The sequence below is a fragment of the Micromonospora tarapacensis genome (genome assembly GCF_019697375.1).
GTDB lineage: Bacteria > Actinomycetota > Actinomycetes > Mycobacteriales > Micromonosporaceae > Micromonospora > Micromonospora tarapacensis.
Map to the genome: position 1 here is coordinate 5,139,812 of NZ_JAHCDI010000004.1, position 459,176 is coordinate 5,598,987.

The 459,176-nt window shown below is 69.9% G+C and carries 411 protein-coding genes, 6 tRNA genes, 28 pseudogenes and 1 riboswitch (2 of these 446 running past the window's edge); of the genes and pseudogenes, 243 read left to right on the plus strand and 202 right to left on the minus strand.

From position 1 onward, the window contains the following. The 5 genes from KIF24_RS34830 to KIF24_RS29660 form a co-directional block, all read right to left on the minus strand. A protein-coding gene (locus KIF24_RS34830; RefSeq protein WP_221086831.1) for a tyrosine-type recombinase/integrase crosses the window boundary here: on the minus strand, positions 1 to 830 show its 5' portion. 454 nt of this gene lie to the left of the window's left edge; the window shows 830 of its 1,284 coding nt (coding positions 1–830); it begins with the start codon at positions 828 to 830; its stop codon lies beyond the left edge, outside the window. A gap of 455 nt (positions 831 to 1,285) precedes the next feature. Further along, the gene (locus tag KIF24_RS33645; RefSeq protein WP_221086832.1) at positions 1,286 to 1,615 is read right to left on the minus strand and encodes a helix-turn-helix domain-containing protein; all 330 of its coding nucleotides are present in this window, start codon (positions 1,613 to 1,615) and stop codon (positions 1,286 to 1,288) included. Positions 1,616 to 2,764: 1,149 nt separating this feature from the next. Continuing rightward, positions 2,765 to 3,925 (minus strand): AAA family ATPase, encoded by a 1,161-nt coding sequence (locus KIF24_RS29650; protein ID WP_221086833.1) that lies wholly within the window; start codon positions 3,923 to 3,925, stop codon positions 2,765 to 2,767. A 284-nt stretch (positions 3,926 to 4,209) separates the two neighbouring features. Then, entirely contained in the window at positions 4,210 to 4,377 is a 168-nt protein-coding gene (locus KIF24_RS29655) for a sigma factor-like helix-turn-helix DNA-binding protein (protein ID WP_221086834.1), read from the minus strand. Continuing rightward, complete coding sequence (locus KIF24_RS29660; protein ID WP_221086835.1) at positions 4,374 to 5,267, minus strand: RNA polymerase sigma factor; 894 nt, start codon at positions 5,265 to 5,267, stop codon at positions 4,374 to 4,376. Before KIF24_RS29660 ends, KIF24_RS29655 begins: the two co-directional genes overlap by 4 nt. Positions 5,268 to 5,420: 153 nt before the next feature. Between KIF24_RS29660 and KIF24_RS29665 the strand changes: the two genes are divergently transcribed. After that, positions 5,421 to 5,618, plus strand: coding sequence for a hypothetical protein (locus KIF24_RS29665; protein WP_221086836.1), 198 nt, complete (start codon positions 5,421 to 5,423; stop codon positions 5,616 to 5,618). A gap of 148 nt (positions 5,619 to 5,766) precedes the next feature. After that, on the plus strand, positions 5,767 to 7,128 hold the full coding sequence (locus KIF24_RS29670; RefSeq protein WP_331461325.1) for a hypothetical protein: 1,362 nt from the start codon (positions 5,767 to 5,769) through the stop codon (positions 7,126 to 7,128). A 1,272-nt stretch (positions 7,129 to 8,400) separates the two neighbouring features. Here the strand turns inward: KIF24_RS29670 and KIF24_RS29675 are convergent. After that, a complete protein-coding gene (locus KIF24_RS29675; RefSeq protein WP_221086837.1) occupies positions 8,401 to 8,556 on the minus strand; it encodes a hypothetical protein in 156 nt (51 codons plus the stop codon). A gap of 175 nt (positions 8,557 to 8,731) precedes the next feature. Here KIF24_RS29675 and KIF24_RS29680 point away from each other — a divergent pair, with 175 nt between their 5' ends. Genes KIF24_RS29680 through KIF24_RS29695 form a run of 4 tightly spaced genes read left to right on the plus strand, consistent with a single transcriptional unit; the run spans position 8,732 to position 11,011 of the window. Beyond that, positions 8,732 to 9,058, plus strand: a complete 327-nt coding sequence (locus KIF24_RS29680; RefSeq protein ID WP_269440644.1) for a PadR family transcriptional regulator — start codon at positions 8,732 to 8,734, stop codon at positions 9,056 to 9,058. A 2-nt stretch (positions 9,059 to 9,060) separates the two neighbouring features. Further along, positions 9,061 to 9,441: a DUF1048 domain-containing protein gene (locus tag KIF24_RS29685; protein WP_221086839.1), complete on the plus strand. Its 381-nt coding sequence runs from the start codon at positions 9,061 to 9,063 to the stop codon at positions 9,439 to 9,441. Next, on the plus strand, positions 9,438 to 10,250 hold the full coding sequence (locus KIF24_RS29690; protein ID WP_221086840.1) for an ABC transporter ATP-binding protein: 813 nt from the start codon (positions 9,438 to 9,440) through the stop codon (positions 10,248 to 10,250). Before KIF24_RS29685 ends, KIF24_RS29690 begins: the two co-directional genes overlap by 4 nt. Then, on the plus strand, positions 10,247 to 11,011 hold the full coding sequence (locus KIF24_RS29695; RefSeq protein WP_221086841.1) for an ABC transporter permease: 765 nt from the start codon (positions 10,247 to 10,249) through the stop codon (positions 11,009 to 11,011). Before KIF24_RS29690 ends, KIF24_RS29695 begins: the two co-directional genes overlap by 4 nt. A gap of 168 nt (positions 11,012 to 11,179) precedes the next feature. Here KIF24_RS29695 and KIF24_RS29700 read toward each other — a convergent pair whose 3' ends face one another. From KIF24_RS29700 to KIF24_RS29710, 3 genes are all read right to left on the minus strand, one after another. Continuing rightward, positions 11,180 to 11,554, minus strand: coding sequence for a type II toxin-antitoxin system VapC family toxin (locus KIF24_RS29700; protein WP_221086842.1), 375 nt, complete (start codon positions 11,552 to 11,554; stop codon positions 11,180 to 11,182). Further along, positions 11,551 to 11,805, minus strand: a complete 255-nt coding sequence (locus KIF24_RS29705) for a type II toxin-antitoxin system Phd/YefM family antitoxin (protein WP_221086843.1) — start codon at positions 11,803 to 11,805, stop codon at positions 11,551 to 11,553. Before KIF24_RS29705 ends, KIF24_RS29700 begins: the two co-directional genes overlap by 4 nt. 73 nt (positions 11,806 to 11,878) lie before the next feature. Then, positions 11,879 to 12,892 carry an SDR family NAD(P)-dependent oxidoreductase gene (locus tag KIF24_RS29710; RefSeq protein ID WP_221086844.1) on the minus strand — a complete coding sequence of 338 codons (1,014 nt, stop codon included), beginning with the start codon at positions 12,890 to 12,892 and terminating at the stop codon, positions 11,879 to 11,881. Positions 12,893 to 12,993: 101 nt separating this feature from the next. Here KIF24_RS29710 and KIF24_RS29715 point away from each other — a divergent pair, with 101 nt between their 5' ends. Together KIF24_RS29715 and KIF24_RS29720 are read left to right on the plus strand one after the other, a co-directional pair. Then, positions 12,994 to 13,857 carry a helix-turn-helix transcriptional regulator gene (locus KIF24_RS29715; RefSeq protein WP_331461327.1) on the plus strand — a complete coding sequence of 288 codons (864 nt, stop codon included), beginning with the start codon at positions 12,994 to 12,996 and terminating at the stop codon, positions 13,855 to 13,857. Positions 13,858 to 13,955: 98 nt separating this feature from the next. Beyond that, a complete protein-coding gene (locus KIF24_RS29720) occupies positions 13,956 to 14,936 on the plus strand; it encodes an L-threonylcarbamoyladenylate synthase (protein ID WP_221087619.1) in 981 nt (326 codons plus the stop codon). 92 nt (positions 14,937 to 15,028) lie between these two features. Here the strand turns inward: KIF24_RS29720 and KIF24_RS29725 are convergent. Then, positions 15,029 to 19,454: pseudogene (locus tag KIF24_RS29725) on the minus strand (HAD-IC family P-type ATPase). Between the two features lie 94 nt (positions 19,455 to 19,548). On the opposite strand from KIF24_RS29725, the gene KIF24_RS29730 reads away from it, so the two are divergent. From KIF24_RS29730 to KIF24_RS29750, 5 genes are all read left to right on the plus strand, one after another. Further along, positions 19,549 to 19,866 (plus strand): hypothetical protein, encoded by a 318-nt coding sequence (locus KIF24_RS29730; RefSeq protein ID WP_221086845.1) that lies wholly within the window; start codon positions 19,549 to 19,551, stop codon positions 19,864 to 19,866. 212 nt (positions 19,867 to 20,078) lie between these two features. After that, positions 20,079 to 20,711, plus strand: coding sequence for a GAP family protein (locus KIF24_RS29735; RefSeq protein WP_221086846.1), 633 nt, complete (start codon positions 20,079 to 20,081; stop codon positions 20,709 to 20,711). 69 nt (positions 20,712 to 20,780) lie between these two features. Next, positions 20,781 to 21,560, plus strand: a complete 780-nt coding sequence (locus KIF24_RS29740; protein ID WP_221086847.1) for an SDR family oxidoreductase — start codon at positions 20,781 to 20,783, stop codon at positions 21,558 to 21,560. Positions 21,561 to 21,597: 37 nt separating this feature from the next. Continuing rightward, positions 21,598 to 21,795: a hypothetical protein gene (locus tag KIF24_RS29745; protein WP_221086848.1), complete on the plus strand. Its 198-nt coding sequence runs from the start codon at positions 21,598 to 21,600 to the stop codon at positions 21,793 to 21,795. A gap of 88 nt (positions 21,796 to 21,883) precedes the next feature. Then, positions 21,884 to 22,432, plus strand: a complete 549-nt coding sequence (locus KIF24_RS29750; RefSeq protein WP_221086849.1) for a YbaK/EbsC family protein — start codon at positions 21,884 to 21,886, stop codon at positions 22,430 to 22,432. A gap of 60 nt (positions 22,433 to 22,492) precedes the next feature. Here the strand turns inward: KIF24_RS29750 and KIF24_RS29755 are convergent, their stop codons facing one another. The 4 genes from KIF24_RS29755 to KIF24_RS29770 are packed head-to-tail and all read right to left on the minus strand — an operon-like array spanning position 22,493 to position 25,845. Beyond that, complete coding sequence (locus KIF24_RS29755; protein WP_221087620.1) at positions 22,493 to 23,128, minus strand: DsbA family oxidoreductase; 636 nt, start codon at positions 23,126 to 23,128, stop codon at positions 22,493 to 22,495. A 20-nt stretch (positions 23,129 to 23,148) separates the two neighbouring features. Then, a complete protein-coding gene (locus KIF24_RS29760; protein ID WP_221086850.1) occupies positions 23,149 to 23,577 on the minus strand; it encodes a SufE family protein in 429 nt (142 codons plus the stop codon). 25 nt (positions 23,578 to 23,602) lie between these two features. Further along, positions 23,603 to 24,028, minus strand: a complete 426-nt coding sequence (locus KIF24_RS29765; RefSeq protein ID WP_221086851.1) for a CBS domain-containing protein — start codon at positions 24,026 to 24,028, stop codon at positions 23,603 to 23,605. Positions 24,029 to 24,084: 56 nt separating this feature from the next. Further along, positions 24,085 to 25,845, minus strand: coding sequence for a proline--tRNA ligase (locus tag KIF24_RS29770; protein ID WP_221086852.1), 1,761 nt, complete (start codon positions 25,843 to 25,845; stop codon positions 24,085 to 24,087). Positions 25,846 to 25,974: 129 nt separating this feature from the next. Here KIF24_RS29770 and KIF24_RS29775 point away from each other — a divergent pair, with 129 nt between their 5' ends. Both KIF24_RS29775 and KIF24_RS29780 read left to right on the plus strand, forming a co-directional pair. Next, complete coding sequence (locus tag KIF24_RS29775) at positions 25,975 to 26,742, plus strand: HAD family hydrolase (protein ID WP_221086853.1); 768 nt, start codon at positions 25,975 to 25,977, stop codon at positions 26,740 to 26,742. Between the two features lie 119 nt (positions 26,743 to 26,861). Beyond that, positions 26,862 to 27,125, plus strand: a complete 264-nt coding sequence (locus KIF24_RS29780) for an alpha/beta fold hydrolase (RefSeq protein ID WP_230415975.1) — start codon at positions 26,862 to 26,864, stop codon at positions 27,123 to 27,125. 87 nt (positions 27,126 to 27,212) lie between these two features. Here KIF24_RS29780 and KIF24_RS29785 read toward each other — a convergent pair whose 3' ends face one another. Further along, positions 27,213 to 27,866 carry a formylglycine-generating enzyme family protein gene (locus KIF24_RS29785; RefSeq protein ID WP_221087621.1) on the minus strand — a complete coding sequence of 218 codons (654 nt, stop codon included), beginning with the start codon at positions 27,864 to 27,866 and terminating at the stop codon, positions 27,213 to 27,215. Positions 27,867 to 28,017: 151 nt separating this feature from the next. On the opposite strand from KIF24_RS29785, the gene KIF24_RS29790 reads away from it, so the two are divergent. Then, on the plus strand, positions 28,018 to 28,845 hold the full coding sequence (locus tag KIF24_RS29790) for an SGNH/GDSL hydrolase family protein (protein WP_221086854.1): 828 nt from the start codon (positions 28,018 to 28,020) through the stop codon (positions 28,843 to 28,845). 48 nt (positions 28,846 to 28,893) lie between these two features. On the opposite strand, the gene KIF24_RS29795 is transcribed toward KIF24_RS29790, so the two are convergent. Both KIF24_RS29795 and KIF24_RS29800 read right to left on the minus strand, forming a co-directional pair. Then, positions 28,894 to 30,150, minus strand: coding sequence for a WD40/YVTN/BNR-like repeat-containing protein (locus KIF24_RS29795; RefSeq protein ID WP_221086855.1), 1,257 nt, complete (start codon positions 30,148 to 30,150; stop codon positions 28,894 to 28,896). Continuing rightward, positions 30,143 to 30,657 (minus strand): annotated as a pseudogene (locus KIF24_RS29800) (SigE family RNA polymerase sigma factor). Before KIF24_RS29800 ends, KIF24_RS29795 begins: the two are co-directional and overlap by 8 nt. Before the next feature lie 107 nt (positions 30,658 to 30,764). Between KIF24_RS29800 and KIF24_RS29805 the strand changes: the two are divergent. The 8 genes and pseudogenes from KIF24_RS29805 to KIF24_RS29840 all read left to right on the plus strand — a co-directional run. Then, complete coding sequence (locus tag KIF24_RS29805; RefSeq protein WP_221086856.1) at positions 30,765 to 31,655, plus strand: sulfurtransferase; 891 nt, start codon at positions 30,765 to 30,767, stop codon at positions 31,653 to 31,655. Positions 31,656 to 31,718: 63 nt separating this feature from the next. Further along, complete coding sequence (locus tag KIF24_RS29810) at positions 31,719 to 31,916, plus strand: hypothetical protein (protein WP_221086857.1); 198 nt, start codon at positions 31,719 to 31,721, stop codon at positions 31,914 to 31,916. Between the two features lie 42 nt (positions 31,917 to 31,958). Then, a complete protein-coding gene (locus tag KIF24_RS29815) occupies positions 31,959 to 32,585 on the plus strand; it encodes a TetR/AcrR family transcriptional regulator (protein WP_221086858.1) in 627 nt (208 codons plus the stop codon). An 83-nt stretch (positions 32,586 to 32,668) separates the two neighbouring features. Further along, positions 32,669 to 34,006, plus strand: a complete 1,338-nt coding sequence (locus KIF24_RS29820) for an acetyl-CoA carboxylase biotin carboxylase subunit (RefSeq protein WP_221086859.1) — start codon at positions 32,669 to 32,671, stop codon at positions 34,004 to 34,006. 82 nt (positions 34,007 to 34,088) lie between these two features. Then, positions 34,089 to 34,997: a hydroxymethylglutaryl-CoA lyase gene (locus KIF24_RS29825; protein WP_221087622.1), complete on the plus strand. Its 909-nt coding sequence runs from the start codon at positions 34,089 to 34,091 to the stop codon at positions 34,995 to 34,997. A gap of 100 nt (positions 34,998 to 35,097) precedes the next feature. Then, a complete protein-coding gene (locus KIF24_RS29830) occupies positions 35,098 to 36,630 on the plus strand; it encodes an acyl-CoA carboxylase subunit beta (RefSeq protein WP_221086860.1) in 1,533 nt (510 codons plus the stop codon). A gap of 98 nt (positions 36,631 to 36,728) precedes the next feature. Continuing rightward, the gene (locus KIF24_RS29835) at positions 36,729 to 37,883 is read left to right on the plus strand and encodes an acyl-CoA dehydrogenase family protein (RefSeq protein ID WP_221086861.1); all 1,155 of its coding nucleotides are present in this window, start codon (positions 36,729 to 36,731) and stop codon (positions 37,881 to 37,883) included. Positions 37,884 to 37,984: 101 nt separating this feature from the next. After that, positions 37,985 to 40,450 (plus strand): annotated as a pseudogene (locus KIF24_RS29840) (ATP-binding protein); the annotation flags it as partial. Positions 40,451 to 40,779: 329 nt separating this feature from the next. Here KIF24_RS29840 and KIF24_RS29845 read toward each other — a convergent pair. Next, positions 40,780 to 41,307, minus strand: a complete 528-nt coding sequence (locus KIF24_RS29845; protein WP_221086863.1) for a MarR family winged helix-turn-helix transcriptional regulator — start codon at positions 41,305 to 41,307, stop codon at positions 40,780 to 40,782. A 103-nt stretch (positions 41,308 to 41,410) separates the two neighbouring features. Between KIF24_RS29845 and KIF24_RS29850 the strand changes: the two genes are divergently transcribed. The 3 genes from KIF24_RS29850 to KIF24_RS35260 all read left to right on the plus strand — a co-directional run bounded on the left by KIF24_RS29850 (position 41,411) and on the right by KIF24_RS35260 (position 44,500). After that, entirely contained in the window at positions 41,411 to 41,992 is a 582-nt protein-coding gene (locus KIF24_RS29850) for a YceI family protein (RefSeq protein ID WP_221086864.1), read from the plus strand. A gap of 296 nt (positions 41,993 to 42,288) precedes the next feature. Continuing rightward, on the plus strand, positions 42,289 to 43,767 hold the full coding sequence (locus KIF24_RS29855) for a glutamate--cysteine ligase (protein ID WP_221086865.1): 1,479 nt from the start codon (positions 42,289 to 42,291) through the stop codon (positions 43,765 to 43,767). 421 nt (positions 43,768 to 44,188) lie between these two features. Next, positions 44,189 to 44,500 carry a hypothetical protein gene (locus KIF24_RS35260; protein WP_221086866.1) on the plus strand — a complete coding sequence of 104 codons (312 nt, stop codon included), beginning with the start codon at positions 44,189 to 44,191 and terminating at the stop codon, positions 44,498 to 44,500. 199 nt (positions 44,501 to 44,699) lie between these two features. On the opposite strand, the gene KIF24_RS35265 is transcribed toward KIF24_RS35260, so the two are convergent. Next, complete coding sequence (locus KIF24_RS35265; protein ID WP_221086867.1) at positions 44,700 to 45,137, minus strand: hypothetical protein; 438 nt, start codon at positions 45,135 to 45,137, stop codon at positions 44,700 to 44,702. 122 nt (positions 45,138 to 45,259) lie between these two features. Between KIF24_RS35265 and KIF24_RS29870 the strand changes: the two genes are divergently transcribed. Continuing rightward, positions 45,260 to 45,937, plus strand: coding sequence for a PASTA domain-containing protein (locus KIF24_RS29870; RefSeq protein ID WP_221086868.1), 678 nt, complete (start codon positions 45,260 to 45,262; stop codon positions 45,935 to 45,937). A gap of 99 nt (positions 45,938 to 46,036) precedes the next feature. Next, positions 46,037 to 46,852 (plus strand): PASTA domain-containing protein, encoded by an 816-nt coding sequence (locus KIF24_RS29875; RefSeq protein ID WP_221086869.1) that lies wholly within the window; start codon positions 46,037 to 46,039, stop codon positions 46,850 to 46,852. A 9-nt stretch (positions 46,853 to 46,861) separates the two neighbouring features. Here KIF24_RS29875 and KIF24_RS29880 read toward each other — a convergent pair whose 3' ends face one another. Both KIF24_RS29880 and KIF24_RS29885 read right to left on the minus strand, forming a co-directional pair. Beyond that, entirely contained in the window at positions 46,862 to 47,305 is a 444-nt protein-coding gene (locus KIF24_RS29880) for a hypothetical protein (protein WP_221086870.1), read from the minus strand. 138 nt (positions 47,306 to 47,443) lie between these two features. Continuing rightward, entirely contained in the window at positions 47,444 to 47,731 is a 288-nt protein-coding gene (locus KIF24_RS29885) for a hypothetical protein (protein WP_221086871.1), read from the minus strand. Positions 47,732 to 48,295: 564 nt separating this feature from the next. Here KIF24_RS29885 and KIF24_RS29890 point away from each other — a divergent pair. From KIF24_RS29890 to KIF24_RS29900, 3 genes are all read left to right on the plus strand, one after another. Then, positions 48,296 to 49,177: a helix-turn-helix domain-containing protein gene (locus KIF24_RS29890; RefSeq protein WP_221086872.1), complete on the plus strand. Its 882-nt coding sequence runs from the start codon at positions 48,296 to 48,298 to the stop codon at positions 49,175 to 49,177. Continuing rightward, on the plus strand, positions 49,147 to 49,368 hold the full coding sequence (locus KIF24_RS29895) for a DUF397 domain-containing protein (RefSeq protein WP_221086873.1): 222 nt from the start codon (positions 49,147 to 49,149) through the stop codon (positions 49,366 to 49,368). The genes KIF24_RS29890 and KIF24_RS29895 overlap by 31 nt, the downstream gene beginning before the upstream one ends. Positions 49,369 to 49,571: 203 nt before the next feature. Beyond that, positions 49,572 to 49,976, plus strand: coding sequence for a hypothetical protein (locus tag KIF24_RS29900; RefSeq protein WP_221086874.1), 405 nt, complete (start codon positions 49,572 to 49,574; stop codon positions 49,974 to 49,976). Here KIF24_RS29900 and KIF24_RS29905 read toward each other — a convergent pair. Beyond that, the gene (locus KIF24_RS29905) at positions 49,944 to 50,543 is read right to left on the minus strand and encodes a hypothetical protein (protein ID WP_221086875.1); all 600 of its coding nucleotides are present in this window, start codon (positions 50,541 to 50,543) and stop codon (positions 49,944 to 49,946) included. The two genes, KIF24_RS29900 and KIF24_RS29905, sit on opposite strands and share 33 nt — an antisense overlap. Positions 50,544 to 50,763: 220 nt before the next feature. Between KIF24_RS29905 and KIF24_RS29910 the strand changes: the two genes are divergently transcribed. Further along, positions 50,764 to 52,623 (plus strand): S8 family peptidase, encoded by a 1,860-nt coding sequence (locus tag KIF24_RS29910; RefSeq protein ID WP_221086876.1) that lies wholly within the window; start codon positions 50,764 to 50,766, stop codon positions 52,621 to 52,623. 54 nt (positions 52,624 to 52,677) lie between these two features. Here KIF24_RS29910 and KIF24_RS29915 read toward each other — a convergent pair whose 3' ends face one another. The 3 genes from KIF24_RS29915 to KIF24_RS29925 form a co-directional block, all read right to left on the minus strand. Further along, positions 52,678 to 53,475 (minus strand): WecB/TagA/CpsF family glycosyltransferase, encoded by a 798-nt coding sequence (locus tag KIF24_RS29915; protein WP_221086877.1) that lies wholly within the window; start codon positions 53,473 to 53,475, stop codon positions 52,678 to 52,680. Further along, positions 53,472 to 54,587, minus strand: coding sequence for an NAD-dependent epimerase/dehydratase family protein (locus KIF24_RS29920; protein WP_221086878.1), 1,116 nt, complete (start codon positions 54,585 to 54,587; stop codon positions 53,472 to 53,474). Before KIF24_RS29920 ends, KIF24_RS29915 begins: the two co-directional genes overlap by 4 nt. Before the next feature lie 64 nt (positions 54,588 to 54,651). Further along, positions 54,652 to 54,737, minus strand: a tRNA-Leu gene (locus tag KIF24_RS29925). A gap of 225 nt (positions 54,738 to 54,962) precedes the next feature. Between KIF24_RS29925 and KIF24_RS29930 the strand changes: the two genes are divergently transcribed. The 7 genes and pseudogenes from KIF24_RS29930 to pknB all read left to right on the plus strand — a co-directional run bounded on the left by KIF24_RS29930 (position 54,963) and on the right by pknB (position 63,927). Continuing rightward, positions 54,963 to 55,772 (plus strand): FhaA domain-containing protein, encoded by an 810-nt coding sequence (locus tag KIF24_RS29930; protein WP_221086879.1) that lies wholly within the window; start codon positions 54,963 to 54,965, stop codon positions 55,770 to 55,772. A gap of 6 nt (positions 55,773 to 55,778) precedes the next feature. Continuing rightward, entirely contained in the window at positions 55,779 to 56,267 is a 489-nt protein-coding gene (locus KIF24_RS29935) for an FHA domain-containing protein FhaB/FipA (RefSeq protein ID WP_221086880.1), read from the plus strand. Continuing rightward, positions 56,264 to 57,743 (plus strand): annotated as a pseudogene (locus tag KIF24_RS29940) (protein phosphatase 2C domain-containing protein). The gene KIF24_RS29935 and the pseudogene KIF24_RS29940 overlap by 4 nt, the downstream one beginning before the upstream one ends. A 26-nt stretch (positions 57,744 to 57,769) precedes the next feature. Further along, entirely contained in the window at positions 57,770 to 59,260 is a 1,491-nt protein-coding gene (locus tag KIF24_RS29945) for an FtsW/RodA/SpoVE family cell cycle protein (protein WP_221086881.1), read from the plus strand. Continuing rightward, positions 59,257 to 60,762, plus strand: coding sequence for a peptidoglycan D,D-transpeptidase FtsI family protein (locus KIF24_RS29950; protein ID WP_221086882.1), 1,506 nt, complete (start codon positions 59,257 to 59,259; stop codon positions 60,760 to 60,762). Before KIF24_RS29945 ends, KIF24_RS29950 begins: the two co-directional genes overlap by 4 nt. Position 60,763: 1 nt before the next feature. Next, entirely contained in the window at positions 60,764 to 62,158 is a 1,395-nt protein-coding gene (locus KIF24_RS29955) for a serine/threonine-protein kinase (protein ID WP_221086883.1), read from the plus strand. Further along, positions 62,155 to 63,927 (plus strand): Stk1 family PASTA domain-containing Ser/Thr kinase, encoded by a 1,773-nt coding sequence (gene pknB / locus KIF24_RS29960; RefSeq protein ID WP_221086884.1) that lies wholly within the window; start codon positions 62,155 to 62,157, stop codon positions 63,925 to 63,927. Before KIF24_RS29955 ends, pknB begins: the two co-directional genes overlap by 4 nt. A gap of 154 nt (positions 63,928 to 64,081) precedes the next feature. Here the strand turns inward: pknB and KIF24_RS29965 are convergent, their stop codons facing one another. The 4 genes and pseudogenes from KIF24_RS29965 to KIF24_RS29980 form a co-directional block, all read right to left on the minus strand. Then, positions 64,082 to 64,732 (minus strand): aminodeoxychorismate/anthranilate synthase component II, encoded by a 651-nt coding sequence (locus KIF24_RS29965; RefSeq protein WP_221086885.1) that lies wholly within the window; start codon positions 64,730 to 64,732, stop codon positions 64,082 to 64,084. A gap of 4 nt (positions 64,733 to 64,736) precedes the next feature. After that, complete coding sequence (locus KIF24_RS29970; protein ID WP_221086886.1) at positions 64,737 to 65,039, minus strand: hypothetical protein; 303 nt, start codon at positions 65,037 to 65,039, stop codon at positions 64,737 to 64,739. Between the two features lie 2 nt (positions 65,040 to 65,041). Beyond that, positions 65,042 to 66,252: pseudogene (locus tag KIF24_RS29975) on the minus strand (class E sortase); the annotation flags it as partial. Between the two features lie 1,481 nt (positions 66,253 to 67,733). Further along, positions 67,734 to 68,534 carry a DUF881 domain-containing protein gene (locus KIF24_RS29980; protein WP_221086888.1) on the minus strand — a complete coding sequence of 267 codons (801 nt, stop codon included), beginning with the start codon at positions 68,532 to 68,534 and terminating at the stop codon, positions 67,734 to 67,736. 225 nt (positions 68,535 to 68,759) lie between these two features. On the opposite strand from KIF24_RS29980, the gene KIF24_RS29985 reads away from it, so the two are divergent. The 4 genes from KIF24_RS29985 to KIF24_RS30000 all read left to right on the plus strand — a co-directional run bounded on the left by KIF24_RS29985 (position 68,760) and on the right by KIF24_RS30000 (position 74,051). After that, the gene (locus tag KIF24_RS29985) at positions 68,760 to 69,023 is read left to right on the plus strand and encodes a cell division protein CrgA (protein WP_221086889.1); all 264 of its coding nucleotides are present in this window, start codon (positions 68,760 to 68,762) and stop codon (positions 69,021 to 69,023) included. A 277-nt stretch (positions 69,024 to 69,300) separates the two neighbouring features. Beyond that, positions 69,301 to 71,496 (plus strand): (Fe-S)-binding protein, encoded by a 2,196-nt coding sequence (locus KIF24_RS29990; RefSeq protein WP_221086890.1) that lies wholly within the window; start codon positions 69,301 to 69,303, stop codon positions 71,494 to 71,496. Between the two features lie 253 nt (positions 71,497 to 71,749). Beyond that, a complete protein-coding gene (locus tag KIF24_RS29995) occupies positions 71,750 to 72,760 on the plus strand; it encodes a C40 family peptidase (protein WP_221087623.1) in 1,011 nt (336 codons plus the stop codon). Between the two features lie 289 nt (positions 72,761 to 73,049). Continuing rightward, the gene (locus KIF24_RS30000; RefSeq protein WP_230415978.1) at positions 73,050 to 74,051 is read left to right on the plus strand and encodes an NlpC/P60 family protein; all 1,002 of its coding nucleotides are present in this window, start codon (positions 73,050 to 73,052) and stop codon (positions 74,049 to 74,051) included. Between the two features lie 72 nt (positions 74,052 to 74,123). Here the strand turns inward: KIF24_RS30000 and dcd are convergent, their stop codons facing one another. After that, positions 74,124 to 74,702 (minus strand): dCTP deaminase, encoded by a 579-nt coding sequence (gene dcd, locus KIF24_RS30005; RefSeq protein ID WP_221086892.1) that lies wholly within the window; start codon positions 74,700 to 74,702, stop codon positions 74,124 to 74,126. Between the two features lie 77 nt (positions 74,703 to 74,779). Here dcd and KIF24_RS30010 point away from each other — a divergent pair, with 77 nt between their 5' ends. Beyond that, positions 74,780 to 75,337 (plus strand): pyridoxamine 5'-phosphate oxidase family protein, encoded by a 558-nt coding sequence (locus KIF24_RS30010; RefSeq protein WP_221086893.1) that lies wholly within the window; start codon positions 74,780 to 74,782, stop codon positions 75,335 to 75,337. A gap of 122 nt (positions 75,338 to 75,459) precedes the next feature. Here KIF24_RS30010 and KIF24_RS30015 read toward each other — a convergent pair whose 3' ends face one another. Next, positions 75,460 to 76,458: a zinc metalloprotease gene (locus KIF24_RS30015; protein WP_221086894.1), complete on the minus strand. Its 999-nt coding sequence runs from the start codon at positions 76,456 to 76,458 to the stop codon at positions 75,460 to 75,462. Between the two features lie 188 nt (positions 76,459 to 76,646). Between KIF24_RS30015 and KIF24_RS30020 the strand changes: the two genes are divergently transcribed. Together KIF24_RS30020 and KIF24_RS30025 are read left to right on the plus strand one after the other, a co-directional pair. Beyond that, a tRNA-Gly gene (locus KIF24_RS30020) sits at positions 76,647 to 76,720 on the plus strand. A gap of 169 nt (positions 76,721 to 76,889) precedes the next feature. Next, complete coding sequence (locus KIF24_RS30025) at positions 76,890 to 77,768, plus strand: LLM class flavin-dependent oxidoreductase (protein WP_221086895.1); 879 nt, start codon at positions 76,890 to 76,892, stop codon at positions 77,766 to 77,768. A 31-nt stretch (positions 77,769 to 77,799) separates the two neighbouring features. Here the strand turns inward: KIF24_RS30025 and KIF24_RS30030 are convergent, their stop codons facing one another. Next, positions 77,800 to 78,231 (minus strand): ASCH domain-containing protein, encoded by a 432-nt coding sequence (locus KIF24_RS30030; RefSeq protein WP_221086896.1) that lies wholly within the window; start codon positions 78,229 to 78,231, stop codon positions 77,800 to 77,802. A 92-nt stretch (positions 78,232 to 78,323) separates the two neighbouring features. Between KIF24_RS30030 and KIF24_RS30035 the strand changes: the two genes are divergently transcribed. After that, complete coding sequence (locus KIF24_RS30035) at positions 78,324 to 78,839, plus strand: alpha/beta fold hydrolase (RefSeq protein WP_221086897.1); 516 nt, start codon at positions 78,324 to 78,326, stop codon at positions 78,837 to 78,839. 27 nt (positions 78,840 to 78,866) lie between these two features. Here the strand turns inward: KIF24_RS30035 and KIF24_RS30040 are convergent, their stop codons facing one another. After that, the gene (locus tag KIF24_RS30040) at positions 78,867 to 79,418 is read right to left on the minus strand and encodes a phosphoribosyltransferase family protein (protein ID WP_221086898.1); all 552 of its coding nucleotides are present in this window, start codon (positions 79,416 to 79,418) and stop codon (positions 78,867 to 78,869) included. 180 nt (positions 79,419 to 79,598) lie between these two features. Between KIF24_RS30040 and KIF24_RS30045 the strand changes: the two genes are divergently transcribed. The 4 genes and pseudogenes from KIF24_RS30045 to glxA all read left to right on the plus strand — a co-directional run bounded on the left by KIF24_RS30045 (position 79,599) and on the right by glxA (position 85,591). Then, complete coding sequence (locus KIF24_RS30045; RefSeq protein WP_221086899.1) at positions 79,599 to 80,237, plus strand: septal ring lytic transglycosylase RlpA family protein; 639 nt, start codon at positions 79,599 to 79,601, stop codon at positions 80,235 to 80,237. Between the two features lie 100 nt (positions 80,238 to 80,337). Further along, a pseudogene (locus KIF24_RS30050) lies at positions 80,338 to 81,464 on the plus strand (PP2C family protein-serine/threonine phosphatase). 160 nt (positions 81,465 to 81,624) lie between these two features. Beyond that, complete coding sequence (locus tag KIF24_RS30055; protein ID WP_221086900.1) at positions 81,625 to 83,481, plus strand: acyl-CoA dehydrogenase; 1,857 nt, start codon at positions 81,625 to 81,627, stop codon at positions 83,479 to 83,481. Between the two features lie 115 nt (positions 83,482 to 83,596). Further along, on the plus strand, positions 83,597 to 85,591 hold the full coding sequence (gene glxA / locus KIF24_RS30060) for a radical copper oxidase GlxA (RefSeq protein ID WP_221086901.1): 1,995 nt from the start codon (positions 83,597 to 83,599) through the stop codon (positions 85,589 to 85,591). Between the two features lie 18 nt (positions 85,592 to 85,609). Here the strand turns inward: glxA and KIF24_RS30065 are convergent, their stop codons facing one another. Further along, positions 85,610 to 86,668, minus strand: coding sequence for a glycoside hydrolase family 6 protein (locus KIF24_RS30065; protein WP_331461328.1), 1,059 nt, complete (start codon positions 86,666 to 86,668; stop codon positions 85,610 to 85,612). 142 nt (positions 86,669 to 86,810) lie between these two features. On the opposite strand from KIF24_RS30065, the gene KIF24_RS30070 reads away from it, so the two are divergent. After that, positions 86,811 to 88,817 (plus strand): glycosyltransferase family 2 protein, encoded by a 2,007-nt coding sequence (locus tag KIF24_RS30070; RefSeq protein ID WP_331461329.1) that lies wholly within the window; start codon positions 86,811 to 86,813, stop codon positions 88,815 to 88,817. A 57-nt stretch (positions 88,818 to 88,874) separates the two neighbouring features. Then, positions 88,875 to 89,144, plus strand: coding sequence for a DUF6458 family protein (locus KIF24_RS30075; RefSeq protein ID WP_221086904.1), 270 nt, complete (start codon positions 88,875 to 88,877; stop codon positions 89,142 to 89,144). Positions 89,145 to 89,180: 36 nt separating this feature from the next. Here the strand turns inward: KIF24_RS30075 and KIF24_RS30080 are convergent, their stop codons facing one another. After that, positions 89,181 to 89,720 carry a SixA phosphatase family protein gene (locus tag KIF24_RS30080; RefSeq protein WP_230415979.1) on the minus strand — a complete coding sequence of 180 codons (540 nt, stop codon included), beginning with the start codon at positions 89,718 to 89,720 and terminating at the stop codon, positions 89,181 to 89,183. 114 nt (positions 89,721 to 89,834) lie between these two features. Between KIF24_RS30080 and KIF24_RS30085 the strand changes: the two genes are divergently transcribed. Next, complete coding sequence (locus KIF24_RS30085) at positions 89,835 to 90,116, plus strand: DUF6458 family protein (protein ID WP_221087625.1); 282 nt, start codon at positions 89,835 to 89,837, stop codon at positions 90,114 to 90,116. A gap of 63 nt (positions 90,117 to 90,179) precedes the next feature. Here KIF24_RS30085 and trhA read toward each other — a convergent pair whose 3' ends face one another. After that, positions 90,180 to 90,857, minus strand: a complete 678-nt coding sequence (trhA, locus tag KIF24_RS30090) for a PAQR family membrane homeostasis protein TrhA (RefSeq protein WP_221086906.1) — start codon at positions 90,855 to 90,857, stop codon at positions 90,180 to 90,182. Positions 90,858 to 90,963: 106 nt separating this feature from the next. Here trhA and KIF24_RS30095 point away from each other — a divergent pair. The 3 genes and pseudogenes from KIF24_RS30095 to KIF24_RS30105 all read left to right on the plus strand — a co-directional run bounded on the left by KIF24_RS30095 (position 90,964) and on the right by KIF24_RS30105 (position 93,243). Continuing rightward, positions 90,964 to 91,635: pseudogene (locus KIF24_RS30095) on the plus strand (5-oxoprolinase subunit B family protein). Then, positions 91,632 to 92,510, plus strand: a complete 879-nt coding sequence (locus KIF24_RS30100; RefSeq protein ID WP_221086907.1) for a 5-oxoprolinase subunit C family protein — start codon at positions 91,632 to 91,634, stop codon at positions 92,508 to 92,510. Before KIF24_RS30095 ends, KIF24_RS30100 begins: the two are co-directional and overlap by 4 nt. Further along, a complete protein-coding gene (locus tag KIF24_RS30105; protein ID WP_221086908.1) occupies positions 92,494 to 93,243 on the plus strand; it encodes a LamB/YcsF family protein in 750 nt (249 codons plus the stop codon). Before KIF24_RS30100 ends, KIF24_RS30105 begins: the two co-directional genes overlap by 17 nt. 13 nt (positions 93,244 to 93,256) lie before the next feature. On the opposite strand, the gene KIF24_RS30110 is transcribed toward KIF24_RS30105, so the two are convergent. The 3 genes from KIF24_RS30110 to KIF24_RS30120 all read right to left on the minus strand — a co-directional run bounded on the left by KIF24_RS30110 (position 93,257) and on the right by KIF24_RS30120 (position 95,675). Next, the gene (locus tag KIF24_RS30110; protein WP_221086909.1) at positions 93,257 to 95,092 is read right to left on the minus strand and encodes an NHL domain-containing thioredoxin family protein; all 1,836 of its coding nucleotides are present in this window, start codon (positions 95,090 to 95,092) and stop codon (positions 93,257 to 93,259) included. Positions 95,093 to 95,223: 131 nt separating this feature from the next. Beyond that, positions 95,224 to 95,481 carry a flavin reductase gene (locus tag KIF24_RS30115; RefSeq protein WP_221086910.1) on the minus strand — a complete coding sequence of 86 codons (258 nt, stop codon included), beginning with the start codon at positions 95,479 to 95,481 and terminating at the stop codon, positions 95,224 to 95,226. Further along, the gene (locus KIF24_RS30120; protein ID WP_230415980.1) at positions 95,478 to 95,675 is read right to left on the minus strand and encodes a hypothetical protein; all 198 of its coding nucleotides are present in this window, start codon (positions 95,673 to 95,675) and stop codon (positions 95,478 to 95,480) included. Before KIF24_RS30120 ends, KIF24_RS30115 begins: the two co-directional genes overlap by 4 nt. A gap of 408 nt (positions 95,676 to 96,083) precedes the next feature. Between KIF24_RS30120 and KIF24_RS30125 the strand changes: the two genes are divergently transcribed. Then, positions 96,084 to 96,884 (plus strand): helix-turn-helix domain-containing protein, encoded by an 801-nt coding sequence (locus KIF24_RS30125; RefSeq protein WP_221086912.1) that lies wholly within the window; start codon positions 96,084 to 96,086, stop codon positions 96,882 to 96,884. Continuing rightward, complete coding sequence (locus KIF24_RS30130) at positions 96,875 to 97,066, plus strand: DUF397 domain-containing protein (protein WP_221086913.1); 192 nt, start codon at positions 96,875 to 96,877, stop codon at positions 97,064 to 97,066. The genes KIF24_RS30125 and KIF24_RS30130 overlap by 10 nt, the downstream gene beginning before the upstream one ends. A gap of 144 nt (positions 97,067 to 97,210) precedes the next feature. On the opposite strand, the gene KIF24_RS30135 is transcribed toward KIF24_RS30130, so the two are convergent. The 5 genes and pseudogenes from KIF24_RS30135 to pdhA form a co-directional block, all read right to left on the minus strand. Next, the gene (locus KIF24_RS30135) at positions 97,211 to 99,667 is read right to left on the minus strand and encodes a hypothetical protein (protein WP_221086914.1); all 2,457 of its coding nucleotides are present in this window, start codon (positions 99,665 to 99,667) and stop codon (positions 97,211 to 97,213) included. A gap of 343 nt (positions 99,668 to 100,010) precedes the next feature. Beyond that, positions 100,011 to 100,148 carry a hypothetical protein gene (locus tag KIF24_RS30140; RefSeq protein ID WP_221086915.1) on the minus strand — a complete coding sequence of 46 codons (138 nt, stop codon included), beginning with the start codon at positions 100,146 to 100,148 and terminating at the stop codon, positions 100,011 to 100,013. Between the two features lie 217 nt (positions 100,149 to 100,365). Next, positions 100,366 to 101,819 (minus strand): annotated as a pseudogene (locus KIF24_RS30145) (dihydrolipoamide acetyltransferase family protein). A gap of 5 nt (positions 101,820 to 101,824) precedes the next feature. Then, positions 101,825 to 102,814, minus strand: a complete 990-nt coding sequence (locus tag KIF24_RS30150) for an alpha-ketoacid dehydrogenase subunit beta (RefSeq protein ID WP_221086916.1) — start codon at positions 102,812 to 102,814, stop codon at positions 101,825 to 101,827. Next, complete coding sequence (gene pdhA / locus KIF24_RS30155) at positions 102,814 to 103,989, minus strand: pyruvate dehydrogenase (acetyl-transferring) E1 component subunit alpha (protein ID WP_221086917.1); 1,176 nt, start codon at positions 103,987 to 103,989, stop codon at positions 102,814 to 102,816. The genes KIF24_RS30150 and pdhA overlap by 1 nt, the downstream gene beginning before the upstream one ends. Before the next feature lie 519 nt (positions 103,990 to 104,508). Here pdhA and KIF24_RS30160 point away from each other — a divergent pair. Then, entirely contained in the window at positions 104,509 to 105,477 is a 969-nt protein-coding gene (locus KIF24_RS30160) for a hypothetical protein (RefSeq protein WP_221086918.1), read from the plus strand. 48 nt (positions 105,478 to 105,525) lie between these two features. Here KIF24_RS30160 and KIF24_RS30165 read toward each other — a convergent pair whose 3' ends face one another. From KIF24_RS30165 to KIF24_RS30175, 3 genes are all read right to left on the minus strand, one after another. Further along, positions 105,526 to 106,746, minus strand: a complete 1,221-nt coding sequence (locus KIF24_RS30165) for a hypothetical protein (RefSeq protein WP_221086919.1) — start codon at positions 106,744 to 106,746, stop codon at positions 105,526 to 105,528. 106 nt (positions 106,747 to 106,852) lie between these two features. Next, positions 106,853 to 108,526, minus strand: a complete 1,674-nt coding sequence (locus KIF24_RS30170) for a GTPase (protein WP_221086920.1) — start codon at positions 108,524 to 108,526, stop codon at positions 106,853 to 106,855. Positions 108,527 to 108,531: 5 nt separating this feature from the next. Beyond that, positions 108,532 to 110,394, minus strand: a complete 1,863-nt coding sequence (locus KIF24_RS30175) for a GTPase domain-containing protein (protein WP_221086921.1) — start codon at positions 110,392 to 110,394, stop codon at positions 108,532 to 108,534. A 221-nt stretch (positions 110,395 to 110,615) separates the two neighbouring features. On the opposite strand from KIF24_RS30175, the gene dnaK reads away from it, so the two are divergent. The 5 genes from dnaK to KIF24_RS30200 all read left to right on the plus strand — a co-directional run bounded on the left by dnaK (position 110,616) and on the right by KIF24_RS30200 (position 115,376). Further along, entirely contained in the window at positions 110,616 to 112,490 is a 1,875-nt protein-coding gene (gene dnaK / locus KIF24_RS30180) for a molecular chaperone DnaK (RefSeq protein ID WP_221086922.1), read from the plus strand. A gap of 46 nt (positions 112,491 to 112,536) precedes the next feature. Further along, positions 112,537 to 113,307, plus strand: coding sequence for a nucleotide exchange factor GrpE (gene grpE / locus KIF24_RS30185; RefSeq protein WP_221086923.1), 771 nt, complete (start codon positions 112,537 to 112,539; stop codon positions 113,305 to 113,307). Between the two features lie 85 nt (positions 113,308 to 113,392). Beyond that, a complete protein-coding gene (dnaJ, locus tag KIF24_RS30190) occupies positions 113,393 to 114,568 on the plus strand; it encodes a molecular chaperone DnaJ (protein ID WP_221086924.1) in 1,176 nt (391 codons plus the stop codon). 28 nt (positions 114,569 to 114,596) lie between these two features. Next, complete coding sequence (locus KIF24_RS30195; protein ID WP_221086925.1) at positions 114,597 to 115,034, plus strand: heat shock protein transcriptional repressor HspR; 438 nt, start codon at positions 114,597 to 114,599, stop codon at positions 115,032 to 115,034. Between the two features lie 123 nt (positions 115,035 to 115,157). Further along, complete coding sequence (locus KIF24_RS30200) at positions 115,158 to 115,376, plus strand: hypothetical protein (protein ID WP_221086926.1); 219 nt, start codon at positions 115,158 to 115,160, stop codon at positions 115,374 to 115,376. A 90-nt stretch (positions 115,377 to 115,466) separates the two neighbouring features. Here KIF24_RS30200 and KIF24_RS30205 read toward each other — a convergent pair whose 3' ends face one another. From KIF24_RS30205 to KIF24_RS30215, 3 genes are all read right to left on the minus strand, one after another. Continuing rightward, complete coding sequence (locus KIF24_RS30205) at positions 115,467 to 115,895, minus strand: hypothetical protein (protein ID WP_221086927.1); 429 nt, start codon at positions 115,893 to 115,895, stop codon at positions 115,467 to 115,469. A 172-nt stretch (positions 115,896 to 116,067) separates the two neighbouring features. Continuing rightward, a complete protein-coding gene (locus KIF24_RS30210; RefSeq protein ID WP_221086928.1) occupies positions 116,068 to 117,273 on the minus strand; it encodes a cation:proton antiporter in 1,206 nt (401 codons plus the stop codon). A gap of 7 nt (positions 117,274 to 117,280) precedes the next feature. Beyond that, positions 117,281 to 117,781, minus strand: a complete 501-nt coding sequence (locus KIF24_RS30215) for a cation:proton antiporter regulatory subunit (protein ID WP_221086929.1) — start codon at positions 117,779 to 117,781, stop codon at positions 117,281 to 117,283. Positions 117,782 to 117,947: 166 nt separating this feature from the next. Between KIF24_RS30215 and clpB the strand changes: the two genes are divergently transcribed. The 8 genes from clpB to KIF24_RS30255 all read left to right on the plus strand — a co-directional run bounded on the left by clpB (position 117,948) and on the right by KIF24_RS30255 (position 125,357). Then, positions 117,948 to 120,539, plus strand: a complete 2,592-nt coding sequence (gene clpB / locus KIF24_RS30220; RefSeq protein ID WP_221086930.1) for an ATP-dependent chaperone ClpB — start codon at positions 117,948 to 117,950, stop codon at positions 120,537 to 120,539. A gap of 68 nt (positions 120,540 to 120,607) precedes the next feature. Continuing rightward, entirely contained in the window at positions 120,608 to 120,988 is a 381-nt protein-coding gene (locus KIF24_RS30225; RefSeq protein WP_221086931.1) for a hypothetical protein, read from the plus strand. A 111-nt stretch (positions 120,989 to 121,099) separates the two neighbouring features. Then, positions 121,100 to 121,711, plus strand: a complete 612-nt coding sequence (locus tag KIF24_RS30230; protein WP_221086932.1) for a DUF4178 domain-containing protein — start codon at positions 121,100 to 121,102, stop codon at positions 121,709 to 121,711. Between the two features lie 132 nt (positions 121,712 to 121,843). Further along, a complete protein-coding gene (locus tag KIF24_RS30235) occupies positions 121,844 to 122,650 on the plus strand; it encodes a hypothetical protein (protein WP_221086933.1) in 807 nt (268 codons plus the stop codon). A 77-nt stretch (positions 122,651 to 122,727) separates the two neighbouring features. Continuing rightward, positions 122,728 to 123,405, plus strand: coding sequence for a hypothetical protein (locus KIF24_RS30240; RefSeq protein WP_221086934.1), 678 nt, complete (start codon positions 122,728 to 122,730; stop codon positions 123,403 to 123,405). An 8-nt stretch (positions 123,406 to 123,413) separates the two neighbouring features. After that, on the plus strand, positions 123,414 to 124,223 hold the full coding sequence (locus KIF24_RS30245) for an SDR family NAD(P)-dependent oxidoreductase (protein ID WP_221086935.1): 810 nt from the start codon (positions 123,414 to 123,416) through the stop codon (positions 124,221 to 124,223). Positions 124,224 to 124,391: 168 nt separating this feature from the next. Then, entirely contained in the window at positions 124,392 to 124,922 is a 531-nt protein-coding gene (locus KIF24_RS30250; protein WP_221087626.1) for an orotate phosphoribosyltransferase, read from the plus strand. A gap of 57 nt (positions 124,923 to 124,979) precedes the next feature. Further along, a complete protein-coding gene (locus KIF24_RS30255; RefSeq protein ID WP_007454255.1) occupies positions 124,980 to 125,357 on the plus strand; it encodes an ArsR/SmtB family transcription factor in 378 nt (125 codons plus the stop codon). Between the two features lie 50 nt (positions 125,358 to 125,407). Here the strand turns inward: KIF24_RS30255 and KIF24_RS30260 are convergent, their stop codons facing one another. From KIF24_RS30260 to KIF24_RS30280, 5 genes are all read right to left on the minus strand, one after another. Next, the gene (locus tag KIF24_RS30260; RefSeq protein ID WP_221086936.1) at positions 125,408 to 126,343 is read right to left on the minus strand and encodes a DUF368 domain-containing protein; all 936 of its coding nucleotides are present in this window, start codon (positions 126,341 to 126,343) and stop codon (positions 125,408 to 125,410) included. Between the two features lie 96 nt (positions 126,344 to 126,439). After that, positions 126,440 to 128,965 (minus strand): polynucleotide kinase-phosphatase, encoded by a 2,526-nt coding sequence (locus KIF24_RS30265; protein WP_221086937.1) that lies wholly within the window; start codon positions 128,963 to 128,965, stop codon positions 126,440 to 126,442. Next, the gene (locus KIF24_RS30270) at positions 128,962 to 130,395 is read right to left on the minus strand and encodes a 3' terminal RNA ribose 2'-O-methyltransferase Hen1 (RefSeq protein WP_221086938.1); all 1,434 of its coding nucleotides are present in this window, start codon (positions 130,393 to 130,395) and stop codon (positions 128,962 to 128,964) included. The genes KIF24_RS30265 and KIF24_RS30270 overlap by 4 nt, the downstream gene beginning before the upstream one ends. Positions 130,396 to 130,407: 12 nt before the next feature. Then, positions 130,408 to 131,433: an LPXTG cell wall anchor domain-containing protein gene (locus KIF24_RS30275; RefSeq protein ID WP_221086939.1), complete on the minus strand. Its 1,026-nt coding sequence runs from the start codon at positions 131,431 to 131,433 to the stop codon at positions 130,408 to 130,410. After that, positions 131,408 to 131,620: a hypothetical protein gene (locus tag KIF24_RS30280; protein WP_221086940.1), complete on the minus strand. Its 213-nt coding sequence runs from the start codon at positions 131,618 to 131,620 to the stop codon at positions 131,408 to 131,410. Before KIF24_RS30280 ends, KIF24_RS30275 begins: the two co-directional genes overlap by 26 nt. Before the next feature lie 166 nt (positions 131,621 to 131,786). On the opposite strand from KIF24_RS30280, the gene KIF24_RS30285 reads away from it, so the two are divergent. Next, complete coding sequence (locus KIF24_RS30285; protein WP_221086941.1) at positions 131,787 to 132,170, plus strand: phage holin family protein; 384 nt, start codon at positions 131,787 to 131,789, stop codon at positions 132,168 to 132,170. A 188-nt stretch (positions 132,171 to 132,358) separates the two neighbouring features. Next, a complete protein-coding gene (gene fbaA / locus KIF24_RS30290) occupies positions 132,359 to 133,384 on the plus strand; it encodes a class II fructose-bisphosphate aldolase (RefSeq protein WP_221086942.1) in 1,026 nt (341 codons plus the stop codon). Positions 133,385 to 133,437: 53 nt separating this feature from the next. On the opposite strand, the gene KIF24_RS30295 is transcribed toward fbaA, so the two are convergent. After that, entirely contained in the window at positions 133,438 to 134,682 is a 1,245-nt protein-coding gene (locus KIF24_RS30295; RefSeq protein WP_221086943.1) for an LOG family protein, read from the minus strand. A 252-nt stretch (positions 134,683 to 134,934) separates the two neighbouring features. Between KIF24_RS30295 and KIF24_RS30300 the strand changes: the two genes are divergently transcribed. Then, on the plus strand, positions 134,935 to 135,363 hold the full coding sequence (locus tag KIF24_RS30300; protein WP_221086944.1) for a DUF3151 domain-containing protein: 429 nt from the start codon (positions 134,935 to 134,937) through the stop codon (positions 135,361 to 135,363). 108 nt (positions 135,364 to 135,471) lie between these two features. Here the strand turns inward: KIF24_RS30300 and KIF24_RS30305 are convergent, their stop codons facing one another. Continuing rightward, positions 135,472 to 137,364: a chromosome partitioning protein gene (locus tag KIF24_RS30305; RefSeq protein ID WP_221086945.1), complete on the minus strand. Its 1,893-nt coding sequence runs from the start codon at positions 137,362 to 137,364 to the stop codon at positions 135,472 to 135,474. 70 nt (positions 137,365 to 137,434) lie between these two features. Next, entirely contained in the window at positions 137,435 to 138,430 is a 996-nt protein-coding gene (locus tag KIF24_RS30310; protein WP_221086946.1) for an acylglycerol kinase family protein, read from the minus strand. Positions 138,431 to 138,556: 126 nt separating this feature from the next. Here KIF24_RS30310 and KIF24_RS30315 point away from each other — a divergent pair, with 126 nt between their 5' ends. The 5 genes from KIF24_RS30315 (at position 138,557) to KIF24_RS33660 (ending at position 142,896) form a co-directional block, all read left to right on the plus strand. Next, a complete protein-coding gene (locus KIF24_RS30315) occupies positions 138,557 to 139,846 on the plus strand; it encodes an adenylosuccinate synthase (RefSeq protein ID WP_221086947.1) in 1,290 nt (429 codons plus the stop codon). A gap of 174 nt (positions 139,847 to 140,020) precedes the next feature. After that, entirely contained in the window at positions 140,021 to 140,929 is a 909-nt protein-coding gene (locus tag KIF24_RS30320; protein WP_221086948.1) for a type IV toxin-antitoxin system AbiEi family antitoxin domain-containing protein, read from the plus strand. Between the two features lie 143 nt (positions 140,930 to 141,072). Next, positions 141,073 to 142,323: a phosphoribosylamine--glycine ligase gene (purD, locus tag KIF24_RS30325; RefSeq protein ID WP_221086949.1), complete on the plus strand. Its 1,251-nt coding sequence runs from the start codon at positions 141,073 to 141,075 to the stop codon at positions 142,321 to 142,323. 98 nt (positions 142,324 to 142,421) lie between these two features. Then, positions 142,422 to 142,628: a hypothetical protein gene (locus KIF24_RS33655; RefSeq protein ID WP_230415983.1), complete on the plus strand. Its 207-nt coding sequence runs from the start codon at positions 142,422 to 142,424 to the stop codon at positions 142,626 to 142,628. Next, positions 142,606 to 142,896: a hypothetical protein gene (locus KIF24_RS33660; protein WP_230415984.1), complete on the plus strand. Its 291-nt coding sequence runs from the start codon at positions 142,606 to 142,608 to the stop codon at positions 142,894 to 142,896. The genes KIF24_RS33655 and KIF24_RS33660 overlap by 23 nt, the downstream gene beginning before the upstream one ends. 94 nt (positions 142,897 to 142,990) lie before the next feature. Here KIF24_RS33660 and KIF24_RS30335 read toward each other — a convergent pair whose 3' ends face one another. After that, positions 142,991 to 144,136, minus strand: coding sequence for a serine hydrolase domain-containing protein (locus tag KIF24_RS30335; protein ID WP_221086950.1), 1,146 nt, complete (start codon positions 144,134 to 144,136; stop codon positions 142,991 to 142,993). Positions 144,137 to 144,292: 156 nt separating this feature from the next. Here KIF24_RS30335 and KIF24_RS30340 point away from each other — a divergent pair, with 156 nt between their 5' ends. Together KIF24_RS30340 and KIF24_RS30345 are read left to right on the plus strand one after the other, a co-directional pair. Continuing rightward, complete coding sequence (locus KIF24_RS30340) at positions 144,293 to 144,793, plus strand: SigE family RNA polymerase sigma factor (protein WP_221086951.1); 501 nt, start codon at positions 144,293 to 144,295, stop codon at positions 144,791 to 144,793. Beyond that, on the plus strand, positions 144,783 to 145,718 hold the full coding sequence (locus tag KIF24_RS30345) for a hypothetical protein (protein ID WP_221086952.1): 936 nt from the start codon (positions 144,783 to 144,785) through the stop codon (positions 145,716 to 145,718). The genes KIF24_RS30340 and KIF24_RS30345 overlap by 11 nt, the downstream gene beginning before the upstream one ends. Before the next feature lie 55 nt (positions 145,719 to 145,773). On the opposite strand, the gene KIF24_RS30350 is transcribed toward KIF24_RS30345, so the two are convergent. Both KIF24_RS30350 and KIF24_RS30355 read right to left on the minus strand, forming a co-directional pair. Further along, positions 145,774 to 146,988, minus strand: a complete 1,215-nt coding sequence (locus KIF24_RS30350; RefSeq protein ID WP_221086953.1) for an acyl-CoA dehydrogenase family protein — start codon at positions 146,986 to 146,988, stop codon at positions 145,774 to 145,776. A 1-nt stretch (position 146,989) separates the two neighbouring features. Beyond that, a complete protein-coding gene (locus KIF24_RS30355; RefSeq protein WP_221086954.1) occupies positions 146,990 to 147,442 on the minus strand; it encodes an SCP2 sterol-binding domain-containing protein in 453 nt (150 codons plus the stop codon). Positions 147,443 to 147,509: 67 nt separating this feature from the next. Between KIF24_RS30355 and KIF24_RS30360 the strand changes: the two genes are divergently transcribed. After that, entirely contained in the window at positions 147,510 to 148,148 is a 639-nt protein-coding gene (locus KIF24_RS30360; RefSeq protein WP_221086955.1) for a TetR/AcrR family transcriptional regulator, read from the plus strand. Here the strand turns inward: KIF24_RS30360 and KIF24_RS30365 are convergent. From KIF24_RS30365 to KIF24_RS30395, 7 genes and pseudogenes are all read right to left on the minus strand, one after another. Beyond that, positions 148,123 to 148,767: a DedA family protein gene (locus KIF24_RS30365; protein ID WP_221086956.1), complete on the minus strand. Its 645-nt coding sequence runs from the start codon at positions 148,765 to 148,767 to the stop codon at positions 148,123 to 148,125. The two genes, KIF24_RS30360 and KIF24_RS30365, sit on opposite strands and share 26 nt — an antisense overlap. Before the next feature lie 115 nt (positions 148,768 to 148,882). Beyond that, a pseudogene (locus KIF24_RS30370) lies at positions 148,883 to 150,134 on the minus strand (adenylosuccinate synthetase). A 94-nt stretch (positions 150,135 to 150,228) separates the two neighbouring features. Continuing rightward, entirely contained in the window at positions 150,229 to 151,188 is a 960-nt protein-coding gene (locus tag KIF24_RS30375) for a hypothetical protein (protein WP_221086957.1), read from the minus strand. 10 nt (positions 151,189 to 151,198) lie between these two features. Continuing rightward, positions 151,199 to 152,173 carry a serine/threonine protein kinase gene (locus tag KIF24_RS30380; protein WP_221086958.1) on the minus strand — a complete coding sequence of 325 codons (975 nt, stop codon included), beginning with the start codon at positions 152,171 to 152,173 and terminating at the stop codon, positions 151,199 to 151,201. Beyond that, positions 152,170 to 152,922 carry an NUDIX hydrolase gene (locus KIF24_RS30385; protein ID WP_221086959.1) on the minus strand — a complete coding sequence of 251 codons (753 nt, stop codon included), beginning with the start codon at positions 152,920 to 152,922 and terminating at the stop codon, positions 152,170 to 152,172. Before KIF24_RS30385 ends, KIF24_RS30380 begins: the two co-directional genes overlap by 4 nt. An 85-nt stretch (positions 152,923 to 153,007) precedes the next feature. Next, a complete protein-coding gene (locus KIF24_RS30390; RefSeq protein ID WP_221086960.1) occupies positions 153,008 to 154,132 on the minus strand; it encodes a MaoC/PaaZ C-terminal domain-containing protein in 1,125 nt (374 codons plus the stop codon). After that, complete coding sequence (locus tag KIF24_RS30395; RefSeq protein WP_221086961.1) at positions 154,132 to 155,505, minus strand: 3-oxoacyl-ACP reductase; 1,374 nt, start codon at positions 155,503 to 155,505, stop codon at positions 154,132 to 154,134. The genes KIF24_RS30390 and KIF24_RS30395 overlap by 1 nt, the downstream gene beginning before the upstream one ends. Positions 155,506 to 155,559: 54 nt before the next feature. On the opposite strand from KIF24_RS30395, the gene KIF24_RS30400 reads away from it, so the two are divergent. Together KIF24_RS30400 and KIF24_RS30405 are read left to right on the plus strand one after the other, a co-directional pair. Next, the gene (locus KIF24_RS30400) at positions 155,560 to 156,852 is read left to right on the plus strand and encodes an acetyl-CoA C-acetyltransferase (RefSeq protein WP_221086962.1); all 1,293 of its coding nucleotides are present in this window, start codon (positions 155,560 to 155,562) and stop codon (positions 156,850 to 156,852) included. A 456-nt stretch (positions 156,853 to 157,308) separates the two neighbouring features. Further along, complete coding sequence (locus KIF24_RS30405) at positions 157,309 to 158,637, plus strand: hypothetical protein (RefSeq protein ID WP_221086963.1); 1,329 nt, start codon at positions 157,309 to 157,311, stop codon at positions 158,635 to 158,637. 67 nt (positions 158,638 to 158,704) lie between these two features. Here KIF24_RS30405 and KIF24_RS30410 read toward each other — a convergent pair whose 3' ends face one another. Then, positions 158,705 to 159,451 (minus strand): Crp/Fnr family transcriptional regulator, encoded by a 747-nt coding sequence (locus tag KIF24_RS30410; RefSeq protein ID WP_221086964.1) that lies wholly within the window; start codon positions 159,449 to 159,451, stop codon positions 158,705 to 158,707. A 633-nt stretch (positions 159,452 to 160,084) separates the two neighbouring features. Between KIF24_RS30410 and purB the strand changes: the two genes are divergently transcribed. Further along, complete coding sequence (purB, locus tag KIF24_RS30415) at positions 160,085 to 161,509, plus strand: adenylosuccinate lyase (RefSeq protein WP_221086965.1); 1,425 nt, start codon at positions 160,085 to 160,087, stop codon at positions 161,507 to 161,509. A 105-nt stretch (positions 161,510 to 161,614) separates the two neighbouring features. Here purB and KIF24_RS30420 read toward each other — a convergent pair whose 3' ends face one another. Continuing rightward, complete coding sequence (locus KIF24_RS30420; RefSeq protein ID WP_221086966.1) at positions 161,615 to 162,181, minus strand: YbjQ family protein; 567 nt, start codon at positions 162,179 to 162,181, stop codon at positions 161,615 to 161,617. Between the two features lie 24 nt (positions 162,182 to 162,205). Next, positions 162,206 to 162,421: pseudogene (locus KIF24_RS30425) on the minus strand (peptidase S1); the annotation flags it as partial. 225 nt (positions 162,422 to 162,646) lie between these two features. Here KIF24_RS30425 and purS point away from each other — a divergent pair. From purS to KIF24_RS30445, 4 genes are all read left to right on the plus strand, one after another. Next, on the plus strand, positions 162,647 to 162,910 hold the full coding sequence (purS, locus tag KIF24_RS30430; protein WP_203999093.1) for a phosphoribosylformylglycinamidine synthase subunit PurS: 264 nt from the start codon (positions 162,647 to 162,649) through the stop codon (positions 162,908 to 162,910). Next, a complete protein-coding gene (gene purQ / locus KIF24_RS30435; RefSeq protein WP_221086967.1) occupies positions 162,907 to 163,590 on the plus strand; it encodes a phosphoribosylformylglycinamidine synthase subunit PurQ in 684 nt (227 codons plus the stop codon). Before purS ends, purQ begins: the two co-directional genes overlap by 4 nt. Before the next feature lie 67 nt (positions 163,591 to 163,657). Next, complete coding sequence (gene purL, locus KIF24_RS30440; RefSeq protein ID WP_230415986.1) at positions 163,658 to 166,318, plus strand: phosphoribosylformylglycinamidine synthase subunit PurL; 2,661 nt, start codon at positions 163,658 to 163,660, stop codon at positions 166,316 to 166,318. 180 nt (positions 166,319 to 166,498) lie between these two features. After that, the gene (locus KIF24_RS30445) at positions 166,499 to 167,254 is read left to right on the plus strand and encodes a 2-phosphosulfolactate phosphatase (RefSeq protein WP_221087627.1); all 756 of its coding nucleotides are present in this window, start codon (positions 166,499 to 166,501) and stop codon (positions 167,252 to 167,254) included. A 184-nt stretch (positions 167,255 to 167,438) separates the two neighbouring features. On the opposite strand, the gene KIF24_RS30450 is transcribed toward KIF24_RS30445, so the two are convergent. Continuing rightward, positions 167,439 to 169,664 carry a carboxypeptidase regulatory-like domain-containing protein gene (locus KIF24_RS30450; RefSeq protein ID WP_456238348.1) on the minus strand — a complete coding sequence of 742 codons (2,226 nt, stop codon included), beginning with the start codon at positions 169,662 to 169,664 and terminating at the stop codon, positions 167,439 to 167,441. A 159-nt stretch (positions 169,665 to 169,823) separates the two neighbouring features. Here KIF24_RS30450 and KIF24_RS30455 point away from each other — a divergent pair, with 159 nt between their 5' ends. The 5 genes from KIF24_RS30455 (at position 169,824) to amcA (ending at position 174,610) form a co-directional block, all read left to right on the plus strand. Continuing rightward, positions 169,824 to 170,177, plus strand: coding sequence for a sterol carrier family protein (locus tag KIF24_RS30455; protein ID WP_221086969.1), 354 nt, complete (start codon positions 169,824 to 169,826; stop codon positions 170,175 to 170,177). Positions 170,178 to 170,348: 171 nt separating this feature from the next. Next, positions 170,349 to 171,905: an amidophosphoribosyltransferase gene (purF, locus tag KIF24_RS30460; protein ID WP_221086970.1), complete on the plus strand. Its 1,557-nt coding sequence runs from the start codon at positions 170,349 to 170,351 to the stop codon at positions 171,903 to 171,905. A gap of 62 nt (positions 171,906 to 171,967) precedes the next feature. Next, entirely contained in the window at positions 171,968 to 173,122 is a 1,155-nt protein-coding gene (purM, locus tag KIF24_RS30465; RefSeq protein WP_221086971.1) for a phosphoribosylformylglycinamidine cyclo-ligase, read from the plus strand. Positions 173,123 to 173,301: 179 nt separating this feature from the next. After that, positions 173,302 to 174,405: a cyclophane-forming radical SAM peptide maturase AmcB gene (amcB, locus tag KIF24_RS30470; protein ID WP_331461405.1), complete on the plus strand. Its 1,104-nt coding sequence runs from the start codon at positions 173,302 to 173,304 to the stop codon at positions 174,403 to 174,405. Then, positions 174,374 to 174,610 (plus strand): multiple cyclophane-containing RiPP AmcA, encoded by a 237-nt coding sequence (gene amcA, locus KIF24_RS30475; protein WP_221086973.1) that lies wholly within the window; start codon positions 174,374 to 174,376, stop codon positions 174,608 to 174,610. The genes amcB and amcA overlap by 32 nt, the downstream gene beginning before the upstream one ends. Before the next feature lie 153 nt (positions 174,611 to 174,763). Here the strand turns inward: amcA and KIF24_RS30480 are convergent, their stop codons facing one another. Together KIF24_RS30480 and KIF24_RS30485 are read right to left on the minus strand one after the other, a co-directional pair. Next, a complete protein-coding gene (locus tag KIF24_RS30480) occupies positions 174,764 to 174,976 on the minus strand; it encodes a DUF3073 domain-containing protein (protein ID WP_221086974.1) in 213 nt (70 codons plus the stop codon). Positions 174,977 to 175,271: 295 nt separating this feature from the next. Next, positions 175,272 to 176,354 carry a Leu/Phe/Val dehydrogenase gene (locus KIF24_RS30485; RefSeq protein ID WP_221086975.1) on the minus strand — a complete coding sequence of 361 codons (1,083 nt, stop codon included), beginning with the start codon at positions 176,352 to 176,354 and terminating at the stop codon, positions 175,272 to 175,274. A 259-nt stretch (positions 176,355 to 176,613) separates the two neighbouring features. Here KIF24_RS30485 and KIF24_RS30490 point away from each other — a divergent pair, with 259 nt between their 5' ends. Both KIF24_RS30490 and KIF24_RS30495 read left to right on the plus strand, forming a co-directional pair. Then, on the plus strand, positions 176,614 to 177,453 hold the full coding sequence (locus tag KIF24_RS30490) for a hypothetical protein (RefSeq protein WP_221086976.1): 840 nt from the start codon (positions 176,614 to 176,616) through the stop codon (positions 177,451 to 177,453). Positions 177,454 to 177,705: 252 nt separating this feature from the next. Beyond that, positions 177,706 to 177,915: a BldC family transcriptional regulator gene (locus KIF24_RS30495; protein WP_007073996.1), complete on the plus strand. Its 210-nt coding sequence runs from the start codon at positions 177,706 to 177,708 to the stop codon at positions 177,913 to 177,915. 94 nt (positions 177,916 to 178,009) lie between these two features. On the opposite strand, the gene KIF24_RS30500 is transcribed toward KIF24_RS30495, so the two are convergent. After that, the gene (locus KIF24_RS30500; protein WP_221086977.1) at positions 178,010 to 178,390 is read right to left on the minus strand and encodes a PPOX class F420-dependent oxidoreductase; all 381 of its coding nucleotides are present in this window, start codon (positions 178,388 to 178,390) and stop codon (positions 178,010 to 178,012) included. A 54-nt stretch (positions 178,391 to 178,444) separates the two neighbouring features. On the opposite strand from KIF24_RS30500, the gene KIF24_RS30505 reads away from it, so the two are divergent. After that, positions 178,445 to 179,224 (plus strand): class I SAM-dependent methyltransferase, encoded by a 780-nt coding sequence (locus tag KIF24_RS30505; RefSeq protein ID WP_221086978.1) that lies wholly within the window; start codon positions 178,445 to 178,447, stop codon positions 179,222 to 179,224. A gap of 69 nt (positions 179,225 to 179,293) precedes the next feature. On the opposite strand, the gene KIF24_RS30510 is transcribed toward KIF24_RS30505, so the two are convergent. After that, positions 179,294 to 179,590, minus strand: a complete 297-nt coding sequence (locus KIF24_RS30510) for a hypothetical protein (protein WP_221086979.1) — start codon at positions 179,588 to 179,590, stop codon at positions 179,294 to 179,296. Between the two features lie 193 nt (positions 179,591 to 179,783). On the opposite strand from KIF24_RS30510, the pseudogene KIF24_RS30515 reads away from it, so the two are divergent. Both KIF24_RS30515 and KIF24_RS30520 read left to right on the plus strand, forming a co-directional pair. After that, positions 179,784 to 180,638 (plus strand): annotated as a pseudogene (locus KIF24_RS30515) (3-hydroxyacyl-CoA dehydrogenase family protein); the annotation flags it as partial. A 97-nt stretch (positions 180,639 to 180,735) separates the two neighbouring features. Beyond that, positions 180,736 to 181,478, plus strand: a pseudogene (locus KIF24_RS30520) (enoyl-CoA hydratase/isomerase family protein). Between the two features lie 61 nt (positions 181,479 to 181,539). Here KIF24_RS30520 and KIF24_RS30525 read toward each other — a convergent pair. Continuing rightward, on the minus strand, positions 181,540 to 182,898 hold the full coding sequence (locus KIF24_RS30525; protein WP_221086980.1) for an ABC transporter substrate-binding protein: 1,359 nt from the start codon (positions 182,896 to 182,898) through the stop codon (positions 181,540 to 181,542). A gap of 154 nt (positions 182,899 to 183,052) precedes the next feature. Here KIF24_RS30525 and KIF24_RS30530 point away from each other — a divergent pair, with 154 nt between their 5' ends. After that, positions 183,053 to 183,442, plus strand: a complete 390-nt coding sequence (locus KIF24_RS30530; protein WP_221086981.1) for a hypothetical protein — start codon at positions 183,053 to 183,055, stop codon at positions 183,440 to 183,442. Between the two features lie 37 nt (positions 183,443 to 183,479). Here the strand turns inward: KIF24_RS30530 and KIF24_RS30535 are convergent, their stop codons facing one another. From KIF24_RS30535 to KIF24_RS30575, 9 genes are all read right to left on the minus strand, one after another. Further along, positions 183,480 to 183,992, minus strand: coding sequence for an SRPBCC family protein (locus tag KIF24_RS30535; RefSeq protein WP_221086982.1), 513 nt, complete (start codon positions 183,990 to 183,992; stop codon positions 183,480 to 183,482). A gap of 140 nt (positions 183,993 to 184,132) precedes the next feature. Beyond that, positions 184,133 to 184,206, minus strand: a tRNA-Phe gene (locus KIF24_RS30540). A gap of 102 nt (positions 184,207 to 184,308) precedes the next feature. After that, a tRNA-Asp gene (locus KIF24_RS30545) sits at positions 184,309 to 184,382 on the minus strand. A 35-nt stretch (positions 184,383 to 184,417) separates the two neighbouring features. Continuing rightward, positions 184,418 to 184,490 (minus strand) — tRNA-Glu (locus KIF24_RS30550). 142 nt (positions 184,491 to 184,632) lie between these two features. Continuing rightward, positions 184,633 to 185,427 carry a polysaccharide deacetylase family protein gene (locus KIF24_RS30555; protein ID WP_221086983.1) on the minus strand — a complete coding sequence of 265 codons (795 nt, stop codon included), beginning with the start codon at positions 185,425 to 185,427 and terminating at the stop codon, positions 184,633 to 184,635. 150 nt (positions 185,428 to 185,577) lie between these two features. Beyond that, positions 185,578 to 186,513, minus strand: a complete 936-nt coding sequence (locus KIF24_RS30560) for a MerR family transcriptional regulator (protein ID WP_221086984.1) — start codon at positions 186,511 to 186,513, stop codon at positions 185,578 to 185,580. Further along, the gene (gene idi, locus KIF24_RS30565) at positions 186,503 to 187,093 is read right to left on the minus strand and encodes an isopentenyl-diphosphate Delta-isomerase (protein ID WP_221086985.1); all 591 of its coding nucleotides are present in this window, start codon (positions 187,091 to 187,093) and stop codon (positions 186,503 to 186,505) included. Before idi ends, KIF24_RS30560 begins: the two co-directional genes overlap by 11 nt. Positions 187,094 to 187,148: 55 nt before the next feature. Next, positions 187,149 to 188,630: a phytoene desaturase family protein gene (gene crtI, locus KIF24_RS30570; RefSeq protein WP_221086986.1), complete on the minus strand. Its 1,482-nt coding sequence runs from the start codon at positions 188,628 to 188,630 to the stop codon at positions 187,149 to 187,151. Between the two features lie 30 nt (positions 188,631 to 188,660). Then, positions 188,661 to 189,815, minus strand: a complete 1,155-nt coding sequence (locus KIF24_RS30575) for a polyprenyl synthetase family protein (protein WP_221086987.1) — start codon at positions 189,813 to 189,815, stop codon at positions 188,661 to 188,663. A gap of 64 nt (positions 189,816 to 189,879) precedes the next feature. Here KIF24_RS30575 and KIF24_RS30580 point away from each other — a divergent pair, with 64 nt between their 5' ends. From KIF24_RS30580 to KIF24_RS30620, 9 genes and pseudogenes are all read left to right on the plus strand, one after another. Next, the gene (locus tag KIF24_RS30580; RefSeq protein ID WP_221086988.1) at positions 189,880 to 190,791 is read left to right on the plus strand and encodes a phytoene/squalene synthase family protein; all 912 of its coding nucleotides are present in this window, start codon (positions 189,880 to 189,882) and stop codon (positions 190,789 to 190,791) included. A gap of 58 nt (positions 190,792 to 190,849) precedes the next feature. Beyond that, entirely contained in the window at positions 190,850 to 192,328 is a 1,479-nt protein-coding gene (locus tag KIF24_RS30585; protein WP_221086989.1) for a dihydrolipoyl dehydrogenase family protein, read from the plus strand. Positions 192,329 to 192,400: 72 nt separating this feature from the next. Further along, positions 192,401 to 193,402, plus strand: a complete 1,002-nt coding sequence (locus KIF24_RS30590) for a LacI family DNA-binding transcriptional regulator (RefSeq protein WP_221086990.1) — start codon at positions 192,401 to 192,403, stop codon at positions 193,400 to 193,402. A 348-nt stretch (positions 193,403 to 193,750) separates the two neighbouring features. Next, positions 193,751 to 195,130: an ABC transporter substrate-binding protein gene (locus KIF24_RS30595; RefSeq protein ID WP_221086991.1), complete on the plus strand. Its 1,380-nt coding sequence runs from the start codon at positions 193,751 to 193,753 to the stop codon at positions 195,128 to 195,130. 81 nt (positions 195,131 to 195,211) lie between these two features. Further along, entirely contained in the window at positions 195,212 to 196,168 is a 957-nt protein-coding gene (locus tag KIF24_RS30600; protein ID WP_221086992.1) for a carbohydrate ABC transporter permease, read from the plus strand. 14 nt (positions 196,169 to 196,182) lie between these two features. After that, positions 196,183 to 197,070, plus strand: a complete 888-nt coding sequence (locus KIF24_RS30605) for a carbohydrate ABC transporter permease (RefSeq protein ID WP_221086993.1) — start codon at positions 196,183 to 196,185, stop codon at positions 197,068 to 197,070. Continuing rightward, positions 197,067 to 198,733, plus strand: a pseudogene (locus KIF24_RS30610) (glycoside hydrolase family 13 protein). Before KIF24_RS30605 ends, KIF24_RS30610 begins: the two are co-directional and overlap by 4 nt. Positions 198,734 to 198,905: 172 nt before the next feature. Then, positions 198,906 to 201,767, plus strand: coding sequence for a discoidin domain-containing protein (locus KIF24_RS30615; protein ID WP_221086994.1), 2,862 nt, complete (start codon positions 198,906 to 198,908; stop codon positions 201,765 to 201,767). Between the two features lie 89 nt (positions 201,768 to 201,856). After that, positions 201,857 to 205,879 carry a galactose-binding domain-containing protein gene (locus tag KIF24_RS30620; protein WP_331461330.1) on the plus strand — a complete coding sequence of 1,341 codons (4,023 nt, stop codon included), beginning with the start codon at positions 201,857 to 201,859 and terminating at the stop codon, positions 205,877 to 205,879. Positions 205,880 to 205,900: 21 nt separating this feature from the next. Here the strand turns inward: KIF24_RS30620 and KIF24_RS30625 are convergent. Then, positions 205,901 to 206,664: pseudogene (locus KIF24_RS30625) on the minus strand (crotonase/enoyl-CoA hydratase family protein). Positions 206,665 to 206,750: 86 nt separating this feature from the next. On the opposite strand from KIF24_RS30625, the gene KIF24_RS30630 reads away from it, so the two are divergent. Continuing rightward, positions 206,751 to 207,602: a Rieske 2Fe-2S domain-containing protein gene (locus KIF24_RS30630; protein WP_221086995.1), complete on the plus strand. Its 852-nt coding sequence runs from the start codon at positions 206,751 to 206,753 to the stop codon at positions 207,600 to 207,602. Between the two features lie 559 nt (positions 207,603 to 208,161). Here KIF24_RS30630 and KIF24_RS30635 read toward each other — a convergent pair. From KIF24_RS30635 to KIF24_RS30690, 12 genes and pseudogenes are all read right to left on the minus strand, one after another. After that, positions 208,162 to 209,265 carry a LysM peptidoglycan-binding domain-containing protein gene (locus KIF24_RS30635; protein WP_221086996.1) on the minus strand — a complete coding sequence of 368 codons (1,104 nt, stop codon included), beginning with the start codon at positions 209,263 to 209,265 and terminating at the stop codon, positions 208,162 to 208,164. 16 nt (positions 209,266 to 209,281) lie between these two features. Continuing rightward, positions 209,282 to 209,707, minus strand: coding sequence for a pilus assembly protein TadG-related protein (locus KIF24_RS30640; protein WP_221086997.1), 426 nt, complete (start codon positions 209,705 to 209,707; stop codon positions 209,282 to 209,284). Continuing rightward, the gene (locus KIF24_RS30645) at positions 209,704 to 210,168 is read right to left on the minus strand and encodes a TadE/TadG family type IV pilus assembly protein (protein WP_221086998.1); all 465 of its coding nucleotides are present in this window, start codon (positions 210,166 to 210,168) and stop codon (positions 209,704 to 209,706) included. Before KIF24_RS30645 ends, KIF24_RS30640 begins: the two co-directional genes overlap by 4 nt. Next, the gene (locus tag KIF24_RS30650) at positions 210,153 to 210,596 is read right to left on the minus strand and encodes a TadE/TadG family type IV pilus assembly protein (RefSeq protein WP_221086999.1); all 444 of its coding nucleotides are present in this window, start codon (positions 210,594 to 210,596) and stop codon (positions 210,153 to 210,155) included. Before KIF24_RS30650 ends, KIF24_RS30645 begins: the two co-directional genes overlap by 16 nt. A gap of 3 nt (positions 210,597 to 210,599) precedes the next feature. Then, positions 210,600 to 210,827 carry a hypothetical protein gene (locus KIF24_RS30655; RefSeq protein ID WP_221087000.1) on the minus strand — a complete coding sequence of 76 codons (228 nt, stop codon included), beginning with the start codon at positions 210,825 to 210,827 and terminating at the stop codon, positions 210,600 to 210,602. 27 nt (positions 210,828 to 210,854) lie between these two features. Beyond that, positions 210,855 to 211,717 (minus strand): annotated as a pseudogene (locus KIF24_RS30660) (type II secretion system F family protein). Then, on the minus strand, positions 211,714 to 212,616 hold the full coding sequence (locus tag KIF24_RS30665; protein ID WP_221087001.1) for a type II secretion system F family protein: 903 nt from the start codon (positions 212,614 to 212,616) through the stop codon (positions 211,714 to 211,716). The pseudogene KIF24_RS30660 and the gene KIF24_RS30665 overlap by 4 nt, the downstream one beginning before the upstream one ends. 4 nt (positions 212,617 to 212,620) lie before the next feature. Continuing rightward, positions 212,621 to 214,153: a CpaF family protein gene (locus tag KIF24_RS30670; protein ID WP_221087002.1), complete on the minus strand. Its 1,533-nt coding sequence runs from the start codon at positions 214,151 to 214,153 to the stop codon at positions 212,621 to 212,623. After that, positions 214,143 to 214,943 carry a P-loop NTPase family protein gene (locus KIF24_RS30675; protein ID WP_221087003.1) on the minus strand — a complete coding sequence of 267 codons (801 nt, stop codon included), beginning with the start codon at positions 214,941 to 214,943 and terminating at the stop codon, positions 214,143 to 214,145. Before KIF24_RS30675 ends, KIF24_RS30670 begins: the two co-directional genes overlap by 11 nt. A 2-nt stretch (positions 214,944 to 214,945) precedes the next feature. Then, complete coding sequence (locus KIF24_RS30680) at positions 214,946 to 215,605, minus strand: SAF domain-containing protein (protein WP_221087004.1); 660 nt, start codon at positions 215,603 to 215,605, stop codon at positions 214,946 to 214,948. Positions 215,606 to 215,663: 58 nt separating this feature from the next. Further along, complete coding sequence (locus KIF24_RS30685) at positions 215,664 to 216,554, minus strand: hypothetical protein (RefSeq protein ID WP_221087628.1); 891 nt, start codon at positions 216,552 to 216,554, stop codon at positions 215,664 to 215,666. A 110-nt stretch (positions 216,555 to 216,664) separates the two neighbouring features. Further along, positions 216,665 to 217,231: a hypothetical protein gene (locus tag KIF24_RS30690; RefSeq protein ID WP_221087005.1), complete on the minus strand. Its 567-nt coding sequence runs from the start codon at positions 217,229 to 217,231 to the stop codon at positions 216,665 to 216,667. A 642-nt stretch (positions 217,232 to 217,873) separates the two neighbouring features. On the opposite strand from KIF24_RS30690, the gene KIF24_RS30695 reads away from it, so the two are divergent. Further along, positions 217,874 to 218,638 carry a prepilin peptidase gene (locus KIF24_RS30695; RefSeq protein WP_221087629.1) on the plus strand — a complete coding sequence of 255 codons (765 nt, stop codon included), beginning with the start codon at positions 217,874 to 217,876 and terminating at the stop codon, positions 218,636 to 218,638. Between the two features lie 59 nt (positions 218,639 to 218,697). Then, positions 218,698 to 220,913 (plus strand): annotated as a pseudogene (locus tag KIF24_RS30700) (glycoside hydrolase family 65 protein); the annotation flags it as partial. 198 nt (positions 220,914 to 221,111) lie between these two features. On the opposite strand, the gene KIF24_RS30705 reads toward KIF24_RS30700, so the two are convergent. Both KIF24_RS30705 and KIF24_RS30710 read right to left on the minus strand, forming a co-directional pair. Further along, entirely contained in the window at positions 221,112 to 221,618 is a 507-nt protein-coding gene (locus tag KIF24_RS30705) for a hypothetical protein (protein WP_221087630.1), read from the minus strand. Positions 221,619 to 221,764: 146 nt separating this feature from the next. Continuing rightward, positions 221,765 to 222,481, minus strand: coding sequence for a DUF4386 domain-containing protein (locus KIF24_RS30710; protein ID WP_221087006.1), 717 nt, complete (start codon positions 222,479 to 222,481; stop codon positions 221,765 to 221,767). A gap of 102 nt (positions 222,482 to 222,583) precedes the next feature. On the opposite strand from KIF24_RS30710, the gene KIF24_RS30715 reads away from it, so the two are divergent. After that, positions 222,584 to 223,297 carry a TetR/AcrR family transcriptional regulator C-terminal domain-containing protein gene (locus KIF24_RS30715; RefSeq protein ID WP_221087007.1) on the plus strand — a complete coding sequence of 238 codons (714 nt, stop codon included), beginning with the start codon at positions 222,584 to 222,586 and terminating at the stop codon, positions 223,295 to 223,297. A 200-nt stretch (positions 223,298 to 223,497) separates the two neighbouring features. Further along, a complete protein-coding gene (locus tag KIF24_RS30720; protein WP_221087008.1) occupies positions 223,498 to 224,367 on the plus strand; it encodes an AraC family transcriptional regulator in 870 nt (289 codons plus the stop codon). Positions 224,368 to 224,404: 37 nt separating this feature from the next. Here the strand turns inward: KIF24_RS30720 and rox are convergent, their stop codons facing one another. Together rox and KIF24_RS30730 are read right to left on the minus strand one after the other, a co-directional pair. Further along, positions 224,405 to 225,832: a rifampin monooxygenase gene (gene rox, locus KIF24_RS30725; protein WP_221087009.1), complete on the minus strand. Its 1,428-nt coding sequence runs from the start codon at positions 225,830 to 225,832 to the stop codon at positions 224,405 to 224,407. A 365-nt stretch (positions 225,833 to 226,197) separates the two neighbouring features. Further along, positions 226,198 to 226,779, minus strand: coding sequence for a DUF1349 domain-containing protein (locus tag KIF24_RS30730; protein ID WP_221087010.1), 582 nt, complete (start codon positions 226,777 to 226,779; stop codon positions 226,198 to 226,200). A gap of 395 nt (positions 226,780 to 227,174) precedes the next feature. On the opposite strand from KIF24_RS30730, the gene KIF24_RS30735 reads away from it, so the two are divergent. Beyond that, positions 227,175 to 227,729, plus strand: coding sequence for a TetR/AcrR family transcriptional regulator (locus KIF24_RS30735; protein ID WP_221087011.1), 555 nt, complete (start codon positions 227,175 to 227,177; stop codon positions 227,727 to 227,729). A gap of 42 nt (positions 227,730 to 227,771) precedes the next feature. After that, entirely contained in the window at positions 227,772 to 228,341 is a 570-nt protein-coding gene (locus tag KIF24_RS30740; protein ID WP_221087012.1) for a class I SAM-dependent methyltransferase, read from the plus strand. A gap of 57 nt (positions 228,342 to 228,398) precedes the next feature. On the opposite strand, the gene KIF24_RS33665 is transcribed toward KIF24_RS30740, so the two are convergent. The 4 genes from KIF24_RS33665 to KIF24_RS30760 all read right to left on the minus strand — a co-directional run bounded on the left by KIF24_RS33665 (position 228,399) and on the right by KIF24_RS30760 (position 231,401). Next, complete coding sequence (locus KIF24_RS33665) at positions 228,399 to 228,686, minus strand: type II toxin-antitoxin system RelE family toxin (protein WP_331461331.1); 288 nt, start codon at positions 228,684 to 228,686, stop codon at positions 228,399 to 228,401. Then, a complete protein-coding gene (locus tag KIF24_RS30750) occupies positions 228,683 to 228,967 on the minus strand; it encodes a type II toxin-antitoxin system Phd/YefM family antitoxin (RefSeq protein WP_221087013.1) in 285 nt (94 codons plus the stop codon). Before KIF24_RS30750 ends, KIF24_RS33665 begins: the two co-directional genes overlap by 4 nt. Before the next feature lie 251 nt (positions 228,968 to 229,218). Further along, positions 229,219 to 230,409 carry a hypothetical protein gene (locus KIF24_RS30755; protein WP_221087014.1) on the minus strand — a complete coding sequence of 397 codons (1,191 nt, stop codon included), beginning with the start codon at positions 230,407 to 230,409 and terminating at the stop codon, positions 229,219 to 229,221. Then, positions 230,406 to 231,401: a class I SAM-dependent methyltransferase gene (locus KIF24_RS30760; RefSeq protein ID WP_221087015.1), complete on the minus strand. Its 996-nt coding sequence runs from the start codon at positions 231,399 to 231,401 to the stop codon at positions 230,406 to 230,408. Before KIF24_RS30760 ends, KIF24_RS30755 begins: the two co-directional genes overlap by 4 nt. Positions 231,402 to 231,690: 289 nt before the next feature. On the opposite strand from KIF24_RS30760, the gene KIF24_RS30765 reads away from it, so the two are divergent. The 3 genes from KIF24_RS30765 (at position 231,691) to KIF24_RS30775 (ending at position 234,602) form a co-directional block, all read left to right on the plus strand. Continuing rightward, entirely contained in the window at positions 231,691 to 231,975 is a 285-nt protein-coding gene (locus KIF24_RS30765) for a type II toxin-antitoxin system Phd/YefM family antitoxin (RefSeq protein WP_221087016.1), read from the plus strand. Next, positions 231,972 to 232,226, plus strand: coding sequence for a Txe/YoeB family addiction module toxin (locus tag KIF24_RS30770; protein WP_018216555.1), 255 nt, complete (start codon positions 231,972 to 231,974; stop codon positions 232,224 to 232,226). The genes KIF24_RS30765 and KIF24_RS30770 overlap by 4 nt, the downstream gene beginning before the upstream one ends. Positions 232,227 to 233,033: 807 nt before the next feature. After that, entirely contained in the window at positions 233,034 to 234,602 is a 1,569-nt protein-coding gene (locus tag KIF24_RS30775; protein WP_221087017.1) for a PDDEXK family nuclease, read from the plus strand. A gap of 272 nt (positions 234,603 to 234,874) precedes the next feature. Here the strand turns inward: KIF24_RS30775 and KIF24_RS30780 are convergent, their stop codons facing one another. The 3 genes from KIF24_RS30780 to KIF24_RS30790 are packed head-to-tail and all read right to left on the minus strand — an operon-like array spanning position 234,875 to position 236,466. Continuing rightward, the gene (locus tag KIF24_RS30780; protein WP_221087018.1) at positions 234,875 to 235,552 is read right to left on the minus strand and encodes a hypothetical protein; all 678 of its coding nucleotides are present in this window, start codon (positions 235,550 to 235,552) and stop codon (positions 234,875 to 234,877) included. Between the two features lie 53 nt (positions 235,553 to 235,605). Then, positions 235,606 to 236,097, minus strand: coding sequence for a hypothetical protein (locus tag KIF24_RS30785; protein WP_221087019.1), 492 nt, complete (start codon positions 236,095 to 236,097; stop codon positions 235,606 to 235,608). Between the two features lie 6 nt (positions 236,098 to 236,103). Continuing rightward, positions 236,104 to 236,466, minus strand: coding sequence for an ADP-ribosylation/crystallin J1 (locus tag KIF24_RS30790; protein ID WP_221087020.1), 363 nt, complete (start codon positions 236,464 to 236,466; stop codon positions 236,104 to 236,106). A 90-nt stretch (positions 236,467 to 236,556) separates the two neighbouring features. On the opposite strand from KIF24_RS30790, the gene KIF24_RS30795 reads away from it, so the two are divergent. Next, the gene (locus KIF24_RS30795; RefSeq protein WP_221087021.1) at positions 236,557 to 237,126 is read left to right on the plus strand and encodes an NADAR family protein; all 570 of its coding nucleotides are present in this window, start codon (positions 236,557 to 236,559) and stop codon (positions 237,124 to 237,126) included. 79 nt (positions 237,127 to 237,205) lie between these two features. Here KIF24_RS30795 and KIF24_RS30800 read toward each other — a convergent pair whose 3' ends face one another. The 4 genes from KIF24_RS30800 to KIF24_RS30815 form a co-directional block, all read right to left on the minus strand. Further along, positions 237,206 to 237,658, minus strand: a complete 453-nt coding sequence (locus tag KIF24_RS30800) for a SitI3 family protein (protein WP_221087022.1) — start codon at positions 237,656 to 237,658, stop codon at positions 237,206 to 237,208. 15 nt (positions 237,659 to 237,673) lie between these two features. Beyond that, complete coding sequence (locus KIF24_RS30805) at positions 237,674 to 238,060, minus strand: CdiA C-terminal domain-containing protein (RefSeq protein ID WP_230417210.1); 387 nt, start codon at positions 238,058 to 238,060, stop codon at positions 237,674 to 237,676. Between the two features lie 199 nt (positions 238,061 to 238,259). Continuing rightward, entirely contained in the window at positions 238,260 to 238,787 is a 528-nt protein-coding gene (locus KIF24_RS30810; RefSeq protein WP_221087632.1) for a DUF6244 family protein, read from the minus strand. A 265-nt stretch (positions 238,788 to 239,052) separates the two neighbouring features. Beyond that, complete coding sequence (locus KIF24_RS30815; protein WP_221087024.1) at positions 239,053 to 239,628, minus strand: NUDIX hydrolase; 576 nt, start codon at positions 239,626 to 239,628, stop codon at positions 239,053 to 239,055. A 947-nt stretch (positions 239,629 to 240,575) separates the two neighbouring features. Between KIF24_RS30815 and KIF24_RS30820 the strand changes: the two genes are divergently transcribed. Both KIF24_RS30820 and KIF24_RS30825 read left to right on the plus strand, forming a co-directional pair. Further along, on the plus strand, positions 240,576 to 241,160 hold the full coding sequence (locus KIF24_RS30820) for a reverse transcriptase/maturase family protein (protein ID WP_331461406.1): 585 nt from the start codon (positions 240,576 to 240,578) through the stop codon (positions 241,158 to 241,160). Next, the gene (locus KIF24_RS30825) at positions 241,157 to 241,918 is read left to right on the plus strand and encodes an HNH endonuclease (protein ID WP_221087025.1); all 762 of its coding nucleotides are present in this window, start codon (positions 241,157 to 241,159) and stop codon (positions 241,916 to 241,918) included. The genes KIF24_RS30820 and KIF24_RS30825 overlap by 4 nt, the downstream gene beginning before the upstream one ends. Before the next feature lie 99 nt (positions 241,919 to 242,017). Here the strand turns inward: KIF24_RS30825 and KIF24_RS30830 are convergent, their stop codons facing one another. Then, entirely contained in the window at positions 242,018 to 242,302 is a 285-nt protein-coding gene (locus KIF24_RS30830) for an NUDIX domain-containing protein (RefSeq protein ID WP_230415991.1), read from the minus strand. 230 nt (positions 242,303 to 242,532) lie between these two features. Between KIF24_RS30830 and gltX the strand changes: the two genes are divergently transcribed. Further along, a complete protein-coding gene (gene gltX, locus KIF24_RS30835; protein ID WP_221087026.1) occupies positions 242,533 to 243,936 on the plus strand; it encodes a glutamate--tRNA ligase in 1,404 nt (467 codons plus the stop codon). Between the two features lie 125 nt (positions 243,937 to 244,061). Continuing rightward, positions 244,062 to 245,780, plus strand: coding sequence for an arginine--tRNA ligase (gene argS / locus KIF24_RS30840; protein ID WP_221087027.1), 1,719 nt, complete (start codon positions 244,062 to 244,064; stop codon positions 245,778 to 245,780). A 36-nt stretch (positions 245,781 to 245,816) separates the two neighbouring features. On the opposite strand, the gene KIF24_RS30845 is transcribed toward argS, so the two are convergent. The 7 genes from KIF24_RS30845 to KIF24_RS30875 are packed head-to-tail and all read right to left on the minus strand — an operon-like array spanning position 245,817 to position 252,373. Further along, entirely contained in the window at positions 245,817 to 247,190 is a 1,374-nt protein-coding gene (locus KIF24_RS30845) for a hypothetical protein (protein WP_230415992.1), read from the minus strand. Beyond that, a complete protein-coding gene (locus tag KIF24_RS30850) occupies positions 247,187 to 247,816 on the minus strand; it encodes an FkbM family methyltransferase (RefSeq protein WP_230415993.1) in 630 nt (209 codons plus the stop codon). The genes KIF24_RS30845 and KIF24_RS30850 overlap by 4 nt, the downstream gene beginning before the upstream one ends. Next, entirely contained in the window at positions 247,816 to 248,799 is a 984-nt protein-coding gene (locus tag KIF24_RS30855; protein WP_230415994.1) for an NAD-dependent epimerase/dehydratase family protein, read from the minus strand. The genes KIF24_RS30850 and KIF24_RS30855 overlap by 1 nt, the downstream gene beginning before the upstream one ends. Next, positions 248,796 to 249,554 (minus strand): phytanoyl-CoA dioxygenase family protein, encoded by a 759-nt coding sequence (locus KIF24_RS30860; RefSeq protein ID WP_221087028.1) that lies wholly within the window; start codon positions 249,552 to 249,554, stop codon positions 248,796 to 248,798. The genes KIF24_RS30855 and KIF24_RS30860 overlap by 4 nt, the downstream gene beginning before the upstream one ends. Next, positions 249,551 to 250,210: a class I SAM-dependent methyltransferase gene (locus KIF24_RS30865; RefSeq protein ID WP_221087029.1), complete on the minus strand. Its 660-nt coding sequence runs from the start codon at positions 250,208 to 250,210 to the stop codon at positions 249,551 to 249,553. Before KIF24_RS30865 ends, KIF24_RS30860 begins: the two co-directional genes overlap by 4 nt. Then, positions 250,207 to 251,457, minus strand: coding sequence for a methionine adenosyltransferase (locus KIF24_RS30870; protein ID WP_221087030.1), 1,251 nt, complete (start codon positions 251,455 to 251,457; stop codon positions 250,207 to 250,209). Before KIF24_RS30870 ends, KIF24_RS30865 begins: the two co-directional genes overlap by 4 nt. Before the next feature lie 16 nt (positions 251,458 to 251,473). Then, positions 251,474 to 252,373: a radical SAM protein gene (locus KIF24_RS30875; RefSeq protein ID WP_221087637.1), complete on the minus strand. Its 900-nt coding sequence runs from the start codon at positions 252,371 to 252,373 to the stop codon at positions 251,474 to 251,476. A gap of 218 nt (positions 252,374 to 252,591) precedes the next feature. Between KIF24_RS30875 and KIF24_RS33670 the strand changes: the two genes are divergently transcribed. From KIF24_RS33670 to KIF24_RS30890, 4 genes are all read left to right on the plus strand, one after another. After that, positions 252,592 to 252,774 carry a hypothetical protein gene (locus tag KIF24_RS33670; protein ID WP_230415996.1) on the plus strand — a complete coding sequence of 61 codons (183 nt, stop codon included), beginning with the start codon at positions 252,592 to 252,594 and terminating at the stop codon, positions 252,772 to 252,774. 92 nt (positions 252,775 to 252,866) lie between these two features. After that, positions 252,867 to 254,015, plus strand: coding sequence for a hypothetical protein (locus tag KIF24_RS30880; RefSeq protein WP_230415997.1), 1,149 nt, complete (start codon positions 252,867 to 252,869; stop codon positions 254,013 to 254,015). Positions 254,016 to 254,030: 15 nt separating this feature from the next. Beyond that, the gene (locus KIF24_RS30885; RefSeq protein ID WP_221087031.1) at positions 254,031 to 254,981 is read left to right on the plus strand and encodes an FAD-dependent oxidoreductase; all 951 of its coding nucleotides are present in this window, start codon (positions 254,031 to 254,033) and stop codon (positions 254,979 to 254,981) included. 309 nt (positions 254,982 to 255,290) lie between these two features. Then, positions 255,291 to 255,362 (plus strand) — tRNA-Lys (locus KIF24_RS30890). Positions 255,363 to 255,420: 58 nt separating this feature from the next. Here the strand turns inward: KIF24_RS30890 and KIF24_RS30895 are convergent. Next, positions 255,421 to 256,035, minus strand: a complete 615-nt coding sequence (locus tag KIF24_RS30895; protein ID WP_221087032.1) for a TetR/AcrR family transcriptional regulator — start codon at positions 256,033 to 256,035, stop codon at positions 255,421 to 255,423. A 201-nt stretch (positions 256,036 to 256,236) separates the two neighbouring features. Between KIF24_RS30895 and KIF24_RS30900 the strand changes: the two genes are divergently transcribed. The 3 genes from KIF24_RS30900 (at position 256,237) to KIF24_RS30910 (ending at position 258,156) form a co-directional block, all read left to right on the plus strand. Further along, positions 256,237 to 256,923: an SDR family NAD(P)-dependent oxidoreductase gene (locus KIF24_RS30900; protein ID WP_221087033.1), complete on the plus strand. Its 687-nt coding sequence runs from the start codon at positions 256,237 to 256,239 to the stop codon at positions 256,921 to 256,923. Between the two features lie 10 nt (positions 256,924 to 256,933). Further along, the gene (locus KIF24_RS30905) at positions 256,934 to 257,326 is read left to right on the plus strand and encodes an ester cyclase (protein WP_221087034.1); all 393 of its coding nucleotides are present in this window, start codon (positions 256,934 to 256,936) and stop codon (positions 257,324 to 257,326) included. A 176-nt stretch (positions 257,327 to 257,502) separates the two neighbouring features. Further along, on the plus strand, positions 257,503 to 258,156 hold the full coding sequence (locus KIF24_RS30910) for an NADPH-dependent F420 reductase (RefSeq protein WP_221087035.1): 654 nt from the start codon (positions 257,503 to 257,505) through the stop codon (positions 258,154 to 258,156). A 265-nt stretch (positions 258,157 to 258,421) separates the two neighbouring features. Here the strand turns inward: KIF24_RS30910 and KIF24_RS30915 are convergent. From KIF24_RS30915 to KIF24_RS30935, 5 genes and pseudogenes are all read right to left on the minus strand, one after another. Then, a pseudogene (locus KIF24_RS30915) lies at positions 258,422 to 259,372 on the minus strand (IS701 family transposase); the annotation flags it as partial. 136 nt (positions 259,373 to 259,508) lie between these two features. Beyond that, positions 259,509 to 261,029 (minus strand): group II intron reverse transcriptase/maturase, encoded by a 1,521-nt coding sequence (gene ltrA / locus KIF24_RS30920; protein WP_221087036.1) that lies wholly within the window; start codon positions 261,027 to 261,029, stop codon positions 259,509 to 259,511. A gap of 592 nt (positions 261,030 to 261,621) precedes the next feature. Beyond that, a pseudogene (locus tag KIF24_RS30925) lies at positions 261,622 to 261,954 on the minus strand (transposase); the annotation flags it as partial. Positions 261,955 to 262,148: 194 nt separating this feature from the next. Continuing rightward, positions 262,149 to 263,135 carry a serine/threonine-protein kinase gene (locus tag KIF24_RS30930; protein WP_221087037.1) on the minus strand — a complete coding sequence of 329 codons (987 nt, stop codon included), beginning with the start codon at positions 263,133 to 263,135 and terminating at the stop codon, positions 262,149 to 262,151. Positions 263,136 to 263,140: 5 nt separating this feature from the next. Then, a complete protein-coding gene (locus KIF24_RS30935) occupies positions 263,141 to 263,506 on the minus strand; it encodes a PadR family transcriptional regulator (protein WP_221087038.1) in 366 nt (121 codons plus the stop codon). 491 nt (positions 263,507 to 263,997) lie between these two features. On the opposite strand from KIF24_RS30935, the pseudogene KIF24_RS34835 reads away from it, so the two are divergent. From KIF24_RS34835 to KIF24_RS31010, 15 genes and pseudogenes are all read left to right on the plus strand, one after another. Then, positions 263,998 to 264,833, plus strand: a pseudogene (locus tag KIF24_RS34835) (IS5 family transposase). Further along, entirely contained in the window at positions 264,830 to 265,237 is a 408-nt protein-coding gene (locus tag KIF24_RS30945) for a hypothetical protein (RefSeq protein ID WP_221086646.1), read from the plus strand. Before KIF24_RS34835 ends, KIF24_RS30945 begins: the two are co-directional and overlap by 4 nt. 501 nt (positions 265,238 to 265,738) lie before the next feature. Then, a complete protein-coding gene (locus KIF24_RS30950; protein ID WP_221087039.1) occupies positions 265,739 to 266,671 on the plus strand; it encodes a hypothetical protein in 933 nt (310 codons plus the stop codon). Further along, complete coding sequence (locus KIF24_RS30955; protein WP_221087040.1) at positions 266,655 to 267,641, plus strand: TRM11 family SAM-dependent methyltransferase; 987 nt, start codon at positions 266,655 to 266,657, stop codon at positions 267,639 to 267,641. Before KIF24_RS30950 ends, KIF24_RS30955 begins: the two co-directional genes overlap by 17 nt. Next, entirely contained in the window at positions 267,638 to 268,504 is an 867-nt protein-coding gene (locus tag KIF24_RS30960) for an adenine nucleotide alpha hydrolase family protein (protein WP_221087041.1), read from the plus strand. Before KIF24_RS30955 ends, KIF24_RS30960 begins: the two co-directional genes overlap by 4 nt. After that, positions 268,501 to 269,052 carry a DNA cytosine methyltransferase gene (locus KIF24_RS30965; protein WP_221087042.1) on the plus strand — a complete coding sequence of 184 codons (552 nt, stop codon included), beginning with the start codon at positions 268,501 to 268,503 and terminating at the stop codon, positions 269,050 to 269,052. Before KIF24_RS30960 ends, KIF24_RS30965 begins: the two co-directional genes overlap by 4 nt. Before the next feature lie 45 nt (positions 269,053 to 269,097). Then, on the plus strand, positions 269,098 to 269,334 hold the full coding sequence (locus KIF24_RS30970) for a hypothetical protein (RefSeq protein WP_230415999.1): 237 nt from the start codon (positions 269,098 to 269,100) through the stop codon (positions 269,332 to 269,334). Between the two features lie 159 nt (positions 269,335 to 269,493). Then, complete coding sequence (locus KIF24_RS30975; protein ID WP_331461333.1) at positions 269,494 to 270,477, plus strand: DNA-methyltransferase; 984 nt, start codon at positions 269,494 to 269,496, stop codon at positions 270,475 to 270,477. Continuing rightward, positions 270,474 to 270,932, plus strand: coding sequence for an XF1762 family protein (locus tag KIF24_RS30980; protein WP_221087044.1), 459 nt, complete (start codon positions 270,474 to 270,476; stop codon positions 270,930 to 270,932). The genes KIF24_RS30975 and KIF24_RS30980 overlap by 4 nt, the downstream gene beginning before the upstream one ends. Before the next feature lie 90 nt (positions 270,933 to 271,022). Then, positions 271,023 to 271,292, plus strand: coding sequence for a helix-turn-helix domain-containing protein (locus tag KIF24_RS30985; protein ID WP_221087045.1), 270 nt, complete (start codon positions 271,023 to 271,025; stop codon positions 271,290 to 271,292). Positions 271,293 to 271,386: 94 nt separating this feature from the next. Next, positions 271,387 to 272,853 carry a tyrosine-type recombinase/integrase gene (locus tag KIF24_RS30990; RefSeq protein WP_221087046.1) on the plus strand — a complete coding sequence of 489 codons (1,467 nt, stop codon included), beginning with the start codon at positions 271,387 to 271,389 and terminating at the stop codon, positions 272,851 to 272,853. A gap of 171 nt (positions 272,854 to 273,024) precedes the next feature. Then, positions 273,025 to 274,098 carry a DUF3800 domain-containing protein gene (locus KIF24_RS30995; RefSeq protein ID WP_221087047.1) on the plus strand — a complete coding sequence of 358 codons (1,074 nt, stop codon included), beginning with the start codon at positions 273,025 to 273,027 and terminating at the stop codon, positions 274,096 to 274,098. A gap of 275 nt (positions 274,099 to 274,373) precedes the next feature. Then, complete coding sequence (locus tag KIF24_RS34840; RefSeq protein WP_221087048.1) at positions 274,374 to 276,722, plus strand: argonaute/piwi family protein; 2,349 nt, start codon at positions 274,374 to 274,376, stop codon at positions 276,720 to 276,722. A gap of 53 nt (positions 276,723 to 276,775) precedes the next feature. Next, the gene (locus tag KIF24_RS31005; RefSeq protein WP_221087049.1) at positions 276,776 to 278,044 is read left to right on the plus strand and encodes a PD-(D/E)XK nuclease domain-containing protein; all 1,269 of its coding nucleotides are present in this window, start codon (positions 276,776 to 276,778) and stop codon (positions 278,042 to 278,044) included. Positions 278,045 to 278,313: 269 nt separating this feature from the next. Then, positions 278,314 to 278,904: a class IV adenylate cyclase gene (locus KIF24_RS31010; RefSeq protein ID WP_331461334.1), complete on the plus strand. Its 591-nt coding sequence runs from the start codon at positions 278,314 to 278,316 to the stop codon at positions 278,902 to 278,904. Here KIF24_RS31010 and KIF24_RS31015 read toward each other — a convergent pair. The 3 genes from KIF24_RS31015 to KIF24_RS33690 are packed head-to-tail and all read right to left on the minus strand — an operon-like array spanning position 278,901 to position 281,435. After that, on the minus strand, positions 278,901 to 279,704 hold the full coding sequence (locus KIF24_RS31015; RefSeq protein ID WP_221087050.1) for an exodeoxyribonuclease III: 804 nt from the start codon (positions 279,702 to 279,704) through the stop codon (positions 278,901 to 278,903). The genes KIF24_RS31010 and KIF24_RS31015 overlap by 4 nt on opposite strands. A gap of 12 nt (positions 279,705 to 279,716) precedes the next feature. After that, complete coding sequence (gene tmk / locus KIF24_RS31020) at positions 279,717 to 280,316, minus strand: dTMP kinase (protein WP_221087051.1); 600 nt, start codon at positions 280,314 to 280,316, stop codon at positions 279,717 to 279,719. Positions 280,317 to 280,331: 15 nt separating this feature from the next. Continuing rightward, positions 280,332 to 281,435, minus strand: coding sequence for a radical SAM protein (locus tag KIF24_RS33690; protein WP_230416001.1), 1,104 nt, complete (start codon positions 281,433 to 281,435; stop codon positions 280,332 to 280,334). A gap of 637 nt (positions 281,436 to 282,072) precedes the next feature. Here KIF24_RS33690 and KIF24_RS34845 point away from each other — a divergent pair. The 12 genes from KIF24_RS34845 (at position 282,073) to KIF24_RS31090 (ending at position 294,175) form a co-directional block, all read left to right on the plus strand. Beyond that, a complete protein-coding gene (locus KIF24_RS34845; RefSeq protein ID WP_331461335.1) occupies positions 282,073 to 283,005 on the plus strand; it encodes a sensor histidine kinase in 933 nt (310 codons plus the stop codon). A gap of 159 nt (positions 283,006 to 283,164) precedes the next feature. Then, positions 283,165 to 283,581, plus strand: a complete 417-nt coding sequence (locus KIF24_RS31040; RefSeq protein ID WP_221087052.1) for a roadblock/LC7 domain-containing protein — start codon at positions 283,165 to 283,167, stop codon at positions 283,579 to 283,581. Further along, positions 283,578 to 283,955 carry a DUF742 domain-containing protein gene (locus KIF24_RS31045; protein ID WP_221087053.1) on the plus strand — a complete coding sequence of 126 codons (378 nt, stop codon included), beginning with the start codon at positions 283,578 to 283,580 and terminating at the stop codon, positions 283,953 to 283,955. Before KIF24_RS31040 ends, KIF24_RS31045 begins: the two co-directional genes overlap by 4 nt. Beyond that, a complete protein-coding gene (locus tag KIF24_RS31050; RefSeq protein ID WP_221087054.1) occupies positions 283,930 to 284,547 on the plus strand; it encodes a GTP-binding protein in 618 nt (205 codons plus the stop codon). The genes KIF24_RS31045 and KIF24_RS31050 overlap by 26 nt, the downstream gene beginning before the upstream one ends. Then, positions 284,544 to 285,104, plus strand: a complete 561-nt coding sequence (locus KIF24_RS31055; protein WP_221087055.1) for a GAF domain-containing protein — start codon at positions 284,544 to 284,546, stop codon at positions 285,102 to 285,104. Before KIF24_RS31050 ends, KIF24_RS31055 begins: the two co-directional genes overlap by 4 nt. Positions 285,105 to 285,284: 180 nt before the next feature. Further along, complete coding sequence (locus KIF24_RS31060; RefSeq protein WP_221087056.1) at positions 285,285 to 286,547, plus strand: acyl-CoA dehydrogenase family protein; 1,263 nt, start codon at positions 285,285 to 285,287, stop codon at positions 286,545 to 286,547. Then, positions 286,541 to 287,458 (plus strand): HAD family hydrolase, encoded by a 918-nt coding sequence (locus tag KIF24_RS31065; RefSeq protein ID WP_221087057.1) that lies wholly within the window; start codon positions 286,541 to 286,543, stop codon positions 287,456 to 287,458. Before KIF24_RS31060 ends, KIF24_RS31065 begins: the two co-directional genes overlap by 7 nt. After that, positions 287,455 to 288,375, plus strand: a complete 921-nt coding sequence (locus KIF24_RS31070) for a hypothetical protein (RefSeq protein ID WP_221087058.1) — start codon at positions 287,455 to 287,457, stop codon at positions 288,373 to 288,375. The genes KIF24_RS31065 and KIF24_RS31070 overlap by 4 nt, the downstream gene beginning before the upstream one ends. Continuing rightward, positions 288,372 to 289,433 (plus strand): hypothetical protein, encoded by a 1,062-nt coding sequence (locus KIF24_RS31075; protein ID WP_221087059.1) that lies wholly within the window; start codon positions 288,372 to 288,374, stop codon positions 289,431 to 289,433. Before KIF24_RS31070 ends, KIF24_RS31075 begins: the two co-directional genes overlap by 4 nt. Beyond that, a complete protein-coding gene (locus KIF24_RS31080; RefSeq protein ID WP_221087060.1) occupies positions 289,430 to 291,931 on the plus strand; it encodes a DEAD/DEAH box helicase in 2,502 nt (833 codons plus the stop codon). The genes KIF24_RS31075 and KIF24_RS31080 overlap by 4 nt, the downstream gene beginning before the upstream one ends. After that, positions 291,931 to 292,845, plus strand: coding sequence for an endonuclease/exonuclease/phosphatase family protein (locus KIF24_RS31085; RefSeq protein ID WP_221087061.1), 915 nt, complete (start codon positions 291,931 to 291,933; stop codon positions 292,843 to 292,845). The genes KIF24_RS31080 and KIF24_RS31085 overlap by 1 nt, the downstream gene beginning before the upstream one ends. Before the next feature lie 622 nt (positions 292,846 to 293,467). After that, the gene (locus tag KIF24_RS31090; RefSeq protein ID WP_221087062.1) at positions 293,468 to 294,175 is read left to right on the plus strand and encodes a hypothetical protein; all 708 of its coding nucleotides are present in this window, start codon (positions 293,468 to 293,470) and stop codon (positions 294,173 to 294,175) included. A 97-nt stretch (positions 294,176 to 294,272) separates the two neighbouring features. Here KIF24_RS31090 and KIF24_RS31095 read toward each other — a convergent pair whose 3' ends face one another. Together KIF24_RS31095 and KIF24_RS31100 are read right to left on the minus strand one after the other, a co-directional pair. Further along, positions 294,273 to 295,160, minus strand: a complete 888-nt coding sequence (locus KIF24_RS31095; protein ID WP_221087063.1) for a DUF5677 domain-containing protein — start codon at positions 295,158 to 295,160, stop codon at positions 294,273 to 294,275. Positions 295,161 to 295,708: 548 nt separating this feature from the next. Then, entirely contained in the window at positions 295,709 to 297,163 is a 1,455-nt protein-coding gene (locus KIF24_RS31100) for a UDP-N-acetylmuramate--L-alanine ligase (RefSeq protein WP_221087064.1), read from the minus strand. Between the two features lie 751 nt (positions 297,164 to 297,914). On the opposite strand from KIF24_RS31100, the gene KIF24_RS31105 reads away from it, so the two are divergent. From KIF24_RS31105 to KIF24_RS31135, 7 genes are all read left to right on the plus strand, one after another. Continuing rightward, entirely contained in the window at positions 297,915 to 298,457 is a 543-nt protein-coding gene (locus KIF24_RS31105; RefSeq protein WP_221087065.1) for a GNAT family N-acetyltransferase, read from the plus strand. 68 nt (positions 298,458 to 298,525) lie between these two features. Beyond that, positions 298,526 to 298,765 (plus strand): hypothetical protein, encoded by a 240-nt coding sequence (locus KIF24_RS31110; RefSeq protein WP_221087066.1) that lies wholly within the window; start codon positions 298,526 to 298,528, stop codon positions 298,763 to 298,765. A gap of 19 nt (positions 298,766 to 298,784) precedes the next feature. Further along, positions 298,785 to 299,345 (plus strand): DUF6244 family protein, encoded by a 561-nt coding sequence (locus KIF24_RS31115; protein ID WP_331461336.1) that lies wholly within the window; start codon positions 298,785 to 298,787, stop codon positions 299,343 to 299,345. 62 nt (positions 299,346 to 299,407) lie between these two features. After that, the gene (locus KIF24_RS31120; RefSeq protein WP_331461337.1) at positions 299,408 to 299,824 is read left to right on the plus strand and encodes a DddA-like double-stranded DNA deaminase toxin; all 417 of its coding nucleotides are present in this window, start codon (positions 299,408 to 299,410) and stop codon (positions 299,822 to 299,824) included. After that, positions 299,821 to 300,237 (plus strand): Imm1 family immunity protein, encoded by a 417-nt coding sequence (locus KIF24_RS31125; RefSeq protein WP_221087067.1) that lies wholly within the window; start codon positions 299,821 to 299,823, stop codon positions 300,235 to 300,237. Before KIF24_RS31120 ends, KIF24_RS31125 begins: the two co-directional genes overlap by 4 nt. 191 nt (positions 300,238 to 300,428) lie before the next feature. Further along, positions 300,429 to 301,385, plus strand: coding sequence for a hypothetical protein (locus KIF24_RS31130; protein ID WP_221087068.1), 957 nt, complete (start codon positions 300,429 to 300,431; stop codon positions 301,383 to 301,385). A gap of 123 nt (positions 301,386 to 301,508) precedes the next feature. After that, positions 301,509 to 301,781: a hypothetical protein gene (locus tag KIF24_RS31135; RefSeq protein WP_221087069.1), complete on the plus strand. Its 273-nt coding sequence runs from the start codon at positions 301,509 to 301,511 to the stop codon at positions 301,779 to 301,781. 51 nt (positions 301,782 to 301,832) lie between these two features. Here KIF24_RS31135 and lexA read toward each other — a convergent pair whose 3' ends face one another. Continuing rightward, on the minus strand, positions 301,833 to 302,468 hold the full coding sequence (gene lexA, locus KIF24_RS31140; protein ID WP_230417227.1) for a transcriptional repressor LexA: 636 nt from the start codon (positions 302,466 to 302,468) through the stop codon (positions 301,833 to 301,835). Positions 302,469 to 302,932: 464 nt separating this feature from the next. Next, on the minus strand, positions 302,933 to 303,544 hold the full coding sequence (locus KIF24_RS31145) for a hypothetical protein (RefSeq protein ID WP_221087071.1): 612 nt from the start codon (positions 303,542 to 303,544) through the stop codon (positions 302,933 to 302,935). A gap of 213 nt (positions 303,545 to 303,757) precedes the next feature. Here KIF24_RS31145 and KIF24_RS31150 point away from each other — a divergent pair, with 213 nt between their 5' ends. Both KIF24_RS31150 and KIF24_RS31155 read left to right on the plus strand, forming a co-directional pair. Beyond that, positions 303,758 to 304,741: a hypothetical protein gene (locus KIF24_RS31150; RefSeq protein WP_221087072.1), complete on the plus strand. Its 984-nt coding sequence runs from the start codon at positions 303,758 to 303,760 to the stop codon at positions 304,739 to 304,741. Between the two features lie 275 nt (positions 304,742 to 305,016). Next, the gene (locus KIF24_RS31155) at positions 305,017 to 307,275 is read left to right on the plus strand and encodes a DUF4365 domain-containing protein (RefSeq protein ID WP_230417228.1); all 2,259 of its coding nucleotides are present in this window, start codon (positions 305,017 to 305,019) and stop codon (positions 307,273 to 307,275) included. A gap of 286 nt (positions 307,276 to 307,561) precedes the next feature. On the opposite strand, the gene KIF24_RS31160 is transcribed toward KIF24_RS31155, so the two are convergent. The 10 genes and pseudogenes from KIF24_RS31160 to KIF24_RS31205 form a co-directional block, all read right to left on the minus strand. Next, positions 307,562 to 309,562 (minus strand): hypothetical protein, encoded by a 2,001-nt coding sequence (locus KIF24_RS31160; RefSeq protein WP_221087074.1) that lies wholly within the window; start codon positions 309,560 to 309,562, stop codon positions 307,562 to 307,564. Positions 309,563 to 309,693: 131 nt separating this feature from the next. After that, positions 309,694 to 310,644, minus strand: a complete 951-nt coding sequence (locus tag KIF24_RS31165) for a protein NO VEIN domain-containing protein (protein ID WP_221087075.1) — start codon at positions 310,642 to 310,644, stop codon at positions 309,694 to 309,696. Positions 310,645 to 310,650: 6 nt separating this feature from the next. Continuing rightward, positions 310,651 to 312,525, minus strand: a complete 1,875-nt coding sequence (locus KIF24_RS31170) for a DEAD/DEAH box helicase (protein ID WP_221087076.1) — start codon at positions 312,523 to 312,525, stop codon at positions 310,651 to 310,653. 11 nt (positions 312,526 to 312,536) lie between these two features. Continuing rightward, positions 312,537 to 314,006, minus strand: a complete 1,470-nt coding sequence (locus KIF24_RS31175; protein ID WP_221087077.1) for a hypothetical protein — start codon at positions 314,004 to 314,006, stop codon at positions 312,537 to 312,539. Next, positions 314,003 to 315,268 (minus strand): hypothetical protein, encoded by a 1,266-nt coding sequence (locus KIF24_RS31180; RefSeq protein WP_221087078.1) that lies wholly within the window; start codon positions 315,266 to 315,268, stop codon positions 314,003 to 314,005. Before KIF24_RS31180 ends, KIF24_RS31175 begins: the two co-directional genes overlap by 4 nt. A 344-nt stretch (positions 315,269 to 315,612) precedes the next feature. Then, the gene (locus KIF24_RS31185) at positions 315,613 to 317,331 is read right to left on the minus strand and encodes a hypothetical protein (protein WP_221087079.1); all 1,719 of its coding nucleotides are present in this window, start codon (positions 317,329 to 317,331) and stop codon (positions 315,613 to 315,615) included. Positions 317,332 to 317,698: 367 nt separating this feature from the next. Next, positions 317,699 to 318,675: pseudogene (locus KIF24_RS31190) on the minus strand (IS701 family transposase); the annotation flags it as partial. A gap of 109 nt (positions 318,676 to 318,784) precedes the next feature. After that, the gene (locus KIF24_RS31195; protein ID WP_221087080.1) at positions 318,785 to 318,931 is read right to left on the minus strand and encodes a hypothetical protein; all 147 of its coding nucleotides are present in this window, start codon (positions 318,929 to 318,931) and stop codon (positions 318,785 to 318,787) included. Between the two features lie 80 nt (positions 318,932 to 319,011). Then, positions 319,012 to 320,304, minus strand: coding sequence for a group II intron reverse transcriptase/maturase (ltrA, locus tag KIF24_RS31200; RefSeq protein WP_221087081.1), 1,293 nt, complete (start codon positions 320,302 to 320,304; stop codon positions 319,012 to 319,014). A gap of 592 nt (positions 320,305 to 320,896) precedes the next feature. Beyond that, a pseudogene (locus KIF24_RS31205) lies at positions 320,897 to 321,229 on the minus strand (transposase); the annotation flags it as partial. A gap of 1,039 nt (positions 321,230 to 322,268) precedes the next feature. Between KIF24_RS31205 and KIF24_RS31210 the strand changes: the two are divergent. Then, a complete protein-coding gene (locus KIF24_RS31210) occupies positions 322,269 to 323,009 on the plus strand; it encodes an NYN domain-containing protein (protein ID WP_331461338.1) in 741 nt (246 codons plus the stop codon). A 231-nt stretch (positions 323,010 to 323,240) separates the two neighbouring features. On the opposite strand, the gene KIF24_RS31215 is transcribed toward KIF24_RS31210, so the two are convergent. Both KIF24_RS31215 and KIF24_RS31220 read right to left on the minus strand, forming a co-directional pair. Then, a complete protein-coding gene (locus KIF24_RS31215; RefSeq protein ID WP_331461339.1) occupies positions 323,241 to 323,990 on the minus strand; it encodes a hypothetical protein in 750 nt (249 codons plus the stop codon). Positions 323,991 to 324,760: 770 nt separating this feature from the next. Beyond that, positions 324,761 to 326,122: a tyrosine-type recombinase/integrase gene (locus KIF24_RS31220; protein ID WP_230416004.1), complete on the minus strand. Its 1,362-nt coding sequence runs from the start codon at positions 326,120 to 326,122 to the stop codon at positions 324,761 to 324,763. Positions 326,123 to 326,785: 663 nt separating this feature from the next. On the opposite strand from KIF24_RS31220, the gene KIF24_RS31225 reads away from it, so the two are divergent. The 6 genes from KIF24_RS31225 (at position 326,786) to KIF24_RS31245 (ending at position 332,364) form a co-directional block, all read left to right on the plus strand. Beyond that, positions 326,786 to 327,835, plus strand: coding sequence for a GlxA family transcriptional regulator (locus KIF24_RS31225; RefSeq protein WP_230416005.1), 1,050 nt, complete (start codon positions 326,786 to 326,788; stop codon positions 327,833 to 327,835). Between the two features lie 356 nt (positions 327,836 to 328,191). After that, entirely contained in the window at positions 328,192 to 329,028 is an 837-nt protein-coding gene (locus KIF24_RS33700) for an ABC transporter substrate-binding protein (protein ID WP_230417231.1), read from the plus strand. A 94-nt stretch (positions 329,029 to 329,122) separates the two neighbouring features. Then, a complete protein-coding gene (locus tag KIF24_RS31230) occupies positions 329,123 to 330,094 on the plus strand; it encodes a FecCD family ABC transporter permease (protein WP_221087083.1) in 972 nt (323 codons plus the stop codon). Further along, the gene (locus KIF24_RS31235; protein WP_221087084.1) at positions 330,091 to 330,879 is read left to right on the plus strand and encodes an ABC transporter ATP-binding protein; all 789 of its coding nucleotides are present in this window, start codon (positions 330,091 to 330,093) and stop codon (positions 330,877 to 330,879) included. Before KIF24_RS31230 ends, KIF24_RS31235 begins: the two co-directional genes overlap by 4 nt. Further along, positions 330,876 to 331,733, plus strand: coding sequence for an AraC family transcriptional regulator (locus tag KIF24_RS31240; RefSeq protein ID WP_221087085.1), 858 nt, complete (start codon positions 330,876 to 330,878; stop codon positions 331,731 to 331,733). Before KIF24_RS31235 ends, KIF24_RS31240 begins: the two co-directional genes overlap by 4 nt. A 1-nt stretch (position 331,734) precedes the next feature. Further along, positions 331,735 to 332,364: a DJ-1/PfpI family protein gene (locus KIF24_RS31245; protein ID WP_221087086.1), complete on the plus strand. Its 630-nt coding sequence runs from the start codon at positions 331,735 to 331,737 to the stop codon at positions 332,362 to 332,364. 301 nt (positions 332,365 to 332,665) lie between these two features. Here KIF24_RS31245 and KIF24_RS31250 read toward each other — a convergent pair whose 3' ends face one another. The 4 genes from KIF24_RS31250 to KIF24_RS31265 all read right to left on the minus strand — a co-directional run bounded on the left by KIF24_RS31250 (position 332,666) and on the right by KIF24_RS31265 (position 336,607). Beyond that, entirely contained in the window at positions 332,666 to 332,887 is a 222-nt protein-coding gene (locus KIF24_RS31250; RefSeq protein WP_221087087.1) for a superoxide dismutase, read from the minus strand. Positions 332,888 to 332,917: 30 nt separating this feature from the next. Then, positions 332,918 to 335,563 (minus strand): alanine--tRNA ligase, encoded by a 2,646-nt coding sequence (gene alaS / locus KIF24_RS31255; protein WP_221087645.1) that lies wholly within the window; start codon positions 335,561 to 335,563, stop codon positions 332,918 to 332,920. 163 nt (positions 335,564 to 335,726) lie between these two features. Continuing rightward, a complete protein-coding gene (locus KIF24_RS31260; RefSeq protein ID WP_221087088.1) occupies positions 335,727 to 335,987 on the minus strand; it encodes a superoxide dismutase in 261 nt (86 codons plus the stop codon). A 5-nt stretch (positions 335,988 to 335,992) separates the two neighbouring features. Continuing rightward, positions 335,993 to 336,607: a superoxide dismutase gene (locus tag KIF24_RS31265; protein ID WP_221087089.1), complete on the minus strand. Its 615-nt coding sequence runs from the start codon at positions 336,605 to 336,607 to the stop codon at positions 335,993 to 335,995. A gap of 84 nt (positions 336,608 to 336,691) precedes the next feature. Between KIF24_RS31265 and KIF24_RS31270 the strand changes: the two genes are divergently transcribed. From KIF24_RS31270 to KIF24_RS31285, 4 genes are all read left to right on the plus strand, one after another. Then, positions 336,692 to 337,150, plus strand: a complete 459-nt coding sequence (locus tag KIF24_RS31270; RefSeq protein ID WP_221087090.1) for a Fur family transcriptional regulator — start codon at positions 336,692 to 336,694, stop codon at positions 337,148 to 337,150. 116 nt (positions 337,151 to 337,266) lie between these two features. Beyond that, entirely contained in the window at positions 337,267 to 337,815 is a 549-nt protein-coding gene (def, locus tag KIF24_RS31275) for a peptide deformylase (protein ID WP_221087091.1), read from the plus strand. Between the two features lie 3 nt (positions 337,816 to 337,818). After that, on the plus strand, positions 337,819 to 338,856 hold the full coding sequence (tsaD, locus tag KIF24_RS31280) for a tRNA (adenosine(37)-N6)-threonylcarbamoyltransferase complex transferase subunit TsaD (protein WP_221087092.1): 1,038 nt from the start codon (positions 337,819 to 337,821) through the stop codon (positions 338,854 to 338,856). Between the two features lie 214 nt (positions 338,857 to 339,070). Beyond that, a riboswitch (cobalamin riboswitch) is annotated at positions 339,071 to 339,280 on the plus strand. Between the two features lie 130 nt (positions 339,281 to 339,410). Then, on the plus strand, positions 339,411 to 339,923 hold the full coding sequence (locus tag KIF24_RS31285) for an acyl-CoA thioesterase (RefSeq protein ID WP_221087093.1): 513 nt from the start codon (positions 339,411 to 339,413) through the stop codon (positions 339,921 to 339,923). 172 nt (positions 339,924 to 340,095) lie between these two features. Here KIF24_RS31285 and KIF24_RS31290 read toward each other — a convergent pair whose 3' ends face one another. The 8 genes and pseudogenes from KIF24_RS31290 to KIF24_RS31325 all read right to left on the minus strand — a co-directional run bounded on the left by KIF24_RS31290 (position 340,096) and on the right by KIF24_RS31325 (position 345,301). Then, entirely contained in the window at positions 340,096 to 340,710 is a 615-nt protein-coding gene (locus KIF24_RS31290) for a copper resistance CopC family protein (RefSeq protein ID WP_221087094.1), read from the minus strand. An 80-nt stretch (positions 340,711 to 340,790) separates the two neighbouring features. Next, positions 340,791 to 341,389, minus strand: a pseudogene (locus KIF24_RS31295) (copper chaperone PCu(A)C). 176 nt (positions 341,390 to 341,565) lie between these two features. Then, positions 341,566 to 342,132 (minus strand): sigma-70 family RNA polymerase sigma factor, encoded by a 567-nt coding sequence (locus tag KIF24_RS31300; RefSeq protein ID WP_221087095.1) that lies wholly within the window; start codon positions 342,130 to 342,132, stop codon positions 341,566 to 341,568. 47 nt (positions 342,133 to 342,179) lie between these two features. Next, positions 342,180 to 342,821 (minus strand): vitamin K epoxide reductase family protein, encoded by a 642-nt coding sequence (locus tag KIF24_RS31305; protein WP_221087096.1) that lies wholly within the window; start codon positions 342,819 to 342,821, stop codon positions 342,180 to 342,182. Next, positions 342,818 to 343,465, minus strand: a complete 648-nt coding sequence (locus KIF24_RS31310) for a DsbA family protein (RefSeq protein WP_221087097.1) — start codon at positions 343,463 to 343,465, stop codon at positions 342,818 to 342,820. The genes KIF24_RS31305 and KIF24_RS31310 overlap by 4 nt, the downstream gene beginning before the upstream one ends. Positions 343,466 to 343,678: 213 nt before the next feature. Continuing rightward, positions 343,679 to 344,467 carry a hypothetical protein gene (locus tag KIF24_RS31315; protein WP_221087098.1) on the minus strand — a complete coding sequence of 263 codons (789 nt, stop codon included), beginning with the start codon at positions 344,465 to 344,467 and terminating at the stop codon, positions 343,679 to 343,681. A gap of 244 nt (positions 344,468 to 344,711) precedes the next feature. Then, positions 344,712 to 344,849: pseudogene (locus KIF24_RS35270) on the minus strand (HAD family hydrolase); the annotation flags it as partial. A gap of 242 nt (positions 344,850 to 345,091) precedes the next feature. Beyond that, a complete protein-coding gene (locus KIF24_RS31325; protein WP_221087099.1) occupies positions 345,092 to 345,301 on the minus strand; it encodes a hypothetical protein in 210 nt (69 codons plus the stop codon). Between the two features lie 767 nt (positions 345,302 to 346,068). On the opposite strand from KIF24_RS31325, the gene KIF24_RS31330 reads away from it, so the two are divergent. Genes KIF24_RS31330 through KIF24_RS31340 form a run of 3 tightly spaced genes read left to right on the plus strand, consistent with a single transcriptional unit; the run spans position 346,069 to position 350,215 of the window. After that, positions 346,069 to 347,247: a YcaO-like family protein gene (locus KIF24_RS31330; RefSeq protein ID WP_221087100.1), complete on the plus strand. Its 1,179-nt coding sequence runs from the start codon at positions 346,069 to 346,071 to the stop codon at positions 347,245 to 347,247. Further along, positions 347,244 to 348,662, plus strand: coding sequence for a TfuA-like protein (locus KIF24_RS31335; protein WP_221087101.1), 1,419 nt, complete (start codon positions 347,244 to 347,246; stop codon positions 348,660 to 348,662). The genes KIF24_RS31330 and KIF24_RS31335 overlap by 4 nt, the downstream gene beginning before the upstream one ends. Next, the gene (locus tag KIF24_RS31340) at positions 348,659 to 350,215 is read left to right on the plus strand and encodes an MDR family MFS transporter (protein WP_221087102.1); all 1,557 of its coding nucleotides are present in this window, start codon (positions 348,659 to 348,661) and stop codon (positions 350,213 to 350,215) included. The genes KIF24_RS31335 and KIF24_RS31340 overlap by 4 nt, the downstream gene beginning before the upstream one ends. 40 nt (positions 350,216 to 350,255) lie before the next feature. Here the strand turns inward: KIF24_RS31340 and KIF24_RS31345 are convergent, their stop codons facing one another. Continuing rightward, positions 350,256 to 350,480, minus strand: coding sequence for a hypothetical protein (locus tag KIF24_RS31345; RefSeq protein WP_221087103.1), 225 nt, complete (start codon positions 350,478 to 350,480; stop codon positions 350,256 to 350,258). Between KIF24_RS31345 and KIF24_RS31350 the strand changes: the two genes are divergently transcribed. The 6 genes from KIF24_RS31350 to KIF24_RS31375 all read left to right on the plus strand — a co-directional run bounded on the left by KIF24_RS31350 (position 350,464) and on the right by KIF24_RS31375 (position 355,621). Beyond that, entirely contained in the window at positions 350,464 to 351,279 is an 816-nt protein-coding gene (locus KIF24_RS31350) for an ABC transporter substrate-binding protein (protein ID WP_221087104.1), read from the plus strand. The genes KIF24_RS31345 and KIF24_RS31350 overlap by 17 nt on opposite strands. A 101-nt stretch (positions 351,280 to 351,380) precedes the next feature. After that, positions 351,381 to 352,403 carry a FecCD family ABC transporter permease gene (locus KIF24_RS31355; protein ID WP_331461341.1) on the plus strand — a complete coding sequence of 341 codons (1,023 nt, stop codon included), beginning with the start codon at positions 351,381 to 351,383 and terminating at the stop codon, positions 352,401 to 352,403. Continuing rightward, complete coding sequence (locus KIF24_RS31360) at positions 352,400 to 353,182, plus strand: ABC transporter ATP-binding protein (RefSeq protein ID WP_221087106.1); 783 nt, start codon at positions 352,400 to 352,402, stop codon at positions 353,180 to 353,182. The genes KIF24_RS31355 and KIF24_RS31360 overlap by 4 nt, the downstream gene beginning before the upstream one ends. Beyond that, the gene (locus KIF24_RS31365; RefSeq protein WP_221087107.1) at positions 353,179 to 353,970 is read left to right on the plus strand and encodes a class I SAM-dependent methyltransferase; all 792 of its coding nucleotides are present in this window, start codon (positions 353,179 to 353,181) and stop codon (positions 353,968 to 353,970) included. The genes KIF24_RS31360 and KIF24_RS31365 overlap by 4 nt, the downstream gene beginning before the upstream one ends. A 17-nt stretch (positions 353,971 to 353,987) precedes the next feature. Beyond that, on the plus strand, positions 353,988 to 354,839 hold the full coding sequence (locus KIF24_RS31370) for a DUF692 domain-containing protein (RefSeq protein WP_221087108.1): 852 nt from the start codon (positions 353,988 to 353,990) through the stop codon (positions 354,837 to 354,839). After that, positions 354,836 to 355,621 carry a hypothetical protein gene (locus tag KIF24_RS31375; protein WP_221087109.1) on the plus strand — a complete coding sequence of 262 codons (786 nt, stop codon included), beginning with the start codon at positions 354,836 to 354,838 and terminating at the stop codon, positions 355,619 to 355,621. Before KIF24_RS31370 ends, KIF24_RS31375 begins: the two co-directional genes overlap by 4 nt. Before the next feature lie 246 nt (positions 355,622 to 355,867). On the opposite strand, the gene KIF24_RS31380 is transcribed toward KIF24_RS31375, so the two are convergent. Further along, on the minus strand, positions 355,868 to 356,425 hold the full coding sequence (locus KIF24_RS31380) for a helix-turn-helix domain-containing protein (protein ID WP_221087110.1): 558 nt from the start codon (positions 356,423 to 356,425) through the stop codon (positions 355,868 to 355,870). A gap of 76 nt (positions 356,426 to 356,501) precedes the next feature. Between KIF24_RS31380 and KIF24_RS31385 the strand changes: the two genes are divergently transcribed. From KIF24_RS31385 to KIF24_RS31395, 3 genes are all read left to right on the plus strand, one after another. Beyond that, positions 356,502 to 357,374, plus strand: coding sequence for an FAD-dependent oxidoreductase (locus tag KIF24_RS31385; RefSeq protein ID WP_221087111.1), 873 nt, complete (start codon positions 356,502 to 356,504; stop codon positions 357,372 to 357,374). Continuing rightward, positions 357,344 to 358,120: a class I SAM-dependent methyltransferase gene (locus tag KIF24_RS31390; RefSeq protein ID WP_331461342.1), complete on the plus strand. Its 777-nt coding sequence runs from the start codon at positions 357,344 to 357,346 to the stop codon at positions 358,118 to 358,120. The genes KIF24_RS31385 and KIF24_RS31390 overlap by 31 nt, the downstream gene beginning before the upstream one ends. Positions 358,121 to 358,238: 118 nt before the next feature. Beyond that, positions 358,239 to 358,664, plus strand: coding sequence for a hypothetical protein (locus KIF24_RS31395; RefSeq protein ID WP_221087112.1), 426 nt, complete (start codon positions 358,239 to 358,241; stop codon positions 358,662 to 358,664). Positions 358,665 to 358,983: 319 nt separating this feature from the next. Here KIF24_RS31395 and KIF24_RS31400 read toward each other — a convergent pair whose 3' ends face one another. Beyond that, complete coding sequence (locus KIF24_RS31400) at positions 358,984 to 360,483, minus strand: tyrosine-type recombinase/integrase (RefSeq protein ID WP_221087648.1); 1,500 nt, start codon at positions 360,481 to 360,483, stop codon at positions 358,984 to 358,986. A 466-nt stretch (positions 360,484 to 360,949) separates the two neighbouring features. Beyond that, entirely contained in the window at positions 360,950 to 361,528 is a 579-nt protein-coding gene (locus KIF24_RS31405) for a hypothetical protein (RefSeq protein WP_221087113.1), read from the minus strand. A 485-nt stretch (positions 361,529 to 362,013) separates the two neighbouring features. Between KIF24_RS31405 and KIF24_RS31410 the strand changes: the two genes are divergently transcribed. The 11 genes and pseudogenes from KIF24_RS31410 (at position 362,014) to KIF24_RS31460 (ending at position 384,879) form a co-directional block, all read left to right on the plus strand. Then, on the plus strand, positions 362,014 to 368,478 hold the full coding sequence (locus tag KIF24_RS31410) for a carboxypeptidase regulatory-like domain-containing protein (RefSeq protein ID WP_221087114.1): 6,465 nt from the start codon (positions 362,014 to 362,016) through the stop codon (positions 368,476 to 368,478). Between the two features lie 155 nt (positions 368,479 to 368,633). After that, positions 368,634 to 375,350 (plus strand): polymorphic toxin-type HINT domain-containing protein, encoded by a 6,717-nt coding sequence (locus KIF24_RS31415; RefSeq protein ID WP_331461343.1) that lies wholly within the window; start codon positions 368,634 to 368,636, stop codon positions 375,348 to 375,350. Positions 375,351 to 375,366: 16 nt separating this feature from the next. Then, positions 375,367 to 375,978 carry a hypothetical protein gene (locus KIF24_RS31420; protein WP_221087115.1) on the plus strand — a complete coding sequence of 204 codons (612 nt, stop codon included), beginning with the start codon at positions 375,367 to 375,369 and terminating at the stop codon, positions 375,976 to 375,978. A 257-nt stretch (positions 375,979 to 376,235) separates the two neighbouring features. Then, positions 376,236 to 376,627, plus strand: a pseudogene (locus KIF24_RS31425) (transposase); the annotation flags it as partial. A gap of 737 nt (positions 376,628 to 377,364) precedes the next feature. After that, on the plus strand, positions 377,365 to 378,261 hold the full coding sequence (locus KIF24_RS31430; RefSeq protein ID WP_331461344.1) for a reverse transcriptase domain-containing protein: 897 nt from the start codon (positions 377,365 to 377,367) through the stop codon (positions 378,259 to 378,261). 552 nt (positions 378,262 to 378,813) lie between these two features. Beyond that, complete coding sequence (gene ltrA, locus KIF24_RS31435; RefSeq protein ID WP_221083758.1) at positions 378,814 to 380,079, plus strand: group II intron reverse transcriptase/maturase; 1,266 nt, start codon at positions 378,814 to 378,816, stop codon at positions 380,077 to 380,079. A 127-nt stretch (positions 380,080 to 380,206) separates the two neighbouring features. Next, positions 380,207 to 380,620: a group II intron maturase-specific domain-containing protein gene (locus KIF24_RS31440; protein ID WP_230416010.1), complete on the plus strand. Its 414-nt coding sequence runs from the start codon at positions 380,207 to 380,209 to the stop codon at positions 380,618 to 380,620. Positions 380,621 to 380,729: 109 nt separating this feature from the next. Beyond that, a pseudogene (locus KIF24_RS31445) lies at positions 380,730 to 380,863 on the plus strand (transposase); the annotation flags it as partial. A gap of 376 nt (positions 380,864 to 381,239) precedes the next feature. Then, positions 381,240 to 382,142, plus strand: a complete 903-nt coding sequence (locus tag KIF24_RS31450; RefSeq protein WP_221087118.1) for a tyrosine-type recombinase/integrase — start codon at positions 381,240 to 381,242, stop codon at positions 382,140 to 382,142. Between the two features lie 362 nt (positions 382,143 to 382,504). Next, complete coding sequence (locus KIF24_RS31455) at positions 382,505 to 383,188, plus strand: response regulator transcription factor (protein ID WP_269440645.1); 684 nt, start codon at positions 382,505 to 382,507, stop codon at positions 383,186 to 383,188. Continuing rightward, the gene (locus KIF24_RS31460; RefSeq protein ID WP_331461346.1) at positions 383,185 to 384,879 is read left to right on the plus strand and encodes a sensor histidine kinase; all 1,695 of its coding nucleotides are present in this window, start codon (positions 383,185 to 383,187) and stop codon (positions 384,877 to 384,879) included. Before KIF24_RS31455 ends, KIF24_RS31460 begins: the two co-directional genes overlap by 4 nt. Positions 384,880 to 384,909: 30 nt before the next feature. Here the strand turns inward: KIF24_RS31460 and KIF24_RS34850 are convergent. Further along, positions 384,910 to 385,104: pseudogene (locus tag KIF24_RS34850) on the minus strand (MMPL family transporter); the annotation flags it as partial. 101 nt (positions 385,105 to 385,205) lie between these two features. Here KIF24_RS34850 and KIF24_RS33715 point away from each other — a divergent pair. After that, positions 385,206 to 385,529 carry a transposase gene (locus tag KIF24_RS33715; RefSeq protein WP_456238351.1) on the plus strand — a complete coding sequence of 108 codons (324 nt, stop codon included), beginning with the start codon at positions 385,206 to 385,208 and terminating at the stop codon, positions 385,527 to 385,529. Between the two features lie 98 nt (positions 385,530 to 385,627). On the opposite strand, the gene KIF24_RS31475 is transcribed toward KIF24_RS33715, so the two are convergent. From KIF24_RS31475 to KIF24_RS31495, 5 genes are all read right to left on the minus strand, one after another. Then, entirely contained in the window at positions 385,628 to 386,224 is a 597-nt protein-coding gene (locus KIF24_RS31475) for a DedA family protein (protein ID WP_221087120.1), read from the minus strand. Beyond that, positions 386,215 to 386,862 (minus strand): DUF998 domain-containing protein, encoded by a 648-nt coding sequence (locus KIF24_RS31480; RefSeq protein WP_221087121.1) that lies wholly within the window; start codon positions 386,860 to 386,862, stop codon positions 386,215 to 386,217. Before KIF24_RS31480 ends, KIF24_RS31475 begins: the two co-directional genes overlap by 10 nt. Continuing rightward, positions 386,859 to 388,637: a glycosyltransferase gene (locus tag KIF24_RS31485; protein WP_221087122.1), complete on the minus strand. Its 1,779-nt coding sequence runs from the start codon at positions 388,635 to 388,637 to the stop codon at positions 386,859 to 386,861. Before KIF24_RS31485 ends, KIF24_RS31480 begins: the two co-directional genes overlap by 4 nt. Positions 388,638 to 388,879: 242 nt before the next feature. Then, positions 388,880 to 389,104 (minus strand): aromatic-ring hydroxylase C-terminal domain-containing protein, encoded by a 225-nt coding sequence (locus KIF24_RS31490; protein WP_221087123.1) that lies wholly within the window; start codon positions 389,102 to 389,104, stop codon positions 388,880 to 388,882. Beyond that, complete coding sequence (locus tag KIF24_RS31495; RefSeq protein WP_221087124.1) at positions 389,101 to 390,522, minus strand: phosphatase PAP2 family protein; 1,422 nt, start codon at positions 390,520 to 390,522, stop codon at positions 389,101 to 389,103. Before KIF24_RS31495 ends, KIF24_RS31490 begins: the two co-directional genes overlap by 4 nt. A 185-nt stretch (positions 390,523 to 390,707) precedes the next feature. Here KIF24_RS31495 and KIF24_RS33720 point away from each other — a divergent pair, with 185 nt between their 5' ends. Beyond that, positions 390,708 to 390,905, plus strand: coding sequence for a hypothetical protein (locus KIF24_RS33720; RefSeq protein WP_230416011.1), 198 nt, complete (start codon positions 390,708 to 390,710; stop codon positions 390,903 to 390,905). 2 nt (positions 390,906 to 390,907) lie between these two features. Then, positions 390,908 to 391,915 (plus strand): monooxygenase, encoded by a 1,008-nt coding sequence (locus tag KIF24_RS31500; protein ID WP_230416012.1) that lies wholly within the window; start codon positions 390,908 to 390,910, stop codon positions 391,913 to 391,915. A 234-nt stretch (positions 391,916 to 392,149) separates the two neighbouring features. Here the strand turns inward: KIF24_RS31500 and KIF24_RS31505 are convergent, their stop codons facing one another. Next, positions 392,150 to 392,812 carry a response regulator transcription factor gene (locus KIF24_RS31505; protein WP_331461347.1) on the minus strand — a complete coding sequence of 221 codons (663 nt, stop codon included), beginning with the start codon at positions 392,810 to 392,812 and terminating at the stop codon, positions 392,150 to 392,152. Continuing rightward, positions 392,809 to 392,955 carry an ATP-binding protein gene (locus KIF24_RS33725; RefSeq protein WP_230416013.1) on the minus strand — a complete coding sequence of 49 codons (147 nt, stop codon included), beginning with the start codon at positions 392,953 to 392,955 and terminating at the stop codon, positions 392,809 to 392,811. Before KIF24_RS33725 ends, KIF24_RS31505 begins: the two co-directional genes overlap by 4 nt. A 32-nt stretch (positions 392,956 to 392,987) precedes the next feature. On the opposite strand from KIF24_RS33725, the gene KIF24_RS31510 reads away from it, so the two are divergent. The 3 genes from KIF24_RS31510 (at position 392,988) to KIF24_RS31520 (ending at position 396,704) form a co-directional block, all read left to right on the plus strand. Then, the gene (locus tag KIF24_RS31510) at positions 392,988 to 393,143 is read left to right on the plus strand and encodes a hypothetical protein (RefSeq protein ID WP_221087126.1); all 156 of its coding nucleotides are present in this window, start codon (positions 392,988 to 392,990) and stop codon (positions 393,141 to 393,143) included. Between the two features lie 319 nt (positions 393,144 to 393,462). After that, positions 393,463 to 394,173 carry an ABC transporter ATP-binding protein gene (locus tag KIF24_RS31515; protein WP_221087127.1) on the plus strand — a complete coding sequence of 237 codons (711 nt, stop codon included), beginning with the start codon at positions 393,463 to 393,465 and terminating at the stop codon, positions 394,171 to 394,173. 83 nt (positions 394,174 to 394,256) lie between these two features. Then, positions 394,257 to 396,704: an FtsX-like permease family protein gene (locus KIF24_RS31520; RefSeq protein ID WP_221087128.1), complete on the plus strand. Its 2,448-nt coding sequence runs from the start codon at positions 394,257 to 394,259 to the stop codon at positions 396,702 to 396,704. A gap of 211 nt (positions 396,705 to 396,915) precedes the next feature. Here KIF24_RS31520 and KIF24_RS31525 read toward each other — a convergent pair whose 3' ends face one another. From KIF24_RS31525 to KIF24_RS31540, 4 genes are all read right to left on the minus strand, one after another. Continuing rightward, positions 396,916 to 397,332, minus strand: a complete 417-nt coding sequence (locus tag KIF24_RS31525) for a PIN domain nuclease (RefSeq protein ID WP_221087129.1) — start codon at positions 397,330 to 397,332, stop codon at positions 396,916 to 396,918. Beyond that, a complete protein-coding gene (vapB, locus tag KIF24_RS31530; RefSeq protein ID WP_221087130.1) occupies positions 397,323 to 397,547 on the minus strand; it encodes a type II toxin-antitoxin system VapB family antitoxin in 225 nt (74 codons plus the stop codon). Before vapB ends, KIF24_RS31525 begins: the two co-directional genes overlap by 10 nt. 840 nt (positions 397,548 to 398,387) lie before the next feature. Continuing rightward, complete coding sequence (locus tag KIF24_RS31535) at positions 398,388 to 399,647, minus strand: MFS transporter (RefSeq protein ID WP_221087131.1); 1,260 nt, start codon at positions 399,645 to 399,647, stop codon at positions 398,388 to 398,390. Beyond that, on the minus strand, positions 399,644 to 400,981 hold the full coding sequence (locus KIF24_RS31540; protein WP_221087132.1) for an MBL fold metallo-hydrolase: 1,338 nt from the start codon (positions 400,979 to 400,981) through the stop codon (positions 399,644 to 399,646). Before KIF24_RS31540 ends, KIF24_RS31535 begins: the two co-directional genes overlap by 4 nt. A 75-nt stretch (positions 400,982 to 401,056) precedes the next feature. On the opposite strand from KIF24_RS31540, the gene KIF24_RS31545 reads away from it, so the two are divergent. After that, positions 401,057 to 401,713 (plus strand): ArsR/SmtB family transcription factor, encoded by a 657-nt coding sequence (locus KIF24_RS31545; protein ID WP_221087133.1) that lies wholly within the window; start codon positions 401,057 to 401,059, stop codon positions 401,711 to 401,713. Further along, a complete protein-coding gene (locus KIF24_RS31550) occupies positions 401,710 to 401,988 on the plus strand; it encodes a sulfurtransferase TusA family protein (RefSeq protein WP_221087134.1) in 279 nt (92 codons plus the stop codon). Before KIF24_RS31545 ends, KIF24_RS31550 begins: the two co-directional genes overlap by 4 nt. Here KIF24_RS31550 and KIF24_RS31555 read toward each other — a convergent pair. Next, positions 401,942 to 402,421 carry a MarR family winged helix-turn-helix transcriptional regulator gene (locus tag KIF24_RS31555; protein ID WP_221087135.1) on the minus strand — a complete coding sequence of 160 codons (480 nt, stop codon included), beginning with the start codon at positions 402,419 to 402,421 and terminating at the stop codon, positions 401,942 to 401,944. The genes KIF24_RS31550 and KIF24_RS31555 overlap by 47 nt on opposite strands. A 52-nt stretch (positions 402,422 to 402,473) precedes the next feature. On the opposite strand from KIF24_RS31555, the gene KIF24_RS31560 reads away from it, so the two are divergent. The 5 genes from KIF24_RS31560 to KIF24_RS31580 all read left to right on the plus strand — a co-directional run bounded on the left by KIF24_RS31560 (position 402,474) and on the right by KIF24_RS31580 (position 405,398). Then, on the plus strand, positions 402,474 to 403,118 hold the full coding sequence (locus KIF24_RS31560; protein WP_221087136.1) for a class I SAM-dependent methyltransferase: 645 nt from the start codon (positions 402,474 to 402,476) through the stop codon (positions 403,116 to 403,118). Further along, complete coding sequence (locus KIF24_RS31565) at positions 403,115 to 403,363, plus strand: glutaredoxin family protein (protein WP_221087137.1); 249 nt, start codon at positions 403,115 to 403,117, stop codon at positions 403,361 to 403,363. The genes KIF24_RS31560 and KIF24_RS31565 overlap by 4 nt, the downstream gene beginning before the upstream one ends. 141 nt (positions 403,364 to 403,504) lie before the next feature. Beyond that, positions 403,505 to 403,846 (plus strand): ArsR/SmtB family transcription factor, encoded by a 342-nt coding sequence (locus tag KIF24_RS31570; protein WP_221087650.1) that lies wholly within the window; start codon positions 403,505 to 403,507, stop codon positions 403,844 to 403,846. Continuing rightward, on the plus strand, positions 403,843 to 404,325 hold the full coding sequence (locus KIF24_RS31575; RefSeq protein ID WP_221087138.1) for an SRPBCC family protein: 483 nt from the start codon (positions 403,843 to 403,845) through the stop codon (positions 404,323 to 404,325). Before KIF24_RS31570 ends, KIF24_RS31575 begins: the two co-directional genes overlap by 4 nt. Positions 404,326 to 404,741: 416 nt before the next feature. Beyond that, the gene (locus KIF24_RS31580; RefSeq protein ID WP_221087139.1) at positions 404,742 to 405,398 is read left to right on the plus strand and encodes a hypothetical protein; all 657 of its coding nucleotides are present in this window, start codon (positions 404,742 to 404,744) and stop codon (positions 405,396 to 405,398) included. A 589-nt stretch (positions 405,399 to 405,987) separates the two neighbouring features. On the opposite strand, the gene KIF24_RS35275 is transcribed toward KIF24_RS31580, so the two are convergent. From KIF24_RS35275 to KIF24_RS31600, 4 genes are read right to left on the minus strand one after another with little or no spacing between them, the layout of a single operon-like run. After that, positions 405,988 to 406,455 carry a group II intron reverse transcriptase/maturase gene (locus KIF24_RS35275; RefSeq protein ID WP_221087651.1) on the minus strand — a complete coding sequence of 156 codons (468 nt, stop codon included), beginning with the start codon at positions 406,453 to 406,455 and terminating at the stop codon, positions 405,988 to 405,990. After that, positions 406,452 to 406,808, minus strand: a complete 357-nt coding sequence (locus KIF24_RS31590; protein WP_221087140.1) for a nuclear transport factor 2 family protein — start codon at positions 406,806 to 406,808, stop codon at positions 406,452 to 406,454. The genes KIF24_RS35275 and KIF24_RS31590 overlap by 4 nt, the downstream gene beginning before the upstream one ends. A 22-nt stretch (positions 406,809 to 406,830) precedes the next feature. Then, the gene (locus KIF24_RS31595; RefSeq protein WP_221087141.1) at positions 406,831 to 407,268 is read right to left on the minus strand and encodes an SRPBCC family protein; all 438 of its coding nucleotides are present in this window, start codon (positions 407,266 to 407,268) and stop codon (positions 406,831 to 406,833) included. Further along, positions 407,265 to 407,612: an ArsR/SmtB family transcription factor gene (locus KIF24_RS31600; RefSeq protein WP_221087142.1), complete on the minus strand. Its 348-nt coding sequence runs from the start codon at positions 407,610 to 407,612 to the stop codon at positions 407,265 to 407,267. The genes KIF24_RS31595 and KIF24_RS31600 overlap by 4 nt, the downstream gene beginning before the upstream one ends. A 270-nt stretch (positions 407,613 to 407,882) precedes the next feature. Between KIF24_RS31600 and KIF24_RS31605 the strand changes: the two genes are divergently transcribed. Next, positions 407,883 to 408,287: a transposase gene (locus tag KIF24_RS31605; protein WP_230416015.1), complete on the plus strand. Its 405-nt coding sequence runs from the start codon at positions 407,883 to 407,885 to the stop codon at positions 408,285 to 408,287. A 48-nt stretch (positions 408,288 to 408,335) separates the two neighbouring features. Here the strand turns inward: KIF24_RS31605 and KIF24_RS31610 are convergent, their stop codons facing one another. From KIF24_RS31610 to KIF24_RS31620, 3 genes are all read right to left on the minus strand, one after another. Then, positions 408,336 to 408,980, minus strand: a complete 645-nt coding sequence (locus KIF24_RS31610; RefSeq protein WP_221087144.1) for a response regulator transcription factor — start codon at positions 408,978 to 408,980, stop codon at positions 408,336 to 408,338. Next, the gene (locus tag KIF24_RS31615; protein WP_230416016.1) at positions 408,968 to 410,323 is read right to left on the minus strand and encodes a sensor histidine kinase; all 1,356 of its coding nucleotides are present in this window, start codon (positions 410,321 to 410,323) and stop codon (positions 408,968 to 408,970) included. Before KIF24_RS31615 ends, KIF24_RS31610 begins: the two co-directional genes overlap by 13 nt. Before the next feature lie 478 nt (positions 410,324 to 410,801). Beyond that, complete coding sequence (locus KIF24_RS31620) at positions 410,802 to 411,749, minus strand: alpha/beta fold hydrolase (protein ID WP_221087145.1); 948 nt, start codon at positions 411,747 to 411,749, stop codon at positions 410,802 to 410,804. A gap of 543 nt (positions 411,750 to 412,292) precedes the next feature. On the opposite strand from KIF24_RS31620, the gene KIF24_RS31630 reads away from it, so the two are divergent. After that, positions 412,293 to 412,736: a site-specific integrase gene (locus KIF24_RS31630; protein ID WP_221087146.1), complete on the plus strand. Its 444-nt coding sequence runs from the start codon at positions 412,293 to 412,295 to the stop codon at positions 412,734 to 412,736. A gap of 100 nt (positions 412,737 to 412,836) precedes the next feature. Here the strand turns inward: KIF24_RS31630 and KIF24_RS31635 are convergent, their stop codons facing one another. From KIF24_RS31635 to KIF24_RS33735, 5 genes and pseudogenes are all read right to left on the minus strand, one after another. After that, positions 412,837 to 413,814: an NAD(P)-dependent alcohol dehydrogenase gene (locus KIF24_RS31635; protein ID WP_230416017.1), complete on the minus strand. Its 978-nt coding sequence runs from the start codon at positions 413,812 to 413,814 to the stop codon at positions 412,837 to 412,839. Between the two features lie 100 nt (positions 413,815 to 413,914). Next, positions 413,915 to 414,412 (minus strand): annotated as a pseudogene (locus tag KIF24_RS34855) (transposase); the annotation flags it as partial. Positions 414,413 to 414,524: 112 nt separating this feature from the next. After that, entirely contained in the window at positions 414,525 to 415,286 is a 762-nt protein-coding gene (locus tag KIF24_RS31645) for an HNH endonuclease (protein ID WP_221087025.1), read from the minus strand. Beyond that, a complete protein-coding gene (locus KIF24_RS31650; protein ID WP_221087148.1) occupies positions 415,283 to 416,293 on the minus strand; it encodes a reverse transcriptase/maturase family protein in 1,011 nt (336 codons plus the stop codon). Before KIF24_RS31650 ends, KIF24_RS31645 begins: the two co-directional genes overlap by 4 nt. Beyond that, complete coding sequence (locus KIF24_RS33735; RefSeq protein WP_230416018.1) at positions 416,293 to 417,510, minus strand: ISAs1 family transposase; 1,218 nt, start codon at positions 417,508 to 417,510, stop codon at positions 416,293 to 416,295. Before KIF24_RS33735 ends, KIF24_RS31650 begins: the two co-directional genes overlap by 1 nt. A gap of 448 nt (positions 417,511 to 417,958) precedes the next feature. On the opposite strand from KIF24_RS33735, the gene KIF24_RS33740 reads away from it, so the two are divergent. The 3 genes from KIF24_RS33740 (at position 417,959) to KIF24_RS31670 (ending at position 419,720) form a co-directional block, all read left to right on the plus strand. After that, complete coding sequence (locus tag KIF24_RS33740) at positions 417,959 to 418,198, plus strand: transposase family protein (RefSeq protein WP_331461407.1); 240 nt, start codon at positions 417,959 to 417,961, stop codon at positions 418,196 to 418,198. A gap of 134 nt (positions 418,199 to 418,332) precedes the next feature. After that, on the plus strand, positions 418,333 to 419,100 hold the full coding sequence (locus KIF24_RS31665; RefSeq protein WP_221087149.1) for a CPBP family glutamic-type intramembrane protease: 768 nt from the start codon (positions 418,333 to 418,335) through the stop codon (positions 419,098 to 419,100). Between the two features lie 458 nt (positions 419,101 to 419,558). Beyond that, positions 419,559 to 419,720 (plus strand): TrkA C-terminal domain-containing protein, encoded by a 162-nt coding sequence (locus tag KIF24_RS31670; RefSeq protein ID WP_221087150.1) that lies wholly within the window; start codon positions 419,559 to 419,561, stop codon positions 419,718 to 419,720. 314 nt (positions 419,721 to 420,034) lie between these two features. On the opposite strand, the gene KIF24_RS31675 is transcribed toward KIF24_RS31670, so the two are convergent. Beyond that, positions 420,035 to 420,484, minus strand: a complete 450-nt coding sequence (locus tag KIF24_RS31675; protein WP_221087151.1) for a MarR family winged helix-turn-helix transcriptional regulator — start codon at positions 420,482 to 420,484, stop codon at positions 420,035 to 420,037. Between the two features lie 77 nt (positions 420,485 to 420,561). Between KIF24_RS31675 and KIF24_RS31680 the strand changes: the two genes are divergently transcribed. The 4 genes from KIF24_RS31680 (at position 420,562) to KIF24_RS31695 (ending at position 424,116) form a co-directional block, all read left to right on the plus strand. Further along, positions 420,562 to 421,320: an SDR family NAD(P)-dependent oxidoreductase gene (locus KIF24_RS31680; RefSeq protein WP_221087152.1), complete on the plus strand. Its 759-nt coding sequence runs from the start codon at positions 420,562 to 420,564 to the stop codon at positions 421,318 to 421,320. Positions 421,321 to 421,477: 157 nt separating this feature from the next. Next, on the plus strand, positions 421,478 to 422,416 hold the full coding sequence (locus KIF24_RS31685) for a cyclase family protein (protein ID WP_221087153.1): 939 nt from the start codon (positions 421,478 to 421,480) through the stop codon (positions 422,414 to 422,416). Positions 422,417 to 422,586: 170 nt separating this feature from the next. Next, positions 422,587 to 423,393 carry a cellulose binding domain-containing protein gene (locus tag KIF24_RS34860; protein WP_331461348.1) on the plus strand — a complete coding sequence of 269 codons (807 nt, stop codon included), beginning with the start codon at positions 422,587 to 422,589 and terminating at the stop codon, positions 423,391 to 423,393. 141 nt (positions 423,394 to 423,534) lie between these two features. Next, positions 423,535 to 424,116, plus strand: a complete 582-nt coding sequence (locus tag KIF24_RS31695; protein WP_221087154.1) for a hypothetical protein — start codon at positions 423,535 to 423,537, stop codon at positions 424,114 to 424,116. A 230-nt stretch (positions 424,117 to 424,346) separates the two neighbouring features. Here the strand turns inward: KIF24_RS31695 and KIF24_RS31700 are convergent, their stop codons facing one another. Both KIF24_RS31700 and KIF24_RS34865 read right to left on the minus strand, forming a co-directional pair. Further along, positions 424,347 to 424,949 carry a response regulator transcription factor gene (locus KIF24_RS31700; protein ID WP_221087155.1) on the minus strand — a complete coding sequence of 201 codons (603 nt, stop codon included), beginning with the start codon at positions 424,947 to 424,949 and terminating at the stop codon, positions 424,347 to 424,349. Next, complete coding sequence (locus KIF24_RS34865; RefSeq protein ID WP_221087156.1) at positions 424,946 to 426,100, minus strand: sensor histidine kinase; 1,155 nt, start codon at positions 426,098 to 426,100, stop codon at positions 424,946 to 424,948. The genes KIF24_RS31700 and KIF24_RS34865 overlap by 4 nt, the downstream gene beginning before the upstream one ends. 135 nt (positions 426,101 to 426,235) lie before the next feature. Here KIF24_RS34865 and KIF24_RS31710 point away from each other — a divergent pair, with 135 nt between their 5' ends. Further along, a complete protein-coding gene (locus KIF24_RS31710) occupies positions 426,236 to 426,883 on the plus strand; it encodes a GOLPH3/VPS74 family protein (protein ID WP_221087654.1) in 648 nt (215 codons plus the stop codon). A gap of 137 nt (positions 426,884 to 427,020) precedes the next feature. Here the strand turns inward: KIF24_RS31710 and KIF24_RS31715 are convergent, their stop codons facing one another. Next, positions 427,021 to 428,904, minus strand: a complete 1,884-nt coding sequence (locus KIF24_RS31715) for an alpha/beta hydrolase-fold protein (protein WP_221087157.1) — start codon at positions 428,902 to 428,904, stop codon at positions 427,021 to 427,023. 528 nt (positions 428,905 to 429,432) lie between these two features. On the opposite strand from KIF24_RS31715, the gene KIF24_RS34870 reads away from it, so the two are divergent. The 4 genes from KIF24_RS34870 (at position 429,433) to KIF24_RS31735 (ending at position 434,048) form a co-directional block, all read left to right on the plus strand. Continuing rightward, on the plus strand, positions 429,433 to 429,987 hold the full coding sequence (locus KIF24_RS34870) for a Crp/Fnr family transcriptional regulator (protein ID WP_221087158.1): 555 nt from the start codon (positions 429,433 to 429,435) through the stop codon (positions 429,985 to 429,987). 426 nt (positions 429,988 to 430,413) lie between these two features. Next, a complete protein-coding gene (locus KIF24_RS31725) occupies positions 430,414 to 431,937 on the plus strand; it encodes a non-reducing end alpha-L-arabinofuranosidase family hydrolase (RefSeq protein WP_221087159.1) in 1,524 nt (507 codons plus the stop codon). Positions 431,938 to 432,172: 235 nt separating this feature from the next. Next, positions 432,173 to 433,537: an extracellular catalytic domain type 1 short-chain-length polyhydroxyalkanoate depolymerase gene (locus KIF24_RS31730; RefSeq protein WP_221087160.1), complete on the plus strand. Its 1,365-nt coding sequence runs from the start codon at positions 432,173 to 432,175 to the stop codon at positions 433,535 to 433,537. A 301-nt stretch (positions 433,538 to 433,838) separates the two neighbouring features. Next, a complete protein-coding gene (locus KIF24_RS31735) occupies positions 433,839 to 434,048 on the plus strand; it encodes a hypothetical protein (RefSeq protein WP_221087161.1) in 210 nt (69 codons plus the stop codon). Positions 434,049 to 434,276: 228 nt separating this feature from the next. On the opposite strand, the gene KIF24_RS31740 is transcribed toward KIF24_RS31735, so the two are convergent. The 3 genes from KIF24_RS31740 to KIF24_RS31750 form a co-directional block, all read right to left on the minus strand. Continuing rightward, positions 434,277 to 435,680 (minus strand): poly(ethylene terephthalate) hydrolase family protein, encoded by a 1,404-nt coding sequence (locus tag KIF24_RS31740; protein WP_221087162.1) that lies wholly within the window; start codon positions 435,678 to 435,680, stop codon positions 434,277 to 434,279. A gap of 196 nt (positions 435,681 to 435,876) precedes the next feature. Continuing rightward, positions 435,877 to 438,339: a non-reducing end alpha-L-arabinofuranosidase family hydrolase gene (locus KIF24_RS31745; RefSeq protein WP_230416019.1), complete on the minus strand. Its 2,463-nt coding sequence runs from the start codon at positions 438,337 to 438,339 to the stop codon at positions 435,877 to 435,879. A 339-nt stretch (positions 438,340 to 438,678) separates the two neighbouring features. Then, on the minus strand, positions 438,679 to 439,734 hold the full coding sequence (locus tag KIF24_RS31750; protein WP_230416020.1) for a LacI family DNA-binding transcriptional regulator: 1,056 nt from the start codon (positions 439,732 to 439,734) through the stop codon (positions 438,679 to 438,681). Positions 439,735 to 439,981: 247 nt separating this feature from the next. Between KIF24_RS31750 and KIF24_RS31755 the strand changes: the two genes are divergently transcribed. Both KIF24_RS31755 and KIF24_RS31760 read left to right on the plus strand, forming a co-directional pair. Next, entirely contained in the window at positions 439,982 to 440,365 is a 384-nt protein-coding gene (locus KIF24_RS31755) for a hypothetical protein (protein ID WP_269440646.1), read from the plus strand. 44 nt (positions 440,366 to 440,409) lie between these two features. Continuing rightward, on the plus strand, positions 440,410 to 440,547 hold the full coding sequence (locus tag KIF24_RS31760) for a hypothetical protein (protein WP_221087165.1): 138 nt from the start codon (positions 440,410 to 440,412) through the stop codon (positions 440,545 to 440,547). Between the two features lie 93 nt (positions 440,548 to 440,640). On the opposite strand, the gene KIF24_RS31765 is transcribed toward KIF24_RS31760, so the two are convergent. Continuing rightward, positions 440,641 to 441,717, minus strand: a complete 1,077-nt coding sequence (locus KIF24_RS31765; RefSeq protein WP_221087166.1) for a sodium:calcium antiporter — start codon at positions 441,715 to 441,717, stop codon at positions 440,641 to 440,643. Between the two features lie 635 nt (positions 441,718 to 442,352). Further along, entirely contained in the window at positions 442,353 to 443,183 is an 831-nt protein-coding gene (locus KIF24_RS31770; RefSeq protein ID WP_221087167.1) for a hypothetical protein, read from the minus strand. A gap of 77 nt (positions 443,184 to 443,260) precedes the next feature. Between KIF24_RS31770 and KIF24_RS34875 the strand changes: the two genes are divergently transcribed. The 3 genes from KIF24_RS34875 to KIF24_RS31785 all read left to right on the plus strand — a co-directional run bounded on the left by KIF24_RS34875 (position 443,261) and on the right by KIF24_RS31785 (position 446,964). Next, positions 443,261 to 445,963: an SGNH/GDSL hydrolase family protein gene (locus tag KIF24_RS34875; protein ID WP_221087168.1), complete on the plus strand. Its 2,703-nt coding sequence runs from the start codon at positions 443,261 to 443,263 to the stop codon at positions 445,961 to 445,963. Positions 445,964 to 446,170: 207 nt separating this feature from the next. After that, entirely contained in the window at positions 446,171 to 446,581 is a 411-nt protein-coding gene (locus KIF24_RS31780) for a hypothetical protein (protein ID WP_221087169.1), read from the plus strand. 191 nt (positions 446,582 to 446,772) lie between these two features. After that, the gene (locus KIF24_RS31785; protein WP_221087170.1) at positions 446,773 to 446,964 is read left to right on the plus strand and encodes a general stress protein CsbD; all 192 of its coding nucleotides are present in this window, start codon (positions 446,773 to 446,775) and stop codon (positions 446,962 to 446,964) included. 223 nt (positions 446,965 to 447,187) lie between these two features. On the opposite strand, the gene KIF24_RS31790 is transcribed toward KIF24_RS31785, so the two are convergent. After that, positions 447,188 to 448,240, minus strand: coding sequence for a lytic polysaccharide monooxygenase auxiliary activity family 9 protein (locus tag KIF24_RS31790; RefSeq protein ID WP_221087171.1), 1,053 nt, complete (start codon positions 448,238 to 448,240; stop codon positions 447,188 to 447,190). Positions 448,241 to 448,900: 660 nt separating this feature from the next. Further along, positions 448,901 to 450,303: pseudogene (locus KIF24_RS31795) on the minus strand (FAD-dependent oxidoreductase). 72 nt (positions 450,304 to 450,375) lie between these two features. On the opposite strand from KIF24_RS31795, the gene KIF24_RS31800 reads away from it, so the two are divergent. From KIF24_RS31800 to KIF24_RS31815, 4 genes are all read left to right on the plus strand, one after another. Further along, on the plus strand, positions 450,376 to 450,759 hold the full coding sequence (locus KIF24_RS31800; RefSeq protein WP_221087172.1) for an ArsR/SmtB family transcription factor: 384 nt from the start codon (positions 450,376 to 450,378) through the stop codon (positions 450,757 to 450,759). 141 nt (positions 450,760 to 450,900) lie between these two features. Then, complete coding sequence (locus KIF24_RS31805) at positions 450,901 to 451,023, plus strand: 50S ribosomal protein L36 (RefSeq protein ID WP_221087173.1); 123 nt, start codon at positions 450,901 to 450,903, stop codon at positions 451,021 to 451,023. Positions 451,024 to 451,077: 54 nt separating this feature from the next. Continuing rightward, positions 451,078 to 451,239: a hypothetical protein gene (locus KIF24_RS31810; protein ID WP_221087174.1), complete on the plus strand. Its 162-nt coding sequence runs from the start codon at positions 451,078 to 451,080 to the stop codon at positions 451,237 to 451,239. Between the two features lie 8 nt (positions 451,240 to 451,247). Then, positions 451,248 to 452,426 carry a low temperature requirement protein A gene (locus KIF24_RS31815; RefSeq protein ID WP_221087175.1) on the plus strand — a complete coding sequence of 393 codons (1,179 nt, stop codon included), beginning with the start codon at positions 451,248 to 451,250 and terminating at the stop codon, positions 452,424 to 452,426. Positions 452,427 to 452,462: 36 nt separating this feature from the next. Here the strand turns inward: KIF24_RS31815 and KIF24_RS31820 are convergent, their stop codons facing one another. Next, positions 452,463 to 453,209: an SDR family oxidoreductase gene (locus tag KIF24_RS31820; protein WP_221087176.1), complete on the minus strand. Its 747-nt coding sequence runs from the start codon at positions 453,207 to 453,209 to the stop codon at positions 452,463 to 452,465. A gap of 82 nt (positions 453,210 to 453,291) precedes the next feature. On the opposite strand from KIF24_RS31820, the gene KIF24_RS31825 reads away from it, so the two are divergent. Together KIF24_RS31825 and KIF24_RS31830 are read left to right on the plus strand one after the other, a co-directional pair. Next, positions 453,292 to 453,900 carry a TetR/AcrR family transcriptional regulator gene (locus tag KIF24_RS31825; protein ID WP_331461349.1) on the plus strand — a complete coding sequence of 203 codons (609 nt, stop codon included), beginning with the start codon at positions 453,292 to 453,294 and terminating at the stop codon, positions 453,898 to 453,900. A 107-nt stretch (positions 453,901 to 454,007) separates the two neighbouring features. Beyond that, the gene (locus tag KIF24_RS31830) at positions 454,008 to 454,172 is read left to right on the plus strand and encodes a hypothetical protein (protein ID WP_221087177.1); all 165 of its coding nucleotides are present in this window, start codon (positions 454,008 to 454,010) and stop codon (positions 454,170 to 454,172) included. A 150-nt stretch (positions 454,173 to 454,322) separates the two neighbouring features. Here the strand turns inward: KIF24_RS31830 and KIF24_RS31835 are convergent, their stop codons facing one another. Then, positions 454,323 to 455,030 (minus strand): alpha/beta fold hydrolase, encoded by a 708-nt coding sequence (locus tag KIF24_RS31835; RefSeq protein ID WP_221087178.1) that lies wholly within the window; start codon positions 455,028 to 455,030, stop codon positions 454,323 to 454,325. A gap of 108 nt (positions 455,031 to 455,138) precedes the next feature. Here KIF24_RS31835 and KIF24_RS31840 point away from each other — a divergent pair, with 108 nt between their 5' ends. Continuing rightward, positions 455,139 to 455,468: a response regulator gene (locus tag KIF24_RS31840; protein ID WP_407939985.1), complete on the plus strand. Its 330-nt coding sequence runs from the start codon at positions 455,139 to 455,141 to the stop codon at positions 455,466 to 455,468. A 217-nt stretch (positions 455,469 to 455,685) separates the two neighbouring features. Here KIF24_RS31840 and KIF24_RS31845 read toward each other — a convergent pair whose 3' ends face one another. Continuing rightward, a protein-coding gene (locus tag KIF24_RS31845) for an ExeM/NucH family extracellular endonuclease (protein WP_230416021.1) crosses the window boundary here: on the minus strand, positions 455,686 to 459,176 show its 3' portion. It continues 877 nt past the right edge of the window; the window shows 3,491 of its 4,368 coding nt (coding positions 878–4,368); the start codon falls outside the window, past its right edge; the stop codon is at positions 455,686 to 455,688.

The window sequence follows — 459,176 nt, forward strand, 5'->3', positions numbered from 1 at the left end:
GCCTGGTTGGTGAACACCCGATCTGCCTCGGCGGGGTCCGCCCTCTTACGATGCCGCGCCAACTCGGCCCGCAGGAACGGCGGGACCGGAACTACGCGCCGGCTCTGTGCTGTCTTCGGGTACGGCTTGTCCGTAGCGTGCCCATTGACCTCGATTACCACTCGCTGCACGGTCAACGTTGCGTCCCGGTCGTCGTCGTCCGGCAAGTCGATATCGGCCCACCGCAGCCCGAGGCACTCACCCCACCGCAGACCGGCGCCGGCCGCCGCCGCGACCACCGGTCGATGCCAATCCGGGACGCTCGGCAACAGCAGCTCCGTCACCTGATCGAGCGTGAGCGGGACAAGCCCTTCCGCGCGCTTGCGCTGTGCTGGTAGCCGCACTCCCTCGCACGGGTTGAACGCGATCAGTCGGCCGCGCACCGCTGACGCGAGGATGGACGACAGCAGCGAGTGGCATGAGGCGACGGTGGCCGGCGACAGCTCACGACCCATTCGTGTCACCCACTCCTGGACGGCCAGGTGATCGATCCGCCCGACCGGCCAGGTGCCCCACTGCGGCAGCAGCCGCGCCCGGAGACGCGATGTCCAGCCAGCGAGCGTCGTCGTCTCCACCGACCGCGATGCCAACCACCGTTCGGCGTACGTGCTGAACCGGATCTTTCCTGCTGCGGGATCGACGTAGGTTCCCTGACTGACGGTCGTCTCGGTGGCCGCGAGGTATGCGGCGGCTTCCTTGCGCGTGCGGAAGGTCTTCGCGCGCTGGCTGCCGGATGGGTCGCGCCAGTTGGCGCGGAACGTGCCTGCGGGTGTCTTGATGATGTGTCCCACGGTTGTGGATCTCCTTGGGTCGGTGACGGTCGGTTACCTGTGGCTTGGCCGGTGGTTGGCCCAGCTAGCAGGGCTTGCGGGGGTGGTGATTCGCGTTCTGGCGGGGTTCTCGGGTGTTGGTGCTGGTGGGCTGCTATCTGCTATCGCCCTGGTGGTGTGGGCGATCGGCTGCTAGCACGTCTGCTATCGCTAGCAGGGCGGGGTGCTATCGATTGCGGCTCTGCTAGGTCGGGTGCCGCCGCTGATTTGGTGACGCAGCGTGTATCTGGCCGGGGTGGTGGGGAGGGTGGCCTAGCGCTGCTGAACCCACGTCGGTGAGCCGCTGCGGAGGGGTTCAGTCGCGCTGGCCGGTTGTGCCGCTAGGCGATAGGTGGCAGGTAGGGGCGGGGTTGGGCCGCTAGCAGTGCCGCTAGGTCTAGCGGGTGGTGGTGCTAGACCTAGCGGCACGTCGGCGGTTACGCGCCGTTGCGGTGGCGCTGCTCGCGGCGTTCGATCGCGGCCAGTTCTCGCTCGACGTCTTCGACGCTGGCGGTGGGTAGTCCGTCGATCCACTGGTGGAGGCGGCGCTTCGGGATGGCCCACCGGCCACCGAGTTTGATCGCGGGGATGTCGCCGGAGCGGACGAGGGCGTAGGTGGAGCCGAGGGACAGGCGCAGGATCTCTGCGGTTTCGGCGACGGTGTAGACGGCGCTGACGACGGGCGCGGTGCGGCCGGTGGAGATGCCCCCCGCCTCGGTGGGGGTGGTCGGGGTTGGTCGCTGCGGGAAGGGGATGACGGTGCTCACGTCGGTGTCCTCCGGGGTAGCGGTAGCGGCTGCTCGGGGTCGGTGAGGGGCAGTAGGGCGGGTTTTTGGGTGTTGGCGGTGGGTGCCGCTACCCGCTACATCGGGCCGTTTGTGCTGCTCAGCCCGGTAGCGGCGTGGGTAGCGTTGCCGCTACCTGGTAGCGGGCCGCTGCTACATGTCGCGGTCGCGGCCAGGCCGCCCGGCGGGTGCCGTTGGTGGCCGGTTTCGGGCTGCGGTGGTGGTGGCCGCGACCTGCGACCCGGGGCTGTTGGTGCTGGTCGGGCCGGTCGCGGTTTGGGTCGCGTCGGCGCGACCGGTCGCGGGCGGGCCGCGACCTGGTGTGGTGACGGTTGCCGCCTGGCCGTGACGCAACGCCCGCGGTCGAGCTGCCGGCGCGGGTGACAACCGGGGTTGTCGCCAGGTGGCTTCCGTCGTCCGGGTTTCGTCACGCGGGGCGCGCTGCCCGTGACGAAACGCCCGCGTGGTCGAGCTGCCGGCCCGCGTGACAACCGGGGTTGTCGCCAGGCGGCTAGGAGGTGCCCGGTCGTCGCGGTGGCCGGCAGGGCGGGCCGGGCGGGTGGCCGGCGGGTTGGTCCTAGACCGCTAGATCGCTGGTCGGCTGCGGTGTTGGCTCCTAGGGGTGCTCCTAGGTCTAGGAGGGTGCCGGTCCTAGGGCTAGGAGGGCTGGCAAGCCGGTCCCTGCCGGCCGTCCGCCGGTCGACGGTCTGTTGTGGAGGGTTGGTGGGTCGGTTCGGCAGAAGAGCACAGGGCGGGCCGCTGAGAGGGCCGTAGGCGCATGATCCGACCGGGGTAGGGGTTAGGCCATGCGTCGATGCGTCTGTGTGGCTCTGAGCGGGCCGGTTTCCGGTCGCCTGGCCGCGCGGTGCGGCTGGCGGGGGTGGTGGTGGCGCTGACACGTTGACACTCCTCCGTGATCGGTGGTGTTTGTGCTGGTCAGGGCCGATGTCGCGCTGTCAGCGCGGGGTGTTGACAGGCGTTGACAGCGCTGACACCTGGCCGCCCCTGGCGGGGTAACGGACCGTGACTGGATTGGCCAGTTGGAGCGCCAGTCGGCTCAGTCAGGGCAGTTGGCTCAGCTTCCGTGAGGTGAGCTGACTGAGCCGACTGTGAGCCGACTGGCGCAGCCGCTCACGTTCCGTGAGCGGGGTTGAGTTGCCAGATCGAGGTGGACGGGAAGCCGGCGCGGGTGGTGGTGACCTTGGCGCGGGTGCGGGCGCGCTTGAGGGTCGCCTCGGCGAAGCCGGCGGCGCGGGCGGCCTTGAGCACGTCCTCGCGGGCCGCTTCGCCGCCCTGGCTGATGAGGTATGCCTTCAGCCAGTCGGCGCACTCGTCGCGCTCGGTGCGGTCCTCTACGGTGCCGGTGGCGCTGTCGCCGAGGATGTCGCCCACGGACCGGTCGGACTCCCCGGTGATGGTCAGCTTCCCGACGTAAGCCGGTCCCTCGTCGGTGGGGATTTCCACGGACTCGACGACGTACCGCAGCGAGGGCACGTCCAGGGGGCCGAGGTTGTTCTTCGCCTGGCTCATGACGCACGAGCCGTCTCCGGCGTCGTCGTCGCGGGCTATGGCGATCACGGCACGGGCCACAGCGGAGAACGCCCGCGACCCGGTGATCAGGTTCAGGGCGTCGGGGCTGGCTGACTTGTTGAAGTGCGCCAAGCCGACCACCGCGCACCCGGTGCGGTCGGCCATGTTCACCAGCGGTTCCAGGGCGGTCCGTAGGTCGCGGTCGCGGTGGGTGTCGATCGCCGAGTGGATCAGCGACAGCAGCGGGTCAGCGGCCAGCAGCGCCACACCGAGACGGGTGATCTCCCGGCCCAGCGCCGTGCAGTCGCGCGGAAGGGTGAGGGAGTCAAAGCCGCCATCGTGTTGCACGTCGACCCGGTACACCATGTCCATGTCCGCGCCGGCCGCGAACAGGCGCGGGCCGATGGTCTGCGACCACGAATCCTCGGTGGCCGCGTAGATGACCGGGCGCGGCGTGCCGTGGTGCCGGCCCGGCAGGATGCCTCGGGTGATCTGCGCGGTCAGCCACGCCAGGGTGAGGGACTTGCCGATGCCCTCACGGCCGGGGATCACGGTCAGCGCGCCGGAGGGAATGCGGTTGGTCCAGGTCCACGCCACGGGGCGCATCCGGATCTGAGAGGCGGGAGTCAGCAGGATCTTCCGGCCGTGCTCGGCGTTCCCGCCGGGCTCAACCTGACCCTTGCTGGCCGCCGCGTGGACCGGTTCACCATCCGGGGTATGGCCGGCGCTGATGCCGTCCAGACTCGACAGGCGAGGGGGCATCTCCGGCTCAACCCGGCTGAAACACTGCGCAGCGGGATCAGGTCCGCCCGTCGCAGCGCTGCGGAGTGTTTCAGCCGGTTGTGGTGGTCGGACACCCGGGGCCGAAGATCCGCCCCGACTCGTTGGTGGTGGTGGTGAGTCCGGCGTCAGCCGGTCATCCTGGAGGTTGTTCGTGGTCACCGTGTGACTCCGTTCGGGTCAAGATTCGGGGGGGGGGTCCGGCCAGCCGGACCCGGGTTCGTGACGGTTGCCGCCTGGCGGCTCTGTCACCCGGTGCTGGTTGGTCAGGCAGCGGCAAGCAAGCCCTGACGTACGAAGGACTCCTTCGCTGCCGCCCACGTGCTGCGGACGGTGTTGGCCGAGCAGCCCAACCGGGCCGCGATCTCGGTGGGCCGCACGCCGTCCAGCCGCATGGCCGCGATCTGCCGGCGGCGCGGCGGGAGGGTGGTCACAGCGGACCGCAGCGTCTCGCGCTGCTCAGTGGGAATGACGCCACGGGCGGCAGCGCGCGCGCGGCGGCGGCCGGGTCGGCGAGCTGCCGAGACAGCACGTCCTTCGCGCGCCGCCACGCCTGCCGCTCCATGGCCGCGCTCATGCCGACCCGTGCGGCGACCTCGGCCGGGCTCAGTCCGTCCAGCCGCAGCTGCGCGACCTCACGCATACTCGGGTTCAGCGCTGCCGCCAGTTCCCGCAACGTGGCGCGTTCGACCTCCGAGCAGTTCTCCACGTCCACCGACTCGGCGAGCTGGCGGCGCAGGCGGCGTTGCGCCGTGGTCCACGCGCTGTCCACCTGCTTCGGCGTGCGACCCAGCTCCCGCGCGATCTCCGACTGGCCCTGCCCGTCCAGCCGCATCCGCACCACCGTCTGCTCGAACGCCGACAGGGTGCCGATCGCCTCGTGCAGCGCCGACACCATCGCTTCCTTGCCCGCAGGCTGCGCGGCATCGTCGCTGACCGCCAGCGGTGCGGCGTTCTCCCACATCCCCGCGTCGTCGGAGCAGACCTCGCGCCAGCGGCCCACCGTCAGCCGGCACAGCGCGCCGTGAGCCACACCGAACAGCCACCGCGCGAAGCCGTCTTCGCTGCCGTTGTCCTCCCACGAGCCGATCGAGCCCAGCGCGGTCGCCCACGTCTCCGACGCCACATCCTCGGCCAACATCCGGTCCCCGGTACGCCGAAGCGCCCACACCACCAGCCGATCTGAGAACCGCCGGTACAGCGGGTCGAACGCCTCCCGCTGACCGGACCGCGCCAACAGCGCCAACTCACGAACCGACATCTGCGACAGGTCGGACAGCAGCAGACCGTTCCGGGGCAGCATCGAGCTACGCTTGACCAGCATCTTCGTACTCCTTCGCCTGGAGATCCGTTGGTGTACTGGCCTCGGCGGGGTTGCACCCCCGCCGGGGCCGCTCGCATAGGTGACACGGTAACCGGCTAGCCGGTAGCTGTCTAGTCGTATCGCCGGTAGCTGTCTAGTGGCTAGACTGACCGAATGACGGCTCTTGAAGACCTTGAAAAGCTCGGTGCCCGCGTACGGGAGGCCAGTCAGGCGCTCGAAGACCTGCGGCAGCAGCGGGACCAGCTCATCCGCGACGTGCGCCGCTCCACCAACCACACCGTTCCCGAGATTGCCGACGCGGCCGGCGTGTCGCAGGCGACCGTGAAGACGGTCGTTCGCGGTGTTCGTTGATCTCGCTGCCATGCAACGAGGAAACCTCGCATCGGCAGTGGTCAACACCATGTGAGGGCCCGTGTGAAGTGCGCTAACCCATGTGGGCGTATCCCGGCGGGCCGCTCGGCCGGTACCGTCCGAGGTAGGCCCATGGGGAGGCGGACACGTGAACGAACCGAATGATGCGCTGGCGGCGCTCGTCGTCGAGGCAGGCTTTTCGTGGGCCGGACTGGCGAGGCGAGTCAACGATCTCGGCGCGAACGAGGGGCTGGCTCTGCGGTACGACTACACCGCCGTCAACCGCTGGGTAAAGCGTGGAGAGACGCCACGCTCGCCGGTTCCAACGCTGCTCGCACGGGCACTGACGGAGCGCGTGGGCCGGAGGATTAGCCCATCTGACTTCGGCATGACTGAGGAAGAAACCCTTGCTGCGCGAGGGTTGGAGTACGGAGACGATCCACACGCGACCGTGGACACGATCATCGATCTCGGGAGAGCTGACGTGAAACGCCGCGACATCGTGAAAGCGCCGTTCGTGCTGGCCGCACTGGGTGCACCTAGCCGAGACTGGCTCCTTGCCACGCTTGACGAGACGACGACTGAGCGCGGGCCGCGCCAGGTGGGCATGCGCCAGGTGGCCGGCATCCGGGAGATGTTCGCGCTCTTTCAGGACATGGACGTGATGCGCGGCGGTGGGCACGCCCGGACCGCACTGGTCGAGTACATGCAGAGCTACGTTCTTCCCTTGCTCAAGCGAGAGCACGAACCGGCCGTTCAGCGCGCGCTCTACGAAGCCGCAGCGGAGCAGTCGTACCTGGTGGGCTGGATGGCGTACGACGATGGCGAGCACGGGCTAGCCCAGCGGTACCTGATTCAGGCGCTCCGCCTGGCGCAAGCGGCCGGCAGCGCTGCTCTCGGAGCGCACGTGCTCGCCGGCATGTCCGATCAGGCGAACCTACTCGGTCACCCGCGTGAGGCGCTGATGCTGGCTCGCGCCGGCCGTCACGGTCTGACCGAAGGTGACTCGCCTGCCTGCCTCGCTGATCTTCACATCCTGGAGGGACGTGCACTCGCAGCTCTCGGAGAGTCGTCCGCCGCCGCTGCGTCGGTCGTCCGAGCCGAACAGACGTTCGGGCGGGTGGTTCACGACGACGAACCGACCTGGGCGAAGTTCATCGACGCGCCGTACATCTTCGGCGAGGCTGCACACTGCTTCCGTGACCTTGGTCAGCCCTCTGAACTTGAGCGCTTCGCCAACGAGTCCGCCGCTGGCGCTCGACGGCAGGGGCGCGCCCGTCGTGGGGCGCTCAGCGAGGCGGCGCTCTCCATCGCTGACCTTGACCGGGCGAACGTCGAGGCTGCCGCGTCCCGTGCAGCGCGCGTAGTGGACCTGGCCGCGTCGGTCAACTCATCGCGGGCCATCGAGACGGTACGCGACCTGCAACGTCGCATGAAGCCGTTCAGTGCCGTCCCTGAGGTCGAGCGGTTCAACCTTCGCGCTGGAGCGCTACTCGGCCTAGCGGCCTAGCCGGGGCAGGCAGGAAAGCTCTGCCTGCCCCGAAGGTCACTAGGCGACGAACAGTGCCGCCAGGGTGGCGGCAGCGGCCACTAGGGTTGACAACGCCGCGACCAGCGCCGTTACAGCTGTGAGACAGCCGATTCGATGCCTGTGCTGCTCATCGCTTCCCTTGGCCCGGCCACGCCGGGTTGCTAACCTGGGCACTCGATCTCCTTTGCTTGTCCGTTGCACGCGGATCAACACGGAGTTCACTGCGGCACCCGTTCCAAGGCGGGTGCCGCTCCGTGTCTCTAGAGGTTCTACACCGCCGTGCTGACAGCTGTACGTACCAGGGTCATGCCTAAACATCAGCCGTGTAAGTCCTCTGGTGGAGATCGAAGCACTAGGCCCGTGAGCAGCACAACCTCGGCGGTGGACGAGTCTCGGGACAACCTGTGGATGACGGTGGACGAACACCTGTGCTAGCTGTGCACGACCTGTGGGTAACCGATTCGCCACTCTCCGGGAAGAAGTCGCTGAACTGGAATAACGTAATCCACAGCCTGTGGACAAAGGTATTTCCGGCTGTGCGGGGCTACCAACCGGCCACTTTCGACTTACCTGTGGGTAGCGGCCCGAGTGGCGGGTGATTGGGCGGCTGTGGTAGGCGGTCCGCGCGTCAGCAGATCGTCAGCAAGAGCCTCGATAGCCGTTGGCAACGGTTGGCAAAGGATCACAGGCGCTGGACGAAGATCGGTGAGTAACGCAACTCACCGACAGCGTCCAACGCCCGTGATCCGCCTTTGCAAGGCAGGGGTTAGGGGTTCGAGTCCCCTGGGCTCCACCAGCACTTCCCTTGTTGATCCCGGTGGCGAGTACAGCGATCCGTGCAGCCAAGCGGTCACGCCGTCCCCTCCTCGCCCAGCACCGTGACCCTTCACTGATCACCGAAGAGAGATGTCTGCCGCTCCTGCCCTGGCCCTCCGGACCGGTAGGTGCCATGGCAACTCAGTACGGTGGGCATGAACAGACTGATCACTGACTCTGGCGAGGGCGGCTGCTACGCGATGGTGTAGCTCGCCGAGGTGCGATTCGAGCAAGGCGACGTCGATGGGGCGCGCGTCGTGCTGGATCACCGCACCGTCGTATCAGCTCACCGTCGTGAGGTCCCGTCGGTAGGTGCGGCTGCTGCCGGACACTACCGATGAGCTGGTTCCGGCGGCGCCGCCACAGCGGCAGCGGATCGTCTAATGTGGATGGCGTGCGGGACGACGTACAGTTCGGACGGGTACCACGGCAGCCCTACCTGCCATCGCTCCTGGTGGTGGCCGGGGTAGCGGGGTCGCCGACGATCGTGGTGGCCTGGAGGCCGATTTCGAGGAGCAACTCGTGGCGATGAGGGGCCGTGCGCCCGGACCGCCCGCGATCGTTTCCGGCATTGTTGATCACCTCGTCCACCTAGCCGTCGTAGCGGCAACCGGTCAACATGATGTGGACTCAGCGCTGGGTGGCTCGTTCTGAAACCCTTCGGTAGTCGGCGTTGCTATCTACCGGTACCTAGTGATACCTTGTACTGGTAGTCAGTGACGCTTGGTAGCGAGGGGATGATGGCATGGGCAACCAGGTGACAGAGATGCTGAAGGGCACTCTCGAAGGCATCGTCCTGGCGATCCTGGCCCGCAGAGCCGCATACGGCTACGAGATCACCGCGTGGCTGCGCGATCGCGGATTCTCGGACATCGCGGAGGGCACCATCTACGCGCTGCTCGTCCGCGTCGAGCAGCGCGGGTTCGTGGATGTGGAGAAGGTTTCCTCCGAAAAAGGGCCCCCGCGGAAGGTGTATTCGCTCAACGCGAAGGGGCGAGACCAACTCGCCGAGTTCTGGAGGACGTGGAGCGTCCTCGTGGAACGCATCGAGCAGCTCCACCACGACGACAACCAGCACGAGGGAGGAGCCTGAGCATGGCTGCGAAGTGGATAGAGACGCTCGTCGGGTCGCTAGAGCAGAAGAAGCAGTACAAGCAGCACATCGCGCGAATCGAGGCCCTGCCGGAGCCCCATCGCGGCGCGGCCAAGGCTCTTCAGCGGTACTTCATGTACCACGGCGGGATCCTCGACGGCGACACGCTCATCACGATGTTCGGCGACTTCGTCGACCTCTGGGAGCGTGCGGTCGCCGACGGAACGCCGGTCCGCGCAATCGTCGGCGACGACCCCGTCGAGTTCGCCGAGTCGTTCCTGCAGGCGTACGCCGGCAGGCAGTGGATTGACAAGGAGCGCGAGCGCCTCCGGAAGGCGATCGACGCTGCCGACGACAACAACGGTGAGGAGAAGAGCGCATGACCACCAACCCGCGCGAACCCGCGATCAGGGTGCAGGCCATCACCAAGTCGTTCAAGGACCTGCACGTGCTGCGGGGCGTCGACTTCGATGTGGCAGCGGGGAGTATTTTCGCGCTGCTCGGCTCGAACGGTGCCGGAAAGACCACGCTGGTGCGGATCCTGTCGACGTTGCTGAAAGCGGACACCGGCACCGCGACCGTCCACGGCTTCGACGTCTCCTCGGCTCCGGCCGACGTACGCAAGTCGATCAGCCTGACCGGCCAGTTCGCCGCGGTCGACGGAGTGCTCACCGGCCGGGAGAATCTGATCCTGGTCGCGAAGCTCCGCCACCTGAAGGACCCGGGTGCGATCGCCGACGACCTGCTCGCCCGTTTCTCGCTCACGGATGCCGGAAACCGCAAGGCGGCGACGTACTCGGGCGGTATGCGCCGGCGGCTGGACATCGCGATGAGCCTGGTCGGCAACCCGCCGGTCGTGTTCCTCGACGAGCCGACCACCGGCCTCGACCCGCAGGCCCGCATCGAGGTCTGGGAGACGGTGAAGCAGCTCGCCAAGGGTGGCACGACCATCCTGCTGACCACTCAGTACCTCGACGAGGCCGAGCAACTCGCCGACCGGATCGCGATCCTGCACAAAGGCACGATCATCCAGAACGGCACCCTCGCCGAGCTGAAGCAACTCCTCCCGGCCGCCAAGGTCGAGTACATCGAGAAGCAGCCGAGCCTCGAGGACGTCTTCCTAGCCCTCGTCGGCGAGACCAGTGACACCGCCGACCAGGCGGCCATGCCCGCAGGAGAGGAATCCCGATGACCGCCCACGCTCTCAGCGACACCGGAACCCTCACCGGCCGCTCCCTGCGTCACATCCTCCGCAGCCCGGACACCATCATCACCACCGCGATCACCCCGATCGCACTGCTGCTGCTTTTCGTGTACGTGCTGGGCGGAGCCATCAACACCGGATCCGACGAGTCGTACATCAACTACATGCTCCCGGGCATCCTGCTCATCACGATCGCGTCCGGCATCGCCTACACGGCGTACCGCCTCTTCCTCGACATGCAGGGCGGCATCTTCGAGCGCTTCCAGTCGATGCCGATCTCGCGACCCTCCGTGCTCTGGGCGCATGTCCTGACCTCACTCTTCGCCAACCTGGCCTCCCTCGTGATCGTCATTGGCGTTGCGCTGATCATGGGATTCCGCACCGGCGCATCCGTGGTCGACTGGCTCACCGCCGCCGGCATCCTGATCCTGTTCATCCTCGCCCTCAGCTGGCTCGCCGTGATGCCGGGCCTGACCGCCAAGACCATCGACGGCGCGAGTGCCTTCAGCTACCCACTGATCTTCCTGCCCTTCATCAGCTCGGCGTTCGTCCCCACCGACTCGATGCCCGGCCCCGTCGCGTGGTTCGCCGAGAACCAGCCGGTCACGTCCATCGTGAACACTCTCCGCGCGCTGTTCGCGCAGCAGCCCGTCGGCAACGACATCTGGATCGCCCTCGCCTGGTGCGTCGGGCTGCTCGTGGTCGCCTACGTCGGCGCGACAGCGATCTACCGCAAGAAAATCAGCTAGTCACTGGACGGTCGCAACAAAACAGCGCCGCATCCGCACGGATGCGGCGCTGTTGGTTCTGGCCGGGGCTTGCCGCAATCTCCAGCATCGCAGCGAGCGAGGCGGCCACGTCCACAATCGTCGGATCCGGCGGCACGGAACCACGCTCGGACGGAGGGCGTGGTCCGATTACACCTTGAGGATCTTCACGTCATACAGCGCTATCGACACGTCGCGGGAGGCCAGCGTCAGATTCTCGGTGATCGCCTGCGCCACCAGCATGCGGTCGAACGGATCGCGGTGATGTGATGGGAGGCGGCCGGCGGCGATGGCGTGGGCGTGGGTCACCGGGAGCTCACGAAAGCCCATGTCCCTCACTCGCTCGGCAAGGTCGGTGGGGCCTGCGAGCTTCCCCGCGCGCTGCTTGATGGTGATCTCCCACAGACTGATCGGGGAGAGGAAGATGTCCGGCTCGTGGCGTAGCCGGTCGAGGAACTCTGCGCCGAGGGTCGCGTCGCCCGTGATGGCCCACAGCGCGGTGTGTGTATCCAGCAGCAGGGTCATGCGCCGATGCCGAAGTCGGCGGCGATCTCGGCGTTGGTCTGGGGTGAGTCCCAGTCACCTGAAAGATCCAGCTGCCCGGCGAGGGAGCCGACTGCGGTGCGGTTGGCCCGTCGCAGCAGCGGCACGACTTTCGCCACCGGGGTGCCCGCCCGGTCGATGATGATCTCCTCTCCGCGCTCCACGCGTTCGATGATGCGCGACAGGTGGGTCTTGGCATCATGCATGTTGTAGTGCACGGCTTCAGCCGACATGACTCGACCTCCTCGGTTAGCTAACAGCTTAGCCCGCTTGGCCCGATGTCGTCACGGGTCCGTCGACGCGCCGTCAACGGAGATCCGTCGTGAGTTCCAGGCTGGTCCGCCACAGCTCGTCGGCGCGGGTGAGGTCGTACGACTCCGCCGAGGAGGGGATGGGCTCGCGTCCGTCGAAGTACTGACCCGTCGTCCCGGCGAGGTCCGGGTCGATCGCGAGTCGGGCGAGGGCGGCGCCGGACTCGGCGGCGCTGTGCACGTTGGGTGTGACCATCCGGCGCAGCAGCCAGGTCGCGTGGGGCAGGACATGCCGGGCGAGGAACCGGATCGGGGCGGGAGCGGAGCGCTGTAGCCCCGTGCCTGGGACGAGGCCGGGGTTGAACGTGTTGGCGGTGACACCGGCGGGCAGCCGGGCCGCGAGTGCGTACGTGAAGTAGATGTTGGCCAGCTTCGAGGTGCTGTAGCGACGCTGACCCGCGATGAGCGCGTTGTCGCCCGCGCCGAGGGGTCCGAGCTGGCCCCGGGCCAGCTCACGGGTGCCGTTCCAGGCGGGAGCCGGCACGCCCGTCTTCTTCGCCGGGTCGTGCGTGTCGCTGGCCACGACGATGACGCGGGCGGGCGTCCGTAGCGTCGGCAGCAGCTCGTGGACCAGCAGGAAGTGCGCGAGGTGGTTGACCCCGAACGTGGACTCGAACCCGTCCGCCGTGGTGGTCAGTGCGGTTCCGGCCTGCACTCCCGCGTTGCAGACGAGTGCGTGCAGCGCGGGAAGCCTGCCGGAGTCCAGCCGCGCGGTCAGCTCGGCGGCGGACGCCTTGACCGATGCCAGCGAGGCGAGGTCCACCAGCATGGCCTCGATCGTGTGCCCGGGGGCCGCCGCGGCGGCCAGTCGAGCGACGGCGGCCTGCGCACGACCGGGGTGCCGGTTCGCGACGACGACGTGCCAGGGCCCGCCGTCCGAGCGGAGGATCGCCTCGGCGGCGGCGAAGCCGATGCCGCTCGTCCCTCCCGTGATGACGATCGTCCGGATCTGGTCCGAGGACTCGTTGTCCGAGGGCCCGTTGGAGGTGCGCGCGTGGTGTTCCGTCATGGCCCCATGCTCGGCGACCGGCGAAGCGGCAACCAGACCCGGACTGTCCTGGTACAGCCTGTCCCTGGCTCGGCCGCGACGCCCGCGGGAGACTGGATGACGTGATCGACCGCGCCGGGCTCGCCGACTTCATACGCCGCCGCCGCGAGCAGTTGCGGCCCTCCGACGTCGGCCTTCCCGAGGGCACGCGACGCCGCGCCGCCGGTCTGCGCCGCGAGGAGCTGGCGATGCTCGCCGGCATCTCCAGCGACTACTACGCCCGCCTGGAGCAGGCGCGCGGCGCGAACCCGTCCGAACCCGTCGTGGCCTGCCTCGCTCGCGCCCTGCGCCTCGGCACCGACGAGCGCGACCATCTTCTCCGGCTGGCCGGGCACACCCCGCCCGCCCGGCGCGCCGGGCGGCATGTCCGGCCCGGGCTGATCCAGCTGCTCGACCGGCTCACCGACATCCCGGCACTCATCAGCACCGACCTCGGCGACATTCTCCTGCAGAACCCACTGGCCGACGTCGCGCTGGGGCGCCGACCCCTCGCGACCGCACACCGGGACGACCACGCCGGCAACCTCGTGTGGGCGTGGTTCACGGACCCGCCCACCCGCACCCGGTTCCCCGAGGAGGACTGGGAAAGGCACTCGATCGCCCATGTCGGCGACCTGCGCGCGACCCTCTCCCGTCGCGGCGGTGACGACGACGTCGTGCGGTTGGTGCGTGACCTGTCGGAGAGCAGCGACGAGTTCCGCGCGATGTGGGCGCGTCACGACGTCGGGGTGCGCCGCTTCGACCGCAAGCGCATCCTGCACCCCGAGGTCGGGGTGCTCGACCTGAACTGCGAGATCCTGCTAACCCTCGAGGAGGATCTCAAGGTCCTCGCGTTCTTCCCCGTGGAGGGCACCGACGCGCGCGAGAAGCTCGACCTGTTGCAGGTCATCGGCACCCAGAACCTCGGTCGCCCACTCCTGCCGTGATCAGGCCCACGCACCCCTGCCGGCGAGGGCGGGGCGTGACCGGGGGCAACCGGTCGCAGGCTAGCGTCGTGGTGGTGAGCATCGGATCGCCCCGCGTCCTGCCCGCCGACGGTGACCTCGCCGAGGCGGCGTCCGTCCTGCGTAGCGGCGGGTTGGTGGCGTTTCCCACCGAGACCGTCTACGGCTTGGGCGCGAACGCGTTGGATGCGCGGGCGGCGGCCCGGATCTTCGAGGCGAAGGCGCGGCCGGGCTTCGATCCGCTGATCACCCACCTGGCCGACGTCGCAGACCTGGTGCCACTGGTCGGGCCGGTACCGCCGGCGGTGGCGGCGCTGGCCGCCCGGTTCTGGCCGGGGCCGCTGACGCTGATCGTGGACCGACCGGCCGCGATTCCGCCGATCGTCACCTCCGGGCTGGCCACCATGGCGGTCCGGGTGCCGGAGCATGAGCATGCCCGCCGGCTGATCGCCGCCGCCGGGGTGCCGGTTGCCGCACCGAGCGCCAACCGGTTCGGCCAGCTCAGCCCCACCCGCGCCGAGCACGTGGTGCGCGGGCTGGGCGCCGCGGTGGACGTGGTCCTCGACGGCGGGCCGAGTCGGTGCGGGATCGAGTCGACGATCGTGGACGCCCGGGGTGCACGTCCGGTGGTGCTGCGGCTCGGTGCGCTGCCGGTCGAGGAACTGGCAAAGGTCACCGGCCCGGTGACGGTGCGCCCGGGCAGCTCGGGGCAGCCGGTGGCGCCGGGCACGCTGGCCGCGCACTACGCTCCGCGGACGCCGTTGCGGCTGCTGGCGGCAGGCGGACCGGCGGTGGGTGGTGCGAAGGCCATGCCGGCGGGCCTCCGGCGTGGCTATCTGGCGTTCCGGGACCGGCCGGCGGGCGGTTGGGCGGCGGTGGAACTGCTTTCCGCCGCCGGCGACCTGACCGAGGCGGCGGCGCGGCTCTTCGACGCGCTGCACCGGCTGGACGCGGCCGGGGTGGCCGAGATCGTCGCCGAGCCGGTGCCGGAGACGGGCCTCGGCCGGGCCGTCAACGACCGGCTCCGCCGAGCCGCCGCCACCTGGCACCCCGCCGGTTGACGGCAGCCGGGCCGGCCTGCCGCCGGCGTTCCCGCTCCTGCCTCGATCAGCGGCCGGCCCGGCCGCGACGGTTGTCTCCCGAGTCGGGTCGGTCAGGGCGCCTGTTCCGGCCGGTCGGCCGGCCCCACCGGGCTGCCCTGCGCCTGGTCGAGCTGCGGTAGTCGGGTGACCAGCCGGGTGAGGGCGCCGTTGGCGAGGGTGGCGCCGAGCGCGGAGCCGGTGGCGATGGTCCAGCCCACCGGCCCCAGGGGGGTGCAGCCGAAGAACTGGCTCACCCCGGGGGTCTGCACCACCACCGCCAGCACGCCGAACGACGCGGCGGTCGAGGCGAGCACCGTCGGGCTGGTGCCGCCCGCCAGCACGGTCTGGCCGAGCTGGGTGCCGACCAGGGAGACCAGGGCGACGGTGCCGGCCCGCTGGCGGCGGCCGGTGTAGCGGGCCAGGGTCCAGCCGGCGGTGGCGCCGAGCGTGGTGGCGGCGGCGCGCAACCCGATCTCCTTGGTCATGGTCTCGCCGAGCGAGCTGTCGGGCCCCTCGCGGAGCAGCCCGTCGGCGTGGTCGTCGCCGGGTGGCCGCACCGCGATGGCCAACGCGGGCGCCATGTCGGTGAGCAGGTTGACCAGCAGCAACTGGCGTCCGTTGAGCGCGGCCTGGCCGGTGGCGGCGGCGGTCAACACGCTGAACGCGATCTCGCCGAGGTTGCCGCCGACCAGGATGCTCAGCGCGTGGCGTACCGAGGACCACATCGCCCGCCCTTCGACCAGCGTGGCGATGATGGTCTCCAGCCGGTCGTCGGTGACCACCAGATCGGCGGCGGCCCGGGCCGCCGGGGTGCCCCGTTGACCGAGGGCGATGCCGACGTCGGCCAGCCGGATCGCGGGTGCGTCGTTGGCGCCGTCACCGGTCATCGCGACGGTACGCCCGCACTTCTGCAACGCCTGGATGATGCGGACCTTGTGCGCCGGGGTGCAGCGTGCCACCACGTCGGTGGCGGCCAGCCGCTCGGCGAGCGCGTCGTCGTCGAGTTGCTCGATCTCGATGGCGGTGACCACCCGCTGCGTGTCGTGGTCGCTGATGGTGGCGGCGATCGCCTCGGCGGTCGCCGGGTGGTCACCGGTGATCATGATGGTGTGCACGCCGGCCTGGCGGATCCGGCGCACGGCCGGCGCGGCACTGGCGCGTACCCCGTCGGCGAGGGCCAGGAAGCCGGTGAAGACCAGCCCGCGTACGCCGTCGTCGGTGATGGTCGGGTTCGCGACGGTGCACTCCGCCACGGCGAGGATCCGGTGCCCCGCCCCGGCCCGCTCGCCGAGCAGCGCCTCCAGTTCGGCGCGGCCGGCATCGTCGAGCGGCTCGTCGCGGCCGGAGGTGCGGCGGGCGGCGCAGCGAGGCAGCACGGTCTCGGGCGCACCCTTCAGGCTGAGCAGCAACCGGCCCTGGGTCTCGCCCACCGTGGCGTGGTAGCCGCGGGACGGCTCGAACGGCAGACCACCGGCGGCTCGCCAGCCCGGTGCACCGCACTGCTCCTCCACCCCGGCGGCACCGGCGCCACGCAGTACCGCCCGGTCCGTCTGCATCGACAGTTCCTCCGGGTCGTCGGCGGCCGGGGTGGCGCGCAACGCGACGGCGAGCGTCCGCCGCAGCCGGTCGTCGAGCTGCTCGACGGTGGCGTACCCGTCGGCGTCGCCCACCCCGGCGAGCAGCAGGTGTCCCTCGGTGAGGGTGCCGGTCTTGTCGAAGCAGAGGACGTCGACCCGGCCCAGCGCCTCGATGGTGCGCGGGTTGCGGACCAGCGCACCGTGCTCGGCGAGCCGCCGGGCCGCGGCCAGTTGGGCGGCGCTGACCAGGAACGGCAGGCCCTCGGGCACCGAGGCCACCGCCAGGTTCGCGGCGGTCGCGGCGGTCTGGGCCAGGGGTACGCCCCGCAGCAGCCCGGCACCGGCGACCGCGACCGCCGACCCGGCGGCCAGCGGGATGGCGGCCCGGGTCAGCCGGCCCAGCCGAGCCTCGACCCCACTGGTGGGTGGTGCCTGCCGGGCCAGGGCCAGGCTGCGTCCGGCCTCGGTGTCGGCGCCGGTGGCCACGACCACGGCGACGCCGCGCCCGGCGGCGATCGTGGTGCCCTCGTAGACCATCGAGGAGCGTTCGGCCAACGCCGCAGCCACCACCGGTTGGTCGGACTTGCCGACCGGCAGCGACTCGCCGGTCAGGGAGGACTCGTCGGCCTCCAGCCCGACGGATTCCAGCACCCGGCAGTCGGCGGGTACGGCGTCGCCGGATTCGAGCACGATCACGTCACCGGGGACGAGGTCGTCGGCGGGCACCACCCGGTCGGCACCGTCCCGGCGGACCCGGGCGGTCACCGCCGAGCGGGACAGCAGCGCGGCCAGCGACTTCTCGGTGTTGCGCTGGTGCACCGCGCCGACCAGCGCGGACCCGCCGACCACGCCGCCCACCAGGGCGGCGTCGACCAGCGAGCCGAAACTGGCGGAGAGCACCGCCCCGGCGGCGAGCACCGGGGTGAGCGGGTTGGCAAGTTCGTCGACGAAGGCGCGGAGCAGCCCGCCCGGGCCGGACGCCTCGCCCGGTCCGGTGGCCTGCCGCTGCTCGGCCTCGATGTCGGTCAACCCGTCGCGTCGCGTGTGGAACTGGTCGAGGACGGTGGGCGCCGGCATCAGGTGCCAGGCGGTGATCGCGGGTGCGGGTGGCGCGGTCCGTTCGGAGAGTCGACCGGCCCGCCAGACGCCGTGCGCGAAGGCCAGCGCCGCCGCGCCGTTGACCGAGGCGAGGGTGCGACCGGGCAGCAGGGCGGGGTCGGCGGTGAAGGCGCCGAGCGCACCGAGGCCGGTGCCGGCCAGCCCGATGCGCAGATTCTGTGCGGTCATCCGCCGGGCCACCCCGGCCGCTTCGATGATCAGCGCCACGACCCGCAGGTCCGTGCCGACCAACAGGTGCGCTCCCCACGGCGGCAGCTCGTCCGGGCCGGCGAGACCCAACCCGCAGTCTGCCGCGGCGAGTGCGGCCCGGTCGCCGGAGACGAGCATCACCACCGCGCCCTCGCGCTGCAATGTGCGTACCGACTCGGCCAGCTGGTCATTGCCCGGCACCAGCGCGTCGACGGGCGGATGTCGCTGGGCGTCACCGCCGGCCACGACGAGCCGCAGGCCGGCCTGCCGGGCGACGGCCGGCAGCGCTTCGACGCCCGGTGCCGGCTCCGGCTCGACCCGCAGCACGGCGGTGAGGGTGTCGCCCCGGGCGAGGCCGAGCAGGTTGCTGCCGTGTTCGCGCAGCCGCCGGCTGTCGTCGGTGTCGCCGGGGTCGCGCACGTCGAGTTCGTCGAGTGGGCCGAGCCGCCAACCGTCGAGCTGGCGTACGTCGGTCGGTGCGGCGGGTTCGAAGAGATTGAACGCCCGCGTCGCCACCTGGGACGTGTCGGCGCCGGGCAGTGGGGCCAGGTCGGCCAGCACCCCTCGGTCGGAGCCGAGCATCCGGGCGTCGAGGACCAGGGTGTCGATCCGGTCGAGTTGCCGCAGCACGCTGCGGTCCATCGCGATGACGCCGCGGTTGGCGAGGATCCGGCCGAGTTGGGCCGCGTACCCCTCGCGCCCGCTGCCCGGCGCCTTGGGCAGCGCGGACAGACCCAGGGCGGCGGCCCGCTTCGCGCCGACCACCGGCGTCGCCGCGGCGAAGGCCGCCGCACCGCTGCCCAGCATCCGGTTGATGTATCGCTCGACGGGGCCGTCCGGCTTCGGGCAGGGGCGTTCGTAGGCCGCCGTACGCGCCACGGCGCGGTCCGGTTGCCCGGTGAGCTGAGGTTCGGCCTTCTCCCAGGCGCGCAACTGGGCCAGCCCTTCGCCCCACTGCACGACCCGCTGCGCGCCGTCGAGCAGTATTCCCGTCCAGCCGCCGGTGAGGCCCTGCACCACCGCCTCGGCCAGCGGGAACAGCACCTCGGCCCGCGGGTCGCGGCGCAGGCCCAGGCCGGCGAGGGCGTGCAGCTTCGGGTGCAGGTCGAAGGCGGTGAGCAGGCCGGAGACCTCGCCGGGGACCGGTGTGACGGGCAGGATCCGGGTGGCCGCGGAGATGGTCAGGCCGAGCGCGTCGGAGGCGAGGGCGCCGAGGGTGCGCGGGGTGCGGGGGCCTCCTCGGGGGATGGGGCGGTGGGATCTCCGGGTCCGGTTCGTGCGGGCAGGTGCGTTCGACACGGGCGATGGTGGCGACGAGTTCGCGGACCTTCGGCCCCGGGGGGTCGACCGCGACGACGACCCGTCCGGAGGGGGCGTTGACCCGAGCCCAGAGCACCCCGGGCATCCGCTCCAGCGCCGCCTCCACCTGCCGGGCCAGGACGTCGCCGCCGTCCTGGCACACGCCGTGCACCTCGATGTGGTGCCGCCCCGGACGGGACCACACGCGGCGGCTGGTCAGCCCGACCGCTCGGGCCAGTCGGGTGGCGACCGCGCCGACGCTGCGGGAGGCCTCGCCCACCACCGGAGGTATGGGGACGGTGCCACGCCGCATCTCGCCTCCTACCGTTCGTGCCAGACGGCCTGGCTTCCCGGCCGGACGTCCCTTATGCCCGCCCGGCCAGGGAAGTTTCCTGCTCACGCGGGGCATGGACGGCGCCGGCGGTGGAATCCGGGTCGGGTGCCATCGGCACGGGGGAGGCGAGATGAGTGCGCTGACACGACAGCTCAGCGGGACACACGAGACGCTGCGGGCGTTCACCCGTCGGGTGGACGTCCCCTGGCTCGGCGAGGTGGCCGTGCCGCCGCCGGACAAGCTCGCCTACTACGCGGGCATCGGGGTGCTCACCGCGCTTCAGGTCATCGAATGGCCGTTGGCGCTGGTGATCACGGCCGGGCATCTGCTGGCCGACCAGCACCTGTCCGGCCTTGCGAAGGGGGTCGGCCAGGCGCTGGAGACCGCTTGAGGGTAGGCCGCCAGGTCACGCTTGACCTGAAGCCGGGTTGAGGTTCGAGGCTCGACCCATGGGAGCGCCGAACTGTTGCACATCGGGGGTCAGCAGCGTGGCGCTGCCGCGGTGGCGGCACCCGTCTGAGGCGGTCGGCCGGCGTCGGACAACCGGGTCGATGTGTCGAAACGGCGGCGTCCGTCCCGGGTGGCCGGGAGGATGGGCGGGCGATGAACTTCCTGACGCTGCTGCCGCTGGCCGTGGTGATGATCGCCGGGACCCAGCTGGTGGCGGCGGTCTTCTTCGCCTCGTCCGACCGGCCACGGCCCGCCTCGCTGGGCTACCTGGCGGGCGCGGCGATCGTGGTCGGCGGCGGTACGACGCTGGCCTGGCTGGCGGCCCGCCTCTTCAAGATCAATTTTGGCGACGGCGGTCGGGGTGCCATCGAACGGGGGATCGACTGGCTCGTCCTGGTGCTGCTGGCCGTGCTGGCGGTGGTCGTGTTCCGGCGCCGGCGCTCCGGACCACCCGGCTGGATGGGCCGGCTCCAGCACGCCGGCCCGGCGTACGCGCTGAAGGTCGGTCTGCTGCTCTTCCTGGCCATGCCGGCCGACGACCTGACCATGGTCACCGTCGGAGCCAGTGCCGCTCGGCACGACCTGCCCTGGTGGCACCTGCTGCCGTTCGTGCTGCTCACCCTGGCCCTGCTCGCCCTTCCGCTGCTCGCCCTGCTGCTGCTCGGGCACCGCGCCGCCGGGGTGCTGCCCCGGATCCGGGACTGGGCGAACAGCCACTCGTGGCTGGTCAGCGAGGCGGTCATCGCATTCTTCGTGGTGATTACGATCTTCGACCTGGTGCGGTGAGTCGGGTCACAGCTGTCACGCCACGGCCCGCCCGACCCGTCGACGGGGCAGCCGACGAGGGAGGTCAAGATGCGCGTACTGGTCACCGGAGCAGGGGGCACGCTGGGCGGGGCGGTGCTGCCCCGGGCGCTTGCCGAGGGATTCGAGGTGCGGGCCAGCAGCCGCCGGCCGCGTACCGGATCGGGGGTGCGGTGGGTGGTGGCGGACCTGGCCACCGGCGAGGGCGTCGCGGCGGCGGTGTCCGGGGTGGACGCGGTGCTGCATCTGGCGTCTTCGCCCACCCGACGGACCCACCAGGTCGACGTGCTCGGCACCCGGCGGCTGGTCGGCGCGGCGGCGACCGCCGGGGTGCGGCACCTGGTGTACGTGTCGATCGTGGGCGTCGATCGGGTGCCCTACCCGTACTACCGCCACAAGCTGGCGGCCGAGAAGGTGGTGGCCGCGGGCGAGGTGCCGTGGACGGTGTTGCGGGCCACCCAGTTCCCCCAGTTTCTCGACCGGTTGTTGCGTGCCTCCAGCCGGCTCGGGCCGGTGATCGGCGACCGGGGAGTGGTGGCGCAGCCGGTGGACCGGGGCGAGGTGGCGGAGAAGCTGGTCGAGCTGCTCCGTGCCGGAGCTCAGGGCGGCATCGTGGAGTACGGCGGGCCCGAGGTGCTGCGCTTCGACGACGCGGTGCGCAGCTGGCGGCAGGCTCGCCGATCCCGCCGGCCGCTGCTGCCGATCCGGTTCCCCGGTCGGGTCGGCCGGGAACTGCGCTCCGGCGGCCTGGTCACCGATGCCCGGCCGACTGGCCGACGGACGTGGGCCGACTACCTGACCGACACGTACGGGCGAACGGCCGCAAGATGACACTCGCTCCCGTTCACGTTCGCCCTACCGTCGGTTCATGCTCACCATCGTCGTCACCGTCATCCTGTACGTCTGCGGTTTCGTCTTCCTCTACGGGGTGATCCGGCTCGCCGTCCGGCACGCGCTGGAGGACATCGAGATGCGGCGCGTGCAGGCCGAGCGGGCGGAGGAGATGGCGGTCTCCCGGGACCGGGCCATGCTGGAGCGGCACGGTTTCCTGACCAACGGAACCTGACCTCGGCTCGACGCGGCGGTTCGGCTCCGCGGCTCGACCAACCGTGGCGAGACCCGCGGGCCGCCCGGATGCGACGATCGCATGCGTGATGGGAACGTTGAAGACCGAGCCGGCCCGCCTCCGTACCGACCTGCTGGCCCCGCCGGTCGCCGCCGCGCTCGCCCGGTGGCCCGCCGACGCTCCGGTGGACGTCGACGCGGTGCTCGTCGCGCCGATCGACCCCGACCTCGCCGACACCGCGGCGTTCTGCGCCGCGTACGAGGTCGGGCTGGACGAGTCGGCCAACTGCGTGGTGGTCGCCGGCAAGCGGGAAGGGGTGATCCGGTACGCGGCCTGCCTGGTGCTCGCCACCACCCGGGCCGACGTGAACGGGGTGGCCCGGCGGGCGCTGGACGTGCGCAAGGCGAGCTTCGCCCCGATGACCGACGCAGTCGAGTTGACCGGCATGGAGTACGGCGGGATCACCCCGATCGGGCTGCCGCCGCAGTGGCCGATCCTGGTCGACGCCCGAGTGGTGGCCACGCCGTACGTGGTGATCGGGTCGGGCGTGCGGCACAGCAAGATCGCGCTGCCGGGCGCGGCGCTCGCCGTGTTGCCCGGCGCGCAGGTGGTGGAGAACCTGGCCAGGTCGGCCTGACCGTCGACAGATATCGATGCTGTTGCACGTGAAACATCAACGGCGTCGATGGCGGCGGGCTCAGTCGGTGGCGGACTCACGCTGCTCGACCTCGGCGAGGGCGGCGAGCAGCGTGGCCGGCTCCTGGGCTCCGGTGACCGCGTACTTCCCGGCGAGCACGAAGGTGGGCACGCTCGTCACTCCGAGTTGCCGGGCGGCGGCCAGCTCGGACCTCAGCTCGGTCACGCCCTCGTCCGAGTCGAGGAAGCGCCGGGCGTCGTCGCCGTCGAGCCCGACCCCGGCGGCTACCCCGGCGAGCGCCGCGCGGGAGGAGATGTCGACGCCGTCGGTGAAGTGGGCCCGGTGCAGGGCCTCGACCATCTCGCCACCACGACCCCGCTGCTCGGCCCAGTCGATCAGCCGGTGCGCGTCGAAGGTGTTGGCCGCGATCGCCCGCTCGTGGTCGAGTGTCAGACCGACGCTCGCGCCGACCTCGGCGACCTGGGCGGCCATCTGCCGGGCCCGCTCCGGACCACCGAACTTCTCGGCCAGCGCGTCGAGCGTCGGGCGCGGCGACGGCACCGGCGACGGGTCGAGCTGGAAGGGGCGGTGGCGGACGGTCACCTCGCCGTCGTACGACGCGAGGGCCTGTTCAAGCCGGCGTCGGCCGATCCAGCACCAGGGGCAGACCACGTCGGCGTAGATGTCGATCTCCATGATCGGAGACAACCCGCTGGTCACCCGATCTGTTCCCGGACCTGCCGCTTCAGTCGGCCGAGGATGGCGGTGCCGCCGCGAATCCGCAGCGGGCTGATCGCCTGGGCCAGGCCCATCCGTTGGTACAGATCGTCCGGCACGGCGAGGATCTGTTCGGGGCTGGCACCGGCCAGTCCTTCGGCGAGGATGCCGGCGAAGGCCCGGGTGGTGGGTGCCTCCGGCGGGCAGTCGAACAGGGTGTTCACGGTGCCCTGCGGGGTCACCTCGGCGCGCAGGAAGAACGGCGTCTGGCACTCGACGACCTGCTCCATGCCCTGGTGGCCGGCGAAGCCGGCCGGCAGCGGCGGCACGGCGTCGGAGAATTCCAGCAGCATCTCCAGCACCACGTCCCGCGGCGCGGCGGCGAACTCGTCGACGATCTCGGCCAGCTTGCTCGGCATCTCGGGCATTACGCCAGGCTACCGGCGTCGCTTCCTACCCCGTCGTCGACTGCTCGCTGATCTCGCTGAGCGCGGAGGTGGGGTCGAGCTGCATCGCCAGGTCGCCGAGGGAGACGATGCCGACCAACTTGCGCTCGCTGTCACAGACCAGGATCCGCCGGATGCCTCGCTCACGCATCAGCGAAGCGGCCTCCGCGGCGGTGCAGAACTGCTCGATCATCACGACCTCCCGAGTGATGATCGAGCCGATGGTGGTGGCGTTCGTGGTGGCGTTCTCGGCCACCGCGCGCACCACGATGTCCCGGTCGGTCAGGATGCCGGCCAGATTGGCGCCGTCGGTGACGACCACGTCGCCGATGTCGGCCTCCTTCATCACCCTGGCCGCCTCGTCGAGGGTGGTCTCCGCAGGTAGGTAGATCACCTGCCTGGTCATCACGTCAGCGACCCGGTAACCGGTCATCGCAGCCTCCAGAGAACGTCCAACCGATCGAGATGCCGTACCCCGTCGTGTGACGGCTACACCACGTTCCCGCGTACCCCGTCCAGCAGCCGCTCCGCCAGGTCCTCCACCGGAAGGTCGGTGTGCTCGCCGGTGGCCCGATCGCGCAGCTCGACGTACCCGTCGACCAGGCGGCGGCCGACCACGACGGCGCGCGGGATGCCGATCAGCTCGGCGTCGGTGAACTTCACCCCGGCGGAGACACCGGCGCGGTCGTCGACCAGCACCCGCAGGCCGGCGGCGGACAGCCGGGCACCGAGGTCGAGCGCCGCCTCCACCTGCGGGCCCTTGCCGGCGGCCACCAGGTGTACGTCAGCCGGGGCGACCGACTCCGGCCAGACCAGTCCCCGCTCGTCGTGGTGCTGCTCGGCGATCGCCGCCACCGCCCGCGAGACCCCGATGCCGTAGCAGCCCATGGTCGGACGGACCGGTTTGCCCTGCGGGCCGAGCACGTCGACGGCGAAGGCGTCGGTGTAGCGGCGGCCGAGCTGGAAGATGTGCCCGATCTCGATGCCCCGGCGCATGGTCAGCCGGCCGGTGGCACAGGTCGGGCAGGGGTCGCCGGGGCGCACCTCGGCGGCCTCGACCGTGCCGTCGGGGTCGAAGTCCCGGCCGCACACCACGTTTGTGGCGTGCCGGCCCGGCTCGTTCGCGCCGGTCAGCCAGGCGGTACCCGGCGCGACCCGGGGGTCGACCAGGTAGCGCACGCCGAGCTTGGCGAAGACCTGCGGCCCGAGGTAGCCACGGACCAGCTCGGGGTGCTCGTCCCAGGCGTCGAAGACGTCCACGGCGGCCGGCGCCAGCGCGGCGGCGAGCCGCTTCAGGTCCACCTCCCGATCGCCGGGCACCCCGACCACCAGCGGCTCGGCCGTCTCGGCACCCGGCCGGCGGACGGTCAGCACCACGTTCTTCAGGGTGTCGGCGGCCGTCCAGTCGTCCCGGCCGGCGAGCCGGCGATCGTTGGCCAGCGCGACCAGGCTGGCGATGGTCGGCGTCTCGGGGGTGTCGTGCACCTCGGTCGCCGGTCGGGCCTGCGGATCGCCGGCCGACGGGGCGGGCGTGGTGACCGCCTCGGTGTTGGCCGCGTAGTCACAGTCGGTGCACCCCACGTAGGCGTCCTCACCGACCGGCGTGGTGGCCAGGAACTCCTCCGACGCCGAGCCGCCCATCGCCCCCGACACGGCGTGCACCACGGTGTAGTCCAGGCCCAACCGGTCGAAGATCCGCCGGTAGCCGTCCCGGTGCCGCTCGTACGCCGCCCGCAGGCCCGCCTCGTCCAGGTCGAACGAGTAGGCGTCCTTCATCAGGAACTCGCGCCCGCGCAGCAGTCCGGCACGAGGGCGGGTCTCGTCGCGGAACTTGGTCTGGATCTGGAACAACGTGACCGGAAAGTCGCGGTACGAGGTGAACAGGTCCTTCACCAGCAGCGCGGCCAACTCCTCGTGGGTGGGCGCGAGCAGATGCTCGGCGCCCCGCCGGTCGGCCAGGGTGAAGATGTCGTCGCCGTACTCGGTCCATCGGCCGCTGGTGCGGTACGGCTCGGCCGGCAGCAGCGCCGGGAAGTGCACCTCCTGGTCGCCGATCGCGGTCAGCTCGGCCCGGACGATCTCGCTGATCCGGTCCAGCACCAGTTTGCCCAGCGGCAGCCAGGTGTAGCCGCCCGGTGCGGCCCGGCGGATGTAGCCGGCGCGCAGCAGCAGCCGGTGGCTCGGCACCTCGGCGTCGGCCGGGTCCTCGCGCAGGGTCCGGATCAGCGATGTCGACATGCGCAGCAGCATTGCCGCAGCGTACGACCGACGACTGTCGGTAGGCGATCCCATTAGGCCGGTGTCCGGGTTACTGAATCTTGGTACGAAAGTGCCCTCGGGTGGGCGCTTTTGTACCAAGATCTACGCGAGGATGGGCGCATGATGCGGGCGGCTGGTGGGTTGTTGCTGGATTTCGGAGGGGTGTTGGCGGATGCGCCGGCCGGTGGGGCGGCGGCTCCGGAGATGGTGCGGCGGGTCGCCGAGGTGGTCGGTGGGGACGTCTCCGAGGAGCGGATCACGGCCGACCTGATCGAGGGCGCGCGGGCGTACTCGCTGTGGCGGGACGAGATCAGCGCCTCGGCGGAGCCGATCGAGCTGCCGCACAACCGGGTGTGGGCCGACTTCGTCACCCAGGGCTGGCCCGAGGCGGCGCGGGCCGCCGTCGAGCGGGAGGCCACTCCCCTGGCGTACGCCTGGACGTGGCGCATCGAGTGGGAGGTGCGACCCGGCATCCCCGAGGCCCTCCGGGCTGCCGCCGACGCGGGAGTGCCGATGGCCATCGTGAGCAACACTCTCTGCGGTGCCGCCCATCGTGACTTTCTCGCCGCCGTCGGGCTCTCCGGGTTCTTCGAGGTCGAGTTCTACAGCGACGAGACGGGGCTGCGTAAACCCAATCCGCGCTTCGCGCAGCTGGCCGCCGACGCGATCGGCGTACCGATCGGCAAGTGCTGGTTCGTCGGTGACAGCCTGCACCGGGACATCGCCTGTGCGCGGCGGGCCGGCACCGGGGCGGCCGTGCTGATGCGCTCGCCCCGCACCGACCGGGAACCGGAGCGCCCCGAGGTGTCGCCGGATGCCCGGATCGAGGACGGGCACGGGCTGCTCGACCTGCTCCGCCGCAGCCAGGTGGCGGATCGGGCAGGCTGACGGCGCATCCTAACCACCCGGCGACCGGCCAACTCGTCCTTGGGTGAACCGCTGCCGGTGCCCATCGCGGAGCCCTACGTTCCGGGGGAACCACCCCGCCGAGCGCAGGGAGCAGTCCGTTGTTCGATGACGTGCGGCAGATCGACGCCGGTCTCCTCGACGTCGGATACGTCGACGCCGGTCCGCCGGACGGTCCGGTCGTGCTTCTGCTGCACGGCTGGCCGTACGACATCCACAGCTTCGCCGCCGCGACACCGCTGCTGACGGCGGCCGGTCACCGGGTGCTGGTCCCGTACGCCCGAGGTCACGGCAGCACCCGGCTCCGCTCCGCCGACCCACGACCTGTTCCGGCTGGACCCGGAGGGCGGCCCGACCCCGCGTGAGCTGTTCCAGCGGTTCGTGGCGTGGGGCCCGTACCGTCGCCCGGCTGTCGCCCTGCCGCCCGCCTGCACCGGCCGCTGCCGCGCCACCTAGGTACGGCCGGAGCGGGCCACCCGGAAACCCACGTCGTCGACGGTGAACGTCGGATGGCTGCGGCGGCGTACCGACGCCCGGCAGCTCCAGTGCTCGTCGAACCAGCCGCCGCCGCGCAGCACCCGGTAGCTGCCGTAGACCTCCGCGTCGTAGACGTCCCAGCACCAGTCCCACACGTTGCCCAACATGTCGTACAGTCCCCAGGCGTTGGGCTGCCGTCCGCCCACCTCGTGCGGGCGTCCGCCGGAGTTGTCGCGGTACCAGGCGATCTCGTCCAGCGGCCCGTAGCGCGGCCCGGTGGTGCCGGCCCGGCAGGCGTACTCCCATTCGGCCTCGGTGGGCAGCCGGTACCCGTCGGCGGAGTCGACCCACCCGACGTCCTCGCCGTTCTCAGAGTCCAGGCGGTAGGCGGGCCGTAGCCCTTCCCGCTGCGAGCGGGCGTTGCAGTAGCGGATCGCGTCCCACCAGGAGACGCTCTCGACAGGCAGTCGGTCGCCGCGCGCCGCGCTGGGTCGCGCGCCGGTGATCAGCGCATACTCCGCCTGGGTCACCGCAAAGGCGGCGATCTGGTACGCCTCGACCTCCACCGACCACCGACGCTGCGTACGCCGATCCGACAGCGTCACCCGTCCCGCCGGAATTGAGATCATCACCCTGGCAGTGTGGATGACCTCTGACACGTTCCCGCCTGCGGGGCAGACCGGTGAGCGGGCGCGGTGCCAGACTTCCCGGTGTTAAGAAGGGGCCCCGCTACTACCGCAGGCGTCAATAAGGGGCCCTTCCTTACTCCGAAGGAGTTGCATGCGCTGGCGCAGTTTCGTCGCGGTCGGGGACAGCTTCACCGAGGGCCTGGACGACGCCTATCCGGACGGCAGTTTCCGGGGCTGGGCAGATCTGGTCGCCACCAGGTTGGCCGCCGAGGTCGGTCCCGACTTCGCGTACGCCAACCTGGCCATCCGGGGACGGACCTTCCCCAGCGTGGTGGCCGAGCAGGTGCCGGCCGCGTTGGCCATGAAGCCCGACCTGATCAGCTTCGCGGCCGGCGGCAATGACGTGCTGCGCCGCAGCTTCGACCCGGAGACCCTGGTCGGCCGCTACGACAAGGTGATCGGCCGGCTGCGGGCGGGCGGCGCCGACGTGGTGTTGTTCCGGTTCGCCGACCTGATGTCGCGGCTGCCCGGTCAGCGGCTGATCGCGCCCCGGGTCACTCTGCTCAACCGTGCCGTCGGGGAGACCGCCGAGCGCCACGGCGCGATCATGGTCGACCTGTACGCCGACGACACATATCTCAACCCGATGCTGTGGAGCACCGACCGGTTGCACCTCTCGCCGGCCGGGCACCGCCGCGTCGCCGGCCAGGTGCTCACCGCGCTCGGCGTCGGCTGCGACGAGGAGTGGCTGCTCGTCCCGCCGCGCCCGGAACCCACCCCCTGGCTGTCGGCGCGCACCGCCGACCTCCGCTGGGCCGGCAAACACCTGGCCCCCTGGATCAAGCGCCGCCTGACCGGCCGCTCCTCCGGCGACACCCTGACCGCCAAGCGCCCCACCCTCTCCCCACCCTCCACCCCTCACCCCCACTCGGTTGATCATGAGGTTAGCGGCAGTTCTGGAGATCAAGAACGCCGCTAACCTCATGATCAACACGTCGGTCAGGGGCGGGGTGGGGTGGTGGTGGGGTCAGTGGAGGAGGCGGGTCCAGGTGCGGGTTTGAGCGGTGCCGGGGGCGAGGATCGTGGTGTTCAGCGTGGTGATGACGATTGTGTCGTCGGGGAGCACCTGCACCGAGGGCGCATCCTCACCACTGCCGAAGCGCTCGCGGGGCTCGGGGGCGTCGATGTAACGGTCGCCCGTCCAGTAGCCGACGTTGCCGTACGCGGTGGTCATGGCAAGGAGTCCACCGTTGATCGCGGCCACCGAGTTCGTGTCGGGCGGTAGCCCGACCCGCTCCCGCCACGAGTCGCCCACCAACTGCCAGACGCGCTTACTCGTCGACGCGTTGTACTCCGCGTCGCTCATGCCGACCAGCCAGCGGTGTTGGCCGTCGGGGGAGACCAGCAGGCGCGCGGCGCCCCGCACGACCGGCAGCTCCTGCCAGGTGGCTGCCGAGTCGCTGCTGACCACCACGCTCAACTCGTCGCCTTCCCGGACGGTCACCCAGAGCCGGCCGTCGCCGCCCTCGATGAGCTGCCGGGCGGCGTCCCCATCCATGACCAGCGGGGGTTGGGCCGGAATGGCCGCCGGGCCGATCCGGGCGAGCCGGTAGCGGGAGCACGGGAGGTCGTGCACGCCGTTGCCGTCCGGGCACCGCAGCAGGTAGCCGCTGCGGGTGGCCACGCCCAACTGGGTGGCCTCCGGTGGAGACGTCAGCGGGTGCTCGGTGAAGGTGGCGCCACCGTCGGTGGTGACCAGGTATCCCTCGCCCGCCCACACGGTCAGTGTCCGGCCGTCGACCGGCAGCAGGTGAGCCGGTCCGCTCAGCAGCGGGCGGTTAACTGCCTCCGGCAGTGGCGTGCGCTGCCAAGTCTCGCCCCCGTCGGTGGTCCGGGCGAGGTCACGCCGGCAGTCGGTCCGGCCGAGGTCGTCGGTCGGACCGCAGGTGTCGAAGAGGGCCCATCCGTGCCGGGCGTCGACGAACCGCAGCGTGTCCAGCCTGCCGGCTACCCCCACCGGGTTCACCTTCCGCTCGATCGGCCGCCCGTCGGGCGTGGGGGAGGGGGTGGGAGTGGGCGGATCACCATCCCCGTCCCGGCCGGCGACGGCATATGCTCCCGGGCCGGCGAGCAGCAGCGCGACCAGGCCGGCGAGCAGGGCACGGCGACGGCGCCGTCGATCGTGCACCCGGCGTCGGGCGGCCTCCGCCCCCGGCGGGCGGAAGGTGGGCGCGGCGGTCGCCTCGAACTCGGCGAACAGCTTGTCCAGGTGGATCTCACGCACGGCCGGCCTCCTGCCGCTCGGTGAGGTGACGCGCCAGTGCGGCCCGGCCCCGCGACAGCCAGGACTTCACGGTCCCCTCCGGTGCGCCGAGCTGGTCGGCGATCTCGGCGACGGTGAGCTGGGCCAGGTGGTGCAGGACGACGGCCTGCCGCTGGGCGGTCGGCAGCGTGGCGAGCGCCGCCAGCAGCACCACCCGGTCGGGGTCGGGCCGGGCACGTGCGCCTCCCGCTGCCGGGCAAGGTGGCGGACGGCGGTACGGGCCCGACGCAGCCGGCTGGTGGCCAGGTTCCAGGCGACCCGGCGGACGAAGGCCGACGGGTCGTCGTACCCGCTGATCCGATCCCAGCGTTCCAGCGTCCGGCAGAACGCCTCCTGGGTGAGGTCCTGCGCCTCGGCGTGGTCACCGAGGTACGCGTAGAGCTGCACCGCCACGCGGTGGAAGTGCGCCTGGTAGAACTCGCTGAAGTCCACCGGCGGTGGGGCGGCCCCTGGTGGCCGTGCGGTCATGGCAGTCCTCGGTGTCGGCGGGTCTCGCCACTGTCACGTGCCACGGGCCGCATCCGCTGCACCCGAATCTCGATGAACGGCCACGGATCGCGCGTACCTTGGGCATCATGTCTGTGCCGAACGATCCCGATGCCCGACTCCAGTCGTACGCGGACCCGCAGCGGCTGGTCACCACCGACTGGCTGGCCGAACACCTGGGCGACAGTGGACTGGTGGTCGTCGAGTCCGATGAGGACGTGTTGCTCTATGACAGTGGTCACATCCCCGGTGCCGTCAAGGTCGACTGGCATCTGGAGCTGAACGACCAGGTGACCCGGGACTACCTGGACGCCGAACGGTTCGCCGAACTCTGTGCCGCCAAGGGCATCGGCCGCGATGACACGGTCGTCTTCTACGGCGACAACTTCAACTGGTGGGCGGCGTACGCCCTCTGGGTCTTCACCCTCTTCGGCCACCGGGACGTGCGGCTGCTCGACGGCGGCCGGCAGAAGTGGATCGCCGAGGGGCGGGAGTTGACCCGCGACAGGCCGGCCCGGCCTCGGGCGGAGTACCCGGTGCCGCAGCGTGACGACGCGCCGGTGCGGGCGTTCCGCGAGGAGGTGTCGGCGCACATCGCCGCCGGCCGGCCGCTGGTCGACGTGCGTTCGCCGGGCGAGTACACCGGCGAGATGCTGCACATGCCGGACTACCCGCAGGAGGGCGCGCTGCGCGGCGGGCACATCCCGGGCGCGGTCAGCAAGCCGTGGAAGTCCGCCGCCAACGACGACGGCACGTTCAGGTCGGCCGAGGAGTTGCGCGCGATCTACGCCGACCAGCTCGGGCTGAGCCCGGACGACGACGTGATCGCGTACTGCCGGATCGGCGAGCGGTCCAGCCACACCTGGTTCGTGCTGCGGCACCTGCTGGGCTATCCGCAGGTGCGCAACTACGACGGCTCCTGGACCGAGTGGGGCAACCTGGTCCGCGCCCCCGTCGTCCAGGGCCCCGACCCGAAGTAGCCGATCACCCGGGGACGGGGGCGCGGAGGTAGCGCTGGATGGTGGGGGCCAGCCGCTCACCAGGTGGCCGGCTTCGCCGACCGGCTCACCCTGCTGGCCACCGCGCCACCCGCCGCCCGCCCGGCCCGGGACGCGCTGCTGCGCCTGGTCTCGGTGCTGCCACCGGTGCGGCAGCGGATCGCCCTGCGGCTGTCCGGCCTCAACCAGCGCCGGCCGGTCGCCCCCGACGACGGTGTTCCCGGCAGTCGGACCGGCGGGTAACCAGGGCGACACGCCGTGGCCGGCCGGGTCTAGGCTTGCCCGGTGACGCTGGAGCAGCAGGCCCGTGGCGCGAGCAGCGGGACCACGGGGGCGGGACGGCGCCGTTCCCGCAAGGACGAGATCCTGGAGATCGCGGTGGGGCTGTTCGCCTCCCGCGGCTACCACGGCGTGTCGATGGACGACATCGGCGCCGCCGCCGGGGTGACCGGCCCGGCGCTCTACCACCACTTCGCCGGCAAGGAGGCGATGCTGGTCGCCGCGCTGGTGCCGGTCAGCGAGGGGCTGCTGGAGGGTGGCCGGCAGCGGTCCGCCGCCCACCCGGGCGACCCGCGTGCCGTGCTGGAGTCGCTGATCGACTTCCACGTCGAGTTCGCGCTGGCCAACCCGGCCGTCATCGCCCTGCACCTGCACGAGCTGGACCGGCTCCCGGAGGAGCCCCGGCGGCGGATCCGCCGGCTCCAGCGGATGTACGTCGAGGAATGGGTCACCGTGCTGACCGTCCTGCACCCCGGGCTGCCCGACGGTGAGGCGCGGGTGCTGGCGCACGCCGCGTTCGGCCTGATGAACTCCACCCCGTTCCTCGGTGGCGAGGTCGACCGTCGACGCCGGGCCGAGCTGCTGCGCGCCGCCACCCTGGCCGCGCTGCTCGCCCCCACCGAGCCCGCCTGACGGCCAGGGGTCCCTTCCTCCCGCACCGGGCGGCGTGGTTCGCTAGCTCGCGTTCCCACCATCTGGACGCTCGGAGGAGAGCCATGATCGACTCGCTGCTGGTCGCCAATCGCGGCGAGATCGCCCGCCGGATCATCCGTACCGCGCGGCGGTTGGGCGTGCGCGCGATCGCGGTGCACTCGGAGGCCGACGCGGATCTGCCGTTCGTGGTCGAGGCCGACGAAGCCGTGTGCGTCGGCCCGGCCAACCCGGCGCAGAGCTACCGCAACACCGAGGCGATCCTCGCCGCGGCCAGGTCGACCGGCGCGCAGGCCATCCACCCCGGCTACGGCTTCCTGTCGGAGAACGCCGACTTCGCCCGTACCGTCGAGGCCGCCGGCCTGATCTGGGTCGGACCCGGCGCGGACGCGATCACCGCCATGGGTGACAAGATCAACGCGCGGAACCTGATGGCCGCGGCCGGCGTGCCGGTGGCGCCCGGCACCACCGAGCCGGCGGCGGACCTGGCGGCGGCGGTCGCCGCGGCGGCCGAGATCGGCTACCCGGTGATGGTGAAGGCCGCCGCCGGTGGTGGCGGCATGGGCATGGGCGTGGCCGTCGACGAGGTGGCGCTGCGCACCGAGTACGACAAGGTGCGCGCCTTCGCCGAGCGGATGTTCGGTGACGGCTCGGTGCTGATCGAGCGGTACTTCCCCCGGGTGCGGCACGTCGAGGTGCAGATCCTCGGCCTGGCCGACGGCCGGGTGCTGGCCCTCGGTGAGCGGGAGTGCTCGGTGCAGCGGCGCAACCAGAAGCTGGCGGAGGAGTCGCCGTCCCCCGCGGTCTCGCCGGACCTGCGGTCGCGCCTGCTGGCCGCCGCGGTACGCGCCGGTGAGGCGGTGCACTACCGCAACGCGGGCACCGTCGAGTGCCTCCTCGATCCGGCCACGGGCGAGTTCTTCTTCCTGGAGATGAACACCCGGCTCCAGGTGGAGCACCCGGTGACCGAGCTGGTCTACGGCCTCGACCTGGTCGAAGAGCAGCTTCGGGTGGCCGCCGGCCTGGCGCCGACCTTCGACCCGGACACGCTGGCCCCGCGCGGCCACGCCATCGAGCTGCGGGTCAACGCCGAAGACCCGAAGCGGTTCCTGCCCGGGCCGGGCACGATCACGACCTGGGTCGAGCCGACCGGCGAGGGCGTACGCGTCGACTCCGGCTACGTCGAGGGCAACACCGTCACCCCGTTCTACGACAGCCTGCTGGCCAAGCTCATCGTCAGCGCGCCGACCCGCGCCGAGGCCATCAGCCGCGCGAAGGCGGCGGTGGCCCGGTTCGAGCTGACCGGCCCCAAGAACAACCTGCCCTTCTTCGCCGAGCTGCTGGAGAACGAGGAGTTCACCTCCGGCGACTACGACACCGCCATCGTCTCCCGGATGCGCTGACTCCGTCTCCCCCGCTTGCGAGTGACATGCTGGTGGAGTAGACGACAGCGACGTGTCACAGCGAGGTGACGTGATGGCGGAGATGCCGGAGTTCGTGTCCATCCGGGAGGTCGGGCCCCGCGACGGACTGCAGAACGAGGAGCCGATCCCGACCGACGCCAAGGTGCGGCTGCTCGACGCGCTCTCCCGCACCGGCGTACGGCGGATCGAGGCGGTGTCGTTCGTGCACCCCGAGGCGATTCCGCAGATGGCGGATGCCGATGAGGTGTGGCGGCGGGCGGTGCAGGCCGACGGGGTTCGCTACTCGGCGCTGGTGCCGAACACACGCGGCGCGCGGCGTGCCCTGGCCGCCGGCTTCACCGAGATCGAGGCGGTCGTCTCGGCCAGCGACACCCACAACCGGCGCAACGTCAACCGGTCCACCGACGAGTCGCTGGACGACATCGCCGAGCTGATCGACCTGCTGCACGCCGCCGGAGCCCGCGCCGAGGTGATCATCGCGACGAGCTTCGGTTGCCCCTACGAGGGCGACATCGATCCGGGCCGCGTCGCCGCCATCGTGGACCGGGTCGTCCGCGACGGTGCCGACCGCGTCGCGTTCGGCGACACCACCGGCATGGGTACGCCCCGACGGGTCCGGGACCTGCTCACCGCCGTACGCGGCCGCAATGCGCACATTCCGCTGCTGCTGCACTTCCACAACACCCGGGGCACGGCGCTGGCCAACCTGCTGACCGCGCTGGACCTGGGGGTGACCGAGTTCGACGCGAGCGTGGGCGGTCTCGGCGGCTGCCCGTATGCCCCCGGTGCCAGTGGAAACCTGGCCACCGAGGAGGCGGTGCACATGCTGCACGACATGGGCATCGACACCGGCATCGACCTGGACGCCCTGGTCGAGGCCGCCGAGCTGGCCGAGGAGTTGACCGGCCGCCGCCTCCCCTCCGCCATCCTCCGCGCCGGCCCCCGCACCCGGCTGACGCCCACCTCTTGACCCCCATCCCACGTGGGGGTGGGTCGGATGGGAGGCGTGACGGGGTGGCCGGAGTGGGGTAGCCTAACGATCGTTCAGGTGCTCGGGGTGGGGAGCCGGTGTGACGGTTGATGGTGAGGCGCTGGAGCAGCTGCGCAAGCGGGTCCTTGCCGGCGGTGCGGACAGGTACCATGCGGCGAACGCGGCCAAGGGCAAGCTGTTCGCCCGGGAACGGGTCGCCCTGCTGGTGGACGAGGGATCGTTCGTCGAGGACGGGCTCCACGCCAACGCGCTCGCCGAAGGGCTGCCCGCCGACGGCGTGGTGACCGGCACCGCCACCATCGACGGCCGGCAGGTCTGCCTGATGGCCAACGACTCCACGGTCAAGGCCGGCAGCTGGGGCGCGCGCACCGTCGAGAAGATCATCCGGATCATCGAGCGGGCGTACGACACGGCCGTGCCGATGGTCTACCTGGTCGACTCGGCCGGTGCCCGGATCACCGACCAGGTCGAGCTGTTCCCGGGTCGGCGCGGCGCCGGCAAGATCTTCTGGAACCAGGTGCGCGCCTCCGGCTCGATCCCGCAGGTCTGCGCGCTGTTCGGGCCGAGCGCGGCCGGTGGCGCGTACATTCCCGCGTTCTGCGACGTGGTGGCCATGGTCGACGGCAACGCCAGCATGTACCTCGGCTCCGACCGGATGGTCGAGATGGTCACCGGTGAGAAGACCACCCTGGAGGCGATGGGCGGGGCGCGGGTGCACTGCGCCGAGTCCGGCGTCGGGCACTTCCTCTGCAAGACCGAGGCCGACGCGCTCGACGTGGTGCGTCGCTACCTGTCGTACCTGCCGGCCAACTGGACCCAGGCCCCACCGGCCGCGCCGGCCGTCCGGGCGCCGGCCAGGGTCGACCTCGCCGCGCTGGTGCCGGCGAGCGAACGGCAGGCGTTCGACATGCGACGGTACGTCAAGGGTCTGCTCGACGAGGACTCGTTCTTCGAGATCCAGGCGCTCTGGGCCAAGGAGCTGACCATCGGCTTCGGTCGGCTGAACGGCGAGGTCGTCGGCGTGGTCGGCAACAACTCGATGTTCAAGGGCGGCGTGCTCTTCGTCGACTCGGCCGACAAGGCGACCCGGTTCGTGCAGCTCTGCGACGCGTTCAACGTGCCGTTGCTGTTCCTGTCCGACGTGCCCGGGTTCATGGTGGGCAGTGCGGTCGAGCGGCAGGGCATCATCCGACACGGCGCCAAGATGATCACTGCGATCTCGGAGGCGACCGTACCCAAGATCTGTGTGGTGGTCCGCAAGGCGTACGGCGCCGGCCTCTACGCCATGGCCGGGCCGGGCTTCGAGCCGGACGCCACCATCGCCCTGCCCACCGCGAAGATCGCGGTGATGGGCGCGGAGGCCGCGGTCAACGCGGTGTACGCGAACAAGATCGCCGCGATCGAGGACGAGGGCGAGCGGGCCGCGTTCGTCGCCGCGAAGCGCGAGGAGTACGAGCGGGACATCGACATCGTCCGGCTCGCCAGCGAACTGGTGGTCGACGCCATCGTCGAGCCGGACGAGCTGCGCGCCGAGCTGGTCCGCCGGTTCGCCGCCGCCCGGGGCAAGCAGCGGCACTTCTCCCGCCGACGGCACGGCGTCACCCCGGTCTGAGCCGTCCCGCCGGCACGAGCCCCACAGCCAGCCCGAGCGAGCACGTTCCCGCCCGGCGTCACGAGCGCCCGGCGGGCCGTCCACACAGGAGGAACCCGATGGACTTCCGGCTCACCGAGGAGCACGAGGCGCTGCGAGACAGCGTGCGGGACTTCGCCCGTGAGGTGGTCGCGCCGGTGATCGCGGAGCACTACGAGCAGCACACCTTCCCGTACGAGATCATCCGGCAGATGGGCAAGATGGGACTGTTCGGCCTGCCCTTCGCCGAGGAGCACGGCGGCATGGGCGGCGACTACTTCGCCCTCTGCCTGGCCCTGGAGGAACTCGCCCGGGTCGACTCCAGCGTGGCGATCACCCTGGAGGCGGCGGTCTCGTTGGGAGCCATGCCGATCTACCGCTTCGGCACCGACGAGCAGCGGGCCCGATGGCTGCCGCGGCTGCTCAGCGGCGAGGCGCTGGCCGGCTTCGGGCTCACCGAGCCGGGCTTCGGCTCGGACGCGGGAGGCACCGAGACCCGGGCCGTGCTGGACGAGGCGGCGGGTGAGTGGGTGATCAACGGGTCGAAGGCGTTCATCACGAACTCGGGCACCGACATCACCGTCCTGGTCACCGTGACCGCGGTGACGGGCATCCGGCCGGACGGCTCGAAGGAACTGTCCACCATCATCGTGCCGAGCGGGACGCCCGGATTCACCGTGGCACCGGGCTATTCCAAGGTCGGCTGGACCGCCTCGGACACCCACGAGCTGACGTTCGACGACTGCCGGGTGCCGGCGGAGAACCTGCTCGGCGAGCGTGGCCGGGGCTTCGCCCAGTTCCTGCGCATCCTCGACGAGGGTCGGATCGCCATCGCCGCGCTGGCCGTGGGCCTCGCCCAGGGCTGCGTCGACGAGTCGATCAAGTACGCGAAGGAGCGCCACGCCTTCGGCCAGCCGATCGGCAACTACCAGGCGATCCAGTTCAAGATCGCCGACATGGAGTTGAAGGCGTACACCGCGCGGCTGGCCTACTACGACGCCGCGGCCCGGATGTCGGCCGGTGAGCCGTTCAAGCGGCAGGCGGCGATCGCCAAGCTGCACGCCAGCACGGTCGCGGTGGACAACGCCCGGGAGGCGACCCAGATCCACGGTGGGTACGGCTTCATGAACGAGTACCCGGTGGCCCGGTTCTGGCGGGACTCCAAGATCCTGGAGATCGGCGAGGGTACGTCCGAGGTACAGCGCATGATCATCGCTCGCGATCTCGGCATGTGAGCCGCCGGCCGGCCCGGTGCCTGTCGGGTTTCGGCGCGGCGTCGTCGGGTGGCCGACGATCCCGTGTCCGATGTCGGGCCTGGCCCGTAATGTCCCTGGCCATGACTTCGGGTCATGATCGTCCCTCCGGTCCGCCCGCCCACCCCGGCCTCCCGGAGTTGCTGCGGGCCCATCGGTTGGCCGCCGGTTCCACCCAGGCCGAGTTGGCGGTCCGCGCCGGCATCGGCGTACGGACGGTCCGCGACCTGGAGCGTGGGCGCTCCTCGCGACCGCAGCGCACCACCGTCGAGTTGCTCGCCGAGGCGCTCGGGCTGACCGACGCGACCCGCAGCGCGTTCCTGGCCGCCGCTCGCGGCGCCGGCGCCGCGCCCGCCCGGCCCGCTGCCCGTACCCCACCGGGGCTGCCGCCTCCGCCCGAACTGATCGGTCGGGAACGGGACGTGGCCGAGTTGGCCAGCCTGTTGACCGAGCCGCGTGGCCCCCGGGTGGTGAGCCTGGTCGGGCTGGCCGGGGTCGGCAAGACGGCGCTCGCGTTGGCGGTGGTCCACGCGGTCGCGCCCGCTCACCCCGGCGGCGCCGCCGGGGTGCTGATCGGGGCCGGTTCGGACGCCGCCGACGTGCTCGCCGCCTCGGTGACGGTCTTCGGTGCGGCCCGGATCACCGAGTTGGCCGCCCGGCTCGGGGACCGGCGGGCGCTGCTGCTGGTGGACGCCGCGGAGCGGGCGCCCGATCCGGTGGCCGGGACGTTGCAGCGGCTGGTGGGCGCGGTGCCGTCGCTGCGGGTGCTCGTCACCGGACGGCACCCGGTGGGGCTGCCGGGCGAGTGGGTACGCCCAGTGTCACCGCTGGAGGTGCCACCGCCGGACGACACCGATCCGGTGGCGCTCGCCGGCTACCCGGCGGTCGCCCTGTTCACCTCGCGGCTGGCCCAGGTGCGGCGGGAACCGCCGTCGGACGCCGAACTGCCGGCGCTGGCCGCGCTGGTCCGACGACTGGGCGGGCTGCCACTGGCGATCGAGTTGATGGCCGCCCGCGGCCGGCTGCTCGACCTGACCGAACTGCTCGACCGCTACGGCGACCGGGTGCTGGACCTGGACACCTCGGCCGCGATCCGCGGTGGCTGGGCGCCGGGGTCGCGCGGCGACGACGCCCGGACGGCGGTGGCGGAGACGCTTCGTGACGCGGTGGCGACCAGCTACCGGCTGCTCGCCGCCGACGAGCGGGCGGCGCTGCGCCGGCTCGCCGCATTCGGCAACCGCTGGTCCGTCGAACTGGCCGAGGAGATGTTGGCCGGTACGGATGCCTCGGTCGATCCCGTTCCGCTGCTGAACCGGTTTCTCGACCTGGGGCTGCTGAGCGTACGAGGCGGTGGCTCGTTCCGTTTCCGGTTGCTGGACGCGGTCCGGGACTACGCCGTCGAACAGGCATCGGGTAGCGGGGAGTCGACGGTGATCCGCCGCCAGCACGCCCGGGTGATCACCCGGATGGTGGAGCGGACCGCGCCCGGTCTGACCGGTGCCGGTGCCGGTGCCGCAGCACACCGTCTCGACGAGGTCACCGGCGACATCAGCTCGGCGCTGGCGTACGCGGCGGTGGACGACCCACTGACCGCGCTGCGCCTGGCGGTGAGTCTGCCCCGGTGGTGGCGGCTGCGCGGGCGGGACGTGCTGGGCCGGCAGTGGCTGCTGCGCCTGCGCGCCGACCCGCGTACCGCCGACGCGGATCCCACGCTGCGGGCGTGGGCCTCGCTCGGCGTGGCGATGCTCGCCGGTGAGCACGGCGCGGCTGCCGCGGAGGTGCCGACCGCCCGCGCGGCGCTGGCGGAGTTCCGCCGGCTCGGCGACGTTCCGGGCGAGCTGGAGGCACGGACGGTGTTGGGTGCCCTGCTGGCCGCCACGGGCCGGCCGGGGCAGGCGCGGGAGCAGGCGGAGGCGGTGCTGGCCCTGGCCGCCGAGCGGGGCCTGACCCGCCAGATGGCCGTCGCGCAGCATCACCTGGCGTGGCACGAGATCAGACTCGGCGATCTGGCCGCCGCCCGGCGCCGGCTGGCCGCGGTGGACCGGCTCGGTGGGCAGTGCGGGGAACAGCGGCTTCGGGTGCTCGCGCGGGGCACGGTCGCGGAGGTGTTCCGCCTCGAAGGCCGGTACGCCGACGCGGTCGACGAGGCACGACGGGCGCTGACGGCCCTCGCCGACCTGGGCGCCCCGCGGCATCGCCATCAGGTGCTCGGCACGCTGGGGCTGGCGCTGGCGCAGGACGGCCGGGCGGCCGACGCCGCCGCGGTGCTCGTCGAGTTGCGCCCGCTGGACGAAACCGGTGCGCTGATCGAAGGGCACCTGGCGCTGCATCGGGGCGACCGGGAGGTCGCGGCGGAGTGGTTCGCCGCCGCGGTCGAGACCGACGTCGGCAGCCGGGACCGGCGCACGGTCGTGGAGGCTCTTGTGGGTCTGGCCGCGAGCACCTCCGACCCGACCGTCCTCGACCGTCTGGATCTGGCCTGCCGGGACGGCGGCATCCGGCTGTTGCGCCAGGAGGAGGAGCTGCTCTACGTGTTGTCGGTGAAGCGGGGGCGGACGACAACCGATGCAACCGCGAGGCGTGGCCAGCCGGGCGAGCAGCCCGGCCAACCGGCGGCGGAGAAGGGGACGGCGCGGGCGAGGAAGCCCCCTGGTGCCACCCCTCGCTCATCGCCCGCGCCGCTGCCCCCCACTACGCCCCCGCTGCAGCGAGACTAGCGAGGGGCAGCAGCGGCATCTGTCGGGTTTGATGGGCTATCGACCATTGGCCGGTTGGTTCTGCCGGTCTTTCTGCCGGTGGCGTCACGCTCGGCTGGTCCGTTGCCCACCGAGGGTCTCGACCGGGTGGTAGGACGGCAAAGGGCGGGGCCGCCGGCGGATCAGCGGCGGACGGAAGTCGCCCCGCTCTCGGCCGGGGACTCGTCCTCGGCCGGAGCGGAACTGCTGCCGGCGGTGGCGCAGGGATGGACGGCGTCCCGCACCCGGCGCAGGCCGTCGAGCAGTGCAGCCAACGCGGCCGGGTCGAGCTGACCGGTGAACCAGTCTTCGATGAGTTGAAGGTGTCCGGGCAGGCTCTCGTCGAGCCGGCGCAGGCCGGCCGGTGTCACGACTGCGTACGAACTGCGCCGGTCGGAGGGGCAGGCGCGCCTGGTGATCAGTCCGTCGCGCTCCATCCGGTCCACCACGCGGGTGACGCCGCTGGTGGAGAGCGAGGTCTGGGCGGCGAGGTCGGTCATCCGCAACTGGTTGCCGGGCGACCGGGTGAGTCTGGTCAGCACCTCGAACTCGACCGATGACAGACCGTGCTCTTCGAGTTGGCTGGCGAACCGGGCGGACAACCCGGCATGCACCTCGAAGAGCAGCCCGACAGCGGTGATCCGAGGGTCCTCGAACACGTTCTGCTTCACCAGCCCATCCTACCAGTGCTTGACATCAGGAATATTGTCGAGGCTATAGTTGCTGACGCAGCCGTTGGGCTACTAAACAATCTCTTCCGGAGGGCAGTTTCTCATGACCAGCAGCACCGAGTCGGTTACCCGCGAATGGAACGGCCTCACCATCCCGGCAGCCGGCACCTACCTGCTGGATGTGGCGCACAAGCGGGTCGGCTTCGTTGCCCGGCACATGATGGTAAGCAAGGTGCGCGGCGAGTTCGCCGATGCGAGCGCCACCATCACCATCGCCGAGGAGCCGCTGCAGTCCTCGGTCTCCGCCACCATCCAGGCCGCCAGCATCAACACGGCGCAGTCCGACCGGGACGCACACCTGCGCAGCCCGGAGTTCCTCGACGCCGAGAAGTTCGCCACGCTGGAGTACCGCAGCACCGGCGTGAAGTCGCACCAGGGCAACGAGTTCGTCCTCGCCGGTGAGCTCACGATCAAGGACGTCACCCGCCCGGTCGAGCTGAAGGTCGAGTTCGAGGGTGTCGGCCGCAGCCCCTTCGGTCAGGACATCTTCGGCTTCTCCGCGAGCACCGAGATCGACCGCGAGGAGTTCGGTCTGACCTGGAACGTCGCCCTGGAGTCCGGCGGTGTCCTGGTCGGCAAGAAGATCAAGATCGAGATCGAGGGCGAGGCCATCCGGCAGTCCTGATCTCCGCAGCCCTGACAGGCCCGCGCCCGCACCGCGCGGGCCTGTCGGCTGGGCGCATGCGTGCCAATTGTCACAACTTGTTTGCCCGTCGTGTGCGGGTCCGCCGCCGCTGGGTAGGGATCCCGGCGGAGGTGTCCGACCTGACCGCGTGCCGGACCATCCACCTCGGAAAAGGTGGGTGGACTGCGGCAATGGACCGATCTTCGGGGCGGCCGGGCCCGGCGCTTTGAGCGAGTATGGTTCACAATGCGCTGCGGGGTGGCATCGCTCCGTGGTGTCGCGCGCCGGGAGGGCACATGGGCAGGGACGTCGATCGAGCCGCCTTCTCCCGTGAGGATCGGGTCCGGTACCGGCAGAAGGTCCGCCGCTGCCTGGACGTGTTCGCGCTGATGCTGGACGACTTCGGCTTCGATGCCGACCGGCCGATGACCGGGCTGGAGATCGAACTCAACCTGATGGACCCGGCCGCCGAGCCGGCCATGCGCAACGAGGAGATCCTCGCCGCGATCGCCGACCCCCTGTTCCAGACCGAACTGGGGCAGTTCAACCTGGAGTTGAACGCCAATCCTCGCCTGATCTCCGGCACAGGTTTCGCCGACTACGAGCGTGACCTGCATGCGAGCCTGGGCCGGGCGAACGATCGGGCGGCGCGGTCGGACACCCGGATCGTCCTGGTCGGCATCCTGCCCACGCTCAACGAACGGCACCTGGTGGCGGACAACATCTCCACCAGCGAGCGGTACCGGGTGCTCAACGATCAGATCGTCGGTGCCAGAGGCGAGGACATCGAACTCGACATCCGGGGCGTCGAGCGACTGCGTACGCACAACGACTCGATCGCACCGGAGGCCGCCTGCACCAGCCTCCAGTTCCACCTTCAGGTTGCGCCGGACAGCTTCGCCGACTACTGGAACGCCTCGCAGGCGATCGCCGCGGCCCAGGTGGCGGTCGGCGCCAACTCGGCCTTCCTGTACGGCCGCCAGCTCTGGGCGGAGACCCGGATCGCCCTGTTCGAGCAGGCCACCGACACCCGACCCGACGAGCTGAAGGCCCAGGGCGTGCGCCCCCGGGTCTGGTTCGGCGAACGCTGGATCACGTCGATCTTCGACCTGTTCGAGGAGAACGTCCGCTACTTCCCGCCGTTGCTGCCGATCTGCGAGAGCGAGGACCCGGTGGAGGTCCTGCACGCCGGCGGGGTGCCAGAGCTGGCCGAGTTGCGACTGCACAACGGCACCGTGTACCGGTGGAACCGGCCGGTTTACGACATCATGGACGGTCGTCCGCACCTGCGGGTGGAGAACCGGGTGCTACCGGCCGGGCCGACCGTGGTCGACATGCTGGCCAACGCCGCCTTCTACTTCGGGCTGGTCCGGGGCCTGGCCGAGGCCGACCGGCCGGTCTGGAGCCAACTCACCTTCAGCTCCGCCGAGGAGAACTTCCACGCCGCCGCCCGGCGTGGCATGGACGCGGTCCTGCACTGGCCCCGGCTCGGCGCGGTGCCGGCGACCACGCTGGTGCTCGACGTGCTGCTGCCGATCGCCGCGGACGGTCTCGACGGCTTCGGTGTCGCCGCGGCCGAGCGGGACCGCCTGCTCGGCATCATCGAGCAGCGCTGCCGTACCGGTCGTAACGGGGCGGTCTGGCAGACCGCCACGGTGTGGGCGGCAGAGCGGCACCTGGGTCTGGAGCGCCGCGCCGCCCTGCACCACATGCTGCAGCGCTACGCCGAGTTGCAGTACACCAACGAGCCGGTGCACACCTGGCCGCTCGACTGACCGCTCAGCGTCCCCGCCGCGGTTGTCGGGCCCGGCGGCCGGCACCACCCTCCGCGGCGTCGCCGCCACCGGACGATCCTGCCGGCGACGCGGCGGCACCGTCCCCTGCCGCCGTCGGCGCCGCGGCTGCCGTCGAGCCCGGTGCGGTCGACCCGGGTGCGCCCGTCCGGCCGGAGGTGGCGGCCGGCCCGGTCGGCGGTGTCGTGGCGTTCGACGATGCCGTCCGGCCCGGGGCGCTGCCACGGCCGTACCCGACGACGCGGGCGCCGCCGCACGGCGGCTCCCGACGTCGGCAGCCGGTGCCGCAGCACCCGAGTCCAGCTCCGCCTCGCCGGTTCCGGTGTGGCCCGGGCGGTCGAGATCCGAGTCGGGTTCGTGCGTGCGGTGGTCGTCCCCCACGCGCTGCCGGGGCACCACCACCGTGGCCGCATCGGGGGTGGACCGGCTCTCCGCCCGCCGGGCCGCCCGCTGGGCGAGCGCCGCCACCAGGACGGACCCACCGATTCCGACGATCGCCGCGTACGGGGCGATGAGATGGGCGGACACCTGCTCCGGGCTGATCGCGGTGAGCCTCGGTACGGCGAGGAAGTACGCCACGGCCACCAGCAACGGCCCGGCGGCACCGGAGGCGGTGGCGCCGACCCGGCGGCCGGTCGCTCGGACGCCACTGCGGGCGGCCAGCGCACCGATCAGCAGCGCCGACCCGAGCGACAGGACCGCGCCGGGCCAGTAGAAGTAGTCCCGGATCCAGAACTGGTCGCTGTCCGAGCTGAGCTGCCAGATGCCGAGCTGGGCGGTGGTCAGCCCGCGACCGGCGAGCACCGAGTCGACCACGGCGACCACCGCGAGCAGCCAGAGCCAGCCCGCCGTGGCGATGACGTTGGTGGCCGCCGCGCGGCAGCGCAGCGCCCAGACCGCCACGAGGGCCCCGATCAGCACGCCGACCGCGGCGTACCCGGCGGCCATGTCCCGGGGGACGGCGTGTCCGGGACCACCGCGACCCGCGCCGGCACGGCGACCAGCAGCACCGTGATGAGTGCGCCGAGCGCGGCGGCCACGGCCAGGGCGGCCGACCACGGGCCACCACCGGCCTCCGTCGCAGCGCCCTCCGTCGCGGTGTCCGACGGGAAGGCGACCCGGCGGCGCTCGTGCAGCCGCTGGGCGCAGACCGCACCGAAGATGGTCGAGGTGGCGGCGATCCAGGTGGCCCAGATCAGGCTGGCCACCCAGGCCGCCGTGCCGCCGGTCGACTCGGGCGGCACCCAGTTGAGAATGCCGAGACCGTATCCGAAACCCAGTTGGGCGGCCCCGGCGCCGGCTGCCACGCCGGCCGCGGTGGCGATCGATCCTCCCCAGCCCTGTCTGGCCATGCCGGGCAGCGTAACGTCCTGTGGTCGGTGCGGCGAGTCGTGCGCGGCATCGGCAGGCAATGGTGACGGAGAGTGCTTGGCGCAGCCGGATACGGTCGCCGGTGATGAGGCGGTGGAGCGGTATGACGCACGAAACCACGGACGGGCGACCGGGGGTCGGTGACACCGGCCGGAATCGGACGACCTTGATCGTCGGTGGCGGTCTCGCCGCGGTGCTGCTCGCCGTCATCGGGGCGGCCGGCGGCTGGGTGCTGGCCGGCGACCAGCAGCGGCCGGTGGCCGCACCGTCCGGCGGCACCACCAGCAGCACCCCCGTCGCGCAGACCTCTCCGCCGCGCGAACGGCCGACGCCCACCAGCACACCGAGCAGCAGTCCCATGACCTCCCGGCCGAGCGGGCTGACCGTGCCGGACCTGGTCGGCATGGACTTCGAGGACGCCCGGGAGGAACTGCGGGACCGGGGGCTGGGCTGGCAGTTCGTCTTCGGCAGCGGGAGCAGTTCCAGCGTGCTCAGCACGAGACCGGCGCCGGGTACGCCGGTCAGGCGCGGCGTCACGGTCGTGGTCACCGTGGCCGGGGCCGCGCCACCGAACGAGGTGCCGGATCTGCTCGGTGAGTCGTGCGGCGAGGCGAGGAACGAACTCGTCGAGGACGGCTTCTCGCCTCGCTATCCCACCGGGCGTTCCGGAACGGTCACCGCCCAGCAGCCGACCGGCGGCACCATCGCGCGGTGGAACGACATCGTGCGGATCTGGTGTGGCAGAGCCCCGAACGAGGACGAGAGCCCGCCGGCGCTGTGACGCGCACCCGACACGCTGATGTCGGCCGTTGACCGGCCGAACCGCTAGGTTGACCGTCGAGGGCCCCGATGCCCGCCCGGCCGGCGGAAAGGACGTGCGATGAGCGACGACCGCCAGGAGCCGACCGAGGGACAACCAGACGATCGGACCCGTCCGATCTCGCCGGCCGGCGGAGACCCGGACGAGACGGCGCCGCTGGGCCCGACTCCCGACGAAACCGCGCCGCTGGGGCGGGCTCCGGACGAAACCGCGCCGCTGGACCGTGCGGCCGGGTCCGCCGCTCGGGCGGACGAGGATGCCTCGTTGCCGCCGGCGCAACGATCGGGGCCGGCGGCGTGGTCGGGGCGCGCGGAGGTGCCGTCGGTGCGGCCGGGTGCCGACCCCGAGTCGGCCGGTGGCGAGTGGTACCCCGATGAGCAGGGCGGTCGACCATGGTGGCTGCCGATCCTCTGGGGCATCGTCCTGCTGATCCTGCTCAGCCTGCTGGGTGTCGGGATCTGGCTGGCCCGTCAGGCAATGGACGGGGGCGGGTCGTCACCGGAGTCACCGCAGCCGACGACGCAGGCCCCGCCGACCAGCGCGTCGCCGTCGCCGACCAGACCTTCACCGTCGCCACCGCCGACGAGTGCCGCCCCGGTCGAGGTGCCGGTGCCACCGCTGGTCGGCCTGCCGGAAGCTGCGGCGCGGGCGCTGCTCGACGGGCTCGACCTGGACCATCAGGTGGAGTACCGCCCGTCGGACCAGCCGGCCGGGACCGTCATCTCCACCGACCCCGAGGCGGGCGAGCTGGTCGAGGCGGGCGACCAGGTGACGTTGGTCGTCGCCACGACGAGCCCGAGCCCGTCGCTGACGACGGGTGAGCCGACGACCGAGCCGACGACGGAGCCGACCGCCACGGCGAGCCCCACCGGGTGACCGGCGAACTCACCACATCCGGCGTCTGGTGCCGACCAGCCCCAGCCCGGCGAGGGAGATCGCCAGCCCGAAGACACCGGACCAGAACAGCGACCGGCTGAGTTCCTCCCGCGCGTCCCCACCGGCGGCGCGTACGGAGGAGTCCGACTCCTGCTGCGGGGGGTCGACCGGGTGGCCGGGGCGGCGGTATCCCTCCGCCGGATCGTCGGCTGGCTGGTCGGCCGGGCCGCCGAGGAAGTCGTCCCAGGCGGCGGGTGGGTCGTCCGGCCCGACCGGTTCACTCTCCACCACGGTGATCTCCGGGGCGGGGACCGGCTCGGCCAGCCGGGTCGACGACAGGGCGGGATCGCGGACCAGCACCACCACGGTGGTGACAGCGCCGAGTAGCGCCAGTAGTCCGAAGAGGTAGGCGATTCGGGACCGGTGAGGTTCCCGCGCGGACAAGTTGACCATGGCCGTCCCAGGTTCGGGGCCTGGAACGCACGGGGTGGAGACATGCCGGGGTGGGCATGACCGATTCTATTGCGCCGGCATGTCTCCTGGACCCGTTTCAACCTGAACCGCGCGGCGCTCGTGCGGTCGTCGGGCCGCTCAGCTCACCCGGGCCGGGGTCCGGGTGGGCGGACGACGGGCCGAACGCACGGTGTGCGGGCGTGGCTGCGGAGCGGCCTGCAACTGCCGCAGCCCGGCCCGCTGGACGAAGATCGAACGCCTGTTGACCGCGTCCCCCGCCGCGTTCAACTCGTAGCCTTCGAGCCAGAGCCACCCGTCGTAGGTGGGCCGGTCGAGCACCCGGATCACCCGGAACAGGATGGGTTTGAGGAACTGGACACTCGCCGCGCGTGTCACGTGCAGTACGTCACCGGAGCGGGGAAGCACATGGGCTCCTGGAAAGGTCGGCCGGCGGGGAGGGCCGGCGAGGGTGATCGGGGGGTTGTTCGGCTCCGGCGACGAGGTCGTGGCTCGGGGGGCCGGGTTGGTGGCGCTGGCCTGGTCGGCGCCGGAGCCGCTGGTGGCGGACTCACGACCGACGCTGCCGGCGGTCAGGAGGTGTCGCTGGAGCCGCCACCGTGGGGTGTGGGCGAGCGACCCGCGTCGCTGGCAGCCACCCCCACCGACGAACGGGCCGACCTACTGCCCCCGCCTCCACGACCTTGATCACCCGGGGAGACGAGTCGGAGACTTTCCGTAACCCGTGTCATACGGACAGGGTGCATCAGCGGCGTGCTTGATGCAAGTTGCACGTCGAGTTTTGCCGATACATGAGTGGCTCGCGTGAAACAACGCTTGAACGTGCCACCACCCGGACGGCACACTGAGGGCCGGTTCGCCCGCCGCGGCCGGTCGAGGACCGGCTCCACCCCACGCCGCGACACGCCCGCCCCGATGGTCGCGCCGCGGGCGGGCGGCGACAGCGGCGCGGCGAAGCGAAGAGGTGACGCGGTGAGCGAGCGGCGCAGCCCGACCATCCGGCGGCGCCGGCTCGGCGCGGAACTGCGCCGCCAGCGCGAGACCGCCGGGATAACCATCGAGTCGGTCGCGGAGCAGTTGGAATGCTCGGCGTCCAAAGTCTCGCGGATCGAGACCGGGCACACCACCGCGACTCCCCGCGACGTGCGGGACATGCTCCGGATCTACGGCGTCGTGGGTGCCGAGAGCGACGAGCTGGTGCAGATCGCCCGCGAGGCGCGGCAGAAGGGGTGGTGGCACCCCTACAGCACGGTGCTGGTCGGGGCGTACGTCGGCCTGGAGGCGGCGGCCAGCTCGATTCGTGCGTACGAGCAGCAGGTGGTGCCCGGCCTGCTGGAGACCGAGGACTACGCCAGCGCGATGATCCGCGCCGCCCGCCCCGATTTCACCCCTGACCAGGTGCAGCAAAGGGTGCGTGTCCGACTCGGTCGTCAGTCGTTACTGACCCAGGATGATCCGGTCGATCTGTGGGTGGTGCTCGATGAGGCGGTGTTGAGCCGTCCGGTGGGTGGGGACACGGTCATGCGTGACCAGCTCAGTCGGTTGGTGGAGGTGGCCCAACTGCCGAACGTGACGCTGCAGATCCTGCCGTTCGAGGTGGGGGCGCACGCCGGCATGGACGGCACCTTCACGATCCTCAGCTTCCCCGAACCCGGTGATCCGGATGTCGTGTACGCGGAGAACGCCACGGGTGGGCTCTTCCTGGAGAAGAGCGACGAACTACAGAAGTACAGCTTCATCTTCGATCACATTCGAGCAGCGGCCATACGTCCGGAGGAGTCCGTCGCATTCATCGCGAGACTGGCAGAGGAGCCGTTGTGGAAATGGCGACGCAGGGAATCCCCGTGGACCTGACGCAGGCAAGCTGGTTCAAGAGCTCGAAGAGCGGACCGAACTGTGACAACTGCGTGGAGGTGGCGTACGTGACCGGGGCGGTCGGCGTCCGGGACTCGAAGGACAAGGCCGGCCCGGCCCTGGTCTTCGCCCCGGATGGCTGGCACGCCTTCGTCGCCCGCACCAGGGACGGCGCGTTCGGCCGGGACTGACTCCCGGGGTGTTGGTGGCGGGTCCCCGTCCGGCGTGGCCGGGCGGGGATCCGTGCTGTCCGCACAGCTCGCGTGGATGGCGCCGGCCGGCCTGGTCCGCCGGCTGCCGTCGCCACATCGTGCCCGTCTCGTTGTACCTCTCGGTACGCGCTGGTCGACATCCCCCCGGCAGGGCGGGTAACCGAGCGAGGCAGGCGAGACGGATGACGAGTATCGGGTCGGAGAACCTCACCAACGGGCCGGGAAAGCCGGAAAGGTTCGGCGGCAAGTACCGCGGCGCCCGGCGGGACACGGTGTTGACCGAGGTGGTGTCGCCGGACAGTGAACCTGCCGGCCGGGAAGCCGCGACGGCGACCGAGCCGCCCTCGTCGCCGCTCACCCTGCCGTCGCTGGACCCGAACCCACTCACCGAGCCGTCCTTCCCGGCCACCGGATGGTCGACGGTGGACGACGGCTCGCTTGTGGACCATCCGCTGCTGCGTGGCCTGCTGATGGAGTTGCCGCCGAAGGGCAGCGTGCCGCCACCCGGGTGGTTGGACCGCTGGTTCGAGGCGACCCGGGCGATCCTGGAACTGTTATACGTGCAGGGCGCCGGCCGGGCGCGCTGACGCCGCCCGCTGCGGCAAGGCCCGTTCGGCGAGCCGGTTGTGACGCAGCGCGTGGCGTACGCCGATCGCCGTGACGCCCAGCGCACCGATGGTGATCGCGGGGCCGGTCACGCCGGGCCCGACGAACTCGCCGGCGCCGCTCGCCACGATCAGGGCCGGCAGCAGGGCCAGGCCGGTCACCTGCAACGGCAGCCCGATCAGCGGGTGGGCGGCGGCGGCACGCAGTCCGTGTGGGGTCGGCGTCCGGGGCGTGGCGGCCAGGGCGGTCGCGCCGGCCCGCAGCCGCCGCAGTCGGCGCACCGTCCAGATCGCCACCGCCAGGGCCGGGGCGGCGGTGAGGGCGAGCCCGCCGGCGGCCCGGTCCACCGGGGTCGCACCGACGGTGGCCAGCCCGGCGATCGGCAGAGCCACCGTGAGGCCGAGCCCGGTCAGGGTCAGCGCGAGCAGCCAACCGGCGTGCCGGCGCAGGTCGCGGGCATGGGCCATGCGGGGCAACCCGTCCGCGAGATAGCCGGCGGTCCACCAGACGGTGGCGACCGGAAGCAGGAGGGCGAGGTGGTTCTGCATGGTCATCAGCCTGGCCCGATTTCCGGCCCGGCGAATCCGGGCCCGCCCCCCGTTCGTCCCGTACCCGCCCCCGTAGGGGGACCATCTCGTCGATGTTATGAGGGATCCGACATGTTTATCTGTCCGCACGCGTACAACTACTCTCAGCTCGATTGGCATTCATCGATCAACCTGCCACGAGCAGGTGGACGGTCGATGCCGGTCGGAGGGAGGTAGGAAGATGGGTCTTCCACACAGGTCCGTACTCGTCGGTCTGGCCACGCTGGCCATGGTGGCGGCGGCCACGCCCGCCATGGCGGCCGAGCCGGTCGGCACCGTCCGAAGCGCCGACGCGGCAACCGCCGTCGACGGCAGCTACATCGTCGTTTTCAAGAACAGCGAGGTCAGCCGCGGTGCTGTCGGCTCCTCGGTGGACCGCCTGCTGCGCCGGCACGGCGGTGCCACGGCCCGCACGTACAACTCGGCCGTCCGTGGCGCCGAGCTGCGCGTCAGCGCCCGAGCCGCCGCGCGGATCGCGGCGGACCCCGCCGTCGCGTACGTCGAGCAGAACCAGGTCGTCTCCATCGCCGGCACCCAGACGAACCCCCCGTCCTGGGGGCTGGACCGGATCGACCAGCGGAACCTGCCGCTGGACAACTCGTACACGTACCCCAACACGGCCACGAACGTGACGTCGTACGTCATCGACACCGGCATCCGGACCACCCACTCGGACTTCGGCGGCCGGGCCACCTGGGGCACCAACACGGTCGACTCCAACAACACCGACTGCAACGGCCACGGCACGCACGTCGCCGGCACCGTGGGTGGCTCGGCGTACGGCGTGGCCAAGGCCACCCGCCTGGTGGCGGTCAAGGTGCTGAACTGCTCGGGCAGCGGCACCACCGCCGGCGTCATCGCCGGTGTCGACTGGGTGACCGCGAACGCGGTCAAGCCGGCCGCGGCCAACATGAGCCTCGGCGGCGGGGCCAGCAGTGCGCTCGACAACGCGGTCACCAACTCGATCAACTCCGGCGTGTCGTACGCGCTGGCCGCCGGCAACAGCAGCGCCAACGCCTGCAACACCTCGCCGGCCCGGACCCCGGCGGCGATCACGGTCGGCGCGACCACCAGCACGGACGCACGGGCCTCGTACTCCAACTACGGCACCTGCCTGGACATCTTCGCGCCGGGCTCGTCGATCACCTCGGCCTGGCACACGAGCAACACCGCGACGAACACCATCAACGGCACCTCGATGGCCTCGCCGCACGTGGCCGGTGCCGCCGCCCTGGTGCTCTCGACCAATCCCTCGTGGAGCCCGCAGCAGGTGCGCGACTACCTGGTCAACAACGCCACCAACAACGTGGTGACCAACCCGGGCAGCGGATCACCCAACAAGTTGCTCTACGTGGTCAACGGCAGCACCCCGCCGCCGGTCAACGACTTCTCGGTCTCGGTGTCGCCGACCGCCGGCTCCACCGCGCCCGCCGGCTCGGTGACCGCGACCGTCGCCACCGCCACCACCAACGGCTCGGCCCAGTCGGTCAGCCTCTCGGCCAGCGGCCTGCCGTCCGGGGCGACCGCCTCGTTCAGCCCGGCCACGGTCACCTCGGGCGGGTCGTCGACGCTGACCATCGGCACCTCGGCCAGCACCCCGGCCGGCACGTACCCGGTGACCGTGACGGGCACCGCCGCCTCGGGCACCAGAAGCGCGACGTACTCGCTGACGGTGACTGGCAGCGGCGGCGGTGGCTGCTCCGGGACCAACGGCACCGACGTGGCGATCCCGGACGCGGGTTCGGCCGTGACCAGCTCGATCACGATCTCCGGCTGCAACCGGAACGCCTCGTCGGCGTCGACCGTCGCGGTGAACATCGTGCACACCTACCGTGGCGACCTGGTCATCGACCTGCTCGCCCCGGACGGCTCGTCCTACCGGCTGAAGAACAGCAGCATCTTCGACGGCACGGACAACGTGAACGCCACGTACACGGTGAACCTCTCCAGCGAAACGGCGAACGGCACCTGGCGCCTGCGGGTGCGCGACGTCTACCGCGCTGACACCGGCTACCTCAACACCTGGACGCTCACCCTCTGACGTCCGCACGGCAACGGGCCCCGGCTTCCCGCCGGGGCCCGTTCGCCGTTTCGGTCAGACCGCGAACTCGGTCGGCCGTTCGTTGGCCGGCGCGGGCGGCCGGGCCTTCCACAGCCCGGACTTCTGGGCGAACAGCCGGCTCAGGTACGCGGGGTTGAGGATCACGTAGCGCCGCCACAGCCGTTTCGGCTCCAGGCCGAGCCGCCAGAACCATTCCAGCCCGGCGCGCTGCATCCACGCCGGCGGCTGAGGCAGCAGCCCGGCGTGGTAGTCGAAGGCTGCACCGACCGCCATCAACGGCATGTCCAGCAACGGGCGCATCGCGTACGCGAAGACCTCCTGGCGCGGGCAGCCCAGCCCGACCAGGACCAGCCGGGCGCCGCTGGACCTGATCCGGTCGGCGATCTGCACGTCCTCACCCGGCTGCACCCGGCGGAACTTGGACGCCTCCACCCCGGCGATCTTGAGAGCGGGAAACATCTCCTCCAGCGCCGGGATCAGCCGGGCGAGGGTCTCCTCGGTCGAGCCGTACAGATAGACCGGCAGGCCCTCGTCGGCGAAACGGGAGAGCACGTGCAGGGTCAGCGTCGGCCCGTAGACGCGGTCGGTGAGCCCGGCGCCGTGCAGGAGGTTCAGCGCCCAGCGCACCGGCTGGCCGTCCGGGGTGACCACGTCGAAGGAGTTGAGTCGGGCGTTGTGCGCCCGGTCCAGCACACCGGTCATCACGCCGTGCACCGCCAGCGCGGTAAGTGCCAGCGGGCGGCGCTCCTGCGCGGCGGCGACGACCCGCTCGGTGGCTTCCGGGTAGTCGGTGGCGTCCACCAGGACGCCCAGCACGTTCCGCTTCCTCATGACCCCGGCACCCACTTGTCCACGTTGGCCTCGTAGATCTCCCGCATGATCATTGGTACGTCGTAGACCTGCTTCCAGTCCGGGTAGTCGGCCTGGAACGCCTCGTTGGAGCCGATCCACCACTTGTGGTCGCCGATCCGGTTGGCCTCGACGTACTCGGAGATCATCTCCTGGCCGGTGATCCGTTCGGCCTCGGCGAACGCCTCGCGCATGGAGGTGTTCGAATGCCGGCCGCCACCGAGGTTGTAGACGGCTGCCGAACGCGGGTTGCGGAAGAACGCCTCGAACGCGGAGACCACGTCCGAACTGTGGATGGCGTCCCGCACCTGCTTGCCCTGGTACCCGTAGATCTTGTACTTCCGGCGCTCCATGTTGGCCCGCATCAGGTACCCGAGGAAGCCGTGCAGCTCGGTCGCGGAGTGCGCCGGGCCGGTCAACGTCCCGCCTCGGAAGCAGGCCGTGCGCATGCCGAAGTAGCGGCCGTACTCCTGCACCATCACGTCCGCCGCGACCTTCGACGCGCCGAAGATCGAGTGCAGGCAGGCGTCGATCGACATGTCCTCGCGGATGCCCTGCTCGTACGGGTGGCCCGGCTCGATCTCCCAGCGGGTCTCCAGCTCGATCAGGGGCAGGCTGTTCGGGCGGTCACCGTAGACCTTGTTGGTCGAGCAGTGCACGACAGGCGCGTCGACGCAGTGTTCCCGGACGTTCTGCAGGACGTTCAGGGTGCCGACGGCGTTCACGTCGAAGTCGGTGAACGGGTCGCGGACCGCCCAGTCGTGCGAGGGCTGCGCGGCTGTGTGGATCACCACTGCCACGTCCCGGCCGTACCGCCCGAACAGCGCGCCGAGCGCCACCCGGTCCCGGATGTCGATGCTGTGGTGCGAGTAGGCGTCACCCAGCTCGTCGGTCAGCCGGCGGACGTTCCACGCGGTGGACGCCTCCGCGCCGAAGAACTCCTGCCGCATGTCGTTGTCGATGCCGACGACGTCGAGACCGAGGCCGGCGAAGTGCCGGACCGCCTCGGAGCCGATCAGCCCGCCCGACCCGGTCACGAATGCGACACTCACATGCCACTCCTGGTGCGTCGAAGGCAGAAACCATCGGAGCATAGCGTGACATCCGGCACGCCTCGATACGGAGCAAGGGCCCCGCACAATGCGGAGCCCTCGGCTGTGGTGGGGAAGGGGGGAGTTGAACCCCCACGCCCTTTCGGGCACACGGACCTGAACCGTGCGCGTCTGCCATTCCGCCACTTCCCCGTGGCCTGACCTCGGACGACAATGCCCCGCCGACGCCGCTGTCGCCAGCGGGCCTCGGTCAGGTCACGTTGCCCTGGTCGTCGCCGCGAATGGCATTCACTGCTCGCAGCGGTTACCGTTCGTGGCGGTCGAAAGAGTAGCACGACAATCCGGAGCCGTCCGAACGGGCCGTGGCCTGCCGGGCGAGCGGCGTGTGAGCTGCGTGCGCTCTGGGCGGATACCATCATGTCCTCGGGACCCGAGGAGGAGCCGGTGAGCGTGCTGCAACGCTTCGAGAAGCGTCTGGAAGGCCTGGTAGAAGGGGCCTTCGCCAAGGTCTTCAAGGGGGTGGTACACCCCGTGGAGATCCTCAACGCCATGCAGCGGGAGGCCGAGGCGCACAAGGCCATCCTTGCTGGTGGGCGTACGTTGGTGCCCAACCGCTACGTGATCGATCTCTCGCCGTACGACCACAGTCGGCTGGCGCCGTACGCCGCCGCGCTGGCCCAGGAACTGGCCCAGTCGCAGGCGGAGTTCATCGGCGAGCAGGCGTGGACGGTCTACGGAGATGTGATCGTCGAGATCGAGCGCGGTGAAGGACTGGACACCGGGATGTTCCGGGTCACCGCCGAGGTCTACACCGGTGGCGACGTCGCCCCGGTCTCCGCGCCCGGCTACGACGCCGGGCCGCCCGGTTACGACGCCGGCCCGCCCGGATATCCGTCCTACGACCAGGGCGGCGGCTACGGCCCACCGCAGGGTCACGGCGGCGGGCGCAACGTGCGGCTCGTCTCCGGTGACGGCCGCACCTACCCGTTGCAGATGGGCTCGACCGTGATCGGCCGCGGCGACCAGGCCAACCTGCGCCTGCCGGACGTCGGCATCTCCCGGCGACACGCCCGGCTGGACTTCGACGGTGGGCAGGTCGTGCTGACCGACCTCGGTTCGACCAACGGCACCATGGTCAACGGCCAACGGGTCTCCGCCGTGGCGTTGAACCCCGGTGACATGGTCCAGCTCGGCACAACCACCCTGACCTTCCGCGTGGACGGCTGACCCGCCTTGCCGGAACTCGTCATCACCGTCGCCCGGTTCGGATTCCTCGTCCTGCTGTGGATCTTCGTGTTCACCGTGGTCGGCGTCATCCGCCGGGACCTCTTCGCGGGGGCCCGCTCGGGCCGGCTGGTGGCCGCGCCCCGGGCGGTGGGCGCGTCGACCGGCCAGGCGGCGGCGAAACCGGCAAAGGCGAAGCGGGGCCGGGCGGCCCACCAGTTGGTGGTGACCGCGGGCCAGTTGGCCGGCACGCGGATCACGTTGGGTGAGGCTCAGATAACCATCGGTCGGGCCGAGGACTCCACCCTCGTCATCACCGACGACTACGCCTCGGCGCGACACGCCCGACTCGTCCCGCGGGACGGGCAATGGTTCGTCGAGGACCTCGGCTCGACTAACGGGACGTACCTCGATCGCGCTAAGGTCACCGGACCGACCCCCGTCCCCCTCGGCGTGCCGATCCGAATCGGGCGCACCTCTCTCGAATTACGGCCATGACTCTGACCCTGCGCTACGCGGCCCACAGCGACCGCGGTCTGATCCGAGACGGTAACCAGGATTCCGTCTACGCCGGACCGCGGCTACTCGCCGTTGCCGACGGCATGGGCGGCATGGCCGCCGGTGACGTCGCCAGCAACATCGTCATCGGTGCCATGGCGCCGCTGGACGAGGACGTCCCCGGTGACGCCCTGGTCGATGCGCTCCGCTCCGCCGTGGGCACCGCCAATCAGCAGCTCCGCGAGACCGTGGAGGCCAACCCGCAGTTGGAGGGGATGGGCACCACGCTGACCGCGACCCTCTTCTCCGGCAGCAAGCTGGGCATGGTCCACATCGGCGACTCGCGGGCCTATCTCCTGCGTGACGGAGAGTTCGCGCAGGTCACCAAGGACGACACCTACGTCCAGATGCTCGTCGACGAGGGCCGGATCAGCCCGGAGGAGGCGAGCAGTCACCCCCAGCGCTCGCTGCTCACCCGGGCCCTGGACGGCCGCGACATCGACCCGGAGTACTCGGTCCGGCAGGTCCTGCCGGGCGACCGTTACCTGATCTGCTCCGATGGTCTGTCCGGGGTGGTCAGCGCCGAGACCATCGCCGAGACGCTGCGGGAGTACGCCGACCCGCAGCAGTGCGTCGAGCGGCTCGTCCAACTCGCCCTGCGCGGCGGCGGCCCGGACAACATCACGGTGATCATCGCCGACGCCACCGACCGCGACATCGTCGAGGCCGCGCCGATCGTCGGCGGGGCGGCGGCCCGGGACCGGGGCATGGCCACCTCGGCGGACGTCTCCACCCCGGCCGCCCGCGCCTCGGCCCTCTCCGCCCCCGACCCGCCACCCCGGACGAGTCCGCCGCGAACGCCGACGACGAGCCGGAGGCCCGCCGCCGCCCGCTGCGTGCGCTCGCGATGGCGACCGCCCTCATCGTGATCGTCGGCGGCGGGGTGTTCGCCGGGTGGAGCTACACCCAGCGGCAGTACTACGTCGGTGCGACGGAGAACGGTCAGGTGGCCGTGTTCCGCGGGATCCAGGGCCAGATCGCCGGCATGGATCTCTCCAGCGTGCACTCGGAGAGCACCGCCGAGCTGGACGACCTCACCCTCGCCGCACAGGAACAGGTCAAACAGGGCATCCCGGCCCGGAGTGAACCGGACGCGGAACGGCGGCTGGCCGAGCTGACGATGGACAGCCCGACCAACGTCAACCTCAAGCCGCTCTGCCCACTCACGCCGAGCCCGGCCCCCACGGCGGACCTGCCCTCCCCGACCCCGAGTGCGCTGGCCGGTTCGCCGAGCCCAGCCGGTTCGCCGAGTCCGGGGGCAGTGCCCCGGCCTCACCGGCGGGCGGATCCGCGGCCCCGTCGACCGCCACGCCCGACGGCACATCCGCGACCGCACCGGCCAGCACGCCCGACGCCCCGCCCACCGAAGCCTTCTCGCCGACGGTCGACCCGGCGGCCTGCCGGTCGCCCGAATAGGCACCGGCACCGACCCGAGGACGATCGTGACCGCAGCGGCCACCCCGGCATCCTCGCCCGCGACCGCGGGCGAGCGACCCGGCGTACGCATGGCCCGGTCCCGCCGCAACGCCGAACTGTCGCTGCTGTTCCTCGCGATGGCCCTGGTGGCCGCGTACGGTGCGATGGTCGAGGCGAAGGTGCTCGACACGGTCACCCCGGGATTCTGGGTGCCGGCCGCCGCGCTCACCGCGGTGTTCCTCGGCATGCACCTGGTGATCAGGTTCCTCGCGCCGTTCGCCGATCCGGCCCTGCTGCCGGCGGTGGCCCTGCTCAACGGCCTCGGGGTGGGCTTCCTGCGCCGGCTCGACCTGGCCCGGGCGACCCCCGAGGAGCGGGCCGACCTGACCATCTTCGCCGGCATCGGTGGCCGGCAGTTGGCCTGGACGCTGATCTCGGTGATTCTCGCCGCCACCCTGCTGGCCGTGATGCGTGACCACCGGTCGGTCTCCCGGTACGCGTACACCCTGGGGTTGGCGGGCATCGTGCTGGTCATGCTGCCGGCGGTGCTGCCGGCCAGCATCTCCGAGATCAACGGCGCGAAGCTCTGGGTACGCATCGGCAGCTTCTCCATCCAGCCCGGCGAGTTCGCCAAGCTCGCCCTGCTGGTCTTCTTCGCCTACTACCTGGTGCGCAAGCGTGAGGTGCTGTCGCTGGCGAGCCACCGGTTCCTCGGCATCGACTTTCCGCGCGGGCGCGACCTCGGCCCGGTGCTCGTGGTCTGGGTGATCAGTCTGCTGGTCCTCGTCTTCGAGAAGGACCTGGGCACCTCGCTGCTCTACTTCGGCATGTTCGTGGCCACGGTCTACATCGCCACCGAACGGGTCAGCTGGCTACTCATCGGTCTGGTTCTCTTCTTCGGTGGCGCCTACCTCGCGTACGTGCTCGGCGAGGCGGTGGGCGGGCCGTTCGCGAACTTCTACCTGCGGGCGCAGATCTGGCTGGATCCGTTCGCCCAGCCGTACGACGACGGCTACCAGCTGGTGCAGGGGCTGCTCGCGTTGGGCACCGGCGGGTTGTTCGGCGCCGGGCCAGGCGGTGGCCAGCCGCTGCTGCTGCCCGAGGTGCAGAACGACTTCATCTTCGCCGGCATCGGCGAGGAGATCGGCCTGTTCGGCCTCTCCGCGCTGCTGGTGATCTACCTGCTGATCGTCGAGCGGGGACTGCGGGCCGCGCTGGCGGTGCGGGACTCGTTCGGCAAGCTGCTCGCCGGCGGGCTGGCGTTCACCCTCGCGTTGCAGGTTTTCGTGATCGTCGGCGGGATCAGCAAGCTCATCCCGCTCACCGGTCAGACCACGCCGTTCCTCTCCGCCGGTGGCTCCTCGCTGATGGCGAACTGGCTGCTCATCGCGGTGCTGCTGCGGGTATCCGACGCCGGCCGGCGCCCGGTCAACGGCGTCGGCGGCAAGGTGAACCGCCCCTCCGGCGGCCCGCCCGAGCAGTTGCACGGTGCACCCACGGAGGTGATCAAGCCGTGAACGCACCCCTGCGGCGAGTCGGTATCGTCGTCATCGTCCTGTTCGGCCTGCTCTTCGCGAACCTGAACTGGATCCAGGCCTACAAGGCCGACGAGTACCGCACCAGCGACTACAACGGCCGCGTCCAGGTCGCCAAGTACGACCGCAAGCGCGGCAACATCGAGGCCGGCGGCACCGCCCTGGCGGTCAGCAAGGAGACCGACGGCGAGCTGAAGTACCTGCGCACCTACCCGGGCGGTGCGAAGTACGCCCACGTGCTCGGCTACGAGCCGGTCAACGGCACCGCCACCGGCCTGGAGCGCGTCGAGAACGACTTCCTCGCCGGCACCAGCGACCAGCTCATCGTCAACCGGCTGCGGGACATGGTCACCGGCGACCGCACCGCCGGCGGCAACGTGCTGCTCACCCTCTCCCGGCAGGCCCAGGACACCGCGTACGACGAGTTGCGCAACAACAACGTCGGGGCGACCAAGGGTGCGGCGATCGCCATCGACCCGAGTACCGGGGCGGTGCAGGCGCTGGTCTCCATGCCCAGCTTCGACCCGAACCCGCTGGCCAGCCACGACACCAACGAGGCGACCTCGGCGTACAACGAGCTCGAACAGGCCGCCGGACGGCCGCTGCGCAACCGGGCGCTCGCCGAGGTGTTGCCCCCCGGCTCCACCTTCAAGATCGTGGTGGCCGCCGCCGCGCTGGAGAACGGCATCGGAAAGGAGACCCAGATCCCGGCCGGTTCGAGCTACACCCCGCCCACCTCCGGCGAACCGATCCGCAACGCCGCGCCGTCGATCTGCCCCCAGGCCCAGGTCACCCTGATGACCGCGGTCACCGACTCCTGCAACACCGGGTTCGCCAAGCTCGGCGTGCAGCTCGGGCCGGACGTGATCAAGGAGAAGTCCCGGCAGTTCGGGTTCGAGCAGGAGGATCTGACCGTCGGCCGGCTCGGCGAGGGCGGTCTGGGGGTGGAGGCCAGCCGGACCGGCAGCATGGAGAACCCGGACGGCGGTGTGGACCCGGCGGCGCTGGCCCAGTCCTCCATCGGGCAACGCGACGTGCGGATGACCCCGTTGCAGGGCGCCATGATCGCCGCGGCGGTGGCCCACAACGGCAGCCAGATGCGGCCGTACCTGGTGCGCCAGCTGCTGGCACCGGACCGCACCACCGTCTACGACACCGCGGACCCGCGCGAGCTGCGCCGGCCGGTCAGCGGCCAGGTCGCCGCCGACCTGCGGGACATGATGGTCAGCGTGGTCGAGAACGGCACCGGGCGCAACGCGCGGATCAACGGCTACACCGTCGGCGGCAAGACCGGCACCGCACAGTCCGCGCCCGACCGGCCCGACCACGGCTGGTTCATCGGCTTCGCGCTCGACTCCAACGGCAACGCGGTCTCGGCCGTCTGCGTCGTCCTGGAGGAGGCCGGCAGCGGCGGCAGCGCCGAGGCCGCCCGGATCGCCGGCCGGATCATGCGGGCCGCCATCGCCCAGCCCGGGGGGCGCTGACATGCTCAGTCCCGGGGTGCAGCTCGGCAACCGCTACCGCCTCGACGAGCGGATCGCCAGCGGCGGCATGGGTGACGTCTGGCGCGGCACCGACCAGGTGCTCGGGCGTACGGTGGCGGTCAAGAGCCTGCTGCCGGCGTTGCTGGACGAGCCGGGGTTCGCCGAGCGGTTCCGGGGCGAGGCCCGCACCATGGCGACGATCAACCATCCGGGCGTGGTCGACGTCTACGACTTCGGCAACGACCAGCAGATCGCCTTCCTGGTGATGGAGTACGTCGAGGGCGACGCGCTGTCGGCCACGCTGAGCCGGGTCGGCCGGCTCACCCCGGCACGGACGATGGCGTTGGTGGCGCAGGCCGCCGAGGCACTGCACGCCGCCCACGTGAAGGGCATCGTGCACCGGGACGTGAAGCCCGGCAACCTGCTGGTGCGACCCAACGGCACGCTGGTGCTCACCGACTTCGGCATCGCCCGTTCCGACCTCGTTGGCCAGCTCACCGCGGCCGGCTCGGTGCTCGGCACCGCGTCGTACATCTCGCCCGAGCAGGCCACCGGCCAGGTTGCCTCGCCCGCCTCCGACGTCTACGCCCTCGGTGTGGTCGCGTACCAGTGCCTCGCCGGGCGGCGGCCCTTCGAGGGCGACAACCCCCTCGACATCGCGATGCGGCACGTCCGGGAGGCCCCCAGGCCGCTGCCGTCCGACATCCCGCCCCAGGTCCGCGCGCTGGTGGAGCGGGCGTTGGCCAAGGATCCGAAGGACCGCTGGCCGAGTGCCGCGGCGCTGGCCGGGGTGGCGCGACAGTTGAAGACGGCGCTGTCCCGGCAGGCGCGGGCCGCCGGCCCGGCCGCCCCGATCTCGGCGGCGCCCGCCTCGCCGGCGCCGGGCCGCGCGCAGGTGCCGGCGCCGCAGCCGCCGCGCCCACCGGTGGCGCCACACTCCCCGGCCGTGCCGTACTCCCCGGCGGCGGGGCATCGGCCGCCGGTGACCCACCAGCAGAGCCGCCCGCCGGTGGCGCAGCCGCCGCGACCGACCACGGTCGCGCCGGCCGCCCGACCGGCGGCGGGCTATCCGCGCGGGGCGGTCAACGGGCCACCGGGATACGCCCCGCAGCCCGGCCAGTCACGGCCGGTGCCTCGACGGTCACGTTCCGGAATGGCGTTCCTGGCGATCCTGCTGGGCGCACTGGTCCTTCTCTGTTCCGGCGTGATTTCCTACCAACTGCGGAACAACACCGGCGCCGGTGCGCCGGGCGGTCCTTCCGTGCGAGCGGTGACGTCCGACGCGCTGCGGCACGACGGACGAGACGATCCAGCCGGTACGGCGTACCGTCGACTGGATCGGCCCCGACCGGGCGGCGACGCGACGACGACGAGCGAAGGACGACAAACGCGATGACAGCGCAGGCCCGCCTGCTCGGTGGCAGGTACCAGGTCGGCGAGCTGCTCGGCTATGGCGGAATGGCCGAGGTGCATCGCGGTCGTGACCTGCGACTCGGCCGGGACGTCGCGATCAAGATGCTCCGGGCCGACCTGGCCCGGGACGCCACCTTCCAGATGCGCTTCCGGCGGGAGGCGCAGAACGCCGCCTCGCTCAACCACCCGGCCATCGTCGCCGTCTACGACACCGGTGAGGAGCAGGCGCCGACCGGCGAGACCCTTCCGTTCATCGTGATGGAGTTCGTGAACGGGCGGACCTTGAAGGAGGTCCTGGGCGCCGAGGGTCGGTTGCAGCCCCGCCGAGCGCTGGAGATCTGTGCCGACATCGGCGCCGCGCTGGATTTCAGCCACCGGCACGGCATCATCCACCGCGACATCAAGCCCGGCAACGTGATGCTCACCCAGACCGGCCAGGTCAAGGTGATGGACTTCGGCATCGCGCGGGCCCTGGCCAGCGGTGCCACCACGATGACGCAGACCAGCGCGGTCATCGGCACCGCCCAATATCTGTCCCCCGAGCAGGCCCGCGGCGAGGCGGTCGACGCCCGCTCCGACGTGTACGCCGCCGGCTGTGTGCTCTTCGAGCTGCTCTGCGGGCATCCACCGTTCGTCGGCGACAGTCCGGTCAGCGTCGCGTACCAGCACGTCCGGGAGGCCCCGCCGACGCCGAGCGACCTCAACCCGGACGTCAACCCCGCGGTCGACGCGATCGTGCTCAAGGCGCTGTCGAAGAACCCGCTCAACCGCTACCAGAGCGCCGGCGAGATGCGGGCGGATCTGCTCCGCGCGGCGGCCGGCCGGCCGGTGCTGGCGACCCCGGTGATGCGCGAGGACGAGACCGTGGCGATGGCCGCGGCCGGCGGCGCGGGCTACCCGTCCGCGGGGGGGACGCAGACCCGGCAGATCCCGGCCCGGGTGGGCGACCCGCGCCAGCGCAAGGCTTCGTCCTGGCTGATCGCGATGTTCGCCGCGCTCGGCGTGCTCGCGGTGATCGCCCTGGTCGCCGCCCTGCTGCTGAACGAGCAGCCACCCGAGGACGCTCCGGTGCCGACGGTCACCGGGCTGAGCCAGGACGCCGCGTTCGCCCAGATCGAGCGGGACGGCTTCACACCCGCGCTCGGCGATCCGGTCTTCACCTCGGACTGCCGCGAGGGCACGGTGACCAACCAGACCCCGGCCGCCGGGGAGCGGGCCGAGCCGAACAGCGCGGTGACCGTGCAGGTCTGCGGCGGCAAGCCCAAGGTGACCATCCCGACCGGCCTGGTCGGCAGCACCCGGGAGAGCGCCGAGACCCGCCTCGATGAACTCAAGCTCACCGTCGAGGTCGAAGAGAAGGACAGCGGGGAGCCGGCGGGTCAGGTGCTGGAGGTCAACCCGCCCTCCGGCGAGAAGGTGGCGGAGGGCAGCGAGGTCACCCTCACCGTCTCCCGTGGCAATGTCGTGGCCGTGCCGGACGTGGAGGGCCTCACCGAGGCGGACGCGAAGCGGCAACTGGACAGCGCCGGCTTCGAGGCCGTTGTGGAGATCGGCCCCGAGGTGCCCGCGAACGAGGCCGGCCGGGTGGTGGACCAGAACCCGAACGCCGACACTCCGCGCACCAAGGGCAGCAAGGTGACGATCGTCGTGTCGGTCGAGGAGCCGGAGGAAGAACCGGATCCGTCGACCCAGACGCCGCCGCCGACCGGAGACCCGACGACCCCGCCGCCCGACGGCGATGACGACGGCTGAAGCGGCGGCGGGGATGTCCTGCCGTCCTTCCCCCCGTTCCGCCTTTCCGGCGAGTGACCCACCGATTTCCGCGGCAGGAGGCCCAGCGGTGAATGGCGGGGTGCCGGCCGCCGTGACCTCACCCGTGACGGACGCCCTGGCAGGCTGAGCGCGCTCAGGTGGTGGCGAAGGCGGCGCGGCGGCGGGCGTCGACCTCGGCGGCCAGCTCCGGTGCGCGCTCCAACGCCTCGGGGTGACCAGCGGCGGCGAGCCAGTTGGCCAGCATCAGGTGACCGCCCTCGGTGAGCACCGACTCCGGGTGGAACTGGACGCCCTCGATCGGCAGGGTGCGGTGGCGCATCGCCATCACGATCCCGGAGGCCGTCCAGCCGGTCACCCTCAGCTCGGTCGGCAGTGTCTCGCGCAGCACCGCGAGGGAGTGGTATCGGGTCGCCGTGAACGGGTCGGGCAGGCCGGCGAGGACGCCCGTGTTGTCGTGCCGGACCTCCGAGGTCTTGCCGTGCAGCAGCTCGGGGGCGCGGGTGACGGTGGCCCCGAACGCCTCGCCGATGGCCTGGTGACCCAGGCACACCCCGAAGATCGGCAGTTTCCCGGCATACGCATGGATGACGTCGAGGCAGCTGCCGGCCCGGTCGGGCGTGCCCGGCCCCGGTGAGAGCAGGATGCCGGCCACACCGACCCGGCCCACCTCGGCCACGTCGATCTCGTCGTTGCGTCGTACCTCGCACTCGACGCCGAGCTGGCCGAGGTACTGCACCAGGTTGAAGACGAACGAGTCGTAGTTGTCGATCACCAGGACGCGCATCGGCTCACTCGTCCTCGTCGGGTGGTGGGGTGTTGTTCCGATCGGTGTCGTACGGCAGGTCGTGCTCGTCGCCCGGTGGGGCGTCCTCGACCGAGCCGTCGTCACCGGGGATCACGTCGCCGCCGGGCCCGCCCGGAACGCCGGAGTCCTCCTGGGTCACCTGCACGTCGTCGAAGGGCAGCAGCGGCTCCGCCCAGGGGAACACCACATACCAGAGCAGCGCCACCGCCATGGTGGCGAGCAGCAGGCTGCCGGCGAGCTTGCCGGCCAGCCCGAAGGGAAGTTTGCGCCAGATCCACGCGTACATCGTCAGGTCCCCAGCTCCGCCGGGCGCCCCGCGGCCTTCGGCTGGGTGCGTGTCAACTCGGCGTGAATGATCAACCGCTGGTAGTTGTCGAACTTCGGGTTGCACGTGGTCAGGGTCAGCATCCGCTTGGTCGCCTTCTCGCCCGGCCGGCCCGGCACCGGGGCCACCACCTCGACCTGGGTCGGCTTCACGATCAGACTGTCGGTGACCTGGTAGACGTACCACTCGTCGCGGCCCTCGACGATGATCGGGTCGCCGTCCCGCAACTCGTCCAGCCGCCAGAAGGTGGCCCGGTTGCGGTGCCCGGCCACCGAGAAGTTGCCCACCTGCCCCGGTCGGGCGCTGTCCGGATAATGGCCGGGAGCGTACCGGATGTCCTTTTGGCCGACTCCCTCGACCACGATCCATTCCTTCTCGAACTTCGGGATGTAGAGGCCCGCGATCGGCGTGCCGTGCACCGCTGGTTTGGGCGAGGCGGACGGGCTCGCCGAGGGGGCCGCCACCGTCGGGTCCGGCTCGGGTGCCCATGCCTGCGCCAGCTGCTCGCTCAGCTCGCCCTGGTGGGCGTCGACGATCGCCGACTTGCCCCAGATCTCGTAGCCGGCGAAGAGCAGCACCACCAGGCCGAACGTGATCAGCAACTCGCCGCTGAACCGGAGGCCGGTGCGCACCCGGGACCAGATTGACGGGCGAGTCAGCTCCGAGTAGACGCTCTTGTAGCCCTCACCCGTCTGGTGCGGGCGCAGTTGCACCACCCGGTCGCCGCGTCGTGGCTTCGGCGCCTCGGCGGGCTGGCCTGCGCCGTCGGACGACTCCTCGACCTTCGGCGGCCGGGGTACGGCCCCCATCAGGGCGGTCGAGTCCGCCGGGGCGGCGGGCTGCCGGGGCGGGTTCCGGTGACCGCCGGAATGAGCGCGGTGGCCGCGGGGTCGGCCGCCCGGCTCGCGGCGGCCGGCTGGGCCTGCTGGTTCGGGTTCGGCCGGTGCGGGGCCGCCTGAGCCTGCTGGTTGGCCGCTGCCGGACGGGCCGGTTGGCTCGGTGCCGTCGGGGAGACCGATGGGTTCGCCCGGGTCGGCTCCGCCGCCCGGTCACCGGCCGTCGACCGGGTGGCGGCGTCGCCGACCTTCGGTATCAGCGCGGTAGGGCCCTCGGCCGACCAGCCGGCCGGGCCGGCGGAGCCATTCGAAGGCTGCCGTGCGGGCTGGGCATCCGGCGTGCCACGCCCGTCCGCCGGCCAGGACGGCACGGTCCGCGGTGGCACCTGGGTCGGCCGGGTGGATGTGGCTGGCGTGCCGGGTTCGGGCTGGGCGTCGCGCCCCGGGCGAGCCGGGTGCCCGCTGTACGGAGGCGGCCCGTAGGTCTGCCCGCCGTGCGGCGTCGGGTCGTTTCCCGACTGCGGAGGTCGCGATGGCTGCCCGGTCGGCGCCGTCGTCGACCCACCGGGCACCGGCGCCCGATCGGCTCCGGCCCAGCCCGCACCGACGCCTGGCTGCCCAGCCTGCGCCGGTTGTGCTGGTTGCGCCGGTTGGCCGGGCTGGGCCTGCTGTGCTGGTCGCGCCGGTTGTGCGGGGTGGGACTGCTGGGCGGGCTGCGCCGATGGTCCGGGCTGGGCCGGCTGCGCGGAGTGCGCCCTTTCGGTGGGCTGCGGCGACTGAGCCGGCCGCAGGCCCTGCGCCCCTTGTGGGGCCTGGGTGGGCTGTGCCGGCTGTGCCCGCTGTGCCGGCTGTGTGCCGGGCCAGGGCGGCGGCCCACCGGCGGCCCGGGCGCTGTCCGGGTGGCCCGGACCGGCCGGGGGCCGGCTCGGCTCGAAGGCTCCTCGCCAGGGCGTCGGCCCCACCGGGAGGTCCGGCTGGCCGGACGGGAGGGGCACGCCGGGCCACTGCTCGATGCCCCCCGTGCTCTGCGGCTGACCGGAAGTCCCGCCGCGCGCCGGGTGCGGCGCAGCATCCCACTGGGTCGGCGTGCGGCCCGCGCTCGCCGTGCGCTCCGGGGCGGCGCCGGATCCCACCGCGTCGCACCGCGATCCGGGGTTGGTGCGGCGTCCCACTGCTTCGCGGTGCGGTCCGGGGTTGGTGCGGCGTCCCACTGCTTCGCGCTGCGGTCCGGGGCGGGCGGCGGGTCCCACTGGTTGGCGTTGCGGCCCGCGGCCGGTGGGGCATCCCACTGGCTCGCCGGGTGATCCGCGGCTGGCGCCGGGTCCCAGCGACCGGCGGCCGGGGTCTGCGGCTCCTGGGCGGGTCGCCCGCCCCGGCGGTCGGCCGCCGGGCCGCCGCCGCTCTCCGCGCCGGCGGTCGCGTCCCGGTCGTCCGGGGTGGCAGGTCCGGCCGTGGCCCGGGCCGGCTGGTCCGGGCCGCCGTGGGGTCCCACCGGGTGGTGCCGGCGGGTTGGGCGGCCTCGGTGGCCTCGAAACGGCCCGAGTTCGTGGGCCGCTGGCTCTCCGTCGGCTGGGTGCCGGCCGCTGCCTGGTCGGCCGGACGTCGGGGCGTCGCCGGCTGGGTGCCGTACGGCGAGCGCGGCGGCCCGGACGGGGTGGGCGGGACCGGATCGGGCCAGGCGCCGGCCGGACGGGTGTCGGGGCCGGCGGAATCCGCCCGCTCGACCTTGGGCAGGAAGGCGGTGGGCTCGTCGGCCCGGTCGCGGTGCCGGCCGTCAGATTGCTGGCTCACTGCGGCCTCACTGCGGCACTGTCGGGCCTCACTGCGGCACGGTCGCCGATCGCAGAGTGGTGGAGTCCTCGAATGCGGGCACGGTGACGGTCGAGGCTTCCTCGGAGTAGCCGAGCTGGTAGTTGTCGACCGCGTCCCTGAACCACCGGACTCCCTCGGAAACGGCGAGGGCCTGCCGGAGCGCGGCGGGATCGCCAATTGCAACGATCTTGAAAGGTGGGGAGTACACCCGGCCGTGCAGCAGCAGGGTGTTACCCACGCAGCGTACCGCGCTGGTCGTCAGTACGCGGACGTTCATGATTGACATCGCCTCGGCGCCGCCGGCCCACAGGGCGTTGACCACCGCCTGGACATCGCCCTGGTGGACGACCAGGTCGTCGTTGGTCGCACCCTCCGGCAGGCTGCCGAGCTGCGGCGCGTCGTCGAGCTCGACGATCAGGCCGGGGCCGGTGAGGGCGGTGAAGCCGGCCGCCCCCCGGCTGGCGTCGGCGCGCTCCTGCTGCTTCTTGATCGGGCCGTCGGAGTCGGCCAGGTCGGCCGTGCGGCTCTCGACCTCTCCGCGCAGCGTCGCGGCCCGTTCCTCGTTCGCCGCCACCTGGGCGCGGCGGTCCTCGATGAGCTCGGTGAGCTGGGGTCGCCGGTCCTCACGCAGCGCGGTGCCGCCGGCGGTGGTCGCCGCGGTGGTGAAGAGCAGGCCGGCGGCGAGAGCGATCAACGGTACGCCGACGGACCAGCCCGGCTGCCGCTGTTGCGGCCGGCGGGGCAGCAACCCGGCGACGAGTCGTCGCAGCGCCTTCTGCCACGACGCGGCGCCGGATGTGTACTCCACGGACAATTCCCCCTTATCCCAGCGCTTCCGCCCCACCCGGTGCGGTGGTGGCAGCAGCAGCCCTGCGGGGCGCCCCCGCTGCCGCCTGGCACCCGGCTGGCCCCATTCGTGGATTGGACGGGCCTTCCGGACTACGCTAGCTGTCGAAACATTATTGGCCATGGACCGTCGCCCTCGCGCCCGGTTGTCAGGCCGGACGAGGTCGTAACCCCTCTGGAGAGCGTCGTGCCAAAGTCTCAGGTCCGCAAGAAGAAGGTGTACACCCCGCCGACGGACGTCCGCCCCACGGCGACAGCGGCGACGCGCAAGCCCAGCCCGATGTGGCTGCCGGTGTCGGCAGTGTCGTTGATCGTCTTCGGCATCGGCTGGCTGGTGGTCTACTACCTCTCCGAGCAGGAGTACCCAGTCATGGAGCTGGGTTACTGGAACCTGGCGGTGGGCTTCGGGGCGATGGTCGCCTCGCTGATCCTGCTCTCCCGCTGGCGCTGACCCGCAGGTCAACGCCCACGACCGCCGGCGGTCGGCCCAGGGCCGACCGAGCGGACGCCGGTGCGGCCTCCTAAGGTGTCCGCAGGGCGGCGTGGCTCGGGTGCGAGAAGACTCACGTTACTGCTGGGTAACCTTGCGCGTAGGCTGCACTGCATGACCGAGCGGAGCGAGGTCATCGACCGGTCAGGTTGAGGTGCGGCGGCGATGGGTCGACCGCCCGTGCCGCCGGCCCGGTCGCCGAGCCGCTCGACAGGCAGCAGACCGGGAGGCCAACTCGATGGGCAGCGTCCAGATCGTCACCACGATCCTCGCGGCCGCCATCACCGCCGTGGCGGTGTGGCTTGCGGTACGCGCGGTCATCCGGATGGCGGCCGTGATCCGGCTGGGTCGGCCCGACCCGACCCGGTTCGGCGACAAGGGCAGCCGTACGACGACCATGCTCGCGGAGACGGCCGGGCACACCCGGATGCTCCGCTGGAGCGTGGTGGGGGCGGCGCACTGGTTCGTGATGGTCGGCTTCATCGTGCTGTCGCTGCTGGTGCTGGAGGCGTACTTCGAGGTGGTCTCGCCGACCGGCGGGCTGCCGCTGATCGGCGGCTGGGCGCTCTACGGACTGGTCACCGAGGCGATCGGCATCCTCGGCGTGGTCGGCATCGTGGTGCTCATCGCGATCCGGTTGGCCAACCGGCCGAACCGGGCCGGTCGCCGCTCACGGTTCACCGGCTCCACGATGTGGCAGGGCTACTTCGTCGAGGCGGTCGTCCTCGCCGTGCTGATCATGGGCTTCCTGATCCGCGGCTTCAAGGTGGCCACCGACCACTTCGAGTATCCGACCTGGGCCACGCCGCTGAGCCACGCGGTCGGCTCGGTGCTGCCGGGCTGGGAGTCCGGCGTCAGCGTCGCCGCCCTCATCAAGATCTCGATCTCGATGGCCTGGGTCATCGTGATCGCGCTGAACGTCACGATGGGTGTCGCGTGGCACCGCTTCCTCGCCTTCCCCAACATCTTCTTCAAGCGGGAGCCGGGGGCGGCCGGCTCCGGTCTCGGCGCGCTGCGGCCGATGATGAGCGACGGCAAGCCGCTCGACTTCGAGGAGGCCGACCCGGATTCCGATCAGTTCGGCGTGGCGCACGTCGAGCAGTTCACCTGGAAGGGCCTGCTGGATTTCAGCACCTGCACCGAGTGTGGCCGCTGCCAGTCGCAGTGCCCGGCGTGGAACACCGGCAAGCCGCTGTCGCCGAAGCTGCTGGTGCTCAGCCTGCGGGATCACGCCTACGCAAAGGCGCCCTACCTGCTGGCCGGTGGTGGCAAGGACCTCACCGGCGAGGAGAAGGCGACCGCCGCGCAGCTTGCCCACGTCGACGTGCTGGCGCTCGCCGAGGCGGAGAAGCCGCTGATCGGCGACGCCGAGGCCGGTGGGGTGATCGACCCCGACGTGCTCTGGTCGTGCACCACCTGCGGTGCCTGCGTGGAGCAGTGCCCGGTGGACATCGAGCACGTCGACCACATCGTCGACATGCGTCGCTACCAGGTGCTCATCGAGTCGAACTTCCCCTCCGAGGCCGGCGTGATGCTGCGCAACCTGGAGAACAAGGGCAACCCGTGGGGGGCCCCGCAGAACACCCGCGAGGACTGGACCAAGGGCCTCGACTTCGAGGTCCCGCGTGTCGGCGAGGTCGAGGACTTCGAGTACCTCTTCTGGGTGGGTTGCGCCGGGGCGTTCGAGGACCGGGCCAAGAAGACCACCCGGGCCGTCGCCACGCTGCTGCACGAGGCGGGCGTGTCGTTCGCCATCCTGGGCGAGGGCGAGACCTGCTCGGGCGACCCGGCGCGGCGCATCGGGAACGAGTTCGTCTTCCAGATGCTCGCCCAGCAGAACGTCGAGACCCTCAACGAGGCGTTCGAGGGCCGCGAGCGGTCCAAGCGCAAGATCGTCGCGACCTGCCCGCACTGCTTCAACACCCTGGGCAACGAGTACGGCCAGCTCGGCGGCGAGTTCGAGGTGGTGCACCACACCCAGTTGCTGGCGCACCTGGTCGCCACCGGCAGGCTCACCCCGGTGCAGCCGGTCGACGGCGGGGTGACGTACCACGACCCGTGCTATCTCGGCCGGCACAACCGGGTCTTCACCCCGCCGCGCGAGGTGCTCGGCAGCGCCATCCAGGGCGAGCTGACCGAGATGCCCCGCAACAGCGAGCGTTCCTTCTGCTGCGGCGCCGGTGGCGCGCGGATGTGGATGGAGGAGCGGATCGGCAAGCGGATCAACGTGGACCGGGTCGAGGAGGCCATGTCCACCGGGGCGAGAACGGTCGCCGTCGGTTGCCCGTTCTGCTCCACGATGCTCAACGACGGCGTGAACGGTAAGGACGCCGGCGAGCAGGTCGAGGTGGTCGATGTGGCGAGCGTCCTGCTCCGCTCCGTCCGGCCCGAACAGGCCACGGGCACCGAGGAGGCCGCGTCGGTGGCCGGCTGACCGGCGGCGTACGCGACGGCGCGGCGGCATCCTTCACCGGATGCCGCCGCGTCCGCTTTAGCATTGAAGGGCATAACTGTAACGGAATGGCCGACACCCTTTGTGTGCGTCCAGTCGCGCAAAGGTGAATGAGCCGTTGGTCGCCTTGATTCCGTACGGCGCCTTCCCTAATGTGAGGCACCGACCGCCGTAGGTCGTCTGCCTCGCCCCCTACCGCTCGCGAGGCGCCCGGTGGTCGGTCGCAAAGGAGTCGCTGCCGGTGGCAACCATGCCCCTCCATCGTCATGCGGCGGGACGATCCCGTCCGGGCGGCCTGCGCAGGGTCGCTCGTCGGCTGGTCGTCCTCGTCGCCGCCGTCGCGGTCGGTGCCGGCCTGCTCGCCGCCCCTGCGTACGCCGAGCCCTCGGTCGACGAGATCGAGGCGCAGATCGACAAGCAGTGGCGGGTGCTGGAGCCCACCATCGAGCAGTACAACAAGGTGCGGTCGCAGCTGAAGGTCAACCGGAAGAAGTCGAAGGACCTCCAGAAGAAGATCCAGCCGCTGGCCCTGGAGGCCGAGCTGGCGATGAACCGGGTGGCCGACCTCGCCTCCCGGTACTACATCAGCGGCCCGTCCCAGGAACTCGGCGCGCTGCTGCTCAACGCCAGTCCGGACATGCTCGGTGAGCAGATGGCATTCCTCGACCGGCTGGCGTCGGCAGAGCGCCGGCAGCTCGAGGGCGTCATGAAGATCCGGAAGAAGTACGACGACCAGAAGGCCAAGCTCGACAAGCTGATCGCTGCCCAGGAGAAGCAGGAGAAGGATCTCGCGGCGAAGAAGAAGAAGATCGACGCCGAGATCAAGCGGCTCGAGCGGGCGCTGCCGGTGACGACGGTGAAGACCACCAACTGCCCGACCATCAACGGCGTGGTCAGCGCGGCGGCCCGGACCGCCATCAAGACCGCGTGCAACCAGGTCGGCAAGCCGTACGTCTGGGGTGCCACCGGGCCGAACTCGTTCGACTGCTCCGGTCTGACCCAGTACGCCTACCGGGCCGCCGGCATCTCACTGACCCACTTCACCGGTGCCCAGTGGAACGAGGGCAAGGCCATCTCCCGCTCCGACGCCCGCCCCGGCGACCTGGTCTTCTTCTTCAGCGACCTGCACCACGTCGGGCTCTATCTGGGCAACAACCAGATGGTGCACGCCGCCCGCGCCGGCAAACCGGTGAACGTCTCGTCCATCACGACCATGCCGGTCGCCGGCTTCCGTCGACCCGGCTGACCGTCTTCGGCCAGCGTCGCTGAGCGGTAGAGCAGGAACGTCCGAGGGCCCCCGGTCAAGTTGCCGGGGGCCCTCCTCGTTGTCGGATGTCAGCACCGAGAGTGACGGCGCGGATGTGTTGCGTATCGACGCAGGTCGTCTCTACGCTGGTCAATCGTTGGCCCGTAGGTCGATCCGCCCAGCCGGGGTGGTGACGGTCCGTCAGCTAACCCGGTAGGCGGTACGGAGAGAGGGAGAACCGAGCCCGGTGGCACACCAAGCCCCGCGGCCACCGTCGCAACGGCCGGCGATGCCCGGCCGATCGACGGCTGCACCGCGTCTTCGCTGGTACCGCTGCACCAGACGCCCCCTGGCCGCGCTGGCCGCGATCGCCGTGATCCTGACCGGCGGTGCGACAGCGGCCCGGGCCGACCCGACGGTCGCCGACATCGAGCGCCAGATCGACGAGGACTGGAACCGGCTCGAACCCGTCATCGAACGGCACAACGCCACCCGGCAGGACCTGGCCGTCCACCGGCGGACGGCCGACGCCCTGACCGCCCGGATCGCGCCGCTGCAACGTCAGGTGGACGAGGCGATGGACCGGGTCGGTGCGCTGGCCGCCCGGGCGTACAGGGGTGAACAGGTGCGCGCCGTCAACACCCTGCTGGGCAGCCGGTCGCCGGGCGAGGTCGTCGAGCAGCTCGGCCTGCTCGACCGGTACGCCCGTTACCAGCAGCAGGACGTGCGGCACGCGAGCGAACTGCGTGACGAACTCGCCGCCGCCCGGGCCGGGCTGGACCGCACCATCGACGAGTTGGCCCGCGCCGAGGCCGAACTCGCGGATCGGCGCCGGCAGATCGACGCCGAGATCGACCGGTTGCAGCGGGTGCGGCTGCGGGCGTACGACAAGGGAGCCGGCGGCCCACTGCGGCCGGCGCCCTGCCCGGCCAGTTACCCGGGCGGGCCGGCCGGAGCGGCGGTGACCTTCGCCTGCGCCCAGATCGGCAAGCCGTACTCGTGGGGCGCCGAGGGGCCGAACGCCTACGACTGCTCCGGGTTGACCCTGGCGGCGTGGGCGCGGGCCGGAGTGGCGCTGCCGCACAACGCGGCGCGGCAGCGCCGGGTCACCGCGTCGGTCAGCCGGGGTGCGCTGCGCGCCGGGGATCTCGTCTTCTACTACCGGGATCTGCACCATATCGGCATGTACGTCGGCGGTGGCTGGGTGGTGCACGCCTCCCGCGCCGGCCAGCCGGTGAAGATGAAGCAGCTGGACAGCAGCCCCGTGCACAGCTTCGGCCGGCCCGGCTGAGGCGTCGGGCGCAGCACGTCGGGCCTGCTCCGGCGCGGGCGCGGGCCGGTGGTGCGGCCGGCAGCCCGGGCGTCAGCGGGTGGGCCAGGTGCGCCAGCTCTGCCAGGCACGGCTCGGCGTCGGGCCGCGCTGACCCTGGTAGCGCGAGCCGTAGACGACCGAGCCGTACGGGTGCTCGGCCGGCGAGGAGAGCCGGAAGATGCAGAGCTGACCGATCTTCATGCCGGGCCAGAGGGTGATCGGCAGGTTGGCGACGTTTGACAGCTCCAGGGTGACGTGACCGGAGAAGCCGGGGTCGATGAAGCCGGCGGTGGAGTGGGTGAGCAGACCGAGCCGCCCCAGGCTCGACTTGCCTTCCAGCCGGCCGGCGAGCTGGTCGCCCAGCGAGATGACCTCCAGCGTGGAGGCGAGCACGAACTCACCCGGGTGCAGCACGAACGCCTGGCCGTCGGGGACCTCGACCGCCGAGGTCAGGTCGTCCTGCTGGGTGGCCGGGTCGATGTGGGTGTAGAGGTGGTTGTTGAAGACCTGGAACAGCTTGTCCAGGCGTACGTCGATGCTGGAGGGCTGCACCAGGGTGGGCTCGAACGGCTCGAGCGCCAGGGTGCCCGCCTTGATCTCGGAGACCAGGTCCCGGTCGGAGAGCAGCATCGCCACACCATAGCTGCCGGTATGCGACCTGCGTGTCGGGCTACCCGCTTCGAACGTGTGTTCGATAGGATGTCGGCATGGCTTCCTGGTCCGAATTCGCCGCCGACGAGCCCCGACTCGCCGACGGGATCCGCCTTCTGATGCAGCAGTACGGCCCGGGCTTCGGCTACCTGGCCACGGTCCGCGCCGACGGCGGGCCCCGGGTGCACCCGGTCTCCCCCGTGATCGCCGACGACGGTCTCTTCTGCTTCGTGATCGACTCGCCGAAGCGGCGCGACCTGGAACGCGACGGTCGTTACGCGCTGCACTCGTTCCCACCGGAGGAGAGTGACGACGAGGCGTACGTCGCAGGCCGGGCCCGGCCCGTCACCGACGACGCCACGGTGGCCCGCCTGGCCCTCGCCGCGCGGGCCGCGCCACACGCCGACTGGCGGTTGTTCGAGTTCACCGTCGACGTGGCGATGCTCGCCCGGCGCGAGCATGCCGGTGCCGGAGAGCCAGCCGCCCGCCCGGCCGTCCAGGTCTGGCTCGACCCGTCCGCCGTCACCCCGGAAGCCGTCACCCCGGAAGCCGTCCGCCCGATGGCCGCATCGGCCCCCGCCCGACCCGGGCGGCACCACCGCCGCGCGGCCTGAGCGCGCCGGTGCCGGCCCCGTCGACGGGGCCGGCACCGGTCCGGTCGTACGTCCGCTAGTGCGGTGGCCAGAAACGTTTACCGGGCCTCGCCGCGACAACGCCAACGTTCCTGGACACCGTACTAGGCCCGATAGGTGTTCCAGGCGTTGATCATGCGGGTCGCCTGGCCCGACGTGAACTGGTACATGCAGGTGTCGTAGGTGTAGTCCATGAAGTTGGTGATCGGGTCGAGGCCCGTGCTGGAGCAGGTGTTCCGGCCGGTCGGGCACTGGTAGGCCGGTGACGCCTCGGCCGGTGTGTCGGAGACGCTGTCACCGCTGCCCGAGCAGCCACCCTGGAAGGTGTGGTAGAGGTTCAGCCAGTGGCCGACCTCGTGGGTGCCGGTGTCACCCTGGTTGTAGTTGGTGGCGGTGCCGCCGGGCAGTGACTCGCTCAGCACGACCACGCCGTCCATCACGTTCAGGGTGTTCTGCGGGAACGTCGCCCAGCCGAGCAGGCCGTTGCTCAGCGCGCCGAAGTAGATGTTCAGCGTGCCCTTGGTGCCCTGTCGCAGTTGGGTCTTCATCTGCCGCTCGGCCGTCGAGCCCTGCCGGATCGGATACCACGAGGTGTTGGTGACCCGGTTGATGCTCTGTAGCTGGAACGCGAATGCGGTGGACGCGCCACCGGTCGCCCCGCTGAACGACTGGTTCAACACGTTGATCTGCGACTGGATCATCGAGTCGGGGATGTTCCCGCCGGACCGGGTGGTGTTCTTGCGGATCACGTGCGCCACGACCGGAATGGTGACCGAGGCCGCGGCGGCCTGGGCGTTCAGCGTGCGCTGCCCGACCCGCTTGGCCCGCTCCTGGAGCAGGTCGGCGAACTCGGCCTCGCGCTGGTGAACCTGCGCGATGGTCAGCTCGTTGGGGTCGTGCTTCACGACGGCATCGCCGCGGACCCGGGCCGCCGTGCCCGTCGGATCCTCACACACCTCGTCGGCGACGGAGGCCGCGGCCGGGCCCGCGGTCGTGGTGGCGGCCGGCAGCAGGCCGACCGTGGCCGCACCGAGCACCAAGGCCAACGACGTCGATGCGAGGCCGGCGACATGCCGGTTCAGCAGGACGGGACGCAGTCCCATAAGCCCACCTCTTTCTGGCGACGCGACCGGGGGTTGTGTCGCGTCGTGCGGAAAACGTGGGGCAGACGTTACAACCCATCGATAGATCTGAACATAGACATATGTTGCGGTGATGAAACTTCTTGCCACCCCCTGGTCCGGGTGCCTGGGTGCACCGCTGCGGTGGCTCAGGTACAGTGGTCCCGCTTGCGGGTGTAGTTCAATGGCAGAACATCAGCTTCCCAAGCTGACAGTGCGGGTTCGATTCCCGTCACCCGCTCCAGCATGAAGCCCAGGCCAGGACACGTCCCCGACCTGGGCTTCGCGCATGACCGCTTCGTGAGCCGGGCACTCGCACCGCGGCTTGTGCGCCTCGGGCTCCCGGCACCGCACCATCCGTGGCTGGCCGCCTGGCCGGGCCGGCGCGGGCCGGTCCCCGTACGCTGGCGATCATGCGGATTGGCATCGTGATCCTGCCCGATCAGCGCTGGTCGGTGGCGCGGCACCGTTGGCGGCAGGCCGACGACTGGGGCTTCGACCACGCCTGGACGTACGACCACCTGGGCTGGCGCGACCTGGTGGATGGTCCCTGGTTCGACTCGATGACGACGCTGACCGCCGCCGCGACCGTGGCCTCCCGGATCCGGCTGGGCACGCTCGTGGCGTCGCCGAACTTCCGGCATCCGGCGGCCTTCGCCCGGCAGGTGACCGCGCTCGACGACATCTCGGGCGGGCGGGTGCTGCTCGGGCTGGGTGCGGGCGGGATCGGGTTCGACTCGGCGGTGCTCGGCGGCGAGACGCTACCTCCACGGCAGCGGGTGGACCGGTTCGCCGAGTTCACCGGGCTGCTCGACGCGATTCTGCGGCAGGACGGGACGACGTGGCGGGGTGAGTGGTTCGCGGCGGTGGATGCGCGGAGCGATCCGGGCTGCGTCCAGCGTCCCCGGGTGCCGTTTGTGGTGGCCGCCAACGGGGCCCGGTCGATGCGGCTCGCGGCCCGGTTCGGGCAGGGTTGGGTGACCACCGGCCCCGGCGTCGACGACCTGGACGACTGGTGGGCGGCGGTGGCCGAGCTGGTGGCCCGGCTCGACGCGATCCTCGCGGCGCAGGGGCGTGACCCGGCCAGTCTGGACCGCTACCTCTCGCTGGACTCGGCGCCGGTCTTCTCGCTGAGCAGCGCGCAGTTCTTCGCCGACCAGGTCGGCCGCGCGGCGCAGCTGGGCTTCACCGACGTGATCACGCACTGGCCCCGGGAGAGCAGCTGGTACGCCGGTGACGAGGCGGTCCTGGTGGACGTCGCCACCCGCCTGCTGCCCGAACTGCGCGGCTGAACCTGCGGCGCCGTCCTCCGGGCGGGTCGGCTCAGCTGCCGAGGTCGCCGGTGGCGACGCCGCCGTCGCCGGCGGAGACCAGCCGGAAGCGTACGCAGACGATCTCGGTGTCCTCGGTGACCGGGGTGCCGACGCGGGTCCAGTAGGCGGCGTGGCCGGCGCGCCACTCCTCGATCGAGCGGTCGCCCTCTCCCTCGGAGCGGGCGAAATCCCATGGGACCGTGGCGAAGCGGGTCACCTCGACACCCGTCACCTCGACGACGCCCACCAGGGCGTCCTGGTCGTCGACGAGGGCCAAACGCTCACCGACCTGCTCCAACTCCTCGCCCTCGTCGGCGTACTCGGCGCGCAGGCCGGCGGTTGCGGTCTTCACCCCGGCCAGCACGAGGGTGTTGAGGTTCGCCCGCAGCTCCCCGGGAGTGCCGAGGGCGAGCGCTCGGAGTCCGCCGATTCGTGGCCACATGGTGCCGAGGCTACCGCCCGGTCGGTGGCGCTCCAGCGTCCCAACGCCCTCCCGGGAGGGTACGGTCGATGCTCGACGACAAGGAGACGTCCATGGCGGACCGACGTGCGGTGCTCATTCCGGGACGCGGGTACGACACCCGGTACCCGCTCTTCCTCTATCTGGGTGAGGCGCTGCGCCGGGCCGGTTTCGGGCTGCACGGGATCTCCTGGCAGGTGCCGGACGACTTCGACGTCGACACCATCGGCAATTGGGTCTGCGACCAGGTGGCCCCGACGTTGACCGAGCGGACCGACCTGTTGGTCGGCAAGTCGCTCGGCACCCTCGCCGCGCCGCTGGCTGCCGCTCGCGGGCTGCCGGCCGTCTGGCTGACCCCGGCGCTGCACCGCGGCGAGGTGATCGATGCGCTGCGGCGGGCCACCGCGCCGTTCATGCTGGTCGGCGGCGCCGCCGACTCGTCCTGGGACGGCTCGGTCGCGCGGCGGCTGACGCCACACGTGCTGGAGATCCCGGCCGGCGACCACGCGCTGATGGTGCCCGGTCCGTTGGCCCGCTCCGCGGAGGCCCTCGGGCAGGTCTGCACCGTGGTGGAGGACTTCGTCCGCTGATTCCCGGTCAGGCGGGCAGTTTCCCGGTCAGGCGGGCAGTTGCGCGCCGGTCAGCAGGCCGGTGATGCGCAGTTCGTCGGCCACGGCCGGTGGACAGTCGACCACCACGGCGGCGGTGCCGACCGGCTCGGCGCCCCGGGCCGCACAGATGTCGTAGAGGGCGCGAACCTGGGCGGCGGTGGCCACCCAGTCGTCCACCACCAGCACCCGGTCGCCCGGACCGAGGTGCCGGTCGCGGACGGCGAGGTGGACCTGCCGTCCGCGGAAGTCGGGCGGGCTCTGCGCCCAGGTCAGTGGTCCGGCGGGCAGCCGTCCGTCGCCGGGCTTGTGCGCCGGCACGAATCCCACGCCGAGGGCGGTGGCCGCCAGCGGCCCGAGGAGGAACCCGGTGACGGCCGGTGCGACGACCACCGTGGGCCGGGCCGCCCGGAACGGTCCGACCAGCGCGGGCCCCAGGGCGGCGAGCGTGCCGGGGTCACGCCACCAGCCGGAGACGTCGCTGACCAGGTGGCTGGCGCCCGGTCCCGGATCGATCCACGCGAACAGCTCGACCAGGCGATTCCTCAGCTCAGCGGGCATGTCACCATCCTGCGCCAGCGCGACGGCGAGCACCGGGCCGCCCGGCCCACGGCGAATCGGATGATCAGCTTCACGTATCACCCTAATTCCGATCATACCAACATGATCACGTTGACTTCGGAAGTGCTTCTCTCGTTATGGTCCGACCCGATTTGATGCGCCGAGGAAAGGACCGGGCCGGTGGTTGGTAGGCACTCCCGTACCCGCAGGATCACCTCGCCGGCCGGGTTGACGGCCAGCGCGGTGGTCGCCGTCGCCCTCGCCGTCGGGGGCACCGTCGGCGCCGTCCGGCTGACCGCCGGTTCGGAGCCGGCCCGGCCGGCCGCGATCGACCTCTCGCCCACCCTGGACGGCGCCGGCTCGCCGACGGCGTCGCCGAGCGGCAGTGCCGGCGCCTCGCCGACGGCCACGGCGAGTCCGACGCCGATCCGCACCACGCAGGCGCCGTCCCGCAGCAAGCAACGTACGGCCAGCCCGACGCCGAAGCCGACGGCCAAGAAGACGACGGCCAAGAAGACGACGGCCCGGCCGGTGGTCGACACCGGCTCGTGTGGCGCGTCGTTCTACTCGCAGGGGCAGCTGACCGCCAACGGCGAGACGTTCAACCCCGAGGAGTTGACGGCCGCGCACAAGACGCTGCCCTTCGACACCAGGGTCCGGGTGACCAACCCGACCAACGGGAAGTCGGTCACCGTCCGGATCAACGACCGCGGCCCGTTCATCGACGGCCGCTGCCTGGACCTGTCGCGGGCCGCGTTCGCCGAGATCGCCTCGCTCGACCTCGGCCACGTCGAGGTCCGGTACGAGGTGCTGGGCTGAGCCCGTGTCGCGCGGTGGTCGGCTCCGGGCCGCGCTCCTCGCGGCCAGAACCGTTTCGTCCGACGAGCCAGGGTCGTTCTTTCACCCCCATCCATCGGGCATGCTGTCGGATGTACGCACACAACTCCTCCAGCCGGGCCGCGGCCCGCTGAGCCCGGATCCCGCGCCGGCCTCGGCGCGGCCCTCGTGCTGCTCGCGATCGTCTCGGCGGTCGAGCTGGCGGACGGTCGCACGGCGAACTACATCGCGCTGATGGTGGCCGCCCCGTTCCTGGCCGCGGCACTCGCGTCCTGGCGCATCGTGCTCGGCGTCGGCACCGCGACCTCGGTGCTCGGAGCGGCCTTCGCCATGGCCGAACGGACCGTGACGCTCTCCACGGCCGTCGCAGTGGTCGGCATCGTGCTGGGCACCGGCATCGCGGCGGCGGTGGCGGCGGTGCGGGAACGGCAGGCGGAGCAGATCGCCGAGCTGTCGAGACTCGCGACGGTGGCGCAGCAGGCGGTGCTGCGTCCGCTCGGCCCCCGGGTGGGCGCGCTGTCGGTGGCCGGGCGGTACATCTCGTCGACCGCCACCGCGGAGATCGGCGGTGACCTCTACGAGGCGATCGACACTCCGTACGGTGTACGAATGATCATCGGTGACGTGCGCGGCAAGGGCCTGGAGGCGGTCCGGTTGGCGAGCATCGTGCTTGGTTCGTACCGGCACGTCGCGTACGAGCGGGCCGACCTGCGTGCCGTGGTGACGGACCTGGATCGGGCGGTGGCCCGTAACGTCGGCGACGAGGACTTCGTCACGGCGGCACTGGTGGAGGAGCGGGGCGGCACCCTCACCATCGTCAACTGTGGACATCCGGCGCCGCTGCTGCTGCGCCGGGGTGCGGTGATTCCCCTCGAACCGCCGGCACCGGCGCCTCCGCTGGGTTTCAAGCCGGCGGTCCGGCCGCGGGTGGAACGGCTGGAGCCGGGCGACCGGTTGCTGCTGTTCACCGACGGGCTCGGTGAGGCGCGGCGGGACGGCGAGTTCTTCCCCACCGCCGACCGTGCCTGGCGGCTGCTCGGGCACGGCACCGTGGGCGACGGTCTCGCCTCGCTGGAGACCGCCCTGGTCGAATGGGTGCACGGCCGGCTGGACGACGACATCGCGCTGGTCCTGATGGAGTACACGGGCTCGCCGGGCGGTGCGACCGTGCCGGTGCCGAGCTGGGAGGTCGGCGCGGCCGAGGGGTGAGGCCCGCGCTGTCCGGTGCCCGCGACCCCGGCTGACCGGAACCTGAACCGCAGGTGTGTGATCGCTGTCACTTCCCGGGGTGGCTTGTCGGTGTCTACCCGCGAGTAATACAGTCAGGGTTACTGATCGGTAACACCTGTCCGGAAGCGGGGCCAGCGACATGACCCACTACAAGAGCAACCTTCGGGACCTCGAATTCAACCTGTTCGAGGTGTTCGGGGCGGACCGGGCGTTCGGCCAGGAGCCGTACTCCGACCTCGACATCGACACCGCGCGGAGCTTCCTCGCCGAGGTCGACCGGCTGGCTCGGGGTGACCTGGCCACCAGCTACCAGGACAGCGATCGCAACCCACCGGTCTTCGACCCGACCACGCACACCGCGCCGCTGCCGGAGTCGTTCAAGAAGTCGTACCGGGCGTTCATGGAGTCCGAGTTCTGGCGCCTGGACCTGCCGCCGGAACTGGACGGCACCAACGCCCCCCGGGCGCTGTGGTGGGCGCTCGCCGAGCTGGTGCTCGGCTCGAACGCCCCGGTCTGGATGTACGCCTCCGGCCCGTCCTTCGCGCACGTGCTGCACGTCGAGGGCACCGAGCGGCAGAAGAAGTGGGCCAAGCTCTTCATCGATCGGCAGTGGGGCTCGACGATGGTGCTGACCGAGCCGGACGCCGGCTCGGACGTCGGCGCCGGGCGTACCCGCGCGATCCCGCAGCCGGACGGCTCCTGGCACATCGAGGGTGTCAAGCGCTTCATCACCTCGGGTGAGCACGACCTGACCGACAACATCGTCCACTACGTGCTGGCCCGGCCGGTCGGCGTGGCGGGCGTGGGCGGCCCGGGCACAAAGGGCCTGTCGCTCTTCGTCGTGCCGAAGTACCACTTCGACGAGAGCACCGGCGAGTTGGGCGAGCGCAACGGCGTCTTCGCCACCAACGTCGAGCACAAGATGGGGCTGAAGGTCTCCAACACCTGCGAGGTGACCTTCGGCGAGCACGGCGTACCGGCCAGGGGCTGGCTGCTCGGCGAGAAGCACGACGGCATCCGGCAGATGTTCATGATCATCGAGTATGCCCGGATGATGGTCGGCACCAAGGCGATCGCCACCCTCTCCACCGGTTACCTGAACGCCCTGGAGTACGCCAGGAACCGGGCGCAGGGCGCCGACCTGACCCAGATGACGGACAAGAGCGCCCCCCGGGTGACCATCACCGCGCACCCGGACGTGCGCCGCTCGCTGCTGTTGCAGAAGTCGTACGCCGAGGGCCTGCGGGCCCTGGTCCTCTACACCGCCTCCTGGCAGGACAAGATCGCCATCGCCGAGGCGGCCGGCGACGAGAAGGCCACCAGGCTGGCCAAGCGGGTCAACGACCTGCTCCTCCCGCTGGTCAAGGGGGTCGGCTCCGAGCGGGCCTACGAGCTGCTCGGGCACGAGTCGCTACAGACCTTCGGCGGCTCCGGCTTCCTCCAGGACTACCCGCTGGAGCAGTACGTCCGGGACGCCAAGATCGACACCCTGTACGAGGGCACCACGGCGATCCAGAGCCTCGACCTGATCTTCCGGAAGATCGTCCGGGACAACGGCAAGGCGCTGATGGCGGTGGCCGGTGAGATCCAGGAGTTCATCGCCACCGAGGCGGGCAACGGTCAGCTCAAGGAGGAGCGTCAGGCGCTCGGCAAGGCGCTCGCCGAGATCCAGAGCATTCTCGGCGTGATGACCGGGTGGCTGGGCGAGGTGGGCAGCGGTGACACCCGGGCCGTCTACAAGGTCGGGCTGGGCAGCCGGCGGTTCCTGCTGGCGCTCGGCGACCTGGTGGTCGGCTGGCTGTTGCAGAGGCAGGCCGACGTGGCGCTGAAGGCGCTGGCCGGCGAGGTGTCGGCCGCCGACCAGGCGTTCTACACCGGGAAGGTGGCCGCGGCCCGGTTCTTCGCCCGCGAGGTGCTGCCCCGCATCGGCGCCGACCGGCGGATCATCGAGGGCGCCGACCTGGACATCATGGACCTCCCGGAGGAGGCGTTCTGACCCGACCGGCAGCCGGGCGGCCGGTGGGCTTCGGTCCGTCGGCCGCCCCGGCCCGCCGGTGGTCGGTGATCGGGGCCGATGACCGCCGGGTGCTCGGGGCGCTAGTCTGCACGGCGTGAAGTGGCCAACCGGTCAGACCCTGCGGCAGCGCGTGCTGCTCCCGGTGGTCGGCGTATCGATCCTGCTCACCGCCAATGTCCCGCCACTGTACGACTTCTCGAGCAACTGGTTGCACGAGCGCAAGATCAACAGTGTGGAGTATCAACGGGAGCACGGTTCCTGGCAGATTCTCGAACTGCCGGAAGACCGGCGGGTCAACGCCATCCACGCGGCACTGCTGCCCACCGGCAAGGTCCTGCTGGTCGCCGGGTCGGGCAACGTTCGCGACCAGTTCGAAGCCGGCACGTTCCGCACGCTGCTGTTCGACCCGGCGACCAACGCCACCGAACTGGTCGACACCCCGGTGGACCTGTTCTGCTCCGGCCACGCGTTCCTGCCCGACGGTAACCTGCTCGTCGCCGGCGGCACCCAGCGTTACGAGGTCCTCGAAGAGGACGTCAAACGTGCCGGCGGCACCATGGTGGTCAAGAACGAGTCCCCCGACGGCGGTCCGCGCAGCTTCGTCAAGGGCACCGAGTTCGTCGCGCCCGACGGCCGGCGCTACACCGCCGGCGAGGACTTCGTGATCCCGCCGGCCACCAAGACGGTCGAGCGGATCGAGCCCGGGGATCCCGACCACGATCCGGGCCACGCCGACGCCGACCACCCCGCCGAACGGGTCACCGTCACCGCCAGCGAGACCGCGATCTGGGTCGACGCCGCCGGCTTCGGCGACGAGTACGTCGTCGACCGGCAGACCCAGTACCGGTTGAACGCCCTGGTCGGCACCGACGCGGAGAACATCTACGGCCTCGCCGAGGCCATCACCATGGACAAACAGGACTACCAGGGTCTGGCCGACGCGTTCGAGTTCAACCCGTGGACCGAGCGCTACGAACGGGTCGACGACATGTTCGAGAAGCGCTGGTACCCGACGCTGACCGGGTTGCCCGACGGGCGGGTGCTGACCGTGTCCGGTCTCGACGGCAGCGGCCGGATCCTCGACGGCACGCAGAACGAGATCTACGACCCGGCCACCCGGAGCTGGACGTCGCGGCCCGACCTGGAACGCTACTTCCCGACCTATCCCAGCCTGTTCCAGACCGCCGTGCGGGATCGGCTGTTCTACAGCGGCTCCAACGCCGGCTACGGACCGGAGGAGCAGGGCCGAGACCCCGGCTTCTGGGACCTCGGCGACAACACGTTCACCCAGGTCGAAGGGTTGCGCGACACCGACCAGCTGGAGACCAGCATGAGTGCCTGGATCGGCCCGGTCCAGGACCAGCGGATCATGGTCGTCGGCGGGGGTGGCGTCGGTGAGTCCGAGCTGTCCACCGAGCGGATCGACATCATCGACCTGGACGGCCCCGAGCCGCGGTTCACCCCCGGCCCGGATCTGCCGGAGGGCACCCGCTACCCCAACCTGGTGCAGTTGCCGGACGACACCACCCTGATCACCAACGGGTCCAACGACTACCGGGGCCGAAGCGCCAGCGACAACCACACCGCACGGATCTACCACCCGGATTCCGACACCCTCACTGTCGCCGCCGACCCGCGGGTCGGCCGCAACTACCACGCGGCGGCGCTGCTGCTGCCCGACGGGCGGGTGCTCACCGTCGGCTCCGACCCGCTGTTCCGCGATGCCAAGAACAGCATCAGCGGCGAATTCGAGCAGCGGCTGGAGCTGTTCTCGCCGCCGTACCTGTTCCGCGGCGACCGCCCCCGGCTCGGCACCGTGCCGCCGGAGGTCAAGCGGGGTGAGAAGGTCAGCATCACCACCGCGGACGCGGCCCGCATCGACAGGCTGCGACTGATCCGGCCCGGCGCCGCCACCCACATGCTCAACAACGAGCAGCGCTCGGTGGCGGTCGAGTTCACCGCCGAGGCGGGCCAGCTGGAGCTGACCATGCCGCGCAAGGCCGGCGTGCTGCTCTCCGGGCCGTACCTGTTGTTCGCCGTCGACAGCGACGGGGTCCCGTCGATCGGCGTACCGGTGATGGTGTCCTGACCCGTCGGCGTCCCGGCGTCAGTCGCCGGCCAACCGGAGGGCGTAGTCGGACCACCACCGGCCGGCCGGCGGCTCGCCGGGCCGGCAGGCACCGTCGGACTCGCCCGGCCGTTTGATCCACAACAGCGCGTCGACGCGGTCCAGACCGGCCGACGTGGTCGGCGCCGCACCGAGCCGGCGACCCGGCGGGTTGCACCAGGCCGGACCGCCGTCGACGGTCGCCCGCTCTACCGGCCCGGCACCGTTGCGGCTGGTGTCGACGACGAACCGGGTACGACCGCCGAGCGCGTCGGACAACCGCCGGCCGTAGTCGACGTTCTCCGACGTACGGATGAAGTTCGAGACGTTGAGCGTGAAGCCGTCGGCCTGCTCGATCCCGGCCGCACGCAGCGCCCTCGACAGCCGGGACACGTCCCGGACCCAGCGGGGGTGGCCGGCGTCGAGGTAGACCTGGGCGGTGCCGGTCTGCTTGAGGACGGCGACCGCGTCGGCCAGCAGCGCCAGCCGGTCGTCGCCGTCGGCACAGTCGTCCAGGCTGTGGGCCACCGCGTCCGGTTCGACGATCACCGTCACCGGCCGGCTGCCGATGCCGGCGGCGAAGTTGCGGATCCACGTCCGGTAGTCGTCGCCGTCCGGTGCACCGCCACCGCTGAAGCTGCCGCAGTCGCGGCCCGGGATGTGATAGGCCACCAGCACCGGCATCCCGCCGGATCCGGCGGCCCGGGTCAGCACCGCGTCGACCGCCGACTGCACCTGCGCCGTGGGGTCGGTGATCCAGACTGCCGCCGGCTGCTCGCTGATCCGCCGGATCCGGTCGGCGTCGTCGGTGCGGCCGGCGTTCTCCCACGCGGTGACCTGTTCGGCTGCGGCACCGGTGGGGTCGACGAAGAGTTTCGCGCCCGCCAGCCTCACCGGCGCGTCACCCGAGCGGGTCGGTCCCGCGCTCGTCGCGGTGCCCGGCTCCGGAGTCGAATCGGGGGCCGGTCGGGCCTCCGGTCGTCCACAACCAGCCGAAACCAGCAGGAGCGCTACCGTGGGCAGGGCGAGCACCGACCAGCGGGGCAGCGAAAACAACACCGTTCGTCCTCCGTCGCGGGCGTAGCGCATCGCCGAGACTAGCTCAACCAGCCGGTAACGGCGGTGCCGTACGATCGCGCAGAACCGTCGACCAGGGCGTGGTGTCGGCGGCAATGCGAGCAGGATGGCAGGGCTGTTACCGGTGACCGATTCCCTGGACATTCCGGTGTATGGGCGATCCTGGGCTCGTCTCGAAGCGTTCAGCAGGATCGCCGGCCCGTTGACCGAGCCGCCGGACGGCCAGCCCTATCGGGTGCGGTACCGCAGCATGCACCGGGTGACGGGGAACCGGCGGATCGTCACCGCGGCCGGCATCGCGTTGGCGAACATCTGCTTCGAGGTCGTCTTCCTCATCTGGCTGCTACAGCCCGGGCACCTCGCCGACACCAATCCGGGGCCGGTCGCCGAGCTGGCCCGGGTCGCCAACGTCTTCGTCATCTGCTCGATCCTCGCCGTCGAGGCGTTACGGCTGATCAACGTCCTGTCGTTGTCGCTCGCCTCGGTCATCGCCCGGGACCCGATTCCGGTGACACCACCGCCCAGGCTGAAGGTCGCCTTCCTCACCACCATCGTGCCGAGCAAGGAGCCGATCGCGGTGGTGCGGGACACGCTGCGCGCCGCCACCCGGATCCGCCATCGCGGGGTGTTCGACGTCTGGCTGCTCGACGAGGGCGACGACCCCGACGTCAAGGCGATGTGCGCGGGACTGGGTATCCGGCATTTCACCCGCAAGGGCGCGGCGAACTACAACCAGCCGCGCGGCCCGTTCCGGGCCAGGACCAAGCACGGCAACTACAACGCCTGGGTCGACGCACACGGCGACGCGTACGACGTGTTCCTCTCGGTCGACCCCGACCATGTGCCGCTGGCCAACTTCGCCGAGCGGATTCTCGGCTACTTCCGTGACCCGGACGTCGCCTACGTCGTCGGTCCGCAGTGCTACAAGAACGGCGAGGCCTTCGTCACCCGCGCTGCCGAGTCGCAACAGTTCCCGTTCCACAGCGTGATCCAGCGGGCGGCCAACTCGTACGGCACGTCGATGCTGGTCGGCACCAACAACGCGATCCGGATCCGCGCGCTGCGCGACATCGGTGGCCTCAGCGACTCGATCACCGAGGACATGGCGACGGGGTTGGCCGTGCACACCACCCGCAATCGCGCCACCGGCCGGCGGTGGAAGTCGGTCTACACCCCCGACGTACTCTCCGCGGGTGACGGTCCGTCCAGTTGGAGCGACTACTTCTCGCAGCAACGCCGATGGTCCCGGGGGACCTTCGAGCTGCTGTTCGGCCGCTACTGGCTACGCTTTCCCCGGCTCTCCGTCGGCGGCATGCTGCACTACACGCTGATCACCACGTTCTACCCGTCGATGGCGATCGCCTGGTTGCTCGGCATCGTCAACGCGCTGCTGTTCCTGGCCCTCGGGGTCACCGGCATGACCATCTCCCCGCAGCTCTGGTTCGCGCTGTACACCGACGCCACCGCGTTCTCCCTCTGGCTCTACCTGTACAACCGGCAGTACAACGTCAGCCCGTACGAGCCACCCGGCTCCCGTGGGCTCAAGGGCATGCTGATGTCGATCATTTCGGCGCCGATCTACGCCGGGCAGCTGGTCAGCACGCTGCTGCGCCGGCCGGCCCGGTTCGTGGTCACCCCGAAGGGGGCGCACAGCAGCAGCGACGGGCTTCACACGTTCCGGGCCCATCTGGGATGGCTGGCGGTGCTGGCCGCGGCGATCGTCGTCGCGTTCGTCCGTGGCTACGCCAGCCCCGCGGCGTTGCTCTGGCCGGTCGTCGCCCTGCTGATCTGCCTGGCCCCGATCGCACTGTGGCGGCGGGATCTCCGGATGACCGCTGCCGCGCCGGCCGCGGCGACCGACGGACCCGCGCCGATCCGGGAGGTGCGCACCCCGGACCGGGTCGGTGACATCACCATGGAAATCCCCCGCGTGCTCCGCGACGCGCATCTGGCCAGTCGGCTGGCCCGCGAGCAGCGGCCGGACGACCCCGCCGGCCCCCGGCCCAACCAGGTTGTCCGGCAGGCCGGCCCCCCTGCCGTCGAGCGGATCTGGACGCACGACACGGAGGGTAGGGGCCGGCCGGGGAGTTCGCCGGGCGGCGGTGCGGGTAACCCCACGGCTGGCGGGTAATCGTCGCCGGCCAGTCCGAGTACGCCCAGAGCAACCGCACGGGGGAGTGCCGCGCACATGGGCATTGGTAGTGGGATCTTCCTGATCGCGATCGGCGCGATCCTGACCTTCGCCATCCGGGCCAACGTCTGGTGGGTCGACCTGCGGGCGGTCGGCTGGGTCTTCATCCTGGCCGGACTGACCGTCCTGCTCACCACGCTCTGGTTCTGGCAGGACCGCCGTAAACGGGCACGGACGCTGATCGTGGAGGAGAACCGGCTCTCGCATCCCACCGCGATGATGCCGCCGCCTCCCGACCCGCCACCGCCGACCGCGCCGCCGAGCTGACCGGCCACCCGACCTGGCCGAGCCGGTGTGCCGGGCTCAGCCGCGGGCGGTGTGCCGGGCGCCGACGCCGGCCGCCCCGCCGGCCAGTGCCGCCCAGGGCACCGGGACGCGATGCACCACCAAGCCGCTGGTCCGCAGCCCGGCCGGGTCGGCGTGCAGCGGATCGAGCAGTTCGGACAGCAGTGAGATGCCCGGGTTGTGGGCGATCAGCAGAACCGTCGCGACCGTCGGCTCCACCCGCTTGACCAGGGTCAGTAGATCCTCCGGGTGCGCCTCGTACGCATCCGGTTCATAACGGACGACCGGTACCGGGCCGGCGGGACCGCTCTCCGGCGCCGAACCGGTCATTCCCATCTCGACGTCGTGCCAGGTCTGCCGGGTGCGCAGGGCCGCGGAGCAGAGCACCACCTCCGGCAGCAGCCCGTGCCGGGCGAGCCAGGCGCCGGCTGCCGCGGCGTCGGCCCGCCCCCGCGCGACAAGCGGACGTTCCGCATCCGGGCCGTCCGCTGTGGGCTGTTCGGCCTTGGCGTGTCGCAACAGCACGAGCGTCCGTTCGTCGACCGGGGTGTCCGTCATGCCCCCAGCTTGCCCGATTGGAGTTCTCCGTGCCGGGGTAGTCCCTCGGTGCCGCAACCTCATCGGTGGCCGCGGCGGAGTGGAATGCCAGCTTCGATAGCCAAGGAGACGATGATGGGCATCGGTGGCAGTATTTTCCTGATCGCGCTGGGTGCGATCTTCGCGTTCGCGGTGGAGGCGGAGGTCGGCTGGCTCGACCTGAGCGTCGTCGGTTGGGTGTTGATGCTCGCGGGCGTCGCCGGCCTGATCGTGACCCTCTACTTCTGGAACTCGCGTCGGCGCACGGTCGCCCCGGTGCGCGAGGAGCGGGTGGTCGCCGACCGTACCGTGCCGGTGCAGGACGACCGGGTGGTGCAGGAGTACCGCGAGGTGCGCCGGCCCGGTCCCCCCGTCTGACCTTCGGCGAACGGCCGGCGCGGGGGTGGTGCACGCACCACCCCCACCGTCGTGCCGGCCGGGTCAGGCGAACAGTGCGAAGTAGATGGCGATGTGGTGGCAGATCGCGGCGACCAGCGTGCAGGCGTGGAAGAACTCGTGGTGGCCGAAGACGTTGGGCCACGGATCGGGGCGCCGCAGCGCGTAGAAGACCGCGCCGACCGTGTAGACGGCGCCGCCCACGGCGAGCAGCACCAACGGAGTCACTCCGCCCTGGTGGAGGATGTCGGGCAGCATCGCCACCGACACCCAGCCGAGGGCCAGGTAGAGCGGCGCGGAGACCCAGCGGGACGCGTGCGGCCAGACCAGCTTGAGCGCCACGCCGGCCAGTGCGCCGCCCCAGACCACCGACAGCATTATCACGGCGTCGCGGGTCTCCAGCAGCAGCAGGCAGAAGGGCGTGTACGTGCCGGCGATGAACAGGAAGATCATCGAATGGTCCATCCGGCGCATGACCGCGAAGCCGCGCGCCGACCACACCCGACGGTGGTAGAGCGCGCTGGTGCCGAACAGTCCGCAGACGGTGAGGCTGTAGACGGCGGAGCTGATCAGGGGGGTCCAGCCGGGACGGGTGGCGGCGATCGAGCAGAGCACGATGCCGCAGACCAGGGCGACGAAGAACGCGTACGTGTGCAGCCAGCCGCGCATCCGGGGTTTCCCGATGTCGACCGGCTTGAGCCGGGGGCGTGCTGAGGTGGTCACGCCCTTAGGTTACGGCAGCGTAGGTTACCTTCGGGTAGTGTAACTGGTCACGCCGTCCGACCAGCGGACGACGCGAACACGTCCGCCGGGCCGGGATGATGGCGCAATGCGGATCAGACCGGTCGGCTCGCACGCCCTCCTGCTCGACCTCGCCGCGACCGACGCCGGCCCGCCCGCCCCGCAGGGACGGCAAGCGGAGGCCGCCGTCGCGGTGGAAGCCTGGCGGGCGGAGCTGTGGCACCGCCGCGCCCGGGGTGAACTGGTCGCCGCCGAGATCGTGCCGGCCGCCGCCACCGTGCTCCTCGACGGCGTCCCGGACCCAGCCGCCACCGCGTCCCGGATCGCCACCTGGACACCCGCCACCACGCCCGAGGTGACCGGCACCGCCGCCGGCAGCGTCGAGGTTCCCGTCACGTACGACGGGGAGGACCTGCCGCGCGTCGCCGAACACTGGGGGGTGGACGTGGCACACGTCGTGCGCCGCCTGCGGGACACCGAGTTCCGGGTGGCGTTCTGCGGCTTCGCGCCCGGCTTCGGCTACCTGAGCGGTCTGCCCGCCGAACTGGCGGTGCCCCGGCTCGCCACCCGCGCCCCGGGTGCCGGCGGGGTCGGTCGCGCTGGCCGGCCCGTACGCCGGGATCTACCCGACCGCGTCGCCCGGTGGCTGGCTGCTGGTCGGGCGGACCGGGCGGACCCTGTTCGACGTGACGGCCGACCCGCCCGCCCTGCTCACCCCGGCACCCGGGTCCGGCTGGTGCCGGCCGGGTCGAACCGGTGAACGGGTGGCCGGCGGTGGCCGGCGGCGAGGTCGAGGTGCTCCGCGCCGGGGCGCTGACCACCGTGCAGGACCTGGGCCGGCCGGGCTGGGCGCACCTCGGCGTGCCCCGCTCCGGTGCACTCGACCCGGCGGCGCTGCGGCTGGCCAACCGCCTGGTCGGCAACCCGGAGTCCGCGGCCGGGCTGGAGTTGACCCTCACCGGCTGCACGTTGCGACCGACCCGGGCCACCACGGTCGCCGTGGTGGGAGCCGAGGCCGACGTGCGGGTCGGCGACCGGCCCGGTGACCCCGGACGCCCGCTGGCCGTACCGGCTGGGGCGGTGCTGCGGATCGGTCCCGCCCGACGGGGCCTGCGCTGCTGGCTCGCGGTGGCCGGCGGGATCGCCGTCGCACCGGTGCTGGGCAGCCGGGCCACCGACACCCTCGCCGGCCTCGGGCCGGCACCACTGCGCGACGGTGACCTGCTGCCGCTGGGCGCGCCGACCGGCCCACCCGCCCCCGTCGACCTCACCGTGCCGCTCACCCCACCGACGGAACTACGCCTCGCGGTGCGGCTCGGCCCCCGGCACGACTGGTTCACCCCGGCCGCCCTGGACCGGCTGCTCGGCACGGCGTACGAGGTCAGTCCGTTGACCAATCGGGTCGGTGCGCGGCTGACCGGCGCACCGCTGCCCCGCGCGGTGGCCGGTGAGCTACCCAGCGAAGGGCTCGTCCTCGGCGCGGTGCAGGTGCCGGCGGACGGCCAACCGTTGATCTTCCTCGCCGACCATCCCACCACCGGTGGTTATCCGGTCATCGCGGTGGTGGACGACGTGACCCCGCTCGCGCAGGCCCGCCCAGGCACTACGGTGAGGTTTCATGGACCTCAACGCTGACCTGGGCGAGGGATTCGGCATCTGGCGGCTCGGCGACGACGAGGCCCTGCTGGACCTGGTCACCTCCGCCAACGTCGCCTGCGGCTTCCACGCCGGAGACCCGTCCACGATGCGCCGGGTCTGTGCAGCCGCCGCCGAGCGGGGCGTCGCCATCGGCGCCCAGGTCGGCTACCGGGACCTTGCCGGCTTCGGCCGGCGGCACATCGCGTACGACTTCGCGGAGCTGCGCGACGAGACCCTCTACCAGCTCGGCGCGCTGGACGCCTTCTGCCGGGCCTACCGCAGCCGGGTCCGCTACCTCAAGCCGCACGGGGCGCTGTACCACGCCGCCGCCTGCGACGAGATGCAGGCGACGGCGCTCGTCGCGGCGATCGGCGACCACGACCGGGACCTGCCGGTGCTCTGCCCACCCGGCTCCGTGCTGGCCCAACTCGCCCAGGGGGCCGGAATCCGGGTGGTGGCCGAGGGATTCGCCGACCGCAACTACCTGCCCAACGGCCAACTGGTGCCGCGTACCTCGCCGGACGCGCTGGTCACCGACCCGCACGAGGTGGCCCGCCGGGCGGTGCGGATGGCCACCGAACGGGTCGTGGTCGCCGTCGACGGCAGCGCCATCCCGTGCCCGGTGGAGTCCGTCTGCCTGCACGGCGACAGCCCCGGTGCGGTGGCCGCCGCGGAACTCGTCCGCGCCGCCCTCATCGACGCCGGGGTCACCCCCGCCCCGTTCGGCTGAAACCGCCGCGCCGTCAGCCGGCGTCCATGCCGCGCAGGACCAGCGGCAGGCGGGCCGCGGCGCCGTCGACGACGCGCACCGGCACGCCCCAGTCCTGCCGGGTGAGGTGGCAGGCCGCATGCTCCACGTCGGCGTCGCAGGTCGCCGCCTGGGCGGTGACCTGGAGCACCCCGTCGGGCACCGAGCCGTCGATCACCAGACGCCGGGACAGCTCGGTGCTGGTACCCGACCCCTCGACCAGCAGCTCGGGCGGCGACGCGGAAACCACCAACCGGGTCGACGGCCCGTACGTCTCGTCCAGCTTCTGTCCCGGCGCCGGGGTGAAGACGACGTCCAGGACCACCTCGCCGGCGGTCAGCTCGGTCGGCCTGCGTTCGGTGCGGCGCCGGGGGCCGTCGACCGTGTCCGCCCCGGCCGCCGAGAGCGCGCCCGGGGCCAGCCGGGTGATCCGGTGCCCGGCGGACTCCACCACCAGCACCGCGCCGTCGGGGGTGAGGACCAGGTCGCTCGGCTCGGCGAGGCCGGTGGCCACGGTGGCGACCCGGTCGCCGACCGGGTCGTACCGGCGCACGGAGCCGTTGTACGTGTCGGCGATCAGCACCGAGCCGTCGGGCAGGGCGCAGACGCCGAGCGGATGTTGCAGCAGGGCCTGCGCCGCCGGCCCGTCCACGTGACCGAAGTCGAACAGACCCTGGCCGACGGCGGTGCCCAGGACACCGTCCTCGACGTACCGGATGGCGCTGGTCTCGCTGTCGGCGACCCAGAGACGGGCGCCGTCGCCGGAGACCGCGAGCCCGGACGGCTGAGCCAGCCACGCCTGCGCCAGCGGCCCGTCGCGCAGCGCCTCCACGGTCGTGCCGGCGTACATGCCGGCGGTCCGCCTGATCGGATCGAACCACCACAGCTGGTGGATGCCGGCCATGGCGATGACGAGCTTGTCGTCGTACCAGGCGAGGTCCCAGGGCGAGGAGAGATCGACCGAGAGCGCGTCGTGCGCGTGGTCGTCGACCGCGGACCGCCACTGCCGCCCGGTGCCGGCCACGGTGACCACCTCGCCGGTGGCCAGCCGTACGCCGCGCAGCAGATGGTTGACCGTGTCGGCGACCACCAGGTCGTAGCCGGCGACCTCGGCGACCTGCGCCGGGAGCAGGCACAGCCCTTGCGGCTCGGAGAAGGTGGCGACATCGGCCGGCCCGTCGGCCCGGCCCCGGCTGCCGGTGCCGATCGTCCGGGCGACGGTCTCGCCGTCGGCGGCCAACTCGACCACCCGGTGCCGCGCCGAGTCGGTGACCAGCAGGCCGCCGCCGGGCAGCGCCACCGCCTTGCCCGGGAAGCGCAGGGTGGTCCGCGGCTCGGCCGGCGGCACGTACGGGCCGTCGCCCCGGTGCAGCGTGCCGCGGCCCTCGTGGGTGGCGACCAGGTCGTCGATCAGCCGCGCCAGCCCGTCGGCGTGCCCCTCGCCGGCCATCGTCGCGACCACGTAGCCCTCCGGGTCGATCACCGCGAGGGTCGGCCAGGCGCGGGCCGCGTACTGCTGCCACATGTCCAGCTCGGGATCATCGAGTACGGGGTGGTGCACGCCGTACCGCTCGACCGCCGCGGCCAGCGCGTCCGGGTCCTTCTCGTGCTCGAACTTCGGCGAGTGCACGCCGATCACCACGAGGACGTCGGCGTACTTCTCCTCGATCGGCCGCAGCTCGTCCAGCACGTGCAGGCAGTTGATGCAGCAGAAGGTCCAGAAATCCGCAATCACGATCTTGCCCCGCAGGTCGGCGAGCGTCAGCTCCCGCCCGCCGGTGTTCAACCAGGCCCGGCCCCGAAGCTCGGGAGCCCGCACACGTGCACTCATGACCCCATCGTGCCTCACCAGCGGACGCCAACCGGTCGGACGGGGAGGTAGGAGAGGTGTACGTGACACTGCGCACGAAGACCCGCCCCGGCCGCCGGCAGGGGGATTGCCGGACGACCGGGGCGGGCGGCTCACTTCGGGGGGCGGACCGGAACCCAGTCCGTGAACCGCCGGTGCAGGCTCACGGGACGCGGGCCCGAATCCAGCTCGGCGAGCTGGGCGGCGGCCTCCTCCCGCAGCGTCACGAGGTAGACCATCAGGGCGGCCATGCTGCCCTTGTACTCCGCGAGCAGGCGCAGCTTCGCCGGGGAGCACGGCCACGCCGCGCCGCACGCCGCGCAGCGCCACGTCGGGCGGGACGGAATGTGGGCTTCGAGGTCGCCACTCACCCGGTCACGCTCGCGGCGCCGGAGCGCGGCCGGCAGCGACGCTCGTACGGGACGGGCGTCACCTTCACCGGGCGCAGGCCCTTCGGCATCAGGAACAGGGCCCGCCGCGCTGTCGCGTCCCCGTGCCGGTCGAGCTGATACACGTCGACCCAGGCCCACCCGTCGTACGTCGTCCGGCCCAGTGTCCGGATCACGCGGACCAAGACGGGCTTGACGAATTGCGGGGACGCTTCCCGGGTCAGGAGGTACACGCCGGGGGAGACCCGGGGGGTCACCGGACATCGCGGCGGTCGAGCCGGTCGGGCCAGCGCGAGGCGGATACGACGTTCGCGGGCTTTGACACAGGCACGGCGGGCCTCCTCGGTCAGCGCGGGATGGTTGGAAGGGGCCGCCCCGAAGGTCGCTCGCCGGATGGGGGCGGCCCCTGACGGCGCGACCAGCGGGCCACCCCGGGTCCTCCACTGGCTCGTGCCGTCTAGTGACACTCTGATGTGGAGACCGCTACTCTCGAAAGGTGCTTTTGGTGTCCGGGCTGAGCTGGCGAAACAGCCGTGGATCCGGTGGCGACATGGATAGTTGATCTTCATTCTGAGGAGCTCTGAATGCCTGACGTACCGACCCCCTTGGCGGCCTTCATCGTTAGCGAGATCCGTCGGGGCCGGGGGGTCGCTGGCATGACGCAGGAGGCGTTTGGGCGCGGCGCAGGGTTCAGCGCGTCCCATGTCAGCGCCGTTGAAGGCGGCACGCGGGCGCTGACGGCGGACTTCGTCCGAGGGGCTGACCGCGCGCTGAACACTGGTGGCCTGTTCGGGCGCCTAGCAATGGAACTGGGCGCCCCTTCCTGGTTTCTGCCGTGGCTCGATGCCGAACGCGGGGCGACGCAGCTTCGCTATTTCGAGCCGAACCTGATCCCGGGCCTGTTGCAGAGCGAGGCATACGCTCGCGCCGTCCTACGGCTCGACCCTCGGCTGACGGATGAGGAGGTAGATCGCCGGGTCGCTGGTCGACTTGAGCGGCAGGCCATCCTCACGCGCGAGTCCCCGCCTCGGATCGTCGTCGCCGTTGACGAAGGAGCGATCCGCCGAGCCGGCGACGGGGCTGAAAAACTGATGGCCGAACAACTCTTTCACCTTGTAGCTTGCGCAGAGCGACCCAATATCAGCGTCCACGTCATCCCGGTGGACGTTGGCCTTCACGCCGGGCTCTCCGGCCCACTGTCCCTGGCGCACATGCCGGACGGTAGCTGGATAGGGCACCTCGAAAGCCAGCTAGGCGGCGATGTGGTGGACCGGCCAGCCGACCTGGATACGCTCTTCGAGCGGTGGGAGAGCGTCCGTACCGAGGCTCTTCCCCGGAGGCAGTCCCTAGACCTGATCAAGGAAGTGGCGAACCAATGGACCTGAACGGCGCGCGGTGGCGAAAGGCCACCCGTAGCGGTACCAGCGGCGGCAACTGCGTCGAGGTGGCCGACAACCTTCCCGGCGTCGTCGGTGTGCGTGACTCGAAGGACCCGACCGGCCCGGCACTCGCCTTCGGGCCGGTGGCCTGGAAGGCGTTCGTCCGCCAGGTCGTTGATCGGGCCTGACCCCAGGCGCGCGAGAGCGCCCGTCCCCCGGGCAGGGGGCGGGCGCTCTTTGCTGTCCCGGGCCGAACGCGCGTCGGGCAGGCCCAGCGGTGCAGACCCGGCGGGGTCACGGTCTCCCGTGACCCCGTCGGGCAGGCAGCCGGGTCAGCCGCCGGTTGCCGGCTTGAGGCAGAGCACCGGGTTGGCGGTGGAGCCGCGCAGGTCCACGTGCGGCATGAGTGGGTCGGGGCAATTGTCCTTCGACTCGACCTTCGACACCACGGTGAAGGCGTCCGTCTCGGCGCAGTCGGCCGCGACGGCGCTGTCGCCGGATCGCTTCACGCAGGAGCCGACCGTGGGGTCGAACCCGCCCGCCTCGTCCGACCCGCCGACCGCGCCGAGGAGCATCAGCAGGCCGAGCGGGATGGCCAGGATGAGCACCGCGGCGACCAGCACCGCGGCGAGCACCCGGCCGTTGCGTACCTTCGGCACCGGTGCTTCCGCGGCCGGTTCGGCAACCGGCTTGAAGGCGTCGAAGCGGCCCTGGTCCGGATCTCCCGAACCGGCACCGGGGGTCGGGCTCCACGGCGGGGCGGACTGCGGCGGCGGCGGGAACGCCGGATCGTGGCCGGTCGGCTCGGACCGCACGGCGGACCCGTAGGCAACGCCCGAGCGTTCGGGTGGGCCGCCGAAGTGATCGCCACCGCCCGGACCGAACGGATCGCCACCACCCGGGCCGCCGAACCGCTCGGCCGGGCGCTCCGGCTCGGCATGCGGCCGGTTGCCGTTGACCGGGCGGTTGCTCGGCGGTGCGTCGATGAAGGACGGCAGTCCCGGCGGGAAGGCCGGTGGTGCCGCTGGAGACGCCGGGGCAGCCGCGCCCGCGAAGGCGTTCGGCCCGCCGGCCGGCGGCTCCCGATCGGCGAAGCGTGGCTCCAGGGCCTGGTCGAACCGTTCCGGGGCGGCCTGGTCGAACCGGGGCGCCGGCGGCTGTTCGTCCCGCTCCTGGGCCGGCTCCTCGGCCTGCTCGGGGCGGGCCGGCCGGCCGTACACGCGAGGCTGTGGCGCCGGTGACCCGGTCGGGTGGACCGCATGGTCGGCCGGCGGCATCACCCGGCTCGCCAGCGGCACGGAGGCGCTCGCCGTGACGCCGCCGCCAGCCGGTGTCGGGGTGGCCCGACCCTCGTTCTCCGGCGAGTTGCGGGGCGCGGGGACGACCGGCCCGGCCGGCGGCTGCGGGTCATCGTGGCGTGACTCGGGCTGGCCCCAGCCCATCCCTCCGGCCGGCTGGTCGGAACCCGGGCGGGCGCCCTGCCCGGCCTGGTCGTCGTACGGATTCGGCTGGCCGTAGTCGGTGGGCGGTGCGGAGGCCAGGCTGGCACCCGGCACCCGCTGCTCCTGCGGCGGCAACGGCACCATGTTGGCCGGCGAGATGCCCGGGGCCGGTGCCGGCTGGTAGACCGGGGCCTCCTCCGGCCGACCGGTGTCGGGCTCGCCGTCGGCGCGGGGTGGCCCGGCTTCCGCTCCCCCGGTGCGGCCCCATGCCTCACCGGGTGCCCACGGCTGGACGTCGGGCAGCGACGACCGGTCGGCGTTACGGGAGGGGAGCGGCTCCTGTGCCGGGCTCCAGGACGGTGGTGGTCCGGCCGCCGCGTTGCCGCCGGCCCAGCCGGTCGGCGCGTCCGGCGCAGGCGTGGCCCATCCCGGCTGTGCCGGACGCTCGCCACCGCTGGGCCATGCCTCGGCCGGTTGCTCACCGGCGTTGCCGCTGGTGGCGGGCTCCCATCGCTGGCCGGTGGCCCAGCTTGGCTGTTCCTGCTGGTCTGCCGGCCACGGGTCGGCTCGGGGCGATCCCTCGGCGGCGGGCCGGTGCTGCTGCGCGGCGTCGCTCTGCGGAACCTGGGCGGTGGCCCGGGCGGCCGGCTCGGCGCGGCCGGGGATCGGCTGGTCGACCTGGGCCCAGCCCGGCTGTGCCGGCTCGGGCTGGCTGCCGGCCGTGGCCCAGCCGGGAGCCGGGTCGCCGGCACGCGGTGTGGGCGTCCATTCCGGCTGCTGGCCGTCGGCCCATCCGCCGGGCTGGCCGGTGGCCGGCTGACCACCGCCCCAGCCGGGCGGCTGGCTCGGCGTCGCTTGTCCATTGGCCCAGTCGGGCTGGCTCGGGGCCGGTTGGTGGGGTGTCCACTCTGCTGGCTGGCGGGCGTCAGCCGGGGCGGGATCCGCCGCCCAGGCGGGGCTGCTCTGGCCGCCGACGGCCCAGGCGGGTTGATCCGGAGTGGACTGGCCGGCCTGGTTCCAACTCTGGGGGGGCTGCTGCGGCTGGCCTGCCTGAGCCGCCCAGGGCGGCTGGTTTCCGGCGGGCTGATCCCAACTGCCGGATGTCGGCGACTCCGCCTGCCGGGTCGCCTGTCCGCTGACCCACGGGGCCTCCTGCTGGTTCGCCCAGGCGGGTGCGGATGCGTCGGGTCGGTTGGGTGGCGGGGGAGCCCAGCCCAGATCGGGGGTGGGTGTGGCGTACCCGCTGTCCTGCTGAGCCGGTCGGTCGCCGTACGGCGCCGGTCCGCCGCCGCCCGGCGGCACCTCGTCCGGCTCCTGGCCGGGGCGGTGCGGGCCCTCGGACGTCATGCGTGCGCCTCCTCCATCACATGTCGGCCGCCGTCGCCGATGTCTCGGCAGGGCAGCCGGCGGTGCCGGCGTACCGGCCGTGCCGGCTCCCCGCACCGTATCCCGGTTGCCGCCGGAGGGCTTCCGGGGAGCTGTGGCCATCACTGTCCGTCGCCGAGTGGTGTCGAGGTGCTTTCATCGCCTCGACACGTCCCTGAGCGTGGACGACGACCGAGCCCCACCGTACCGGGCGCTGCGGCGGGGCGGTATCCCGGTGTCAGTGCCCGCTCGACGCCGACGACCCGCCCGGGTTGCTTCCGGGCGGGTCGTCGATCTGGAGGAGGCGGATAACGTCCGTGTGGCGTCAGTGCATGTGACGCTGGGCGATGGCGAGGATCTCGTCGCGGACCGCGGGCGAACCGGCGGAGCGCAGCGCCCGCTCGATGGCGCGGGCGCGGCGGCTGGCGTCGCGGCGGTTGCGGATTCGCTCGATCATGCTCATGGGTCTCTCCTGCTGGCTATTCGGTTGTCGTCCCGTCGTTGTCTCAATTGAAGCGCGAGAAGCCCTCAGGGTCCAGCGATTATTAGGTGAGTTGGACCACCAGCCTAAGAATCTTAGGTGGAGCGTGGTCTCCGGCGGTACTTTCTTCGTGCAATGGCAACGGCCGGTGTGCCGGGCGTTAACCCGTGGCACACCGGCCGTCGCCGTGCTGGATCGGTCACGTCCAGGCGAGCAGCGCCGCCTCCGGATCGGCGAGGAAGTCACCCACGTCGCGCAGGAACTTCGAGCCCAGCTCACCGTCGATGATCCGGTGGTCGAAGGAGAGGCCGAGCGTGGTGACCAGGCGCGGCTTGACCTTGCCCTTGTGCACCCAGGGCAGTTCCCGGACCGCGCCGAAGGCCAGGATCGCCGACTCGCCCGGGGGCAGGATCGGCGTACCGGTGTCCACCCCGAACACGCCGACGTTGGTGATGGTCAGGGTGCCACCGGACATGTCGGCCGGCGACGTCCTGCCCGCCTTGGCCGTCTGCACCAGTTCCGTCAACGCGTCCGCCAGCTCGCGCAGCGACAACCGGCCGGCGTCCTTGACGTTCGGCACGATCAGGCCACGCTCGGTGGCCGCCGCGATGCCGAGGTTGACGTACTCCTTGACGACGATCTCGTCGCCCGCCCAGGTGGAGTTGACCAACGGATGCCGCTTGACCGCCAGCAGCATCGCCTTGGCGACCAGCAGCAGCGGCGAGACGCGCACGTCGCGCCACTCCCGCCGGGCACGCAGCCGGTCCAGGGCCTTCATCGCCCGGGTCACGTCGACGGTGAGGAACTCGGTGACGTGCGGGGCGGTGAAGGCCGAGCGAGACATGTTCTCGGCGGTGAGCCGGCGTACCCCCTTGACCGGGATGCGCTGCTCGCGGTCCGCGCCGAAACTCGCGGCCGTGGTCGCCGGGGCGCCGACCGGCGGCTCCGCCGGGGAAGACGCCCGCTGTACGTCCTCGCGGGTGATCGAGCCCGACGGCCCCGATCCGACCAGCGTGCCCAGGTCCACGCCGAGGTCCCTGGCGAGCTTGCGTACCGGCGGCTTGGCCAGCACCGGCCCACCGCCCCGGCCGTTGCCGCTCACCGCCGGGCCGGGCGAGACCGGAGTCGCCGGGATCGGTGCCGGAACCGGCGCGACCGGTGCGGCCTCGACGGGGACGGGCGTGGCCTGCGCCGCAGTGCTCCGGCGAGGACGGCGCTTGGCCGCGGTGGTGCGCGGGCCGTAGCCGACCAGGACGGCCGTCCGGCCGCCCGGGGCGGGACCGCCGATCAGGCCCGGCTCCACCGCCCCTCGGCCGGCGCGACCTCGACGGCGGCCAGCGAGGCCGCCGACGGGGCGGGCAGATCCGCGCCGGACGTCCCGGTGGTCGACTCGACCGGACCGGCGCCCGGATCGGTGTCGATCGCGATGATCGGCGTGCCGACCTCGACCGTGCTGCCTTCCGGGTGGAAGATCGCCTGGACCTGGCCGGCCCACTTCGCCGGGATCTCGACGGCCGCCTTCGCCGTCTCCACCTCGACGATCGGCTGGTTCAGCTCGATGGTGTCACCGACCTTGACCAGCCAGGCGAGGATCTCGCCCTCGGTCAGCCCCTCGCCCAGGTCGGGCAGGTTGAACTCCTTGATCCGAGACATGCCGCTCACCACCCGAAGGAGCGGTCGACGGCGTCGAGCACCCGGTCGAGGTCGGGGAGGTACTCCTCCTCCACCCGGGACGCCGGGTAGGGCGTGTCGAAGCCGGTCACCCGCAGCACCGGCGACTCCAGGGAGTAGAAGCACTGCTCGGTGATCCGTGCCGCGATTTCGGCGCCCATGCCCAGGTTGCCCGGGGCCTCGTGCACCACCACCGCGCGGCCGGTGCGCCGCACCGACTCGTACACGACGCCGAGGTCCAGCGGGGACAGCGTACGCAGGTCGACGACCTCCAGCTCCCGGCCGTCCTCGGCGGCGGCGGTCGCCGCGTCGAGGCAGGTACGCACCATCGGGCCGTACGCCAGCAGGGTGGCGTCGGTGCCCGCCCGCGCGACCCGGGCGGCGTGCAGCGGGTACGCCTGCGACAGCGGGGCCTCCAGGTCGACCTGCCCCTTCTCCCAGTAGCGTCGCTTCGGCTCCAGGAACACGATCGGGTCGTCCGACGTGATCGCCTGCTGGATCATCACGTACGCGTCCTGCGGGTTGGCGCAGGAGACGACCTTCAGGCCGGCGGTGTGCGCGAAGTACGCCTCGGGCGACTCCGAGTGGTGCTCCACGGCGCCGATGCCGCCGCCGAACGGGATCCGGATGACCATCGGGATGTTCAGCTTGCCGCGCGAGCGGTAGTGCATCTTCGCCACCTGCGACACGATCTGGTCGTACGCGGGGTAGACGAAGCCGTCGAACTGGATCTCGCAGACCGGCCGGTAGCCACGGATGGCCAGGCCGACGGCGGTGCCGATGATCCCGGACTCGGCGAGCGGGGTGTCGATCACCCGCTGGTCGCCGAAGTCCTTCTGGAGACCGTCGGTGATCCGGAAGACACCGCCGAGCTTGCCGACGTCCTCGCCCATGATGACGACCTTCGGGTCGTTCTCCAGGGCCCTGCGCAGACCGACATTGAGGGCCTTGCCGAGGGTGAGCGTCTCCGTGGCCATCAGTGTGCGCTCCCCTCGAACGACGCGAAGTACCGGCTGAACTCTGCGCGCTGCTCGTCGAGCAGGGGCGACCCGTTGGGGTAGACGTGGTCGAACATGGTGGCGGGCTCCGGGTTCGGCATCGCCAGCACCCGCTCGCGCAGGTCCACCGCCTCCCGGCGGGCCTGCTCGTCCACCTCCGTGAAGAAGCCGGTGTCGGCGATCTTCTCCCGCTCCAGGAAGGTCTTCATCCGGGCGATCGGGTCCTTGGCCTGCCACGCCTCGACCTCGCTCGCGATGCGGTAGCGGGTCGGGTCGTCGGAGGTGGTGTGCGCGCCCATCCGGTACGTGTACGCCTCGATCAGGCTCGGGCCCTGCCCGTGCCGGGCGTTGTCCAGCGCCTGCCGGGTCACCGCGTAGGTGGCCAGCACGTCGTTGCCGTCCACCCGGATGCCGGGGAAGCCGAAGCCGGCCGCGCGCCGGTAGAGCGGGATGCGGGTCTGCCGCTCCAGCGGCTCGGAGATGGCGTACTGGTTGTTCTGGCAGAAGAACACCAGGGGCGAGTTGAACACGCCGGCCCAGACGAACGCCTCGTTCACGTCACCCTGGCTGGTGGCGCCGTCGCCGAAGTAGGCGATCACCGCCTCGCCGTCGTCGGTGCCGGTCCGGCCGTCCATCGCGACGCCCATGGCGTACCCGGTCGCGTGCAGGGTCTGCGCCCCGATCACGATCGTGTACATGTTGAACTTGAACTCGTTCGGATCCCAGCCGCCCTGGTCGACGCCGCGGAACAGGCCCAGCGGCATGATCGGGTCGATGCCCCGGCAGTAGAGCACGCCGTGCTCGCGGTAGGTGGGAAAGGCCATGTCCTGCGTACGCAGGGCCCGGCCCGAACCGACCTGGGCCGCCTCCTGGCCGAGCAGGCTCGCCCAGATGCCCAGCTCGCCCTGCCGTTGCAGGGCCGTGGCCTCGGCGTCCAGCTTGCGGACCAGCACCAGGTCGCGATAGAGGCCGCGGTACTCCTCGTCGGTGAAGTCGACCCGGTACTCGATGCCGTCCGGACCAATGACGCTGTCGATCCGCTCGCCCGCAGGGGTGAGCAGCTGCACCAGCTCCGGGTCGCCGCTGCTGGCCTTCCTGGTTCGGGGTGCGGCTCGCCGGCCGCGGGTGCTGGCCCCGGGGTCGCCCTTTGCCATCCGTCTCTCCCTGTCGTGTCTGCGTCGGCACCGGGGGGTCACCCGGCCGCGCGACTCGTGCGCCCGATTCCGGCTGGTGCCGGGATCGGTTCCTGGCGGCCGGGCCTAGCCCCGGTAGGGGTTGCCGCGCGGCATGAGCCGGATTCCATGGCCGAACCCGGTTCGGGAGCGCCGGTGCCCAGTCGCGCCTGCCGCATGGGTGCGCGGAGGTCGCGGCTGCGCTGCCGCCGTGGCTCCATACTCGCATCAGAGGTGAGTCCTCCCACACTCCACCTGCCCCGCACCTCAGGCGCGGCCCGCTTCGTTACCCGAAATACCGGACTGTCTGGTCGAGCGACGCGCGACCGATCCGGTGATGATTCGTCACTATTCGGCCAGATACGCGTGTCGACACGCGGTGTGGGGTTGGCCGACGCAGAGTCACTGACCCAGGCTGTTCGCGCGGGCCCGATCCAGCTCCGGCGGCCCGCCGGGCTCGCTCTGGCGGGCCCGGTCAGGGGCGACGACGAGGAGTGCGTGGTGTCCGAACCAGGTGCAGGTCCCGGGGGGCCGATCCTCGGCCGGCACCGGATGCCCGGCGGCTACCGCCGCGTGGTGGGTGCACACCGCGCCGCGCGCACCAGCGGGCCGGCCCGGGGTTACCTGTTGACCGTGGCCCTGCTCGCCGGCACGGCCTCGATGCCGGTGCTGGCCGCGATCAGCACCGGATCGGCGACGGTCGGCAGCACGGCGCTGCCGGACAGCGGCACGCCGTTCATCCCGACGCCCTCGATCGGTCCGGTGGTTGTCCCGCCGCCACCGACCACCACCCCGCCGACCACCACCCCGACGGCCACCGTGTCGGCGGTGCCGGCGGTCGAGCCGGCGGCGGACCGGCCGCGTCCGGTGCCCGCCCCGTCGGCCGAGCCGGTGCCGGCACGTCACCCCGAGCCGCCGGCGACCGTACCCGCGCCGCCCACCAACACGCCCGCCCCACGGCCGGCACCCACCCCGATCCGCACGCCCGCGCCCTCGTCGACCGCGACACCACCGGGCGGCTCGCCGTCGCCGACCAGCGATCCACCCACGGCATCGGCCGGTCCGAGCGGTTCCGTCGAGCCGAGCGGTTCCGTCGAGCCGAGCGGTTCCGTCGAGCCGAGCGCGTCGAGCGACCCACCGCCGACGACGGAGCCGACCGCGCCGGGTGACCCGTCGGCGTCGGCTGACCCGTCGGCACCGGTGGCGCCGACCGAGTCGAGTGACCCGTCCGCACCGGTGGCGCCGACCGAGTCGAGTCACCCGCCGACGGCCGGGCCGACCGCGTCGGTCGTCCCGACCGGCAGCGTCCCGCCCGAGGCTTCGCCGACCAACGTCAGCACCGAACCCGTGCTGCCCTCCACGCCGGAGCGCAGCGGCAGCGCACGTTCCCGGGCCGGGATCCGCCTCCGGCACCGCCGGACGTCCGGCGCGGGTCCGTCCGCCGGAGCCGGTCTGCCGGCCGCCCGCTGAGGCGCCACGGGCGCACCGGCCGGCCGGCTGGACGGATCCGCGTGCCGCTCAACCGTCGTCGGCGAGCCGGTGCCGGTTGGCCTCTATCCAGGCGTCGAGGGCGGCCGGGTCGTCCGGGTCGACGCCATCGGCCATCAACTGAGCCACCGCGGCGGTGGCCGGGCTGCGCCGCTCACCGGTCGCGTAGAGCCGGACGAACTCCGGCACCATCTCCTCGATCGCGGCGTCGGTCCCGGTGACGGCCGACTCGGGCAGTCCGCGCCGGCGGGCCGCGTACCCGGCCCAGGCCCGCAGCACCCGGGGCAACATCGCCGCGTCGTCCATGTCCAGCACGGCTCGGCGGTGCACCCAGTCGAGCAGGAAGAGCCCGGCGACGGTCGGACTCCACCGCAACGGATCGGCGTCCGGGAAGGTGGCCGCGTGGTCGAGCACCAGGCCCAGGCAGAAGTGCAGGGAGGCCAGATCGGCGCCGTCGACGGCGTCCAGCCCGGAGCGGGCCGCGTCCGGGGAGGCCAGGAAGCGGCGGATCTCCGCGGCCCGCTCGGCGTCCGGCAGCGGTTCGTCGGGCAACCGGGGCGGCGGCGCGGTCGCGGCCGGCAGGACCGCGAGGCGGGCACCGACGAGCGCACGGTCGGTGGCCAGCGAACCGGCGCCGGGCAGCTGACCGAGCTGGTCGGTGACCGTCAGGTGCCGGCTCACCTCGTCGCGCATCCGGGTCGGGCTCTCCTCCCGGAACCAGGTCAGCTCGTCGTCGGCGCACAGCTGCCGGACCTGCTCCAGGATCCGGCCGGCCGGCCCGCCGACGAAGACGTCCTTGGTGATGCCGATGTTGTGGTCGACGAGCGCCACCAGTGCGTGTTCCGGCCCACCCGAGGCGTCGTCGTAGGCAAAGGTCGCGAGGTAGGAGGTCTGGTCGCCGTACACGTCGCCGTATGCCCAGGTGCCGGTGAGGTGCACCCGGCCGAGCTGCCCGGACCAGGCGGGTGCGGTCGCTCCCGGGCGGACCCGGTCCGCGCCGTCCGCGTCCGGCACCAGGGCGGCGAAGACCGCCCGGACGGTGGTCGCCGCGGCGGCCCGCCGCCGCGAGGTGGCGGCGAGGAAGCCGCCGACGAAATCGCGTACCGCCGCCTCCCGGTCCGTCTCCGCGACCTCGTAAACGCTGCCCAGCAGTGCCGCGCCGAGCATCTCCGCGTCAAGGGCCGAATCGAGTTTGGTCACGTCGCGTGCGGCGTGCAGCACCGCGTCGTAGGGGGTCTGAGGCGTGGCCATGCTTCGACCCTACGCCGCTCGCTGTCCGGCGACGCGCTGAGCGGACCGACCGGCGAGGCGCCCGGCCGCGCGGTGCGCGAACCGACCCGGCGCCCCGGGTGCCGCCTCACCGGTGCCGGGCGACCTCCAGGACGGTGCGCGCGTCGGCGTGCGCGGCGATCACGGCCCGCACCGGGGCGAGCACGTGCTGGTCGCCGACCATGGCGACCGCCCTGGTCAGCTGCGTTTCGGCCCGCTGCCGGGCCCGCCGGGCGGCCCACCGGGTCACCGGGCGGGTCAGGGCCGCCACCAGCAGCCCGGTCAGCAGTCCGCCGAGCAGCAGCAGTGTGGGCACCGGCACCTCGCCGACCATCGGGTGCCGCAGCTCCGGCAACCCCAGGGCCCGCATGGCATAGCCGAGGAGCAGCCAGCCCAGCCCGGCAACCGCGGCGAGGGTCACCAGCCACTGCACTCCGCCGACCAGGCGCCACCAGGCGCGGGGGCGGCTCAGGTCGAGGTCGGCACCGGCGAGCGCGCGGTCCAGGGCGTCCGGCAGGTCGCCGAGGCGGGACCGGGCCGCCGCGGTCACCGCGTTCGGCCAGGCGCTCGGCAGCCCGGCGCCGGCCTGCTCGGCCACCGTTCGCAGCGCCAGCGCCAGCGCGGACTTGTCGGCGGCGCTGGGCTCGGGTACGGACGTCGCGGCGACCAGGCTCGCCGCCGGATCACCACCCTGCGGCCCCGGCAGGTGCAGCCGGCGCAGCGGATCGGGCCGCAGCCGCCGCCAGGACCGCACCAGCGGCCAGCCGGTGGCCGCCGCGGCACGGTGCTGGTACGTCTGCTCGACCGCCTCCACCACCGTCGGCACCCCCGCTGCGCGGGCCAGCGCGCGATCCAGCGCGGTGACCGCGGGATCGTCCGTCGGCAGCGCCGTCCGGGGCGCGCCGACCATGTCGTCCAGGGTGGCGACGACGGCGTCCACGTCGCCGGAGAGCCGGCGCAGCGCGGCCTGCCGCTCGGCCACGGTGCGTTGCAGCGCCGCCCGCAACCCCTCCGGGCCGGTCGGGTCGGCGACCGTCGCGGCCAGCAGCGACACCCCGTCCAGCCCGTCCGCGTCGAGGAGCCGGCGCAGGTCGGCGAGGACCCGGGGCACCTCGGCCGGGGGCAGCCGATCGGTCTGGTTGAGCACGACCAGGGTGACGTCCCGGTGCCGGCTGAATTCGCGGAGGTAGCTGCGGTGGACCACCCGGTCGGCGTACTTCTGCGGGTCGACCACCCAGACCACGAGGTCCACCAGGCCGAGCAGCCGGTCCACCTCCAGCCGGTGCGAGTGCTGGACGGAGTCGAAGTCCGGCAGGTCGAGCAGGATCAGACCGTGCAGTGTGGACTCGTCGTCGCCGTCCAGCAGGCTCTCCCGGACGAAGCGATGCCGCGGTAGCACGCCGAGCCAGTCGAGCAGCCGGGTGCCGCCGTCGAGCGGCCCCCAGACGCAGGCGTGGGTCACCCCGGTGGTCGGCCGGCGTACCCCGACGGGGGACAGGTCCATCCGCGCCATCGCGTTGAACAGGCTCGACTTGCCGCTGCCGGTCGTGCCGGCCAGGGCGACGACGGTGTGGTCCCGGGACAGGGCCAGCCGGGTCGCGGCCCGTTCGACCAGGGTGCGGGCCGGAACCAGCGGGGTGTCCGGCAGGTGGCCGTCGACGATGCCGAGGAACCGCTGCACCGCCTCCAGCCGGGCGAACAACTGGTCGGCGTCGACCCGCCCGTCGGCCACCCGGAGCGCCTCACGGAGGCGCCCGCCCATGCCGGTCACCGCAGTTCCCGACCGGCATCCGGGGCGTCCGCGCCCGCCGGCCCGCCGAGCGCGCCGGCGGCATCGGCGAATCCGCTGCTGCGTCGGGCCGCCTCCACCCGTCCGGCCGCCCGGCGCAGTGCCGGTGCGGTCCCCGCCGCCGGCCGGGCCTGGTCCGTCCGGGAGAGATACCGGGCGGCCTCGGTGTCCAGCAGGCCCTGCACCCGCTCCAGGAGGTCCTCCCGGGCCTTGCTGGCCAGCGTGCGTACGGCCTGGTCGCCGAAGACGGCCTGGAGCACCGCCTGGCCGGCGACGGTGGTGCCGGCCCCGGTGGCGACCTCCAGGCCGGTCGGGATGAACGCCGTCGAGGCGAAGACCGCGATCATCACGACCAGTCCGGTGGCGTTGACCGCGTACGCCGCCGTGCGGGCCACGAAACGTCGGTCGCCGCCCTCGGTCCGGACCAGCTCCAGCACGCCGCGCTGCCAGTCCCGAACCAGCCGCTCGGCTCGCTCGGGCAGCTCGGCGGAATGATGGGCGAGGTCCGGTTCGAGCAGTGCGGCCCCGGCCGGATGCGCCTTCCACCCGGTGTACGCGTGCTCGGCCGCTTCGGCGGCCACGCCCCGCAGCAAGGTCACCAGTTGGGACTCGATCGCGTCGCGCAGTTCGGCGGCCGGCGGCGGACGCCCGGTGAACGCGGCCACGACGCGGTCGCGCAGCCGGCCGATCCGCGCCTCCAGGCTGCGGAAGAGGTCGCTCGTGCCGATGAACTCCTGCCAACGGGCAAGCACCTCGCCACGGAGCAGCCGGCCGTCGCGCAGCCCCTGGTCGACCGTCCGGTTCGCGGCCCGGTACGCCGCGCGTACCCGATCGTCCAGCGCGTCCGCGGCGGCCACCTGCTCGTCGGCGGCCACGGCCAGGCTCTCGACGGAGGGTTGCAGGGCGGCCAGCGCGCCGCCCAGGGTCTGCCGGACGACCGCCGAGCGGGCGTCCGCGTCGGCGGCGAGTCGGGCGAACCAGCCCGCCAGCGGTGCGGTGGCCCGGCCGGGCAGCAGGCCCTGCCCGTCGACCCAGGTCTCCGGCAGCACGAACAGCGGTGCCGAGCCGAGGTCCTGCTCGGCCAGCATCTCGGCGAGGTGGGCGGCGACCTCGTCGGTCGCCTCCACCGGCACCCGGTCGAGCACCAGGGCGATCACCGCGCCTCGGGCCCGCGCACCGCGCAGCAGGTCCCAGGGGACCGCGTCGGCATACCGGGCGGCGGTGGTGACGAAGAGCCAGAGGTCGGCGGCGGCGAGGAGCTGGCCGGCCAGCGCCCGGTTGGCGTCGACCACGGAGTCGATGTCGGGCGCGTCCAGGAACGCCAGCCCCGGGGGGAGGGCGGGGGCGGTGACCAGGTGCAGGGTGCGGGGGTCGCCGCTGGGCTGGCTGGTGCGGGTCAGCCCGGGCAGCAACTCGCCACGGCGGAACCAGGGCGAGTCGGCGGGGTTGCAGACCAGGACCGGGGAGCGGGTGGTCGGCCGCAGCACCCCGGCGACGCTGACCCGGGCCTGCACCAGACTGTTGATCAGGGTCGACTTGCCGGCGCCGGTGGAGCCGCCGACCACCACGAGCAGCGGGGCGTCGAGGCGGGCGAGGCGGGGCAGCAGGTAGTCGTCGAGCTGGTCGGCGAGCGCGGCACCGATTCGTCCGGCTGGTTCGGCGGAGGGCAGAACCAGCGGGAACCGGGCCGCGCCGATCGCGGCCCGCAGGCCGGTCAGGGCGTCCGGCAGGGCGTCGTCCCCGCTGGCCGCGGGCCGGTCCTCCCCGGCGCCGGTGAGGCCGGTGCGGGCTGCGACGGCGGGCGTGCCGGACAGTGAGTCGGTATCGCCATTCGTCGTCACCGCTAAAGCGTGCCCGACCGACACAAGGTAAGACAACCAGTCGGTAGCGACCGGCGAGTTGCGCCCATCCGGCTCAACCTTGACTTGACGATTTGCGGGGACGTGGCACTATTGAGTCAAGTTCACTCAACTTGGGGTGGGGTCGCCGAGGGCGGCACCCGCCGCGCAGTGCGACGGGAGGGCCCGTCACCTGCTCAACGTTACGAAGCGAGGAAGCGAAGATGGCACGTGCGGTCGGCATCGACCTCGGCACGACGAACTCCTGCGTCAGCGTCCTGGAGGGCGGTGAGCCCACCGTCATCGCCAACGCTGAGGGCTCGCGGACGACCCCGTCGATCGTCGCGTTCGCCCGCAACGGCGAGGTGCTCGTCGGCGAGGTCGCCAAGCGTCAGGCGGTGACGAACCCGGACCGGACGATCCGCTCGGTCAAGCGGGAGATCGGCACCAACTGGTCCGTCGACATCGACGGCAAGAAGTACACCCCGCAGGAGATCTCGGCCCGCACCCTGATGAAGCTCAAGCGGGACGCGGAGGCATACCTGGGCGAGCAGATCACCGATGCGGTGATCACCGTCCCGGCCTACTTCAACGACGGCCAGCGCCAGGCCACCAAGGAGGCCGGTGAGATCGCCGGCTTCAACGTGCTGCGGATCGTCAACGAGCCGACCGCGGCCGCCCTGGCATACGGGCTGGACAAGGGCTCCAAGGAGCAGACCGTCCTGGTCTTCGACCTCGGCGGTGGCACCTTCGACGTGTCGCTGCTGGAACTGGCCGAGGGCGTCATCGAGGTCAAGTCGACAAGCGGTGACAACCTGCTCGGTGGTGACGACTGGGACCAGCGGATCATCGACCACCTGGTGAAGACCTTCCGGGGCGAGCACGGCATCGACCTGGCCCAGGACAAGATGGCGATGCAGCGGCTCAAGGAGGCCGCCGAGAAGGCGAAGATCGAGCTGTCCGCCGCGACCACCACCAACATCAACCTGCCCTACATCACCGCCGGTGCCGCCGGCCCGCTGCACCTGGACGTGACGCTCAGCCGGGCCGAGTTCCAGCGCATGACGCAGGACCTGCTGGACCGCTGCAAGGGTCCGTTCGAGCAGGCGGTGAAGGACGCGGGGATCAAGATCTCCGATGTCGACCACGTGATCCTGGTCGGCGGTTCGACCCGGATGCCGGCCGTGACCGAGCTGGTCAAGCAGCTCACCGGCAAGGAGCCCAACAAGGGCGTCAACCCGGATGAGGTCGTCGCCGTCGGCGCCGCCCTCCAGGCCGGTGTGCTCAAGGGCGAGGTCAAGGACGTCCTGCTGCTCGACGTGACCCCGCTGAGCCTGGGCATCGAGACCAAGGGCGGCATCTTCACCAAGCTGATCGAGCGCAACACCACCATCCCGACCAAGCGCTCCGAGGTGTTCACCACCGCCGACGACAACCAGCCGTCGGTGCTGATCCAGGTCTTCCAGGGCGAGCGCGAGATCGCCGCGTACAACAAGAAGCTCGGCACCTTCGAGCTGACCGGCCTGCCGCCGGCCCCGCGCGGTGTGCCGCAGATCGAGGTCACCTTCGACATCGACGCCAACGGCATCGTCAACGTCCACGCGAAGGACCTGGGCACCGGCAAGGAACAGAAGATGACCATCACCGGCGGCTCCTCGTTGCCGAAGGACGACATCGAGCGGATGCGTCGGGACGCCGAGGAACACGCGGAGGAGGACAAGCGCCGCCGCGACGAGGCCGAGAGCCGCAACGTGGCCGAGGCCCTGCAGTGGCAGACCGAGAAGTTCCTCGCCGAGAACGGTGACAAGCTCCCGGCAGAGAACCGCGACAAGCTCAACGAGGCGCTCGGTGAGCTGCGCGGCGCCCTCGGTGGCAGCGACATCGAGAAGATCAAGTCGGCGCACGAGCGGCTCGCGCAGGTCTCGCAGGAGGCCGGCTCGCTGCTCTACGCCCAGCAGGCCGAGCAGCCCCCGACGGAGGACGCGGCCGGCGCCGGCGCAGCCGGTCCGGGTGCGGCCGGCGGTGGGCAGGCCGGTGGCGCGCGACCCGGTGCGGACGACGTGGTCGACGCGGAGATCGTGGACGAGGACAAGAAGTGACGGTCCTGGCGACCCGAGCTCACGGGCAGAGGGATGAGGTAGTCGTATGACGGAGAAGCCACGAGCCGCCGACCCGGGCCGCACCGGGTCGGCGCCGGGTGGCTCGGCGTCCGAGCCGGCCGCCGGCGACGCGCCGCGGGTCGTCATCCGCAACAACCGCAAGATCAGCCAGATCCGGGAGCCCGACGGTACGGCCGCCGACGCCGGGCCCGACGTCCCGGCGGAGGGTCTGGTCGAGGACGCCGAGGTGGTCGTCGACTCGATCGAGGTCGAGGCCGGCGCGCTGAGCGAATCGTCCTCCAGCGAGGGCCCGGCGGTGGTGGACGCCCCGGCGCAACCCGCCGATGAGCCCTCGGAATCGGCCGGTGGTGGCGGCGGGCTCGGCGCCGAACTGGAAGCGCTCCGCGCCGAGATGGAGGAGCGCACGCGGGATCTGCAACGGGTGTCGGCCGAGTACGCCAACTACCGCAAGCGGGTCGAGCGTGACCGTGGCCTGGTCACCGAGCAGGCGACCGGCTCGGTGCTCGCCGCGCTGCTGCCGATCCTGGACGATCTCGACCGGGCCCGGGAACACGGCGATCTGGTCGGCCCGTTCGGTGCGGTGGCGGACCAGCTGACCACCGCGCTGGGCAAGTTCGGGTTGACCCCGTTCGGTGAGCAGGGCGACCCGTTCGACCCGACGCGGCACGAGGCGGTGGCCCATCAGACCTCGGCCGACGTCAGCGAGCCGACCTGCGTGCAGGTGATGCGTCGGGGCTACCAGATCGGTGAGCGACTGTTGCGGCCCGCGCTGGTCGCGGTCGCCGAGCCGGAATAGTGCGTGATGGTGACCCGGTCGCCCCGCCCGCCGATACCCGGTGGGCGGGGCGACCCGGACCCGGAGGCGGGGAGGAGGTGCCCGAGTGAGTTCCAAGGACTGGATCGAGAAGGACTACTACGCGGTCCTGGGCGTGGCCAAGTCCGCCCCCGCTGACGAGATCAAGAAGGCGTACCGGAAGCTGGCCCGCGAATCGCACCCGGACCACAACCCCGGTGACACCAGGGCCGAGGAACGCTTCAAAACGGTCTCCGAGGCGTACGCGGTGCTCGGCGACGACGCGAAGCGCCGCGAGTACGACGAGATGCGCTCGCTGTTCGGCTCGGGCGCGTTCCGGCGTGGCGCCCGCCAGCCGGGCCAGCCGGGCGGCGTGCCGTTCGACGTCTCCGACCTGTTCGACGGCGGGCAGCCCGGCGGTGGCCGGTTCGCCGGTGGCGGCATCTCCGACCTGTTCAGCTCGATCTTCTCGGGCGCCGGCGGTGGTGCGGGCGCACCCGGCCCGGCCCGCGGGCGCGACATCGAGACCGAGGTGGCGCTCGACTTCGACGACGCCGTCCGGGGGGTGACCCTGCCGTTGACGCTCCGGGCGCCCGGCGTCTGCGACACCTGCCACGGCAACGGCGCCAAGCCCGGCACCCGGCCGCGGGCCTGCCCGGTCTGCCGTGGGGCCGGAGTGACCACCCGGAACCAGGGCGCGTTCAGCTTCTCCGAGCCGTGTCGCAACTGCCAGGGCGTCGGCACGGTGGTGGACGAGAAGTGTCCCGAGTGCCAGGGCACCGGCGGGGTCACCAAGACCCGGACGCTCAACGTCCGGTTCCCGGCCGGGGTGGCCGACGGCCAGCGGATCCGGCTGGCCGGCCGGGGCGAGCCGGGCGAGCGCGGCGGCCCCGCGGGTGACCTGTTCGTGCACGTGAAGGTCCGGCCGGACGAGCTGTTCGGGCGCACCGGTGACGACCTCACCCTGACCGTCCCGATCACGTTCGCGGAGGCCGTGCTCGGCACCGACCTGCGGGTGCCGACCCTCGACGGTGCGGTGACCCTGCGGGTGCCACCGGGTACGCCGAGCGGGCGGATCCTGCGAGCCCGGGGCAAGGGGGTCAGCCGCCGCGACGGTCAGGCCGGTGACCTGCTGGTCACCCTCGACGTGGTGGTGCCGGCACGAGTCTCGGACGAGGCACGGGCAGCCCTTGAGACGTTCGCCGAGCAGACCCCGCCGGCGGCTCGGGAACACCTCGACGTACGGGTGCGTCGGTTCGGTTGATCGGTGAAGCGGTGCGGAGGTGAGCGGGATGAACGGGTTCATCGGGTCGGATGACCCTGCCTACGAGGCCAAGGTGCTCATGATCTCGGTTGCGGCGCGGATGGCGGGGATGCACCCGCAGACGCTTCGCCAGTACGACCGGCTCGGCCTGGTCCAGGCCGGTCGGGCGGCCGGTGGTGGGCGGCGGTACAGCGTCCGGGACGTGGTGCTGCTGCGTGAGGTGCAGCGGCTCAGCCAGGACGACGGGGTCAACCTCGCCGGGATCAAGCGGATCATCGGGTTGGAGCAGCTGCTGGAGCAGGCGCAGCACCGGCTCGCCCAGCTTGAGGCCGAACTCGATGCCGCGTACCGGCGGGTGGCCGAACTGGAGTCGCTGGCCCGCTTCCCCGGTCGTGACCTGGTCCCGACCAACCAGACCTCGACCGCCCTGGTGGTCTGGCGTCCCCGCCGCAGTCCCGGCCGCTGACCGGAGCCCGCCCGGGGGTTGCCGCACTTTCCCGAAACCCGAGTGCGAGCCGGCTCACCTCCGCTAGCCTCGAAATCAGATCCAACTATCCCAATCCGGACTCCTAGCGTGGCGGGGGGCGCCGTGACGGAATCGGCGAAGAAGGTGGCCGAAGAGGCGGAACATCGGCTTGACAACCTGGCCGAGGACGTCCGGAAGCGATTCGATCGGATCACCCAGGGGCGCCTCTCCGACCAGGTGAAGGCCGGCAGGTTCAGCGGACGCGCCGGCCCGGGCGGACACGGCGCCGGCTGGGCGCGTACCGACCAGCACCGCCGCCAGCGGGGCGGATCGGACAGCTGAGGATCCGCCGTCGTGCGGGCCGGGAGCCACGGGGGGTCCCGGCCCGTTCGCCGGCTGGCCGGGGGGCAATCCACGAACCGGAGCTGGACCTCAGAGGCGACGGTTCTCCCGAACCAGCCCGCCCTCGCACCACTCCCGGTAGACGAACATCTCCGGCCGGGTGAGCAGCACCCGGCTGTTGTGGGCCCAGGTCCGCATCATCTCGTCGCCGTTGCGCCCGGCCTGGTCCACCAGCTTGCGAAAGCGCCGTTTCGGATGGGCCCGGAAATTCGTCCGGATCCCGTCCGCGGCGTAGATGTAGAGGCAGTGCAGCGCGAACCGCCGAGCCGGGCAGCGCGTGTCCATCGCCAACTCGAACAGCGTCATCACCAGCCGGTCACCGGAGACCAGCAGGTCCCAGTCGGGTGGCATGGACGTCAACGGGACGGAATCCGGGTGGTATGCCCACGCTCGCAACTCCGCCGGGGTCGGGTCGACGGGGTTGGCAAAGCCGTGGAACGCTGACTCCTGCACGCTCACCGGCCAACCTTCCGCTCTCGCCCACGGGGGCGTCCGCCCGCCGTGAACCCTGGCTGCTGGGGCGAAACGTTAACGCGTACTGGTGAGTCACGGGTAGCCCCCGCGGGTGGCAATTCGGCATCTGTCCGCCATCCGGGAACGGCCGGGGCACGAACCACCGGCCGCCACCGGTTCATTCGGCCACCGGCGCCGGGCTCGCCCGCTGGGCCCTGGCCCGCCCGCGGAGCCACTGCTTGAACCAGTTCAGGTCCGGCAACCGGGCGAGCATCGGCCCGGTCACCACCGTGATGAGCACGTACGCCGTGGCGAGCGCCGCCAGCTGAGGCTCGACGCTGCCGGCGGCCACCGCCAGCCCGGCGATGACGATGGAGAACTCTCCCCGGGGTACGAGTGCCAGCCCGGCGCGCCAGCGTCCCGGCTCGGCGATTCCGGCCCGCCGGGCCGCCAGGTAGCCGGTCAGGGTCTTCGTTCCCATCGTCACCACTGCGAGCAGCAGCGCCGGCAGCAGCACCGGCGGGATGTCCCGCGGGTCGGTGACCAGGCCGAAGAAGACGAAGAAGACGGCGGCGAACAGGTCCCGCAGCGGCGTCAGCAGCTGCGTGGCGTGGTGGGCGACCGGCCCGGAGAGCGCGATGCCGACCAGGAACGCGCCGACCGCCGCCGACACCTGAAGCTTCGCCGCGAGCCCGGCCACCAGCAGGGTCAGGCCGAGCACCCCGAGCAGCAGTGCCTCGGCGTCGTCGGCCGACATGAAACGGGAGATGACCTTGCCGTACCGGACGGCGACCACCAGCACCGCGATCACGGTCAGTACCGCGACGCCCAGGCCGAGGCCGCCCTTGGCCAGACCGACGCCGGCCAGCAGGGCGGTCACCAGGGGCAGGTAGAACGCCATCGCCAGGTCCTCGATCACCAGCACCGAGAGGACCACCGGCGTCTCCCGGTTACCGAGCCGGCCCAGGTCGGCGAGAACCTTGGCGATCACGCCGGAGGACGAGATCCAGGTGATCCCGGCGAGCACCACCGCGGAGACCCAACCCCAGCCGAGCAGCAGCGCGAAGGCCGCCCCCGGCAGTGCGTTGAGCAGCACGTCGATCAGGCCGGCCGGCGCGGACGCTCGGAGGTTGCCGACCAGTTCGCTGGCCGAGTACTCCAGGCCGAGCATCACCAGCAGCAGGATCACGCCGATCTCCGCGCCGACGGCGAAGAACTCCTCGCTGGCGTTGAGTTCCACGATGCCGCCGTGGCCGAAGGCGAGGCCGGCGAGCAGGTACAGCGGGATCGGCGACAGGCCGATCCGGCGGCTGAGCCGGCCGAGCAGACCGAGCAGGAACAGCAGCGCGCCGACTTCGACGAGCAGGGTCGTGGTTTCGTGCATCCGCGCCTCAGCCGTCCGGATCGCCGTCGGCGAAGATGGCCGTCACCGCGTCGAGACCGTGGCGGGTCCCGACGACGACCACCACGTCGCCGGCGGCGAACCGGAACGAGGGAGCCGGAGAGACGTTCACCTCGCCGTCGCGCAGCACGGCCACGATCGAGGCGCCGGTGCGCGTCCGGGCCTTCGTGTCCCCCAGCTGCCGATTGACGTACGGCGAGGAGGCCGGAATCGCGACCTGCTCGGTGAGCAGCCCGGCGGCCTGCTCCCGCAGCCCGGAGAGCTGGCCGAGCATCAGCGACGCGCCGAGAATGTCGGCCAGCGCCTCCGCCTCGTCATCGGTGAGCGGGATGTCCGCCGCGCAGGCGTCCGGGTCATCCGGGTCGTAGAGGACGAGGTCCCGCCGGCCGTTGCGATGGGAGACGACGCCGAGGCGGCGACCCGACTCCGTCACCATGTCGTGGCGGACACCGATCCCCGGTAAGGCAGTCTGTTCGACACGTACTCGCACGAGCTCAGGCTACCTCTCGCGTCGGAGGCCGAATGACCATGCGTCGGGCCCGCAACCTGGAGGGCGACTGACAGCTGATGTGACCCAGGTCACGGTTAAGGTTGAGTGGAATAGACTCAAGTCTGGTTGTGTCTGTCTCAGTGGACACGCCGATCCAGGGGAGCCCATGAACACCGAACGCCTCACCACCAAGAGCCGCGAGACCATCACCGGCGCGGTTGCGCTGGCGAACCAGCGCGGGCACGCCACCGTCGAACCGTGGCACCTGCTGCTGTCGCTGCTGGAGACCGAGGGCTCGACCGCTGCCGGTCTGTTGCGCGCCGTCGGGGCCGACCCCGCCGAGCTGCGCCGGGCCGCGCGGCGGGCCGTCGACACGTTGCCCACCGTCCGCGGCTCCAGCATTGCCGAGCCGACACTGGCCCGCGAGTTCGTCAACGCCATCGGCGCCGCCGAGCAGATCGCCCGGCCGCTGGGCGACGAGTACACCTCCACCGAGCACCTGCTCGCCGGGCTGGCCCGGGTCGGTGGTGCCGTCGCCGGCACGCTGAAGGCCGCCGGTGCCACCGAGGAGAGCCTGGTCGCCGCCTTCCCTCAGGTGCGTGGTGGGGACCGTCGGGTGACCAGCGCCGACCCGGAGCAGACCTACCAGGCGCTGGCCAAGTACGGCGTCGACCTGACCGCGAGCGCGCGGGACGGCAAGATCGACCCGGTGATCGGCCGGGACTCCGAGATCCGTCGGGTGATCCAGGTGCTGTCCCGGCGTACCAAGAACAACCCGGTGCTGATCGGCGAGCCCGGCGTCGGCAAGACCGCGATCGTCGAGGGCCTGGCCCAGCGGATCGTCGCCGGTGACGTGCCCGAGTCGCTGCGCGACAAGAAGCTGGTCTCGCTCGACCTCGGCGCGATGGTCGCCGGTGCGTCGTACCGGGGCCAGTTCGAGGAGCGGTTGAAGTCCGTGCTGGAGGAGATCAAGAACTCCGACGGCCAGGTCATCACCTTCCTCGACGAGCTGCACACCGTGGTCGGCGCCGGCAAGGGCGAGGGCTCGATGGACGCCGGCAACATGCTCAAGCCGATGCTGGCCCGTGGTGAGCTGCGTATGGTCGGCGCCACCACGCTGGACGAGTACCGCGAGCACATCGAGAAGGACCCGGCCCTGGAACGCCGCTTCCAGCCGGTGCTGGTCGGTGAGCCCACCGTGGAGGACACCATCGGCATCCTGCGCGGGCTCAAGGAGCGCTACGAGGTGCACCACGGCGTACGCATCACCGACGCCGCCCTGGTGGCCGCCGCCACCCTCTCCGACCGGTACATCACCGACCGGTTCCTGCCCGACAAGGCGATCGACCTGGTCGACGAGTCGGCGTCCCGACTCCGGATGGAGATCGACTCGCGTCCGGTGGAGGTGGACGAGATCGAGCGGGCGGTGCGCCGGCTGGAGATCGAGGAGATGGCACTGGCCAAGGAGCCGGATGCCGCATCGGCCGAGCGCCTGGAGCGGCTGCGCAAGGAGTTGGCCGACAAGCGCGAGCAGCTCACCGCCCTCTCCGAGCGTTGGCAGCTGGAGAAGAGCCACATCACCAAGCTCTCCACCGCCAAGGAGGAGTTGGAGCGGCTCGGCGGCGAGGCCGAGCGGGCCGAGCGCGATGGCGAGCTGGAACGCGCCGCCGAGCTGCGCTACGGCCGGATTCCCGCGCTCAAGGCCGAACTGGCCACCGCCGAGGAGGAACTGGCCGGGCTCCAGTCCGCCGGCGCGATGCTCAAGGAGGAGGTCGGTGCGGACGACATCGCCGCCGTGGTCGCCTCCTGGACCGGGATCCCCGCCGGCCGGCTGCTGGAGGGTGAGACCGCCAAGTTGCTGCGGATGGAGGAGTCGCTCCGCGAGCGCGTGGTCGGTCAGTCCGAGGCGGTCGGCGCGGTTTCCGACGCGGTACGCCGGGCCCGGGCCGGCGTCGCCGACCCGGACCGGCCGACCGGCAGCTTCCTCTTTCTCGGCCCGACCGGTGTCGGCAAGACCGAGCTGGCCAAGGCGCTCGCCGAGTTCCTCTTCGACGACGAGCGGGCCATGGTCCGCATCGACATGAGCGAGTACGGCGAGAAGCACTCGGTGGCCCGCCTGGTCGGCGCCCCACCCGGCTACGTCGGCTACGAGGAGGGTGGTCAGCTCACCGAGGCGGTGCGCCGCCGGCCGTACTCGGTGATCCTGCTGGACGAGGTGGAGAAGGCCCATCCGGACGTCTTCGACATCCTGCTCCAGGTGCTCGACGACGGACGGCTCACCGACGGGCAGGGCCGCACGGTCGACTTCCGCAACGCGATCCTGGTCCTCACCTCGAACCTCGGGTCGGCGGTGATCAGTGACCTGACGTTGGCGGAGGAGCAGCGCCGCGAGGGCGTTCTCGCGGTGGTCCGGTCGCACTTCAAGCCGGAGTTCCTCAACCGGCTCGACGACATCGTGGTCTTCGCCGCCCTCCGGGGCGGCGACCTGCGGGCCATCGTGGACATCCAGTTGGCCCGGTTGCGACGCCGGCTCGCCGATCGTCGCCTGTCGCTGGACACCACCGACGCCGCCCGTGGCTGGCTCGCCGAGCACGGGTACGACCCGATCTACGGTGCCCGCCCGCTGCGCCGCCTGGTCCAGTCCGCGATCGGTGACCAGCTCGCCAGGGCCCTGCTCGCCGGCCAGATCCGCGACGGCGACCGGGTGCGGGTCGACCTCGCCGACGGCAAGGACCGGTTGGTGGTGACGGCTGCCTGAGCACCGACCGAGCTTCACCGGGCGGCTTCACCGGGCAGCAAGGAGCCGCCGGGGCGAGGATTGGAGGCATGTTCGGGATGCGACGCAAGAAGGAATCAGAGCTGGCGTGGGTGGCCTCGGAACTGTCCCACGCCGGCAGGCTCGCGTTCGGCGGGGTCGGGATCGCCGGGTCGCTGCTCCCGGAGACCGAGGCGTACCAGCGGATCGAGGCCGCCGCGACCGATCACCCGCAGGAGGTGCGCGACCTGCTGGACCGCCTGCTCACGACCGGCGCCCCGGCGGGTCGCGTGTACGCCGCCACCCTGCTGGAGCGGCTCGACCCGGCGGCCGGCCGGGCGGCCTGGACGGCGCTGCGCGGCGATCCGGCGGAGCTGGACACCGCCACCGGCTGCGTCATGGGGAGCACGACGGTCGGCGAGTACGCCGCCGAGCGGCTCGCCGCAACGTGATCCGTCCGCCCGGGCGGGTCCGACCGACGGCTTCCGGTAGCCGGCTGGCAGGACGTGCTCCCTGCCGGATCATGGTCAGTGTCTCGCCGACCTGCCAGGGGAGGTGACCGGATGGACGGGGCATCGGCGTACCTGGTGGTGGCACTGGGGTGCCTGGTCGGGTTGGCCGTGGTGGTGGCCGTGCTGCGCCGACGGCGGCGCAACCGTGGGCGGGCGCCGGTGGGCCGGCAGCGGCGGCACGGTGGCGGGCCTCGACGTGATCCGCGCCGGATCGAGGTCGGCGACGTCGTCGAGGTCGGCGATGGCGCCTACCCGGTGCGGGGTTCGATCCGCTTGGTGGAGGGCGAATGGAGCTGGGCCCAGCACCTCTTCGACGACCCCGACCGGCTCGGCGGCCGGCACCGCCTCTCCGTGGCGGAGAGCCCCGGGTTCGAACTGGTGCTCTGGGAGCCGGCGCCCCGCGCCGCCACCGTCACTCCGGGCGTCCCGGTGGTGGAGTTCGACGGCCGCCGCTACAGCTGGCACGAGTCCGGCCAGGCGCGCTACACCGCCTCCGGCGCCACCGGGCTCGCGCCGAGCGGCACCATGCGCTACCACGACTACCGGGCACCGGGCGGTGCGCGGCTCACCTTCGAGGCGTACGGCGAGACGGGCTGGGAGATGGCTCGGGGCGAGCGGCTGGCCGATGGTGAGGTGAACGTCCACCCGCAGGACGGGGCCTGACGCGCCGGCGGCGGGGCCGTCCGGTCGATCCCGGCCGGCCCCGGGACCGGTGACGCGCCGCCGCTTGGCGTCGTGTCGTGCCGGATTGGCCCGTTGCCGATACGGTGAGGCGCGTTCCAGGGAAGGAGAAAGATGGTCGAACCTCAGAACACCCCGGCCCGGTCCCGGCCGGGCGTGGTGACGATATCCACCTACCTGCTGTTGCTGTTCGCGATCTGCCAGCTGATCAGCGTGATCATCTCGCTGGCCACCATCGGCACCGTCCGTGAGGTGATGGAGGACGCCTACCGGGACTCCACCGCGGAGGGGGCGCAGAACGTCGCCGACATCGTGGTCGTCGTCGGCGTCGGCACCGCAATCTTCCTGCTGGTGGTGGCATTCGCGCTGTTCGGCCTCGGGCTGCTGAACCTGCGCGGCAAGAACGGTGCCCGGATCGCCACCTGGATCGTCGGCGGCATCCTGTTCTGCTGCACCGGGTTCAGCCTGGTCGGCGGGTTGGCGGGCAGCTTCGGCGCGCCGGGCGAGACCAGTGGCGACATGCCCAGCGGCGAGGAGGTCCAGCGCCGGCTGGAGGAGGCGCTGCCCGGCTGGGCCACGCCGGTCAGCACCCTGCTCGGGGTGATCAGCCTGATCTCGCTGCTCGCGGCGTTGATCCTGCTGGCACTGCCGAAGGCCAACGCGTTCTTCCGCAAGCCGACGCAGCAGTGGGAGCCGCCGACGCCCGGCGGCACCTACCCGAGTCAGCCCGGCTACCCGGCGGCGCCGGGTTACCCTGCCGCCTCACCCGCCGAGCCCGGCTACCCGAGCACCCCGCAGCAGCCGGCCGATCCCGGTTACCCGGCGACCGGCGACCAGCCCGGTGGGCCGAGCGGGCAGAACCCGGCGGCCGGCGGCCCTGAGCAGCCCGGTGAGCAGCCGCCCGGCGGGCGTCCTGGCTGACCGCCGGTGAGTTAGGCACGACTACGACGGTCCCTCCGAGTAGGTTGCTTCCCGAACGCCTACCGGAGGGACTCGTCGTGTCGTACCCCGAACAGGCACCGGCCCGGCGGCCGGCGGTGGTCCTGCTGGCCGTGGCGGTGCTGGCGGTGTTGGCGCTCGGCGCGTTCGGGTACGCGGTGGCCGGCCTGAGCGCCGTGGGTGGCACCGTTGCCCGCTTCCGTGCGGCGGCCGCCACCTCGTCCTCGGCCGCGGACGTCGACGCGGTGGTCGCCCTGCTGCGGGCATCGGTCGTGCTGTCGGCGGTGCTGAGTGTGCTCGCCGGTCTCCTCCTCGCCGGCCTGGCGTTGGGCCTGGCCGCCCGTCGTCCGGCGGCCCGGGTGGCGACCTGGGTGGTCGCCGGGTTGGGGATGTGCTGTGGCTGTGGCGGGATCGCCGCCCTGGTCGTGCAGCGTGCGACACCCCTGGACCTCGGCGACGACCGGGCGACCGCCGAGTTGCTCGCGCTGGTCCCGGACGCCTACCCGTCCTGGTGGATTCCGCTCAGCGCAACCCTTTCGGTCGGCCAGGTGCTCGGTTACCTTGTGGTAGCCGTGCTGCTGGCCATGCCTGGAGCCAACGCCTGGTTCCGTCGCCGCCCGGCATCCCCGCCGTACCAGCCGCCCGCACCGCCAGCCGGATATCCACCGTCGGCGCCGCCGTATCAGCCATATCCACCGCCCGGGGCGCCGACGTCGCCCCCGCACCCGCCGAGGTGAGGATGCCCGTGCCGCCCGACCAGCCGACCAGCGAGCGATGGGCGTTGATCACGGGAGCGACCGCGGGGATCGGGGCGGCCTTCGCCACCCGGCTGGCCGCCGACGGGTGGCGCCTGGTGCTCGTGGCCCGCGACGTCGACCGGCTGGCCACCCACGCCGCCGAGTTGACCGGCCGGCACGGCGTCGAGACGGAGATCATCGCCGCGGATCTGTCCACCGACGGCGGTTGCGCGGCGGTCGAGCGGCGGCTGACCGAGGGGCCGCCCGTCGAGTTGCTGGTCAACAACGCCGGCATCAGCCTGAACACCCCGTTCCTGCGGTCGTCGCCGCAGGACGAGGCCCGGCTGCTGCGGCTCAACGTGCACGCGGTGCTGCGGCTGACCCTTGCCGCGCTGCGTACGATGACCGAACGTCGCAGTGGGGCAGTGATTAATGTCTCTTCGGTAGCCGGGTTCGGTGCGGTGATGCCCGGTTCGACGTACTCGGCCAGCAAGGCGTGGGTCACCAACTTCAGCGAGTCCGTCGGCCAGTCCGCCCGCCCGTTCGGGGTGCGGGTGATGGCGCTCTGCCCCGGCTACACGCGCACCGAATTTCACCAGCGAGCCGGCATCGACATGTCGAAAACTCCCGAATGGATGTGGCTCAACGCGCCGGCCGTGGTCGACGAAGCCCTGCGTGACCTGGGAAAAGGCAAACTGGTCAGCGTGCCGTCGTGGAAGTACAAGCTGGCCGTGGCGGGCCTGCGGCACGCCCCGCGCCGGTTGCTCGAGGCGGTCTCCCGAGACACCCGAGGGCGCATCGGCCGCGACCGCGACTGATCGGCGTACGGAAGGCGGTGGGCGCCCCGGCCGGCGCCACGTCACCCGATCCGGGCAGGACGATCAACGTAGCGTAACGAGACATTGCCACTCATCGGTCCCCCGGAAGGGTTGACCCGGCTGGCCCGCACACCCGGCGGACAGACTTGCGCAGTACGCTCTATCGCCATGGGGGACCACGACGACCTGCGTAAATTCATCTCCGACCTGGCTGTGGTCCATGGTCGGGTGGTGCTCTCCTCCGGGCGGGAGGCCGACTGGTACGTCGATCTGCGCCGCGTCACGCTCCATCACCGGGCAGCACCGTTGGTCGGCCGGGTGATGCGGGAGCTGACCGCCGACTGGCCGTACGACGCGGCAGGGGGTCTGACGTTGGGCGCCGATCCGATCGCATTGGCGATGCTGCACGCCCCCGGGCGTGCGTTGGACGCCTTCGTGGTTCGCAAGGCGGGCAAGGCGCACGGTCTGCAGCGCCGGATCGAGGGGCCTGACGTGGCGGGTCGTCGGGTGCTGGCGGTGGAGGACACCTCCACCACCGGCGGAAGCGTGTTGACCGCCGTCGAAGCGCTTCGCGGGGCCGGGGCCGAGGTCGTGGGGGTGGCGGTTATCGTTGATCGTGGCGCCGGCGACGCGGTGCGAGCCGCCGGAGTGCCGTATCGGGCGGCCTATACGTTGGCTGACCTCGGCCTTGTGGCGTAAAAGTCTGCCGATTCGTATCTGCTGATATGCAGGCGGATCGATGCTGCTGGTGGAAGGATGGAATACGTGGGAACTGCGTTGGCCGAAATGACTATGCCTCAGATCTCGCCGCTTGCCGGCGAGCCGATCGAACGCGCCGACGCCGAGCGGCTGGCGGGGGTCCTCAAGGCCCTTGCCGACCCCGCTCGGCTGCGGCTACTCAGCCTGATCCAGTCGGCGCCCGAGGGCGAGGCGTGTGTGTGTGACCTCACCGCACCGCTTGGCCTCTCCCAGCCGACCGTCAGCCACCACTTGCGCATCCTCACCGAGGCCGGCTTGCTGGAGCGGGAGAAGCGCGGTGTGTGGGCCTACTACCGGTTGGTCCCGAGCGCGATCGCGACGATCGCCGACCTGCTGACCCCTCCGCGCAAGCGGGCCACCAAAAAGGCTCGCTGAACCGGAACCGCTTGGTGGCCGCCCAGCCGGGCAGCCACCAAGCGGTGGCGTCAGCGGACGTGCGGCGTCTCGTACGTCTCCTCGGTGAGGTCCCGGGCGGCCCGGCGTAGCCGGCGACGCTCGGCGATGATCATTGCTGTCACCACGGCGATGCCGAGTAGGAACAGCGCGACGATGGACACGATGCCGTCACCGGGTGCGTGCAGGGCACGCTCCTCCGACTGCCACGGCCAGAGTGCGCGCAGGCTGCCCAGGATGACGCCGGCCATCACCGCCAGGGTCATCCGGCGGTGTCGTTCGAGCAGCCACTGGAGCAGCTTGACGAAGAGCGCCAGGCCGAAGACCATGCCCGTCGCGAAGACCGCCAGGTAGCCGAAGTCACGGTCGTTGACGGCGCTGATGGTCGGTTCGTAGAGCCCGACGGTCAGCAGCAGGAACGACCCGGACACCCCGGGCAGCACCAGCGCGCAGACCGCGACCGCCGCCGCGACCAGCACCACCAGCGGATGCGGTTCGATGGTGGCCTGTGGCAGCCCGGTCAGCACGAACGCGGCCACCGCAGCGGCCACCAGCGCGAACACCTCGGGCCCGCGCCATGGCTTGCCGACCATCGAGATCGGCACCAGCACCGAGGCGAGCACCAGCCCGAGGAACAGCCCCCGGGTCTGCTCCGGATGGTCGGCCAGCAGCGGCTCCAGCACCTTCGCCGCGACCAGCAGGCCGGGCAGCATGCCGATCAGCAGCGGGACCACCACCTCCCAGTGCACCTGCCGCAGCTGATGTCCCGCCCGGGTCCAGCCGCGCCCGCGCGGGACGTCCGAAACCGCGTACCGCACGGTGTTGACCAAATGCCCGGCGGACGCGATGACCCGCTCGTACACGCCGGTGACCAGCGCGATGGTCCCACCGCTGACCCCTGGCACGGCCTCGGCCACGCCGATGGCCGCGCCGCGCAGGACATGGCCCACCCGTTCACCCAATGCCATGAAGATTCCGTTCCGTGAATCGCTCGACCAGTCGCCCGTGTGGCGTTCGCCACGGTCAATCAGGCTACCGGTGCGCCCGCCGCCGGCCCGGCCAGGTCACAGTCGCGGGTCGACCGGCTCGGATTCGCAGGCCAGGATCGCGAAGACCAGCTCGTGCCGGCGCCACAGCGGGGCGCCGGCGACCAGGGCGTCCAACGCGGCCAGGCCCAGCGCGTGCTCGCGCAGCGCCAGGCCCCGCTTGCGTCCCAGGGACCGGCGCCGCAGCACCGCGAGTTGCTCCGCTTCGGTGTACTCGGGCCCGTAGATGATCCGCAGATACTCCCGGCCCCGGCACTTGATGCCGGGCTGGAGCAGCGAGCCACGCTCGCTACGGGCGGCCGGGCCCGCGTACGGCTTGACGACCATGCCCTCGCCGCCGGCCCCGGTCAGCGCCAGCCACCAGTCCGTCGCCTCCCGCACCGACCCGGCGTCGGACAGTTCGACAACCCGAGACCGGGTCGGCGTGAAGAACTCCGGGTCGGCCGCGCAGAGCCGATCGGCCAACGCCAGATGCCAGACGTGATCGCGGTCGCTGTAGCTGGCCTTCGCCCCGGCCAGCACCGCGAACGGTGCGAGCCGCACCCCGCGCAGCCCGTCGGTCGGTCCCACGTACGCCCGGTACGCCGCCGTGTAGGCCGAGACGGCGTCGTGGCGACGGACCATCCGGTCCCGTAGTTCGGTCACGTCCAGTCCTCGACCGATCGCCGCCTCCAGCGTTGCCACTGCCACCGGCAGGCCGGCTCGGCCAGCCGCGCCGACCCCCGCGTACTGCTCGCGGATCAGGCCGGCGGCCTTGGCCGACCACGGCAGCAGCTCGCAGTCGAGCAGCAGCCAGTCGGTCGCCAACTCGTCCCAGAGCCCGGCGCCGGTCACCGCCGCGCGTACCCGGTCCAGCAGTTCGGTGTCGAGCGGGTCACCGAAGAACGGCCGACCCGTGCGGGTGTGCACGACCCCGCCGCCCGCCCCGAACGGGCCACCGTCCGGCTCCCGGCAGACCAGCACCACGGCCCGCGAGCCCATGTGCTTCTCCTCGCAGACGACCCGGTCCACGCCAGCAGCCCGGTAGTCGGCGAAGGCATCCGCCGGATGCTCCAGATAGCCGTCCACCTGGGACGTCGAGCAGGGCGCCATGGTCGGCGGCAGCCACACCAGCCGGCGCGGGTCGACCGCGAAGCGGCTCATCACCTCCAACGCGGCGGCGGCGTTCTCCGCCGGCACGGTCAGCGAGCCGTACGCGTGCTCCACGTGCCGCCGACCGGTCACGTCGGTCAGCTCCAGCACCTCGTCGGGCCGGGCCGGCGCGGCGGTCAGCGGCCGGACCGGGGCGTACCACTCGCGCTCCGCCGGCACCGCGACCAGTTCCCGCTCCGGGTAGCGCAGCGCGGTCAGCCGCCCGCCGAAGACGCAGCCGGTGTCGATGCAGATGGTGTTGTTGACCCACTCCGGCTCCGGGGTGGGGGTGTGGCCGTAGACGACCATGGCCGAACCCCGGTACTCCCGGGCCCACGGGTAGCGCACCGGCAGGCCGTACTCGTCGGTCTCGCCGGTGGTCTCGCCGTACAACGCGAACGCGCGTACCCGGCCCGACGCCCGCCCCTGGTACGCCTCCTTCAGTCCGGCGTGCGCCACCACCAGCCGGCCGCCGTCGAGCACATAATGGCTGACCAGTCCGTCGACGAAGGCCGCCACCTCGGCGCTGAACTCGGCCGGCTCCGCCTCCAGCTGCGCCAACGTCTCGGCCAGACCGTGGGCCATCTTGACGTTGCGGCCACGCAGCTTGCGCAGCAGCTTCTGCTCGTGGTTGCCGGGCACACAGAGCGCGTGACCGGCGGTGACCATGCCCATCACCAGGCGGAGCACCCCGGGCGAGTCCGGGCCGCGGTCCACCAGGTCGCCGACGAACACGGCGGTCCGCCCCGACGGATGCGTCGCGTCCACCGCCCGGCCGGCGTCGTCGCGGTGCAGCCGCCAGCCCAACCGGGTCAACAGCGACTCAAGTTCGGCCCGGCAGCCGTGCACGTCGCCGACGATGTCGAACGGACCGGCCAGCTCGCGCCGGTCGTTGAACAGTCGCTCGTAGCGGATCTCGGCGGCCTCGATCTCCTCGATGCCGCGCAGCACGTGCACCTTGCGGAAGCCCTCCCGCGCCAGCTGGCTGTAGCTGCGCCGCAGGTCCCGGGACATCCGGGCCAGCACCTGCCGGCCGACGGCGCGGTCGGGCCGGGCCTCGGTCCGCTCCCAGGCCAGCGCCTCCGGCACGTCCAGCACGATCGCCACCGGCAGTACGTCGTGTTCGCGGGCCACCCGGACCAGGGCGGCTCGGGCGTGTGGCTGGAGGTTTGTCGCGTCGACCACGGTGAGCCGGCCACCGCGCAGCCGCTTGCCCGCCACGTAGTACAGCGCGTCGAAGGCCTCGGCCGAGGCGGACTGGTCGTTCTCGTCGTCGGCGACCATCGCCCGGAAGGCGTCGGAGGAGAGAACCTGGCTGGGCGTGAAATGCCGGCCGGCGAGTGTCGACTTGCCGGAGCCGGAGATCCCGACCAGCGCCACCAGTGCCAGCTCGGGAATGTCGAGGATGGTCATCGGGCTGCCTCCGCACGGGTGAACACGGCCATCTGGGTGGGTGCTCCGACCTCCGGATCGTCCGCGCCGACGCCGTGCACCACGGCCGAGTAGCCGTGCGTGGCGCCCACCCGCCGTCCCCATTCGGCGAACTCGGCGCGGGTCCACTCGAACCGGTGGTCGGCGTGCCGGAACGCGCCCGCGGGCAACCCCTCGTAGCGCACGTTGTGCTCCACGTTGGGCGTGGTCACCACGACTGTCGTCGGTCGGGCGTAGCCGAAGACGACGTCCTCCAGTGCCGGCAGCCGGGGTGGGTCGACGTGCTCGATGACCTCCATCAGCACCGCCGCGTCGTACCCGCGCAGCCGCTCGTCCCGGTAGGTCAGGGCGGACTGCCGGAGCGTGACGCGGATGCGCTGGCGTTCCGGCAGCCGGTCCAGTCGCAGCCGCCGGGCGGCCAGGGTGAGGGCCTGAGTGGAGACGTCGGTGCCGACGATCTCGGTGAACCGACGGTCACCGATCAGCGTGGCCAGCAGCGCACCCCCGCCGCAGCCCAGATCCAGGACCCGGTGGGCACCCGCGTCGACCAGCGCGGCGTGCACCGCCTGCCGGCGAAGGGCGGCCAGCGGCGCTCGCGGCGCCGACCCGGTCGACGTCGCGTCCTCCACCCCGTCGTCGGCGGTCGGCTCGTCGGTCGGTCGCTGGGCAGCCAGCCGCTCCAGTGCCTGACCCGCCAACGCCCGCCGGTGCGCCAGGTAGCGGCGGATGATCAGCCCCCGCTCGGGATGGTCGGCCAGCCAACCCGCACCGGCCCGCAGCAACTTGTCCACCTCGTCCGGGGCCACCCAGTAGTGCTTCGCGTCGTCCAGCACGGGCAGCAGCACGTACAGGTGGTTGAGCGCGTCAGCGACCCGCAGCGTGCCGGTGAGCGTCAGGTCCACGTAGCGACTGTCGCCCCACTGCGGGTGCAACTCGTCCAGCGGGATGGCGGTGGCGCTGACCGCCCAGCCGAGCGGGCCGAACAGCCGCTGCGCCACGTCGGCCCCACCACGGCAGCGCAGCACCGGCACCCGCACCTCCAGCGGGATGCCTCGGGCGGCCAGCTCGGGGCGTTCTTTGGACGTACCCCGCAGCGCCGAGCGGTACACCTTCGACAGCGCCGAGGCGAGCAGGCTGGACGCGGCGTACGGCCGGTCGTTGACGTACCGCCCGAGGGTGAAACTCTCCGGGGGCGTGGTCGACTTCCGGCCGCGGCCCCGGGTGGCGGCCAGCTTCAGTGGATCGACGTCGAGCAGCAGCGCGGCCGTGCAGCGCCGCTCGTCGGCCTCCGGGTAGAAGACGTGCGCGGTGCCGACGGGCACGTCGAAGGCGTGCACCCGGTCGGGGTGCTTGATCAGCAGGTGACCGAGGTCCGTCGCCGGCTGGTGCGTCGTGGTGAGGGTGAGCAGCACCCGCCCATGGTGTCAGCTCTCTCGATCTTGCGCCGTCCGGTTTTCGGTGGGTGCGGCGGGGGTTCCGGCTTGCAGCGGCAGTGCCGGCTTGCAGCGGCGGGCCAGCACGAAGCCGGCCGCACCGGCGGCGAGCCGCACGCCGCCGACGCCCGCGATCAGCGCGGTGTTGGCGCCGGTGATCGGCAGCTCGCCGCCGTCACCGTCACCGTTGCCGCCGTCGCCACCCTGGCCGCCGCTCGGGTTGACGATGAGCTTGGCGACGTCGTTGGCCGGCTTCAGGTCGGTGTAGAGGCCGCCGTCGCACTGGCAGGCGACGTTGACCTTGACGTCACCGGTGGCGTTCGGCACGACCTTGTCGATCCGGAGCCCGAACTCCACGATCTCCTCGTCACCGGCCTTGATGAACCAGCTGGTGTAGCAGCGGTACCGGCCGGCTCCCGGCTCGCCCCACTCGTCCTCGCCGCGAAGCGGGTAGCAGTTGTCGGGCACCTTGACCGCGTTGGTGCCGTTCGGAATGCCGACCTGCATGTGGGTGACCGAGGATCCGGAACGGCCGTAGTCCAGGGTGGCCGGGCCGTTGTTGCGGAAGCCGACGGTGGCCACGACCTCGTCGCCCTCCGCACCGGAGACCTCGTCGCCGACCGCCTCCAGGCCGGCGCTGTTCTTGCCGGTGACGGTCACCCGGAGGCTCGACCAGTTGTTGTCCGGCTCGGTGTCCGCCTGGAAGCTGCGCGCCGCGATGCTCGGGCCGGCCTCGTCCAGCAGCAGTTCACCGCCGGTGCCCGGCTTGCCGAGGGTGCCACCGCGGCTCGTCAGGTACGCCTCCAAGTCCTCGAACTCGGCCGGCGTCAACCACTGGATCTCGCCGTGGTCGTAGCCCGGCGCGAACGCGTCCTCGGCAATCCGGTAGGCGAGGGTGGCGACGTAGCTGGTGTGCCGTTCCAGGGGTCGGTCGACGTGACAGGCGCGCAGCCCCCGACCGTCCCGGGGTGAAGTCCAGGCGAAAGGTTGATCAGCGGTAGTCGTCCTCGTCGGCACCGACCACGCGGGCCTGCTCCATGGCGTCCCAGTCGTCGACCTCGAGGCCGCGGTGCGGCTCGGTCTCGACCTCGGCCGGGTTGACCACGGCGGCCTGCTCGACCGCGTCGGCCGGTTCCGCCTCCGGGTCGCGCTCCTGCGGGCTGAGGTGGTCGCCGGGGGCGAAGTCCTCGTCGGTCTGGCCCATTCGGTGCCTCCGGGATGTCGGTGGGCGGTACCCACCCACGGTACGGGGTGTCCCGGTGCCGCGCTGGGAACCGGCCGTGCGCCGAGCCGGCGAGGATACGCGCGGGCCCGGACCGGGTCGCTCGAATCGCCCCACCGGAGGCCGCTCCCGGTGCCAGGATGGTGCCGTGGGCTTCCTCATCCGGCTGGCGGCGACCGCGGTCGCGCTGTGGATCACCACGCTGGTCGTGCCCGGGGTCGAGGTGACCGGGCGGACCGGCTACCACACGGCGTTCACGCTGATCGTCGTGGCATTGATCTTCGGCGTGGTGAACGCGGTGCTCAAGCCGGTCATCAGGGTGGTCGGCTGCCTCTTCTATCTGCTGACCCTCGGCCTGTTCGCGCTGGTGGTCAACGCACTGTTGTTCCTGTTGACCGACTGGATCGCCGGAGCCCTGCACCAGCCGTTCCACGTGGACGGCTTCTGGGCGGCCTTCTGGGGAGCCATCGTGATGGCGGTGGTCACCTGGCTGATCAGCGTCGCGGTGCCGGATTCCGCGGACCGGCGGTGAACCGGCCCGGTTGCGCCCGGCCGGTCCAGCTACGGGATACTGCCCGCGGAGGACAGCGCGGTCCGGGGCACCCCGAGGGAACCGGCGGCCAGACCGGCCGGCCCTCGAAGAGACCAGGCGGCCGCAGGGCCGGCCCCAAGGAGAACAGCGGCCGTACGGCCGACAGTGGCAAGTAAGGAGCGTTCGACATGCCCATCGCTTCCCCCGAGGCTTACGCCGAGATGCTGGACCGCGCCAAGGCCGGCCGGTACGCATACCCGGCGATCAACGTGACGTCCTCGCAGACGCTGAATGCGGCGCTCAAGGGCTTCTCCGACGCGGAGAGCGACGGCATCATCCAGGTCTCCACCGGTGGCGCGGAGTACCTCTCCGGCCCGTCGGTCAAGGACATGGTCACCGGTGCGGTCGCGTTCGCCGCGTACGCCCACGAGGTGGCCAAGAAGTACCCGGTCAACATCGCGCTGCACACCGACCACTGCCCGAAGGACAAGCTGGACAAGTTCGTCCGTCCGCTGATGGCCATCTCTCAGGAGCGGGTCAAGCGCGGCGAGGAGCCGCTGTACCAGTCGCACATGTGGGACGGCTCGGCCGTGCCGGTGGCGGAGAACCTGAAGATCGCCGCCCAGCTCCTCGACGAGGCCGCCAAGGGCAAGATCGTCCTGGAGATCGAGGTCGGTGTCGTCGGCGGCGAGGAGGACGGCGTCGAGAACGCCATCAACGACAAGCTCTACACCACGGTCGAGGACGGCCTGGCCATGGTCGAGGCGCTCGGCCTGGGCGAGAAGGGCCGCTACATGGCGGCGCTGACCTTCGGCAACGTGCACGGCGTCTACAAGCCGGGCAACGTCAAGCTCCGTCCGGAGATCCTCAACCAGATCCAGGAGGCGGTCGGCGCCAAGCACGGCAAGGACAAGCCGCTCAGCCTGGTCTTCCACGGTGGCTCCGGCTCGCTGCTCTCGGAGATCCGGGAGGCGCTCGACTACGGCGTGGTGAAGATGAACATCGACACCGACACCCAGTACACCTTCTCCCGCCCGGTCGCCGACCACATGCTCCGCAACTACGACGGCGTACTCAAGGTCGACGGTGAGGTCGGCAACAAGAAGATGTACGACCCGCGGGTGTGGGGCAAGGCCGCCGAGGCCGGCATGGCCACCCGCGTGGCGGAGGCCTGCGAGCACCTGCGCTCGACCGGCACCACGATGACGAAGTGACCCGCTGAGGTTGATCCGGCGGCCGGCCCCGAGCACGGGGCCGGCCGCCGTTTCTAGCGGACCAGCAGGCGGACGGCCTCGTGGACGTCGTCGGTGAGGTGCACCGTGTCCGACAGGTCGCCGAACGGCGAGGCGGCCAGCAGGGGGCGCAGCAGCGACTCCACCGGCAACTCCCTCGTCCAGTACGCGCGGTCCAGGAAGACGTACGCGCCGCTGACCCCGTCGGTGCCGTAGTAGGTCTTGGTGGCCGCCTGGAACACCTCCTGCACGGTGCCCGCCCGGCCCGGGGCGAAGATGATTCCGCCCCGGGCCAGCCGCAGGATGGTGTCCTCCCGGATGGCGTTGGAGAAGTATTTCGCGATCCGGCCGGCGAACAGGTTCGCCGGCTCGTGACCGTAGAGCCAGGTGGGGACGGCGAGCCCGCCACAGCCCGCCCAGTCCAGGTCGCCGGCCAACGCGGCCGAGTCCGCCCGGAAGGCCGTGGCCGGTTCGCTGCCGTTCACCGGCGGCGTGACCGGCCGGCCGAAGAGTTCCCGAACTCGCAGTGCCGCCGCCGTGTAGCGGTGGTGGTCGGCGAAGTCCGGCGCGGTGGCGAGCAGGTCGATGGCCGCGGCGAGGTCCTCGGCCGACCGGGTCGACAGGTACGCACCGAGGTTGGCCGCCTCCATCACTCCCGGCCCGCCCCCGGTGACCACCAGCCGGTGCGCCCGCGCCAGCTCGCGGCCGAGCACCGCGGCCATCCGGTAGGGCTCGCTGCCGCGGCGCACCGCGTGCCCACCCATCACCCCGACCACGGACTGCGGCCCGTGGGTGGCCAGCCACGCCCGGGTCGCGTCGGCGAGCGCGTTGTCCACGCCGTGATCGTGCAGGCGCTGGCCGAGCGCCTCCCGGACGTCGGGCAGCGCCCCGCCGTGCGTGCGGAAGTGCGCGTAGACCCGGGTGTCGTACATCGCGGCGAAACCGCCCTCGGCGAAGCCGGTGGCCAACTCCTCCGGGGTGTAGAGGTGGGATGGTTGGGTCGGGTAGGGCAGCCCGGAGAACGGCGGCACCACGTTGGCGCCGCGGCGGACCAGGTCGGCGCCGACCTGGCGGGCGGCGAAGCGGCAGCCGACGAAGAGCGTCCCGGTCACGTCGACGCCGGTGAGGTCGGGGATCGGGTCGAGGTCGAGCCGGAGTCCCTGGACGGTGAGCCCGACCAGGCTGCCGGTGGCCAGCCGCCGGTCGAACTCGGCCCGGGTCTGGATCTCGTCCGTCCAGGTGTGCGGCTCGATGACGTCCGCGGGGGGTGGGGTCGGCACCGGATCATCCTGCCCGGCCGGCTCGACGTCGCCGGATGCGGCCCCGGAACACCACGATCTGGGGGCGGGAGCCCGGCGGCCTGGCCGGGCTCCCGCGTTTCCGGGTCCTGGGGAGGCTCCGGACCCACAGTTGTAGTGGAAGCGGCCCGACGGTGACATGGGCCGCAGGCGTGACCGACCTCTCGGCCGTTCAGCCGACCGGCTCGCCGGACCCGCTCGCGAGCCGTCGTGCGAAGCGGGTTGAATGGGGCGATGCAGAACCTCTTGCCTGAGCCGCCCGCCACGCTACTGCCCACCCACGTCGAGGCCGACTCCGCGCTGGCCGCGGCCGAGCAGGCCGGCAGCGACGAGGCGTTCGCCGAGGCGGCGGCCCGGTTCCCGACGCACAGTGCGGCCTGGGCCGCGCTTGCCGCCCGATCCTTCGCGCAGGGCCAGATCGTGTCCGCGTACGCGTACGCCCGGACCGGCTATCACCGAGGTCTGGACCAGCTGCGCCGCAGCGGCTGGAAGGGGCACGGACCGGTGCCCTGGTCGCACGAGCCGAACCGCGGCTTCCTGCGCTGCCTCTACGTGCTGTCCCGGACCGCGGACGCCATCGGCGAGGCGGACGAGGCGGCCCGCTGCGCCCAGTTCCTGCGCGACTGCGACCCGGCCGCCGCCGACGCGCTGGCCAGCAACTGATCCGCCCGGCGGTGTTGCCGCCGGCCGCACCCGTCCCCGACCGGGCTGACGTCGCCGAGACCAGGAGTTGTCTCGGCGACGTCGGTTTGCTGGGCCGCCGTGGAAGTCCTAGAGCCCCTCGGCCACCGCTGCGGCGATCTTGAGCCAGGCGTCCCGGGTCGCCGCCGAGAGGTGGGCGTAGCGCAGCGGTTCGCCGGTGTCGATGAGCCGCTCGTACGGGGCCAGCAGCACCGTCCGGGTACGCGCGGCGAAGTGTTCCTGGATCGCGGGCAGGTCGATCTCCTTGCGCGACGGCGGCATGGAGACCACCGTCACCGCCTGCCGGACGAGCCGTTGCCGTCCGCTCTGCTCCAGGTGGTCGAGCATTCGGGCGGCGGTCTCGGCCGAGTCGTTACGGGCCGACATGGTCACCACCAGTTGGTCGGTGGCGTCCATCGCCGCCTGCCAGTTCTGCGCCCGGACGTTGTTCCCGGTGTCTACGAAGATCAGCTTGTAGAACCGGCTGACCACCTCACGGATCTCGCCGAAGGCGGCGGCCGTCAGCATCTCGCCGCCGGTGGCCGACTCGTCGGAGGCGAGGACGTCGAACATCCCTTCGCTCTGCGAGCGGACGTACTGCGACAGGTCGCCGACCCGCCCGTGCGCGCCGTGGAACTGGCCGAGGTCCCGCAGCAGGTCACGCACCGTACGCGAGTGGAAGTCCTGCTGGGCGCGCATCCCGAGGGTGCCCTGGGTCTCGTTGTTGTCCCAGGCCAGCACGTACCCGCCGCGCTTCTGCCCGAACGTCATGGCGAGCAGCAGGATGGCGACGGTCTTGCCGGCTCCGCCCTTCGGGTTGACCACGGTCACCTGCCGCAGCCCGCCGAAGTTTCGGCGCACCATCTCGATGTCCCGCTTGAGTTCCTGCTCGTGCCGCCCCGGTGGCAGCTTCACCAGGCCGGTCTTGTTCACCACGGCGCGTACGCCCATTGTCGCGACCGGATCGGCGGGGCGGACCTGCCGGCGGCGGGCGAAGTCCTCCGCGGTGGGTGCGGCGCCGGGCTCCGGGCTCCAGGCCGGCTCGTCGTACGCCGGCGGCATCCGGGACGCCGTGTTCGTCGCCGGGTGGGACTGCTGCGGCACCGGATGAGCCACCGGCGTGCCCTGCTGCCAGGAAGCCGGGTGCCAGGCCGGCTGCGGTGGGAACGGTCCGGGTGGCGCTGCCGCGTACGGCGGCTCGGCCTGCGGCGGCAGCGACCCGGGATAGGGCGGCCCAGGCGGGCCGTCCGCCGGATGTGGCACCGGGGCCGGCGGTGCTGGCGGCATCGGGGTGGGGTGGTGGTGGTCGGGGCCGGTGGCGGCACCGTGCTGCGGGACGGGCGGGCTGCCGCGCTGCGGTGCCGGCAGGGGCGCAGCGGCAGGATGCGGGCCACCGTGCTGGGGCAGGGGTTGGGGCACCGGTGGCAGCGGTTGCAGCGGGGCGGCGGCCCAGCTGGGCCGCGCCGGGCCGGCATCGGCCTCGGCCGGTGCGCTGGCGTCGGGCGCGGGACGCTGCGGTGGGTGTGCCCACGGCGACTCGGCCGGCGGTCGGGCCGGCGGCGGGGCTGCACCGTGCCCCGCGCTGCCGCCCGTGCCGCCGGAACTGCCCGGCGCGGCGGTCGTGGCGACACCGTCGGTCTCCTCGCCGGTCCCGGAGTCGGGTGGGCCGGTCTCGGCCGGTGCACCGTCGCGGGCGGGCGCGACCGAGGTGGACCGGTCCAGGGTGAAGGGCAGGTCCAGGTCGACCTGGGCGGGCTCCGGCTCCCAGCCGGTGGCGGCTGGAACACCGCCGGTCAGCGACGGGTAGTCGGCGGGCGAGGGCGCGTTGCCGGTCACCGGGGCCGGCGGCACCGGCGGCGGGGCGGCCCACCCGGGCGGGCCGGAGCCGTCGATCTGATCGGGTGGCCAGAGTGGTTCGATGTCCCGTTCCGGCACCCCGTGCTGGCCGGGCACATGCACCCGGTCGGCGTTCTCGTCAACCACGGTTCCTCCCCATTCCCCCTGCCGAGGATAGGCCCACCGGCCGACCCGGGCCGCTGGTGTCTCCGCCGGGTCAGGCCGACCAGACCGCCCAGGCGCCCGGCTCGGTCCACCAGGACCGCTTACGCGTCAGTTGCCCCTCCACGCCGTCGTCCAGGTACGGCAGCGCCGCGTCGTCGCGGGGCAGCACCGACACGGCCCGGCCACGGGCCCGGCGCACCTCCAGGCGCACCCGGCGTCGCCCCAGCCGCGACCGGGTGACCACCGGCACGGCCACCGCCACGTCGACCATCCCGTCGGTCGGATCAGGGGTGGCGAGCAGGGTCACGTCGTCGAGCCGGGCGTACCCGCCGGCGTTGCCGACCGCGCAGGCGAGCAGCGGGTCGTCGCCGTTGGAGAGGACGGCGTCGTCCACCTCCACCCGGCCGCGCCAGTGCAGCGGGCGCCCGTCCTCGGCGGCGGCACCGAGCAGCGCGCCGTCCAGGGTCACCGATCCGCCGTCGTTGCGCAGCAAATCGAGCCGGCGGGGGACGCCGTCGAGCACCGCGGCGGCCACCGCCGCCGGGTCGCGGGGCAGCCCGAGCTGCGCGGCGAGGTCGCGGTGCGTCGTGCTGCCCGCCGGGTCGAGCGGCAGCACGCCGACCGGCGGCAGGTCCGGCACCGTGCGGTTGCCGGCCAGGTCGGCCGGGCGGCGGCTCGGCGGCGGCGCGTACCGCCGGACCAGCCGGCGCAGGACGGCCCGTAACTGTGCGTCACCGGCCACCGCGACCACGAGCCGCGTCTTGGCATCGGAGTCGGGCCAGGTGAGGCCGTCCGGTCGGGGCGGCCCGTCCAGCCGGGCCAACACCTCGTCGATCTGCGCGTCCGACCGGGCGGTCACCGTCTCGACCCGCGCGCCCCGTGCGGTGAGCGCGTCCGAACAGGCCAGCACGGGTACGCGGGGCGTCTCGCAGCGTTCGCCCCGATCCTCGGCGGTGCCGTTCCCGCCGCCGCAGCAGGCCCCGCCGCCGCACCCGGCCCCCGGAGCGGTCCGCTCCGCGCCCAGGGTGAGCAGCACCACGTCGTACACGGGTAGCTCCTCCTGCTGCCTCTCGGCGCGACCCCTGCCGGTCGTGCCGTCACTACTTGTTAACCTGACACCCCGGGCTCGCTGACCGGTCGCCATCTGGCACCCGAGCCTTCTGGAGGCGAGAAGATGCCAGCGATCGTGCTCATCGGCGCTCAGTGGGGCGACGAGGGCAAGGGCAAGGTTACCGACCAGCTGGGTGAGCGGGTCGACTACGTCGTCCGCTACTCCGGCGGCAACAACGCCGGTCACACGGTGATCACCCCGGACGGCCAGAAGTACGCCCTGCACCTGATGCCGTCGGGTGCCCTCTCCCCGAACGCCGTGATCGTCATCGGCAACGGTGTGGTGGTCGACCCGAAGGTGTTGCTCACCGAGATCGACGGGTTGGCCGAACGAGGTGTCGACGTCTCCCGGCTGCGCATCTCCGGTGACGCGCACCTGATCATGCCGCACCACCGGGCACTGGACCGGGTGGTCGAGCGCTACCTGGGCAGCTCGCGGATCGGCACCACCGGCCGGGGCATCGGCCCGGCCTACGGCGACAAGGTCGCCCGGATGGGCATCCGGGTGCAGGACCTGCTCGACCCGGGCATCCTGCGCAAGAAGCTGGAACTCGCGTTGCGCGAGAAGAACCAGGTGCTGTTCAAGGTCTACAACCGCAAGGCGATCGACGTCGACGCCACCATCGAGGAGTACCTGGAGTACGCGGAGCGGCTGCGGCCGTACATCGCGGAGACCCGGGCGATGCTCTGGGACGCGTTGGACCGTGGCGACACCGTGTTGCTGGAGGGTGCCCAGGCCACCATGCTCGACATGGATCACGGCACGTACCCGTTCGTCACCTCGTCGAACCCGACGGCCGGCGGGGCGTGCGTCGGCGCCGGCATCCCGCCGACCGCTATCACGAAGGTGATCGCGGTGAGCAAGGCGTACACCACCCGGGTCGGTTCGGGGCCTTTTCCCACCGAGTTGTTCGACGACAACGGTCAGCACCTGCGCAAGGTCGGCCACGAGTACGGCACCACGACCGGCCGGGAACGGCGGTGCGGCTGGTTCGACGCGGTCGTCGCCCGGTACGCCTGCCGCCTCAACGGTGTCACCGATCTGGTGATCACCAAGCTCGACGTGCTCACCGGCCTGTCCACGGTGCCGATCTGCGTCGGCTACGAGATCAACGGCAAGCGCGTCGACGACATGCCGATGACCCAGACCGAGTTCCACCACGCCACCCCGATCTACGAAGAGCACGACGGCTGGTGGGAGGACATCACCGAGGCCAGGACCGAGGCCGAGTTGCCGGAGAACGCGAGACGCTACATCGCGCGGATCGAGCAACTCTGCAACACCCGCGTCAGCGTCGTCGGCGTAGGCCCCGGCCGTGAGGAAAACGTAACCCGCCACCCCCTCCTCCCCTAACTCTGCGTTGACTCTGCGTTGATCATGAAGTTAGCGGGTGTTCTGGAGATCAAAGCACCCGCCAACTTCATGATCGACCACGTTGGTGGCAGTGGGTTGTCCACAGGGGCGCGGTGGTTGTCCACAGGGGTCGCGGGCGGGGTGGACGAGGGGCCATGGTCGGGTCTCGTGGAGATGATTCGCAGGCTTGCGGCCACGCAGGACGGCGTGGTCACGCGGGATCAGGCACTTCGCGGCGGGCTCGGCCGGAACGACATCGACCATCTGGTGGCGATCGGCCGGTGGCGGCCCCTGGCTCGGGCTGTCTATCTGACCGAAGCCCGGGCGGTCGAGGTGGCACCCCGGCGAGCTCGCATCCGGGCTGCCGTTCTGTCACTGGGCCCGCATGCCCATGCCGTGCTGGACACCGCAGCCGAGCTGCACCGGATCGCCGGTCTGCCGCCCACCGAGGAAATCCACGTCGGCCTGCCCGGCAACGCCGCCAGGCCGGCCAGGCTGCACGATCCGGCGGTGGTGGTCCATCAACTCGACCGGCCACCTGGCGCGATGACGTCGGTGGCGGGAATCGCGGTGTCGGACCCGAGGCACACGGTTGCCGCCGTCCTGCTTCGCGCGCAGCGGTACGCGGCGGTGGCCGTGCTGGACTCGGCGCTCAACCGGCGGCTGTTGACCCCTGACGACCTGGCTGCCATATCGGCACTGGTCCGGGGACGCCGGGGGGCGGTGGCCGCTCGCGGCTACCTGGCCGAGGCTGACGGTCGGGCGCAGTCACCACTGGAGACACGTACCCGGCTGCGGTGTGTCGACGGTCGCGTGCCGCCCGACGTGCTCCAGTTGGAGGTGCGCGACGACGACGGATACCTGCTTGGCATCGGTGACCTCGGCTGGCGCCGGGCCCGAGTGATCGCTGAGGCGGACGGCGGCGGACCCCATTCCGCTCCGGAGGCCGTCTTCGCCGACCGGCGACGGCAAAATCGCCTGGTCAACGCCGGCTGGACCGTTCTCCGCTTCACCTGGGCCGACACTCTCCGCTCCGACTACATTCCCGACCTGGTCCGCCAGGCCCTAACTGCACGCTCCTGATCACCCCCACCCCACCCCCACCCCACCCCACCCCCGCCGAACCCTGCGTTGATCATGAAGTTAGCGGGTGTTCTGGAGATCAAAGCACCCGCTAACTTCATGATCAACGTGGGCCAGTGGTGGGGTGGGTAGGATGACTCGGCGTGCGGGTTCTTCTTCTTGGTGGTGGCGGGCGGGAGCATGCGCTCGCGCTGGGGTTGGTCGACGATCCGTCCGTCGAGGTGCTGATCGCGGCGCCCGGCAATCCGGGGATCGGCGCGATCGCCGAGCTGCGCGCGGTCGACCCGGTCGATCCGGCCGCCGCCGCCGCGCTGGCCGTGGAGGCGCAGGCCGACCTGGTGGTGGTCGGGCCTGAGGCGCCACTGGTCGCCGGGGTCGCCGACGCGGTCAGGGCCAAGGGCATCGCGGTCTTCGGGCCGTCCGCCGAGGCGGCCCGGCTGGAGGGGTCGAAGGCGTTCGCGAAGGACGTGATGACCGCCGCCGGGGTGCCCACCGCTCGCGCATACGCCTGTGCCGACGCCGAGAGCGTCGGCAAGGCGCTCGACGAGTTCGGCGCACCCTTCGTGGTCAAGGACGACGGGCTCGCCGCCGGCAAGGGCGTCGTGGTCACCGACGACCGCGCCGCGGCCGAAGCGCACGCGCGGGAGTGTGGCCGGGTGGTCGTCGAGGAATATCTCGCCGGCCCCGAGGTCTCGCTCTTCGTGGTGACCGACGGCGAGGCCGCGGTGCCGCTGCTGCCGGCTCAGGACTTCAAGCGGGTGGACGACGGCGACAGCGGCCCGAACACCGGCGGCATGGGGGCGTACGCGCCGCTGCCGTGGGCGCCGGCCGGCCTGGTCGACGAGGTGATGCGCGACGTGGTGCACCCGACGCTGGCCGAGATGCGCCGCCGGGGCACACCCTTCGCCGGGCTGCTCTACGTCGGGCTGGCGATCACCGCCACCGGGCCCCGGGTGATCGAGTTCAACGCCCGTTTCGGTGACCCGGAGACCCAGGTGGTGCTCGCCCTGCTGGAGACGCCGCTGGGCGGGCTGCTGCACGCCGCGGCCACCGGCTCGCTCGCCGAGCACCCGCCGTTGAGCTGGCGTGCCGGCGCCGCGGTGACCGTCGTGGTGGCCGCCGAGGGTTACCCGGCGAAGCCGCGCACCGGCGACGTGATCACCGGCGCGGAGCGGCCCGGCGTCATCCACGCCGGCACCGCCCGCCGGCCCGCCGACGGCGCGTTGCTCTCCGCCGGCGGCCGGGTCCTCTGTGGTACGGCCACCGGTGCCGACCTGGCCTCCGCCCGGGACGCGGCCTACCAGCTGGTTCGCGGCATCGCGCTCGCCGGTTCGCACCACCGCTCGGACATCGCCGCCGCCGCGATCGACGGCCGGGTCGCCGTTTCCGGCTGACGGTTCATCGGGGTCGGCCGGCCTCGGGATCCCGGTGACGGCCGGCGAGTCCGCGGCGTGGACGGCGGGCGCGTAGCCCACCCGGGGCCGGACCGCCGGTGGAGCTGGAGCAGATCGTCTCGGTGCTGCGCAAGCTGCTGCGGGTGCAGCAGGTGGTGCTAACCAACAACCAGGCGTACATCGCCTCGGCGGCGCAGTCCGACGACGCGCGTGTCGAACCGCCGTTCCAGCTGCAAGGATCGTACCGCAACATGGAACAAGCTGGCCGAGCGGATCGTCCCGGTGCTCACCGACGACGAGCTTGAGGCGGTGATCGACGACCACTACCTGGGCGAGGCGCAGACCCTGACGGCGGGCGCGGAGGCGAGTCTGCTCAAGCTCGCCGAGCTGCGCGGCCGGCTGAACCCGGAGCAGGCCCACCGCTGGGCCGAGGTGAAGGACGCCTTCCGGCGCTCGCGGGCCCTCGGCGGGGCGGGCGACGACCCGGTGGACCGGGCGGTGGGCGCGCTCGGCCTGCTCGCCGACCGGGTAAGCGGAGTCACCGCCGCTATCGGCCGCGCCACCGACCGGTAAGGAAGGGCCCCCTGTTGACGCCTGCGGTAGAGCAGGGGTCCCGTATCAACCACCGCTGAGCGCGGAGCCGGCACGGCCGGCTCCGCGCTCCTGCTCAGGCGAGCGCCAGGACGGCGCCGAAGACTCGTTGGGCGAGGGCCGACTGCCCGTCGGCCTTCGCGTCGGTCGGGGTGGCGGCGAACGCGAGGCGTACGCTGCCGTCGTCGAGGGCGCCGATGAGAGCCTGGTAGCCGTACCGGGCGCCGGACTTGCCCCAGAACGTATGGCCGTCGGGCAGCCGAACCGAGGAGAGCCCACCATTGCTGTACCCCGCGCCGGCCCAGGGGTGGGTGAACAGCTCACGCTGCTGCGCCGGGGCGAGCAGGCGGCCGTCGAAAAGGGCGGCGGCGAACCGATCAAGGTCGGCCAGGGTCGAGACGAGGTCACCGGAGGCGGGGGTGAAGGTCTGGCTCCAGCGCGTCGCGTCGACCAGTTCGGTGCGGCCGGCGCGGTTCACCTGCTGGTATCCCCGGACGTGCGGTCCGCGAATGCCGGTGGCGGTGCCGGGCGCGTACGTGTCGCGCAATCCGAGTGGCCGGAGGATCCGCTGCCGCAGCTGCTCCGGGTACGACGTCCCGGTCACCCGCTCGATCAGGATGCCGGCGACGATGTAGCCCATGTTGGTGTAGCGCTGTGCCGCGCCGGGAGCGTATTCCGGCGGGTTCGTCAGCGCCGACCGGACGATCTGCTCCGGGGTCCACCGGTCGTAGCGGTGCGCGAGCTGCCAGTCGAGCCCGTCCGGTAGGACCGGGCTGGGCAGGCCGCTGGTGTGGGCGAGCAACTGTCGCACGGTGATGGTCGGCCAGTCGGCCGGGATCAGGTCCGGCAGGTGCGGCCGTACCGGCTCGTCGAGGTCCAGCTGGCCCTCCGCCACCAGCTGGTACACCACCACGGCGGTGAAGACCTTGGTCACGCTGCCGATCCGGACCCGGGCGTTCGCCGGCACCGGTGCCGACGACCGCAGATCGCGTACGCCGAAGGCACCACGCCAGCAGCCGTCCGGTGTGGTGACCCGCAGCTGCACGCTGGTGGTGGTGAGTTCACGGTCGGGGATCTGGCCGACGGCCGCCACCAGGCCGGCCGGGTCGAGGGTGCCGGCGGCGCAGCCCTGGTGAGTCGCGTGGGCAGGTGCCGTCAGGGTGCCAGCCAGCAACATGCCGAGGGTGAACCCGGCTAGGAGGCTGCGTCGGGTGATTCGCATGGGCCGAGCCTGCCGGGGCCTTCCCGGCCGCCGGATCGGGGATCACCCCGATACAGCCCTGGGCCGACCGGTAGGGGTGGCTGTCGATCCTTCTCTCGTGCAACCGGGACAGGTGGTCAGCCGTGTCTGAGGTACGGGCAGGAGAGGGTGGTCGGGATGCGCGATGCCGAGGGCTTCGACGAGTTCTACCGGGGCACGGCCGGCCGGATGCTCCGATACGGGTACGCCCTGACCGGAGACCTCGCCGAGGCGCAGGACATCGTGCAGGAGGCGTACGTCCGGGCCTGGCAGCGTTGGCGCAAGGTTGCCGCCTACGACCACACCGAATCCTGGGTCCGCCTGGTGGTGGCTCGGTTGGCCACCGACCGCTGGCGTCGGATACACACCCAGCGGCTGGCGTTGCGCCGCGCCGGACCGCCAGGCCACGCAGCCGCCCCCAGCGACGACACGGTGTTGCTGGTCGGGGCGTTGCGGCGGTTGCCGGCTGCCCAGCGGCAGGCGGTAGCCCTGCACTACCTGTGTGACCTGTCGGTGGCGCAGATCGCTGCCGAAACCGGTACGTCGCCCGGGACGGTCAAGTCATGGTTGTCCCGTGGCCGGGCCGGGCTCGCCGCTGTACTCGACGATGTGACCCCGGAGGCGCACGATGTCGGCTGACCTGGAGCGGATGTTCTCGTCACTCGGGACGGACAGCGACCGGGTGGCGCTGCCGATGCCTGACATGGTGCGTACGCGTGGAGACCGGCGACGCCGGGTACGTGCGGTTGGGGGATTGCTCGCCGTCGCGCTCGTGGTCGGCGGAACTGCCGTCGGCACCCGCCAACTGCTCGCGGATCCGGCGCCGTCGATACCACCGATCATCGACAGCACGCCATCGCCCACCCCGTCGCCGAGCCTCTCGTCGAGTTCCGCACCGGTCGGCGCATCGCCGGAGCCGACCGGCAACTCCGAGACCTCGGAGGCACCGGACCGCACCACCGGGTCGCCCCGGCCCGGGTGCGACGAGAGCCCGCCCTTCCCCGACACCACACCCACCCACGCCGGGCAGGCCCTGAACGTCTCGCTGATGCTCACCGGCGCCGACTGGGGCAGGTGCTATGTGGTGATCGCCGACGGTCCGGGATATCCGGTGTACGAGCCGGGGAGGACCGGCGGCGCGAAGCCCAACGTCTGCCTCGACGACGCCGGGTACGACGCCGACGCCGACCGGCTCGCCGGCCGGTTCCGGCATTTCGACGGTGGTCCGGAGATCGGTGGGTTCGAGTCGGTGACCAGGTACCGCCCCGGTGCCGCCAGCGACTTCCTCGACGAGATCCGCCAGCGGGTCGCCCGGTGTGCCACGTTCAACAACGAACGGATGCCAGAGGAGTGGCACGCCCTGATCGTCGAGCGGAACTTTGCCGGGGACGAGAGCCTGCTCATCTACGTCGGTTCGGGCGAGAAGGGTGCCGGTTACCCCGGCTGGTACCTCGGGGTGGCGCGGCGCGGTGACCTGGTGGCCGTGGTCGAGCCCCATTCCGACCTCGGCGGCTCCCGCGACTTCGCGAGGAGGATGACCCGCAGGGCGGTCGACCGGCTGTAGTGCCGGACACACCCGCGGACCATGTATGGCAGGTCCCTGCCCGCATGCCTCCTGGTCAGCGGATCTGCATTCCCGAGATCGCCCGGGAGATGACCAGCCGCTGGATCTCCGAGGTGCCCTCGAAGATGGTGTAGATCTTGGCGTCCCGGTACCAGCGCTCGACCGGGTGGTCGCGCAGGAAACCGGCTCCGCCCAGCAACTGGACGGCCCGTTCGGTCACCGAGACGGCCACCTCGCCGGCCTTGAGCTTGGACATCGAGCCCTCGCCGGCGGTGAACGGCCGGTTGTTGCGGCCCATCCAGGAGGCCCGCCAGACCAGCAGCCGGGCGGCGTCGATCTCCATCTTCATGTCGGCCAGCGCGAACGCGACCGCCTGGTTGGTGATGATCGGCCGGCCGAACTGGACGCGCTGGATCGCGTGGTCCAGGGCGTACTCGTAGGCGGCTCGGGCCACGCCGAGCGCCTGCGCGCCGACGGTGGGTCGGGTCAGTTCGAAGGTGCGCATCGCGGCCTGGCCGGTGGCGCGCTGCCCGGACCGGGCGCGGGTCAGGCGTTCGTCCAGCGCCTCCTTGCCGCCGAGCAGGCACCGCCCCGGCACCCGGACGTCGTCGAGGAAGACGTCGGCCGTGTGCGATGCCCGCAGGCCGAGCTTGCGCAGTTTGCGGGTGGCGCTGAGCCCGGCCGTGCCCGGCGGCACGACGAAGGCCGCCTGCCCCCGCGAGCCCAGCTCCGGCTCGACCGAGGCGGTCACCACGTGCACCCCGGCGATCCCGCCGTTGGTGGCGTACGCCTTCTGCCCGCGCAGCACCCACTCGTCGGTGGCCTCGTCGTAGGTAGCCCGGGTGCGGATGGCGCCCACGTCGGAGCCGGCCTCGGGCTCCGAGGAGCAGAACGCGGCGACGGCCGGGGAATCCACCTCGCCGAAGCACTGCGGCACCCACTCGACGAGCTGTTCAGGGGTGCCGGTGCCGTAGATGGCGGCGACCGCGAGTGAGGTGCCGAAGAGGCTCAGTCCGATGCCCGCGTCGCCCCAGAAGAGTTCCTCGCTGGCGATCGGCAGCGACAGGCCGGTGGGATCTGCCCAGCAGGTGGCGAGGAACTCGAAGCCGTACAGGCCGACCTTCGCCGCCTCGGCGATGACCGGCCACGGGGTTTCCTCGCGGGCGTCCCATTCGGCCGCGGCCGGGCGCACGACCTCGCTGGCGAAGCCGTGCACCCAGTCGCGCAGATCCCGCTGTTCCTCGTTCAGGTCGAGCGAGAACTCGACCATCTCAGGCCTTGGGGATGTCGAAGAGGTTCGCGATGTTCGCGGCCAGGCCCAGGTCGCCCTTGGCCTTGAGCTTGCCGGTCATGAACATCATGACCGGGTTGGCGCCACCGGAGACGATCTTCAGGAACTCCACCGGTCCCAGGGTCAGGCCCAGCCGCGGGTCGTGCTGCGGGGTCTCGTTGACCGTGCAGGTGCCGTCGGCGACGACCACCTCGTAGGTGTCGGTGCCACCGTCGGGGGCGCCGGTGATGTTCCAGTGGATGACCGCGTTTGTCGACCCGGCCCGGTCGGCGCGGAACAACTGCGGCATCCGCCCGAAGACCTCGCCGAGGATCTTGCCGCGCAGGTCGCCCGACATCACCTCGGCGAGCTTGCTCTCCGGGGTGTTCTTGACGAGCTGGGCGAATTCCTTCGGGCCGACGTTGGAGAAGTTGGCCGGGTCGAAGTCAGTCATGGTGAAGCACCTCTCGGACAGTGGTTACTCCGGCGTAACCTTACGCATGAGTAGGTATGCTAGCAAGGTGTCCACCGGTCCTGCGTTCAAGCGCCTCCCCCGCGCCGTACGCGAGCAGCAGATGCTCGACTCCGCCGTGCGGGTCTTCTCCCGGCGCGGCTACCACGGTGCCAGCATGGACGAGATCGCCGAGGTCGCCGGCATCTCCAAGCCCATGGTGTACGCGTACCTGGGCACCAAGGAGGAACTCTTCGTCGCCTGCCTGCACCGCGAGGGCGCCCGGATGATGGAGGCCATCGCCGGTGCCGTCGCCCCCGACCTGCCGGCCGACGAGCGACTCTGGCGCGGGCTGCGGGCGTTCTTCGGATTCGTCGGCGCGCACCGGGACGGCTGGGCGGTGCTCTACCGGCAGGCCCGGGGCGAGCAGCCGTTCGCCGGGGAACTCGCCGTGATGCGCGCCCGGCTGGTCGAGGTGGTGGCCGGCATGCTCGACCACGCGCTGCGCGCCGAGGGTCGGGAGGTGGCCGAGACGGAGCTGGAGGTGGTCGCGTACGCCCTGGTCGGGGCGACCGAGTCGCTCGCGGACTGGCTGGCCGACCGACCGGGCGTCGACCCGGAGAAGACCGCCACCCGGATGATGAACGTCGCCTGGCTCGGTGCCGGCCAGCTGCTGGGCGGCGTCACATGGCGTCCCCCCGGGGGGTAGGGGGTCGACCTCGGCTGGTCCCGCGGTGTGCCCGGTGCCGCAACCGGCGGGCCAGCTCCAGCAGGAAGGTCACCGCGATCGAAAGCCCGATGCCGGCGAGGATGCCGTGCAGCGGGTGGCGTTCGAAGGCCAGCCCGCCGAAGACGCCGAGTAGCACGCAGTAGAGCGCCCAGGTGGCACCCGCGATCAGGTCGAACGGGGCGAACGACCGCAGCGGGTAGCGGACCGCACCCATGGTGAGGGTGACCGCCGTCCGCCCGCCCGGGAGGTACCGGGCGGCGACCAGGATCATGCCTCCGCGCCGGTCCACCGCCCGACGGGCCCACGCCGAACCGGCCCGGCGTCGGCTGTCCGCCGGCGAGCGCTCCAATCGCCGCGATCCGCCCCCACGTCCGATCGCGTACGAGATGTGGTCGCCGGCGGTGGCACCGATCGTGGCCGCCACGATCACCAGCACCAGGTTCGGCTCGCCCCCGGTGGCGAGGACGGTGACGCTGATGACCGCCGCCTCGGCCGGCACCAGCGGGAAGACCGCGTCGACCGTGGTCAACCCGAACAGCAGCAGGTAAACCCACGGTGAGGTGAGGGTCTGCCGGATCAGGTCGAGGGCGGCCTCCATGGACCCATGCTCGTCGTCGACCGCGCCGGCCGTGCGGTGATCGGCGAGACGGCTACCCCTCGCACGCTGTCGAGCTGAGCCGGCTGTGCGCTCGCCGCCGGCCCGCCGCGGCGGGTCAGATCAGCGCACCCGCCGGCCGCGTGAGCAGCGCACCTCGTACGGTCTTGTCGCCAGCCGCCGGGCCGTGCGAGGTGAGCACCACCGGTACGCCCAGCGCGTGCTCCACCGCCGCGGGCCAGTCCGCCGGCCGGTGGTCGTACACGGGGCGGGCGCACAGCAGGCGGGCAGTGAGCGCCGCCTGCTGTGCCAGGTCCCCGGGTGGGCCCGGAGCCAGCCGGTCCAGGGTGTCGTAGCGGCGGCAGATCCGCAGATCCAGGCCGCGATCGACGAGGTCGAGGTGGGTCAGCGCCAGGCCGTCGACCCCGCCCGTGGCCGCCACGGCGTACGCGTGGGCGACGGCGTCGAAGTGGCCGAACCGGAAGCGGCCCTGCCAGGGGTTGGTCGGGTTGTGCGGGTCGGCCAGCGGCAGCGCCCGGTCCTCGGTGACGAGCGGCCCCGGCCCGTGCCGGGTGGTGACGGTCCGCAGCACCCCGAGCCGGGTCGCCGACCCGGCCAGCCCGGCCTCGGCCAGCAGCGTTTCGGCGTTGCCGAAGGTGGTGGTGCTCCAGGTCGTGTACGGGTGGAAGCCGTGCCACTCGTCCAGCAACACCCCCTGCGCACCCTCGAACACGCACGGACCGGCCCGCAACGCCCCGGCCAGCCAGGCCCGGTCGACGATCGCCACCCGCTCGGCGAAGCGACGGTACGCGCGCAGGCAGTCGGAGATGGGCGGAACGTCCAGCGGGCCGAGTTCCGCGCCGAGCCGGTCCCGCAGCAGGGCCAGCCGGCGGCGCAGTCGCCCCGGGTCGCGGCAGTCCGCAACCCGGGGCGCCTCGGCGGGTGGGCGAGGCCGTACCCGACGGCCTCGCCCACCCCAGCCCGCAGGAACCGTGCCGGTCGGCTCCGCGGGCCAACTCCCGGGCCCGGTTGGCGGCCCGGTGGTACGGGGTGGCCAGCAGCGCCTCCCCGTCCACGGTCAGCCGGTCGAGCGCGTCGGGCACCCCGACGGCGGCGAGATGGTCGGCCTCGGCGGCCAGCGCGAGCGGGTCCACCACCACGTGCCGGGACAGGTGGGTCCGTACGCCGGGGTGGAAGGTGCCCGCACCGAACTGCGCGAAGGTGTGGTGCCGGCCGTCGCGCAGGACGACGCTGTGTGCCGCCTGCGCACCCCCGTTGAACCGCACCACGGTGTGCACCGGTCGGGTCGCGCAGAGCCAGTCCACGACGGTGCCCTTGCCGGCGTCGCCGTACCCGAGGTCGACCACGATCGCGTGCGGGCCGCGCGGCCCCTCGCCGCCGGCCCGCCGCCCGGACCGCCCGGCCGGCGTTCCGGGCCGTCCACGACCGCAGCCGCCGGGCCGGTCACAGCCGCACCACCCCACCGCCGGCGCTCCGGGTGGCGGGCAGCTTCGTCACCTCGGCCTGCCGGACCTCGTCCCGGCGGTCCAGGGCCTTCGACACCGTTCCGGCCGCCGTCGAGCCGGCCTGCTCCAGGTCCCGCAGACCAGCGTCGAGGTCGATGGCCTCCTCGCCGAGGCCGATGGCGAGCGCGATGGTCTCGCAGACCGCGTCGAGGTCGTCCAGCTCCAGGGCGTTCTGGCCGAGCAGACCGCGCCAGAAGTCGAGCATCCGGCGGTTGCCCGAGTAGTGGCTGCCGGCGGGCAGCAGGTGGTATGTGTCCCAGTGGCGGGTGACCTCGTCGACGATCTGCCGCAGCGGCACGTCCTCGCGCGGACCGCCGCCGATCAGCCGGGCCACCTCGGCGGCCTTCACCCTCGGGTACGCCAGCTCGTCGCCGATGATGAAGAGGTAGCCGCGCCGGCCCCGCTTCTCCCAGTGGTCGGTGACGGTGTGCCGGGCCATGAAGTACAGCGCCAACTCGTAGGACTCCCGCATCTGGCCGCCGCCGCCACCCTCCAGCACGAATCGGCCGAGGTCGTCGTCCATCCGGTTGTCGGACTCGAACTGGCCCACCTGCAACGGCACCCGGTCGCAGGTGGCGTCGCCGATCGCGCCGAACATGATCTGTGGGTCGCGGGCGTACCCCTGGCGCAGCAGCAGGCCCAGCAGTTGCGGCAGCTTGGCCTGGAGGGTGCGGGGCACGTACCCCATCGACCCGGTCACGTCGAACAGCACGGCGACGGGGGTCGACCGTGGATGCTCGTCCGAGTCGCGGCTCTCCCGTACCACGCCGCGCGGGTCCAGCGCCGGGTGTACCACCCGGGCCCCGCTGTCGCTGTACGAGAAGGCGCTGGTGCCGGTCGCCCGGCGGTACCGGTCGGCGGCGTCGTACACGTCGGTGGACCACATTCCACTGCCCATGGCAGCCTCCTTACGGGTCGAGGGTGAAGGGTCGGAAGGTGCGCGGCCCGTACAACCGGTGCAGCACCTCGTCGAGTTCGCCGAGCAACCGCCAGGCGTCGTCGGGTCGGGCGCGCAGGAGCCGTTGCCGGCAGCCGCGGGCGAAGGCGAGCAACTCGCGCGGCGCGTGGCGGCCCATCAGCCAGGTCATGCAGCGGACGGCCAGGGCGATGTCGGTGCCGGGGCCGCACGGGCGGCGCTCGGTGACCTCGGCCGGGTACCAGTCCTGGTACCCGGGCAGCAGTGCCGGCACGGTCCCACCGGGCTCGGTCGAGAGGCACCAGTCGACCAGCACGAGGCCGTGGGCGTCCGGCTCGATCAACACGTGTGGCGGCAGCACCGCGCCGTGCACCACGCCGGCCCGGTGGGTCAGGCCGAGCGCGACCAGCAGTCGCCGCCACATCCAGGCCGCGTCGCGGCCGTCCAGCCCGTCCGGGTGGGCGCGCCGCACCTCGACCAGGCTGCGCAGGCGGGGCGCGGTGGCGAGCACGGTGACCCGGCGTTCGGCTCCGGTGGCGGCGTCCCGGTGGGCGAAGCTGTCGACCAGCCGGGGCACGTACGGCAGCCAGCGCGGGTCGCCCCGCTCGGCGAGGGTGCGCAGGGCATGCTGCTCGCGGGCCATCAGGTCGTTGTCAGCGGGGTTGCGGGGCAGCTTGAGCAGCCGGTCCGCGCCGACGTCGTAGAGGTCGGCGAGGTCACCGGAGTGCGCGGGCCGGCCGCAGCGGTAGCCGCGCAGCACGGTGAACTGGCGGGCCCGCCAGCTGCTGGTGACCCGGAGGAAGGCGTCGGCGGCGGCGGCGCGGACGCCCGGGCCGGCCCAGCGGAGCCGGTCGGGGTGCAGGGCGGCGACGAGGTCCCGGTAGCGCCGCTGCGGCGCGTCGCCGCCGAACATCTCGTCGCCGTCATGGGCGGCGGTGACCACGCGGATCGCCTCCTCGGTCGTCACCGGACCGTCTCCTCCCGGGCCGGGCGCAGCAGCGCCGGATGCAGGAGTCGGGCGTCACCGGCCCGGTAGAGCCGAGCGCGCGGGCCGCCCCGGGTGCCGCCGCGTTCGGTGCTGGCGCCGGTGCTCTCCACGAAGCCCGGCACGGAGAGCACCTTGCGGTGGAAGTTGCCGGCGTGCAGCTGGTGCCCCCAGACCGTCTCGTAGACGGATCGCAGCTCACCGATGGTGAACTCGGCCGCGAGGAAGCGGGTGGCCAGCGGGGTGTACTCCAGTTTCGAGCGGGCCCGCTCCAGCCCGTCGGCGACGATGTGACCGTGGTCGAAGGCGAGTTGCCGGTTCGCCAACTCGGCGACCGGCACCCAGGCCGCCTCGTCGGCGTCGGTGCCGGCCGCCGCATCCGGCAGGTCGGGAGCGAAGGCGAGATGGGCGACGGAGACGATCCGCATCCGGGGATCGCGGTCGGGCGCGCCGTACGAGGACAACTGCTCGACGTGGACGCGACGCAGCCGCTCGCCACCGAGACCGGTCTCCTCGGCCAGCTCCCGGCGGGCGGCGGCGGCCAGGTCCTCGTCGGGCCGGACGAAGCCGCCGGGCAGCGCCCAGTGACCCGCGTACGGCTGCTCGCCGCGGCGGATGAGCAGCAGGTGCAGCGCGCGGTCGCGGATGGTGAGGGCGACGACGTCGGCGGTGACGGCCACGGCCGGGTAGGCGCGCGGGTCGTAGGTGGCGAGGAAGTCCGGCTCGTTCACGCTAGATCACTCTCATCCCGAGAATATCTCTGATTGAGAACAACCTAGCGGCAAATCGAGGGCCGGGCAAGTACCCGGGCCTCGATCAGCGGATGGCGCCCACCAGATGTGGACGGCCACGCGGGTCGTGCAGACTGAAATCCCAGCCCGAGCCGGTCGGCGTGGCATCGAAGGCCACCGTGCCGGGCAGCGGAACCGGCAGCTTGAACGACACGTCCACCGTGTACGCCTCGGGCAGCCGGCTCTCCAGCGCCGCGAGACAACGCGCCTTGCTCCACATCCCGTGCGCGATGGGCCGGGGGAACCCGAGCAGCCGGGCCCCCAGCCGCGACGTGTGGATCGGGTTGTGGTCACCGGAGACACGCGCGTAGCGCACACCCACCCGGGGTGTCACCGGCCAGCGGGCGGTGGCGGCCGGCGGTGCGGGCGGTGCACCGCGGTCACGCCGCTCGCCGCCGCCCGGGCCGCGCTGCCGACCCAGGTACGTCGAGACGCCGCGCCACACCTCCTCCCCGGCCACGGTCGCGACGAGCACGACGTCCACCTGCCGTCCCCGGTCGTGCGGGCGCAGGTTCTCCTCCCAGGTGGTGAAGTCGAGCCGGTCGGCGACGGTGACCGGCCGGTGCACCGTGATCCGGTTGCCGACGTGCACCACCCCGGCCAGCGGGATCGGGAACTGCGGCGCGGTGATCAGGCGCAGCGCCAGCGGGAAGCCCATGACGTGCGGGAAGGTCGCGGGCAGCCGGTCGGCGAGCCGGAACCCGCACACCCGGTCGTAGTCGGCCAGCCGTTCCGGGTCCACCGCGACCCCGCCGACGGTCAGCTCGACCGCCGGCATCCCGGCATCCCGCCGGCCGCCCAGCCCCGGCAGCGCGCCCAGCAGCGCCCGCCGGTACAGCGGACCGGCCGCCGGCAGCCCCGCCAGCTCCACCCGCGTCCGCGCCGCCGCCTGGCCTGGTGCGGTCGGGCCGCCACGAGTCCCGCCGGCCGCGCGCCGGCCGCGCGCCCCACCCGGCTGGCCCACCGCGGTCAGATCGCCGGGCCGGCCCGGGCCGGACAGGTCGCGGGTCGGCCCACCGTTCCCGCCGTGGCCCGGAGAGTTGGCCGCGGCGGCCAGGATCTCCGGCGTCAGGGCCTCGGTGGGCCCGTCGATCAGCTCGCCGACCGACAGGTCGTCGGCCGGCTCGTCGTCGCGGCTGCGCCCGGCCATCAAGCCCCCAGCAGGCTCTGGCCGCAGACCCGGACCACGTTGCCGCTGACCGCACCCGACGCGGGCCAGGCCAGCCAGCCGATGGTCTCCGCGACGTCCACCGGCAGCCCACCCTGGGAGAGGCTGTTCATCCGGCGCCCCGCCTCGCGCAGCATCAGCGGAATGCGGGCGGTCAGCCGGGTCTCGACGAACCCGGGCGCGACCGCGTTGACGCTGATCTGCCGCTCCCGCAGCGCCGGGGCGAGCGACTCGACCAACCCGATCACCCCCGCCTTGCTGGTGGCGTAGTTGGTCTGGCCCCGGTTGCCGGCGATCCCGGCGATGGAGGACACGCCGACGATCCGGCCGCCGGCCGGGATCAGTCCGCGTTCCAGCAGCAGGTCGTTGATCCGTTCCTGACTGGACAGGTTCACGTCGACGACCTGGTCCCACCGGTCGGCGTCCATCCGGCCGAGGGTCTTGTCCCGGGTGATGCCGGCGTTGTGCACCACCACGTCGACCCGGCCGTGCCGGCCCGCCAGGTGCTCGGCGAGCCGGGCCGGCGCGTCGGCGGCGGTCAGGTCGAGCTGCACGGCGCTGCCGCCGATCTCGTTGGCCACGCCGGCCAGCTCGTCACCGGCCGCCGGGACGTCCAGCGCGACCACGGTCGCGCCGTCGCGGGCCAGCACCCGGGCCAGCGCCGCACCGATGCCCCGGGCCGCGCCGGTGACCAGCACCACCTGCCCGTCGAGCGGGCGGTCCCAGTCGACCGGGGCGGTCGCCTGTCCGGCGCCGATCCGGATCACCTGGCCCGAGACGTACGCCGACCGGCCGGACAGCAGGAACCGCAGGGTCGCCTCCAGGCTGGTCCAGGTGCCTGCGTCGGCCGCGCGGGTGACGTGCACCAGTTGCGCGGTGATGCCCCGGCCGAACTCCTTGCCGACGCTGCGGGTGAGCCCCTCCAGGGCCCGCTGGGCGGTCGCCTCGCGCGGCGTGGCGCACTCGGCCGGCGGGGTGCCCAGCACGATCACCCGCCCGCTGGGCTGCACCGCCCGGGCCTGGGGGTGGAAGAAGTCGTAGAGCTGCCGCAGTCCCGACGAGTCGGTGATGCCGGTAGCGTCGTAGACGAGGGCGGCGCTCTCCGGCGTACGGCCGGTTGCCGGGTCGGGCACGGCGGTGGCCGGATCGCGCAGGGCGAGCCCGGCGGCGGCCAGCATCTTGCCCACCGGGTCGGCGAGCCGTCCTCCGGCGGCGGCGCCGAGCAGGGCCAGCCCGGGCAGGATCGGCTCGCCGGGTGCGTGTCGGCGCAGTCGCGGCGGATCGGGCAGCCCGAGGCGCTTGACCAGCGCCCGCCCGGCGCCCGACTGGACGAAGCTCGCGTACCTGTCGGTCATAGGCGTAGCCTACTGGCGAGTAAGGTGCGGGCAACACTCCTGAGGAGGCGGATCGTGCAGAACGTTCGACGGGTCGCGGTCATCGGCGGCAACCGGATCCCCTTCGCCCGCTCCAACTCGCGCTACGCCAGCGCCACCAACTCCGACCTGCTCGGCGCCGCCCTGGACGGGCTGATCGCCCGGTTCGGGCTGGCCGGCCAGCAGGTCGGCGAGGTGGTCGCCGGGGCGGTGCTCAAGCACTCGAAGGACTTCAACCTCACCCGCGAGGTGGTGCTCGGCTCGAAGCTCGACCCGCGCACCCCCGCGTACGACATCCAGCAGGCCTGCGGCACCGGCCTGGAAGCGGCGATCCTGGTCGCCAACAAGATCGCCCTCGGCCAGCTCGAGGTCGGCATAGCCGGCGGCGTCGACACCACCTCCGACGCCCCGCTCGCGGTCAACGAGGACATGCGCCGCACGCTGCTCAAGCTCAACTCCGCCCGCACCCTCGGCGAGCGGCTGCGGATCGCCGCCCGGCTGCGTCCGGCCCAGCCGTTCAGGCCGGAGATCCCGCGCAACGCCGAGCCCCGGACCGGGCTGTCCATGGGTGAGCACGCCGCGCAGACGGCGCTGCGCTGGAACATCGACCGGCGGGCCCAGGACGAACTGGCACTGCGCTCGCACCGGCGGCTCGCCGCCGCGTACGACAAGGGGTTCTTCGACGACCTGATGACCCCGTACCTGGGGCTGACCCGGGACCAGAATCTCCGCCCGGACACCACGCTGGAGAAGCTCGGCGCGCTCAAGCCCGCCTTCGGTGCCAACGGGCCGGACGCCGAGCGGGCCACCATGACCGCCGGGAACTCCTCGCCGCTGACCGACGGCGCCTCCACCGTCCTGCTGGCCAGTGAGGAGTGGGCGCGCGAGCACAACCTGCCGGTGCTGGCCTGGTTCTCCTGGTCGGAGACCGCCGCGGTGGACTTCGTGCACGGCGACGAGGGCCTGCTGATGGCCCCCGCGTACGCGGTGCCCCGGCTGCTCGCCCGGGCCGGGCTCACCCTCCAGGACTTCGACTACTACGAGATCCACGAGGCGTTCGCCGCGCAGGTGCTGGCCACCCTGAGCGCCTGGGAGTCGAAGGAGTTCTGCGTCGACCGGTTGGGTCTGGACGCCCCGCTCGGCACCATCGACACCGACCGGCTCAACGTGAACGGCTCGTCGCTGGCCGTCGGGCACCCGTTCGCCGCCACCGGCGGCCGGATCGTGGCCACCCTGGCCAAGCTGCTCGCGTCCAAGGGCAGTGGTCGCGGGCTCATCTCGATCTGCGCGGCCGGCGGCCAGGGCGTCACCGCCATCCTGGAACGCTGACCCGCCGGCCGCGCTCCAGGTCACCGGAGGCCGGGCCCTCGTCATTCCGTGCCGGGCGGCGTCTCGCCGTGCCGGGCCTCACCATGCTGCGCGCTGACCGAGGTCAGCCGCGGTTACCGGCTGCCATCACGCCCCGGCAGCGACCTTTGGTGACCGCCCTGCCGATCGGCGTATGTACATAAGTGAGCAGACGGTTACTCCCGCGGCAGACATCGTTGTCCTACCAGATGTCGCGAGGGAGGTGATGTCATGAAGAAGCTCACGGTTCGCCGGCTGGAGTCGGTGAAGACCAGCGCTGTCGCTGCTGCGTGTGTCGTCTCCTGACGGTGACGCCACCAACCTGAAGGCCGGCACCCGGACGGTAACGCCGGGTGCCGGCCTTCATCGACCCGCCTGCGAAATGAGCGAAAAGGACGACGATCCATGGCCGGCTACCCGTCAGACACACTTGTCAGAGTGCGCCCCTTCGACCACCGACCGGAGGGCGACACCGTCATCATCGGCGACGTCGAACGGCAGGTGTTCCTGTCGATCCCCGCCGAAGGGCTGGACCTCCTCCAATCGCTCGCCGCCGGCAAATCGGTGGGCGAGGCGGTCCGCCTGTACGAGCAGAAGTACGCCGAGACGCCCGACATCACCGACTTCCTGGACGCCCTCGGCGACGAGGGCTTCATCGAGATCGACGAGAAGGTCGCGGCTGCCGTCGCCGGTCCGGTCGCCGCCGCGGATCCGGCTCGCCGGCCCCGGCGTAGCTACAGCCTGAACTGGCTCAGCCCCACCATCGCCCGCCGCCTGGTCAGCCTCCCGGTGCTGATCGCCTGCGTCCTGATCATCGCGACCGGTGTGTACCTCGCCTCGGACGATCCGGACGTGCTGCCGACGCCCGGCGAGACGCTGCTGTTCCCCATCCACTTCGCAGCCCTGACCTGGGCGACGTTCATCCTGACACTGGCCGGGGTCGCGATCCACGAAGCCGCTCACATGGTCGCGGCGCGGGCGGCCGGCGTGCCGTCGAGGCTCGTCATCGGCAACCAGCTGTACGTGTTGGTGGTCCAGACCGACATGAGCGGCATCTGGATGGCGCCGAGGCGCCAGCGCTTCGTCGCGTTCATCTCCGGCACGCTCATCGACGGTGTACTGGCCTCGTCCTTCGTGCTCGCCCTGTGGGCGAACCGGCACGGTTTCCTTCAGCTGCCGGAATGGGCCGCGCTGCTGCTGACGGCGCTGCTGTTCACGTACCTGGTCCGGATCATCTGGCAGTCGTTCCTGTTCATGCGGACCGACGGCTACTACATCGTCGCCACGGCGCTCGGGTGCCGGAACCTGATGGCCGACACCGAGAACTTCCTGCGCAACGTGGTCGCGCGGGTACTGAGGCGCAGGACCCGGGTGGACCAGTCTGGTGTGCCCAAGCGGGAGATGCGGATAGTCCGGTTGTACTCGCTCGCCTGGCTCAGCGGACGTCTGATAGCGCTCATGATGCTGGTCTTCGTCGGTATCCCGCTGCTGTGGGGTTTCCTGTACCAGTTCATCCTCTTCGCCTCCGGCCAGGACTCCCTGATGGGTTCCCTGGACTTCGCCACCATTGCGATCATCGGCGTGCTCCTCGACGGTGGCGGCCTGCTGCTGTGGGGTCGCAGCCTCTACCGGGGCGCCCAGGAGCGGCGCCGCCGGCAGGCCATCCTGTCGGCCCGGGCCACGGCCCGAGCGGCAGCCCCCGCAGCGCCGGCGACTACCACCGCGGCCCTCGCGGCGCCGGTCGTGGAACCGAGCGGCCAGCAGTGAACCTCGCCGACTCCGCTTGCGGCCCGTCGTGGCCGCAAGCGGAGGTCGCGGGGCGTGGCCGGGCAGGTCAGCCGGTCGGACGCAGGCCCATCCGTTCCATGATGTATCCGACGATGAGGCGGGGGTTGGCGACGATCGCCCCGCACGGCGCCCGCCGGATCATCTTGCGGTCGGTGAAGCGCTGGAGGAACAGGCCGACCCGGGAACGGGTCGTGCCGATCATCGCGGCGTAGTCCTCGTGGCGGAGTTTCAGGCCGATCCGGATGTCCTGACCGGTCCTCGTGCCGAAGCTCTGGGTCAAGTCGAGCAGGCGCATCGCCAGCCGGGCCTCGCTGTCGGAGGTGACATGCTGTAACAGCAGGGACCGGTGACGGCGGGCTTTCAATATTTGACTGTGCTGCCACACGTCGAAGACATTCGCCTCGCGCAGAAGGCCATGGAGAACGCCGCTCTCCATCACGATCAGTCTGGTGGGTGTGATGGCGGCGGGAGTGTACTGACTCGGCATTCCGGGAAGCGAATCCTCGCCGAAGTACTCGTTTGCCGACAACACGTCAAGAATGGTCCGCCGCCCGGTCGGAGAATAGTGTTCCAGGCAGATCGCACCGGTCTCGATGAGATAGACGCGGCTATCGGTCGCGCCCGGCTGGTGGAGCAGTTCACCGTCGGCCAGTTCGACCCGGCGGGTCGGGACGGCCCGCGTGTGGAGGGTGGATTTTATGCCCTTCATCAGCCGAGAAGAGAGCTCCGATCCTCGCGGAACGAGCATGTCGTCGAGGACCCTCGTGGCGGTCCCCGTGCTGGCCATGGTCATCTCTTCTTTCACCGTCCAGACATGTCGTCAGCTCGGAACCGGCAGCGAGAACGCTGTCCTGCGGCGGGCGGTGGGTCCGTGCGGGAGGTCGGCGGAGGACTCGAAGAGTTGCTTGCGCAGCGACAGGTGCCATCAACCTCCCTTCGAGGTTCATCGATTCCACTGCCGCTGTGGTTACTTACGGCTGCTAACATCCCGGCGACGGTGAACGCCATCACATCGGTTGGTCGGTGTGTTCGGTGTCAGACACACAGCGGTCCTCCCAGGCATCCATGCCGGACTGCTAATGATCTTCATTCCCGTTCCCGTAACGCTAGCGAGTTGATCGCCTGTCCGTCTGTCGCGCGTTTAACCTTCTCCGCCGAACCGAACGGTTCTCGAAATGTGTCCGCCCGGCCAGGTTTGCTCAAGGCGCGATTGGTGCAATATTGTCCCGTTTTGCCGGCGGGGTGACCGCGCCGAAGGCCCCCGATGTCGCTTCTCTGATGTCGCTTCTTCGGTGTAGGATCTCCTGTGTGAGGTCTTCCGTGTTGGGTCTCCGGTGTCGGGTCTTTGGTGGTCCGGCAGAGATGGGCCGCATCCGCCAGCCGTACCCGAACGGGGGGCCGGACGCCGGTGCCGGAGAATGGGCGGGTGACGACGATCCCGAACGTGCTCGCCAGCCGGTACGCCTCGCCCGAGTTGGTGGCCCTCTGGTCCCCGGAGGAGAAGGTCCGCCTGGAGCGGCGGCTCTGGCTGGCCGTGCTCCGGGCCCAGCGGGACCTCGGGGTGCCGGTGCCGGGCGGGGTGGTCGAGGCGTACGAGCGGGTGCTGCACGATGTCGACCTCGGCTCGATCGCGGCGCGGGAGCGGGTGACCCGCCACGACGTCAAGGCGCGGATCGAGGAGTTCAGCGCGCTCGCCGGGCACGAGCACGTGCACAAGGGGATGACCTCGCGGGACCTCACCGAGAACGTCGAGCAGCTTCAGGTGCGCCGGTCGCTGGAGCTGATCCGGGACCGGGTGGTGGCGACGCTGGCCCGGCTGGCCTGGCACGCCCACGAGTACTCCGACGTGGTGATGGCCGGCCGGTCGCACAACGTGGCGGCGCAGGCGACCACGCTGGGCAAGCGCTTCGCGTCGGCCGCCGAGGAGCTGATGATCGCGTACGAGCGGCTGGAGGACCTGATCTCCTGGTACCCGCTGCGGGGGATCAAGGGCCCGGTGGGTACCGCCGCCGACCAGCTGGACCTCTTCGACGGCGACCCGGGCAAGGTGGCCGAGTTGGAGCGGCGGGTCGCCGAACACCTTGGCTTCAGCCGGGTACTGGACAGCGTCGGTCAGGTCTACCCGCGCTCGATCGACCTGGCCGTGATCTCCGCACTGGCGCAACTGGCGGCGGCACCGTCGTCGCTGGCGACCACGATCCGGCTGATGGTCGGTCAGGAACTGGTCACCGAGGGCTTCAAGCCCGGCCAGGTCGGTTCCAGCGCGATGCCGCACAAGATGAACACCCGCTCGTCGGAGCGGGTGAACGGTTTTGCGGTGATCATCCGGGGCTACCTGTCGATGGTCGGAGAGTTGGCGGGTGACCAGTGGAACGAGGGGGACGTCTCCTGCTCGGTGGTGCGCCGGGTGGCCCTGCCGGACGCCTTCTTCGCCGCCGACGGGCTGTTCCAGACGTTCCTCACCGTGCTGGACGAGTTCGGCGCGTACCCGGCGGTGATCAACCGGGAACTGGAGCGGTTCCTGCCGTTCCTGGCCACCACCAAGATCCTGGTGGCGGCGGTGCGCCGGGGTGTCGGCCGGGAGGCCGCGCACGAGGCGATCAAGGAGCACGCGGTCGCCGTGGCGCTGGCCATGCGCGAGAAGGCCACTCCCGACAACGACCTCTTCGACCGCCTCGCCGCCGACCCCCGCCTCAACCTGACCCGTTCCGAGATCGACGCGCTGGTGGCCGACCGTGCGGCCTTCGTGGGCGCCGCCCCCGCCCAGATCCAGGCGGTCACGGCAAGGATCACCAAGATCGTCGAAGCCCACCCCGCCGCCGCCACCTACTCACCACCCCCCATCCTCTGACCCCCACCGCCCCTCTCCAGGCGCAGTGATCAAGAAGTTCCGGCCGGATCCCGGCCACAACCTTCCCGACCAACCGGGCCGAGGGTCGGCGCGACCGGAGGTGGGTCAGGAGTCGCGGGTGGCCGTATCGGCGGAGGACGAGAGGTTGGGGGCGCTCGCCGGTTCGGCGATGCCGCCGGGTTCCTCGGCGAAGGCCGGCTCCTGGGCCGTCTCGGCCGCCACCAGCGGCTGGTCGGGGGGCATGATGTCGGGGACCTTGGGGACCACGATCACCGCCGTGCCGTAGGCGCAGATCTCCATCCACATCTCGCCGCAGTCGCGGCTGTCGAACCGCATTCCGATCACGGCGTTCGCGCCGAGCCGCTGGGCCTCCTCGCCGAGCCGGGCGACCGAGTCGGTACGCCACCGGGTGAGGTTGTCCGGCGCCATCGGGTCGTACGCGCCTCCGCGCAGGTTCTTCACGCCCTCGCGGTAGGGGTTGCGGGTTCTGGCCATGGAGGAGACCACCTCGCCGAGGATCTGGCGGATCTCGTAACCGGGTAGTTGATCCGTCGTCACGACCAGCACGGTTCCGATGCTGGCAGGCTCGACTGCGGCACATCGTGAGCCGTGTTCACCTGCCCGGATGCTGAAAAACGACGCGGCGCGGACGGCGGGCGCGTAGCCCACCATCCGCGCCGCCGGGGGCGCTAACCGTCAGACACCGGCCACCGAGGTGATCCAGGCCCGGTTGTACGCGACGCTGCCGTAGATCTGGATGTTCACGCCGTCGGCGGTGGAGGCCACCCCGACCTGCCCGCCGTACGTGTCGCTGACGCTGTTGCTGGTGGCGAGGGTGACGTAGCCGGTGCTCACCGAGCTGGACAGCCGCATCAGGGCCAGGTCGTAGCGGCCGTAGGTGGCGCTGGGGGTGGCGCTGGGGGTGGCGTCGACTCCGACCCGCCGGGAGCCCGGCAACGAACCCGTATCGGGATCGCAACGAACCCGTATCGGTCCTGAAGGGGTCCTGCGGGGAGCGTCGGGCACCACTCCGGCGGCGTCCGGCCGGTGCGTCTCGCGCGGTATCTGCCAGGTAGGCTGGCTGCGCTCGCCCGTTGTGGGTCGGCACCCAACTGCGTACACAGTCAGGAGTGCCCAGTGCCTCGCGTCGTCGTCGACGTCATGCTCAAGCCCGAGATCCTCGATCCTCAGGGCCAGGCCGTCGCAAACGCGCTGCCCCGGCTCGGCGTCAACGACGTCGCCTCGGTACGGATCGGCAGGCGGATCGAGATCGACTTCACCGGTGAACCTGATCTGGACCGGGCCCGCGAGATCGCGGACAAGCTGCTCGCCAACCCGGTCATCGAGGACTTCACGGTTCGCCTGGTCGAGGCCGACGAGCCCGCGGAAGCCCGGTCGTGACCGCGCGGGTCGGTGTGGTGACGTTCCCCGGCTCGCTCGACGACGGGGACGCGGCCCGGGCGGTCCGGATCGCCGGCGCGGAGCCGATCCGCCTCTGGCACGGCGAAGCGGAGCTGCACGGGGTGGATGCCGTCGTCCTGCCCGGCGGCTTCTCCTACGGCGACTACCTGCGCTGCGGCGCCATCGCCCGGTTCGCCCCGGTGATGGAGAAGATCGTCGACGCCGCGACCGGCGGCCTGCCCGTGCTCGGCATCTGCAACGGCTTCCAGATCCTCTGTGAGGCCCACCTGCTGCCCGGGGCACTCACCCGCAACCAGCACCTGCACTTCCGCAACCGTGACCAGATCCTGCGCATCGAGGCGACCGGCACCGCCTGGACCAACACGTTCCAGCCCGGCCAGGAGGTGCTGATCCCGGTCAAGAACGGCGAGGGCTGCTACGTCGCCGACCCGGCGACGCTGGACGAGCTCGAGGCCGAGGGCCGGGTCGTCGCCCGCTACGTCGGCGGCAACCCCAACGGATCGCAGCGGGACATCGCCGCGATCACCAACCCGGCCGGCAACGTGGTCGGCATCATGCCGCATCCCGAGCACGCGGTGGAGGCGCTCACCGGCCCCTCCCTCGACGGCCTCGGCTTCTTCACCTCGGTGCTCAAGCACCTGGTGGGGACGCCGGCGTGACCGTCCGCGGCGGGATCATCGGTCGGCTCACCCGCCCCAGGGGCGGCGAGCGCAACGAGGAGAGGTCATGACCACGCATCCGGACCCGGTACGGGAGACCCCGGAGGCATTCCCGGCGCAGTCGCAACCGGCAGCCGTGCCGCCGGCCGCCCCGGCCCGGCACGCCGTCGCGCCGGAGGCCTCCGGCTGGGCCGACGGGATGGACACCGTGCCGCGCGCCGGTGGCACCCCGGAGGAGCTCCAGCCGTACGCCGAGCTTGGGCTCCGGGATGACGAGTACGACCGCATCCGGCACCTCCTGGGCCGCCGGCCGACCCAGTCCGAGCTGGCGATGTACTCGATCATGTGGAGCGAGCACTGCTCCTACAAGTCGAGCAAGGTGCACCTGCGGCAGTTCGGTGAGAAGGCCCCGCCGAGCGATCGCCTGCTCGCCGGCATCGGCGAGAACGCGGGCGTCGTGCGGATCTCCGACGAGCTGGCGGTGACCTTCAAGGTCGAGTCGCACAACCACCCGAGCTTCGTCGAGCCGTACCAGGGTGCGGCGACCGGTGTCGGTGGCATCGTCCGCGACATCCTGGCCATGGGCGCGCGTCCGGTGGCGGTGATGGACCCGCTGCGTTTCGGTGCTGCGGACCACCCTGACACGGCCCGGGTGCTGCCCGGTGTGGTCGCCGGCGTCGGCGGGTACGGCAACTGCCTCGGGCTGCCCAACATCGGCGGTGAGGTGGTCTTCGACCCGTGCTACCAGGGCAACCCACTGGTCAACGCGCTCTGCCTCGGTGTGCTGCCGGTGAGCCGCCTGCAGAACAAGGCAGCCGTCGGGCCCGGCAACGTGGTGGTGCTGATGGGCGCCAAGACCGGCCGGGACGGCATCGGTGGCGTCTCGGTGCTGGCCAGTGCCACCTTCACCGAGGGCAGCGAGCAGCGTCGCCCTTCGGTGCAGGTCGGTGACCCGTTCACCGAGAAGCTGCTGATCGAGGCGTGCCTGGAGCTGTACGACGCCCAACTCGTCGCCGGCATCCAGGATCTTGGCGGCGCCGGGCTCACCTGCGCCCTCACCGAGACGGCCGCCGCGGCCGGCACCGGCATGCGGGTGTGGCTGGAGCGGGTGCCGCTGCGCGAGCCGTCGATGGAGCCGCACGAGATCCTGGCCAGCGAGTCGCAGGAGCGGATGCTCCTGGTGGTCGAGCCGGCCAAGCTCGACATGGTGCTCAAAACCTGCGAGAAGTGGGGTGTGCTGGCCACCGCCATCGGCGAGGTGACCGCGCCCGAGCCGGACGGCCAGCCGGGGCGGCTGCTGATCACCTGGCGCGACCACCTGGTGGTGGACGTGCCCCCGGGGTCACTGGTCGACGACGGTCCGGTCTATGCCCGCCCGATGCGTGAGCCGGCCGATCTGATCCTGCTCCAGGCCGACCGGGCCGAGACACTGCCCCGGCCGAGCGACCCGGACACGCTGCGCGAGACCGTGCTGCGCATGATCGCCTCGCCGAACCTGTGCGACAAGACCTGGGTCACCGAGCAGTACGACCGCTACGTGCTGGGCAACACCGTGCTAGCCCAGCCGGAGGACTCGGGCGTGATCCGGGTCGACGAGCGGACCGGCCTGGGCGTGGCGCTGTCGGTCGACGGCAACGGCCGGTACGCCCGGCTCGACCCGTACCACGGTGCCAAGCTCGCGCTGGCCGAGGCCTACCGGAACGTGGCGGTCACCGGCGCGACGCCGATCGCGGTCACCGACTGTCTGAACTTCGGCTCGCCCGAGGACCCGGGCGTGATGTGGCAGTTCGCCGAGGCCGTACGCGGACTGGCCGACGGTTGTGCGGAGCTGGGCATTCCGGTGACCGGTGGCAACGTCAGCTTCTACAACCAGACCGGGGCCGCGGCGATCCATCCGACGCCGGTCGTCGGCGTGCTCGGTGTGCTGGAGAACGTGGCCGACCGGGTGGCGTCGGGCTTCGTCCCGCGCACCACCGGCGACCACGAGCAGCTCTTCCTGCTCGGCGAGACGCACGTCGAGCTGTCCGGCTCGGAGTGGGCCTGGGTCGCCCACGAGCACCTCGGCGGCGTACCCCCGCACGTCGACCTGGCGCGCGAGAAGCAGCTCGCCGGGCTGCTGGCCGCCGCGGCCCGGGTCGGCCACCTCAGCTCCGCGCACGACCTCTCCGACGGTGGTCTCGCCCAGAGCCTGGTGGAATCCTGCCTGCGGCACGGCGTCGGGGCACGGATCGCGGTGCCCGACCGCTTCGAGGGCGGCTCGATGCCGTTCGTCTACCTGTTCAGCGAGTCCGCGGGCCGGGTGCTGGTCTCGGTGGGGCGCGGGCACGAGAAGGCGTTCTCCGCGCTTTGCGGCGAGCATGACGTGCCGTGGGAGCTGATCGGGGTGACCGACCCGGCCGGCGGGGCGTTGGAGGTGCACGGCCAGTTCCGGATCGACCTGGACGAGCTGCGCGAGGCGCACACCGGAACGCTGCCGAGACTGTTCGGCGGCGGGCAGCCGTTCGAGGTGACCGCACCCGAGGCCGTCGGGCCGGCCGATGACGAGCCGGCAGGCGCCGCGGTGGCTGACGGTGCGACCGGCCCGGTGCCCGGTGCCGCCGAGGCCCGGGCGGTGGCCGTCGAGGTCGAGACCGCTTCCGGGGCCGGGGAGGGCCGGTGGCCGTACCGGCCGACTCCGTACCGGCCGACTCCGAGCCGGCTGGGACCGAGCCGGCCGGGTCGGATCTGATCGCCGAGGGGGCCGAGCGGCCGGCCGAGCGGGCGACCCCGCCGGTGCGTACCGACGATCCCGAGGCCGCCACGCCTTCGGCGGGGAGGCCGGCGGACCCGACCGGCGACGAGGCCGGGACAGACGCCCCGAGATCCCGTGTCAACAAGCAGCCTGCCGCGCCTGACGAGCGCTGAGGCGTTGGCCGCGGCCGTTCACGCCCAGCCCGGGTCTGGGGCCCGGTTCGACTGGGGCCTCACGGGGGCAGCCGAACTCGGCCGGGTCTGCGCTGTTCTGGTGGTGGTGGACGTCCTGTCGTTCACCACCACCGTCGAGGTGGCCGTCGGCCGGGGAATGCGCGTTCACCCGTTTCCCTGGGGTGAGCAGGCCGCCGATTACGCGCGGCGGGTCGGCGCGGTCGCCGCGACCGGCCGCCGGCAGGTCACCCGGGAACACCCGTGGTCGCTGTCGCCGGCCGCGCTGAGTCGGGCACCGATCGTGCCCGACCTCGTGCTGCCGTCGCCGAACGGCTCGGCCATCAGCGCCGCCGCCAGCGCCACCGGACTACCGGTGGTCGCCGCCAACCTGCGCAACGCCCGCGCCGTCGGGCGCTGGCTGATCCGCCACGGGTACGGCTCGAACGCCGCCCCGATCGGCGTCGTCGCCGCCGGTGAGCGCTGGCCGGACGGGTCGCTGCGGCCGTCGGTGGAGGACCAGCTCGGTGCGGCCGGCGTGCTGGACGCCCTTTCCGGGGTGCCGGGCGGCCTGTCGGTGGAGGCGGCCATGGCGCTCGCCGCGCTGGCCAGCACTCCGGACGTGCCGGCGGCGATCCGGGGATGTGTCTCCGGCCGCGAACTTGTCGAGGGCGGCTTCGCCGAGGACGTCGAGATCGCCGTACGCCTCGGCACGTCCGACGTGGTCCCGCTGCTCCGCCAAGGCGTCTTCTCCGCGGCCTGACCGCCCGCCCTCTCAGGGCGGATCGTGCCGGAGCACCACCTGTCATCCGCCCGCGCCAGCTGCACCATGCCGGGGCGCCGAATCAGAGGGTGTCCCTGTGCGGCGAGCGTGATTTCACAGCGAGATAATTATTTCGCCTTGAAATCACGCTCGTGGGGAAGACCTTGCACCCGGGCCGGACGGCCTAGTCGTCCAGCCAGTCCAACCGGCGACCACCACGGTCCTGAGCGGGGCCGTCGGGTCGACCACGACTGGCCTGCGCCGGGTCACCGTAGCCGCCGCCCTGGTCGTAGCCGCCGCGCTGACGCGGGGGCTCCTGGCCGTAGCCGCCGCTCTGGTCGTAGCCACCTTGTTCGTAGCCACCGCGTTGCTGCGGTTCCTGACCGTAGCTACTCCCGGCCTGGCCGTAGCCGCCCTGGTCGTAGGCGCTGTCGTAGCTGGTGTTGCCGTACCCGCCGCGTTGGTGTGCCGGTTCTTGGCCGTAGCCGCCGGCCGGTTCTTGGCCGTAGCCGCCGGTCGGTTCCTGGCCGTACCCGCCGGCCGGTTCCTGGCCGTAGCCGCCGGCCGGCTGCCCCTGGCCGTAGCCCTGGGACGGGTCGCTCTGCCCGTAGCCGCCGCCCGGCTCACCCTGGCCGTAGCCTCGGGTCGGAGCGGTCTGGCCGTAGCCGCCGCCGGCCGGCTCGTTGCGGCGGTAGTCGCCGCCCGGTTCGCTCTGGCCGTAGCCGGCGGGCTCGGACGGGCCGTAGCCCTGGCCCCCCTCCGGCTGGTACAGGCCGGTCGCGTACGGGTCGGCGGGAGCCGGATACCGGGTTTCCTCACCGTTGTAACGGCCGGTCGGCTCGTCGTACCGCTCACCGTAGCCGGCACGGGCACCCGCGGGCGGGTAGTCCGACCCGCCGCCGCCCGCGCCGTGGTCGCGGCCACCGTAGCCACCGCCGGAGGACGGGCTGTTGCCGTAGCCGCTGCCGGACGAAGGAGCAGTGCCGTAGCCGCTGCAGGACGAAGGAGCAGTGCCGTAGCCGCTGCCGGACGAAGGAGCAGTGCCGTAGCCGCTGCCGGACGAAGGAGCAGTGCCGTAGCCGCTGCCCGAGGACGGAGCGCTGCCGTAGCCGCTGCCCGAGGAGGGCGCATTGCCGTAGGCGGGTGCGCCGTAGCCGCCCGGCTCGTCGCCGTAACCGCCACCCGGCCAGCCCTGCCCCGGCCCGCCCGGAGCGCCGTAAGGCTGCGGCGGAGCACCGTACGGGTCCGGCGGGATGTCGTCGATGACCGGCTGGTGCATCATCGTCGGGGCGTTGCTCAGCCCGGGACCGCCGACCATGGTCGGATCCGGTGCGGCGCCGACCCGGTTCACCACCCGGGTGTGGTCGTCCGCGCCGACGAAGGAGCCGCGGGCGGCCGGAACCGCGCCGGCCGGCGCGCCCATCGGAGCGTCACCGTCGACCTCGGCGTCCTCGTTCTCCTTGCGCTTCATCCAGAGCAGCACGATCGTGCCGACACCGACCGCCACGAAGAGACCACCCAGCAGGATCAGCAGCCAGCTGCCGAAACCACCCGAGTCCTCGTTCGAGGCCGGGGCCTGGGCGGCGACGCTCTCGGCGGCGGTCTCCTCGTCCTCGGTGAGTTCCTCCTCGAACGGGTCCTCCGTCGCCACCACCGACTCGGTCGCCGACGGGGTGGCGCTCGGGCTGGCCGAGGCCTGGATCGGCAGCGTGATCCGCCGTCCGGTGACGCTCTGTCCCGCGTTGGCGGTGAAGCTCACCACAGCGTTCTTGTCGTCCTTGCTCGCGCCCAGGTCAATCCGCCCGGGGGCGATCGGGTTGCCGCTGCTGCCGGTGAACCGGAAGTTCCCGTTGCCGTCGCTGGTGGTGTCGCGCTGCTTGCCGGCGCTGTCCTTGAGCAGGACGTACGCGTTCGACACCGCGTCGCCGCCCTGGTCGACGACCTTGCCGGCGATCGACCGAACCGTCTGCGGCGCCTGCGTCGTCGGCGGCGGCGCGGCAACCAACGTCACCGTGGTAGACGCTTCCTGTTCCGTCGCCGGCCCCTGGGAGTCGACCGCCTTGACGGTGATAGTCGCCGTTCCCTTGGCAGCGTCGTTGGCGAGGCGAAAAGTCGCCTGGAAGGTGTTGTCCGAGTCGACCCGTCGACGTTCGCAGCCATCGACGCAGGTCAGCTTGTCATTGTTCGAGCTGACGGTGACGTCGGCAGGGCCTGCCTCGTCGTCCCCAAAGTTGAGCGAGTAGCTGACTGTGGTGGTCTTGCCCGCTTCGACTGCACTCGGTGAGGCGGAGACGTTGTTCACGTCCGGAGCAGCGGAGGCGGGTGTGGCGGGGACGGCGAGCAGGGCACCGACCATCAGCGCCACGACCACACCGGCCCGCTTGTGCCAGGCTCGTCGGTGTGTTGACACGTCCACCGCCTTCCGGACTGACCTCCCCTGACCGGCGGGTGCCGGGCGAGGGAACATCACGGTACGAATACGCCGTCGGCAACTATGCCTTGTCGGGCCGGATCGGCGCGACCCAGGGCCGTCGTGAGGCACGGCGCGGTCACGCCGTATCGTCCCGTCGTGTCCTCTCCGTACATTAAGTCCGCCGCGGTAGCGGCGGCGCTCTCCGCGCTCGACGAGGGGCGGGCACCCGAACGGCCGGTGCTCCGGGAGGCGGTCAGGGCCCTGTTGACCATCCTCGCGGATCGGGCCCCCGGCCGATCGGTGGAGGTGCGTGTCCCACCTTACGGTGCAGTTCAGTGTGTTCCGGGGCCGCGACACACCCGGGGTACCCCGCCGAACACCGTGGAGATGGATCCGGAAACGTGGCTCGGGTTGGCCACGGGGCGACTCGACTGGGGGTGGGCGGTCACGCAGGGTCGCGTACGGGCGAGCGGGGCTCGCGCGGACCTGTCCGCGTACCTGCCGCTCTAAACCGGAGTGACGCCCGTTTCTCGTGACCGAAAGCAGTGACAGTGTGACTGTTTGTGGCGACATGGATTCGCGTACACTGTCAGGCGACGACAGTGTGGTCCCGGCCGAGTGGTGCGGAGCAGCCCCCGTGGCTCCGCCAGGCCAGTCCAGACCAGCAAGAGGGAGCGGCAGGTGCCCCGAGGCGACGGCCGGCTGAGCCACGACCTTGATCCCCAACGACCCGGTCCCCAGGACGCGTGTGGCGTCTTCGGTGTCTGGGCTCCGGGTGAAGAGGTCGCCAACCTGACCTATTTCGGGCTGTACGCGTTGCAGCACCGGGGGCAAGAGGCGGCGGGCATCGCGGTCAGCGACGGCTCCGGGGTCGTGGTCTACAAGGATCTCGGCCTGGTGGCCCAGGTCTTCGACGAACCGACCCTGGCCAGCCTGCGTGGTCATCTCGCGATCGGGCACGCCCGATACTCCACGACCGGCGCGTCGACCTGGGAGAATGCCCAGCCGACCATCCGGGCGACCAGCTCCGGCACCACGATCGCGCTGGCCCACAACGGCAACCTGGTCAACAGCGCCGAGCTGCAACGCGAGGTGGCCGAGCGCGGCCTGGGCACCGACGGGTCGAGCAACGACACCTCGCTGGTCACGATGCTGCTGGCCAGTCGCCCGGATCTCTCCGTCGAGGCGGCCGCGCTGGAGGTGCTGCCGCAACTGCGGGGCGCGTTCAGTTTCGTCTTCATGGACGAGTCGACGCTCTACGCGGCGCGTGACCCGCACGGGGTGCGCCCGCTGGTGCTGGGCCGGCTGGAGCGGGGCTGGGTGGTGGCCAGCGAGACCGCCGCGCTGGACATCGTCGGCGCGAGCGTGGTCCGCGAGGTCGAGCCCGGCGAGCTGATCGCTATCGACGCGGACGGGCTGCGGTCCACCCGGTTCGCCGCGCCGGAGCCCAAGGGCTGCCTCTTCGAGTACGTCTACATCGCCCGCCCCGACGCCACCATCGCGGGCCGCAACGTGCATGCGGCCCGGGTGCAGATCGGTCGCCAGCTGGCCAAGGAGCACCCGGCCGAGGCCGATCTGGTGATCCCGGTGCCGGAGTCGGGCACCCCGGCGGCGATCGGCTACGCCGAGGCGTCCGGCATCACCTACGGCGCCGGTCTGGTGAAGAACCCGTACGTCGGGCGTACCTTCATCCAGCCGTCGCAGACCCTGCGGCAGCTCGGCATCCGGCTCAAGCTCAACCCGCTGCGCGAGAACGTACGCGGCAAGCGCCTGGTCGTGGTCGACGACTCCATCGTCCGCGGCAACACCCAGCGCGCGATCGTCCGGATGCTGCGCGAGGCAGGCGCGGTGGAGGTGCACGTACGCATCTCCTCACCGCCGGTCTCCTGGCCCTGCTTCTACGGCATCGACTTCGCCACCCGCGCCGAGCTCCTCGCCAACGGCCTCGACAACGAGGGCATCCGGCGGTCGATCGGTGCGGACACGCTGGGCTACGTCTCGTTGCCCGGTCTGATCGCCGCGACCGAGCAGCCGAAGACCCGGCTGTGTCGGGCCTGCTTCGACGGGGAGTACCCGATCGAGCTTCCGGTCGGCAACCTGATCGGCAAGCATGTGCTCGAAGGCATCGGCCGTCGGGTCGCGAACCGCGCGGCCGACGACACCGACGCCGCGGAGCAACTCGTCACCGCTCCGAGTGGCGGCGACAGCCTCAGCTCGGCGACCACACACCGCCCGTAGCACCACCCGGCTGCCACGCCGGTCACCGTCGACGCGGCAGCCGAGAACCAAAGGGGAGAAACGTGACGCACGTGTCCGAGCGCAGCGGCGCAGGAAGCAGCCCGAGCGGCGCTGGCGGGGACCGTCAGCCCTGGACGGCCGGCACCGGCCGCCCGGCCCGCAAACGCTCGGTCTCGTACGCGGACTCCGGCGTGTCGATCGAGGCTGGTGATCGTGCCGTGGAGCTGCTCAAGTCCAAGGTGAAGCAGACCCGCCGGCCGGAGGTGATGGGCGACCTCGGTGGTTTCGCCGGCCTGTTCCGGCTGGACACCACGAAATACAAGAACCCGATCCTGGCCTCGTCGACGGACGGCGTCGGCACCAAGCTGGTGATCGCCCAGCAGATGAACATCCACGACACGGTCGGCATCGACCTGGTCGCGATGGTCGTCGATGATCTGGTCGCCTGTGGCGCCGAGCCGCTGTTCCTGCTCGACTACATCGCCACCGGTGAGGTGGTGCCGGACAAGGTCGCCGAGATCGGCGCTGGCATCGCCGACGGCTGCCGGTACGCGGGCTGCGCGCTGCTCGGCGGGGAGACCGCCGAGCACCCGGGTGTGCTGCGCCCCGACGAGTACGACGTCTCCGCCACCGGCGTCGGCGTGGTGGAGGAGAGCGAGATCCTCAGTTCGGAGCGGGTCGAGGTGGGCGACGTGGTGCTCGCCATGCGCTCGTCCGGCCTGCACTCGAACGGCTACTCGCTGGTCCGGCACGTGCTGCTCGGCGCGGGCCGGATGCGGTTGGACGTGGTGATCGACGACTTCGGGCGGCAGCGCACCCTCGGTGAGGAGCTCCTCACCCCCACCAAGATCTACGCACAGGACTGCCTCAAGCTGATCGCCGAGGCCGAGGTCCGGGCCTTCGCCCACGTCACCGGCGGCGGCATCCCCGGCAACCTGGTGCGGATCCTGCCGGAGCACGTGGACGCCGTGGTCAACCGCTCGACCTGGAAGCCGCAGCCGATCTTCGACCTGATCCAGTCCAAGGGCCGGATCGAGGACCCGGAGATGGAGGCGACCTTCAACATGGGCGTCGGCATGTTCGCGATCGTCTCGGCCGAGGACGCCGACCGCGCGCTGGCCACGCTGACCGGTCGCGGTGTCGACGCCTGGCAGGCCGGCGAGATCATCGAGGGCACCGGCGAGGTGCGGATGGTCGGCCAGCACACCCGTGGGTGATCATTACCCTGCGCTGATTGTCCAATCACCTGATCAGGGGTTCACCCGAGTAGCTGTCGCCGCCTAGCCTGAAGGGCACCCTCGAAGCTGTGGGGCGCGCCCCCACCTGGGGTGTGCCCGGCAGCCGTCAACCGCTACAGAGGAGGGCGATGGCTGCGCGGGGACGGTCATTGCGCGGGATGCGGGGCCTGGCCACCGTCCCGTCGTACGTCGTGATGCAGCCCACCACCCTCTGCAACCTCGACTGCGCTTACTGCTATCTCCCGTTCCGGGCGGCCGACCGGCGGATGTCCGTCGCGGTGGCCGAAGCGGTGGCCGCCTCGGTCAACCGCTTGGCGTCCTCGGGGAGGTTCTCCGTGGTCTGGCACGGCGGCGAACCGCTGGCCGCCGGCCGGGAACAGCTCGCGGCGCTGATGGCGCCGTTCGGGCCGGAGGTGGAGCACCACGTCCAGACCAACGCCACGTTGATCGACGACGGCTGGTGCGAGTTCTTCGCCACGCACAAGATGCGGGTGAGCGTGAGCGTGGACGGCCCCCGGGCGCGCAACGGCGATCGGGTGACCCGGGCCGGCCGGCCGGCGTACGACCGGATCGTCCGTGGGGTGGCGGCGCTGCGCCGGCACGGGCTGCCGTTCTCGGCGCTCGCGGTGGTCAACGACCCGTCGCCGGGCCGGGCCGCGGAGCTGTACGACTACTTCCTCGACCTCGGCTGCGAGGTGCTCGGCGTGAACATCGAGGAGACCGAGGGGGTCAACACCCGGGCCAACGCTCACGACCCCGCCGCCGTGACCGGGTTCTGGGCCGAGCTGGTCTCGGCCTGGCGGCGTGATCCCCGGATCCACCTGCGGGAGGTCGAGTGGTCGCTGCGGTACACCGCGGCGGTGCTGGACGACACGACGGCCGACCTGCTGCCCAGTCGGCTCGACCCGATTCCGACAGTGGCGTACGACGGTTCGGTCGTCGTGCTCTCGCCGGAACTGGCCGGCTTCAGCGATCCCCGCTACGGCGACTTCTCCAGCGGGAACGTGCTCACCGCCCCGTTGCACACGATCTTGGCTGGTGCCCAGCGGACGGCGTGGGTCGCCGAGTTCATCGACGGCGTGGAGGCCTGCCGCTCCTCCTGCCCGTATTTCGGTTTCTGTGGCGGGGGGCACGCGGCCAACCGTTACTTCGAGCTGGGGCGTTTTGACGGTACGGAGACCGAGCACTGCCGCAACAGCAAGATCCGCTTACTGGAGGGAGTGTTGGAGCATGCCCGAGACCACCAGTCACCGGGAGCCTGAGACCGTGCCGGGAGACGAGCCCGACCAGGTCGCCGACCGGGTTCGGGAGGCCGCCGCCGGGCTCACCGCCCTGCTCCACGAGGCCGAGGTCGCGCGTCAGCTACGGGCGGAGGTGGCGGGTGGCGACGGGGCCAGCGCGGTCTGTGCCTGGAACCACTTCGAGAACATCCCGACGTTCTACAACTGGAACAACCGCCCCCGCTGACTGCTTGGCGCCGAGGGCCCACCATGCCGCCGGAACACCGTCCGGGCGTGGCGGGCCCTCGGCTCGTCGGGTGGCACACACCGTGGCACCGCCACGAGCGGGCACATACGTGAGCACGCGGGGAGTCACCGCGTGCTCAGATGTGACCGGGGGTCAGCGGATCGGACCGACCCAGTTGTCCGGGTCGTCGTCGGAGTGGTCCTCGTCATCGTCGACGTACTCTTTGTAGTCGTCGTCGAAGTTGCGGTCCGACTTGCCGCTGCCGCCGAGTTCTCGCTGCAAGGCGGCGAGGTCGGTGTTCGGGGAGTGGTACTTCAGCTCCCGGGCCACCTTTGTCTGCTTGGCCTTAGCACGGCCGCGCCCCATGGCTCGACCCCCTCGCACAGAATGCGGGGCAGCCCGAAGGCGGGCCCCGATGACGTCAGGCATCTCTCGTGGCTCTTACGGTACATGGGGATGCCACCGTTCGGCACCTCGGGTTACCGACGACCGCAGCCGCGCGTTTCGGTCAACCGGTCGTCACCCATTGTACCCGGTAAGGACCGATGGCGAAAAACGGTCCTGACATAGGGCAAATCTCCACGAACGCGTCGTATCTTCAGCTTAGCCGGGCCCGGCCGCTGAGGGCGGGACCGACCGGTCCGCCCCCGGCGGCGCGTCTTCAACGCAGGTGGATCGTGCGCAGCCGGCCGATCTCGGCCATCCGCCGTTCGGCCAACCGGTCGGCCGCCACGGCCGGCGGCACGCCGTCGGCGTCGGCGAGCCGGAGGATCTCCCGGGTGGTGTCGTAGATCCGGGTGGCCCGCAGCTTGGCCCGGTCGAAGTCGAAGCCCTCGATCTCGTCCGCGACCTGGATCACACCGCCCGCGTTCACCACGTAGTCCGGCGCGTAGAGGATGCCCCGGTCGGCGAGTAGCTTCTCGACGCCGGTGTGGGCGAGTTGGTTGTTGGCCGCCCCGGCGACCACCTTCGCCCGCAGCACCGCCACGGTGTCGTCGTCCAGGGCGCCCCCGAGGGCGCACGGGGCGTACACGTCGATGTCGGCGGCGACCAGTGCGGCCACGTCGTGGACCAGGGTGATCTCGGGATGGGTGGTGCGGGCCCACTCCACCGCCCGCGGGCTGACGTCGGTGGCGACCACCTCGGCCCCGTCGTCGAGCAGGTGGCCGACGAGGCACCTGCCGACCTTGCCCAGGCCGGCCACGCCGACCCGCCGGCCGTGCAGCGTCGGCACGCCCCAGACGTGCTCGGCCGCCGCCCGCATGCCCTGGAACACGCCCCAGGCGGTGAGGATCGAGGAGTCTCCGGCCCCGCCGTGCTCGACGCTGCGGCCCGTGACGTACCGCGTCTCGCGCGCGATCACGTCCATGTCCGGCACATACGTGCCGACGTCGCAGGCGGTGTAGTAGCGCCCGCCGAGCGACTCCACGAAGCGGCCGTACGCGCGCAGCAGCGCCTCGCTCTTGACCTGCTCGGGGTCGCCCCAGATGACCGCCTTGCCGCCGCCCAGGTCCAGGCCGGCGAGGGCGTTCTTGTACGCCATGCCGCGGGAGAGGTCGAGCACGTCGGCGAGGGCGGCCGCCTCGCTGTCGTACGGGTAGAACCGGGTGCCGCCGAGCGCGGGGCCCAGCGCGGTGGAGTAGATGCCGATGATCGCCTTCAGGCCGGTCTGCTTGTCCTGGCAGAACACGACCTGCTCGTGACCCGTGGACTCCGGGTCGTCGGTGTTGGCGAATACGCCCATGACTGGCTCCTGTGTCGGCGGGCGTCCTTGTGGGACGCGGACCTGGTCAACACCGGCGGGATGCTGCCGGTGCTGCGAGCCTAGTATCGGCGTGCGTCGCGCCGCCCTCCCCGGCGGCGCCGTCCCGCCCTCCGGGCAGCCGGCGGCACCGCGACCAGGAGTCGGCACCGCGCAGCGAGCCGTCCGGTGCGCCCCGCCCCGCTGTCCCGGGGATGACGCCGAGCAACGCTCGGCTTGCGGTTCATGGGAGGATCGCGCCGTGCCGTCGCTCTTCGCTTCATACCTGCGCGTGTACGAGCCGCTGACCGCATTCGACCGGGATCGCCAGTCGTACTGGCGGCGCTACGTCGAGCAGGGGCGGGCGGTGGCGCCGGTGGAGGGGCCCGGCCGGCAGCGGACCGCGGTGATCGAGGCGCTCGGCGCCGGTTGGACCCGGCTGCCCGATCTGCCGGACGAGGCGTACGTGCTGGAGACCGACGAGACCCTGCTGGTGTGCCCGTGGAACCTGCGCATCCGGGTGGCCGAGGCGGCGTTGAGCGCGCGGGACGGGGTGCCCCCGGTGCTGGCCGACGCGTTCGTCCCGCCGGTGCTGGCCGGGCAGGCCAAGGCGGTGGTGGAGGACTGGCGCAGCGGGGCCCGGGTGCTGGAGCACGGCGTGCCCCGGGTGCACGAGCAGATAGCGACCTGGGGCGTGCCACTGCGCTGGTTCGTGCTCTTCGAGGCGCAGGAGCGCAACCACGTGAGCGCACCCGGGCGCCGCTCGCTGCGCTTCCGGACGGAGATCTCCAAGGCCCGCCGCCGCTCGTCCCGGGCCCTCGCGGTGTTGCGCAAGTCGGTCGGCGACGCGCCGATCACCGAGGCGGTCGAGGAAGCCGCCCGCTGGCTGGAGGAGTTCCACCCCCGTTCGGTGGTCGAACTGGACTACGGCGGGCTGGTCGACCTGCTCTCCGACGAGACGCTGGCCCAGGACGACTCGCCCGAACTGGTTGCGGCGGGACTTGCCGGGCTGTCCCGGGGCGAGGCGGAGGAGGCTTCGGCGGCGTACGACAAGCTCGTCGCCCGCTGGCGCGCGGTGCAACTTTTGGAGCGCTGCAACTAGTCCGAAATTGTCCTAATTTCGGGACGTAACATGAGGCAGCTTCGTAGTTGACGCATCACGAACCGTGATCATGAGTCCGAATAAGGCGGTTTCTGGGGTATAAAAGTAGTATAAATCGGGCATGGTTCATCCGTCCGTCTAGGGACGTCCGGCCGTTCGGCCCATGTCGGACATCGGGGACTAGCCGGACCATGGGAGACGCGTCGGCCGGCGGGACCCCGGCCGATGTCTATACATGTGGAGGAGTGACCGATGGCATCGCGAACGCACGAACCAGAGCCGCTACTCACACCGGCCGAGGTGGCGTCGATGTTCCGTGTCGACCCGAAGACGGTGACCCGCTGGGCCAAGGCTGGCAAGCTGAGCGCCATCCGGACCCTCGGCGGCCACCGCCGGTACCGCGAGTCTGAGGTCAGGGCGTTGCTGCAGGGGCAGATCCCGCAGCAACGCCAGGGGGACTGACCGGCCGGCTGGCAGATAGCAGAATTTCACGAGGGGCGGCGGACAGGTTCCGCCGCCCCTCGTCATGCCCGGGCGAGCGGCGACCCGGCCGGGTTCAGTCGGTCAACTCGACCCGGATCCCCACCGTGCCGCCCTCGCCCCGGCGCAGCCGGCTACCGAGCAGGGTCAGTCGGCCGATCACCCGGTACTTCTGCTTGATCAGGCCACGGATGCGGCCGGTCGCCGGCGGGTCGTAGAGGCTCGCGCGGGCGGGCACCGCCTCGCCGTGCGGCCGGCCGCGTACGTCACACGGGGCCACCGTGACGTCCCCGCTGCGGCGGATCCGCTTCACCTTGCCGGCGTCGGCCGCCGACCAGACGGCCAGGGCATCGCCGTCGCGGACCGCCCACACCGGGGTCGGCACCGCGCGGCCGTCCTTGCGGAAGGTGGTCAGGAGGATGTATTTCTCCGCCGAGAGGCGGTCCAACGTGGTCACGCCGCCAGGATACGGGCGCTGCGGCTGCCTGAGCAGCCCGATAGCGTTAAGCACGTGACGGGGGAACCACGAATCGGTGACGTCTTCGGGGAACTGCTGCGCGACGCGCTGGCCGTGGCGACCGGGGTCGGCCCGCGGCCCCTGGCCGGTGGGCGCCTGCCCCGCCCGGTAATCGAGATCATCGAGCGGGACGACGGGCTGGTCAACGGCGCGCCGGCCGCGCACTACCTCGACGGGCCGCAGGACTGGCAACCCCACGACCACCGGGCGGTGGACCGGGTGCGCGGCGCGACGCTGGATGTCGGCGTCGGTGCCGGACGGATCGCGTTGCTGCTCCAAGAGCGCGGCGTACCCGTCACCGGGCTGGACGTCTCCCCCGGCGCATTGCAGGTCTGCCGCCGCCGGGGCGTGCGTGACCTCGTGCAGGCCACGGTCGACGAGCACGCCGCGAGCGGGCGGCGCTACGACACGTTCCTGTTGCTCGGCAACAACCTCGGGCTGATCGAGGGCCGGGAGCGGGCACCCGCCTTCCTCGCGGCGCTGGCCGCGATGGCCCGCCCCGGGGCCCAGCTGATCGCCCATGGCACCGATCCGTACGGCACCCGTGACCCCGTACACACCGGCTATCACGAGCACAACCGCCGCCGGGGCCGCCTCGGCGGGCAGTTGCGGCTGCGGCTGCGCTACCGCGAGCTGGCCACACCCTGGTTCGACTACCTGGTCTGCTCGCCGGCCGAGCTGGCCGAGCTGGTCAGCGGCTCCGCCTGGCGACTGACCGACGTGGACGAGCACGACGCGCCGTACTATCTCGCCACTCTGCGACTGGCCGGCTGAGCCGGCGGCGGGCGTCAAGAGGGCCCCCTGCTCGGCCGGCGGCGTCGACAAGGGGCCCCACCTTGAATCTCAGACCTGGACGGTCGGGGGAAGCTGCTCCGGAGGGAGTCCGCCGTCACCGTCGACGACCTCGTCGGGCTGACCGTCCTCGTCGATGTCGACCATCGTGACGTCCACCTTGCCGTCCCCGTCGGTGTCGAACTGGAACAGGTCGGCCTTCCCGTCACCGTCGGTGTCGACCACCCACACATCGGTGCGGCCGTCGTTGTTGGTGTCGGCGCGCAGCAGCTCGACGCGCGCGTCGCCGCGCGTCTCCACCGTCTCCTCGGCGCCCGCGCCGTCCACGGTCTCCGGTGCCTGGCTCATCTGCTCGTCCTTCCCTCGGTTGTCGGCGATCTGTACCCGATCCGGCCCGCCCCCACGCATCGGCGCGGGGTCGGCGCTGCATAGGGTCGCAGCATGACTGAGCGGAGCGTACGGGCTGGCTCCGGCGTGGCGGCGATCCCGCGCGCCGGCGGCGTCAGCGAGCGGTCGATGGTCACTGTGCGGTGGTGTCGCGATGACTGAACGGTTCGTGGTGGTGGGGGCCGGCACGATGGGCCTGGGCATCGCGTACGTGGCCGCCGGCAGCGGTCACGCGGTGGAGTTGGTCGAGGTGGATCGGGAGCGCGGCAGCGCGGCAGTGCGCCGGCTCGCCCAGCTCTGGGAGGGTGCCGTGCAGCGCGGCCGGCTCACCGCCGAGCAGGCCACGGCCAGCCGGGAGCGGGTCGTCCTGCGGTCGGGGCTCGCCGAGGTGGGCCAGGGGCCGGAGGTGATCGTGGAGGCGGTACCGGAACGGCTGGACCTCAAACGCACCGTACTGGCCGAGGCGGAGGCGCTGCGCCCCGAGTTGCTGGGCAGCAACACCTCCAGCATCCCGATCGCCGGCCTCGCCGAGGGGTTGTCACGACCGGAGCGGTTCTGCGGGCTGCACTTCTTCAACCCGGTCTGGGCGATGGCGCTGCTGGAGATCGTGATCGGGCCGGCCACCGCACCGGAGACCACGGACGCGGCGGTCGCGCTCGCCGGCCGGCTGGGCAAGGATCCCGTCCTGGTCCGCGACATGCCGGGCTTCGCCACCTCGCGGCTCGGCGTGACGCTCGGGCTGGAGGCGATCCGGATGGTGGCCGACGGGGTGGCCAGCCCCGCCGACATCGACAAGGCGATGACGCTCGGTTACCGACACCCCGTCGGGCCGCTGGAGCTGACCGATCTGGTGGGTCTGGACGTGCGCCTCGACATCGCCCGCACCCTGCGGGCCGCCTACGGGGACCGGTTCGCCCCGCCGCCACTGCTGGTGGATCTGGTCGCGGCGGGACGGCTGGGCAAGAAGTCCGGGCAGGGCTTCTACCGGTGGGTCGACGGCGTCCGGTCCGGCGGCACGGAGCCGTTCGAGGTGCCCGGCCGCACCCGGGCAGCCCGACGCCCGGCGGCGGGTCGGGTGGCGCCGGGTCGGCAGTGGGAGCGGCCCGGTGAGTGGGGGGCTGCGCGTCGAGGAGCAGCCGGACCGGCTGGTGGTCACGCTGGACCGGCCCGAGAAGCGCAATGCCATCGACGCCGATCTGATCGCCGCGCTGCACGAGGTCTGCGCCGAGTTGGAGGCACGCCCCCGGATGCTGTTGCTGACCGGCGGCACGGAGGGGATCTTCGCCGGTGGTGCCGACATCGCCCAGCTTCGCGAGCGGGGACGACTGGACGCACTGGCCGCGATCAACTCGGCCGCCTTCGCCCGGGTCCGGGCGTTGCCGATGCCGACCGTGGCGGCCGTCGACGGCCCGGCGCTGGGCGGCGGCGCCGAGTTGGCGTACGCCTGCGATCTTCGGGTCTGCACCGAGCGGGCGGTCTTCGGCCAGCCGGAGGTACGGCTCGGCATCCTGGCCGGCGCCGGCGCGACCCACCGGCTGCCGGCGCTGGTCGGGAGGCCCGGGCCAAGGAGCTGTTGTTCACCGGGCGACGGGTGGACGCCGCGGAGGCGCTGCGGGTCGGGCTGGTCAACCGCGTGGTCCCGACCCCGGACGAGCTACTGCCCGCAGCCCACGGACTGATCGACGAGATGACCAAGGGGTCGGCGTTGGCGCTGCGGCTGACCAAGCTCGCCGTCGACGCCCCGGCCGCCGCGCACCCGCACCTGGACCTGGTCAGCCAGGCGGTGCTCTTCACCGACGAGGAGAAACATCGCCGGATGACGGAGTTCCTCCAGCGGCGCGGGCGCTGACCGGGCCGGAAGACGGCGACGGCCGCACCGGATTCCGGTGCGGCCGTCCGTGCCGGGTGGGTCAGCCGTCCAGCGCCGCCAGCGGCACGCCGGCGTCGGCGAGCGCCTGGATCACCGCGGCCGACTCACCGAACCCGATGATCAGCACGGCGTCGGCACCGAAGTCCTTGATCTGGTTGGCGCCGGCACTGAAGTTGATGGGCGCGGCCTCGGCGTCCTCACCGGGCTCGTAGCCGAGCAGCTTCACCGTGTCGCTGCCGAAACCGGCCCGCTCCAGCTCGGCCCGGACGACCTCCTGGAGGCCCTCGCCATAGGAGTCCTTCCGAGCCACGATCGCGATCTTGTGCGGCCCGTCCCGGAGGATCACGTCGGCCAGCGCCCGACCCTGGAGGCTGTCCGGCGGCGCGGTGCGGAAGTAGAGCCCTTTGTCGTCCGCCTCGGTCAGGCTCGCGGCCGTGTTCGACGGCGAGAAGAGGATCAGGCCGGCCTTCACCACGTCCTCCAGCACTGCGGCGGAGATCCCGGAGGCGCCGGCGCCGATGATCACGTGTACCTCGGCACCCACGTGGCGAGCCACGGTCGCCTTGGCCACCGCCGGGCTTGTGCCGTCGTCGCCGTCGATCCAGACCACGTCCTCGCCGAGCACCCCGCCGGCCGCGTTGATCTCCTTGATCGCCAGCTCGGCGCCGGCGGCCATCGGCGGATAGGCCAGCGCCAGGTCGCCGGTCTTGGGCAGTAGACCGCCGATGACGAGGGGCGCACCGCTCGCCAGGCCGGTGAAGTTGCCGGACTGCCGCCTGCCCGCCGGTGGCTTCTTGGAGCTGGCCGCGGAGTCGTCACCGGCGCCGACGAACTCGGTCTTGGCGTCGTTCAGCTGCCGGCCGTCGAAGTGCAGGGTGGCGTAGCTGGCGGTGGCCGGCTCGCCCGCGTCGGTGAAACCGGCCCGGGTGATCGAGACGCTGCGATACTCGATGTCCGTCCCCTCGCGGGCGAGGCGCAGGCACTGGTTCGCGGTGCTGCAGCGGGTGCCCCCGTTGGTGACACCGACGATCTGCTTGGCGATGTCCGCCGGATCGGTGCTGCCGGCGAGCTGCGCCGCCAGGGCGCTGATCACCACCGCGTCGTACGACTCGGCGGCGTAGAGGTAGTCGGTCAGCTTCGAGTCCACCGACCGTAGCCGGTTCTTGAAGCCCTCCGGCAGCGGCGTGAGCGGCGTGGTGCCCTTCATCCCGTCGACCAGGTTGGCGCGATCCTGCAACTCTTCCGGGTACGAGTTGAGCATGTTGCCATCCGTGCCGTAGAGGCGCACCTGTTGGGCGGTCGCCTCCTCGGGCTGGTCATCCCCACAGGCGCTGGTGGCGAGCAGGGCCGTGGCGCAGACAGCCAGGATGGCCGTCCGCGAGCCGCGTGACATGTGCATGGTCGTCCTTCCTCGGGCGAAGGTCCGCTGCGCAGACTAGCGTGCCTGGCTGGGCCGCGGGACCGTGGAGGGCGGTCTATCCGCAGGTCGCCTCCACCATGTGCGGAGAGTAACCATAGAAGCTTCCTTGACCGCGACCCCTACCGTGCGGTGGGTGACCGACTCGCCACAGCAGACGTTCGACGACGCCGCAGCCATTCTCAGCTCGGCGCTCGACGGGGACTCCGACGCCGTGGCGGGGACCTTCGACGCGGTCGTCGACCGGGCCGGCCTCGTCGGCGCGTACGACGTGGCGTGGTGCCTGGCCGCGACGATGGTCGGTGATCCGGTGCCGCCCGGTGCGTGTGCGCTCGAATTTCCCGGCATCGAGCAGGCCGGGTACGACGCCCGGTGGGTGGCCCGCTTCGTCAGCGCGTACGCCAATGCCGACCTCGACACGGCCCGGGCGCTGTTCGGGGCGGCGGCAGCCGACGGGCGGCTGCCGGAATGCCTGCTCACTCTCGCCGGCTCGACCGTGGCGACGCTGCGGCACCGGGCCGCCTGACCGTTTCCGCCGGTCGTCACGGCGGTCGCGTCGGTTCTCATGCCGGGTCGTGGATCAGTGTCGTTGCATAGCGGGAGAGCAGTTCGTGCCAGCCGGCCGTGAGCGCTCGCCGGTAGCCCTCCGCGGCGGTGCCGTGCCGGTCGAAGTGCCGGTGCGCCACCTCGACCAGCGTGCCGGAACGGGCCGGGGTGAACAGCACCTCCACCTCGCTGGCCCGCGCCGGGTCGGGCACCGGCGCCCGATCCGCGCCGATCTGCCAGGTGAAGACCAGCCGGCGGGGTGGGTCCCAGGTCAGCACCCGCCCCCAGTCGCTGCGGAAACCGTAGGGGCCGATCTCGTAGAGCATGCCGCCGGCTCGGGGCTCCATACCCAACTCGGCCAGGAGGGCCGGTCCGGACCAGGTGTACTCCATCACCCACCAGTCGGCGAGTCGGGCGCTGAACACCTCGTACGCCCGCTCGGCCGGCGCGGGGACGAGCAGGGTGCTGCGGAGTGCGAATCGCTCGTGGTCCTGCTGGATGTCGGCAGGATCGGCCATCCCCTGTCCCATAGGCCCGGACCATACCGGCTGATGCCCGGGTGCGCAGCTTCCACCGATGCCTCTCCCGCCTGGTGACGGGCGAAAGCAAAGAAAAGCGCCGACCGGCGTTTCCGCTGATCGGCGCTGCAATAGCCCGGCGAAAGGCTATGTGGCCAGGGGCGGGGTCGAACCGCCGACCTTCCGATTTTCAGTCGGACGCTCGTACCAACTGAGCTACCTGGCCATGATGCTCGGTTCATGCTACCCGGCCCGGGGGATCGCCGCCGGAAGGGTCACACGCCCCGATACGCAGAACGCCGCGCGTGTTGCGCGGCGTCAGCGCTTGCGGTCCTGACGGGACTTGAACCCGCGACCTCCGCCTTGACAGGGCGGCGAGCACTCCAACTGCTCCACAGGACCTCGCTGTCGTGTTGCATCCGGCCGAAGCCGGACCGTGCCCCCAACGGGATTCGAACCCGTGCTACCGCCTTGAAAGGGCGGCGTCCTGGGCCGCTAGACGATGAGGGCGGCCCCGCCATCATTGCACACTCGCAACGTGAGCGGACTTGCTCCCACCCGGCCCCGCCGGAGGCCTCGAAAGCATACGTGATGTCGAACCGGTCGACCAAACCGGTATGGCCGCAGCTACGCGGACCCGAAGAAGCGCAGGTCAGGCGAGTTCCGTGATGCCGTGGTCGCGCTTGAGGCCGGCGATCAGCCGCTGGCAGGCGGCGAGGGTGGCGGCCCGGTCACCGCCCCCGTCGTGCAGCAGGACGACGGCTCCGGGACGGGCGGCGCGTTTCACCCGCTTCTCGATCGTGGCGGCGGTCGGCTTGGCCCAGTCCTTGGGGTCGACGGTCCAGTGCAGCGACCGCATGTCCAACTGCTTCGCGACCTTCACCACCTCGGCCGTCCACCGTCCGCCGGGCTGCCGGTAGAACGGCACCTCCGCGTCGGGGGCGGCCCGCCGGATCTCCTTGTTCGTGCGTACCAGGTCGGCGCGAATCTCGGCGACCGGCCGCCGAGCCAGGTCGAGGTCGTGGTTCCAGCTGTGGTTGCAGAGCTGGTGCCCCTCCCGGACGATCCGCCGGAGCAGCCCGGGGTGCTTGCGGACCTGCGTACCCACCACGCAGAAGATGGCGGTGACCTTGGCAGCCTTCAACCGGTCCAGCACCTTCGGCGTCCAGGCCGGGGTCGGGCCGTCGTCGAAGGTGAGGGCCACCTTCTTGGTGCCGGTGGTGCGGATCAGACCGGCCGGCAGCTTCGCCGGCAGGGGCAGCAGCGTCGGCGGCGTCGGCGGCACGGTGCGGACCGGCGACGGGGTCGTCTCCGGCGGCAGGGCCGCCGAGGGCGGCGGGCTGGCTGGGGCGCCCGCCCCGGGCGAACTGCCGCCATCACCACCGCAGCCGGTGACGAGCAGGACGACCAGGCCCAGGAGGCACGCGAGCAGGGCGTGGGGACGCATCGTTCGCTCCCGAGAGGAGTTCGGGTTACGCGGACCTCCAGACGCTAGTTCACCTGTTCCGGGTGGACCGACGGCGGGTCAGGACGTGACCGCACTCCGTGCGTACGCCGGACCCGTCAGCGCGACCGCCGTCCGCGGCGTGCCGAGCGGTCAGGACCCGGCCGAGTGGTCCAGCGAGTCCCGTACGGCGATGGCGAGCGCGACCGCCTCGGACAGGTCGATCGGGCGCACCACTGCGGTGGGCAGCGTGCCGGCTCGCCAGCCCGGCCCGGCCGCGAGCACCAGCAGCGGCCGGCGTGGCGCCGTGAGCAGGGCGCTGAGCTGGGCCGGATCGGCCGTGGCCCGGGTGTGCGACCAGACCACCACGGCGGCCGGTCCGGTCCGGTCGACCGCGTCCAGCAGCGCCGCCACCGGCACCCGGGCGCCGAGCATCCGGTAGCCGACGCCGACCTCGGCGAGCGCCGCGGCCAGCGCCTCCAGCGGCAGGCTGTGCTGCTCCTCGTCGGCGCAGGAGAGCAGGATGCGGGGCGGACCGGGCGCGGGACGGCCCATGGCAGCCGCGGTCAACGCCGCCGAGACGCACCGGGACATCAGGTGCTCCACCTCGATCAGCACCCCGGTCGCGGCGTGCCGCTCGCCGATCGCGGCGAGCACCGGGCGCAGCAGCCGATCCCAGGTGCCGACGACCCCGTCGGTGGCGATGGCACGGGAGATCGCCTCGCTGATCGCCGCCGCGTCCAACCGCATCGCGGCCCGGGCCAGGCCGCGGGCGGCCGGCCCGGCGCGGCCGACCGGAATGGTCGCGCCGCCGCCGTCGCGCGCCCGCTTCCCGGCAGGCATGCCCGCGGCCTGGGTGTCGGGTGTCTGCCGAGCCCAGCGGGCCGCCTCGGCGGGGCTGACCCCCTCGGCGGTGAGCCGCCGCATGATCTCCAACCGGGCCAGGTCGGGCGGGGTGTATCGCCGGTGGTGACCCGGGGCATGCTGGCTGGGACCGAGGCCGTACCGCTGGTGCCAGGTGCGCAGTGTGGTCACGGCGACCCCCAGCCGCCGGGCGACGACCCCCGCGCTCAGCGCCTCATCGGTCACCCGACCGCTCCGACGCGTCGCCGGCTCGCCGCCCGGTGGGTTCCGAGGGGTGCAGCAGCCGGTCCAGCACGCCGCTCAGCCACGGCGCGTACACGTCGGGATCGCGGTCGATGGCGACGGCCAGCTGCGCCGGGTCGACCCAGCGCAACTCGGCGACCTCCGCCGGATCCGGGCGCAGCGGCTGGTCGGTGCCGAACTCGCCGCGCAGGACGTGGTCGTACTCGACCTCGACCCGTCCGGTGGCCGGATCCTCGGCCCGGTAGAGATGGATCCCGACCTCGGTGAGCGGGACCGGGCCGGCGCCCAGTTCCTCCGACAGCCGCCGGTTGGCGGCTTCGGTCAGCGCCTCGCCGGGCCGCGGATGCCCGCAACAGGAGTTGGCCCAACGCAGCGGGAACCGGGTCTTCACGGCGGCGCGCCGCTGGAGCAGTACCCGGCCGTCCGGCGCGACGAGCAGTACGGAGAACGCCCGGTGCAACCGGCCCGGCGGCTGGTGGGCGGCGGCCACCGTGGCCGAACCGACGGGCCGGCCCGTGTCGTCGACCAGCTCCACCAGGTGGCCCTCCCGCGACTGTGGCATCAGAGCCGTCCTTCGCTCGCGACCGCGGGGCTGCGCCGCGCGTCGCTGTTCGTGCTCACCGGTTTCCCCCGGTCACCCGGGCGGCGGCGAGCTTGCCGGAGATGAGCACCATCGGGACTCCGACGCCCGGCTGGGTGCCGGAGCCGACGAAGACCACGTTGGACAGTGACCGGTGCAGGTTCGACGGCCGGAACGGCCCGGTCTGGAAGAGGGTGTGCGCGGCGGCGAACGGGGTGCCGGCCGCCATGCCCTGCTCGGCCCACTCCGCCGGGGTGATCGACCGCAATACCTCGACGCCCGCGCCGAAGCCGACGTACCCGCGTTGCTCCAGGGTGCGGACGAGCCGGTCGGTGTATCGGGCGGTGAGATCGCCGCGCCAGTCGAACGGCGCCCGGTCGAGGTTGGGCACCGGGGCCAGCACGTAGTAGGTGTGCCGCCCCGCCGGGGCCACCGCCGGGTCCGTCCGGCTCGGGTTGGTGACCAGCAGCGAGGGGTCGGACATCAGCTGACCGCGCCGGATCACCTCGTCGAACGTGCCCTTCCAGGCCCGCCCGAAGTGGATGTTGTGGTGGGCGATGCGGCGGTAGCCCTGGGTCGAGCCGACGTGTAGGACGACGCAGGAGGGGGAGTAGGTGAGCCGGCGCGGACGGGTCGGCGGGAGCAGGTCGCGGTAGGCGACCGGCAGGTCGGGGTTGAGCACCACGGCGTCGGCGGGGACGAACTCGCCGTCGGCGGTCGACACCCCGGTGGCCCGGCCGTTCGCGGTCTCCACCCGGGTGACCGTGGTGCCGTACCGGATCTTCACGCCGTGCTTCTCGGCGGCGCCGGCCAGCCCCCGGGAGACCGCGTGGACGCCGCCGCGCGGGAAGTACACCCCGGCCACCGAGTCGAGGTACGCGATCACCGCGTAGATGGCCAGCGCGTCGTGTGGGGCGAGCCCCGCGTACATCGCCTGGAAGGAGAAGATCCGCCGGGTGCGTGGATCCCGGAAGAACTGGTCGATCTTGGTCTGGAGGCGCCGGAAGGCGCCGGTGGCGACCAATTTGAGCAGGTTGGCGGTGAGCAGGTCGGTCGGCGCGTCGAGGTTGCGCTCGATGAAGTCCGCCCGCTCCAGCCGCCACAGGTTGCGGGCGAAGTCGACGAACCGCAGGTAGCCGTCGGCTTCCCGAGGCCCGCACACCCGGGAGATCTCGGCCGCCATCGCGGCCGTGTCGGTGCGCACGTCCAGCGTGGAGCCGTCCGGATAGTAGGCACGGTAGGCCGGGTCGAGTGGGACCAACTCGAGCCAGTCGGACAGCTCCTCACCGACGGCGGCCAGCGCCTCGGCGATGAGGTCGGGCATGGTGAGCACGGTCGGGCCGGTGTCGAACTCGTAGCCGTCGACGCTGAGCCGGCCGGCCCGCCCGCCCGGTACCGGTTCGCGTTCCAGCACTGTCACCTGTCGTCCGCTGCCGGCCAGGTGCAGCGCGCAGGCCAGGCCACCGAGGCCGGCCCCGACGACCACCACCCGATCCGTACGCCCGTCAACGGTCCGCACCGGCGACCACCTCTCTGGGTAGGGAGCCCATCATGCCCGCCGGCGGGTGGCGGCGCTGGCGAGACCGATCAGCGCGGTGCGCGCGGTCTCGTCGACGGCGACGGCGTCGAGCGCGGCCAGCGCGTCCTCGACCCGCTCGTCGATCATCCGCTCGACCCGTCCGACCGCGCCGGTGTCGACCACGATCTCGGCGAGCCGGGCGATCTCCGGTGCCTCGGACGGGTGGTCGGCGCCGTCGAGCGTCCGCAACTGAGCCGGGGTGGCCAACTCCCGGGCCAGCATCAGCAGCGCGGTCGGCTTGCCGGTGCGCAGGTCGTCACCGGACGGCTTGCCGGTGGTGGTCGGGTCGCCGTAGACGCCGAGCAGGTCGTCGCAGAGCTGGAACGCCTCGCCGACGGCCACGCCGTAGCGGGTGTAGGCGGTGGCCAGGGGGTTGTCCTCGCCGACACCGGCCAGGCTGGCGCCGAAGAGCAGCGGTCGCTGGACGGTGTAGCTGGCGGTCTTGTAGCGGGCCACCCGCAGCGCCCGGTCGACCGACCAGTTTCCCGCATCCGTCTCGCCGAGGATGTCGAGGTACTGCCCGGCGACCGTCTCCACCCGCATCCGGTCGTAGCCCTGGCGTACCTTGAGCAACCGGCTCGCTGGCAGGTCGGCGCGGGCCAGCAGTTGATCGGCCCAGACCATGCAGAGGTCGCCGATGAGCACCGCGACCGCCTCTCCGAAGCGATCGGAGTCGCCGTTGCGGCCGGCCGCGGCGTGTTGGGCGGCCACCGCCACGTGTGCGGTCGGTCTGCCCCGGCGGGTCGCGGAGGCGTCCATCACGTCGTCGTGGACCAGCGCGAAGGTGTGCAGCAGCTCCAAGGTGGCCAGCGCGGGCAGCACCGGGGTGATCGGCTCGTCACCGCCGATCACCCCGCGCCATCCCCAGTAGGCGAAGGTCGGGCGGACCCGCTTGCCACCCGTGAGGACGCAGTCGCGGGCGGTCGCGGCGAAGTCGCCCATCGCCGCGTCGATCTCGGTCAGCCCGTCGACCTCGGCGGTCAGGAATTCGGCAAGCGTCTCGTCGACCGCCGCGACGAGATCCCGGGTGTACGCCGCCAGCACCGCGCCGATCGGGTCGTCTCCGTCGACCGTCTGTTCAGGTGCCACGCGAAGGAGGTTACCGGTTGGTCCGTCGCTGGCCATGCCACCGAGCGTACCCTAAGGTGACAAGTTGCGTCGATTGGTGCATCGATTCAAGGGAGGGCCGGTGGACCTGGATCTCGCCGCTGCCTACGAGAGGTGTCGTGAGCTGCACAGACGTCATGGCCGCACCTACTATCTCGCCACCCGACTGCTGCCCGCATGGAAACGGCGGCATGTACACGCCTTGTATGGATTCACCCGGTACGCCGACGAGATCGTCGACCAGACGGACGCCCTGCCGCCGGCCGAGCGCGCGGCGCGGCTCGACGACTGGGGCGGGCGGTTCGTCGCCGGTCTGCACGGCGAGCGGGTGGTCGACCCGTTGCTTCCGGCGGTGCTGCACACCATCGCCGTCTTCGACCTCGACCGGGAGGACTTCGCCTCGTTCCTCAAGAGCATGGCGATGGACCTGACCGTCACGTCCTACCGCAGCTACGACCATCTGGTGGACTACATGGAGGGCTCGGCCGCGGTCATCGGCACCATGATGCTGCCCGTCCTGGGCAGTAGCGACGCGGCGGCGGCCCGCGAGCCGGCCCGCCAACTCGGCTTCGCGTTCCAGCTCACCAACTTCATCCGGGACGTCGCCGAGGACCTGGACCGGGGCCGGACGTACCTGCCGGATGAGGACCTGGCCGCCTTCGGCGTGAGCCGGGACGACCTGGCGGCCTGCCGCGCCGCCGGCCGGGCCAGCGAGCCGGTCCGCGAGTTGATCCGGTACGAGGTGACGCGGGCCCAGGCGCACTACGCCGCCGCCGCGCCGGGCGTCGTGCTGCTCGACGGTGCCTCGCAGGCCTGCATCCGCACCGCGTACCTGCTCTACGGCGGGATCCTCGACGAGGTTGCCGCCCAGGACTACGACGTGTTCGCCCGACGGGCCACCGTGCCGCAGCGTCGACGGATGGCGGTGGCCGCCGGCGTCCTGCTCGCCCCGACCGGTCGGCCGGTCGCCGTACCCGGACCGAAGGTGCGCTGAGCGGCTGCTGCCGCGTGGCCGGCTGGCCGCCGGCGGCAGGGTGCGCGATGCTGGCGTCATGGCGGAGCCGGAACTTGTGGACGTGGTGGTGCTCGGGCTCGGAGTCGGCGGCGAGGAGGTGGCCGGGCGACTCGCCGAGGCCGGGCTCACGGTCGTCGGGGTCGAGCGGAATCTGGTCGGCGGGGAGTGCCCGTACTGGGGCTGCATCCCGAGCAAGATGATGATCCGCGCGGCGAACGCCCTGGCCGAGGCCCGCCGGGTCGGCGAGCTGGCCGGCGCCGCCCAGGTCAGCCCGGACTGGGCACCGGTGGCGAAGCGCATCCGCGACGAGGCCACCGACGGGTGGGACGACCGGGCCGCTGTGCAACGGTTCACCGGCAAGGGTGGTCGTTTCGTCCGGGGTGGTGGCCGGCTCGACGGGCCCGGCCGGGTCCGCGTCGGTGACCAGGTCTTCCAGGCCCGGCACGGAATCGTGCTGGGCACCGGGACCAGCCCGTCGATCCCCCCGGTCGACGGGCTGGCCGACACCCCGTACTGGACCAACCGCGAGGCCATCGAGGTCGAGGAACTGCCCGGGTCGCTGCTGGTGCTCGGTGGCGGGGCGATCGGACTGGAGCTGTCCCAGGTGTTCGCCCGCTTCGGCGTACGGGTCACCGTGGTCGAGGCGTCCGACCGGGTGTTGGCCGTCGAGGAGCCGGAGGCCTCCGAGGCCGCCGCAGCCGCGCTGCGGGCCGACGGAGTGGAGATCCGCACCGGGATCAAGGCCGCCCGGGTGGAGCACGGCACCGAAGGCTTCACCCTGCGGGGCGCCGACGGCGAGGAGTTCACCGCCGAGCGGCTGCTGGTGGTGACCGGCCGCCGCGCGCGCCTCGATGAGCTGGGGCTGGACACGGTCGGCGTGGATGCCGGTCGGCGGTACCTCGCGGTCGACGACCGGCTGCACGTGACCGACGGGATCTGGGCGGTCGGTGACGTGACCGGCGAGGGCGCGTTCACCCACATCGCCATGTACCAGGCGTCCATCGTCGTCGCCGACGTGCTCGACCAGATGCGGCGGGCCCAGGGCGGGGCGGATCCGAGCGGCACCGCCAGCGTGGTCGGTGGCGCGGCCGGTGTGGCCAGCTCGCTGGCCGCCACCGGATCGAGCGGCACGGCCGGGTCGGTGCCCCGCGCCGACTACCGGGCGCTACCCCGGGTCACCTTCACCGACCCGGAGATCGGCGCGGTCGGCCTCACCGAGCGGCAGGCCCGGGAGCGTGGCATCAACGTGCAGGTCGGCTTCACGCAGCTCGCCTCGTCCACCCGGGGTTGGATCCACAAGACCGACGAGGTGGGCTTCATCAAGCTCGTCGCCGATGCCGACCAGGGGGTGCTCATCGGGGCGACCTCGGCCGGCCCGGCCGGCGGCGAGGTGCTGTCCGGGCTGGCGGTGGCCGTGCACGCGGCGGTCCCGCTGGCCCAGCTCCGGCACATGATCTACGCGTACCCGACCTTCCACCGGGCCATCTCCGAGGCGCTGCGCGACCTCGCCTCGTGATCTGACGTCTGGCTTCAATTCGCAGCAGATGGCTGTTCGATTCTTGCAGCCAGTAGACGTAGGATTGCGGCCGTGACGAAACGGCTGACCGAGGTTGCTCGCAAGGCGGGCGTCAGTGAGGCCACGGTGAGCCGGGTGCTCAACGGCCGCGGCGGGGTGGCCGAGGCGACCCGGACCGCGGTGCTCACCGCCCTCGACGTGCTCGGTTACGAGCGACCCAGCAAGCTGCGCGGAGAACGTGCCCGGCTGGTGGGGCTGGTACTCCCCGAGTTGCAGAACCCGATCTTCCCGGCGCTCGCCGAGGTGGTCACCGGCTCGCTGGCCCAGCGCGGGTTCACCCCGGCGCTCTGCGCCCGCACCATCGGCGGCGTCTCCGAGTCGGCGTACGTCGAGATGTTGCTGGACCACCAGGTCTCCGGCGTCATCTTCGCCGGTGGGTCGTACGCCCTGGCCGACGCGTCGCACGAGCACTACCGGCGGCTGACCGACCGCGGGCTGCCGGTGGTGCTGGTCAACGCCGGCGTGGACGCGCTCGGTTTCCCCCGGGTCTCCACGGACGACGCGGTGGCGGTGGAACAGGCGTACGGTCACCTGCACTCACTGGGCCACGAGCGGATCGGCCTGGTGCTGGGGCCGGAGGACCACGTGCCGTCGCAGCGCAAGCTGACCGCGATGCGGCCGGTGGCCGGCTGGGCCGACGACGTCGAGTGGGTCGAACGCTCCAGCTTCTCCATGGAGGGTGCCCGGGTCGCGGCGACCAAACTGGTCGACCGTGGGATCACCGGGATCATCTGCGCCAGTGACGTGTTGGCTCTGGGCGCCATCCGGGCGGTCCGCCGGCTCGGCCGGTCGGTGCCCGACGACGTGTCGGTGGTGGGCTACGACGACTCCGTCTTCATGACCTGCACCGACCCGCCGTTGACCACCGTGCGGCAGCCGATCGAGACGATGGGGCAGGCTGCGGTGGACCTGCTGGTCACCCAGATCGAGGGTGGCGGGGTGCTCACCGACGAGTTGCTCTTCGAGCCCGAACTGGTGGTGCGCGGCTCGACCGCGCCCACGCCGCGCCGCTGACCCGACCGCCCCCGACCGCCCCCGACCGCACTGCGCCGTCCGGTCGGTGGTCGGCAGCGCTGCGGCCGGCTTGAGGACAAATCATCGAGAAGCGGACCTGTGTGGCCGCCCGATGTAGCCCTGTCGCGATCTCTCGTGGATAAGTCGTGTCCTTGCAAAACAAGCACGATACCTTGCTGAAATGAGTCGCCCTCGCTACAGTGACTCCACTCACACCTGGCCGCGGAGTGGCTACTCCGGGTCAGTTCGCATGGCAGATACCGATCAGCAGCAGGCGACGCGGCGGTGACCGATCACCGCGGATCAAGCGAACTTCATGGCGACACTCGTTCCCGAAGGGATGGACAGATGTCCGTACCGCAGTACCGGAAGGCTGCGGCGTTGGCGCTCGTAGCCGGGCTGGGGCTCAGCCTCACGGCGTGCTCCACGAAGAGCGACGACGCGAGTAACGACGCGAGCGGCAAGGTCACCATCACCGTCGACTGCCAGCCGGTCGGCGCCCAGAAGGAGTTGCTGCAGAACTGGAACGAGGATGTCGCCGAGTTCCAGCGGCAGAACACCGACATTGTGATCAAGAGCGTCAGCGTCGGCGAGCAGTGCAACAACCCGCCGGACTTCACCGCCCGGCTGGCCGGCGGCACGGTCACCGACGTGTTCTACGGGTACATGACCGATCTCCAGCAGGTGCTCGACTCCGGCCAGGCGATGGACATCTCCGAGTTCGCCACCACGGAGACGATCCCGACCTGGGACAGCGTCGACCCCGCGCTCAAGGAGGTCTTCACCGACGGCGGAAAGCTCTACGCCGTACCGGTGAAGAACTACTCGATGGGCCTGGTCTACAACAAGGTGCTGTTCCAGCAGGCGGGGCTCGACGTGAACAACCCGCCGAAGACCTGGCCCGAGGTCCGGGACGCGGCCAAGAAGATCTCGGCGCTCGGCGACGGCATCGCCGGCTACGCGGAGTACAGCGCCGGCAACACCGGTGGCTGGCACTTCACCTCGCTGCTCTACTCCCAGGGCGGCCAGGTGCTGACCGCGGACGGCACCAGGGCCGACTTCAACAACGCCATGGGCAAGCAGGTCCTGCAGAACCTCAGGGACATGCGGTACGGCGACGACAGCATGGGTGCCCGCCAGCTGCTCCAGTGGGGTGACCTGCTGACCAACGCCGGCGCGGGCAAGGTCGGCATGTTCATCGGTGCGCCGGACACCACTCAGGCGATCGTCAGCCAGTTCCAGGGCAAGTTCGAGGACTGGGCGATGGGCCCGCTGCCCGGCCAGGACGGCGCGGCCAAGGGGACGCTCGGCGGTGGCGAGGGCTACTTCTTCAAGAAGGACCTCACTCCCGAGCAGGTCAGGGCCGGTCTGAAGTGGATCGCGTACCAGAAGCTGACGCCCGGCAAGGGTCAGTTCGACTACGTCCGGGCCAAGCCGCAGAACTACCCGGTGGGTCTGCCCCAGCCGCTGCTCTTCACCAACGGCAGTGAGGCGCAGAAGCAGGAACTGGAGCTGCGCAGGGCGAACGCGAACGTCGACACCGCCAACTTCGTGCTCTTCGAGGCGAACCCGGTCCCGATCAAGGGCGAGCCGCGCAACGCACAGGCGATCTACGCGGTGCTCGACGCGGCGATGTCCGGGGTGCTGACCAACCCGAACGCGAACATCGACGCGCTGCTCAAGACGGCCGAGGAGAAGGTCAACCAGATCCTCGCCGCGCAGAGCTGAGCCGAACGGGGTGGGGTCCGGCGCGCCGGACCCCACCCCAACCGCGCCGCACGTCCGGACACTGACTCACCAGGAGTTACGTTGGCGATCACCACCGTCCCGGGTGCCGGCCGAGCACCAGGTCGCCCCGCGCCGTCGTCTCCGGCGGGGCCACCGCGAACCAGCCTCGGCCGCAAGGTACGCGACAACCTCACCGGGCACACGTTCCTGATCGGCGCGGTGCTCTGCTTCGCGGTCTTCTCCTGGTACCCGATGGTCCGCGGCGTCGTGATGAGCTTCCAGCGCACCCGGCGCGGCGAGACCACCTGGGTCGGCTGGGACAACTACCTGCGGATCCTCGACGACCCCAGCTTCTGGACCGCCTGGAAGAACACGTTCTACTTCACCGCTCTCGCGCTCGTCCTCGGGTACGCGGTGCCGTTCTTCGTGGCGATCCTGCTGAACGAGTTCCGGCACGCCCAGGGGTACCTGCGGATCCTGGTCTACCTGCCGGTGATGCTGCCGCCCGCCTCGGCGCTCTTCCTCTTCAAGTTCTACGCGTACGACCCCAGCGACGCGGGGCTGTTCAACGCGATCCTCAAATCCCTGGGCCTGCCGACATCGCAGTGGATGCAATCCCCCGAGATGACCATGCCGGCGATGGTGATCGCGTCGACCTGGATGAACATGGGTGGCGCGGTGCTGATCTACCTGGCGTCGTTGCAGAACATTCCCGGCGAGCTCTACGAGGCGGCCGAGCTCGACGGCGCCGGGGTCTGGCGCCGGATTCGGCACGTGACGATCCCGCAGACCCGGCTGATCCTCGCGCTCCTGGCGATGCTGCAGATCGTCGCCACCATGCAGCTCTTCATCGAGCCGCTGATCCTCGCCAACGGCGCGGGCGCGGAGGACTCGGCGACCTCCGTCGCGTACCTCATCTACCAGCACGGATTCTTCCAGAACGATCTCAACGGGGCCGCGGCGCTGGGCGTGATCATGCTCGTGGTGCTGGCCGGCTTCTCCGCCGTCTACCTGCGGCTGACCGCGAAACAGGACTAGGACACGGACGACCCATGGCACACGACTCCGGGACCCGGACCCTCATCTCCCAGGCCCAGCTGCGGCGAGGGCGCGGCAGGGCGACCTACTGGATGCTGCTCGCCGTCGTGATCATCGGCTTCACGCTCGTCTTCCTCGGGCCGCTCTACTGGATGGTCACCGGTGCGCTCAAGTCCGGCCAGGAGATCGCGCAGACCCCGCCGTCGCTGTTCCCGCAGGATCCGCAGTGGCAGAACTACGCCGACGCGTGGAACAACCTGGATCTCGCCAAGCTGCTGTTCAACACCTTCTACTACGCGGCCGGCGCGGTGCTCTTCCAACTCGTCTTCGACACCGCCGCGGCGTACTCCCTGTCGAAGCTCCGGCCGGTCTTCGGCAACGTGATCCTCGGCATGATGCTGGCGACGCTGATGATCCCGGCGATGGTCCTGATCGTCCCGCAGTACGTGACCGTGATCGACCTGCCGATCCTGCACATCAACCTGCTCGACTCGCCGTTCGCGATCTGGCTGCCCCTGGTCGCCAACGCGTTCAACATCTTCCTGCTGAAACGGTTCTTCGACTCGATTCCGGAGGACCTGATGGCGGCGGCCCTGATGGACGGTGCGACGCCGCTGCGCACGCTCTGGTCGATCGTCCTGCCGATGTCGCGCCCGATCCTCGGCGTGGTCTCCATCTTCGCGGTGACCGCGGTCTGGAAGGACTTCCTCTGGCCGAAGCTGGTCATGCCGTCGCCCGAGACCCGGACGGTCAGCGTCGGCATCTATGCCTTCGCCGGCGGCACGCCGATGAACGTGGTGATCGCCGCGTCGGTGATCGCCGCGATACCGACCGTCGTCATCTTCCTGATCTTCCAACGGAACATCATGTCCGGTTTGACCACCGGCGGCCTCAAGGGATGACTCCCGAATCCAGAAAGCAGGTGCTCGTGTCCACAACAGACAGCGGTCCGTGGTGGCGGGGAGCGGTGATCTACCAGGTGTACCCGCGTAGCTTCGCCGACGGCAACGGCGACGGCATCGGCGACGTCGCCGGCATCCGGTCCCGGCTGAGCTACCTGTCCGCGCTCGGCGTCGACGCGATCTGGTTCAGCCCCTGGTATCCCTCGCCGATGGCGGACGCCGGCTACGACGTGGCCGACTACCGGGACATCGATCCGGTCTTCGGCACCCTGGCCGAGGTGGAGGCGCTGATCGCGGAGGCGCACGCTCTCGGCATCAGGAGCATCGTCGACGTGGTGCCCAACCACTGCTCCGCCGCGCACCCCTGGTTCCAGGCGGCCCTCGCCGGCGGCCCGGACGCGCCCGAGCGGGACCTCTTCTGGTTCCGCCCCGGTCGGGGACCGGGCGGCGACCAGCGCCCCACCGACTGGGTCGGCGAATTCGGCGGCCCGACCTGGACCCGGACCACCAACCCCGACGGCACCCCCGGTGACTGGTACCTGCACCTCTTCGCCCCCGAACAGCCGGACTTCAACTGGGACCACCCCCGGGTGCGTGCCGAGTTCGAGGACATCCTGGCGTTCTGGTTCGACCGGGGCGTCGACGGCATCCGGATCGACTCGGCCGGACTGCTGGTCAAGGACGCGACGCTGCCCGAGATCCGGCCGGAGCAAGCGCACCCGTTCCACGACCTCGACGGGGTGCACGAAATCTACCGGAGCTGGCGGCGGGTGGCCGAGGCGTATCCCGGCGACCGGGCGCTGATCGGCGAGGTGTGGCTGCCGGACCGGCAGCGGTTCGCCAACTATCTGCGCCCGGACGAGTTGCACGCCGCCTTCAACTTCGACTTCCTCGGCTGCGCCTGGGACGCCGCCGCGCTGCGCGAGAGCATCGACGGCACGCTCGGCGCCCACGCGCCGGTCGGCGCGCCCGCCACCTGGGTTCTCTCCAACCACGACGTCACCCGGCACGTCACCCGCTACGGCCGGGGCGACACCACGTTCAGCTTCGCCGGCAAGCGGGGAGGAGTCCCCACCGACCTGGAGTTGGGCACCCGCCGGGCCCGGGCCGCCGCGCTGCTGTCGCTGTCGCTGCCCGGCGCCGCCTACGTCTACCAGGGTGAGGAGCTGGGCCTGTGGGAGGTCGAGGACATCCCGCACGAGCTGCGGCAGGACCCGATGTTCCACCGCTCCGGCGGTGTCGACCCGGGCCGGGACGGCTGCCGGGTCCCGCTGCCCTGGGCCGGTGACGGGCCACCGTTCGGCTTCAGCCCGGACGGTGTGACCGCGCAGCCGTGGCTGCCCCAACCGGCCGACTGGAAGGACCGCACGGCCCGGACACAGGCCGACGACCCGCACTCGATGCTGGAGCTGTACCGCGCGGCAATCGCGTTACGCCGTACCGAGGCTGCGCTCGGCGACGGGGCGCTGAGCTGGCTGCCGGCCCCGGACGGCGTGCTGGCGTTCCGGCGGGATCCCGGGTTCACCTGCCTGGTCAACCTCTCCGGCGCGCCGGTGCCACTGCCGCCGCACACCGGGCAACTGCTGGCCAGCGGCCCACTCGACGACGGCCGGCTGCCCCGGACACCGCCGTCTGGCTGCGCACCGCGGGCGGGCCCGGATAGCCCGCACGGCGCCGGTGGTCCCGTCCCGCCACCGGCGCCGCCCGGCCGGCGGATCGCCCCGCCAAAGGCCGCCGACCCATCCCGCCAGCCGCTTCGGACGAGGAGGTATCCGCACAACCGGCAAGCCGCATCCACGGGGGACCTGGCCACCTGAGAAAAAGGGAGCCTGCTCATGGCCGACCACACCGCCCCGCACCAGCCGCCCAGAAACCGGATCCGTACGGCGCTCGCCGCCCTCACCGGCACCGCCCTCGCCGCCGCCTCGATCTCGGTCGTCGCCCTCACCACCACCGCGACCCCGGCGCAGGCCGCCGGGCTCTCACCGTTCGACATCGCCGGCCGGGGCGCCACCGTCCCGTTCATCGAGCACGAGGCCGAGAGCGCCGCGCACAACGGCACCCGGATCGGCCCGGACCGGCGCTACGGCACCCTGCCGTCCGAGGCCAGCGGCCGGGAGGCGGTCACCCTCGACGCGGTCGGGGAATACGTCGAGTTCACGCTCACCGCCCCGGCGAACGCGGTGACGTTCCGCTACAGCATCCCGGACAACGCCGCCGGCACCGGCCGGGACGCCAGCATCGACCTGCGGGCCAACGGCACCCTGGTCAAGGCGGTGCCGGTGACCTCGAAGTACGGCTGGTACTACGGCGGCTACCCGTTCAACAACAACCCGGGCGACACCAACCCGCACCACTTCTACGACGAGACGCGGACGCTTTTCGGCACCACCTACCCGGCCGGTGCGAAGATCCGGCTCCAGGTCTCCTCGACCGCCCAGTCGCCGACCTTCACCATCGACCTGGCCGACTTCGAGCTGGTCGCCGCGCCGATCGCCAAGCCGGCGAACGTGCTCGACGTGGTGACCGACTTCGGTGCCGACCCGACCGGCGTCACCGACTCCACCGGCCGGTTCCAGGCCGCCGTGGACGCCGGCCGGGCCCAGGGCCGAGCGGTGTGGATCCCGCCGGGCACCTTCACCCTCTGGGACCATGTGGTGGTCGACGGGGTGACCCTGCGCGGTGCCGGTCCCTGGCATTCGGTGCTCGGCGGCCGGCACCCCACCGACCGTAAGCGGGCCGCCGGCATCTACGGCAAGTACGTCAACGGCGGCGGCTACCGGGGTGGGATCCGCCCGCACGAGGCCGGCGGACCCAGCCGCAACGTGCTGCTGCGGGACTTCGCCATCATCGGCGACATCCGGGAACGGATCGACGACGACCAGGTCAACGCCATCGGCGGAGCGATGTCGGACTCCGTGGTGGACAACGTCTGGATGCAGCACACCAAGGTCGGTGCCTGGATGGACGGCCCGATGGACAACTTCACCATCCGCAACAGCCGGATCCTGGACCAGACCGCGGACGGGGTGAACTTCCACTGGGGCGTCACCAACTCCACGGTCACCAACACCTTCGTCCGCAACACCGGCGACGACGCCCTCGCCATGTGGGCGGACACCGTGCCGAACGTCGGGAACTCGTTCACCCACAACACCATCGGGGTGACCCTCCTCGCCAACCACCTGGTCACCTACGGCGGGCGGGACATCCGGATCACCGACAACGTGACGGCCGACTCGGTCACCAACGGCGGCGGCATCCACGTGGCCAACCGGTACACCGGCGTGAACGGGCCGACCACCGTCGCCGGCACCATCACCGTCGCCCGCAACACCCTGATCCGCAACGGCAACTCCGACTACAACTGGCAGTTCGGCGTCGGCGCGATCTGGTTCTCCGCGCTGAACGAGCCGATCCAGGGCGCGTCGATCGTGGTCAGCGACACCGACATCCTGGACAGCTCCTATGCGGCGCTGCACTGGATCGAGGGCGCCACCAGCGGGATCAGCTTCACCAACGTACGCATCGACGGCGCGGGCACGTACGCCCTCCAGGTGCAGGCGCCGAGCCAGGTGTCCTTCACCAACGTGCGGGCCACCGGCATCGCGCAGACAAACCCGATCCACAACTGTGTGGGCAGCGGGTTCCAGATCACCCAGGGTGCCGGGAACTCCGGCTGGTACACCGCCAACCCGTACTGCGGCCCGTGGCCGGAGCCGCAGTGGGGCGGCGGCCCGACCAGCCCGCCGCCCACCACGCCGCCGCCGACCACCCCGCCACCGACCACCCCGCCACCGACCACTCCACCGCCCACCACGCCGCCGCCGGCCGGTGGAAACCTGGCGCAGGGCAGGCCGGTCGTCGCGTCCAGCCACAACCAGAGCTATGTCGCGGGGAACGCCGTCGACGGCAACGCGGGCACCTACTGGGAGAGCGCCAACAGCGCCTTCCCGCAGACCCTCACCGTCGACCTGGGCAGCGCCCGATCCGTCGACCGGGTGGTGCTGAAACTGCCGGCCGGTTGGGAGACGCGGACCCAGACGCTGTCGGTGCTCGGCTCCATCGACGGCAACTCCTGGGCCACCCTCGCAGGCTCGGCCGGGCGCACCTTCAACCCGGCCAACGGCAACAGCGCGTCGATCAACCTGCCCGACGGTGAACGCCGGTACCTCCGGCTGAGCATCACCGGCAACACCGGCTGGCCCGCCGCCCAGGTCGCCGAGTTCGAGGTGTACGGCGGCACCACCCCGCCGCCGACGACCACCCCACCACCGGCCGGGAACCTGGCGCTGGGCCGACCGGTCGCCGCCACCAGCCACGCCGACGTGTACGTGGCCACCAACGCGGTGGACGGCAACCCGGGCACGTACTGGGAGAGCGCCAACAACGCCTTCCCGCAGACCCTCACTGTCGACCTGGGCAGCGCCCGGCAGGTCGGTCGGGTCGTGCTGAAGCTGCCACCGTCGTCGGCGTGGCAGACCCGCACCCAGACGCTGTCGGTCCTCGGCTCGACCGACGGCAACTCCTGGACCACCCTCGCCGGTTCGGTGGGTCGCACCTTCAACCCGGCCACCGGTAACACCGTCTCCATCGACCTGCCGGCCGGCGAACGCCGGTTCCTGCGACTCGACGTCACCGGCAACACCGGCTGGCCGGCGGCCCAGCTCGCCGAGTTCGAGGTGCACACCTCCTGACCCGTGGGTGGGTCCCGTCCGCCGAAGCGGGGCCCACCCACGTCGCAAGAGCGCAACCCCCGTAACGCCTCTCCACGTCCCGGAAGAAGGTGTCGATCTCCCATGTCCAGATTCCGTACCCGGTTGACCGCCGCGCTCGCCACGGTCGGCCTCGCCCTGACCGCGGCGCCCGCACCCCGGCCCTCGCGGCCGGCGGCCCCAACCTCGCGGCCGGTCGCACCACCACCGCCAGCAGCGTCAACGGACCGTACGCCGCAGCCAACGTCACCGACGGCAACGCCGCGACCTACTGGGAGAGCAGCGGCGCCCTCCCGCAGTGGGTCCAGGTCGACCTCGGCTCCGGTCAGCCCATCGACCAGGTCAAGCTGAAGCTGCCGGCCGGATGGGAGGCCCGCACCCAGACGCTGTCGGTGCAGGGCAGCACGAGCGGCAGTGGCTTCGACACGATCGTCAGCTCGGCGGGCCGGACCTTCAGCCCCGGCGGCGGCAACACCGTCACCCTCGACTTCCCGGCCACCACCACCCGGTTCGTCCGCATCGCGATTACCGCGAACACCGGCTGGCCGGCCGCCCAGCTGGCCGAACTGGAGGTGTACGGCGCTGCCAGTTCGTCGACCAACCTGGCGGCCGGCCGGAGCATGTCGGCCAGCGGCCACTCCGACGTCTACGTCGCCGGCAACGCCAACGACGGCAACCAGAGCAGCTACTGGGAGAGCGCCAACAACGCCTTCCCGCAGTGGATCCAGGTGGACCTGGGCGCCACGGTCAACGTCGACCGGCTGGTGCTGAAGCTGCCCGGCGGCTGGGGCTCGCGTACCCAGACGCTGACCGTGCAGGGCAGCACCAACGGGTCGAGCTTCAGCACCCTCGTCGCCTCGGCCGGGTACACCTTCAGCCCGGCGGGCAACAACACGGTGACCATCACCGCCGGCGCGGCCAGCACCCGCCACGTCCGGCTGCTGGTCACCGCGAACACCGCCTGGCCGGCCGCGCAGCTCGCCGAACTGGAGGTGTACGGCCCGGCCGGCGGCGGCGACACCCAGGCACCGTCGGCACCGACGAGCCTGGCGTTCACCGAGCCGGGGAGTGGGCAGATCCGGTTGACCTGGTCCGCGTCGACGGACAACGTCGGGGTGACCGGTTACGAGGTGTACGCCAACGGGTCGTTGCGGGCCAGCGTGTCTGGTTCGACCTTGACGTACCTGGACACGCAGCCGGCGAGCGCGACGGTCTCGTACTTCGTCCGGGCGAAGGACGCCGCCGGCAACGTCTCCGCCAACAGCAACACGGTGACCCGCACCGGCAGCACTCCCGGGGGCACCAACCTCGCCGCCGGCAAGCCGGCCACCGCCTCCTCGATGGTGCACGTCTTCGCCGCGGCCAACGCCGTCGACGACGACGTCACCACCTACTGGGAGGGTGCGCCGGGGGCGTACCCGAGCACGCTGACCGTCGCGCTCGGCGCCAACGCGAGCCTCAGCGCGGTCGTGGTGAAACTGAACCCCGACCCGGCCTGGGGTCCGCGTACCCAGACCTTCTCGGTGCTCGGTCGGGAGCAGTCGGCCGCCGGGTTCAGCACCGTGGTCGGCTCGGCGAACTACTCGTTCAGCCCGGCGAGCAGCAACACGGTGACCATTCCGGTGTCGGCGACGGCCGCCGAGGTCCGGCTCCAGTTCACCGCCAACAGCGGGTCGTCCAACGGGCAGGTCGCCGAACTCCAGGTGCTCGGCACCCCGGCGCCGAACCCGGACCTCACCGTCACCAACGTGACCTTCGCCCCCGCCGCGCCGGTGGAGACCGACCAGCTCACCCTCTCCGCCACCGTGCGCAACGCCGGCACGCTGGGCTCCGGTGCGACCACGGTCGACCTCGCCCTGGACGGTACGAAGGTCGGCCAGGCCAACGTCGGTGCCCTGGCGGCCGGCGCGTCGAGCACCGTGTCGACCACGGTCAGCGCCCGGGACGCCGGCAGCTACCAGCTCAGTGCCACGGTCGACCCGGCGAACACCGTCATCGAGCAGGACGAGTCCAACAACAGCCGGTCCAACCCCAGCCCGCTGGTGGTGAGCCCGGTGGCCAGCTCGGATCTGGTCGCCTCGGCGGTGACCTGGTCACCGGGCACGCCGAGCACGGGTGCCACGGTCAGCTTCGCGGTGACCCTGCGCAACCAGGGCACGATCGCCTCGGCGGGCGGTGCGCACGGCGTCACGCTGACCGTGCTCGACGACTCCGGCACCGCGGTACGCACGCTCACCGGCTCGTACAGCGGGACCATCGGTGCCGGTGCCACCGCCGGCCCGGTCAACCTGGGCACCTGGACGGCGGCCAACGGCCGTTACACCATCCGGGTGGTGCTCGCCGCCGATGCCAACGAGTTGCCGGTGAAGCGGGCCAACAACACCAGCGAACGACCGCTGTTCGTGGGTCGCGGCGCCAACCTGCCGTACGACATGTACGAGGCCGAGGAGGGCTCGGTCGGCGGCGGCGCGCAGGTGGTCGGGCCGAACCGGACCATCGGCGACCTGGCCGGTGAGGCGTCCGGGCGGCGGGCGGTGACCCTCAACACCACCGGCGCGTACGTCGAGTGGACCACCAAGGCGCCGGCCAACGCCCTGGTCACCCGCTTCTCCATCCCGGACGCCCCGAACGGCGGCGGGATCAACTCGACGCTGAACATCTACGTCAACGGCGTGCTGCACAAGCCGATCAGCCTCACCTCCAAGCACATCTGGCTGTACGGCGCGGAGGCCAGCCCGAGCGACTCGCCGAGTGCCGGGCCGCCCCGGCATCTCTACGACGAGGCGAACGTGCTGCTGAACTCGACCATCCCGGCGGGCAGCCGGATCCGCCTGCAGAAGGATCCGGCGAACACCACCACGTACGCCATCGACTTCATCAACCTGGAGCAGGTGGCACCGCGGGAGAACCCGGATCCGGCCCGGTACCGGGTGCCCAACGGGTTCAGCCATGCCGACGTGCAGAGTGCCCTGGACGCGGTCCGGATGGACACCACCGGCAACCTGGTCGGCGTCTACCTGCCGGCCGGGATGTACGAGACCGCCCAGAAGTTCCAGGTGTACGGCAAGCCGGTCAAGGTGGTCGGCGCGGGCATGTGGTTCACCCGGTTCGCCACCCCGGCGTCGCAGCAGAACACCGACGCCGGCTTCCGGGTGGAGCCCAGTGCCAGCGGCTCCTCCTTCGAACACCTCGCCTTCTTCGGCAACTACACCGTCCGGCAGGACGGGCCGGGCAAGGTCTGGGGCGAGTTGAAGGACGTCGACAACCTCACCCTGGACAACGTCTGGGTCGAGCACACGGTGTGCGCGTACTGGGGCGTCAGCGTCAGCGGATTGGAGATCACGAACAGCCGGTTCCGGAACACCTTCGCCGACGCGGTGAACCTGACCAACGGCAGCACCGACAACCTGGTCAGCAACTCGGAGGGCCGGTCCAACGGTGACGACGCGTTCGCGCTCTTCTCCGCCACCGATCAGGGCGCGTCCACCGGCAACCACGGCAACGTGTTCGAGAACCTGACCGCCACGCTGACCTGGCGGGCGGCCGGGATCGCGGTGTACGGCGGCTACGACAACGTGTTCCGCAACCTCTACATCGCCGACCAGTTGACATATTCCGGCATCACGATCAGCTCGCTGGACTTCGGCTACCCGTTCATCGGGTTCGGGGCCAGCCCGCCGACCCGCTTCGAGAACATCTCGCTGATCCGGTCCGGCGGCCATTTCTGGGGCGCGCAGACCTTCCCGGCGATCTGGGTGTTCTCCGCGTCGAAGGAGTTCCGCGGCATCCGCGTCACCGACGTGGACATCGTGGACCCGACCTACTCGGGCATCATGTTCCAGACCAAGTACACCGGCAGTCAGCCGGAGAACCCGATCACCGACACGGTTTTCACCAACGTGTCGATCTCCGGCGCACAGCGCAGCGGTGACGCCTTCGACGCCAAGTCGGGCTTCGGGATCTGGGTCAACGAGATGCCCGAGGCAGGCCAGGGCCCCGCCGTCGGCTCGGTCACCTTCAACAACCTGCGGTTGACCAACAATCACCAGGACATCCGCAACACCACCTCCACCTTCACCATCACCCGCAACTGACCACCAGCCTTCCCGCCACGCTCAGGTGGCGGGGAGGCCGTGGCGGCCGGCGCCCGCGCTGAAGCGGGCGGCGCCGGCCGCCGCGTCGGTGGCGAGGAGTGCAGGCCGTAGGCGAGCTCGGTGGCCAGGGCGTCGGGCTCGGGTTGGGTGGCGGCGGCCAGCACCGAGGCGCGGTCGTTGCGCAGACAGGTCTGGGGGTGGCGGGCGATCTCGGCGGCCAGCTGCTCGGCCGCCGTCCGCGCCTCACCCGGGCCGACCAGCCGGTTGACCAACCCCATCGCGTACGCCTCCTCGGCCGGCACCGGGCGTCCGGTGAGAATCAGGTCCATCGCCCGGCTCTCGCCGATCAGCCGGGGCAGCCGTACCGTCCCACCGTCGATCAGGGGCACCCCCCAGCGCCGGCAGAACACCCCGAGCACCGCGTCGGATTCCGCGATCCGCAGGTCGCACCAGATCGCCAGCTCCAACCCGCCGGCCACCGCGTAGCCGGAGATCGCGGCGATCACCGGTTTGCCGAGGACCATCCGGGTCGGTCCCATCGGGCCGTCGCCGTCGGCCTCGACCCGGTTGCCGCTGGGCGTGCCGATCGCCTTCAGGTCGGCGCCCGCGCAGAACGTGCCACCGGCTCCCCAGAGCACCGCCACCGAGGCGTCCGGATCGGCGTCGAACGAGCGGAACGCGTCGGCCAGCGCCCGCGCGGTCGGCCCGTCGATCGCATTGCGGGCCGCCGGCCGGTCCAGGATCACCGTGGTCACCGGCCCGTCACGGGCCACCCGTACCGCCATCCCACCAGCATGCCCTGCCGGAGCCCGCCCGGCGATTCGTCACGGGCGACCGGTTTGCGACCGGGTACGGCGGGAAGTCGGTAACCGTGCGAGCGTTCCTGACGAAGATCGAGCAAGCTGCCGGCCTGGACCGGTTCGGCGACCGGCTGCAAGCTGTGGTGCAGGGCACCCTCCGCGGGCAACGGGTCCGGGACCTGCTGCACGGGGTCTGGCTGGGCCATCCGCTGCACCCGGCCATGGTGCAGGTGCCGGTCGGTGCCTGGATGAGCGCGGCCGTGCTCGACCTGATGCCCGGCCAGCGACGGGCCGCCACCACACTCACCGCGGTCGGGACACTGAGCGCGGTGCCGGCGGCGGTCGCCGGGCTCAACGACTGGGCGGCGCTCGCCCGCGATCAGCGCCGGATCGGCCTGGTGCACGCCGCGTCGAACACCGTCGGGCTGGCACTGTACGGCGGCTCGCTGGCCGCTCGCCTGTCCGGCCGGCACGGTCTCGGTCGTGCCCTGGGCTGGCTCGGCCTCGGCGCCGTCGGCGCCGGGGCCTACCTCGGCGGGCACCTGGCCTACAAGCAGGGTGCACAGGTGAACGTGAGCGTCTCCGACCTGCACCTGATCAGCGACGGCTGGCACTCGCTCGCCGAGCTGGCCACGCTGCCACAACGGGAGTTGGTCACCCGCGAGGTGGACGACGTCTCGCTGATCCTCTACCGGCACGGCGACGATGTCACCGTCATGCTGGAGCGCTGCCCGCACCAGAGCGGCCCACTCGGTGAGGGCGAGGTGCGCGAGGTCGATGGCCACGCGTGCGTGGTGTGCCCGTGGCACGGCAGCACGTTCCGCCTCAACGGTGGCGAGGTGGTGCACGGGCCGTCCTCGAACGACCAGCAGATCCTGCCCACCCGGATCGTCGATGGCACGCTGGAGACCCGCTTGCCCTGACCCGGTTCGGCTGCCGGCCGTGGGGAACGAGGCCGACCGTGGGGGAAATACGCCTACGGCGGCGACGTGGTCGACGGATGTTGGGCCACCCGCCGGGGCGGAACTACTAGCTCGCGCCCCGTCGAGCTGAACCGTTTGTGCTGTCACGCCCCGGTCGCCTGTCACCCGTCATCGATCGCGTGCCGCCCGTCGCCTGGCATCCGTCGCGCGGTGCCCGTCGCGCGGTGCCCGTCGCCCGTGGCTCCTGGCTCCTGGCGCTGTGCTCGTCGCTCGTGGCTCGTCGCTCGTGGCTCGTCGCCCGTGGCTCCTGGCTCTGTGCTCGTCGCTCGTCACGCGGTGTCCGGTTCCTGGTTGCCGGTTCCTGATCCCCGGCGTGCCCCGGCCCCCGACTCCCGGCAGCCCTGTTGACGGGAAGCCCAGCTTGCCTGAGTCGGGTCGTGGGAGCGGTCGGCGAAGTGACCCCGTCTGTGCTCTCAGCTCGACAGGGACCGCACCGCGGTTGTCTGCCGCCGGGGGAGTCGGCCACGCCCCGTGCTCCGGCCGGGCGGTGTGCTCACCGTCAATCCTTGCGATGTCGGCCCGCTGGTAGCTCGCGGGGCAGGCTGGTCGGTGGGTGCTTTCGCGTACCGGCGCGTGCCGCCACCGGCCGGCGGCGCATGCCCAGGACCGCGCCGATCTGCGCACCGACGATGCCGGCCACGGCCAGCACCGCGGAGACGGCGAGCGGCCGGTTCACCCGGTCGGGCTCGCCGGCCCGGGCCGCACCCACGGTCACGACCGGAGGATGGCCCTCCGGCGCCGCGCCGTCCGGCTGCCCCGCGCCGTCCGGCTGCCCCGCGCCGCCGGGCTGGTCCACCGCGCTGTCGGGCGTGGCGCCCGGCTTCGCCGGGGTCGGGCGCTTGTCCTCGGCCCGCTCCGGTGCGGTCGGCCCGGGTGTCGGCCGAGGCTTCGGTGCGACCAGGCGGCCGGTGGCGTGCGGGCGGGAGCCCTGGTCCTGCGCCCGGGCCGGCAACTTGATCAACTGGCCGGGCTGGATCCGGTCCGGATCGCGCAGCTCGTTGAGCGCGGCCAGCTTCCGGTAGTCGTCGAAGTCGTCGAGGTACCGGTCGGCGACCCCACCGAGGTAGTCGCCCTTGGCCACCTTGTACACCGGCGTGTCGGCCGGCGTGTCCGTGGGCCCCGCCAACGCGGGCGCCGTCGCCGGTACGAGCGTCACGCTCGCCGTGGGCGGGGGCCGATACGTCGGGCCGGCGAAGGTCGTGGTGGCGGCCGTGGCGGCCGGACTGGCGGCGAGGATCAGCGCGACCGACCCGACCAGTGCGGCGGCGGCCCGCTGCTGGCGGCCCATCCCGGGTAGCCGGGGGGCCGGCCGGCGCGCCGACTGCGCACCTAGTTCCACCAGGACGGAGAGGGCGAAGGTGGCCCAGCCGAACCAGCCGGCGACCGCCAGCGTACGCAGGAATAGCTGCCCGTCGTCGCGGCTGGTCAGCGTGGTGCCGATCTCCGCCAGCGTGGGTACGTGGTCGGGGAGCGGGTTGCCGGCGAAGGCCAGCAACGCGACAGGTCCGCCGGCCAGCAGACCGATCAGTACGACCAGCGCACCGAACCCGGTCAGCACCCGACCGGCCCGCCGTACGACGGCGGTACCACCCGATGCGGCCATGGCTACCTTCCTTCCCTTAGAGGGCGCCGGTGAGCGCCCGCGCGGTCGCCTCGCCGGAGACGGTGACGGAGTCGGAGAGGCCGAAGAGACCGAGCATGGCCCGGTCGTAGGTGACCGAGACGCGTACCCGGATGTGGGTTTCGCCGTCGACCACCGGGAAACTCACCGTGTGACTGCTGGCGCCGGCGGCGGCGAGATAATCCCGGACGGCCCGGCGGGCCTGCGGCTGGTTGATCTGCTTGGGCCCGCCCTCGATCGCGGTCGCCCGGTCGATGGCCTGGCCGCCCGCGCGGGCCGCCTCGGCGGCCAGGTTCTCGGCGCGCTGCAGCGTGCGGAGCTGCCCCGCGCCGTCGAAGGCCATGCCGATGACGGCGAGCACGCCGACCATGGCCACGGCGAGGAAAATGCTCACCCGCCCGGCGTCGCCGCCTCCGGCCGTCATCCCCGGCTCCGGTAGCGGTCCAGCGGCGAGGTGAACGACGCGGTGATCCGGCTGCCGCCCGGCATCTTCAACGCCGGCAACTCGATGTCGTCGTAGGAGACGGAGCAGGCGATCTCGACGGTGACCGTCGCGTCCTGGCCGGCCCGGCTGCGAAAAGCCGCGTTGAAGGTGGTGGACCGACCGTTGACCGAGCCGCGGAAGATCACTTCAGGGTTGCCGGAGCAGGACACTCCGCGCCAGTCGAGCTGGTTGCGGGCCGCGTCCCGGGCCTCCCGGCGGGCGGTGGGGGCGTCCCGGGAGATCGACGCGGCGCGGGCCGCGTCATGGGCGGCGGCCTCCAACGCCTCACTGGCCACCGCGGTGCGTCCCGCGACCCCCGCCAGCACCATCAGTGCCACGAAGGCCGGCGCCAGCACCGCCACCTCGATCGAGACCGAGCCGCGGCTCATGGTGCGGTCCATCGTTCCACCGTTCCGTGTGCCGTCTGCCGGACGGAGAAGCTGACGCCCGGCACCACCGAGAGGGACCTACCGGTCACCGTGCAGGTCACGTCGGTGGCGGTGACGGTGCAACTCGGGCCCGGGTCGTCCCAGTCGACCAGCCAGTCCCCGGCGGCCTGCAGGAACTTGACGGCCCGGTCCTCGCCGGTCCCCGGCGGGGCCTGGTGGAGCCGCTGGGCGTTGACGGCGCTCTGCGCCGCGTTGAGCGCGGTCGACCGGGCGACGAACACGACGGCGACCTGGATGGAGGCGAACAGCATCACCAGGACCGCCGGTAGCGCCACCGCCAACTCGACCGGGTTGCCGCCCCGCTCTCCGTCGCCGGGCAGCCGGAGGCGCCGGGTGGCGGCGACCACCCGGCACCAGCCGGCGGAGAGGTGACGGCGCATGGGTCAGTCGGCCACGGGGTCCTGGTGGGTCGGGATGTTGTCCATCCAGTCGTTGGCCGCGCCGAGGGCGGCGGCGGTCACCGCCATCGCCACCGCCACCAGGCCGAAGATGATCACAGCGGTCGGTACGGGGCTGTCGCCGCGATCACCGCGCAACTCGGCGAGCCGCGTGCGCAGCGCGACGTGCAGCCGCGCTCCCAGCGCGCCCTGCATGTGTGTGAGGACGGACATCGGTACTCCTTAACTCGGGGGTCGGTCTCAGAGACGGGCCAGGAACGGGTAGATGGCGAAGCCGAGCAGGACGAAGACCAGCAGCGCACCGGGAATGTCGAGGCGGCTGGTCACCCCCTCCGCCCGGGCGAGGTTGTCGGTGCGGATCTGGTCGCGCAGCGAGTCGGCCCGGCTGCGCAGGGTCTCGTGGACCTGCGCGCCCTCACTGCCGGAGGAGCGCATGATCGCGCCCACGTCACCCAGTTCCGGGATGCCGATCCGGTCGGCGAGGTCGCGCAGCTCGTCCCAGGGCGAGTGCATCTGCATCTGGGCCATCCGCAGCGCCTCCGAGATCCGGTCGAAGACCCAGCCCTCGCAGATGGCCGCCGCCCGCTCCAGCGACTGCACCGGACCGTGCGCCGCGGACAACTGCAACGCGACCAGGTCCAGATAGGTGCAGACCGCCTGCCGGAACTCGTCCCGTGCGACGTCGGCCCTGGCCAGCACCGCACGGTGCGCCACCAACGCACAGAGCAGCGACAGACCGAGACTGCCCAGGACCGGTACGGTCAGCGGCAGCGAGATGCCGACAGCGAGCAGCGTGACGCCGAGCAGAGCCGGTGCGGACAGCCCGATCAGGGCCGACAGCAGCAGGGAGAGCGCGTACTGCTCGGGCGTCCGGTCGAGCAGTGCCAGTTGCCGGTGCGGCGGGTGCAGCCAGCGGGCCAGCCCGGTCAGCCACTCCAGGCGCCGGCCGGCCGGGCCGGCCCGGTTGCTCCCGGTGGCTGGTGCAGCCGGCGCAACGCCGGGCCGAGCGCGGGGGTTGCCGGCACCAGCTCGCGGACCACCAGGAACACGCCCAACCCGACCACGGCCCCGGCGACGACGGCGAGGGTGAGAAAGGTGTTCACGCGACCACCTCGCGGGGGTCGGGAGCCGGCAGGAAGCGGGCCGGCCGGGGCGGCTGGCTCATCGAGCGCACCCAGGCCAGCAGGCCCACGAAGGCGGCACCGAGTACCGCCATCACCACCTGCCCGAACGGCGTGTCGTACGGCTGGACGTACTCGCGGTTCAGCAGCCCGTACGCGATGGTGGCCAGCGTCATCCCGGTGAGGAAGCGGACCGCGAACCGGGGCTGGGTGCGCTTGGCCTCGATCTCCCGCCGGGTCGCCACCTCGGCGGCGGCGGCCGAGGCGATCGAGCCCAGCACGTCGCCGAGCCGCTCACCCCGGTCGCTCAGGTGCAGGATGAGCGCCGCGACCACCTGGTCGCCGACCGGGTCACCGATCTCGTCGGCGAAGGCCAGCAGGGCCGACCGGGCCACCCAACCGGCCTGGAGGCGGGCGGCCAGCAGGCGTACCTCCTCCTCGATCTGCTCCGGTGCGGTGGTGACCGTGCCGATGATCGCCTGCTGGAGCCCCTGACCGGTGGCGGAGACGTCCTTGAGCCGGCGGGTCCACTCGCCGACTGCCTCGATCCGGGCGATCGCCCGCTGCTCGGCCCGGCCGACCGAGAACAGCCACGGGGTGCCGGGCACCGCCACCGCGACCAGCACACCCACCACGGGCAGGCCGGTCAGCAGGAAGGCAACCGCGCCGGCGACCACCGCACCGAGCAGCAGCGCCTGGTGCGCCCGCTGCTCGCGCTCGGTGCTGCCGGAGCCGCGCCAGAGCCGGCCGAGCCCGGGGCCGGCGCCGGGTGCCGGGCCGGGCGGGCGGCGGGTGCCGACCAGCGCGACGACCACCAGCACCAGGCCGGCCACGCAGGCCGCCCCGGAGACCACGGCGATCAGCTCGATGTTCGTACCCACCGCCTCACCGCCGACCGAGTCGGGTCTGCCGGGGACGGCGCCAGGCGCCCTGGCCGGCCTCGATCCAGCGGCTCAGCAACCGGGCGTCGTAGCCCACCCGCAACAGCTGGTCCCGGATCCGTTCGGGCAGGTGCCGGGGGATCGCCCGGCCGTCCGGGCCGGGGCCGAAGACCTGTGTGGTGATGATCCGGCTGCCCTCGCCGACGCCCAGCACCTCCTCGACGTGCGAGACGAAACGGTGCTTGCGTCCACCGATGCCGGTCTCGTCGTCGACGTTGACGTAGACGATGAGATCGAGCGCGTTACCGGCCATCCGGCGTGCCTGGTCGACCGTCATCTCCCGGCCGTGCGCCAGCGCCAGCTCGATGATCCGCTCGCTGACCCCGGCCGGGGTACGCGCGTGGATGGTGCACATCGACCCGCGGCTGGTGGTCATCGCCTGGAGCATCGGCACGATCTCCCGGGACCGCACCTCACCGACGATGATCCGCAGCACGCCCATCCGCAGCGACACCGGGATCAGGTCGGCGATGCTCACCTCGCCGGCCGGGCGGCCGTCCGGTCCGCGCTCGCCGTGTCCCTCGCGGGACTCGAAGCTCATCACCGCCCGGTGCCGGTCGCCCCGCCGGGCCGGCAGCAGCTCCCGGCTCTCCTCCAGCAGCACGTACGGCTCGTCCGGCGGGATCTCGCTCATCAGCGCCCGGATCACGGTGGTCTTACCGGCACCGGCCAGCCCGGCGACCATGATGTTCAGCCCGGCCCGCATCGAAGCCCGCAGGAAGTCCCGCAGCAGCGGGTCGACCATCTCGTCCAGGTCGCCCCGGGTGCCGGCCAGGTCGTCCAGGGTCACGTCGAGGGTGTTGTGCTTGCGGATCACCGCGTACGGGCGGTGGCTGACCAGGAACACCGCAGCCAGTCGGCTGCCGTCGGGCAGTTGCAGGTCGAGGGTGGGTTTCGAGGTGGACAGCGAGCGTTCCGTCGCGCCGGCCCGGCGGGCCGCCGCCTGGAGGATCTCCACCAGCTCGTCGTCGCTGTCGGCGATGGCCTCGACCCAGTCGACGCCACCGCCGTGCCGGGTGATGCGCACCTGGTCACAGCCGAGGATGTGCACCTCCTCGATGGTGTCGTCGACGAGCAGCGTCTGGAGCCGGCCGAGACCGGCCAGCTCGGCGGTGACCTGGTCGAGCAGCAGTCGTTCCTCGCCGGCGGCCATCGGGGTACCAGCCCGGCGCACCGAGTCGGCGTACTCGGCGACCAGTTCGACCGCGAGCCGGGCCCGCTCGGTGTCCTCCTCGTCAACGCTGAACTCCCGGCCACGCTGCCAGTGGGTGAGCCGTTCGCTCAGCTGCCGGCGCAGCTCGCGCACCACCTGGAAGTCCACCCGTGGCCGGGGCGGTGCCGCCGGTGGCGCCGCCACCACGGGCACCGGCACCTGTGGAGGGTGGTGCCGGCCGTTGACGGAAGGCAGTGGCGGGGCCGTGGAGGTGGCGCCCGGTGGGGGGCGGCGCGGATCCGACGAGACCGGTTCAAATCGCATCCGGCACCCCCTGGGACACGGGCCACGCCAGTCGGGCCCGTCGCCGTTCCAGCAGCGCGCCGATCGGCACCTCCAGGCCGCGGGCCGCGCGCAGCAACGGCCGCCCGGCCCGCACGGTGCCGCCCAGGCTCAGCACCCCGGCGGTACGCGGGTCGTGCGGCAGCCGGGCGACCACCGGCAGCTGGAGGGCCTTGCTGATCTCGCTCTTGCCGTGCCCGGCACCGACCAGCAGCAGTCGTAGCGTGCCCGGTGGCACCCGGTGCTCGGCGAAGTCGCGCTCGACGGCCCGGAGCAGGGCGCGGGTGCCGGACAGGTCGGGCAGCTGCGCCCGGGTCACCACCAGCACCACCGAGGCGGCCCGCAGCAACGGCCAGGGCGGGCCGGTGACGTGCAGGCGTCCACAGTCGACGATCACGTCGTACGGTGGATCGCCGCGTTCCAGCCCGGTGAAGAAGTCGGCGAACCGCTGCCACAGCGGGGTGATGCTGCCCGCCTGGGCGGGATCGGTCACCCCGGGCAGCAGGAGCCGCTCGCGGCGCGGCGCGTCCAGGTCGACCAGCTGCGACCAGAACGCGCTCTCCAGGTTGCCGTCGCGCAGCTCGCCGACGGCCAGTTCGCCGATGCCCCGCGGGCCGTCGAGCGCGCCGCCGAGATAGCCGGCGAGGACCGAGCCGCCGGCCGGGTCGCACTCGGCGAGGATCAGCCGCCGGTGCCAGCTCAGCGCGCAGGCCAGCGCGGTGGTGGTGACCCCCGGCGAGCCCTTGGCCGACACCAGCGCGATGATCGCCATGCTCAGGCCACCTTGGTCAGCACGACCGCGATCCGGTCCTGCGCGGCCAGCGCGACCACGGATGGCACGTCCCGGACGGCCAGCGCCAGATAGACGACGACCTCGTCGCGGCCGTCGGTGGAGACGGCGTCGGTGACGGTCGCGGTGAACCGGGTGGCACCGGAGGCCGGGCCACTGTCGTCGCTGCTCGGGGTGCTGACCAGCAGCACCTGGTCGCCGGGGCGCAGCTTCGGGGCGGGCACCTGGGCCGCCCGCAGCCCGAGGGCGAGCTGCTGCTGCCCCGGGCCGAGCAGGGGGTCGTCGGTGAGCTGCGCCATGGTCAACAGCGTTCCGGGGGTGAGCGCGACGGCGGCTCGCATGCCGATCACGTCGGCGAGCCGGCCGGCCGGCACCGGGTCGAGTCCCTGCCCGCCGGCCACCTGCACCGAGACCAGGTCGTCGGCGCCGACCACGCTGCCGACCTCGACCGTCCGGGCCACCGCCAGGTAGCTGCCGGTCGCGCGGACCGAGGTGACCGCGAACGCCGAGCCGAGCCCGCCGAGGGCGATCAGCAGGACGGCGAGGCCGAGCAGGCCGGGGCGGACCCGGCGTTGCCGGACGACCCGGGGCGGCGCGACCGGTGCGTCCACCGGGGGGTTTCCGTTGCGGGTCGCCACGCTCACCGGTTCCGACCTTTCGTTCGCGACTGCGGGGCTCGCAGGACCGGCTCACTCCTCGCGCTCACCGGGTCACCACCTGAAGCTCGTTGATCTGGATCTCGACGGTGCCGGTGGTGCGGGTGACGCCGGGAATGTTCCCGTTCTCACCGCCCGTGCCGGTCCACGTCACGGACCAGTACGTGGTCGCCTGGACCCGGTACGTTCCGGCCTGGAGGTAGCCGTTGCGGTAGCCGCAGTCCGGTGAGGGCCGGCCGGCGTACGGGCCGTCGGGGTGGTACGGGGTGCCGGGGCCGGTGCAGGTGACCTGGTCGCCGTTGCCCATGTCCCAGACGGCCCGGTCGACCTCGGCCCGGATCGTGACGGTCAGGCCCCGGTCCGAGGCGGAGGCGCTCAGCGGGCCGAAGTAGTTGTCGCCCCGGCTGGCCCACATCCAGACGGGCAGACCGACCAGCCCGGGGCCGACGGACTTGCGCGGGGCGACCGCGGCCCGGGGCGCCAGCAGGGTGATCGAGGCGAACGCCCGGCGGGCCAACTCCTCCGGGTCCGGCGGGGCACCGAAGCCCGGTGGCGGTTCGTCCAGCGGCACGACGCGCTCGTCGCCGAGCGCGCCGTCGACGCAGCTGCGCACGTACCACTGCTGGCCCTCGGGCGCCTCCTGCTGTGGCTCGGCGAGCTTGTAGTAGCAGCCGTTGCTGTTGTCGAACCAGCCGAGCACGTCGTCGTAGCAGGGGATGGTGCGCCCGTTCCACTGGCAGCCGCCCCCGCCCCCACTGCCGCCGTTGTCGCCGCCGCCGTTGTCGCCACCGTCGCCCCCGCCGCCGGGCGTGCCGGGGTCGTCGTCCCAGACGCTGCAGTTGGGCTGCGCCGGTGGACACTCGGCGCCCGGGTCGGCGGCGGTCGCGGGCAGCGCCGGGCCGGTCGCCAGCAGCAGCGCCACGGCGCTGCCGAGCAGGGCCCGGCGGGCACCTGCGGCCCGCCGACGGTCTCGGCCGTGACGGCGGTCGGCCGCGTTGCGGACGCGCGGGAGCCGGCCGTTCCGGTGGCTCCGCGCCGTGGTTGCGGTCAGCACGGCTGGTCCTGGTGGGCGGCGCCGGCGCTGATCAACCAGCGGCCGTCGGGGTAGCGGGTGACGACGGCGGTGGCCAGGTGGCGGGAGCCTCGGGTGCCGGGCACCACCCGCTCGTTGGCGAGGTAGACCAGCCGGTAGCCGGTGGCGTCGAGGCAGTCCTGGATCTCCACCGTGGGCGGTTCGGCGTCCAGGTCCACGGCGACCACGGTGGGGTCGGAGCGCAGCTTGCCGGTGCTGACGGCGCCGTGCTCGCGGGCCTGCCGCAGGCTCAGCCGGACCCGGGTCAACAGCGGGTCGGCGAGGAACCGGGTCAGCTCCGGCTCCTGCGGATCGCTGCGCCGGCTGGCCGTACGCGACGCCGCGAGGTAGCCGGCGTAGGCCGCCAGCGCCGCCTTCTCCGCCGCTGCCTGCTCGGTCGCCCGTTGGCTACCGGCGGGTCTGTCCCGTTCGGGTGCTGTGGTGGTGGACGCCTCCTGCGCGCCGCCGCAGGCGGTGGTCGTGCCGACCGTGGCCGCCGCGACCAGGCCGGCCGCCCAGCGGCTCAGCTGCCGTGCTCGCACCCTCGTGCCCTCCTCGGTGCCGCCCGGCGAACGCGGTCGCCGGCGTTTGCGGGCGTGCGGCAGCCCGGCCGGACGGGTGTCTCCGGTCCTGTCGGACGCGCAGCCGCATTTACGTTTATGGATCTTCTACAAATGCACTGCCTCGGCGGGTCGTGGGCTCCGGACGTGGGTTGCGTCACATCCAAGGGGCGAGCATAGGCTGACGCCAGCCGATACAACAGAGGCAATTCAATCGAACACTCTGGGTTATGAAAGGTGGTGGTACTGCATGGCTGCCGCGGGGTTTCGAGCGCCGGCCGAGTCGGTGCGGGCAACGGGCCGGCGGGGCGGGCCGAGCGGTCGTCGTGGCCACGGAACGGGCTTTCCGGCGCCGGGCCGCCATGGGGTGGGAAATGGCAATGGGTCCGATCCGTCCCCCGCAAAACGGGTACCGGCTGGGCCTAAATTGCGTTCGGTGGGAATTCCATCTGCCCGTTCGGCGCATTCCGGTCGGCGTTCGGCCGGCGGGACGGAAGCCCTTGCAGGACGTTCGGCCCGCCACCCGAGCCGACCGGACACACTACCGTCCGTGGTGGTGCTCGCGGTGGGGCCGCCGACGTGAGCCGGCCATCCGTCCCGGGGCGGCTGCCCGACCGCGCCGTGGTGGGCGATCCGCGGCCGGCGGAGACCCCGGCGGCCGACGGATCGTGGCGCCGTGCCCTGGCCGTGCTGACCCTCGTCCCACTGCTGCGGTGTGCCGTCGCCCGGCACGCCGTACCCCCGGGAAGCGATCGCCGGACCCGCTGTGACGCCTGTGACACGCCGATCGGCCTGGACCGCCCATGGCCGGCGCTCGGCCCGGCCGCCCGCTGCGGCGGCTGCGGCGGCCGGGTCGGCGCGCCGCCGGCCACCGTCGAGCTGGCCACGGTGGCGGCTGCGGTGGCGCTGCTGCTGGCCCGCCCGTCCGCCGTCGAGCTGATCGCCGCCGCCTGGTGGCTGGCGTTCGTGGTGCCGCTGCTCTTCGTCGACCTCGCCGTGCACCGGCTGCCCGACCGGCTCACCTGGCCGGCCGCCGCCGGCACCTGGTTGCTGCTCGGATCGGCCGCGCTGGCCGGCGCCGGAGCGGCGCCGTTCCTGCGGGCCACCGCCACCGGGCTCGGGCTGGCGCTCTTCTTCGCGGCCACCACCCTGCTGCTCGGGGCGCGCGGCTTCGGCATCGGCGACGCCAAGCTCGCGCTGAGCACGGGTGCCCTGCTCGGCTGGTACGGCTGGAGCGTGCCCGTGCTCGGGCTGCTGCTGGCGCTGACGCTGTCCGGCGTGGTCGCCCTGGGCCTGCTGGTCAGTCGCCGGGCCCGCTTGTCGAGCCACCTGCCGTTCGGGCCGTACCTGGTGCTCGGCGCCCTCGGCGCGCTGCTGCTGGTGTGGTGAGCAGACCGGCGGGGAAAGGGTAGGCCGCAGGGACCGCCGCAATCCCCCAGGAGGCACTTGTGCACCCCATCCCCGACCGGCCGCCCCCGCAGTCCGACGAGTGCTGGCGGATCCGGCGGACCCGCGACGACCTGGACCGGCTCGGCGAGACCGAGTCGGTCTTCGCGTTGAGCAACGGCTGGCTGGGCTGGCGCGGCAACCTCGACGAGGGGGCGCCGAGCGACATGCCGGGCAGCTACCTCAACGGGCTGCACGAACGGCGTGAGCTGACCTATCCCGAGGACGGCTACGCCTTTCCGCAGCTCAGCGACACGGTGATCAGTCCGCCGAACGCCACGCTCGTCCGCCTGTGGGTCGGCGGTGAGCCGCTGGACGTGCGGACCGGCACGCTGCGCGCCCACGAGCAGGTGCTGGACCTGCGGGCCGGGGTGGTCGAACGGCTCACCGAATGGATCTCGCCGGCCGGGCACGGAGTGCGGGTACGCAGCACCCGACTGGTGTCGCTACCCCACCGCCGGGTCGCCGCGGTCGACTGGACGGTGGAGCCGCTGGACGGGCCGGTCGACGTGCGGGTCAGCGCGGACCTGCTGGCCAACGAACGCATCCCGGAACGCGCCGACGACCCGCGGGCCGCCTCGCTCGTCGAGGAGCCACTGGTGGCCGAGCTGCACCACGCCGCCGGCACCGACGGGGTGCTGGTGCACCGCACCGAGCGCAGCCGACAGCGGGTCGCCGTGGCCGTCGCGCACCGGCCGACGGTTCCGGAGCACTTCGCCGCCGATGTCGACGCCAGCCCGGACCGGATCCGACTCACCGTCAGCGGGTCGCTGCGGGCGGGTGAGCGGGTACGGCTGACCAAGTTCGTGGCGTACGAGTGGACGCCCGTCGACGGCGCCTCCCCGGCCGAGCTGGCCGACCAGGTGGTGGCCGAGGCGGAGGCCGCCCGCGCCCGGGGTTTCGAGGCCCTGCTCGCCGGGCAGCGGGCGACCCTCGACGCCGCCTGGCGCACCGCCGACGTGCTCCTCGACGGCGACGAGGAGTTACAACTGGCGATCCGGTTCGCGATGTTCCACCTGATCCAGGCCGGCCGGTCGGACGGCGACCGGACCGTCCCGGCCAAGGGACTGACCGGCAACGGCTACGACGGCCACGTGCTCTGGGACACCGAGGGGTACGTGCTGCCGGTCCTGACCTACGTCGCTCCCGAGGTGGCCCGGTCGGCACTGCGCTGGCGGCATGCGCACCTGCCGGAGGCGCTCGACCGTGCGGCGGAGCTGCGGCTGACCGGAGCCGCATTCCCGTGGCGGACCATCGGCGGTCGGGAGTGCTCCGGCTACTGGCCGGCGGGCACCGCGGCGCTGCACGTCAACGCCGACATCGCCGATGCGGTGCTGCGCTACGCCGGGGCCACCGGCGACGAGGGCTTCCTCGCCGGCCCCGGGCTGGACATGCTGGTTTCCACCGCCCGGCTGTGGCACGGTTTCGGACACTTCACCGACGACGGTGTGTTCCACATCGCCGGTGTCACCGGCCCCGACGAGTACGCCGCGCTGGTCGACGACAACCTGTTCACCAACCTGATGGCCCGGCGCAACCTGCGCGGTGCGGCCGGCGCCGTCGAGCGGTATCCGGCGGCGGCCGACCGGCTGGGGTCGACCCGGCCGAGGTGGCCGGCTGGCGGGCCGCGGCCGACTCGATGGCCGTGCCGTACGACGCCAAGCGCGGGGTGCACCAGCAGGCCGCCGGCTTCACCGGCCGGCCGGAGTGGGACTTCGCCAGCACCGGCGACGACGACTACCCGCTGCTGCTGCACTTTCCCTACCTGGAGCTGTACCGCCACCAGGTGGTCAAGCAGGCCGACCTGGTGCTGGCCATGCTGCGCTGCCCGGGTGAGTTCACCGCCGAGGAGAAGGCGGCCAACTTCGCCTACTACGAGGCGCGGACGGTCCGCGACTCGTCGCTGTCGGCCGCCCCGCAGGGGGTGCTCGCCGCCGAACTGGGCCACCTCGACCTGGCCTACGACCTGTTCGCCGAGTCGGTGTTGCAGGACCTCGAGGATCTCGGTGACAAGACGGGCGACGGGCTGCACCTGGCTGCCCTGGGCGGGGCGTGGCTGGCGCTGGTGCAGGGCTTCGGCGGCATGCGGGACGACCGGGAGCTGCTGTCGTTCGACCCCCGGCTGCCCGGCCGGATCGACCGGCTCGCGTTCAGCCTGCGCTGGCACGGTCACCGGCTGCGGGTCACGCTGACCGCCGACCAGGCCCGCTACGAGTTGCCCGACGCCCCCGCGGACACCGCCGTCGAGCTGTGGCACCACGGCGAGCGGTTGCGGGTGACCGCCGGTGACCCGGTGACCCGCCCCATGTCACCGCTGCCCGACTTCGGCCCCGAACCGCCCTCGCCCCCGGCCGCCGCCCCACCCGCCGCTGACCTGCGACGACGGCGCACCCGGCCCGGGCGTCACGGGGAGGCGTCACTCGACGGTTGCCCCGGGTTGCGGCAGCTGCTCACGCTGGTCGCCGAGGACCGACCCGCCGGACATCCGCTGCCGCACGGCCGCCAGCTCCTCGAAGGCGTACGCCCAGTTGTGGCACTTGAAGCTGCGCAGCCCCTCGATCGGGGAGCGGCAGTCGGCGCAACGCACGCCGGCGATGGCGTCGGGCAGGCCGGTGTTGACGTACCGGCGGTCGCCGAGGATCACCGCCGCGATCATCATCGGGTCGTGCCTGCCCTTGACCGCCGAGGAGACGATGTCGTACCAGGTGATCCGGCGACCGCACTTCGGGCAGTCCGGCTGGTCGCCGCTGACCCACAGCGGTGCGCCGATGGTGCGCGGCGGCATGTTGAGCAGCTTCTCGATCCGCCGCACGTCGGCCTCGGGGGTGGTCCAGCGGTGCCGGCCCGGCAGCGAGGCGGGCGAGTCGTAGACGGCTTGGAACAGGGCGGGTTCGACCTCGACGGTCTCGCGCTCGCTGGTCATCGGCGTCCTCCTGGACTTCTCGGCGCTCCCACCGTGGTCACCGGCGGGTGGCCGGCACAACCGGATCAACGACAGGCCGGGGCCGCCGGCCCTGGTTCAGGTGTGCTTCCTGCCGGAGCCCACCGCGAACCGGGCCGGCGGGGGTGTCACGCGGGTGACCGGATGGCGAGCGGCGCGGTGGGCGCGGCGTGCGGAGCCTCGGTGAGCGCCCGCTTCCGGACGCCAAAGATGATCAGGTAGCCGAGGATCCAGAACTCGCCCACGGTGGCGGGGATGACCAGCAGGTCACCGGCGACGCCGGCGCCGGGGGCGAGGTACCTCATGAACGTCATGAGCACGTAGCCCACACCGCCGGCGACGAGGATCCAGCCGAGAGCCCGGGGCAGCCACCCCGAGCGCAGTACGCACCAGCCCATCGGCATCAGCCAGAGGCCGAAGAAGAGCCCGCCGACCCCCCACAGGTTCTCGCTGACGAGATACAGCAACTGGACGGTGTCGGCGGGATCGCCGTACCCGCCGGTGGCCACCCCGACGGCGGTCGCGAGCATGGCGGCGCTGCCGAGGATCGCGACGGCGTTGACGATGCCGAAGACGGCGATGCTGCCGGCGGCGGTGCTGTCGACGGTTCGGAACAGCCGGTAGAACCAGACGGCGGCGAGTGTCTGGGTGAGGACGAGGAGGAGTTCGAGGGCCACCCCGAGGCGCGCCAGCGACTCGTTGGCGACCAGGTTGGCGAGGGTCGTGTCGGCGTCACCGGCGTCGAAAATCATGGGGCGGATGGTGAGGAAACCCAGCACGCCGGCGAGGCCGAGGCCGAGGTAGAGCAGCCCGGTCGTACGGGCGGTGCGGATCAGCGGATGCATGGTGGCTCCTTCGGTTTCGGCAGCTCCGGTGGCGGGCCAGGTGGATCAACCTTACGCCGTAAGGCAACCATACTTGTAAGGTCAAGGGAAGATGGGAGCCACATGGGAGCGAGGAAGCGCCGGGCGCCGCTGAGCCGTGACGGAGCACTGGCCGCCGCGATCGCGCTGGTGGACGCGGAGGGGATGGCGGCGCTGACGATGCGCCGGCTCGCCGCCGACCTCGGCGTCGAGGCGATGTCGCTCTACCACCACCTGCCCGGCAAGGAAGGGCTGCTCGACGGCCTCGTCGATGCCGTCGTCGCCGAGATCGCCACGGCCGCCGGCCAGGCCGAGACGGAGGCGGCCGGCGGCGACTGGCGTACCGGGCTGCGACTGCGTTTCCTCGCCGCACGTGCGGTCATGCTGCGACACCCGTGGGCGCCCGCGCTGCTCAGCTCCCGCCCGACCATTCCCGCCGGGGTGTACGGCTACTACGAGGGCATCCTCGCGACTCTGGTCGACGGCGGCTTCTCGTACCGGATCGCCCACCGGGCGCTGCACGCGTTCGGCAGCCTGGCGCTCGGGTTCGCCCAGGAGGTCTTCCAGCCCGCCGCCGGCGCGGATGTCGACGCCGCGGAGGCGGAGCTGGCCGTGCTGGCCGAGCAGCTGCCCCACCTGGCGGCGATGGTCGCCGCCGAGATGCACGACGTCGCCGACCCCACCCTGGGCTGGTGTGACAGTCAGACCGAGTTCGAGTTCACCCTCGATCTGCTGTTCGACGGTCTGGAGAATGCCCGCGGCGCAGCCGGCCCGGCGGCATCCCGTAAGCCCGTCTGAAGGCCCGGCAGAAAACCACCTCGGACTGGTAGCCGAACCGCCGGGCCACCACCGGCAGCGGCTCGTCGGTCGGGCCGAGGTGGTCGTGGGCGAGTGGTAGCCGACGCGCCGCGGCGGCCCCGCACCTGATCGGATCGGTTCGCCGCGGTCGGGCACGGCCGGTGGTTCTTCGGCCAGGCTTGACGTCGAAGGGAGGCCGCATGATCTCGGCACTCAACCGGTTCGTCGACCTTGTCGAGCAGCATCTCACCGGGGAGTTCGACGTCGACGGATGGGCCAGGACGCTCGGCACGACCGAATACCACCTGCGCCGGATGTTCTCGTCGTTGGCCGGCATGCCGCTGTCGGAGTACGTGCGCCGTCGCCGCATGACCGTCGCCGCCGGCGACGTCGTGCGGGGCGAGGACGATCTGCTGAGCATCGCCGTCCGCCACGGGTACGGCTCGACCGAGGCGTTCGGGCGCGCGTTCCGGGCGGTCCATGGCGTCGGCCCCGGTGACGTTCGCCGGGACGGAGGTCCCCTCCGGGCCCAACCACAGCTCAGATTCCGCCTGACCGTCGAAGGGAGCATTTCCATGGACACCCGCATCGTCGACCGCCCCGCGTTCCGGCTGGTCGGACACGCAGCCCGGGTGCCGCTGATCCACCAGGGCATCAACCCGCACATCCAGCGGCACATCGCCGCGCTGCCGCCGGAGGAGCATGCCCGGCTGAAGGCCCTCGGCGACACCGAGCCGCAGGGCCTGTTGCAGGTCTGCGACGACCTCGACCCCGACGACACCGAGGGCAGCGAACTGACCTACCTGCACGGCGTCGCGTTCTCGGCGGACAGGCCGGCCCCCGACGATCTCGATGCCATCGTCGTGCCGGCCGGCAGGTGGGCGGTCTTCCGCACCGCCGGCCCCCACCCGCAGGCCCTTCAGCGGACCTGGGCCGCGACCGCGACCGAGTGGTTCCCGGCCAACCCGTGGCGCCTGCGGCCGGGGCCCTCGATCGTCGCGATCCTCGAACGCGCGGCCGACCTCAGCACCGCGACCTGTGAACTGTGGCTACCCGTCGAGCCGACCTGAACAGACCCGGCGGGAGGAGTCCGCCACGCCTGCGAACTCAGTCGGCGGCGGCGCCGAACCACCGCGGCAACTGGTCGAGCAGTTCCGTCTGATCTCCGCCGACCCACGCCACGTGGCCGTCCGGTCGCAGCAGCGCCGCGGGCACGTCCAGTTCTTCGCTGACGTCGACGACGTGGTCGACCCGATCCGTCCAGCCCGCTGCCGAGAGCCGGCCGGTCTGGTCGAGCAGCAGTCCGCGGCCGCGGTGCATCAGCTCGTAGAGGCGTCCCCGCTTCAGTCGTACGTCGCGCATCCGCCGGCCGAGGAGTTCGTGGCCCTCGCCGACGTCGTAGCGGACCCCGATCGCCGTGATCTTCTCGATCAGGTAGCGGTTCACGTCATCGAGGTCCATCAGTTCCGACACCAGCTGGCGTACGGACCGGGGGCCCGGCTCGGTGGACATCAGCTGCATCTGCGCCCGGGTGTTGTTCAGCACGTCGGCGGCTACCGGGTGCCGCTCGGTGTGGTAGCTGTCCAGCAGCCCCTCCGGCGCCCAGCCGTTGACCTCGGCGGCCAGTTTCCAGCCGAGGTTGAACGCGTCCTGGATGCCGAGGTTCAGCCCCTGCCCGCCGGTCGGCGGGTGGATGTGCGCCGCGTCGCCGGCCAGCAGCACGCGGCCCACCCGGTAGCGTTCGGCGAGCCGGGTGGCGTCGCCGAAGCGGGAGAGCCAGCGCGGAGAGTGCACGCCGAAGTCGGTGCCAGCGTATTCCCGCAGCTGCTGCTTGAACTCGTCGAGGGTCGGCGGGACCATCCGATCCTCGGCCACCCCGTCGGCGGGCACGACGACGCGGTACACCTCACCTGCGAGGGGCGCGGCGCCGAACCGGAGCTGGGTCCTGCGGACTTCGGCGACCACGGCGGCGAGCGTCTCCGGCGGTACGCCCACCTCCATCTCACCCAGCAGCGTCTCGACCGTGGCGGGTTCGCCGGGGAAGCCGACGCCGAGCAGCTTGCGTACGGTGCTGCGGCCGCCGTCGCAGCCGACGAGGTAGCGCGAGCGCAGCTGCGTGCCGTCGGCCAGTTCGGCGGTCACCCCGTGCTCGTCCTGGCTCAGCCCGACCAGTTCGCAGCCGCGCCGGATCTCGGCGCCGAGTTCGGTGGCGTGCTCCGCCAGCAGGCGATCGGTGACGGTCTGCGGGATGGCGAGGATGTAGGAATGTGCGGTGTCCAGCCGGTCGGGCCACGGCTTGACGATGCCGGCGAAGAATCCGCCGACCGCCAACTGCTTGCCGTGCGCGTGGAACCGCTCCAGCATGCCGCGCTGATCCATCACCTCGATGCTGCGCACGTGCAGACCCAGGGCGCGGACCACCCCGGTCGGCGTTGCCTCCCGCTCCAGCACGACCGCGTGCACTCCGTGCAGTCGCAGCTCGGTGGCCAGCATCAGGCCGGTCGGTCCACCGCCGGCAATGATCACGTCAATCATGAAACCCCCATTGCATCTCGCCCGGCCGCGTGGCCTGGTCCGGCCGTGCAGCGGCCCCGCGGCGGGCACACCCGCGCCCTCGGGGGCGGGTGCCACGAAACCCACGATCGGAAGAAAGCGCGCATAGCTCGCGAGTCTCTGATTTCCGCAGGTCCTTGTCTCGGCTGGACATTCTGCGCCGCCACCCCGGTCTTGCCGCAAGACCCCCACTGCGCTATATGTTGGAGATGGCAGGGAGTGGGATGACCTTCCGCCACTGCGGTTCGACTGGAAGCCGGACCATCGCCGCCGTCGACGGCCAGCTGGCCTGGCTGAAACCCCTGCCCGCCATCAACGACCTGAACCAGCCCTGATCCCGACGCGGGTCAGGAGCCGTCCCGCGCATCCGCGAGCGTGGTGGGCATGATCCTGATATCCGACACGCGGGCGCTGAGCCCTTCACCTGTCGGGGACTGCACGCTGAAGCCGACCCGGTGACCGGCTGCCGGTCCGAGCGTGAAGAGCCGATCGAGCGACCAGCGCACCCCGTCGGCGGAGTGGTGGAACGCGTACACCGCGCCCATCCGGGAGATCCGCAGCCAGGACCGGCCTGCCTGCGCCACGGTGACCCCGTTGGCGTCGTCCGAGACCCCGCGGGTGACCACGGTGACGATCATGTCTGCACCGCCCGGTGATCGCTCCAGGGCCAGCTTCGCCCAGGTGACCGGGTCACCGTGGACGAAGAGCGCGACCGCGTCGTACATCACCGCCAGCGGCGCCTCCACGAGCGCGCTGAACTGGAAATCCCCGTCCAGCCGCGCCACCGTGAGCGGCGCGGATCCGACCGGGTCGCCGCCGGCAGGGTCGACGAACCAGTCCGTACGCGCGGAAGCGCTCAGCGGCCCGGAGCCGGGGGCCTCCACGCCGCCGCCGTTGACGTCCTGCCACCCGATCGACTCAATCGACATGGCGCCAAGCCTGCCGGTCGTCCACAACGGACGCAACCTCCGACCCGATCCGAGGGCCGCCTGGCATCAACCGGATCCGGTGCGAAGGGGTGTGGTGCCTGCATCAGTGGAGCGGAACGGGCAGAGGCACCTCTCCCGTTATCGCCTTTTCGGCCAACTCCGCACGCTGCGGGTGGAGGGCGCCGCCGTGTGGCGGGTGCTCGGGCACGCTGATGCAGCGCTGGCCTGACAGGAGCCCCACGGCGATCATCGCGAGGCCCGTCGCCGATATCGAGATCCGTAACCAGCGCATCCTTCAAACTCCCTGATAGTATGATTCAGGTATGATAGACGCTATCAGGGGGCGGACGTCGAGTCGCTTGGCAGAAGCGCGGGAGCGGGAGCGCATCCGCGTCATGCGGGATGTCTCCGCGATCGCGATCCGTCTGTTCGAGGAGCGCGGCTACGACAACGTCACGATGGAGGAGGTCGCAGCGGCGACAGGCGTGTCGGTCGCGACCCTGTATCGCCGATTCACCACCAAGGAGAACCTGGTCTGCTGGCAGTCGGACGAGCAGTGGGGCATGGCCGCACTCCTCGCGGCTGTCCGGTCCGGTCAGACCCTCGCCAGCGCAGCGGTGAGCCTTGCGCGCACCCTGCCCGACGACGCGGTCGACGCCATCGAGGACACCGCACGCACTCGACTGCGGCTGATCGCCGGCCATCCGTCGCTCCAAGCCGCCGCCGGGGAGAAGGCCCAGTCGTTCATCACCGCGATCCTCGCTGCGCCGGAGGTCGACGGCCGGCGCCCGCTGCTCGAACGTGAGATCGAGGCCCGCTGCGTTGCGGCGGCGTTCGAGGCCGCCAACAACGCGTGGCTGCGCGGAGAGGGATCCTTGCGCGACTGCACACTTCACGCCCTCGAAATCCTGGGCCGGTACCGCACCGGGGCATCCGCGACGGATGAGTGACCAGCGACCTGCCCTCACCCCTGGCGAAGAGGAAGAGCCGCGATGAGCGGATACTCGGCCTACGAGGCCTACCGGATGCAGGCCGTGGCGTCTCTGCGGGGACGGGTCCTGGAGATCGGCGCCGGACGCGGCGCAAACCTCGCGCTGCTGCCTGCCGGCGTGTCCTGGCAGGGACTGGAGCCCGACCGCCGCCGGCACGCCCGGTTGCGCAAGGTCGCGCTGCGCCACGGTCATGGCAGCGCGCCGCTGCGCGCATCAGCCGAGGACATACCGCTGCCTGACGCAACCGTCGACGGCGTGCTGTCTGTCGTGACGCTGTGCAGCGTGGATGATCCCCAACTGGCACTCTCGGAGGTTCGTCGCGTGCTCCGGCCAGCTGGTCGGTTCGTGTTCGCCGAGCACGTCGCCGCTCCGGCCGGCACCTGGTCGCGCAAGGCGCAGCGCGTCATCGCCCCCCTGTCGCGTCGGTTCGACCACGGCTGCGACCCGCTCCGCGAAACCGAGTCGATCATCCGCAGGTCCGGGCTTGAGGTGCGCGAGCTTCGGCGGTTCGAGCTGCCCCAGCCACTCGGCGTCCGGATCCCCTACGTCGTGGGTGTTGCCGCGCGATGACACGGTGCTCACCGTACTGAATGCCATGGCACCATCAGACACGGAGGGCCAGGGGCGTCAGGAACGGTACACATCCCTTCGATGATCGATGTCCACAACGGTCACGGTGTGGTTGTCGTCGTCGATGCGGCAGATGATCCGGTAGGTGCCTCGCCGGGCGCTGAACCGATCAGACAACGGCGGCAGCAAGCGCTTCCCGACCCGATAGGGCTCTCGTGCCAACGGCCCGGTCATGAACTCGTACGCGGCGACCGCGACGGCCTCTGGCAACCGTTCGGCGAGCGCTCGACGGACGGTCGGCGTGGTGCGAAGCGTGTACGGATCCTGCGGCAGCCGAGGGCTCACGCGGCCGAGGCGCGACGGGCGCGAATGGTCTCCGCGAGCTGGTCGGCGGACACCTCTTCGCCTCGGGCCAGTTCCGCGTCGGAGTCGACCAGTCGCCGCAGGGTGCCTGCATCTCCGAGTACCGCGACGGTTTCCTCCAGACGCTCCAGGTCCTCCACCGAAACCAGCACGGCGGACGGCCGGCCGTGCACCGTGACCGTCACTCGCTCGTGGTGGTCGTGCACCCGCCCCACCAGCTCAGAAAGCCGGGTCTTCACTTCCCCCAACGGCAGCGTCGTCATGGTCACAAGTATGACCAAAATCTTTCAGAGCGTCTACCGTTCCTCCAGACGCCACGCCGAAGGTTCGCATGGTGCCCACATCCCGCCACGAACCAGCAGGTCAGGAAGGTGCGTGGGCCGGACGTACCACCATGCGAACCAACCGACGACCATCGCTGGTGACCCGCTGCCGCTGCATGTGGGCAGGTGAAGTCGATGAGCGGGGAACGTCACCTCGGCCAGGGTGGACCGGCCGTCCAGCGCCGATCCGATCACGAGTCGCGGTTACGCCTACCGCTGCGAACCCTGTCCCCGTCAGTGTTCCGTTTCCGGGACCAGAAGACCGTCGCGCCCAGCAGGCCGGCGGCCAACAGGGCCACCCCGGAGACGGTTACCGCCTTCGTCTGCCCGTTCACGTCCGGCAGCAGGAAGGCGGCGATGTCCAGCATGAACGCCGCGGACGCGACCACGGTGAGCGCGGCGGCGACCCGATTGAGCCGCCCGTCCAGCTGTTCGCTGCGCAGTGAAGACTCGGCGAGCAGCGAGGCGTTCACGTGGGTGAGCAGCTTCTCCGCACGCTCGTGCGTACCGTCGAGCCCGATGGTCTCACGGGCGGCGAGGTAGGTGGCGCGGTGGTCCTGGCCCGACTCGACGCGGTACGCGTCGAGTCGGTGGTAGTCGGCCCAGACGCTGTCGAGGAAACGACGAAACTCTGGTCCCTCGAGCCGTCCAGGGATCGCCCGGGCTAGTTCGGTCAGGATCCGGAGCCCGCCGACGCTGGCGCCGACCAGCACCGACTGCTGAGCGACGGTGATATCGGCGGGTTCGAGCATCGTCAGGATGTCGTCGATACGTTCCGGGGACGGATCATCGTCCCAGGCATAGGTGTAGGGCAGCAGGATCTGGCAGCGGGGGCCCAGGACCAGTTTCGGCACCCGACAATCTGGTTCCCAGGCGGGCTTGCGGGCGATGAAATGACAGTTGTATCGAACGGCGCGGGGGTCGACCTCCTTCCATTCGGAGGCCGCGGCACCACCGGGCGGTACCACCAGGTGTCCGAGAAGCCCGGACTGCTGCGCGCCGGCCAGCACGTCCCCCAGCAACGCTCGGTCGGCTTCGCGGAGCTTGCGGTTGATCGTCGCGTCCAGCGCGGCCAAGTCGTGTGCGTCGAGCTTTCGGAGATCGGTCGGGTGGAGCAGGGCGTACGCTACGAATACGGCACCGGCGGCGAGGACCCGGATCCGACAGCTGACGATCGTTGCCTCGGGCAGGCTGACCGTGGCCCGGACGATGTCCGTGAGATCGACCTCGAGCGTTTCCTCGGAGTTGTAGGCCACCGAAGCGAGCGTTCCCGGGACGGGGTGAAGCTCACCCCGTCCCGGCAGCACCACCCGCTTCACCGTACGGTCGAGCGTGTAGTGCAGGGGGTAGGCCCTGGTCTGGATGTGCAGCACATCGGTCATAGCCTGGCCACCGCCACATGCTCCGGGATCAGCTCGGTCTCGGGTACGACGACCGCACCGAGGTACCTGCGCTGGAGGTCCTCGGGACTGTGGTTGTCCACCGGGCTGCCCACGATCGTCGAGAGATCACTGGTCGTCAGGTAGGTAGCGTCCTCGGGCACCGACCGTTTCCGGAACCACCGGCGTTGCGCTGACAACACCGGATGGTCCATGGTGGAGAACGGCCAGTAGCTGACCATCGTCAGGGTGTCCGGTCCCGCCGAGACCCCCAGTCCGACGACCGCCCTGGCGCCATCCGGCGGCAAATAGAAGATCAGCCCCTCGGCCACGTACGCGATGGGCCGCCCGGCGGCGAACTGCCGGATGCGGCCCAGGAGACGACGACGTGCCTCCGGGTCGTTGAGATCCGTCGCGATTTGATCGACATCTCGTTGATCGAGCACCCCGGCTGCCCGCAGCTCGGCAGCTCGTCGCCGCTTGGTCGCCACGATGTTGGGCAGGTCGACCTCCATCGCCGCGGCGAACGGCAGCAGCCATGGGTACGAGGAGAAGCCAGCGCCGCACACCACCAGCACCGTGTCGCTGCGCTTCTCCAAGGCCTGGGTCAGGGTTTCCAGGATGATGCGGCCACGCAAAGACACGACCAGGTCGTCGTGGGGGTACACCGATTCGGCGAACTCGTCCCACATGTCCCGAACCGCGCCGCGTTGCTCGTCCGAAATCCACTCCCTCGCCAGCGGATCGGCCGCGAGATCCTCCCGCCGTGCTCGTGATTCGTTGACTAGGTAGGCGGTAAGTCCGACATCGTTGTGCACGTCCACATAGAACCATGAATCGACAACATGACAGATGCCTGCGACGCAGGCGCTCCTGCACTCGATCATGCCGCCCGACTGAGCATCCCCCGTGCACGGATGCCGCACCACAGCGGCCGGGAGTTCCGTCAGCGTACGGTCAAGTTGGCCGCACTCAAGATGATCGACAGTCAGCAACCATCCAGCGCCAACGGGTGGAGCAGCCGTACGGCGAGATGGCCGGCGGTCTTCGGCGCAGGCTCGAGGGTCGCGGCGCGACGACCCGGCCGCCAACCGCTGTTCCACAGGTGGGCCGGAGGTACCACCATGCGAACCACGCCGCCACGATCGCCGGTGATCCGCTCCCGCTACACCCGCGCCGCTCCTGGGCCTGATCAACAGTTCAAGGCCAGACGTCGGACCGTCTGGCGAGCAGCTCCGGCAAGCTTGTACAATTTATTGTACGTAACGTTTGGGAGGCAGCAGCATGCGCACCGTTCCCTACTCAGAAGTCCGGCAGAACCTGGCCAAGATGCTCGACCATGTCGTGGACGACGCCGAGGAAGTGGTGGTCACCCGCTCCGGCCGGGAGGCCGCGGTCATCATCTCGCTGCGCGAGTACGAGTCGTTGAAGGAGACGGCCTACCTGATGGCCAGCCCCGCCAACGCGCGCCGTCTGAATGAAGCCGTAGAAGAGCTGCGCAACGGGGGTGGGGAGATGCGCGACCTGATCGACCCCGACGCCAGTTCAGGCGAGGCGTCGGCAGCGTGAAGGTCCAGTTCGCCGGCCGAGGCTGGGAAGACTATCTGACCTGGCAACGGGATCGCCAGATGCTCAAACGAGTGAACGCCTTGATCGAGGACATCCGACGCAACGGCCACCAAGGCATCGGCAAACCGGAGCAGCTCCGCGGAAACTGGGCGGGATTCTGGTCGAGACGCATCGACCAGGAACACCGCCTCGTATACCGGATCATGGACGACACAGTGCAGATCGCGCAGTGCCGCTACCACTATGAATGAGGTAGAGGACCACTCCCTCCGCCGAGGGACACGGCCCTGCGGCGGTCTGCGTGCCGTCGTCATGCGACCCGCCGTAGGACAACATCCCGGCCGTCCAGCACCGCGCCGCCGTGGCCAGCCACAGTCCGCGTCGAGAAGCCGAGCCAAGCGTCACGATGCGTCGCGGTCAACTGGTTCGCATAAAAGATCAACAGAGTAGGCCGCCAGGGACTCGAACCCTGAACCTATGGATTAAAAGTGCGCAGAGATAGACAAAGTGCAACGAACGTCCCATGCCAGGGCGGCCTCGGCTTGCCGTCCGAGTAGCGGCAGTGCTGTCCCGTGGTGTCCGCGCTGGTCCATGGCCTGGTTGCGGTGTACCGCGCGGCGGTGTGCGGCCCGCCTTGGGGTGATGTCCGAGGGTGGCTTGGTGCGTCCGTCCTGGGTTGGGGACGTCCGAGCACCCGGGGAGCGGCCCATCGGTGGTACGACGCGGTTCCGCCCGCCGCGGAGCGTACGGGTATCGGGTCAGCAGCTCGTACGCGAAGAATGCGGTGTTGAGGCCGATCAGGTTGCCGGAGGCCAGGATGGCCGCAGCTGGTATCCGCACTTTGGGACTGGAATCCGGCAGCTCGCTGGCGTCATCGCACCGAAATTGGTCAACTGGTCGAATGGCGGTGGAGAGTCCGATACGCCCTCACCTCGCGTGCTGGAAGAACGCGCCAGCTCCCTGTGGCTCGTTCGCTTTACAGCACCCCGTCGCCAACCCACCGCCTGCTACAGGTACCCGGGCGTCCATCATCGACCGCCCCATGCGAGGATCAGGTCATGGCACTGATATCCGCCGATGCCCTCGCCGGGTATCTCCTCGAGGAGGCCATCGCCTTCCTGCTTAGCTCGAACGGATACCGCCTCTTGCAGGACTCGGACGCTGATGAGCAAGCCTTGCGTCAAGCGGGACATGGTCTACTCGTTCGCGGCCGGGGTGCTGATCACCAGGCTGACGTTTTGGGTGATCTGCTGATGCCCACACCGTTTTCCCTACCCGTTCGGCTGTTCGTCGAGGCGAAGAACCGCAGATCGAAGGTCGGCTTGGCGGAGGTGCGCAACGCCCACGGGGTCATCGATGACGTGAACCAGCAGTACTCGACCGAGCTGTCGACGTCGTACCGGCAACCGTTACGCCGGTATCAGTACCGCTACGCATTGTTCTCGGCGGCTGGTTTCAAGAAGGAAGCGCAAAGCTATGCGCTCGCTCAGCAGATCTCGCTTGTCGACCTATCCGGCCCCGCTTTCGAACCCCTCATCGCCACGGTAGAAGGGGCCGCCTGGCGGGTCCTCGCTCACGCAAAAGACGCAGATCTCACGACTTTTCCTGTCGGGCAAGTACGACTGGCACTCCGAACTGCATTCAGCAGCGCAGGAGCCGAACTGATCGCCGCCGGAGTGCCCTCCGAAAATACGGGCGGCGGCCTGCCCGCGGATGTCCTGGCATCCTGGGCGGCCCTCGTGACCGCTGAGCTGCAGGATTCAGCAACCGGTGAAGGACTTATCCTGGGCTTCCCAGCAGCCCCGTTCATCTTGGCCATGCACCCCGACAGCATGGAGGACTTCGAGGCTTTCATCGCGGAGCACGGCACTCACATTCCAGTGGACATTCGTTTCGGCCGAGAAGGGGCTCGTGGAGATTGGACTATCACCCCCACGGAACATCCTGACGCTTTCCGGCTGTCGTTCGGTCTCCCCGGCGCGCTCGAGGCATGGTTGTTGTCCGTGCCGGAACAGGAACGCCGACGTGCGGCCGACGCCCGACAATTCTTGCTACCGACGATTAGCCTATTTTTGGAAGACCGCCTGGTCCAGTTGCGGTATCAACCGATGCAGGCGCCCCCCCGGCCTCCCTTGGACGAGGAGCAGCTCGGCGGTGGCGCGGGGACTGACGCAGCCGATACCTCGTTCCTGCGGCAAAACCTGCCGGCACGGCCTCGGCAGCGACATCGTCCCGAGGAACGAGTGGTCATCGAAGATCAGACTGAGCGGGTGCCACGCGAGGTTCGAGGCTGGTCGGTTCAGGCAGCTGAGACGCTGATGACCGTGCTCGACAACTCCTACCCGACGCGAGCGGCTCTGATCCGTACCGCTGCGCACCAGTACGGTCGGCTGGAGCGGGCACAGGTGTACGCGATCGCCGAGTTCCCACCGGATCGCACGCTGCGTGGGCTGACACGTCCCACTAACCGCATCGCGGCCTCTCTCATCGACCAAGGCAGCCTTCCCGAGGAAGTGGAGTATCCGTTCCAAACGGGCTACGACCACGGGGTTCAAGCGACTCACTTCACTGTGCCGCCCGACCTCGTGGCAGCGCTCCGAGCGCTCGGGCCGCCACGAGGCATCTGACGACTACCCCGCCAACGACGGTACGGACTATCTAAATGGCAGGCCGGTTCTTCTCAACAGGCCCCAGTGGCACAAGGCATGGCCGGTCTTACCGGATCATCGAGGCGCTGAACGCAGTCCGGGCAGGCGCAGGGGTTCGATTCCCCGGAATACATCGCATGCCCAGTACAGCACACAGGTGATGGCGCACAGGGCACGGCACACTACCGGGTGCAGATCCACGACGGCGAGGGTGGGACAGGGGACTTCCGCAACCTCTATCCAGGCATACGTTACGGCGCGGCGACCGGGTAATCGATCTCGGCGAGGTCCTCGCGCACCAGGGCGACAGTGAGTTCAGGGTTCAGGGCGCGAACTACCGCGTCGGTGAGTGGGCGGTGCGCGACGACGTGCGCGACCGCCGCCCGGTCCACCTCGATCTCGTAGTAGTCGCCGCAGAACTCGACGAACCGGTCGACGATGTCGTCGCCCAGGATGTCGAGCAGGTAGGAGCCATCCAGGCCGAAGTCGTACGGCCTCCGCAGGGGCGGGAAGACGATGCCCTCTCCGGCGTGCCAGCGGTCGTCTCCGGTCAACCGCCACAGCACCGCCGTGGCCACGAATTGGTCCGTCTCGTCGCCGAACGCAGGCTCGGCCACCTGCGGGTGCAACGGTTCGGGAAGGCCGTCGAGCAGGCCCGGCCACAACTCGTGGTCCGCGTCGCGGTAGGGCGACATCGCCGACTCGTGATCGAAGACCCGGATGAACGCGCCGTGGCTCGTGAACACGACGGTCCACTCGTCGCCGCTGCCGTTGCTCATCGACGCCGCTTCGTCCCGCCCCCAGCGGCAGGTGTAGGCGTAGTAGGGCGCGCCGCCGTCGATGATGCGTTCCAGGACGGCCAGCGCCTTGCAGCGCTTCCGTAGCTCGTCGATGGCGGGCAGTCGGGCGGCGACGTCGTACGCGGTCACCGGACGACCCTACGGGTGACGGAGACGTCGTCAGGCAGGTAGGGAGTCGTGATTCAGTCTTCGTCAGTAGCCAGCACCGCGACCATGAGGCCGCCGCCCTTGCCGATCACGAAGGCGTCCACGACGTGTCGGGTGACCGGTTCCCATGAGACCAGGTCGGTGTTCGTCCACCACCGGGTTCCATGGCCCAGCAGCTTCAGCAGCGCCCGGAACAACTCACCAGCGCGCTCCTGCGAGTATCGCCGCCGCGTCCCGTAGGCGAGTGTGCGTGAGGTCATTCCGATCAGTAGGGCGGAGGCAACGTCCTGGCTTGCCTCACTCATCCGCGCCGACAACTGCGCCGCGTCCTGCGGGGCCTGCGGCGGGGCTCCGGCTGGACCGCCAGCATCCAGAACGGCAGCGCCGGTCAGGAACGCGAACGCGTCAGGGAAGGGATCGCTGGCGTCCGTGGATCGGATCAAGGTCCAGAGATGGCCGTTGCCGTACGGGCCTGACAGCCCGGCCATAAGCTGCCGGATCCGTCCGAGCCGTTCGGTGATATCCACCGCCGATCACTCGGCCTGCTCGGCCGGCCGGAATTCGTGGACCACCTCGATGAGCCCGACGATGTGCCGGTTGAACTCGTCGAGTTCCTCGGCCGGTACCCACAGCTCGAGGATGTCGCGGCCGCCGACTTGCCGGACGGGGTAGCGGGCGGCGAACTCCTGGTCCACGTGGAACCGGGTGACGTAGCCAACGCCGGAGGCGGGAACGTTCCAGTCCCGGGCAATCATGATCGCGTACTGCTCGTTGAGGACGGGATAGAAGATCGGCTGGTCGGGCAGCCGTGGCGGCCACGCCTTCCAACCGGACGCGCGGACGAGCTCAAGCTCCTGCGGGCCGGTCGGCCGCCACAGCGTCATCGTCTCCGTCACCACGGCCCTCCTCTGTCAGATCGAGGTACGGTACCGGCAGTCGCGAAACGCGCTGGTGCCGCACCACGCGAGTCTGGCAGCCTGCTGGGTGTGCCCGAGACGGATTTCTTGCCGTGCAGCCTGGCGGAGTTGCAGGCGCTCGCCGCTGCGAAAGGGCACATCAAATACCTGTTCTTCTGGGGTCATCAGCCCCAGCCCGACGGCAGCATCGGACCGGGGTGCCTGAGTCAGTGGTGGCCGGCCCCGTTCGTCGTGAACGGCATTCGATACGCCACGGCGGAGCACTACATGATGGTCGGCAAGGCGTGCCTGTTCGGCGACGAGGCGATTGCCGAACAGATGCTGGCCGCGTCGCATCCGGGCGCGGTCAAGGCCCTGGGCCGCCAGGTACGCGGCTTCAACCAGGCACTGTGGGACGCGCACCGCTTCGACCTGGTCGTCGCCGCCAACGTGGCGAAGTTCAGCCAGCACCCCGACCTCGGACGGTACCTGTCGCACACGCGTAACCGCGTGCTGGTGGAAGCCAGCCCCGTGGATCAAGTCTGGGGCATCGGCCTGGTCGCCACCGACCCACGTGTGCATGATCCCGCCCAGTGGCGCGGCCAGAACCTCCTCGGATTCGCACTGATGCGCGCCCGCCTACAACTCGATGCAGGATGACCTGAAGATCTATGGCGGCATTCTTCGGTGCTCGGTGTCTGAGGGGGCTGTCCAAAGCCTCCTGCGCCGTGGGACTGGCCTACCGCACGATCATCTCCCGGACGCCGTATGTGTCCCACCACGATGGCCGGTGTTCGCGGAGCTCTCCCGCGATTCGTGTTAGTAGGAGCCAGTTGCCGTTGAGCACGAGTGCGACGTCTTCGGGTCGGCTGGCCAGGACACGGCCGACGGCCGACACCATGGCGGGAACCGCACCCTCCGGTGGGTCGATCTTGCGCAGGTCGAAGACGACGTTGGCGTACGTGTCGGGTTCCCACTCCCATTGGGTGCCGTCGTCGTTTTCGGCGTCGAAGTAGCCGTTGCTGCCCCCGGTAATGGTGACGGTGTAGCCGAGTTCGTCACCGAGGTCGGCGGTGAGGAGCCGGGGGTAGCCGGGCTGTGTCGACTCCTCGACGCCGTGCGGGGCGACGAGGGGAGCGAGGTCCTCCAGCGGGATGTCGCCGGCCAGGGTCAGTCGGTACTCGATGCCCACGTGCTGCCTGCCTTCTCAGTCTCGTCGGACGATCTGAATGATCGCACCGCTTCGCGTCACCGCTGCCAGTTCCTTGAGGTGCGGGACCGGCCAGTCGTCGAACTGCTTCTGCAGGGCGGCGATGTCACCACGCCAGTCCTGCAGGTTCAACACCACCCGTTGGGTCTGCTGCCTCGCCACCTTCTCCGCTACTTCTGTCCACACCCCGCGTACCGCCTTGCCGGGGGTGGGCGCGTAGCAGTCGAAGACGTGGCCCTCGATGAGATAGTCGGGTTCCTTGTCCGGCTTGCCCACGTCGCCGGTGCTCTGCCGGGCGTCGGCGATCTCCCGCCGGGTTGGGTTCTGGTGTACGCGGTAGCCGTCGTGGGCGAGCGTGTCGGCGCACTCGTTTTCCAACTCCAGCGAGCGCCGTACCGCGTCGTCTTCGCGTGGTGGGATTCTGGTCCGTGGTCCGGTCGGAGAGCCGCCGGGAACGCCGGTGGGCGTTCTGCTCCATAGGGTGGGGCCCGATCCGGGCAGGTCGGGGTCGCGCATGGCGGTTGCGGTCGGACCGCCGGTGGCGTCGGGGGCAGGGCTGGCCGGGAGAGACCGCCAGCCCCGGTCAGTTTCCCGCTGATCCCAGCCGTCGTGCCTCGGCGGTCGCCGCGTCGACGAACTGCCGGGCGGCGCCAGCGCGTTGAACGATGAGCACCATGACCTGCTTGACGCCATCCAGGGCCTGTAACAGGGGTCCCGGCTGCCCGCCGAGCAGGACGGCCGTGACGAGTTGTTGCGCCGCGCCGACCTGACTGATCACCCCGGTTGCCGCGTCGCGGGCGCTGTCCAACGCGCTCTGCACCGGTGCAAGCCCGCCGATTGTCTCCTGCGGTGTGCCGTGGCGGGGCACCGCAGCGGTGGCCTGCGCCGCCTCCCCGATCGACGTGGAGAGGCGGCCCAGACCAGCCTGAATCTCACCGATCGCGCCACGGACCCGGACCATGCCAGCGGCCACCGCAGCGAAACCGGCACCCGCCGCACGAAGACCGACCTCCTGCGCCTGGTCACCGGCTACAGCGGTGAGGCCGCGAGCTCTGTCGACGCCGGCTGTCAAGGCACGCAACTCGGCGTCAACCTTCTCAATGTTCGACACGTCGAGCCATTCTCCAATCGTCGACGATGTTGCATAAGCACTGAGTCCGAACGAGTTGCAGGCGCTTGCCCCATCTTGGCAACGGAGACAGTGTCGATGATCAGCATTATCGCGCTGGCTGCCGAGGCATGCCGAGCAGCGACCGGCGCTCGACAGAACGGACAACACCGGACATGCGGTGTCCACGCGTTCCGATTCTGCACCACGGCTCGCGGCCAGACGGGTTACAGAGAACTCGTGCAGCGCGGAAAGGTCACCAGCGCGGTCACCCAGTTCTGGAGTGACGGTCGGCGTGGGGTTCGGCCCCTGCGATCACGGCGGTCTCGATCCCTACGCGGTCCAGCACCGCCCGCATCTTCGTGTCGTGGAGGGGACCAAGGCGACGGGCGTCGGCCCCGTGGTTGTCGGCGAGGTACAGAGACGCGCGAAAACCATGGCGTCGGGTGGCTTCACGGACGATCTTGTAGAGCGTTATGACGGTGCTCGACGTCGGGGGCAGGTTCCAGGCGATGGAGTCAACGTCGCTCCAGCCCTCCACGAATTCTCCCCGTGCTGCGGATCCCCACAGCCCGACCCCGGCATCCGGGTGCCCGGCGATAGCGGCCTGAGCCTCTGCCCCCACCTCATTGACCAGATGACTGAGTTTCTGGCTGAAGGGCTGTTGCTGGGCAGCACGCCAGGTGATGACGGCAAGTGCGCGATCCAGTACCTCCTGGAACTGGGGATGACTGGCGGCCTGCCGGGCGGCGGGAGCATCGAGCCACCGGGCCCGGACGAAGCCTTCGTCTCGGGCCGGCGTCGTGGCGGTGGTAGCTGTGGTGAAGAGGAACCAGTGCGCCACGAGGCGCTCTGACACATCCCCGTTTCAGGCGGGACAGACTCGAAGGGAGGTCTGCTGGGTCCGATGGCTTACCTGGATCCGAAAGGTGAAGGGGACAAGAGCATGCCAGGAAATCGGCGGCCGGGTTCAGATGCCCGAGACGGCGTGCCGGGAGACCCGTGCGGTATGGCGAAGACTTGATTGTTTGAACCCTAATCTCCAGCGGCAGCAATTTACTGCGACCGGAAAGGCATCTGAAACCGGTGTCCGTCGTGGTCGGGGTGTACTGGTTCGCCCTGGCCAACCTTCGCGGCGGAAGCGATACCCGGCGAGGGTATTCAAGGAGATGAGTGGGGCGCCTGCAGCCGCGCTATTTCGTGTGTCAGAGACGAACGTGGGATCACCGTCCCAGTTCGGCTGGCGGTGTCGGAGCACTCGTAGTAGTCGCCGGAGTAACGCCCGGCCAAGGAGAACGGGAAAGCCGTTCACAGGGCGAAGGGGTGCAGGTGATGCGGACTGTGAGAAACAGTGGAGGTATGCGTAATGCAGAGCGCTGACACGGTACTCAAAGTCCTGCGTGGCAGGGGACGACGAAAACTGCCCCTGGAACGGCTGTATCGGCAACTGTTCAACGAGCAGTTGTTTCTGATCGCCTACGGGAGGATTTACGCCAACGACGGCGCGATGACGCCCGGAGTCGATGGGAGAACACCCGACGGGATGAGCCTGGAAGCCATCCGGGACATCATCGGTCGGCTTCGCGCCGAACGCTACCGGTTCACACCGGTCCGCCGGGTTTACATCCCGAAGAAGAACGGAGCCCAACGGCCCCTCGGGCTGCCGGCCTGGACCGACAAACTGGTCGGTGAGGTGGTGCGCCTGCTGTTGGAGGCGTACTACGAACCGCAGTTCTCGACCAGGTCGCACGGGTTCCGCACTGGTCGGGGCTGCCACACGCACTCGACGAGATCGCCTCGACATGGACGGGCACGACCTGGTTCATCGAGGGCGACATCGCCGACTGCTTCGGGAGCCTCGACCACGAGGTCATGCTCGCGATCCTCGCCGAGCAGATCCACGACAATCGGTTCTTGAACCTGGTAGGAGGAATGCTGCGGGCGGGATATCTGGAAGACTGGAAATGGCATGCCACGCATTCCGGTGCGCCACAAGGCGGCGTCATATCGCCGATCCTGTCGAACATCTATCTCGACCGTCTCGATACATTCGTGGAACAGGAAATGGTCCCGGCCTGGACCCGCGGAACAGTCCGACGGCCGAACCGGGCGTACTACAACGCGACGTCAAGAGTCGGCTACTGGAAAAGGAAGGGCGACCGCGACAAGGTCAAAACCTACCGCAAGATCCAGCAGTCGATTCCCACTCGCGACGTTCACGACCCGGACTACCGCCGGCTACGCTATATCCGCTACGCCGACGATCACCTCCTAGGATTCGCCGGCACCAAGGCCGAAGCCGAACAGATCAAGAACGAGCTAACCGCGTTTCTGCGCAAGGATCTGAAGCTCGCTCTTCTACCGAGAAAACCTTGATCACCCACGCCCGCACCCACAAGGCACGGTTCCTCGGCTACGACATCTGGACACGGCAGGCCGACACCTGGCACACCAAGGGCAAACGATCACTCAACGGCTCCATCGCCCTCGGTGTCCCACCGGAAAACGTCAACGCCAGATGCCGAAAATACCTGCGGAAACAGAACAAGCCCCTGATCCGTAACGACCTGATCCGCACCAGCGACCACAACATCGTCGCCTCCTACGGCGCGGAATATCGAGGATATGTCCAGTACTATCAGATGGCCGGAAACATCAGCTGGCTCAACAAGCTCCGTTATGTCATGGAACGGTCGATGATGTCGACCCTGGCAGCCAAATATCGCCGACCACCGTGGGTGATGCGAAACCGCTACCAAACCACCGTCGTCACCCCCCACGGGAAACGCCGGTGCTTCGAAGCGACCCAGCGCACCCCGAACGGAACGGTATTCACCGCCAGATTCGGCGGGATCCCGCTACGCCGCCGCAAACACGCCCGCCTCATCGACGGAGCGTGGCCGACCCGGCGGGGAACCCAACTCATCGCCCGGCTCACCGCCGGGATCTGCGAACTCTGCGACGCCCACGACGGGATCACCGTCCACCACGTCACACGACTCGCCGACCTCAACAGATACAGCCCTGCGGCCACACCACCCTGGGTGCAAGCCATGCGGGACAGCCGACGGAAGACCCTGATCGTCTGCGCCCGCTGCCACGGCGACATCCATCAACAGCCGCACACGCAGTAGCAACACTGGAGAGCCGTGATGCGGGGAAAGCTCGCACGTCCGGTTCGGGGAGGAGTCGCGCGGAAACGGACCCCCACAAGGGACACCGCGCCGCGCGGCTTACTCCACGTCGACGGTCTTCGCCGCGACTGTTCCGTCGTTGTCGGTAAAGGTGTAGGCCTCCTGCCCCAGGTAGGCGCCGTAGTGCGTATTGGTCAGGCCGGCTTCCTCGGCCACCTCCCTCCTGGCTGCCTGGAGTGGTGACTCGCCTGGTTCCAGGCGGCCCTTCGGGCCAACGGTCTGTTGTTCACCGCTCTTCCGGACCTGATCGAGGAGCAGGATTTGTGGAGAGCTGAGGTCGCCGGTCGCGACGACGGCCCCGGCGGAGGCGTATCGACGAGTCATGGCTGAATGCCTCCTGAGGATGTCCGCAGGGCCTGGAACGCGTCGCGGAGACGAGCCCTCACGGTGACAGCGTTGGCGATTGGTCGGGCGTGAGAATGTGATGACGGTGCACTACTACCCGATTGTCTCGGCCGGCGGCCGGGCGAATCTCGTGGTGCTGGCGTCGCTTCCAGCGTTCTGCCCTGGATATCGCTGAGGCTGACCGCGGGTTGTTCGGTAGCCTGCTATCCGTGACCAGTTCCGATCTCCGCGTTCGCTTCGCGCCCTCCCCGACGGGCATGTTCCACGTCGGCAATGCCCGGTCTGTCCTGTTCAACTGGGTGCTGGCCCGACAGTCGGGCGGAACGATGGTGCTGCGGATCGAGGACACGGACGCGGCGCGGAACCGCCCGGAATGGGTCCAGGGCATCCTCGACGCGATGGAGTGGCTTGGCATCGGCCCGAGCGAGTACGAGGGTCCGCTGTTCCAGTCCGACTACGCCCCGCAGCACCGCGAGGCCATCGACCGGCTGCTCGCCGCCGGGCGCGCCTACTACTGCGACTGTGCCCGGGATCAGGTCATCGCGCGTACGGGCAGCGAGCACAAGGGCTACGACGGCTTCTGCCGGGACCGTGGCCTGTCCGCCGGGGAAGGTCGCGCTCTGCGTTTCCGCACGCCGGACGACGGCTCGACTGTGATCGTCGACCTGGTGCGTGGCAAGCCGACTTTCGACAACGCGCTGATCGAGGACTTCGTGATCGCCCGTGGTGACGGGTCGCCGGTGTTCCTGCTGGCCAACGTGGTCGACGACATGGTCATGGGCATCACCCACGTGATCCGGGCTGAGGAGCACCTCCCCAACGCGCCCAAGCAGCAGTTGCTGTGGGAGGCGCTGGGTGCTGAGCCTCCGGTGTGGGTGCACGCGCCGATCCTGGTCAACGAGAAGCGGCAGAAGCTGTCCAAGCGTCGGGACCGGGTGGCCCTGGAGGACTTCCGTGCCGAGGGTTACCTCGCCGAGGCGATGCGGAACTACCTGATGTTGCTCGGATGGGCGCCGTCCGGTGACCGGGAGATCCTGCCCTGGGATGACATCGTGGCGGAGTTCCGGCTGGAAGATGTCAACCCCTCGCCGGCGTTCTTCGACGTGAAGAAGCTCCGAGCCTTCAACGGGGACTACATCCGGGCACTGTCGGTGGAGGCGTTCATCGAGGCGTGTCAGCCCTGGTTGAGCGTCGAGGCAGCGCCGTGGCGGCCGGAGGCGTACGACGCCAGAGCGTTCGCTGCGGTCGCCGAGCTGGCGCAGACCCGGATCGCGCTGCTCTCCGAGATCGTGCCGATGGTCGACTTCCTGTTCCTCGATGAGCCGGTCGCCGATGAGGCGGCGTGGGCGAAGGCCATGAAAGCCGATGCCCCGGCGTTGTTGGCCGCTGTGGTCGAGGCGTATGAGACGTGCGAGTGGCGGGCCGAGGTGCTGAAGTCGATGCTGGAGGCGATCGGCGCCGAGCGAGGGCTCAAGCTCGGCAAGGCCCAGGCCCCGGTACGTGTCGCGGTGACCGGCCGCACCGTCGGGCTGCCGCTGTTCGAGTCGATCGAGCTCCTCGGACGTGAGCGAACCTTGGCTCGCCTGCGAGCCGCCCTCGACCGCCTGAGCTGACCCCTTCGCGACCGGCGGATCGATCCCGCCGGTCAACCTGGTCGTCGATCGATCCGCTCCTTGAGCGTTTTCCAGAAGATCCGCCTCCCTACTGAGGCGGATCGGAGCGAGATTGGCGTACCTTCATGGATCTTGAAAAGTTGCTGGCCGGCCGGCTGGCGCAGGCGTTCGAAGCCGTGGCCGGCGGGCCGGTCGACCCGGTCGTGCGGCGCTCGCAGCACGCCGACTACCAGTCCGACGCCGCTCTGTCCCTGGCGCGCCGGCTCGGCCGCCCGCCCCGGGACATCGCCACCGAGGTCCTCGGCCAGGCGGAGCTGACGGACCTCTGCGCGGCCGTGGAGGTCTCCGGCCCGGGGTTCATCAACCTGACCGTCGCCGACCCGGCTCTTGGCACGCTGCTGTCGAGGATGGCCACCGACACCCGGCTCGGCGTCGCGGTGAGCGCCGCTGCCCAGACGGTCGTCATCGACTACTCGGCGCCGAACGTGGCCAAGGAGGTGCACGTCGGGCACCTTCGGTCGACCCTTATCGGCGACGCCGCCGTCCGGCTGCTGGAGTGGCTCGGGCACCGGGTGATCAAGGCCAACCACCTGGGCGACTGGGGCACTCCCTTCGGGATGCTCATCGAGCACCTGCTCGACCTGGGCGAGTCGGAGGCCGCCCACGAGTTGTCCCTCGGTGACCTGGACTCGTTCTACAAGGCGGCCAGGGTCAAGTTCGACGCCGACGGCACGTTCAAGGAACGGTCCCGGCGGCGGGTGGTCGCCCTGCAGGGCGGCGACGAGATGACCTTGCGGTTGTGGCGGCTGCTGGTCGCCGAGTCGGAGAAGTGCTTCCTGACCGTCTACGACCAACTCGGCGTCCTGCTCACCGAGAAGGACTTCTGCGGTGAGAGCTACTACAACGACATGCTCGCCCCGGTGACCGAGGAGCTGGACCGGCTCGGGTTGCTGCGTGACAGTGGTGACGCGGCCTGCGTCTTCCCGGAGGGCTTCACCGGCCGCGACGGGCAGCCGTTGCCGATCATCGTGCGCAAGCGCGACGGCGGGTACGGCTACGGCGCCACCGACCTCGCGGCGATCCGGCACCGGACCCGGGACCTCGGCGCGACCCGGCTGCTCTACGTCGTGGGGCTGCCACAGCGTCAGCACTTCGAGATGGTGTACGCGGTCGCCCGGCAGACGGGTTGGTTGAGCCCGCCAGCGGTGGCCGAACACATCGGCTTCGGCTCGATCCTCGGCTCGGACGGCAAGATGCTGCGCAGCAGGGCCGGTGGCTCGATCAAGCTCGTCGGACTGCTCGACGAGGCCGTGACCAGGGCCGCCGATCTGGCCCGGCAGAAGAACCCCGACCTGTCCGAGGCGGCCATCGCCGACGTCGCCCGCGCGGTCGGCATCGGTGCCATCAAGTACGCCGACCTGTCCACCGACCGGATCAAGGACTACGTCTTCGACTGGCATCGGATGCTCTCCCTCGACGGCAACACCGCCCCGTACCTGCAGTACGCCCACGCGCGGATCCGGTCTATCTTCCGCCGCGCCGGGATCGAGCAGATCACCGCGACGCCCATCTCGATCGCGCACCCGGCCGAACACGCCCTCGCCCTCGAACTGGTCAACTTCGGCACCGTCGTCACCGGCGTCGAGCAGACTCTGGAGTTCCACCGGCTCGCCGGATACCTGCACACCCTCGCCGCCACCTTCAGCGGGTTCTACGAGCACTGTCCGGTTCTGCGTGCAGAGGACGAAGTGCGGGCCAGCCGGCTTGCCCTGTGCGACCTCACCGCCCGGGTCCTGCACCGAGGCCTGTACCTGCTGGGTATTACCACCCCGGAACGCATGTAGCCATCGACCCCTCAACCACGCCCGCTCACGGCAGGTCTACTTCCGTGCCGACTCGGAGCTGAGTCGTGCCCTCGGCAGACAGGTGCTGGACCGGGTGTCGAATGGCGGTGCGAGGTGGCCGAAGTTGGTGCCGAGAATCTCGTCGCTGAGCCGGAAGACCTCGGGTGCCCATGGTCCGACCCGGCCACCGCCTGGGAGCCGGGCGGTGGTCAGGGTCGCGGTCAGCAGCCAGCCGCGTGGGGACGGGGTGATGACGAGGCTTCCGTCTGCGTCGTTGCTTGCGGCAGGGGCCAGGCGTTCGTCATCCCAGCGAACCGATGTCTTCCGGGAGGCTTCTTCGTCGACATGCGTTGCCGCGCCGAAGATCGTGCAGGTGGTGCCGATGGCAAACACGTCCTCCGCGAGGTCCTCGACCGCGCTGGTGTCGGGTTCGTTTCCTTCCCGCGCGAGCAGGTTGACCGCGTGCAGCAGGATTCGACGGTCGGACGGCGTCGCTTCCATGGCGGACGTGAGCCGAGCGTTCAAGTCGGTGGGCTGGAACCCAGTGGGGGTGAGGACGCCGTCCACGGAGAAGCCGCCGCGGTAGCCGAGGCGTTCGCGTAGACCAACCCCGATCCGCTCGGTCTGGGTGACGAGGTCGGCGGCAGCGCCAAGCAGGGGAACGGCGCCAGCACAGAGGAAGGTCCCCTGTTCGGGGCGGGGAAGCGTCACGAGTTCCATGGGTGGGAACGGGACCACTTTGGCGGCGAGGGCCAGTCCGTGCAGACGTACCGGCACCCCTTCGAAGAATGGCATCAGCCGGACGCGCCAGGTTCCGGAGTCGGCGGTGGGGATGGTTGTCGGTGGTGAGCCGTCCCGCCACCACCAGATGCCGTCGCCACCCGCCGACGGTACGGCTTCCCTGGGCTGGCAGGAGCAGACAACCCCGCTGCCCTGGTCGACTATCGCCCCAAGCATCGCGAGGTCAGCGGTGCCGTCGCCGACGACCGACGGTGCGCGGGGCACCCCGGCGGCGTCCCAGAGCGTGTCGACCACGGTCTTGTACTCGAACAGCCGCCACGCGGGCGGTCTGGTGCCGTACCGTCGCCGGACCCCAGCGTTCGGCGGATCGAGCGGGTCGGGCAGAACGCGCGTCGCGGTGTAGTCGGGGTCGAAGGCGTCCGCCGGGCCGGCGAGCCAGCCGGAGCCGTCCAGCCCGCCGACGGCGTGATGTTGCCACGCGAGGTGGTCGGATGCGCCGCGCAGCGTCCGGGGCCGAGCCTCGGGTGGTGCGTCGTCCAGGGCGATGGCGAGGCAGCGGGCCGATCCGAGCAGTTCTTGCCAGGCTGCCGCGTCGTCGGCACGTCCGCAGACGACGATCAGCTTGCCGTCAGGTAGTAACTGGTTGACCGGCAGGACGGGCCTGGTCATCGGCGTCGCCGCCAGGGCCGGTCGGTTCGGTGCAGGATCAGGTTCGCTGGTGTCTCGTGGACGAGTTCGTAGGTGTCCGGGCCGAGGTGACGGCGGATCGAGTGGCGCTGCCGATCGAGCTGGTCGTCGTCGAACTCGACGATGACAATGGTCGGCCGGTGCCGGGCCTCGTCGAAGGAGTCCCAGACGTCGAGTTCGGTGCCTTCAACGTCGATGCTGAGCAGATCGATCTGGTCGATGCACCACTGGCCGAGGAGATCTTCGAGGGTCCGGCAGGCGACGAGGATCTCGCGATAGTCGGTGCCGCGCCGGTGCAGGCCGGACCAGGAGGGCTTGTGGGCGTACATGCCGAATGGCCAGAGTCCGGAGGTGGCGGATACGGCGCAGGTGTCCACGGCGCAGCAGCGGTGCCGGAGGCGTTCGTGGTTGCGGGGGTCGGCGTCCACGCAGAGTCCGCGCCAGCCGCGGTTCTCGAAGTAGAGGCTGTTGCTGCCGCGTACGCCGTCGCCAGCGCCGACGTCAACGAACACTCCGTGCGCCGGGAGGTGGTAGTTCTCGGCGAGCCAGCGGTCCTCGCCCCATTGGGAGTGGTACGGCGCGGGTTGGGTGTAGGGCAGCATCGCCATCATCCCCTCCACCGTTCGATCAGGTCCCGCTCGCGGGCGTGATCGAGCCACCGCTGCGACCAACTGCGCCGCAGCGACTGCCAGCCGAGTGCGTCGGTGATGCTGTCCGCGAGGGGGCGGAGGGTAAGACCGGCGTCGGTGGCGCGGCTGTTGTTGACCGACATGAGAGCCAGTTCGGGGCTGCTGGCGGGTAGCCACAGCGGAATCTCGGTCCACGGTTGGAGGTGATGGGCGAGGGCGAACCCCTCGCCGACCCGACAGGGAGCAACGGCTCGGTCGACGCTGCTCAGGACTGTGTCCACCAGGTTTCGGGCGGTGGTCCGGGCACCGGCGACGTTGACGATGCCGGCACGGCGCTGGTCGGCGGCGTTGCGCAGGAACTGAGCGACATCGCTGGCGTCGATGAGTTGGATGGCCTGGTGATCGTCCATCGGGACGAGGACGTCGCCCCCGCGCAGGGCACGTTCGAGCCAGTAGGCGAGACGTTCACTGTCGTCGTACCGGCCGATGACCAGGCCGAGACGGGCGATGAGCAGAGGCACGTCGATCAGGTCGAGGCGGCGCCGGAGGTATCGCTCACAGCGGAGCTTGCGGGTGGCGGAGGCGCGTATCGGGTGAAGCACGTCAGCCGCAATCGTGGGCGCCCGCTCGTTTAGGCCATGCCGGCCGAGTGTCCTGCGATAGACCCCGCAGCTGGAGACGAACAGGTACTGGCCAACGTCGCCGAGCAGGGGCAGGACCGGGCGCAGGTCGTCAACGTCGCAGGCGCTGGTGTCGATGACCGCATCCCAGGGTTCGGCGAGGACGGCGGCGGCTTCGACGGTTGGTGCGCGCCGGTCGGTCAGGACGTGGCGGGCGATTCCGGCGAAGGGTGACGGGGAGCGGCCCCGGTACAGCACGGTGACGTCGTCGCCGTGTTTGAGGCATTCCTCCACCATGTGCCGGCCCACGAACCGGGTGCCGCCGAGCATGAGAATCTTCATCGCGCTGTCCCGTTGTCCGGGTGGGCGGGGCTGTAGCCGAGCACGAGCAGCCTGCGTGGGTGACCGGAGGTGTTGGATCCGCTGGCGTGGACCAGGGCGGCGTCCCAGATCAGCACCGTGCCGGGCTCGGCGACCAGCGTCACGGCCGCACTGTCCGGGGCTGCGGCGTCGGGTACGACGGGTCCCTGGTTGTCCGTCGGGACCATCTCGATGGTGCGGCGGTGGCTGCCAGGCCAGACCCGCAGCGCGCCGGCCTGTTCGGTGCAGGGGTCGAGGCAGACGGCGACGGTGAGCACACGCGGGTAGCCGCGTGTCGCGTAGTAGGCGGCATCGGTGTGCTTGCGGACCTCCTCGCCCAGCACCGGCAGCGCCGCCCAACCTGCGGTGATGTCGACGGTCTGCTTGTACATGAGCTTGTTGTCCATCAGCGTCGGGGGCGCGCCGAGTAGATCGGCGACGACGGCACGCAACGCATCGTCGTCGGCCACGGCCGTCACGGCCGGGGACAGGTCGACCACGGGTTTGACCTTGAGGACGTACGGCTTGCCGCTGGCGAGACGCCACCAGGTGACCCGCGGGTCGAGTGTCCTGGAGGCCACCATCCGGGAGAGCCGGTCAGCGAGGAGCATGTCGGCCTCGACCCGAAGGTCCTGGATGGTGGTGGGTCGGATCAGGTCCGGTAGGACGAGGTACCCGTGTGAGGCGAACCGGTCGATCTGCTGCGCGGAGACCATCGGCATGATCGGTGGAGTCATCGAGCGTCGCCCTTCGTGGCGATCGGGATCAGGAAGTCGCGGCTTGGTTTGGTCCAGTGCGGTGGGGTCTGCTCGGCCGGCATGGTGTGCGGTGAGGTGGTCCACTCCGCGAAGTGCCGGTCGAGGACCGCGCGGCGGGCCGGGCTGATCGAGGTGCCGCTGTGGAAGAAGCTGAACCGGCCACCGGGGCGCAGGCAGGGAATCGCGACGTCGGCGACGAACGCGGCGAAGTCCGGATCGGCGTGGCCGTCCGGCGGCCATGTGTCGTACATGATCACGTCGAAGGCTTCGGCTGGCAGCGTCACGAGTTGCCACGGGTCGACGCACACCCGTACCGGTACGTCGAAGGGTTCGACCACCCGCGTGCGGGCCATCAGGGCGACGCCGGGGTGTGGTTCGATCGCCCAGTACGAGCCGATCTCACGCACCGATAGCTGCGCGGCGAACACGCCGAGTCCCAGTCCCACCTCCAACACGTCGGGGCGGCTGAAACCCTCGGTGAGGCGGGCGACGTGCTCACGCATCAGGTCGGCCTCGGCGAAGAACATCACGTACTGCGAGCCGATACGAAGGCCTTCCGCGTCGATGAGGGCGGGCTGTTCGCGGAGGGCGGCGATGTGTCGTCGGTGCACCTCGGACAAGATCTTCGTCGTCACAGCGGGACTCCGTCCCGGAACCGGGTCAGGGGTTCGGCGGCGAGGAAGCGGGCGGCGAAGGTCGGGGCCCCGGCGACGACGCGTCGCACCACGTCTTCGATCTCGGCCACGGTGATGGCGTCGACCTCGCGGTCCACCGAAATCAGTACGTGGGCGGGAGCGTCGAGCTGGCCACCGTTGCGAGCCGCGACGGTGACCTCGGCGTACACCGAGGCCTCGGCCAGCACCCGCTCGGCCGCTTCGGCGGCGAGCGCGGTGTAGATCTTTCCGGCGTGGTGGACGGGGTTCTTGCCGGCGGGCGCCTCGCCGCTGGACGGGCGGAGCGGCTCGATGACGCCGCTGTACCGGTTGCCACGCCCGACCGCGCCGCAGTCGCCCTTGCCGAGCGAGGTGCCGAACGGCGCCAGGTAGCCGCGACCCGGCACATCCTTCGTGTTGATAAGCAGCGACAGGCCGGTGACGTGCCGGGCTCTGGGGTCCTGGTCGAGCAGGGACTTCAGTTCGGCGGAGACGGTGCTCTGAGCCTCGGCGAGCGCGGTCCGGTACGCCGCCCAGGAGCCGACCAGTTCGGGATGGAACGGCACGGCGGCCGTGACCTCCAGTGCCGAGCCGATCCGGATCACCATGACCTTCACGTCGGTTCCGGCTGCCGGCACGACCTGCCGGAACTCTTCGGCGGTGAGCCGGCGTTCCAGTCGGATGGCGAGATCGGCGGCGAGGCCACGCCGACTGGTACCGACGCAGACGACGGTGTCGTTCGCGACGGACTCGGTCGCGAGCACGGCGCTGATGTCCGGTGCCGCCTCCGGGCGGTAGAACCTGCGGTCATGGTCGACGGCGGTGCCGCGCGTGTTGTTGATGTGCAGGCGAAGGTGTTCGAGGATGCGGCGTTCGCCGAGCGCGGCCGGGAGGACGTCGAGGACGACCGCCCGGAAGATCTCCTCGATCGGCACCTGCGTGGCACCGACCTGGTCGGTGATCTTCCCAAAGAGGTAGCAGTCGGCCGGCTTGAGGATGTCGAAGCCACCGAAGCGGACGTCGGCGGCGGCACCGACAAGGTTCACCTTGTCGACCCAGTGGTTGGGGATGGCGCCGAACTCGCGCAGGCACCAGGACGAGTAGCGCTGGGAGAAGACGTCGGCGACCAGGTCGGCGAGGCTGTCCGGGTGGCCGATGCCCTTGCGTTCGGCGACGTCGAACGGCTGGTCGTCCGGGTCGACGCAGGCGTGACGGATCGAGATCTGCATGGGGATGCCCTTCGGGTCAGAGGTCGTCCGGGTCGACGCCCTGTTCGGGGCGGACCGGAGGATCGACGAGGTAGGACAGGCACTGCGACAGGACCAGCACCCGCTTGGCGGGGCACGGCTCGTTCGCGTTTGCGGGCCGGAAGGTGCCGTCGTAGAGGTTTCCGTATCCGGTGGGCACGGAAGCGCATCGGCGTACGTCACCGGTGACGGTGACCTTGAACGAGGTGACACCGGCGGTGCACGCCTGGCCTCGGAAGGAGAGCATCCCGTCGAGGTAGGGCCGGTTGAAGACGTACTCACCGGAGTTCGCCAGCACCAGGGCCTTCTGCTCGTCGGTGTAGCCCTCCGGGTAGCGGACGCCCTCGTACACACCCTTGAACACCTTGGCCCGGACGTGGTCCACACCCAGCTCGCGCAGCCGGTCGAGGTCGGCGGCGAACCGACCGAGCAGCGGCGGATAGAGCACGTACAGGGCGGTCACGTCGAACCCGCCGCGCCGTAGGATCAGGTAGTTGCGGGCGTAGGCGTCGAGTTCCAGCCCGCGTAGCTCGCGCTCGGGCTGGTGGATCGCGGCGACGATCTTCGCCACCCGGTCGGCCGGGACACGTTCGGCGAACTCCGCCACGTCGTCGGAGGCGAGGTTGGTGTTGATGCTGATGAAGTGGTTGCCGGCCAGACCCCGGGACAGTTCGACGAAGCCGGGGAACATGAACGGCTCGCCTCCGGACATGTGCACCAGGCAGACCTTGCCCAGCTCGTCGAAGCGCCGGACCACCAGCTCCGGGGCCGGCTCGTCGAGGTGCTTGCGGTTGAGCACGTAGCGGATCTGCGGGTGGCAGTACTCGCAGAAGAAGTTGCAGCGGTTCGTGAGGTGCCAGTCGAACTCCCAGTCCCATGGGGGTTTGGCCTGGGTCATGGCTGAAGTACGCAACAGGTCCTCCGCTCGCCCGTCGGGATTCACCCGCCGGCGCAGCCCCTTCTGGCGGTACGCCGGCGGGGACGCATTCAGCAGACCGCGAGCGGGCACCGCTCGGGCAGGGGATGGAACCGTCAAGACCGTCAATCCGCCGGCCGCAGCGGCCAACACGATCCGACACCGTCGCGGTACTGTCGGTTGACCCTGCGGAGGACCCGATGGGATCAGCACCCGACCGCACCAACCAGACCCTCGCCGCGTACATGGCCGAAGCGGACCTCACCCCGCGCACCCTCGCGCGGGAGATCAACCGCCTCTTCGGCGCGGGGACGCTCGCCGAAACCGCGCCCTACCACTGGCGCGACGCGGGCGGCATCCCCGCCCGCCGCTGCCGGCGCTGACCGCGTACGTCATCTCCCGGCGCCTCGGCCGCATCGTGACCGCAGGGGACCTTTGGCATGGGCAGCCCGACACAACGGATGGCACGCTGGTGATGGCGGCCAGCACCGGCATGGACGGGCCGTGGACACTCGCGAGCACCATGCTGGTCGCCGAGGACTGGTTGTTGGGAGGACTGGTGGATCGGAGGATGTTCCTCTCCGTCTCCGGAGCCGCCCTCACCCAGGCCGTGAACATCTACCTCGGCGTACACCTACCGGCGGACGGGACACTGCTCCCGACCGCGACCCCTGATGACCCGCTCGTCGACCAGATCGAAGCCAGCGTGCCGCGCCTGCAACTGCTCGACGACGAGCGCGGCGGCGCATCCGGCCTCGGCTACGTGGGCGCCCAGGTCCGCGCGGTCCTGCTCGTACTCCGCGACGGCGGCTACACCGATGCCACCACCCGTCGTCTCCTGGTCGCCCTCGCCGATATGGCTCAGCTCGCCGGCTGGAAGGCGTTCGACGCCGGACAACAAGGTCTCGCCCAGCGCTACTTCTTCACGGGGCTGCGGGCCGCGCATGACGCCGGTTACCGGTCGATGGAGGCACACATCCTCGCCGACCTGTCTTTCCAGGCCGCCTCACTCGGTGACGCCGACGACGGCCTGCGCCTCGGCGACGCCGCCCGCCGGGTTGCCGACCGGTCTGCCGCGAGCGTCCAGGCGTCCGTGTTGTCCCGCCTCGCGTACGCCCACGCCGCCGCCGGACGCGTCGACCAGTGCGAACGAAGCTGGGCGGAGTCCCACGACCAGCTCGCGAAGCGGAATCCCGACCGCGACCCGGAGTGGATGTACTACCTGACGCCGAACCACCTCGACTGCCAGGCCGGCTACGCGATGATCCTCGCCGGCCGACAGGTGGTGGCCGGTGGCAGGGGAACCGACGGGCGGGCCCTGCTCCGCAAGGGCGAGGCACTCCTGCGCACCGGGGCGTACGCCCGTCGGCCAGACGTCCCCTACCAGCGGCGCGCCCTCTACGAAGGTGCCTGGCTCGCGCTCGGCTACACCGCCCACGGCAAACTCGACGACGCCTGCGCCGTAATCCGGATGGCCCTGCCCCGGCTCGACCAGGTCCGTTCGCCTCGTAGTAGCGCCCTGCTCAGCACCCTCGCGCAGGAACTCCGCCGAAGGAAGCGGAACCAGGGCGTCGCCGACCTGCTCCCCGAGCTTGAGAACGCGCTCGCGCGCCAACCAGCCTGACACTACGGTCAACCGATGAGCCGCACCGATCTCGACGCCCTGGTCATCGGTGCCGGCGTTAACGGCCTCACCACCGCCATCTGCCTCGCCGAAGCCGGACTGCGGGTCACGATCTGGGCAGCCGAGCCATCCGAGCGGACCACGTCGTACGCCGCCGGGGCCATGTGGGGCCCGTACCTCGTCGAGCCCGTCGACCGGGTGCGGTTGTGGAGCGCCCAGACACTGGAGGTCCTGCGGTTGCTCGCTACCGACCCGGCGACCGGGGTACGGCTCGTCTCCGGTGTCGAGGCATCCCGAGAGCCCGTTGAACCGCCGGAGTGGGGCGATCAGCTTGACGGATTCCGGATGTGCGAGCCGAGCGAACTGCCGAGCGGCTTCGCCACCGGGTGGCGGTACACCGCCCCGCTGGTCGACATGCCGGTCTACCTCGGCTACCTTCGCGGACGGCTGAGGGCAGCCGGCGGCGAGATCGCGATCCGCCGTATCAACTCACTCGACGAGGCCGTTTCCGTTGCGCCGTTTGTCGTCAACTGCGCCGGGATGGGCGCCAGAGACCTCGTGCCTGACCCCGACCTCACACCGATCCGCGGGCAGCTCGTCGTGGTGGAGAACCCAGGCGTAACAGAGTTCTTTTCCGAAGACACCGGACTCTCATCGGACCTGCTGCACTTCTATCCCCAGGGTAAGGCTCTCGTGCTCGGCGGCACCGCCCAACCCGGCGAGTGGAACCGAGAACCAGATCCAGGGATCGCTGCGGCGATCGTCGCCCGCTGCGCCGAGGTCGAGCCGCGCCTTCGCGATGCCCGGGTCATCGAGCACCGAGTCGGACTACGCCCTACCCGGCCGTACGTCCGGGTCGAAGAAGAGCAGCTTGGTGACGCGAGGGTGGTCCACAACTACGGCCATGGCGGGGCCGGACTCACTCTCTCCTGGGGCTGCGCCTTCGAGATCGCACGTCCAACCTGACCGCCTGATCCGCAAACTTCGCGATCTTCCCGCGACATCGAGGGACGGGTTCTCCGCGTACCGAAGGTGGACCATCATCGCGGCGGCGGTGTGGCACGCGGTGGCGATGAGGATGAGGATGCCGCCGACGAGGATTCCGGCGACGCTGGCTGGCGGCGGAGCGTCCTGTACTTCGAGGTTCTTCACTTGGGGTCTCGGATCATCCAGCGGGGCCGCCAGGGAGGCTTCACTCCCGCCGTCACTGTCTCTGCTGCCGCCACAGGTGGACCTCAACCCAAGGCGGGTGATCGGGTAGCCTGAGGGCACTACGGGCCGTTAGCTCAATGGCAGAGCTGAGGACTTTTAATCCTTAGGTTCTGGGTTCGAGTCCCAGGCGGCCCACATAGTTGGCGGTGCGCGAAGGCGCGAACCGGGATGGTGGCGCTGCTTCGGTAGCCGCTCATCGGCGGTGTGGCGCCACGAGGGCTCGCAGGGCGATGTCGACGGAGGCATGGAGGTCTTCGCGGCTGGCGCCGGCCGCGGCGTGTACGGCGTGGCCCTCGCTGAGCGCCATCACGAATCGAGCCAACGCCCGGGCATCCATGCCGTCCGGGAGGTCGCCTTCCTCAGCCGCGCGGGACAGTCGTTCTTCGAGGGCGGACTCGGTGGCGGCCCGGCCGGCAGCCAGGATCCCGGAGATCCGGGCGTTCTCGGGCGAGCAGGCCAGGCCTCCCTGGACGGAGAGGCAACCCGCGGGGTGATCGCCGGCGGTGAGACCGTCGGCACTGGAGCGCAGGAACGCTTCAATGGCGGCATACGCGGTGGGCTGTTCTATTGCGGCGCGAGCGTTGGCCAGCCGGATCTCGTGATAGCGGGCGAAGGCGCGCTGGAAGAGCTGCTCCTTGCTGCCGAACGTGGCGTACAGGCTCGGCCGGTTGATGCCCATCGCGCCGGTGAGGGCGCTCAGCGACGCACCTTCGTAGCCGTACCGCCAGAAGACCTCCGCGGCCCGGTCGAGGACCGTCTCCTCGTCGAAGGCCCGCGGTCGACCGACGGTGTGCGTCTCAGTGCCCATGAGCCCACTCTACCGCTCGGTACAAATCGTGATCCGGCTCACCGACTGATCGGTACAAAATCTGCTACGGTTGCTCCGCAACCGAGCGGTACAAAAATGTGCTAGTCCGGCGTCCTTCGCTGCAACCACGGGACCAAGACAGCACCGCGGCTGCTTATGGCCTGCAAGCGGCCCGCCGGGCCGCATACCTGGAGGAGACGCATGACCGTCACACTGATCACCGGCGCCAACAAGGGCCTCGGTTTCGAGACCGCCAAACAGCTTCTCGAGCTGGGCCACACCGTCTACATCGGCGCACGCGACGTCGAGCGCGGCGAGAAGGCCGCGGCGACGCTGGGCGCACGATTCGTGCAGCTCGATGTGACCGACGACGCATCGGTGAGCGACGCGCTGGCAATCATTGAATCGGCCGAGGGCCGACTCGACATCCTGGTGAACAACGCGGGCATCCTCGGACTCGGAACTGTCGACGGCCCGACGGCCCTGCGGGTGTTCGACACCAACGTGGTGGGAATTGTCCGCGTCACGGAGGCGGCACTGCCCCTGCTCGGGAAGTCTTCGAATCCCACGGTGGTCACCGTTTCGAGCAGCATGGGATCTTTCTGGGCGGTGACGAACCCGGACCGGCCGGAGTTCAATCTGTCGGCTGCCCTCTACTCGGCGTCCAAGTCGGCTGCCACCATGCTCACCGTCCAGTACGCCAAATCCCACCCGGGTATCAAGTTCAACGCGATCGAGCCCGGCCACACCGCCACCGACATGACGGCGGCCATGGGCGGCGGAAAGCCACCGGCGGAAAGCGCCAAGACCATCGTGCACTTGGCCACGCTCGGCGCGGACGGCCCGACGGGGACCTTTCAGGACGAGCTCGGGACGTTGGGCTGGTAAGGGGCAAATGATGACGGACAATGATCTGCGTAGCTGGTACCTGCGCTACGTCGCGGCGCTCAACGCCCACGAATTTGACGGGATGGACGAGTTCATCAACGACCAGGTCCTGCTGAACGGCGAGCCCGGCACCCGGGACGACGTCCTCAGGGTCCAGAAGCAGGACGTCGAAGCCGTTCCGGACCTTCGCTGGGAGGTCAAGGAACTGCTGTTCGACCGCGACCGCATCGCCGTACGCGCGATCAACACCGGCACTCCGGTGAAGCAGTGGCTCGGGGTTCCTCCTTCCGGCGCCTCGTTCGAGATTGTCGAGTACGCCATATACAAGGTCAGCGACGGTCGATTCGTGCAGATGACGGCCCTGCACGACTCCGCCGAAATGCTTCGACAGCTGACCGCCTGAGGTCGTGGATCAATGGCCGGCTTCCGGAGATCAGCCCGGGCGGAAGCGGCTGCGGCCGCAGCCGCTTCGGCACGGCGCGGAATCTGCGTCGACGGTGGCGCCAGCCGTGAGGATCGCCGTCCAAGGAAAGCCGCTCGGCTCACGGGTGCCCCAGCAACTATTGAGGTGGAACGATTTTGACAACGATCGGGATCATCGGCGCCGGTGAGGTCGGCAGCCAGATCGCGCGTGCGGCACTCGCAACCGGATACAAGGTCGTCATCGCCAACTCTCGGGGGCCCGATACGCTGGAAAGCCTCATAGCTGAGCTCGGTCCGTCAGCGCGCGCGGCATACGCCGCGGACGCTGCGGCAGCCGGCGATTTCGCCGTCGTGGCGGTGCCCCTCAAGCTCGTCAACGACATGCCGGTTGACGAGCTTGCAGGCAAAATCGTGCTGGACACAAACAATTACATGGTCTGGCGCGACGGCAACATCCCGGTCGTCGACTCGGGCGAGAAAACGGTCCATGAGCTACGCCAGGAACAGCTCCCGACTTCCAAGGTCGCCAAGGCGTTCACCCACATCCAGGCTCCCCGGCTGCTCACCTCCGGTCGGCCTGCCGGCGCACCCGACCGGTTGGCACTGTCGGTATCGAGCGACTTCCCCGAAGCCGTCGAGCTCGTGACGCGACTGTACGACCAGTTCGGTTTCGACACAGTGGACAACAGCCCGCTGAGCGAATCCTGGCGCACCGGTCCGGGTCAACCTGCCTGGATCCGGCACGCGCATCAGAACCGCGACGAGTTGGCCCTCAATCTGAGACGAGCACGGCGCGTCATTCAGGCGTGACTCTGATCGACGCGTACCTCGCTCCGAGCGAAACGCGGGCCGCACGTGACGCTCGCACGAACACCACAGGGAGTCTCTGAAGCGCTATGGCGCGTACTGAGCCGGTCAGGGTGCGCGTCGGCGCACGGCCGGTAGCGTCACGATCGGCCCCCGAACAGGGCGAATGCGGTTCGGGTTGTGCCACATCCGGTCCACCATCAAGCGCTTTACTCAGCCGATCCTGCCGGCGACTAGGGCGGCCACATCGACGGCTAGTACTCCAACGTCACTTGGCCTGTCTGCGCTGGTAGTGGGCTCGGCGGGCTCGGGCTTGGGATGTTCGTCGCCAGATTGACCAGTGCAGGGTGTGTTCTGGCGGGAGCGATGCGGCGAGGACGAAGGCGTTGAGGAGTCGACGGATCTCGGCGACGGTCAACGCGATGATCTGCGGATCGGTGTCGGGCTGCTGAGCGGCGAGGATTGTCAGGACGGCCAGGGCGAGCATGGCCAGGGTGATGAACCGGTGCCAGCCGGTCCAGCCGCGGACCTGGTAGTGGTCCAGGCCGACCTGGCCTTTGCCGGTCTGGAACAACTCCTCGATGCTCCAGCGGGAACCGGCGACGGCCACGAGGGTGTGTAGCGGCACTGGGCGGGGTGACCAGCACAGGTAGAAGGCCAGCTCGCCAGTGGTGCGGTTGCGGCGGATCAGCAGCCACCGGTACTCATCCGGCCGGGTGACGGTGGTGATCCATGCCCACAGGTACTCGCGGGGACCTTTCGCTCCGGGTCCGCAGCTGTGCAGTTGCCACTCGGCGGTGGGGATCCGCTCGGCGAGGTCGTCAACGCGGATCAGGGTGCGGCCGTCGTTGACCGCCACGCGTCGGTCGCAACCGACCGCGAGGACGTAGCCGATCCCGCGATGTTCCAGGTTGTCGCGTAGGGCGGGATCGGCGCCGTAGACCTCGTCCCCGGTCACCCATGCGAACGGAACTCCGGCATCCAACGCGGCGGCGATCATCTGCCGAGCCAGAGCGGGCTTCGTGGCGAACTCGACGTCGTCCGGGACCCCGGCGGCGGCGAGGCGGTCGGGCTTGTCGCACCAGGTCGTCTCGGGTAGGTAGAGCCGGCGGTCGATCAGCGCCCGCCCGGCAGGTGTCACGTAGGCCAGGAACACTGCGACCTGACTGTTCTCGATCCGTCCGGCGGTGCCGGTGTACTGCCGCTGCACCCCGACCGATCACACGCCCTTCTTCAAGAGTCGGGTCGGGGACGAGGCGCCGTGCAGCGTTTCGGCTGTCGGTTTCCTCGTCCCCGCCCGCCGAACCGGACGTGCGCGTTCCCGCGCATCCGGCTCTCTACGTGATCACGATGGTTCAGGTGACGAGTTCGCTGACCTGTGCGACGAACGTAACGTCGTCGTGGCTGGTCTTGCGGAAACGAGCTCCCGCAGGGTCGACCACGTCGATGTTGAACGGTGTGCTGATCTGCGCTCCGCGGAAGCGGTAGCGCTCGACCCGCATCTTCGCCGGGTTGTAGAGGACGATGCCGTCCTCGGCGATCCGGTCGCTGCCGTAGTAGCTGCGGCGGATCTGGCCCCAGGTCAGGTGGGGGTGCTTACGGCGTAACCAGTAGATCATCCGCCACCAGGCATACCAGCCTAGGTAGGAGAACGTCTTCTTGGAGGCGCCGTAGCGGAAGTACGCGGCCCAGCCCCGCAGGATCGGGTTGATCTTCCGCAGCACCTCGTGCAGGGCGAGGGATGTGGTTCCACGCCCCGTCCACTTCTTGATCTTGTTCATGACCGCCGCCAGGGTGTCCTTGGACGGGTAGGTCAGCACCATCGGGCCTCGGTTCCACTGCTTGCGCTGGATGCGAAAGCCGAGGAAGTCGAAGCCGTTGTCGATGTGGGTGATCAGGGTCTTCTCTTCCGAGAGGGTCATCTTCACGTCGCGGGCCACGATCTCAGCGATCTCCTGCTTGACCTGCTCGGCTTCCTCCCTGGTGCCGTGCACGAGCACCACGAAGTCGTCGGCATAACGGATCAAGCGGTAGTTCGGCCGGCCCGTGCGGCGGCGGTGCTGCCGCCGCCACGGCGGGCTCATCTGCTCGTCCCAGACTTTGGCGAAATGCCGGTCCAGCACGGACAGGTAGATGTTGGCCAGCAGCGGGGAGATGACTCCGCCCTGCGGCGTGCCGGTCAGGCTCGCCGCGAAGCCACCATGCTGTTCGACGACCCCGGCCCGCAGGAACGCGCGGACCAGCCGCAGCACCTTCTTGTCGGCGATGCGTTCGCGCACCAGGCCCATGAGCACCTGGTGGTTGACGTTGTCGAAGCAAGCCTTGATGTCGCCCTCGACGATCCACTCGTAGGTCGACGGCTTGCGGGTGAAATGGTGGATCTCGGTGATAGCGTCCTGGGCCCGTCGTCCCGGCCGATACCCGTAACTGGACGGGTAGAAGTCGGCCTCGAAGATCGGTTCCAGGACCAACTTCAGCGCCATCTGCGCCACCCGGTCGCGCAGCGTTGGGATCCCCAGATAGCGGATCTTGCCGCCCTTCTTCGGGATCGCCGCCCGCCGCACCGGCAACGGGGAGAAGCTCCCGTCGCGCAGCGAGGACCGCAGGTCATCCAGGAACGGGATCAGCCCGTCGTCACGCGTGACGGCGAAGCGGGTCACCGAGTCGACCCCTGCGGTCATGGAGCCTTTGTTGCCTGCCACCCGCTCCCAGGCGTGCATCAGCGTCGCCCGGTCGCAGACCAAGTTGAAAACGTCGTCGAACCGGCGTGCCGGTTCGTTCCTTGCCCAACGGTGCAGCTTGCGTTGGTGTTCGAGTACCCGAGCCTCGGCCTGGCCGAACAACGGCCACTGCGAGGCTGGTGCGTCGCTGTTCAACGACGACCTCCTCCATGCCTGTCAAGATGCCGATCACGCTGCCGCCCTTCCCCATGTGCCGGGCTTTCCCCGGCTCGGAGTACTACGGCGACTCCGCCACGACCCGATGCCATCAGCGGGCGTCACGCCTGCCCGCCGGACGACCGGCAGCCGCCCGGAGAGGGCGACATCGAGCCGCTTCCCACGTTCACTGAGGACCTCTGCGACGGGGATCGGTGCCCAGCTTCACCCCGGCGGCATCGCCACGGACCGCACATCGCAGTCTTGGTCCGGGCCTCCCGCCGTCCACCGGATAGAGACGGCGGAAGAGGAGGAACCACAGGCTCGGGCTTCCTCCAGCACCACAGAGCGGCCCATCCACCAGGTTCGACAGACCGCTGACGACTCACGGGGCTTCAACCACTGGTTCAGATCTCCTTACACCTTCCCGTCCTAGCTAGCGGACACGTGCCGTCTGGTGGTGCCGACACGCTCCTACGTTGTCGAGACTGCTCCCAGCCTCACCCCTGACCCGGGGCTCGACCTGTCTCCAGCTTCAGCCGGTCACTGCGATGACCAGCGGCGGACTCCTCCTTCCGCACGGTTCCTCAGCGCCTCGTGGCGCACACCCGGTCTCGTCGGTCACCAGCACGGCGTCGGGATGGCCGAGCTGCTCGATCAGCCACTCACGCATGTCATCGCGGACGGCGTCGGGGTCCCACACCGCCGTGCGCAGCAGCCGCTGCATCGCTTGTGGATCACCGTGACCGGCCCGCTCCGCAAGCGACCAACACGTCTTTCGTTCGGCCTCCGACAGCAGCCCTTCTACGAACTGCCCGGCCGTCGCCCGCGGCTCGGCCCGCACGAACCGGCCCGCGACACGCGTCATCGCCTCGTCCAGGATGACCCGCCACCCGGCGGGGTCTACGCTGTGGCACGCGGCCACCGCACGATCTTCGATTGTCCTCACAAACCATCGATGATCAACGCGGTGGCCGTCTTCACGCCCGCGCCACGCCCAACGCCGAAGCCAAGTGACGTTGGAGTACTAGGCCACCGGTCAGTCCTTGTCTTCCTGCAAGGTCTACTACTGCCCGACACGGGAATCTGTTCGACCAGTGCTGGCACGTCCGTAGCCCGCTATTTGCCGCAGTTCGGGCATCGCTCGTCTACGGGTAGCGCCTGGGTGTTGGCCATCGTGCGGGACCGTGCACGGATTGCGAGCGCCGCGGCCAGGGTGGTTCCGCCCAGGAGGAATATGGCTGCGGTCGTTCCGATGATGACGCGGAAGTCGGCGTAATCAGCACCGACGACCGGGGCGATGTTTTCGGTCAGGGGGTACAGCCCCAACAGTCCGATCGGGGTGAGCAGGACAAGAAGAGCCCAAAGTCCTCGGGCATCACCGCGCAGCGACAGTACGATCGCGGCCAGCATGGCGGTCAGCAGGAGAACCGCGCCGGCTTCCGGAAGGAACGCGGCCCCGTAACTGAACCGGTAGAACCACGAACTTCTTCCGGACAGGATCCCAACTGCGATGAGGGCTGCCACCGATGCGACCGCCAAGGGCGTGAGGCGATGGCGTCGCGCCATCTGGGCGGGGAATGCCAGTGCCAGCAGGCCCAGCGTTACCTGGGGCACCAGAACGAACAAGTACGGGCGGGGCAGCTCAAACAGGGCGGCGACGGGCACCACCGCGGCGGTGAGGAACAGTGCCAGTCCGATGACAACTCGGACCCACCGCGCTGGAGCGATGACATGAACGACCGCCGCCAGCAGCCAACAGCCCCACACGACGATGCCAGTGGTAGCGAATGGTCCAAAGGCTGGCGCACCCCAACTGGCCGAAGTCGTGACCACCTCGGCGGTTCCCCAGAAACCCGCGAGAGCGGTCGCGGTCATGAAGCTGAAGACAGCGGCGAGACGTACGCCAGGTAAGAGGTCAGCGGCGCCGGCAGTGCGTAGGCGCTCACGGGCACCTCCAGCCAGCACATCCGCCGCATCGAAAATCGACGGCCAGCGGCGATCGGGCTCCGCCAAGTCGAGATAGGTACCGACGATTTCGCCGCCCCGCGCTTGGCGGTAGCCAGCGGGGTAAGCCCACAGCAGCTGCCGGTAACGGCGTTCCAAGTCCCTCATGCCAAACCTTCCAAGGCGCGTGGGGCAATGGGGCGGGCAGCGGGGGCCAAGGCACCCAGGCGGGCGGTCGCCGCCTCCACATTGCGCCGCAGGCGCTCAGTCTCAGTGGCGAGGGTGGCGTTGCCGGTTACGGAGAGGCGGTAGTAGCGGCGCTGACGGCCGTCAACGACCTCCTCTCGGTCGGCCTCAATGAGGCCGGCGTCCACCAATCGGTCAAGCGCGCCGTACAGGGTGCCAGGCCGCATGGAGAGCCGGCCCTCGGACAGGGCCGCCACCTCTTTGATGATCCCGTAACCATGCATAGGCGGGCCGGCGAGTGCGGTCAGGATCCAAAAGGTCGGTTCCCGCAGAGGTGCATCCACCTTCCCAATATATCGGGCACAAAGGTATGGCAAGGGCAAAACGTCGGCAACGTCTTGAGTTGAAGCTCTGCCTTGCTGCCCGCGGCGAAGGGCCGCATCGCAGCCGATGGCGTCGACCTGCGACGGCGGGGGCGGCATCCCGAGGGCGGCCGCCCCCGTCTGGCGGGTGTTGTCTGTCTACGCGGCGCGCTTGCGTCGGCGGGGGAGTAGTTCGGCGGCAGCTTCGGCTTTGGCGCGTTCGACGTCGAGTTCGGCGATGACCGAGGTGTAGACGTCGGTCATGGCGGCCGAGGAGTGGCCGAGGAGTTCCTGGATGTCCTTGAGGTCGGCACCGGCGGCTTTGAGAGGGCGGTTCGAAGATCGTTGAGTTGATCTATGCGTTGTGCCCGGTTGGAGGCATTCCGGCAGGTTCGTCAGTGTTAGCGATGGTCGATGGCGTCGGATGTGAGTCTTGGTCGTGACCGTCGGGCGGCTGTGGCGTTAGCCCGGTCATGGGTGATCGAAAGCGGTATCCCAGCGATGTCACCGACGAGCAGTGGGAGCTGATCGGGCCGTTTCTGCAGGCGTGGAAGGCCAAGCGGGTCGCGGTGTCGGTGTCGGGTCAGCAGGGCGACTACGACCTGCGGGAGATCGTGAACGCGATCTTCTACCAGAACCGGACCGGGTGTCAGTGGGCGTATCTGCCGCATGACCTGCCGCCGAAGTCCGCGACGTACTACTACTTCGCCCTGTGGCGTGACGACGGCACCGACCAGGTGATCCATGACCTGCTGCGCTGCCAGGCGCGGAGAAGGCCGGCCGCGCCGAGGATCCGAGCGCGGTGGTGCTGGACACCCAGTCGATCCGCGCGGCCAACCACGTGCCCGCGGCCACGACCGGCAAGGACGCCAGCAAGAAGGTTCCGGGGCGTAAGCGAGGCCTGGCCGTGGACGCGTTGGGGCTGGTCATCGCGGTCGTGGTGACCGCGGCGTCGGTCACCGACAACACCATCGGCATCCGGTTGCTCGACAAGGTCACCACGCACACCCCGACGGTCACCCGCGCGTGGGTCGACGCCGGGTTCAAACAGGACCTCGCGCTGCACGGGGCCGTCCTGGGTGTCGACGTCGAGGTCGTCAAACGCTCCGACACCCGGCCCGGGTTCGTACCGATCCGCAAACGGTGGATCGTGGAACAGGTCAACGGCACCCTGATGCTGCACCGACGCCTCGTGCGCGAGTACGAAAGCCGCCCGGAGTCATCGGTGTCCCGCACCCTCTGGGCATCGATGGCCAACATGGTGCGCCGGCTCACCGGCACGAGCACCCCGTCCTGGCGACACCGATGAACCTGACCACGGTCCTCGACCTGATCACCGAACGCGAAGCCGCCACCGACCAGACCGCGGCCCGGCTCCGCGAACAGATCAACGCGCTCACCGGCGAACTCGCCCGCGTCGAGGGCGAACTGGCCGACCTGGCAACCACCCGCACCACCCTGCGCGCCGTCACCGCCGCCGAGTTCACCGCCGACGACCCGACCATCGCCAGCGCCCCCTACCAGCAGATCCTGCACATCCTCGGCACCACGCCCACCGGCATGCGCGCCAAGGACATCTGCCTCGCGCTCGGCGTCGAGCCCTCACCGAAACACGTCGAAGGCACCCGCGCGAAGCTGAAACGCATGGTCAACCGCCAAGTCCTGACCGAAGACCAGCCCGGAGTGTTCGCCCTTATCCCGAAACGGACCTAAACCTCCGAACCGCCCTCTGACAACCCGACCCGCTCACAGCGGTCGCGTCAAGGGCACCACCCGCCCACCCGTGCCAGCTCGCCACGCACCTGTGACAGTCGCGGAATCTCTGTCACCGCTGACACGAAGAAACCTGTGACAGACACCTGTGCCGGCGCTATCAGCCTCGACCTTTGACACTCAGACGTCTCTCACAGTGCTGGTCAACGCGACGATCCACATCTCGGAACAGGTCGCGACCGGCCACGCCCGCCGCTTCTGTCAGTAACACACCGTGACTGACAGAAGTGGCGGGGCTTAGGAACACCTCGCGGACGCCCGGCGCCTGCGGATGTTCGTCCACCACGCCGAGCAGACCGGAAAAAAACACACCAACCGGGACGAAACACCGTCGAACCCCTGCCTGTGAGCGGCTGTGAGTGCGGCAAGTGTTCGCCAGGACTCACAAACTCCGGTTTGGGAGTGTCAGCGCTTCACGGCGCGGCGCGGAGCCGACAGCACATGAGCGAGCACACGCCGCACCAGCACAACCCTGCCGACCACATCGAGCCGGCCGACTCCACACTGATCGACCTGATCGCCGGCGACCCGCCGGTCCCGATCACGGTCTGGCGCACGGCACGTACCGGCACCGAACCCCACACCAGCCTGCCCACCCGTCTCGCCTACCGCCTCGTCGCCGCCTACAGCCGGCCCGGAGAGGCGGTCGTCGACCTCACCACCGACCACCCCCTGGCTGCGATCTGCGGCCGGGGCGGACGCCGACACCACCGCGCCTGGTTCACCGACGGCTCCGGCCTGCTTATCGGCCCGGCCACCACCGACCTGCCGGCGGCGACCGAGACTAACCCGCTGGCCACCTCGCACGAGCCGGAGGCCGGCGACAGCGATGGCGAGGAGCCGCCCGAACTGACCGAGTGGTTCGGGGACGACCTCACCGACCCCGACCTGTCCGGAATCGACACCGAGGCCGTCCGGCCGCCCGAGGACGGCCCCCTCGACGCGGCTACCAGCCTGGTGGTCGCCTGCTGGCCGCTGCACGAGGCGGACACGACCGCCCGGGTCCGGCTCGCCTGGCTCCTCGCCGCGTGTGCGCGGCTGCTGCGCCCCGGCGGCTGCCTCGTCCTCGTGGTCGGCGTGCCCGCCGGTACGCAGCCCACGCCGGAGGACTTCGGCCCGCTGGTGGCTGCCGCCTCCAGTGCCGGGCTCGGCTACCTGCAGCACATCGTCGCGGTCGAGGCCGACACCGACGGCGACCAGTTCGTCTACCACGTCGTCACCGACGAGGAACTGCTCACCCTGGCCCACGCCAACCCCGAACAGTGGGCGGTGGCTCACCTGCGGGTGCACGCTGACCTGCTGGTCTTCACCCCACGACAGGCCCCGTCGACCGAGTCGCGACGACGCGGCAACGGCGGTGGTCGCCGTGCCTGAGCACACCGCCCCCGGGCAACCCGACCCGCACGAGCCGGACACCACCAGCCCCGCCACCGGCGAGGACTACCCGGGCCGGCACCGGGAGTACGAGGGCCGCCACCGCGCCGACCCCGAGGGCCTGTCGGTCTGGGCCACCGCCCAGTCGACCGGCCCGGTGCAACGGCGCGGCCGGTATCTGCAGGAGTCGGTCAAGCACCCTGCCCGGATGCTGCCGGCGATCGCCGCCCATGCGATCGGCGCCTACACCCAGCCCGGTGACCTGGTCCTGGATCCGATGTGCGGGATCGGCACCACCTTGGTCGAGGCGGTCCACGCCGGCCGCGACGCCTTCGGCATCGAGTACGAGCCACAGTGGAGCAACATCGCCGACGCCAACATCCGCCACGCCCACGACCAGGGTGCCAGTGGACGGGCGTCGGTGATCCGCGGCGACGCGACCCGACTGATGTCGCTCGTACCGAAGGCCCTCACCGGCCAGGTGGCACTCGTGGTCACCTCCCCGCCGTACGGGCCCACGGTGCACGGACTGGTCCGCCCCGGCGAGGGCGGGGTCGTCAAGTACGACGACCGGTATGGGGAGGACAAGGGCAACCTCGCCTACCGCGACCTCACCGGCTTGGCCGGCGGGTTCGCGCAGATCCTGCGCGGCTGCGCCACCCTGCTGCGGCCGGGCGGCGTGGTCTTGGTCACCGCGAGGCCGTGGCGCAAGCGAGGAGAGCTGGTCGACCTGCCCAGCGCCGTCATCGCGGCCGGTCTCCGTGCCGGCCTCGTCCCGATCGAGCGGTGTGTGGCGCTGCTCGCGGCGGTCCGCGACGGGCACCTCGTCGCCCGCCCCAGCTTCTTCCAGCTCCAGCAGGTGCGGAAGGCGAGGGCCGGCGGGGTGCCGATGCACCTCATCGCCCACGAAGACGTCCTGATCTTCACCAAACGGCCATCGCCAGTGGACGGAACTGGGGTGGTCGCGTGAGCGCACCCACCCACCGCTACCTGTCCCTGGGCGCAGGCGTGCAGAGCACCACGCTCCTGCTGCTCGCCGCCCGGGGCACGATCCCCGGGTTCGACGCGGCGATCTTCGCCGACACGTCCTGGGAACCGGCTGCGGTCTACCGCCATCTGGACCGGTTGACAGGCATCGCCCAGGCAGCCGGCATCGAGGTCGTGCGCGTCAGCACCGGAGACATCCGGGCTGACGCGCTCGACCCCGAGCACCGCTTCGCGTCCATGCCCCTGTTCACGCTCGGGCCGAACGGTCAGCGGGGCATGGCCCGCCGGCAGTGCACCTCCGAGTACAAGATCAAACCGATCAAGGTGGAGGTGCGGCGCCGGCTCGGCTACCCGCACCCGACGCGGGTGCCGGCCGGGGTGCGGGCGCAGATGGCGATCGGGATCAGCCTGGACGAGATCGGCCGCGCCCGGGATTCGGACGTCGGCTACATGCACAACGTCCACCCGTTGCTCGACCTGGGCTGGCGGCGGACCGACTGTCTCCGTTACCTGGCCGACCAAGGCCTCGGAGACACCCCGAAGTCGTCGTGCGTGGGGTGCCCCTTCCACGACGACGGCTTCTGGGCTGGCCTGCGGGCGAACAGCCCCGCGGAGTGGGCCGACGCGGTCGCCTTCGACCGGGCGATCCGCCACGGCTCCGCGAAGGCAAATGTGCAGGGGCACCCGCTGCGCGGGCAGTTCTTCCTGCACCGAGCCCGAGTGCCGCTCGACGAGGTAGTGCTGCGCCCACGCCCACGGCCGGCGGATTCTCCTGGCTGTGGGCCGTGGACTTGCCCGCACGACGCGACGGCACCTGCCGCCGCGGGGCGTGGGGAGGTGGCGTGAACGGTGAAGCCACCGCCGCACCACGAGTCGGTTCCCTGTGCAGCGGGTACGGCGGGCTCGACCTGGCCGTCGAGCTGGTGCTCGGCGGCCGGCTCGCCTGGTACGCCGAGACCGACCGACACGCCGCCACCGTTCTCGCCCATCACTGGCCCGGTATCCCGAACCTCGGCGATATCAGCGTCGTCGACTGGGCCCAGGTCGAACCCGTCGACATCCTCACCGCCGGATTCCCCTGCCAGGACATCAGCAACGCCGGCAAACGCGTCGGCATCACCGGTGAGCACTCCAGCGTCTGGAACCACGTCGCTGCAGCCGTTCGCGTCCTACGACCGCACCTGCTGTTCGTGGAGAACGTCGCCGCCCTCCTACGACGAGGACTCGACGTCGTCCACGCCGACCTGGCCGAGATCGGGTACGACACGAGCTGGCTATGCCTACGCGCATCCGACATCGGCGCAGCCCACCGCCGCGACCGGCTGTTCCTGCTGGCCACCCCCACCGGCCGTCTGGGAGGGGGTGCGGACGTTGCCGACACCGTGCGCCCGTGATGGCAAGGGCCCCGGCCACCAGTACGGGCTGCACGGTGGGAGCTGTTGCTCGGCCGGCCGGTGCCGGAGCCGACCCAACCAGGGCGGCACGGCAAACCGGTGCTGGCGCCGCCGTTCGTGGAATGGCTCATGGGCCTCGACCGGCAGTGGGTGACTGACCCGGTGCTCGCGTTGCCGCGCACCGGGGCGCTGCGGGTCCTCGGCAACGGCGTCGTCCCGCAACAGGCAGCCGCCGCGTTGCGGATGCTGCTGTGTCCGCACCGGTGGGCGGTGCCATCATGACCGATCCCACCTTGCTGGACGCCTACCGGTACCGGAAGGTCGGCCCGGTCGAGCTGTATCTCGGCGACGCCCGGCAGGTGCTCGCCGCGATGCCCGACGGCAGCGTCGACAGCATCGTGACCAGCCCGCCGTTCTGGTCGCTGCGGGACTACGGCACCGGTGCGTGGCACGGCGGCACCCCCGCTACCTGCCGGGCATCGCCGCGGCGGCGCTTCGTGCCGCCGGTGCGGGGCGACGTGGGCAGACCCGCAGTACGGGCTGGAACCCACCGTGGGCGAGTACGTCGACCGCCTGGTGGGCGTGTTCGACGAGGCGATGCGGGTGCTCAAACCCGCCGGGACGCTGTGGCTGAACCTCGGCGACAGCTACACCGGCGGTACCCGTCGCGCCCACGACACCAGGGGCGGAATCATCGGAACACCGGTGATGTCCGCGCTGTTGCCGGCGAAGAACCTGATCGGCGTGCCCTGGCGGACCGCGTTCGCACTGCAGGCGCGCGGCTGGCGGCTGCGTAACGCGGTCATCTGGTCGAAGACCAACCCGATGCCCGAGTCCGTGACCGACCGGCTCAGCACCGGCTACGAACTGCTGTTCCTGCTCACCAGGTCCCATTCCTACTACTTCGACCTTGACCCGATCCGGATCCCGCTCGTCCGGCCGGAGGCCGCCGACGGAACCCGGATCATCGGCGGGGCACGCAAGGGCCGCATCGGCGGGATCGGCGCGACCGCCCGCCGCCGCGGCGCCACCGCGTACGGCGCCGGTAAGTACGGCGCCGAGGAGGTACAGGTCGAGCCTCGGGCTGGGCGGGGCAACCTCGTCCCGCTCGGGCACGCTCACACCGCCGCCCATCCGAAGGGACGCAACCCGGGGGATGTGTGGCGGATCGCGACCCGCCCCTACCGGGGGTCGCATGTGGCCCCCTTTCCGATCGACCTGCCGCTACGGGCGATCGCGGCCGGCTGCCCACCCGGCGGTGTCGTTCTGGATCCGTTCTCCGGCGCCGGGACGACCGGGCTCGCCGCGCTGCAGCTCGGCCGCCGCTATGTGGGGGTCGACATCAGCGCCGCGTTCCACGACGAGGCGCTGACCCGGCTCGCCCCGCATCTGCCCGACGACGTGCCGATCGAGGAGAGCGGGTGAGCCTACGGACGGTGCCGGTCACGTTCGCCGAAGCCTGCGGCTTCGTCGCGGACTGGCACCGGCATCATCGGCCCCCGCGGGGTCACAAGTTCAGCGTCGGCGTGGCCCGCGACGACGTCCTGGTCGGCGTGGCCGTCGTCGGGCGTCCCGTCGCGAGCAGGCTAGACGACGGGATGACACTCGAGGTCACCAGAGTGGCCACGGACGGCACTCGTAACGCCTGCTCCCTGCTCTACGCGGCGGCGTGGAAGGCCGCCCGGGCGTTGGGCTACCGACGTCTGGTCACCTACACGCAGGACGCAGAGAGCGGGGCCAGCCTGCGGGCGGCCGGGTGGCGCGTGGTCGCCTCCCGGCCGGCGCAGCCGGGCTGGTCACGACCGAGCCGCCCCCGTGTCGACCACGGCACCGCCGAGATCGACCGACGTCGGTGGGAGCCGACCGAGCCAACCGGCTGACCATCACACCAGCAAACCTCACCATCCCGAGAGCCCGCCACCACCACGGTGGCGGGCTCTCTCCCTCTTTGCGCAAAAGGACCAAATCCCATGGACAGCAGAAAGGCCAGCACTCCCGCGGAGGATTCGCCGGTGTGGACCGTTGCGGGCATCCGGGCGCTCGGAGCGGTCACGGACGTCGCGACAGTCGGCGAGATCTTCGGCATGTCCCGCAGCACCGCCTACGAGCTGGCGCGCCGCGACCGCCTGCCGGTGCCGGTGTTGCGGGTCGGCTCCCGCTACCGGGTCTCCGTCGCCGCGATCCTGGCCGCCCTCGGCGTCCCCAGCGACCCCCCGGCGTCGCCGCCGCCCGCGACTTGATCACCCGGCCAAAACGAGCGGTGATCACCACCCACCGGACACCCGACAATCCGATGCTCGCCAGACGGCGGCGTCGGCGAGGAGAGAACTCGTCATGGCAGACGGATCCATCACCAAACGCTGCGGTTGCCGACAGAACGGCAAACGCCTCGGCGCCCAGTGCCCCAAGCTGCGCCGCGGCAACGGGTGGAACCCCCACCACGGCACCTGGCGCTACCAGCTCGAACTCCCCCTCGACGCCGACAACGGGCGGCGGCAGCTGCGCCGCACCGGGTTCGACACCCGCGAGGAGGCCGCCGCCGAACGCGACCACGTCCGCGCGCTGCTCGACCTCGCCGGCCGCGACGAGATCCAGCGCCGGCGAATCGCCGACCTGCTGCAGGCGTGCAAGCCCAACCAGCCGCTGCCGGACCGCGACCACGTGGCCCGCCGCATCCGCGCAGACGTGCCCGCCGACACCCGACTCACCCTCGGCGAGTACCTCGCCGAGTGGATCACCAACCGGGTCAGGTTGGCACCCGCGACCCGGCGCAGCTACCAGGACCACATCACCAAGTACTGGACCCCTCATCTGGGGCAGGTGGCGTTGCAGGAACTCACCGCCGCGCACATCGAGTCGGTCTTCGCCACGATCGAGGCCCGCAACGACGAGATCCGCGCCGCGAAAGCCAGCCCCGTGAGGGAGATCCGGGACACCGTGAAGGGGATCCGCACGGTCGGCGACGCCAGCCAGCAGCGGATCCTCGCGACCCTGCGCAAGGCCCTCAACGACGCCCGCCGGCTGTACCACCACAAGCTGGTCGACCACAATCCCGCCGAATCCGTCGAGCTAGGGTCAGGCAGATCGCCGAAACCCCGGCTCTGGACCGACGCGGCGGTCAACCGGTGGCGCCGCACCCGACAGCGGCCCAGCCCGGTCATGGTCTGGACGCCCGTCCAGGCGGGCGAGTTCCTCGACTTCGCCGAAGCCGAGGACCCCGAGCTGTACGCCCTGTTCGACGTGGCGATCCACCGGGGCCCGCGCAGGGGCGAGCTGTGCGGTCTGCACGACTACGACGTCGACCTGGATGCGGCGGCGATCACCATCACCGGCCAACGCACCAGCGTCGGCTACCAGGTGATCGAGAAAGGGGTGAAGTCGGCGGCCGGGGACCGGATCGTTGACCTCGGCGACGAGACCGTCACAAGTCTGCGCCGGTACCTTTTTCGCCGGGCGGCGTGGAAGGTCGTCGCCGGCGACGCCTGGGCCGACAGCGACATCTTCTTCGTCCGCAAACGCGACGGCCAACCCTGGCACCCGGAAACGGTCACCGGCCGATTCGACCGGCTCGTCGAACGCAGCGGCCTGCCGCCTGTACGGTTCCACGACCTCAGGCACATCGCCGCGACCCTGATGCTCGCCGCCGGAGCCAGCATCAAGGAAATCCAGGACACCCTCGGCCACTCCTCCTACAAGATGACCGCCGATATCTACACCTCCGTCCTCGCGGAGCTGAAAAAGACAACCGCCGAGGCCACGATCAAGCTCATCCCTCGCAGAAACCGACCGAAGGCTGCATAACGCCACGTCGACGCGCCACCGCTGGCCGGCACCCCGACTGATCAGTGTCGCCGGCCAGCGACGGCGTTGAGCCTTCGACATCGCGGGTCTTACTGGTCTTCAGGCCGTCACTGATGCCAGCGCCTCTGAGCCTTGACGCGACCTGAAAGCTACGTCGGCCCGCATCTCCGGGTGTCGCGGCAGCGGCGCGAGAAATGCCGCGCGGGATCTCGCGGCGGTCGGCACAGTGGTGTCGTGTTCGACGAAGCTCCCACGGTCTATGCCGACGAGTCCAGCAACTCCGGGGAGAACCTCCTCGATCCGTATCAGCCGGTGTTCGCCGTGGCCGCCGTGCGCTTGAGCGCCGTCGATGCGCAGGCGATGGTGCAGTCCGTGCTGGACGCGGTGCCGCCGCGGCAGGGCGAGCCGAAGTACGGGTCGCTGGCGAAGAGCTGGCAGGGCCAGGCGGCGCTCATGTCGGTACTGCCGACCCTGGGGGAAGATGTTGCGAGCGCGTTCGTCGCGCACAAGCGATTCATGATCATCTCGAAGATGATCGACTGTCTCGTGGTCGAGCTGGCATGGGCGGACGGCTACGACATGTACGCGGACGGTTCCGCAGTCGGGCTGGCGAACCTCATGCACCTGGCCGGTCCCGTGCTCGGTGACGAAAGCGCCTACGAGTCGATGCTGGCGACCTTCGTCAACGCGATCCGGCCCAACCAGCCGACCGTCCTTGACGATCTGTTCGATGCGGTCGAGGCGTACCGCCGGACAACCCGGGACGGCCTCGACACGCATGTCGGCCTTCTGCTCGCTGCGCGTTGGCACGCCCAGGATCTCGTCAACCTCATCGACGCTCGCAAGATCCGCGATGTTCTCGACCCCGCCGTTCCGTGCCTGATCGAGCTGTGCCGTCACGTCGGGGCGGCCATCGGCGAGTTCCACCTGGTGCACGACTCGTCGAAGACGATCAACCGGCACCTGCCGTTGCTGCTGTCGCTCGACCAGGTCCCGGCGGTCACGCCCGGCCTCCCGGCACAGGCGTTGCCGGTCGTTGACATCACCTTCGCCGACAGCAGCACGACGCCGCAGTTGATCATCGCTGACTGGGTGGCAGGTGCCGTCCGCCAGGTCGGCCAAGCGCGGGCGACGGGCACCGACGAGGATTCGTTCGTTGCGCAGCTCGTCCCCCTCGCGGAGCGATGGACGATCGGCGGGGTGTGGCCGAACAAGGATCTGATCACGATGCCGCGACGCATCTGATCCCGGTCGTCGCACCGCGTCCCGCCTCGTGGACTCACCCGGTGCCGGGGCTGCACCGTGATCAGTTGGCGCTGGCCTTCTGCGGTCACGACCGGGCGAGGTAACGGATCCCTTCCCGTTCAGGGCGAAGATCCGAGGCCCAGGGGACTTGCCCCTCACGGCTCTCAGAACCCGATCTGTCGCACCCCCTGGGTAGCGTGGTCGTCCAACCAGGTGCGAGCTCTGCCCGGGTCGAGGGTGAACGCGGGCGTAGCCGCGGCGAGTTGAGGAGGAAGGTGGTCGAGGCAGTGCGTGGTGTGCCCGCCCCGCCCCACCGGGCGGCGCCGAGTCTGGTGGCGAACTTCCTGCCGGTCCGGTTCCACGGACAGGCGTTCCACGCGGGCGTTGTCCCGTTCGACTCGCGGGAGCGGCTCCACGGGCTCCGTGCCGAGTTGCAGGGGACGCACGTGGTGGCCCGCGAGGGCAACCAGATCGTGTGCGTGCCGCTGACTGCGGACTCCCGGCTCGTCGGCACCGAGGAGAAGTTCGCGATCAACGACTTCCGCCATCTCACCATGCGCCTGGTACGCGAGGCGTTGGTCAACGAGGTCATCGGGATGGGGTACCGGCTTCGCTCGTTCAAGCAGCCCTGCTTCGTGTCCCGATTTCGCCAGCAGGATCTGCTCGCTCAGTGTGCGGGCGACCAGCGGGAGGCGCTCGCTGGTGTGCACGTGTTTCCGCAGTACCGTCTCGACGCGCGGGCCAACGGCCCGTCGGCGAGGATGGGCATCGTCGTGGGCCTGAAGACCAGGTACGAGTTCGACCTCACCGTGCGGGAGTTGCTCGACCGCGGGTTCGGTGTCGAGGGCCGGTACGTCCTCGCCCGGACCGGCGAGGTGCCGTTCCACCCGCATCTCGACGAGTGCGCCTACCGCAAGCTGGTCGGGGCGGTCGAGTCGGTGCGCACCGGGCGGTTGCATCTGCGTGACGCTCCGGCGGTGTCGGAGGTCGATGCTGGCGAGGCGTGGCTGGAGGGGCGTCTCGACACCTTTCAGGACGTCGTCGCCTTCCTCACCGGTGGACGCCAGGGGCCGCTGCTGGAACGGCTGGATGAGGAGGCCTTCGCTCTGACCGGGGCCGAGGGGCGCCTCGGACGGATCACCGCGCTGGCCAGACGGCTCGCGCGAGGCGGGCCCCTGCGGATCGCCGCAGACGTCGAGGTCGAGGTCGGGGTGCCTCTGGGAAACGGCTCGACCGGAAGCAGCGGCGGTCACGTGCGGTCGACGCCGTTCGCGGAGCCGACCTTCGTCTTCGACCCGGGCGGCGGCAAGACCGACAAGTCGGCCCAACGAGGGCTGACACGGCTGGGCCCGTTCGACTCCGAGTCGTTCTCGCCTCGCCGGCCGCGGATCCTCGTCATGACTCCCCGGGCGTACCAGGGCAGCGTCGAGGTCTTCATGAACCAGTTCCGGCGCGGGGTCCCGAACGCCAAGGTGTTCACGGAGGGCTTCGCCCGCAAGTACCGCCTCACCGACTGCGACATCCGTATCGAGGCCTTCGATGCCACAGGCCCCCGCGACGCGACCGCCTACCGCGACGCGTGTCTCGCCGCCCTGGACCGCGACGAGAAGCCACATCTGGCGATCGTGATTACCAGCGAGGCGCAGCAGGACCTACAAGGGGACGACAGCCCGTACCTCGTGGCGAAATCCACGCTGATGGGCCAGGGCGTCCCCGTCCAGGAGATCCAGTACGAGACGATCGGACGTGGCGACATCGCGTATCCGCTGGACAGCATGGCGCTGCAGTGTTACGCGAAGCTGGGCGGCATCCCGTTCGTGATCGCCGCCCCGGGCACGATCATGCACGAGCTGGTGATCGGCATCGGCAGCGCGCACATCAAGGCGAGCCGGTTCAGCGCCCCCGAGCGGGTCGTCGGAATCACCACCGTCTTCAGCGCTGACGGCAACTACCTGCTGTCCAACATGTCTCGCGAGGCCGACTACGACCGATACCCCGAGGAACTTCTGCGCGCCTTGCGCGTCTGCATCGACGAGGTGAAGACCCGCAACGCCTGGCGGCCCGAGGACGCGATCCGGCTGATCTTCCACGTCTTCAAGCCGCTCAAGGACACCGAGGCCGACGCCGTGAAGAACCTCGTCTCCGGGCTGCTCGCCGAGTTCCGTGCCGTGCAGTTCGCGTTCGTGCACGTCAGCGAAGAGCACGACTGGTACCTGTTCGACACCGCCGCGCAGGGTATCGGCAACACCGCGATGCCCTCGGGGCGCCGCCAGCCGAAAGGCCGCTACGTCCCCCAACGCGGGCACGCCGTGACGATCAGCTCCTGCGAGGTGCTGCTGACCGTCGCCGGGCCGTACGACATCAAGCGGCCCACGCACGGGCTGCCCCGGCCGCTGCTGCTCAAGCTGCACCGGGCGTCGACGTTCACCGACATCGAGTACCTGGCCGGTCAGGCGTTCCGGTTCACCGCGATGTCGTGGCGGCGGTTCTACCCGTCGAGGTCCCCGGTCACGATCATGTACTCCGACCTGATCGCGTCCCTGCTCGGCCAGCTCCGGCACGTCCGTAACTGGAACGCCGACATCCTGCGCACCTCATTCCGGACCAGCAGGTGGTTCCTATGACGAACCATGAACCCGGCGCGCACACGGTCGTCGGCGCACAGCTCGCCGACCAGATGGCCGCCCTCGACCGGCACCTTAGTCCCGCCAACAAGCCCGGGGATCTCGACGGGCTCTTCGCCCACCACATCCTGAACGGCGTCGACGTGTCGTTCGCCTGGGAGGTGAACCCGCTGACTACGCAATGGCTCGACGACCACACCGACAGGCTGCGCCACGCACCAGGGCTCGCCGTCCTCGGGTTCGCCCTGCACGACCACAGGTCCCACCACGACCTCGGTACACACGAACGCCTGGTGGACGGCCTGCGCGACCTGATGCGTCGCGACCCGTTCCCCGCCGACCGAACGACCTTCGCCACTGACCGGCGACAGTTGCTCGGCATCACCCTCGCCGCGCTCGTCACCCAGGACGCGCTGCCGGCGTTTCGCAGCTGGCTTCTCGAGATCCTGCCCGACTCCCGGTTCCGCGCCGACGACCCCCGCACCGACCTCGCGCGCCGTCACGCACTCGCCGTTCTGACCGACGACCCCGCGCAGCTCGGCAGTGTGACCAGTATCAAGAGCTTGCCCGAGCTTTCCATGGTGCACTGGATGTCGATCGTCGGCGCAGCGCGACTTGCCGACCCGGCCGCCGATCTGCATTTCATCCAGCGCCGGATCCTCACCGGCCTTCTGCGCACCGACGTCGGCGACCTGTCCACCTGCGACGCAGCCCTGGTACGCGCAGCCGCCGGCCGGATCATCGACGCCAGCATCGACAGCACGATCCTCACTCGCAGCCACGTCGGCGTCGTACTTCGCCGCTTCCCGGCCGCGATGAAGCGCTGGCGCTGGGACGATCCGGACGACGTCCGGCACCCGGTCCGCTGGGAGGTCGGCTCCGAACGCGAGATCCAGGACATCGTCTGGATCATGCTCCGGTCCGTGTTCAGTGACCTCGTCGATGAAGAGCCGTTGCCGCGGCTCGGTCACAGCTCCTACCGAGCGGACTTCGGAATCCCGCGCCTCGGCGTGCTCATCGAGCTCAAGTACGTGCGCTCGGCCGCCGAGTTCAAGAAAGTTGAAAAGGAGATTCTCGAGGACTCCATCGCCTACCTGCGCGACCGCGGCACCTACACGAAGCTCATCGTCTTCATCTACGACGCCTCGGCCTCCAGCCAGGAACACGACATCACCACCGCAGCGCTTCTTGAACGTGACGACATCATCGACGTGATCATCGTGTCCCGTCCCAGTCAGCTTCCCGCGCCGGGTACCGTGACGGCGACGCCAGCCGCTACACCCCGCCGAACCCGAAGCCAACGTACTCAGGGCTCACCCTGACCGTTTACCCACGTCGTGGGTCCAACTGCTCTTCAGGGGCGCCCGGCTTTTGGTCGGATGCGTTGCCCTGCCGGATCAGCTGATGGCGCTGCCGTTCACCTGTTGCTATTCGTGTCCCGTGGAATCGATACAACGGGTGCTGCCCATAATCGAGGGGCGACGGCACCGAGCATCGCGGAGCTTGACTGTTCCGGTTTTGGAGGCCGAGTCACTGCATGTGGGCGCGGCGGGACACGGACCAGGGCGATCGAGCCGTAGGGTGCGACGACGTGACGGGCATTGACGCGCTCCAGACGACAGGTATGACGGAGACGTCGGCGTACGAGGTGGAGGTCAAGTACCGGATCGGTGATCTCGCCGCGTTGGAGGCGGCCCTCGCCGTACGCGGCGTCGTCCTGTCGGCGCCGGCAGACCAGGATGATCAGGCGTACGCGCCGGTCGGCTGGGAGTACGGCCAGTCGAAGATCGGGGTACCGTTCGCCCGTCTGCGCACCGAGCGGGGGCGGCATCTGTTGACGGTGAAGACGCCGGTGGCCAACGAGCTGTCGTGTGTCGAGCACGAGACCGAGGTGGCCGATCGGAAGCAGATGGACGCCGCGATCCGGCAGATGGGTTTCTACCCGACGGTCCGCATCCGCAAGGCCCGCAGGACGGCGACGTTCGGGTTGATGTCGTTGTGCGTTGACGAGGTGGACGGCCTTGGGGCGTTTGTGGAGATCGAGCGGATCGTCACCGACGGCGAGGCGGGTGAGCGGATCCAGGCCGACCTCAACCGGTTCGCCGCCACGCTAGACGTGTCCCTGGAACGCACCACCGACACGTACGACTCGCTGATCCGAGCGGCACGGGCGAGGGTTTAGAACAGGGTCGCCGGCTCGACCACCGGCGAAGTGGGCCGTACGTCGAGGGTGTGGACCTGCAGGTCCAGGTCGAGGGTGACCGCCGCGTGGTCGGTGAGGCGCTGTTCGCGGGGCTCCTGCAGGTAGCTGCCGCCGCACAGCCGGTCGCGCAGAGCCGTGCCGACGTGCAGGTAGTCGAAGCGGTAGCCGTTGCCGGCCCGGCCGAACCAGCTGTGCTGCTGTGCTCCAGGGGCGAGGTGGTCGTGTACGTCTGTGAGTTCGGCGGCGGTCAGGGCGTCGAACAGGTCGTACTCGAATGACAGCCACACCCCGGGGTAGGTGGGCTGGTGGTCGCGGGGGATGACGTTGTAGTCCCCGCCGAGCACCAGGTGCGCCCGCTCGCTGGCTGTCAGGTCACCGATCACGGTGACGAGGGAGGCGACGAAGGCCCGCTTACGTTCGACCTTGGCCTTTGCGCGGTCGCTGGAGGGCACGTAGACGCCGAGGACGGTGACCGGTGGGTCGGTGTGGACGGTAGCGGCGACGGCCCGGCCGGGGATGCTCAGCCCGGCGGTGATGTCCGGGCGGACGGTGACGGGCACCCGGCTGATCATGGCCGTGCCGCGGTCGCCGGGCAGGGGTGGGTGGTGCACCTGGTAGCCGGCGCGGCGGAAGCAGTCGAGCAGGTGGGTGGTGCCGTCGCCGCTGCTGGTCTCGGTGAGCAGGAGGATCTGCTCGGGGCGGCCGGTGAGCCACCGCAGCAGCGCGTCGGCGCGCCGCCGGGAGGTGGCCTGGATGTTCAGGGTCAGGATCGATAGCACGGCGTCGAGTCTTCACGCCGCGAGGCGGCGGGCGAGCAACGGGGCCAGCGTGTCGAGGATGGCGGAGACGACCTGCTCGGGGGTTCGGCTGCGGCAGTCGACCTTCGCCTGGTGCCACGACTGGCGGTCGAGAAAGTCGAACGCCTGCTGGTAGAGCTGCAACTCGCGTTCGGGTGTGCCGGTGGCCTCCAGCCGGGTCAGTCGCCGGCGCGCGGCGAGCCGGCCGGCGATGACCTGCGGGTCGTCGACCAGGTAGAGGGAGATGGCCGGTTGCAGGACGTACCGGTTGTAGCTCCAGATCTCGCGGAGGTCGACCGCGTCGACGCGTTGCAGCACCAGTGAGGACTGGACGTACCGGTCGGTGATGACGATGCTGCCGGCGTCGAGGGCGGGGATGATCTCGTCTTCGACGTGCGTGGTGCGGTCGGCGGCGATCGCGAGCGCGAGGGCACGCCCGTGGATGACGGCCTCGGCCTCGCGGAGCAGTTCTCCCAGGCGGGTGCGGGTGGGTTCGGTCGTCAGGTGTACGGGTTGATCGGCACGGTGGCGTAGCCGCTCGGCCAGCAGTCCCGCGATGGTGGTCTTGCCGACGCCGTTGGGTCCCTCGATCACGATCAACACGGCAGGTCAGGCTCCCGCGGACGGGATCGGGATTAGCGGGAGCCGGATCGCCTCGGGTGGGCACTGTTCGGTGTCCGGGGCGCCGATGCGTTGGCCGGCGGCGATCACCGCGGCGGGGCAGCCCTTGCCGCAGGAGGCGTTGATCGCGCACGCCCCGCAGGTCGGGTTGGCTCCGACCTGGTAGCGGTCGTGGAAGCGGTAGCGGTCGAGGGCGTCGGCGATTTCCCCGTCGAGGATGTTGCCGACCAGGAACTCGCGGTCGGCGTGTGGGGATTGGGGGGTGCGGGCGGCGAAGACGAGGTAGGGGCAGACGGCGGTGTCGCCGTTGGCGAACACGTAGATCAGGGTGCCGGCGTCGCAGCCTGACAGCGGCCGGGTGTCGTTGGGGAACCGGATCGGCACCAGCTCGACCCGGTCGGCCAGGGGCGCGGTGGCGGCGGCGATGGCCCGCATTGTCTGCTCCGGGGCGGCGAGCCGCCCGTGGGACTTCACGCCCCGGCCGAAGCTCGACAGCGGGTTCATCAGCACGTACGCGGCACCCAAGTCGGCGGCGAACGCGCACAGCTCGGTGAACTCCTGCGGGCGGGTGAGCACGTTGGGCGTCGACAGGATCCCGTGTAGCAGGCCCGCGTCGGCGAACCGTTGTGTGGTCTCCCGGGTGACGGCGAAGGAGTCGCGGTTGCCCCGGAACCGGCCGTGCGAGGAGGGCCGAAATCCGTCGAAGCTGACGTTGACCCGCACGTTGCCCAGCTCGGCGAGGGCGGTGATCTGCTCGTCGCTGGTCAGGGTGGCGTTCGTGCAGATCTTCACGGGTAGGTCCATCCGTGCCGTGGCCGCGCAGATCTCCAGCAGGTGCGGGTGCGCGAACGGCTCACCGCCGGTCAACGTCAACCGGGTCACCTGCGCCCGCCGCAGCCGGGGCAGCACGGTCTCGACCATGTCGTGGAGCGCGATGTCCGCGCCGACCTGGGTGGAGGAGACAAAGCAGTGAGCGCAATGCAGGTTGCACCGCTCCGTGATCTGCACCAGCGCCTTGCGCTCACCGTCGTCGACGGACGTGCGGAAGTAGCAGGAACTGGCGTGGGTCTCGACGACCAGACGCTTACTCATGAACCCCTCCCAGCGCCCACCCGCTCGCAGGAGGCGCCGAAACCGCCTCGCCAACCTCGCGGGACTACCTCGTCCAGTAACCCGGCATCTACTCGTGTCGAACACCCTCGACGCCGATAACCGACACCGACCAGGTCGGCCGCGACCGCCGGAATCCGCGCTAATTCCTTGCGTCGACAGTGTTCGACGCCCAGTCGCCGACCAAGACTGAGCTCCGGCGTTATCGATCACCGCGACGCCACGACCTATTAGGTCCGGCGCTGGCCAGTTACTGCCAGAGCCCGCCGGGTCCCCACCGTCGGCGGAGCCGCTGGCACACGTCATCTGCGACTCAGAGGGAGGCAGGGTGCGACTCGATGCGTCGGCCGGGGGGCCGTCTGGGGCTGGCCTGCCCGCTCGCCTGGTGCGGGTGTGCCTGGCACTGGCCGCTGGGGTGGCAACGGTCGGCCTAGGAACGGCGACATGGGCGCTTGCGCAATCACCGGGGCCCGTTCCGGCGGCGGCCGGTTTGGTGCTGGTATGCGCGGCGGCGGCCAGCATAGCGATCACTGCCGGCGCGGCCGTTTGCGTGCATCGACTCGCCCGAGCGCAAGTAAGCACCAAGGTGGGCGCCTCACCTGCTGCAGGCCAGCCCGTGGTGGGGCAGCAGGTAGAGGTGTATGTCGGCCTCGCCCGTCGGTTGCAGGGCCTGGTGCACCGGGAGATCCAGCTGCTGGATGTCCTGGAGGCGCAGGTCGAGGACCCCGACCTGCTCAAGGGCCTGTTCCAAGTCGACCACCTCGCGACCCGGATCCGCCGCTACGCCGAGAACCTCGCCGTGGTCGGCGGGGCTGTGCCGAGGCGGCAGTGGAGCCGGCCCCTGCCGCTGGTCGAGGTGCTCCGCTCGGCGATCGCCGAGGTGGAGCAGTACGCGCGGGTGCGGGTGGTGCCACCGGTCGAGGGAACGGTACGCGGCCACGCGGGCGCCGACGTGGTGCACCTGCTCGCCGAGTTGATCGAGAACGCGACCGCGTTCGCGCCTCCCCATACTGAGGTGACGGTGCGTGCCCGGCGGGTGGCACTCGGCGTGGCAGTCGAGGTGGACGACCGCGGTCTGGGGATGCCGCATTCGGAGCAGGACCGGGTGAACGCGCTGTTGTTGGACCCGGGCCGGGTGGACGTCGGTGACCTGCTGCGCGACGGCCGTATCGGGGCGTGGGTGGTCTCGGCGTTGGCCCGTCGGCACGGCATCACCGTCAAGCTGCAGAGCAACGTCTACGGCGGCTTGCAGGCGGTGGTGATCCTGCCGACGCCGCTGCTCGGGGACCAACCCACCGGGCAACCGCCGGCGGTGGAGCCCGGCCGGATGCCATCGCGTGGCGAGCCGACCGTGGCGGCGACCGTGTCCTCGCCGGCGGCCGGTGCTTCGCCCTCGCCCGTCGGCGCTCGCCACCACCCACCGGTGCCGCCACCTGCGCCGACGCCCGCATCCCGCACCGGTGCCGCGTCCAGGCAGGCCCCGGGGAGGCCGGCGCTGCGGGCCCGCTGCTGCCGCGCCGGACGCGGCAGGCGCATCTGGCGGCCCCGTTAGCGCGGGGCGGACCGGGATCGGTGAACCAGCCGGCTGGTGATCACGACCCGACGCTTATGGCTGACTTCCTGCGCGGGGCCACCTCCGACAGCGGCGAGCCGCCCGCCGCGCGTGCTGTCCCACGCCACTGACCGAAGATGTGAGAAGGAGTTGTCTGCGATGACCGGTACGTCTGGCCAGGAACTGGCGTGGCTGCTGTCCGGGTTGGTCGGGCGGGTGCCGCACACCCGCAGCGCGTTGCTGTTGTCCTCCGACGGGCTGCCTCGCGCCGCCCACGGACTGACCGACGACGACGCCGACTACCTGGCGGCGATCGCCTCCGGGCTGTTCTCCCTGACCCGCAGCGCCGGACAGATGCTCAACGGCGGCTCCGGTGTGCGGCAGGTGGTGGCCGAGCTCGACGAGACGCTGCTGTTCGTCACGGCGGCGGGCGACGGCGGGGTCCTGGCGGTGCTGGCGGGCCGCCAGGCCGACGTCGGCGTGCTCGGCTACGAGATGTCGCAGATGGTCAAGAGCGTCCGACCGTACCTGGCGACACCCGCCCGAAGCAGCGCCCCGTCCCCCGTCCCGTCATGACCTCCAGCAGCGCGCATCGAGACCCGTGGCTCGACGAGGCGGCCGGGCGCCTGGTGCGCCCCTACACGGTCAGCGCGGGACGGACCCGCCCCACCACGGCGATGGACCTGTTGTCGTGGGTCGTCGCCACCGGCGTGCGACCCCGAGGCACGTTAGAGCCCGACCACGACGTGGCGCTGGGCCTGTGCGGCGCGGCGACCACGGTCGCCGAGGTGGCCGCCCGGATGAGACTGCCGGCCGCGGTCACGAAGGTGGTGCTGTCGGACCTGGTCGCGGTCGGCGCGGTCCTGACCCGCCCACCCAGCCCGGCCGCCGACCCCACCGACCGATCGATCCTGGAGAAACTCCTTGTCGGCCTCCAACAGCGACTCTGACTGGGCACCGCACGCGCTCAAGGTATTGGTCGCCGGCGGGTTCGGGGTCGGGAAGACCACCTTCATCACGGCCACGAGCGAGATCCCGCCGCTGCGCACCGAGGAACTGCTCACCACCGCCAGCGTCGCCACCGACGACCTCACCGGGATAGGAGCGAAGACGACCACCACGGTGGCCCTGGACTTCGGTCGCATCACCATCGACCGCGACAGCGTCCTGTACCTGTTCGGTACGCCCGGACAGGACCGGTTCTGGTTCCTGTGGGACGACCTGAGCCACGGCGCCCTCGGCGCGGTGGTGCTGGTCGACACCCGCCGCCTGCCGGACTGCTTCGCCGCCGTGGACTTCTTCGAGTCCCGCGGCATGCGGTTCCTCGTCGCCGTCAACGAGTTCGACGGCGCCTACCGACACCACCCGCAGGAGGTACGCGAAGCCCTGGGCCTGCCGCCCGCGGTCCCGATCGTGATGTGCGACGCCCGCGACCGACGGTCCGCGACCACCGTCCTGGTGACCCTCGTACGGCACCTACTCGCCGCTCCCTCGCCCACACATGCCAGCTCCGCACCGACCGAGGTAGGTGATCGCGCATGACCAGCGACAACTTCGAACCCCCACCCCTGACTCCGCCCGACCCGGAGGCACCCCAGCGGCTCCACCGGCTGCGGGCGCTCGGCCTCGGCAGACCGGAGCGAGAGTTCGACGACTTCGCCCGCAACCTCGCCGACGTCACGGACATGCCGTGGGCGATGGTGAACTTCCTCGACGAGAACGGCCAGTTCTTCGCCGGCCTCTACACCGGCCGGACCACGCAGCCCGGCGTGTCGGCAGCGGCCACCCCCCTCGAACCCGGGCGCCGGATGTCACGCGACCAAGGATTCTGCCCGCACGTCGTGCACCGGCGACGCGCACTGGTCCTCGACGACGTCTGCGCCTACCCACGGTTCGCCGGCAACCCGGTCGTCGACCAACTCGGCATCCGCACCTACATGGGCGCCCCACTCATCGACCACACCGGCACCACCCTCGGCACGATCTGCGTGGTCGGCACCGAATCCCGCACCTGGGGACAGCAAGGACTCACCACCATCAAGACCTGGGCGGCCGAGCTGTCCGCCCGGATCAGCCAGCGCGAACACCACCTGAGGTAACCGGGCCACGGCCCGACAATCCCGATCGCGCCACCGCACACGAGACACCCTTCGTCGCCTCGCTGCCCAGGCCGGCAGCTCACCTTCCAGGAACTGCTGGTGACCCCGCCACGGCCCTGCCCGTGGCGCAACCCACCGCCACCGACGGACACCGTTGGCGACTCACGAGGAGAGCGGCAGATGGTCGACGGTTACCACCTCACCCCCCACCACACCCGACTACGGGACACGGTCCGGGCGTTCGCCGAGGCCGAGGTCCGGCCCCGCATTGCGGAGCTAGAGGCGGACCGCAGCGTGGCGCGGGCCCTGTCCCGGCAGATCGCCCGCCAAGGGTGGCTCGGCGTCACGATCGACCCCACCTACGGAGGGCTCGGGCTGGGGCACCTCGCCAAGACGATCATCATCGAAGAGCTGTCCCGGGTCTCGGCCGCCATGGGCGCCATGCTCCAGGCGTCCCAACTCGGCACCGCGAAGATCATCCACTTCGGCAACGACAAACAGAAGCGGACCTGGCTGCCCGCCATCGCCACCGGCGATTGCCTGCCGACCATCGCCGTCACCGAACCCGGATCCGGCAGCCACGTCCTCGGCATCACCACCACCGCCGTATCCGACCGCGACGACTACCTCCTCACCGGCACGAAGACCTTCGTCGGTAACAGCCACATCGGCGACCTGCACGGCGTCGTCGCCCGCACCGGCCCCGGCACCCGCGGACTGTCCGCCTTTCTCGTCGAAGCCGACCGGCCCGGCCTACGCCTCACCCCACACGAGCCGAGCATGGGCCTGCACGGCTTCAGCTTCGGCGAGATCACCTTCGACAACTGCCGGATCCCCGCGACCAACCGGCTCGGCGCCGAAGGCGACGGCCTCGACGTCGCCTACTCCTCCAGCGTCCTGTACGGCAGACCCAACCTCGCCGCCGTCGCCCTCGGCATCCACCAGGCCGTCCTCGACACCACCGTCGCCTACGCGACCAGCCAGCGCCGCTACGGCAAACCCCTGGCCGACCTGCCAACGGTGAAGCAGCGCATCGGCGCCATGCAGTCCCGGCTGATGGTCGCCCGCCTGGCCGCCTACCACGCCGTACACCTGCTCGACAGCGGGCAACCCTGCGACGCGGAACTCGTCAACGCCAAACTCATCAACGCCGAACACGCGATCGACTCCGCCCGCACCGCGATGGAAATCCACGCCGCACACGGCCTTCACCCCGCCCAATCGCCTATCGAACGCTACTTCCGCGACGCCCTGCACATCTTCGCCCCCGCAGGCACCTCGGACATCCAACTCCTCCGACTGGCCGAACACGCCCTCGGCACCACCAAACAACCCTGGTCAACCCGGTTCCACTCCTCCGTCCCCCAGCGGAGGCGAAAGCGTGGCGAGGCGAGGCCCACGCCGCGGGCAGGAACGAGCGCAACGGGGTCCCTCGCATGCTGACCACCTCCTGCACCCTCGTCAGCGACCAGCCCACCGACACGCTGCCGGTCCTGGCGACATACCTGCACACGCGACTCGGCACGCCGCCCCGGCCATACGCGGCCGTCAGCTTCGACGTGGACGACACACTCATCGACACCAGCACCAGCCTGGCTCACGGCGTGCGGGCGGGAGCCCAACTCGCGGCCACCCTCACCTCCCGCGTCAACGCAAGCGCACTGACCGACGCCTACCACGCGGCATTCGACGCCCACTGGCGGTATCCCGCCGCAGCGGGCGCCGACGGCCTGCAGGACCTTCGTCGAAGTGTCTGGAGGACGGCTCTCCGAAGCGTCGGCGTCACGCTGGACACCGACGGGCTGGACCGGCTGGTACACGCCTGCGTCACCGCCCAACTCGCCAAGATCACCCCGGACCCGGAACTACGCGGTCTCCTGCGAGCGCTGACCGACCTGGCGCCGGTAGCGGTCTGCAGCAACGGGCACCGTGCATCGATCCAACGCAAGCTGGACAAGGCGGCCCTCACCGAGTTCGTCACGGCCATCATCTGCGGTCCAGACACCGGCCTCGCGAAGCCCGACCCCGGCCCCTTCCACGCGTGCAGCCGAGCGCTGAACGTCGACCCCACACGGTTTCTCCACATCGGCGACAACTGGCACACCGACGTCGAAGGCGCCCTCACCGCCGGCATGATCCCGATCTGGATCACCCGCCAGCCGGCGGCCACCGCGCCGCGACCACCAACCGTGCCCGCGTATCCCACCGTCACCCACGCCATCCGAGACCTCCTGAAGCTTCTCTCTCCAGCACCGCCGGAACGCGGGCCGCGGCTAGCTGATCCGGCCAGCCCAGCAGAGTTCGATCGCTCCTCCGTCACGTCCGGACAACCGACGATGAGGCAACAGCCATGACTCCACTCGACGCGCAGAGCCTGCACCGGCGCAGGGGCAACCCGTGGCGTCCGCCACTGCTGGTCGCCCTGGTCGCCGTCACCATCGCCCTGACGGCAGTTATCGCGTACCAGTTCCCCACCGGAGGCGACCGCCCAGGCGTAGAGACGACGGCGATCCCCGCAGGCCTCAGCACCGTCCCCGGCGGCACGCCGGCCGCCGCCGTGATCACCGCACCGTGCCTCGCGGAGTTGGCTGACACGCTCGCCACGGCGGCCGACGCCAGCAGCTCGGTCAACGCCACCCCGACGAGCCCTGCCACATACGCCCGCACACACACCCGGTCCTGGGCCGCGCAGGACACCATGATCCCGTCGGGGACCAGCAGCCGCACGATCGTCACCACCGAGACCTGGCAGTGGCGGGCCGCCGACGGATCTGGTCGCACTGTCAGCACCACACCCGGCTCCGCCGGCCACACCGTCACCGACTATCCCGCTGAGGGAATCCCCGCACCGCTACCCGAGCCGACCCCCACCGACCCGCGCACCCTCGCCACCCACCTCGCCACGGTGCAGCCGCCCGAGATGGGTCCGCAGTGGATCATCCGCGCGGTCGCAGACGTGCATCTCACCCAACACCCCGCCGCAGCTACCCGGATCGCCCTGCTCCGCCTGCTTGCCACCGCCGAGGCCGTCGTCTGCCATGGCACGGTCGCGGACCGGGCAGGCCGGGCCGGTATCGCCGTCGCCGTCGAGCACCAGCAGGCCCGCGACACCCTGATCATCGACCGAGCCGGCTGGGTCCTCGCCCACGAGAGCACCGACCTCGGCCCGCCACCCGGCATGGACAAGGACGCACCACGTCTGCGCTCGTACACCCTCATCGTCGACCGCTCCGAGGAACCTACGATCGACATGGCCCAGGCCACGCGGTGACCCGCACCCGAACCGGCGCGTTGCTGCTCACCGCGTCACTTCTTCTCACCGCCTGCACCGGCCCCTCCGACGGCGTGAACCCCAACCCGCCGTCTCCGACGACGCCCCCGAACAGCACACCACCGGTCCCGGCCGGACCCGTGCTGACCCGCCTGGCCAACACCCTCGGCGACGCACCCGCCGACACCACCAGCGGCGACTACCAGTACGTCGAACGCCGCACCTGGTACCACGACATCATCGGGCCACCCGGACCCACAGGATGGCCCGAACGGGTCCGCATCGACCAGCTGTGGCGCACCGACGACGCCGCCGACGGCCGACAGATCAGCGTGCAACTCGACAGCGGAAGCTGCACCCCCGACGGCGGAGACAGCAGCTGGACCGGCCAGGCCGGAGATCGGTTCGACCAACCACCACCGAGACAACCAGCTGCCCTACGCACCCACCTGCTCATCGCGAGCGGTCCCGGCGAGACCCGTCCCCAGGACATCGTCGGCGGCATCGCCATGCTCTACGAACGCCACGCGCTCACCCGCCCGGTCCGGGCCGCGGTCCTGCGGCTCCTCGCGGAGCAGCCCGGCCTCCTCGCGCAGCCCAACGTCACCGACCGCTTCCAGCGTCCCGGCGTGGACGTCATCCTGCCGTACACCGGCCGTTCCGGCGTGCCAAGGCGCGACATCCTCACCATCGACGCGACCAGCGGCGTCCTCCTCGCCGCCCGCAGCACCATCACCGGCCCCATCCCACCCCAGGACCCGCGCCTGGGACCCGACACCACAGACGTGATCATCGCCGACGCCGCCAGCTACCGGCTCTACGTCGACAGCCGCCGCACCCCAGACACCCACACACCGGCGGCCGGCTGCCAACACCCCACCCTCCGGCCAGGCGCAGGGCAACGCCTCACAGCAGTGAGCAGTGATAACGCCCATCCGGATTCTCGACCCTCTGGCGGCTTCCAGCACCCATATCAGGGCGTCGATCCGGCCGCGCCGGGGCGGCGCGGTCCCCGCACGCCATCGGCCGGAACGCGCCGTAGGAGAGCCCTGAGGTGAAGGACTCACCAGCGATCGAGAAGCTGCCGCCTCTGCGGGACTACCAACAGGAGGCCGTCGACGCGATCGTGGGAGGCCAGGCCGATGGTGGTCGCGGCCAGTTCCGGGCAGCCTGCGGTAGCGGCAAATCACTTGTCGCGGTGCACGCCGCCGTCCGGCTCTGCCCCACCGGGCTGGTGGTCGTGGCCTGCCCGTCGCTGCCCCTGCTCGCGCAGACCCTGACGGTGTGGGCCGCTACCGGCATGGCGGCGCAGGTCCTCGCGGTGTGCAGCGATGACACCGTCGCCGACACGGCGGTGCGCACGACCGACCTTCACTGTCCGGTCACCACGCGGCCGGGCGAGATCGCGGACTGGGTCCGGCGAACTCCTACCAGCCGTTTGCGGCTGATCCTGGTAACTCATGTCTCCGCGGCTCTGGTGGGCGAAGGGCTGCACGCCGCGGACACCACCGCGAGTCTGTTGGTCATCGACGAGGCGCACCACACCGCCGGATGGCCCGGCAAGCACGTTGCCCTGGTGCACCGTGACGAGCACCTGCCGGCCACCCGGCGGCTGTACATGACCGCCACACCACGGGTCCTCAGCGCACGACGCCGCGCGGGCCGTGGCGGTGAGGACGTGTTGTCGATGGACGACGCGGACGTGTTCGGTCCGGTCCACTACAGCTACCCGTTCGCGAGCGCGATCACCGATGGCTGGCTCGAGGACTACCGCATCGTGGTGATCGGGGTGACCTCCGAGGAAGCGCTGTCGACCCTGCGTCGCCTCGACCCCCACGCCGTCGTGCGTGCCGGCGCGGCGCCGCTGCGCACCGCGGTGGTGCAGACCGCGCTCGCACGCGCTGCCGCCGAGTTCGGTCTTCGCCGGGTGCTGGTGTTCACCCCACGGGTGGCCCAGTCCCAGGAGTTCTCCCGTACTCTGCCGGCCGCCTTGGCTGCCCTGCCTGAGCAGGACCGTCCCAAGGGCCGCCTGACCGTCGGGCATGTCGACGGCACCCAGACGATGGCGCAGCGGCAGATCCATCTGGCCAACCTTGCCGACCCTCCTGAGGACGGCTGGACGGTGATCTCCAACTCGCGGTGCCTGGGCGAGGGCGTCGACGTGCCCGCCGTCGACGCCGTCGTCTTCACCGCCCCGAAGGAGTCCGAGTCCGACGTCATCCAGGCCGTCGGCCGGGCACTGCGCCGCAACCCCGCCGGGTCCGGCATCGCCACGATCCTGCTCCCGGTCCTGCTGCCTGACGACCCCGCCGAGACCACCCGCGACCTGACCGCGGACCTGACCGAATGGACCACGCTCCTCCAGGTGCTACGCGCGCTGCGCGCCCACGACAACGGCTTGGCCGCCGACCTCGACACCCAGCGCACGAAGGCGTCGACGGGGGCCGCGGCGCTGCCGCCGCGGCTGCTCGTCCGCCTTCCCGACGGCTACGCCTCCGAGGACCTGCTCCTGACCCTCACCGTGCGGGTGCTGGAGGAGACCACCTCGGAGTGGCTTGTCGGGTACGCCGCCCTGCGCGCGTTCCACGCCGACCACGGACACCTGCGGGTGCCCGTCGGACACGTACGCCACGGCGTGCGACTGGAACGCTGGGCCGCCCGGCAGCGCGCCGAGTACGAGGCACACCGGCTTCCCCAGGACCGGGTCCAGCACCTCAACGACATCGGCTTCGACTGGACACCCATGACGCGCGCCTGGGAGCGGGGCATCGCCGCCGCCACCGCGTTCCACGCCGAACACGGCCACCTGGACGTGCCCACCAGCCACGTCATCGACGGACTCGACCTCAACCTGTGGCTAGGACAACAGCGCCGCTACCACCGCAAGAACACCCTCCCCGCCAACCGGATCACCGCCCTCACCGACCTCGGGATCGCCTGGACCGTCAAACGCCCCTCCTACCACGACGGCTTCACCGCCCTCCAGCACTTCCACGCCACCCACGGCCACATCCAGGTCCCCTACGGCGCGACCGTCAACGGCATCAACCTCTACGACTGGCTCGCCGCCCGACGCACCGACCACCGACTCGGACGCCTCAACGACGACCGCACACGCAGCCTCGAAGCACTCGGCATGCAATGGTCAATCCGCGACGCCGCCTGGGAACGCAACCTCGCCACCGCCACCACCTTCTTCCACCGCGAAGGACACCTGCACCCACGCAGAGGCCACCGCGAAGACGACATCGACCTATCCCGGTGGATCCATGCCCAGCGCATCGCGCGACGTGACGGCAAACTCCCCCAGGACCGGGTCGCCGCCCTCGACGCGATCGGGATGCAATGGGAGATCGCCAGCGGCTGGACCGGAATGCACCAGGTCACCGCCAGCCGAAGCAGCCGCACAAGCGACGACAACGAACCCACCGAACCCCTTCCCGCACCGTGCCATACGGGCGGGCCGGCTCCACGCCTGCAGCCCGACGTCTCGCTTCTACCCGCGGGACACCGGCACCAGCACCCGCCATCCACCACATCCGAAGGGACCCGCTGATGACGCGCCTGCTGATCGCGACCTACAACTACGAGGCGGGCGGCTACCGCGACGGCACCTTCAACATGCGGCCCTTGCAACAGACGTTCGCCGCCCTCGACGTTCCGCCCGCGATCATCCTCTTCTGCGAAGCCAAGCACTACCGGCGAAACCAACACGAAGGCTTACGCCTGGCGGAGAAAGCCCTCACCGAGGTCCACCACGCCCCCTACACCGGGCTCCTCGGCACCAGCCAGCACGGACCCATCCCACCGGCCATCTTCTACAACACCCACCTCGTCACCCACCTGGCCTGGCCCGGCGACGACCCACACGACCCCGACGTCTTCCCCGACAAACGCAACGTCGGCCGGTTCCGGGTCAACACCACCGACGCCGAGTTCGGCGCCTGGGTCGCCCACTTCAACTCCCGCAGCGGCACCACCCGACTGGAAGAGGCGAAACTGCTCGACCGCTACGGCAACGACCCGCTCCCCTTCATCGGCGGCGGCGACCTCAACTCCACCGCCAGCGGCGGACACCTCCCACAACGAGACTGGCACGCCGCGAACCACCACATCCGCACCCACAAAGGCAAACGGATCGACGACGGCACCCCCGAAGGGCACTGGGAAGCCGACACCGACGCCCTCGACCACCTCATCGGCCGATGGGACCCGACCAGCAACCGCCGACTCGACGGCGCCGGCTACCACGCCGTCGCCGAACTCGCCTGGCTCGCCAACCCCGACTTCGTCATCGCGCCCACCATCATCGACAAGGCCGGTGAAGGCGGCCCGGACCTCATCGACTACCTGCTGGTCAACAACGCCATGCGCTCACACGTTATCGCCAGCAGCTACCAGGTCCACGTCCCCGACGGGCCGCCGTTCCCGTCCGACCACCACCTCGTCACCGCCACCATCGATTTGTAACGGCACCGGCAGCTCTTCGAGCCGGACCCGAAGCTCTACGGCCCCTTCACAACCCTCCTCAGAACTGCGCTGTTCATCACGGCCCATTTCGGATCGCCCGGGCGGACCGTCACGCTGCGGGCCGCGCTTCCATACGAGCCGCGTCAGGCGTTCGGCGCTGAAGCTGGGACGCCCGGTGTCGGCCTACTGGCTGATCGGCTGCTGGATACCTACAGAGACCGTCGGCCGGTCTCTGTAGGTGACGCTGTGTAACAGGTGACCGTCCGACGAAACGCGGATCGGCGTCCGGATCTGCCGAATTGAGTGCGTCAACCAGCCAGCCGGTCGGCGGCCCCCGGAGGCGCTCGGCGTTCGACATCCCAGGCTCGCTAGTCTCGGCCGCGCAGATGCAGCTCGGCCGATGGGATGACTCCACCGGAGTTGTCCGCACCGATCCCCACCGGTGACCCGGCTGGCAGTGTCCAACTCCATCGGCATCCATATCTGCCGCGTCCAGTGTGTGCCGGCTCGTCTAATTCGTCCTAGAGCGGACGGCGAGGTTCGTGGAACCCGCTCCTGCGACATATCGTCGAACGGTTTCACCGGTATCGCTTCACGTGCCGGCCCAGCTATTCTCCAAGCCATGAGCAACGTGGCCGGGGCGAAGGCAAGCCGTGAGGAAGAGATCGCATTTCTGGCTTTAGAGCAGGTGCTCGGGGTCGACATCAAGCTCGCGGATGCTGGCGCTGGCGACAAGAAGCCTGACGGTTCTTGGGTGTACGTCGATGGCCGGGAGCGCCGGGGCATCGTTGAGGTCACCTCACCACCAGCCACAAGCCTGATGGGTGAATGGGCACGCGCGAAGAAGGCAGGACAGCCCCGGACCGAGGGTGGATCGATCCCCTTGCGCTTGAACGAGCTGGCGCAGGTCTGTTCTGAGATGCTCGCGGAGGACTGTGCCCGCGAGAACTTCGACAAACTCTTGGCCGAACCAGCCGATGAGCGACACCTCTTCCTCTTGGCACGGGGTCACAAGGAAGGTGGCCACTACTTCTACCGGCTGTCCGATTCTTATGACGACGGAACAATCGAGCACATCGCTGACATTGTCCTCCCACACGGCATCTCGGACGTCTGGTTCCGAGGTCGGGCACGGCGGGATAGTGACCAACCATTGGGCGTTTGGGAACTATGGTTGGCAAGGTTTCAAGCAGAGTCGGGATGGCACCGCTACGTGGTGCGAATCGAGGAACGGCACCTGCCGTCCCCCAATCCGGGTATCGCTGACGATCGGGCTCCCGCAGATTGGCGAACTCCAAAGGATCGAGCTGTCAAGCTGGCCGGGAACTGAGGTCGGGCTTGATCGGCTTTCGTTCGTTGGCTCGGAGGCGTATGTGCACCCACTCGCCGGCTTGCCCGGCTGATGCGTTTCGCGACCTCAGGCTTCGTCAATTCTTCTCAGTATGGCGCAGCGGGCCATTCGGCGTCAGGTTCCATTCGTGAGCGTGGACGAGCGGTACGCGCCCGAACTCTCCGAGGGCCTGGGCTGCGGCGAGAATCTGCTTCTCTACGATCTCGTCCTCTCGTCCTGTAACTCCCGCATGTTCGAAGAACTTCTGGCAAGCGTCCGCGGTTTCGAGGAATAAAAAAGGTAACTGGTAAAGCGCGAAGTTGGTCCGGTACTCGCGAAATTCTGGTTGCAGGGTGACCAGCTTTCCGCCTGGCTCGCCCCAACTGTTGCGCAAAACCTCGCCCATCGAGAAGTGCAGGGCCCGACTCGCGGCGGCATGCAAGTATTCGTACAGATCCTCATGGCCGGTCTGCTTTGCGACCCAGCTCGCGCTCGGCAGCGTGCGCCCCGACCAATTGAACTGCTCGCGGATCTTCGCCAGCTCGGCGTTGGCACGAGTTAGCTGCTGGTCCTGGGCGTCTAGAAACGTTACCGGGTACCATAGCTCCTGCATCACAGCGTCACCGACGTAGGCACGTTGGGCGAGCAGTGAGCGGATACCGTGGGACCGCCCCATGGCCATAAGCAAATTCTGGGCGTCCTGCTGCGGCAGATCCTTCACCCACAGCATCCAAAGCAACTCATCGAGCGCGGGCCGGACAAACCCGACTGCCAGATGACCTAGCCCGACCTTGGCCAGCACCACGGTGGCGTCAAGCGCTTCGAGCTGACGCCGAAGGATGTAGTTGACCGCAATGCGGCGAAGGTCGGGCCAGGCTGCATCCCAGGTCAGGTCGCCGATGATGAGCGCCTGTTTCGTCGCGGCGATCCACACCTCGACAGCCGCCACCCGCGCTTCGACGTCGACGTTCTCATTCACAGCCACCGAGAAATAATGATATGTCCCTGCCTGCTCACACCGAAGCCCGTTCGCGGCCCGTCCAACGAGCCGACGGTGGGGTCCTGGTAGCGCGGACTGAGCCGTTTTGCGAGATTCTCTTTTGCGGCATAATGAGACGGCAGTCCGACAAGCACTACTTTGCCGCGACGGTCGGTGGCGCTGTCCACAAGATCGCGTGCACGCTTATGCCGCGTTTCGGGCGCGTATGCGTCTGCGATGGGATTGCCGAGCGTAGCCGGAGGGAGTGCTCCGTCTGGGTGACGAGGGGCACTGGGGTCGGCCATCCTGGGCTGCGTCGTCATGTGATTTCTTGTGCGTAACGGCGTACCTCCCTATGCATTCCAACCTGTACGCCCGGGGCGGCATGGCGGTGGGCTGGGCAGCGGCGTGTCCGAGACGTGGGAGCTGCTGCGTGCGGCCCGAGCGGCCCGGGCGACTGGACCAGGTGAACTTGGCCAACAGCGCGGGACTGCTCACCCGGGCCAGCAGACGGTCGAGCGACCCCGGCAGCGTCACCCTTTGACGGAAGGAGATCAGGCCGACAATGTCACCTCGGATCGGCAGCTCAGTTTGTCCAGGATCGCCGTGCCGTAGCTGGTCACGTCACCGGTGCCCATCGTCAGCACCAGGTCTCCACGTCCGGCCATCCGCGCGATCACCCGGGCCGCATGGTCGGGTCTGCTGGGCAGGCAGTAGGCACCGTCGCGCAGTTGGGCGATGATGGCGGTAAGGTCCGCCAGCGGCCGGCTCTCCGGCGCGGTGTCATGCACATCGAGCAGCAGGACGTGGTCGGCGTGGTCCGCCAGGACCCTCCCGATCCGCTCCCCGAAGGCCAGGACGCGGGCATGTCCGGACGGCTGGAACACCACGAACACCCGGCCCCGGGCCAGGGTACGCGCGGCTTCCAGGTCGGCGGCGATCTCGTGCGGATGGGCGGCGTAGGAGTCGACCACCGTCACCCCGGCCCGGGTGTCGACGTGTTCGAACCGGCGGCGCACTCCGGCGAAGGTGCACAACGTGGCACCTATCTCGGCGGGGTCGAGTCCAAGGGCCACCGCGCACGCCATGGCCGCCGCCGCGTTGCCCAGGTGATGCGCCGCCGGAGTCGGCAGGGTCATCCGTACCTGGGTGTCATCCGGCATCCGCACCGTGGCCGACGCGCTCCACCCTTCGGCGTGCACGTCCAGGAGCCGGACATCCGCCGTCCGGTCCCGGCCGTAGCGCAGCACCGTCAGGTCGGGTCGCTCGTCGGCGATGACCTGGGCGGCCACCGTGGCGCCCACGCAGTCGGCGTTGACAACCAGGAATCCGTTCACCACGGTCCGGCACCCGAACGTGACGTAGGCGCGCAGCAGGTCGGCGTGGCTGGTGAAGTTCTCCGGGTGCGCGTCGGTCACGCCGGTGATGACCGCGATCGACGGGGTGAGGTAGTGGAACGAGCGGTCCGACTCGTCGGCCTCGGCGACCAGCAGCCTCGACCGGCCGAGCTGGGCACCGGAGCCGGGCCCGGTCAGGTCGGCGCCGATCAGGTAGGTCGGGTCCTGTCCGCAGGCCCGTAGGATGTGAGCCAGCATGCCGGAGGTGGTGGACTTACCGTGCGATCCGGCCACCGCCACCAGCTGCCGCCCGGCGGCCAGCCGGTCGAGGACCTGCGCCGGGTGCACCACCGGGACGCCAGCGGCACGCGCCGCCCGAACCTCCAGCACGTTGCGCGCGCTCGCCGGGCAGACCACGCAGCTTGCGCCCTCGGCAGGCGCCACGTCGTCGTCCAGGTGCAGGTGCACCCGAACACCGGCCGTGCGCAGCCCCTTGAAAGTGGCCGACTCGCGTATGTCGCTGCCGCTGACCTGGTGGCCCAGCTCGGCCAGCAGCCGGGCCAGGCCGGACAGGACCGGTCCGCCCACGCCTACGAAGTGCGGTCGGGTCAGATCGACCGGGCCGCTGTAGGCCGCCTCGGTGCTCGGGCTACCGGGGATCGTGTCGGTCATGGTGCCGTGCCTCCTTCGACAGAGCTGACGGGTCGGTGACGCGAACGGACGTGTGAGGAGGCCACTCCTTCCCATCCGTCCGCTCCTTGCGTGGCCGAGATGGCGTCGGGTCGCCATCGCGGCCACGCGGGTCCAATCGATCTGCGTCGCCCAATACCGGCCTCAACGACGCAGCCACTGTTGGTCGCTGGTGCGCCCATCCCGCCTGCCGTCGCGGTGCAGACTGCCCCGGCGCCAATCGCCGAGCGGTTCGACACTGAACCCAGGCACTTGCCGACTCTGATGCGGTGGGGTCGCAACGGGGGCAGCTGCCTCTTGCCAGTGCAGCCCTCGGACGCGGTGTCGAACAGAGCCGACAATCGATCTCGACATCCGGGGTCGGGCAGCGATCTTGACCCATGCTCCAGAGGTGGCCCGTCCTTTGAACGGGGCGCGGGGGTTCCGCGCCGTGACCGGAGGCAGCTGGGCAGGTCCCGGCTTCCACCCCCACCATCGAGCAACCGCGACCTGCATACGCACAGCCGCAGCCGCATAAGGTGACGGCATGCCGGGCGCGACTACGCCGTCTGGCTCACACCAGGGTCGGCCGCCGACCCCAGGGAGCACGGCCAGCGGTCGCCTGCCGGATCCGGGCCGGCCGGGCACCGAGCCGTAATGGGGACGGCGTCGGAGGAGACAAGACCGCAGCGACAAGCCACAGCCGCCGACCGACCCGCAGCGTCGATCGGCCCGCTGAGATCGAAGGAGCGCCATGCGACCGTTGATCACGACCAGCCGACTGGACCTACGTCCATTCCGCAGCGGCGACGCTGACGAACTGCACGAGGTGTTCGCGGACCCGCTGACGCACCTCATCGGTGACGGACCGTTTAGCTCCATCGACCAGACTCGGTCGTGGATCCAGCGTCGCGTTGAACTTGAGCGGAACACCGGCCTGCTCTGGTACGCAGTGCGCGAGCGGTCCTGCGGCCGGCTCCTGGGCAACTGTGGCCTGTTCGCAGGCCGTACTGGCATCACCGAGCCCGAGATCGGCTACGAGATCAGGCACGCATTCCAGGGCCTCGGGTACGCCACCGAGGCCGCACACCTCGTGCTGCGGGAGGGGTTCGCCGCCGGCCTACCTCGAATCTGGGCGACGATCCGACCGCACAACACCACATCGCTGCGCGTCGCGACCAAGATCGGCATGAGCGAGCAGTACACGGCAGTCGACCAGAAAGGACCCCTCACCTTCCTGGCCTCGGCCCCGCCGCTCACTCACCACCGATGCGACGACGCCCCCACCGCGGGGTAGGGACCCTTCTCCTTCGCGGCGAGGTGGCGGGCAGCAGGGTGAAACCCGGATCGAGGACGGCAACCGCAGTGCCCGCCATCGAGACTCCTTTCACCGTGTGGGACTTCGTGTCCGCATCCGCCGCCACAATCCGCACCTTCGTCGTCCCGGAACCGAACATCGCAAGCACGGCCTCCGAATCCGCCCCGGCACGGTCAGCCGTGACCACGGCCGGCAGGACAGTCTCGGCCTTGTCGCACCGGACCGAAGAGCGTCTTGGCATGCGCGCCTTCCGGATGCGGGTTGTTCCTATCGACATCGATCTCTAAAGTGCCAGGGTTCAGCGAGGTGCAGAAGCCGACAGGGTGGAAGGGCGTGAACATGCCGTTGACCGACAGCATCGGTGATGATCTGCGGGTGATGGCCGAAGGCGTGGCGACCGCGCAGCAGGGTGTCGCCGGGGTCGACCACGCCGTCGAGCAGATCGCGGCACGGGCCGCCGGGGCGGGCTTCGCGGGCATCGCTGTGGGGCTGGCTCGCGTACGCGAGCAGGTGGGACAGGTCCGCGCACGACTGAGCACGGTCGGTGGGATCCTGGGCGAGGCGTCGCGTTCGGTGTCCGCGGTACCGCAACAGCCGTCGCCTCAAGAAGCCATCGCCGCGCTCGCGCCGTTGGTCGCGGCCCTCGCCGCTGTCGATGGGGCGGTCGAGGTGGCGGCAGCGGGCATCGAGGAAGCACGGCGTCTCGTCGCCGCGGTGCTGCAGGGTGGGCAACCCGGACCGACCCTGGCCCGCCTTCTGCAGGTCAGACAGGGACTCGCGGCGGTCAGGGCCCGAGGAGGCGAGGCACGCCAACATGTCGAAGCGGCGCTCGCGCAGGCCCGGCAGGTCGGTGACCTGGGAAACTGACCACGGGCGGCGGCGTCAGCCGACCGCCCGGCACGAGCGACACCTCCGCGAGCCCAACCCCGGTGCCGGCCGAAACAGAACGGCTTCCGGGCTGGCTGACGGAGGCCGCCCGCGACCTGCCCCAACGGCGAGCGAAAGACCCCACGTCCGGCGTGGCACTGATCAACGGCCGACGGGTGCCCATGAAGTCGGGCCGCGACCCGGAAGCCGCTGCGGACCTCAAACCGGCTTACAAGCTCATCGCCACCACGACCGATCACCTGGAGGCCAAGCTCGCCGCCCGGATGCGCCGCGAACAGGCAACGCACGCGGTCGTGCTGACCAACAACCCGCCGTGCGACTACGAGCCCTACGGCTGCGAGAGGATCCTCTCCCGGTTGCTGCCGTCCGGTGCGCAGCTGACCGTGTACATACGCGACGATGACGGGCGGGTACGTCTGTGGCGTACCTACACCGGTAACGGAAAGGCCATCGCATGAAGGTGACGTGGGCATACGACCGGGGCGACCACCGCGACAACCACGAGGTCGACCTGAGCGACTCCGCCGCCCTGAGCGCCGTACTGCACGAGATCCACCAAGCCGGCGAGCCCGTCGCGGTCACCATCTTCAGCCAAGCGACCGACGATCCGGACGACCTGCCCCCCGGCCTGCAGATCGGCCTGGGCCACCCCACCCACAGCTTCGCCGTGCACATCGCCGACGACGGCGCCTACCTCAACGATCCGACAGTCGAGGCCCCGGCCGCCGGATTCAGCTTCGACCTCGGCGGAGTACCCACCGAGTACCCCGCCGAGCACCTACAGATCCGACCCGACACGGCCATCCAGATCGCGACCGCCTTCCTCGCCACCGGCGGCAAGCCGCCCCGCCTACCCGCCGACACCGAGTAGCACTGGTGGTGCCGGCCGGGAGCGAGCAGGCTCGCGGTTCCCTCGGGACCAGTTGAACGCCCAGCAGGAGACAGCATTCTCGACGACGACGGTTGCGGCACGGCGAGCCCGACAGTGGCCTCATCCCTTCCTCCCCGCACCCGTCGCACACTCTGAGCTTCTTGTCGGTGGCTCTCTGTAGCTTCTGGTGTATGTCTGCGTTGACGTATGAGGTGAAAGACGTCCGGAGTCCGGTCGCCGTGTGGCTGCGGACGACGTTTCCGGCGGCCAAGGAGATCCAGGCGGAGTTCCGGCTCGCGGCTGGCCCGCAGCGGGTGGTGATGCCGGCCGGGGTCGCGCCAGGAACGCAGGGGGCGGCGATCGACTTCTGGCTACGGATGCTCGTTGACCCGCACCCGTCGATCGCCCTGCCGCTGATGGGGCTGCTGTCGGGGAGGGCGCCGTGTCTGCGGGCCGGTCGGGAACTGCTCGCCGACCTCGCGGCCGGGGACACCCCCCGCCGGGTGGCCGACGGCGGGGTGGAACTGCGGATGCGGCCGGCAGGGTTCGCTGAGCGTGGTGATGAGTGGTGGGCGCGGGTGTGTTACGCCCTGGCGCTCCTCGTGGAGCTGTATCGGGCGCCGTCGGTGGAGCATTCCCGACTGATGCGCCTCACCGAGTCGAGCGGCGCCGCGGACCTGCTGGCGCTGGCCACCGATGCGGAGGTGACCGACATGGTCGCGATGCGGGACCTGGCAGTCGAACGTCTGCTGCCAGGGTTGCCGGCGGGGCCCGTGACGACCGGCATGACCTTCGACGGTAGCGCCGACCTCAACGCCGACGCTGACCTGATCGCCGGTGGGATGCTGGTCGACTTCAAGGCCGGGCAGGGCGGCAAACCCCGTGCGGACGGCACCCGCGCCGCGTCCCTGGCGCGTACCGACCTCGACCAGCTCCTCGGGTACACACTGATGGACTACTCGAACCAGTACGGGCTGCACACCATCGCGGTGTATGCGGCGAGGTTCGGCCACCTCGCGACGTGGCCGATCGCCGAGCTGGGCGAACGCATGGCCGGGCACCCGATCGACCTGACGAGACTACGGGCCGAGTTCATGCAGATTCTCCGTGGTCAGCTACCGCCCTACCAGGTGCGCAGAGGCTGGTAGCCCTCCCGCCGGGCAGTCGTGCGGGCAAGACCTGACAACAGCCCGGCTTGGCCACGGCGGTAGGGCTTGTCCGCTACTGCAGGCAAACCCCACAGCGGGAATCGCGTCGCGCATACTTCTCTCATGTCCTATTCGGAACGCGACGTGAGCGGCTGGTCCGAGGCCGTGGCGAACCTGCACGGCAATACCGCACAAGATGAGGGTGACGTGCGGCGGGCATACGAGGCGATGGCCAACGTGTGGTCGGCTTACGGCTACCAGGACGCGCCGATTGAGGTCCTGAGGATGCTCATCGACGCCACCGAGGTCGGATACATGGCCGCCCTGAACGACATCCGCAGCGGCGACCTCGACGACGAGATCACCACGTGGCGCCCGGACCTGGCTGAGCAGTAGTCCCCAGCGAGCCACCGTGCTGGAGGCAGGTCGTGGCGGTGACCGTCGGGATCACGGGCGGTGTAGGACGCAGACGACCTTGCCGAGGATCGTCGCGTGATCGCCAGGCAGTACCGGGTAGCGGGGGTTGCGGGGGACGAGTTCGATGCGTCCATCGCGGGTTCGGTACTGCTTGACGGTGGCTTCCCCGTCGAGCATGGCGGCGACGATGTCGCCGTTGTCGGCGACCGCCTGCTGCCGGACCACGATGATGTCGCCGTCGGTGATGGCCGCTTCGGTCATGGAGTCGCCTCGTACCCGAAGCGCGAACAGCGTGCCCCGGCCGACCAGCTCGGCGGGCAGGGACAGCACCTCCTCGACGTGCTCTTCGGCGAGGATCGGCGTTCCGGCGGCGATGGCTCCCAGCAGAGGCACAGCGGTTCCGCGCGGGGCTTCCGACTTGCCCGGCGGGTCGTCGCCTAGCAGTGGACGTGCGTCGACCGCTCGCGGTCCGCCAGGAGTCCGTCGGATCAGGCCGTGGTGGGTGAGGGTCTTCAGGTGATGCGCCACCGACGAGGGGGAACCGAGCCCAACAGCCGCCCCGATCTCCCGCACCGTCGGCGGGTATCCATGCCGCTGAACCCAACCACGGATCACGTCGAGGATCTGCCGTTGCCGGGCAGTCAACGACACCGGATCGGGTGGCATGTCAGGAGCGGTCACCCCAGGACAATACCGCGAACTTAGAACGAATGTACTAAACAGGTGGGTGGGGTGCGGTCTGCGTGGGTCGTCGAGGCGTGGCCGGCGCCTGGCGCATCCCGGCTTGTGTACGTTGGGCAGGGCGACCACGGGGGGAGCCGCCCTGCCCAACGATGCCGTCACGGTAGACCTGGTCATCAACGCAGGACAATCCCCAGGGCAGCCGACGTCGGCGCCCGTGCGGTTCAGAGCAACCTCATCGGGCGTTTCCCCTGCATTGGCCGTCCAGCGCCGTCAGCAAGCAAACGGCCCGCCGGCACTCAGCGCGCGGGAGCGTCTGGTGGACCGGATGGTTCGGATGCGGTGACCGATGTCGTAGCAAGAACACCAGTCCGGTATCGCGGAATGCGTCGGAGCGGTGTCGGCCGTCGCATCGCGTGAAGCCGGCGAGTTATGCGGCGTCCGGGTGGTCACTCCGGCGGCAGGATCTTCAGATCGGCGTTCATGCGGGAGGCGACGTCGGAATCGAGTTGCGGGCCGTGGGCAAAGGTCCAGCCACCGTCGCGGATGTTGGTGATGGTCTGGGTGAGAGCGCGCCGTGCGTACACGACGCTTTCGTCGCTCCAGAGCACGGCGGTGCCCTGTGAGGTGGTGTGGCTGTTGGTCACGGCTTCGCCGAGCAGGGTCAGGCAGTTGCTGGCGTCGTCGAGGACACCGACGGCCTCCCACTTGTCGCGGCGTCCTGTCGTTAGCCGATCGTGGTTGAGGCTGACGCATCGCACCGCTTGGGCGAGCGAGGCGATGAGCCGGCCGGTGTCCTCCAGCTTGATCACCGCGGGGGAAGCGTCGGCCACTTCGCGTTTCTGCGCGTCGTCCGCCTGCTTGAGGTGGGTCACGAGGTCGGCGAGGTCGACGTTTGGAAGGTGCGACCGTACGTAGGTCTCCTCGCGGATGCCGAGGGTGGCGGCAGCACTGGTGACAAGGTCGGCGAGGATGTCCTGCGCGGTGACCGCCGGAATGTCCAGGCCGCGATGGTGGCCTTCCTCGCGCAGCCGCTCGACCGCTTCCTGGAACTTGGTCATCCGACGCACGCGTCCTCCTGTGGTGGCCTCCATCCGCACGATAGCCGGCCGGCGCATGGGCAACTCGAAAAGCGGTCTACGGGACGGATTTGATAGCCGAGCCAGGTTGAGGCAGTCGTGTCCGCATGGGCCTGTGTCGCGGAGTCGGGGCGGGCTGTCGCATAGGGATAATGCCCGGGTCGCCTGTCGAAGGGGTGGCGGGAGGAGCGGGTCATGCCGAAGAAGCGCACACCTCGTCAGCGTCGCGCCGCGCAGCAGCGCGCACGCCTGCAGCAGCGGCAAGACGTGGCTCGGCAGGAGGAGTTCCACGAAGAGCACGCCCGTCTGGTCCTGGACCGGATGGGGGACCCCCGGTTCGTGCAGCGCACCGTCGGCGCGGACGGCGTTGCCACGTTGACGTGGGACGCGGGGTCCGAGGCGGGTACGGAGTTGCGTGAGGGGTTCCAGGCGCAGTTCGCGGCGTTCCGGGAGAAGTTCGGCCGTGAGCCGGGGCCGAAGGATCCGGTGTTCTTCGACCCTGATGCTGACGAGCCGACCCCGTTGAGTCAGCGGAGCTTCGATGACGCCGTGGACCACATGCTGAAGGCCGCTGAGGACGCGGGGGTGGACCAGGCGCCGATCCATGCCTGGCGGGAGGTCGGCTACCTCGTCACGGAGGAGAACCAGCACCTGTTCAGCGCCGCCGAGGTGCAGGCTTACGCCGACGCCGTGACCCGCCACCGGGGCGACGTCGAGGATATCGACCTTGCGTCGACGGTCGAGCTCTCCGCAGATGGGCTGCGGGACCTGATCGACGAGACGATCACCAGCGGTATGGAGGAACCCGCCTGGCGGATTGGGGAAGCCCTCGACCATGCTGACGACCCTGATGCCGTCGGTCTAGCCGCGACGACCCTGACCGCTGTTCTGATGACCTGGTTGACCAGCGCGAAGGCAACCGCGACCACTGACCTCGCCGGCCCCGCGCTGGGATGGATCCGCCAGAACCTTGATGACGAACCCGCCGACCAGGCATTCCAACTCGCGGGCCTGCTCGGCAGCCCTCTGGCCCCAAACCTGACCGTTAACGAGGCACTCGACCGGCTCGGCGACGCGTTCCTTCCCGCCCTGATCTGGCTCGTCGCCGGGCTGGTCGCCACCGAGGCGAACGGCGACGTGGAATGGCTCACCCAGTTCGACCCCGACATTGGCGACTGAGCCTTCCGCCGCACGTAGGAACGCCGGCCCAACCCATGAGTCGGGCGGTGATCCCATCGGCACCTGAGCTGCGACGCTTCGGTCTCCGCTAACAGGGGTGGGGCGCTCTGGGCGGGCTCCGGGTACTTGCGGTGATGGACGCCGTGGCCTGGTGTCCGAGACGTTGACAAGGCGATCCCTGGTGCCAGAGCGGCTGAAGTCAATGAGGCGAACGGTGGCAGCTGGTGCCGGCCGTGCACGGCCGGCGACGAGGCGGATGGTGTTGAAGGGTGAAAATGTCGTCGTTGAGTGTGGAGCGCCGCGGCGTGGCCGAGGTGCAACTCGCGTTCACCAATCTGAACTGGGCGTTTCGGGAGCAGCGCGAGGCGGATCAGGGTATCGATGCTCTAGTCGAGCTCGATGGTCTGACGACAAACCCCACCGGACGGTACATCGCCGTTCAGATCAAATGCGGACCTACGTTCTTCAGACGGAGGACGCGGATCGGGTGGCGCTTCACCGGAGAGCCTCGGCACCTCACGTACTGGCTGGCCCACCTGATGCCCGTGGTGCTGGTCATCGTCGACACGGAGGCCCGAGTCGGGTACTGGGTTCAGATCAGCGCCGACGCGGTGCGCGAGACCGACCGTGGCTGGTCGATCGAGGTGCCGTCCGCCAACGTACTCGACGCGTCGTCGCATGACGCCCTGCGTGACATCGCGATCGCCGCTCCTTCGGCCAATCCGGATCCTGTCGCGGAGGTTTTGCCGCTGCTACCACCATCCACGGTAGAGATGCTGTCGGCTCTCAGCCGGGTCGACTCCGAGGGCGCGCGGCGGCTCGCGCGGATGCTCAGCGAAGGCCGCGACGACCCGAGGGCGGTCGTGGAGCCGCTCCTTGCCGCGAGCCGGGGTTGGGTTCACGCGACGACGGCGCGGCTGGCGACCGTCGGGGCGTATGCCAACGACCACGGCCACCAGGACCTGGCGATGGAAGCGTTCGCGCTGGCGGCCGACCGAGACCCGAACAACCAACCGCGGCTGCGTGGCATCACGGCGATCATGGCCATCATTGTCGGGGACATGAGCCGAGCAGCCGGACTTCTCCGTTCGACCCAGGGCCCGCAGCGGGCAGAGACGCACCTGCTCATGGACGTCGCCGTCTGCGTCCTCAAAGCCAGTGAATCAGGCAGGGAAGACCTGCTGGAGAAACTACTAATCGATCGGACCGATGGTGAACTCGATGCGGAGCCGACCTGCCTGTCGTTCCTCGCAGAGCGCGCTGCCGGCCGGGGCGACTTCGACCAGGCGCTGGCCTTGTATGACCGCGTCTGCGAACAACAACCGACCAGCACCAGCGGCAAGCTCGGCCGGGCCAGGGCGCTCATGGAGCGCCTGCTGCGCGGCGCCACGCCGCTACCGTTCCGCGACCAGCAGGAGGTAGTAGCACTCGCCACATCCGTCCGTGACGACCTACGGCGATGGGCTGGACCCAGCGAGACCGTACATCGCCTCCTCGTACAGGAGCGCATGCTCGTCGGCGCGTTCATGGAGGTCATCGAGCTGGCCACGCCCACCGCATTCGGCGGCCACGCAAACGACCGTGAAGCGAGCGACCCTGTCGTGGCGATCGTGGGCGCCCAGGCCAGCATCGCCCTGGACGACCGCATTCGCGCCGTCCGGTTCGGCGACGCCATGCGGGGCACACCCACCGAACCACTGATCCGTGCGCTCGCCGCGGATTCGTGCCAACCCGCCACCGCTACGGTCGCAGTGTGGCGGATCGCGCTCGACAACGCGGACACCACGCTCGCCGCCAGGATATGCCTGAACCAACTCGCCTCCAGAGGCGCACTCGACCCGACAGACCTCGACCGGGTGGCGGCGTTGGCGAATCTCGATGACGGCGACCGCGTCGCTTACACCGCACGCAACGCCGCTGGTAGCGGTAACCTCGACGGCGCTGTCACTCTGCTGCGGTCTGCATGGTCACCCGCTGCGGGAGAGTTGCTGATCGAGGTCCTTCGTGAGGCGGGACGCTACGACGAGGCCCTCGTCGTGTGCGACGAGACCTGGACGGGATACGGGGCGCTGAAGGCGCTGCAGGAGAAGGTCAACATCCTGGCTATTCGGGGCGACCTCGACGGCGCCGACGAGTGCGCCAAGGACCTACTCGCCACCGGCGAACTCGCAGCCGAGCATCGCAAAGCCCTGCATCGCCGCCTCATAGAGCGCAGAGCCACGCGAAACGACTGGGCTGGTGTGGAGGCCTGCTGCCGGGCAGCACTCAAAGACGAACCCGCCGAACATGATCACGCATGGGCGCTGATCATCTCTCAACTTAACCAGAACCGTTGGGACGCGGCATGGACGTCATATCGCCATCTGCGACCGGACGTCACGGATGCAGGCGTCATCCACGCCTGGGTCGACCTTCACCTACGCTTCGACAACACGTCGCGAACCAGAGCCGCCGCTACGATGCTGGCCAGCCGCTTCGCGCATCAGCCGTTCGCCCTTACTTCACTTGGAAGGCTCACCGACCCGGCAGGGTGACGACGCCGCGAAGCTGCGGCACCCCGGCCCGACAAGGCTGCGACGGCACCGGCCGGGATGCCCGTTAAACCACTCCGCGCTGGGCCACATCAACCCGCCCGATTACGAACAGAGCGGCGCAACGACTACATACCACCGGATCGCGGCATAACCAGGTGTCCACATCCCGGCGAACCTCCGTTGATTGGGCGGTAGGTGCGCGACCGATTGCCGATCCGATCAGTGCGGCTTACACATCGCCGCAGGCCGAGGTCAGGCCACCAGTCGGATCGGACGTCTGATCACTCTACGCCTCCCTCGCGACCCTTTCTGGGCGCACATCATTCGGCTTGCCGATGAAGGGGTGTGCCGAGAGGATCTTGTAGGCATCTTCTCGCCAGCCGTCTTGGAGACTTCCTACCCGGAGAAAGATCTCCGAGACTTGGTCAAGGAACCGCCGTTCGTCGGTGAGGGGCAGATCTGGCACCGGCTCAGGCCTATGCTGTTCGATAAGGGCTTCACCTGAAGGCACGAGGTCAAGCATGAGATCGAGCGTGCAGGCGCGAACGCCGCGCTTCGCGTGGTCCGTTTCGTTCTCGCTGTGCACGATCTCGCAGCCAACCGCCCGCATTCCGGCAGACTGAAGTGCGCCGAAGACTGCGGTCCACGCGTGGGGACTTCGGTTGGCGTAACTAAAGATGAGGTGGCCGTCTGGACGAAGGGTTCGTCTCACCTCTGCGAATATCTTGCTTAGTAGATTCTCGTAGGCGCCATCATTGGTGAGTTGTCCGGTCGTGGCGTTGACCACCGCTTCGCCGGTTAGGGTCTCGTGTGCCTTGCGTTGCCAGGCGCGAAGCGGGGCGGACAGTTCGGCGTACTGAACGTCGTCGTGATAAGGCGGATCAGTTAGCGCCAAGTGCACCGATTGTGACGGGAGGACCATTCGTTCGCTGCTGCCCTCCACGACGCGTACATCCCACTCGCCCAAGGGGGTAACGGTGGAGGCGCACGGGACCGGGCCCTCGACGAGAAGTCCTCGGCCAGTTTTCTCATGAAGCCAGGTCGCCGATTTTACCAGCTGGTTCAGTCGCCGGAGCACGCTTCCTCTGCCGCGACCGACGCCTCCCCAGACATTCGGCTCGACGGCAAGGGTCGTTAGATTGAAGCGATGTCCAGCCATCGCCTCGTAGCTTTTGAGGTAGTAACGATCCCATCGGGACAGATGCCCAGCCATCTCAGCGCTTCCGATGACAGCAAGCTCGACAGCCCGCACCACGGATGGATCATCAGAGCAATGGCCTGCCAGTTCGAGCATCCGCTCCAGCATCTGTCGCTGTCGTTCTGGATAGAGATCTTCCCAGCGTTTGAATCCATGACGTATTAGAACGTTGGTTTCGCGTCCAGGTGGGATGGGCCCTAAATCTTGCTTAGTCTTCCGAAGTGCTCGGGTTGCCTGGTCATGTTCGACTTGAGTGGGAAGATCGATCTCACGCGCGACCCGACTTGATCTTTCTACGAGAACGATCTCCCACTGCCAGGACTCTGACCTGTCGGCGAGGCGGTCCGTCTTCCCGCATTCGCAGGTGATGGTTCTCTTTGGGGTGTAAATCGTGGATGGATCGACGATGCTCTGACACTCTGGGCAGCGCTGCCGCTTGTCAGAGCTGGCCTTGAAGAGGTGACCTTTATGGCAGGCGAGCCACGCGTCGGGTTTCCCGCTTTCCTTGCGCACCAATAAGGAAACGAGCGCGTGAGGGAACATTTTTGCACGGGCGCCACAGCCTGTGCACTCGCCAGTGGCAACGCGGACGGTATGAGAGACGACACCTTCGGTGCCGTCTTTGAGAGTCGTCCCGTACGCAGTGTCGACTGCGGTGCGAATGTACTGCTGAATTGTGGCTGCTGCTTTACGTAGCTTTTCGGGCTCGGGTAGGCTGAGCATCGCCGTTAGGCCCGCAGCAGGCCACGGATTGAGATCCTGTGCGTATACCTGGTGGCCTCTTACGACAGCCGCAAGCGGAATTACGCCACCACCAGCGAACATATCCGCGACCAGCAAACGGCCGGGAATCATCCGATTGAAAGCGTCGATGACGGCACCGTTTACGGCGCTAGTACGTCTCGCCCACCATCGGTAGGTACTTACCGGAGGTAAATGAACTTCGCGGTTGCGACTCTCTGCTTTGGCTGCGGCACTGACATTGACGTAATCAAGATACTTAAGAGGGCTGCAAAGTGGCTCGTGTGTTGAAGGCGACTGTACCGAGACGGGCAGGTCGGAGGTCTGGGCCGTCGTCGCGGTCATCATTGTCCTATGGTTGCGTGCTAGCTCGATGGGGTGGCCACGATCCGAGTCGCTCGTGTCGTGACACATGCTGGAAGAACGATCATGATACGACGATGTTCGCCGAGATGGGAATCCTGTTGGCCACGGCATGACTATCCTGCCGCCTGTGGCCGCTGCAAGGGCAGTCCAGGGCGTAGACGTCGGGCACTGAGCGTGACGCGACAGGAAGCCCAGCGGCCCCGCAGTTCACCTTGGTCTGGCAGGGGATCCGCAGGTAGGGCACCAGAAAAGTCGCTGTAGGTTAGCCACCCTGCCACCTGCATGACGGGCTCGGGTGCATCAGGTCGGGGTTCACGTCGAGTAACGATGAGTGACCACCGTGGGTCTCGTTCGGCAACCGTCGCCTCGTTCCGGCTGATGAAGAACTCGACCCATCCTGGGGGTGCCGAGGTCGCCTTGACCTCAAGCCGGTGTCGCTGGCCGCTCGCGTCAGGGCTTGAGATGTCATATCCCACGGTGTCGTCAACGACGCTTACGTGCGCAACGTCGTTGAGCATGTGTCGCAGTCCGGCTGAGACGAGGTGCTCGCGGCAGGCAGTAAGGACTGCCAACTCGCCTTCGTCGCCGAACTCCTGCAAGACTTCGAGATCTACTTTTCGAGCGGCGGAGAGCAGTAGAGCATCACGTTCACGAAGGTCCTCAAGCGTCGATGTCAGCGCCGTGGCGACATCGTACGGGACTAACTCCCAGCGTACCTCGTCTGTGGTCGCCATTTGGGCGAGCCAAACTTCCCGCTGGCTAGTTAGTATCCTGAACAGGAGTGTTTCGACGAACGGCTCCAACGGTAGCCGAGTCATGGCGACCAGTTCGGGGGTCGGGACCACGAGGTGTCGTCGGTTGGAGAGCAGCCCGACGCGGAGCAGCAGATGCTCGCCGTCGGCGAGGCTGAGATGGTCGTGGAGGGCGCCGGTCGCAAGACTGCGGTAGCTGCGTTCGAGCGAAGACCGCGACTCGCCATCAGGGCCTAGCATCCGAGCGACGTAGTATGCCGCCTGGAGCTGCGAGTGGCTAGGGTGGATGGGCGGCGTCGAGGTGGAGATCATGGTTCGTTACTCGCCCTGGCCGCTGATATGTGCGAGGAGAGCCGCCATATCGGCCTCATTCTCGATTGGCGGCCCATAGTCCTCCTCGTCAGGTAGTGACATCCTCACGAGATCCTTGTCGTTAAGGGCGTCGGCGAGGTTCGAGGCTTTATCGCGGAGTCTAATATCGACAACTCGGTCGATGGTTCCATCAGTAACCATGAAAAGAAGCGTGGTCCGCTGGTCCTGCCGCATGCCGAGGCGATGGATCCGGTCGATGCTCTGCAGGTACTGTCCGGCATTGAACGTCCGGTCGAAGTACACGGCGTCGTGACACTCGTTGTGGAGGCTCACCCCTTCGCTCATCGCAGCGGGGTTTGCCAGCAGCACTAAGCAGTCACTGTCCTCTCGGAATCGTCGTAGTTCTGACTCCCTTGTGACGGAGGCGTTTGGGGCGCTGGTGACTGATGGAACACTTCCGTGGATCACGGCTGGGTTGTATTCACGTAGCCAGCGTCGCAATCCCTCCAGATTGGCGACGAAGTTGGACCAGACTAGAGTCTTGCGTGGTCCATTCGGATCTGAGGCGTGTTTAGCGATGATTTCGCGAAGCCGAGTGAACTTGGGCGGTGTCTCGTACCGCCCATAGCCCGCGATCAGTTCCCAAAGGCGGCTTCCGGGTTCGACTGGAAGTGGCGGATGAGCGAACTCACCGGGAAGGTCTCGGGAGCCGACGGCCAGAAGCTGAGGGTTGCTCGCCGCTTCAAGTAGGTACATGACGATCGTGCCCATTCGCGCCAGTTCAGAACGATCATTCATGGAAATGCGGAGCATGCCGGCATACCGATCACGCAGTGCCGAGTAAATTTCTCGCTGCAGTCCGTCTAGGGGTACGGGAACAGTTTGGCGAGTGGTGTCGGGAAGGTCCAGCTCTTTCTTGGTAGTGCGGACGAAGAGGGGCTCTATCGCGCGGTTGACAGCCTGCAGGGCCTCGCGGGGCGGGTTCGGGGTAAGTGCTTCGGCAGGCAGGATTCGGCGTGCTTGGCCTGGCCAGAGAAAGTCGTAAAGAGCTACGAAATCCTGAGCCGATTGTGGGGCAGGGGTACCAGACAGGATGTCACGCCGCGTAGCCGAAAAGGCCAGGTCGAGACAAGCCGTACCATGCTGTCTAACCCGCCCCGCCTTCATTCGGTGAGCCTCGTCCAAGAGGACGAGCGTCGGCCTTCTGCTAACCCAACTTGTCAATTGACTGAGGTTCGCAGCAAGGCGGTGATAATTGACCAGAAGCACCTCTGCGTCTCGGCTTCCCGGGGTGCCGAACACGCCTACTTGTGGCCTTTCGTTCGGATGAAAACACTCATTGACTTCGGTCTGCCAAGCATCGAAGGCTGAGAGCGGGGCGACGACAAGTAGTTGTTCAACGCGGCCGTTCTGATGCTCTGCCTCGTAGACGGCGTAGGCAACGGTCGTCTTGCCGGCGCCAGGAACCGAGAAGTTCGCGCCGTGGGTCATGCTCAGTATGCTGGCGGCATCACGGAGCTGGAAGGACTTCAGCTGCCTCGAGAACCGGCTCGAATCAAGTAGCCGAGTGACATCCTCCGGGCTGAACTTCGGAGACGTGGCACGTCGTGCTTCCTCCAGCAGTCGCCTCTCCTGCTTGATCGTCTGGATGATGGCGACGACCTCGGGCGACCACTTGATGCCCACTCCATACCGATTGCATGAAGGGCCAAGCCAGCCCAGGTTCTCGCGAAAACGCTCCAGCGGCACCCGTACGCTCCGAGCGGGATCTCCGTCGTATCCCCACTCAATACGTAACTGTCCCCAAAAAACGTCAGGAACCGCGCCCATCTTTTTCGCGACCACAATGTTGGCAGCCGGATCGAGGTTGAGCGAGATCACAGGCGCTTCTGTCACTGGCGGTTCTCCGCAGCGTGGAATCCGCGTTGCGCCAGGTACTCGATCAGCTCGTCGTGGGCGCGAAGGTAGGCGTCCAATGCGCTTTCAACAGCCTGCCGGTTCGGTTCTTCGCCGCCGTCCTCGAGTTCGTCGTAGCCCCGTCGTACCTTGTCGCAGGCCCCTGCTGCCGCGTTTAGTTGGCGGCGAGGCACGTCAAGTGCATCCAGTCCTTGGTTGTCGCGCGCCTTGTTGTCAGCTGCGGTCTGCATCGCATGCCTGACGGCGTCCAGGAACGTGCTCTTGGGCAGCTTCCTCGTCCCGGTGTCCGTTGGCACTTCAACGTGCGCGTCGATGTCCCTCGTCGGGTCGACCTTGCCCGTGCGAACGAGGACGTCGAACAAGGGCTGCAAGGTGACGCTGCCGCTGCCCGTGACGGGTCCGTCTTCGTCTAGGTCGTCGAGAAGCGAAAGTCCCTGAACGTCGGCGCGCTGAGCCTGTCGTTGTCCGATGGCCAGAGCCTGCGCCGCAGTGCGTAGCGGATCCTCCTCCTCGAGCGCGGGGAGGACGTACCCGTCGAGATACGACTCGTCGATGTGGCGTACGCGACGGTAGTCCATCCCAGCGAGGAGTCCCACCAGCTTAGCCCGACGCACCCTCCGTGCCGCGTCCGGTGACTTACGAGTGCTCATGGTTTGGTACGTTGTGTCAATCTCAAGCAGGTTCTGTCTGTCATCGTCGAAGTCCTCCCAGCCGAGCGCACCCCCGCTCGCCTCGATCAGCTCTTCGATGATTTGCCGCAGGCGGTCCTCTGTCTGGACCTCCTTTGCCGCTGCATCACGATCCCTGCGGGAACTCGGATTGTACGACCGGTTCTTCTGCAGGCCGATGTCCTCCGGGCTTCGCCCCGCGTCGAGGAGATCCTTGATGAACAACAGCTCATTCGTGAACGTATAATCCTGCTGGGTCCGTTGCCGCATCTGGAAATCGAACTCCAGCTGCATGATCTCATCGCTGGTCGCCTCTTGCGGAAGAACCTGGACCTTAATGAAACGGAACCGTCTTGCCTCATCATACGGAAGCTCGGCGTGAAGATCCCGCAGCGCCACGGCCCGCGTGTTGGCGTTGATCAACACGCCTTCATACGTGATTAGTCCCGGCTCCTGCTGCTCCTCTCGATGAATCGTTCTCTTGACATCGTTATAGCCTTTTGTCTTACGGATGAGATCCGCGAGCAGTTGCTGGGACTCGTCCCCGTATGGTTCCGTCGCAACAATAGAGCCCCGAGCACCCAGGCCCTTGACCTGTGCCCGCACACGATGTGTTCTCGGATTGAGCAGAACGTCAGCGACAGGAATTGCGATCGCCGGGATCATGAGCCTGGCGCCGCGCCACTCGAAAGGACGACGATCAGCTTGCTCCGGCACGACGGCCTTCTGAGCCTGTGCGATCATCTCACGCCGGGCGTTCTGCGTCAGCAAAGTCACGTGCGGGCCTCCTGCGATACCTCATGCGTTGCGACGTCAGGTGATGGGACGGTGCCAGTATCGGCTCCGGCTACGACACGCGCTCCTGTGATGATCATCTTCTGAAGCGCGTCGGCCAGTTCCGCCAGCGTGCGTTCGGTGTAGATCCGCCCCTGAAAGGGCCTGGCCAACTCGGACGTCTCGTTCCGCTGCGCCCACCCCGGTCCTACCAAGACGACCGTGCAGTCGATCCCCAGCCTCGTCGGCAGCGCGGCGAGCCGACCGCCGCTCTTGCGCGCCGTGCCGCCGTCCCGTGCCACAGAGATGGCGACAGCATGGGTGACCTCGGCGGTGTCGATCAGGATCGCGAGCTGTCCGCCCTCGCGCTTGCCGCCGTCAGCGTCCGCGGCTGGGTTTGCCCCGGCCTTCTCCAGCAGCGCACGTGATGCAGCGTTAAGCTTCAGACGGTGGTGGGTAACGCCTCGTTCGTCGAGCAAGCGGCATAGGGTTGTTGTGATGGCTGCCTGCAGGATGCTCCCAGTGCTGTTGCGGTGCGCGACCCAGGCCCCACCGACCGCCCGTTGGGCAAGCAGCACCTCGTATGGCACGCCCTGGGTTCGCATCTGCTCGACGAGGGCCCATCCCCGCGGCCGCGCGACAGTGGAAGCCGGCGGCTCGTCCAACTCAGGCAACAAGTGTTCCACCGGCCGTGCCGGCTGCGCGGCGGGACTGCTTGCGCTGACCCGCCCGCTGATCACGGCATCGATGACCTCAAAGACCGCCTTCAGCTGGTGGTTCTTCCACTTGCCCCGCAGTTCGCCGGGTAGCGAGGAGCCTCGCACCCGTGCCCTGAGATCGCGGTGAGCGAGACCGGCGGCGGCACAGAGGGCCGTGACCACGTTCGGGTCGTCCTCCTGTGCCGCGATGACAGCCGACAAGGTCACGTCCGCCAACGAGCGCTGGGCAGTGCGCGCCGCGAGCGCGTCGAGCGCCGCTCGATACTGGGCGGGCCTGATTACATCGTCAAGGCCCAACAACTCCTGGCTCGGATCCAGATCGGAACGGATCTCGGTACGGCAGACCTGACGGCTCACTCGACCAGCGAGGCTTCGCAGTTCAGGATCGGGTGTCTGTTCCTCAAGCGCGAGGAGAGCCTGCAGCAGCTTCGGAAGATCAACAGGTCGTTCGATGCCCCGATCCTCGTTCAGCCAGGCAAGAGCGTCCTTGATCGTCACTCTGCGGGTGAGGGCTTTGACGTGCCCCTCGGCCTCTTGCAGGTCCACCTAGTTCCTTCCAAAGGTCACTGTTCTTGCCTGCTTGCTGAGCTGCTGCCGAGTGTGGGCTCACAGCTCCGATCTTGCGACGCTGAGCGTCGACCCCACGATTCTGCCCCATCCTGCGGCGCGCGGCGCTCCTCGATGAAGGCAGTACCGCCTTGGCCAAAGCCATGAGGCTCTGCAGGGGACACGATGCCGTTCGATGTCCGCAGGTCCATAGCCCGCTATGCCTTGCGCAGGCGGCCGACCAGAGGATCGGCCTCCCGCCCGAGTGAGGTTCTCCCGGCAACGGGTGGGTGCTGCGGACGAGAGTGATAGCCATCGCTACGGCGCTACGTAGCAGGCTTGGACTAGGAATGGCGCACAGCGCTTGCTGCCTGCACCATAGCCCTGGCCAGGTACTCACCCACGCATACGGTGTCGGTGGTTCGGGGCAGCAGGATGCGGGTTCGGAGGAGCGCGGTTGCTGCGACTGCCGCGGCGAGTGCGCCACGAAGATCGCCTGCTGCTGCTCTAAGGCGATCAACAAGTTCGATCAGCGACTCGGCTGCGACAGCGATCGCCGGGTGCTGATGATGCGCCTCCTGCTGGAGCGCCCGGTATACGGCATGCGGGTCGCTGCGGAGTTCGAGGTCGAGTACGGCCTGCAGCCACGTGTCGATTGGCGGAGGCTCGGCATCGGGGGCGTCGTGGCCCACGGTTAGGGTGGAGGCGGCGAGTGTTCGCGAGGCGGTGAAGGGGTCGATGCCGAGCACTCCACGGAACAGCACCCAGGTCAGAGCCGATAGATGGTTTCGGCCGGCTCGTTCGCCAGGTAGCCGATCAAGGTTTGGGACCAGGTACCAGTCTTGGGCGGAATCGGCGAGACGGTTCACGCCGTGCACGGTCATGTTGACGCGGCGGGCTTTTGGATTGGCTCGCGCTGCCTTGGCCGCGCCGTAAACAGCAGCGTCGGCATGGGCGAGGCATTCGTTTAGGTCGAGTAGACGCGCGAGATGTAATGCGGCGGCCTCCAACGTCGCCCGGTGCTGCTCGGGTACCTCTGGCAGATCGGCGTCTCGTAGTCCGGACTCGAACACCCGGACGGTCTCAGCGGCGATGAGCTCAACTGCGAGGTCTAGTAGCCGGGCGCGGTCAGCGGAGACGAGTTGGTCACCTGCGAAGCGCTGGGTGAGATCGTCATGGAGCTGCCTGTTCGCCGTCTCATCATTGCCTGCTGTTCCCGGGGGGTGCCACACCGCCCAGCCCAGGAGGTAGCCGTCGCATTCGGGCTGCCCGACCCGGCTCGGATCGTTGTCTACGCTCGCGAGCGCGGTCGCAAACGTCTGCCGCCAGTGACAGACGCGGGTTGGCGATTCGGGGTGTATCCGCAGCAGACCGAGACTTAGGCACTCACCCAGGAGTTCCTCGGTCATTGCCTGGTTGGGTGTCAATGGCACATCCCAGGTGTTCACTGGAGCAACCACCGGGTCGTTCGGCCGATGCCGCAGCAGGGTCAATGTGACCAACTGGGCACGCAACGTCGAGGCCGATCTGCCGTCGTCGTCCCGAGGCGCACGTCCAGGGTGAACGGTAGCCACATGGGCGCGCTGCGCTTCCTCCCAGGCGGCCTGCGCCTCGTGGACCGCGAGGTCATGTTGGGCACGGCGGCGCTGCTCGATACGGCGCTGGCCCGCCGTGGGTGCGTGCTCGAGAGCTACCGCTCGCTGGAGGTTGTCGTCGCATTCGACACACTGGGTTAGCACTTCGTCGCGGACGTACCGTTCGAGGTCCTCCCGTGCGCGGAACCCCATCGGCTTGCCGCACTCTGGGCAGTCCAGGCCTTTGAGACAGGCGCGGGAGCCGGCTGCAGCGATGACATGGCTACGGCGAATCGAAACGCCCTGTTCTCGGTACAACGTGTTCAACGAGCGGTGCCACACCACCTTGTTGCCGTCCGTCACGCCCAAGAGGTCCCAGTACAGCTGCCCGAACTCGACGAGATCGGAAGCGGCGTCGGGGATCGGTGCGACGTCGAGCCCGAGAGGTCCGGTGGGCGGGCGCTCCGGTTCTTCATCCCTATCCGTCACGACCACTGATCGTCACACACGCGCCGCTCCACGCAACGATCGGCTCAGTGCCATGTCGAACACTCCTGCTGGAGTAGGAACGTGCGGCACACCGAGGAGCCGGGGTTGCCGCCGGGGTGCTCACCCATCTGGCCCACCAGCCGCTACCCGTCGCCGTGCTCGCTGGCGACGCCGCCAGCGGCGGCGCGCTGGCCCTGCTCAACAACCTAATCGCTCTGCGGTAGGCGGCGTCTCCGAGCACAAGGCTGGCCTTGGCTATTGATCAACCTCTTCTATAGGAAGGATGATCGGCCAAGGGCTGCCACCATGATCAGTTGGTGTCGACAACGGGCCGCCGCAGATTCACGATCAAGCTAGTACTCCAACGTCAGTTGGCTTGTCTGCGCTGGTAGTGGGATCGGCGGGCTCGGGCTTGGGATGTTCGTCGCCAGATTGACCAGTGCAAGGTGTGCGTTGGTGGGAGCGTCACGGCGAGGACGAAGGCGTGAGGAGTCGACGGATCTCGGCGACGGTCAACGCGATGATCGCCGGGTCGGTGTCGGGTTGCTGGGCGGTGAGGGTGGTCAGGACGGCCAGGGCGAGCATGGCCAGGGTGACGAACCGGTGCCAGCCGGTCCAGCTGCGGACCTGGTAGTGGTCGAGGCCGACCTGACCTTTGCCGGTTTGGAACAGCTCCTCGATGCTCCAGCGGGAGCCGGCGACCCGGACGAGGGTGTGTAGTGGCACTGGTCGGGGTGACCAGCACAGGTAGAAGGCCAGCTCGCCGGTGGTGCGGTTGCGGCGGATGAGTAGCCATCGGTGTTCACCGGGCTGGGTGGCGGTGGTGATCCAGGCCCACAGGTAGTCGCGGGGGCCTTTCGCTCCGGGTCCGCAGCTGTGCTGTTGCCACCCGTGGGTGGGGATCCGCTCGGCGAGGTCGTCGAGGCGTACGAGGGTGCGACCGTCGTTGACGTGCACGCGTCGGTCGCAGCCGACCGCGAGGACGTAGCCGATTCCGCGGTGTTCCAGGTCGCCGCGTAGGGCGGGGTCGGCGCCGTAGACCTCGTCGCCGGTTACCCACCCGAACGGAACTTCGGCATCCCACGCGGCGGCGATCATCTGCCGAGCCAGAGCGGGCTTCGTGGCGAACCCGACATCGTCCGGGACCCCGGCGGCGGCGAGGCGGTCGGGCTGGTCGCACCAGGTCGTCTCGGGTAGGTAGAGCCTGCGGTCGATCATCGCCCGCCCGGCAGGTGACACGTAGGCCAGGAACACCCCGACCTGACTGTTCTCGACCCGGCCAGCGGTGCCGGTGTACTGCCGCTGCACCCCGACCGAGCACACGCCCTTCTTCAAGAGTCGGGTCGGGGACGAGGCGCCGTGCAGCGTTTCGGCTGTCGGTTTCCTCGTCCCCGCCCGCCGAACCGGACGTGCGCGTTCCCGCGCATCCGGCTCTCTACGTGATCACGATGGTTCAGGTGACGAGTTCGCTGACCTGTGCGACGAACGTAACGTCGTCGTGGCTGGTCTTGCGGAAACGAGCTCCCGCAGGGTCGACCACGTCGATGTTGAACGGTGTGCTGATCTGCGCTCCGCGGAAGCGGTAGCGCTCGACCCGCATCTTCGCCGGGTTGTAGAGGACGATGCCGTCCTCGGCGATCCGGTCGCTGCCGTAGTAGCTGCGGCGGATCTGGCCCCAGGTCAGGTGGGGTGCTTACGGCGTAACCAGTAGATCATCCGCCACCAGGCATACCAGCCTAGGTAGGAGAACGTCTTCTTGGAGGCGCCGTAGCGGAAGTACGCGGCCCAGCCCCGCAGGATCGGGTTGATCTTCCGCAGCACCTCGTGCAGGGCGAGGGATGTGGTTCCACGCCCCGTCCACTTCTTGATCTTGTTCATGACCGCCGCCAGGGTGTCCTTGGACGGGTAGGTCAGCACCATCGGGCCTCGGTTCCACTGCTTGCGCTGGATGCGAAAGCCGAGGAAGTCGAAGCCGTTGTCGATGTGGGTGATCAGGGTCTTCTCTTCCGAGAGGGTCATCTTCACGTCGCGGGCCACGATCTCAGCGATCTCCTGCTTGACCTGCTCGGCTTCCTCCCTGGTGCCGTGCACGAGCACCACGAAGTCGTCGGCATAACGGATCAAGCGGTAGTTCGGCCGGCCCGTGCGGCGGCGGTGCTGCCGCCGCCACGGCGGGCTCATCTGCTCGTCCCAGACTTTGGCGAAATGCCGGTCCAGCACGGACAGGTAGATGTTGGCCAGCAGCGGGGAGATGACTCCGCCCTGCGGCGTGCCGGTCAGGCTCGCCGCGAAGCCACCATGCTGTTCGACGACCCCGGCCCGCAGGAACGCGCGGACCAGCCGCAGCACCTTCTTGTCGGCGATGCGTTCGCGCACCAGGCCCATGAGCACCTGGTGGTTGACGTTGTCGAAGCAAGCCTTGATGTCGCCCTCGACGATCCACTCGTAGGTCGACGGCTTGCGGGTGAAATGGTGGATCTCGGTGATAGCGTCCTGGGCCCGTCGTCCCGGCCGATACCCGTAACTGGACGGGTAGAAGTCGGCCTCGAAGATCGGTTCCAGGACCAACTTCAGCGCCATCTGCGCCACCCGGTCGCGCAGCGTTGGGATCCCCAGATAGCGGATCTTGCCGCCCTTCTTCGGGATCGCCGCCCGCCGCACCGGCAACGGGGAGAAGCTCCCGTCGCGCAGCGAGGACCGCAGGTCATCCAGGAACGGGATCAGCCCGTCGTCACGCGTGACGGCGAAGCGGGTCACCGAGTCGACCCCTGCGGTCATGGAGCCTTTGTTGCCTGCCACCCGCTCCCAGGCGTGCATCAGCGTCGCCCGGTCGCAGACCAAGTTGAAAACGTCGTCGAACCGGCGTGCCGGTTCGTTCCTTGCCCAACGGTGCAGCTTGCGTTGGTGTTCGAGTACCCGAGCCTCGGCCTGGCCGAACAACGGCCACTGCGAGGCTGGTGCGTCGCTGTTCAACGACGACCTCCTCCATGCCTGTCAAGATGCCGATCACGCTGCCGCCCTTCCCCATGTGCCGGGCTTTCCCCGGCTCGGAGTACTACGGCGACTCCGCCACGACCCGATGCCATCAGCGGGCGTCACGCCTGCCCGCCGGACGACCGGCAGCCGCCCGGAGAGGGCGACATCGAGCCGCTTCCCACGTTCACTGAGGACCTCTGCGACGGGGATCGGTGCCCAGCTTCACCCCGGCGGCATCGCCACGGACCGCACATCGCAGTCTTGGTCCGGGCCTCCCGCCGTCCACCGGATAGAGACGGCGGAAGAGGAGGAACCACAGGCTCGGGCTTCCTCCAGCACCACAGAGCGGCCCATCCACCAGGTTCGACAGACCGCTGACGACTCACGGGGCTTCAACCACTGGTTCAGATCTCCTTACACCTTCCCGTCCTAGCTAGCGGACACGTGCCGTCTGGTGGTGCCGACACGCTCCTACGTTGTCGAGACTGCTCCCAGCCTCACCCCTGACCCGGGGCTCGACCTGTCTCCAGCTTCAGCCGGTCACTGCGATGACCAGCGGCGGACTCCTCCTTCCGCACGGTTCCTCAGCGCCTCGTGGCGCACACCCGGTCTCGTCGGTCACCAGCACCGCGTCGCGATGGCCGAGTTGCTCGATCAGCCACTCACGCATGTCATCGCGGACGGCGTCGGGGTCCCACACCGCCGTGCGCAGCAGCCGCTGCATCGCTTGTGGATCACCGTGGCCTGCCCGCTCCGCAAGCGACCAGCAGGTCTTCCGTTCGGCCTCCGACAGCAGCCCTTCTACGAACTGCCCGGCCGTCGCCCGCGGCTCGGCCCGCACGAACCGGCCCGCGACACGCGTCATCGCCTCGTCCAGGATGACCCGCCACCCGGCGGGGTCTACGCTGTGGCACGCGGCCACCGCACGATCTTCGATTGTCCTCACAAACCATCGATGATCAACGCGGTGGCCGACTTCATGCCCACACCACGCCCAAGACCGAAGCCACGTGACGTTGGAGTACTAGGCGAACATGTTTGGTGGGGTGGCAACGTGGGTGCGACCAGTACCAAATGCGCCAGGCGTCGGCGTTAGACCCAGAGGCACTCCAGCCGTGAATCAACCCCAGGCTCACTTCCCGTGTCGGGAACATAGCCAGAAGTATGCATACTGTCCTGGTGACTCAGCCGTCCAGCGCCGCCGACGAATCTGCCGCGCCAGCGTCGCTCACGTCGTTGGTGACGTTGCGCCTCGCGACGCCGACTGCCCTACGGAGCGGACTCGCGCTGCTCGGCCTCCGATGGTCGGCGCAGAGCTATCGCCAAGGGGCTGGGATCGAGGGGGGTCTGTATTGCTGGGTTGCCGCGGGATTCGGGCGAGAACTGGTTGATCCGATGCAGGGCGCTGCTCTCTATATAGGTGCGGGCGTTGGCCTGGGCGGTTGGCGTGGACGGCTCCAGGACGAGTGGAGCTGGATCGGTGAGGACTCCGACCATGGACATGGCATGGCGATGCATCGGACTGGTGCCGCGGTCGTCGGCGGCCCGGTGACCTACTCGCCTGTGCCCCTGGAATGTCTCCCCGGTACCGGGGTAGCGGCAGGGGACGAGGCTGTTGCGGGCCTCCTTGCCGACGTGGCCCTTGCCCAGCCGGTGGCGGTTGCCGAGGCGATCGCGATCAGGCTCGCCATCCATCTCGGAGACACGGGTGCGCCAGTGAACTCGGCCGGCGCTGGAGCGTGGGCGACTGACCGACCTGCGGACTGGGCTGCCTTCGCCTGCGCTAGGGCTCTGCGTGGTGACGCGGTCGGACGAGGACCGTCGGTACCGGCCGCGCGGGGTCAGGAGGACAGAGTGGTTGGTGCGGAATGACCGAGGGCGCGGACGGCAAGTCCTCTTCGCTGGCGCGATGGCGTAGGCCGCAACCGTTTGTGACCTACCCGGAGCAGGAGCGCGTAGCCGTGTTCATCGACTTCGAGAACCTGGTGTGCGGCGCCGGCAAGGGTCTGCCCGGCCAGAGTGACCCGATTCCCGCCACCGCCCTGACGTACCTGTGCCGAGGCTTCCACGGCAACGCGTCCATTCGCCGCGCCTACGCTGATTGGGCCAATTCGGGCTTCGGGAAGTACCAACACGCCCTCGCCAACAACGGCGTCGATCTTGTCCAGATCGCCCGCAGCGGTGGCACCGGTAAGAACTCCGCAGACATCCGGATGGCCGTCGATGCCATGGAGGTGCTCATCACCCACCCAGACGTGGCGGTGTTCCTCCTGGTGACGGGTGACAGCGACTACTCGCCACTCGTGCATCGGCTGCGCGAGTTCGGCAAGCACGTCGTCGGCGTCGGTACCCAGGCCAGCGCCAGCCAGCGTCTGGTATCGGTGTGCTCGGAGTACAAGTTCTGGGGCACCATCGTCGCAGCCGTCGAGCCCGCCACCCGTCCCGCCGTCACCGCCGCTTTCGATCTCACGCAGGCCGAACGACTCCTTGTAAGGGCGTTCGAGCAGCTCACCACCGACACGCCGACCGCAAGTACGGTCAAGAACAAGATGCTCTCCCTTGACCCCTCGTTCGACCAGGCCAACTACGGATGCCGCACGTTCCGGGACTTCCTTTCCCGGCTCGAACACCGGGTCACCACCGTCGGCAGATCGGGCCAGGACATCGTCATCACGCTGGTCCCAGACGGAAGAGACACATGATGTGGGGAAGGAGAAGCCTGCCGGTGGGCCGGAGGGCTCGATGGAAGAAGCCGAGCGGTAAGGGATTCAGCCGGCTTCGGCACCAGGTGATGACCGCCGGGGATAGGTAATCGTCTGTCGGCCGGGCGGAAACCCTTGTCAGCTTCACCGGCTGGAGTTTGGTTCACTGCTTCTCTGATTCGTGTTGACAGAGAAGGACAGGCCGTCCCGGGAGGCATCCGTCCGAAGGGTTTACCTTTCGTCGCCGGGCCGTTCGTGGTGCGCGGCCAGCCAGCCGCCGACGACGTTGAGGTCGGCCGTGAGTTCTTGCACCAGAGTGCAGGGGCTCCCGCCGGGTCGGTGTGCTTCCCTGCACGGGCACTCCCAGATGCCAGTCGTGAGTCGTCCGATGGCGCGCGTGAGCACCGAACGCGAGTACACGAGCGTTCGTCCGTTGATGGTCACCGGCTCGTCGCGTTTGCTGGTCCTGATCTCCGCGCCGATGCCGACGATCGCGTCGGCGGCGTCGGTGAGGAGACCGGCGGCATCGGCGGGATCCTTCTCGATCTGTCCGGTGGCCAGTTTGCACACCATGCCGAGTGCGGCGATCACCCGTCCCGCGTCTGGCACGGTGATGGTCACCGGCTCGGCTTCGGCCATCACGTCGCGGTAGGTGGCGGCGTGCTCGCCGAGAACCTTCGCCAGCAGCGAGATGTTGTGCGGAGTGATGTAACTCTGTAGCGCGGTGCGTTCAGTGACGCCGAGCTGGGCGGCGGTGAAGGCGACGCGCTCCGCCAAGAGGTCCGCTGCTTCGGTCGGCGCGAAGACCACCCCGAGCCGGTTCGTCTCCTCCTCAAGCTGGGCGAGTCGCTCCTTGAAAAGCTTGGTGTTGCGGAGGTTGGCGGCCATCAACCTCTCCTGTATCGCCGTCTGGGTAGCGGCCCTGCGGTAGTCGGGATCACCCGGCACCTTAACGCGCCGATCCAACCTGATCGCGCCCACTCGCATGCGCGTCGCACGTACGGTGCGTGGGCACCTGACGGCGACTGTTCTATGCCCACCTGAGCGGAAGGCAGTTTGTGCTGGCCGGTCAGGGTGGCGTCCCGCGCTCGGGGGCGGGACCAACCCGCTTTTGCTGATTCGGGGCTGTTCAGGGCTGTCATGGGAACCCGTGAACGGCGAGCCCGCGACGCTTCGAGCGATGTTTGCGGGCGGCAACCCGTCGAGCGGTTGGCCGGAAGGGCGGCCGGCCTTGGGCAGGCTTCCGCCGCCCGATGGCATGTGCGGTGGCAGCGCGCCGGACACAGTGCAGCGCAGTGCGGTTCAGGCCGACGACCGTCTTGTCGTATCGCTTGCGGGTGGCGGGCAGAGCGCCGCAGTCCGCCATCAGGGACCTCCCGCGTCGGAGAGAGCGTGGCCCTCGCGCCCGACCTGGATTGGCCCCGGTCGGATGGATCGGGGTGCTCCGTGGGTGCTCGGACGTCGGGGAACTAGGGGTTAGCAGGCTGGACTGCGCCGGATTTTTGACTCTGACTAAGAGTGGTGATTGAATTGATGTTCATCGCGCTAATCCCGCACCAGCCTACGGATCAGAAGGTTAGGGGTTCGAGTCCCTTCGGGCGCACAAGATCAAGAGGGGCCTGACCTGCGGAAACGCAGGCCAGGCCCCTCTTTTGTCACTAGAGTGTGGACACTCGTTGTCACGTGGTTGTCACGCCCGCGCCACTACTATCCGTAGTTGCCCAGTGATCGTCACGCCTCTGACCTGGGGTTTAGTCGCTCGCGCGCTGGTGGTGAGTGGCTTGACCGCCCGGTTTTTTCGCGGTCTTGGCGGCCTTGCGGGCGGTGCGTCCGATGGTCGCTCGTCGTTCGCGTGCCGCCTTCCGAATGAGTGCAGCTGTGGCTGCGGCGGTCTGGTGCTGGGTATCTGGTAGCACCCTGGTGTACACATCTGCGGTGGTGTCGATTCGTGAGTGGCCGAGCTGGTCTTGAATTGACTTCAGATCGGCGCCGGCGCTGTGGGCGAGGGATGCGGCCCCGTGTCGTAGGTCGTGAAGCCGAATAGGCGGCAATTCGGATCTTTTTGTCAGGATGGAAAAGCGTTGTGTGAAGGAGCTGGGGTGGTAGGGCTGCCCGTCCGGGCGGGTGAAGACGTAGCCGGTGTCGCGGTATTGCTTGCCGGCGTCGACGCGTCGGGCGGCCTGGTGTTGTTGTTGCCGGCGGTGGCGCGACAGTGCGGTGTTGGTCGCCTTGTCGAGGGCGACGACGCGTTGCCCTGACGCGCTCTTGGGTGGCCCCTGGTAGACCTGGTGTCCAGCTGAGATCCGCTGCTGGACCACCTTCAGCTCCCGGGCCTTGAAGTTGATGTCCGACCAGCGCAGGCCGGCGATCTCGCCGCGGCGCAGGCCGCGCAGGCCGATCAGGCGCCAGAGTGCGTGCAGCGGGTCGGTGGCGGTGAATTGGAGGAACGCGGCGAATTGCGGCGCTGTCCAGACCGACACTCGCGGCCGGACGCCTGTTTCCTGCCAGGTTGCGATGTTCTCGTCGGTCCAGATCTTGGCTGATGTGTGGATCGCACGGGGTAGCTCGACGCGGCGCGCGGGGTTGTCGGTGAGGAGGCCGTCCCGGATCGCGGCGTTCAGGGCGGCCCGCAGGGTGGCGTGGGCGTGTCTGAGCGTCGATGCTGATTGCGGTTCGTCGTACTTGGTGCGTTGCCGCGCCATGGCCTGGAACGCCTCGTTGAGCTGCGCGGTGGCCAGCTCGGACAAGATCGTTCGTCCGATGTGCGGCACGAGGAATCGCTCGACGTCGCGGGTGTAGAGCAGTCTGGTGGTCGGGCGCAGCCGGGCTCGCGTCTGAAGCCAGTGCTCAAGCCAGCGGGCCACCGTCCAACTCTTGGCGGTACGGCGTTCCGACGACATGGCCAGCAGCTCGTCACGAGCCTGACGGGCTGTGGACTGCGACGAAAAACCGCCTCGCCGCACCCGTTGCGGGCGGCCGAGAACGTTGGTCGTAGAGCAGTGAAAATACCAACTTCCGTGGCCACGCTCGGCCAGCCGCGGGCAATTACTGCCCTGGCGCTTGCCGGTTACGCGGTCGGTGCACGCGCAGTGCTTGAAAACGCGACCCTTCAATTTGATGTCTCCCCGTTTGGTGAGTGCCGACGAACTCGGTGGGGTGCCCTTGCTGCGGAATTTCGGGCACGCCACGGGGCAACGCCGGGACGTCAACGCCTGTTCCCGACAGGAGTAGCTGCAAGTGCTTGTTGGGCTCCCAGGGGCGGATGTGAACGCGGAGAGTGACGTGACGGAGGTTCGTGAATGGGAGCACATGTTCGAGTGACGTCAATAGTGTTAATGTGCTTACGGGGTGTCGGTGGTTGCGCCGGCCTGAGCTGACCGGGTGCCACCGCGTAGAGACCGGGCACCTCGGGTTTCGCCGCCTTGGTTTGTCGCCCCCGGTGCCTCGCCGACCTGCAGCCCGTCGGACGCTCCTATCGCACCGCGCCGCGAGTCCGAATCGACGGGCGTATGGGGTCCCGCCCGGGCCGCGCATCGATGGGCTGGACAGTGGGCGGCGATGCCGGGGTTCGACTGGCTGGTCGACAGGTCGGTGGACCATGGAATATCGGCTTCGCGACGTCAGGGAGGGCTCACGGCCCGGACGACGTCCAGTGGTCCGATCTCGCCGAAGCGTTCCTGTCTTCCGGGCAGCGGTTCTTTCCAGGACCGGCTCCGCTGCTGGCGGGTCGCCGGACCGGGAACTAAAACCGTCCCGGCCGCGACCAACCCGGAGTGATGACTGACGTTCGAGACGCCGGGATGGGTAGGGTACGCACCCGTGTGGTGCTGGTCATCCTGTTCGACGGGGTGCAGCCGATCGACGTGGCCGGGCCGGTAGATGTGTTCACGTCGGCTGCCCGCTTCGCGGGTGATCCGGACACCCCGCCGTACGTCATCCGCACCGCCTCTCTCGGTGGTGAGGCGGTCCGGGCCGCCGGCGGTCTACGCCTCGTCCCGGACGGCGACCTGGGCGGCGCCGAGGATCCGGACCTGCTGGTGGTGCCGGGCGGGCCGGGCGTGGGGGACGTCGATGACCGGCTTATCGCCTGGCTCGCCGAGCGTGTTCCCGGGGTGCCGCGGGTGGTTTCGGTGTGCACCGGGGCGTACCTGCTGGCCAAGGCCGGTCTCCTGGACGGTCGCCGGGCCGCCACCCACTGGGAGGCCTGTGGTTACCTGACGGAGATGTTTCCTCAGGTGACGTTCGATCCGGATGCCATCTTCGTCCGGGACGGGACGATCTCCACGTCGGCGGGGGCGACAGCCGGGCTTGACCTGGCCATGGCGCTGGTCGAGGAGGACTTCGGCCGCGCGGTGGCTCTGGACATCGCCCGGCTGCTGGTGTGCTACCTGCGCCGGCCGGGCAATCAGGCCCAGCTCAGCGTCCAGCTCTCGACCCAGATCGCCCGGACCGATCCGCTGCGCGAGGTGCAGTACTGGGCCGCCGCGAACCTGGCGGCTGACCTGTCCGTCCCGGCGATGGCGGAGCGTGCCGGGCTGTCTGCGCGGCAGTTCGCCCGGGCGTTCGGGGAACAGGTCGGGATGCCACCGGGCCGGTACGTGGACCTGATCCGGCTGGAGGCCGCGCAGCGCATGCTGACAGACACCACGGATGGCGTACTCGGTATCGCTCACCGTTGTGGATATGGGTCGGCGGAGGCGATGCGCCGGGCATTCATGCGCGAACTCGACACCTCGCCGACCGAGTATCGCCGCGCGTTTGCGAAGGAGCCGATGATCCCCGGCGGATCTCGGTCGATGGCAGATTTGTTGGCCGGTACGTCATAGGCGGGAGAGCGGGCCGCCTTCTAGGCTTCCCTGATGAATGGCGAAATGACCGTGTCCACGCCAGTTCGAGCTTTCCGCACACGCTTCATGACAGAGATATGAGCCCCGACGTGACTCTCGTTCCGGATCGTATTATCCGTACAACGCTGGCCATCGGCCTCGCCGTCGCGCTCGGTGCCTGCTCGGGGACGACGGTGCCGGACGCTCCAGTCACATCGGCGGATGAGTCGGCCGCCGCCGGTCCGCGGACGACATACCCGCTGACGATCGACAACTGCGGCCGCGAGGTCACGTTCTCCCAGGCGCCCCGCCGGGTCGTGTTGCTGAACGGCGCGTCCGTGGCCGAGGTCGAGTCGATGATCGCGCTCGGTGTCGAGGGATCCATCGTGGCCAACAGCCAGAGCTATGGCGTCTCCGACGACCCGGCGATGGTCGAGCGGATCAAGGCCATCCCGACCGGCGGGTTGAAGCTGAACAGGAACTTCGAGGTCCCCCGCGAGCAGGTGATCGGCCAGTCGCCGGATCTGGTGATCTCGACGTGGGCTGGCGGGTTCGACGACAAGATCGGCTCGATCACCCGCGACGAGCTTGGTAAGGCCGGTATCAACAGTTTCGTGTCCCCGTCGAACTGCGCCAACGGCGCGGCCTCGCCCCGACCGCAGGACACGGCCGCGTATGCGAAGCGGTCGGTCGAGTCGTCGTTCGAGCTGCTGAATCAGCTCGGGGTGATCTTCGACGTGCAGGGCAGGGCGGCGCAGGCCGTGCAGGAGTCGCGTAGGGCGCTGGCCGCCATCCCGGCGCCGATCGGGGCACCCAAGCGGGTGCTGGCCGCCTATCCGAGCATGGGGTCGGCGATGGGTCTCAAGGTGCCTGCCGTGTTCGGCGGCGGCATCTTCGACGACATCATCACCCGGGCCGGCGGTGTCAACGCGTTCGGCGGCCTGACTGACCAGCAGCTCACCGCACTCAACGTCGAGGCCCTCGCTGCGGCGAACGTAGACGTTCTGGTGATCGGCCTGTATCAGCCGGACGACGACGCCAAGAAGTTCGCGGAGCAGTTGTTCGCGCAGTATCCGCAGTGGCCGGCATCGAGGACCAAGACCTATACATCGGTTTCCGACAGCTTCTACCTCGGACCGCTGAACGCGGTCGCGGTCAAGAAGATCAGCGATGCCGTCCGCGCAGCGAGCTGACCGCACCCGGCGCACCCGCCCGGAAGCGGCCCGTGCTCACCTCGTACCCGATGGTGCCGTTCCGCTGTTCATCGTGCTTTTGGCCGTCGCGGTCGTGCTGGCCGCGGCGGTCGCAATAGCCATCGGCACGGTGCCGGTTCCGCTGGCCGACGTGTTCGCGGTCACCTGGGCGCACCTCACACCGGGAGACACCGAGCGCAGCCTGCTCTACGACCAGATCGTGTGGGACTTCCGCGCTCCTCGAGTGCTACTGGCGGGGGTCGCGGGCGCGGGCCTCAGCGTCGCCGGAGTGTGTCTGCAGGCGTTGGTGCGCAACCCGCTGGCCGATCCCTACCTGCTGGGCATCTCGGGGGGTGCCTCCATCGGAGCCGCCCTAGCGCTGAGCTTCGGGCCTGCGGCGATCGCCGGATTGGGTGTCTCCGGCGCGGCCTTCGTCGGGGCGGTGATCAGCGTCGCCCTGGTCGTGGGGCTGGCGCAGCGGGCCGGCCGGGTCGCGCCGGGGCGGCTGATCTTGGCCGGGGTGGCCGTCGCTTATCTGGGCAGCGCCGTTACCAGCTACCTCCAATTGCAGGCCAACCCGGGCGAACTACGCGGCATCCTGTTCTGGGTGCTTGGCTCGGTCGCGGCGGCGTCCTGGCCGGACCTACCTGCACCGACCGTCGCCCTGGTGGTCTGCCTGCTCTGGCTGTTGGTCGACGGCCGCCGGTTGAACGCGCTGACGATGGGCGAGACGTCGGCCGCCGGACTGGGGATCGACGTCAACCGGCTGCGCCTCGGGCTGCTCGCGGTGGCGTCGCTGCTGACCGCGACGATCGTCAGCGTAGCCGGCGGAATCGGCTTTGTCGGCCTGCTGGTGCCGCACGCGGTCCGGCTGCTGGTTGGCCCCGACCATCGCCGGGTGATTCCGGTGTCGCTGCTGGTGGGGGCTGTCTTCCTGATCCTTGTCGACCTGGTGTCGCGCACTCTGGACCGGCCGAACGAGATGCCGATCGGTATCTTCACCGCCGTGCTCGGCGCGCCCTTCTTTCTGTGGCTGCTGCGCAGCCAATCCGGGGCGGTGCGATGAGGGTCACGGCGACCGGTGTCTCGGTGGCCATCGACGGCACGACGATCCTCGATGACGTCTCGTTCACCGCCGCCGATGGCCGGGTGACCGGTTTGATCGGGCCGAACGGTTCCGGCAAGAGCACCCTGCTGCGCTGCCTCTACCGCATCATCCGGCCGCAGCAGGGCGCCGTACACATCGGCGAGCACGACGTCTGGCAGGTCCCCGCCCGCCGGGCCGGCCAGTTGCGGGCGGTGGTCGCCCAGGACCAGGAACTCGACAACGAGTACAGCGTCCGCGACATCGTCGCCATGGGCCGGATCCCGCACCAGGGACTGCTCGAACGGGAGAGCACGGCCGACCGCACGATCGTGGACGAGGCGCTGGCCCGCGCCCGCCTCGAGTGGGCCGAGGACAGGCGTTTCGTCGGGCTGTCCGGCGGCGAACGCCAGCGTGTCCTGCTCGCCCGCGCGCTCGCCCAGAACGCCCCGGTCCTACTGCTCGACGAGCCGACCAATCATCTCGACATCGGCGCGCAACTGGAGCTGCTCGAGTTGATCCGCGAACTCGGGCTCACCACCGTTGCCGCCCTGCACGATCTCGACCACGCGATGTCCTACTGCGACGCCGTCGTGCTGCTGCACCATGGCCGGGTTGTCGCGGCCGACGATCCCGTCACCGTGCTCACTCCGGAACGCCTGGCCGACGTCTTCGGCGTACGGGGAGCGATGACCACCCACCCACTCACCGGCCGGCCGCACCTGGTGTTCGCGGCACCACGTTCCGAACGGGAGCTTTCCGGATGACCACGCAGAGCCCGCTCAGCGAGCCCGTCCCCGACGCCAGGCTCACCGCACCCCTCGAACCGCCCGCGACCGGCACCATCACTGTGGCTGTCGTCCTCTCGCCCCACGCGGAACTGGTCGACTTCGCTGGCCCGTGGGGAGTGTTCGAGTACGTCCGCCTCGACGACGGGCGCACCCCGTTCACTCTGACCACAGTGGCGGCCACGACCGACCCCGTCCGAATCTCTGGAGGCATGGTCGTCGTGCCCGGCCACGACGTCGAGACACTACCCGCGCCGGACATCGTGGTCGTCCCGGCCCTGGACACCGGCAAGCTCGCGCCCGAGGTGCTCAACTGGCTTCGGCGCGTCCATCAGAACACCGCAGTGACCATGTCGGTCTGCAACGGATCGTTCGTGCTCGGCCAGGCGGGCCTCCTCGACGGCCGGACCGCAACGGCCCACCACAGCGCCTACCAAGCCCTTCAGGCCATGTTTCCCGCTCTCACCGTTGTTCCCGGGGTCCGATACGTCGAGGACGACCGGATCGCCACCGCCGGCGGGCTCACCTCGGGCACCGACCTCGCCCTGCGGATCGTCGAACGCTACTTCGGGCGTACCGTCGCGCAGCAGACCGCCACCTACCTCGAGTATCAGGGCACGGGCTGGATGTACCCCAGCAGCAACGCCGAGTTCGCCAAGCCCGCTGCGGTCACCTCGGGACAGCCGATGTGTCCGGTCTGCCAGATGCCGGTATCCCCCGACACCCCGATCACCCTCGAACTGCACGGACGTGCCTGGCACTTCTGCGGCGACTGGTGCCAGGAGCAGTTCCGGGCGGCACCGCAACGGTTCGCCATCCCGAAGGGATGCTGACATGCAGGTCGCCATCGTTGTTTATCCCGGTTTCACGGCGCTCGACGTCCTGGGGCCGTACGGGGTTCTGGGTCGTCTGCCGGACACCGAGGTCGTGTTCGTCGCCGAGCACCCGGGCCTGGTCGTGAACGCCCTGAGCAGCCTGTCGGTCGATGCCGTCGCGACGTACGCCGACGTGTCCGAGCCGGACATCGTGCTGGTCGGCGGGGGAGCGGGCCAACAGGACCAGATGGCCGACGACGGCCCGCTGCTCGAGTGGCTGCGGACCGTCGACCGGACGACCACGTGGACGACGTCCGTCTGTACCGGCGCGTTCGTCCTGGCCGCCGCCGGGCTGTTGACCGGCCGGCGGGCCACGACCCACTGGGCCGGGCTCGACATGCTCGCCGATTTCGGGGTGACGCCCGTAAAGGACCGGGTCGTGATCGACGGCCACTACGCGACCGCGGCCGGGGTGTCCGCGGGCATCGACATGGCACTGACCCTGGCCGGTCTGATCGCGGGCGACGATGTCGCGCAGACGGTGCAGCTCATCGTCGAGTACGCTCCGGAGCCACCCTACGACGCGGGTTCCGTGGACTCCGCGCCACCGGAAGTCGTCGACCGCGCGATGGCAATCCTGACGGCGTGATGTCATCCCTGGGCCAGGTTGGTGGCCGCTTCCCGCTGTACGCCGATCCGGTCTCAGGTGGTTGAACAACGACGCGCCGAGGATCGTGGGCCGGCGGTTTCTGGGCGGGCCCTGTGGTGGCTTCGAGCGGCGGCGAGGCGATCGATACAAGATCACGCGGTCGTGGGCGGGCTGGTTGGCGACCTCGGAAAGCATCGATATGTGGCGGCTTTGGCGCGCCTGTTCGTCCGGCTCCTGCGGATGGCGGTGGTCCGGGCCGGACGTCGAAGGCCCAGGCCCCGCCCGATGCTGGACGAAACTGTCAGTCCGCGGCGGCGAGCGCGGCGATGCGCAGGGATATCTCCCGGACCAGGTCCGTAGGTCGGTGCCGGTGTGGTCGCTGGTGATGGTGAGGGGCGAGTTCAGTGGGGAGCAGGAAAGCGTGGGCGCGTTCTGCGTCGTCGGTGAACGCGTAGGTGAGTGCCCGCGCGCCGTCGAGGTCGCCGCGCTGGCGGGCCGCGACGATGCCGGCGGCGCGCTGCATCCCGGTCAGCAGTTGCGCCGCGTTCAGGTGTCATGCCGCGCGAGTGAGGTCCCGGAGTCGGTCGAGCAGCTCCGTCGGGTCTGAGCTGGCCTTGCCCTGGGCGGACGCGGCGTTGCCGCCACCCTTGCCGGACAGGAGGCGTTTGATCAGGTCATTGGCGGCAAGGCCGCGTTGCACGCCGGCGGGGGTTACGGTGACGACGATGCTCGCCCCGGCGACGACGCCGACGACACCGGGGCGGTGACCCATGCGGTCACGGATCTTCTCAGCCAGGCGGCGGGCGTCGCCGCTGGTGGTGACGCCTGCGTAGGCGACGCCGTCGAGGTCGACGGCATCGTCGGCGTAGGTGGCGGCGTCCAGGTCGATGAGCCGGCCGCGTAGGTCGTTGGCTTCGCGTTCGGTCTGCTTGAGCCGCGCCAGCAGGGCGGTGATGCGGTCGGGGAGCTCTTCGGGGCGGGCTTTGAGCTGGGCGGCGAGTTGGGTGACGAGGTCACGTTCGCGGGCCAGGTAGCGGAACGCCTCGATGCCGGTGACCGCTTCGATGCGGCGCTGACCGGCGCCGACCGACGACTCACCGGTGACGGCGAGGGAGCCGATCTGCGCGGCACGGTCGACGTGGGTGCCGCCGCACAGCTCGCGCGACCACTCGCCGCCGATGTCGACGACCCGGACGATCTCGTCGTAGGTCTCGCCGAACAGGGCCAGGGCACCCTCGGCGCGGGCCTGCGCAAGTGGCAGGTACCGCACGTCGACGGGCAGGTCGCGGCGGATCGCCAGGTTCGCGACCTCCTCGACCTCGCTGCGGGTGGCGTCGGAGAGGCCGCCGCGCCAGGCGAAGTCCAGGCGCAGGTATCCGGGCCGGTTGTACGAGCCCGACTGCAACGCGTTCGGCCCGAGCACCTGGCGCAGCGCGGCGTGCACGACGTGGGTGCCGGAGTGCGCCTGCCGGGCGCCGATGCGCCACTGCGGGTCGACAGCGGCGTGGACCGCGTCGCCGACGGCGAGGCTGCCGTCGAGGATCCGTACGGTGTGCGCGATGAGGCCCTTGACCGGGCGCTGCACGTCGATGATCTCGGCGCGCAGGTTCGGGCCGGTGAGGGTGCCGGCGTCGGAGTCCTGGCCGCCGCTCTCGGCGTAGAACGGGCTGCGATCCAACGCGACGGTGACGATCTCGCCAGCCTGGGCGGCACCGACGGCAGCGCCCCCGGACCAGATCGCGACGATCCGGGAGTCGGTGTCGAGCGTCTCGTAGGCCAGCCAGTCCGTCGGCCCGTGCGCGTCGAGCACCGTCCGGTACGCCGACAGGTCGGCGTGGCCGGTCTTGCGGGCCTTCGCGTCGGCCTTGGCGCGGGCGCGCTGTTCGGTCATCAGCGCCCGGAAACCGTCGGAGTCCACGGTCAGGCCCTGCTCGTTGGCGATCTCCAGGGTGAGGTCGATCGGGAAGCCGTAGGTGTCGTGCAACTGGAACGCCTTGTCGCCGGGCAGTGAGGAGCGTCCGGCCTGCTTTGTCTCCGCGATCGCGGTGTCGAGGATGGTGGTGCCGGCGCGTAGCGTGCCGAGGAAGGTGTCCTCTTCGGCGTAGGCGGCCGAGGAGATCCGGTCGAAGTCGGCGGCCAGTTCCGGGTACGACGGGGCCATGCAGTCGCGGGCGACGGGCAGCAGTTCGGGTAGTGCCTTGTCCTGCCAGCCGAGCAGCCGCATGGCGCGGATGGCCCGGCGCATGATCCGGCGTAGTACGTATCCGCGGCCCTCGTTGGACGGGTTGACCCCGTCGCCGATGAGCATGAGCGAGGTGCGGACGTGGTCGGCGATGACCCGCAGGCGTACGTCGTCAGGGTGGGACTGGGCGGCCGCATGCCCGGAGTGCACACCGTACTGCTTGCCGGTCATCTCGGCGGCCCGGGCCAGGATCGGACGGACCTCGTCGATCTCGTAGAGGTTGTCCACACCTTGCAGGATCGAGGCGATCCGTTCCAGGCCCATGCCGGTGTCGATGTTCTTGTTCGGCAGTTCACCGACAATGCGGAAGTCTTCCTTCGACGCGACGTCGGCGATCTCGTACTGCATGAACACGAGATTCCAGAACTCCAGGTAACGGTCCTCGTCGACCTCGGGGCCGCCCTCGGCGCCGTAGGCGGGGCCGCGGTCGTAGTACAACTCGGAGCAGGGTCCGGCCGGGCCGGGAATGCCCATCGACCAGAAGTTGTCGGCCTTACCTCGGCGCACGATCCGCTCGACCGGCACGCCGATCTTGACCCACAGGTCGTACGCCTCGTCGTCGTCCAGGTAGACCGTCGCCCAGATCCGCTCCGGGTCCAGCCCGAAACCACCCTGCGCGACCGGCTTAGTCGACAGCTCCCAAGCCAGCGGAATCGCCCCGGCCTTGAAGTAGTCGCCGAACGAGAAGTTGCCGTTCATCTGGAAGAAGGTGCCGTGCCGTGACGTCTTGCCGACCTCGTCGATGTCCGGTGTCCGGATGCACTTCTGCACCGACGCGGCGGCCCGGTACGGGGCGGCCCGCTGGCCGAGGAAGTACGGCACGAACTGGACCATGCCGGCGTTGATGAACAGCAGGTTCGGGTCCGCGATCGCCGGCAGCGGCGCCGACGGCACCACCGCGTGCCCGTTGGCCTCGAAGTGCGCCAGGAAGCGCCGCTTGATCTCCGCCGTCCGCACCGAGGCCCCCTTGTTGTCGACTCTGTGCAATTGCATGCTGTTTGCCTACGGCGAGGGGGATTCGGGTACCCCTTGGCCCAGCAACCGCCCGGGCTGCTGCCCCCGGTAGGCGCCGCCGACTCGGCGTGCGTGCCGCCGACACCTACCGGAGGACGAACTCAGATCAGGTCTCGGGTGGTGTGGCGGTCGCGGCGACGAGCAGAGACAGCTCGCGGACGAGGTCGTCCATGGACTGGCCGCTCTGTGCCCGGAGCAGCCCGAGGCTCAGGTCAGCCAGGAGGTAGAAACCGAGGGTCTTGGCCTGCTCGGAGCCGAACGCCGCGAGTAGTTCCTCGGCACCGCCGAGGTCACCGCGATGCTTTGCCGCAATGACCCCGGCGGCCCGTTGGAGCAGCTCCGCCGCAGCCGGGGTGGTGCCGGTCACGCCGCTCAGATCTTCGGCGTGGTGGCGCGGGCGGCGTCGAAGCGGGCGATCACGTCCGACCAGTTGACCAGGTTCCACAGCCGGTCCACGTAGTCCGGGCGGACGTTCTTGTATTGCAGGTAGTAGGCGTGTTCCCAGGCGTCGAAGACCAGCAGTGGCGTGGAGCCCTGCCCCACGTTGCCGTGGTGGTCGTACACCTGCTCCACGATCAGTCGCTGCCCGAGGGGCTCCCAGGCCAGGACACCCCACCCGGAACCCTGCACGCCCTTCGTGGCAGCAGAGAGCTGCCCGGCGAACGCGTCGAACGAACCGAAGTGCTCGTCGATCGCCGCGGCCAGCTCCCCGTCCGGGCGGTCGCCGCCGTCCGGGGACAGGTTGCCCCAGAAGATCGAGTGCAGTACGTGACCCGACAGGTTGAACGCGAACGACTTCTCCAGGCCGACCAGGGTCGAGAAGTCGCCCTTGTCGCGGGCCTCGGCGAGCTGCTCCAGGCCGTCGTTGGCCCCCTTGACGTACGCGGCGTGATGCTTGTCGTGGTGCAACTCCAGGATCTGGCCAGACATCGCCGGCTCCAGCGCGCCGTAGTCGTAGGGCAGATCCGGCAGTTGGTAGACGGCCATCAGAACTCCTCATCGTTGCTGCCAACAATATGCTGTTGCCAGTATCTTGCAACATGCTGGGGCGCGCGCGCTGAGGAGTGGCGGTTGAGCACAACGGAAACGGATCGGGTGGACGCCGCGGTACAGCGTCTGCGCGACGCGGGCCTGCGTAGAACCCGGGCACGCCTGGGCGTCCTCCACGAGCTCGCCCAGGCGGTTGGTGGCCAAGGTCACCTCACCGTCACCCAACTGCACCATGCGCTACTCGCCCGTGGTCTGGCGGTGGAGCTGTCCACGGTGCACCGGTTGCTGCGACAACTGGTCGAGGTCGGCGTCGCGCACACCGTGCCGACCGGCAGGACTCTCACGTTCGGCCTCGCCGACATCGCACACCACCACGCCATCTGCGCCGGATGCGGCGACCTGCGACAACTGCCGGCCGAGGCCGTCGCGGCGAGCGTCGCCGCCGCACGGGCAGTCGGGATCGAGGCGGACCCCTCCGGTCACCCCACTGGGGTCGTCGTCTACGGGCAGTGTGCGGGGTGCCGGACAATGGCCCGCTGAGACCGGACCCACGACCAAGGGAGCTTTACGGCACCCCTACTGTTCGGACCGACTTCGCTCTGGACGGTACGCCGCCCTTAACGCCAACACTTTGCAGTTGCCTAAGATATGCGGCTGTGCGGAACTCGCCCGGGACGGCGCGTCCCATCACCCGATACGGCACCCCCGTCCTGCATCGCCGCTGTGCCGAGGTGACCGTCTTCGACGATGCCCTCGCCCAACTCGTCGAGGACATGTTCGCCAGCATGTATGCGGCCCACGGCGTAGGTCTGGCCGCCAACCAGATCGGCGTCGACGCACGGGTCTTCGTCGTCGACTGCGCCGACGCCAGTGGCGCCCACACCATCGCGCACGTGGTCAACCCCGTGCTGCACCTACCCGAAGAACGCGATCTGGTGGTCGAGTCGGAGGGCTGCCTGTCCGTACCAGGTCAGCACGCCGAACTGGCCCGGTGCGCTACCGCCGTCGTGACCGGCGTCGATGTTCATGGCGCGCCGATCCGGTTGGATGGCACCGGGACTCTGGCCCGTTGTTTCCAACACGAGGTCGATCACCTCGACGGCCTCGCCTACGTCGAGCGGCTACCCGGCAAACTCCGCAAACAGCTCCTCGCCGCCAGCGCCGAACACCCCGGCGTCGGCGTTGGCACCGCAGAGAACGTCTGAACCGTGCCGACCGTTCTCGGCATCGAGACCTCGTGTGACGAGACCGGGGTGGGTATCGTCGCCGACGGAGTGCTGCTCGGCGAAGCCCTCGCCACCAGCATGGACGAGCACGCCCGCTTCGGCGGCGTCGTACCCGAGATCGCCGCCCGCGCCCACCTGCACGCCATCACCCCCATGGTTCAGCACGCCCTCGACCGCGCCGGCATCGGCCTCGCCGACATCGACGCCGTCGCCGCGACAGCCGGCCCCGGCCTCGCCACCGCCGTACAGGTAGGTCTCGCCGCCGGCAAGGCATACGCCCTCACCCTCGGAAAGCCCCTCTACGGCGTGCACCACCTCGCCGGCCACGCCGCCGTCGACATCCTCGAACACGGACCGCTACCCGCCCGCTGCGTCGCGTTGATCATCTCCGGCGGCCACACTTCGCTGCTCCTGCTCGGCGACCTCGCCCGCGACCCCATCATCCACCTCGGCGACACCGCCGACGACGCCGCCGGAGAAGCCTTCGACAAGGTCGCCCGCCTACTCGGCCTGCCCTACCCCGGCGGCCCCGCCATCGACCGGATCGCCCGCGACGGCGACCCCGCCGCGATCACCTTCCCGCGCCCGATGACCGGCCCGAACGACCCGCCCTACCGATTCTCCTTCTCCGGCCTCAAGACCGCCGTGGCCCGCTGGATCGAAAAGTGCGGCGACCGGCCGGTACCGGTGGCCGATGTCGCCGCCTCATTCCAGGAAGCCGTGGCCGACACCGTCACCCGCAAGGCCCTGGCGGCCTGCCACGACCACCGAGTCGACACCCTGCTCCTCGTCGGTGGCGTCGCCGCCAACAGCCGGGTACGACAACTCGCCGAACAACGCTGCGCCGCCGCCGGAGTGCGACTCCGCGTACCGTCGCCCCGGCTCTGCACAGACAACGGCGCCATGATCGCCGCCGTCGGCGACCTGCTCGTCCGCGCGAACGTCACGCCCGACCGCCTCGATCTTGGGCCGGACCCGTCCGCCGTCCTGCGCGGCGCACTCCTGCACGGCCCGCGCTGACGCGGTCGTACAGCTGGGAACATGCCCTCGCCGTCACCAACCCGGTATGTCCAGGCGTACCGGCGGGGCGACTGGGGACCGAGCGCTATCGCTGGCCCGGGCCGCGGAGCTGGCCGGGCTACCGGACCGCTCGGCGCGTCGACTGACCCGGCTGCTCGCCGCTGAGATCTGTGCCGAGCGCGACGGCCCTGCCGGTATTGCCTCGTCGACTGAGTAGCATGGTTGCGGTGCTGGTTCACCTGGTCGGCGACGGCTGGGTGTCGTAAGAGGGAACCCGGTGCGAAACCGGGACTGCCCCGCAGCGGTGAGTGGGAACGACCGCCGTCATCACGCACTGGACCGCGAGGTCTGGGAAGCGACGGCCAGTAGGCGACATGGTGTCACGCCCGCGAGTCCGAAGACCTGCCCGTGCCGCGCGCGCCACCGGTGCGCGCTGCCGTCGACCTCGCGGGTGGGTCGGGCGGGTGACACGCTGTACGCGAGCCGTCGGCGTGTCCTCGACGTGTGCTTCCCGGCTGGTCGGCGGTCCGCTTCTGTGAGGACGGGACCGCACAGTGCCTGACAGCACCACTCTCGCCGGCCGGCCGCCGTCGGCGTCGCACCTGACTCTGTCGCAGATCATGGATCAGCATCACACCAATCTGATGGGCACAGTTCACGGTGGCCGGATCCTCAACCTGATCGATTCGGTCGCCGGGGTGGTCGCGGCACGCCATTCCGACGGTCCTGCCGTCACGGCCGCCATCGACGAGACAGCGTTCCTGCGTGCGGTCCGCGTCGGTGACGTGGTCCACGTCGATGCTCGGATCACCTGGGCCGGCCGCAGTTCGATGGAGGTGGCGGTGAAGGTCAGTGCCGACCGCTGGGACCGCGCGGTGCCGCCGGTCGATGTGGCGACCGCGCACCTGGTGATGGTGGCTGTGGACGACGACGGTCAGCCTCGGTCGGTGCCTCCGCTGTTACCCGAGACCGACGGCGACCGGCGCCGCTACCGGGAGGCGCAGATCCGGCGTGAACACCGCCTGACGCTGCGCCGCGCACTCCTCGACGGCGCTACGGACGGCTGAGCGGGGCTCGGACTGTTAGTCGCAGGAAAGGGCTGCTGGAGCGAGCGTGGCCGCATCGGGCCGGGAACGGGCTAGTGGCACGTGATGATCTTGGTGTCAATGGTGGGGCGGGTGGGCTCGGGGTGAATATCGGTCCCGGATGGTGGCCGGCGGACGGTAACGCCGCCGACGGTCAGGACGGCTGCGTGGACCGTCGGCGGAGCACGACGAAGCTGCCGACGGCGACAACCGCCACCAGGAGGATCCCTGCGCCGGCTAGGACGAGCGCGCCGGGACCGCCTCCGGAACCGCCGGATGCGGCGGCGGGGCTGGCCGAAACGGTGGGTTCCGCTGCCGCCGGGGTCGCCGTGGCGGGGGTCGGGCTGGCGGCCTCGGTGACCTCAGGGCTGGCGGTCGCGGTGGGGTCGGCGACGGTGAATCGGTACGAACCCTGCACCGGGTGCCCATCGGCGGACACCACCCGATAGGCCACGGTGTAGGTGCCGTTGGCCAGGGGCTCCTCGGGGGTCACGGTGCCTTTCGTGCCACTGACGGCAGGTTCGCTGGTCGCGACCTTTTGCTGCGTGGCGTCGGACAGGGCGATGGTGGTGAACGTCGGGTTCAGCTTCTGCATGAACTCCAACGTGATCTGCTTCGGTGGTGCGCTGAGCCGGGCGTCCTTGGCGGGGGTGGCGGCTTTCAGGGTGTTGTGCGCGGCGGCGGGCGAGGCCGGTACGAGCAGCAGCGCCATCGCGGTCAGCGCGGCGGCGAGCAGGCCGGCCACGGTCGGGCGGATAGGGGTGCGCACGTCTCTCCAATCGGGGTTGCGTCCCTGATGTCCTGCGGGCCGGCCGCGCCGGCTCATCGACCGGGCATCTGAGGTCGTGATCATGACGCGGGGCTCATGCTCATGCCCGGTGTGGCGGACATGCCCGGCATCGGCTGGCCGTGACCGGGGGCGTAGGTCTCCTGGGCGCCGGTGAACGGCTTCGCCACCGCCGTGAAGGTCTGGGTGCGGCCGTCGGCGAAGGTGAGCGTGAAGGCGACCTCGTCGCCGGCCTGCACCGGTTGGGCGAGGTCCATCATCATCAGATGGTCGCCGCCGGGCTCCAGGGCGTGGGTGCTCTTCGCCTTGATCACGATGCCGCCCGGCTTGGCCTGCATAACCATCTTCCCGTCCTGCATGGCCATCTCGTGCAGCTCCATCGGCGAGACCTCGGTCGAGGCGGCGGTGAGCGTCACGTCGGCGTCGCCGTCGTTGACCAGCGTGCCGAACACCGCGGTCATGCCCTTGTCGGCGGCCTTCACCCAAGGTCACGGACGCCGAGCACCCCCGCGGCGGTGCTCGCCGACGCCGCTGCCGAAGGACCGGGCGCGGCGGCCGTCGAGTCGTCCGCCCCGCAGCCTGCCGTGACGGTGGCGGCCAGGACGGCGGCGGTGAGCAGGACGGCCGGGCGCAGGAGCCGGCCGGTGGTGGTGCTGGGCATGACGATCCCCTTGCAAGTAGTTGTCATACGGTTTGTCGGGACCGGGCGGCAGGTAGTTCCCTCCCCGGCGGGTAACCCTCGTCACGGATCAGGCCGCGGCCTCCAGCCGCCGTCGGCCAGCGCCAGCCGAGCTAGGCGGGTCGCCGTAGCGACTCGGTCGTACCAGGTCCGGCAGGTCACCCTGCGGCGTTGCCCCGCCTGCGGCGCCTTCCGCCGCCCTCGATGTCCATGGCGGCGATCAGATCCTCTCGGGCCCTGGCCACCCGGGAACGGATCGTCCCGACCGGGCAGCCGCACACCTCAGCGGCCTCCGTGTAAGACAAGCCGAGCAGCTGGGTGGCGACGAAGGCTTCCCGCCGGTCGTCGGGCAGTGTCGCGATGAGGTGCTCCAGCGCGAGCTGCCGGTCGAAGCCGCTGCGCTCTGGGTCGACAGCGTCGTGGTAACCCGACATGGGAACTGTGCGGGGACGAGCCGCCGCGGTCCGTACCTGGTCCACCGCCACCCGGCGGGCGATGGCGAGCAGCCAGGTCCGCGCCGAGGAACGGCCGGCGAAGGAGGGCAGCGACCGCCAGGCCCGCAGGTAGGTCTCCTGCGCCAGGTCGTCCGCCTCTGCGGGGGAGGCCAGCGCGGCGAGGAATCGCCGGACATGGCGCTGGGTTGCCTGGACGAACGCACCGGCTGCGTCGCGATCACCTCGACCTGCTGCGAACGCCCACGCGGTGATCTGCGCGTCATCCGTCACCCTTCGCACCTTCCACTCACGTCAGAGCGTCTTCGGTTGCCGCCCACCTAGGCGAGCAGGGTGCGCCAGTAGAACCAGAACTGTTCGCCGATGAGGACGAGGATGACGATGTACCACCCGGTCACCCCGACGGTGTGCAGTCTGACCAGCACAGTGGCACCGGGCGGCGCTGGTAGGTGACGGTGGTGGAGGTTGTACAGGCTCACATACCAGAAGATGGCGATGGTGACGACCCAGACGATCATGCAGTACGGGCACAGGGCCCCGATGCGGTAGAGGCTCTGATAGATGAGCCAGTGCACGAAGACGACGCCGAACGTGGCACCGGCCTGCAAACCGAGCCACCACCACCGAGGTAGCCGGACGCCGGCGAGCAGCAGCACACCGACGGTGGTGACCACGCTGAAACCGACGACGCCGATCAGCGGGTTGGGAAAGCCGAAGGCGGCGGCCTGAGGGGTGGTCATGACCGATCCGCAGGACAGGATCGGGTTGATGCTGCACGACGGTCGATAGCCGGGGTCGACCAGCAGGTTGATCTTCTCGATGGTCAGGGTGAGGGCAGCCAGCAGGCCGATGCCGCCCCCGGCGGCCAGGATCCAGCGGGTGACGCGCACCGCGAACGGCGGGGCGGACGGCACGTCGGTGTCGGGCGGACCGGCAGCCGCCGTGGTGGCGGGGCTGATCATCCGGCCAGGGCCGCGTCGACAGCGGCCTTCAGCCTGTCGTACGTCGGCTGGCCGTCGAAGCGTTGACCGTTGACGAAGAACGTCGGGGTGCCCTGGACACCAGCGGCCGTGCCGTCCTCCTGGTCCTGCCGTAGCCGGGCGGCGATGGCCCCGTCGACGACGTCGGCGCGGTAACGGGCCACGTCGAGGCCGACCTGCTGGGCGTAGCCCTCGAAGATCGCCGACTGGTCCTGCTGCTGACCGCCCCAGGCGGACTGGTTCTCGAACAGTTTCACGTACATCTGCTCGAACTTGCCCTGTCGGCCGGCGGCCTCCGCGGCCCGGGCGGCGAGGTCGGCGTTGGCGTGCACCGATAGTGGGAAGTTCCGGACGACGTAGGTGATCCGGCCGGCGTACTCCGTGCGCAGTCGTTCGACCTCGGGGAAGGCCTGCCCGCAGGCCGGGCACTCGAAGTCGAGGAACTCCACCAGGGTGACCCGGTCGTCGGTGGCGCTGGTGAGTCGGTGGCTGTCGGCGCGCAACAGTCGCTCGGCGGCCACCGTCCCGGCGCGGTCCGATCCTCGTTGCACGACGACGAACAGCGCGGTGAGCCCGATGAGCACCACCGCCAACAAGCCCAGGGTCACCGTGGTGTTGGTGCTCATGCCCCGCTGCTGCATCGCCCGGGTGGCCTTGCTCGCGACTCGTTGCTTCCGACCGGTCCGGGACGCGGCTGTGCCGGCTCCGGCTCGCTGCTGCTGCGGACGCTTCCTGCCCATCGCCCCACCCCTGTCGCATTTCCGGCGCGGCCTGCGGATCTGACCGACACCCTCCTCAGAGGTGGTCGGTCCGCGACGCTCTGGGGTTCCCGGGCCGGCTCATCTCGTGACTGCGGTCGACAGGACCGGATGGGCCCCGGCCACGGTGTGGACCTCGAACGACAGCGTCCAGACCCGGCCGGGGTCGAGATAGACGCTGCCGAGGGCGGTCCGGTCGGTCAGGGGGACCACGTCGACTCTCGTGCGGTCGTCCGTGGTCGCGACCTGTGCGGTGGCGGCCCAACGGTTGACGACGTTGCCGGTGTCGGCGGCGCCGCTCCAACAGAGGTGCACGAGCGTCCCCCGGACACTGTGCACCAGCCAGGCCTGGAGCGTGTTACCCCCGTCGCTGATCGTCACCGACTGGCGTCGGGGGCAGAACTCCTGGTCGGGGGAGACCTGGCCGACCGCAACGGGGATGGTCGCTGCGCACAGCAGAGCTACGGTGAAGGTGGACACCCCGAGTGCCACCGGCGCGCGGCGTCGGGCTGCCACTGGCTCCTGCGCGGGGGCGGGACGCGGCCGGGGCGTCAAGGTGTGCCCGACGCAGGCGCCGTCCCACGCTTCGGCCGATCGTCGCACGGTCGGTCCCGGCGCAGGTGCCCCCTGACGAGGGCGCCCCCGGTGCCGCGCGGTCGCCATGGTGGCCCGTGTCCGGCGCTGACCTCCGGTGCACGGGATGGTCAGGCAGCGGATGGCGTAAACGTCACCCTCGACGGGCAGGTCCGCGTCGGCCCCGGTCGGCTCGGCGTCGGGCAGCGCCTGCCCCGGCCGTCTACCGTCGTGTGCCCGCACCAGGACGACCGCCATGACGATCATGACAAGGAAGGCCACGAAGCCGAGTCTCATCGGTTCCGCCGTCCTGCCGGGTGAACCGGCCGGTACGTGCTGTTCATGCTCTCCCACCGGACTCACCGGACCCGTCGCCATGGCGTGAGTGCTGCCAAGACGCCGGCCACGCTGCCGGAGCGATGACCTTCGCCCGGTCAGATAGTCGGACCGCCACCGGAGGAAGTTCCCTGCCCCGCCGAGTGCCATCTGGCTGCGGGGCCGGGCCGCCAACGGGACAGGCGCAGGCTGTTCAGCACCACCAGACGTCGCTGCCGGTCGCGACGGCGATGCCGAGGTCGGCCTCGGCCAGAGCCGCGGCGTCGTTGATGCCGTCGCCGACCATCGCCACGGTGTGCCCCTCGTCCCGCAGCCGGCACACTGTCGCGGCCTTCGCCTCCGGGGTCGACCTGGGCGGTGAGGGCCTCCGACGGCAACGCGCAGACGCCGAGCAGCACAACCCGGAAGCCCGCGACGTGGACCCGCCGTACCGCACGCCGCGGCCATAGGCCCGACAACCACGGGCCGCCGGAAACAGGGTGGGCGATCACCTGTTCTCGGCTGCCGCCATCGGTGGGCGACGCGCCGCGAGGATGGGTACGCACCCGGAACTCCCCGACGGGGGCGTGCCGGACAGGCCGCCGGTCAGGCGGCGATGCCGTCGAGAGCGCCCGCGCGAGCCATCGCAACGATGTCGCTGAGCTGGCCCCCGCTGAGCCGGATGGAGTTGCCGAAATCGTCGGTGATGACCACCCGCTGCTCCGCCGGGGCTTGCGGGTCGACGTACAGCTCTGGGCAGCCGCAGTTGCAGTTGCCGCACAGCGTGAGGACGTGTACCAGGCCGTCGGTTGCCATCTCCGCCTCCAAAGCACTTCGAGTCAGTCCAGGCTAGGACCCGTACACACCGCCGGCTGTGTGATGTTCTGGTGTTTGTCGATCCGCGCCCAACGTCGCGCCGGCGGGAACTTCCCCGCCTGCCGGTCCGACCAACGGCGACTGGCCCGAAGCCGTGCTCGCGGGCGTCGACCCGGCGTCGGTTGATGACGTGCGGCACCTCCGACTGCGACGACGCGGCACCGTTGATCACCGCCGCCGCCCAGCGGCACTGGTTGGTTGAGAAGTCCCAGCAGCAGGGCCGCTGCGGCGACCACCAGGGCCGCGATGCCGACAGCCGACGCCACCGCAGCGGAACCACCGCCCTCGTCGGGCCTCTCAGGGCCGCCGATGGGCATGCCGTGCTTGTTTACCCAGGCAGCCGCAGGCCGGCCTGGTACCTCCAGGTGACTTCCCGGCGACATTCTTGGTCGCGGCGAGAGTCGCGGGAACCGACGCGGCTCATCGACCGACTTTCAGGACGAGCGGATCGAAGCCATCCGATGCGCGCTCGGGTGGTGTGCCGCTCCTCGGCCGGTGGAGGGAGGTGACAGAGATGATGAGTCTGGAGCTTGTCGAGGACCTCTTCGAGGACTCGATCCAGGGTGAAATCCTGGCGTTCGCCTGCACGAAGGCACTCTCCTTCGAGGACGAGTGACGGGACTGTCCCGGTAACACCGAAGCGTGACGTTCCGGGGAGTCCTGTCGACGGGACTCTCCGGAACCTCGTCAACCTCAGGGAGTTCGAGTTGAGCATCGCACCGGCCGTCGTCGGCGGCCACAAGGGACACCGACGGGGCACCCACCGGCTGGTGCCTCCCGAGCAGACCTGGGAGAGAGTACGTCCGCTGCTGCCCGACTTCGGGATCACCCGGGTCGCCGACGTCACCGGCCTGGACACCCTCGGAATCCCTGTCTACCAGGCGATCCGGCCGACGTCGGCCACCCTCGCCGTGTCGCAGGGCAAGGGTGTGACGCGGACTCTCGCGAAGGTCTCCGCGGTGATGGAGATGATCGAGTTCGCCCTCGCCGAGCAGGTCGACCTGCCGGTGGACCGCGGGCCGACGGCGGATCTCACGGACCTGCCCTACGGCCTGCGAGAGCTGCAACTGGTTCCCGGTTCGCTGGTCAGCGACAGTGTCGTGCTGGACTGGGTGGCCGGGCGGCAGGTGAGCAGCCGCCGGGCGGTTCCGGTGCCCCTGGCCTACGTGCGGATGACCAACGAGTTCGTCCGTGAGTGGTCACCACCGCTGTTCGAGACGTCCACGAACGGGCTGGCCAGTGGCAACTCCCTCGACGAGGCGGTGTTGCACGGGCTCTACGAGCTCGTCGAGCGGGACTGCCTGACCGACGTGGAGTCCCAGCCGCGCGCCGAGCACGTGCGGATCGATGCGGACAGCGTCGCCGACGACGACTGCCGGTGGCTCATGGACCTGATGCGGGCCGCTGACAACTGGTTCGAAATCGTCGACGCGACCAACGACCTCGACCTGCCCTGTTACCTGGTGAACCTCTGGTCGCCGTCTTTTCCGATCCTCGTGTCCGGGTCCGGCTGCCACCTCGATCCGGCCGTCGCACTCAACCGGGCCCTCACCGAGGCGGCCCAGTCGCGCCTGGCCATCATCAGTGGCACCCGGGAGAGCATCCCCGAGCAGGTGTACCTGCTGCAGAACACGTCTCAGGAACGCCCCGAACCGTTGGCCGACGACGCCAAGGTCCGGCGGTTCGACCGCGACGACCGGTCCCACGACACGATCGCCGACGACTTGGCGGCGGTGAGCGCAATCCTGACCCACCGACGCGGTCGGGAGCCGTTCTACGTCGACCTCAGCCGTGGTCACTCGGGCTTCGCGGTGGCCAAGGCGATAGCGCCAGGTCTGCGGTTCGAAGCAGCACACGGCCTGGTGGAAAGGATCGCACCGCGATGAGCGTCCATGTTTTCGCCGGCCCGACGATCGACGCCGCGACGATCGGCGAAAGACTACCCGAGGCGGTCGTGCACCCGCCGGTACGACACGGAGACCTGCTCGCGTTGGGGCTCGTCCCAGGTGACACGGTGGCCATCATCGACGGGGTGTTCTTCCGGACCGGCGCGATCCGGCACAAGGAGATCCTGCACCTGCTCCAGTCCGGTGTCACGGTGTGGGGCGCGAGCAGCATGGGAGCCCTGCGCGCCGCCGAACTCGACCGGTACGGCATGCGGGGCGTCGGGGTCGTCCACCGCCTCTACCGCACCGGGGTGATCGACGGCGACGACGAGGTCGCCCTACTGCACGCCGAAGCCGACGACGGGTACCGCGTGATGAGCGAGGCCCTGGTGTCGGTGCGGGTCGCCACCCGCCGCGCCCGGGTCGCCGGAGTCGTCACGGCCGCCGACGAGAAGCACCTCTGCGCCGTCGCCAAAAGCCTGGCGTTCGGTGACCGCACCTACCGCCGGATCACCGCCGCGGCCGCCGCCGACGGTCTGCCCACCAGCACCGCCAAGGATTTCCGCGACTTCGTCGCCGGACGCGACACCGACGTCAAACGGCGGGACGCGCTCGCGCTGCTTGCCCGCCTCGCCGCATCGCCACGCGACTCCGGCCCGCCACTCCCGGACGGGCAGCCGATGCCCATGACCTCCTTTCTGCTTCGCTGGATGCGGTCGGCCCCGGTCGCGTCCGTCCTCGACACCGGCGTGTCCGACCTCGCGACCTTGACCGCGGTCCAGCTTTTCGCGGAGGACTACCCGGCCCTGCACCGGCGGCTGATCCTCGGCGAGTTGCTTCGCTGCACGGCTCCGCCGAATGGACCGAAACCAATCACGCCCGGCGAGGACGACCAGTCACGACTGACCGAGCGGGCACTCGACGCGGCGCGGCGACGCGGCTTGATCCCGCACCTCGTGACCGAGGTGCCCACGGCGTTTCGTCACTGGCTCGCACCGGAGGAACTCTCCCTGCCACCGGACGAGGCCCTGACTCGTGCGATGGTGCGATCGTTTCGGTGGTCGCCGAACGTGCGGGTGGTGGAGCCGATCGTCGAGGCGTTGGCCGGCACCGAGGCGTGGCACAGGGCCCGGGAACTGGTGGCCCGCGCGCACCAGTGCAACGCGCGGCTGGCGGAACTGCGCCCGACGTTCAATGCGCACTACATCGCGGACGCGAAGATCCGGGGCTGGGTCGCGCACCGGTGGGGCGTCACAGATCCGACGACGGCGATGCTCGACCGCGGCTTCGGGGGGCAGCCGGACCTGCGCGCCCGGGCCACGATGTTCCTGCCGCTGGACCGGATGGAACCGATCGCGCCCCTGGTCATCGGGGGTGTGAAAGCCCCGGCGGTGGCCGGGGGCCGGTCAGCGTGACCGGTAAGGCGGTGGCCCACCAACGGGTGACGGTGGTGATGGGCGGGCTGCTGGTGGCCATGTTCCTCGCCTCGGTGGATCAGACGATCGTCGCCGCAGCCCTGCCGACCGTCGTCGGAGACCTTGGCGCACCGGACCAGTACGCGTGGGTTCTCACGGCTTACCTGTTGGCCGAGACGGCGGCGACGCCGGTCTTCGGCAAAGCCGGGGACCTGTACGGTCGCAAGCGCGTCCTCCAGGTCTCCGTGCTGGTCTTCGCCGTCGGATCGGTGCTGTGCGCGTTGGCCGGGGCCATGTGGCAGCTCGCCGCGTTTCGGGCCGTGCAGGGCATCGGCGCGGGTGGAATCATCGCCGCGACCCTCGGCGTCGTCGCTGACCTGATCCCGCCCCGGGAGCGAGGTCGCTACCAGGGCGCCTACGTCAGCGTGTTCGCCCTGGCCGCGATACTCGGACCACCCCTGGGAGGGGTTCTGGTCGACGGCCCGGGGTGGCGGTGGGCCTTCTGGGGCAGCGCCGTCCTCGCCGTCGCGGTGCTCGTGGTGATCAGCATGGTGCTCACCCTGCCGGCGGTGACCCGTACCGTGGCGGTGGACTGGTGGGGTGCGGCGCTGCTGGTCGCTGCGGTCAGCGCGGTGGTGCTGGCGGTGTCCCTCGGCGGCCGTCACCTGGCGTGGACCTCGCCGCCGATGCTGGCCCTGCTGGCCGCCGCGACATGCCTCGTCGTTCTCTTCGTCAGACGGGAACGGGCGTTCGTGGAGCCGATGCTTCCGCCGGGGATGTTCACCGAGCCGGTCTTCACCGTCAGCGTACTGCTGGCCTTCCTCACTGGCGGGATCATGCTCGGCGCGCTTGCGTTCCTGCCGCAGTTCCTGCAACTGGCGCAGGGATTCAGCGCCACCGTCGCCGGGCTCGCCCTGGTGCCGGTCCTCGCGGCGGCGCTGGTCGCGTCGACCATCGTCGGCCGGTGGGTCAGCCGGATCGGCAGGTACCGACCGTTCCCCATCCTCGGCATGGGGGCGTTGTGCTTGGGCCTGGCCCTGCTCACCCAGCTCCAGGTGGACACCCCGTACCCGTTGCTGGTGGTGCCGTTGCTGCTTCTCGGGGTCGGGGTCGGCATGTCCACGCCGGTGCTGTTCGTCGCCGTGCAGAACGCCGCCGACCCGAGACACGTCGGGGTGGCGTCCGCCGCGGTGACCTTCTTCCGGTCCCTCGGCGGCGCGATCGGCGCCGCGGTCTTCGGCGCCGTACTCATCGCCCGGTTGGACGTAAACCTCGTGGCGGCGCTGCCGGACCTCACCGGCGGGGTCAACGCGATCATCGACGCGCCGCGACAGGTGGCGATGCTCGCGCCCGAAACCCGCGACGCCGTCCGAGAGGCGTACGCCGCGAGCTTTCGTCAGACGATCCTCGCCGCCGTCGGGCTGTCGGTGGGCGCGTGGCTGCTGAGCTGGCGATTACCCGACAGGGAACTGGGCGACGGCACCCCGACGTCGGCGGTCGATGAACAACGCGAAGAAGTCGGGAACCACAGCCCGAAGGAATCCGACTATTGAGCCGAGTCCGTCAACAGGTCCCATCAGCTCGGAATTTCTCTCAGGGAGTCAACAGCGTGACATTCTCTCGATGGTCGAGGTCTATCGCGGCCGCTGCGGCCGTCGTCCTGCTCGCCGCCTGCGGAACCGACAGTGGGTCCGAGACGGACGGCAACAGCGCTACCGCCTCTGGCGCTGCCTTTCCCATCACCATCAGCAACTGCGGCACCGACGTGACGTTCGAAGCGCCACCGAAACGGGTGGTGGCGATGGACCAGATATCCACGGAATCGCTGCTGCACCTCGGTCTGCGGGAGGCGTTGGCCGGCACCGCGTTTCGCAACGACGAGATCTTCCCGACGGTCGCCGGTGAGTACCAGCAGGTCAAGGTGCTGGCAGAAATGTACCCCTCCAAGGAGGTGCTGCTCAGCGCCGAGCCCGACATGATCGTCGGCAACATCGACTTCTTCACCTACAGTGGCTTCCCGCCCGGCACCAACTTCACCCGCCAGGAACTCACCGACAGCGGAATCAAGTCGTACACGTTGCAGTGCCAGGGTGAGAAGCCCGACCCGGAGCGGATGTTCACCCGGTTCGTCGAGCTCGCCTCGATCTTCGGCGTCACCGCCGAGGCGGAGAAGATCGTCGCCGAGGTCAAGGGGTCGTTGGAGAAGACGCAGGCCGTCCTCGGCAGCAGCCAGGCGGTGCCCACTTTCGTGTACCGCTCGGGCACCGGTCCGTTGTCGACCTTCGGAGGTGGCGGCGGCTCCGACTACGGGCTGGGCCGCGCCGGCGGCAAGAACATCTTCGGCGACCGGGCCGCGCTGCCGCCGCCGGAGGTGAGTGTCGAGTCCGTCGTCGACCTGAATCCGCAGGCCATCCTGATCTCCGACGAGGACGAGCAGTCGCCACAGGACAAGGAGAAGTTCCTGCGTTCCGTGCTGGCCGAGACCGGCGCGGTGCGTAACGGCAGGTTCTGCACCATCGACTTCTACGCGTTCGGGACACCACTTCGGCTGGCACGTGACGCCAACGTCGTCGGCAAGTGCCTGCACCCCGACCTGACGTTTCCCACCCTTCCCTGACCCGAATGGTCACCGACACGAGACCTGCCGCCCCGGTTGCGTTGCATCGGGGCGGCAGGTTCGCGGCCCGACCTCGACTGCCGTTTCCTCTGGTCATCACCGTGCTGACAGCGGCGCTGGTGATGACGTTGACCACGGCCGTCACGATCGGGCCGGTCGCGATCCCGTTCCTGCAGGTGTGGCAGATCGTCGCCGAACAGATCCACCCCGGCTGGGGAGGGCCGGTCACCTGGACTCCGGCTCGTGAGCAGATCGTGTTCGACCTCCGGCTGCCCCGGGTGATCCTCGGGGCGACGGTCGGCGCCGGGCTCGCCGTGGTCGGCGTGACACTGCAGGCATTGGTACGCAACCCGCTGGCCGACCCGTACGTCTTCGGTATCACCTCCGGGGCGTCTACCGGCGCCACCGCCATGCTCGCCCTGGGCATCGGAGCCTTCGGCAGCACCTCGCTGTCCGTGACCGCGTTTCTCGGCGCGGTCGTCGCCTTCGCCCTGGTCCTGATGCTCGCTGGCGGGACGGGCGGGATCTCGCCGAGTCGGCTCATCCTCGCCGGCCTGATCGTCGGCTACACCATGTCTGCGGTGACCAGCCTGATGGTGTTCCTGGCCAGCACCGCCGGCCAGTCGAGCATCGCCGAAACGATCCTGTTCTGGTTGCTCGGTGGGCTCGGCGGAGCCCGGTGGTCACACGTGCTGCTGCCGGCGGTGGCAGCAGCCGCCGGCACCATCGCGATGGCCACCCAGGCCCGATCGCTCAACGCGCTGCTCGTCGGCGAGGAGACCGCCGCCACGCTCGGCGTCCAGGTAGCCCGGTTCCGGCTGGTCATGTTCAGCGTCGCCGCCCTGGTCACCGGGGTCATGGTCGCGGTCAGCGGCGGCATCGGCTTCGTCGGTCTGATGGTGCCGCACGCGGTCAGGATGCTGGTCGGCTCCGACCACCGCCGGGTCCTACCCGTGTCGGTCCTGCTCGGCGCGATCTTCCTGGTCTGGGCCGACGTCCTCGCCCGAACCGTGGTGGCACCCCAGGAACTACCGATCGGCATCATCACCGCGCTGGTCGGGGCACCCTTCTTCATCACCCTGATGCGGTCACGCCGCCGGCTGTCGATGGTGGGTCAACGATGATGCTCCGGACCACGTCGCTGTCGATGACCATCGACCAGCAGCCGATCGTCCACGACGTCGACGTCTGGGTCGACAAGTCGGAGATCGTCGGTCTCGTCGGCCCCAACGGCAGCGGCAAATCCACGCTGCTACGGGGGATCTACCGCGTTCTGCGCCCCGAGGATGGGCAGGTCGCGCTCGACGGGGTGGACGTGTGGCGGATGTCCGCCCGGGCTGCGGCCCGCCGAATGGCTGTCCTGGTGCAGGAAAGCCCTACCGACTTCGACTTCGAGGTCGAGGAGATCGTGCGGATGGGCCGGGCGCCACACCTGGGCCTGCTCCGCTCTGCCGGGCGCGACGACAAACGAATCATTGACGAGGCCCTGCGACGGGTCGACGCGACAGACCTTCAGAACCGCAGGTTCCGGACCCTCTCCGGTGGCGAGAAACAGCGAGTCCTTCTCGCCCGGGCGTTGACGCAGCAGCCGGACCTGCTGGTGCTCGACGAACCGACCAACCACCTCGACATTCGGCATCAACTCGAGACCCTGGAGCTGATGCGCCGGCTGGGCGTAGCGACGCTCACCGCGCTGCACGACCTCAACCTCGCCGCCGCCTACTGTGACCGGCTCTACGTCCTCGCCGACGGCCGAGTGGTCGCCACCGGCCCACCGGCAGAGGTGCTGACTCCCGAACTGGTGGGCACCGTGTTCGGTGTCGGTGCCGTCTCGACGGTCAACCCGGTGACCGGCCGGGTCCACCTGTCGTTCCACCCCCTACCCCCGGAGCCCGACCAATGACCGCCGACACCTCCACCAATGAGACCTCCACCGAAGAGGACCACGGCCTGGCCAACCGTCGCGCCTGGAACCGGATGGCCGACCAGTACCAGCAGATGATGGCCCACCTGACTGCTCCCAGTGGGCTGACCTGGGGTTGGTGGCAGCACCCGGAGAGCCAGCTTGGTGTCCTCGGCGATCCAGCAGGCCGCGACGTGCTCGACCTCGGCTGCGGCAGTGCCGGCTGGTCCCGCACGCTGAGCCGCGCCGGCGCCAGGGTCGTCGGCATCGACGCCGCCATTCGACAGCTCAACCACGCCGTCACCGCCGCAGCGACAACCGGAACCCCTCTCGGGCTGGTCAACGCCGACGCCGAACGACTGCCGTTCGGGGACGCCACCTTCGACATCGCCGTGTCCAACTGGGGCGCCCTGAGCTTCGCGGACCCGACCCGGGCGGTACCCGAGGCAGCCCGCGTCCTGCGGCCCGGCGGCCTCCTGGTGGTCTGCACCTCAAGCCCGATCTTCTGGCTCGCCAGCGACGGGCACAACGAGCAGCCCGACGAGCGGCTCCGTCGTAGCTACTTCGACCTGTCCCGCAGCCCGGGCAACACCGGCACGGTGCGCTTCCAACTCACCTACGGCGGATGGATCGACGTGTTCCGGCGCTGCTGCCTGCAGGTGGAGGCGCTCATCGAGCCGCAGCCCGACCCACAGATCGAGCTACCGGATCATCTCGACGCCGACAGGTGGCGCCGCTGGCTGGCCCAGTGGCCGTTCGACACGATCTGGAAGGTCCGCAAGCAGTAGATCGAGGGAGGACCCGGATGGACACCCCGTGGCCACGCGCTGCCGACCTGCCCGAACTGGGAGTAGGGGTCGGTCTACGAGCGGAGATGGAACAACAGATCGTCGAGCACCCGGACCAGATCGACTGGCTGGAACTCATCACCGAGGACTTCCTGGTCAACCCGCAACGGCGGGAGTCCATCCCTTCGTTGCGGGAACGGTTTCCACTCGTCCCGCACGGGGTCGAGTTGTCCATCGGCGGCATCGAACCGCTCGACGAGGCGTACCTCACCGCCCTTGCCTGCCTCGTCGCCGAGGTCGACGCGCCCTGGTGCAGCGACCACCTGTGCTACACCCGGGCGGGCGGCATCGCCCTCGGCGCGCTACTTCCCCTGCCCCGCACCGAGGAGGTAGTCGACCGCGTGGCCGCCCGAGTGCGCCGCATCCAGGAAACGGTCGGCGTGCCGTTCCTGCTGGAGAACATCAGCTCGTTCATCGACCTGCCGGGGGAGATGTCCGACGCCGAGTTCCTCACCGCGGTCGTCGAGCGGGCCGACTGCGGCATCCTGCTGGACCTGACCAACGTCTACAACAACGCCGTCAACCACGACTTCAACCCCATCGCCTACCTGGACGCCATCCCGTTGGGGCGCGTCGTCCAAGTCCACCTCGCCGGCGGCACCTGGGCCGGTGAGCTGCTGCAGGACAACCACCGGGCACCCGTACACACGCAGGTATGGGACCTGCTCCGGCACGTCGTGCCCACATCACCGCTGCGCGGCTTTTTGATCGAACGCGACGGCAAACTCCCCGACGACTTCCCCGAGGTGTTGGCCGACATCGCGCAAACCCGGCAGGTGCTCGCCACCACCGGCCAGGTGAGCAGGTGAGTACAGAAGCCGTCCAGATCGCCCTCGCGCGTCTGCTGGTCGACCCGCGACTTCGTCAACGCTGGACGACGGATCCCGGTGGCGCGTTGTCCGAGTTTCCCCTGACCGACCGCGAAGTCGCCATGCTGGCGGGAATCGACGCCCACCGGCTGGCATTCACCGCCGGTGGCATCACCCGCGCTCGCAGCCGGACACTGAAACGCATGTTCGCGACCACCCTACGGCGGGTGGGCGACGCGTCGATCGTTGACCGGATCGTGACCGGCTTCGTCGACGGCGACCTGCCGCTGGAGGGACGCAACGACGCCGACAAGTGGGTTGCCGAGGGCAAACGCTTCGTAGCCCATCTGGAACGACTGGCCGAAGATGGCACGGTCCCCTCCACTCTCGCCGGTCTGGCCCAGCTCGAATGGCTCCGCGCCGACCTGCGCTACAGCAGCGCCGCAGCGATCGCAGCGGCGGCGGCTGGGACAGGCCCCGCCCCGGGGCCAGAAGCCCAACTGAGGCTCGCCGCACATGTCCGAGTCGTCGAACTGCGCTCCGACGTACTGGCTTCCGCCGCGGGCCCTCCATCGGCTCAGGCCGGCACCGTGCATCTCGCATTGGTCCGCCGGCACCCGGACGGTCGCTCCGACGTCTTCCGGCTAAACTCCGCGGCCGCTGAGCTCTACCACCAGTGCGACGGCACCCGCTCCGTCGCCGACCTGACCGACGGCGATCCTGACCGGCAACGACAATTGACCGAAGCGGTAAGGGCAGGACTGCTGGTATCCGTGCGATGAGAGGTTCTCAGCACGGAGGCATTGATGGGTTATCCGTCCGACACAGCGGCCCCACATTTTGGCGCGTCACAGGTTGAGGCGGCCGACGTCGCCGTACCGGTCGCGATATGCGTCGCGGTCCAGTCCGGCGAGGTCGGTGAAGCCCTCGAACTGGCTGATCAGGCGTTGGGCGGGAGCGGGAACGGAACGTACAGGCGCCGGGCGGCGGCGTGTACCAACCAGTCTCCGTCCTGCCCTGCTTCGGGCTCACTGGTGCAGGTGGGCGCGCTGCCCTTCGCGGTCGAAGATCATGATCAGCTCGGCCGGTTTGTCAAGTGCTGTCATCGAGTGTGGTGTCATCGTCGAGAATTCGGCTGCCTCGCCCTTTTCGACTTCGATCTGCCGCTCACCGAGCCACAGCAGTACCCTGCCTTCGAGCACCAGGAACCAGTCGTACCCCGGGTGGACCCGCTGGGCCGGCATCGTCGCTTCGGGTTCCAGGCGGAGCTTGATCGCCATGGTGCGCCCGTCGACGCGGCTCAGTGGCCACGTGGTGCGCGAGCCCGAACGGTGCTGCACGGGGCGGATCACCACGTCCTCGTCGCTGGTTGCCTCGAAGAGGACGTCGAGGCTGACCTGTAGCGCGTTGGCCAGGGGCACGAGCACATCGAGGCTGAGCGTACGTTTGCCCGTCTCGATCCGGCTGATCGTCGACGGGCTGAGGTTGGTGCGCTCGGCGAGGTCGTCCAGGGAGTAGCCGAGCGTGGTGCGGAGGCTTCGCAGCCGGGTACGTGCCAAACGCTCCACGTCACTGCGGTCGCTCATCTTCTCAGCATGGGGGCTCCTTGCGAATCTTGCAAGATTCCTTTCATATGCCGTCAGGTGTTCCTACGCTTGACCCATGACCGAACATGCCCACGAAACCCCCGAACACCAACCACACCAGAGCATCAGCCGCAGGTGCGACGTCGCTGTCATCGGCGGATCAGCGGCCGGTCTGGCGGCCGCGCTGCAACTCGTTCGTCAGCGACGCTCGGTCATCGTCGTTGACGACGGCACGCCGCGGAATGCGCCGGCGGCGCACATGCATGGCTACCTCGGACGCGAGGGCATCCCGCCTGAGGCGATGCGGACCATCGGGCGGGAGGAGGTCCGTAGCTACGGCGGCAACGTCCTCACCGGCCGGGTCCTGGCGGTGCGGAAAGAGGACGACGGGTTCCACCTCGCACTCTCGGGCGGCCACGGCCTCGTCGCACGCCGGGTGTTGGCCGCGACCGGCATCGTTGATGAGCTTCCCGACATTGAGGGCCTCGCCGGGCGTTGGGGCCGTCAGGTGTTCAACTGTCCGTTCTGCCACGGCTGGGAGGTCCGCGACCTGCGGGTCGTACAGATCGTCACGACGGCGATCGGACTGCATCCGACCCACCTGATGCGGCACCTGACCGACCGGTTGACCGTGGTGCTGCATGACGCGACGGGGATCGACCCGGCCGCGGTGCAGACCCTCGTCGCCGCCGGGGTCCCGGTGGTCGAGAGTGCGGTGCGCCGGGTAGTCGACGCCGACCCGGACGGGTCGCTCGTCGTCGAGCTCGCCGACGGCCGCAGCCTGCCCGCCGACGCGATCCTCACCGGGGTCGGTTCGTTCCCCGGGTCGAGATGCTCGCCGGGCTCGGCGTCGACACCACGGCCCACCCCAGCGGACTCGGTAACCTCGTCGCGGTCGACCACACCGGACAAACCAGCGTGGCGGGCGTCTTCGCCGCCGGGAACCTGACGGACCCGAGCGCCCAGGTCCTGCAGTCCGCGGCGAACGGTAGCTGGATCGGCGCCCAGATCGCCCTCAGCCTCGCCGCCGAGGACACCACGGCCGGCATCCGCCCCTGCGGCGTCGCGATCGAGTGGGACAGCCGATACGGGGACCAGGAACGCGTGTGGAGCGCCAACCCGAACGGCACCCTCACCGCGGAGGTGACGGACCTGCCCCCCGGGCGGGCGCTCGACGTCGGCGCGGGTGAAGGAGCCGACGCCCTGTGGCTGGCCGAACGAGGCTGGCAGGTGACCGCCTCCGACGTCTCCAGCAGGGCACTCGACCGCCTCCTGGCCGAAGCGGAACGTCGCGGGCTCGACGTGCGTACGCTGCATCGCGACGCCAACGACCCCGCCGCCTTCGCAGCCGAGACCTACGACCTCGTCTCCCTGCAGTACGGTTCGTTCCAGCGCACCCCCGAGCAGCGCGGACTGCGCAACCTCCTCGACGCCGTGGCCGTCGGTGGGACGCTGCTCGTCGTCGGTCACGACCTGACCTGGCTCCAGCAGCCGTCGAACCCCGACGAGCAAACCCGCATGTACGACCCCGGGGCGTACGTCGGCATCGCCGAGATCACCGCCGAGATCACCGCTTCGGACGACTGGCGCATCGACGTGAACGAGACCCGCCCGCGCCCCCCGGGGGCGGTCAGCACGCACCACGTCAACGACGTCGTACTGCGCGCGGTCCGCCTTAAGTACCCCAAGGAGTAGGGCTGGCGATACGGAAGAAGGTAGGGGATCGGGTCCCTTCGTGCAGACTTCACGATCAATGCCTGCGGATGCGCGGGTTTGGGCCTTTCTGTTGTCCCGGCAGAACACGCCGGCGACCATGGAACGGACACGGCAGCGGTTCGGCCAGCACCTCGGCGTCTCGGATGTCACCGGTCAGTGGCGGGCCCGGGTTCGTGCGCAGCCCGAGCCGGGTCGCGGTGGGCGCTGGCTCTGGACCACCATCGAGGCGCAGCGCCTCGACAACTACCTACGGGATGCCAAGGCGGTCCGGAACCGGCTCGCGCACGGCGACGACCCGCAGACCGCGCCGAACGATTCCGGGACCCTGTATGACCGCAAGGACGGCAAGGCGTCCATCACGCTGATGTGGGTCGAGGGCTTCGTGCAGGCGGTACAGGACTTGGCCACGATCACCGCCCTCGAACTCACCGGAGAAACCACCTTGATCCCGGACTGGCCGGTGCCACCCCGTACCGAGGTCAGCGCAAACCCGCCCGCGCCGCCTTGGGCGGCGACCCCGTAGCGGCAACCCCTGCGCACGATCGCCGACCATCGCGATCGTCCGGCGATGACACACTGGCGATCGGGGCGCTGGCGATGATGCGGGGTGCTCCGTGGGTGCTCGGACGTCGGGGAACTCGCACGGACGCACCGGGACGTAGCCGGATCCGGGGCTCCATCAGGCACTCCGGATAAGTCGATAAGTATGGATGATGACGGTACGCAGGGCTAGGACCTGGGCGGATACACCGGGACGGGGCCGGACTGAACAGATTGCATTCGGACACAACCTAGGCTAGAGTCGATTTTGGATCACTCTAATTTCCACCTCGGACTACGGATCAGAAGGTTAGGGGTTCGAATCCCTTCGGGCGCACAAGATCATGAAGGGCCTGACCTGCCGGTATGGCGGTCAGGCCCTTCTTGTTGTCTGGCCCATGTGGACGGTGGGTGTCACGTGGGTGCGACGTGGGTGCAGGCCCGGAGACGGCCTTCTCGCGGGTTTGTCGGGACGTGACCTGCGGCTTTGTAGCCTGCTCGCGCTTCGGCCGGCACGGAGCACCTGTTTTTGGTTTCGTCGGCGCCGGGGTGCCGGCTTTGGGGCCGCGGTGGGGCCGGTTCTTGCGGGCGCTGGCTTTGATCTTTGTGCGGGTGCGGCGGGCGGCGTTGAGGACTAGTTGGGCGGTGGCGTCGGCGCAGCGGCGCTGGATTTGCGGCAGGACGCTGGTGTAGGTGTCGGCGGTGACCACGATGCTGGAGTGTCCGAGCAGGTCCTGCAGCGTTTTGAGGTCGGCGCCGGCTTGGTGGGCGAGGGACGCGGCGCCGTGGCGCAGGTCGTGCAGCCGGACTGGGGGCAGCCCGGCACGGCGGGAGAGGAGCCGGAAGCGGGTGGTGGCATAGTTCGGGTTGATCGGCAGCCCGTCGGCGCGGGTGAACACGTAGCCGGTGTCGGCCCATGGCGTGCCGTTCTCCGCCGCCTCCGCCTTTCGATCGTGCTCGTAGCGGCGGTGCACCCGCAGGATCCGTACGCTGCGTTTGTCCAGGGCAACCGCCCTGCGCCCGGCCGGGGTCTTCGGATTGCCCTCGACCACATGGTAGCCGGCCGTGGTCCGGTTCCGCTCGATGGTCAGGACGCCGCGGTCGAGGTCGATGTCGCTCCACCGCAGCCCGCACAGTTCGCCGCGGCGAAGTCCGCGCAGGCCGGCGAGCCACCAGAGGGCGAACAGGGGGTCGTCGTTGACGCTGCTGAGGAACTCGGTGAGCTGGTCGGCGGTCCAGACGGCCACGGCCGGCCGGGCGCCGGTCTGTTCCCAGGACTCGACGCGGGCGTCGGTCCAGACCTTGGCGTGGGGTTGCTGGTAGCCGGTGATCTCGATGTGCCGGGCCGGGTTGCAGTCCAGCACGCCTTCCTTGACCGCCAGGTTGAGGGCGGCCCGCAGGGTGGTGCGCAGGTGGTTCATCGCCGAGGCGGACTGCGGGCGGCCCTTGCTGTTCCTCGTCGCCGCTATTTGGGCGAACACGGTGCGCAGGAGCGGGGCGTCGAGGTCGGCGAGGCGGTAGCGGCCGAGCTGCGGGATGAGGACGGTGTCGACGTCGCGGTTGTAGTGGAAGCGGGTGGTGGGCCGGATCGTCTTGCGGTTGTCGAGCCAGTGCCGCAGCCACCGCTCGACCGTCCAGCCCTGAGCGGTGCGGTCCGCCGCGGTGCTGCTCAGCCATTCATCGCGGCCGTGACGGGCGGCGGCCTGCGATGGGTAGCCGCCACGACGGGCCCGCTCCCGCCGGCCGAGCAGATTCGTGGCGGAGCAGTGGAAGTACCAGGTGCCGTGCCCACGCTCCGACAGCCGGGGGCAGGACTGTTCCAGTCGCCGCCGTTGGTCGTCTCGGCACCCGCACCGTTTGAAGATCACACCTGACGTCGCCATGACCGTGCCCTTCTTGTGGAGTCACGTGTTCCACCGATGCCGGCTCACCTGCAGGTACGGGCTCGTCGATCGGCGCTCGCCACGTGCGCCTTCCGGCGATTCGCACACTGGCGGGGCGGCGGCCCGCCCGAGGGCCGGGTAGTGACTGTCGTCGAAGGCCGGAGCCCGCCTGCTGGGCATCTCCAGCGCGTCGAGGTCAGAGTCGATGGGCCACTGCTCCGGGCTTGCGGTCCACCATCTCGGAACTCTGGATTGCGATGCGAAGACGGGAAGCGATGCGCAAGCGAACGGGCTTGGCTGAGAGGCCGTTGGTGCTGGCGTCGCTGAACCCGCCGTTGGCCTCTTCGACGTGGGCGCCCCCAACGCGGTCCAGGACCGCCTACCGTTACTGGACGGCCGCCATGAACGTAAGGATCTCGTTCCCGTAGTCGTTGAGTACTGCTTCGGTTGCTGTCTTTTCGGGAACCGCTGGCGCGTGGACTGTAAGAGTCACCCATACCTTCGCGGTGCCGTGAACTGCTGCGAGGCGGTCGATGCGGGTGGTGATCTGGCCCCCCAAGTGTTCGCTCGGGCCTGTGACGGGCTCCCCGAACTGGATCCGTGCCTGGTCTCCTAGGCCGTCAAATGGCTGCGAGGATCCGGGCAGGGTGGCCTGGCCGTCCGAGGGCGTTGACGTATCGATTTGCACCTGGATCAGGGTGCGCCGATCTTTGTCAAATGCCGTCGCGAAACACCGCCGATGGTCCTTGCCAGCAGGTAGCGAGGGGATCGACCTGTACCTGGGGGGCGTTTCGGCGAGGTCAATCATCCAGCTGTGGTCGAGTCGCTCGCACAGGTCGTCGACCAGTTGGTAGGTCGGGGGTGTCGGCTCGGCTTGCACTGGGGCGGCCTGGTTGGCGCAGCCAGTCAGCAGGAGCGTAAGGGCGAGCGCGGAGACGTTCCGTCGGGCAGATGGTGTGAACACGCGCGAATCATGGCATGACGTAGTCCGATGGGTGGTCCCTTCTCAGGGGTGTGACCGATCCGCGTTGGTCGCGCCGGTGGCGTGTGTACTCGGTCTCGCCAACACCGTACGAGGAGACTCCTTGCGGTGCCCTCCACGCCAGCAGGCACGTTGGTGGCCAGGCGCGGCGGTGTCCGGTCTGCCTGATTGGCCTGCTTGGTGGCTCACGCCCTGCCCCGCTGATGAGGGATGCCGAGGGCTGGCGACCTCGACGCCACGGGCTAGGTTCGAACTCGGCCACACTGCGTTATGAGGGTGTGCGTAACGAGCGACGAAGTCCGGTTTGTGGTTGCAGCTTGTGACCGCTCTTTACATCGATCGTTCGACATCTTTACAGTTCGCGCATCGATCGGGCTTGATCACGGGGGTGCCGGGTGGCTGGCGTCTGCATGGCTGCGTCGCAGCGTTGGTGGATAGCGGCGTTGGTGCCGACATTGGTGGCGTCGATGCTGGCAGCGCCTACCCGGGCCCGGGCGGCGGCTCCGGAGCTGGCGACGGTGTGCCAGGACGAGCAGCCGGATGCCGCTGCTGCGGGGGCGATGGTCGGTGTATGTGGTCGGCGGGTGGAGATCCTCGCCGAGCGCACCGAGTGGTCGCAGATGTTCCTGAACGTCGACGGTTCGCGGACGTTGGAGCAGACCATCGAGCCGACGCGGGTGCGCAAGGGGAAGTCCTGGGCGCCGGTGGACACCACGCTGAAGGTGTCCGGTGAGGGGATCACGCCGCGCGCGACGGTGCTACCGATGGTCTTCTCGACCGGTGGCGACGCGCCGTTGGCCCGGATCCGGGACGGTGATCGGGAAGTGGCGATGACCTGGCCAGGTCGGTTGCCGGCGCCGGTGCTGGAGGGCGCGACGGCGGTCTACCGTGACGTCCTGCCGGATGTGGATCTGCGGGTCACCGCCCAGCCGATGGGCTTTTCCGAGGTGCTGGTGGTGAAGTCCCGCGAGGCGGCGACGAGCTCCGAACTGGCGTCGTTGAGGTTCGGGTTGGCGACCAAGGGTGTCACGGTGAGCGCGACGACGTCAGGTGGGTTGGCGGCCCGTGACGGCAAGGGTGCCACCGTGTTCGCCGCGCCGGCCCCGATGATGTGGGACTCCTCGGAGGCGTCGGAGACCGATTCGCTGGCCGGGCCGGCGGAGAAGCGTTCGCGTGCCACGAGTCCGCAGCGCAAGCCGAGTACCGCGCAGCAGCAGAGGCAGCTGGATGAGCAAGCGTCGGTGCAGGACAAGCCGAGCCGCGCCGAGATAGGAGAGACGGCACGGCGGGCGGTGATGCCGGTGCGGGTCGATGGTCAGGCGATGACGATCGTTCCCGACAAGAAGATGCTGGCCGACCCCCGGACGAAGCTGCCCATCTACATCGATCCGTCCTGGACCGGTGGGATCGCCAGCAACGCGTGGACGTCGGTGTGGAGCAAATACAAGTCGAGCTCGTTCTGGAAGAACTCGTCGGCGTTGAACAACGGGTCGACCTATGGTTCGGCGGGTGCCGGACGCACTGAGGACTGCTCCGGCTGCGCTGACCACATCATTCGGTCGTTGTTCCGGATGAACATCGCACGGGTGGCGGGCACGGAGGTCAGTAAGGCGGAGTTCCGCATCCAACAGCGACACGCGTGGACGTGTAGTCCGGTGAGCAACGCCAAGTTGTGGAAGACCGGGACGATCTCGTCGAGTACGACCTGGAACAACCAACCGACCTGGGACAGCAGCCGTACGGCGCAGGTGAAGGGCAACCGTAAGCACGGGGCCGCGCACGGCTGTCTTGGTACCGGCACCATCGAGTTCAACGTCACCACGATGGTGAAGGAGGCGGCCAAGAACCGGAAGTCGGATCTGACGGTGGGGCTGCGGGCGATCGACGAGGGCACCAAGAAGCAGTGGAAGAGGTTCAACCATTCTTCTCCGAAGCTCGCCATCACCTTCAACACGCGGGCGAACGCTCCGTCGGACCGGAAATCGGACGGTAAGGGCTGCGCGACGGGTGCGTCGCGGCCGTACGTGCTCACGGTCACGCCGCAGCTGTCCGTCAAGCACTCGGACCCGGACAAGGATCAGCAGTCGCTGAGGACTGACTTCCACTGGTGGCCGGTCGGTGGCGCACGTAACGACACCGACAAGGTGTCCTTCTCGGCGGGTAACCCGTCGCTGGCGTCGAAGGCGATCCCTGCCGGCAAATTGACCGACGGGCGCAGCTATGTGTGGCAGGCCCGCACGTGGGACGGCTCGCATCACGGTGACTGGTCCGGCACCTGTGAGTTCACCGTCGACGCGACACCGCCGCCACCGCCGACCGCCGTGGATTCCACCAACTACACCAATGACGGCGTTCCCCGCGGCGGTGTCGGCCTGTCCGGCACGTTCAACCTGACCGCGCCGACGACTCGTCCGTTCGAGGTGAAGGAGTACGCCTACAGCCTCGACTCCGGTGTGCTAACTGCGGCGAAGACCGTTCCGGCGCGGACGAGCGACTACGGCGCGTCGATCAGTGTGGCGCCGCGGCACGACGGCGTAAACATCCTCCACGTGTGGTCGAAGGACCATGCGGGACGTTTCTCCACCCCGGTGACGTACACCTTCACCGTCCGGGCCGGTTCCGGTCCTGCCGGCGAGTGGACGTTCGACGAGACGGGTACCACAGCCACGGACGACTCCGGCCACGGTAACGCCCTGACCATCGGTGCTTCGGCCTCGCGTGTCGCCGGCCGGTCCGGGCTCGGCACGGCGCTGTCCCTGCCGGGGAACACGGCGGCGAGCAAGACGGGCACGATCAACACCCCCCATCCGGACACCGGCGCGTCCACCCCGGTGCGGACCGACGCGAGCTTCACCGCCGCCGCCTGGGTCAAGATCAGTTCGTTGTCTGGTTCCGGCGCGCAGGCCGTGGTGAGTGCGAACGGTTCCCGCATGCCGGCCTACCACCTGGGTTATGTCGTCAGTAGCCAACGGTGGCGGTTCACCATGGCCACGGCCGACACCGACAACGCCCCGATGATCAGCGTGCACTCCAACGCCGCGCCCACGGCGGGCAAATGGACGCATCTGGCCGCCACCTTCGACGGGGCGTCCAAGAAGCTGACCCTGTATGTCAATGGAGTGGCGCAGACCGAGACCGTGACGTTGTCCGGCGGGTTCAACGCCACCAGCGACTTCTCCGTCGGCCGACGTAAGTGGAACGGCGGCTACGACAGCTTCTTCACCGGCGTCGTGGACGACGTGCGGTTCTACAACTTCGTCGAGACCGCGACCAACATCGCCAAACTCGCGGTGCCGCTACCACCAGCGGTCACCTTCCCCAACGGCAGCGAAGCCACCGCGGGCGGGCAACTGACGGTCAAATTCGACGCCGGCGGAGACACCAACGTCACCAAATTCCGGTACAGCATCGACGGCACCGGTCTGGGCAGCACCGTCAACGCCACCATCGCCGGCGGTACGGCGACCGTGACCGTCAACATCGGCAGCGGCCTCGGACCCCGCCCGGTATATGCGGTTGCCGTGGACGACGGGAACCGGGTCAGCGACATGACCACCGACGAGTTCACCGCACGGCCGGCGGCGAGCCTGTCCGGCACCGTGTGGAACGAGTACTTCATGCCGCAGGCCGATGTGGTGGTGCAGCTGCAACCGGGCGGCCACCAGGCCACCTCCGCCGCTGACGGCAGCTATGCCATGACCGGCTTCGCACCCGGCACGTACACGATCACCGCCACGCTCGGCGGCCGATGCGGCCTGTCGTTCAGCGCACCGCTGGAGATCGACGGGCAGGGCACGACGTACGACATCCTCCTGGCGGAGTTCCGCGACGATCTTGGACATACCTGCTCGGAGCAGACGACCACGTTCACGACGGCGTCCACCGCGCTGGCGTTGACCGGTGACGACGCGGTCGCTGCCGTGCCGTTGCCGTTCGCGTTCCCGTTCTACGGCGGGGCGTATCGCAGCGCCTGGGTGGATACCAACGGCCTGCTGACGTTCACCGATCCGGGCGGTTCACACCCGTACAGCGGTCAGCAGCCCACACCGGTGGCCCCGGCAGCTGCGGTGGCTCCGTTCTGGGACGATCTTGTCGTCGACGCCTCAGCGAGCGTGCGCACCGCGACCACCGGGTCCGGCGCCTCTCAACGGTTCGTGGTGGAGTGGCGCAACGTGCACCGCAAGGGCAACACCGGGCAGCGGGTGTCCTTCGCGACGGTCCTGGCCCCTGACGGCACCGTGACGACCAACTACGACCAGCTCGACAACGCCGCCGAACGCGGTGCCCACGCCATTGTCGGCATCGAGGCGGAGGACGGCCAGGACCGGTTGCGGTACTCGACCGCCGAGCCGGTACTGGCCAGCAGTCAGGCGATCACCTTCACCCGTCCCGAGTCGGAGGGGGAGTTGGAGCTGCACAGCCTGTCCGGCGCGCTGACCGACGCCGCCGGTGCCGCGGTGGTCGGTGCGACGGTCACTCTCGACCCGAGTGGGGTGAGCACCACGACCGGTGCGGGTGGCGCGTACAGCTTCACCGGCCTGGTCGCCGACAGCTACACGGTCAGTGTGCAGATGGCGGGCCGGTGTGGGGCGGTGGCGCGCAGCCAGGTCGAACTGTTCGCCGATGTGGTCCGTGACCTGAGGCTGGGTCCTGATTACGGCGGCTTCGGTTACGGCTGTAGCACGGGGCCGTCCGGGTTCGTGTCGGCGTCGACCGTGCTGGCGTTGACCGGTGACGACGCGGCCACCATGGTGACCCTGCCGTTCCCGGTGCGTTTCCATGGGGAGTCGCACACCAGCGGGCGGGTGCACACGAACGGTCTGGTGAGTTTCGGGCCGGTGTCGGGTGAGCCGGACACCTGGGTGAACCCGACGATGCCGACGGTGGCGGCACCCAACGCGGTCGTGGCGCCGTTCTGGGACGACTTCGAGGTCGACGCGTCGGCGAGCGTGCGGACCCAGACGCTGGGGACCGCCCCGAACCGGTCGTACGTGGTGGAGTGGCGCAACGTCGGGTTCCGGCCGACGAACGCGGAGCGGGTCACCTTCGAGGTGATCTTCCATGAGGATGGGCGGATCGCGTTCCACTACGGTGCCATGTCCACTCCCGTCCAGCAGGGCGCGGGTGCGACGGTGGGTCTGGAGAACGCCTCCGGGACAGTGGCAGCGCTGTACTCCTTCCAGGAGGCGGTGCTGACGGCGAACAGCTCGATCACCTACACCCCGGCACCTGCGGGGCCGGTGGAAGGGGTGCTCACCACGGCGGTGACCGGTAACCCGGTGGCCGGGGCGACGGTGACGCTGAACCCGGGCAACCGCAGCACCACCACCGCAGCCGACGGCAGTTACCAGTTCACCGCGGTGCCGGTGGGGGAGTACAAGGTCGCGGCAGCGACCGGTGACAACCGGTGTGCCGGCCAGTACGCCCGCGAGATCATCAACCACCCGGGCGGTGTTTCGGAGGTGGATCTGTCGGTGATGGTCGACGGCGACGAGTTCGGTTACAAGTGCACCACCGCGGCGCAGACGTTCGTTCCCGGCGACACCGTCGAGGGATGGCAGGGTGATGAGACGGTGTGGCAGAAGAACCCGCCGTTCCCGATCAAGCTCTACGGCGAGACGTACACCTCGGCGTGGATCAGCGCCAACGGCCTGATCAGCTTCAAGGACCCGGCGTACTTCGGGTGGATCGGTTCCTGGCCGGGCCCGATCCCGTCCCCGTTCCTGCCCGAGTCGCCCAACGGCGCGCCGAACGCCGCGGTCTACGTGCTCTGGGACGACTGGGTGGTCGACTCCCAGGCCCGGATCGCCACCAGGATCAGCGGCACTGCCCCGAACCGGCAGTGGGTCGTGGAGTGGCGCAACGTGCACATCTACGGCGACACCAGCACTCGCGCCACCTTCGAGGTCATCTTCAAGGAGAACGGCGAGATCACCCTCGCCTACGCCGACATCGATCCAGCTAAGTCGATCGAGCGTGGCGGTGAGGGCACCGTGGGCATCGAGAACGGCGACGGGTCCATCGGTTTCCAGTACCTGTTCCGCGAGCCGTGGCTTGCCAGTGGTCAGGGCGTCACGTTCACCCCCAACCCGCCTGGGCAGGGCAGCGTCGCCGGCACCGTCACCTGCGAAGGCACGCCGGTGGCCGGGGCCACGATCGCGGTGGCCGACAAGACGACCACCACCGCCGCCAACGGCACCTACCGCGTTGACGCCCTACCAGCGGGAAGTTGGGCCGTCATCGCCACCGTGCCCAGCGGAACATGCCGGGGCTCGGACGTACGCCAAGTGGTGGTCGGCACCAACACCCAGGCCAACGCCGACTACGGCCTGGCCGCCACCCCCGCCGGCGGCGGCTACCGGCTCGCTGAGCAACCCGTTACCTACACCCCCGCCAACGGCACCGTGCTGTCGCTCACCGGCGACGACGCCTACACCTCCATCGCTCTGCCGTTCCCGGTCGGCCTCTACGGGCAGACGTACACCACCGGCTGGGTCGACATCAACGGCCTGGTCAGCTTCATCAACCCCGGTAGATCCGCACCCGAAGCGTGGCCCATCCCGTCACCGGCCAGCCCCGGAGAACCCAACGCCGCCCTCTACCCGTTCTGGCACGACTGGGTCGTCGACAGCAACGCCAGCGTCCGCACCGCTGTGCGAGGCACCGCACCCCACCGGCAGTTCGTCGTCGAATGGCGCAACGTCCACTCCTACGAAGACCCCCGCACCCGCGTCACCTTCCAGGTGATCTTCGACGAAGCCGGCGGCTACAGCTTCGCCTACACCGACAACGACGGCACCTTCCTCGAACGCGGCGGCGGCGCCACCATCGGCATCGAAAACGCCGACGGCACCACCGCGATGCAGTACACCTACCGGCAACCCGTCCTGCGGCCCGGACTGGGCCTGCGGTTCACCGCACCCACCCCGTAAGCCGGCGACACACCGGCTCCCGCTACTCGCCCTGTCGCCCCTCGGACACCCCCGGAGGTCACCCGGTGACGCCGAACCGCCCCAGCCACGGCATGCTCACGATCACCCGCTCCCGTACCCGACGGCGAGCCATCGCCGTCGCGGCCGCCGTCGTGATGGCCGCCGGCCTCCTGCAGGTACCAGAACGGGCCGCGGTCGCCGCCGCCTACACGAAGCCGCCCATCACACCGGTGCCCGCCGTGCCGGTCACCGACGTCGCACCCGCCGGCGTCCCGCAGGCGCGCCTGAGCCGGGCCAGCGAAAAGCCGGCTCCGGTCTGGCCTGCCGCTGGTGCCGCCCGCATCGCGGTGGCCGCCGACGGCGGACCCGCACTCGGCAAACCGGGCGGCCTGCCCGTGCGGGCGACGACCAGCGACTCGACGATGCGACGGCTCGGCGCGCCACCACGACAGGTCGACGTCGAGGTGCTGGATCGGGCGACCACGACCAAGGGTGGAATCAAGGGTGTCCTGCTGCGGGCCGCGGCCAGGGACGCGAGCAGCGGAAAGCTGAACCTCAGCATCGACTACGGGTCATTCGCCACCGCCTACGGCGCCGACTGGGCCACCCGGCTCAGAATCGTCGCCGTACCCGAGTGCGCCCTGGCCACCCCGCAGCAGAAGCAGTGCGCGGCGACCCCGCTGGCGTCCACGAACAACCTGGCGACCCGTACGGTGTCCGCCGACGTGAGCGTCACGTCGCAGGCGTCGCTGTTCGCGGTGTCGGCTGCGGCCTCGGGTCCCGCCGGTGACTACAGCGCCACCCCGCTGCAGTCCTCATCGACCTGGTCGGCCGGCGGCAACAGCGGAGACTTCACCTGGTCCTACCCCATGCGCGTGCCGCCGGCACCGGGCGACCTCACCCCGCAGCTCGCGCTCGGCTATTCCGCCCAGTCCGTCGACGGCCGGCACGTCGCGAGCAACAACCAGCCGTCCTGGATGGGAGAAGGCTTCGAAGCCTGGCCCGGCGGTTACATCGAGCGTCGCTACCGCGCCTGCGCCAAGGACATGGACGGCAACGCCAACAACACCACCAAGACCGGCGACCTGTGCTGGGCAACGGACAACGCGGTGCTGTCGCTGGGCGGGCACTCCGGCGAGCTCATCTACAACGCCAGCGAACAGCGGTGGCACCTGCGCGCCGACGACGGCACTCGCATCCGACGCGAGACCGGCGCCACCAACGGCGACAACAACGGTGAACACTGGGTGGTCACCACCACCAACGGCATCGAGTACTGGTTCGGCCGGAACCGCCTGCCCGGCTGGACGTCGAACAAGCCGGTAACCAACTCGACCTGGACAGCTCCCGTCTTCGGTAACCACCCGGACGAGCCCTGCCACGCCACCACGTTCGCCAACTCGCACTGCGGGGGCGACAACCAGGCATGGCGGTGGAACCTCGACTACGTCGTCGACCTCAACGGCAACTCGATCTCCTACTGGTACGAGAAGGAAACCAACCGCTACGGCCGCAACCTCACCGCCACCGACGCCGCCCGCTACGACCGCGGCGGCTGGCTCGACAAGATCGAATATGGCACGCGCAACACCAACAACGTCGACTCGATCTTCTCCACGCCCGCCCCGATGCGCGTCGACTTCGCCGAGGCAGACCGCTGCAAGAGCAACTGCACCAACCACACCGAAACCACGTGGCCGGACACCCCGTGGGACAGCGAATGCACCGCGGCGCCCTGCACCGACAACCATTCGATCACGTTCTGGTCGACCAAGAGGCTGGCCAGCATCACCACCCAGGTCCGCAACGGCAGCGGCTACGACAACGTCGAGCGGTGGACCTTCACCCACGGCTTCCCGGACCCCGGTGACGGCACCCGAGCGGGTCTCTGGCTGGAGAAGATCTCCCACGCGGGGCTCGTCGGCACCACCAGCACCGTGCCGGACATCGAGTTCACGCCGGTTCAGAAGCCGAACCGGGTCGACGCGATCGGTGATCACTCGCCGGCGATGAACTGGATGCGGATCACCCGGATCCGCACCGAGACCGGCGGCACCATCAGCGTCAACTACTCCGACGCCGACTGCGTCGCCGGCCAACCGAAGCCGGCCCCGGCGGACAACAAGCGGCGGTGTTACCCGGTGATCTGGGAACCCGAAGGCTACAGCTCACCGGTCACCGACTGGTTCCACAAGTACGTCGTGACGACGATCTACGAGGCGGACAACACCGGCGGCGCCCCACCCCAGGGCAGCCCGCGCGTCGTCTACTCCTACAAGTACTTCGACGCCGCCTGGCACTACAACGACGACGACGGAATCATCGACAAGAAGGCCAAGACCTGGTCCGACTGGCGCGGCTACGGCCGAGTCGAAGTCACCACCGGTGATCCCGGCGAGCAGACCGCCACCGAGACCCGCTACTTCCAGGGCATGCACGGAGACCGGGCCTCCACCACCGTCGGTGACCGGCGCAGCGTCACGATCGACGGCATCACCGACCACGACTACTACGCCGGCATGGTCCGCGAGCAGAAAACCCTCAACGGCCCCGGCGGGCCGTCGGTGTCCCGGGTGACCAACGAACCCTGGGCATCCGCCGCCACCGCTACCCGAACCATCAACGGCGACACCGTCACCGCCCGATTCACCCGCATCGCCACCGTCCGCTCCTACACCGCCCTCGACGCAGGACGCGGCGAACGCGCCACCCGCACCACCACCAGCTACGACGCCTACGGCATGGCCACCACCATCGACGACTACGGCCACGACGGCGTCAACGGCGACGAACAATGCACCAAAGTGCACTACACACCACGCAACGGCGACATCTGGCTCATGGACCGGCCCCACCGCACGCAGACCTTCGCCGTCAAATGCGCCGACACCACCGGCACCCTCACCGAAAGCCAGGTCATCGGGGAGACCCGGACCTCCTACGACGGCAACTCCTTCGGCACCGCCCCCACCCGTGGCCTGACCACCCGCACGGAAGAGATGGCCACCTGGAACAGCGGCGCCCCCACGTTCACCACCACCGGCCAGGCCAGCTACGACGCCCACGGTCGCATCACCTCCTCACGCGACGCGATGAACTACGAGACCAAGACCGCCTACACCCCCCTCACCGGCGGACCAGTCACCTCGGTCAAGATCACCAACGCGATGCTGCACGACACCACCACGACGGTGTCACCGGCCTGGGGCTCGGTCACCAGCAGCGTCGACGCCAACGGCAAGCGCACCGACCTGGCCTTCGACGGACTCGGCCGCATCACCAAAGTCTGGCTAGCCGACCGCGACAAGGACACCGATCCGGCCAGCGTCGTCATGGACTACCGGATCAAGAACGCCGCCGCCAGCTACGTCGCCACCTCCCGGCTCAACGCCACCGGCGGCTACGTCACCTCCTACGCCCTCTACGACGGGCTGCTACGTCCCCGCCAGACCCAAGCACCCTCCCCGTCCGGAGGACGACTGCTCACCGAGACGTTCTACGACTCGGCCGGCCGGGAAAAGAAGGTCTTCGGCGCCTACCACACGACCGGAAACCCCAGCGGATCACTGGTCACCGCCACCGAACGGGCACTGGTGCCCACGCAGACCAGGACCGACTACGACGGCGCCGGGCGCGCCATCGCCAGCGTCTTCCAGCCGTACGACGTGGAACGGTGGCGAACCAAGACCTACTACGCGGGTGATCGTACCGACGTCACCCCACCCAACGGTGGTACCGCGACCTCCACCGTCACCGACGCCCGCGACCGGGTCGTCCAACTGCGCCAATACCACGGACCCGCGCCCACCCCGACCGTCGCCGGCAGCTGGGACACCACCACCTACACCTACAACCGCAAGGGCCAGACGGAACTCATCACCGACCCGGCCGGCAACTCCTGGGGATACACCTACGACCTGCGCGGACGGCAGGCTACGACCGAGGACCCCGACCGAGGCACCACCACCTTCACCTACGACAACGCCGGCCGGGTCAAGACCACCACCGACGCGCGACAAAAAACGATCGCCTTCGTGTACGACCCGCTCAACCGCAAACGCTTCGCCTACGACAACCAGGTCGGCGGCACCATGCGAGCCCAATGGATCTACGACACCCTCGCCAAGGGCCACCTGACCCAATCCACCCGCTTCCTCCCCGGCGGCGCCAACTACCAGGTCAAAGTCACCGGATACACCGACACCTACCAGCCCGAAGGCACGCAATACATCATCCCCACCTCCGAGACCGGCCTCGGCGGCACCTACAACTACACAAACACCTGGAACCCCGACGGCACCCTCGCCTCACTCAGCATGCCTTCGACCCGGTCCGACCTCGGCGCCGAAACACTGCTGTACAGCTACAGCGACCTGGGGCTGCCCACGACACTTGAGACGCTGACGGGTAGCACCACCACGAGTTACGTCGACGAAACGATCTACAACGCCCTCGGTCAGCTCGACCAGGTCGACCTGCACACAGGCAGCGGCGGACACGTCTGGCAGCGCTTCACCCGCGAACTGGAGACCGGCCGTCTCATCGGCATACGCACCGACCGCGACAGCGTCGCCCCGCACACCCTCGGCGACACCCGCTACACCTACGACCCCGCCGGCAACATCACCAAGATCGCCGACGTGGCACCCGACCCCGTCGACGACACCCAGTGCTTCACCTACGACTACCTCCGCCGGCTCACCCACGCCTGGACACCGACCTCAGGTGACTGCGCCGCCACCCGCAGCGCCGCCACCCTCGGCGGCCCGGCACCCTACTGGCACTCCTGGACGTTCGACGCCATCGGCAACCGGAAAAAGCACAACATCCACACCACCACCGGCGTCAGCACCACCGACTACCACTACCCCACCCCTGGGGCCGCCCGACCTCACGGGCTGACCTCCACCAGCGGCGCGAAAACCGGCACCTACACCTACAACGAAACCGGCGACACCCTCACCCGTCCCAGCCCATCAGGCACCCAAACCCTGACCTGGGACGCCGAAGGACTCCTCGAAACCGCCACCGACACCACCGGACAAACCCGCTACATCTACGACGCCGACGGCAACCGGATCATCCGCCGCGACCCCACCGGCGCCACCCTCTACCTCCCCGGCCAGGAAATCCGCTACACCAACGCCACCAGCGCGAACACCTGCACCCGCTACTACAGCCACGCCGGCAGGACCATCGCCTCCCGCACCGCCAGCGGACTTACCTGGCTCGCCGACGACCACCAAGGCACCCAAAGCCTCGCCATCGACGCGATCACCCAGGTCGCCACTACACGCCGCCAAACCCCCTATGGCGAGCCGCGTGGCAGCAGCCAACCCGCCTGGCCCAACCTCAAGGGATTCGTCAACGGCGACACCGAACCCACCGGCCTTACACGCCTCGGCGCACGCCATTACGACCCCGCCATCGGCCGCTTCATCTCCGTCGACCCCATCCAGGACATGGCCCAGCCACAGCAATGGCACGGCTACTCCTACGCCAACAACAACCCCATCACCCTCAGCGACCCCAGCGGCCTCTACGCCACCGGCGACAACGAAGGCCACGTCCGCGACATGAGCCCCAAACGCGGCGTCCACAAAATCGTCGACTACACCCCCAAAACCAAAAACTCAACTGAACCGCGGCCACCCATCGTCATCGTCCACACCCCGAACTACAAAGTGACTGTCGAAGACGACGGCAAGGTATATGTCAACAGCTATCCGGTGCCCCCCGGCATCAGCGGCACCAAGGTTGCCAAGCTGCTCGGGGAATGGTGTGACGCTGCCGGAGAGCAGTGTAACGATCACTTCTACTGTGGAACGGTCCTCGTTTGTGAAGACATTTATTCAGATCAAGCGTCGGTCAATGCCCTCTACAGCATATGTAGCACCGGAGAATGCGGCCACTCCGTCCGCATCGCCATCACTGACGACAACATCCTCATCAACATGTTGGCTGATGGTCTTTTCGAGGCTGGCGGCGGTGCAGCGCCGGGGGCAAGAGGCGCCATGGCTGGCGCGGGCGGCCGGGCTGGATACAAGGCGAAACTGTCTGCCTGTAAAAGCTCGAGCAGTTTTGTGGGTGGCACCCGCGTTCTGATGGCAGACGGCTCTACGAAGCCGATCGAAGACGTCATGGTAGGCGACCTCATACTTGCTGCCGATCCCGAAAGCGGATTTGTAGGCAAACGTTTGGTAACGCACGTGATCAACAGCGAAGGGTCAAAGGAGCTCGTCGCTATCACTGTTGCTACCGGAACACATTCCGGGTCCGCTGACGAGGTCGTCGCGACAGAGAACCACCCCTTCTGGCTTGAAAAACACCGACGGTGGGTCAAGGCCAAAGACCTGCGCCCCGGCGACCTGTTGAGGACCTCTGCTGGGACCTACGTTCAGGTGACGAGCCTGCGTACTTGGAGCCAGCAGCAGGCCGTTCACAACCTTACCGTTGCCGACATCCACACGTACCATGTGCTCGCCGGTAACGCGCCAGTTCTCGTGCACAACACGGGTGGGCCATCTAGTCCAGCCGCGGGTGCTGCTGGTACTCAAATGCTTATCAATGACCTCCAAGCCCGTGGATACGTGATTCGAGGCACGGAGATTAGTATGACAGCAGCAAACGGCGTTAATGTGCGATTCGATGTCGTGGCGGAAAAAAATGGTGTGCTATCGGTGTACGATGCCAAAAACGGTCCCTCGGCCGGCTTTACCAAGAACCAGGGCGCTCGTGGCGGTTATGCGGCGGTCGAAACGCACGGGGGCACCTTCTACGGTCCGAACGCTCAGAAGGCTGGCCTCGCTGGTACCTCGGTGGGGCCGACACGTGTGAACATCGCAGGGTTTGGGGGCTATCGTCACTGCTGACGTGAGGGGTGATGAGATGACTGACTTGGAGAAGTCTAGCCAGGATGCTTGCGCATCCGCCTTGAGGCAGTACGGCTTCGTGTCTAAGCGCCGTGGCATCCTCTTGCAACCGCAAGATGTCAAAGACGTGACCGGTTGGCTCGGCCTGAATCTGGCAACATGGGGGTTGCCTGCCAAGTTGCAGATAAATCCGGTCGTTGGTGCAAGGCACGTTCCACTTGAGAAGGCGCTAGTCGATTTAGCCGGTTGGAAAGCGCCGGTCGTGTGCGTGGCAAAACCTCTAGGCTACTTGATGCCGCAGAACGCATTTGCGCAATGGGACTTCCCGGCAGACGGGGACCCTGCCCCGGTGGCGGAGGATTTGGCGGCGGCTGTCGCCCGCTACGGTCAGCCGTTTATCGACACGTGGGTAAACTGGAACACGTTCTCAACCAACATCGCCGATTCAGGGCTCCTGCTCGACAATCATAGGTTTTTGGTTCTCCCGGTGGTTTTCGCGTTGAATGGGGACCGCAGGCGCGCAGATTCGCTAATTGTTCAGGAGTTAGACCGGATCGGCGACGCCTCAGATGTCTATTCGAAGTCGTATCGTGTGTTCGCCCAGAAATTCGCAGCAAGGCGATTCTAATGGATCGCGGCGCGATGCTCCTTGCTGAGTTCGGGGCGCACCGACACGGCGAACCGGACCGCAGGCGACCGGTCCACCGCCAGTCGGGCGACGAGAGCCCGAGATCGGCGGCGACCTGTGTCGGTGGTGATTCGGCTGGCCGTAGTCGGGCGCGTAGGTCCTGCGGCAGCGGTAGGAGGGTCTGTGGATCTGAAGTGCTTCCGGCCTGACCTGCCGGGCGTCGTGCCTGGTGAGGAGGGCGCCGTGATGACCGCGAACTGAACGACCAGACCGGACGTAAGAAGCGGCCCGAGCCGTCGGCGGAGGCGAAGACCGCCGCCGAGCTGGCCCGGGCGGCGAAGGAGCAGGGCTTGTCGGTGACCGGCCAGGGCGGGCTGCTGAAGCAGTTGACCAAGACGGTCCTGGAGACCGCGTTGAACGAGGAGGTGACCGAGCACCTCGGCTAAAAACACGACCAGGCCGGCGTCGGCTCGGGCAACATTCGCACGGCACCCGGCCGAAGACCGTGCGGACCGACACGACCGGGCCGGTGCAGATCGACCGCGCCGGCACCTTCGAGCCGCAGATCGTTCGCAAGCGGCAACGGCACCTGTCCGGCGTCGACGAGGTCGTGTTGTCGCTGTATGCCAAGGGTTTGACGACCGGGGAGAGTGCGCCGTGAGGCGCTGTTGGATTGTGTGGAGGTGAGAGACCTTCTCCGTCGGGCCGTCGCAGCGGTCTGGCGAAGCTGGGGGCAGCCTGATCCGGGAGGTGCCGGGGAGGGTGGCAAGCGGCCCTGACAACGCCGGGGCGTGTCAGCACTGCCAGATGGTGCGGGTCCGGCTAGCGAATCGGAAAGGCATACGCGAGGAACCGGCGTTTACGTCTCCTAAGTGGTCACCGGCTCGAACCTGGCGGATCTGGGCCGGTCGCGGTGCGCACCTGCTCTTTCAGACGGGCGGGGAACTTCTGAGCGGGGATTTTCACCTCCGCAGGGAGGCCATGGTGAAGGTCTGCGGCGTAGCCGTGGCGATGCCGCGGGGACAAAGTCGGGTGCCTCCTTCGATGAGCGATCCAGCAGTGAACACGGGAACCGTCCGGCGGCGGGTCCCGACGGCGGGCAGCCAGTCCGATGGTCGGGATAGGCACATCGTCTGCTGAACGCGTCGGGCGGGGCGGAGCCGTCGTAGTACTCCGAGGTCGGGAGAGCCGACCACATGGGGAAGGACGGCAGCGGTTTCGAGAAGGAAGGACGCTGTAATGCCGAAAGACGCGCCACTGAACGGCGGCGCTCCACCGGAACACGTCCGTGAGGACGGGTTCGGGTGGGTATCGGGGATGCAGACCAAGCTTCACCGTTGGGCTGCGGCTGATCCTGGCCGCAGGTTCGACGACCTGTTCAACCTCGTGCACGACCCGGCGACGCTGATCGTGGCGTTCGAGCGGGTCGCGGGCAATACCGGGGCGCGGACTGCCGGTTCGGACGGCCTCACGGTTGCCCGGATCGAACGGGAGATCGGCGTCCCGGCGTTCCTGGACGACATCAGGTCAGCGGTCAAGGACGGTTCTTTTCGTCCGCAGCCGGTGCGGGAACGCAAGATCCCCAAGCCGGGTGGGTCGGGCAAGGTCCGCAAGCTGGGCATCCCGACCGTTGCTGACCGGGTCGTGCAGGCCGCCCTGAAACTCGTCCTGGAACCCATCTTCGAGGCCGATTTCGAGCCGGTCTCGTTCGGGTTCCGGCCCAACCGGCGAGCACACGACGCGATCGCCGACATCCACCTGTTCGGCAGCCGAGGCTACCGCTGGGTGCTGGATGCCGACATCGAGGCGTGCTTCGACACGATTGATCACACGGCCCTGATGGACCGGGTGCGGCATCGGGTCAAGGACAAGCGTGTGCTCGCGCTGGTCAAAGCGTTCCTCAAGGCCGGGGTCCTCACGGAGCTCGGCGAGGAACGCGACACCCCGACCGGCACACCGCAAGGGGGCATCCTGTCACCGCTGCTGGCCAACATCGCGTTGAGTGTGCTCGATGAGCACCTGCACCGTGAGTGGAAGCCCGGCGGGCGGATGTCGACGGACAATCGGCGCCACTATCGACGTGATCGGGGGCAGGCGACGTGGCGACTGGTCCGCTACGCGGACGACTTCGTCGTCATGGTGTTCGGCACCCGAGATCACGTCGAGGCGCTGCGCGAGGACGTCGCGGCCGTGCTCGCTCCGCTGGGACTGCGACTGTCGCCGTCCAAGACGCGGATCGTGAGTGTGCCACGCGCGCAGAGGGAGAGGTTGGGATGTAGGTAGGAGACCTCGATCGATGTGCTGCTGCGTGGAAGATGAAGGATTGTGGCCCTTCGGCATCGCCCTTCGGGGGGTGGTGTCAAACCGCCTCATGCTGCGTTGGCTGAAGACCGGCGTGGTGAGCGATGAGGAAAAGGCGCCGTGAGAGGTGTCAGGTGGGAATCGGGAAGGCGAGCGTAAGCGAATCGCTATTGAAGTGTCGAAATTAGTTTTAGATGGCATCAGAACTGGAGCGTGCACGAGGTTCCAGGATGAGTCTGGCGGATACCCGGTTACTGGCCAGGCGGTGCCCGGCATGTAGGCGACGCGAGCCCGGTTTGCTGCTTTCACGTGGAACGTGGGAAGGCCAGCCCCGACACTGCCGCCGCTGGGGAGCGGCGGCGAGAGGGAGTGCGCCAAGCGGCAGAAACCGTAAGGCGTTGAGTACTGTCGCGGGGTTGGCATTCGGACCGGCTCATAGTAGTGAGGAACCCTCTGTAATGGAGGGGGAGCGAAGGGGCCGGACCATCCGGGGTGAGTTCGTTCGGGCAACCAGAAGATTCTGGGAGGGATCGAGTGGGCGAGCTGAAGTCGCCGGGAAAGCCGTTTGTCATCTCGAAGCGGCTCGTCTGGGAAGCGTACCTGAGAGTCAAGGCCAACCAGGGTGCGCCGGGTGTGGATGGGTGCTCGATAGAAGAGTTCGAAGCCGATCTGGAGAATAATCTGTACCGGATCTGGAATAGGATGTCTTCGGGTAGCTACTTCCCACCCCCGGTGAAGGCGGTGGAGATGCCGAAGTCGCATGGCGGGGTAAGAATTTTGGGCGTGCCGACTGTGGCTGATCGGATTGCGCAAACGGTGGTTGCCATCGAGTTGGAGAAACGGGTGGAACCGATGTTCCACCGGGACTCGTTCGGCTATCGGCCACGGCGCTCCGCGTTGGACGCGGTAGGCACGTGCCGGAAACGCTGCTGGGAATACGATTGGGTGGTCGATTTGGACATCCAAAAGTTCTTCGACAGTGTCGATCACTCGCTGATGGTCAAGGCGGTAGAGGCCAACACCGACCAACCGTGGGTGGTGCTGTATGTGAAAAGGTGGCTCGTTGCGCCGATACAGCATCCCGACGGTTCCCTGCACGAGCGAGACAGAGGAACCCCGCAGGGTTCGGCCGTTTCGCCCGTGCTGGCCAACCTCTTCCTCCACTACGGATTCGACCTGTGGATGGCCCGCACGTTTCCGGCTGTCCGGTTCGAAAGATATGTGGATGATGCGGTGGTGCACTGCGCGACCCGCCAGCAAGCGGAAATGCTGCGGGCCGCAATTGATCAGCGGATGGTGGAGATCGGGTTGCGACTGCACCCGGACAAGACCCGAATAGTCTATTGCAAGGACAGCAACCGGCGGGACGAGCACGATGCCGTCTCGTTTACGTTCTTGGGCTACACCTTCCAACCCCGGCGAGCGCGGAACACGCGGAGGCAGGTGCGGTTCACCTCGTTCCAGCCTGCGATGAGCCGGGAGAAGCTGACCGAGAAGGGCCGGGAAGTCCGCCGCTGGCGGCTGCACCGGCGACCAAACGACACTCTGGACGACCTCGCGGAGGCGATCAACCCGATCGTGCGAGGTTGGATGACCTACTGGGGCCGGTTCTACCGGACCGAAATGGACCCGCTTCTCAAACGCATCAACACCTACCTGATGCGGTGGGCGCGCAAGAAGTACAGGCGGTTGCGTGGGTTCAAGCGCCTCAAGGCGTGGTGGAAAGCGGTTACGCAACGTGACCCCGTCCTCTTCGCGCACTGGGAGTGGACTCACCGTTTCCATCCGGCTGGGTGGTAAGAGCGGAGTGACGGGAGACCGTCACGCTCCGTTCTGTGGGAGCCCGAGGGTGAGATTCCCTCGGGCTACCCGACACATGGCCGACGGGTTCGATTTCTTGGGCTTCCGCATCCGGTGGAGACGCAAGATGGGCACCCGCGACCAGTGGCACGTCTACACGTTCATCGGTGACCGCCCAGTCCGGTCACTGAAGGACAAGATCCGTGCCCTGACGCGCAGGTTGTCACAGCAAGACCTGGGAGAAACGCTGATCCGGATCAACCAGATCACGCGTGGCTGGGCCAACTACTTCCGACACGCCGTCGCCAAACACACCTTCGACCGGCTCGGCTACTTCATCTGGTGGCGAGTTGTTCGCTGGGTCAAGGCCAAACGACGCTGGAGATGGAAGGACGTCCACCGCTGGCTACGCACCCCGACCGGGTGGCGGACCATCACGGCGGACGGGATCGAACTGCACAACATCGCGTCGACCGCCGTTACTCGGTATCGCCGTCGCAGCAGAATCCCTACCCCCTGGGCAACAACGAACCAAGCCTGACGGCAGAAACCGTGGAGAGCCCGTTGCGTTGAGAGGCGCACGGCGGGTTCGGCGAGCGGTCCGCAGAAACGGGCCGGTGGCAACACCGGAACCGCGCTGCGGGCCGACTCGACTCAGCGCTCACTTCGCGGAGATCTATGGCGCCTCGGTCAGTAAGGAGACGATCTCGTGGATCACCGACAGGGTCATCAAGGAGATGGCTGACTGGTGCACCGGCCGTTGGATGCCATCTGCGCGGCGGTGAGCGACGGTTACCTGCAGTGATGGTGCTCCGTTGGTGCTCGGATGTTCGGCGCATGACCAGCACGCCTGGAACAGAACCAGCACAGCCCGTCCTGCAGGGCCGACCGCCGCACTGCAGGATGTCGCATGCCGCTCGCGACAACGCCCTGACCAGTAGATACTCAGCCACCCATTTCGGCACGTAGCAGCACTCAGCGACACGCCGGAAGTGACGACTACACGCGTAGAGAGCATCTGATGGGTTCGGACTACGGATCAGAAGGTTAGGGGTTCGAGTCCCTTCGGGCGCACAGACAGCCCTCTACCAGCCTCCCGAGGCGGTAGGGGGTTTCTTCTTGTCTAGCCAGGACTGTGAATACCTTCTTACTCTCCGTGCATGACCAAGATCAACTCGCTACACATCAAGGCATACGAGCGTGACCTCAAGATCCGTAACTGCTCCCCTCGCACCGCCCAGAACTACCGGGAGACCCTGCTCCAGCTCTCGACGTTCGTCGACGAGGCAGACCTCCTGGAGCTGGGCCGGGCAGGGGTCGAGGGCTACATCCTCCACGTCCTGGAGACGCGTTCGGCCGCTTCCGCCTGCGGCCGGTACCGGGCTCTCCGGGCCTTCTACAACTGGGCGGTACGGGAGGAGCTAGTCCCCGAATCCCCAATGCGGAAGATGACGCCCCCGAAGGTCGTGGAGAAGCCGATCCCGGTCGTCGGTGATGACCTTCTGCGGAGGTTGCTTGCAGAATGCAGCGGCACAGACTTCGAGAGTAGCAGAGACACCGCGATCATCCGCCTGTGGTGCGAGCCGGGTTCCCCTCGGGTGAGTGAGGTAGCGGGCATGACGATGGGGGACGTAGATCAGGTGCTCGACCTCGTGAAGCTTTTCGGGAAGGGCGGGAGGGTTCGGATGATCCCCTACGGCTCCAAGACCGGGCAGGCCCTCTACCGCTACCTCCGGGCGCGGAAAGACCACCCCCTAGCGGAGGAGGGGAGTGGCTGTGAGGACGCGCTGTGGTTCGGAGCCCGGGGTAAGCCCCTTACGGCAAGTGGGCTGTACCAGATGCTTGAGCGCCGGGCGAAGCAGGCCGGTATCGGCCACATCCACCCACACCAGCTACGCCACACCTCCGCCCACAATTGGCGGGTAGCCGGAGGGTCGGAGAGCGACGTTCTGTGCGCCACGCCTACCTCGCCGTCACCGCCGCGCTGGCCAAAGGGGGCGCTGAATCCGATGACGGCCTCATTCTTGCCCACGGCGAGGTCCGACGTCTCCTGGCACACCTGATCACCACCGTCCGACCTTTCGACCACGTGCGTCGATGGTCACGATGGCGACGCCTACACCAAGTACCGCGCCAGAACAGCCCACTACCAGCTAAGACTCCAACTTCATCAGGTGCGGCTGGAGTGCTAGCTAGCCGCAAGCGATCGAAAAGGCCGAATTTCGGCCCAGACGGATTGAGGTCCGGCTGTCGAGGTCTAGTCAATCGTCATTCGCCATGAAGGCGGAGACTGGGATCAATGAACCTATGGAGCATGATCTGCTTCACGGCGGGTGACTACGAAGCGCTAATCCTGGTCTCAGCTTGGTCGGGGACAATGAGCAGCAAGGCATCGACTGGAAGGGGGCGGGCCGGCGTGCGGATCATGATCGCGGATGATGACGCGGCCATTCGTGAGTCGTTGGAGCGGGTGCTCCAGGTCGAGGGTTACGACACCAGCAGCGTCGCCAACGGTCTCGCTGTGCTCGACGAGGTCGGTGGGGCCGGCGGTGACGCGCTTGATCTGCTGATCCTCGACGTGATGATGCCTCGCCTCGGCGGGTTGGAGACGTGCCGGCGGTTGCGGGCCGCGGGTCGGGATCTGCCGGTGCTGATGCTGACCGCCCGTGACCAGGTCTCCGACCGGGTCGCGGGGCTGGACGCGGGTGCCGACGACTACCTGCCCAAGCCGTTCGCCACCGAGGAGTTGCTGGCCCGGGTGCGGGCCCTGCTGCGCCGGCGCACGCCGGGCGACGGTGAGTCGCAGGTTCTGTCGTTCGCCGATGTCCGGCTTGATCCCGACAGGTTCGAGGCGTGGCGGGGCGGGCGGCCGCTGCGCCTGACCCGGACCGAGTTCTCCCTGCTGGAGGTCCTCGTGCGCAACGCGACCCGGGTGTTGACCCGCGACGCGCTGTTCGAGGCGATCTGGGGCTTCGACATGAGCGCCACCGCCAACAACCTTCAGGTGTATGTGAGCTACCTGCGCCGCAAGTTGGAGGCCGAGGGTGAGCCGCGTTTGATCTACACGCTGCGCGGTCTGGGATACACGTTGCGGGAGACTCCTCCGTGAGCAGGCCCGCCGGCCGGGAACCGCGCCGGCTGACCCGATGGTGGCGCCGGCGGTCCCTGCGGACCAGGCTGACGGTGATCGCGGCGACGGCCATCGCCGTGAGCGTGTTCATGGCCTTCCAGGTATCCAGTGAGCTGCTGGACTGGCAGTTGCGGGACACCGCCGAGAATCAGCTGCGCGCCGACTCCCGCGTCCTGGCGGCGACCGCGGAGCGCGCCGGTGTGGCGCAGGTTCCGCTACCGCCGTATCCCGGATCCGGTCCGCTGGTGCGGGTCATCCTGCCCGACGGCTCGACCCGGACGCCGGCCGGCCAACCCGCGCTGCCCCCGGTCAGCGAGCACGCCGGGCGCGTGGCGCAGGGCGGCTTGGTCGACCTGATGGAGTCGAACGACGGCGACGAGGACGGCTACCTGATCTACACGCTGCGGGCGGGCGACGGCGCGGTCCAGGTGGCCCGCGTCGCCGACGACAGCCCGATCAACCAGTTCGGGTTTGGCATGTTGGTGATCGGGCTGCTTTGCGTGGTCGGCGGCGCCCTTGTCGGGCGGACCGTGGCGCGGACCGGGCTGGCACCGATCGACCGGCTGACCGCCGCCGCGGTACGTGTCGCGCACACCCGGGATCTCGACGCCGACATCCCGGATGAGGGCGGTGGGGAGATCCGGCGGCTGATCCAGTCGATCAACGACATGCTCGCCGCGCTCCGGGACTCCCGGCAGGCCCAGCGGCTGCTCGCCGAGGACGCCGCCCACGAGCTCAAGACCCCGCTCACCAGCCTACGCCTCAACGTCGAGCTGCTGATCCGGCTCGACCGGCGCGGCACCCTCGACACTGCCCTCTCGGCGGAGAGCCGGACCCGGCTGCTCAACGATCTCGGCGCCCAGGTGGCCGAGTTGAGCACCCTTGCCGCCGAGCTGACCGACCTGGCCCGCGGTGACGTCAGCGACGAAAACACCGAGCTGCTCGACCTCGCCGACGTGGTGGTGGCCGCCGCGACCCGGGCGCGTTCCCGCGTGCCCGACATCGAGATCGCGCTCGACGTGACCGCCGTATGGGTGAGCGGCCGTCCGGCTGCGCTCCAGCGGGCGGTGCTCAACCTCGTCGACAACGCCGGCAAGTGGTCCCCCGCGGACCAGCCGGTCCAGGTCCGGCTCCGTGCCGAGGGCGCGTCGGCGGTGCTGGAGGTCGACGACGCCGGGCCGGGCATCGACGCCGCCGACGTACCGCGGGTGTTCGACCGGTTCTACCGTGCCGAGAGCGCCCGGGCGTTGCCAGGATCCGGTCTCGGGCTGTCGATCGTGCAGCGGGTCGTCGACGCCCACGGCGGCCGGGCCACCGTCGCCCGCTCCGCACGCGGTGGCGCGCTGCTCCGGGTCGACCTTCCGGCCGCGACCCCGACCGCCCCGATCGCGCGCCGCGCCGCCGGGGGACAGCGCGGTGCGCTGACCCGCCCCCGCCCCGGCGGCGTAGGACAAGGGACGGCGGCCCTCGGGCATGGCCCCGCGGCGCTCACTGTCGGGGCAGGACTCTGGTGCCGAGACGCACGGTCTCCTCCCACGCCCGGCTGGCCAGGAAGATGTTGTAGTCGACGCCGAGCGCCACCAGGAACAGGAGTGCAACAGCGGCACCGAATAGTCGACGCCCTCGAACCCGAGGGATGGCGAGTACGCCGAGGATTCCGAGCGAGCTGAGCGTCGCCACCCAATGGTGGCGGCTGACTCGTGGTGGTGCAGAGTCTCCCGGTACCGGGCGATGAGCAACAGCGCGTGGTCCGTGCCGACATCGAATACCAGGATCGTCAGCAGCGCCGAGTTCTGGTCGTTGACCACGATGCCGAAGCCCTTGACGAGCAGGTAGACGATCGCCGGGCTCGTCTGCCTCAGACCGGTGATCGTGGGCGGCTGATGTTGGCGCACCCGGCTGCACCGCGGCCGGGCCGGGGAGCGTGGCAGTTTCAGCGAGGACGACTACATCGCGTTCCTGGACCAGGCCCACCGACGGGCTGAACGCGCCGATCGTGCTGGTCTGGGACAACCTCAACACCCACGTCAGCGTGCGGATGCGGACCCTGATCGCGGCCCGGGACTGGCTGACCGTGGTGCGGTTACCGGCATACGCACCCGACCTCAATCCGACCGAGGGCGTCTGGGCCTGGATGAAACGCGGCATCACCAACATCGCCGTCCACGGCGTCGACCACCTCGCCGACCTGGTTCGACAGCGGCTACCCCGCCTGCCAGAACCAGACCGACCTCATCGCCGGCTTCCTCGCCCAGACCGGTATGACCCTCGACCCCGAGCCACCCGGACCACACAGACGTCAGCCTTTCAACCTCTGTAGCACCGCAGACGCGGGGCGGGCAGCTGAGCCCGCCCGCACGCACGCAGGCGCACGACTCGGGTACGAACGTTGCCTGCCATACTCGATGCCCGACGACGTCATCCGGCCGCGGTCGCCGCTCGGCGGCGGCGCAACACGTAGCGGACCAGTTCGCCGAGCGCGGTGATGGACAGTGCGAGACCGAGGCCGACCGCCAGGCCCAGCATCGAGTCGGATTCGAAGGCGGCGCCGCCGAGGTAGCCGATCAGGCCGGAATAGCCGGCCCAGGTGACGGCGGCGATGGCGGTGAACAGGGTGAAGCGGACAAGCGGGTAGCCGGCGGCACCGCTGGCGGTCACGATCGCGGTGCGGCCGCCGGGGACGAACCGGCCCGCGATGATCAGGGCGCTGCCCCGGCGGTGCAGGTGGGGGGCGATCCTGTCGGCGGCGCGGATCAGGCCGCCGCCCGGACGGCGCTCGCGCAACAAGCGCCCGATGAGGTAACCGATGTGATCACCGACGAAGGCGCCCAGCGCGGCGAGCACGATGATCAGCGGAAGCGACGGGATGCCCGACACGGCGAAGACCGCCGCCGCGATGACGACCGACTCCGACGGCAGGAACGGCAGGAACGCGTCGAGGATCGCCAGCGCGAGGATCGCCAGATAGATGACCGGAGAGGTCATCGCGTTCTCGATCATGGTCATCAGGTCCATCGGGACCGCTCCTCCCCTTCGAGCACCCAGGCGCAGAGCCCGACTACGACGAGCACGAGCGCCAGCAGAACCCGTTCGGCCAGGCCCGCGAACGGGAGAAGGCCTTGGCCGAGCAGCACCGCCGGCACGTTCATCGCCGCGAACGCGACGCACGCGGCGAACGCGGACCACCCGGCGGCGCGCAGCCAGCGGACCCGGGCCGGGTCGGCCCCGCGCCCGGCATGCTTGGCGATGAGCAGGGCGAAGAGCGGTGGCAGCGCCGCCATCAGCGCCGCGCCGAAGCGATGCAGCCCGGCGGCGACGCCCGCTTCGGTCCCCGGCAGGTTCGTGGGGAACACCACCACCGCGACCAGGGACACGCACCACGCCGACAGCAGGACGGTGAGGGGCCAGGCCGGTGGCAGCACGCGCCGGGCGCCGGCCAGGAGCCATGCGCCGGCTGCCGCGAGCCCGCACGCCGCCAGGGCCAGCAGCACGGCGCCCGGCACGGTCCGGATCGATTCGCTGACCATCTGGTCCACCGGGTCGACGTCGCCGACCAGCAGCAGGCCCGCCCCGGCCGCCGTGCCCAGGCCCAGGCTCAGCTGGACGTTGCGATACCAGCGGGAGGTGCCCGTTCGAACGATCGTCGCTGTCATGCGGCGACCTCGGCGGGCGCGGGCGCCTCACGGGCCGGACGGATCCGGTAGAGCTGCTCGAACGCGGACACCGTGCCGGTCTGGTCGTGCTGCTCGGCCACGGCACGAGCCCGGTGCCCCAGCTCTTCCGCGTGCTTCGGGTCGCAGAGCACGGTGAGCAGTCGCTCGGCGAGCACGACAACGTCGCCGGGCGGGAACAGGTAGCCGGTCTCCTCGTCCCGTACGAGGTGGGGCAGGGCTGCGGCATCGGCGCCGATCACGGGTCTTCCGCTGGCCATCGCCTCGAGCGTGACCAGGCTCTGCAGCTCGGCGGTGCCCGCGTTGACGAAGACCGTCGACGCCGCGTATGCGGCGGGAAGGTCCTCGTCAGGGATGAAGCCGGTGAACGTGACATGCTCGGCGACGCCCAGTTCTCCGGCGAGCGACCGCAGCGTCCGGTCCTCGGACCCGGTGCCGACCAGGAGCAACTGGACGTCGAGGGAGCGCCCCACCAGCGCGAACGCCCGCATCACGACGTCGAGGTTCTTCTCGGCGTCGAGCCGGCCCACGTACGTGATGGTGGGCTTGTGCGCGAGGCTGTAGGCCCATCGGAACTCGGCCGCGGGCGCCTGCTCGCGGAAGCGGGTGAGGTCGATGCCGCACGAGATGGGCAGGACCGGCTCGGACACACCGGAGACGACGGCGAGCGCGGCGGCGTACGGGGTCGGCGCCGTGACGATGTCTGCCTTGGCGAACACCCGGGCGGCGTCGCGCCATGCCCACGCGTGCGCCCTCGTCCGGCCAGCGTTGCCGATGGGCAGGTAGTGGATCAGGTTCTCGGGCATGAAGTGGTTGGTGGCGATGACGAACAGGCCGCGCTCGCGCGCCGCGTCGACCAGCGCCCGGCACAGCGGGAAGTGGCTCTGCACGTGCACCACGTCGGGCTGGACCTCGTCGAGGATCCGGCGCGCTGCCGCGCGCAGCCCTATTGGCGGGCAGAACCGGAAACGTGTGTGGCCCGGCACCGGCAAGGAACGCACGCGGTGCTCGACGACGCCGTCGCTGGACATGCCGGGATGGCTGCGGGTGTCCGTCGACGGCGCGACCACGTGCACCTCGTGCCGGGCGGTCAGTGCCACGGCCAGGCGCTGGGCGAAGTAGGACGCCCCGTTGACGTGCGGGGCGTAGGTGTCGGCACCGATGAGGATGCGCATGGGACAACGACCTTTCGTAGATGGTGTCGCTTTTCGTAGGTGGTATCGCTTCATGACGAGGTGGAAGACAGCGACCGGCACGGCGACGGCCGCGGTGAGCAGGAAGATGCCGCCGGGCAGTGCGAGCAGGCCGGACAGCTGCCTGCCGAGCAGAGCGCCAAGACCGATCAGCACCAGGCCGCGTACGGCGGCGGTGGCACCCACCCAGGCGGCGAATCTCCGGTACGGGAGCCCGGCGAGTCCCGCCGACACGAACGCCGGGAGGGCGAAGACGTCGACGAGCTTGGCGGTGATCACCAGCCGAGGCAGTGACATCCCGGCCAGCCGGTCGAGCAGCGACGTCGCCTTGAGCCTGCTCAGCAGGGACGCCACCCAGGGCCGCCGGGCCGACCGGCCGACGAGGTAGAGCAGGCTGTCGCCCACCACCTCGGCCAGCGCGACGATCACCCAAATCGGCCAGAACGCCGCAGCGCCGGCGGCGACCAGGGTGCCCGCGGTGATCGTCGCGGCCGGCCCCTCGATGAGCACGAAGAGACCGAGCACCAGGTAGGGGTGCTCGAGCACGGCCTGTGTCACATCCATGCCGAGAAGCTCCGGCCGAAGGTTCTGCACCGGTCGTCCCTCCGCGGGGCCGACCGATGTAGCTCCGTGGTAGGGAATCCGATCACCGACCACGGCACCCATCGGCCTGCCAACCGACCGGCCGGTGCTTCCCCGGGCGGCGCTGCGTTGACTGCCATCACTAGCCCCCTACATGCGGGTTACGTCGCTTGTCTGAGGTCTAGTGATACGGAGCGAACCTGAGGCGACCGTTAAAGCGGCGCTCAGGCCGGGTGGCCGAACCAGGTGCCCAGCGCACGCACCAGCGTGGTGGCGTCGAGGTCCTGCCCGGCAGACGAAGCCCAGGCGACGCAGCCGTCGGGCCGGATGAGCAACGTGTCACCGCCCACCCGGTCCGTGCGGGCGGTGACGGTGCTGACCCGTGCGGTCCACGCGGCCGCAGCCGATCCCGCCGACCTTGATGTCCAGGTGACGAAGCGCAGCGTCACGTACGCACGTCGGCCGGCGCCGCCCGCAGGTTCGGCCGTAGCACCCACCACAGCAGGCCGACCCAGAGCGCGGTCAGGATCGCGGCGCCGAGCAGGTCGGTCGGGTGGTGCATGCCGCGGTACATCCGGGACAGCGCGACACCGGCCGGCATGACCACCGCGAGCACCACGGCGAACCAGCGCCACCGGCTGCTCACCCGGTCCATGATCAGGACCGCGACCGCCACCCAGATGCACATCGTCGCGGCGATGTGCCCAGACGGGAACGACGACGTCGACATCGGGCTGTCGAGCTGCGGCACCGGCGGGCGGTCCCGCTGGACGCTGGCCGCGGTGCACAGGAACAGGGCGAGCTCGCCGAGCATGGCGAGCAGCACGAACACCACAGGTCGCCCCTGCCGCCACACGGCCAACGCGATCGCGCAGAACACCAGCGAGATGGCCAGGATGGCGCGGATGTCGCCGGCCTTGCTCCACACCCAGCTGACATCGTCCAGCGGGGGCGTGCGCAACGTCTGCAGCCACCGGACCACGCCGTCGTCGAAACGTCCCAGCCAGGTGCCCTCGGTGTAGTTCTTCAACAGGTAGCCGACGGCGTACAGGATGCCGAACGTGAACACCCAGCCGGTCAGGATCTCGGTGGTCTTGACCCAGCGGTGCGGGATCGGGCGGCTGGAGTCCGGCGCCGGTTTGATCGCCTGATCGGTCTCCGGCTCCAGGCCGTCGTCGAGCGGTGCCACCGGGTGCCCCGCCTCGCGCCGCCACAGCCGGAACGCGTACGCCGTGACGCTCAGCCACACCGCGCCGAGCAGCCAGCCGGCCAGCACGTCGGTCAGGTAGTGCACGCCGAGCGCGATCCGGGTCATCCCGATCGCGACCACGAGCAGCGCGACGGCCGCCGCGAACAGCTTCCGGTAGCGCACCTCGGGCAGGAACACGAGCAGCAGCGCGCCGTAGACCACCATCGACCCGAGCGCGTGCCCGCTCGGGAAGCTGTTGCCGGGCGCGATCGCCACCGGTGCCTCGACCACCGGGCGTAACCGGCCGACCAGCGACTTCACCGACGGGTCGAGCAGCAGCGCGCCGGCGGTGGTGGCCAGCAGGTAGGCGGCGAGGCGGACCTGCCGGCGCACCACCAGCAGCAGCGCGGCGACGCCGACCAGCCAGAGCATGATCGGCCGCCCGCCCAGCCGGGTTGTCCCGTTGAGCGCGTTCACCAGGTACGGCCGGGGCGACACGACCTCGTTGAGCTCCCGGGCGACACCGCGGTCGACGTTCGTCACCGGCTCCAGGTGCAACCGGACGAGGAGCACCAGCAGCCCGAACCCGAGCCCGGTCGCGACGACCAGCAGCGGCATCCACCGGCCGGCCAGCCGACCGGCCGGCGCTTCCCCGGACGGCGCCGCGTTGACTGCCATCAATGGCCTCCAGGCACGAGCTACATCGCTTATCCGATGCCGACTTCGTACCGAGCGAATCTGAGACGACGATTAATAGACGTGCGTACGGTGCAGGTGAAGTGGCACCGTGGTACCGCCGCTCTGCCGAGGAAGACGACCGCAGTACGACGAAACAGGGCGGAATCGGGCCTAGCTTCCAGGCTATGACGAAGCTTGACAGTCCACTGCGGAGGTTCGGGGCGGCCACCATGGCGCTGGCGACCGCGTTCGCTGCCGTCGCCTGCGGGTCGGACGCCGACAACAGTGCGGCGCCCGCTGAGGCCGGCTCGCACAGCGCGCACGCGGGCGGGTCGTCGGCTCCCCGCAGCCGCTGCGCGCCGGCGAGCGGTTCGTCGGCCTGAAGATGGCCGAGGCCTACACGCCCGCGCCGCCGGCGGGCGGCGGCACGGACGAGTACCGGTGCCAGGTGCTCGATCCGGGCCTGACCAAGACGGCGTTCCTGACCGGGACCCAGTTCATGCCGGAGAACGTCGCCATCGCGCACCACGCCATCGTGTACGCGGTGCCGGCGGGCGGCGCTCAAGCGGTGCGCGAGCACGACGCGAAGACCCCCGGCCTCGGCTGGCAGTGTTTCGGCGGGACCGGCGTGGCCGGCGCCGAGGTAGAAGAAGGTGACGCGGCGTGGGTGGACACCTGGGCGCCGGGCGCCACGGAGACGCTGCTCGACCAGGACGCCGGCCACAAGTTGGAGCCGGGCAGCCTGCTCGTCCTTCAGATCCACTACAACCTGCTCGCGACCGGCGACAAGCCGGCCGGGTCGGACCGCTCGGCGGTGCGGCTGCGGCTGACGGACGGTACGCCGCAGACCCGGGAACTCGAGACGTGGTCGCTCGACGCGCCGGTCGACCTGCCCTGCGCCGCCGACGAGGCGGGTCCGCTGTGCGACCGGGCGGCCTCGATCGCGGACGTGACGAAGCGGTTCGGGGCGGATGTCGGCGAAATGGCGGACCGCCAGGTGGAGGAGTGCAACCAGGGCGGCGCGCCGAAACCCGGTGACACCCAGACCTGCGACCACGAGGTGGAGGCGCCGATGACGCTGTTCGCCGGTTTCGGCCACATGCACATGCTCGGGCGGGCCTTGAAGGTCGAACTCAACCCGGGCACGCCGAAGGCCAAGGTCGTGCTGGATGTGCCGCAGTTCGACTTCGACAACCAGCGGCTGATGAAGCTGCCGTCGCCGGTGGAGATCGGTCCGGGGGACACGCTGCGGGTGACGTGTACGCACGACGCGGGGCTGCGCAAACTAGTGCCGCAGCTGAAGAAGCTGCCGCCGCGCTACGTGGTGTGGGGCGACGGTACCAGCGACGAGATGTGCATCGGCATCATGGTGGTCTCCCCCCGCAAGTCCTGACGAAGCGTCGAACGTGTGTGAGTTCGCTGAGGTCACAAGCCGAACAGCGCTGAGCTCACACACGTCCGCGGGGAACTCACACCCGTACGGCGTCGTGGCGGTCGGACGGGCGGTGGCGTGGGCGGCTGCAGGCTGATCCGGCACCGGAGCTGTCGATCACGCGGAGCGGGTCCGCCCGGAGCGGCACGGCTGGGAACTACGGTCGCGCTCCCGACGGACGCGCGAGATGAAGCGCTAAATCGGCCGGGTGAGTCTCAGGTCGTAGGCGAGGGTGACGGCCTGGATCCGGTCCCGTGCGCCGATCTTGGCGAGGACCCGCCCGACGTGGGTCTTCACCGTCGACTCCGACAGCGTGAACCGTTGCGCGATCTCGGCGTTGGTGAGGCCGTGGCCGATGGCGACGAAGACCTCGCGCTCGCGTTCGGTCAGGGAGTCCAGCCGGGGATCCTGCCGCACAGCCCCGCGGAGGTCATCGTCAAGCCGGTCGGCGAACGCGTCGAGCAGGCGCCGAGTCAGCGCCGGCGCGATCACCGCGTCCCCGGCGGCGACGGCCCGGATGCCGGCGAGCAGCTCCTCCGGGCGGGTGTCCTGAAGCAGGAAACCGCTCGCCCCGGCCCGCAGCGCGGCGAGCGCGTACCGGTCCACGTCGAACGTCAGCACCAGGATCCGCGAACGTCCGCCGGCGGCGACGATGCGCCGGGTGGCCTCGATCCCGTCGACGCCCGGCATGCGGATGTCCATCAGCACCACGTCGGGATGCAGCTCGGTGGTCCATCGAACGGCCGCGGCGCCGTTCTCGACCTCGCCGACGATCTCGGTGTCGGGGGTGCTCTCCAGCAGCATGCGAAACCCGAAGCGCTGCAGCGGCTGGGCCTCCACCACGAGCACAGTGATCACGAATGGCTGCCTTTCCGGGTCGCGTGCACGATCCAGCCGCCGTCCGGTGCGGGGCCGGCGCTGACCGTGCAGCCGTAGAGCGCGGCGCATTCGGCTGTGCCGGCGAGGCCGAGACCCGCGTCGCCCGGCGATGCCCACTTCATACCGAGCGAACCTGAGACGACGGTTAGAACCAGTGACGCACGGTGCGCATGCCGCCGACGTCGTGCTCCCACACGTCTGGGTGGATTCCCTCCGCCACCAGCAGGACTTGGTGCTCTGTGTCGCCTGGGCCTTGCCTACCGGGCAGGACCTCGACGCCACCACGCTGGTGGGTGCGCTCGGCACCTGAATCAGCCGACCGGACCCGGCCTGGGAGCGCCGCATTAACGGTCGTCTCAGGTTCGCTCGGTTGAGTGGGCCTCAGACAGCTGCGGGTGCCGCCGGGCCTGTGTGCACACCGCTCCCGGCCGGGGCGACGACGACAAAGCCGTGAAGCACCACCGGTTTCGTGGACCACCGTGTGAACCCTGACCAACCACCCATCGGAATCACCAACAAACCCCGACCAATCACTCATCGGAGGTCTCGTGTCCTCACGTCCAGGTTCCACGGCTGTCGATCGGCAGTTCGGGAGCGCGCTGTCAGCCAACGCTGATGACGCTGCGGCCATGCTCGTCGGCGCCGTCAAGCGATACGGTTTTGGCCAGTCGGCCGTCGTCGCGCTCGACGACGTCACCATCGCGTTCCCGGCGGGGAAGTTCACGGCTGTGATGGGCCCGTCGGGTTCGGGAAAGTCGACGATGATGCACTGTGCCGCCGGGCTGGATCAACTGACGTCGGGCCGCGCATTCGTCGGCAACACCGATCTGTCGACGCTCAACGATCGCGAGTTGACCAGGCTGCGCCGAGAACGGATCGGGTTCGTGTTCCAGGCGTTCAATCTCGTGGCGACGCTCACGGCCGAGGAGAACATCTGCCTGCCGATGACGTTGTCGGGGCGCCGGCCGAGTGTCGCAGTGCTCGATCAGGTCGTGTCGCTGCTGCGCCTCGGTGATCGCGTGCATCATCGGCCGACGGAGCTCTCGGGTGGCCAGCAACAGCGAGTTGCCGTGGCCCGGGCGCTGGTCGCCCAGCCGCAGGTGGTTTTCGCCGACGAGCCCACCGGCAACCTCGACACCCGGTCCGGACAGGAGATCCTCGGATTCCTGCGATCAGCAGTCGATCTGCATCACCAGTCGATCGTGATGGTCACGCACGATCCCCACGCTGCTGCCTGGGCGGACCACGTCGTGTTCGTCGTCGACGGCCGAGTGCACGACGTGATGGATCACCCGTCGGCCGATTCGGTGATCGACGTGATGAAGGGCCTGGGGCGATGAGCCAGATGATGCGGAGTGCGGTTCGAAGCGTGCTCGCGAGTCGGGGTCGGTTCGTGCTAACGGGCACGGCGATCATGCTGTCGGTGGCGTTCCTCGTCGCGACGCTGGTGCTGTCCGACTCGATGCGTGGCCGAGCGGCCGGTGACATCGCCGAAGCGTTGGCGGGGACGGATGCCGTGGTGCAGGGCGTCGTCCTCGGCGAGCCCGGCGGAGGGCCGGGAGATCCGGAAAGGTCGGTTCGGCGATCACTGGATCCGGACATCACCGAGCGCGTGGCTACGGTCGATGTCGTCGACGGGGCCGCCTCGCAATGGGTCGGCTTCGCGAAGCTGGTCGTCGATGGATCGTCAGTCGGAACCGGCACGGCGAGCGACGTCGGTCGCAACTGGGTCGCCGACCCGGCGCTCAATCCGTTCCGGCTCACGAGCGGGCGACCACCGACCGAGGTCGGAGAGGTCGTGATCGATCGGTCGCTCGCCGGTGACGCAGGCTTGGCTCCGGGTGACGTCGTACAGATCCTGACCACGACGGGGATGTACGACGCGACCATCACCGGTGTCGCGACGTTCGCGTCGGCGGACGCGGCACCGTTGCAGCGAACGGTGCTGTTGCCCGACGGAGCGGTGTCCGCCTGGCTCGACACTGCGGCGCCGACGGAGGTGCTCGTCGACGTCGCGGAGGGCGCTGACCGCGCCGAGGTGCTCGGCCGATTGTCGGCGCTGACTGATGCCGAGGTCATCGACGGGCCCGACTACATCCGGACGATGCAGGACGCCGCGACGTCACCGCTGCAGTTCCTGACCGTGTTTCTCCTGGCCTTCGCCGTGGTCGCGGTGTTGATCGGTGTGACGATCATCTTCAACACGTTCGCGCTCACCGTCGCCCGCCGCCGGCGGGAGTCGGCGCTGCTGCGTGCGATCGGTGCGGAACGACGCCAACTGCTCGGCGGAGTGGTGATCGAGGCGGCGCTCGTCGGGACGATCGCCACGCTCGTCGGCCTCGTCTGCGGGGTCGCGGGAGTGGGCGCGCTGCGCTGGCTCGTCGGACTCGCCGGGATCACGTTGCTCACCGGGCCGTCGATCGTGAGTACGACCTCGATCGCGGTCGCCGCGACCGTCGGTATCGGCGCAACGATCCTGTCGGCATGGATCCCGGCTCGCCGCGCGGCGGCGACACCGCCGATCGAGGCGCTGCGCGAGAGCGCGGCGGAACCCCGGGTCGTGAGTCCGGCGCGAACTGCGAGCGGGCTCGTGCTCGCCGCGGTGGCGATCGCTGGAGGAGCTGTGGCTGTGGTGCGCTCGAGCGCGACGTGGGTCGTACTCGTCGTTGCCATCGTCCCGGCGCTCGTGTTGTGTGGCCCGGCGATCGTGACCGCCGCAGCGCGTGGGAGCGCTCAAGTGGCCCGTCGCGCCGCCGGTGTGTGTGGCTCGATCGCAGCGGGCAACCTGGCTGCGAGCCCTCGTCGATCGGCGTCGACGGCGCTCACGCTCATGCTCGGCACCGCGATGGTGACGATGTTCGCGATCTTCGCGAGCTCACTGACGAGCGCGGTCGGGACGGACGTTCGTGAAGGACTGCAGGCCGACCTGGTGGTCACGTCGGCGACCGCCGACTTCCCGACGATCGACCCCACCCTGGCCGGCCGGATCGCAGCGCTGCCCGACGTCGACGCAGTCGCTGCGCTGTCGATCGCCGAAGGAATCGCGGCAGGTAAAGCCGAGGCGATCGGCGGCATCGACCCGACCGCACTGCCCACCATGTTCGACCTCGACCCGATCGCCGGCGACCTCGCCGACCTGAGCAAGGGGGGCGTGGCCGTGGTCGGCGACGACCCGGCGCTGCTTGGCGGCACCCTCGCGATCGAGTTCGAACGCTCGACACTCGAGGCGCCGATCGTTGCCGTGGTGGCGAGGAGCACCGGCGGGTTCGAAGCCCCTTTGTACTTCGTCGACCGTGCGACACTCGACGCCTTCGTCGGTCGTCTGCTCGACGCTCTGTTGTTCGTCGACCTCGCCGACGGAGTGGTCGCGGACGCCGAGGAAGACGTGAGGGCGCTGGTCCGAGCCACGCCCGGGTCGTTCTTCGAGACCCGGGCAGAACACGTCGCCAACAGCGGGAGCGAAATCGCCGCGTTCCGGAACTTTATCGACGGGATGCTCCTCCTCGCGAGCTTCATCGCGCTCCTCGGAGTCGCCAACACCACGGCGCTCGCGATCAATGAACGCTCTGGAGAGCTCGGGCTGCTGCGAGCGGTCGGCGCGACTCGCCGAGAGCTGCGTCGAATCGTGCGGCTCGAGGTGGCACTCCTGTCGTTCGTGGCAGCATCGATCGGTATCGCCGTCGCAGTCGGCTTCGGCTGGGCGCTGATCGACGTCACCGGTGGCGCGGAGATCCCATCCGTCGTCGTACCGTGGTCCCGCCTCGCAGTGACGCTCGTCGTTGCGGTCACAGCCGGCGTCGTCGCTGCAGCGTGGCCCGCGTTCCGGGTCTCCCGGGTGCCCGTGCTCGAGCTGGCGGGCCGGGACCGCTGATGCGCAGGTCCTGCGCCTGGACCGGGCGGCCGTTACGTGCCTCTGGCCGACGACTTCGTGGCGTCGCGTCACAGGATGCGAGGCGGCTCAGTCGAAGTGGATTCGCATCAGCCTTCTGGCGGCCCAGTCGTCTGGATGGGTCGGCCTGACGGCCCGGATCTCCCCTGGCCTGAACGTCTTGCGGGCGCTGCTTTAATTTCGCGGGTGCGGCTCAACTGGGCAGGGTTTCGATCGGCTGGCCGGTGAGCGTGGCGATGAGGTCGAAGTCCTTGTCGACGGCCAAGACGGTCAGTCCGGTCTTTTCGGCGGTTGCGGCGATCAGCAGGTCGGGGATTGACGGGGCACGGTGTTGGCCGCGGTCGGCGAGCAGCATCTGCACTTCCAGCGCCCGGTCCTCGATTGCGGGTGTGAGGTGTTCGACCGGCATCAGTGACAGCGGTGGGGCAGCGAACTGTCGGCGTCCCGCCTCTCCGGAGCGCGCCGAGTAGCCGAGTTCGAGGCGCGTGATGGTGGAGAGCCGGACGAGGCCACGGCTGATGCGTGCGCTCCACTCGTCGCGGTTCGCTGTTTGACCAAGCTGGAGGCGTACGTACGCGGACTTGTCGATCAGCCAGCTCGTCACCGCCACGCGGTCTCCATCACCGTAGGGTCGGCGAGGTCGGCGAAGGCCTCTGCGGACCGTTGCCAGTCCTCGGCGGTGACCGTCCGGTCGCTGGCAGGGCTGATGTTCTCCTCGAACTTGCGGCGTAGGTACTCGTTGCGAGACAGCCCGAGGCTGGCGGCTGCGGCGTCGATGCGGTCCACGGCTTCTTGACTGAGATCACGGACGAGGATGTTGGGCATGTAGCACCTCTCTGGGAGGAATGATATCACGATATCATGCCGACGATGGCGTGAACGCGGATCCGGAGCGGTTGCCGCACATGCCTCGTTGGCCCACGGGCGGGTCGAGCCGCCCCCGGCGGGCACGAGCCCACGGTCGCCTGCTGTGATGGTGCTCCGTTGGTGCTGGGATGTCCGGTACTTGATCAGCGCGAACCGATCGGAATCGGCAACGGACGCCTTGCTCACCCGACCATTTTACGCCCGATCTTGACCCCCCAGCGGCTGTAGCACGAGGGCGCCGGTGGCGTCGGCGCAGCGGCGTTGACTGTCGGGGAGGACGCTGGTGTAGGTGTCGGCGGTGACCACGATGCTGGAGTGCCGAGCAGGTCCTGCAGGGTCTTGAGGTCCGCGCCGGCCTCGTGGGCGAGTGATGCGGCGCCGTGCCAAAGGTCGTGCGGGCGAACTGGGGGTGGCCGGCGCGGTTGGTGAGGGTCCGGAAGCGTGTAGTGGCGTAGCTCGGGTTGATCGGTTCGCCGTCTTTGCGGGTGAGCACGTAGCCGGACTCGACCCACACCTTCCCGGCGGCGTGCCGCTTGTCGCGTTGGGCGAGTTGGTGGCGGCGGTGTGCTCGCAGGATTCGGACAGTGTGCTTGTCGAGGGCGACGGCGCGGCGGCTGGCGGCGGTCTTGGGTTCGCCTTCGACGACGGTGTAGCCGGCGGTGGTGCGCTGACGTTCGACGAAGAGCAGCCCCCGTTCGAGGTCGACCGCGGCCCACGCCGCCGAGTATCTGGGAGGCCATGACCACGGCCAGGGTGCGCCGTTGCAGTGCGTCGGGTTCTCGATGGTGCTGGTGGAAGTTACGTGGGGGTGGGTTCCTTGTTGCGGGGGTGGGTTTCGTACATGCGGGCCCCGACGAGCAGTCCGGACGCGGCGGTGAGGGCGGCGACGGTCCAGACGGCGGCGCGGATGCCGGCGAGGTCGGCGACGATGCCGGCGAGTAGGGCGCCGACGGCGAAGCCGCCGTCGCGCCAGAGTCGGTAGACGCCGACGGCGCGGGCCCGCCAGCGGGGATGGGCGGCGTCGGAGATCGTGGCCAGCAGCGTTGGATAGACCGCAGCTGTGCCGGCGCCGAGCAGTACCGCAGCCAGCGCCCATACCGTGAACGAGTCGGCGACCGCGATTGTCGCGAGGGCGGCGGCCTGGGCGAGCATGCCGGCGACGATGAACGGTTTACGCCCCCACCGGTCGGAGGCGGGGCCGGTGGCGAGCTGGCCGAGACCCCATACGGCGGGGTAGAGGGCTGCGAGGGCGCCGATTTGGGTCAGCGATAGCCCGGCGGCGGCGAACAGCAGAGGGAACAGTCCCCACGCCAGGCCGTCGTTGAGGTTGTTGACCATACCGGCCTGGCTGGCCGAGGAGAGGGCCGGCTCGCGCCAGCTGACCAGCGCGAACACGCTGCGGGTGGACAGATCCCCGCCGCCACTGGCGTGGGTACTGGCTTCGTGCCGGGCATGGTCACGGGTTTCGCGGACGAAGATCAGGGAGAGGCCCAGTCCGAGGGCGACGTAGGCGGCGGTGAGCAGGAACGGCGCCGGACGCATCCCGTGCTGCGCGGCGAGGGCGCCGGTGGCCATTGCGGTGGCCGCGACGGCGAGGTAGCCGGCGGCTTCGTTCAATCCCATGGCGAGGCCGCGGCGTTCCGGGCCGGCGAGGTCGATTTTCATGATGACGGTGGTGGACCAGGCCAGGCCTTGGTTGATGCCGAGAAGCACGTTCGCGGCGATGATCCAGCCCCAGCTCGGGGCCCAGATCAGCATGGCGGGGATGGGGATGGCGACCAGCCAGCCTGCGATCAGGACAGGTTTGCGTCCATAGCGGTCGGCGAGGGTGCCGGCGAAGAAGTTGGTGGCGGCTTTGGTGATGCCGAACGCCAGGATGTAGGTGAGTGCCGCGGTGTAGCCGTCGAGGTGGAACTCCTGCTCGGCGAGTGGGGTGAGCACGGTGCGTTCGGAGCCGAGGACGCCGCCGACGAGGGCGTTGACGACGACGAGCAGGGTGAACTGGGCGGCGTTGACGGCGAGACCGAGTCGTGGGCCGTCGGTGGCCGGGGCGGTCATCGTCCCTTCCGCAAGGTGTTGCCGGTGGCGGCGGCCCAGTCGGCGGGGCCCCCGACGAGCACGCCGAGGTCGTGGTGGCCGGCGCGTTCGAGCAGGGTGGCGGCGGTCATGGCGCGTTCGCCGTGGCCGCACATCACGACGGTGGGGCCGTCCGGTGCGGCGGCAGAGGTGGGCAGGTCGCCGAGTTCGATGTGGGTCGCGGTGGGCAGGTGCCCGGCTGTGTATTCGTTGTCCTGGCGGATGTCGAGAACCTGGGCGTCGACGCGATCGGGGGTGACCAGCTGGGTGGTGGTGACCTGGCCGGTCCAGGCGTCCATGCCGCCGGTGAGTTCTCCTGCGATGTGCTCGACACCGATGTTCAAGGCCGGCCAGAGGACGTCGGCGGGGTCCTGGTCGCGGTTGCGGACGACGATGATCGGAGCGTCACGGCCGACGATCCAGCCGAGCCAGGTCGCGAACTGTGCGCGCAGCGGAATCGCGACGGCACCCGGGATGTGTCCAGCGGCGACGTCGGCAACGGGGCGGACGTCGACGACGGTCGCGCCGTCGGCCAGCATCCGTTTCACCTGTTCAGTGGTCAGAGGGGGCAGTTGCGGCTGGTTGTCGAGTACGGCGGGGCCCTGCCGGTTGACCTCGGCCAGCCACCGGAAGTAGGCCGGGTAGGAGCCCAGCGAGGCGAGGAGCCGCTCGGCGAAGGTGTCGGCGTCGGGTGCGCTCAGCAGCGGGTTGCCTGACTTCTCGGCACCGATCGTGGAGGTTCGTGCCGTACCGGGAGGTGCCGAGCAGAACGAGCCGGCGCCGTGCGTGGGCCACACCTGCGTGCTGTCGGGCAGTTCGGTGAGCCGGCGTAGGGAGGCGTACTGGGCGTGGGCGAGCTCCACGGCACGGTCGTCACCGAGCAGATCGGTACGAGCGGCCGAGCCGACGATCAGGGAGCCACCGGTGAACACACCCACCGGACTCGCGCCGTCAAGGAGCAGAAACGACAGATGCTCGTCGGTGTGCCCTGGTGTGGCGATCGCGCGCAGGGTGAGGCCGCCGAGGTCCACCTCGTCGCCGTCGGCCAGGCCACGGTGCTCGAAGGCGCGCGCTCCGGCCGCCGAGGCGAGGATCTGCGCCCGGTCGGTCGCGGCCAGCTGCACCGCGCCCGACAGGAAGTCGGCATGCAGATGGGTGTCGGCGGCCCAGGCGACTTTCAGTCCGCGCCGTTCGACTGCGGCGCGCATGACGCGCAGGTCACGAGGGGCGTCCACGGCCAGGGCGCGGCCGTCGCCGACATCGAGCAGGTAGGCGCTGTTCCCCAGTCCTTCGTCGATCAGGGGCACCAGGTGCATGACACCCTCTTTCTCGTGTGGTGGGCTGACCCTCATTCTCCTACACTATTCCATGAAACTTTGGAGGATGGTACCGTGGGTGATCCAACCGGCAAGGCCGAGTTGTTCGACGCTCTTGCCCGCGTCGGGAAGGCGCTGGGCAGCGGGAAGCGACTGGAGCTGCTGGACCTGCTCGCTCAAGGCGAACGCAGCGTCGAGCGTCTCGCCACCGCGGCCGGTCTCGGCCTGACCACCTGCTCGGCCCACCTGCAGACGCTGCGGCAGGCGGGCCTGGTCACGACCCGCCGCGACGGCACGAAGATCCACTACCGGCTGGCGGGGCCGGACGTCGCCGCCCTCTACGCGCTGCTCCGTGACGTCGCCGGCGCCCGCAACGCTGAGGCGGCTGCCGCCCGCGACGCCTACCTCGGCCTGGGCGACACCGAAGCCGTCGACCGCGACGAACTGCGCCGCCGCCTCGCCACCGGAGCGGTGATCGCGGTGGACGTCCGTCCGGCGGAGGAGTACGCCGCCGGGCATATCCCCGGCGCGGTCTCCATCCCCCTGGACCAGCTCGCCGACCGGATCACCGACCTACCCGCCGACATCGAGGTGGTCGCCTACTGCCGCGGCGCCTACTGCGTGTTCGCCCACGAGGCGGTCCGGCTACTCACCGCCCACGGCCGCCACGCGGTACGACTGGCCGACGGGATGCTCGAATGGCGCCGCGACCAACTGCCGATCGCAGCATGACCCCGATCGTCCTCGACGGCGGCGACCGCCGCTGCGTCCTGCTCCTGCTCGAACTGCGCCGACTGACCACCACCGTGCCTAGCGGCGCGCTCATCCGTCTGATCGCCAGCGACCCGGCCGCGCCGCTGGATCTGCCGGCCTGGTGCCACCTGACCGGCCACGCCTACCTCGGCCCCGTGCCCGGCGAGCACCCCACATACGCGGTGCAGGTGGCCGACGTTACCGCGCTCACCGATCCACAGTCCCCGTGGCGACCTGCGCCAACCGGCCCATGACCAGGTCCATGCTCGCCACGAACTGCCGCACCTGCTCGTCCGGTAGCCCGGCGAAGAGATAGGCCGAATGCCGCTCGTACTCGGCGGCCAGCCTGGCGGTCACCGACCTGCCCTGATCCGTCAGCTGCACCAGCAGCGCCCGCCGGTCCTCCGGATGCGCCACCCGCCGCACGAACCCGGACTGCTCGAGGCCATCGACCAGCGCCGTGACGTTGCGCGCCGTCACCCCGATCGCCCGCGCCAGCGCCCGCTGCGTCTGCGGCCCGTTACGGTGCACCAGCCACACCACCGAGGCCCGGGGACGGCTCAACCCGTGCGCCGTCAGCCCGGCTTCCATGTAGTGCTGCACCGACGTCGCGAACGCGAACACCCGCTCCAGGACGGCCGGGAAGTCCGAGCACGCCTCCGGGCTAGTATTGTGTATGCCATTCACTATGTATAGCCTCCCGGGCAAGGATAGTGGCCACACCGGTTGGAGGCGACCGATGCGACATCCGATCTTCGCCCGCGTCTACGAACTGATCAGCGTGCAGATGGACCGGGCCGGAGCCGCCGAACACCGCCGCGCACTGACCGAGGGTCTGCACGGTCGGGTGATCGAGATCGGTGCCGGCAACGGCCGCATGTTCGCCCACTACCCACCCACGGTCACCGACGTCCTCGCCGTCGAGCCCGAACCCCGGCTCCGCGCTACCGCGCATGCCGCCGCGCGATCCGCGCCGGTGCCGATCCGGGTCGTCGACGGCCTCTCCGAGGCGCTACCCGCAAGCGACAGCGAGTTCGACGCCGCCGTCACCGCCCTCGTACTCTGTACCGTCCCCGACCAGCCGACCGCCTTCGCCGAGATCTACCGAGTGCTCCGGCCCGGCGGCCAGCTGCTGTTCCTCGAACACGTCCTCGCCGAACCCGGCAACCTGCGCCGCGCCCAGAGGATCGCCGACGTCACGCTATGGCCGCGCCTGTTCGGCGGCTGCCACACCGGCCGCGACACCCTCGCGGCCATCACCGCCGCCGGATTCATCCTTGGCGAGGTTCACCGGTTCCGGTTCCCGCCGAACGGCCCCACGACCCCTGCGTCCCCGCACATCCGCGGTAGCGCCACCCGTCCCTCCAGGGAGATGTCACGATGAGCCAGGCCGAAGTGACCGTCTACAGCCGGCCCGGCTGCCCGTACTGCTACCTCCTGCGTCGCGGACTGCGGCGCAGGGGCGTCACCTTCACCGAGATTGACATCTGGCAACAGCCGGAAGCCGCTGCTGCGGTACGCGCCGTCGCCGACGGCAACGAGACCGTGCCCACCGTGCACGTCGCCGGCCGATGGCTGGTCAACCCCCGCGCCGCACACGTGCAGCGCCTCGCCAACAACGGAAAGTAGGGCGCGGCTTCGCAAACCGGTGCGCCAGCCGCCGATCGTGAGTTCTCGTAGCGAGCATCCCGACCTGCGGTCTGCCACGACAACCTCCTCCTCTACACCATCCGCTTGACACCATCGTCGGTAAGTCGTAACTTACCGTTCGTGGTAACTTACCAAGCAGGCGACGGTTGGGGCGTTCTAGCGGATCCGTCCAGACGCTCCATCGTCACGTGCCTGGCCGAACGGCCGCGGGCCGTCGGTGAACTCGCCGACGAACTGCCGATCAGCCGGCCCGCGGTGTCTCAGCATCTGAAGGTGCTCAAGGACGCCGGCCTGGTCACCGACGAAGCGGCTGGCACCCGCCGGGTCTACCGGCTCAACCCAGCCGGCGTGGCCGCGTTACGAGATCAGCTGGACACCTTCTGGAACCGCGCGCTGAGCGGCTACCAGGACGTCGCCGAACAACCGATCACAGACCGACCATCGAGCGAGGAGAAATCGTGACAGAGGCAACCGCCGTAGTGATACAGCGTCAGATCGTCATCGAGGCGCCGGTCGAGCGCGCCTTCACCGTGTTCACCGAGCGATTCGGCGACTTCAAGCCGCCGGAACACAACCTGCTCGGTGCGCCGATCGCCGCAACCGTCTTCGAACCGAAAATCGGCGGTTACATCTATGATCGCGCCGCCGACGGCGCCGAATGCCGCTGGGCCCGCGTGCTCGCCTACGAGCCCCCCGACCGGGTCGTGTTCAGCTGGGACATCAGCCCGCAATGGCAGGTCGAGACCGACCCCGACAACACGAGCGAGGTCGAAGTCCGATTCATCGCCGAAACCCCACACCGCACCCGCGTCGAACTCGAACACCGCCACCTCGACCGACACGGCCCCGGCTGGAAGTCCATGCGTGACGGCGTCGCCCACGACGAAGGATGGCCCCTCTACCTACAGCGCTACTCGGACCTGTTCACCCAGGCCACCTGACGGCCGCCGATCACCATCAGCACCGACGTCGACCGCCCGACCGAAGGCGTTCGCCCACGCCACTGACCCAACCCGCCTGCACGAATGGCCGAAGGGCGTCGTTTACGGGCATCTGCAATCGCAGGTGACCCGAACCGGGATGCGGTCCGCCGCACCACCCCCGACGCATCGGCGGCGCCGTCGGCCCAGGCTGGCTGCCACGGCTCCGTCAGGATGAACCGTCGGGGCGGCCCTCAGCCGGAGGTCACTTCGGGTCTGCCCCACAGCAGGAGCAGCCGGGAGCGCCCAGGCCGGCGCTGCGGCTGGCCCAGGATTCCGACCTGAGGCGTGCCGGTCTGCCGGCGGCAGGGGTCAAGTTGCCTGCCTGCGTCGAGGTTGGCTGTCGACGACTCACGTTTGTCAGTACGCTCGCCGTCGTGGTGGATGCGGCAGCGGTCGAGGAAGCGTTGGGCGTGCTGGCGGTGCGGTTGGTGACCCCGGTGGATCTGATCACCATCCACCGCGACAAGATGGACGAGGCGAGGCGGAACTCCCGGTACCGGAGCATGAGGTACGGGGCGTTCCTGTTGACGTACGGGCCGTTCGAGATGTTCTTCAACCAGGTGATCGGCGCGCACGGCGGCCCCCGGCAGAACACGCCGGCGACCATGGAACGGCTACGGCAGCGGTTCGGCCAGCACCTCGGCACGCCGGATGTCACCGGCCAGTGGCGGGCCCGGGTCCGTGCGCAGCCCGAGCCGGGTCGCGGTGGTCGCTGGCTCTGGACCACCATCGAGACGCAGCGCCTCGACCACTACCTACGCGACGCCAAGGCCGTCCGGAACCGGCTCGCGCACGGCGACGACCCGCAGACCGCGCCGAATGATTCCGGGACGCTGTATGACCGCAAGGACGGCAAGACGTCGATCACGCTGATGTGGGTCGAGGGCTTCGTACAGGCCGTACAGGACTTGGCCACGATCACCGCCCTCGAACTCACCGGAGACACCACCTTGATCCCGGACTGGCCGGTCCCACCCCGTACCGAGGTCAGCGCAAACCCGCCCGCGCCGCCTTGGGCGGCGACCCCGTAGCGGCACCCTCTCCGATCGCTATCGCTCGGCGATTGGCGCACTGGCCATCGGGGCACTGGCGGTGATCCGTGGGTGCTCGGACGTCGGGGAACTCACACGGACGCACCCGGACGTAGCCGGATTCGCGGCTTCCATCAGCCGAACCAAGACAACCATAAATATCGATCGAGGCGGTGCGCGGGGCTAGGACCTGGGGGGCGGATGCACCGGGACGGGGCCGGACTGAGTGGGTTGCATTCGGACGCCTCCTTGGTTGCAGTCGATCCTGAAGGAGACTGCTTCTCCAGCTACGGATCAGAAGGTTAGGGGTTCGAGTCCCTTCGGGCGCACAAGATCAGAAGGGGTCTGACCTGCCCGAACGACAGTCAGGCCCCTTTGCTTTTCCGTCCCTTGTGGTCGGCTGAGTGCTCGGTGGGTGCTCGTGCGACGAGCATCCCTCACGTCCGGCCCTGTCCAGTGGGCAGGTGCTTTGTCCGGATGGGTTTGATCATGGTTTAGGGTGTCGACCCTGACGCCCGGATCCTGGGACGGCTTTTTGTTCGGCGGTCTGCAACGCAATACAGGCTGGTTCGGCGGTACCTCCAGCTGTTCATGGTGGGGCTGGTGTCAGGGCAATCCCTTCCGGCCGTCTTCGGTTGGTGTCACGTTGCCGTGAGGGATGCGTAGCGAGCGGTGATCGACGCCTCCGATGACCGTGGAGGGGATCTTCGTCGATCCTGTTGCGCCGGAGGGGGATCCCGCCGAACCTGGCGACCAGTGGGTTCCTGCCCTGCCGTTCGATCCTGGCTTCGAAGCAGGTCCGCAGGCCGTGTGGTGTCTGGATTTTGGCCCGGTGACGGGCGGTCATCTTCGACACCGACGAGCGGTGCTTCGCGGCGAGGGTTCGTAGCATCGAGGTACGCATGGCCCCTTCGAGCCGGCTCAGTCGGTAGACGTTGCCGGTGAGCAGGTAGTACTGGACGAGTCCCCGATACTGTGCCCCGAACGTCGCGACGATGGTGTGGTCGCTCTGATTGATCAGTTCGGGGCACTCCGGCTGAGGTGCCCGCCACCTCAGGGCAGCGGAACGACGTAGGAGTCGATGCGGGCGATAAGCCCGTCCCGGAACGTGAACAGATCGTTGAAGGCGAAGCGGAGCGGTCCGTGGTCGATGCTGACGCCGAGGCCCTCACCCGTAGTGACGACGACCGGGCCGTCCTCGTGGACACGCTGGACGTCGAGCTTGGGGCTGCCGGTGAACGCCGGATTTTCGATCTCGCCGTCGAACTCCGCGTTGCCGCGGGTGGTCCGGTGGCCGTGGATGACCCACTCGACGTCGTCGGTGAGGGTTGCCAAGATTCGCGGGTGATCGCTCGTCCGGAATCCTTCGAAGTACTCCGCGACGAGGTCGCGCTGGGTCGTCTGAGTCATGGTGTTCTCCGTCTTTGTGGTGTCAGTGCTGCAGGTGTGCTGCGAGGGCGTCGAGGATCGAGGCGAGCCCATCGATGGCCTGGGCCGTCTGGAGTTCAGGCGGAAGCCGGCGCTGGTGGACCGTGAGGTCCGTGCCGTCGCCGGCGGGATGGACGGTGACGGTTGTGCGGAGGCCGGTGACGGGCTCGTCGAACACGAGTTCGTGCGGTGCGGCGATGCTCACGTAGACGAACCGGAGCCGGCGGGTCGCGCCGTCGGGCGCGCGGGTGTCGACTGTGAACTCTCCGCCGGGACGCAGATCGACGGTCACGGACTCCGGAGGCACAGCGGCGTGCGAACCGCCCCAGAACACCGCGATGCTTGCCGGCGAGGTGAAGGCGGCCCAGACGCGTTCGGGATCCGCTGGAAGGTAGCGCTTGGCGATCAGTTCGTCGCCGTGGAGCTCTGCGTTGGTGGTCAACGGACTGCGTTGCCGTCGGTGAGGTGCTGCTCGAGGGCGTTGAGCCGGTCGTCCCACGCGCGGCGCTGGTCGTCTATCCAGGTGCCGAGCGACGACAGCTGATCGACCCTCAGTCGGCAGGGGCGTCTGGTGCCCTCGCGTCGCTGCTCGACTAGGCCGCACTTCCTGAGCACACCGACGTGGTGGGAGATCGCCTGTGGGGTCAGGTCGAACGGCTCAGCGAGTTCTCCCACCGTGGCGTCACTTCGCGCGAGGCGAGTCACCAAGGCGCGACGGACGGGGTCACCGAGGGCGGCGAAGGCCAAGTCGAGGTCAGGGCTGGATGCCGCAAGCAAGGAAGGCATAGCTCCACTTTAATGCAAATAACCATTTGCGCAAGCGCCTGCTTGCAAGTGGGGTTGCGCCACGTACCAAGTGATCCCCATCCCAGTCGAGCTGGGGTCGTCGGTGCTTCACACGGCGGGGACCGATCCAGCCCCGGACCGCGCGACCACGACCTGGACCCAGTTCCTGCGGTCACAGGCCGAGGCGCTCCTGGCCGCCGGATCCGGATCCTCGGCGCGACCGCGCACCCCACTGCAGCCTGGGTGTCCCAGGCCGCCCGCAATCTGGTCATGGACCTCGAAGACACCGGCTGCCGGGTGAAGTACCTGATCCGCGACCGGGACGGCAAGTACCCGGCCCTGTTCGACACGATCATGGCCGACGCCGGCATCACCGTGGTACGCACCGGTGTCCAGGTTCCTCGGATGAACGCGATCATGGAGCGCTGGATCCGGACCTGCCGGCGCGAACTCCTCGACCGGACCTTGATCCTCAACCAGCGGCACCTGCTGCACGCGTTGCGCCAGTACGAGACGTTCTACAACGAACACCGCCCGCATCAGAGCATCGCCAACGCCCGACCACTCGGCCCACTACCCGAACCGATCACCGACCCCGACCGGCTCGCCCACCTGAACATCCACCGACGCGACCGCCTCGGCGGCATCCTCCACGAGTACGAGCATGCCGCCTGAGCTGCCCGGATGTCATTCTCGGCAGGTACAGGGGCAGAGGCCAAGGACTCAGCCTTCCAGGTAGGCGAGTACCGCCAGGATGCGGCGGTTGTCGTCCTCGGAGGGCTTGAGACCGAGCTTGGTGAAGATGCTGTTGCTGTGTTTGCTGACGGTCTTCTCGGTGACGAACATCCGGGCGGCGATCGCAGCGTTCGAGCGGCCCTGCGCCATCAGGGTGAGGACCTCATGCTCGCGTGGGCTCAGCTCCAGGAGCTTAGGGTCGGTGGAGCGGTGGGTGAGTAGCGCACTCACCACGTCGGGGTCCATAACGGTGCTGCCGGTAGCGACCTGCCGGACACTGGCGACGAATTGGTCGACGTCCGTAACCCGGTCCTTCAACAGGTAGCCCACCGCGCCCGCGCGATCCGACATCAGCTCCCTGGCGTAGATCTGCTCGACATACTGCGAGAGCACCATGATGGGCAGCCCTGGAATCTGGCGGCGGGCCTCGATCGCGGAACGCAGCCCCTCGTCGGTGAAGGTCGGCGGCAACCGCACGTCGACGATGGCGACGTCGGGGCGGTGCGTCGTCAGCGACCGGATCAGCGCGGGACCGTTGTCAACGGCTTCCACGACCTCGAATGAATTGGCCCGCAGGATCCTGATCAGGCCCTCGCGGAGCAGGGCGAGATCCTCGGCTATCACGATACGCACGGCAGCGACATCCTCACCTCGGTAGGTCCGCCCGGCGGGCTGTCAACGGTCAGCGTGCCGTCGAGGGCCGCCAGGCGACGGACGATGCCACGCAGGCCGGTGCCGGAATCGATCGAAGCACCCCCACGGCCGTCGTCGGACACCAGCATCGTCAGTTCCCCGGCAACGCCGCCCCGGTGGGGTGCGAACTCCACGGTGATCCGGATCTGCTGGGCCTGGGCGTGCTTGATGGCGTTCGACAAGGCTTCGGCGACGGCGAAGTAGGCCGCGGACTCGATCGGGGCCGGCAGCCGTCCGGGTAGGCGGGTCACCACCGTGGTCGGGATCGGATTGACCAGGGCCAAGGCCTTGAGTGCGCCCTCCAGGCCACGGTCCGCCAGTACCGGCGGATGGATGCCTCGTACCAGGTCGCGCAGTTCGGTCAGGGCGCTGGAGGTCGACTCGCGGGCCTCGGCCAGCAGCTGCTGGACGGCCTGCGGATCCTTGGGCAGTAACTGTTCGGCCAAGCCCAGGCTCATACCCAGCGACACCAGCCGGGCCTGCGCGCCGTCGTGCAGGTCGCGTTCGATTCGGCGCAGTTCACCGGCCTGGGTGTCGACGCTCTCAGCTCGCGAGGTCGCCAACTGTTGGACGCGGGCGCGCAGGCGCGCCTGTTCGGTGGGGCCGAGCAGAGCGCGGATCACCCTAGCGTTGAGGTTCGCGAGGCGCACCGCAGTGACGTACCAGAGCAGAAGGAAAACCGGACCGAGCGGTACCAGCCCGAACGACTGCGCGACGCTGTGCAGCCGGAAGCCCTCCCCCATCGGAGTGCGGAACACCTGTGAAGGCGTCAGCTGATAGATGAGCGGATAGGTCAGGTATACGACTCCGAAGACGAAGAACAGCAGCGACAGTCCGCAACTCAACCAAATGGTGATCGAGTTGACCACCAACCAGATCCAGTCCCGCCACGTCGCCGGGTCGCGCAGGATCGTCCAGAGCCGCACCGGCCACCCGGCGTCCGGCGTCGGCTGATAGGGCCGGGCGGGCACCGGTTCGCCGAGCCGGTCGGCGGCCCACTGGCGGTGCAGGTCGGCAAACCAGCGCACCAGTACGGTCGCGAGCAGGGTCAGTGGGATTCCGGCGCCAAGCACGGCGATCGATATCGAGGTGATCCAGAGCGTGGCCAGCACGGCACCTAGGACCGCGCCCGGCAGCAGCACCAGCGACCAGCCCAGCAGGCTCATCCGCTGGGCCAGCGCGGAGCGCGGAATCGGACCGTTGCGAGCGACGCGACCCGGCCCGGAGCCGTCCCGCGAGGGCGAGGAGCCGCCGGGAAGGGCGGTTCCGCTGTAATCGGTCATCTCACTCCATCATTGCGCATCGTGCCGAATCGCCGGGCTGGTGATTCACAGCGGCCGGCGATCCGCACTTCCCCACGGTGGGTTCCGCCACTCCGCGTGGGATCCAGCGACCATGGTGTCCGTCCGTGGCCCACGGAGGCTGGCATTGCCGGTCGACGGCTCGATCGATCGACACCCGCGCACACGTTACCCATCGCGTAAGCAGTTCCGGCCCGCTCCCCCGAATCTCGACCACCACCTCGCCGTCATCGGGATCCGGACCGTGTGGCTTGTCGCGTTCGCCTACGGCGCTGCCCGGGTCATCGGCAGCTGCGCTGCAACGAATTCCGAGTCGGCCGGACACTTCGTGCTTGCTCTAGCGGGCTCTAGCGGTGGCCGCACGCGGTGAGGCCGTCTCCGCAGCCTGGTTGATCGAGACCGCCTGGGCGGTGCTGGTCAACCAGGCTGCGCCGGCCCCATTCCCCCGGCACTATGGCCGTTACTTGACGGTGGCGGTCATCTGTTCGATTTCCTTGAGCACCAGGGCGGGCTTGTCCTGGGGAACATCGTGCGAGCTTCCCTTGGCGATGACGAGTGTGCGGTCGGGCCCCGCCTTGGTGAACGCCGCTGCCGCGTCGCGCCAGGCCTGAGTGTCCTGCGGGGATCCGTCGAAGGGCGTCTTGTCCGACACGACATAGATGACGGGGACGCTGTCGGGCCAGGAGATCTTGTGGTACGCCTGGTGCGTGGGACCGAAGTTGTCGGCCGTGGCGATGAGCTGGCGGTTCGCCTTCGTCGACGGCGCCTTCTTGAGCTCTTCGATCTGCGGCGCGGTTAGCGCGACGAGGCGTTGGATCTGGGTGTCGGTGAAGAATTGCGGCACGTTGGCATCGATCAGCACCGCCCCGGAGACAACGCCGGGGTTCGCGAGGACGAAGTAGTGGGCCACCTCCCCTGCCTGCGAGTGGCCCGCGAGGACCACGTTCTGGGTGACGCCGAGTTCACGCAGACCGGCCTGCAGGTCGGAGGCGGCGGCCTGGGGGTCCCAGGGGCCCTTCACCTCCTCGCTGGCGCCCATACCGGCCCGGTCGTAGGTGATGATCTGCGATCCGGTGGCCTGCGACAGCTGAGGCACCAGGGCATCCCAGTACGAGGAGTCCTCGCCGCCGCCGGCGTCCAGCACGATGGTGGGAGAACTTCCGGGCGTGACGTGGAAGGCGAGCTGATGCCCGTTGTTGGCGATCATGTGCAAGCCCGCTGCGGGGGCCGCACTTGCCGGGCCGGCCGGGTTCGTCGAGGTCGAGGGAACCGCGGCTACCGAGCTGGCCGCGGGTGCGGCCTTCGGCGCCGCCGAGCCATTACACCCGGCGACTGCCACTATCACGGCGACGGGAAGGACAAGGGCTAGGGCGGCCCGATGGAACCGGGAGATCTTCTGCGTGGTCATGGAAATGAGCTTCCACGGCCTCTGGATCCTGCTCAATCCTGCTACCACCCAGTCGGGTTGGGAGTTACCCCTACCCTCGCCAGGGGGCAAATCAGAACCCTGTACCTGCCGAGAATGTCATCCGGGCAGGTCAGGCGGCATGTTCGTACTCGTGGAGGATGCCGCCGAGGCGGTCACGTCGGTGGATGTTCAGGTGGATGAGACGGTCCGGGTCGCTGAGCGGACGGCGGTGGAGGTGATCCGTACGATCGCATCGGTCGGCTCCTCGAGCCTCGGATCGGGGATCTCGGTGACGTGTACGTCCCGTCTGCCGTGCCAGGTCAGGGCCTTCATGTCGAGGTCTCGCTGCCCTGGCACGCCCGAAAGCGCCGAGGTCCGTACGGCCCCGGCGCTCGGACCATGCACCCGGCCAGCAGCAGCGGCGAGCGTGGTGCTCCATGGGTGCTCGAACGTCGGTGAGCCAGCACGGACACACCGGGACCCAGCCGGAGTTCGCAGCTTCCGCGAGCTGCCGAGTTCGTTCACACATCTTACTTTCCGTGCATGAACAAGATCAACTTGCTGCACATCAAGGCGTACGAGCGTGACCTCAAGATCCGTAACCGCTCGCTCCGGACGGCCCAGAACTACCGAGAGACGTTGCTCCAACTCGACTCGTTCGTGTCGGGGGCGGACCTCCTGGAGCTGAGCCGGACGGAGGTCGAGGGCTACATCCTCCACGTCCTGGAGAGCCGGTCGGCTGCCTCGGCGTCCGGGCGGTACCGGGCGCTGCGGGCCTTCTACAACTGGGCCGGCCGTACGGGAGGAACTGATGCCGGAGTCGCCGATGCGGAAGATGACGCCGCCTCGCTGGCGGAGTGCAGTGGGTCGGACTTTGAATCGCGTCGGGATACCGCGATCATTCTTGAAGTAGGCGGGCTCCTTGGCGCGTTCGCGAAGTCGATGTCTGATCGCCGCAACTTGAAGTTCTCGAAGGTCTTCGATTAGAAGCGGGATACAAGGCAATCTCGATCCTGACGTGGGTGGCGCTCAATCCCACCGACGAAGGACCTCCGGCTATAGGCGCTTCCCAGGTTGCCTTCTACTCTCAGTCGTCGATCAGGGTCACCACGACGTTGCCGCGTTTGCGGCCCTGATCGACATAGCGGTGCGCGTCGGTGACACGTTCCAGGGGATAGGTCTTGTCGACGACGATGCGCAGGCTGTCCGCCTCGATCAGGTCGCGCAGCAAGACCAGGGCCTCACTCTTCTCCACGGACATGCCGGCCTTGACCTTCGGGCCACGGCGCATTGCGGTCCACGCGGTCAGCAGGTTATTGGTGACCAATCCGGTCGTGGGAAGGTAGACACCGTCGTCCCGCAACACCCGGCGGCACCTGCGATAGGAGCTTTTGCCGACCGTGTCGAACACGATGTCGTAGCGTTCACCGCGCTTGGTGAAGTCCTCGGTGGTGTAGTCGACGACATCGTCAGCGCCAAGCTCTCGGACCAGGTCGAGGTTGCGGGTGCTGCACACGCCGGTGACGTGTGCGCCGAAGTGCTTGGCCAGCTGAACGGCATACGTACCGATGCTGCCCGAGGCACCGATGACGAGTACTCGCTGACCAGGTTTGATGTTTGCCTTGTCCCGCAGGAAGAACAGCGCCGTAGACGAGCCATCGACAGCGGCCGCCGCCTGCGCGAAGGTCGTGTTGGCCGGCTTGATCGCCAGTGACGCGGTCTGCCGCAGGCACATGTAGTCGGCGTTGGCGCCGGGCTGGAACCCGGCGAACCCGAAGACCTTGTCGCCCAACCGGAACCGGGTCACTTTCTCGCCGATGGCCGCGATCTCGCCGGATAGCTCGATGCCCAGCGTGCGCATCGCGCGGCGCGGGCCGGTCAAGCCAATGATCACGCGTCCCCACAGCGGCCGGCCCTGGCGCATCCCGCTCTCGGCGGACGTGACCGTCGTGGCGTGCACGCGGATCAGAACCTCGTTCGGCTTGGGCTCGGGCGTCGGGCGCTCGACAAGTCGCAGCACTTCAGGTGGGCCGAACTTCGTGTAGACAACAGCTCTCACGAACATCCAACGTGCCAGGCCGTCTTGAGGGGCGCATCAGGCTTGTCCCGGGGATTCGCCCCTGAACCTACCCCAGGGTTCAGGCAAGGTAGCCATACGCCCGTTTTTAGGTGATCCCGAGTAGTTGTAGGGGTCGGTGTGGGTTTCGGCTGTTGCGGCGTAGGGCTTTCGCGATGGTGGTGATGCCGGCCAGGCGGAGCAGGCTGATCGCGGTGTTGCGCAGGGTGGCCATGGCGCGGGGTGCGTTGCCGGTGCGCAGGCGGCTGGCGTCTTCGGCGTAAGTGGTGTCGCGGATATGGTGCAGGATCTCGATGGCCCAGTGTCCGCGCAGAGCGTCGGCCAGGTCTGCCGGGCTGGCCTGGCCGGCGGTCAGGTTGGTGATCGCGTAGACGGTGACGGTGGACCAGCGGCCGGTGGCCAGATTCAGTCGGCGACGTCGGATTCGTAGTGCTTGCACGGCGTGTGGGAAGTCGAGGGCGAGTGCTCCGGTGCAGGTGACTGCTTGCAGGCGGCGGATGTCGTAGCGGCCGTGTCCGCGACTGCTGGTCTCGTCCTGGACCGGGATCTTCGCCCAGAGCAGGGTTTTGAGCTGCCGATACAGACGCGGCGTGGAGTAAGCCGCGCGGCGCGGTGTCCCTTGTGGGGGTCCGTTTCCGCGCGACTCCTCCCCGAACCGGACGTGCGAGCTTTCCCCGCATCACGGCTCTCCAGTGTTGCTACTGCGTGTGCGGCTGTTGATGGATGTCGCCGTGGCAGCGGGCGCAGACGATCAGGGTCTTCCGTCGGCTGTCCCGCATGGCTTGCACCCAGGGTGGTGTGGCCGCAGGGCTGTATCTGTTGAGGTCGGCGAGTCGTGTGACGTGGTGGACGGTGATCCCGTCGTGGGCGTCGCAGAGTTCGCAGATCCCGGCGGTGAGCCGGGCGATGAGTTGGGTTCCCCGCCGGGTCGGCCACGCTCCGTCGATGAGGCGGGCGTGTTTGCGGCGGCGTAGCGGGATCCCGCCGAATCTGGCGGTGAATACCGTTCCGTTCGGGGTGCGCTGGGTCGCTTCGAAGCACCGGCGTTTCCCGTGGGGGGTGACGACGGTGGTTTGGTAGCGGTTTCGCATCACCCACGGTGGTCGGCGATATTTGGCTGCCAGGGTCGACATCATCGACCGTTCCATGACATAACGGAGCTTGTTGAGCCAGCTGATGTTTCCGGCCATCTGATAGTACTGGACATATCCTCGATATTCCGCGCCGTAGGAGGCGACGATGTTGTGGTCGCTGGTGCGGATCAGGTCGTTACGGATCAGGGGCTTGTTCTGTTTCCGCAGGTATTTTCGGCATCTGGCGTTGACGTTTTCCGGTGGGACACCGAGGGCGATGGAGCCGTTGAGTGATCGTTTGCCCTTGGTGTGCCAGGTGTCGGCCTGCCGTGTCCAGATGTCGTAGCCGAGGAACCGTGCCTTGTGGGTGCGGGCGTGGGTGATCAAGGTTTTCTCGGTAGAAGAGCGAGCTTCAGATCCTTGCGCAGAAACGCGGTTAGCTCGTTCTTGATCTGTTCGGCTTCGGCCTTGGTGCCGGCGAATCCTAGGAGGTGATCGTCGGCGTAGCGGATATAGCGTAGCCGGCGGTAGTCCGGGTCGTGAACGTCGCGAGTGGGAATCGACTGCTGGATCTTGCGGTAGGTTTTGACCTTGTCGCGGTCGCCCTTCCTTTTCCAGTAGCCGACTCTTGACGTCGCGTTGTAGTACGCCCGGTTCGGCCGTCGGACTGTTCCGCGGGTCCAGGCCGGGACCATTTCCTGTTCCACGAATGTATCGAGACGGTCGAGATAGATGTTCGACAGGATCGGCGATATGACGCCGCCTTGTGGCGCACCGGAATGCGTGGCATGCCATTTCCAGTCTTCCAGATATCCCGCCCGCAGCATTCCTCCTACCAGGTTCAAGAACCGATTGTCGTGGATCTGCTCGGCGAGGATCGCGAGCATGACCTCGTGGTCGAGGCTCCCGAAGCAGTCGGCGATGTCGCCCTCGATGAACCAGGTCGTGCCCGTCCATGTCGAGGCGATCTCGTCGAGTGCGGTGTGGCAGCCCCGACCAGTGCGGAACCCGTGCGACCTGGTCGAGAACTGCGGTTCGTAGTACGCCTCCAACAGCAGGCGCACCACCTCACCGACCAGTTTGTCGGTCCAGGCCGGCAGCCCGAGGGGCCGTTGGGCTCCGTTCTTCTTCGGGATGTAAACCCGGCGGACCGGTGTGAACCGGTAGCGTTCGGCGCGAAGCCGACCGATGATGTCCCGGATGGCTTCCAGGCTCATCCCGTCGGGTGTTCTCCCATCGACTCCGGGCGTCATCGCGCCGTCGTTGGCGTAAATCCTCCCGTAGGCGATCAGAAACAACTGCTCGTTGAACAGTTGCCGATACAGCCGTTCCAGGGGCAGTTTTCGTCGTCCCCTGCCACGCAGGACTTTGAGTACCGTGTCAGCGCTCTGCATTACGCATACCTCCACTGTTTCTCACAGTCCGCATCACCTGCACCCCTTCGCCCTGTGAACGGCTTTCCCGTTCTCCTTGGCCGGGCGTTACTCCGGCGACTACTACGAGTGCTCCGACACCGCCAGCCGAACTGGGACGGTGATCCCACGTTCGTCTCTGACACACGAAATAGCGCGGCTGCAGGCGCCCCACTCATCTCCTTGAATACCCTCGCCGGGTATCGCTTCCGCCGCGAAGGTTGGCCAGGGCGAACCAGTACACCCCGACCACGACGGACACCGGTTTCAGATGCCTTTCCGGTCGCAGTAAATTGCTGCCGCTGGAGATTAGGGTTCAAACAATCAAGTCTTCGCCATACCGCACGGGTCTCCCGGCACGCCGTCTCGGGCATCTGAACCCGGCCGCCGATTTCCTGGCATGCTCTTGTCCCCTTCACCTTTCGGATCCAGGTAAGCCATCGGACCCAGCAGACCTCCCTTCGAGTCTGTCCCGCCTGAAACGGGGATGTGTCAGAGCGCCTCGTGGCGCACTGGTTGCGCTTCACGGTGAACACGTAACCGGCCTGCTTGGTCTCGGTCAGCCAGCGGGCGTGCTCGCGTTGGGTGTGTAAGGCGTCTGCGGTGACGAGCACCGCGGTCAGGTCGAGGGGGTCCAGCAGCGGCTGGAAGCGGGTCAGCTCGTTGGTCTTGCCGTCGACGTCGACCTGGCCGAGGACAGTCCCGGTGTGCTGGTCCAGCACCGCGAGGAGATGGACCTGTTCACCGGCTGGGCCGCTGCCCCGCAGCGTCTTGCCGTCCACGCTGTACACCCGCCGGCCCGTGGTCGTCGCCGGCCGCGAGGCGAGGATCCACCGGCCGACCGTGTCGTCCAAGGCGTCGGTGTCGACACCGGCCAGGATCCTGCGGAAGGTGGACTCGTCCGGCGCCCGGTACACCCCGGTGAACGGGTCCCGCCATGCGCCGAGCCCGGCGAGGACCTGCTGCGGGGCGTCGTTCGCCCACTCGGCGACCGCCGCCGCCGACCTGGCACCGGCCAGCACCGCCGCGACCGCGGTCGCCAGGACTCCCGCGAGGGGATGCACCACACCCCGCGGGTCCCGCCGATCCGGCACGGCCGTCAACGCCTCGACAAGACTCGTCCGGCGCGAGGCAGGCAGCGACACTCCAACATGATCCGCGTGCACGGCCAGCACACCGATCAGCGATGATGTTCCCAACGGGCGCGGTCCTCGGATGATCTTTCGGCTTCGACACCTGAATGATCACCGAAAGGCCGCGCCCGGCCTCATATCACCATGATCAGGAGCGTCCGCCCCGAAACACTCACGACGGGCATATCGCTATCTTGCCTGAGCCCTGGAACCTACCCTGACCTCGGCTAACGAATTTGATGATGTTGGTCGACCGACCGCTATCGCAAAACAGGGCAAACAGCGCACCCGCGGATTTGCTACCGCTGAACGCGGAACTGCAGCGGCTCCTGTCGGGCCGCCCTTCGCTCATACGAACCGCGCCGTACCGATCCGGACGGACGACTCTTCGTCCCTGGCAGCGGTACCTGCGATTTGCCCAGATCGGTGAAATAAGCTGATCACCGAGACCACCCGGTCGGTCAAGGACCTGCCCGTCCTGGCCGACTCCGGCTACGAGTGAACTGGTCAAGGAATCAAGACCCCGGTCAAGCAATCGACCGACGGCGCACAACTCGCCCCCGACAACCGCGCCTACAACCGGCTCCTGCGCGGTCTGCGCCCGCAGGGCGAACGCGGTTTCGCCACCTTCATCGGCCGCTGGAAAGCCCTGCGTCACACCACGATCAGCCCACGCCGGATCGGTGACATCGTCGCCGGCTGTCGGATCCGTTCCGGACTGCCCTGCACCCGGCCGCAAGGGGACCCACCCTGAGATCGTCGCGGCAGCAGGTTCAGGGTGCTGCTCCGGGGAGATCCGGATCCACGCGCGTGGCGAGGAGATCGATGATGGGCGTCGTGGCGACCAATTGGACATCCCCGCAGATCCGTCTTCGTCGGCCTCTCGTCGTGTTCTTCGCCCTGACCTTCTTGTTCGGCTGGGGAGCTCTGGCGTCCCTGATCGCATTCGGCGGTCTCATGGAGCCGGTCTTCGGCCCTCCGTCCGGCACGCACCCGGTGTTCGTCCTGGCCGTGTACTCGCCCGAGTTCGCGGCCCTCTACGTCATCTGGCGGGAGGGCGGCCTGCGCGATGTCCGGGACCATCTGCGCCGTCTGACCCTGTGGCGGATGCCTGCCGGGTGGTGGTGGTTCCTGCTGCTCGCGATGCCCGCGGGCAAGTACGTGAGCGCGCTGTTGAATGGGACGGCGGACGAGTTCCCCTTCTCGCCGTGGTACTTGGTCCTGCCCGCGCTGATCCCGGCGCTCCTGCTCGGGCCGATCGAGGAACTCGGCTGGCGCGGTTACGCCCAGCCGATGCTGCAACGCCGGTTCAACCCCTTGGTGACCAGCCTGATCCTCGGATTCTTCTGGGGGCTGTGGCATCTGCCCGCGTTCCTGCTCAGCGGCACCCCGCAGAGCGCATGGTCCTTCGGCCCGTTCATGGTCGGTGCGTTCGCGCTGTCGATCATCATGACGCCCCTGTTCAACGTCTCCGGCGGCAGCATCCTCATTCCCGCCCTGTTCCACTTCCAGGCCAACATCCCCGCCTACCCCGAGGGGCAGCCGTGGGAAAATTACGTGTTCGCTGTCGTGGCAGTGGTCATGGTGATCTGGAAGCGGGACCACTTCTTCTCCCGCGACGGCGCCGTCACCGACGTCGTCCTCCGTACCCGCTGATCTCTCGCGCCCGAGCCCGCAGCGGCGCGCCCGCAGAGATTGCCCCCAGCTCGCAGCAGGTGCGACAGGTATTGGCGCCGTAGAGACGTCGATCACATCCCGAGGGATCGAGGAGGCCACCACACCGACCGACACCTGATCCGGCGTCACCGTCAGGCCCGAGGCCATGACCCGTGACCAGAGCACCACCACCCGACGCAGTTACGCAGCCACACCGAACTTGTTACCCGCCCAGCCCAACACCATGATCAACTTATGGTACCTGGCATTGAGGGTCAGCCCGACACCGGAAGGCCGTGCCGGATTCGCCGGTTAGTGCGGCGATGTCGGCGAGGATCAGGGTGGCCCCGAGCGAGTTGGCGATGTCGTACGCGTGAGCCAGCCGCCAACGCCGGGGCCCTGCACCCCACCCGCGACATCGTCGGCATGCCCCTGCGCGAATCCCGCCTATGCAGCAAATGGGCGTCACCGTCGTGGCCGTCAAACAACAGGCCGCCCCACCCGGCGGCAAACCCCGCACCTTCACCTACGCCACCCCCGACACCGTCCTCGCCTACGGTGACCTCATCCTCGTCGTCGGCACCATGGACAACGTCGAACGCTTCGCCACCACCGATTAGCCGTACGTGTTTACCACGTCGCCAACGGGTGACGACAAGCTCCCTCGTCCGGCAGCGGGCCGGCCGACTGTCGTCCTCCCGGGTGCTCGCCGCCGGCCCTGCGGAAGCCAGGAGACATGGCGGGACGGCGACCCCACCGAATTCGACCGTCCCCCCGGCTGCGGCCCTTTGTCGACGGGTGGGGACGCGCAGCGCCCCCCGGGGATGCGGTCGACCGGCGCACTGTCATGCCGAGTACCGCGGGTCGCTCGCTTTCGGATCTGATCGATGGAAGTGTGTTCCGTGTGTGTCTTCGGGGATGCCTGGCGGTCTTTCTAGTCGATCTCGACAGCCAGGGTGAGAAGGTTTTCGCGCACCTTTTCGAGCAGCTCGATCAACGTGGCTCGTTGATCGTTCGCCATTCCGGCTGTTGCGGTCTCGGCGAGGGTGCGCCAGGCCGATTCGATCTCCGAGATGCCGGTCCGACCTTTGTCGGTCAGCACGATACGGGTGGCGCGTCGATCGCCCGGCACGGATTTTCTGACGAACCAGCCGCCGTGTTCGAGGCGACTGAGGCTGCGCGTCACTGTCGGCTGCTCCACGCCGAGCCGAGTCGCGATCTCAGAAACCGTCAGGCCTTCAGGCTCCTGCCCCAGCATCCACAGCAGGACGTCCTGCCCCGGGTGCAAGGCGAGCCCGGCCAGCAGGTCAGCCTGCGCATTCCGGTACAGCTTGGCCGCCTTGACCAGGGCCTTGTTGGTTGCCAGGACATCCGAGGGTTCCACCTGGGCAGTGTACGAGTTGACAGGCCATCCACTTCTGATCCATAGTCGGCTAACCTATAGCCGACTATGGAGTGGTGATGGAAACCGGTCTGTCGAACAGGGTCGCCCTCGTCACCGGCGCTTCCGGCGCCATCGGCCGAGCCGCCGCATGGCACCTGGCTACCGAGGGCGCCTCCGTCGCGGTGTCTTGGCACACCAACCGCGACGGCGCCGTGGATGTCGTCGACGCCATAACGAAGGCAGGCGGCCAGGCCTGCGCCGTCCACCTGGATCACGGCGACCTCGCCACCGTGCAGGGTGTCATCGAACAGATCACCGAACGTCTCGGACCGATCGCTGTCCTGGTCGCCAACGCCGTACAGTGGCCCTCCTTCGACGCCGACGAGATCGACGGCCTCGCCACGTCGCTGGCCGTCAACACGGTCGGCCCGGCGGCTCTGATCGATGCGGCCCTACCGGCCATGCGCGTCGCCGGCTGGGGACGCATCGTCGCCATCTCGACCGACATCGTCGAGCAACCCATGGCAGGGCCGCTCGCCTACGCCACTGCGAAGGGAGCACTCGAGACCGCCGCGCGAGTGCTCGCCGTCCGGGAAGCCCGTCACGGCATTCTGACGAACATCGTCCGCCCTGGCTTCACGCTCACCGACAAGGCCCTGAACGCACCATTTCTGGGCCCGAAAGCAGTCGCGGCCGAATCGGCGAAGACCCCGACCGGCCGGATCTGCACTCCCGATGACATAGCCACCGCGATCACCTACCTAGCCTCGGCAGCCAATGGCCACATCAACGGGCAGATCCTGTCACTGGCAGGTGGCCGCGAACTCGTGCGATAACTTGCACGCACTGTCGCGCCGCTGTTTGTGCGTCACCTTGCACATTGGTCGGTGCTTGGCGAACCCGGCCGTGATTGAAGTACGGTCGGGGCTTACCCGCGGTGCCTCGAACCGCGTGACCGGAGGAGTCGGTGCAGGGATGGCGGCAGGGCGACCGATGCCGACACAGGACGACGTGCTCGGGTACTTCAACACGCTGTCGAACTGGGGACGGTGGGGCGACGACGACGAGCTCGGGACGCTGAACCACATCACCGACGAGGTCCGGCTGGCGGCGGCGCGGGCGGTGCGCCACGGCAGGAGCGTGTCGTGCTCATGGGAGGTTGCCGTACCGGAAGAGATGGAGCGGTCGACGACGACGTGCCCGTGCGCCGCCGACATGCCGGGTGCCGAGGATATGCCGGCACCCGGATTCCGCGCCGACCGGCGCTGGGGCTTTTCGTCCGAGCGGCTTGGCATCACGTTCCACGGCAACACCGTCACGCACGTCGACTCGCCGTGCCACATCTTCTGGAACGGCATGATGTACAACGGGCGATCCCACTCGTTGGTCGATGCCGCGACGGGATCGGGGTGGGCGGCCGTCACGGCGGCGGCGAATGGCATCGTCACGCGTGGTGTCCTGTTGGACATTGCCAGGGTCCGTGATGTGCCGTGGTTGGAGCCGGGGGAGGGTGTGTTTCCCGACGATCTGGAGGAGGCCGAGCGTCGCCAGGGTGTGCGGGTGCGGTCCGGCGATGCGGTGCTCCTGCGGACCGGCTATGGCCGCGTCCGGCACGAGGCCGGTGCGGCCAGCGGTTTCACGCAGGCCGGCTGGCACGCGTCCTGCCTGCCTTGGCTGCATGAACGGCAGGTCGCGCTGATCGGCGCGGACACCCCCCAGGACGTTCAGCCGTCGGGGTACCAAGACGTGTTGATGCCGGTTCATGCCGTGAGTCTCGTGGCGATGGGCATGTGGCTGCTCGACAACTGCGACCTGGAGGTGTGCGCGACGACGGCTGCCGAGCTGGGCCAGTGGGACTTCCAACTCGCGGTCGCACCGGTCCGCTTCGCCGGTGCGTCCGGTAGCCCGGTCAACCCGATCGCCACATTCTGACCGCGGTTCGCGAGGGGTGCGATGCCATGAAGGGCCGGGCACCACCAGGAACCCCGTCGCGGTCGGTGAGAACACGCGGAGCTGGTCGGGAACCAGACGGTATGAGTCCAGCTCGCCTCCGGGTCCGCACCGATGATGCCGACACGAACATCTGATCGACGAGCCCCACGGTGCTGGGGGCAGGATCGACCTCGATGGCGGTGCTGGGCCTGCCGCCGACCTCGGGCCAGGGCTGGGTCGCCCCCCAGTTGTCCAGCAGCCAGCCGGCCGGCGCCCTCCTCCATCTTGTCTCCGGGGGCCAGGTGCTCGCCTCCTACCGCGCCCCCAAGAACTTCCGGGAGGTGGTCTTCTCCTCCAACCGGATCCAGCACGGGCAGACCTACGAGGTCTACCTCGGCGGCAGCCTCACCGGCACGACGATCGGCGGCATGGCCACCACCGGCGGCAGCATCGGGGGAGCCACCCGACTCATGACCGTCACCGCCGGGCAGTACCGCGGCGGCCTGATCGGCTGGCCGCCCGGTGGTCCCGGCTGGCCGCCGCCGACCACCCCACCGCCGACCACCCCACCGCCGACCACCCCACCGCCGACCACCCCACCGCCGACCACCCCATCGCCGAGCCCGACCACGCCACCGCCGAGCCCGCCGAGCCCGCCGACCCCGCCGCCGGGCGTGGGCGGCTGCACGGCGACGTACTCCATCCTTGGCCAGTGGCAGGGCGGCTTCCAGGGCGACGTACGGGTCACCGCCGGCTCGTCCCCGATCAGCGGTTGGCGGGTGACCTGGACCTTCGCCAACGGCCAGACGATCAGCCAGTCCTGGAACGCGACGATCAGCGCCAGCGGCTCGGCGGTGACGGCGACGAACGTCTCCTTCAACGGCTCACTCGGCGCCGGGGCCAGCGCCACCTTCGGATTCATCGGCACCTGGAACGGCAGCAACACCGCCCCGACCCTGACCTGCACCGCGATCTGATCGGGTAGCCGGCGTTTCGGCCGCCGCTCGATCGGTGGAGCCCGACACCACCTGGTGCCGGGCTCCACCGGCAACCGGCTGCCAGACTGCTCGCAGCTGGGCAGGGTAGCGCGATCGGCGTGCAGCGCCGATACTGCTGGTGTGATGGGGTTGGCCCGGGCAGTGGCGGTCGGGGCGCTCGTGGTGGCGGTGGCTGGCTGCGACCGCACGATGCCGGACGACCCGACCGGAACCCCATGGGCGGTCTCCCCTTCTGCGGCACCGGTCGAATTCGCCCTGCCCTCGCTGCGACTGCCCGGCATGGCGCCCGACGGCACCTGCCCCGTCACCGAGCCCCACTCGTGGGCCGATCCCGAGCAGGCCAGCCGGGTGTTCGGCCCGGGCCCGGTCTACCCGATCGCCGACTACTTCCCCGACGGGGCGCTACCACTGCGTGACGGAGACCGGCAGCAGGACGGCAGCTACACGGCGAAGGTGCGCTGGCTGGCCACCGGCTACACCGGCCCGGTCCTGCTGCGGGCGGCGCCCATCGACGGCGCGGGTTCCGCATCCGCGAAGTTCTCCTACCTGGGCGAGACCCGCGACGACGGGCACCACGCGGTGCTCACCAGTCCGGACACCGACCTTCCGGGGACCACCACGGTGAGCGGTCCGGGCTGCTACGCGTACCAGGTCGACGGCACGTCGTTCAGCTTCACCATCGTGTTCCGGGCGGAGCGCTAGGACCCGATCATGGGTGTAGAGGCGGTCCGCTTGGCGGACGGTTTCAGGTTCTGCGGTCCGTGAGGGGACCGTCAGGGCTGAACACCTGCTTGGCGAAGCGGTCGGCGATGCGGCGGTGGGTGGCGGCGTCCGGGGTGGAGTTGGTCGGGTAGCGGCAGCCCGGCGAAGTCGGCCTCGCCGTAGAGGTCGCGGCCGTCGAGGTAGTGCAGGTGCCGCTTTCTCGTCGCCGTTCACAGCCAGTCGTGTTCGCGGGCGTAGCGCGCCGCTTCGTGGCGGGTGTGGGTCTGGGTCTTCTGCATGGCGCTGGAGAGGTAGTTGCGCACGGTGCCCTGGGCGAGGTGGAGCCGGGATGCGATGTCGGCGACCGAGTAACCCTCGCCGGTAACCCGCAACACGTCGAGCTCGCGTTCGGTGAGGGGGCAGTCGTCGACGACGGCGAGCGCGGACACGTCCGGATCGATCCAGCGCTTGCCCGCGTGCAGGGTGGTCACGACCGAGGCGATGTGGGCCGGCTCGGCGGACTTGCTGACGAAGCCCTGGACGCCGAGCTTCAGGGCCTTGCGCAGCACGCCGGGCCGGGCGTGCCGGGTCAACATGAGGATCACCTGTTCCGGGCGCGTGCGGCGGATCTCCGCTACGGCGCCGAGTCCGTCCACGCCCGGCATCTCCAGGTCGATGACCAGCACGTCGGGCCGGTGCCGCAGGGCCGCTTCGATGGCCGTCTCGCCGTCGTGCGCCTCGGCCAGGACGGTGATGTCACCCTCCAGCGGGAGCAGCGCGGCCAGGGCCTTGCGGAGCAGCGCCTCGTCGTCGGCGAGCACGATTGTGGTCATCGGCCATCCTCCCGCGCCGTCGCTGGCGCCGCATCGGCACGAGCGGGCGGAAAGGTCGCGGCCGTCAGGAACCGCCCGTCCGTCTGTTCCACGGTCAGTTCGCCTCCGTCGCCTGCCACTCGTTGCTTCAGGGCCGAGAGCCCTCTGAGTTCGGGAAGTGTGTCGCCGGCTGCGCCGTCGTTGATGATCCTGATGCCGGACTCGGTGAGGGTGACCTGCACCTGGGTGGCCTGCGCGTGTCGCAGGATGTTGGTGGTCGTCTCGCGCAGCACCTGGCCGAGCAGTTCGCTGGCACGGGGGTCGACCTCGGCCTCTCGGGTCACCCGTACGCGGATGCCGGCGGCCTCGAACAGGTTCTTCGCGTTCTCGAGTTCAGCCGAGAGGTTGAGCCGCCGTTGGGCGTACGCGAGTTCCTTGGTCTGGGCGATGGTATCGCTGACCAGAGCGTACGTCTCCCGCAGTTCCTTCTCTGCCTGATCGGCGTCGTGGAGTACCAGCTTCCGCGCCAGCGCGATCTTCAGCTTCACCACGTGCAGGGTATGACCCTGGATGTCGTGCAGATCGCTGGCGAACCTGACACGTTCCCGGACGACGGCCAGCTCCGCCTCGCGCTCCCGGGTCTGTTCGAGTTCCCGGATGATGTCGTAGAACCGTTCGCCCACGATCGTCATGACCGTCACCAGCACGGTGAGGGCCGTCGGAACGAGGACGTAGCTGACCAGGACGCCGCGTACGTCGTCCCGCTCCACCAGCAGCCGCGCCGCGCCGACGGCGGCGACGTAGGCGAACAGCCCGGCCATCGCCATCGCCCGCCGCCGACGCACCTCGCGCAGGGCGAGGGAACCCACGGCGCAGACACCCCAGTACGCGTTCGGGCTGCCCGTCACCAGCACCCCCAGCGGCCACACCGCTCCCGCCACGATCACGCAGGGCAGGGCGACCCGAGCGAGGTCGTTCGCCGTCCACCGTTCGAAGGCCACCACGGCCGCCCCGACACCGGGGGCCAGGACGACGAAGTGCCACCAGGTGCGCGCGTCGACGTACAGGAGGACCACCGCGGCGATCACGATCGGCGGCAGCGACGTCGCCAGGTTGAGCCGGCGCAGCCGTCCCTGCGTCGACTCGGTGAAGCGCGGCGATCTTGCGGTCACCTCCCCAGTATCCGGCAGCTACCGGCCACGACCAGTGACACCACGTCACATGCGGTCGTGACGTGATTGCACTGACGGACGGCCGCAGCGCGGACCGGGACGCCCGAGGAGGCGAAGCAGTTCGACGCCCCGACTCTGCCGGAAGACCTCCTGCTCCTCCTGTTCCAGCCCAGCTCCGGCACCATCGCGGGAGAGAACACCCTCTTCTATGTTCTCGCGGGAGCCGTACTCGCAGATCTCGCCCTCGGTGATCACCTGACCACGGCGGACCGAGGTCGGGTGAAGACGGTGGAGGGTCGGGCACCGTCGGATGACATCCTCCGCTCGGCGTGGGACTACCTTTCCGAGAGGCCTCGGGGTGTTCAGACGGTACTCGCCGCGATCGGCCCGCCGCTGCGCAAGCCGGTGCTGGAGCGGCTCGTCGAACGCGGCGACATCGATCGAGGGGATCGTAAGGTGCTCGGCCTGTTCCGTACGACCACCCTCAAGGAAGGTGGAAACGGACGCCGGGCGGGCCTCCTCGGGGAAGTCCGGCAGGTTCTGGTGGAAGGCGCCGAGCCGCGGCCACGTGTTGCCGCGCTCGCGGCACTGCTCTCGGCAAGCGGGACTCTCCCACTGTTCCACCGCGAGATTCCGTGGAAATCATCCGTGATCACACGTGCCAAGGAACTTGAGCGAGGCAACTGGGGCGCCGGAGCCGCTGGGGAAGCCGTGACACGCACCGTGACGGCTACCGTCGTCAACAGTGCCATCATGGCCGCCGCCGTACTCCCCCGAAGCTAGCGCGGATTGCCGGCGCTCCGAGGCGGGAAGTCCGTCTCGGATGGGTTCGCGGCGGTCCTCGTGCTGGCCGGGTGCGCATTCGTGACCGCTCATGGTGGGCCGACGACGGACTGTCGCCGGCCCACCATGCCTGCTGGCTACCGGACCCGCAGCTTCTGCTGGACTGCCGCGGCAGGAGCATGGGTCGGGTCACCGGAGTAGGCGACGTGGACCGGATACACCCCTGCCGACAGCCCGGTGGTCGGCAGCTTGATGACGGTCGCGCCGCCGGTCAGCGGAACCACCCGCGTGGTCCCGCCAAAGGTGACGGCGATCTCACCGGTTGCCTTCGGCGTCTTCTTGTGTCGGGACTGTGCCCGCACCTCGACGTTCAGCTTGAACGTGCCACCACGGACGATCGACGCAGGTGCGGCTTTCGCCTTCACCACGACCCTCGCCGTGCCCGTGGGCCTCAGCCTGACCTGGGCTGAGCTTGACTTGGTCGGGTCGACCACCGACGTTGCCACGACGGTGAGCGACGACGCGGTCTCATTGGCGGCCACCGAGAGCAGGCCATCCGCGGAGATGGTGGTGCCCGTCGAGGTCGCGCCCTTGACCGACCACGTCACCGCCGGGCTTACATCCTCGTTGGTCGTCACCTGAGCACTGAACTGCCTGACCCAGTTCCAGCCCGTCGTCAGATTGATGGCCGGGGGCGTCACCGACACGGAGTCGACCCCCGACCACAGGTGGTCCCTGGCGAAGATCGTGAACAGCTGGCTCGCCGTCATCCCGTCATGCGCGCCGGGGACCTGGGTCGTCTCGGCGGCGTAACCCCGAGCCCGGAAATTGTTCGCGATGGCGTTCTGGGCGTTGAGGTTGCCCTCGAATACGCCATTGCCGAGGAACACGAAGAGGTCGTCGTCCCCGACCGCGGCGGCGACGTTGTCGTAATCCTGTGCCGTGAGGGACGGATTACCGGAGAAGTGTCCGTAGAACGCGAACGTCGTCGGGTAACCCCTGATGACGTGGGCGCCCGTCATCCCGCCGTACGAAAACCCGGCGTAGGCGCGCCCCGCCCGCTCGGTCGAGACGTTGTAGTTGTCCTCGATGAAGGGGAGGATCGTCTGGACCAGATTGTTGGCGGCGTTGGTCTGGTTGTAGGAGCCGAAGCCGAGGCTGGTGCCCGTGAAGTGATTTCCCATGGTGACAACCACGGTCGGCTCGATCTCGCCCTTGGCCGTCATGTTGTCCAGGATGTTCGGGACGTTCGCGGGGACCATGAAGTCGGTCTCGTCACCGAAGATGCCGTGGGCGAGGTAGGCCACCTTGTACGGCTCGGCGCGGTTGGCATCGTAGTCGGGCGGCAGGTAGACGCCGAGGTAATGGCCGCTGTCGCCCAGGATCGTCGTGTACGGGACGTACCGGACGGTGCCTCGCTGCGAACGTTTGGCCGCCGGCAGCTCGTACTCCGCACGCTCCTTCAGCACCGGGTCGTTCTGCTTCCTGGCGTACGGCACGTACGCGGCATCGAGGACGTCGTTGTTCCTGACCCGGAACGAGGACTCGCCCGGGGGTCGGGGATGCGTCGAGGCGGGATCCCAGATGCGCTTGTTCTCCCAACCCTGGGTCGGGTCCCAGACCCGGTACCAGTAGCTGAGACTTCCGGCGTGCAGCGGGACCGAGACCGACCAGTATCCCCTCGAATCCTTGGTCATGTCCCTGAGGAACTCGGTACCTCCAGCGTGGTACCGCCCCGGCTGCCACTCTTCCGGCTGATACCGCGTGTTGCCGGTGTCGACGTCGAGTAGAGTCAGATCCCCGGCAAGGCGGACCTGCGTGGCATTGGGATTGTGGTAGACGAACTTGACCGTGAATCCGGTTGGTGAACGGTGATCCGCCCTGACGGTCGCGCCTTCCACAATCGCCGGTCTGCCTGCGGCGGCAGCTGGCGCGGAGACGACGGCGCCGGCACCGAGTGACATGAACGCGAGCAACGAGATCGCACGCCTGAGCCTGCGCCTTCCGATCGCCTTCCTCATCTTTTGCACTCCTCTGTGTCCTGTTCCAGTGGCCCTATTCGAATTTGACGGTCCTATTCGGACACCGCAGCTGTGGGCCCCCTATCGCGCCTCCAATCGAGCCCCAAGCTCAGGCGCGACCTTTTGATCCGGCTCACTGCCGGATGAGCCGCCGGAGGATGGGGGCGTCCTCGTGGGTCGCCGCCCGGTGCTGGTCCGGCTCATAGAACGCCTCGGGCGGGCGCGGCGAAGAGCCTGCCGCCGGCGACCGCCAGGAAACGTATTCGGGCGCGAGGCGTGGTGTGGTGGTTGGACATGCAGAGCCTCCTCCTGGGCCACCCAGGCTCTCTGCCCCGATGTGACCCGTTCTGGCACTCTATGGACCTGGCGCTCAGCTAAATCGAATTAGCATCGGTAGTGTGGCCAGGTGCGGCTTTCGATGTCAAGGGTGTTCCGCGGCTGTTACGTCGTCGGGTCGCTCGTGGTCATGACGTCGATGGGTGGTGTGTTGGCGGGCGTCGGGTGGCTCGGGTAGGGGAGGGGTTCGGCGTGCCGACGGACCGGACCGCCGGGGAGCACCTGGAGGTCTCGATCCCTCGGCCGCCCTACGGGCGCGACGGGCAGTGGGTGCGGATCGTCTCGGCGGGCGACTCCACCAACCCGGAGGACTTCGTGAACCTCGGTGCCGCCGGACAGGCGCATTGGTTCGGCCACGAGGGCGCCTGGTTCGTCACGGTAGCCGGCTTCGGCACGGCCGTTCACCCCGGCGAGTGCCTCGACATCGCCCCCGTTCCCGCGGACGAGGAAGTCACCGAGTTGCGGAGCCATCTCGCTCGATCGGCCCAACCTCCTACCTGGCTCGCGCAGGCCGTCACGCTACCGGCCGTCGCTCAGGTGGCTGCTTGGCTGAACGCGCAGGATCCGTCGGATCGGGTTGCCTGGCGGGGATCGCAGGAGCAGTTGGCGCGCATGCTCGGGCTGAGTCGGGTCACCGTCAACCGGGCTCTGGCGCGGCTCACCGGCGTTGGCGCTGTCCGACTGACCGGGCAGGGAATTGTTGTCACTGATCGTAGGCAGCTCGACCTCCTGTCGACCAATTCCTGACCGGCCGGCAGTGGAGGGCGACGCGACTCATCGGCCGAATCATGCGCAAACGTCGATGTTAGCGCCATCATTCATGCCCTCTTGGGCGCCCATCCCCGGTCTGCGCCGGTGGGCGGGGCGATGCCTGGGTGATCGGCGGGGGTGCGGGCGCACCCCCGGTGTCGCGGTGTGCACGCCGGCCAGTGTTCCGAGAACATTACGGCTTGACGACCAGCATGTTATCGCTCACAGTCGATGGTTAAGGACGGCGATGCATGGGTGGCCTGCCCCGGCAGGGCCTGCTTCGCCGGTCCTTGATCAGGCGTGCGCCAAGGGTGGGTGGAGGTCTTGTTAACGCTGACATCCCTGGCGCTCGTGCCCGGCTCATGCGTCGCGGTGCACCCAGCTTCGGGTGGACCGTTCGGCTCTTGTCGTTAGAGGAGGATCATGTCTGCCTTTGGTAGGTCTCCATCGATCGCGCCGCCATCGCGGCGGCGTGGATGGTTGCCGCGGGTCGTCGCCGCCAGCGTGACGTCGGTGGTCGTCGGTGTTGCCGCCGCCGCGGTGGTGTCGACGCCCGCCGCAGCGGCGACGGTGGACACGAGCGCGTGGTACGTGTTGTTGAACCGCAACAGTGGCAAGGCGTTGGACGTGTACAACCTGGCCACGAACGACGGGGCGCGGATCACCCAGTGGGCCCGGAACAACGGCAACCAGCAGCAGTGGCAGTTCGTCGACTCCGGCGGTGGTTACTACCGGTTGAAGTCGCGGCTGTCCGGCAAGGTGCTGGACGTCTACAACTGGTCGACGGCCAACGGTGCGGCGATCGTGCAGTGGGCCGACCACAATGGGTCGAACCAGCAGTTCCGGCTGGCGGACTCGGCCGGTGGCTACGTCCGGTTCATCAACCGGAACAGCAACAAGGTGTTGGAGGTGCAGGGCGCCTCGACCGCTGACGGTGGCAACATCGTGCAGTACGACGACTGGGGTGGCAACAACCAGCAGTGGCAACTCGTCCGCGTCGACGGCGGTGGCAACCCCACCACCCCGCCGCCGGATGGTACGTGTGATCTTCCGTCGTCGTACCGGTGGTCGTCGACGGGTGCGTTGGCGCAGCCGCGGTCGGGGTGGGTGTCGTTGAAGGACTTCACGCACGCGCCGTACAACGGTCAGCAGTTGGTCTACGCGACGACGCATGACACGGGGACGTCGTGGGGCTCGATGAATTTCGGGTTGTTCTCGAACTGGAACCAGATGGGGTCGGCGTCGCAGAACCAGATGCCGTTCTCCGCGGTGGCGCCCAGCTTGTTCTACTTCGCGCCGCGGAACGTGTGGGTGCTCGCCTACCAGTGGGGTGGGCCGGCGTTCTCGTACCGGACGTCGACCGACCCGGCCAACGTGAACAGTTGGTCGGCGCACCAGACGTTGTTCACCGGGAGCATCTCCAACTCCGGTACCGGGCCGATCGATCAGGCGCTCATCGGTGACGACCAGAACATGTACCTGTTCTTCGCCGGGGACAACGGCCGGATCTACCGGGCCAGCATGCCGATCGGGAACTTCCCGGGCAGCTTCGGGTCGAACTACACGACGATCATGACCGACTCGACGAACAACCTGTTCGAAGGGGTTCAGGTCTACAAGCTGCAGGGCCAGAACCGGTACCTCATGCTCGTCGAGGCGATCGGCTCGCAGGGACGCTACTTCCGGTCGTTCACGGCCACCAGCCTGGGTGGCTCCTGGACGCCGCAGGCCACCTCGGAGAGCAACCCGTTCGCCGGCAGGGCCAACAGCGGCGCCACCTGGACCAACGACATCAGCCACGGCGAACTGCTCCGCAGCAACGCCGATCAGACCATGACCGTCAACGCCTGCAACCTCCAGTTCCTCTACCAGGGACGCTCACCCAACTCCGGCGGCGACTACGGCCTCCTGCCCTACCGGCCCGGACTGCTGACCCTCCAACCCTGACGACCTGACGCAGGACCACCACGGGTGATCCCCCGAAACGGATGGACCTGCCCGGGCGGGCTCGACACACACCGAGCCCGCCCGGGCCACCTGTCTGCGCAATTCGGCGTGGGCCGTTGGCGACCCGTACCCACAGGGCCTGAACCCGCCATCCCCGGAAGAACATTAAGCACTTGGTTGACGGTCGTCAACAGAGTGTCTAGTGTCCATATAAACATCTATCGATGGAGGTGTCATGAGACGAACCAGGGCAGTGCTGGCCGGATTGGCCAGCTCCCTGCTCCTCGCCATGGGTTTTGTCGCCCTGTCTTCGCCGGCGTCCGCAGCGTCGTTGGTCGAGGTGACCAACTTCGGCAACAACCCGGGCGGCATGCGGATGCACATCTACGTGCCGGACAACCGTCCCGCCAACCCGGCGATCGTGGTCGCCATGCACGGCTGCGGGGGTTCGGGTCCCGGCTTCTACTCGGGCAGCGAGTTCGCCTCGCTGTCGAACCAGTACGGGTTCATCGTGATCTACCCGAGCGCCATGCAGGAGGCCGGGTTCGGCAGGTGCTTCGACACCTGGTCGGACGCGTCCAAGCGCCGTGGTGGTGGCAGCGACCCGGTCTCCATCGAGTCGATGGTGAACTACGCCCGGACGCAGCACGGCGGTGACATCAACCGGGTCTATGCCACCGGTAGCTCGTCCGGCGGCATGATGACCCAGCACATGCTCGCGGTCTACCCCGACCTGTTCAAGGCGGGCGCCTCCTTCATGGGCGTGCCCTTCAACTGCTTCGCCAACGCGGCCGCCTACCCGCCCGGCGGTCCGTGCACCAACGGCTCGATGAACCGGACCCCCCAGCAGTGGGGCGACCTGGTCCGGGCGGCGTACCCGGGCTACACCGGCCCTCGCCCGCCGATCCAGCTGTGGCACGGCACCAACGACACCCTGGTGCCGTACTCGCTGCTCCAGGAGTCGGTCGAGCAGTGGACCAACGTGCACGGGCTGAGCCAGACCCCGACGTCCACCGACACCCCGCAGGCCAACTGGAACCGCCGACGCTTCGGCACCCAGGTCGAGGCATACGCCATCCAGGGCGCCGGGCACAGCCTGCCGTCGAGCGGTATGGCGCGGGTCGCCATCCAGTTCTTCGGCCTGGACTCGACCCCGCCGACTGGCACGCCGACGCCGACGCCGACGCCGACCGTTTCACCCACTACCCCACCCAACTCCGCCAACCGGATCGTGGGCGTGCAGTCGGGCCGGTGCATCGACGTACCCAACGCCTCACGCGACAACGGCACCCGGGTCCAGCTGTACGACTGCCACGGGCAGTCCAACCAGTCCTGGACGTACACCGCGAGCAAGCAGCTACGGGTGTACGGCGACATGTGCCTGGACGCGGGGGGCTCCGGCAACGGCGCGGGAATCCAGATCTACAGCTGCCACAGTCAGACCAACCAGCAGTGGAACGTCAACTCCAACGGCACCATCAGTGGCGTGCAGTCCGGGCGATGCCTGGACGTGTGGAGCACGTCCAACGGGGCGCAGGTCCAGCTGTACGACTGCCACGGGCAGACCAACCAGCAATTCAACCTCGTGCCCCTCACGTAACGATCATGACCGACTCGACGAACAACCTGTTCGAGGGCGCGCAGGTCTACCAGCCGCAGGCCCAGACCCAACCCACCTGAACAGGCGCGAACTGACCCGGGCGGGCTCGGCGTGACGCCGAGCCCGCCCTCATCACGCCGACACGGGGAAGTCGTGACATAGAAGGGCCTCATTCCAGGCGGCAGGCGTGTTCCGTCCGGATCGCCAAGCCGCCCGGCCGGACGATTGTCGCGAACGAGCGCGCACCTGATCGCCTTCCCCGCCTGCAACCTCGTCGTCGAACCGGCGGCCCCTGCGCGGCGTGTACCAGCCGATGGACCTACCCGTCCTGCACGAGCAGGTGTGGAGCGCGATGCTCGGGCCGGGCGACCGGCAGACCCGGCGCCGCCGCGCGATCGGCGCATTCGCGACATGGCTCGCCGGTACGGTTTCACCACCGAACGAGTTCCGGTCGGTACTCGGCCTCGCCCTGGGCACCTACCGGCGGCGGGTTTCGCTGGAGGCCACGTGACCTGGATGCCCAGCCGCTCGCACCTCCGGCGGCGCAGGCCCGCCGCAGCCCGAGGTCGTCGCGGGCGGGGTGGTAGGCGGTGAGGTGTCGGCGTGATGAGGGCGGGCTCGGCGTCACGCCGAGCCCGCCCGGGTCAGTTCGCGCCTGTTCAGGTGGGTTGGGTCTGGGCCTGCGGCTGGTAGACCTGCGCGCCCTCGAACAGGTTGTTCGTCGAGTCGGTCATGATCGTTACGTGAGGGGCACGAGGTTGAATTGCTGGTTGGTCTGCCCGTGGCAGTCGTACAGCTGGACCTGCGCCCCGTTGGACGTGCTCCACACGTCCAGGCATCGCCCGGACTGCACGCCACTGATGGTGCCGTTGGAGTTGACGTTCCACTGCTGGTTGGTCTGACTGTGGCAGCTGTAGATCTGGATTCCCGCGCCGTTGCCGGAGCCCCCCGCGTCCAGGCACATGTCGCCGTACACCCGTAGCTGCTTGCTCGCGGTGTACGTCCAGGACTGGTTGGACTGCCCGTGGCAGTCGTACAGCTGGACCCGGGTGCCGTTGTCGCGTGAGGCGTTGGGTACGTCGATGCACCGGCCCGACTGCACGCCCACGATCCGGTTGGCGGAGTTGGGTGGGGTAGTGGGTGAAACGGTCGGCGTCGGCGTCGGCGTCGGCGTGCCAGTCGGCGTCGGCGTGGCGGTGGGCGGCGGCAGCAACGGGCACGTGCTGCGGTAGGTGACCACGCCGCTGTTGTCCAGCAGCGGGCACAGGAACTGGCTGTACCGGGCGTCGTTGTCGACGAACATCTTGACGAACGGCAGCATGGTCCGGATCAACACCGGGTTCGACCGTCCGACCATGAACCCATGGTCACCACCGGCGACCTCCAGGTAGGCGCTCTCTGTCGAGGCCGGGAGGCTGTTGTACAGGCCGAGGGCGTAGGACGGGGTGACCACCGTGTCCGCCTGCCCAGAGATGACCATCGCCGGCACCTGGACGTTGGCCAGGTTCGACGACGGCGAGTACGGCGTGATGCCGACAACTGCCTTCAACGACGAGCGCCGCATGGCTGCGCTCAGCGCCCCACCGCCACCCATGGAGTGACCGGAGACCGCCAGCCGGTTCGGGTCGATCCGGTCGCGTACCGGGCTCTGCTGCGTCAGGTAGTCCAGCGCGGCAAGCAACTGGGTGCCTCGGGCCGTGTCGAAGTCGTTACGGCTGTTGGTCTCGATGCCGATCACGACGAAGCCGTGCGACGCCAGCCACGGCCCCATCCAGGCCAGTTCGGCGGAGAACAGCGCGGTGTAACCGGGCGAGATCGCGATCGCCCCGAAGGTGCCCTGGCTGGTGTCGGTCGGGTAGTAGATCCTGCCGCCGTTGAAGCCGTACCCGGTCGGGGCGCTGACCGACGTGTTGGCGAAGGGGCCGTTCTCGGCCGCGACGCTGGCCCGGGTGGGGTCCGGGCCCCGCTGGTACGGGTTGTCGGCGGCCGAGGCCGACCCGGTCGTCACCGCCGTGCTGATCAGCCCGAGCGCGAGCGCGACTCCGATCGTGGCAAGCTTGAACAGCCGTCGCCGAGGGCCGGCGGACCGCCGGTCAGCGTCGGTACCCCCCGAAGGCGGGGGATGGTATTCGTGTCCTCGCATGGTGGTGCCTCCTTGGTGGTGGTGGGTAGCGGGCACGTGCTGCGCAGGCGAGTGACCCTGTCGACGGTGGGCGGAGACCCGAGACGACCCGCGTCTCCCTCTTCGGGTGGCCCGGGCGGGCTCGGTGTGTGTCGAGCCCGCCCGGGCAGGTCCATCCGTTTCGGGGGATCACCCGTGGTGGTCCTGCGTCAGGTCGTCAGGGTTGGAGGGTCAGCAGTCCGGGCCGGTAGGGCAGGAGGCCGTAGTCGCCGCCGGAGTTGGGTGAGCGTCCCTGGTAGAGGAACTGGAGGTTGCAGGCGTTGACGGTCATGGTCTGATCGGCGTTGCTGCGGAGCAGTTCGCCGTGGCTGATGTCGTTGGTCCAGGTGGCGCCGCTGTTGGCCCTGCCGGCGAACGGGTTGCTCTCCGAGGTGGCCTGCGGCGTCCAGGAGCCACCCAGGCTGGTGGCCGTGAACGACCGGAAGTAGCGTCCCTGCGAGCCGATCGCCTCGACGAGCATGAGGTACCGGTTCTGGCCCTGCAGCTTGTAGACCTGAACCCCTTCGAACAGGTTGTTCGTCGAGTCGGTCATGATCGTCGTGTAGTTCGACCCGAAGCTGCCCGGGAAGTTCCCGATCGGCATGCTGGCCCGGTAGATCCGGCCGTTGTCCCCCGCGAAGAACAGGTACATGTTCTGGTCGTCACCGATGAGCGCCTGATCGATCGGCCCGGTACCGGAGTTGGAGATGCTCCCGGTGAACAACGTCTGGTGCGCCGACCAACTGTTCACGTTGGCCGGGTCGGTCGACGTCCGGTACGAGAACGCCGGCCCACCCCACTGGTAGGCGAGCACCCACACGTTCCGCGGCGCGAAGTAGAACAAGCTGGGCGCCACCGCGGAGAACGGCATCTGGTTCTGCGACGCCGACCCCATCTGGTTCCAGTTCGAGAACAACCCGAAATTCATCGAGCCCCACGACGTCCCCGTGTCATGCGTCGTCGCGTAGACCAACTGCTGACCGTTGTACGGCGCGTGCGTGAAGTCCTTCAACGACACCCACCCCGACCGCGGCTGCGCCAACGCACCCGTCGACGACCACCGGTACGACGACGGAAGATCACACGTACCACCGGTCGGCGTGGGGGTCGGGGTTGCCGTTGGCGTGGGCGTTGCCGTCGGCGTCGGGACGGGACCGCCGAGGGAGACGAGCCGGAATTGCTGGTTGGGCTGTCCGTGGCAGTCGTACAGCTGGACCTGCGCCCCGTTGGACGTGCTCCACACGTCCAGGCATCGCCCGGACTGCACGCCACTGATGGTGCCGTTGGAGTTGACGTTCCACTGCTGGTTGGTCTGACTGTGGCAGCTGTAGATCTGGATTCCCGCGCCGTTGCCGGAGCCCCCCGCGTCCAGGCACATGTCGCCGTACACCCGTAGCTGCTTGCTCGCGGTGTACGTCCAGGACTGGTTGGTTTGCTTGTTGCAGTCGTACAGCTGGACCCGGGTGCCGTTGTCGCGTGAGGCGTTGGGTACGTCGATGCACCGGCCCGACTGCGTGCCGACGATTTCATTGGCGGAGCCGGGTGAGCCGGTGGGTGTCGGGGTGGGGGTGGGCCCCGGCGTGGTGGGCGTGGGAGTGGGCCCGGGGTCGGCGCTGTTCAGCGCGTCCAGCGTCGAGTTGTACGCGGCCTTCTTGTTGCCGTTGCCGTCGAAGAGCAGCGGGGTGCCGCTGGCCCGCCAGGAGTCGGTGTCCCGGATGCCCCAGACGGTGATGCCGTTGCACTGGGGGACCGCTAGACAGTCGTTGACCACGTTGCGGTAGGTGTTGGCCTGCGCGGTGCCGGAGCCCTCGATGTCCAGCTCGGTGATCTGCACGTCCACCCCGAGGGCGGCGAAGCTGGAGAGCGTGGTGCGGTAGTTGCTGTTGTACGGCGAGTTGGCGTTGAAGTGCGACTGGAACCCGACGCAGTCGATCGGCACGCCGCGCTGCTTGAAGTCCTGCACCATCCGGTAGACGGCCTGGGTCTTGGCCCAGGTCCAGTTGTCGGTGTTGTAGTCGTTGTAGCAGAGCTTGGCGCCCGGGTCGGCGGCCCGTGCGGCCCGGAACGCGGCCTCGATCCAGTCGTTGCCGGTGCGCTGCAGGTTCGAGTCGCGCCGGGCACCATTGTTGCCGTCGTCGAACGCCTCGTTCACCACGTCCCACGAGTCGATCTTGCCGCGGTAGTAGGTCGCCACCTGGGTGACGTGGTTCAGCATCGCGTTACGCAGCGCGGTGCCGGACATGTTCTGCATCCAGCCGGGCTGCTGCGAGTGCCAGGCCAGCGTGTGGCCGCGCACCTTCCACCCCCGACTGAGGGCGTGGTTGACGATCCGGTCCGCGTTGCTGTAGTTGAACTGGTTCTGCTGCGGCTCGAGCGCGTCGATCTTCATCTCGTTCTCGGCCGTGACGCTGTTGAACTCGCGGTTCAGGATCGTCGTGTACGTGTTGTCGTTGAGCTTGTTCGCGGCAACGGCGGCACCGAAGTACCGGCCCGACTGGGCGGCGGCCGCCCCGAGGGTGGTTTCGGCGGCCTGGGCGAGACTGGGCACCAGCGACACGGTCAGGACCGCGGCGAGCGCGGCCGCTCCGGAGACCGAGAGTGTTCGACGTCGACGACCGGGGGGACGGGTCTGGGAGATCATGCTGATCCTCCGAGGGATGGACGTGCCAAATGGGTCAGCTCAGGAGAGAGCGGTTGATGGCTGGTCCGACCGTCCGCCCGGGCCGATTGGTGGTGGCTGCGGAAGGTGGACCTCTTGCTGATCGGTGCGGGCCTCCAGGGGTTGGTAGTTGTGACCAGCGGGGGTGAACGAGCGGTGTTAGCGCTCACACCAATCGATGGATCCAGATTTTCAGAAAATTCCAGGGTTTTCAAGCGAAAGTTTTGGGGCGTCCAGCTCAGGATCGATCGGGCTGCCAGCGGGGGAGCCGAGCGGACCGTGACGTCAACGGCCACAGCCGGTGACGGTGCCCAGGTCGAATCAGCTCGCGGGTGGTGCCGTGCTCTGCCGGACCGTGAGCGTCGTGCCCAACTCGAGCCCGAGTTGCGGCGTGCGCTCACCACGGCTCAGTGCGAGCGCCAACTCGGTGGCGGTGACGGCCATCTCGATGAGCGGCTGGTGGACAGTGGTCAGTGGCGGATCGACCAGGGCGGCCAACGGCAGGTCGTCGAAGCCGGCCACGCTCACATCCGTCGGGACTCGCAATCCCAACCGCCGGGCCGCCTGGTAGACGCCGAGCGCCTGCAGGTCGTTTGCCGCGAAGATCGCCGTCGGACGATCGGGGCGGCTCAACAGGTCGAGCGCGGCCGCTTCGCCGTCTTCCCGGGTCAGTTTGGCGCGGACGACGAGGTCTGCCTCCGCGGTCAAGCCGGCGGCGTCGAACGCGGAGCGATAGCCGTCCAGCCGGGCGCGGCAACACAGGATGTGCTCGGGGGCGGCGATCATGGCGATCCGTCGATGGCCCAGCCCGATCAGGTGACGGGCCGCGGACCGGCCGCCCGCCCAGTTCGTCGCTCCGACGAAGGGAACGTCGTCGGGCAGCTCGGCGGTGGGATCGAAGGCGACGAATGGAATGCCCCGGGCGCGTAGCTGGTTGCGCTGCTCCTCGTCCAGCTGGGCGACGGTGACGAGGCAGTCCGGGCGGCGGGCGAGAGTGTCGTCGATCCAGTACCGGATCGCGTTGCGGTGCGGGCCGAGCTCTGTCAGAACGACTCCCACACCCTGTTGCCGGGCCACCCGCTCGACGCCGCGGATGATCTCCAGCCCCCACATGTCCTTGATTTCGTCGAAGACGAGTTCCATCATGTTGGAACGGGTGACCGGCGATGGCCTGCGGTAGCCGTACTCGTTGATCAGTGCCTCGACGCGGGCCCGGGTCTCCGCCGCCACGCCGGAACGCCCGTTAATAACCTTGGATACGGTCGGAACCGACACTCCCGCCGACTCGGCGATGGCGGCGATCGTCACCGGCCTCGACGGGTCATCGAGTCGTGGTTCCAGGTCGACGATCGGCTCGCTCGACTCGGCGCACGTCAACCTGGCCCCCCTAGTGCCGATCCCCCGTGGTCGCGGGGCCCGCGCCGGACCTGTCCGCGCGGCCGGTCGCCGCGACATCGCTCAGGGCGCAAGGATAGCCGGTCGGTCCGGCACCGAGACTTGTCGGGCGCGAGTCCCCCCGAGCAGCGACCGTCAGCCGGCATCAGCACCGACACATTGACGCAGATCGAAGAAACATGTAACGTCTAGCCCGGAAACTTTCTGAGTCGAGTGACCGAAAGTATCCATGCGGGAGTCCTTTCCTCGCTCACCCTTCGGGACCCACTTCCGACCCGACTACAGCGCGAACACTATGCTCCTGACGCCCGAGTTCTTCGTCGAGGTCAACGACGGCGCCGTCACCCTCACGTTCCAGTTCTGGAGCGGCAGGCAGCTCACCTACCGCCTGACGAAGTCCGGCAGTTGGGTGTGCTCAGCACGGTCGCAGCCAGCGGATCGGCACCACCGCACCATCTGGGACGCCGGCGCCGCGCTGACCGTCTACGCGATCGTCGACGTTCCGGGCGGGCCCATCCCGCCGCTGCTGCTGCTCGGTTCGGCGGCCGCCGGGATACCCTGTGGCGTCGGCCCGGCGCCGACCGGCGTGACCTGTGGCGACTGGAAGCACTGAGGCCCGCGCTGCCAGCGATCCTGCGTCTCTGGGCGGTGGCGGCGGTGGCCGCTGTCGCGGTGGTGGCCCTGACGACGCCGGACCGCTCCCTGCTGACCACGTCGGTCGAACACGCCCTCTACGGTGTGCTCGCCTTCACCGTCGGCCTGGGCCATCTCTTCTATCACGCCGCAGGCCGGTGACCGGCGCGTCCGGGCCGGTGACCGGTGTGCTCCGCGTCCGCCTGGCGGGATGGACGGTTCGTCGACGCGACTGTCATCGGTGGCGGGCGACCCTCAGCCGGGCCGGATCAGCAGCAGGACGATGGTGGCCAGGTAGATCGCCGGAATGGCGATCCCCTCGAAGCCGATGCCCCGACGTTCCCTCAGGATCAGCCCGGCGGTCAGGGTGGCGATCATCAGGGTGGTCATCCCGGTGAACAGCAGTCCCGACAGGTTCGCCTCGGAATAGATCGATCCACGCCGGTAGGTTGCGTCGGCAAGGAAGATCATCAAGGAGTCGAACGCATTACCACCGAGGATGTTGCCGATGCCGAGGGTCAACGCGCCGATGCGGATGGCCGCGATGAGGGTGATCAGCTCAGGCAGGGAGGTGATCGCCGTGGTGAGGGTGAAACCGACGAAGCCGCTCGGCAGACCCGAGGCGGCCACCACGCCGAGCCCGCCCTGACCGATCAGGAAGCCGGTGGCGGCCACCACGGCCGCCAGCGCGGCCAGTCGGAACCACAGCCGGCGGACGGTCACCCCGGACGTCGCGGCGGCCGGCTCGTCCTGACGGGTGTCCGTGGTGTGCCGGGCGAACCACATCGGTTGCCGGCGCAGTCGGCGGAGCAACACCAGACCGTACAGGTAGATGACGGGGATAAGCAGGCTCGCCGGGTGCACCCAGAGAAGGGTGAGTTCAGGCGTCGCGTACGCCACCACCGGCAGGCAGAGCAACGCCATCAGGACGATCGCCTGCATGACGTTCTCCAGGGATGCCGCCGCATGCTCGATGTTCGACCGGCGGTAGAGCAGATCGGCGATGGCCAGCCACACCGTCTGCACCGCGATGCCACCGATCGGGTTGGCGAGGGCGAACTCGGCGTCCTGCCGCACCGAACCGATGACCGTGGTGGCGATGCCGGGCAGCGAGGTCACCGCGCCGAGCAGAAGGGCGCCGGCCACCGCCTCGCCCATGCCGGTCCGGTCCGCCAGTTCGTCCGCCGTACGGGTCAACGCCGCACCGGCGAACAGGATCGCCACCAGTGCGGCGAGCAGCGCGATCAGGCTGGGCACGAGGGGCCAGGTGCCGGCGGTCACGCCGCGCCGCCCGAGTGTCGTCCCTGAGCAGAGCACATGTCCACGCCTCATACCCACCTGACGGCGTCCTGATCGGGGCGACCCGGGTGCCGCCACCCGTCAGCGCCGGGCGTACCTCGCCGAGCGGCCGGGCCAAGACCTCCTCATGCCGGCGGGCGGTGGCGGCGGGGATGGCGGTGGCGGTGGCGTCGTGGTGGGGCGGCGGTGGCGGCGGCCGGCAGACTCGCGCCGACCCCGGTGGCGGCACCCAGACGACGCCCGCTCCGGACGGCCCAGGGAGGCGCGGTTGTGAGAGTTTCCAGAATCAGCGCGGCGATGGCCTGCACGCTCGCTCTGCTGATCGTCGGCGCGGCGGCCGGCCCGGCCGGTGCCGCACCAAGGCCTGACGACCCCGGCAACGGTGTCGCACCGAGGACCGGAGCGGAACCCGGTGCGACACCACGGGCGCGGACGGACACCGTCGACCCCGACCGCCGGGACACGCTGCTGGCAGAGGGTTGGCGTTCGTCGAAGGATGTCGCCTGGACCACCTTCGGCGATGCCGAGGGCTTCCACGTGCTTGCCGCCGACGCCCGCACCGGTTACACCTGGCGCACCGTGACCAGCCTGGCGGAGCCGGGCTTCGACGTCGACCAGTGGATCGGCAACGCCTGCCTGACCGGCTCCGGTCGCCGGCTGGTGGTGGTCTACGCGCCGCGTACCTTCACCAACGACGCGGACCTGTTCGACCGGGGCGGGTTCACCGCGGTGGTCGACCTGGGCACCGGCGCGGTGCGCAAGCTGCCGGTGCAGAGTTCGTTGGCGTACTTCAACCCGGGCTGCGGCGCCGGTGAGACCGCCGTGTTGACGCAGTTCGGCGGCAAGCTGGTGGACGACCCGTCGGCGACCCGGGTGGAGAGCCGGCTGCGCACCGTGGACGCGGCCGCCGGCACCGTCTCGGCGCCGGTGAAGCTGGCCACCGAGGTCAGCTCGGCGGTGCCGGTCGGCGGCGCGGTGGTCGCCGCGGCGAACGGCGCGCTGGTCGACGTGGCGCCGGACGGCACGACGCGGCGGATCGCCGCCGCCTCCGGGGTGCCGTTCCGCTTGGTCCCGGATGGTGCCGACGGCCTGGTCTTCCTGGATCTGGCCCAGCAGCGGGTGCGCGTCAAGCGGACCACGCCGCGCGCCGGCGCCACCGTGCGCACCCTGGCCGAGGGGCCGGAGGGCGAGCTGAGCGTCGCCCGGGGCGCCGCCGGCCGGGTCTTCCTCACCGGCCGGCCAGACCGGGTCGGCACGCTGCCGGCGGGGATCCGTGCGGTCGACGCCCCGCAGCAGAGCGAGATCTCCTCACTGGGACAGCTCGCCCTGACCCGGGTCGCCGGCCCGGGCAGCGGCGACCCGCGCGCCGCGACCCGGACACCCGGGTGCCCGAGCACGTCCAGATCAACGCCACGGCGCTCGGCACCGGCAGCGACGTCGCCTTCGAGGTGCGGCCGGAGGCGACCGGGACCGCCGCCTCCAGCGGCCGGGCCACGCATCCGAAGCTCGGTACGTCGGCCGGGCAGGGGCGCCCGCCGGTGCCCGGGCTGCCGCCGCCGGCTCGCCCACCGACCCGGTGGAGAGCGAGCGGTACTGCTCGGTGCCCCGCAACGACCCCCGGAACCAGGTGCTCCAGCCGAAGCCACGGCAGGTCGAATGGGCGGTGAACCAGGCGATCACCAACTCGCTGCACGTGACCCGGGAGGCGAACTGGAAGAACCTGGGCATGCCCGCGTACACCCCGCAGGGCCTGTTCCCGCGCCGGGATCTGCTCGGCGGCGGTCGGGTGCCGGCCCAGATCATGCTCGGCATCATCGCGCAGGAGTCGAACATGTGGCAGGCGTCGCGGTACGCGCTGCCGGGCGTCACCGGCAACCCGCTGATCGGCAACTTCTACGGCCGCGACATCTACAACGACACCCCGGACGACGACTGGGACATCCGCTGGGAGGACGCCGACTGCGGCTACGGCGTGGCGCAGGTGACCGACCGGATGCGGCTGGCCGGGCGGGAGAAGCCGGGCGAGACGGCGCTGCCGTACCAGACCCAGCGGGCGGTGGCGCTGGACTTCGCCACCAACGTCGCGGCCGGGTTGCAGATCCTGCAGGACAAGTGGAACCAGACCCGGTCGGCGGGTCTGATCGTCAACAACGGCTACCCGGAGTACATGGAGAACTGGTTCTTCGCCGCCTGGGCGTACAACTCGGGCTTCTATCCCGACAAGGGCGACGGGTCACCGTGGGGTGTGGGCTGGCTGAACAACCCGATCAATCCCCGGTACGACCCGGTGCGCAAGCCGTTCCTGGAGGAGACGTACGCCGACGCGCGGACGCCGCAGAAGTGGCCCTACCCGGAGAAGATCATGGGTTGGGCCGGTCACCCGGTGGAGATCAGCGAGTCGCCGACGGACCTGGTCGCCGGCTACCGGGCCGCGTGGTGGACCAGCGTGGCCTCGCGGGCCGCGGTGAAGCCGCCGAGGGCGCTCTTCTGCGACGCCACGAACCACTGCGACCCCACGGGCCGCTACGTGCCGGACGACCCGGATGTGATCGGCGAGCCGACCGGGCCGTGCGCGCACCGCAACGCGGCCGGCTACTACGACCTGCGCTGCTGGTACAACCAGCCGGTGGCCTGGAAGGGCGGGCCGGGGCTGGCCTGTGACTGCGGCAACGAGGTGCTGCGCTTTGATCCGGGGTACGCCTATCAGGAGGACGGTACGAGCTTCCCGCCCCGGTGTGACCTGTCCGGGCTGCCCGCCGGCGCCCGGGTCATCGACAACCTGCCGGACGGGGTGCCGGCGGTCCGCTCCGGTTGCGGCCGACCCTGGTCGAACGCGGGCAGTTTCGGGCTCCGGTTCGGCACCAACTACTTCGAAGAATTTCCGTCCAAGGTGGACTTCCATCAGCTCGGTGGCGGATTCGGCGCACACTTCTACATGGGCTACACCCGCAAGGCGGGCAACCTGAACGACCAGATGAAGATCACCGGCACCTGGACGATCAACCCCACGAACGCGTGGACGCGGGTCCTGGTGCACATCCCAGACCACGCCGCGTACACCCGGCAGGCCGACTACCAGATCTACCTGCCCGGTCAGAGCACCTCGACGCGGCACCGCTCGGTGCCCACCCGGTGGCAGCAGCACAAGTGGCTCGACCTGGGGGTCTTTGACTTCCGAGGCAGCGGCACCCCGAAGGTGGAGCTCTCCACGGTCGCCCAGGACGGCACCGGCGTCCACAAGATCGTTTGGGACGCGATAGCGGTGCAGCCGCTGTCGGCCAAGCCCCGGCACTTCGTGGTCGGCATGGGCGACTCGTTCTCCTCCGGCGAGGGAGCCGGGGAGTACACCCGCGTCTCCGACCAGTACGGCGACGAGCCGGGCTTCAAGAACTCCTGCCGGCGCAACGCCCACGGCTGGGCGCGGCAGATCGTGTTGGCCGGGGCACCCGGCGGGCGGTCGCTGGGCAGCTTCTCAGACAGCCTGGACGCCAACGTGGACTTCCACCACATCGCCTGCGCCGGGGCACAGACGCACCACGTGATGGCGACCAGGACGGCGGCGGGGCAGCCCGCGCCGGCCAACGCCATGGGTAACGTCCCCCGGGACACCACCAACGGGGAGCTGACCCAGATCGACCAGGGCTTCCTGGACGAGAACACCACACTGGTGGTGCTCACCATCGGCGGCAACGACGCGGGCTGGACCGACGTGTTCAAGGAGTGCGCGCTGAAGAACTGCATGGAACCGGGTTTCACGCTGCCCGGCGACAGCCAGCCGATGACGGTGGCGGTCCCGGCCCGGTTCCGCGACAAGATCAAGCTGGACGTCCGCCGGGTGGTCACCGAGATCCGGCAACGGGCACCGAACGCGTGGATCGTGCTCGCCGGCTACCCGCAGATCTTCAAGTCGGGCACCACGTACGACGTCAACCCGCTGCCGGGGGTGACGATCGGGATCACCGCCGAGGAGGTCGACTGGCTCAACGACATGGCCCGGGTGGCCACCACCGAACTGCTCTACACGGACCTGACCAACAAGATCAACGGCGTTGACGTGCGAGCCGACTTCGCCGGGCACGAACTCGGCACGGCCGACACCAGCGAGAACTGGCTCAACGGCTACATACTGGGCGACGTGTTCCGCTTCGCCGACGATGACGGTGAGCCGAACGACTCGTACTTCGGCGCCGGTTCCTTCCACCCGAACGTCAGCGGATTCCAGGCGTACGGCGGGGCGGTCTCCGACCGGCTCAGCGCACTCGGCTACCGCTGGAGCTGACCGGTACCGCCGGCGCTTGCCGTGCCATCCCGGCGTCCCCGCCCGTGCGGCGGGGACGCCGGCCGTCCGGAGGAGAATGACGTGATCGAGCCGTCGTCGGGACCGTCCGAGCCGCCGCCCGCGTCGGCGCAGGGCCCGGAACCTGCCAGTGCCAGACTGCCGGCATCCTCTTGCTGGCGGGTCACGATCGCAGCCCTGATCGGCGCGGTGATCGGCACCGTGATCGGCGTGACGTGGCGGGCGCTGAGCGAGTCCGATCGACCCGCCGAGGACACCCTCGGCCTGCTCTACCTCGCCGCGGTGATCGGGCTGCCGGTGCTGGTGGTGGTGAGCTGGGGCGTACTGGCGCTGACCGGCCCCGCCTGGGCGGCACCCGCGGTGACCATTGCGGGACTGGCCGCCGGCAGTTATGCCGTGGGCCTGTACCCGACGGTCGCCGGCACCTCGGCGGCACCGCCGGTCGCGCTCTGCGCGCTGGCCTGGGCGGCCAGCTACGCCGCGGTCGCGCTCGCCTGCCTGCCCGGGTGTCCCGTCCGCTCCGCGGCGCCATGGTCGCCCTGCTGGTCGCCCCGGCGGTCTTGTTCCTCGTCTTCTGAGTACGGGCTCAGCCGCTCGTAGCCGATGGGGTGTCGGCGGCCCGGCCGACCGAGTCCGGGCGCGCCGGCAGTTCCCCACTACCGTGCTGCGGTGAGTCGGCCCAGCTGTTCGACCCCGTTCCAATGACCCGGCCGGGGTTTCGGGCACCGGCGGGCGGGGACGCGTCAGCAAGCGGCAGTGCAAGTGGTTCGGTACGACAGCGGGGAGGCGAGATGAGTGTCGAACGGGCAACAGACAACGTCGAGCAACTGGCCGGCCCGGCCCGCGCCCGGTTGGGCGATCTGAACCGGAACGAGCGGTCCGAGGCCGAACGGGTGATGCAGCGGGACGCCACCCGCGGGAAGCGGCCCGGCGAGCATGTCCAGGAGGACGCGCGGGACGCGCCGGACGACTTCACCACCTGATCGGGAAGCACGTGGGCCGTCCTCGGGCTTCCCTGAGGACGGCCCACGGCACGTCCGGCTGGTGTCGTCACACCGGCGGGGCAACCCGTGGTGGTGGGACGCGGCACCTCCACCGATCCGCGCGGGCGACCACGGCGGCGAACGGGGTGGCGCCGACCGGCGCCACCCCCGTCGCGGGTGTTGTTAGAGAGACCGGCAATAGGACTGGCGGTGTCGGTCTCTCCTAGCTGGCGGTGCAGGTGAGGGTGGGTGTGGAGTTGGTGCCGTTCCAGGAGCCGTTGAATCCGAAGCTGGTGGTGCCGTTGGCGCTCACGGAGCCGTTGTAACTGGCGTTCGAGGCGGTGACCGACGATCCACTCGAGGTTATCGACGCGTTCCAGGAGCTGGTGATGCTCTGGCCGTTGGGCCAGGTCCAGCTCACGGTCCACCTGGAGATGGCGGCGTTGCCGGCCCGGACGGTGACCTCGGCGCCGAAGCCGCCGGACCACTCGTTGGTCTTCCGGTAGGTGGCGGTGCAGGCGCCGTTGCCGGTGGGCGGCGGGGTGGTCGGCGGCGGGGTGGTCGGGGGCGGGGTGGTCGGGGGCGGGGTGGTCGGCGGCGGGGTGCCGCCGCCGCCGAACGTCACGTCACTGCAGATGTAGTACGGCTGGTCGAGGTGCGCCGCCTGCCAGATCGTGTAGACGACGTGCCGTCCGGTGCGGTTACCCGCGTTCACCTGAGCCTCGTAGAGCCCGGTGGTCGGGTAGCTGCCGGTGCGGAGCACCAGTTCCAGGTTGTTCCAGGTGAGGGGTTGGGTGGTCGGATCGAAGCCCTGCCTGGTGATGTAGATCAGCATGTAGTCGGCACCGTGTCGGGCGCCGTCGGTCAGCGTCAGGGTGAAGTTGTTCGGCATCGGCTTCGCGGTCCACGCGCCGACCGTGTCCAGCGACGCGTACAGGCCACCCTGGGTGCGGCCGCCGCTGCACAGCTGTCCGTTCGGGACGGCGGCCTGGTGGTTGCCGCCGACGTTCTCGCGGTACAGGCCGTTCCAGTTCCACATGGTGTTCGGGTTGGCCTGCCAGGCCTGCCAGCACATCGGGTCGGTCTGGGCCATGGTGGGGTTGAGGTGGTCGGAACCCCAGCGTTCCCAGCACCCGTAGTTGCGGGACGGCGGGTTGGTCACGGAACCGTGCGCCGAGGCCGGGCCGGCCTGGTTGACCACGACCATCGTGAACGAGGCGAGGAGGACGGTGACCGCGCCCAGTCCCAGACGGCGTGCTGTTCTTGAGAATTTCATCGATGCTCCAGTTGATCCGCCGACGCCGGTGTCGCTCGCCGGGATGCCCGGTCCCGGGGAGGAGTACGCGTCGATCGATTCGGACGATCTCGATGCAGGCAGGATGTCGGCCTGCGACGGCTTGGCGGCTCCCGACAGAGATAGTAATAGAGGCATCCATCAATGTAAATCGTTATCGATGTGGCGGTGGCCCGCGCTTCGGCGTCCGGGCGTCCGGCCCGCTCCTCGTCGCGGGCCGGCTGAGGAAGCGCGGTCGCTCACCCAGCGACGATCTCGGCGACCACCTTGGGTGCCCAGCATCCTTCGCCGCAGGTGTCCGCGTGCAGCGCAAGGATGCGGGTGCCCGGTAGCTGTGCGGCTAGCGCTAGCGCGCTCCCGTGCCACCGTCGAGGGCGCGACGGCACTCTGGGCCAGTCGCCGCTGGCGGGTCAGCCGTTGCCACAGCCCGAGCGGGGGGTGCCAGGGCGGTACCGGCCGGCGCCTCCTCGACGGCCAGCGTGCCGCCGGTCAGCCGCCCCGGGTGGTCCACGGCGTCCAGCGTTCGTGGCCGGGTTCGCCGCGTACGGACGACGTTCCCGGGCCATGGCGAACAGCGGGGCGCGGCGGGCGGTGCCCGCCGGCCGTGGGTCCGGTCGACGGGCACCGTGGCGGGTGTGGTTGTCAGGCGCCGCAGCAGCCCTGGCTGGTCGGCGGGCTGCCGAGGCTGACGAGGTTCAGCGGTGGGGAAAGCAGGCCACCGGAGATGCCGGTGGCGAGTCCCTTGCCGGCCGGCTCCGGGGCCGTGCCGCAGCAGTCGTCGCCGGTGGCGGATTCGTCGGGGTTGCTGTTGCAGACGCCGGTCTCCGGCAGATCGAGTTGGACGTCGCGGGCGGCGGTCCAGTCGCCGGCCAGGGCAGCGACGACGGAGCGGACCTGTTCGTAGCCGGTGGCCATGAGGAAGGTGGGCGCCCGGCCGTAGCTCTTCATCCCGACGGCGTAGTAGCCGGGCTCGGGATGGGCGAGTTCGTCGACGCCGTGCGGGGGCACGGTGCCGCAGGAGTGCTCGTTCGGGTCGATCAGGGGGGCGAGGGCGCGGGTCGCACCCATGACCGGGTCGAGGTCCAGGCGCAGCTCGGCGGCGATGGCGTGGTCGGGCCGGAAACCGGTGGCGGCGACGATCCGGTCCACCAGGACCCGATCTTCGGTGCCGTCGACGCCTCGGACGATCACCGCCACCGGGCCTCCGGCCGGATCGATCGCGTGTACGGAGAAGCCGGTCAGCAGGCGGATGCGACCGGCGTCGACGTGCTCGCGCAGGCGGAGCCGAGCGCGCCGCGGGCGGGCAGGGCGTCGGCCTCCCCGCCGCCGTAGGTGCGCGTCGGTGACGTGGAACGGATCGCCCAGGTCACTTCGGTACCGGGTTCCTGGGTGGCGAGATCGGCGAGGGAGAGCAGGGTGTTGGCGGCGGAGTGGCCGGCGCCGACGACGAGCGTGTGCCGGCCCGCGAAGCGGTCCCGGTCGGCGCCGAGCACGTCCGGCAGCGCGTGCTCCAGGTGGGCGGCGGCGTCCGACTCACCGCGGGCGGGCAGGCCGGAGGCGCCGAGGACGTTCGGGGTGTGCCAGGTGCCGGAGGCGTCGATGACAGCGCGGGCGAGGAGTTCCTGGCCGTCGGCGAGGCGGATCAGGAAGGGGGCGTGCTCTCGGCCGGCGGTGCGCAGTCGGTCGTAGCCGAGCCGGCTGATCGCCTCGACCCTGGCGCCGTAGCGCAGATGTGGCTTGAGTTGCGGCAGGTCCGCGAGGGGCTGGAGATATCCGTCGGCGAGGTCGGCGCCGGTGGGCAGGGCGTCGAGATCGGGGGCGACCCAGCCGGCGTCGTCGAGGAGCCGGCGGGCGGCCGGGTCGATGTCGTACCGCCAGGGTGAGAAGACGCGGACGTGGGCCCACTGCCGGACGGCGGCGCCCGGGGCGGCGCCGGCTTCGAGGACGGTGTAGGGCAGGCCGCGCTCGTGCAGGTGGGCGGCGGCGGCGAGGCCGACCGGCCCGGCGCCGATGACGGCGACGGGCAGCTGGTCCAGGTCACTCATCACAACTCCTTGTCTCGATGCTTCTCGAAACAGAGAGTTGCACGCTGGTTAGACAACTGTCAACCTAGGGATATGTCGAGACAGGCGGAGCCACTTTCGGTCGTTGATCTCACGGCCGCCGCTGCGTGTTGCCCCCCGCTGGCACAGCAGCGGGTGCCGGGTGAGGTCGCCGCGGCGCTCGCGCCCGCGTTCAAGGCCCTCGGTGATCCGGTGCGACTGCAGTTGATGTCGATGATCGCCTCGGCGGCGGGCGGAGAGGTGTGCGTCTGCGATCTGACGCCGGCGTTCGATCTGACCGGGCCGACGATCTCGCATCACCTCAGGACGCTGCGCGAGGCGGGTCTGGTGGATGCCGAGCGGCGGGGCACCTGGGTCTACTACCGGGCCCGACCGCAGGTCCTGCGGCAACTCGCCGCGCTGCTGTCGGTCGAATCGACGTCCGCGCCACCCCCGTAGCCGGGCCGCCGATCGGCGCCGGCCGTGCGGGGCCGGGTTCGACCGGGCTCCCGGCCGCTGCCGCGTACCGGGGAATCCCACCGCCCGGGCCGGCGTTTCTCCGGTGTACGGCACGACGAGCCGAGCCGAGGAGAGACGGACATGAAGGTACGCAGCTCCCTACGGTCCCTGAAGCGGAAGCCAGGCTCGGCGGTGGTGCGCCGGCGTGGCCGGGTGGTCGTGGTGAACCGCCTCAACCCGCAGTGGAAGAGCCGCCAGGGCTGAACCAGTTCCGGACGATGGGCGCAGTCGCGAGGCGACCGCGCCCATCGTCATCGGGTGAGCCGAAACCGGCGCCGCGCCGACCCGAGGCGAGGGAACAGCCCGATCAAGCCGTCCGGTGGGCGGTCACCGACGTACGGTGAGGTCGTGCCGACGAAGAAGGTGCTCAGCAGCTCCGATCTCGACGACATCCGTCGCTCGGCGCTGAGCCGCAGCTGAACGCCAAGATGACCAGCGGGTTGCCGGGGCGACTGTTGCGGCGGCGGGAGGTCTCCCGCCGGGCATCGTTCCTGGAACTCTTCTTCGACCTGGCCTTCATCCTGGCGCTGAACCGGGTGTCCCGGGCGTTGGAGGAAGACCTCACCGCCGTCGGGGCATTCCGGACGGCACTGCTGCTGGCCGCCATCTGGTGGGTTTGGTTCGTGACCGCCTGGTCGACGGACTGGTTCGATCCGGGTACCCCGTTGATCATCGCGCTGCTGCTCTGGGTGATGTTCGGCGGGATGCTGATGGCAGCCGCGGCACCGACCGCGTACGCCGGGCACGCGCTGGTGTTCGCCGGCGCGTATGTCGCGATCCACCTGGGCCGGGCCGCGATGCTGCTGCCCGCCCTGCGCGGGCATCCGCTGCAACTGCGGACGCTGCGGGTGGCGATCTGGTTCGCCGCCTCCGGGGCGCTGTGGCTGGTGGGCGCGTTCGTCGAGCCGGCCCAGGTGATCCTCTGGACGGTGGCGGTGGTCATCGACCTGTCGATGGCGCGGCTGCGCTGGCCGACACCGGCGCTCGGTCGCAGCAACTGGGCGGACCTGCAGGTCATCGGGGAGCACCTGTCCGAGCGCTACCAGCAGATCTACATCATCGCGCTCGGCGAGTTGATCCTGACCGCGGGTATCACCTACAGCGGTCGCGGCTTCGACCCGCACCGCACCCTGGCGTTTGCGCTGGTGTTCGTCAGCGCGGTCAGCATCGGCCGGCTGTACCTGCTGCCGGGTGGGATGCGGCTGGGTGCCGTGATCGAGGCGATCGGGCCGACGGGAAGCCACCTCGCTCTGCTCGCCGGTTACCTGCACCTCGTGATGATCTCCGGTGTCGTGGCCATCTCGGTCGGCTCGCAGCTGATGATCGAGGATCCGTTCTCCCACCACCCGGCAGTGTTCGTGACGCTGGCTGCCGGGCCGGCCCTCTTCCTGGTCGGTTGGATCCTGCTCGCCGCGGCCGTCCATCGCCGGGTCTCCTGGCACCGCGCGTTGGGGCTGGTGGCGATCGTGGCTGGCGCGGTCGCCGGCCGGAACCTGCCGCTGCTCGGCTACTCCGCGATCGCCACCGGAATACTGATCCTGATAGCCCATGGCGACGCACTGGTCTCACGCGCGGCCCGCTCGAGATCACCGTCCCGCGACGGGTAGCCCGCAACTGCACCGCTTCACCGGCACCCGGTCCGGTCAGATCGCGCCGCCGTTGGCGTAGAGCACCTGGCCGTTGACCCAGCGGCCCGGCCCGGCGAGGAAGGCCACCAGTTCGGCGATGTCGTCGGGGGTGCCGAGGCGCTCCAGCGGCGGCTCGGCGGCAATCCGGGCCAGGGTCTGCTCGTCCTTGCCGTCGAGGAAGAGGCCGGTCGCGGTCGGTCCGGGAGCCACCGCGTTCACGGTCACGTCGCGACCGCGCAGCTCGCGGGCGAGGACCAGCGTGATCGCGGAGACCGCACCCTTGCTCGCCGCGTACCCGCTGTAGCCCGGCCGGGCGAAGCGGGTGAGTGAGCTGGAGAAGTTGATGATGGCGCCACCACGGCGGACCCGGCGGGCGGCCTGCTGGTCGACCGCGAACGTGCCACGCACGTTGACCCGCAGCAACTGGTCGAGCTGGTCGAGGTCGAGATCGGCGAGCGGAGCCAGGGCCATCATGCCGGCCGCGTGCACCACCACGTCGACGCCGCCGAACCGGCGTTCCGTGGCGTCGAAGAGGTCGGCCACCTCGGCCTGGTCGGCGACGTCCGCCGGGATCGCGACGGCGTCGCCGCCGGCCGCCCGGGCCGCCGCCACCGCAGCCTCGGCCTCGGTGTGGTTGCCCCGGTAGCTGACGACGATGGCATACCCGTCCGCCGCCAGCCGCTCTACCACCTGACGCCCGATGCCCCGGGAGCCACCGGTGACGACGGCGACCCGGCCGGGGGTGGTGGATGTGCTGTTCATGGTGCCTCCGGGCTCGATATTTGTGTACGCTGCGTCCATATAAACAACATGAAGACAGAGTGTCCGCATAACGGGAGGGTTAGTGACGCAGCTCACCCCAGATGCCGGGCCACCGCTGCGGCGCGGACGGGGCCGCCGTCCCGCCGGCCAGGTCCGCGCGGAGATCCTCACTGCCGCCGGGAACCTCCTCCTGGACGAGGGGATGGCCGGCTTCACCATCGAGAAGGTCGCGGCGCAGGCCGGGGCCAGCCGCATGACGATCTACAAGTGGTGGCCGTCCAAGGGCGCACTCGCCCTTGACGGCTACTTCAGCGTCGTCGCACCGGTGCTGGCCTTTCCCGACACCGGGGACATCGTCGCCGATTTGACCAACCAGCTCGTGTCCTTCGTCCACCTGCTGACCGACACCTCCGCCGGCCGGGTCGTCAGCCAGCTCATCGCGCAGTCCCAGACCGACCCGGACCTGTCCGCCGCCTTTCGCGAGCGCTACTCCGGCCCGCGCCGCGCCATCAGCGTCCAGGCGCTCGAGAAGGCGGTGGCCCGGGGGCAGCTGCGGGCGGACATCGATCCGGAGTCCGTCATCGACCAGCTCTGGGGCGCCTGTTACCACCGCCTGCTCATTCCCGACCAGCCGCTGACCGAGCAGTTCGTGGTGACGTTGGTCGACAACCTGATCCGCGGGCTGCGCTGACCGTGCGGATGGCGGTGCCCGACGCCGGGCCGGTGCCACGCCCCGATGCGGCACCCGCCGCCGCTGGCCGTGGCTGACCGCGCCGGATCGAAGATGGGACGCTGCGGTTGTCCGGACGGCTGGTTCGCCGTTCGTCATGCCCGGTGGAGGCGGATCTCGCCGCCCGGCAGGGCAATCACGAACGGGCGGCGGCGTTGTTCCGCGCGGCGGCGGACCGGGTGCCCGGCGAGGCCGAGCGTCGGGCGCTGCTCGGCCGGGCCCGGCCCAGGTAGCCGGGGCACGCGGTCCGGGTCGGCGGTGACGCCGACCTCTACGCCGACGTGCTGCTCCGTGGGCTCCGCGCCCAGCTGCCCGGGGCGGGTGCAGGCCGCCGCCCTTCGGTGGCGTCGAGGTAGTCGTGGAGGGCCCCGACCCTGACCTGATCAGGCGGCCGAGTCCGTGAGGAAGGACTCGACGGCGGTGCGGAAGGCGTCGGGCGCGTTCGGATGGATGTGGTGGCCGGTCGGGAGGGTCACCAGCCGGCCGGCGGGGATGCGGGCGGTCATCTCGGCCATCGCCTCCTGCGGCAGGTGGCTGGTCGGCCCACCGGCCAGAACCAGGGTCGGGACCGGGATCGCCGCCAGCGCCTCCCACCGGGCCGGATCGGGCGCGTTCAGCTCGGCCAGCACGAAGGGCCGGATCTCCCGGTCGTAGTACGGTGCCGAGTCCGGCAGGCCGGTGGGAATGGTGAAGCCGAGCGGCACCGGCGGCGGGCACTCCTCCAGGACCAGGGCGGCCACCCGCTGCGGTGCCAACTGGGTGGCCAGCAACGTGGCAACCCCGCCCAACGAGTGCCCGACCAGGACGACCCGGTCCAGCTGCCACCGGTCCAGCAGCGCCAGCAGGTCGTCGCGCAGGACGGTAAGCGAATAGGGCCCGACCCGGTCGCTGCGGCCCATGCCACGCAGGTCCGGCAGGTAGACGGTGCGGCGCTGGGCGAATGTCGGGGCCAGCGCGTCCCAGGTGGTGCCGTCGCCCCCGCCGCCGTGCAGCAACACCATCGGCGGTTCACCCACCGCGCCCGGCACGCCCTCGACGGTGCGGTACGCGAGCCATCCCCGACCCATCTCCATCCACCGGTACGACCGCATGTCCGAAGCGTACGGCGCTGGGCTCCACGACGACGCCCCGCGACGCGCCAGCAGGTCACGGAGTTCGCCGGCAACGGTGGGGGAAAAACCGCGTGGTTTCATGAGCCCATGGCCAACCCGGGGATTCTCTCCCTCGACGACGATCCGGCGGCCTCCCGCGCGGTCGCCCGGGACATCCGGCGGCGCTACGGCGACCGTTACCGGGTGGTCCGGGCAGCTTCCGGGCCGGAGGCGCTGCGCGAGGTCAAGCTCCGTGGCGAACAGGTGGCGCTGCTGCTGGCCGACTACCGGATGCCGGAAATGACCGGCATCGAGTTCCTGGAGGCCGCGATGGACCTGTTCCCCGCGGCCCGCCGGGTGCTGCTGACCGCGTACGCCGACACGGGCGAGGCGATCGACGCGATCAACCTGCGGAACTCGCCGGGCTGGTGGGCCTGACCGTCACCCCGGCGCCGGACTTCTACGACCTGGTGGTCGTCGGCGGTGGGCCGGCCGGGCTGGGTGCCGCCGTGTACGGGGCGTCGGAGGGGCTACGTACCGTCCTGGTGGAACGGCTGGCCACCGGCGGGCAGGCCGGGCAGAGCAGCCGGACCGACCGGGTGGCCGGTCCGCGGTCGGAGCACTCCGACCGCGGACCGGCGGTTCCGCTAACCGGTCACAGGCGTGCGCACTGGCCCGACGCCGGGCCCCGCACGGTGTTGGCCCGATCCTCGTTCACCGGCGCCGGGGTGTTACCCGAGCAGGCCAGCGGCCCGTTGATGGTGTTCGCGGCGACCACCACCGGCCGGCTGCCGGCGTTGCCGGTCACGCTGACCGGGCCACTGACGGTGAGCGTGTCGACCCGCACCCCACCGAGGTTGGCGACGAGCGACACCGGACCGTTGACCTTGCTCTTGCTGATCTTCAGGTCGCCGGTGGCGCCGGCCACCGTGACCGGACCCGACACCGTGGCGTCCGACAGCTCGAACAGCACCGGACGGGTGGCGGAGACCGGACCCCGGATGGTGCCACCGGTGACCCGCAGCGAGGCGCCCGCGCCGATCGATACCGGACCGGAGATGGTGGCGTTCTCCACGCAGGTCAGGCCGGTGGTGACGATCAGCGGCCTGTTGTGTCGGCCGGTGATCGTCGTGGTGCACTGCGGCCCGCCCTGGCCGACGGTCGACCGCGGCTCGGTGTCCGCCGTGACCGGCGAGTTCGCCGAGAAGTAGCTCACCAGCATGGTGAGGTCGTTGTCCCCGGTGGTCACCGGATCGGTGCCCTCGGCGAGGGTGGTGAAGTTGTCGCCACCCGCGGCGAGGAACGAGTTCACCGTCACCCGGTAGCTGCCCGCCGGTTCGATCGGCGTGCCGTCCAACTGCATCGAGGTGATCCGCGAGCCCTGGGCGGCCTGTGGGTCGTACGTGTAGCTGAAGCCGTCCGACACGCCCAACCACAGCACCGGACGGGACGCGCCCGCCGGCTGCCACTGCTCCTCCAGCACCTGCTTGATCTGGGCGCCGGTGTAGGTCCTGGTGATCATGTCGTTCGCGAACGGCTGGACGGCGAACGCCTCGGCGTAGGTCACCGTGCCGTCGGTCCCGTACAGCAGGTCGGCCCGTAGCCCGCCCGGGTTCATGAACGCGATCTGCGCCCCGCCCCGGCCGGCGTCACTGGTGCCGGCAAGCTGCACGTCGGCGATGAAGTTACCCAGCACCGACTCCTTGCCCCGGTCCTCGTTGCCGTCGGTGTAGGCCCGCCGGATGTCCGCGGTGATCTCACCCAGCTGCTGCTGGCCCAGCTCCGCGGCCCTCTCCTTGGCCATGGCCACGATCTCGGCGACCGCCGGGTCCTGTGGCGCGCCGACCACGTCGACCAGCGACGCATCGGCGGAGGTGACAGCCCCCGCCTCCGGGTCGAAGGTCAGCGTGACCTTGCCCAGGCGCTTGCCGTAGTCCTCGGCCTGGACGATCGGACGCAGCTTGTCCGTGCCCGGAACCGGGACCTCGAAGGCGTACGGCTGGTGGGTGTGCCCGCTGAAGATCACGTCGACGGTGGCGTCGGCCCGGGTGAACTTGCCGAAGACCGGGTCGTTCGCCAACGCCTCGGGGGAGTCGATGTGCTCCGTCGCGGCACCCTCGTGCGCGAGCAGCACCACCACGTCGGCCTCGCCGTTGTCCGGATTGCCGTCCTTGAGCTGACCGGCGACGAGGTTGGCCTCGACCACCGGGTCGCGGAAGGTCAGGCCCGCGATGCCGTCCGGGCTGACCAGTGATCCGGTCTGCTCGGTGACCACGCCGATGAAACCGACCCGGACCCCGCCGATGGTGTCGACCGAGTACGCCGGCAGCGCCCGGGTGTCACCCCGGTACACGTTGGCACCCAGGTACGGGAAGTCGGCCCGGTCGGCCACCCGGCCGGTCAGGTCCGCCATGCCCTTGTCGAACTCGTGGTTGCCCACCGCCGACACGAGCAGGCCGGCCTCGTTCAACGCGTCGATCGTCGGGTTGTCGTCGTCGATCGCCGAGATGAAGGTGGACGCGCCGATGTTGTCACCGGCGGACACGAACGCGGTGTTCGGATTTTCCGCCCGCAGCTGACCCACCAGGCCGGCGACCTGGGCGGCACCGCCGACCGGCTGACCGTCCACCGTGGCCGGTGACTCCAGTCGGCCGTGGAAGTCGTTGATGCTCAGCAGTTGCAGGTCCACCGGATTCGGCCCGGTGCTGATCCCCACCACCAGCGGGTTGTGGTCGCTGGCCCGGTACGGGTCCGCCGCGAAGAACTCGGGCAGGCCGTTGTACTGGAAGGCGTACGACTCGACCGCGTTGATCTGCCACACGTCGACCCCGGTCACCCGGGCCGCCAGCGACGGCGAGGCGACCGCGTGGTCGAGCGAGCCGGACTCACCATTGAAGACGTAGCTCGTCCGGCCGGTGTCGTTGAGGTTGAGGTACTGCTCGTCGTAGAGGGCCTGCATCGGGTCCTCGTGGGTGTACGCGTTGAAGTCACCCAGCAGCAGCACGTCGGAGGTGCCGCTGTCGGCCTTCACCTGGTCGACGAACGCGGCCAGCGCCCGGGCCTGCCGGACCCGGTCGCCGTTCCAGCTACCCTGCCCGTCCCCGGCGTCGGCGTTGTCGCCGGTGCCGGCGCCGCTCTTGGACTTGAAGTGGTTGGCGACCACGACGAAGTCGACCGGGCCGGCGGTGAACGCCTGCGCGATCGGCTCGCGGGCGTTGAACCAGACCGTCTCGTCATTGACCGAGCGCGACGGACCCTTCGGCTGGGCCTTCGCCGGCTTGAAGATGATCGCCGTGGTGATGACGTCCTGCTCTGCCGCGCCGGGCAGCTCGGCCGGAGTGCGGACGTAGTCCCAGGTGCCTGCGCCGTCGGCGGTGTTCAGGGCGGCGACAAGTCGCTTGAGTGCCTGCTGCGGGTCCTCGGCGTTGAACCGCACCGAGTTCTCGATCTCCTCAAGCGCGACCACGTCGGCGTCCAGCGCGGTGATCGCCGAGACGATCTTCGCCTCCTGCTTGGCCAGCGCGGCCTCGTCGGCGGCGCCGCGTGCGTCCCCACCGAAGTGCACGAAGTAGTTCAGCACGTTGAAGCTGGCCACCCGCAGATCGCCGCCGACGTCGACCGGCGCGGCGGTACGCGGGTTGGTGACCTTGAAGGTGGTCCGGGCGGCCGGCGGGGTGTCCGCGTCGACCGGGAGGGTCGGCTGCAGACGCCACTCGTTGAAGCCGTACGAGAGCACCGATGATCCGAACGCCTCCACCGAGTCGCCGACCCGCAGCGGGTTCGCCGGGGAGACGTACGGCGGCAGCAGCCCGGCCGTGGCCAGGTTGGTGGTCCTGCCGTCATCGATCAGGAGCCGGCGCAGCCTGTTCTCGGCGGCCAGTTGCTGGGCGACCGTGGAGCCGGGCCGGGCCACGTCGGTCGGGGTCCGGGCCGGCTGGTCACCCGCGGCGAGCACCACCTCGCCGTACCGGTTGGTGTTGTAGACCTCGGAGACGGCGTACTGGCCGACGGGCGCCACCAGCATCGACTCCACCGACTCGCGGGCCGCCTCGTCCAGCGGCAGCTCGACCGGGACCGGCGCGGGCAGCGGCACGTCCTGCGCACAGACCTGGACGTCGCCCCTGGCGGCAATGGTGACCTGGGTGA

Bases quoted from the DNA above. Each gene is read 5' to 3' on its own strand.
- KIF24_RS31485 (WP_221087122.1), bottom strand. From the start codon at position 388,637: ATGGATGTGACACAGGCCGTGCTCGAGCACCCCTACCTGGTGCTCGGT.
- KIF24_RS30605 (WP_221086993.1), top strand. From the start codon at position 196,183: ATGGCACACGACTCCGGGACCCGGACCCTCATCTCCCAGGCCCAGCTG.
- KIF24_RS30740 (WP_221087012.1), top strand. From the start codon at position 227,772: ATGAGCGGATACTCGGCCTACGAGGCCTACCGGATGCAGGCCGTGGCG.
- KIF24_RS31125 (WP_221087067.1), top strand. From the start codon at position 299,821: ATGAAGGTGACGTGGGCATACGACCGGGGCGACCACCGCGACAACCAC.
- pdhA (WP_221086917.1), bottom strand. From the start codon at position 103,989: ATGGCAAAGGGCGACCCCGGGGCCAGCACCCGCGGCCGGCGAGCCGCA.
- KIF24_RS30250 (WP_221087626.1), top strand. From the start codon at position 124,392: ATGGGGGACCACGACGACCTGCGTAAATTCATCTCCGACCTGGCTGTG.
- KIF24_RS30880 (WP_230415997.1), top strand. From the start codon at position 252,867: ATGGCGGCCAGCACCGGCATGGACGGGCCGTGGACACTCGCGAGCACC.
- KIF24_RS30280 (WP_221086940.1), bottom strand. From the start codon at position 131,620: ATGGGCCAGACCGACGAGGACTTCGCCCCCGGCGACCACCTCAGCCCG.
- KIF24_RS31100 (WP_221087064.1), bottom strand. From the start codon at position 297,163: ATGACCGACACGATCCCCGGTAGCCCGAGCACCGAGGCGGCCTACAGC.
- KIF24_RS31090 (WP_221087062.1), top strand. From the start codon at position 293,468: ATGAGCAACGTGGCCGGGGCGAAGGCAAGCCGTGAGGAAGAGATCGCA.
- KIF24_RS30105 (WP_221086908.1), top strand. From the start codon at position 92,494: ATGGACCTCAACGCTGACCTGGGCGAGGGATTCGGCATCTGGCGGCTC.
- KIF24_RS30985 (WP_221087045.1), top strand. From the start codon at position 271,023: ATGGACAGCAGAAAGGCCAGCACTCCCGCGGAGGATTCGCCGGTGTGG.
- KIF24_RS31515 (WP_221087127.1), top strand. From the start codon at position 393,463: ATGCTCGTCGGCGCCGTCAAGCGATACGGTTTTGGCCAGTCGGCCGTC.
- purL (WP_230415986.1), top strand. From the start codon at position 163,658: ATGACCACGCATCCGGACCCGGTACGGGAGACCCCGGAGGCATTCCCG.
- KIF24_RS30075 (WP_221086904.1), top strand. From the start codon at position 88,875: ATGGGCATTGGTAGTGGGATCTTCCTGATCGCGATCGGCGCGATCCTG.
- KIF24_RS33670 (WP_230415996.1), top strand. From the start codon at position 252,592: ATGGGATCAGCACCCGACCGCACCAACCAGACCCTCGCCGCGTACATG.
- KIF24_RS30535 (WP_221086982.1), bottom strand. From the start codon at position 183,992: ATGGGACAGGGGATGGCCGATCCTGCCGACATCCAGCAGGACCACGAG.
- KIF24_RS29900 (WP_221086874.1), top strand. From the start codon at position 49,572: ATGACGAGTATCGGGTCGGAGAACCTCACCAACGGGCCGGGAAAGCCG.
- KIF24_RS30225 (WP_221086931.1), top strand. From the start codon at position 120,608: ATGTTCGGGATGCGACGCAAGAAGGAATCAGAGCTGGCGTGGGTGGCC.
- KIF24_RS29735 (WP_221086846.1), top strand. From the start codon at position 20,079: ATGAACTTCCTGACGCTGCTGCCGCTGGCCGTGGTGATGATCGCCGGG.
- KIF24_RS31245 (WP_221087086.1), top strand. From the start codon at position 331,735: ATGCAGGTCGCCATCGTTGTTTATCCCGGTTTCACGGCGCTCGACGTC.
- KIF24_RS31440 (WP_230416010.1), top strand. From the start codon at position 380,207: ATGGGCACCCGCGACCAGTGGCACGTCTACACGTTCATCGGTGACCGC.
- KIF24_RS31225 (WP_230416005.1), top strand. From the start codon at position 326,786: ATGACTGACGTTCGAGACGCCGGGATGGGTAGGGTACGCACCCGTGTG.
- KIF24_RS30675 (WP_221087003.1), bottom strand. From the start codon at position 214,943: ATGGCGATCATCGCGCTGGTGTCGGCCAAGGGCTCGCCGGGGGTCACC.
- KIF24_RS31005 (WP_221087049.1), top strand. From the start codon at position 276,776: ATGGCCGCCCTCGACCGGCACCTTAGTCCCGCCAACAAGCCCGGGGAT.
- KIF24_RS31770 (WP_221087167.1), bottom strand. From the start codon at position 443,183: ATGCGTGGCCCGGCCGCTGGAGGCGGCGGTCCCGGTCGCCTCCGGCCG.
- KIF24_RS31800 (WP_221087172.1), top strand. From the start codon at position 450,376: ATGTCGAGACAGGCGGAGCCACTTTCGGTCGTTGATCTCACGGCCGCC.
- KIF24_RS31350 (WP_221087104.1), top strand. From the start codon at position 350,464: ATGGACCAGATATCCACGGAATCGCTGCTGCACCTCGGTCTGCGGGAG.
- KIF24_RS31535 (WP_221087131.1), bottom strand. From the start codon at position 399,647: ATGACCGCCCCGGCCACCGACGGCCCACGACTCGGTCTCGCCGTCAAC.
- KIF24_RS31360 (WP_221087106.1), top strand. From the start codon at position 352,400: ATGATGCTCCGGACCACGTCGCTGTCGATGACCATCGACCAGCAGCCG.
- KIF24_RS30300 (WP_221086944.1), top strand. From the start codon at position 134,935: ATGCAGAACCTCTTGCCTGAGCCGCCCGCCACGCTACTGCCCACCCAC.
- KIF24_RS31055 (WP_221087055.1), top strand. From the start codon at position 284,544: ATGACCAGCGACAACTTCGAACCCCCACCCCTGACTCCGCCCGACCCG.
- KIF24_RS29710 (WP_221086844.1), bottom strand. From the start codon at position 12,892: ATGACGGAACACCACGCGCGCACCTCCAACGGGCCCTCGGACAACGAG.
- KIF24_RS31745 (WP_230416019.1), bottom strand. From the start codon at position 438,339: ATGATCTCCCAGACCCGTCCCCCCGGTCGTCGACGTCGAACACTCTCG.
- KIF24_RS30850 (WP_230415993.1), bottom strand. From the start codon at position 247,816: ATGGCGATGCTGCCCTACACCCAACCCGCGCCGTACCACTCCCAATGG.
- KIF24_RS30735 (WP_221087011.1), top strand. From the start codon at position 227,175: ATGCGGGATGTCTCCGCGATCGCGATCCGTCTGTTCGAGGAGCGCGGC.
- KIF24_RS30230 (WP_221086932.1), top strand. From the start codon at position 121,100: ATGGACGGGGCATCGGCGTACCTGGTGGTGGCACTGGGGTGCCTGGTC.
- KIF24_RS29760 (WP_221086850.1), bottom strand. From the start codon at position 23,577: ATGCCCGAGATGCCGAGCAAGCTGGCCGAGATCGTCGACGAGTTCGCC.
- KIF24_RS29695 (WP_221086841.1), top strand. From the start codon at position 10,247: ATGACCGCCCACGCTCTCAGCGACACCGGAACCCTCACCGGCCGCTCC.
- KIF24_RS31305 (WP_221087096.1), bottom strand. From the start codon at position 342,821: ATGATCAGCCCCGCCACCACGGCGGCTGCCGGTCCGCCCGACACCGAC.
- KIF24_RS29665 (WP_221086836.1), top strand. From the start codon at position 5,421: ATGACGGCTCTTGAAGACCTTGAAAAGCTCGGTGCCCGCGTACGGGAG.
- KIF24_RS30390 (WP_221086960.1), bottom strand. From the start codon at position 154,132: ATGGCCGGGCGCAGCCGCGACGACGAGCCGGCCGACGACCTGTCGGTC.
- KIF24_RS30575 (WP_221086987.1), bottom strand. From the start codon at position 189,815: ATGGCCAGCGACGGACCAACCGGTAACCTCCTTCGCGTGGCACCTGAA.
- KIF24_RS29790 (WP_221086854.1), top strand. From the start codon at position 28,018: ATGCGCTGGCGCAGTTTCGTCGCGGTCGGGGACAGCTTCACCGAGGGC.
- KIF24_RS31620 (WP_221087145.1), bottom strand. From the start codon at position 411,749: ATGACCACGCAGAAGATCTCCCGGTTCCATCGGGCCGCCCTAGCCCTT.
- KIF24_RS31820 (WP_221087176.1), bottom strand. From the start codon at position 453,209: ATGAACAGCACATCCACCACCCCCGGCCGGGTCGCCGTCGTCACCGGT.
- KIF24_RS31040 (WP_221087052.1), top strand. From the start codon at position 283,165: ATGACCGGTACGTCTGGCCAGGAACTGGCGTGGCTGCTGTCCGGGTTG.
- KIF24_RS31415 (WP_331461343.1), top strand. From the start codon at position 368,634: ATGGCCGCCGGCCTCCTGCAGGTACCAGAACGGGCCGCGGTCGCCGCC.
- KIF24_RS30595 (WP_221086991.1), top strand. From the start codon at position 193,751: ATGTCCGTACCGCAGTACCGGAAGGCTGCGGCGTTGGCGCTCGTAGCC.
- KIF24_RS30765 (WP_221087016.1), top strand. From the start codon at position 231,691: ATGCGCACCGTTCCCTACTCAGAAGTCCGGCAGAACCTGGCCAAGATG.
- KIF24_RS29870 (WP_221086868.1), top strand. From the start codon at position 45,260: ATGACGCACGAAACCACGGACGGGCGACCGGGGGTCGGTGACACCGGC.
- KIF24_RS31605 (WP_230416015.1), top strand. From the start codon at position 407,883: ATGGACCTCGAAGACACCGGCTGCCGGGTGAAGTACCTGATCCGCGAC.
- KIF24_RS30315 (WP_221086947.1), top strand. From the start codon at position 138,557: ATGCCAGCGATCGTGCTCATCGGCGCTCAGTGGGGCGACGAGGGCAAG.
- KIF24_RS29700 (WP_221086842.1), bottom strand. From the start codon at position 11,554: ATGACCCTGCTGCTGGATACACACACCGCGCTGTGGGCCATCACGGGC.
- KIF24_RS29955 (WP_221086883.1), top strand. From the start codon at position 60,764: ATGCTCAGTCCCGGGGTGCAGCTCGGCAACCGCTACCGCCTCGACGAG.
- KIF24_RS30645 (WP_221086998.1), bottom strand. From the start codon at position 210,168: ATGGACCGCACCATGAGCCGCGGCTCGGTCTCGATCGAGGTGGCGGTG.
- KIF24_RS30195 (WP_221086925.1), top strand. From the start codon at position 114,597: ATGAACGGGTTCATCGGGTCGGATGACCCTGCCTACGAGGCCAAGGTG.
- KIF24_RS29895 (WP_221086873.1), top strand. From the start codon at position 49,147: ATGGCGACGCAGGGAATCCCCGTGGACCTGACGCAGGCAAGCTGGTTC.
- KIF24_RS31385 (WP_221087111.1), top strand. From the start codon at position 356,502: ATGACCGAACATGCCCACGAAACCCCCGAACACCAACCACACCAGAGC.
- KIF24_RS33725 (WP_230416013.1), bottom strand. From the start codon at position 392,955: ATGAAGTGGGCATCGCCGGGCGACGCGGGTCTCGGCCTCGCCGGCACA.
- KIF24_RS30905 (WP_221087034.1), top strand. From the start codon at position 256,934: ATGACGGACAATGATCTGCGTAGCTGGTACCTGCGCTACGTCGCGGCG.
- KIF24_RS33700 (WP_230417231.1), top strand. From the start codon at position 328,192: ATGATCGCGCTCGGTGTCGAGGGATCCATCGTGGCCAACAGCCAGAGC.
- KIF24_RS31455 (WP_269440645.1), top strand. From the start codon at position 382,505: ATGATCGCGGATGATGACGCGGCCATTCGTGAGTCGTTGGAGCGGGTG.
- KIF24_RS30485 (WP_221086975.1), bottom strand. From the start codon at position 176,354: ATGGGCGTATTCGCCAACACCGACGACCCGGAGTCCACGGGTCACGAG.
- KIF24_RS30085 (WP_221087625.1), top strand. From the start codon at position 89,835: ATGGGCATCGGTGGCAGTATTTTCCTGATCGCGCTGGGTGCGATCTTC.
- KIF24_RS31420 (WP_221087115.1), top strand. From the start codon at position 375,367: ATGACTGACTTGGAGAAGTCTAGCCAGGATGCTTGCGCATCCGCCTTG.
- dnaK (WP_221086922.1), top strand. From the start codon at position 110,616: ATGGCACGTGCGGTCGGCATCGACCTCGGCACGACGAACTCCTGCGTC.
- KIF24_RS31650 (WP_221087148.1), bottom strand. From the start codon at position 416,293: ATGCAGAGCGCTGACACGGTACTCAAAGTCCTGCGTGGCAGGGGACGA.
- KIF24_RS29755 (WP_221087620.1), bottom strand. From the start codon at position 23,128: ATGGAGATCGACATCTACGCCGACGTGGTCTGCCCCTGGTGCTGGATC.
- KIF24_RS30210 (WP_221086928.1), bottom strand. From the start codon at position 117,273: ATGCACGAAACCACGACCCTGCTCGTCGAAGTCGGCGCGCTGCTGTTC.
- KIF24_RS30015 (WP_221086894.1), bottom strand. From the start codon at position 76,458: ATGGGACTGCGTCCCGTCCTGCTGAACCGGCATGTCGCCGGCCTCGCA.
- KIF24_RS30395 (WP_221086961.1), bottom strand. From the start codon at position 155,505: ATGACCGACAGGTACGCGAGCTTCGTCCAGTCGGGCGCCGGGCGGGCG.
- KIF24_RS29855 (WP_221086865.1), top strand. From the start codon at position 42,289: ATGGGCAGGGACGTCGATCGAGCCGCCTTCTCCCGTGAGGATCGGGTC.
- KIF24_RS30480 (WP_221086974.1), bottom strand. From the start codon at position 174,976: ATGGGGCGCGGCCGTGCTAAGGCCAAGCAGACAAAGGTGGCCCGGGAG.
- KIF24_RS29965 (WP_221086885.1), bottom strand. From the start codon at position 64,732: ATGCGCGTCCTGGTGATCGACAACTACGACTCGTTCGTCTTCAACCTG.
- KIF24_RS31265 (WP_221087089.1), bottom strand. From the start codon at position 336,607: ATGGCCGTCTACCAACTGCCGGATCTGCCCTACGACTACGGCGCGCTG.
- KIF24_RS31160 (WP_221087074.1), bottom strand. From the start codon at position 309,562: ATGATGACCGCGACGACGGCCCAGACCTCCGACCTGCCCGTCTCGGTA.
- KIF24_RS31565 (WP_221087137.1), top strand. From the start codon at position 403,115: ATGAGCCAGGCCGAAGTGACCGTCTACAGCCGGCCCGGCTGCCCGTAC.
- KIF24_RS31715 (WP_221087157.1), bottom strand. From the start codon at position 428,904: ATGAGGAAGGCGATCGGAAGGCGCAGGCTCAGGCGTGCGATCTCGTTG.
- KIF24_RS30900 (WP_221087033.1), top strand. From the start codon at position 256,237: ATGACCGTCACACTGATCACCGGCGCCAACAAGGGCCTCGGTTTCGAG.
- KIF24_RS30720 (WP_221087008.1), top strand. From the start codon at position 223,498: ATGATCTCGGCACTCAACCGGTTCGTCGACCTTGTCGAGCAGCATCTC.
- KIF24_RS29930 (WP_221086879.1), top strand. From the start codon at position 54,963: ATGTCCTCGGGACCCGAGGAGGAGCCGGTGAGCGTGCTGCAACGCTTC.
- KIF24_RS31785 (WP_221087170.1), top strand. From the start codon at position 446,773: ATGAGTGTCGAACGGGCAACAGACAACGTCGAGCAACTGGCCGGCCCG.
- KIF24_RS30755 (WP_221087014.1), bottom strand. From the start codon at position 230,409: ATGACCGATGTGCTGCACATCCAGACCAGGGCCTACCCCCTGCACTAC.
- KIF24_RS30000 (WP_230415978.1), top strand. From the start codon at position 73,050: ATGCCCGGCCGATCGACGGCTGCACCGCGTCTTCGCTGGTACCGCTGC.
- KIF24_RS31805 (WP_221087173.1), top strand. From the start codon at position 450,901: ATGAAGGTACGCAGCTCCCTACGGTCCCTGAAGCGGAAGCCAGGCTCG.
- grpE (WP_221086923.1), top strand. From the start codon at position 112,537: ATGACGGAGAAGCCACGAGCCGCCGACCCGGGCCGCACCGGGTCGGCG.
- KIF24_RS30710 (WP_221087006.1), bottom strand. From the start codon at position 222,481: ATGCATCCGCTGATCCGCACCGCCCGTACGACCGGGCTGCTCTACCTC.
- KIF24_RS30340 (WP_221086951.1), top strand. From the start codon at position 144,293: ATGCGCGATGCCGAGGGCTTCGACGAGTTCTACCGGGGCACGGCCGGC.
- KIF24_RS30055 (WP_221086900.1), top strand. From the start codon at position 81,625: ATGACCCACTACAAGAGCAACCTTCGGGACCTCGAATTCAACCTGTTC.
- KIF24_RS29690 (WP_221086840.1), top strand. From the start codon at position 9,438: ATGACCACCAACCCGCGCGAACCCGCGATCAGGGTGCAGGCCATCACC.
- KIF24_RS29915 (WP_221086877.1), bottom strand. From the start codon at position 53,475: ATGAGGAAGCGGAACGTGCTGGGCGTCCTGGTGGACGCCACCGACTAC.
- KIF24_RS31145 (WP_221087071.1), bottom strand. From the start codon at position 303,544: ATGACCAAGTTCCAGGAAGCGGTCGAGCGGCTGCGCGAGGAAGGCCAC.
- KIF24_RS29680 (WP_269440644.1), top strand. From the start codon at position 8,732: ATGCTGAAGGGCACTCTCGAAGGCATCGTCCTGGCGATCCTGGCCCGC.
- KIF24_RS29775 (WP_221086853.1), top strand. From the start codon at position 25,975: ATGATGCGGGCGGCTGGTGGGTTGTTGCTGGATTTCGGAGGGGTGTTG.
- idi (WP_221086985.1), bottom strand. From the start codon at position 187,093: ATGCCACAGTCGCGGGAGGGCCACCTGGTGGAGCTGGTCGACGACACG.
- KIF24_RS31450 (WP_221087118.1), top strand. From the start codon at position 381,240: ATGACCAAGATCAACTCGCTACACATCAAGGCATACGAGCGTGACCTC.
- KIF24_RS30235 (WP_221086933.1), top strand. From the start codon at position 121,844: ATGGTCGAACCTCAGAACACCCCGGCCCGGTCCCGGCCGGGCGTGGTG.
- KIF24_RS29730 (WP_221086845.1), top strand. From the start codon at position 19,549: ATGGACGGCGCCGGCGGTGGAATCCGGGTCGGGTGCCATCGGCACGGG.
- KIF24_RS30860 (WP_221087028.1), bottom strand. From the start codon at position 249,554: ATGACTCCACCGATCATGCCGATGGTCTCCGCGCAGCAGATCGACCGG.
- KIF24_RS31045 (WP_221087053.1), top strand. From the start codon at position 283,578: ATGACCTCCAGCAGCGCGCATCGAGACCCGTGGCTCGACGAGGCGGCC.
- KIF24_RS30135 (WP_221086914.1), bottom strand. From the start codon at position 99,667: ATGACGTCCGAGGGCCCGCACCGCCCCGGCCAGGAGCCGGACGAGGTG.
- KIF24_RS29880 (WP_221086870.1), bottom strand. From the start codon at position 47,305: ATGGTCAACTTGTCCGCGCGGGAACCTCACCGGTCCCGAATCGCCTAC.
- KIF24_RS30730 (WP_221087010.1), bottom strand. From the start codon at position 226,779: ATGTCGATTGAGTCGATCGGGTGGCAGGACGTCAACGGCGGCGGCGTG.
- KIF24_RS30655 (WP_221087000.1), bottom strand. From the start codon at position 210,827: ATGTCCGTCCTCACACACATGCAGGGCGCGCTGGGAGCGCGGCTGCAC.
- vapB (WP_221087130.1), bottom strand. From the start codon at position 397,547: ATGCCCAACATCCTCGTCCGTGATCTCAGTCAAGAAGCCGTGGACCGC.
- KIF24_RS30885 (WP_221087031.1), top strand. From the start codon at position 254,031: ATGAGCCGCACCGATCTCGACGCCCTGGTCATCGGTGCCGGCGTTAAC.
- KIF24_RS30350 (WP_221086953.1), bottom strand. From the start codon at position 146,988: ATGGTCGAGTTCTCGCTCGACCTGAACGAGGAACAGCGGGATCTGCGC.
- amcA (WP_221086973.1), top strand. From the start codon at position 174,374: ATGCCCGAGACCACCAGTCACCGGGAGCCTGAGACCGTGCCGGGAGAC.
- KIF24_RS31725 (WP_221087159.1), top strand. From the start codon at position 430,414: ATGTCTGCCTTTGGTAGGTCTCCATCGATCGCGCCGCCATCGCGGCGG.
- KIF24_RS31560 (WP_221087136.1), top strand. From the start codon at position 402,474: ATGCGACATCCGATCTTCGCCCGCGTCTACGAACTGATCAGCGTGCAG.
- KIF24_RS31680 (WP_221087152.1), top strand. From the start codon at position 420,562: ATGGAAACCGGTCTGTCGAACAGGGTCGCCCTCGTCACCGGCGCTTCC.
- amcB (WP_331461405.1), top strand. From the start codon at position 173,302: ATGCGGGGCCTGGCCACCGTCCCGTCGTACGTCGTGATGCAGCCCACC.
- KIF24_RS29785 (WP_221087621.1), bottom strand. From the start codon at position 27,866: ATGATCTCAATTCCGGCGGGACGGGTGACGCTGTCGGATCGGCGTACG.
- KIF24_RS30355 (WP_221086954.1), bottom strand. From the start codon at position 147,442: ATGACTGACTTCGACCCGGCCAACTTCTCCAACGTCGGCCCGAAGGAA.
- KIF24_RS30875 (WP_221087637.1), bottom strand. From the start codon at position 252,373: ATGACCCAGGCCAAACCCCCATGGGACTGGGAGTTCGACTGGCACCTC.
- KIF24_RS30260 (WP_221086936.1), bottom strand. From the start codon at position 126,343: ATGGCATTGGGTGAACGGGTGGGCCATGTCCTGCGCGGCGCGGCCATC.
- KIF24_RS29835 (WP_221086861.1), top strand. From the start codon at position 36,729: ATGGACTTCCGGCTCACCGAGGAGCACGAGGCGCTGCGAGACAGCGTG.
- KIF24_RS29970 (WP_221086886.1), bottom strand. From the start codon at position 65,039: ATGTACGCGTGGATCTGGCGCAAACTTCCCTTCGGGCTGGCCGGCAAG.
- KIF24_RS31315 (WP_221087098.1), bottom strand. From the start codon at position 344,467: ATGAGACTCGGCTTCGTGGCCTTCCTTGTCATGATCGTCATGGCGGTC.
- KIF24_RS31065 (WP_221087057.1), top strand. From the start codon at position 286,541: ATGCTGACCACCTCCTGCACCCTCGTCAGCGACCAGCCCACCGACACG.
- KIF24_RS31670 (WP_221087150.1), top strand. From the start codon at position 419,559: ATGGGCGTCACCGTCGTGGCCGTCAAACAACAGGCCGCCCCACCCGGC.
- KIF24_RS33690 (WP_230416001.1), bottom strand. From the start codon at position 281,435: ATGAGTAAGCGTCTGGTCGTCGAGACCCACGCCAGTTCCTGCTACTTC.
- KIF24_RS29875 (WP_221086869.1), top strand. From the start codon at position 46,037: ATGAGCGACGACCGCCAGGAGCCGACCGAGGGACAACCAGACGATCGG.
- KIF24_RS30265 (WP_221086937.1), bottom strand. From the start codon at position 128,965: ATGACCATCCTCGACATTCCCGAGCTGGCACTGGTGGCGCTGGTCGGG.
- KIF24_RS31615 (WP_230416016.1), bottom strand. From the start codon at position 410,323: ATGACCGATTACAGCGGAACCGCCCTTCCCGGCGGCTCCTCGCCCTCG.
- KIF24_RS30845 (WP_230415992.1), bottom strand. From the start codon at position 247,190: ATGACCAGGCCCGTCCTGCCGGTCAACCAGTTACTACCTGACGGCAAG.
- KIF24_RS30525 (WP_221086980.1), bottom strand. From the start codon at position 182,898: ATGCACATGTCACGCGGCTCGCGGACGGCCATCCTGGCTGTCTGCGCC.
- KIF24_RS30670 (WP_221087002.1), bottom strand. From the start codon at position 214,153: ATGCGATTTGAACCGGTCTCGTCGGATCCGCGCCGCCCCCCACCGGGC.
- KIF24_RS31250 (WP_221087087.1), bottom strand. From the start codon at position 332,887: ATGCAGCGCGCCGCCGGCATCGTCGCGGCCCGCCAGCGCGGCGACCTC.
- KIF24_RS30170 (WP_221086920.1), bottom strand. From the start codon at position 108,526: ATGGGCGGGCGCCTCCGTGAGGCGCTCCGGGTGGCCGACGGGCGGGTC.
- KIF24_RS30585 (WP_221086989.1), top strand. From the start codon at position 190,850: ATGGCGGAGCCGGAACTTGTGGACGTGGTGGTGCTCGGGCTCGGAGTC.
- KIF24_RS31070 (WP_221087058.1), top strand. From the start codon at position 287,455: ATGACTCCACTCGACGCGCAGAGCCTGCACCGGCGCAGGGGCAACCCG.
- KIF24_RS35265 (WP_221086867.1), bottom strand. From the start codon at position 45,137: ATGGCCAGACAGGGCTGGGGAGGATCGATCGCCACCGCGGCCGGCGTG.
- KIF24_RS29660 (WP_221086835.1), bottom strand. From the start codon at position 5,267: ATGCTGGTCAAGCGTAGCTCGATGCTGCCCCGGAACGGTCTGCTGCTG.
- KIF24_RS31630 (WP_221087146.1), top strand. From the start codon at position 412,293: ATGAACAAGATCAACTTGCTGCACATCAAGGCGTACGAGCGTGACCTC.
- KIF24_RS31155 (WP_230417228.1), top strand. From the start codon at position 305,017: ATGTCGTCGTTGAGTGTGGAGCGCCGCGGCGTGGCCGAGGTGCAACTC.
- KIF24_RS30495 (WP_007073996.1), top strand. From the start codon at position 177,706: ATGGCATCGCGAACGCACGAACCAGAGCCGCTACTCACACCGGCCGAG.
- KIF24_RS31740 (WP_221087162.1), bottom strand. From the start codon at position 435,680: ATGCGAGGACACGAATACCATCCCCCGCCTTCGGGGGGTACCGACGCT.
- KIF24_RS30335 (WP_221086950.1), bottom strand. From the start codon at position 144,136: ATGCGAATCACCCGACGCAGCCTCCTAGCCGGGTTCACCCTCGGCATG.
- KIF24_RS30855 (WP_230415994.1), bottom strand. From the start codon at position 248,799: ATGAAGATTCTCATGCTCGGCGGCACCCGGTTCGTGGGCCGGCACATG.
- KIF24_RS30030 (WP_221086896.1), bottom strand. From the start codon at position 78,231: ATGTGGCCACGAATCGGCGGACTCCGAGCGCTCGCCCTCGGCACTCCC.
- KIF24_RS29770 (WP_221086852.1), bottom strand. From the start codon at position 25,845: ATGCTGCTGCGCATGTCGACATCGCTGATCCGGACCCTGCGCGAGGAC.
- KIF24_RS29905 (WP_221086875.1), bottom strand. From the start codon at position 50,543: ATGCAGAACCACCTCGCCCTCCTGCTTCCGGTCGCCACCGTCTGGTGG.
- KIF24_RS30025 (WP_221086895.1), top strand. From the start codon at position 76,890: ATGCGGATTGGCATCGTGATCCTGCCCGATCAGCGCTGGTCGGTGGCG.
- KIF24_RS31365 (WP_221087107.1), top strand. From the start codon at position 353,179: ATGACCGCCGACACCTCCACCAATGAGACCTCCACCGAAGAGGACCAC.
- KIF24_RS31790 (WP_221087171.1), bottom strand. From the start codon at position 448,240: ATGAAATTCTCAAGAACAGCACGCCGTCTGGGACTGGGCGCGGTCACC.
- KIF24_RS30715 (WP_221087007.1), top strand. From the start codon at position 222,584: ATGGGAGCGAGGAAGCGCCGGGCGCCGCTGAGCCGTGACGGAGCACTG.
- KIF24_RS30555 (WP_221086983.1), bottom strand. From the start codon at position 185,427: ATGCGTCCCCACGCCCTGCTCGCGTGCCTCCTGGGCCTGGTCGTCCTG.
- KIF24_RS31540 (WP_221087132.1), bottom strand. From the start codon at position 400,981: ATGCACCTGGTGCCCCTGATCGACGAAGGACTGGGGAACAGCGCCTAC.
- KIF24_RS31135 (WP_221087069.1), top strand. From the start codon at position 301,509: ATGTCCTATTCGGAACGCGACGTGAGCGGCTGGTCCGAGGCCGTGGCG.
- KIF24_RS31475 (WP_221087120.1), bottom strand. From the start codon at position 386,224: ATGGACCTGATGACCATGATCGAGAACGCGATGACCTCTCCGGTCATC.
- KIF24_RS30130 (WP_221086913.1), top strand. From the start codon at position 96,875: ATGGACCTGAACGGCGCGCGGTGGCGAAAGGCCACCCGTAGCGGTACC.
- KIF24_RS33720 (WP_230416011.1), top strand. From the start codon at position 390,708: ATGACGAAGCTTGACAGTCCACTGCGGAGGTTCGGGGCGGCCACCATG.
- KIF24_RS31495 (WP_221087124.1), bottom strand. From the start codon at position 390,522: ATGGCAGTCAACGCGGCGCCGTCCGGGGAAGCGCCGGCCGGTCGGCTG.
- KIF24_RS31395 (WP_221087112.1), top strand. From the start codon at position 358,239: ATGGAACGGACACGGCAGCGGTTCGGCCAGCACCTCGGCGTCTCGGAT.
- KIF24_RS31480 (WP_221087121.1), bottom strand. From the start codon at position 386,862: ATGACAGCGACGATCGTTCGAACGGGCACCTCCCGCTGGTATCGCAAC.
- KIF24_RS30035 (WP_221086897.1), top strand. From the start codon at position 78,324: ATGGCGGACCGACGTGCGGTGCTCATTCCGGGACGCGGGTACGACACC.
- KIF24_RS30010 (WP_221086893.1), top strand. From the start codon at position 74,780: ATGGCTTCCTGGTCCGAATTCGCCGCCGACGAGCCCCGACTCGCCGAC.
- KIF24_RS30870 (WP_221087030.1), bottom strand. From the start codon at position 251,457: ATGCAGATCTCGATCCGTCACGCCTGCGTCGACCCGGACGACCAGCCG.
- KIF24_RS30080 (WP_230415979.1), bottom strand. From the start codon at position 89,720: ATGACGGACACCCCGGTCGACGAACGGACGCTCGTGCTGTTGCGACAC.
- KIF24_RS31685 (WP_221087153.1), top strand. From the start codon at position 421,478: ATGCCGACACAGGACGACGTGCTCGGGTACTTCAACACGCTGTCGAAC.
- KIF24_RS30830 (WP_230415991.1), bottom strand. From the start codon at position 242,302: ATGACTCGTCGATACGCCTCCGCCGGGGCCGTCGTCGCGACCGGCGAC.
- KIF24_RS30150 (WP_221086916.1), bottom strand. From the start codon at position 102,814: ATGGCCACGGAGACGCTCACCCTCGGCAAGGCCCTCAATGTCGGTCTG.
- KIF24_RS31195 (WP_221087080.1), bottom strand. From the start codon at position 318,931: ATGCGGGTCGAGCGCTACCGCTTCCGCGGAGCGCAGATCAGCACACCG.
- KIF24_RS30950 (WP_221087039.1), top strand. From the start codon at position 265,739: ATGAGCGAGCACACGCCGCACCAGCACAACCCTGCCGACCACATCGAG.
- KIF24_RS29740 (WP_221086847.1), top strand. From the start codon at position 20,781: ATGCGCGTACTGGTCACCGGAGCAGGGGGCACGCTGGGCGGGGCGGTG.
- KIF24_RS31840 (WP_407939985.1), top strand. From the start codon at position 455,139: ATGGCCAACCCGGGGATTCTCTCCCTCGACGACGATCCGGCGGCCTCC.
- KIF24_RS29990 (WP_221086890.1), top strand. From the start codon at position 69,301: ATGGGCAGCGTCCAGATCGTCACCACGATCCTCGCGGCCGCCATCACC.
- KIF24_RS29910 (WP_221086876.1), top strand. From the start codon at position 50,764: ATGGGTCTTCCACACAGGTCCGTACTCGTCGGTCTGGCCACGCTGGCC.
- KIF24_RS30945 (WP_221086646.1), top strand. From the start codon at position 264,830: ATGAACCTGACCACGGTCCTCGACCTGATCACCGAACGCGAAGCCGCC.
- KIF24_RS31410 (WP_221087114.1), top strand. From the start codon at position 362,014: ATGCTGGCAGCGCCTACCCGGGCCCGGGCGGCGGCTCCGGAGCTGGCG.
- KIF24_RS30705 (WP_221087630.1), bottom strand. From the start codon at position 221,618: ATGACCAGCGAGCGCGAGACCGTCGAGGTCGAACCCGCCCTGTTCCAA.
- KIF24_RS30165 (WP_221086919.1), bottom strand. From the start codon at position 106,746: ATGGCCACGCCTCAGACCCCCTACGACGCGGTGCTGCACGCCGCACGC.
- KIF24_RS31835 (WP_221087178.1), bottom strand. From the start codon at position 455,030: ATGCGGTCGTACCGGTGGATGGAGATGGGTCGGGGATGGCTCGCGTAC.
- KIF24_RS31310 (WP_221087097.1), bottom strand. From the start codon at position 343,465: ATGAGCACCAACACCACGGTGACCCTGGGCTTGTTGGCGGTGGTGCTC.
- KIF24_RS31590 (WP_221087140.1), bottom strand. From the start codon at position 406,808: ATGACTCAGACGACCCAGCGCGACCTCGTCGCGGAGTACTTCGAAGGA.
- pknB (WP_221086884.1), top strand. From the start codon at position 62,155: ATGACAGCGCAGGCCCGCCTGCTCGGTGGCAGGTACCAGGTCGGCGAG.
- KIF24_RS30410 (WP_221086964.1), bottom strand. From the start codon at position 159,451: ATGACCATGGCCAGCACGGGGACCGCCACGAGGGTCCTCGACGACATG.
- KIF24_RS30650 (WP_221086999.1), bottom strand. From the start codon at position 210,596: ATGCGCCGTCACCTCTCCGCCGGCTGGTGCCGGGTGGTCGCCGCCACC.
- KIF24_RS31325 (WP_221087099.1), bottom strand. From the start codon at position 345,301: ATGGCAACCGACGGCCTGGTACACGTCCTCACGCTGTGCGGCAACTGC.
- KIF24_RS30420 (WP_221086966.1), bottom strand. From the start codon at position 162,181: ATGGTGGGCTACGCGCCCGCCGTCCGCGCCGCGTCGTTTTTCAGCATC.
- KIF24_RS31635 (WP_230416017.1), bottom strand. From the start codon at position 413,814: ATGTTCGTGAGAGCTGTTGTCTACACGAAGTTCGGCCCACCTGAAGTG.
- KIF24_RS29805 (WP_221086856.1), top strand. From the start codon at position 30,765: ATGTCTGTGCCGAACGATCCCGATGCCCGACTCCAGTCGTACGCGGAC.
- KIF24_RS31105 (WP_221087065.1), top strand. From the start codon at position 297,915: ATGCGACCGTTGATCACGACCAGCCGACTGGACCTACGTCCATTCCGC.
- dcd (WP_221086892.1), bottom strand. From the start codon at position 74,702: ATGCTGCTCTCCGACCGGGACCTGGTCTCCGAGATCAAGGCGGGCACC.
- KIF24_RS31165 (WP_221087075.1), bottom strand. From the start codon at position 310,644: ATGATCTCCACCTCGACGCCGCCCATCCACCCTAGCCACTCGCAGCTC.
- KIF24_RS30375 (WP_221086957.1), bottom strand. From the start codon at position 151,188: ATGGGCAGTGGAATGTGGTCCACCGACGTGTACGACGCCGCCGACCGG.
- KIF24_RS31500 (WP_230416012.1), top strand. From the start codon at position 390,908: ATGGCCGAGGCCTACACGCCCGCGCCGCCGGCGGGCGGCGGCACGGAC.
- KIF24_RS29750 (WP_221086849.1), top strand. From the start codon at position 21,884: ATGGGAACGTTGAAGACCGAGCCGGCCCGCCTCCGTACCGACCTGCTG.
- KIF24_RS30320 (WP_221086948.1), top strand. From the start codon at position 140,021: ATGATTCGCAGGCTTGCGGCCACGCAGGACGGCGTGGTCACGCGGGAT.
- KIF24_RS29820 (WP_221086859.1), top strand. From the start codon at position 32,669: ATGATCGACTCGCTGCTGGTCGCCAATCGCGGCGAGATCGCCCGCCGG.
- KIF24_RS30615 (WP_221086994.1), top strand. From the start codon at position 198,906: ATGGCCGACCACACCGCCCCGCACCAGCCGCCCAGAAACCGGATCCGT.
- clpB (WP_221086930.1), top strand. From the start codon at position 117,948: ATGAACACCGAACGCCTCACCACCAAGAGCCGCGAGACCATCACCGGC.
- KIF24_RS30110 (WP_221086909.1), bottom strand. From the start codon at position 95,092: ATGAGTGCACGTGTGCGGGCTCCCGAGCTTCGGGGCCGGGCCTGGTTG.
- KIF24_RS29685 (WP_221086839.1), top strand. From the start codon at position 9,061: ATGGCTGCGAAGTGGATAGAGACGCTCGTCGGGTCGCTAGAGCAGAAG.
- KIF24_RS31765 (WP_221087166.1), bottom strand. From the start codon at position 441,717: ATGAGGCGTGGACATGTGCTCTGCTCAGGGACGACACTCGGGCGGCGC.
- KIF24_RS29825 (WP_221087622.1), top strand. From the start codon at position 34,089: ATGCCGGAGTTCGTGTCCATCCGGGAGGTCGGGCCCCGCGACGGACTG.
- argS (WP_221087027.1), top strand. From the start codon at position 244,062: ATGGATCTTGAAAAGTTGCTGGCCGGCCGGCTGGCGCAGGCGTTCGAA.
- KIF24_RS30895 (WP_221087032.1), bottom strand. From the start codon at position 256,035: ATGGGCACTGAGACGCACACCGTCGGTCGACCGCGGGCCTTCGACGAG.
- lexA (WP_230417227.1), bottom strand. From the start codon at position 302,468: ATGCCACCCGATCCGGTGTCGTTGACTGCCCGGCAACGGCAGATCCTC.
- KIF24_RS30365 (WP_221086956.1), bottom strand. From the start codon at position 148,767: ATGGAGGCCGCCCTCGACCTGATCCGGCAGACCCTCACCTCACCGTGG.
- KIF24_RS30040 (WP_221086898.1), bottom strand. From the start codon at position 79,418: ATGCCCGCTGAGCTGAGGAATCGCCTGGTCGAGCTGTTCGCGTGGATC.
- KIF24_RS29650 (WP_221086833.1), bottom strand. From the start codon at position 3,925: ATGCCCCCTCGCCTGTCGAGTCTGGACGGCATCAGCGCCGGCCATACC.
- KIF24_RS30990 (WP_221087046.1), top strand. From the start codon at position 271,387: ATGGCAGACGGATCCATCACCAAACGCTGCGGTTGCCGACAGAACGGC.
- KIF24_RS31130 (WP_221087068.1), top strand. From the start codon at position 300,429: ATGTCTGCGTTGACGTATGAGGTGAAAGACGTCCGGAGTCCGGTCGCC.
- KIF24_RS31755 (WP_269440646.1), top strand. From the start codon at position 439,982: ATGCGGGAGTCCTTTCCTCGCTCACCCTTCGGGACCCACTTCCGACCC.
- KIF24_RS31085 (WP_221087061.1), top strand. From the start codon at position 291,931: ATGACGCGCCTGCTGATCGCGACCTACAACTACGAGGCGGGCGGCTAC.
- KIF24_RS31550 (WP_221087134.1), top strand. From the start codon at position 401,710: ATGACCCCGATCGTCCTCGACGGCGGCGACCGCCGCTGCGTCCTGCTC.
- KIF24_RS31380 (WP_221087110.1), bottom strand. From the start codon at position 356,425: ATGAGCGACCGCAGTGACGTGGAGCGTTTGGCACGTACCCGGCTGCGA.
- KIF24_RS30775 (WP_221087017.1), top strand. From the start codon at position 233,034: ATGGCACTGATATCCGCCGATGCCCTCGCCGGGTATCTCCTCGAGGAG.
- KIF24_RS29765 (WP_221086851.1), bottom strand. From the start codon at position 24,028: ATGACCGGTTACCGGGTCGCTGACGTGATGACCAGGCAGGTGATCTAC.
- KIF24_RS30125 (WP_221086912.1), top strand. From the start codon at position 96,084: ATGCCTGACGTACCGACCCCCTTGGCGGCCTTCATCGTTAGCGAGATC.
- KIF24_RS30510 (WP_221086979.1), bottom strand. From the start codon at position 179,590: ATGAGCCAGGCACCGGAGACCGTGGACGGCGCGGGCGCCGAGGAGACG.
- KIF24_RS29705 (WP_221086843.1), bottom strand. From the start codon at position 11,805: ATGTCGGCTGAAGCCGTGCACTACAACATGCATGATGCCAAGACCCAC.
- KIF24_RS30345 (WP_221086952.1), top strand. From the start codon at position 144,783: ATGTCGGCTGACCTGGAGCGGATGTTCTCGTCACTCGGGACGGACAGC.
- KIF24_RS31730 (WP_221087160.1), top strand. From the start codon at position 432,173: ATGAGACGAACCAGGGCAGTGCTGGCCGGATTGGCCAGCTCCCTGCTC.
- KIF24_RS30750 (WP_221087013.1), bottom strand. From the start codon at position 228,967: ATGACGACGCTGCCGTTGGGGGAAGTGAAGACCCGGCTTTCTGAGCTG.
- KIF24_RS29745 (WP_221086848.1), top strand. From the start codon at position 21,598: ATGCTCACCATCGTCGTCACCGTCATCCTGTACGTCTGCGGTTTCGTC.
- KIF24_RS31370 (WP_221087108.1), top strand. From the start codon at position 353,988: ATGGACACCCCGTGGCCACGCGCTGCCGACCTGCCCGAACTGGGAGTA.
- KIF24_RS30640 (WP_221086997.1), bottom strand. From the start codon at position 209,707: ATGACGGCCGGAGGCGGCGACGCCGGGCGGGTGAGCATTTTCCTCGCC.
- KIF24_RS29850 (WP_221086864.1), top strand. From the start codon at position 41,411: ATGACCAGCAGCACCGAGTCGGTTACCCGCGAATGGAACGGCCTCACC.
- fbaA (WP_221086942.1), top strand. From the start codon at position 132,359: ATGCCCATCGCTTCCCCCGAGGCTTACGCCGAGATGCTGGACCGCGCC.
- KIF24_RS31235 (WP_221087084.1), top strand. From the start codon at position 330,091: ATGAGGGTCACGGCGACCGGTGTCTCGGTGGCCATCGACGGCACGACG.
- KIF24_RS29920 (WP_221086878.1), bottom strand. From the start codon at position 54,587: ATGCTCCGATGGTTTCTGCCTTCGACGCACCAGGAGTGGCATGTGAGT.
- KIF24_RS31335 (WP_221087101.1), top strand. From the start codon at position 347,244: ATGAGCGTCCATGTTTTCGCCGGCCCGACGATCGACGCCGCGACGATC.
- KIF24_RS31240 (WP_221087085.1), top strand. From the start codon at position 330,876: ATGACCACGCAGAGCCCGCTCAGCGAGCCCGTCCCCGACGCCAGGCTC.
- KIF24_RS31815 (WP_221087175.1), top strand. From the start codon at position 451,248: ATGACCAGCGGGTTGCCGGGGCGACTGTTGCGGCGGCGGGAGGTCTCC.
- KIF24_RS30635 (WP_221086996.1), bottom strand. From the start codon at position 209,265: ATGGCCGCATCGGGTGGTACCGCCGTCGTACGGCGGGCCGGTCGGGTG.
- KIF24_RS30140 (WP_221086915.1), bottom strand. From the start codon at position 100,148: ATGAGCATGATCGAGCGAATCCGCAACCGCCGCGACGCCAGCCGCCGC.
- KIF24_RS31700 (WP_221087155.1), bottom strand. From the start codon at position 424,949: ATGACCACAATCGTGCTCGCCGACGACGAGGCGCTGCTCCGCAAGGCC.
- KIF24_RS31060 (WP_221087056.1), top strand. From the start codon at position 285,285: ATGGTCGACGGTTACCACCTCACCCCCCACCACACCCGACTACGGGAC.
- KIF24_RS31600 (WP_221087142.1), bottom strand. From the start codon at position 407,612: ATGCCTTCCTTGCTTGCGGCATCCAGCCCTGACCTCGACTTGGCCTTC.
- rox (WP_221087009.1), bottom strand. From the start codon at position 225,832: ATGATTGACGTGATCATTGCCGGCGGTGGACCGACCGGCCTGATGCTG.
- KIF24_RS31150 (WP_221087072.1), top strand. From the start codon at position 303,758: ATGCCGAAGAAGCGCACACCTCGTCAGCGTCGCGCCGCGCAGCAGCGC.
- KIF24_RS30255 (WP_007454255.1), top strand. From the start codon at position 124,980: ATGGAATACGTGGGAACTGCGTTGGCCGAAATGACTATGCCTCAGATC.